Raw genomic sequence first — 450,088 nt, forward strand, 5'->3', positions numbered from 1 at the left:
CTTCGGTCAACGCCTGGGTGCGCAGCTGCTGGCTGATCAGGGCATTGAAGTAACTCGGATCGTCACCCACGCTCATGGTGGAGCGGCAGACGGGGGCGCAGTCATAGGTGCGCGTCTGGCCGGCGCGGTTAACCGAGACGAGGTTGGCCGAATTGGCCGTCACGACAATATCGCCGCTATAGATTTGGTCGCCTGCCTTGTTGAACACCAGCAGGTTGGTCGTGCCATAGCTTTTGCCTGTGATGAAGATCAGCCGGTCATCGTGTACGGCGACATCGGCGATGTTCTTGTTGCCGACAACGATGCTGGCGGCCGAACCGTCCAGGCGCAATGGGATCGTTTTGGACGCCTCTATTGAAAGTTGCTCGGCGCTTGCAGCCGCGCCGACGGCAAGGCTGGCAATCATCACAAGGGCAGTTTTCGCGGCGAACTTCATTATACGGAGGCTCCGGTACGGATTTCAGGGACCGTCGCTTATTTTGGTTTCCCATTTCCTAATGCAGGGGGAGCTTGCGCCGTTTGCCTGGGCGGCGAACCGGAATCGTCATCGCCTATACTAAGGAATCGCGCGCGCAAGGTGCTTCTCGGGGGGAACTGAAACGGTAAACAACCCCCTGATTTCGCTTCACGAATTTTCTTTTCGCGGAAACGAGATCTCAGGAATGCTCCTGTAGAACCAACACTGTTCCGGGAATAAAAGTTTCAAGCCGGAACTGTCAAACGCATGATGGGAGTTTCCAATGTTTGCACGTTTTCTGAAAGACGAGTCGGGCGCAACTGCAATCGAGTACGGCCTGATCGCCGCTCTGATCGCTGTCGCCATCATCGGCGGTGTCACCGCTCTCGGTAACAACGCTGAAGCAACGTTCCAAACGGTTGCTGGCAAGATGGACCAAGCCTAATCGCTTGCCTTCTTGGCTAGAATTGAAGGAGCCGCCGGTCTTCCGGCGGCTCTTTTCATTTGATCCGCGCGCAGCGTTTCAAGGCTTCTTTCAGTCTTTTGGCGCAGATTGGCGCCCTTAGGAGTTGTGGATGGGAGAAGCCAAATGGTCCTAATGTTCCTCGGAGCGATATTTCTGGGCCTGTGCGTTCTGGCGGCTCTTTTTGACGTCAATCAACTCAAGATCCCAAACTGGCTCAACCTGACGCTTGCGGCGCTGTTTGTTCCGGCTGCTGCCGTGTCTGGCCTGCCATTGGAGATCATTGGCGGCCACCTGATGGCTGGCGCGCTGGCCTTCCTTATTTCCTTCGGTCTGTTTGCCTTCCGCATTTTCGGGGGAGGGGACGCAAAGATGATCCCTGCGGTGGTCTTGTGGGTGGGGCCAGCTGCAGCGCTGATGTTCACGTTCAAGATGGCTATTGTCGGCGGTATCTGCGCTGTCCTTGTCTTGGCGGTGCGCCGTACCGCGCCTGCTGAGGCCATTCCGGGCTTCATGCGGGCGCCCTTCGAACCGAATGCTGGCGTGCCCTATGGTGTTGCAATTGCTGCAGGGGCGTTGCTGGCCGGGGCCGGTTCTCCGCTCCTGGCTGATCTCTTCCTGGCCGCAGGATTTACCGGTTAACTATCCTTTAGGCGGCGCGTGCAATTTTCCGAACAGTATGAATCGGCTGGCCGTGTGCGTTTACCTTTGCACGCGGAATTCGGAGGGAGTGGCGCCACATGTCGCCTATGCGTATCATTATCCTGCTGCTGGCGCTGGTTGCTGCCGGCGGCGCAGCTCTCCTGGTCAGCCGGATGAGCCAGCCGCAGGTCGTCACGGACACGGTCACGCGCGATAAGAAAGTCATCGAGAATGTCGAGGTGTCGGAGATCAAGGTCCTGACGGCGACCCGCGACTTTGCGATCGGTGAGCAGATCAAGCCTGAAGACCTGAAATGGGCCGTCTGGCCGGAGAAGGGCGTCGTCGAAGGCCAGTTTGTAGAGTCTGCCCAGCCTGACGCGATTGAAGAAGTCGCCGGCGCGATCACCAAACTGCCGATCTTCAAGCACGAGCCGATCTTGCCGCAGCGCATTGTGAAGAAGGGCGAAGCTGGTCTCCTGCCGGTGCTGATGGAAGCCGACATGCGCGCTGTCGCGGTTGGCATTTCGCCGGAGTCCGCGTCGGGTGGTTTCATTCTTCCCAATGACCGCGTCGACCTGATCCTGACCTATGTCGAAGAAATCCAGACCGGCAACGGCCCGACGATCGAGCGTGGTATTGCTCGTACACTGGTGCAGAACGTCCGCGTTCTTGCGATTGACCAGGCCGTCAGCCCGGGCACGGCCGTTGATGGTGAAGTCGAAGCGACCCGTATCGGTAACACGGCCACGCTGGAGGTTTCCTCCAAAGAAGCCGAACTGGTCGCGCTTTCGCAGAGCATGGGCGAACTTACCCTGGTTTTGCGTCCGCTCGACGAGAATGCCGTCAGTGCGCCGAGGAACCCGCGGTACGAAATGAATGGCGGAGATCTCGATGGTGGCAACACAGTTACGCTCATTCGCAACAGCAAACCGCAAGTAATGACGATGGGGGTCAACTGATGAGGCTGGCGATGAAAGCGCTGACATGCGCCGCGACCCTGGCAACTCTGCTTGCTCCGGGAACGCTGGCTCAAACCGTTCCCAACGGGATGAGCGCCAATATTATCCGTCCGGGGGAGCAGGCGGTTTCCCGCCGGGTGACCCTTGGCGTCAATAAATCGATGATCGTCGAGCTGGATGCTCCGGCTGCAGATGTTGTTATATCCAGCCCGGATATTGCCGACGCCGTCGTTCAGACGTCGCAGCGGATTATTTTCCGGGGCGTCAAGCTGGGCCAGACAAATGCGCTGATCTTTGATCGCGCCGGCCGGCCTCTTCTTGATCTGGATATTTCGGTGGAAACCGATCTTGCCACCCTCGAAGAAATGATTACGCGCCATGTTCCCGATGCGCGCGTGAAAGCCGAAAGCATCAACGGAAGCGTGGTCCTCACGGGCCGGGTCGACAATCTCAGCCAGTCTGACCAGGTTACGCGCCTTGTGGAGGCGTTCTTTCCAAGTACGGGCGCCAGAGGCACGCCGATCGTCAACATGCTGAGCGTGGACGCTGCCGATCAGGTGCTCCTGGAAGTCCGTATCGTTGAAATGCAGCGCAGCGTGATCAAGCAGCTGGGCATCAACCTCTCCGGCTCATCGGGCTTTGGTGACCTGGCGAACACGACGCTGCAGCAGGTTTTGCTGGGCGGCTGGCCGCTGTATTACGACAAAGATATCGGCCTGAACACAGTTGCTCAGGGTACGGCGCTGCAAGCGGCGGGTGGCGATTTGCCATTCTCGAACACAACCAGCGGCAGCACTGCGAATGGCTTCAACGTGCAGGGCCAGGCGCTTGGCGGCCTGTCCTTCAAGGGCGGCTATTCAAATTATGTTGACGGCAAGCTCCAATCCTCCATCGGGGCGGCGATCGATGCAATGGAACGGATCGGCATTGTCCGCACTCTGGCGGAACCCAACATCGTCGCGATGTCGGGCGAAAGCGCGAAGTTCCTTGCTGGCGGTGAATTCCCGGTCCCGGTTGGCCAGAACCAGAATGGTCAGATCACGGTCCAGTTCAAACCCTACGGTGTCGGCCTGGCGTTTACGCCTGTGGTGCTGTCGGAAGGCCGGATTTCGCTGAAAGTGTCCACGGAAGTGTCGGAGCTGACCTCCCAGGGCGCTTTCCAGGGGACGGCGCAGACGGTCACTGATTCCAACGGCAACACGACGGTCATTCAGGGCGTCACCCTTCCTGCGCTGACAGTTCGCCGCGCAGAATCCGTTGTCGAGCTGCCTTCGGGCGGATCGATGATGATGGCCGGCCTCATCTCGGTGAAGGATCGCCAGACAATCGACCAGCTGCCCGGCCTGAAGAAACTGCCGATCCTTGGCGCCTTGTTCCAGTCGCGCGACTTCCTCTCCGAGGAGTCCGAGCTTGTGATCATGGTCACGCCGTATCTTGTCGGGCCGGCTGCCAAGGATGCGATGAAGTCTCCGGCTGATGGCTACGCCAACGCGTCGGACGCCAAGACGATTTTCTTCGGTAAACTGAACGAAACTTACGGCCGCGATGGCGCCCCCATCAAGGCAGACCAATACCGCGCCCCTGTGGGCTTCATGGAAGAGTAGGGCAAGACCATCATGACCCGTCAGATCAGATCTCTACCGGCTCTCATCGCTCTGAGCGCAGGCATGGTCAGTGCCTGTTCCAGCATGGCCCCGACGGCCGTTGAGCCAGCCTATCTTGAGTCCAACGCGCTCGATATGAACCCGATCCAGGTTCGGATGAACACGGAGTTTCTGGAAGTCGCCATCGACGCGTATGCCAGCGAGCTGTCATCGGACGATCGCAGCCGCATCCGAACCTTTGTCACCGGCTATGTGAAGAAGGGTCATGGCCCGCTTGTCATGTCCCTGCCGCAGGCATCGTCCAATCCCCAACTCGCCGTTGCCGCGATCGCTGAAGCGCGCGCCATCGCCTGGGAGATGGGCATCGAGTATGATGAAATGTCGAGCACGGCGCATGGCTCAGGCTCGCCGGTCAGCGAGCCGTTGATCCTCGCCTATCAGAGCTATGAGGCGATCGCGCCAAATTGCCCGCCGAAATCGACGATCGACTTCAGCGATGTGACTTCCAACAACCACCAGCCGACACTGGGATGCTCCGTGCGCACCAATCTGGCCGCCATGATTGTTGACCCGGCAGACCTGCTCGGCGGGCGTCCGCTCGATCCGTCAGATCTCCAGCGCCGCGAAGTCATACTTGAGAAATTCCGGAAAGGAGAGTCGACCGCATCGGTGCGTTCGGCTCAGGAGTCCGGCGCTGTTTCGACAGCAATCCGATAGAGTACCGGCAGGAGCCAACGGGAGTAGGAAGATGGTCAAGGAAAGTCCGATGTTCGAGGATGACATCGATCCCGAGTTCGAAGATGTCTTCGGCGATGATCTGCCCAGCACGCCGATTGAAAAGGCAGCCGCAACCATTTTTGGCGAGAGCCCGTCGGCTGCGCCCGCGCCGGTGACAGATCGCGCCGCCAATTTCAACATGCCGGTTTTCTCCAGCAGTTCTGAGGGCGGCGACGCCATGCTGCCGGCGATTTCCATCAAGCTCTTTTACGAGCGGGAAGAGACCCGGCTGCTGATGGAGCTGTGCGCGCAGGACCGCCGCATGGGACGCGCCACTGTGGAATGCCTTCCTGGCGGTATTCCGTCTGCGGTAGACTACTTGCGCTCCAACTCCACGCCGAACCTGCTGCTGATCGAATCCGGCTCCGTGGCTGCTCAGGTTGTCAACGAGATCGACGCGCTGGCCGAGCATTGCGACGAGCATGTGAAGGTCGTCGTTATTGGCGCCGTCAACGACATCATGCTGTATCGCCAGCTGATGGCGCGCGGCGTTTCGGAATATCTTGTTCCGCCTTTCCAGCCGCTGCAGATCCTGCGCGCCATTTCCGACTTGTTTACAGATCCCGAAGCGCCGTTCGTTGGCCGCCAGATTTCGGTCGTCGGCGCGAAGGGCGGGGTAGGGGCCTCCACGATCGCGCACAACCTCGCCTGGGCGCTGGCCGAGAACATCAAGGTCAACACCACGCTTGTCGACCTGGACCTTTCCTTCGGCACCACCGCGCTCGATTTCAACCAGGAAACACCGCAGACCATTGCCGACGCGCTGTTGGCGCCCGAGCGGGCCGACGATGCGGTGATCGAACGCCTTCTGGCCAGGGCAACGGAGCGCCTGTCGCTCTTCACGGCGCCTGCGCATATCAACCAGGTGATCGATATTCCCGATGACGCCTACAATACGGTCATCCAGGGTGTGCGCCGGAATGTGCCTTATATGGTGCTCGACCTGCCGCACGTCTGGAACCACTGGCTGCGCAGCACGCTGATTGCGTCCGATGAGGTGATTGTCGTCTGCCAGCCCGATCTGGCTTCGCTGCGCAACGGCAAGAACCTGATCGACCAGCTCAAGGGCCACCGCGTCAACGATCATCCGCCGCGCCTTGTGCTGAATATGTGCGGTGTTCCCAAGCGCCCGGAGATTCCGGTGAAGGATTTTGCCGCGGCCATCGGCGTCGAGCCGGAAATCGTCATGCCGTTTGATCCGGAAGTGTTCGGAACGGCTGCCAATAATGGCCAGATGATTTCGGAAACAGGCCCGGCCTCCAAGCCGGCGATTGCAATTGATGAGCTTGCCTCGATCCTCAGTGGGCGGGCGGTCCAGAAAGTTGAGAAGTCTTTCTTCAAGAAACTGCTGGGTAAGTAAGAAGATCGGGACGACAGGTTAGATCATGGCATTCGGCAAACGCTCCGGCACATCCTCCGCAACGCTGCCGCCGCCGGCGCCCGCGGCGGCGCCGAAGCCGGCTGCGCCACAGGCGCCCGCGCCGCAGGCTGCGCCGAAACCGGTCGCGCCCCCGCAGGCTGCTGCCGTCAAGGCGAAGCCGCCTGAGGTGAAGCCGGAACCGGTTCGCAAGGTGAGCCAGCAGACCGAGCAGTATTACGCAACGAAGACCACCATCTTCAACGCGCTGATCGACACCATCGACCTCTCCCAGCTCGCTCAGCTCGATACCGAGAGTGCCCGCGAAGAAATCCGCGACATTGTTGTTGAAATCATCAGTATCAAGAATGTCGTGATGTCGATATCGGAGCAGGAGTACCTGCTCGACGATATCTGTAACGATGTTCTGGGTTATGGTCCGCTGGAGCCGCTGCTGGCGCGCGACGACATCGCCGACATCATGGTCAATGGTGCGGACACGACCTATATCGAGGTCAACGGCAAGATCGAGCGGACGAACATCCGCTTCCGCGATAATGCCCAGCTTATGAACATCTGTCAGCGGATCGTGAGCCAGGTTGGCCGCCGCGTTGATGAAAGCTCCCCGATCTGTGACGCGCGCTTGCTGGATGGCTCGCGTGTGAACGTCATCGCGCCGCCGCTGGCGATCGATGGCCCTACGCTCACCATTCGTAAGTTCAAGAAGGACAAGCTGAAGCTCGACGACCTCGTGCGCTTTGGCTCGATCAGCGAGTGCGGCGCCGAAATCCTGCGCATCATCGGCCACAGCCGCTGTAACGTCCTGATCTCTGGCGGTACGGGCTCGGGCAAGACGACGCTGCTCAACTGTCTCACCGGCTTTATTGAGCCTGGCGAGCGCGTCATTACCTGCGAAGACTCCGCCGAACTTCAGCTGCAACAGCCGCACGTCGTGCGTCTCGAAACGCGCCCGCCGAACATCGAAGGTTCGGGCGAGGTCACCATGCGCGAACTCGTCAAGAACTGTCTGCGTATGCGTCCTGAGCGGATCATCGTGGGCGAGGTTCGCGGCCCTGAAGCGTTCGACCTTCTGCAGGCCATGAACACCGGCCACGACGGCTCGATGGGAACGCTCCACGCCAACAGCCCGCGCGAAGCGCTCAGCCGGGTGGAGTCCATGATTACGATGGGTGGCTTCTCGCTGCCGGCCAAAACCATCCGTGAAATGATCGTCGGCTCTATCGATGTCGTGGTTCAGGCGTCACGCCTGCGTGATGGTTCGCGTCGCATCATGTGCATCACCGAGGTTCTGGGCCTGGAGGGCGACACGATCGTGCTGCAGGACATCCTGAAATACGAGATCGACGGCGAGGACGATAACGGCAAGATCATTGGCCGCCATCGCGGCATGGGCATTGGTCGTCCGCGTTTCTGGGAACGCGCGTCTTACTACAATCTGGAGCGCGAACTGGCCGCCGCTCTCGACGAGCTGAATGGTGCCTGATGACCGCTTCCCTGATCCCCTATATCGTTGCGGCGCTCGCCTTCTTTGCCATCGTTGGCGTAGGTCTTGTTCTCACCGGCGGGCAGGATGATGCCGCGCGCAAGCGGGCCAAGACCATCGGTGCCGGCCGGGCAGGGGCGCCGGTAAAAGGCAAGGTGGACGAAAACGTCCGCCGCCGTGCCAAGACGCAGGAGATGCTCGACAATCTGCGCCGGCAGGACAAAGAGCGCCGCCGGAACGATCCCATGCGGAACATCGGGTCGAAATTGACCCAGGCTGGCCTTGAGATTCCGGTGCCGATGTTCTGGATCATTTCGGTGGTGTGCGGCGCGGTGTGCGCAATGCTGGTCTATATTTCTGGCGCCGACGGGCTTGTCATCAATGGCATGAACCTCAAGAGCCGTCCGGTGCTGGTCGCGGGCGCCTTCTTCGGCGGCGTGCTCGGCATTCCGCAATTCGTACTCGGCTTCCTCATCAAGGGCCGCCACACAAAGATGGTCAACCAGTTTGCCGACGCGCTCGACATCATCGTGCGCGGTGTCAAATCCGGCCTGCCGCTGAACGAGTGTATCCGCGTCATCGGCCGGGAAAGCCCCGAGCCGCTGCGCAAGGAGTTCCTGACCTTCGCGGATAACCTCGCCATGGGCGCGGGCCTCGACCGGTCGCTGGCGGCGCTCTACAAGCGGATACCGCTGCAGGAAATCAACTTCTTCGCCATCGTGCTGATGATCCAGGCCAAAGCGGGCGGCAACCTGTCCGAAGCGCTGGGCAACCTGTCGAGCGTTATTCGCTCGCGCAAGATGATGCGTGAGAAGGTCAAGGCGCTGTCATCCGAGGCCAAGGCCTCCGCCATGATCATCGGCGCGCTGCCCTTCGCCGTCGGCCTGATGGTGTTCATGACCACGCCTGATTACATCCTTGAACTGTTCCGTACGGAGACGGGCCACGTCATCCTCGTCATGGCCGCCGGCCTGATGGGCACGGGCATCACCGTCATGCGCAACATGATCAACTTCGATATGTAGGGCAGGGCGCGGCATGTATGATCTTCTCGTCTCTTTTACAAAGCCGCAAACGCTCGCCGCCTGGCTCGTTGCCGCGGCGGTGTTCGGAACATTCGTCACGGTGTTCCTGCCTTATCTTCAGGGCAACAAGCTCGAGACCCGCCTGAAAGCGGTCGCCACCCAGCGCGAAAAGCTGCGCAAGCAGAGCCGCGCGGCGCTCGAAAAGAAGGGGTTGCGCCGCCGCGACGAAAGCCTCGTGGGCGAAATCTCCTCGAAGCTCAATCTCGCCAAGGCGCTGGAAGATCCCAACGTCGTCAAGCTGATGAACCAGGCCGGCCTGCGCGGTCCGGGGCCGATCTCGGCATTCTACTTCGCGCGGATGGCGCTGCCCTTCGTCGGCGCGGCATTCACCTTCTTCTACATTTTCTTCGTCAACGATCTCGGCCTGTCGGTGATGATGAAATATGGTTCCGTCGTCTTCGGCGCCGCCGCCGGCTTCTATGCGCCAAACCTTTATGTGTCGAACCTTGCCCAGAAGCGGCAGAAGTCGATCATGCGCGCCTTCCCGGACGCGCTCGACATGCTGCTGATCTGCGTCGAAGCGGGTATGTCTATCGAGATGGGCTTCAACAAGGTTTCGTCCGAGATCGGATCGGCTTCGCCCGAGCTTGCCGAAGAGTTCGGCATCACGGTTGCCGAGCTGTCCTATCTGCCAGATCGTCGCCAAGCCTATGAAAACCTCGCCCTGCGCACGGGCCATGAAGGCGTCAAGGCCGTCTGTATGGCGCTTGGCCAGGCGGAGCGCTACGGCACGCCGCTGGGCGACGCGCTGCGCCTCATGGCCAAGGAAAACCGTGAGATGCGGATGTCGGAGGCCGAGAAAAAGGCCGCTGCCCTCCCGGCAAAGCTCACCGTGCCGATGATCCTGTTCTTCCTGCCGGTTCTGTTCCTGGTCGTGCTTGGCCCGGCTTACATCAAGTATCAGAAGATGGAGAAGGACAATGACGCGGCCCCGTCGCTGACCACCACGCAGGTCGAGTCGCCCGTCGATCACGCCTGAGGGCTTTCCCCTGCGGGGAAGGGCGGCTAGACCGCTGGCATGACACCGCACGATATTGCCCGCACCAGCCTCGCCCGCCTTGGCGTTCCCATGCCGTCTGCCGAGGGCGCCATCGCCTGCCGCTCGCCGCTGGATGGGTCCGTACTCGGATATCTCCCCGCCGCTGGCGCGATAGATCACGAAGCCGCCGTATCCTCCGCTGCTGAGGCGTTCCTTGCCTGGCGCGAGGTTCCCGCGCCGCGCCGGGGCGAGTTCGTGCGCCTCCTCGGGGAAGAGCTGCGCGCCGCCAAGACAGACCTTGCCGCGCTCGTCACGCTCGAAGCCGGCAAGATCCCGTCCGAAGCGATGGGCGAAGTGCAGGAGATGATCGACATCTGCGACTTTGCAACCGGCCTTTCCCGGCAATTGCATGGCCTCACCATTGCGTCCGAGCGCCCCGGCCACCGGATGATGGAAACCTGGCATCCTGCCGGCATCACGGCAGTCATTACCGCCTTCAATTTTCCCGTCGCCGTCTGGGGGTGGAACGCCGCGCTTGCGCTCATCTGCGGCAACCCCGTCATCTGGAAGCCTTCTGAGAAAACCCCGCTCACAGCCCTTGCTGTCAGCAGCGTTGCCGCCCGCGCTGCCAAGGCCTTCGGCGGCGTGCCCCAGGGGTTGCTCTCCTGCCTCGTCGGCGGGGCGGAAACGGGCGCGCGCCTGGCCGCCGATGAGCGCGTTGCGGTTCTCTCGGCTACGGGTTCCACGCGCATGGGCCGCGCGGTTGCGCCAATTGTTGCCCAGCGTTTCGGCAAGATGATCCTGGAGCTTGGCGGCAACAATGCCGGCATCGTCTGTCCGTCTGCGGATCTGGACCTTGCCACCCGCGCCATCGCCTTCTCGGCGCTGGGAACAGCGGGCCAGCGCTGCACCACGATGCGCCGCCTCTTCGTGCATGAAAGCGTGCGCGGCGCGCTCCTGCCGCGCCTCAAGGCGGCCTTTGCGTCCGCCCGCGTCGGCAACCCGTCGGAAGAGGGCGTCCTCGTTGGCCCGCTGATCGATGGCGCCGCTGGGGACATGATGCAGGACGCACTCGCCGAGGCCCGCGCGCTCGGCGCGGTGATCACAGGCGGCGAGCGCTTGCCAGGGGCGGGCGTCTATGTCCGTCCCGCAATCGTGGAAATGTCCGGCCAGCAAGGCCCCATGCTGCGCGAAACCTTCGCGCCCATCCTTTACGTTGTGCCCTATGCGGATCTTTCGCAGGCCATCGCGCTCAACAATGAAGCCGGCGCGGGCTTGTCCTCGTCGATCTTCACAACAGACCTGCGCGAGGCCGAGCGTTTCCTCTCTGCCGCCGGGTCGGACTGCGGCATCGCCAACGTCAATATCGGCACATCCGGCGCAGAAATCGGCGGCGCATTCGGCGGTGAGAAAGAAACCGGCGGCGGCCGCGAATCCGGCTCCGATGCCTGGAAAGGCTATATGCGCCGCGCCACCAACACGATCAACTATTCCGGCGCGCTGCCGCTGGCGCAGGGCATCCGCTTCGATCTGCCGGATTAAGCGCGCTAGTCGATCGAGCCGCGCAGGCGGCGCTTCGTTCCGGGCGTCGCGGTGGGCGAGGTGTCAGTGTTCATCAGCGAGTCGTAGGAGCGGGCCGGCTGCACCAGCCCGCGCAGCAGGTCCGCATTCTGCTCGGCCACCTTGTCCGGGGCATTCTGTGAACTGAGCGTCTTCATCTCGTCAAACCGGCCCTGCAGGCCGATTACGAGGGCAAGGTTTTCCGTGACGCGAGAATTTGCGTCCGGCTGGGCGGCGGCCTGTCGCAGTTGCGCCTCGGCGCCGGCAAGGTCGCCAGAAAGCAGCAGCGACAAGCCATAATTGGTCAGCGTCGTCGTGCGTGCCGGGTCAATCTGCAGGGCGCGCTGATAGCTTGCCTGTGCTTGGCGGTGCATTTCCAGCTGGTCGAGGGCGGTGCCCAGCGCGGCCCAGCCTTCGGCGCGGCCGGGGGCCGACTGCGTTGTGGCTTCAAATGCTGCGCGTGCCTGCTGGAACTGTCCCTCCGCCATCTGAACACGGCCCAGCGTCAACAGTAGGTCCGCATCGCCGGGATGCACGATCAGCGTGGTGTTGATCACTTCAATGGCGCGCTTGTTGCTGCCGATGCCGCGCAGGGCGGAGGCAAATTCGCGCGCCACGGTCACGTCCTGCGGCGCCTTCTGGTATTCCTTGCCCCAGAAGTTTGCCCGCGTCAGCGGATCGGCCCGGTTGGCGGCTTCCCGCTCCTCGGCAGGGGCCGGCGCCAGGGCGGCCTCGATGGCCTGTTCCATTTCCTTGTCGGCCGCGCTCTGGCCGGTGGAGGCGCAGGCGCTGGCGGTTGCTGCCAGCACGAGCGCGAGGCCGGCGAGGGGCTTTTTGGCACTGGACATCGGCGGGCTCCGTGTATGTATCCCTAAAGGTCTGGCAGACTTTGGCCCAGTCCGGGTCAAGGTTCGGTTAACGCCGAAGCCGCCAACATTAACCACCGGGAAGCCCTGAAAGGCTCGATATGCACACCTCCTTCACCGCCCAATCCTCCGGTTCCGTTCAGGTCTGGTTCTATACGAGCGGCCTGTTTGGCGCGCTGGGAAGTGATCCGTTCCCGAATGCGCGGGCGATTGCGGCGGCGCAGGGCTTTACCGGCGGCGCAGGGCAGACGGTGCTGGTGCCCGGCGCAGACGGGGGCACGGCGCACGTCCTCTATGGCCTCGGCAAGGGGCAGGACGCGCTGATCGTCGCCGGCCTCTCCGCGCGGCTTCCCGCCGGTGACTATGAAATCGCAGAGACTGGTGGCTACGCTTTCGCCAGCATCGCGGCGGGCTGGGCAGACGGCGCGTACCGTTTCGATGGCTACAAGAAAGAGAAGGCGGCGCCGCCGCGCCTCGTCATCCCGGCGTCTGAAGATGTCGCCCGCCTGTCGCGGGAGGCCAGCGCCATCGCCGGTCTGCGCGATATGGTCAACACGCCGGCTGCCGATATGGGCCCCGAGCAGATCCATGGCCGCATTTCGGCGCTGGGCGAGCGCTATGGCGCCCGTGTCACCGCCGTTGTCGGGGATACGCTGCTGACTGAGAACTATCCGATGGTCCATGCCGTCGGCCGCGCCGCCGTGAAGGAGCCGCGCTTCATCATGCTGGAATGGGGCAAGCCCGGCGCGCCGAAAGTCTCGCTCTGCGGCAAGGGTATCACCTTTGATACCGGCGGCCTGAACATCAAGGGCGGCGACGGCATGCGCATCATGAAGAAGGATATGGGCGGCGCGGCCCATGCCATCGCGCTGGCGGAACTGGTGATGGAGGCGCGCTTGCCGGTTCACCTGCGCCTCTTCGTGTCGGCAGCTGAAAACGCCATCGCGGGCGATGCCTTCCGCCCCGGCGATATCCTGCAAAGCCGCAAAGGCCTCACGGTCGAGATCGACAATACCGACGCTGAGGGCCGTCTCGTGCTGGGTGATGCGCTCGCCCGCGCCTGCGAGGACCAGCCCGACCTGCTGCTCGATTTTGCCACTCTCACCGGCGCCGCCCGCGTTGCGCTCGGCCCTGATCTGGCGCCCCTCTATACTAATGACGAGCAGCTCGCCGCCGACATTCTCGAGGGCTCTGCCGCGTCAGGCGATCCGGTCTGGCGCATGCCGCTCTGGGAGCCCTACCTCGCCTATCTGCAAAGCCCGGTGGCCGATCTCGTCAATTCGGGCGGGGCAGGCATGGCCGGCTCGATCTCGGCAGCCATCTTCCTGAAACAGTTCGTCTCGGTGGACAGCTGGGCGCATTTCGATGTCTGGGCCTGGCGCAAATCCAAATATGGCCGCCCCGACGGCGGCGCCGCCTGCGGCCTCCGCGCCGTCTGGTCCATGCTCGAAAAACGCTACCCGGCGGTTTGAAGCTCAGCCGGGGCGGGGACTAATTCCCCGCCTTCAGGCGCATCGCTTCGCGCACGCGGCCGCGTACCAGCAGCGTGTCGATATTCTTCGGGTCGGCCGCCATTGAGGTCTCGACATCCTTCATCGCGAGGTCGAAGGCTTCCTTGTTGAGGTGCACTTCGGCGCGCATCTGGTGAGCGATCGCGTTGCCGGGGGTGTTGGCGATGGCGATGTTGAGGTCGCTCAGGGCTTCATCCCATTTGTCGATCAGCATGTACGAGCTTGCCCGGTCCAGCAGCAGGTCTGTCTCGCTGGGGGCGAGCTTCAGGGCTTCACTGAACGAAACGGCAGCTGCTTCCGCCGCGCCGATCTGCAGCCAGGCATTGCCCGCTTGCGAGAGGTATACCGCGCGCTGCTCCATCGTGCCGCCATCGGTTGAGGTGGACAGGGCTTCCAGGCGCATGGCGCCTTCTTCGACATTGCCCAGCGCAATCAGGGCCAGCGCCGTGCATTGGCGCGCGCCGGGGCGGTTGCCCTCGAAGGTCCAGGCCAGACCGTCTTCATAGGCCTCTTCGGGTGCCTGTTCGATCTTCGCGACGCAGGCTTCCAGCCGTGAGGCTTCGGCGGCGGCGATCTCGGCGCCTGCGCTTTGCTGCAGGAAAAGCGCCGCACCGGCGGCCATGGCAATCAGCGACATGGGCAGGGAACTCCAAAACCTGTATCTATCTCTGCTGTTAGGCACATTCCGGGGCGCCCTTGGCAAATGACAAGTCAGCCATCTCTGCTGTTTGTTTTCGGACTTGGCTACTCTGCCGCACAGTTGGCCGGGCGGCTGATGGCGGCTGGCTGGCAGGTTGCCGGAACGGTTCGTTCCGAAGCGAAGGCGGCTGCCCTTCGTGCGGAGGGAATTGACGCGCGGGTCTGGTCCGGGGAAGGGCCGGTTGAGGTGCCGGACGGGGCGCATTGGCTGATCACCCTGCCGCCCGATCAGGAAGGCTGCCCGGCGGCGCGAAATGCCTCAAACGGACCCAAAATGTCCCAATCCGTCACTTATCTGTCCACAACTGGCGTCTATGGGGACCAGAATGGCGGCTGGGTGACCGAGTGGAGCCCGGTCAATCCCGGCTCCCGGCGCGCCGCTGCGCGTGTGCTGGCAGAGACGCAATGGCAAGGGCTGGTTGGGGATAAGCTTCGCCTTGTCCGCCTGCCAGGCATCTATGGTCCCGGCCGCTCTGCCTTCGACAAGCTGCGCGACGGCACTGCCCGCAGCATCGTGAAGGAGGACCAGGTCTTCTCCCGCGTGCATGTCGATGACATCGCCTCAGGCTTGGAAGCGCTGCTCTACAGGCCTGACGCTGCAGGTGTTTTTCATCTTTGCGACGATCTTCCGGCGCCCGCGCAGGATGTCACCGTCCACGCCGCCAGCCTCCTTGGCGTCGACCCGCCGCCAGAAATCCCGATCCGCGAGGCGGGGCTTTCGCCCATGGCAGCGAGCTTTTACGCCGAATGCAAGCGTGTCTCCAACGCCCGCGCCAAAGCCGCCCTCGGCTGGCGCCCCGCCTATCCGACGTACCGGGAAGGACTAGCAGCTATCCTCGCCGGCGAATCCTGCAGAATATTGCCCTGAAATTCGCAGGTTAGCCCCAATCACGCCCTGTTGGCGCCGACCTTATCGGGTGTAAGGGTATCTCGGGCGGAATTCGGAGGACATGCATCATGACATCTTTGGTTCGGGGCCGTTTCGGCGGCCTGAAAACGATCCTGTTCACTTTCATCCTGGCGGGGCTTGCTGCCTGTGGAGGGCAACAGCAGACCCGAACCCCGGATGAAGATGCAGACGCCGAGGTGTTCGTCGAACGCTCCCCGGCTGATCAGGTGGCCGCGCGCAAGCGCGAAGAAGCCCGCCGCAAGGCCCGCGAAGCCGAAACGCAGGACTTCTCCTATTTCCGCTACCGCATCGACACCTCTACCGAGCAGCCGCTCGCCTGTTTTGTTTTCTCCGCTGCTCTCGATCCTCAGAAGGACTACTCCCCCTATGTCGAGTTCCGCCCGTCCTTCCGCGCCGCGCTGACTGTTGAAGGCCGCGAGCTTTGCGTCGGCGGCCTCTCTTTCGGCACCAGCCGCACCGCCACGATCCTTGCCGGATTGCCCGCTGCCGATGGCCGCACGCTGAAGCGCGGCGAGACGGTTCCGATCGATTTTGCCGACCGCCCGCCCTTCGTGGGCTTCAAGGGCACCGGCGTTATCCTGCCGCGTGAGAATGCCGATGGCCTCCCGGTCGAGACCGTCAATGTCGACCAGGTGAACGTTACCGTCACCCGTATCAACGACCGCGCGCTCGTCTTCAAAACCGTTGGCCAGGGCCAAACGACCAGCCAGGGCCAATGGTGGTGGCTGTGGGGCGAAGATTCCCCGGAGGATGTCGGTGAAGATATCTTCAGCGGCACGATGGACGTCGACAATGTCCAGAACTCGCCGGTCGTAACCGTCTTCCCGCTGCAGGATGTTGTCGGCGAGATGAAGCCCGGCGCCTACTTCGTGAAAGTGGAAGACGCCGCCAAGATTACCGATGCAGAAGGCCCGCCGGCCGCTTCCGGCCGCTGGATATTGCTGACGGATCTTGCTTTGACAGCCTACTATGGCGAGCAGGGGCTGGATGTAACGCTCCGCTCCCTGAAGGATGGCAAAACGGTCAGCGATGCCACCGTTCAGCTGATCGCGGCCAACAATACCGTGCTGGCTGAAACCAAACCGGATGCCTCTGGCCGCGTCAGCTTCGACAAGCCGCTGATGAACGGCAAGGGCACGATGGCGCCCCGCCTCGTTACGGCAATCAATGCACGCGGCGAACTGGCGGCCCTCGATCTTTCCCGCCCGCCGGGTGATCTTTCCGAATACACCGTCGGTGGCCGCCGCACGCCGGGCCCGGTCGATGCCTTTGTCTATTCCGATCGCGGCATTTACCGCCCCGGTGAGACTGTCGAGCTGACCGCATTGCTGCGCGACCGCGCCGGGCGTCAGGTGACTGGCCGCAATGGCCATCTCATCATCTACCGCCCCAACGGCCTCGTTGCCTCGAAAGTCCGCTTCACCGATCCGAAATCGGGCGCAGTCACGCAGAGCTTTGCTGTGCCCCGCGGCGCCTCGCGCGGCGAATGGCGCGCCAGCATCGAGATCGATGGTCTGACGGCCCCTGCCGGCGACATGCGCTTTGCCGTTGAGGACTTTGTTCCCCAGCGCATCGCTGTGGACGTGACGGCTGATGAGCAGACGCCGATGAAGGCCGGTTCGTCCCGCAATGTGGAGATTGCATCGCGCTTCCTCTACGGCGCGCCGGGTGCGGGCCTCACGGTCAAGGCCGAAGCCCGGATGGAGCCTGATCCGAAACCCTTCAAAGCATTTGAAGGCTTCATCTATGGCCGCCACGACCAGAACTTCGAGCAGCAGATCCTCGAATTTGACGACACGACGACCGACGGCGCCGGCAAGGCCACTGTTCGCCTGTCGCCGGGCACGGCTGGCTCTAATTCCGGCATTCCGCTTCGCCTGAATACGGTTGTCAGCGTGCTGGAGCCAGGCGGACGCGCGGTGTCTGAAAGCGTTCGCGTGCCGTATCGCCCGGAGACGCTCTATCTCGGCCTGAAGCCTGGGTTTGAGTCTTCGGTGGAAGAGGGCGGCGAAGCCAAGTTTGAAGTCGTCGCCGTGAACGCCGATGGCGCTGCATCCGCCCATCGTCTCAGCTGGAAAGTCCTTCGGGTCGACTATCACTATGACTGGTACCGTGAAGGCGATAGCTGGAACTGGCGCCGGTCGCGCACGGTCACCAAGGTCAATGAAGGCGTCGTTTCGACGCCGGCAGGCGGCACTGCCGAAATCAAGGTGCCGGGCCTCGATTGGGGCAATCACGAACTGATCGTCGAAGGGCAGGGCGCAAACGCCTCTGCCGGCGCGTCCACCGGCTTCTATGTCGGTTGGGGTGGCTGGACGAGCGCGGACGGCACCGAAGCGCCCGACCGTGTGAAAGTGGTCGCCGCCGAGAAGACCCCGAAGGTGGGGCAGAACGCCGAGCTTACCATCATGGCGCCCTATGACGGGCAGGCCCAGGTCGTGGTTGCCACAGACCGCGTTCTCTCCGTCCAGAACCTGACGGTCAGCGCCTCAGGCACGCGCGTCACCCTTCCGGTTACGGAAGAGTGGGGCGAGGGCGCCTATGTGATGGTCAATGTCTATTCTGGCCGCGATCCGGTGCTGCGGGCGAAACCCCGCCGTGCGATCGGTATAGCGCATGTTCCAGTCGACATGGGGGCGCGTACGTTCGCCCTTACCATAGACTCGCCGGAACTTGCCCGCCCGATGGGTGAGCAGGCGATTGAAGTGAACATCAAGGGTGGGCCGAAAGAGCCGGTCTTCGTGACGGTTGCCGCTGTCGACGAAGGCATCCTGCAGCTTACCAAGTTCAAGTCGCCCGATCCTGTGGCTCATTATTTCGGCCGCAAAGCGCTCGGCGTTGAGCTTTACGACGATTATGGACGCCTGCTGGATCCTAATCTCGGCATGCCGGCGGAAGTCCGCTCCGGCGGTGACCAGCTCGGCGGAGAAGGCCTGTCGGTCGTCCCCATCAAGTCGGTGGTTCTCTATTCCGGCCTCCTCGAAGTTGGCCGTTCCGGCAAGGCGCGCGTGCGCCTCGATATTCCGGAGTTCAATGGCGAGCTGCGCATCATGGCGGTCGCCTGGTCGAAAACGGGTGTTGGCTCGGCAGACAAGAAGATGACCGTGCGTGACAAGGCGCCGTCCGATCTCGTCATGCCGCGCTTCCTTGCGCCGGGCGACGAGGCCGTCATCACGGCCAGCGTGGACAATGTCGAGCTCGCCAGCGGCCAGTTCAAGGCTCAGCTCAGTGCCAATGGCGCAGTCAATGTCGCGGAATCGGCCCTGACGCGCACGCTGCAGAAAGGTCAGCGGGCAGACATTCCCGTCCGTCTCTCGGCGTCTGGTGAAGGTATTTCCACGGTCAGCCTGAATGTCAGCGGCCCGGACAATTTCCAGACCAGCCGGTCCTATGACATCCAGTCCCGCTCGCCCTACCTGCCGGAGACGCGCTCGATGAGCCAGATGATGCGGCCGGGCGAAACCTTCTCTGTCAGTCAGGCGCTTCTGGCCGGGTATATCCCCGGATCGACGGAAGTGTCTGTTGGCTTCTCGCCGCTGCCGATTGATGCGCCGACGCTTTATGCCGCGCTCGACCGCTATCCGTATGGCTGCACGGAGCAGATCACCAGCCGGGCTGTCCCGCTGCTGTACTCCGAGCAATTGGTGACCATGGGCGCCAAGGAAGCGCGCGACAATCCCCGCGACAAGGTGCAGACTGCGGTCAACACTGTTCTGAACCGTCAGGGGGGCGATGGTTCTTTCGGTCTCTGGCGGGAAGGGGATGGTTACGCCTCGCCCTGGCTCGGCGCCTATGCGACGGACTTTATCTTCCGCGCCAAGGAAGCTGGTTATTCGGTGCCGGATGAAGCCCTCACGCGGGCCTATGGCGCCCTGCGCACGGTTGCCACGGGTGATGCCTGGCGGGTGTTCGGCTACGATACCGATGTCTATGAGAGCCGCTATTCGAACGATAGCGTTCAGCAGATGATGTATCGCTCCTCGGCCTATGCGCTCTATGTGCTGGCCAAGGCTGGCGAGGCCGACATCTCACGCCTGCGCTACCTGCATGACCGTGAGCTGAACAATATCCAGAGCCCGCTGGCCCGCGCCCATATCGGGGCTGGCCTGGCCTATCTGGGTGACCGGGCGCGCGCCGCCTCTGCGTTCAAATCCGCAGAGCAAAAGCTCGGCTATCGCAACACCGGCGACTATTACCAGACCCCGCTCCGGGATCTGGCGGCGATCGTCGGCCTCGCGGCAGAAGCTCAGTTGCCGGAAGTTGTCTCGCGCCTCGGCGAGCGGCTCGGCAAGGACGTGCCCGATGCGCAGACCCTGACAACGCAGGAGAAGGCCTATCTTCTCCTGGCCGTGAACAGCCTGATGCAGGGCGAAAGCAATGTTCAGGTGAAGGTCGAAGGGCTCGGCAATGGCAACGATAATGACCGCCAATACCAGCTCAGCGAGGCGCAGGCGAAATCCGGCGTCAGCTTCCGTCTTGGCGGCGACAAGCCGCTCTTCCGCACGGTGCTGGTCACGGGGGCGCCGTCCGCGCCGCCGCCGGCTGTCGCCTCGAAGCTGGAAGTCGACAAGCGCTTCTATGCGCTGAGTGGCTCCCAGGTGAAGCTTGATCAGATTGATCAGGGCGAGCGGATTGTGGTGGCACTGACCATCACGCCGCAGGAGCGCCGGGTGAACCCGGTGATCGTGGCAGACCTCCTGCCGGCGGGCTTCGAGATCGAGACGATCCTGCGCCCGGCCGATGGCCGCCTCGTCGAGTATGACTGGCGGTCCGGCGAGGACAAGGTTCGCTCCGGTGCCTTCGGTTTCCTGGGCGAGATTGCCCGTCCACAAAGCTCCCAGTCGCAGGATGACCGGTTCGTGGCGGCGATCGATGTGATCGAGGAGCCTGTCACGCTGGCCTATGTCGTGCGGGCCGTGACGCCGGGTAGCTTCGCCATTCCGGGCGTCGTCGCCGAGGATATGTATCGTCCTGAAGTCTTCGCGCGGTCTGCGCCGGGCCGGGTCACGGTGCTCGCCTCGCAAGGCGCCGCTGGCGGCCGTTGATCTGAGGGAGGGCGCGGTTTGGCTCAGCATGTGCCGAAGCGCCTTCTTGCGGGGCTGGCCGCGCTGGTCGCCGCCGTCCTGCTGATCGATGTCATTTTCCCTCCGCCCCTTGAAAGGGCGGGGGGCGTTTCCGTCCTGGTAACCGACCGCGCAGGCAAGCCGCTGCGCGCTTTTCCGACGGCGGATGGACGCTGGCGGTTTGGCGTGGACCTTGATGAGATCGACCCCGACTTCGTCGACGCGCTCGTACGCGTCGAAGACAAGCGCTTCTGGACGCATAACGGAACAGACTGGCTTGGGCTTGTCCGCGCCGCTGTCGACAGCGTGACGGCGGGTGAGATCGTTTCGGGCGGCTCCACCCTCACCATGCAGACCGCGCGGATGCTGGAGCCGCGCCCGCGCAATGTCGGCTCAAAGCTGATCGAGATCTGGCGCGCGAACCAGCTGGAACGCCGGCTCAGCAAGCGGGAAATCCTGGAGCTTTACCTGTCGCTCACGCCTTATGGCGGCAACCTTGAAGGCGTGCGCGCGGCCAGCTGGAGCTATTTCGGGCATGAGGCAGACCGTCTGTCGACAGACGAGATCGCACTGTTGATCGCGTTGCCCCAGTCGCCAGAGGTGCGCCGCCCGGACCGCCGCCCGGAATTTGCCGCCCGATCGCGCGACTGGGTTGCCCAGAAGCTCGCTAGCTATGGCGTCTTCACAGAGGGCGATGTCGACGAGGTGGCGGCTGCGTCGATACCCGCGCGCCGTCTCGATTTTCCCGATCGTGCCTGGCACGGCGCCGAAGCCGCCCTGGCAAGTGGCCCGCGCGAAGATGTTCGCTCGACACTTGACGCCACGCTTCAGGCTGAGCTTGAGCGAATTGCGCTGACGCGCGCACAGGCGGAAGGCGCAGATGTTCAAGTGTCTGTCATCGTCGTGCACATTCCCACGCGGGCGGTGCGCGCGCTTGTCGGCTCGGCCTCGCGGGAGCGTGCCGGCGGCTGGCTCGACCTGACCGACAGGCCGCGCTCGCCGGGTTCGACGCTTAAGCCCTTCATATATGCGCTGGCCTTTGACGATGGCTCAGCCTCGCCCGACACGCGCATCCAGGATCTGCCGCGCCGCTTTTCCGGCTACCAGCCGGAAAACTTTGACCGGATGTTCCATGGCGATGTGCGTGTCTCCGATGCGCTTCAGCACTCTCTGAACATCCCGGCAGTCCTGATGCTGGACCGGGTCGGGCCAGAGCGCTTCTCCGCGCAGCTGGCCATTGCAGGCGCCCGCCCGCGCGTTTACGGCGCCAAGGGGCAGTCGGCTGGCCTTGCGATTGCGCTCGGCGGGGCAGGGCTCACGGCGCGGGAGCTTGCTGTGCTCTATGCCGCGCTGGGAGATGGCGGCGTTGCCAAGCCGCTCGTCTGGCGGGCGGACGAGGAACGCGCCAGCTCGGTTGATCCCGGCCGCCGATTGATCGGCGAGGCGAGCGCCGCTGAAATCCTCCGCATCCTGCAAGGCTCGCCCGCGCCGGCAGGCCGCATGCCGGGCCAGCTCACCCAGAACGCGCCCCAGATCGCCTTCAAGACGGGCACTTCCTATGGCTACCGCGACGCCTGGGCTGCGGCGGTCTCGGGCCAGCATGCGATTGTCGTGTGGGTTGGCCGTGCGGACGGCGCCCCGCGCACCGGCGTGACGGGCAGGGACATCGCGCTACCCATCCTGTTCGAAATGGCCGACCGTACCGCCCACCACCTGCGCGATGACGGCGACAGCGAGCTGCGCCTCAGCGCTGCCCCGCTGACGCCTTCCAAAGGCGCGTTGCGCCAGTTTGCGTCGGATCGCCCGCCGGAAATCCTGTTCCCGCCCCAGGGCGCCGAGCTTTGGGCCGGAAAGGTTGATGGCCGCGCCCCGCGCCCCTTCGTGCTGGCCGGGCGCGGAAACGGAACGCTCAGCTGGTTTATTGATGGCGAGCCTGCCGGTCTTGATGATGCGGGCGCGCCGGTCTGGCGGCCAGGCAAACCGGGCTTTTACCTTGTAACCGCCGTGGATGCTGCAGGCCGGGCGAGCCGGGTGCGTGTGCGCGTGCTGACGGATGATCCTGCCTGACTGTTTTATGTGCAGCGGGGTCACATAACCGCGACAAAATGAATTCTAACGCAATTGAAGTCTTTTTTGTCTCGATTGTAGTCACTAATTCGGGTTTGCCGCGTATAGGTATCCTTCCCGGATTCCGGCATAGTAAGAGTTAACAAGAACAACCGTGCTAACCAATCGTCCTGCCGTTCTGATTGCCCTGGGCGCCGGCCTGCTGGCCGCGGGCGTCGCCTTTATCTCTGACGCAGGAACCAAGGAGCGCAGCTCCGCCGACGCGCCGATGCGCGTGGCAACTGCCATTTTCGCCGGTGGGGATTTCCGTTCCGTCGAAGCTGATTTCGATAAACTTCAGGGTATTGTTGAGACCATTCCCGGCTATATCGGCGGTACGGAAGACGATCCAAGCCACAAGAGTGTCGTGTCCGGCGAAACCGGCCATTATGAAGCGGTGAAGGTCACCTACGATCCGGCGCGCGTTTCATATGATGAGCTGGCCCGCTATTTCGTGCGCATGATTGATCCGACCGACGATGCTGGCCAGTTCTGCGATCGCGGCGATGCTTACCGGAGCGCGATTTTCGTTTCCGGCCAGAGCGAGCGCGATGCTGCCGTCGCCACCCTTTCCGGTGCACATCGCCTGCTGGGCAAGGAAGTTACCACTGAAATCCGCCCGCTGACGACGTTCTGGCCGGCTGATGAGCAGTTTCAGGACTATCACGTCAAGAATGCCTCCCGGTTTGCCAGCCAGCGCGCGGATTGCGGCCGGGATGAGCGCGTCCAGCTTCTGTGGGGCAAGGCTGTTCCGGCGCTCTGAGGCGCCGGATATTCCACATCAGCGTTTTTGCGTGGCCGCAGAGCAGGGCGGGTCCCTGAATTCTGCTTCGCCGATATAGCGCGTCTCCCAATCCTGGTCCCGTTCCTGCCGGTCGTATCCCTCGCCGATATAGAGCTGGAACACCCGTGTGATCGGGCAGCCATTGCTGCGCACACCCAGATCAATGCGCACCTGGCCCACGGGCTCAAATGTCGTGAAGTCGCTGCGCAGGCGCGGGCGCATGTCCGGGTTGAGCGACGCGACCAGCACGCGCTCCGTCATCGCGCCTTCAAGCGGCACTTTTTCAGAGAAGCTCTTGGGGCCGCCATACCGGCGCCAGGAGATCAACGGAATGGTGCGGTCCTGAGCATAGAAGTCCAGATCATGCCAGACCTCCCGTTCGTCGACGAGCACGGCTGTCGCGCCAAGCCGTTCGGCCTCGGCGAATATCTGTTCGGCTGACGCTTCCCATCCGCGTGTACGCTTCATGGCATTGTCGAGGCCGAGGCTTGAGGTGGTTGCCTGGGGCAGCAGGGCAACAGCCATGAAAACGCCGGCCAGCACGACGTTCAGCGCGACGCTCGACCAGAGCGTGATGCTTCTGCCACGGCTGAACCAGAGCGCCACCAGAAGGGCGGCGCCGGGATAGGCTGTCGCCGTCCAGTTGGCGTGCGCGCGGGAAAGAATAGCCTGGAACAGGATAAAGATGAGTACGGGCAGTATGAAGCAGAGCAGCCAGCGTTCGCGGCTCGCTTCTTCGCCGCTTCGGTTGCGGAACAGAAACAGCCCCACAACCAGCGCGAAAAAGCTGACCGGGCCGAACATGCCGAGCTGATCGCCAAACCAGCTCAGCGCATTTTCCGGATTGAACAACTTGCCGCCGAGATTGGCGTTGTCGACCGTATGGCTGACTGTTTCGAAGCCGTTTGCGGCGTTCCAGGCGAAATGCGGGGCGACGATCAAGCCCGCGACCAGCACCGTGACAGCGCTTCGCAAGGAAAGAAGCGCCCGCCGGGAAGGGGCGTCGATCAGGGCCGTCAGGCCCATGCCGATCACGAAATACAGCATCGCATATTTCGACAGCATGCCGAAGCCGATCATGGCCCCAAGCAAGGCGGCAGAGACCCAGCTTCCCTCGCCACTGCGCAAGCGCCAGTAGAGAAAGAGCGCGCCGCACCAGAATGGCATCAGCACGCCGTCGGTCGACAACACACTTGACGACAGAACGACAGACGGCATCAGCGCGTAGAGCAGGGCGGCGAAGAAGCCTGCGCGCGCGTCCAGCATGGCCCGCCCGGTCAGGAAGATAAGGCCCGCAGCGATAGTGTGCAGCAACGGCGCGGCAATGCGCACGGCCCATTCGTGTGTTCCAAACAGGCTAGTCGTCAGGTGAATGACCCAGGCGATCATCGGTGGCTTGGAATAATATCCCCATGCCAGCGAAGTCGACCACCGCCAGTATTGGGCTTCATCCGCATAAAGCTCGAGCGGCGTGGCCAGAATGGCGCCGATTCTCAGAATCAGTAGCAGAAGCAGGACTGCCAGCGTCAGGCGCTCGAAGGTCTGTGTACGGGTGGGCTGCGACGAATCGTGCATTTCGGCTCCGAAAGAACTTTTTGCGCGTCTTATGGCCGCTCTGGGCGAGCAGATACAGAGGACGATGCTGCTCAACGCGCGATCATATTGATTAACAGCGTGTCATTTTTGCATCGCGTGACAAAAACATTGAGCTCTCTGCCGCTGCGGCACACTCCTTCGTTTGTATGTCTCTAATCTGTCATGTATCGCCGCTAAAGGCCGGGGTGATGTCGGGGCAATTAAGAATTCAGCTCTGACTGCGGCAAGTAGGCGTCCGCGTTTGATCTCATTCAGAGGAAACTAAGTAATGAAATTCCGTTCTTTTTTGTTTGGCACAGGCCTTACGGCTGCATGCCTGAGCTACGCAGCTCCGGCTCTTGCCCAATCGACAGGTACGCAGGTCTTCGAAGACCCGATGACACTGGAAGCAGTGGTCGTCCAGGGATCTGCAACGGAAGCTAGCAATGTTGCGCTTGAAGAAGCAGCAAAAGCTCGCGCGTCGATCACCGCTGCCTATCTGGAAACGCAACAACCCGGTCAGACGGTCTTTGAATCTCTGAACCTCCTGCCAGGCGTCACCTTCTCCAACAACGACGCCTACGGTTCTTCGGGCGGCGACCTGAACATCCGCGGTTTCGACGGCAGCCGTATTTCGGCGACGTTCGACGGTATCCCGCTGAACGACACCGGCAACTACGCTCTCTACACGAACCAAATGCTCGACCCCGAGCTGATCACCCGCGCGACCGTGAACTTCGGCGCGACGGACGTTGACAGCCCGACCGCTTCGGCAACTGGCGGTACGGTCAACTACGTGACGAAATCGCCGGAAGACGAAATGAGCGTCTCTTCGGTGTTCTCGATCGGCGCAGACGATGACTACCGCCGCTACTTCGTTCGCCTCGACAGCGGCGAAATCGGACCGTACGGCACGACCGCCTACGCAACCTATTCGAACACCAGCTACAACTACTTCATCGAAGGCAAATCGAAGATCGACAAAGAGCAATTCAACGCTCAGATCTTCCAGCCGATTGGCCAGAATGGCGACTATGTCCGCCTTATGGGTCACTACAACAAGAACCGTAACAACTTCACCTACTTCTATACGGTTTCGAGAGACGAATTCGATGACGGTTTCAAAGACACCATCGACCAGTACTCACTGAACTACGCGATCAACCCGTCCGACACCGGCAACATCCGTATGCAGGGCAAGTTCACGCTGAGCCCGAAACTGGTTCTCACGGTTGACCCGTCGGTCCAGTACGTTCGCGCAAACGGTGGCGGTTCCACTGTGCTTGACGAAGACCAGGCATGGTTTGGCGGTGAGCTTGTTGACCTCAACGGCAACGGTATTCTGGGCGATCAGGACATTCGCGTCTATTCGCCTTCCAACACGAACACGATCCGCTACGCGCTGGTCAGCTCGCTCATCTACAATATGAACGACGATCACCGCTTCCGCGTTGCATACACGTTCGACCAGGGCCGTCACCGTCAGACCGGCGACTTCTCCCCGCTCGACACGGACGGTTCGCCGCTCAACGTCTTTGGTGGCGTGGATGACTACGGTCCGGCTTTCTATTTCGCAGATGGCTCCAAACTCCAGAAGCGTGACCGCCTCTCGGTCGCTCGCCTGAACCAGCTTTCGCTGGAATACCGCGGCGACTTTATGGACGACAAACTTGGCCTGACCCTCGGTCTGCGTCTTCCTTACTTTGAGCGTGAGCTCGACCAGCGTTGCTACGCCCGTAAGGGTAACGGCTCCTCGACGCAGTATTGCACCCAGGAAACGCCGATCCCGGTTCTCGATGGCACCGGCCAGCCGACCGGCTTCGTCCGGTTCCCGAGCAGCGCGACGCAGGAATACGCACCGCCGTTCAAAGCCGACGTCAACTATGACGACGTGCTGCCGAACATCGGCCTGACCTACCGTCCGAACGATGCCCACCAGTTCTTCGCAAGCTTCGCAGAAACTCTCTCTGCGCCGCGTACGGACGACCTGTACTCCGGTATCCTCGTGTCTCAGCTGGATCAGGCTCAGCCGGAAAACTCCAAAGCCTACGACCTCGGCTACCGCTATCGCGGTGACCGCGTTACCGCGTCGGCAACCGTCTGGTACAACCAGTTCTCGAACCGCATCGAACGCGCTGCGGATCCGAACGATCCGTCGGTGTTCCTGTCCCGCAACGTCGGCGACGTTGACCTGCAGGGCTTCGAAGCCACCTTCGGCGTTGAGCTGATGGAAGGCCTCTCCTTCTTCTCGTCGGCTGCCTTCACGGACAGCGAAGTGAAGAGCACCGGCAAAGAACTGGTCAAGACGCCTGACATGACGCTTGCCGCCCGCCTCGACTATGAGATTGGCGCGTACGAGTTCGGTCTGCAGGGCCGTTATGTCGGCGACCGCTGGTCGGACGACAACAACACCTCTGCCGCTCCGTCCTACACGGTGTTCAACTTCGATGCTGCCTACGACCTCGGCAACATCTGGGAATCCGCGAAAACGGCTAAAGTTCGCCTCAACGTTCAGAACCTCTTCGACGAGAACTACCTGAACGTGATCAGCGGCTCCAACTCCTACTACTACGGTGCCCCGCGCACGGTGACGATGTCGCTCGAAACCAAGTTCTAATATAAACTTGTTTCAGCCTTAGTTGCGCTATAGGGCCCTGCTTCACGGCAGGGCCCTATTTCATTCTGAGTTGCCGCGGGGCTAAAATTCTCGCGCGCGCGATATTATGTAGGGGCGCTGTTCTATTCGGCGCGGCCGTTCAAATCGGGGATTTGGAAGTAATGTCAGTTGATTTGCCGCTTCTCCCGCCCGAATGGGCTCCGCAGTCTTCGCTCTGGGTGGGCTGGCCGCGCCTGGCCGAAGAGTGGGGCGGGGATCTGACCGCTGCGCGCGGAGAGATCGCCGCTTTCATCCGCAAGGCTTCCTCCTATGTGCCGGTGAAGATTGCCTGTGGTTCGCGCGAGGCGGCTGCGTCCGCGCAGCTTGCGACCGGCGGGGCAGGGCAGGTCGTCGAGCTGCCGGTGGGCGATATATGGCTGCGCGATACTGGCCCCATCGTCACCGGATCGGGCGCTTCCCGCGAGGCCCAGGTCTTCCGCTTCAATGGCTGGGGCGGCAAATACCTGATGGAAGGCGACACCGAGACCGGCGCAGCCGTGGCCGGTATCGAGGCGCTTCCGGCCCGCCATCATACGCTGATCCTTGAAGGCGGCGGCATCGACGCGGACGGCGAAGGCCGCCTGCTGACGACACGGCAGTGCCTGCTCAACAATAACCGCAACCCGCATCTCTCGCAGGAAGAGATCGAGGCAAACCTGACCGCGTCGCTCGGTGTGGATGAGTTCATCTGGCTGGGCGATGGCCTGGCAAACGACCACACCGATGGCCATGTCGACAACATCGCGCGCTTCATTGCGCCCGGCCATGTGCTCTGCCAGCATCCGGCAGACCAGAATGACCCGAATGCCGAAACATTGCAGGAAATCGAGCGCACGTTGGTGGCGCACGGTCTCATGGTGTCGAGCATTCCGTCACCGGGGCTCGTCCACTTCGGGGATGGCGTTCCGGTGCCGGCAAGCCATATGAACTTCACGATCACCAACCGCGCCGTCATTGTGCCGGTTTACGAAGATCGCTTCTCTGCAGTCGCCCTTGCTGAACTCAGAACGCTGTTCCCCGGCCGCGAAGTGGTTGGCCTGCCGGCGCGCGCGATTCTGGCTGGTGGCGGCAGTTTCCATTGTATGACCCGCGAAATCCCCGCCTGAGAAGGAGGCCCGTTTCATGACCCGCACGCTCACGCTCGCCGCCATCCAGTTTACGCCTACGGATGATGTGCAGGAAAACATCGATCGCATTGCCGGCCTTGTCCGCGAGGCGGCGTCCAAGGGGGCGGAGGTTGTCCTTCCGCCGGAATTGTTCTGCGGTTTTTATTTCTGCAAGACGCAGGAAGAAGAACATTTCGCCCGCGCCTATGAGTGGCAGGAACATCCGGCGGTTCTTCAGCTCTCTGAGCTTGCGGCGGAACTGGGCGTCGTCATTCCGGTCTCGATCTACGAGAAGGAAGGCCCGCACTATTTCAATTCCGTGGTCATGCTGGATGCGGATGGTGTTCCGCTCGGCGTCTACCGCAAAAGCCATATTCCTGATGGCCCCGGCTATCAGGAGAAATACTATTTCCGCCCTGGCGATACGGGCTTTCGTGTCTGGAACACGCTGAAGGGCCGCATTGGCGTTGGCATCTGTTGGGATCAGTGGTTCCCCGAGGCGGCCCGCGCCATGGCGTTGATGGGGGCAGACGCGCTGCTCTATCCGACGGCCATCGGCGCTGAGCCGCAGGATGCGTCACTTGATACCGCTGCGCGTTGGCGCCGTGGCATGCAGGGCCATGCCGTCGCCAATGTCATTCCGGTCGTCGCCGCAAACCGTGTTGGCGATGAGCAGGGGCAACTGTTCTACGGGACGAGCTTCATTGCGGACGAAACCGGCGAGATCGTCACGGATCTGGGGCGCAACGAAGAAGGCGTTCTGGTTGCCACTTTCGATCTTGATCATATCGATCGCGCCCGGGCGGCGTGGGGCTTCTTCCGGGATCGCCGGACGGACCTTTACGAGATTCTGGTCTGAGCTGACAGATTAGCGGGCGCGCGCATTGCCAAACATCCTGGCAATGTGCTCGTCGGCCTGGTCATTGTCTGCAAACAGAACCGGTTCAGTGCTCCGCCTGTCGTGTTTGCGTTGATCGGAAATCCGAATTCCTCCGCTGCCGGAAGACTTCACACGGTAAAGTTCCGCATCCGATTGGCGCAGCATTCCGGCAAAACCGGAGCGATGATCATAGAAGGCGATGCCAATACTTGCGCCGACGGTAAGATAGGCGTTCTCGTGGCGCAGCGGCGCCTGCATTGCCTGCAGGAAAGCGTTGGCGTGGCTGATGATGTCCATCCGGCTTTGCCAGTGATATCCGAGCACCAGGAACTCATCGCCGCCTACGCGGAAAATGTCGCCGCGGCCGCCAAAATGCGTGCGCAGCTTTTCCGCAACCGATACCAGCATCGCGTCGCCTGCTGCATGTCCGAATGTGTCGTTCACTGGCTTGAACTTGTCTAGGTCGATCGCAACGGCCGCGCCATAGCGCTCGCCCGGCTGGCGGCTCTCAAGATCGCACAGATGGTCCAGAAGGCGGCGGTTGCCCAGGCCGGTCATCGGGTCCGTGTTGGCCCAGAACTCGGTCTGGCGAACTTTTCCTCCGAGTACGGCGCTCAGATAGGCCAGCGTGAACGCGAATGCCAGGGGCAGCAGGAAGTGGTTGATCGGCAAATAGGGCGTCAGGTCAAACAGGCGCAGATAGATCCAGACCGTCGCCAGCAAGGAAGGCAGCCACGCAATCAGCACGCTGCGCGCCCCGGCAATGCCCGTGGATGCCATGATTGCCAGGCCGGCAACCGCGACCAGTGGGCCAATACCCGTGGCGATAAAGAAGGTGATCTTTGTGATCTGTGCGGGCAGCAGGAAGCCGACACCGGTCAGCACGCCGGCCATTGCGATTACATAGAACACGCGGAAGAGGCGCGGCGCCTGCTTTTCCATGTCCAGGAACGCCATGATGAACATCGCTCCGAAAGCGATGACCATCGCCTGGGCGAAGAACACGATGCGTGTGAAGTTGAAGTTCATGTGCATCCCGATCAGGCCAGTGAGCAGGCCTGAAGAGAACAGGATGTAGAGCGCAGCGGAAATGGCGAAGCAGACGTAGATGCGGAATGCGCCATTCGCGGCGGTAAACGACATCGAAGCAGCATAGATGGCAAAGGCTAGGGCCGCGCCCGTGATCAGGCTCCAGACCAAAGTTTCAAAGGTCGTCTGACGCGTGAAGTTTGCTTCGGAGTGGACCCTGATCGGCAGGAGCAGCATGGTTCCGCTCCGGATACGGCCGAAATACTCGCGGGACTCGCCCGGTGGAACATGTATCTGGAAAGCGGGGTAGGCGGCGGCAACGGCGTCCCCCGCAACCGGAATGGCTGATCCGGCGGTGCTCTGGCGGATTTGTCCGTCCGGGCGAACTTCGAACAGGTCTGCCCGTTCGAGATAGGCAAAGCGCATTGCCAGCTTGGCTGAGCGGACATCTGCGCCGGAATTGGTAAGCGCGAAGCGGAACCAGATGTCGCCCTGTTTGGACGAATATTGGGGTACAGATTTGGTAACCGGAGCAAAGCCCAGAGTATCTGCTGAGGCGATAACGTCTTCCGGGGCGCTGTCGGGGTTGATTTGTTCGGCAATCTCCAGTGGCGGTGTGAATGACGTGTCATTCGGCATCTGGGCAATGTCTACGCGGCCAATGCGCGCGCGGTTGTCGGGCGCAAAGTTCGCGTCCGCCATAGCGCCAAGGGGCGCGCTGGCAATCATGAATGCCGCGAGAAATCGGCGTATCCAGACCTTCGGAAATATATCCGTGAACATCATAAAAGCTGCGTTCCCTGCAGCTTTTTGGTTTATGGCAATCTGGTAAAAATCCGGTTGTGCCGGTCGTTTGAAACCGCTCGTTTAAGGCGTATTTGCGCCGCAATTCTTAATCTTTCGAGGCGCTTTGAAAAGGTGTGGCCGCTTGGGCGCCCGCGCCTGTCCGGTCAAAGGCTCCTGCCGGGCGACAAATTGCTGGCTGCCGAAACGATGGCGTCGGCATCGATCATGAAATGTCTGTAGAGGTCACGGATCGTTCCTGTCTGGCCGAAATGCTCTACGCCCAGCGGCGTCACGGCATGGCCTTTTACGCCACCAATCCAGGCGAGCGTTGCCGGGTGCCCATCGGTCACGGTGATAAGTTGTGCATGGCGCGGCACGCTTTCCATCAGCCGCTCAATCTGGCTCTTGGCGTTCTTCTGTCCGCGGGCCCGTGCCCGGCGCGCTGCTGTCCAGCCCGAATTCAGTCGGTCTGCGGAGGTCACTGCCAGCACGCCGATGTCGCGCCGGCCTTCGCCAATGCGCGCGGCGGCCTTGATCGCTTCGGGCGCAATCACGCCCTGATAGGCAATGATGACTTCCGCATTCGGCCCCGGTGGCTTCAGCCAGTAGCCGCCGTCGATCACCCCATCGCGGAATGTCGGGTCCGTGCGGGACCAGGCGCGCACCTGTTCCACGGGCCGGGTCGAAAGCCGCAGGTAAACAGAGCCGCCGGTTTCATCGCGCAGCCAGGTCCGCTCATCCGGGTCGCCTTCGCCATCGCGCTGCAGATAGTCGAAAGACCAGTCCATGATGATGGAGAGCTCGTCCAGAAAGGCCGGCTCGAATGAAACGAGACCGTCTTGGCTCATGCCGATCAGCTGCGCGCCAATCGATTGGTGCGCGCCGCCCTCAGGCGCCAGCGTGACGCCGGAGGGCGTGCCGGCGATGATGAAGCGCGCGTCCTGGTAACAGGCATAATTCAGCGCATCGAGGCCGCGCGCAATGAACGGGTCATATACTGTGCCAACGGGAATCAGCCGCTCTCCGAATAAGGAGTGGGAAAGCCCCGCCGCGCCGAGCAGCAGGAACAGGTTCATCTCCGCGATGCCGAGTTCGATATGCTGGCCCTCCGGAGAGAAGCTCCATTTTTGCGCAGAAGGGATCCTCTCCTCACGGAAGGTATCGCCCTTGGCTTCGCGCGCAAACAGGCCGCGCCGGTTCACCCAGGCGCCGAGATTCGTGGAAACGGTCACATCCGGCGAGGTCGTCACCACGCGCTGCGAAAGTTCGCTATCGCCCCTGGCCAGCGCGTCGAGGATCTTCCCGAAGCCGGCCTGCGTGGAGAGCATCTCGTCATCCAGGAACACTGTGCCGGGGGAGGCGACGCGCGGCGCGCTGAAGCGGCGTGGCCCCTTGGCAAAGAAGGGCACGTCTTCCAGCGCAGATTTGAGCCCGCCCGCATCGGCGACTGTCGCAAAGGGCGCCCATTCTTCACCGGCGGCTACGCCCATGGTTTTCTGGAAGTCCGCCATCTGCGCCTTCGTCATCAGGCCGGCATGGTTGTCCTTGTGCCCGGCCAGCGGCGTGCCCCAGCCCTTGATCGTATAGGCGAGGAACACGGTCGGGCGTTCGTCATCGGCGCGGCCGAATGCTTCCAGCAGCGTCTCAAGGCACTGGCCGCCCAGATTATTCATCAGTTGGCTGAGTTCTGCGTCAGTGCGCGTCTCAATCAGCGCCGTCACTTCGCCCTGGTCGCCAATATCGTCCAGCAGGCGTTTGCGCCAGGCGGCGCCGCCCATGAAGGTTAGCGCGGAATAAAGCGAGTTCGGGCAATCCTCGATCCATTGGCGCAGGCGCTGGCCGCCGGGCTCGGCAAAAGCTGCCCGCTGCAAAGCGCCAAAGCGCAGCACTTCCACGCGCCAGCCAAATGCTTTGAAGATCGCCTCAATCTTTGCCCAAAGGCCTTCATGCACAACGCCGTCAAGGCTCTGGCGATTGTAATCGATGATCCACCAGGTGTTGCGCAGGCCGTGCTTCCAGCCTTCCTGAAGGCATTCATAAACGTTGCCTTCATCCAGTTCCGCGTCGCCCACCAGCGCCACCATACGCCCAGCCGGGCGTTTGCCGGAGCCGAAATCCGTCCATGGTCGGGCGATCAGATAGTCCTGGATGATCGACGCAAACGCCGTCTCCGCCACGCCCAGGCCGACAGAGCCCGTGGAGAAATCCACATCATCAATATCCTTGGTGCGTGAGGGGTAGGACTGGGCCCCGCCATATCCGCGGAAGTTTTCCAGCTTTTCCAGCGTCTGGGTGCCCATCAGATAGTGCATGGCATGGAACACCGGCGCGGCGTGCGGCTTCACGGCGACCCGGTCCTCCGGGCGCAGCACCTGAAAATACAGCGCCGTCATGATCGAAACGAGCGACGCGCAGCTGGCCTGGTGTCCGCCAACCTTCACATCGTCGTCTTCCTTCTCCCGAAGGTGGTTGGCATTGTGCACAGTCCAGGCGGCGAGCCACAGCAGGCGTTGCTCAATAGTTTTCAGCTGATCGACGGAAAGAGGCATGGGCTTCGGTCATCTTGCGAAAGAAGGGCAATTCTTTCCGCGTAAAGCAGGTGGCCGCGCAAGTCCATTGGTGAGGCGCAATCGTCTTGCCAGCGCCCCGCGATCGGCTAGCCTCCTGCCAAAAGGGAAGGGAACAAAATGAGCGATCTGGCAGAGCGGCGCATCGCGCTGGTGAAAGACCATATGGCGCTGGAGGTGACCCATGACTGGGACGGCGTCATCGCTACCTTCGAGCACCCGCGCTACGAAATGTACGGCTCAGGCAATGTGTTCGATGGGGAAGCCGCCGTGCGCAGCTATTTCGATGCCTCGCGCACGCCGTTCCCCGATCAGGGCAATGAGATCATCGCCATTGCTCATGCCGGCGATACGGTACTGGTCGAGTTCTGGCTGACGGGTACGCATCTAGGCCCGCTCCGGGTTGGCAAGCAGACAATTGAGCCGACGGGCCGCAAGTTCCGCGTGCGCATGGCGGCAAGCTTTGAATTTCCGCCGGGCGGGGACCGCATCATCTGCGAGCGGCCATATTTCGATCAGGGCGCGGTCCTGCGGGCGCTGGATCTCGCCTGACGCGGGGCCTTCAGCGCATCATCCGGCGGGCGGTGTCGAACAGGTCCGTCAGCGCCGCGCCGGGGCCGTTGGCCACCTGGTGATACCAGTCGGGCATCGCCTGCAGAACGTTGGCAGTGTCGGCCCAGCGGCGCACATTTGCGTCGGCGGCCAGCTGGAACGCTTCGCGCATATAGTTCTCGTCAGTGCCGTCAAAGCCGTCCGAAAGGGTGATGGCCGAGAAGCTCATCATGCTTTTCTGGAAGGTCAGCATTGTGTCCAGCGAGGCGGACGTCATTGCCAGAGATGCCCGCCAGGGGGCCAGCCAGAGGTCAAACATGCGCTTTGTATCCATCAGCTATATATGTCGCTTTTACGACTTTATTGTGCGCCGCACAACAAAGCTCATGTCAAAAGCCCAGTTTGGCCCCGTTTTCGCCGCTCCCGAATGGTCTTAGCTAGGCGCTATGCCTATCGATACTGCGTTTCCGTTTGAGCCTTCCCCCGCCAGAGGGCGGGTTCTTGTCTTCGATTCCGGGGTAGGCGGGCTCACGGTTGCGGGCGAAATCCGTGCGCTTGGCCCGCGCCTCTCGGTGCATTATGCCGCCGATACCGGCTTTTTCCCCTATGGAGACAAGTCAGATGAGGCCCTGCGCGCGCGCCTGCCGGTGGTCGCCAGGGCGCTGGTGGAGGCAGTCCGGCCAGACGTTTTCGTCATCGCCTGCAATACGGCCAGCACGCTGGCGCTCAGCGACGTGCGGGCCGTGCTCGATATTCCTGTCGTCGGCACGGTGCCCGCCATAAAGCCTGCCGCGAAGCTCACCGAAACCGGCACCATCGGCCTCCTGGCAACGCCCGGCACAATTCGGCGCGCCTACACGGCTCGTCTCATCGAGGAGTTTGCCGCCGGCAGGCGCGTCATCCTGCATGGCAGTCTCGATCTCGTCAGGCTTGCTGAGGCCCATGCGCGCGGGGAAGATGTTCCGCCTCAAGCTTACGCCGCTGCGCAGGCGCCGCTGTTCGATGCGCCCGGCGGCGAGGCGATCGATACGGTCGTGCTAGCCTGCACACATTTTCCGCTCGTCCGTGGCCAGCTTATTGCCACTGCGCCGCATGCCGTCAGCTATATCGATTCCGGCGCGGCCATTGCGCGCCAGACGATCCGTGTGCTGCCAGCCAGAAACGAATCCGGCGGGCAAGGAGGCACAGCCTGCCTCACCAGCCCGCCGGAAAAGGAAGAGGGAATTGCCCGCGTCCTGCGACGCTACGGTTTCCCTGACGTTCAGTTCGTTGCCATCGATCCGATCGAGATGACTTCTGCGCCTTCGGTCGAGCCATAGAGCGACGGCCAGGGGCTGTCCTGGACGATCGCCAGTTCCGATTCGCCGAATCCGTTGAAACGAGTCGCCATCGAGCGGCCATAGGCGCCGATATTGCCGATTTCGATGTAGTCGCCTTCGGTCAGGCCGGCCGGAAGCCAAACCTTGCTCGGCAGCATGTCCGCCGAATCGCAGGTCGGTCCGTAGACGGTATATTCTACCATCCGGCCGAGCTTGCGCCCGTCGCCTGAAATCGCGCGCATCGGGAACACCCAGTTCTCATGCACGGCGTCATAGAGCGCGCCATAGGAGCCCTCATTGATGTAGATCGCGTCGCCCTTGGAGAGGTCCACCTGCACCAGCAGGCTTTCCGCTTCGGCCACCAGCGCGCGGCCCGGCTCGCACCAGAGATCAGCGTTTTCCAGAACGAACATGTTCTCGAAAGAACGCATCACCATGGCAACATAGTCGTCCATCGCCGGCGGGTTCTTGTCGGCATAGATCGCCGGGAAGCCGCCGCCGACATCCACGATGTCCACGGTCACGCCGGCATCGATGATGACGCGGCTGGCGTCTGCCATTGCCTGTGCCCAGGCCGAAGGCTTCATCGCCTGGCTGCCCACATGGAACGACACGCCCAGTTCGTCAGCATAGCGGCGGGCCACGCTGAGGATCTCAGCGGCTTCCGCCGCGCCAGCGCCGAATTTGCCCGAAAGCGGCAGGGCAGAGCCTTCGTTCGACACGGCAATGCGAACGAGGATCGTGAGATCTTTCGCAAAGTCGGTCGCGTCGAGGATCTTCTGCAGCTCGGCCATCGAATCGGTGACGAAGATGCGCACGCCGTGCAGCTTGTAAGCGCGCTCGATGGCCTTGCGCGGTTTTACCGGGTGCAGGAAAGCGATGCGGGCTTCCGGGAAGCGGCCGCGGATCAGCTCGATTTCCTTCTCGGAAGCGGCGTCAAAGCTGCGGATGCCACCTTCCCACAGCGCGTCGAGGACGTGCGGGGCAGGGTTCACCTTCACGGCATAGAAGGGCTGGGCCGGGAATTTCTCCACGAACCATTGCGCAGCCGCTGTCACGCGCTCCGGGCGGAAGCAATACGTCGGCAGCTCGGGCTTTTGCTCACGAGCAATATGATAGGGAGTAGCGTAAGTGTGCATGACACCTAACCTCCAAAGGGCTTTGAACCAGCTTTGGGCGTTAGTACAGGGGGCCCCCCTTATCGGGTTAGCCCAGATGTCCGCCACATCGAATTTCACGGGTCGAAATAGTGTACAATGCCCGGGCATGCAAGAAGAAATTTTGCCTGTTACATAAGCGTGTCACAAAAGGGTAACGGACCCGCGCCAGATAGGGCTTGCAATCAAGGTAAAATGGCGATCCACCGCTCTTCGTCCTCGCGAAGCGGTTTGGCCATGCCCCGGAGGTCTCCTGAATGTTCCAGTTCGTCTCCCGTTTGTCTGGCGCTGCGCTGTTGCTGCTTGCGGCTGCCTGCGGCCAGAGCGACCTGTCCCAGCTTGATACGGGCGCGCCGGGGGTGAAGCCTGTTCCGGCCATCGCGCGGAACCAGAAGATCAAGATTGTCGGCTCCTCCACGGTCGCTCCATTCTCCCGCACGGTGGCAGAGCGCTTCGGCGCCGTCAGCGGCTTCCCGACCCCTATTGTGGAAACCACGGGCACAGGCGGCGGCTTCAAGGCTTTCTGCGAGGGCGTTGGCCCGATCAGCCCGTCGATTGCCAATGCCTCGCGCCCCATGAAAGAATCAGAGCGCGAGCTGTGTGCCAAGGCGGGCGTGACGGCGATCACAGAAGTCGAGCTTGGCTATGACGGCATCGTGATCGCCAACTCAAAGCTCGGCCCGGATTTCGACATCACCAAGGAACAGCTTTACCTCTCCCTCGCCAAGGAGATCCCGGACGGGAAGGGCGGCTTCATGCCCAATCCGTACAAGAACTGGAAAGAGGTCTCCCCCACGCTTCCCGATGAGCCGATCATGGTGCTCGGCCCCCCGCCCACCTCCGGCACGCGCGACGCCTTTGTCGAGCTTGGCATGGAGAAGGGCGCCGAAGCCATTCCCCAGCTCAAGGCCCTCAAAGCCAGCGATGAAACCGCCTTCAAGGAACGCGCCCACACGGTGCGCACCGATGGCGTGTGGATCGACTTTGGCGAAAACGATTCCGCGATCGTCCAGTCCCTCGTGAAGTCACCTGAGGCGATCGGCATTCTCGGCTTCTCCTTCCTTGAGCAGAATGGAGACCGCGTGAAAGGCGCCCGGCTTGGCGGCGTCGACGCGACCTTCGACAATATCGTCGATGGCCATTATGGTCTTGCCCGGATCATGTTCTTCTATGTGAAGGACCAGAACCTGCCATTGGTTGATGGCCTCGCTGATTTCGTCACCGCGTCCGTCGATGAAGGTGCTGCGGGCGAAGATGGATACCTGCTTGAGAAAGGGCTGATCCCGCTGCATGCGGACGACCTCGTAAAGCAGCAGGAAATCGCCCGCCAGCTCGAAACCAAGGTTCACACTTACTGATCGGCTGAAAGGCCTGCTCTAGAAGCCCGGCCCTGCAGGCGGACGGCGGCGGCGGATGCGGATCTTCTGCCAGAAGCGTTTGCGCTCCGGTGCCGGCAGCGGCTGCAGGTTCTCGATGAACGCCTCAGCGCACGCCCGCCAGCTATAGGTCTCGGCATAGGCCCGGCAGGTTTCCCGGCTGAGCGTCAGACAGTCGAGCGCGCCCTGGCGCAGGTCGCCGCCCACCGGCGTGATCGTGCCGGCGCCCGAACCGGGGATGACATCCCGCGGCCCCGTCGCCTCGAACGCGGCCACAGGCGTGCCCGCTGCCATCGCTTCGAGCACCACAAGGCCGAACGTGTCGGTCATGCTCGGGAACACGAACACGTCCGCGCTCGCATAATGGGCCGCCAGGTCGTCGCCGAACTTCGCGCCCAGGAAGGCCACCTTCGGGTACTTCTTCTTCAGCTCTTCCAGCTGCGGGCCATCGCCGACGATCACTTTCGTGCCCGGCAGGTCCAGCTCGGCGAAGGCTTCGATATTCTTCTCCACGGCCACCCGGCCGACATTCAGAAAGATCGGGCGCGCCAGGCCGGCAAACGGGTCGCCTGGCTGGCCTTCCTCGATCCGCCTGGTGGGCGTGAACAGCTCGGTGTCGACGCCCCGGCTCCAGGCCACAAGGTTCATGAATCGCTGCTGGCGCAGCTCGTCGAGCAGAGACGGCGTCGCCACCATCACCTTGCCCGAATATTTGTGGAACCAGCGCACGAAGGAATAGCCCCAGCTCACCGGCACGGGGATGCGCGCCGACACATATTCCGGGAAGCGGGTATGGTAGGCGGTGGAGAAGGGGTGTTTCTCGGTCAGGCAGACTGCCCGGCCCGCCATCCCCAGCGTGCCTTCGGTGGCGATATGCACGGCGTCCGGCTCGAACGCATCGAAGCGCTCGCGGATCTTGTTCTGGGCAAACAGCGCCAGCTTGATTTCCGGATAGGTTGGCAGCGGCATGGTCATGAAACCATCGCCCGGATGCACGATCTCCCAGACATGGCCCATAGCCTCTGTCTCGGCGATCACGCGCTTCATCGTGCGTACAACGCCGTTGACCTGCGGGTCCCACGCGTCGGTGACGAGCATGATGCGCATGCCGGCTCCATGGTTTCAGCCCCCCGTGGGCCGTTAGCTGGCGCAATTTGGCGGGCTTGGCGCGGGGCGTAAAGGGGGTCACTGCGGCGGGCTACCATTTTGGCAGATCCGCCAGGTGGGGGTATTCTTGTGCGTCTGCTGCGGTATAAGAGGCAGATTATTGCCCCGGCCCTGCCAGACGGACCAGACCCATGCCCAGCACGACCCAAAATGCAGCCCTCGACTGGGATGCGCTCGACGCTTTGAAGTTCGCCGATGAGGAGGCGCTGCTCGAAACGCTTCTCAAGGAAGGGGTATTGACCCCGCCGGTTCGCGAGGGCGCGGTGCGCCGGGGGAGGGAGTTGGTGATGATCGCCCGCTCGCGTGGCCGCCGCAAAGGCATGATGGAAAGCTTCCTTGAGGAGTTCGGCCTGACCAACTCCGAAGGTCTCGCCCTCATGTGCCTTGCCGAGGCGCTGCTGCGCGTGCCCGACGCTGAAACCAAGGACGACCTCATCGCCGAGAAGATCCGTTCCGGAGACTGGGGCGCCCATAAAGGCCAGTCCGACAGCTGGCTGGTCAACGCCTCCACCTGGGGCCTGATGCTCACTGGCCGCGTCATCGGCGCGCCCGATACCGCCCGCAAGGGCGCTGGCAATTTCGTCACCGGCCTCGTGCGTCAGAGCGGCGAGCCGGTCATCCGCGCCGCCATGATGCAGGCCATGCGGATCATGGGCGAACAGTTCGTCCTTGGGCGGACGGTGACCGAAGCCCTCAAGCGGGGTCGCCGCATGGTGAAGTCCGGCGATGCTGCCCATTTCAGCTTCGACATGCTGGGCGAGGGCGCCCGCACCACCGAAGACGCAAACCGCTATTACAAGGCTTACCACGAGGCCATCGCCGCCGTCGCTGCAGATAAAGACGCAGCCCTCCCGCCGGAGAAGGCAAACGGCGTCTCGGTCAAGCTTTCCGCGCTCCACCCGCGTTATCTCGCGGTGAAGGAAGAGCGCGTGATGGCGGAGCTTTATCCCCGTGTCCTCGCCCTCTGTGAGGCTGCCGCCAAGGCCAATATCGGCCTCTGTCTTGATGCGGAGGAGGCTCATCGCCTTGTCCTCAGCCTGAAGATCTTCGAGCGTCTCGCCCGCGAGTCCTCGCTGAAAGACTGGACCGGTCTCGGCCTCGCCGTGCAGGCCTATCAGAAACGCGCCCGCGCCGTCATCATGCGCCTGTCGGAACTGGCGCAGGAAACCGGTCGCCGTTTCATGGTCCGCCTCGTCAAGGGCGCCTATTGGGATAGCGAAATCAAGAACGCCCAGGTCGAAGGTTTCCCGAACTTCCCGGTCTTCACCACAAAGCAGGGTACGGACGTTCACTACCTCGCCTGCGCCAGGGAAATGCTCGCCGCTTCGCCCGCGATCTATTCCGCGTTTGCCACGCACAACGCCCACACGCTCGCCGCCGTCGACCTGCTCGCCGCAGAAGCGGGCGTCACCAGCTTCGAGTTCCAGCGCCTCCACGGCATGGGCGAGCCGCTTTACGAAGCCGCCGAAGCGGGCAGCCGCGTGCGCGTCTACGCCCCCGTTGGCGCGCATGAAGACCTGCTGCCCTATCTCGTCCGCCGCCTTCTGGAGAACGGCGCGAATACCAGCTTCGTCCACTCCTTCCTCGATCCCGATGTGCCTGCCGAACAGGTGGTGGCAGACCCAATCGCCAAGGTCGAAATCGGCCCGCGCCGCCATCCGCGCATCCCCACGCCGCCGCGCCTTTACGGCCCCGGTCGCCGCAACTCTCTGGGCCATGATCTCAGCCAGGTCGGTGTGCGCGGCCAGTTTGCGGCCGCTCTGAAGATGCTCGATGAAGGCCCGGCCTTCGCCGCTGGCCCCATCGTTTCGGGCAAGGCGGAAGCCGGCGGCGGTGAACTCGTCCGTATGCCCGCAGAAACAGGCCGCGCGCTCGGCGCCTCGAAAGAGGCCGGTGGTGCGGCCATCGATCGCGCGCTGGACGCCGCCACCCGTTACCAGCCCGAATGGGACAGCCTCGGCGGCCCCAAGCGCGCCGAATATCTCCACGCCATGGCCGATGCGATGGAAGCAAACGCGGCCCAGCTGATCGCCCTGATGGCGCGCGAAGCGGGCAAGACACTGCCTGATGGCATTGCCGAAGTGCGCGAGGCGGTCGATTTCTGCCGCTATTACGCGGCTCAGGCCGAGCAGGACTTTGCTGCGCCGGTGCGCCTTCCGGGGCCGACGGGGGAAACCAACCATCTCTCCCTGCATGGACGGGGCGTGTTCTGTTGCATCAGCCCGTGGAACTTCCCGCTCGCTATCTTCACCGGCCAGATCGCGGCTGCGCTTGCCGCTGGCAATACGGTTGTCGCCAAGCCTGCGGAACAGACGACGCTCACTGCCTTCGAGGCCGTGCGCCTGTTCCACAAGGCTGGCCTCCCGGTGGACGCGCTGCATCTCCTGCCGGGCAGGGGCGAAACGGTCGGCGCTGCGCTTACGGGAGACCTGCGCGTCTCCGGCGTCTGCTTCACGGGCGGCACGTCCACCGCCCGCCTCATCAACCGCACGCTGGCGGGCCGCGATGGCCCGATCATTCCGCTGATCGCTGAAACCGGCGGCCTCAATGGTCTCTTCGTCGACACCACCGCCCTGCGCGAACAGGTGATCGACGACATGATGATCTCGGCCTTCGGCTCGGCGGGCCAGCGCTGCTCGGCGCTGCGTCTCGCCTTCTTGCCCAACGCGACGGCCGACCATCTGATCGAAGGCCTTATCGGCGCGATGAACGAGCTTGCCCTGGGCGATCCGGCCCTGCCGGAAACCGATACCGGCCCAGTCATCGATGCCGACGCCCGCAAGGCGCTCGAAGCGCATCTGGAGCGGATGGGCCGCGAGGCAAAAATCCTGCACCAGCTCGATGCTGGAACGCTTGGCAAGGAAGGCTTCGGTTTCGGCCCGGCCCTGGTGGAGCTGTCCTCGCTCGACCAGATCAGCGAGGAAACCTTCGGCCCCGTCCTGCATGTCCTGCGCTACGATCCGGATAATGTGGCCGAGGTTGCCGCCGCGCTCAAAGCCAAGGGCTATGGCCTCACGCTCGGCATTCATTCCCGTCTCGAAAGTTTCCACAATGCGGTCAAGGCGGCCTGTCAGGTGGGCAACACCTATGTGAACCGCTCGATGATCGGCGCTGTCGTTGGCGTTCAGCCCTTTGGCGGGGAAGGGCTTTCGGGCACCGGTCCCAAGGCGGGCGGACCTCATTATCTCCATCGTTTCGCCACAGAACGCGTGGTAACAGTGAACATTACCGCTCAGGGCGGTGACCCCGAACTGCTCAGCCTTTAAGGATTACGACCCATGAAACGCCTTTTCCTCACCGCTTCGTTGGCGGCGCTGCTGCTTGCCGCCTGCGCGCCGAATGCGGAGACCCCAGCAGACGAAGCGACGGCGGGTGAGGCGTCCGGCGAAGCAGGCGTGGCATCGGCAGAAGGCGCGCCGCTTCCTGCCGATCTAGGCAGCCCCGCTTTTGAGGAAATCACCGAGAACTACGAAATCCGCACCGTCGTCGATCCGGCCATCGTCTCTTTCGATCCGGCGCTTGCCAAGCTGCTGTTCGATGTCGCCAAAGAATCGCTCGACGCGCTTAAGGAACAGGCCCTTGCCGATAAGCTGTCGGCTGATGAAATGGCGAAAGAGGATGGCTCTGAAAGCTGGTTCCGCCAGTATTCGATGGAATACCGTTTCGATGCGACCGCCGCTCAGGCTGACATCATCAGCGTCCAGCAGAATGTCTACACTTACACTGGCGGCGCTCATCCCAACTATTTCCTGCGCGGCATGATCTATCAGCATGGCAAGACCGATCCTGTCCCGGTGGCCGATGTGGTCGCCGATATGGCGGTTTTCGGCAGCAAGCTGAAAGCCGGTCTGGTGCAGATGAAAAAGACGCGCAGCTATGAAGAGCGGACCGTCGAGGCGCTCGCTTCGGAAGTGACCGATATGCTGGGCGATGACGCGCAGGCAGGTTCTGTTTCCGGCGCCAATTATGTGCTTGAGCCGTCTACGGAAGAAGGAAAGTTCGGCGGCATCACCGTCCTCTTCTCGCCGTATGAAGTCGGCCCCTATGCCGAAGGCTCCTACGAGATCACCGTTCCGGCAGCTGACCTTGCCGGCGCGCTGACGCCGGATTGGGCGGCCCGTTTCGGCGGTGAGCCACTGCCGCGTGAAGGCAAGGAATAGGTGGCGCCTGAAGCGCCTGACGCAAAGTCCGCTCAAGTGGGAGACCGGTTGAGCGGACGAATTTGCGATGAATCAGAAAAACTGGAGCAAGCGATCTGATCCCATCAGATCGCACTTTGCTTTAGCAGCGGCGGAATTCGAAAACCTGCGCGCGGTCCCCGTTCATCAGCGAGATGGTCGCCTTCATCCGGCGGCCGTCCCGCGCATAGGTGATGCGCTGGGGAAAGTTGTGCGCCGGGTTCACGAAGGTGATCGATTCCTTGCCGCGGCTTTCCTCGGTGAATTCTGACGGGCCAAACCCAGCCGGATAGGCGTCGAATGTTGCCGGGGTGCCCAGCGTGATGCGGGTCTGTTCGAAATAGGTCGCCACATCGCCTTCAAGGTTCAGCGCGTAGCCGAACAGGTAGCCATATTCCGGCTTCGTCCACACTTCGCGGTAGGTGCGTGCCTCGTTGCGCCAGCAGCCGCTGATCCAGTCCAGCTCGTCCGCATGGGCCGCCGGGGCGGCGCTGGCGCAGGCAGTCAGGCCAAGGGCGAGGGCAACAAAGACGTTTTTCATGAGTTCACCGGTCAGTTGTGCATGAAGCCGCAGGCATGGTCGCCTGTCGCGTGTGAAGATACCATCCGTCGCCCCCGTGTGAAGCCGCCAGCGCAGCTTTCCGGCAGTGCGGGCGGGCAGGGCCTAATCCTGCGCCACCATGAAGTGTGCCACGATCGCCGAAACCGGGTCGGCCCGGTTCTCCTGCCACGCCTCGGCGCGCACGGACGCCATGCGGCGCCCCATCTTCATCACGAAGGCACGCGCATAGAGGTCTTTCGCGTGGCCCTGACGCAGGTAATCGATGGTGATGTTGATTGGCCGGGGCGGGCGCGGCATGTCTGAAATCAGGAACACCTGCAGCATCGCCGTCAGCTCCAGAAAGGAGGCAATCGCTCCGCCATGCAGCGCACGGATGTTCACATTTCCGATCAGCTTCTCCTGGAAGGGCAGGATAGCCGTCATCTCGTCGCCCATGATCTCGCAGCGCATGCCCAGCGTCTGGGCAAACGGAACGCGCTTCAGGATGGCGTCCACTTCATCCGCGCGCGGATTGGTCAGGTTCGGGTTCATGCGTCTTTCTTCCCGCCGTCGAAGCGCGGCTTGTTGATGGCAAATGTTCCCGCCGATGTCGCAATCAGCTTGTCGCGCGTGCCGTGATAGGCCCAGGCGCGGGTGAAACACACGCTCTTGGTCACGCGGTAGCATTCTGCCTCGCCGATAATGTCGAGGCCCTTTTCCGCCGGGCGCATATAGTCGATCCGAAGGTCAATGGTCGCCACAAAGCGCAGGCGTGTCATCGCGGCTGTGCAGGCCATGCCGGAGAGGTTGTCCAGGAAGGTGGTGATCACCCCGCCATGGATGACGCCGGTGTCTGGGTCGCCCACCAGCTTCTCGCTCCAGGGCTGGCGCCCCCACACATGGCCGCGCTCCACCTGCGTCACTTCAAAGCCGATCTCGTTGCCCCACGGCACCACCGAGTTCATTAGCCCGACATGTTCACGCATCACGGCGGCAATGCGATCGGGATTGTTTTTGTCGTCTGTCATCAGAAAGCTTACCTCGCGTCCGGATTTGACGCCCTTTTCCTGCCGGATAACATCGCCGCAGTTCCAAAGAAACGGCTAACGTAACGGACTCGGGGAAGAGAAGAGGAGACGCCCATGGCTTTTGACGCAGCGGCAAAGCCCAGGACATGCATCATCGGCGCCGGTTGCTCCGGCTTTACTATGGCCAAGCGCCTGAAAGACAAGGGCCTGCCCTACGACTGCTTTGAAAAGTCGGACAATATCGGCGGCAACTGGTACTATAACAACCCCAACGGGGTGTCCTCCTGCTACCAGTCCCTGCACATCGACACGTCCAAATGGCGCCTCGCCTTCGAGGATTACCCGGTCCCGAAAGACTGGCCCGATTTCCCTCACCACGCCCAGCTCCTGCAATATTTCCACGACTATGTGGACCATTTCGGCCTGCGCGAGACGATCACCTTCAACACCTCGGTCGAGGATGTCGCTGATCTGCCCGGTGGCCGTTACCGCGTCACCCTCTCGACCGGCGAAACCCGCGACTATGACGCCGTTGTCGTTGCCAATGGCCACCATTGGGATGCGCGCACGCCCACCTATCCGGGCGAATTCACCGGCTACCAGGTCCACTCCCACCATTACCGCGACCCGTTCGAGCCCTATGATTTCCGCGGCAAGCGCGTGATGATCGTCGGTGCGGGCAATTCGGCGATGGATATCTCCTCCGAGCTGTCCCAGCGTCCCATCGCAGACAAGCTGTTCATCTCCATGCGCCGCGGCGTCTGGGTGATGCCGAAATACATGCATGGCCGCCCCGCCGATAAAGCCGTTCTGCCCGCCTGGATGCCTGCCAAACTGGGCCGCTCGCTCGCCAAGAAAAGCATCCGCAAGGCGATCGGCGAGATGGAAGATTACGGCCTGCCCAAGCCCGATCACGAGCCGCTCGAAGCCCACCCCTCTGTCTCCGGAGAATTCCTCACCCGCGTCGGTTGCGGCGATATCCTCCCCAAGCCCGGCCTCGAGCGTTTCGAGGGCGACACGGTCGTCTTCACCGATGGCACGCGTGAGAAGGTCGACGCCATCGTCTGGGCCACCGGCTACAATGTGACCTTCCCCTTCTTCAAGCAGGACGAACTGACGCCGAAGGAAAATGCTTTCCCGCTCTACAAGCGCATGGTGCAGCCCGGCCGCGAAACGCTGTTCTTCCTGGGCCTGGCCCAGCCCCTGCCGACGCTGGTTAACTTTGCAGAACAACAGTCAAAGCTGGTAGCCGCCGCGCTCGAAGGGCGCTACGCTTTCCCCTCGAATGCGGACATGGCGCGCATCACCGCCGAGGATGAACAGATGTATCTGGGTCATTTCTACGACAGCCCGCGCCACCGGATGCAGGTGGACTTCAACACCTATGTGCGCGACCTCCTGAAGGAGATCGAGCGCGGGGCGAAACGGACAAAGGTCGGCGCATGAGGGCAGGGACGATAACGCTGGCTTTGCTGGCGCTTCTCCTGCCTGCCTGCGCCTCGTCGCCGGGCCCGTATCGTCCCTCTCAAACCATCCTGCGTATGCCCCCGGTGGACTATGGTCCGCCGGGCGACGCGCGCAATCCGCCCCAGGGCCCGTTCCAGCCCAACGCCTATCTGCGCACATGTCCCGGCATGCGCGTCTCCAATGCCCCGCCGCTGGATACCGAGCGCTGGATCATCGACTTCAAGCCCATCATCGTTGCCTTCGGCGTGGTGCTGGCCACCGCGCCCGTCAATGATGTCTGCCTTGCCTCCGGTTTCGGCCTGCGCAATGGGCGCGTGCATAATGGCATAGACCTGACCAACCGCCCGCCCGGCCTCATCTATTCCGGTGCTCCCGGCCGCGTGGTCGAGGCGCGCACATCCTCCGGCTACGGGCTGACGGTGGTGATCGATCATGGCCAGGGCGTCTACACGCGCTACGCCCATATGGATTATCTCGCCCCCGGCATAGCGCCGGGCGTTGCCCTCGGCTTCGGCCATCCCGTCGGCCAGATGGGCGCCAGCGGCAATGCGCAGGGGCCTCACCTGCACTATGAAATCCTTACCGGGAATATCGACAATCCGAAGGGCTCCTTCGGCCTCGTCGCGCACGATCCGTTCAGCTTTCCGGCTTATGCACCTGTCGCGTCGCCCGGTTATTAGTCTGGCTATTAGTCTGGCTATTAGTCTGGCTATTAGTCTGGCCATTCGTCTGGCGCATGTTCAAATCGTCTGAGCTTGGGGGAGCAGGGGACAATCATGAAACAGGCATTTTCACCCGCGCTTCTGGCGCGCGCCTATGCTGATCCACTGGCCTGGCTCAATCTGGCCGTCGATCTGCTGCCCATCTGGGCGGTGCTCCAGTTCGGCTGGGGCGCCACGCCGCTGGTCGCGCTCTACTGGCTGGAAAATCTCGTCATCGGCGTCTTCACGGTTTTGCGCATGGCCGGCGCGGGTGTGGCGCAGGTTGCGGAAAAAGGCGCCGCCATGCTCGCCGGGTCGCTGTTCCTGGCGGCCTTCTTCTGTGTGCATTATGGCGCCTTCTGCTGGGGGCATGGCGTGTTCCTGTCGGTCTTCGTTGATCCGCAGATGGGCTTTCCCTCGCCGCAAAAGCTGCTCGCCTGGGCGCTGGGCACAGGTGCCCATATGCCGCTTTTCCTCGGCGCCATCGTCGCGGCAAACCTTGTCTTCTTCCTGGTCGATTTCATTGGCCGGGGTGAGGCGCGCCGCACGTCGCTGGAGGCCGAAATGGCCGCCCCCTATGGCCGCATCTTCACGCTGCACGTCGCCATCATCCTCGGCGCCATGTTCGCCTTCGGCGCGGGCGACCCCCTGATCGGGGTATTCTTCCTCATTCTCATCCGTGTAGTCTTCGGCGTCTTCCTCTCGGTCCGCCGCTGCCTGCGGCGCGATCGTCTTCAGGCGGAAGAAATGCCCGCATGACAGGGGGCAGGGCGCGTGCAGGAAGGCAGGGATCAGCCATGAACAAGACGCTCTCGCTGATCGCCCGCGCCTATCAGGACCCTCTCTCCCGCATCAGCCTCGCAGTGGATCTCCTGCCCATCCTCGCCATCTTCGCTTTCGGCTGGGGCGCCGCGCCGCTCGTCGCGCTCTACTGGCTGGAAAATCTTGTCATCGGCGCCTTCACCCTGCTGCGCATGGTCTCCACGGGCTTTTACAATCGCGGCATGTTCGCGCTTTTCCTGTTCACCGGCCCGTTCTTCTGCGTTCATTACGGCATCTTCTGCTACGGCCACGGCCTCTTCCTGCGCACGCTTTCCGCCCCGAACGACCCCGGCACGAGCTTCACCGGCCTCATCGAATGGGCGCTTGCCTCCGGCCCGTGGATGCCCGCCTTTTTAGCCGCCATCATCGCCGTCAACGCCGCCTATTTCGCGCTGGACTATATCGGCCGGGGCGAGGCGGCGAAGGCAAACCCCTTTGCCGAAATGTTCATGCCGTATGACCGGATCATCACCCTCCACGTCGCCATCATCCTCGGCACGATGCTCACCCTCGGGCTGGGCCAGCCCCTCCTGGGCGTCCTGCTTCTCCTCACTCTCCGCGTCGCCTACGGCCTCCTCCAGGCCACCCGCCGCCGCAAGAAACGCGATGCTCAGCTGGCGGAGGGTGTGGAGCTTGCCACCGTCTGACCCCGCTCATCCCCGCGAAGGCGGGGATCTCACAAGGTAAACCCCACGCGAGCGCCCACTCCGTCTTGCACCTTCCCCTCAGCAAAGCGCAACCCAATCCTCCCCCGTTCACGGGGGAGGTGCCCAAAGGGCGGAGGGGGCCTCGAAGGTCACAAAAATCGCACCGCCCTTTCCCGAAAGAAGGCCAGCCGCCACAAACCAGTTGGCAGCCCAACACTAACCCCTCCACCACACGCGACGCGCAAAGCCCGTCCGAGTGCGTATCTTTTGGGCGCAAGAATTTCAGCGAGTTGCTATAGAAGCAATTTTGAGCCATTTTTAAGATCAGTGTTCGAAGAAACGCGTGCTGCGCAGCATGGGGATGTATGGATTGGTTCGATAGCGGGCGAGTGCTGGTGTTTTTTCAAACGCTGCGCATAGAATCAGTCGGCACGGGAGTGCAAATTGTTCTGACTATGCTTGCGGCGTTGTTGGGCGCAGCGGCGGCAGATTATTTCAATAGGCGATCAGAAGAGAAGCGGCGTTTGGCTCGCCTGCGATCCCTTGCTATTTCTTCCATGTTCAAGGTTTCCAAAGCGGCCAATCTCGCAGTGAATATTAAGCGACAGTTGTTCGCCTCAATCCCGGAAGACGCTGCGATGCGCGACTATTGGCAGTTCGTGACGCCCATGATTTCGTTCAACGACAACTTGAGGGAAATTACCGACGAGGAGTTCGAGTTTTTACTTGGAGATCCGAATAATGTTGTTGCCTACAAAGCTCTCGAGCTCATTGAACTAATGCAAACAAACGTGAGTGCTTTGCACGAGTATTCAAAGATTCGGAGCAACTTGGCTCTGGAGCTGGATCCGTTCATTGGCGAGCTAAATATGGACACCATGCACATCACCACTGAAGTTCCAACTTCGCGACCGGACCTTCTGCGGAAGATTGGGGAGGTGTCAAACCTTTGCGTATTGCTGCGAAGCAATATTTTAGAGGCGATTAAACTCGCGAACGAAACCTCCGATTTGATGAATAATGTGATGCCATCGCTCTCCAAAAATCCTAAGTTCGAAAAAAGGTTGCCTACGGACATTGAAGCACTTGTACCAGAAGGTATCGACCCCAATTGACGCCCCCCGCGCTCTCGCCCATCCCTTTCCGTTAAACACAGGGAGCGCGCCATGAACCCCATCCTCATTCTCGATTATGCGGGCATTGCCGTGTTTGCCGCTACCGGGGCGCTGGCCGCCTCGCGCAAGCAGCTCGACATTATCGGCTTCCTCTTCTTTGCCGCCTTCACCGGGGTAGGGGGCGGCACGGTGCGCGATCTCATTCTTGGCGTGCCGGTCTTCTGGGTCGTCAATCACGACTATCTGATGATCTGCCTCGTCACCGCCGCGCTCGTCTATTTCACGGCCCACCTGTTTGAGTCCCGCTACAAGCTGCTCCTCTGGCTCGATGCCATCGGGCTCGGCGCCTATTGCGTGTTCGGCGCGTGGAAGGCGCTCACCGTCACCGGCTCGCCGGTCATCGCCGTGGTCATGGGGGTCATCACCGCCAGCTTCGGCGGCATCCTGCGCGACCAGCTGTCCGGCGAGCCCTGCATCCTCCTGCGCCCGGAAATCTACATCACCGCGGCCCTCGCCGGGGCGGCCACCTATACCGGGCTGCACATGGCCGGGCTCGAAGGCATGGTCGCCGCCGTGCCCGCCGCGATCGTCGCCTTTGCCATCCGGGGCGGGGCGATGAAGTTTGGCTGGTCGATCCCCCTCTACAAGAGCCGGCCGGGCCGCCCGCCCGAGGAGATCAGCTGAAAGGGGCCGGAATGTCCCGGATTTGTCCCAAATCGTCACTGGTTGTCCTCTGATTGACACGCAGATGCCTCAAAAAGGCATGGTTGGACGGGAAATGGGCAATGCCGGATGCATGGCTGCTCTTCGGATTGAGAAAGTTGACGGGTGATGACGCCCGGGGCAGTGTGCGCTGAAATCTGTAACCAGAAGGCCCCTTTATGGCTGATACGACGACGCCCGCCCTCTCCACCGGTAAACGCGCCAGCACCAAGGCGGCAAACCGCCGGGCTATCCTCCAGGCGGGCCGCCAGGTCTTCGCGCGCATCGGCTATGAGGCCACCACCGTGCGGGATATCATCCGCGAGACGGACCTCGCTGCGGGAACTTTCTACAATTATTTCAAGTCGAAAGAAGAAGTCTTCCAGGCCATCGCCGAGGATTCGACCCATCGTTTCCGCGATCGCCTCGCCGATGTCCGCGCCACCGCGCAGAGCCTTGAAGACTATATGGAACACGCCTACCGCGCCTATTTCGGCTTCATCGCCCGCGATAACGAAGCCGCCATCGCCAGCGGCGCGCCCCACATCGCCCTTATCGGCGTCCGGGTCGATACGCCCGAAATGCAGGCCGTCGCCCAGGAAATCCGCGCCGATCTCGAACACGTCCTCTCCCGTCAGGGCACAACTCCTGCGGTTGACACTGAATACCTCGCCGCCGCCGCCATCGGCATCGCCCGCGAGATGGGCGACTATATGCTCAAGCGCCGCCCGGTGGATGTCGAAGGCGCCACGTGCTTTGCCTGCACGCTGCTGCTCTCCGGCCTGAAGGCGCTCGGCCGCCCGGATTGATCCCGCCGCCGGGGAACCCCTTGGCGCCGCGCGCAAATGGCGTCACTTTCCTCCTTGAGAGAAAGATAAGGGAGGAATTCCATGAGCCTTCAGCGCGTGATCGCAAAGGCGATCGCCAGCCTGCCCGGCGGCATGATTGTAAAGATGGCTGGCGGCGAGCCGTTGACGGTCGAAGGCCGCACGCTTGAGCCCCAGCTCCAGCTGATCGCCTGGAACGGCCGCAATGCCCCGCCCATGTCCACCCTGCCGGCAGAGATGGTTCAGGAAGCCGTCAAAGCCCAGCTTGCCCTGCTGGCAGACCAGCCTCCGGGTGGTGTCGGCATTGAAGAATTCTCCATTCCGGGGCCGGATGCCAACCAGATCCCCGTGCGCCTTTACCGGCCCGCCTCGCAGGACCCGCGCCATCCTCTGATGGTCTACTTCCATATGGGCGGCGGCGTGATCGGAGACATGGACACCTGCCACGCCTTTTGTGGCATGCTGGCCCAGGGCGCCCAGGCGCCGATCCTCTCGGTGGATTACCGGCTGGCGCCCCAGCACATCTATCCGGCGGGCCTGAACGATTGTTTCGCGGCCTATAAATGGGCCGTTGCCAATGCCGAGAAATTCGGCGCGCCAGCCGGGAAGGTGGCCGTAGGCGGGGATAGCATGGGCGGAAACTTCTCCGCCATCATCAGCCAGCGGATGAAACGCGAAGGCGGCCCGATGCCGGCGCTGCAGCTGCTGATCTATCCGGCGATCGACATTTCGAAGCACTATCCTTCCAAAACCAGCTTCGCCAACACCTTCTCGCTCAGCCAGGACACGATGGACTGGTTCATGCGGCAATATCTGCCCGAGGGCTTTGACTATACCCATCTGAATGTGTCCCCCGGCCAGGAAACAGATCTCTACGGCCTGCCGCCCACCATTGTCGTCACCGCGGGGCATGACCCGCTGGTGGATGAAGGAGACGAGTATGCCGAGCGGCTGAAAGCGGCCGGCGTGAAGGTGCAGCACAAGCGTTATGACAATCTCGCCCACGCCTTCACGGCCTTCACTTTCATGTCGCCGGGCAGCCGCGCGGCCTGCGCCGAAATTGCCCGCATGGTGCATGACAGTTTCGCGGCGCGCCGCTGATGAGGTCGCTTGTTGTCAGTGAGCTTGCCTCGGAATTTGCCGGCACGGGCCTCCAGGATCTGCCGCTTCCCCAGCCAAAGCCGGGCGAGGTTCGCGTTGCGGTGAAAGCCGCCAGCCTCAACTTCCCAGACCTTCTGATGACGGAAGGAAAATACCAGCTGAAGCCGGAGCTTCCCTTCACGCTGGGTATGGAGCTGGCCGGTGTCGTCGATGCCGTGGGCGAGGGCGTCTCGCAGTTCTCCGTGGGCGATGAAGTCGCGGGCGGCAGCCGCATCGGCGCCTTCTCCGAATACATCGCCATGCCCGCTGCCGGCCTGCGCAAGAAGCCCGCCGCGCTCAGCTTCGCCGAAGCCTCTGCCTATGGCGCGGCGTACCTGACGGCCTATGTGTCGCTGGTCCGGCGCGGCAATCTCCAGCCGGGCGAAACGCTGCTGGTGCATGGCGCCTCCGGCGGCGTCGGCATGGCGGCGGTGGAAGTGGGCAAGCTGCTGGGCGCCACCGTCATCGCCACTTCGGCGTCGGACAAGAAGCTGGAAACCGTCAAGGCGCGCGGCGCCGATCACGTCATCAACGTCAACAATGGCTTCCGCGAAGAGGTCAAGGCGCTGACCGGCGGTCGCGGCGCGGATGTGATCTACGATCCTGTCGGCGGCGATGTGTTCGATGAGAGCGTGCGCTGCATCGCGTTTGATGGCCGCCTGCTGATCATCGGCTTCACCTCCGGCCGCATTCCCAGCGTCAGCGTGAACATGCCGCTGATCAAGGGCTTCTCGGTCGTCGGTGTGCGGGCGGGCGAATATGGCCGTCAGTTCCCGGAAAAAGGCCGCGAGAATATGGAAGCCATCTGGAAATGGGCCGAAGAAGGCAAGGTAAAGCCCTGCATCTACGCCGAAGTCCCTCTGGCTGACTGGCGCCGCGCGTTCGACATGATGCGCAGCCGCGAGGTCGTCGGCAAAGTGGTGCTGGTGCCGTAAGGCGGCAAGGCCCACCCCGGTCTCTCGGAGGTGGGCCTGCCTGCCATATCGGGCTTAAACCGTACGTTTGGCGCGGTCTTTCGCATTGGTCGCTTCAATGGCGTCGCGCGCGGCGGCCCATTGCTCGTCGCCCCAGGCGGTCAGCATGCTGAAGTTTCCGCCCGCCGCATTATAGGCGGCTCCGTCGATGGCGATCGTCTGTCCGTTCACATATTCTGCGCCCGGCGCCATCAGGAAGGCGGCCAGATTGACCAGCTCATGCATCTCGCCCACGCGGCCCATCGGGTTGGAGGCGCCGCTATCCATCCGCTTGGCGCCCTCGGCGTCCGGTGAAAGGCGTTTGGACATGCCCTCTGTCGGGAAAGGCCCCGGCGCAATTGCGTTGAAGCGCAGGCCATAGCGGCCCCATTCCACGGCGAGCGATTGTGTCATCACATTCACGCCCGCCTTGGACATGGCCGAAGGCACAACGAATGGCCCGCCATTCCACACCCAGGTCGTCAGGATCGAGCAGACGCTGCCGCGCCGCTTCTCGGCGATCCAGCGCTTGCCGATGTCATGCGTCATGTAGAAGGTGCCGCGGAACACGATGTTGGAAATCGCATCAAAGCCGCGGATCGAAAGATCCTCCGTGCGCGAAATGAAATTGCCCGCCGCATTGTTGATCAGGCCGGTCAGCGCGCCGTGCTTGGACCAGATATTGTCGTTCATTTCCGTGATCGCTTCGGCCACGCGGATGTCGCAGGCATGGGGAACCACCTTGCCGCCATGCTTTGCCATCAGCTCATTTGCCGTCTCTTCCAGTACGCCGCCGCGCCGCCCGCAGATATGCACTTCCGCGCCAAGTTTCAGAAAGCCCTCGGCCATTTCCTTGCCAAGGCCGCTGCCGCCGCCGGTCACCAGGATCCGCTCGTCCTTCATCAGGCCATCGCGGAACATCAGCTTTGAAATATCCATTCGGTGTCTCCTCCCTGTCTCGTGGAGGATACTATAGGCCGGGCCTGCTGCGCGGCCAGCGGCGACGTAAGGGCAGGCCGCGCGCGCGCCGCTACTTCCGGAAGGGAAGGCTCACCACGCGCCAGATCACCCAGGCTGGCAGCACAACCAGCGCGCCCGCCAGCGCCGGCTGCCAGAAATTCTTCAAGGCCCAGCCGAGCGCGCTGACGGTCTGTTTCAGGATCGCGCCCAGCGCCCGTCCGGCATTGAAGTCGGGATGGGCCGGATCGAAATTCGCTGCCATCACGAAGAAGCCAACAAGGATGCAAAGCCCCAATAGCTTGATCCCGCCCCAGGGGCTGATGCCGAACAGCCGCGCCAGCAGCGGGCGCCGCTCGGGCGGTGGCTTGTTGACGGTGGCCGGTGCTTCCGCCGCCGGGGTTTCCGGCGGCGGCGCATTGGGCGCGGCATCTGGTGCGGTGGGCGTGGGCTCAGTCATGGCGATCGCAGGAACAGGCTAGTTCGCGGCTGGCGCCTTGGTCACCAGCGTTGTGTGCGGATAGGGAATGGAAATGCCTTCCCGGTCGAACGCGGCCTTCACCTTCTGGAGAATGTCGAACTTCACCGCCCAGTAATCGGTGGCGATCACCCAGCTGCGCGAGGCAATGTCGACCGAGCTGTCGCCAAGGTTCACGACGCGAACGAACGGCTCTGGGTCCTTCAGTACGCGCTCATCGGCTTCGATAATGCGGCGCACGATGCCAATAGCCTTGTCCATGTCATCGTCATAATCGATGCCGAAGGTGACATCGACGCGGCGCCGGTCAAAGCCGGAATAGTTCATGATCACGCCGTCGATAGCCTGGCTGTTGGGCACCATCACCTTGATATTGTCGGGTGTCGCCAGGATCGTCTGGAAAAGGGAAATGTCTTTCACCGTGCCGGCCACACCGGCTGCCTCGATATAGTCGTCCAGCTTGTAGGGGCGAAACACCATGATCATCACGCCCGACGCAATATTGCCCATTGCGCCCTGCATCGACAGGCCAATGGCCAGGGTCAGCGCGCCGAGGATGGCCACAAAGCTTGTCGCCTGCACGCCGAACACCTGCAGCGTTGCAATGGCCACGGCGGCAATGATCGCCCAGCGCACGAGGGAGGCAAAGAAGTTGGCCAGCGTCGCGTCGATCCGCGCGTTCTTCTCCGATTGCCGCCGGACGAGATTGCCCAGCCAGCTGGCCACTCTCAGGCCAACGATCACCAGGATAATCGCGCCGATTACCCGAATGCCGAAGGGCAGGAGGTAAGGGGAGAGCGATTCCCAGAGTGTTTGCGGGTTCATCGGATCGTCCATGTCTTTTCCTTTCTGTGTGCCTGCCGCGTGTCATCTGTATGCGGCATGTATTGCGGGCAAGGGTCCTTCTCTTGCGTTGGGAACTTGGCGGGTGGATCAGGATTGCGTTTCGGGTGGGTCGTAATGGGGGCCGTCATCTTTGAACAGGGGACCGGACTTCTTGGGCGGCTCGTCGTCGGCCTGGTGCTGGTATTCCACCTGGATCGGATAGGGGATGGTGATGCCTTCCCGGTCGAAGGCCTGTTTCACGCCTTTGCGCAGGTCGGCGTTTGTCTGGAAGAATTCGCCTGTCGGCACCCAGACGCGCAGGCGCACACTCACGCTCCAGTCATCCAGCGACTGAACACCCGCCCAGATCGGCATATAGCTGATGATGCTCGGATGCTGTTGCGCCGTCTCCTCCATCACGCGCAGCACCTTGTCGAGGTCGTCTTCATAGGAGACGCCAAACAGCAGGTCGATGCGCCGGTAAGGTTGCATGGTGTGATTGATCAGCGGAGATCCCCACACCTTGTCATTGGTCACCGAGACGATCTTGTTGTCGGTCTGCTTCAGCGAGGTGGTGAAGGGCGTGATGTTGGTCACTTCGCCTTCCAGGTCGGCGAGCGTCACAAAGTCTCCGATCCGGAACGGGCGGAACACCGCCAGCATCACGCCGGCGGCGACCGATTTCAACGTGTCCTGCAGGGCAAGGCCGATGGCCAGGCCCGCCGCGCCCAGCACGGCTGCAAGCGAGGCCGCCGGAAAGCCGAGCTGGATCAGCGCCGTCACGATGGCGATGGCAAAGATCACATATTTGATCAGCGAGGCGGAGAAGGCGATCAGCGTATCGTCGGCCCCGGCATGGGCATGTGCTTTCTCCCCGAACCTCCGCAGGGATTTGGAGATCATGTTCGCGCCCATCAGGGCAAAGAACAGGATCGCCACGGCGGCCAGCGCGCCCGGCCCGCGCGTCTCCACCAGTCTTTGCCAATCATAGCCCGCAAGGCCCAGCGGCAGCGGCGAGAGCAGGATCAGCGCAAAGACGCGCGAGACCGAGGCCGTCAGGTCCCAGGCCGATCCGTCAAAGTCCTTGTCTTTGGGCGACATGCGCTTGCCGGTGAAGCGCACCAGATACTTCACCGCCGTCGCCAGCAGCCAGATCAGCACGATCGACAGGAGCACCAGCCCCCATTTCACGATGTGCGGCCAGGAGAATGCAAGCCAGGCGGGCCAGGTGCTGGTGTCGATGTTCAGGAGCGCGATGATGCGCTGGGTCTCGGTCGGTATGCTCATCCCGCCGGTTTAGCCGGGTTTGCGCCGCGCGTCAGCCTCAGGATCAACAGGATCACCAGGCAGGCTGCCGTCACATGGCCGATCAGGTGCATGCCCGTCTCGGTCCAGTTATGGAAGGCAACGCCAAGGATGCCCCATCCGGTCGCCACGAAATACCAGAGCGTCCGGCTGATGCGGCTGGCAAACACCCAGGCGAATACGCCCGCGCTCAGGATGGCCGACCAGAACATCGGCCAGGGAAAGTCAGTCGGGGCAAGGCCGCTGAAGCTGCGGATGGTCAGCGGAATGGAAATCGCCGTCGCCACCGGTATCCAGCCCGCCAGCAGTCCGCTGGCCGCGTCGCCCACCTTGAAGGCAGGCGAGCTGTCCTGCCCGCGCAGTCCCTCTGCGCGCCGCGCAGCCCACCAGGCGCAGGCGAAGATCGGTGCCAGCAGCAGGAAGTCCAGCGGCTGGTAGACGATCAGCTGCGCGCTCAGCATCCAGACGATATTGCCAAGCCCCGCCAGCAGCAGCGGCAGGCCCAGCGCTTCGGGCCAACGCTCCGGCTTCAGCAGGCCCATCAGCCCGAAGCCGGCATAGGCCAGGAAGATCACGCTCCAGATCGAGAAGAACAGCGGCATCGGCTGCTCCGGCGCGCCGGAATTTGCCGTCGCCGCGCCAATCGGCGTCCCAATCCCGAAGGCCGGCGCCAGCGCCCCTGCAAGGGGTTGCAGGATGCCCACAATCAGGAGGAGCAGGGGAAGGGTACGGCTTTGCATCGGGTCTGGCTCTTGTTGCTTGCCTGCCCAGATATAGGCCGCTGCCCCCCGGCGTCCAGCAGGTCAGCGGCAGGCGGCCCCATCGGTCTCGCACAGCGCCATTACAGCAGAGATCCAGCCCGCATAGCCCTGCAGGTTGGTATAGCGCCCGCTATAGTCGCCCTCGCAGAAATGCCCGGTCGTGCGGTTTTGTTCGACAACGGAGAGAATGCCCACCACCGTCTTGCTGCCATCTTCTTCGGTCACATAGAGCGGGCCGCCGCTGTCGCCGATGCAGGGGCCGGCGCCATTCTCGCTTGCCACGGTGATGGTGGCGGGGCCGGCATGGGTGATCTTCAGGCGCGTGGTCAGCAATTCATTGGAAAGCTGCCCGTCAAACCGCGTCAGGCCCCAGCCCGCCATTTCTCCTGCCGGATAGTTCGCCGGGGCCAGCGGTTTTGCCGTCGCCCCGAAGCGCGCCACCGGCACATTGCCCAGCGCGGCAATCTGCGCCTCATTCATCCTCACCAGCGCAATGTCATTGGCGTAGCCATTGTTCGTGCCCTGATAGCCTGCATGGCAGATGGCGTAGTCTGCCGAAACGCGCTTGGCCTCCGGGCTGCGCAGGTTGGCCGCCTCGCCAATCACGCGCAGCTCGTCAAACGGTTCATCGATGCAATGGGCCGCCGTCACAAACCAGTTGCGCGCAATCCGCACGGCGCCGCAATGCCCGCTGGCGATCGCGCCGGTCGGCTCGGCCCGGCGCGGCTCCAGCTTCACGATGCCCGGAAAAGACCCGAGCGTTGCGGCCAGCGCATTGACGGCTTCCACGCCGGCCACCGGTTCTTCCAGCCCGGTCGCCCCGGCGGCCCTGGCCACGGTCGGCGTTGGCGCGGCCCCATCGGGCAGGCTGCAGATGCCCGCATTGATCGGCCCCAGCGTGGCGGCGCGCAGGGCTGCCGGCATCAGCTGGGCGTCCTCGTCAGGGGCAGGAGCAGTGTCAGGGCCAGGGGCAGGGGCGGCGCCGTCGCCGTCCTCGGCGGTCACGCCCTCAGCCGGGGTCTCCTCCACCGCCACGTCTTCCGCCGCTGCCGCTTCAGCCTCTGCGGCCTGTTCAGCCTCCGCCTGCTCAGCGGCAATCTCTTCGGGAGTCGGCGTCAGGTCGGCCTCGGTATAGCCGCCGAATGTGTCATCCTCGGCCTTGGTTTCCGGCGCCGCCGGGTTCAGGCCCGGCAGCAGGATCTGGTCACAGGCGGCAAGAAAAATCGCAAGGCCCGCAAGGGCCCCCAGGCTGGTGCGTCGCATTTCCGATGGTCCCCTTCTGAAGGCATCGCTTTGCGCCATAAAGGCTGCTGGCCGGGGGCGGGTCAACAGGCCGTGTTTTGGCCCTTCAAACTGCCGCATCAGGCTTGCCCCAAGGGCCTACCTGCCTAAACTCGCCCCCAGTCGAGGAGACCTGACCCATGCCCAAATTCCGCGCAGCCCTTGCGGCGCTGTCCCTGTCGATTCCCCTTAGTTTTCCGGCGCTTGCCCAGGAAGGTGGAACCACTGAAGCGATGCAGCGCGCGCTGGCCGCCGGCTGGAAGGCCACGTTCACCTGTTCGGGCCTGTTCGTTGCGGGGCAAACCCTGCAGGAACTCGACCGGAACGAGCTTGCCGGCATCTATCCCGATTATGTCCGCGATTATGACCAGCTTCCCGCGGCCAAGGTCGATCAGGCCCGCAAGCTGGTCTCGGTGGACTATGCCGTTGGCATGCCGCCCCGCATGGCCGCCTACCGCCCCGGCTATGGCTGCACCCAGCTTCCCATCGGCGCCACCGAAAAGGCGGTCGACTTCCTGCCGCGCTACGCCTCCTGGCCGGAATACACCACGCCCGACCGGGGCAGCGCCATCGGCTCCAACGTCAAGGTCGAGCTACGCCTGGAAGAGGCCCAGCGCCTCGAAATGCCGGTAACCGCCGCCTTCGACGAAACCACCTATGGCGTCGGCACGCGCACCAGCTCCGTCGTCATCGTGCGCGATGGCCAGGTTGTGGCCGAGCGCTATGCCCGCGGCGTCGAGCATGAAACGCCCCAGCGTACCTGGTCGGTCGCCAAGTCGATCAGCGCCACCCTTGTCGGCGCTGCCCGCCGTCAGGGGCTGATCGATATTGATTATCCCGCCGTCATCGCCGCCTGGAACAAGGGGGCCGATCCCCGCCGCGAGATCACCATCCGCGACCTGCTGCACATGGCCAGCGGCCTCGATAGTGGCGAAAGTGGTTCGCGCACGGACCGTATCTATTTCGGCGGTGGGCGCGTCGTCGATCAGGCCGCCGGAAACCTGCTGGAAGTCGAGCCCGGCTCGCGCTTCAAATACGCCAATAACGACACGCTCGTCGCCATGCGCGCCCTGCGCGAGGCGATGAAGGATGACGCCCTCTACCATCGCTTCCCGTATGAATCGGTGCTCCACAAGATCGGCGCCGTCCATACGACGCTGGAGATCGACTGGAACGGAGACTTCCTCTCCTCCAGCCAGGTCTGGTCCACGGGCCGCGATCTTGCCCGCATCGGCCAGCTCTACCTGCAGGATGGCATGTGGGCGGGCGAGCGTCTGCTGCCTGAGGGCTGGGTGCAGTTCGTCTCCACGCCTGCGCCGGCCCAGCCCGCCGATGGCGCCGGCTATGGCGCGCAGTTCTGGCTGATGAATGATAATCCGGGCGTTCCCGAAGGCACCTTCTACGCCGCCGGCAATCGCGGCCAGTATATCGTCATCCTCCCGGCACTGAACACGGTCGTCGTCCGTCAGGGCTTCGATGTGATTGGCGGCGCCCGGTTTGACGTGAACCGTTTCACGCTGGACGTGACGCGCGCCCTCCAGGCCGCCGATCAGGATCGCGCGCTCACCTCCGAAGCGCTCACCCGGGCTGCTGAAGAGGAAAACGCCAGGAACCCGCCCCGCGAACGTCCGGGCCTGCGCGGTAACTGGTAAGTCCGGAAACAGAAACCAGAGACCAGAGCAAGGAAGCCGCCATCGTGCGGCTTCCTTCGCATCTGCCGTCAGGGTTGGGCAGGCGGGGGCGTGTGCGTCACTGTCAGGCCGATCAGCTTGAACACCTCCGACGGGTCGGTTGCCGTCATGCCGCCATTGTCCAGCGCCTCGATGCTTGCCGCCGACACCGGCTGGCTGGGCGCAACGGTCACGGCAATCGTGCCGCCTTGGTTGATGAAGTCCACCATGCGCATCATCCAGTCGCGCGCTTCGGGCAGCTCCTTGGCAAGTTCGCCGCTGCCCACCGTCAGGGCTCCGGCTGCAAACGCGCGCACCGATTCCGGCGTGCCGTCGGCAAAGCCTGCCAGCATCGGCTCGCTTGCGGCGCCGATCTTGGCGCCTTCGATCACGAGGTTGGAAATCGTGTTCAGGCCGCCGGCGTCCGTCAGGCTCCAATGGGCGCCGATCAGGGCAAATTCCTTTTCCATCACCGCGTCCAGCGCGGCCTCATCCAGCGTGCGCCCGTCTTCGCCAAAGGTCGGCACCAGCTCGGCGAAAGAGGGCAGGTCCATCTCGACCTTCCAGTCCTCATTGAACAGGCCCGGCGTCTGGGCGTTGCCATTGGCCAGCATGTGTCCGGTCTCGCGGTTCCAGCCGAAGCTGAACACGCCGTCGGAGGAAATCCGGGCAAGGCCCGCCCGTTCCAGAACGCCGATCATTTCAGCCGGCGTCGGCCCATCAATCGGCTCGTCCGACAGGGCCACCAGCTTGTCCGCGACAGACAGGATCGAGGCTAGGTCGAGCTGGAAACCTTCATAGGACATGTCGATCTTTTCCGGGAAGAACCAGCTGAACTGGTCCGCCGAAAAATCCGCCTTGCTCAGTGCAAGGAAGGGTTTTCCGTCCAGGTCGAATGTCAGGTCCTTCAGCGTGTAGCGGCCAAGGCTCCAGCCTTCCAGCTCCGTAATCGGCGGCATCTCGCCCCGCTCGCCCCATTCCAGCAGCGGCGCCAGCTTCAGTCCCGTCCAGCTGGTATAAGCGCTCTTGCCGCTCATCCGCATGCCGGGAAACTTCGCGCCCAATTCCGGGTCCGGGCTCTCCATCGTCATGTCGAACACTGCGCCGGTCTGGATCATCGCGCCGATATTGCCCCGGTCATACCCCTGGTACAGCTGGCGCTCATACCCGCTCGTCATCGTCGAGCCGATCACGTCACTGTTCGTAACCTGATCAATTTTGGCATCGACCAGCAAGAGGTCGCCGAGCGAGAAGCTGCGCATGATCGCCGAGAGGGTGCCGATGGCCTTCTGGTCTTCACTGGCGCCTTCTGCCGGGCTGTAGAGCCAGGGGTGCAGCGTCAGCCCGTTCAGCACCAGCCGGCCTGTGGTCAGCTTCACGCTCTGTTCGGTCATCTCGCCCGGCCCCAGGTCTCCGGCCGCATTCGGCAGTGCCTTGATCGCGGCGCTGGTATCCTCCACGGAGAATGCCAGCCCGCCAAATTCGATCCGGTCAAACACGCGCAGCGTCTGGTCCATGGCCCGCCCCTCAAGGCGCGCTTCCAGCGTTTCAAGATCGAAATTCCAGAGCAGCACTTCGTCCGCCGTCAGTGTGATGCCGTCTGCCGCGTCGGCTGCCGGAACGAAGCTGACAGTCTCCAGCTTGTAGGCGCCCGTTGCCGCGTCCGGTCCTGCCGAGGCATAGGTCAGCTCGCCCATCTCGCTCAGGAAACCGGTCAGCTGCTGGACATCGAAATCCGCCACGGCCCCCGGCGCCGGGCGCGCCAGTGCCTGCGCGAACAGGGTTTCGGCGTCCGTCCCCGTTTCCGTAATGCCGGCCCCCGGCGGCGTGCCTTGTCCGCAGGCGCTCACGCCCGTTACCAGAACCAGCGCCGCAGCCGCGCCCCCGAAAGCAGAATACCAGGCCATGTCGTTCACCCCGTTGTGTCACCGCTTACGGATCTGGCGGCAATGCGGGGTGGAGGCAAGATCAATCTCGCCTTTTCCGCTCAGGGCGCGCCAAAACCAGACGGCGTCACTTCCACCAGATTGGAAATCCGCCGCCGTTCGGACTGGCTGAAAGGCTGCATCATGGCCGAGCCCGCCAGGTCCAGCGCAAAGGTGTCGATATGCGTGCGCCCGTCGGGGGCCGCCTTGCAGGTCACCTTCATGTTGAAAGTGTTCACCTTCGCCACCGCCACCGGCTTGAATGCCTTGGGCGCGGAAAGTTCATAGGTCAGCATATAGCCGGTCGCCTTGTCGAAAGTCGCCGTGCCGGTCAGGTGCTTGACCACGTCTTTCATGTCGTCGTCCTCGCCGGGCAGGGGCTTGAAGCTGTAGGTCGCCGTCTTCGCCGTTTCCGAGGCGCGCTTTGCCGTCGCCGGAATGTTTTCCATCAGATTGCTGCACCAGATGTCACCCTTGGTTTCGGCCTTCAGCTTCTCGGCCCGCTTGGCGGCCTCCTTGTCCAGCGCCGAAGCATCCGGCGTCATCGACACCACACGGCTATTCTCCGGCCGCGCCTGGTCCACCTTCAGCACGAAGTTCTGGCTGCCATCCTCCACCGCCAGGTCAAACCGGTAGGCCGGGCCGTCCTTGGACATCTGGCGCGCTTTCTCCAGCAGCGTATCGGCAGAGGCCGGCAGGCAGAGCGCCGCAAGTCCGGCAAGCAACAGGGCAGGGCGCATGATCGGTTCCTTAGGGTTGAACAGCGTCTGCAAATTCTTCTGTCTTTGCGAAAATTGGAAGAGCCAGAATTCACGCCTTGCCCTAGTTTAATCTTCGCCATGGCCGATAGCGCTCCTCCCCAGTTCCGCCTGCCGCCCGCCTTCGAGGCGTGGTTTGCCGCGCGCGGCTGGTCGCCCCGGCCCCACCAGCTCGCCCTCGCGCAGGCCTCGCTTGCCGGCGAAAGCGCGCTCCTCATCGCGCCCACCGGCGGGGGCAAGACCATGGCCGGCTTCCTCGGCAGCCTGATCGAACTCAGCGAAACTTCTTTTCCTCCCCCGCCTGCGGGGGAGGTGCCCCAGAGGGGCGGAGGGGGAAGGCCCAGCAGTGCCGGTTCCCAATCTGCCCCCCTCCCAAGCAAGGCGCAGGCGCAGCCGCCCCTCGCCGCAGGCGAGGGAGCAGCGGCGAGCAATCTGAACAAACGCCCTTCCCTCCACACGCTCTATATCTCGCCGCTCAAGGCCCTCGCCGCAGACGTGCAGCGCAATGTGATGACGCCGGTCACCGAGATGGGCCTCCCCCTCCGCATCGAAACGCGCACCGGCGACACCGCCACCCATGTCCGCCAGCGCCAGCGTAAAAACCCGCCCGACATCCTGCTCACCACGCCTGAACAGCTCGCCCTGCTGATCGCCTCCGATCACGCCGCCAGCTTCTTTGCGGACCTGCGCTGCGTCATCATTGACGAGATCCACGCCATCGCCCCGTCCAAGCGCGGAGACCTGCTCGCCCTCGGCCTCGCCACGCTCGCCGAATGGTCTCCCGCCTGCCGCTTCCTCGGCCTCTCCGCCACCGTCCGCGACCCCGCCCAGCTCGCAGACTGGCTGAACGTCCGCCGCCCCGCCACGAACAATAAAAAAACCCCCGTCCGCATCATATCCACCCCCTCCACCATCGCCCCCGACATCTCCATCCTCGTCTCGCGCGAGCATATTCCGTGGTCGGGCCATTCGGGCCGGTTCGCGGTTGGCGAGGTCTACGAAGCCATCCGCGACGCGACGATGACGCTCGTCTTCGTCAACACGCGCAGCCAGGCCGAGCTTCTCTTCCAGGAGCTGTGGGCGGCGAATGAAGATGGCCTCCCCATCGCCCTCCATCACGGCTCGCTCGCCCGCGAGCAGCGCGAGCGTGTCGAAGCCGCCATGGCCGCGGGCCAGCTCAAAGCCGTCGTCTGCACCTCCACCCTCGATCTCGGCATCGACTGGGGCGAGGTCGATCTCGTCATCCAGATGGGCGCCCCCAAAGGCGCCGCCCGCCTCATCCAGCGCATCGGCCGCTCCAACCACCGTATGGATGAAGCCTCCAAAGCCCTCCTTGTGCCTACAAACCGGTTTGAAGTCCTCGAATGCCGCGCCGCCGAGGCCGCCGTGGAAGCGGGCGAGATTGATGGCGACGGCCCGCGCTCCGGCGCGCTCGACATTCTCGCCCAGCATGTCATGGGCCGCGCCTGCGGGGAGGGGTTCCAGCTCGCCGCCCTGCATGAGGAAATCCGCCGCGCCCAGCCCTATCGCGATCTCGACTGGGAAACCTTCGAACGCATCGTCGATTTCGTCGCCACCGGCGGCTACGCGCTCAAGACCTATGACCGGTTCCACCGCATCGTGCGCCGCGCCGATGGCCTCTGGGTCGCCCGCACCCCGCGCGACAAACAGGCCCACCGCATGAATGTCGGCGCCATCGTCGAAGCCCCCATGCTGAACATCCGCCTCGCCAGTTTTGCTGGTCGAGGCGCGGTGCAACCTTCTTCTCCCCCGCCTGCGGGGGAGGTGCCCCGCAGGGGCGGAGGGGGAAAGCCTGGCAGCGCAGCTTCCCAGTATGCCACCCCCACAAGCAAAGCGCAGGCGCAGGCGCGCTCCGCCGCAGGCGGAGCAACAGCGCCGAGCAACACAAGCAAAGCGCAGGCGCAGCGGCCCCGAGCCGCAGGCGAGGGAGCTGCCGCGAGCAAAACTACAATAAGAGCCGGTCGCAAGCTCGGCGAAATGGAAGAATACTTCCTCAGCCTGCTGACATCCGGCGACACGTTCCTCTTCGGTGGCGAAATCCTCCGTCTCATCGCTGTGGATGGCATGGACGCCCTCTGTACGCGCGCCCAGTCCGACAGCCCGGCCATCCCCACCTATAATGGCGGCAAGTTCCCGCTCTCCACCTTCCTGGCAGATCGCGTGCGCCACATGATCCACAATCCGGAGGAATGGAAACACCTGCCAGACCCTGTGCGCGAATGGTTCGAGATCCAGGAGATGCGCTCGGTCATTCCGCCGCCGGATCATCTGCTCGTGGAAACCTTCCCGCGCGCAGACCGGCATTATCTCGTTTCCTATCCCTTCGAGGGCCGGCTCGCGCATCAGACGCTCGGTATGCTGGTCACCCGGCGGCTGGAGCGGGCAGGGGCAAAGCCCGTCGGCTTCGTCGCCAGCGAATACGCCATGGCCGTCTGGGGCATGGAGGATATGCGCGGGCTGGACATGGACGCCATCTTCCATCCGGACATGCTGGGCGATGACCTCGAAGAATGGCTCGATGAAAGCGCCCTGATGAAGCGCACCTTCGGCCACTGCGCCCAGATTTCCGGCCTCATCCACAGAAACCTTCCGGGATCGGAGAAAAACTCCCGTCAGGTCACCTTTTCAACCGATCTCATCTTCGATGTCCTGCGCAGTCATGAGCCCGACCATATCCTCCTGCAGGCCACCCGCGCCGACGCCGCCACTGGCCTCCTCGATGTGCGCCGCCTGTCGGACATGCTCGCCCGCATCCACGGCCATATCGTGCATCAACGGCTGGACCGGATCAGCCCCTTCGCCGTGCCCGTGATGCTGGAGGTTGGCCGCGAGCCTGTCTTCGGCGCCTCCGCCATGGAAGCCATCCTCCGCGAAGCTGAAGCTGACCTCATCCGGGATGCGATGGGCTAGGGCAAATCCCGCTCAATTGGGCGCAGGTTTCAGCCATCCGCGATAATGTGCCACAAGGCCAATCATCGGCAGGCGGATGGAAACGTCAAACCGGCAGGCCCCATCCTTGTCCACGCTTTCATGCGTCTCACTCACCGGCAACAGGAAGCGCGGCAAGGGGATGCCCGCCACGCGCCCGCCGGTCACAGGAAAGGCCAGCCGCCCGTTTTCAAGGCTCAGCGGAATGGAAAACGCCATCGCGCCAAATCGCTCGCGCACCATGCCCGGCGGGTCGCCTGCCACCCGGCGCAGATGCGAGCGGAACCGGCGCGGCCCGAAAGCGCGCGTCCAGGTCTCGCCGTCGCTCGTCCGCCGCATCGTCACGGTCACCGGCACGTCGCGCCCTGCGCGGCCAGGTCGGCTGCGCCTGTGTCGAGCGCCCGCGGCGTTCCGCCCGCTTCCCGGCAGAAGGCTTCCGCCGCCGTCAGGCTTCGCCCGGCAACGATAACGTCCGTATACCCAGATTTGACCAGCGCCCGCGCCAGCTTGCCGCCAAATACGCCATATCCGCCAATGATGAGAATGCGGCTGTTCAATCGGTTTCCCCTGTCTGGCAGGAAGTGTCAGATAAACCTCCCGGCTTGAACATGCGTCACTTTCTCGTGCCGCCTGTGCGGGCTTGTCCATCAGGCGGTCGGAATAATACCCAATCAAAACAGTTCGTTGAAACTATCTCGCATCAACTTGTCCACGCCCCGCAGCGTGCCCCTATACTGCCCGGCATGAGCGATCTTCCTCTGCCTCCGGATGATGAGATGGGCCCCGGTGCCCTGATGAGCCAAGACGTGCTGATGGGCCCAGACGTTTTGATGGGCATGGCGACCAGTCTGGTGCTCGGCCTCATCACGCTTGCCCGCGCCGCGCCGGCCTGCTCATCCTTCGCCGGTTTGTCGTGCCTGCCGAGGCCACCGTGCGCCGCGCAATCCTTGTCGTCGCGTCCACCCTGCCGCTGCCTGTTCACAGGCCGCGCGCCGAAGGACAGGCACCGCCCCGAAATCCGCCGCCCACCTCGCTACAATCCGCCCGCCGGCCAGTCTTCTGCCTGACAGAGCCGGTAAGGCCCCCTCGCAAATCCAGCGGCCCCGCCACCGCCTTGCCGCGCATCACCATTCTGGACGACGCCGCCTTGCAGCCGCGCCCGCCAAAGAAAGATCCGGCAGCGGACGATCGCGCTCTCGCCGTCGCGCTTCAGCGCCGCCTCATCGCCCTTGAAGACGCCTACGCCGATCCCGTCCGCCAGGCCCGCCGTTATCTGCGCCGCCGCGTGCGGGAAGGGGCTGCCGCAACGCCCCGCGTCCCGCTCGCTTTCTTTCGCATTCCCGGCAGCGGTCCGCACATGCCCCCGCGCTTCCGCGAAGTCCTCTCGGCCCTCAACGGCATGGCGATGGAAACCCTCCTGCCGCCGCCGGACTCCTCCTGAAGTCTCGCCGCAATCTAAGCTGCTCTGACCGGAAGGCTCCCGCCTCGCCGGGCAAAGCTGCTGGCGCGCGGGCGCTAGAGCAAAATCCGCTCAAGTGGGCACCGGTTGAGCGGAAGAGTTTGCGACAAATCAAGAAGCTAGGGCAAGCGATCTGATCCCATCAGATCGCTTGCCCTAGAGCTGCGCGTCCACCAGCGCCTGCGCTTCGGGCAGGTGCGCCGCGCATTCTGCTGGCACGCCCAGGAAAGGCGCCTGATTGAAATAGATCCGGCGGCTCACCTGATACTGCATGTCCTTCATGATCTGCGCTTTCACGCTCTCGGTCGGCCCCAGCTTCAGCGCCTCCAGATAGTCGCCCATCGCGCATTGCGGATATGCCATCGGCCAGTCGCCAATGAAGATGCCCCGCAGCGATCCGCGCCGGTAAAGCGCCTCGGCTTTTTGCGAAGGGGTAATGTCGCTGCGCGCGGCCAGTTCGGTCAGCGCCGCGTCGGCCTTCACCTCCGGCTTGTGATTGAAGTGCGCCGCCTGGAGCAGGGGGCGGAATTCTTCATAGGTCAGCGGGGTCACCGTCTCGGCGGGCGCGGCTGGTTCAGGCGCCGAAGCGCACGCGGCGGCGGTCAGGGCAAGGCTGGCAATGACAAGGGATCGGAGCATGACGCAAATGCCTCATTCGGTTTCTGAAAAGGATCGGAAAAGCATAGAAAAGCCCCGAAAAGACATAAAACCCCTGTTCCGGGGTAGGCTGCGGCGCCCCGTTGACCCGCGCCCCGCAACGCCGCAATCCTGCGCCCATGACTACCGCCGCCAGCGCCCTGCCAAAACAGACGCTGCTCCACCTTGCCGGGGAGCTGCTGACCCCGCTGCCCGAAGGCGCCCTCTGGTGGGCCGCGCGGCGCCTGCTTGTCGTGTCCGATCTGCACCTTGAAAAAGGCTCGAACTACGCCGCCTCCGGCCAGATGTTGCCCCCTTATGATACGGGCGCCACCCTCTCGCGCATCGAAGCGCTCTGCGCCGCCCTCGCGCCGGAAACCGTCCTCTCCCTCGGCGACAGCTTCCATGACCGCCAGTCCGAACACCGTCTTCCGCCCCCCTATGCCGACCGTATCCGCGCGCTGACCGGCGCGCATGACTGGGTGTGGATCGAAGGCAACCACGATCCTGATCCCCCCGCCCATCTGGGGGGCAGGGCCGCCAGGGTGCTGCGGCTGCAAGGCCTTGTTTTCCGTCATGAACCTGAAGGCGAGGCAGGCGAAATTGCAGGCCACCTCCATCCCGTCGCCAAGGTCGCCGGGCGGGGCCGCTCCGTCCGCAGGCGGTGCTTTGTCTCCGATGGCGCCCGCCTCGTCATGCCCGCCATGGGCGCCTTCGCCGGCGGGCTCAACATCCTCGATCCTGCCTTCGGTCCCATCTTCCCGGAAGGCTGCATGGCCTTCGCCATCGGCGAGGGCCGCGTCTATTCCCTGCCGCAGAAACATCTGATCCCGGATGTCCGCCCCGGCGGCGCCAGCGCCGGTGGCTGGCGGCTCTGAGGCCGTGCGGGCACACGCCGCAGTTGCAAACTCGCGCGGCGCACTTTAGCGTCTCTTAAAGTACGGACGCCCGCAAATCGTCGCGCCCGCCAGCGATGTGACACCTAAGCTCCTTACGACCCTGCGGTCCTACAACCTGAAACTGTTCGCCGCCGATGCCTTCGCCGGCGTCACGGTGGCCATGGTTGCCCTGCCGCTCAGCCTCGCCATCGCCATCGCCTCGGGCGCAGATCCCGGCGCGGGCCTCGTCACGGCGATTGTCGCAGGCTTCCTCATCTCTGCCCTCGGCGGCAGCCGCGTCCAGGTCGGTGGCCCCACCGGCGCCTTCATCGTCGTCGTCTATGGCGTCATCGCCCATCACGGTTATGACGGCCTTGTTCTGGCCACGCTGATGGCCGGCGCCATCCTGCTGGTCGCCGGTTTCCTGCGCGCGGGAAATCTCATCCAGTTCATTCCAGAGGCTGTCGTTAATGGCTTCACCATGGGCATCGCCATCATCATTGCCGCCAGCCAGCTGAAGGACCTCTTCGGCTTGCAGGTCGATCATCTGCCGGCGGATTTCCTGCACAAGCTGCCCGCCTTGTGGGAGGGCAGGGCAAGTTTCAGCCTGGCCGCCTTCGGTATCGGCCTCTCCACCCTCCTGTTCATCGTGCTGTTCCGCCGCCTCGCGCCCCGCTGGCCCGGCCTCATCGTCGCCGTCGGCATCACCTCGGCCACCGTGGCGCTGCTGCACCTGCCGGTGGAGACGATTGCAGACAGGTTCGGCGCGCTGCCCTCCAGCCTGCCTGCGCCCGCCTTTCCCGATGTCAGCCTCGCCCGCCTGCAGGAATTGCTGCCCTCGGCGCTGATCATCGCCTTCCTCGCCGGCGTCGAGTCGCTGCTCTCGGCGATGGTGGCAGACCGGATGATCGAAGGCCATCACCGTCCGAATGCGGAGCTGATTGCCCAGGGTGCCGCCAATATCGGCTCCGGCCTGATGGGCGGCCTGCCCGCCACAGGCGCCATCGCGCGCACGGCCACCAATGTGAAGGCAGGCGGCAAAACGCCTGTTGCGGGCATTGTCCACGCGTTGACGCTGCTGGTCATCCTGCTGTTCGCCTCCGGCCTTGCCGGCCAGCTTGCCCTGCCAGCGCTGGCGGGTCTGCTGCTGCTTACGGCGTGGAATATGAGTGAGCCGCACAAATGGCGCGAATATGCCCGCCTGCCACTGGAAGACCGGTTCCTGCTCCTCCTCACGCTCGTGCTGACGGTGGTTGCCGATCTTACCATCGCCATTGGCGCGGGCGTCGCCATCGGCCTTGCCCTGCGCCTGCGCCGCCGTCATGTGCCCCCGGCAGACTGGACGCCGCCAAAGCGTTGACGATAGGCATTTATTCCTGTTAGGAATAAATTCCGATATATCAAATGCTTCCGGGCAGGCAGCTTCCCATGCAACACAAAGACATCTGGCGCGGCATCGATCTCCTCGCCGCCCATCACGGGCTCAGCCCCTCCGGCCTCGCAAAGCGGGCCGGGCTTGATCCCACCGCCTTCAATCCGTCGAAACGGGAAGGGGCCGATGGCCGCCCCCGCTGGCCCACCACGGAAAGTCTCGCCCGCGTGCTCGATGCGGTCGGCTCCGGCTTTGATGATTTTGCCGCTTTGGTCGAAGGCCGCCGTGGCGGATCGGCGCCGCTGATCGGCTTTGCGCAGGCCGGGCAGGATGGCTTCTTTGATGACGCCGGTTTCCCCGTCGGCGGCGGCTGGGAGGAAGTGCGCTTCCCCGGCCTCGGCACGGAAACAGTCTACGCCCTTCAGATCAGCGGCGATTCGATGGAGCCGGCCTATCGCGCGGGTGACCGCATCATCGTCGCCCCCGGCGCACCGGTGAAAATTGGTGACAGGGTCGTTGCCAAAACCACTGCTGGCGAGGTCATGGCCAAGGTTCTGGCGAAACGGAATGCCCGCACGGTTGAACTCGCTTCGCTCAATCCGGACTATGCCCCGAGGGAATTCCGCCCGGCAGAGATTGCATGGATTGCGCGCATCCTCTGGGCGAGTCAGTAAGCGGGCAAGTTTGCAAAGGCCATTCTCCCATGACCGATCCGAAGCTGCCTGCTGCGCCGCCGGGGCTGGACCCTGAAGACTGGCCCGCCTTCCGCGCCACGGCCCACCGCCTGCTGGACGCGGCGCTGGACAAGATGGAAGCGGCCCGCGAGGGGCGCGTGTGGACGCCGTTTCCGCCGGAAATGAAGGCCGCCTTCAGCCAGCCTCTGCCCGCGCAGGGGCAGGATGAGGCCGATCTCGCCAGCCAGCTCGCTGCGCTCCTGCCTTATGGCGTCGGCAACACGCATCCGCGTTTCTTCGGCTGGGTGCATGGCTCGGGCACGCCGCAAAACCTGCTCGCCGAAATCGTGGCCAGCGCGCTCAATGCCAATGCCGGGGGGCGCGATCATGGCGCCATCTATGTCGAGCGGCAGGTGATCAGCTGGTGCCGGCAGCTGTTCGGCTTTCCCGAAACGGCCTCGGGCATCCTCGTCTCGGGCACGTCCCTTGCCACCGTCATCGCCCTGAAAACGGCGCGCGATGCACGCCTGGAATTCCGTAGCCGGAAGGAGGGCGTCGAGGGCGCCCGCCTTGTGGGCTATGCCTCGGCCGAGGCCCATGCCTGCAATCCACGTGCATTCGACATTATCGGCCTCGGCTCGGACGCGCTGCGCCGCATTCCCGTGAACGATGCATTCCAGATGGATACAGGCGCCCTGCGCGCGGCCATCCGGGCAGACCGGGAAGCGGGCCTCACGCCCTTCCTCGTCATCGGCACGGCGGGCACGGTCAATACCGGCTCCACCGATCCGCTGGCGGAGCTGTCGGCCATCGCGAAGGAAGAGGGGCTCTGGTTCCATGTCGACGGCGCCTTCGGCGCGCTCGCGCGCTTGTCGCCGAAACACGCCGAACGGTATCGCGCCATTGAGCAGGCCGACTCGCTCGCTTTCGATTTCCATAAATGGATGCATGTGAACTATGACGCCGGCTGTGTCCTCGTACGGGAGGAGCCCCACCACCGGCACGCCTTTTCCGATCGCCCGGACTATCTCAAAGGCGCAGCGCGCGGTATCGCAGCGGGCAATCCCTGGCCGGTTGAATATGGGCCGGAACTGTCGCGGGGCTTCCGTGCGCTGAAGGTCTGGTCCCAGATCGCCGGCTTCGGCACGGAACGTCTCGGCGCCGCCATCGCCCGCAACTGCGATCAGGCCGCTTACCTGTCGTCCAAAGTGGCCCCAGATCCGCGCTTCGAATTGCTTGCGCCCGCCCGCCTGAACATCTGCTGCTTCCGCCTCAAGGCAGATGGCCTGGATGAGGCCGCGCTCGGCGCCCTGAACGAAGAGATCGTCATCCGCCTTCAGGAAAGCGGCATCGCTGCGCCTTCAACCACCAAGCTCAAGGGCCGCACAGCCATCCGCGTGAACCTCACCAATCACCGTACGCAGGAAAGTGACCTCGATCTTCTGCTGACGGAAATTGTGCGCATCGGGGGTGCGGTGTTGGCCGCATAAAAAACATCCCGCGCCCCAAAAAGGCACGGGATGTCTCAAAAAAGTCCCTGAATGATACCTGTTAGCGCGGCGCCATCCGGATGCCGCCATCAAGACGCAGGCACTGGCCGTTGAAATAGCTGTTGCGCACCAGTTCCAGCGCCAGCGAGCCATATTCTTCCGGCTTGCCAAGGCGTTTCGGGAAGGGAACCGAAGCAGCAAGGCTGTTGAGCACCTTGTCGGATGCGCGCAGCATCAGCGGCGTCGCGAAAATGCCCGGCATGATCGAGTTCACGCGAATGCCGATGTCCATCAGGTCGCGCGCCATCGGCAGGACCAGGCCATTGACGCCGGCCTTGCATGATCCGTAGACGACCTGTCCAATCTGGCCATCCTGCGCGGCAACCGAAGCCGTCAGCGTGATGCAGCCGCGCTCGCCATCTTCCAGTTCCGGCAGATTGGCCATGCCTTCAGCCGAAAGCGAAGCGATGCGATAGGACGCGACCAGCACGCCCTTGGCGCCGAACTCGTAGTCTTCCGTGGAGAGGCGCTTGTAGCGGGCGTTTTCCTTGTCCCAGGAAAGCGTCTTGCCGCCTTTGGAGGTCATGGCGCAGTGAACGGTGATCCGCTCCTGCCCATGTGCGGCGCGGGCCTTTTCGAAGCCGGCAACCACGGAGGCCTCGTCCATGATGTTCACATTGCAGAAGATGCCGCCGATTTCCTTGGCGGTGGCTTCACCGGCTTCGGCATTGATGTCGAAGATGGCAACCTTGGCGCCAGCCTTGGCCAGCGCGCGGGCGGTGGCCTGGCCGAGGCCCGAGGCGCCCCCGGTGACGACGGCGGCGGTATCTTTCGTGATTTCCATGGGCGGTCTCCTTCCCGAATGTCTGCGTTCCCTGATTTCTAGGCACGGAAGCGGGGGTAGGAAACAGGTGACGCCGCGCCAATCCAGGCGCGCGCGGGCAGGGGCCGCCGCGTCATTCCTCTTGCTCCTTCGTCAAACACCCGTCACAAACCGTCATCATGGATTGGGGTAAGCTCAGATCGTTTCACGCGGCCGCCGAATCCGGCAGCCTGACGCTTGCCGGCGAGCGCCTCGGCATCTCGCAATCGGCAGTATCCCGCCAGATTGCGGCGCTGGAGGAGCAGCTGGGCGTTTCCCTGTTCCAGCGCCATGCCCGCGGGCTGGTGCTGACTGACAGTGGCCACACTCTCTATCGCTCCACCCAGGAAATGGCGTCTGCCGCCCAGATGGCCAATACGGCCCTGCGCGATCAGCAGGAAACACCGCAGGGTGAGCTGATTGTGTCGGCTCCTGTGGCCTTTGGGTCCACCTGGCTGGTGCCACGCCTTGGCAATTTCATCCGCCGCCATCCGGACCTGCGTCTCGACCTGCGCCTGGACGACCAGGTAGAGTACGATCTGCTGAAACTGGAAGCCGAGTGCGCCATTCGCCTCTGGCCGGCCGACAAGGCCGATCTCATCCAGCGCAAACTCGGAACGGTCGCGACGAATCTCTACGCGTCCGCCGAATATCTCAAGGCGCATGGCACCCCGCGGGAGCCGCAGGACCTGGATGATCACCGGATCATTGCCTACGGCGACGATTCGACCCCGCTGATTGAAATGGCATTCGCCTGCAGGGTGGGGCGCGATGACGCACCCCCGCGCCCGGCGACCATCAAGGTGAACAATGTTTTCGCCATGTTGCGCGCGGTTGATGCCGGCCTCGGAATTGCGGACGTGCCGGACTATATGGCGGCGAATTTCCCCCGCCTTGTGCGCGTCCTTCCTGATGTAACAGGGCCTACTTTCGATCTTTACTTCATTTACCCCAGCGACCTCAGAAGGTCCAAAAGGGTGGCCGCGTTCCGGGAGTTCATCACCACCGAAACCGAGGCGATGCGGCGGCTGCCTATGCGTCAAGGTTCCTGAATTTCTCGTAACGCATGCAAAAAAGCATATTTGTGCTGCTGTGTCGCATGTTGCAATGCAGCGTAAATGCCCTATTTAGGCTCTATGCCAAGGGTCCTGGGCATGAACCCGATCATTCCTCCGATTGGGCGTTTCCTCCCCCCTTCAGGACCCCACTTTATGCCCGGCGCGTCTTCAGATGCTGCCGGGCTTTCTTTTTCACGCTGCCCTGAGGCGCCGGAATAGAACCTTACAGAATTTACAAAACATACTTTACCGGAAGAAGCCGCGCACCAGCCTCCAGATGAGGAAGACGACCAGCGCGAATGTGAATCCCATAGAGGCGTAGAGTACGAAAACAGAAAAGCCGTTCCAGGGCTGACCGAGATTTCCGCCTGACAGTTCCAGGAAGGGCGGCATCCAGCCGAGGCTGACGGTCACCGCATCATTCCGGCTGAGATCGCGCAGCTTGTCGGCCCACATCATCGCCAGCTGGAAGAAGCCGAACACGCCGAGCGCCCCGAGCAGCAGGTTCATCGCAGTCTCGTCCTTCTTGGCGAGGCGCGCTTCCCGGTCCCGGGTCTGGCTTTCCATATTGGAGATCAGCCGTTCGATATAATCGTTCCGCCGCCCGATGCCGCGCAGCTGGGTCATCTTTTCGAACACTTCGCTCTCGGTGTCGTACCGGAAGACGTTCATGTAGCGGTCGCGGTAATAGTTCGCGTAGTCGCCGGTGCGGAAGGCGTAGAAGGCTTCGGCGGCGCGTTTCAGACGCCCCTTGTTGCCCAGGCGCTCGACCTCACCAATGAGCTCGAAGGCGGCGGCCTCATATTCCCGCGTCATGAACTCGTTATGCATCGAGACGACATGGATCATGAAAGCGTAGGGGCAGGTGCCGATATAGTCGTTGGCCGCCTCCAGGCTGCGGGCTTTCTCGACATAGGTGATGAGGGCGCGGGGATTGGCATATCGGACGAACTTGCGTTCCGTCGCCTGTTCCTCGGTCGCCGGATAGATCGGGTCAGTCGAGTCCAGGATCTCTGAAGGGTCCTGGTTCATGAAGTCGATGATGTTCTGGTTGAAGCCGGCAATGAACAGGTATTGCAGGCAGTCCTGACGAGTGCGGTCTTCCAGGGCCGGACGTGTCGCGCGCGCCGCCGCGACCTCGGCGTCCGTAAACCGGTCATAGTCGGGCCGGTGAATCACCCAGTGCCAATAGTCGGCGCCCATCCGAACTTCGGGCACATCGACGAGCCCCCTTGGGTTCAGCCCTTCCAGCTTCTCCTGATAGGGCAGGTAGCAACCCTCCTGCACCATCAGGGTGCGCGGCGGTGGCAGGCCGGTCGCCGGGTCCGGCTCGGGCAGCAGACGGCGGAAGAAGGTGGCGTCCTCGAAGAAGAACAGCAGGCGCGAGACAGGCATCTCCAGGCCCGGCACTTCGATGAAGGGCGCAGTGGCCACGAGATTTTCGAAGACGGGCTCTGGACGCTGACCCTTTTTGGGGTCGACGGAAGGAAGTGCGCCAAAGAGGCTTTCGGCATCCAAATTGAACGCGCTGCGTACATATTGCCAGAAACTCCGATTGTCTCCATGCGGACTTTTTACGCGCAGGAGATCGAGCGGGGCAATTCCGGTCTTGTCATCCGTGGCGCGGAAAGGTCGGGCGCCGGGCGCCCTTGAGGCAGCCTCGAACTCTTTCGGCGCGGCGGCCTTCTGCAGAAGGGAGAGGAAATAGAACTCTCCGGGTGTGTGGTCGTAATTATAGCGGAAGGAGAGATGATAGCCGATGGCGCCATTTGCGTGGGTGTACCAGAAGCGGCGAACACGGATCGTCCGCGCCTTGCCCAGGCCCGGCGGCGTTGCGATGAAGCGGCGGCCTTCCGTCGACCAGGCGATTTCATCGGGCGCGGTGATCTCGATAAATTCTCCATCGCGGGGGCAAAGCGTGTCGAGCAGGAAATCGTCCACGGCGCCAAGGCGTTCGCGGTCGGCGATGTCATTGAACAGGGGCTCTACTGCGTCGCGCAGGCGTTTGCTGCCGCGATAGCCGGGCTGGAAATCCCGCACGGCGTCGGGGGTGAGGCGCTGGCCCAGCGCGGCGGTAACATTCTTCTCGGAAATGTAGAGCGAGAGCGTGAAGTAGATGGATTTGTCTTCACACTCTTCGAAGCCTTCCTGCAATCCGGTCATCTGCGTCATTCCACCTGCCCCGTCAGACTTGCTGTTTCCGTCCTGTGTTTCACTGTGAGGCCGGCCCCCGCCGGCTAGCTTCGGTCCTGCAGCACCTGCCGGGCCGCATCGTATACGGCGTCAAACCCTGTCAGCGGAATGCTCTCGCCCGCCGCGCAGGCTGCGTCGAGCCGGGCGAGCTGGCTGGCGGCGACCGGCGCGCTTTCCGGGGCGCGCCCCTTCAGGACCGTGACGCCGAAGAACCGGCGCATATGCGCGGCAAGCCGACAGGCCGGCAATGACGAGGCGCCGCCCGAGCCAATCACCCCCAGCAACAGTTCATCTTCCGACCCCTGACTGTCGGACAGCGGTGGCTGTCGGTATTCCATGCCGACAAGACGCGCGCCGCGACGCTCCCAGATCTTCAGCCGGTCGACCTGGTCTAGTCCGGCATGATCGCTGTCGAGTGCGTAGTCCTCCGGGTTCATCTTCACCGGATTGTTCATCTCTATGAAAATCAGCGGTGCGGGCGCCGGGCCTTCGGGCCAGGAGAAGGCGTCGCGCGCTTCCTCGCGCACCAGATGCATCAACAGGCCGAAGAGGCCCCGGCGGCGCTGGCTGGCATCAACAAAGATGTAGGAAAGAGATACGGTCGGATCGGCGCCGTTGCCCGCAAAAGCGATGAAGTTTGCTGCGCCCAGAACCGGACCATTGGCGCCTTCTGTGAGCAGGATCACCATCTCGCGATAGGGACCGTAAAGAGCCGAGAGGCGCTCATAGGCTTCGCCGTCATTCAGCGCCAGGCAGGCGCAGAAGCCGTCGAGGTCTTCCTTCTCGTCTGGCAAGATGAAGGCGGCGTCATAGGCGGCATAAAAGCGGGGCAGGTGGGCGTCGTCGGCGCGCGTGATGTAATGGGCAACTACGTCGCCATCGAGGGCGTCGCTACGCTCGCGTCCGGGAAGGGCTTGAAGGGTCATGCGCGATGAGAGGGCGCATCTCGGCAGCTTCTGTCAACGGGATTCTCAAATCGGGACGGGAGGAGGAGAGGGGCTCGACCGCGGCCGCGTGATGGGGAATGCTGCACGCAGAAAATAATTCGGAGGAACCCCATGTCATCGCGCCACCTTGTCGACCCGGAATTGCTGCCTTTCCTGGAATCGTTTCCGACGGTCAACATCACAGCTGAAATCCTGCCGGCAGCGCGCGAAGCCGGCAAGGCGGGCCTCGCCCTGTTGCCGCCCCTCCCGGAGAATATCGCGGTGGAGGAACGCTTCATTCCCGGCCCGGCAGGCAGCCCGGATGTGCGGGTGAAGCTCTATCGCAAGAAAGATGGCGCCAGCGGGGCGGCAAAGCCGGCGATCCTGCACCTGCATGGCGGGGGCTATATCTCCGGCAATCCTGAATTCATGGGGCCGCAATGCGCCCTCTGGGCAAACCTGTTCGATGTGGTGGTGGTTTCGCCCGCTTACAGGCTGGCGCCGGAAACGAGCTATCCGGGCAATGTCGAGGATGCATACGCGGCAACCGCCTGGATGAACCGGGAAGCAGAGGCGCTTGGCATCGATACGGGCCGCATTGCGGTGACAGGCGAGAGCGCAGGCGGGGGGCTTTCGGCAGCGCTGGCGCTGCTGGTGCGCGACCGGGGCGAATACCGCTTCTGCCACCAGCAGCTGATCTTCCCGATGCTGGATGATCGCACGGCGGTGCGCGCGGACCTTTCACCGATGTTCGGCGAGTTCGTCTGGACCAATGGCTCCAATCATTTTGGCTGGGCCTCGCTGCTTGGCCAGCCGCCGGGCAGCCCGGACGTTTCGCCCTACGCTGCCGCTGCGCGGGCCGAAACGCTGGCGGGCTTGCCGCCGACGTTTATTTCGACCGGCGCGCTTGATCTCTTCACGGAGGAAAACCTGGAATATGCCCGCCGCCTGATGGCTGAGGGTGTTCCGGTGGAGCTGCATGTGTATCCGGGCGCGCCGCACGCCTATATGCGGGACATGTCCGCCCGCGTATCGCGTACCTATATGCGCGACGCCCTCGCCGGAATGGCGAGGGGGCTGGGTGTTGCGTTCGAGGGGTAGGGCGCCGGCGCCTCAGACAGAGGCGCGCAGCATCCAGGCGGTTTTTTCGGCGATCTGCGCGCGCTGCGTGAACAGGTCGACCGAGACCGGATCGTCTGCCTCTTCGGCGATTGCGATGCCTTTCTTGGCGGCGCGGGCGACGGCCTCGTGACCGGCAGCGAGGTTTTTCACCATCTCGTCCGCATCCGGCACGCCGTTGTCCGGCTTTATCGTGGCGCGTTCCATCATCTCGCCGGACGAGCCCGGCGCGAAATGGCCCAGCGCGCGGATACGTTCGGCCAGTTCATCGAGCGCGGTCCACAGTTCGGTATACTGCGTCATGAACATGGCGTGCAGCGAGTTGAAGCGCGGCCCGGTGACGTTCCAGTGATAGCCGTGCGTCTTCACATAGAGCGCGTAAGTTTCGCCCAGCAGATCCTTCAGGGCATCGGCAGAAGCCTTGCGGGCCTTGTCAGACATTCCAATGTCGATCGACATTATCGTCTCCTTTTCAAACCAGATGGGGAACAGCCCCCGTTACCCAATCGATATTGGGTCCGGGGAACAGATTTCCAATTCGAAACTGCCTGAGCGGGTATTGGCTGTGTCTATGACAGATTGGCGCAGAAACGCTGGATGCGGGTCACCGCTTCCTTGAGGATCGCGTCGGAGGTCGCATAGGAAATCCGGAAGGTTCCCGGCAGGCCGAAGGCTTCCCCGAAGACGAGGGCGACCTTTTCCTGCTCCAGCAGCTCTGCGGCGAAGGTCTTGTCGCTGTCGATGATTGTGCCGGAAGCGGTTTTCTTGCCGATCAGGCCCTGGCAGGAGGGGTAGACATAGAAGGCGCCTTCCGGTTTCGGGCAGACGATACCGGCGGCCTGGTTCAGGCCTTCGACCATCAGGTTGCGGCGGCCGGCGTAAGCCGCGCGGAAGCCGGGCAGGAAATCCTGCGGGCCGTTCAGCGCCTCGACACTGGCCCACTGGCTGATGGAGCAGGGGTTGGAGGTCGATTGGTCCATCACCTTGCGCATGGCGCCGATGAGTTTTTCCGGGCCGGCAGCATAGCCGATGCGCCAGCCGGTCATGGCGTAGGCCTTGGAGACGCCGTTCATGGTCAGCGTGCGATCGTAGAGGGCAGGCTCCATCTGGGCGATCGTCTTGTATTCGAAGCCGTCATAGACGAGGTGCTCATACATATCGTCCGTCAGCACCCAGACTTGCGGATGGCGCAGCAGGACGTCGGCGAGCGCCTTCAGCTCGGCGCCGGTATAGGCCGCGCCGGTGGGGTTGGAGGGGGAGTTGAGGATCAGCCATTTGGTTTTCGGCGTGATCGCGGCTTCCAGCTTTTCCGGGGTCAGCTTGTAGGCGGTTTCCGCGCCGCAGGAGACGGCGACGGGCGTGCCGCCGCACAGGAGCACCATTTCCGGATAGCTCACCCAGTAAGGCGCCGGGATCACGACTTCGTCGCCTGCGTTCAGGGTTGCCATGAAGGCGTTGAACAGTACGGCCTTGCCGCCGGGCGAGACGTTTACTTGCGAGGTCTTGTAGGTGAGGCCGTTCTCGCGGGCGAATTTGGCGACGATGGCTTCTTTCAGTTCCGGGATACCGTCCGAAGGGGTGTATTTCGTCTTGCCTTCGCGCAGGGCGCGGATGGCAGCCTCTTTAATGTTCTCAGGCGTGTCAAAATCAGGCTCGCCAGCGCCAAGTCCGATCACATCCAGGCCCTGGCGCTTCATCTCGTTGGCCTTGGTCGTAACGGCGATCGTGGCGGAGGGCTTCACGCGATCGATTGCGTCTGACAGGCGGATGTCGGCGGCCATGGGAGGGGTCCTTTTCTGAACTGGCAGCAGGGGCTGCGGCGCACGGCTTACTGGAGGGTTGCCGGGCCTTCAAGGCGCTGATTTTGCAGGGGCGGGTAAGCCAAACCGGACTTCTTTTCGTTTCCTTGGCAAGATCGATAAAATTTCACCGGGTTTTTCGCGAGCTGCTAACCCAATTGGCCCAAAATGTGCACCGTTGCGGAGAAACCCTGCCCGATGCAGGCGGACTGTTCCGGAGCATAGCCACGCCAATGGAAAAACTGACATTCGATCTCGATAGCTTTGTGAACCGCCTTCGCCACGCCCTGGCGGAGCTGACGGCACATGCTTCCGATTTTGTCGACGGGCTGACCCTGGCTGAAAAGAGCCTGATGGGTGGCATGGGCGTGCTGATGTTGTTCTACCTGTTTGCGCCGGGCGGACGGGGCGAGGCTGCCGGGACGTCCAGTAGCCGGCAGTTCCTCGGACTGTTGATGCTGTTTCTGGCCGCAGGGGCCACGGGCGGCCTGATGATGGCCGGGCGGATTTCCTTCTGAGGTGCAGCGGGCCCGCTTTGCGGGCGGCGCGGCCTGCATTATCTCTGCGACCATGACCGACGCAGCCTCCGGCGCTGCCCCAACGCGTGGGGTGGACGTCATCCGCGATCATCTCAAGCACCTGCCGGCCAGGCCGGGCGTCTACCGTATGTTCGGTGAGGCGGGCGAGGTGCTGTATGTCGGCAAGGCGCGCGACCTCAAAGCGCGGGTGTCGAACTATACGCGCATGGGCGGGCACACCCAGCGGATTGCGCGGATGATCTCGATGACGCGCTCGATGGAGTTCGTCGTCACCGAGAGCGAGACCGAGGCGCTGCTGCTGGAAGCCAGCCTCGTCAAATCATTGAAGCCCCGCTTCAACGTGCTGCTGCGCGACGACAAGTCGTTTCCCTATATCCTGATCCGCCGGAACCATGAGGCGCCGCAGATCAAGAAGTATCGCGGCAGCAAACAGGATGAGGGCGACTATTTCGGCCCGTTCGCCAGCGCCGGCGCGGTGATGCAGACGCTGGACACGTTGCAGAAAGCCTTCCTGCTGCGCACCTGCGAGGACAGCGTGTATTCCGCGCGGACGCGGCCCTGCATGCTGCACCAGATCAAGCGCTGCGCGGCGCCCTGCGTCGGCCTGGTATCGAGAGAGGATTACACCGCGCTGGCTGACCAGGCGGCCGACTTCCTGCGCGGGAAGGGGGCTGACCTTCAGAAGCGGCTGGCCGCTGACATGGAAGCAGCCTCCGAAGCGATGGAATTCGAGACCGCCGCGCGCCTGCGCGACCGAATCCGCGCGCTGGCGCATGTGCGCGCCACGCAGGACGTGAACCCTGACGGCATCGAAGAGGCAGACGTATTCGCTATCGCCATGGATGGCGGGGTTTCCTGTGTGCAGGTGTTTTTCATCCGGGCCGGGCAGAATTGGGGGGCGACGGCGCATTTCCCCCGGCATGAGCGCGACCAGTCTGTTGAGGAAGTGCTCGCCGCGTTTCTTGTCCAGTTTTACGACAAGCGGCCGCCACCCAGGCTGATCCTCGTGAATGAATTGCCCGAACAGGCGGACCTGATCGAAGAGGCGCTGGCGCTGAAGGCTGGCCGCAAGATCGAGCTGCGCCGGCCTGAGCGCGGCGCCAAGCGAGACCTGCTGACCCAGGCCGAGCGCAATGCGGGCGAAGCGCTTTCGCGCAAGCTGGCAGATTCGGCGAGCCAGGAGCGGCTGCTGAGCGAAGTGCAGAAGGTGTTTGAACTTCCGTCCGTACCCGACCGGATTGAAGTGTACGACAACTCCCACATCCAGGGCACCAATGCCGTTGGCGGAATGGTGGTGGCCGGGCCGGAAGGGTTCCAAAAGCAGGCGTATCGCAAGTTCAACATCAAGGACGCAGACCTCACGCCGGGCGACGATTACGGCATGATGCGTGAGGTGATGCGGCGGCGGTTTGCGCGGGCGCTGAAGGAGAAGGAGGCGGGCAATGTCTCCGACTGGCCAGATCTTGTTCTGATCGATGGCGGTTTGGGCCAGTTGAGCGCGACGCTGGAAACGCTGGCGGAGCTTGGTTTGACCCCGGAGGATGTGACGCTGGTCTCCATCGCCAAAGGCGTTGACCGAAATGCCGGGCGCGAGCAGTTTTTTCGGCCGGGCAGGGCGCCGTTCAAGCTGCCGGAGAATGCGCCGGTGCTCTACTATCTGCAGCGCCTGCGCGATGAGGCTCACCGCTGGGCCATCGGCGCACACCGCCAGAAACGTGCGGCAGAAGCGGCGCGTTCACCGCTTGATGAAATCGAGGGTATCGGCCCGGCACGGAAGAAGGCGCTGTTGCACCATTTCGGATCGGCCCGCGGCGTGTCGCGCGCGAAGGTGGCCGACCTTATGGAGGTCGAGGGCGTCAACGAAGCATTGGCGCAGCGGATCTACGGCCATTTCAACGGCGGGTGACGCGGGTCAGCCCGCCATCCGGGCGCTGCGCGCAGCGAGGCCCGCAAGATAGCTTTCGATCAGAAGAACAAGTTCGTCTTCCAGCGCTTTGGGGTCGAGTTCCAGTTCCGGCTCTGCAGCGGACGCTCTCAAAAGGCAGACGACAGCGTGGGTGAGTACGAAAGCGGACTCCCGACCCAGCGCAAAGCTCAGCTCACTTCGGTCACTGATCGAGCTCATAAAAGCAATGTGATGCTGGCTGAGAACACTTTCGCCGCGTGCCTTGAACAGCGCGTCCATCAGCACGATGCGGGTTTCCGGCGAGCCTTCGATGCCCGACATGATCGCCTGGATGATGGTGCGGATGCTGTCCTGTTCGGGGGAGGCGAGCACGATCTCGGTCACTTTCTGTCGCACCGCTTCGGCCTGACGCTCGCCCATCGCGGCGAGGATGTCGTCCCGATCCTCGAAGTATTGATACAGCGTGCCGATGCTGACGCCGGCTCGTTCTGCAATCCGGTTCGTGGTCAATTTGGTGGCGCCCTCAGCTTCTAAAAGCTGAAACGTCGCGGCCAGAATGGCATCTACCGTCGCCTGCGCACGCGCCTGCTTCGGATTTCTCCTAGGTTTATCAGTCATTTATGTCCCCCGACTTCCCAAATCCCGGCTTTTTGTCCGATGCGAGTGGAAAATCTGAGTATTACTTACATTATTTTTGGCAGGCAGCCAAGGACCGTTTAGATGACCGCTTCGCTAGAACATGTGCACCAGCGAGTTGAACACCAGAAGACGGCTCTTCCCGTAATGTATGGCGCAGTGGACTTCTCGGCGAGTCCTGAGCGCTACACAGACGATGTTTCTGTAAGCTCCATGGCAGCGTATGCCGACAAATTCCCGGCGCCACCGGCGGATATGGTGGCGCGCGTCAAAGCCTATACGATGCTGGGGGATGTGACGGCCGACGCCTATGCGATGCTGATGCCTAAGTTTGGCTTTCGGCGGCTGGTGACCATGCTGCAAACGGCCTGCGACAAGGGCCTTGAGGCCGTGCCGGATGCACCGCCCGAACTGGTGGCGCTGATCCGCGAGATGGAAGTGAAGCCGGCCTGGCTGGACATGGATCTTGTGCGCAAGGGTGCGAAGGCGAACCGGTTGCCGATGGCCCTGTTTGCGCCCTGGACCATTCGCGGGGCGTTCCTGGCGACCTTCATGAACAAGTATACCGCGTTGCCGATGGCGCTGACGGGCACGCTCTCCAACACGACAGCGGCCAAGCGCGTGAATGAAACGGCGACGTTCTTCACCGTGACTACGCTGCCGAATGCGCTGGAGCCGCGCGGGGAAGGCTTCAAGGCGGCGGCGATGGTGCGCCTGATGCATTCCATGGTGCGCTTCAATGTGCTGCGCGCCGGCAATGCCTGGGACAAGTCCGTCTACGGTATTCCGATCCCGCAGGTGGACCAGATGCCGGCGGGCCTGATTGATGTGTTCTTGCTGGCCTTCAAGATGGTGGGGCAAGGACGTACGGAGTTTACCGCCGAGGAGCGCGCCCGCGTCGAGTTCAGCCGCTATCGCTGCTACCTTCTGGGGCTGCCCGAAGACCTGCTGATGGATACGCCGCAGGGCATTATCGACATGATGAACGCCCGCAGCGCGTCGATCCGTTCCGGCTTTGATGATGCAACCTGCGGGGAGCTAGTGCGCGCGACGATGGCGGCTTACCTGCCGCCGGAACGTTCGCTGGTCAGCCGTGTTCGCAACTCACTGGAGCGGCGCGTCGGCCGGATCGTGCTGGTGCAGCGCTTCCTGGGGGGCAATGCCGCAGCGGCGCGGGACATGGGCGTGCCGGTCGGGCTGGCCGACTATCTGACAGCGGGTATCATCCTGCCGGCCATCGGGCTCAAGATGGCGCTCTATGGCCTGGCCGACAAAGTGCCGGGCCTGCGGGAGATGGCGGACCGGCGGCTGGTGGCGAAGATCCACCGTTTGCTGAAACGCTATGGCCACGCCGAATTTACGACGGATGCGGAACAGTATCGCCCAGCCGTTCCGGCAGCGGCGGGCCATTAAGGCGCGCTGTCGCGGCTAGCTCGCGGGGCGGCCGATCATGGCGAACCAGTCCGAGAAGGCCTGAAAGGTTTCGTTCGAGGCGACCGGCGTCATGGTGACGTGCATGATGAGGTAATAGGCGAGCAGCACCGGCATGGGCCAGCGGACCCTGCCGGTGCGCCATTCCACGAGAATGAAGATGGCGCAGACGGCTTCCAGGAAGACCAGCGAGACATAGAGGCTGGCGCTGAAATTCGGCACGAGCGTTGGCAGCAAGTTGACGAAGAGGCGTTCGAGGGCAGCTTCCAACGGGATCAGCGCGCTGGCGACCAGGGCGGAGACATGGAGGCGAATGTCGCGGGCGCGGGCGGCGAGGGTGGCGCTGGCGACATAGACAGTGAAGAGCGCCATGCCGGTCAGGTCCAGCCACACGAACTTCACGTCCAGCAGGCGGAAGCTCGACAGGTTGGCGTAGGCCATCATCTGCACGACGTAGAGCCCGCTGGCGACGACCACAGCGGCCAGCACAAGCGAAGCGTATCCGAGCTGGCGATGCAGAGCGCGGCGGCCGGTTCGCATCAGGGCATATTGGAGCAGGGGCAGCGCCATCCAGAGCGTCGCCGACCAGCCATGGATGTGATGGGGCAAGGGCGTTTCGTGGAGGATGGCGAAGAAGCTCGGCCAGAAGCCGGCGACAGCCAGCACAAGCGCGGCCGCAAAGACCGGCCAGGGATGCCGGAGCGCCCTGCGGAACAGTTGACCTGCAGACATGTCGCCACTCCCCCGAGCCAGCCTCACAGAACACTGCCAAAGGGTGTGGAGGACGTCCAGCAGATTGGCGGGCCTGCGAAAAACGAGGTTACAATCGGGCGGCCCATCGCCTATATAGGTCCTGTCTTCGGACTATGGCGATAAACGCGCGTGTAATAAGCGGCTCGGACCCGGGGGCGGTACCCGGCGGCTCCACCAAAAGCGGATCTGGAATGGTCCGTTTCTGACGGGGCCGAAACAGTGTCGACGGACGTGTAAAGACGAGGCTTTCGCTCGCTTGGGCTGCGTTAGAAGCCCAAAAGCAAATAGTTGCAAACGACAACTTTGCTGAAGGCGAACTGATGGCTGCGTAAGCGGCCGGATGTTTTCCGACTTTAACTCCTAGGGCTTCAGACCCCTAGGCGGGGCCCGGTGGCGCCTGGCAACAGAAGCCACCACCTTATCCCTCAAATTCAGATTGCCTCCGCGCCGCTCAGGGCTTGTCGAGCGCGGTGTCCCAGTGTTCCGGGCGAAGGCCCATGCCGACGGCGCGCGCGGGCAGGCGGCGCAGGAGGGGGAACCAGCTGAAGAGGCGCAGGAGGATCGGCGGATGGATTGTTGTCTTCGCTGTGAGCGCCGGGATGAGCACCATATTGTGGGCGAGCACCTGGGCAGACTGCGTCATCCGCGCAGGCCATTCGCGGCGTTTCTGGACAGCGGCAAGATCCTCCGTGGTCAGCCGGTTTTCCCGCAATGCCGGGCCGAGGATGCGCGCAGCCGCGATCGCGTCCTGAACCGCGAGGTTCACGCCGACGCCGCCGACGGGCGACATGGCGTGGGCAGCGTCTCCGATGAACAGGAGACCATCTTTCCACCAGCGCTCCAGCCGGTTCACCTGAACGGAGAGGAGTTTGACCTTGTCCCAGCTGTCGATTTCGCCGGTTGCGTCGGCCAGATCGGGCGCCATGCGGGTGATGCGTGCCCGGAATGCTTCGAGCCCGGCAGCGCGGATGGCTTCATCGGCGCCTTTGGGAAAAGGCAGGGCGCATTGCCAGTAATCGCCGCGATTGATCATCACGAGCAGGCCATCGGAGGACACGCGCCCGAGGGATTCGGTTTCGGCGCCGCGGCTGCGCGGCAGACGGAACCAGAAGACATCGATCGGGGCGCCGATATCTTTCACGGGCAGGCCGCTTTGCGCGCGCAGGACGGAGCTGCGCCCGTCGGCAGCGACAGTCAGCTTTGCCTTGATCTGAACCGGGCCGTCTGGCGTTTTCGCGATGACGCCGGTGACGCGGCCGGGGCCATCGATGTATTTCGTCGCCTCGGCCGACATCATCAGATGGAAAGGCGGGAACTTCCGGCCTTCGTCCGCGAGATGGTCCAGAAAGTCCCATTGCGGCATCATGGCCACAAAGGGCGCGGCAACCGGCAGGTGGCGAAAGTCTGCCAGCGGAAACGGCTTTCCTTCGATGACGAGGCCGAGTGTCTCGGTCTTCTGGAAGGGGCGCTCCAGGAAGGTATCGAGCAGATCCATTTCATGGAACGCCTGAAGCGTGGAGGGGTGGACCGTGTCGCCCCGGAAATCCCGGAAAAAATCTGCGTGCTTTTCAAGGATGATCACATCGACGCCCTGCCGCGCGAGCAGATAGCCCAGCATCACGCCTGCCGGGCCACCGCCGGCGATGCAGCAATCAGTTTCAAGTTCACGCATGGGCGCTCCCTTTCCTCGGCCTGAAGAGTGATCTCATCAGGCAGAGGGGGCAAGGGGCTGGCCGGATCAGAGAAGGATGGTGCCTTTGCCGTCCTTCTCCATGGCGCGGAGGTAGGAGGGGTGTTCGCGCATTTGCTTCAGGAAGCGGTAGGCGTTGGGATAGGTCCTCTCGTCCATGCCGCCACGATGGACGCAGAGTTCCATGGAATAGCCCATCACCATGTCGGCTGCGGTGAGCTGGTCACCGGCAAACCAAGTCGACTCGCCGAGGGCCTTTTCGATTTCGCGGAAGAGGGCAGCCAGGCGCGGGCCGAAGAAGGCCTTGTCCAGCGCGGCGACGAGGGATTTTGCAATCGGCCGGGCGAAGAATGGCGCGCGCGTGGTCAGCGCCATCATGACGAACTTGTTGGTCAGCAGCGGCTGGAGGCTGCCTTGCGAGGTGTGGAACCAGAAGAGGTATTTCGCGCGCATCGGCGTGCCTGGTGCAGGGCGCAGGCGGCCGTCATCATGCTTGTCGCAGATATAGTCGATGATGGCATTCGTCTCGGCGAGAACCAGATCGCCATCGGTGATCACGGGCGCGGTGCCGAGCGGCGAGATGGCCTTGTAGGCAGCCGGCGCAAGGCGGGTCTGGGGATCACGGTCGTAGAGCTTGATCTCATACGGAACGCCCAATTCCTCCAGCAGCCAGAGAATGCGGATGGATTGGGACTTTTCGAGATGGTGAAGCGTGATCATGGGGTTCCTCCGGCCGGTTTGCGCCAACGTAACAGCTAGTGCGCAAAGGCGCACCGGCCAGAGGACAATGGATAATTCAGGCGCCCGGCCCCCGAAGGAGCTGGGCGGGATTATTCAAGTTCCAGAACTTCCTTCAGGAACATGGTTTCTGCTTCGCGCTGGGCTTCCCGGTTGGACTTCTTCCGGAAGCCATGACCTTCATCCATCGCCATCATGAACCAGGCCGGGACACCGTTCGATTTGACGGCAGCAAGGATCTGCTCTGCTTCCGTGTAAGGAACGCGGGGGTCATTATAGCCCTGGATGACAAAGAGCGGTTTGGAGATCTTCGACGCATTCTTCAGCGGCGAGATTTCGTCGAAGAAAGCCGCAACGACAGGGTCGCGTTCATCGCCATATTCTGCGCGGCGGAGGTCCGCGCGGTAGCCTTCGGTGTTTTCAAGGAAGGTCTTGAAGTCTGAAATACCGACAATGTCGACGCCGGCGGCGAGGCGGTCGGCGTAGTCGATCATCGAGGCGAGGACCATGTAACCGCCATAGGAACCGCCATAGACGATGACCTTGCTGGCATCTAGATCTGGCTGGGCTTCGACCCAGTCGAGCAGGGCGCCGATATCCTCAACCGATTTCTTGCGGTTAAGGCCGTTGTCCAGCGACACGTAGGTTTTGCCATAGCCCGCGGACCCGCGAACGTTCGGAACGACAACGGCGAGGCCAAGCTCATTTGCCCAGTATTGGTAAGACGAAGAGAAGCCGGGGCGGGACTGGCCTTCGGGGCCGCCATGGATGGAGATGATGACGGGATGCGGGCCTTCGCTGGCGGGCTTGTAGATAAAGGCGGGGATGTCCATTCCCTCCGCATTCGGATAGTCGAACAGGGTGGGTTCCACGAAGTTTTCGGTGTTGAGGCCGCCGGTTTCCGCTTCGGTCCAACGCGTGAGGTTCAGCGTGGCCACGTCAAACGACCAGGCGTCTGCCGGGCTGATCGCCGAGTTGAAGGTAAAGCCGACATGGTTGCCGCTCGGCGAGTAAACAATGCCGGACGCAATCCCGACGGGCAGCGTGGGGCCGGGCCGCACCTGGCCGCTCTCGATATCCAGCAGGCGAATGGTGCCAAGGCCGCCTTCATTCAGCGTGAAGGCAACGGTCTTTCCATCCGGAGAGAGATCCCAGTCGGAAACGCCCCAGTTGATGTCTGCGGTATAGTTGGTAACACCGCCATCGGGCGCAATACGGACGAGGTTTGTGAATTCGCTGTCCTTGTCGGTGGCGGTGAGGACGGAACCGTCTGGCAGCAACGCGCCGCCGGAATAGGCGACCGTATCGTCAGGGTTCACCTGCGTCGTCTCGCCGGAGGCGACATCCAGAACGAAGAGGCGGCTCTCCGAGATGGAGATGTAGCGCTGGAGCAGCAGTTTCGATCCGTCATTGGACCAATCTACCGGGCCAGTTGCGCCTTCGCCTTCCAGCGCGACGCGCACGCTGGCGGCGTCGGCCGGGTTGCCGACGATGATGTCGTTGTTGGGGTCGCCGGGATTGGTGCGTGCCCAGGCGGCCTGGGAGCCATCGTCAGACCAAAGAGCGCCGCCATTGCGGGTGCCTGGCTCAGTGAAGCGGGTGATGACGCCGGTTTCGAGATCGAAGCGGTAGCCTTGGTAGTATTCGTCACCGCCTTTATCGCGGGCGAACAGGAAAGCGCCGCCTTCCGGGCTGACAGTGGCATTGCCCACCGGCTCGTCAAAGAAGGTGAGCTGCTTGCGGGCGCCGCCGGGCGAGTTCACTTCGTGGACCTGGTTGGTGTCTGCAAAGCGCGTGGTGATGAGAATGCCGCCATCGCCGGTCCAGTCGAGGAAGCCATGGCTGCGGACATTCTCGTAGGCGCTTAGGCGGTCGGACACTTCCGACGGAATGGCAGGGATGGATTCCAGGACGAGATTGCCCTGCGTGACCCGTTCGACCGCCGCCGGGGCGGTAACTGTTTCGGTGACCGGGGCGGCGGGCGCGGCTGAAGTCTGGGCGCAGGCGGTGAGAATGAGCGCAAGGGCGCTGGCGGCGGTGAGGCTGCGTCGGGTCATTTCGGTTTCCCCATCAGTGGTTTTTCATGAAACTTGTTTAGAGGCATCTGCCGCGAGGTCACGCCTTTTTCAGTGAAGGGGCTTCACACTGCCGGTACATTCAGCGTCTAAAGCGGAACCGAAAATTCACGCAGCGCGAAGGAACGAGGCATGGGCTCGTTAAAATCATTCACCGTTTCGATTCTGGTGGCGGGCCTGCTGGCCGCGTGCCAATCGCCAAAGACTGAAGTGCCTCCGCCGGCCTCGCTGACATCACCGCAGATTGAAGCCCCAAGCGCGCCGGAGCCCATGATGGTCGACGCGCCGCCGCTGGTGCTGATGATCGGCCTGGATGGCCTCAACGCCCCGATGATCGACCGGTGGGACGCGCCCAACCTCAAGGCACTGGCCGCGCGCGGCGTACGCGCCGAGGGAATGTATCCGGTAATGCCATCGGTGACCTTCGTGAACTTCTATTCGCTGGCGACCGGGCTTTACCCGAAACATCACGGTATGGTGGAAAACTACCCCTACGACAAAGTTGCCAAGGAGCAGTTCGACCGCGCAGCGGGGCCTCAGCAAGAGCGCTGGTGGCAGGGCGAGCCGATCTGGGTGACTGCCGAGAAGCAGGGCCTGCCAACCTCGATCATGTTCTGGCTGGGATCTGAAGTGGCCCATGATGGCGTGCGCCCGACGCGCTGGACGCCTTATGAGCACAACAAGCCCTACCAGGACCGCGTGGATGAAGTGCTGGCCTGGTATGATGCGCCGGAAGCTGAGTTGCCGCGGTTCGCAGCGGTGTATTTCGACCGGGTGGACACGGCAGCGCATTATTTCGGGCCAATGTCCGAGAAGGCGAAAGAGGCTGTTGCCGAGGTAGATGGTTATGTCGGCCAGCTGGTGGAGGGTATTCGCCAGCGCGGCCTGCTGGCGCGGACGACCATCATCGTCGTTTCTGACCATGGCATGGTCTGGGTGAACCCGGACAAGGTGCTGGATATCGGTGAGTTTATCGACCTGAAGCAGCTGACCGTGCCGCAGTTCAATGGGCCTTATGGCGGCTCGAACCACCCCTTCCTGCACATCTATGGCGAAGGCGAAGCGCTGGAAAAGGCCTATGAGGGACTGAAAGACTTCGACGAGCACATCCACGTCTACAAGCGCGGCGAGATGCCGGAGCATTATCACTTCGACCACCCGACGCGCGGGCCGGACGTGTTCGTTGTGGCTGATCCGGGCTGGTCTGTGCGCAATGCCAATGTGGGCGGATGGCGCGCGCCGATCCCTGGCCAGCATGGCTACGACAATTACGATCCGACGATGGCAGCGACCTTCATCGGCGCTGGCTCGATCTTCCCGCAAGGCGTAACGGCGGCGCCGTTCGAGAACGTCAACGTTTACAGCTTCATCGCCTGCGCGCTGCACCTCACGCCGGCGGAAACGGATGGCGATCCGGACGTGGTCGAGCGCGTGACTGGCGGCCGCTGCCCAGCCTCAATTGTGCGGAAGGCTCAGGAATAGCGGGCTTCGACTTTAGGACCGGCATCACCGACCCTGACGGCATCGAGACATTCAGCGAGGTCGCGGAGATAATCATCCGCGACTTCTGCATGTTTGGGCGACAGCATCAGGTGAAGGCTGGGCGGCTCGACTGTGAAGGACGTGAACCAGCCGCGATGGCGCATGGCGCTGTAGAGGGCGAGCGTATCTGCATCCGGGTGGCGGAAGGCAATGAGGCCGAGCAGGGGGCGGCCGAGCACTTCAAAGCCCAGGGCTTTGACGCCGTCTTCGATGCGCTGCCGCGTCTGGCAGACGAGGCCCTGTTTCTCACGGTAGCCGGAAACCCCGAGCACATTCATCACTGCCCAGGCCGCCGAGATGGCGCCGCCGGGGCGCGTGCCCGCGAGCGTTGGCGTTTTCATCGGCGCGCCGGACCAGTCGCTGAGGGTGAAGGGCATGTGCTTGTAAAGCTCCGCCGAGCGGAAGAGGACGGTGGAGGCGCCCTTGGCGCAGTAGCCGTATTTGTGCAGGTCCGCGCTCATCGATTTGACGGCAGGAATCGCAAAGTCGAAGTCGGGAACGGCCACGCCGTTCATGCGGGCGAAGGGCGCGAAGTAGCCACCGACACAGGCGTCGACATGCAGCCAGACATCCTTTTCTTCGGCGACCTTGCCCAGTTCCGCGATGGGGTCGATGATTCCATGAGGAAAGTTGGGCGCTGAGCCGACCATCATGATCGTGTTGGCATCGATGGCGGCGGCCATGGCGGCAGGATCGGCCTCATAGCTGCCATCAGTCTTGAGGGGAACCGAGCGAATCTCGATGTCCATCAGCATTGCAGCCTTGTGGAAGGCGAGGTGGCCGGAGCGGGGAATGACGATATTGTGATTGCCCTGCGAGCGGCTTTTGGCGCGAGCAAAGTCACGCGCGGTCTTCATCGCCATCGTGATCGAATCGGTGCCACCGGAGGTGATCGCGCCGGTAGATCCTTCCGGGCCACCGAGCAGGCCGAGCGCCATGGAGATCACATCCTTCTCCATCTGCGCGAGCGAGGGAAAGGCGAGGGGACCAAGGCCATTCTCCGCCATGAACATTCCATACGCTTCGTGTTGAAGCGCGTGCACATCCTCGCCTGCGTTGAAGATGTAGACGGCGGTCTTCCCGTCGCGCCACGCCACATCGCCCGTGCCGCGCGAGATCATTTCGGCGCGTACATCTTCCCAGGCGCGTCCCTCTGCCGGCATGTGCATCTGCGTTCCTCCTCTTTTCCCGGAAGAGTAGGGGCTAACTAACAGGCTGGCCAGCCTGTTGCCCCCTGTAGCGGTGTCACCGGAAAAGCGCTGGGGAAAAGAAAAACCTCGCCCGTTGTGCGAAGCCCGTTGCGGGGGTAAAGCCACCGCCTTACTTTGTGACGGAAACGAAAAATTAACGGGGACTCTTGGCGCGAGTATGACGGACTATATCGGTTATGAAGCGCTCTCCCAGGCAGCCATGCGCGGCGTCGTCCGCGAAGCGTTGCGCCGGGCGAAGGTCAATGGCGGTCTTCCGGGCGAGCACCATTTCTACATCTCCTTCCGAACCCGCGCTCCGGGCGTGAAGATTGCGCCGCATCTCATGCAGCGTTTCCCGGAAGAAATGACGATTGTGATCCAGCACCAGTTCTGGGACATGGAAGTTCATGACGGCCATTTCGAGGTCGTGCTGAAATTCTCGGGCGTGCCGCAGCATCTTTCCATCCCGCTCGCGGCGATCACGCGCTTCGTCGACCCGTCGGTGAATTTTGGCATCGCGTTCGAAGCCCAGACCAAGGACTCAGGCGTCATTGCCCCGGCGACTGCCGCACCGGTAGAAGAGCCTGAGCCCACGCCCAAAGCGGCGGGCGATACCGTCGTGAGCCTCGACGCCTTCCGGCGCAAATAGGGCCGGACCGTTGAGTGCAGACGAGAAACCCCGCGTCTCTGACGCAGAGATGCTGGCCCGCTTCCAAGGCTCCAAAAAACGCCCGCCCTGTTCCGATACGTTGGGCATGCGCCTGGCGGATCTGAGCCAGGAAAAGCAATGGGTGAAGATGGAGTTCGATGTGTCTCCGTCTTTCGCCAACCCGACCGGCGCTGTGCAGGGCGGTTTCATTGCGGCGATGCTGGATGAGGCGATGTCGACGGCGGTGATCATCGCCTCCAACGTGACGATGACGGCGCCGACGCTGGAAATGAAGACGAGCTATCTGCGCCGCCTCATGCCCGGCAAGGCCAGCGTGGAAGCGCGCATCCTGAAGCTCGGCAAATCTGCTGCCTTCATGGAAGCCGATTGTTTCGATGCCGATGGCGAACTTGTGGCGCGGGCCACGGCGACGGCGATCCCGATGTTGTTCAAGCGCCTCTGATCGGGGCCAGCATCTGACGTAAGGTCAGGGGCGAAATCCCTGATCTTCAATGCTAAGCTTTCCTCATAAACGCTGGCGCAAGACCAGCCGGGAGGAACACTATGGCAGACGACCAGCGCCCTTCGGGCGCCGTGCAATCCATTCTTGAACTGTCCGCTTTCAATCCGGTCGCGCGTGAGAACCCGCATCCGATGCTGAAATCCATGCGGGAGGACTGCCCTGTCTTCCGCGACGAGGCGGCGAAGGTCTGGTTGCTGTCGCGATACCGCGATGTGCGCGAAACGGTGAATGACCGCTCCTTCGTCCGCCATCCGACAAAAGCGGAAGAGGGCTCCTTGTCCGCCCGGTTTGTGGAGCAGCGTGAGGATCGGGGTACCAGCATCCTGTTTCTGGACGATCCCGACCATGCGCGCATCCGCCAGCCCCTCGCGAAGGCGTTCTACGCACGGATCAACGCCATGCGGCCGCAAATCGAGGCGATGATCGATGACATTATCGACAAGGCGCCTGTGTCAGGAACTTTCGACCTGATGGCGGAGATTGCGGTGCCGGTGCCTGTAATGGTGATTGCCCGCATCCTCGGCGTGGACGAGGACCGGTTGGACGATTTCCGGCAATGGTCCGAGGAGGTGATCCTGGGGCTCAATCCTGTTCGTACACCGGAAGAAGACGAAGCGCTGCTTCACGGCGCCTATGCGCTGGACGCGTATTTCGTGGAGCTGATGGAAGCCCGGCGGAAGGCGCCGCAGGATGACCTCGTTTCCGACATGGTGCAGCTGCAAGCCTCGGGCGAGGCGGATATTTCCGATGGCGAGCTGCGCAACAATCTTGAGGCGCTGCTGGTGGGCGGAAACCTGACAACAACCGACCTGATCGGGAACGGTGTGTGGCTTTTCCTGACAAATCCGGGACAGTTAGTGACATTTCGGGACAATCCGGGACTCGCCAGTGCCGCAGTGGAGGAAGTCCTGCGCTTTGAGGCGCCGGTTTCGATCACCTCCCGCATCCTGCCGGACGACCGGGAGGTGGGCGGTTGCCCGATGAAGGCGCGCCAGCCGGTCTGGATGTCACTGGCCGGGGCCAACCGCGACCCGGATGTGTTTGAGGCGCCTGAAGTGTTCGACATCACCCATAAGCGAGCGAGCCATGTGGCGTTTGGCGGCGGGCCGCACATCTGTATCGGGGCGCCGCTGGCGCGGATCGAGGCGCGGCATGTGTATCTGAAATTGTTCGAGCGGTATCCGAACCTGAAGCTGGCAGAGCAGGAGCTGTCCTGGCGGTCGCTGCCCTTCTTCCGGGGGCTGGAGCGCCTGCAGGTGGAGGCCTAATCGCCCATCGCCTCGGCCCGCAGCCAGATGCCGTCGCGCTCTGCCTGCCGGCGCTCGACGAGGAGGCGGGCGACCTGGTGGTCGTCCTCGAAGACATTGCCGGTCAGCGAGTCGAGGAGGGCCTTGGCGAGATTGTCGAGGTCCATCCAGGGCGCGGTGCCAGCATATTCCATGACGATGTGGACGCTGTAATCGCCATATCCGGGACGCAGGCGGGGGAAGTCCTTGCGGAAGAATTCCTTGAGCAGCGTCTTGTAGTATTTGGTCTGGGTGGTGAGCCCCGTACACGAGACTTCGAGCGCGCCATCTTCCGCGATGCGCGCGCGGACTTTGCCGGAGGAAATCCAATCAGCATCCATGCCGCGATTAGGCATATTGCAGGCCGGCAGGGAAGCCCGGAAATGCCGGTGCAGGCTGTGCGACCCTTGCCGGGCTTGATGACCCCGGAGTGGGGGGCTAAACCGCCCGGCGACATTGCTTCAGCTGAGCTTCAGGAGCCACTCCATGACCAAGACCCGCACAGAATCGGACACTTTCGGCCCTATCGAGGTTGAAGCGGACAAGTATTGGGGCGCGCAGGCGCAGCGGTCGCTGGGGAACTTCAAGATCGGCTGGGAGAAACAGCCTGCGCCGGTCATCCGCGCGCTCGGCATCGTCAAGAAGGCCGCCGCTGAAGCCAATATGGCGCTGGGCAAGATGGACCCGGCCCTTGGCAAGGTGATCGTGCAGGCCGCTGAAGAGGTGATCGAGGGCAAGTTGGACGCGCATTTCCCGCTGGTCGTCTGGCAGACGGGTTCGGGCACGCAGTCCAACATGAACGCCAATGAGGTGATTTCCAACCGCGCCATCGAGATCCTGGGCGGGGAAATGGGCTCCAAGAAGCCGGTTCACCCGAACGACCATGTGAACATGTCCCAGTCGTCGAACGACACCTTCCCGACGGCGATGCACATCGCCTGCGCCGAAGAAGTCGTCCATCGCCTCATACCGGCGCTGCAGACGCTGCGCAACGCGCTGAACGACAAGGCGAACGCCTGGAAGGACATCATCAAGATCGGCCGGACGCACACGCAGGACGCAACCCCGGTCACCCTCGGCCAGGAATTCTCCGGCTACACCCAGCAGATCGAGAACGGCATCAAGCGCATCGAGCTGACGCTGCCGGCGCTGATGGAGCTGGCGCAGGGCGGAACGGCGGTTGGCACAGGGCTGGCTTCGCCGGCTGGCTTTGCCGAAGCCGTGGCAGAGAAGATCGCGCAGATCACGGGCCTGAAATTCACCTCCGCGCCCAACAAGTTTGAAGCGCTGGCCGCACACGATGCGATGGTGTTCACGCATGGCGCGATCACGACGGTTGCCATGAGCTGCTTCAAGATTGCCAACGACATCCGCTTCCTCGGTTCGGGCCCGCGCTCGGGCCTTGGCGAGCTGGCGCTGCCGGAGAATGAGCCGGGCTCCTCGATCATGCCGGGCAAGGTGAACCCGACCCAGTGTGAAGCCATCACGCAGGTCGCTGCGCATATCGCCGGCAACAACACGGCCATCGCCTTTGCCGGCAGCCAGGGCCATTTCGAGCTTAACGTGTTCAACCCGATGATGGCCTACAACTTCCTGCAATCGGTGCGCCTGCTGGCGGATGCGGCTGTGTCGTTCACGGAGAATTGCGTCGTCGGCATCGAGCCGCGCCTCGACAATATCCAGCGCGGACTTGAAAACTCGCTGATGCTGGTGACGCCGCTGAAGGAAAAGTATGGCTACGACCTGGCTGCGAAAGTCGCCAAGACGGCCCACAAGAACGGCACGACGCTGAAAGTCGAAGCCCTGGCACTGGGCATTTCGGAAGAAGACTTCGATGCCATCGTGCGGCCTGAAAAGATGATCGGTCCCGATCCGGTATAATCTGCCGTGGGCGGACAAATCCGTGCTGGGGCATCGCCCCGCGCGGCTTGGCACTGGGGCGCTGCGGCGCCCCTTTTGCTTTTAGGATTATGCGTCGCCGGGGCGGGCGATTTTGCCGTGATTTAATTGCAGTTGAGCTGCCGTTCATTCATCCGCCGTTCGGTCGCATGCTGATAAACGGGGCGAAACCTTGGGAGGACTTCGTCATGTCCAGGCTCCAGATATTCTTCGCCGCCCTTCTGGTTGCATGCAGTTCGGCTGCCCCGGCCATCGCCCAGCGGGGAGATGACCGCTCATTTGCCGGTTTCCAGGTGTCGCGGGCGACCGCAGTGGACATTGCCCGCGCGCATGGTGTGCGGGATGTGCTGGAAGTGAAGGCGCGCAAGGGCGTCTGGAAGGTCGAGGGCCGCGACCGGGATGGCCGGCGCGTTGAGGTGGAAGTGGACGGTTTCACCGGGGCCGTGGTGAGGGTGTCGCATCGCGACTAGAACGCGGCGGTAAGTCCGGGCTGACGGCAGGCGAGGGCGCAGCTAGGATGCGCGAATAGAATCACCAGCGTCCAGAAAGGTCCGGCCATGTCCAAATCGCCCGTCGGCTCAAAGTCCAATCCCTCCCAGTTTGATGTGCTGAACAAGCTGGCAGAGGACGAGCCCTATTTCGTGATCCGGGCGCATGACCCGCTTTCCTCGGCGCTGGTGGAGCTGCACGCTTATATCGGCGCGGGTCAGTCCGGCGCGGCGCACAACAAGCTGGCGGAGATCATGGCGCTGACCGCGGCCAAGCCGCCGCGCCCGGCCTCCAGCCCGAAATATCGCGAGACCTTCGCGATTTCGCTGGCCATGGAACAATGGCGGGAAAATCACAAGGAATGAGCCTCAGCCCGCTCCGGCTTGAAAACGAATTCGTCCGTCTTCGGCCATTCGAGCCAGAGACGGACAGCAGGGAACTCTACGCGCTGGCCGAACGCGCGCCTGAGATATTCCGGCTATGGTCCCATCGCGGGCCGGGCGACTGGGTAGGGGAGTGGGTCTCTGCCATCCGGAAGCGGACGGCAGATGGCAGCATGATCGCGTTTGCCGTGACGCGGCCAGGCGATGGTGCCTTTCTTGGCATCACCAGTTTCCTAGACCCTAACGAAGGCAACAAGAGCGTCGAGGTCGGCATGACCTGCTACGCGCCTGAAGCGCAGGGCACAGGCGTGAACCCTTCCTGCAAGTTACTCCTGATGACACAGGCATTCGAGACCTGGGGGGCGCGGCGGGTTCAGTACCAGGTGGATAATCGGAATGAACGCTCCAAGGCGGCTGTGCTGAAACTCGGCGCCTGCCATGAAGGCGTCTTGCGCAATCACAAGACGCTGCCTGATGGGTTCGTGCGTGATACGGCTTTCTTCTCGGTCCTGGATCGGGAATGGGGCGGGGTGAAGGCTGGCCTGGCCGCAAGGATCGCGGCGGCGGTCGCTTGAGGCGGCGCACTGGACGCTGCGACGCGCTTGCGGCATCTGTTTCGGAATGAGCGATCCGATAAATCTTAACCAGTTTCGCAAGGCCAAAGAGAAGGCCGCCAAAGAGCTGCGCGCGAAGGAAAACCGCGCGAAGTTCGGCCGCACCAAGGCCGAGAAAAAGCTGGAAGATGCGCGCGCAGAGAAGCTTAAAAAGTTAACGGACGGGCACCGCCGTCAAGATCCTGACAAGGATGGTTAAAAAAGCGTTGACAGGCCCGGCGCTTGCACTGAAATCCGCACCTGTATCAGTGTGGGAGTGCCGTCCATGTTCAAGCGCGTCATGCAAAAGACGGCCTTCGCCTTTAGCGCGTTCGGCGCAGGCGTGATCTGGGGCATTGCCGCTGAAGCCAGCGCCGCCGGAATTCCGCTGATCGGCCTGTTTCAGGGCTGAGCCTGACCGGGCAGTTTAGGAGCCCGGCTGATCCTTGGCTTGATCGATCAGGCCGTTTTCATACCGTCCCCGTGAAATGCGGCTAAGCGCATCAAAGATGGGTTTAGCGTCCTTGTCCTTGAGCAGGGGAATGCCGCGCGCAATTTCAGCAGCCTGAGCATAGAGCAGGTGGGCTTGTTCCATGTCGCCGCGCGCCTCGGCGCAGGCGGCCAAGTTGTGCAGGATACCGGGCGCTTTGGGGTAAGCTGCCGCAAGCTCCTGCCACTGCGCGCAGGCGCCGATATATTCGCCGCGCCGCGTTGCCTTCACGGCGGCGGCGAAGCGCGGATCGCCCGCTTCTTCAGGCACAAGGGGCTTCTCGACGATCTCTGCGCGCAGGGTCGTCATGTAGGGCGCAATGTCAGTGCGGAAGCCGGGGACGGCGGCGGCAACAGCTTCGGCGACCATGCCGATGGGCGCGTCCCATCTGTTGAAGGTTTCGTGGACAACCTCGCCGAACGAGCCAGTGGATTGATCCGTGTCAGGATATTCGGCGATATCGTAGCATTCTTCATGCTCGGTGGCGCCGCCTTGCTCTGACGTAAAGACGGCCCGGCCGGTTGCCATGTCCACCAGCGTTGCCCGCACGCTGACATCCACAATGTCCTTCGGGCATTGCATTTCTACGACCTTGCGAGTGTCGCAGTTGAACAGTTTGGTGCAGCGGCGCTCCCGTTCGAAACGGGTTTCGCGGCGATAGCCGGTGATCGACACGTCGCCTTCATAGATACCTTGAGGCTGGATGGGGTCGAGGATGTTGAACCATCGAATGCCCTGCAGCTCGGCGCCGTCAATCAGGGCCTGGAACTCGGCTTCGGCGACATCGCCCGCCGGGCCGCGGAACCGGCCAACGCCGACATCGGTATAGTCCAGGGCTTCCGGGAAGTTGGGCGCGGCACGGCTGGCATAGTCGTAACCCGGCGTCTGGCAGGCCGCCGCCATAAGAATTCCACACAATCCAAACAAGCGCTTCATTGTCATCCCCCGCTAAAATGTCGGTTCAGGGGTGCCCGGCTGTTTCTCTAACGTCAATGGTTGACTGGGCTAACCCGTCAGCCCAACTCAACGCCGGGAAAATTGAGGACGTTTTGAATGACCCGGACACTGTTTACGCCTTTCCGGCTGAAAAACCTGGAACTCGCCAACCGTATTGTGATGGCGCCGATGACGCGCTCCAAATCGCCAGGCGGCGTGCCGGGCGAGGATGTGGCCGATTATTACGCGCGCCGCGCCGCAGCAGATGTCGGCTTGCTGGTGACCGAGGGCACGACGGTGCGCCGGGGCGGTTCTTCGAACGACGTGAATATTCCGAATTTTTACAAGGCTGAAGCGCTCGACGGCTGGAGCCGCGTGGTCGCCAAGGTGCATGCGAATGGCGGCAAGATCGCCCCGCAGATCTGGCACCAGGGCATGGTGCGCAAGGCGGGCAGCGGGCCGGAGCCTGATGCGCCGACCGACAGCCCCTCGGGCATGACGCATACCGGCAAACAGGTGCTGCCGGAGCCGACGACGGCAGAAGTCGATGACATGGTGATGGCCTATGCCGACGCCGCAGCCGATGCAAAGCGTCTCGGCTTCGACACGCTGGAGATCCACGGCGCCCATGGCTACCTGATCGACCAGTTCTTTTGGGATGCAATGAACAAGCGCTCTGACCGCTATGGCGGCAGCCTGGTCGACCGGGCGAGCTTTGGCGGCGACATTATCCGCGAGATCCGCAAGAAGGTGGGGCCGGACTACCCGATCATCCTGCGCTATTCGCAATGGAAGCAGCAGGATTACACGGCGCGCCTGGCGCCGACGCCAAACGAGCTTGAGGCTTTCCTGAAGGTGTTCGTGGATGCCGGCGTTGACTGTCTGCACGTTTCCCAGCGCCGCTATTGGGAGCCGGAGTTCCCGGATGTTGACGGCCCCAATGGCCTGAATGGCGCGGGCTGGGCGAAGAAGCTGACGGGCCTGCCGACGATCACGGTCGGCTCGGTCGGCCTCAATGGCGACTTCGAGAAGGCGTTTGTGGGCGAAGGCGCCTCACAACGTTCGCTGGGCGATCTTGAAGAGCGTCTGGATCGCGGCGAGTTCGATCTGGTCGCCGTCGGCCGCGCCATCCTTCAGGACCCGGAATGGGCCAAGAAGGTGAAAGAAGGCCGGTTCAGCGAGATTGCCGACTATAACGGCAAGGCCCTGGCGACGCTTTACTGATCTGCCATTTGGTGGTGGTCTTCAGGCGTCGCTGAAGACCACTCCACGATGGGGGGCGTACAGCCAAGCCCGCTCCCCAGGGTTATTCGGGGGTCATATTTAGGTTGAGAGATTCTCTGGTGGCTCTAGAAGCAAAACGGGCTCTGGAGGCAATGCGCTTATGGCAAGAAGATCACGATATGCGGGTAGTTCCAGGAGTGTTGCAGAAGTAGGGGCGCCATCGCCGCCTACAATTGACAAGCTCCTTGAAGATGTCGCTCACGAACTGAAACTCATCGACATCAAACGACGCGCCATCGACCAGACCACTGCCCGCCTTCCTTGGCTGTATATCGGGGCAACCATATTGGGGGTGTTCCTGGCTGGGTCTGTTCTGGCAATAAGCCCCGTGTTCATTTTCCTATTCGGCGCACTGTTTTCAGGCGTGATGGCAAATATTACCGGCCCCTTGGGGGCGTTGACCTATCGCCGCCGGGCATATCGCGAAATCGCGGAAGGCAATGAACGCATTTTTCCAATGATCTCAGGGCTGCCGGGGGGACTGCGGCAGTGGTTTTTGGGGTCAAAAAGATAACCAAAAGCGGGATTGAACTTGCCGATGGCACTGTGAGGCTTGAGGATATGTCAGAAGGTGCCTTCGACGTATGCGGAGCCTTTTCCTTCTTGCCTTACAAGTATCTTGGCTTTGTTTTCCGGAATCCGGATGGCGCGATTGATCTGAAGCATCCGGCAATACGCAATCAGTATTGGCTGGTAGAGGCTCGCAACAAGGGGTTGTCCAACGATATTATCCTTTCACGGATCAACTCCATTGTTCCGGGTAGCCCTGCGCTTGAAAAGATGCCTGAAGCTATTGCGTAAGCGCGGCGGCGAGTATCACGATCGCAAAGGCGACAACCTGCGATAGCTGGGTTATCAGCAGCCCGCGATGGAGGGAGCGTTCATCGTCTTCACTCAGCAGGCTGGCTGTTTTGCCTTCCGGCCAGTCTGGCCGTGAGGCGCCGAGGATCGTCAGGAATCCTGCTTTCCCTTCCACCATTGGCAATTGGCGGAGGGGCGCGTTTGCCATTTGTGACAGCGCGCGAGCGGCGTCTCCTGCCAGTCTTGTGTAGGCCATCGTCTTTGGAATGGGCCGGTCTTCGCCGAGGATGATGACTGTGCCGGATTTCAACCGCATGGCATAGACGCGGTTATTGTCGTCATGCCCATCGTGCGTGTGACTTCTTCGCGCCATTCGACCGCGCGAATGGCAGAATAGGCAAGCGGGCCGCACATCGAGGGCTGAGGGCCGTAAAGCAGCCGCCAGACGGGCAGGTTGAACCAGGCGTTCAGCGGGCCAAGAGCAATGCTCCAGGCATCCTTCATGAGGAAGTCCCGGTGGACCATCCGGCAGAGCGGGGAGAAGAAGCCGGTTATGCCCGCCATGAACGGGCTCAGCATCAGCAGGCCTTCGATTAAGAAGCTTGCCGCGAACCCTGCCATCAGGATGACCATCAGCCATGAACTATTGGCTCTCCGCCGAATGCCATCGCGGGCTAACGGATCTGGCATTCCCTGCTATATGTTCCTGATGAGTTCCAATCCGAATCGATTGTCGATCAGCCAGATGGCCTCCGCGCGTCCGCCCGTTGCTTCGGGAGAGGGCGCTGCGTACCTGAAAGGCTTGAACCCGGAGCAGCGCGAAGCCGTGTTGCATACGGACGGGCCGCTGCTGGTGCTGGCCGGCGCGGGCACTGGCAAGACCCGCGTGCTGACGACGCGGCTGGCGCATATCATTGCCACGCGGCTGGCCTATCCCTCGCAGACGTTGACGGTGACCTTCACCAACAAGGCGGCGCGCGAGATGCGCGAGCGGGCGCTGCACCTGATCGGCGAGGCGGGCGAAGGCCTGCGATGGCTGGGCACGTTCCACTCGATCTCCGCGCAGATCCTGCGCAAGCATGCTGAGGTGGTGGGCCTCAAATCGAGCTTCACCATCCTCGACACCGATGACCAGGTCCGCTTGTGCAAGCAGATCGTCGAGGCGGAGAGCCTCGACCCAAAGCGCTGGACACCGCGCTACCTCGCCGGCCTGATCGATGGCTGGAAGAACCGCGCGCTGACGCCGGACCGGGTGCCGCCGGAAGAGGCCGAAATGTTCGGCAATGGCAAGGGCATCCGCTGTTACGAGATCTATCAGGCGCGGCTGAAGGTGCTCAACGCCTGCGACTTTGGCGATCTTCTCATCCACAACATCACGATATTCCAGGAAAACCCTGATATTCTTAGGGAATATCACGACCGGTTCCGGTATGTGCTGGTCGACGAGTATCAGGATACGAACGTCGCGCAGTATTTGTGGCTGCGCCTGCTGGCGCAGGGATCGAAGAACCTCTGCTGCGTGGGCGACGACGACCAGTCGATCTATGGCTGGCGCGGCGCGGAAGTTGATAACATCCTGCGCTTCGAGAAGGACTTTCCCGGCGCGAAGGTCGTGCGGCTGGAGCGGAACTACCGCTCGACCCGGCACATCCTCGCAGCGGCTTCCAGCATAATCTCGCACAATAAGGGCCGCCTCGGCAAAGCGCTCTATGTCGGCAATGACAGCGCCATCGATGAGGCGGACGACGCCCCGAAGGTGAAGGTGCGCGGCCTGTGGGACGGGGAGGCGGAAAGCCGCCTGATCGCCGACGACATCGAGAGTTGGGTGCGCAAGGGCGGCAAGCATGATGATTGCGCCGTGCTGGTGCGCGCGTCCTGGCAGATGCGGGCGTTTGAGGAGCGGTTCATCCTGCTGGGCATTCCCTACCGGGTGATCGGTGGGCCGCGCTTCTTCGAGCGGGCAGAAGTGCGCGATGCGCTGGCCTATCTGCGGCTCGTGCGCTCCCCGGACGATGACCTGGCGTTTGAGCGCGTGGTCAATGAACCCAAGCGCGGGGTTGGCAATTCGACCATCGCGAAACTGCAGGCCTTTGCGCGGGAGGATGGGCGAAGTCTGTTCACGCTGACGCCGCTGGTATTGCAGACCGATGAGATCAAAGGGCCAGCCAAGCGCGGCCTGACGACCTTCATCGATCAGATCAATATGTGGCGCGGAAAGCTCGCCGATGGCCTGCCGCATACCGAGCTGGCGGAAATGATCCTGGAGGAGTCGGGCTATACCGACATGCTGCAGAAGGATCGCAGCCCGCAGGCTCAGACGCGCCTCGACAACCTCAAGGAACTCGTGCGCGCCATGGGCGAGTTCGACTCGCTGGCTGGCTTCCTGGAGCATATCGAGCTTGTGATGGATGCCTCTGCGGGGAGTACAGGCGAGGACCAGGTGCAGATCCTGACGTTGCACGGGGCGAAAGGCCTTGAATGGCCGGTCGTGTTCCTGCCGGGTTGGGAGGAGGAGGTGTTCCCCTCGCGCCGAAGTCTGGACGAGAGCGGCCTTAAGGGTCTCGAAGAGGAGCGCCGGCTTGCCTATGTCGGTATCACCCGGGCACGCAAATGCTGCTACATATCCTTCGTTGCCAATCGGCAGATCTATGGACGCTGGCAGGCCGTTATGCCCAGCCGGTTTATCGACGAGCTGCCGCCTGAACATGTCGATGCGGTGTCCGAGACGGGGTATTCCGGGCTGCCCGCGGGCAGCGAGGCGTTTACCGGCACGATCGAGGATCTAGGCGAGCGATCAGACTATCAGAGCCCCGGCTGGAAGCGGCTGAAGGAAAACGCGGCCCGGCCAACTGGCAGCCCGCCGCGCGAAGCATCCAGCCTGACCGCCTCAGCGACAGGGACCTCCGGCTTCAAGACCGGCTCCCGTGTGTTTCACGACAAGTTCGGTTATGGCCGCGTTGCCTTCACCGAAGGCAACAAGCTGACCGTTGATTTCGACAAGACCGGACGGAAGAAGGTCATCGCGACCTTTGTGACGAAAGCCTGAGGCGAGGTTTTGCTCTTGAGGTTTGCAGCGCCGGGAGGCTGTGACCAGGCATCGGGGGGGGCAGGGGTGGCCCGGTCATATCCCGCAATACGGCTGAGAGAGGGGTTGGGGCGTTTTGCGTCAAACCTTCCTCGGCGCTGCAGGATCGTTTTCGCATGGCGACATCCAACCCATTCCGAACGCGGCGTTCATCTTCCGCTCAGCATCTCACGGGCTAGAGCGTTGCCCGCCTGCCGCTGGGCATCTTGGTGGTTAACAGGGTGGGCCGTTCTGTTAATATTTTCTGTACGTTCCGTTCCGTGCTCAATCCGCGCGCAAGAGCGGGAGCAGTTCAAACCCCCTTTGGAATCAGCTGAATGCGTCCATTGGAACGGTTCGTTCCTATTATGTGAAGTGCGGACCTTGCTTTAAAGCGGCGTTAACGGCAGATGATGTATGGGGCTGTGATCGGGAAAGTGTGCGTCTCCGGGCTGAACGGTCCGGACCGTATGAGAGAGAACTTGAGACCAGCATGATCGGCAGCCTTCTCGGCCTATTGTCCACAGACATGGCCATCGACCTCGGGACCGCGAACACCCTCGTGTATGTGAAAGGCCAGGGGGTTCAGCTCGATGAGCCTTCCGTCGTCGCCTACATGACGCAAGGTGGCCGAAAGATTGTCTATGCGGTTGGCGAGCAGGCGAAAAACATGCTCGGCAAGACCCCGGTGAACATGGAGGCGATCCGCCCCATGCGCGACGGCGTGATCGCAGACTTCGAAGTCGCCGAGGAAATGATAAAGCACTTCATCCGGAAGGTTCATAACCGCCGGGCGTTCGTGTCTCCGCTTATCATCATCTGCGTGCCCAGCTCCGCGACCAGCGTCGAGCGCCGCGCCATCCACCAGTCGGCCCTGGCTGCGGGTGCCCGTCACGTTGAACTCATCGAAGAGCCGATGGCGGCCGCAATCGGTGCCGGCCTTCCGATCGATGATCCGGCCGGCTCGATGGTGGTAGATATCGGCGGTGGTACGTCGGAAGTGGCCGTTCTGTCCCTCGGTGGCATCGTCTACTCCCGCTCCGTGCGCGTGGGCGGCGACAAGATGGACCAGGCTATCGTCAATTATCTGCGCCGCGAGCAGAAGATCCTGATCGGCGAAATGTCTGCCGAGCGGATCAAGAAAGAGATCGGCACCGCGATGTCGCCGGAGAACGGCACGGGTATGGCGCTGACGGTGCGTGGCCGCGGTACGCTGGATGGTGTACCGAAGGAAACAGAAATTACCGAGGCTATGATTGCCGAAGCACTGAAGGAACCGGTGACCGACATCGTCGACGCCGTGAAGATTGCGCTGGAAGCCATGCCGCCGGAACTGGCTGCAGATATCGTGGATCGGGGCATTGTGCTGACGGGCGGCGGCGCGCTGCTCCGCAATCTGGACGCTGTCCTCCGCAACCAGGCGCAATTGCCTGTGATGATCGCTGATGATCCGCTGAAATGTGTGGTCAACGGCTGTGGCCATGTCCTCGAAAATTATTCAAAGATGAAGAGCGTCCTCTGCCCGGAAGTCTGATGCTCGGGCAGCCCGGACCGGCGAGGGAGCCTGACACATGGCGCGCTTCGGACCAGCAGGTCAGAAAACAGCGGCCCGAGGGGCACGCCGCCTAACGCTTGGCGTTCTGATCGCCATTGCGTTGACGCTGGTCGTTGCGCAGTCTGCGCCGCAGATCGCAAACTTCTTCGTGCCTGCCAGAACGACCGTGAGTGATCGCCTGCGGGCGCCGAGCGAGATTGGCATTTGGGCACGCCTGACCGGGCAGGCCGAGCGTGAACGGCGGATCCGGGAACTTGAAAACGAGGTCCGCGACCTTGCCCGTTACAAGGCGGCAGCTATTTCTATGGCTGACCGTCTGGAAGCATATGAGCGCATCCTGAACCTGATGGGTGAGCCGCCCGAGAAGGGGGTGACGGCCCGCGTGACGACGGAAGTGGATGGCCCATTTTCGCAAACCCTGCTGGCCAATGCCGGCAAGCTACAGGGCGTCGAAGCCGGCGCTGTGGCTGTAAACGAGGGCGGACTGGTCGGTCGCGTTGTGCACCTTGGTGAGCGGTCCGCGCGCATTCTGCTCATCAGCGACTATTCCAGCCGCTTGCCGGTGCTGGGTGAAGTCAGCGGCGTACGCGCCATCATGTATGGACAAGACCGAGAGGCTGCAAGACTGAGCGACCTGCCCGAAGAGGCCAACTTTATTGAAGGCGAGCGCATTCTGACCTCCGGGGATGGCGGCGCTTATCCGCGTGGATTGGTCGTCGGCACTGCGCGCAAGGAAACGAGCGGCTGGCGTGTACGTCTGTCGATGCGCGAAGCAGGCGGCAGCTATGTGCGCATGATTCAGCCACCGATTATCCTGGAACCCGTACCAGAGCCGCAGCCCGAGGTCGAAGGCGCAGCGGCGGAAGCAGAGCCAACCGCATCAGCGCCTGGGGCGGCGCCCGCTCAGCCACCGCAATCCGAACCGGCTACCGTGCCGGCGCAGGGAGCCCAATAGGATGGCCAGCGGCAAGCTCAAACGGCGGAATAAGTCGCTGTGGAGCCAGATGGCGCCGAGCGCGAGACTGGCTTTCGGGGCTTTTTTTATTGTGCTGACCGGTGCCATCGGCATGCTGCCTCGACAGGTTTTCGGAATCGACATCGCCTGGCCGTTTGCTGCCCTCTGGGGCGCAATGGGGTGGGGGCGCGTCGGGCTTTCCATCCGCCCGATGATCCTTTTGCTGATGTTTGGCGTGATGCAGGACATCGTATCCAACGCCCCACTGGGCTGCTTCGCGGTCATCAATCTGGTCGTCTACGGCCTTAGCTCCGGATTTGCGCATCAGACCGACGGGATGCGCGACGCGCTGGTGGTTGTGCTCGGGCCGGTTGTCATGTTGCTTGTGGCGCTGGTCCTGATCTGGATTTTCGCCAGCATCACCAGTGACCATTTCGTCCGTACAGGGCCGATTTTTGCATCGATCATGACGACGGGGCTTGCCTATGTGCTCGCGTATCGCATGTTTGATCTTGGTCGCAGGCCTGGTGAACCCCCAGGGCAGACAACATGAGCCGGAAGATACGCAACGCTGACGAGATGTTCGACCGCCGGCTGTTCCTTGCGGCGGGCGGCGGAGGGCTTGTATGGGCAGGCCTGGTCGCGCGTCTTTTCCAGCTGCAATTCCTGGAGGCCGAGCGGTATCAGGACCTGGCCGAAGCCAACCACGTCAAGCTGGTGATGGCGCCGCCGGAGCGCGGTCAGATCCTTGACCGGTTTGGCCGCCCGCTTGCCTCGCAGCGGCAGGCGGGGCGGGTGTCTGTCATTCCTGAACAGATGCACGATCCGGAAGCTGTGTTGCAACGCATTTCCGGCCTGATCGACTTGCCTGAGGCGCGCCGCGCCCGACTGCTCGAAGAAGTGCGCAACGCGCGCCGCCGCAATGCGGGCTTTCTGCCTGTCATCGTGGCGCAGGAACTGACGTTCGAAGAGTTTTCGCGTATGCAGGTGCATGCGGTGGAGATGGAAGGCGTCGATGTGCAGATGGCCTCGACCCGGTCCTATCCGCGGGCGCGGGATTTTGCGCACGTGCTGGGCTATGTCGCCCGCGCAAGCGCGGATGACCTTGAGCGGCTGACGACTGGCCTCGTGCCCGAAGATGTTCGCATTTACCAGGAGATGTTCCGGCACCCTGACATGCGCACGGGTCGGCAGGGCATGGAGCGCTTTGCAGAAGATTGGTTGCGTGGCCGCCCCGGTCGCCGCCGCGTTGTGGCAAACGCGCACGGACGCCCGCTATGGGAGTTGCAGCAGGATCCGAAACAGGCCGCTGTTCCGGGCAAGGATCTTTACATCACCATCGATGCCGAGTTGCAGCGCGTGGCGATTGACCGTTTCGAAGGGGAGAGCGGCGCGGCCGTGGTTGTTGATGTCGAGAATGGTGATGTTCTTGCCATGGTCTCGACGCCGGCTTTTGATCCCAACAGTTTCGTTAATGGCATCTCGGGCGCAGATTATGCGGTCTTGCGTGATGATCCGCGCTCGCCGCTTTATCCGCGAGCACATGGCGGTGTTTATCCGCCAGGTTCAACCTTCAAGATGGTGGTTGCAACGGCTGCGCTTGAGGCCGGCGTCATCAAGCCCGAAGAGCGCATCCGCTGCCCCGGTCACTATCGCTTTGGCAACCGCACCTGGCATTGCTGGAAACGGCCGGGTCACGGCGCGATGAACATGCACGACGCGATCAAGCAGTCCTGCGACGTGTATTTCTACGAGATTGCACGCCGGGCGGGGGTCGAGAAGATCGCCGAAGTCTCCCGGAAGTTCGGGTTCGGGCATACCTGGGTGCTGGGCATGACAGGCGCGCGTGGCGGCCTTGTGCCTGACCCTGAATGGAAATTGAAGGCACGCGGTGAACCCTGGTTTGAAGGCGAAACGCTGAACTTCGGCATCGGGCAGGGGCAGCTCGGCACAACACCGTTGCAGCTTGCGCTGATGACGGCGCGGATTGCCGCGACCGGTGCACCCATCCGTCCACGCATGATCGGGCTTGGCCCCAATGATGAAGACGACGCCATGCTGAATGCGCCGCTTGATACGGAAATCATGGAGCGCATGAAGGCCGGCATGTATGGCGTGACGTCCGAAGGGGGCGGCACGGCTTATCGCTCAGGCGATCTGGGGCTTGGCGGCCCGAGGCTTGCCGGGAAAACGGGAACCGCGCAGGTTCGACGGATTACGGAACAGGAACGCCGAACGGGTGTCCGGGGCGGCGCAGCCATTGCGCGTGAACTTCGTGATCACGCGTTGTTCGTCGCCTATGCGCCAGCCGACAATCCCAAGTATGCGATTTCCGTGATCGTAGAGCATGGTGAAGGCGGATCGAGAACAGCAGCGCCTGTCGCGCGCGATATTCTGGCCGCGGCCATCAAGATGGATAGCGGCCGGGCACCGGCATATGCGCGCCGCGCCGACGCCTCGCCTCAATCAGAGACGGGGGATCCGGCATGAGCCGTGACGGGTTTACCGGCTTTACTCGTGGAGAGGCGCGTGTTCGGACCGCCTCCTCGAACCTTCAGTTTGCAGAGCTCGGTCCGTTCAGCAAGCTCGCGCGGATGCCTTGGGGCATCATTCTGCTTATCCTCGGCGTTGGCTTGGTTGGCGTCGCAATGCTCTTTTCCGTAGGCTGGGATCCTGTCGCACAGGCGCCTTCCGCAAAAGAGGCCGGGCTCTGGCGCGAACAGTTGACGCGCCTGTTGGTCGGGTTCGTCATCATGATTGTGCTGGCGCTCCTTCCGCTCGGGATTTGGGCGCGACTATCCTGGCTCGCTTACCTTGTCGTTCTTGTGTTGCTCGTATTGGTCGACTTCTTCGGCATCATGGGCGGAGGCGCGGCGCGCTGGCTCAAGGTCGGTCCTATTGTTCTGCAGCCTTCCGAGCCGGCAAAGCTTGCCGTGATCCTGGCGGTCGCAAGCTATTACCAACGCATGATGCCGTTGAATGGCCGCGCGTTGCCATTGTGGGTTCACTTCGGCGCGCTGGCGATCATCCTCATTCCTGCTGCGCTGGTGTTCAAACAACCAAACCTGTCGACGGCCCTCGCGCTAACGGCGTCTGGTGTCATGATCATCTTCTTTGCAGGCATCGGCTTTCGCTATGTAATCACCGCCGTCATCGCTGGTATTGCCGCTATTCCCGCGATTTACGCATTCGTATTGGAGCCCTACCAGCGAGAACGCGTGGATACGCTGATTGCCGGAATTACGGGCCAGACCACCAACGGCCTCGGCGAGAGTTACCAGATCGAGCAGGCGAAAATTGCGATCGGCGCGGGCGGCTTCAGCGGGCGTGGTTACCTCCAGGGAATCCAGTCGCAGCAGGAATATGTGCCGGAACAACACACGGACTTTATTCTGACAGTTATCGCCGAGGAGTTCGGTTTCATTGGTGCTGTCGGTCTTCTGACGGTGTTTGCCTTCCTGTTCGTCTGGTCATTTCAGGTCGCAGCGCGCAATCGCAGCTGGTTCGGACGCCTGGCGACAATTGGGGCGACATCAACCATCGGATTCTTCGCCATCTTCAACAGTGGTATGGTGCTTGGCCTGCTGCCCGTTCTCGGTATGCCGCTGCCCTTGATCTCGTATGGAGGCACGGCGCTCATCACCGTCATGGCGTGTTTCGGTCTCATCTTATCAGCCCATCTACACAGGGACGAAAAGATGAATTCGCATGGACCTATTTGACCCTAAAAACAGCAGATCGCGTTGATTTATGACCGTAGGTCTTTACTGTCCCCGCAAACATTTGCTCAGCGGGGGCAGGATTCATGGCAGATATTGGCCGAAAGTCAGAGACTTTCACTTCACGCTTTGGCTTCATCATGGCCTCAGTCGGGTCAGCGGTTGGCCTAGGTAACTTTTGGCGCTTTCCATACACCGCCGGTGAGAATGGCGGCGGCGCCTTCATCCTCATCTACATTCTGTGCGTTGCACTGATCGCTCTGCCACTGCTGATGGCGGAGTACTCTATGGGCCGAAAATCCGGTATGTCGGCAGTGGAGGGCGTGCAGTCGCTCGCGCGGGCAGAGAGCAAGAGCCAGAACTGGGGTATTGTGGCCTGGATCGGGTCACTCACCGCCTTCTTCATCCTCAGCTTCTACATGGTAATTTCGGCCTGGCTGCTCGCTTACGTCATTCAGGCGATTGGCGGAGACCTGCATGGAACGACAGCTGCCGAATCCGGGCAGAACTTCCTCAATACGATCGGGCAGGGCGAGCACCCGCTGAACTCGAAATGGTACATCCTGCTGCTGCTGGCCCTCTTCATTGCGATGAATGCCTTTGTGGTTGGCCGCGGGGTGAAAGGCGGGCTTGAGCGCGCGGCAACCATCCTTATGCCGCTGTTCTTTGTGATGGTTTTGATTGTCGTCGGCTTCTCCGTTGCCAACGGCGATGTCGCGCGCACGGTGTCCTTTATCTTCGAACCCAAGTGGGAAGATGTCGGTTTCAAGACCTTCCTTGCTGCCCTCGGCCAGGCCTTCTTCTCGATCGGTGTCGGCGTCGGCCTGATGATCACCTATGGCGCCTATCTCGACCGGGGCACGAATATCCCGAAATCCTCGGCCATCGTTGCCGGCTCCGATACGTTCGTGGCGCTGATCGCCGGCTTTGCCATCTTCCCCATCGTCTTTGCGGCCGGCCTGAACGAAGGCTCCGGCCCCAGCCTGTTCTTCGTCTCCATGCCGGTAGCCTTTGAAGCGATCCCCGGTGGCAGCATCTTTGCCATCATCTTTTTCTCGCTCGCCCTCTTTGCCGCGTTCACCTCGTCCATCTCGCTGATGGAAGTGGGCGTCTCCTGGCTGGAGGAACGCCAGGGCGTCACGCGCATCGGCGCCGCCTCCGGCGTCGGCTTCGTCCTCTTCATGGTCGGGGCGGCTTACGTCTTTTCGCTCGAATATCTCGACTTCATGGACTTCATGACCGAGGGCCTGCTGCTGCCGCTTGGCGGTCTGCTCGCGGCCATCTTCGCCGGCTGGATCCTCAGCCGCGACATGCTGGTGTCCGAACTCGGCGAAAGCACCATCATGAATGTGTGGCGCTTCCTGATCCGCTGGTTCGTGCCGCCCTTTATCGGGCTCGTCCTGGTCTTTGGCTTCCTCGACAAGATCCAGGACCAGTATCACGTGCAATTGCCGAGCGTATTCGAAGCACTGCTTGGCCCGAACTACGATCTGTCTTCAGGGGAGTAACTGGACTTAGCTGCGGTTGCGTTTGCCAAGTCGGTCCGCAAAATCATCGGTCGCCTGAACAAGGCGGTCGATGATGCCCGGCTCCATGGACGAATGGCCGGCATCGGGCACCACATGCAGCTCCGCCATGGGCCATGCCTTGGAAAGTTCCCAGGCCGTTGATAGCGGCGTCACCACGTCATACCGGCCATGAACAATCACGCCGGGAACCTTGCCGAGCTTGAGCTTGGCCTGCTCCAGCAGCCAGTTGTCCTTTTCGAAGAAGCCGCCATTGACGAAATAATGGCACTCGATGCGCGCGAAAGCGTCGACGAAGTCATCTTCATTGAAGCGCGGAGGTGTCGTCATCGGCCCTTTGATTGAGAGCGTGTGACCTTCCCATTGCGCCCAGGCGCGTGCGGCATCGATTCGCGCGCGATGATCTGTGCCGGTCAGGCGCTTGTGAAATGCCGTCAGCAGGTCGCCGCGTTCTTCAACTGGGATCGGCGCAAGGTAGTGTTCAAAAGCGTCCGGGAACAGACGGCTCGCGCCAGATTGGTAAAACCATTGGATCTCAGCGTGGCTGACCAGAAATATACCGCGCAGGACGAGGCCAAGCACACGCTGAGTATGCGTGACGGCGTAGGCGAGTGCGAGCGTGGACCCCCAGGACCCTCCGAACACAAGCCAGTTTGAAACGCCGACATGTTTTCTCAGCGCCTCAATATCGGCCACCAGGTCCCAGGTCGTATTTTCACGCAGTTCCGAATGAGGCGTCGAGCGCCCGCAGCCGCGCTGGTCGAACAGGAATATCCGGTAACGGTCCGGATCGAAGAAGCGGCGCATTTCGGGGCTGGAGCCGCCGCCCGGCCCGCCATGCAGGGCCACGACGGGAATGCCCTTCGGGTTGCCCGATTCTTCCCAGTAAATCTCATGCAGATCCGAAACGCGGAGGCGTCCGGATGCATGCGGTTCTTGCCTATGATACAATATCCTGCGAGTCTGGCGTTTGTTCATGCGCTCTTCACTTATAGTCGGCCACAATGCCTAGCGTGACTAGACTTCCTATATTCACACCCATAGTGTTAACAACACTTGGGGAAGATAGCTGCTGGCGGGTAGCAAATTGATGCGTAGCGTTTTTGTCTGTGTATCCCTAGGCCTTCTGGCGGGATGCGCAACTGTTTCAGTCGTGCCGGGTGAAACGACGGTTGAGGCCGCGTTAACCAAGAGCCAGTCTGAGCTGCGCAAGTCTTCTGACGCTTACTGTGATCGCCTCGCCGAGAAAGGCTGGGCCGAAGCAGACAAGGGACTCGCAGGCTTTGCCGACCTACTTATCCGCGGGCGGAGTGCTTTAAATGAGGCGCCAGCTTATGCGTCGGACATTGGGGCGGCCACGCGCGCGCCCGTTCTCGTCCTCGCCAAAATTTCCGCTGACAGCGAAGCGGCTCGCATGGGACTGGACGGTGTCACCGATGAGGCGCGCGAAGTTCTCAAGAATGCGAAGGGCGGCGCTTCCAACCGAAACGATGTGATTGCTTATGAGCGTGCACTCGTCCGTGCACAGATGGCGCATCGCAATTTCCGGGATGCGCTGGAGATGGTCTCCACCCGGGCCGACATGGACGTCAGCCCTGTGCGCGCCGACCTGATGAAGTTTTCCGATTCGATTGATGAAGCTCGCCGCGTCGCGGATCGTCTGGCCGAGCGTTACACTGGCGATTATGACGCCGCATCCTGAGTGGGCAGCGGGCGGCTGAGGCCGCTCAGCCCGATGAATATCCAACCTGACAGCATCGAGATGCCGCCGAGTGGCGTAACGGCGCCCAGCCATCGCGGTGCGCCAAGCGCCATGGCGTAAAGTGTCGCCGCAAAGATCACCGCGCCGACCACAATGAGCCATCCACCGATGACAAGTTTGCCGCCGCGCGTCGCCAATCCAGCCGCTAGCGCAACGCCGGCATGGGTAAGTCCGTAGAGGGTTGCCGTATGCCACCACTCCAGTCCTTCGTCCGTGAGCCTGCCGTCCAGGGCGTGAGCGCCAAAGGCACCTAAGGCAACGGAAAGAAAGCCGATCAGCGCGGCTGCGGTCACAAGACGGTTCATGGCCAACCTTTGCAATCACCCCTTTCGGGGCAGGGCATAGGTTACGATAGCGTGGCTTGAGGGTTTGTCTGCGTGCTCAATGCGCACATCCACTTCGATGATCGCGAGGGCCTGGCCCATCTTCATGATAGTGCCTTCTGCGATCACGACATTGCCGATGCAGGGGCGCAGGAAGTTGATGTTCAGGTTGCTGGTCACCGTCATCGGCTCCAGCCCTGTCAGCGTCATGATCGCCATATAGGCGGCCGTGTCGCATAGGCTCATTTGGGTAGGGCCCGAAATGTAGCCGCCGGGCCGAAGGTGGGTTTCGTCGGCTTCCAGCCGGATTACGGCGCGGCCCGGCTCCATCACCATGACCCGGTTCTGATGGCCGCGCCCCGGAAACGCCCTGGCCAGAAATGCATTTGCCTCTTCAGCGGTGAATTTTGTCATCCTGCCCTCCCGTCGCGGCACCGCTTGATCCGCACGGTTCGCCGGGCAAACCTAGCAGCAGAGACCCGCCCGCCAAGAGGTCACCCCAAGGAAGGAGACGCCCTATGCTGACAGCCGGAGACGAATACCCCATCCACCAGACGCCTGAGCCGATCGCGTTTTCGGGATCGGACCGCAATTTCTACGACCGCTATTTTTTCAATGGTTACAGCGATGACGGGAAAACCTTCTTCGCCGCGGCCATGGGCGTCTATCCGCATCTCAATATCATTGATGGCGCCGTCTCGGTCTGGCGGGAAGGCAAGCAGTCTTCGATCTTCCTGTCGCGCCCGCTCAATATGGAGAGGATGGATACGTTCGTCGGCCCGCTTTCGGTGACGGTGCTTGAGCCGCTTAAGCGCATCAGGCTGAAGCTTGAGGAAACGGATGGAATTGCGCTGGATGTCGAGTTTACCGGCCGTGCTTTTCCGATAGAGGAACCGCGTTTCACCCGGCGCATCGGTCCGCGCATGATGATGGACCTTACCCGGATGACGCAGAATGGCCGCTGGGCTGGCAAGTTGCGGATCGACGGAAAGGAATTTCCTGTTGACCCGAAAAGCTGGTCGGGGACGCGCGACCGTTCCTGGGGGGTGCGCCCCATTGGCGCGCCGGACGCGCAGCCGTCCATCCCGCCGGTGCCGCCGCAATTCTACTGGATCTGGGCGCCGACCAATTTCCCGAACGCCTCGCTTTTCTATCATGTGAACCATGATGAACATGGCGACGCCTGGAACACACGCACTTCGATTAGCCCTGATGGCGCGCCGCAGGGCGCAGGTATTCACCTCGGCGACGTGAATATGGATGTTCGATATGCCAAGGGCACCCGCCGCATGGCCTCAGCTACGCTTTCGGCAATGGACCCGTCTGGCCGTCAGCACACGGTGGATTTCGAGCCCATGGGCACTTTCCTAATGAAGGGCATTGGTTACGGGCACTCGAAGTATCGGCATGGCGTTTTCCAAGGGGACCAGCTGATGAAGGCGCGCGAAGACTACGATACAACCAGCGCTGCTTGGAGCGAGCTTGAAAATCTGCACATCCAGGAAATCGTTCGGGCGACCCATAAGGGGCCGGATGGCCTGGGAGCTGTGGGCTTTGGCGCCTATGAGCAGCTGTTCCTTGGCAAGCACGCACCCAGCGGCTTCAAGGATATTCTCGATGGCGCCGCTTGATTGGCCGAGCGCTGATTAGCTTGCGATGACCGGGGCCGGGGCGGGCAGCCTCGGCCCGATTGCTTCGCGGAGGTCGCGAAGGGCTTCGGCCGACACCATTGCATCCAGCTTCTCGGCGGCGATGATCGGATTGATCTCAAAGGTGACGACCAGGCCGTCGCGGCCCGTTGCGTGGCCGCCCATCGAAAGGAACAGGTTTCGGGCGGCGCTGTTCTCCGCCAGCGTTTCGGCAACAAAATGCGTGATGCCGGCGGCAAGGGCATCATGAACGACGGCGGCCATCAGGAGGCGCGCGAGGCCCTTGCCGTGATGCTTGTCCAGAACGCCCATAGCCAAATCGGCAACTTCGCCTTCACCGCGGCGCATGGCACGGACCACGCCCATTAGCGGAGCGCCCGGGCCATCAAGGTCGAGAGCCCCCCAAGCGATGTGATGATAGCCATCTACATCGACCAGCCGGTCGATCACCGCGTCCGGCACTGTTTTGGCGCCCGTGAAGAAGCGCAGGTAGCGGGAATGGTCGGAAAATCCCGATATAAGCTGGACTTCGCGCGCGCGGTCCCGCGGCCCGATGGGGCGGAGGTAAACAGCATCCCCTGTTTTGAGGTGCGTCGAGAAGCCTTGTTTGCTCATGGTGCCAATTTGTGCACTGCACAACGGCAAGAAAAGGGCGGAAACCACGTATGTGGCGATATGGCTGCATTGCGAAAATGGGGTGCCTTTTGCGACGCAGCACGCTAAAGCCCGGCCATGCTAGAGATCAGGAACCTCGATTACCGGGTAGAAGCCCGCCCGCTGTTTGATTCCGCGTCCGCGCGGATCTCAGCCGGCTGGAAAGTTGGCCTCATCGGCCGCAATGGCACGGGCAAGTCGACGCTGTTGCGTTTGATCCGCGAGGAGATTGCCGCGCCAGCGAAAGACAGCCCCATTCGTTTGCAACAGGGCGCCCGGCTCGGCTGGGTGGCGCAGGAGGTGGCGCCGAGCGATCAGACGATTCTGGACGTGGTTCTGGAGGCGGATGCCGAGCGCCATGCGCTGATGCTGGAATCCGAAACGGCGACAGATCCGGACCGGATTGGCGACATTCATGCCCGCCTGCTGGACATTGACGCCTGGACCGCTGAATCCCGGGCGGCAGAGATCCTGATGGGCCTCGGCTTTACACATGCAGATCTGTCGCGCGCGACGCGGGAGTTCTCTGGTGGCTGGCGCATGCGCGCCGCCATCGCAGGCGCCCTGTTTGCCCAACCAGACCTGCTCTTGCTGGACGAGCCGACCAACTATCTCGACCTAGAGGGCGCCGCTTGGTTGGAAGGCTATCTGCGCCGGTATCCCAACACGGTGCTGATCGTCAGCCACGACCGCGAGATGCTCAATCGCTCGGTGACGCATACGATGGCGCTGGAGCATCGCAAGCTCGCTGTGACGCCGGGCGGTTATGACGACTGGTTGAAGCTGCGTGCGGCGAAACTCGCCCAGCTCGAAAGCCAGAAGGCAAAGCAGGACAAGGACCGCGCGCACCTGCAGTCCTTCGTTGACCGGTTCCGCGCCAAGGCATCGAAAGCCCGTCAGGCCCAGTCCCGCATCAAGATGCTGGAAAAGATGCAGGAAATTTCCATTCCGCTGGAAGAGCGCACGGCGCCCTTCAATTTTCCGGCCTCTGAGACCGTGCTTGCGCCGCCGCTGCTCGAAATTGAAGACGCGGATATGGGATATGGTCCGCAGGCGGTCATTCTGCGCGGTGTGCGCCTGCGCATCGATCCCGATGACCGCGTCGCCATTATCGGCACGAACGGGCAGGGTAAGACGACGCTGGTCAAATCCATCGCGGAACGTCTGCCGCTGATGGCGGGTAAGCGCCGGATGCCGAAGAAGGTTGAGATCGGATACTTCTCCCAGGACCAGCTCGACGAGCTGACCATTGGGGATACTGTTCTCGAACACGTCATGCGGGCGCTTCCGGCGGATACGCCTGTCGCCAAGCAGCGGTCCGTGGCCGCACAACTCGGCTTCTCTCATGAGAAGGTTGAAACCAAGGTCGAAAAGCTTTCAGGCGGCGAGAAGGTTCGCCTGATCCTCGGCCTCATAGGCCTGCAGAAGCCGCAGATCCTGATCCTCGACGAGCCGACATCTCACTTGGACATCGACAGCCGGGAAGCGCTGATCTACGCGCTGAACGACTTCGCTGGCGCCGTTTTGCTGATCACTCACGATGTGTATCTTGCGGAGGCAACAGCTGATCAACTGTGGCTGGTGAAGAGTGGGAAGGTTGCGCCCTATGACGGCGACCTTGCCGACTACCGCGTGTTGGTCATGAGTTCGGACCGTGAGAAAGCAGCGCCTGCCAAGGCGGCTGTCGTCGAAGAAGCCCCGGCAGACAAGGCCGAGCAGCGCCGCCGCGCGTCACAGGCCCGCGAGTCGGCTGCGCCACTGAAGAAGAAGGCCGACGCAGCCGAAAAGACGTTTGAAAAAGCAAACGCGCGGATCAAGGCGATTGATACCGAGCTTTCAAAGTCCGGCTTGTCTCCGCAGAAGATCACGGAGCTGTCGGTGGAGCGTGGCAAGCTGGAAAGCGAAGCGGTGAAGGCGGAAGAAGCCTGGCTTGTGGCGCTTGAGGAATACGAAAGCGCTGTTGCGGCGGCGAGCTGAGGTTAGCCCCACAGCAGCCGGCCGGGCGGCGAAACAAAACCGTCCGCATACGCCAATCCATTTTCGATGTCGCTTGCCAGCCAGATGGGGCCGTCGAGATCGGCCGCGTCCGCCAGTTGAGCAAGTAGCATTGCCGGTGCCATCGACAGCGAACCGGCGACCATGCACCCCACCATAACGCCCATGCCAGACGCCCGCGCCGCGCGCACCATTGCTAGGGCTTCGGTGAAACCGCCGGCCTTGTCGAGCTTGACGTTGACGGCGTCGTACATTCTGGCGAGCGTTTGAATATCCGCGCTGGTGTGTGCGCTTTCATCTGCACAAATGGCAACCGCGCCTGCTCGCTTGAGCAGCCCGTCATCTTTACCGGCAGGGAAGGGCTGTTCGATCAGTACGACGCCTTGCCTGGCAGCCGCCTTCATCAAGGCGGGCAGGTCAGCCGGGCCCAGGCCTTCATTGGCGTCCGCGATGAGGCGCGCATCAGGGCGCGCAGTATGCACTGCCTTGAGGCGTTCGATGTCTTCTGCGCTGCCGAGCTTCAGTTTGAGTAATTTGGCCGTGGTGGCTTTTGCAGCGGCGGCCATCGCGTCGGGCGTGTCGAGGCTTATGGTGACGGCAGTCTCGATCGGGGCGGGTGCCGGCAGGCCGGCGCGTTGCCAGACTGGCGTGCCGGATTGCTTGGCTTCCAGGTCCCATAGCGCGCAATCAACCGCGCAGCGGGCGCCGCCCGGCTTCATGAGCGTTTGCAAAGCTGGCAGGTCAATACCTGTTTCGATCATGTGACGCGCCGTTTCGATCTCGGCGATGACACTTTCGACTGTTTCGCCATACCGGCCATATGGAACGCTTTCGCCCCGCCCGGTGTGTTCTCCATCGGAAAGCGACACACGCACAGTCTCGGCACTGGTCTTTGCGCCGCGCGAAATGGCGAACGAAGCCTTCAGCGGAGACGAGATATGAGCGATTTCAAGCCGTAAATGACTCATGAGTTAATCCTGAGAGACGAATTGTCTTGGTTTGGCACAGACCGTCCTTAAGCATGTTTTGGTAATAAGGTCAGTCTGGACCAGACGAATGCTGAACTTTACCGCCCCTGACTTCGCGCTTGAAGAGAGCGACGAAGGCCGCGTCCTCCGCCTCAGCGGAGACTGGACGGTCGCGACCATTAACCAGCTCGATGCCCGCCTGCATGCGGTGCCTGCCGCCGGTTTGGACGCTGTTGATGTATCCGGCCTTGGCTTGCTCGATACCTCCGGCGCCTATCTTATCGACCGCACCTGGCGCGAGAAGGGCGTAGATTGGCCGCCGCGACTTGTCGGGCGACATGCCTCCGCTGCGAGCCTTCTGGAACAGGTCCACAAATATTCCGAGCCTGCGCCTACCGCGCCACCGCCGGAGACGGGCCTGATAGCGCTGCTGGAACGCACGGGAAAAGGGAGCGTGGACTTCTATAAAGAAGCCCGCGCAAGCCTCGCTTTCCTCGGTGAAACCGTCGTCACCATTGGCCGCCTGATAACTCAGCCTTGGAAGCTACGCTGGACCTCGATTGTGTCGGTCATGGAGGAAGCTGGCCTGAACGCGATGCCCATCATCGCGTTCCTCTCATTCTTCGTCGGCATGGTTGTCGCCTTCATTGGCGCAACGACGCTGAGGGATTTTGACCTAGAGATCTATACGATCGAACTGATCGGCTTTTCGATGTTGCGGGAGTTCGGTGTGGTGCTCACCGGCATCGTGCTGGCGGGCCGAACGAACTCGTCCTTCACTGCGCAGATCGGCACCATGAAGATGCGTCAGGAGATCGACGCGATGCAGACGCTCGGCCTCAAGCCGATGGACGTGCTTGTGGCGCCGCGCGTGCTGGCGATGCTGGTCATGACGCCGATCCTCACCTTCGTCGCCACGATTGCAGGCGTCGCCGGCGGCATTACGGTTGCCTGGGGCGCATTGGATATCAACCCTGCGGTCTTCCTGGAGCGGATGCGGAACTCGGTTCCGATTGACCAGTTCTGGGTCGGCATGTCGAAGTCTCCGGTTTTCGGGATGGTCGTCGCGCTTATTGCCTGCCGGCAAGGGCTTCAGGTCGGCGGTAGTGTCCAGTCGCTCGGCAAGGCGACGACAACTTCTGTTGTGCAGGCGATTTTTGCAGTGATTGTTCTCGATGCGCTGTTTGCCATCTTTTACATGGAGATGGGCATATGAGTAGCGAGCCCGTCATCCGCATTCGCGACTTGAAGGTCGCCTACGGGCGGAATGTCATTCTCGATCACTTCAGCCTGGATATTCCGAAAGGCGAAGTGATCGGCATCATCGGCCCGTCCGGCGGCGGCAAGTCGGTTACGCTGCGCGCCGTTGTGGGGCTGAAGGAACCGGCATCTGGTACGGTGGAAGTATTTGGCGAACAGCTCGATACGCTGAGCAGCGACGAGCGCGCAGCCATTGAGCGCCGCTGGGGCATCATGTTTCAGGACGGCGCGCTTTTCTCGAACCTGACAGTTCGGGAAAATGTGATGGTGCCGATGCGCGAACATACGGATCTCAATCCAGACCTTCGCCGCGCCCTCGCGGACATGAAAATCCAGATGGCAGGGCTGGCGCCGAGCGCAGGTGACAAATACCCGTCCGACCTTTCTGGCGGTATGCGGAAACGGGCGGCGCTTGCGCGCGCCCTCGCGCTTGATCCGGAGCTGCTCTTTCTCGATGAGCCAACGGCGGGCCTCGACCCGATCACCGCGGCGGCCTTCGACAAGCTTATCCGCGACCTTCAACAGGCCCTGGGTCTGACAGTCTTTCTTGTCACGCATGACCTCGACACGCTGCACGCGGTTTGCGACCGCATTGCCGTGATCGGAGAGAAGCGCGTGCTCACCGTCGGGACGATCGAGGAGCTTCGGCGCTACGATCATCCCTGGATTCAGGAATACTTTGGCGGACCGCGCGGGCGCGCGGCAGCCGCTGGGCATTAGGAGGGTTCAGACCATGGAAACCCGGGCAAACTACGCGCTGATCGGCGGCCTTGTCATACTGGCGGCGGCGCTGCTGGCAGGCTTTGTGCTCTGGCTGGGGCAATCGGAGTTCCAGCGCGACTACAAGGCCTACGACATCGTATTCGATGGGCCGGTGTCACTGGAGGAAGGATCGGCGGTCCGCTATATCGGCATCAAGGTCGGGGAGGTGGCCACTGTGCGGGTCGACCGCGCCGATCCGTCGAAGGTCCGGGCACGGATCCGGGTTTCCCGAGAAGCGCCCATCCGCGAGGATTCCAGCGCGTCGATCCAGCTTGCCGGGATCACAGGGACGACCTTTATTCAAATCAGCGCTGGCACAGGCCGCGCGCTTGAGGCCCGCCCCGGCGAACCGGTGCCGGTTATCCGCTCTGAACGCACGCTCGTCGACCAGATCGTTGCGGGCGGCGCACAGGCCCTTGGCCGCGCCAACCTGACATTCGACAACGTCAACAAGATGCTGACGGATGAGAACATCGCGTCCGTCAACGCGACGCTGAAGAATATCGAGATTGCTACTGGCAAGCTCGCTGCCGATGGGGGCCTGATCGACAAGGCATCAGTCGCCGTGGATGATGTTTCGCGCGCCGCTGTCGCATTCGAAAAAGCCTCTGCCGACCTTGGCGCGTTCAGCGACTCTGCCAATACGAATCTGACGGCAGCCGCCGAAGATCTAAAAATTCTCGTCGCGGATCTGCGCACGGTTGCCCAATCTGCCAGCGGCACGCTCGACCGAAGCGCCGAGGCGGTTCAGGCAGCGACCTCGATCATTGAAGGCCCCGCAACGGAAACCTTCCAGAATGCCGGCCTTGCGAGCAAGGAGCTGCGCATCACCCTCAATCGGTTTGACCGATTGCTGAGGGAGATTGAGACCAATCCCCAATCCCTGCTTGTTGGCGAAGCCGTACCTTATGAGGAGAAACGCTGATGATCCGCTCCATAATCCTCCCGGCCGCCATGGTTGTCTTGGCGGGATGTTCCAGCGTCATTCCGCAGCCCGAACCAGCGAGTGCACTCTATCGCCTTGCGCCGATGGAAGCTGAATATCAGCTTGCGGCATCGGTAACGGTACGCGAGCCGGAAGCCTCCCGCCTGATCGCCGGCCGCTGGATGGCCGCCGAAGACGAGAATGGTGGAATGCGGATTATTCGGTCGGTCCAATGGACGGATCGCTCCACCAGCCTGATGCAGGAAGCGCTGCTTGATCTGCTAAACGGGGAGGGAGCGAATGTTGCCCTTCCGGCACAGGCGGGCGCCCTGACGGATTATGAATTCTCCTGGCGGATTTCCGACCTGACGCTCAAAGGCTCCACCGCCCGATGCCGCCTTGAGGCGACAATCCTCAAGGGACAGGAACGCAGCGTTCTGCGCCAGAGCACAATTTCCACGACGGCAACCGCGCGCGGCAACTCCGATATGGCTCGCGCCGAAGCCCTCGTGGAAGCAGGTCAAGCCTGCGCTCGGGACGCCGCCGCGTTTATCTCTGAAGTCACCAGGGCGAGCTGAAGAAGCGTCCGCATACCTGCTTTCGAAATGAAAAAGGGCGGCCTGGATCACAAGCCGCCCTTCAAATTTATTCAACTGAGCGCAGGGGTCAGCCGGATTTCATCTGGTCGAACGGGAGATCCTTGTCGACACGCACATCCTGAGGCAATCCCAGAACGCGCTCGGCGATGATGTTCTTGAGGATCTCATCGGTGCCTCCGGCGATCCGCAGACCCGGCGCCCACATAAAGCTGGATTGGAACAATCCGTCCAACACCACCCGCTCCGGTTCATTGATGATGCCATAGTGGCCCTGCATTTCTATTGCAGAATTGCAGATGTCCTGAAGATGGTTGGCTGTGATGATTTTGCCGATCGAGTTTTCCGGCCCCGGCGTTTGCCCGCGCGAGAGGGCGGTTTGTGTGCGGAACTTCGTCAGCTTGTAACCTTGTGCTGCGACGTACCAGTCTGCCAGTTTTTCGCGGAACGCCTGATCTTCGAGTACTCCGAGTTCCTTGGCGTATCCCATGATCTCCGCCCAGTCAGGGCCGGGCGATCCACCCACGGCGAGGCGTTCGTTCATCAAGGTTACAAGCGCGACTTTCCAGCCTGCGCCGACTTCGCCGAGGCGGTCGGCGTCCGAAATGCGGACGTCGGTGAAGTAGACTTCGTTGAACTCGCGGCCACCGGAAGCCTGGTGGATCGGGCGCACTTCAACGCCGGGCTGCTTCATGTTCACGATGAACATCGTCAGCCCTTTATGCTTGGGAACCTTGGGGTCGGTGCGGACCAGAAGAATTCCGAAGTCGGAATAGTGTGCGCCAGAGGTCCAGACCTTCTGACCGTTGATAACCCATTCGTCACCATCTTTCACGGCGCGCGTCTTGAGGCCCGCCACGTCAGAACCGGCAGACGGCTCGGAGAAGAGCTGACACCAGACTTCTTCGCCGTGCAGGGCTTTCTGCACGTAGCGCTTCTTGTGCTCGTCGGAGCCGAACGCGATGACGGTCGGGATACACATGCCAAGACCAATGGCGAACGGACCGGTCGGCGCGTCATACTTGGCTTCTTCCTGACCCCAGATGACCGCTTCCATGGAAGAGCCGCCACGACCGCCCCATTCCTTCGGCCAGGTGATCTGGGCAAATTTGTTCTCCGCCTTGGTTTTCTGCCAGGCTTTGGCGCGGGCCAGTGCGGATTCGTTTGCCGTGCGCGGTTTCGCGCCGGTTTTCGGCTCCAGATGCTTGGAGAGGAAGTCCTGTGCTTCCTTGCGGAAGGCGGCTTCTGCGGGGGTATCATTGAAGTCCATCGGGCACTCCGTTCGTTATCCTCAGTGTTTCTGTTTTATCTGTTCGTCAGGCGGCTCTGGCCGGGGGCCTGTTCCCCAAATATTTTGCCGTGTGCGGATGTCGCCGGGCTGCCGCCATATTCCTTCCTGAATTTAGGCATCCTATGACAGTCGCGCGCCGGGGCGATTTGCAAAGGGCTTCCGCCGGGGGCGCCAAACGAAGGGACACACCACCATGTCGCAAGTCTTTGCGAAATCTCGCCGGCTTATCGGGGCCACTGCCGTGTCGTTGCTGATCGCTGGCCTTGCGCATGCTGGCATCGAGATCGACGTCAGCGGTGCCAAGATTCCTGCCACCAGCCTCAGCTTCAGTGTTTCGCAGCAACCCGTCTATGATCCGGAAACCTACACGCCGGTCGAGCCCAAGCGTGTCGAGCTGTACACCGGCGCACTTTACGTGACCCGCAACTTTGACGCGTCCTCCGTGAAGGTGCTCAAGCACGTCATCGACGGCACGTCTGTCCCGACGGTCGAGATCACCATGACCCGTGATGGGTCGGCTAACCGTCAGGTCTGGAAGCTGAACAACGCCGTGTTGAACAACTACTCGACCTATTCCGGCGAAGGCTCTGACATCGTTGAGAATTTCGACATCTCCTACGAGACCGCAACGCTCCAGGTCTTCACCGGTGGCAGCAAAACTCCCGCTGACAGCCTGACCTGGTCGGCCCCCGTTCCGAACGCCGGCATGGGCGAATAGTCCGGTTTCCGGGCGGCGGGGATTGCCCTGCCGCCCGGCCATTTCAAGAGAGGCAGAAGCCTCAGGCCGCATTCTTGGCCTCAAGCGCGCGCACCAGTTTCTCTTTCCAGACCTTCGGCGATCCGGCCTGAACCGAGAGCAGCTTTGAGCGGCGGTAGAAGATGTGGCAGTCGACTTCCCAGGTGAAGCCCATGCCGCCATGCGTCTGGATGTTTTCCTTTGAGGCAAACCAGTAGGCTTCCGATGCGGCAATGCGCGAGGCGGCGGCGGCTTCGGGCAGCTCCGCCGCATCCGTTGAAATCGCCCAGGCGCCGTAATAGGCATTGGAGCGGGCGACTTCGTTCTTCACATACATGTCGGCGAGCTTGTGCTTGATCGCCTGGTTGCCGCCGATCGGGCGGCCAAAGGCGTAGCGGCTCTTGGCATAGTCGTTTGCCATTTCAAGGCAGCGGGTTGCGCCGCCGACCTGCTCGAAAGCGAGCAGCACAGCAACGCGGTCGAGCAGCTGATCGTTCAGCGCTTCGCCTTCGCCCTTGCCGCCAAGACGCTCGGCCGGCGTACCGGAGAAGGTGATCTCCGCATGGCTGCGGGTCGGGTCAATGGTCTGGACGACTTTGCGCGTCACGCCGGGGCCGGAAAGATCGACGAGAACGAGCGACGCGCCCGAACCTTCCTTGGCCAGCACAATGGCGTGGGTTGCAATGTCACCATCGGCCACCGGGATCTTGGTTCCGTTCAGGGTGCTGCCGTCGAAAGCGGTTTTCAGTGTTGCGGCGGTCGGGTGGCCGGGGCCCTCGCTGGCTGCGTAGGCGCCAATAATCTCGCCGCCGGCAATGCGCGGGAAGATGGCGGCCTTCTGCGTGTCGTTGCCAGCGATCTTGATGGCTTCGGTGAGGTAGTAAGCGGTCGAGGCAAACGGAACCGGCGCCACGGCGCGGCCCATCTCTTCGGCCAGAACGCACATCTCCAGCATGCCGAGGCCAAGGCCGCCATGCTCTTCCGGAATGGATGTGCCAAGCCAGCCCATCTCGGCGACTTTGCTCCACAGTTCCTTATGGTGAGATACCTTCTCATCATTCAGCACCGAGCGCACATGCGCCATCGTGCATTCCTGAGAGAGGAATTTCCGAGCCTCATTGGCAAGGAACTTTTGGTCTTCTGAGAAATCGAAATTCATAGCGCGTCAGGCTCCCAGTCACCCTTTCGGGTGTGTCTTGTTTATCGCTGATGGGGGAGCATAGCGCGCTTTACGCGCACGGAAAGCCGTGACCCAAGGGAAACAAATTGACCTGTGACTTTGGGGAAATTTGATCGATTGCGCTTACCGCCCAGCCATATTCCTCTGGCATTTTCCACGATCGCACGTGCGGGGATCTTGGACATGGCGAAGGCGGTTTTTCACAAGTCTCAGCGAGTATACGTAAAGCCCGTCGGCACATGGGTGCCGATTGAGCGGGTCGTGCCGCAATGGGTGAAGGGGGTCGATGAACCCCTCCGTATCACATATGATTGCGGCCTTGGTCGTCTGTTTCATGCGCACGAGCTGGCATCCGAAGAGTCCATGCACCGGCTGGACCGGGGTGATCAAGACGACGATGATGACGAGCTGATGCTGGAGCAATGGCGGGTCGTCCGCCGTATGATGAAATGGCGTACCGGGGAAGGGCAAGTTGTTGCCGGGGCTACGCCCGGAACATATCCTGCGGTTGCCACCGATGACGGCGCCAATAGTGGCTGGCGCGTTCCGGCTACCGAGTACGACCGCGATCCGGCCCGGGTCGAACACCAGGCGCGTATGATCTCCCACACGCCGGACCTGTTTCGCATGGCACGCAAGATTGCAGAGTATGCCTCCGCAAATCCGAAAGACGTTCCAGATGAGATCCGGCCGATTGCGCACCGGTGCGCCTTGATTCTGCGCTCGGTCTACCGCCTGGAAGAAGAAGCCGCAGCGGCGGAGTAATCAGCCGCGAACGCCTGCGCTGATCCGGATCAGCCCGGCCCCCAGGAATGCCCCGAGCATATTGGCCAGTGCGTCGAGCGCGGAACCTTCACGTCCGGCCTCGCCCATCGCCTGCGCAAACTCCAGCGCAACCCCGAACGCGGTTGCCGCGATGGCGGCTGCGAGCCACCGTTTCGGGTGAAGCGCCAGCGCCAATGGCGCCGCCAGCCCCGCATAGGCGGCAAAGTGGCGTATCTTGTCGGAGATTTGCGGCGCGGGAACATCCCCCGCCGGCACCAGCGAGAGATGGGCGATGATGATCCCTACGACCAGGGCTGCAAATGCGGCCAGTCGGCGAATTACAGAAAGTGAATTTGAAGGACGCGGCATCCACCCCATCTGCCAGAGGGCTAACCTACGGGCAACGGCCCCTCGACGGGCGCAGTCCCGTCCAGTATCCCATACCGCCTGTCATCCTCCCGGAGACCTGATCGATGCGCACTGAAACTCCCGTCGCCGTAAAGCTTGCCGAATACAAGCCTTACCCCTTCTCCATTGATGAGGTCCGCCTGGAGTTCCGGCTGGTTCCGGCGAGCACGCAGGTGCGCGCCACGTTGAAGGTGACCCCGGCGGGCAATGGGCCGATGCGCCTTGACGGCGAGTCGCTTCAGCTGAAGTCGATCCGTTTGGCGCCGGAAGGCAGCCCGCTGGCGGATATCGGTAGCGACGCCTTCACCGCCGATGAGCACGGCTTGACGCTCCACACGCCGCCGGCGGGGCCTTTCCTTCTTGAAACGGTGGTCGAGATATCGCCGGAAACTAACAGCGCCCTTTCGGGCCTTTATATGTCGGGTGGCCGTTTCTGCACGCAGTGTGAAGCTGTTGGCTTCCGCCGCATCACTTTCTATCCCGACCGTCCCGATGTGATGAGCAGCTTCAAGGTGCGCATTGAGGCGGAGAAGGCGGCCTATCCCTATCTCCTGTCCAACGGCACGCCTGGCGAGGCTGGTGATATGGACGGCGGCTGGCACTTCGCCGAATGGGATGACCCCCATAAAAAGCCTGGCTATCTCTTTGCGCTCTGCGCTGGCGATTACGATGTGCTGCGTGACAGCTTCACCACCGCTAGCGGCGCGCATGTCGATCTCGGCATCTATGTTGATAAAGGTGAGGCGCCACGCGCAGCCTGGGCAATGGACTCGCTCAAGAGGTCCATGCGCTGGGACGAGGAAACCTATGGCCGGGAATACGACCTTGGTGTGTTCAATATTGTGGCCGTCCGGGACTTCAATTTCGGCGCCATGGAAAACAAAGGCCTCAATATCTTCAACTCGGCTTACGTGCTGGCCGACGAGTCGACGGCGACGGATGCGGACTTTGAAGCCATCGAGTCAATTGTCGCGCACGAATACTTTCATAACTGGACCGGCAACCGCATCACCTGCCGCGACTGGTTCCAGCTATGCCTGAAGGAAGGTCTCACGGTCTTCCGCGATCAGAACTTCTCGGCGGATATGCGCTCGCGCCCGGTGCAGCGGATCAAGGATGTTATCAAGCTGCGTGCTCGCCAATTTGCAGAAGATGCCGGTCCGCTCGCCCATTCCGTGCGACCAGACACATACGCCTCGATCGACAATCTCTATACGTCCACCGTGTACGAAAAAGGCTCCGAACTGATCGGCATGCTACGCCGTCAGATCGGTCCGGAGTCCTTCCGGAAGGGAATGGATATCTATTTCGAGCGGCATGATGGCCAAGCCGTCACCATCGAGGACTATTACGCCTGTTTTGAAGCGGCCACGGGCAAGGACTTCTCGCAGTTCCGCCGCTGGTATGTGCAGGCTGGAACGCCGGAGATCACCGTTGAGGAAAACTGGGATGCTGCCAGTGCTACGCTGACTGTAAAGCTCGCTCAGTCCACGCGCCCGACGAATGGCCAGCCTGTGAAGAAGCCCGTGCCAGTGCCGCTCCTGTCGGCTCTGCTGGACGGGAAGGGCGGGCATGCCGCTGCAGAAGGGCAGGCTGCCGAGCCTTTCCTGTATGTGCTGGATCGTGAATCGGCGGAACTGGTCTTCAAGCTGCCAGCAGGCGCGCCGCGCCCGCTCTTGTCGCTGAACCGGGATTTCTCAGCGCCTGTCCGCCTGAAGCGTATGCTCAGCCGCGACGATCGCCTGGCGCTCGTCCGTGCGGAGACAGATCCCTTCAATACCTGGGATGGCCTGCAGGCCCTGATCAAGGAAGAAATCCTGACGCTGGCCGATGGGTCGCAAACCGTTCCGGATACGGCCCTTGTCGCCGCGATCGGCGAAGCTGTTCGTGGCGCGCTGCAGGATCCTGCCTTCGCGGCGCTCCTGACGCGTCTGCCAGATGTTGGCGAACTCTTCCTTGAGCGTGAACCGGCGGACGCCGTGGCGCTCGCGGCGGCCCGGCGCAAGCTGCAGGCGTCGATTGCCGTCGAACTGGCTGCTGAAATCGCCGACACCCTCGCGCAAGCCTCACCCGCGCCTTACAATCCGGGGGCTGAGCAGGCGTCTGTGCGCGCGCTCCGCTCGGCTTTCATCATGTTGCTGGGCGGTCGCGGTGACGCTGCCGACATGCTGGCGGAGCTTTACAGGAACGCCCCCAACATGACCGAGCAACTTTCCGCGCTGCGTGCGCTGACGGTTTCTGCAGGGCCCGGCCGCGAGGAAGCGCTGGCTGACTTTGAGGCGCAGTGGAAGTCCAATGCGCTTGTCATGGATAAATGGTTCTCGGTGCAGGCGGGCCTCGGTTCGGCAGAAGACGTGCGCCGGCTCGTAACGCATCCGGATTTTGACCTGCGCAATCCCAACCGGGTACGCTCGGTCATTGCCGCCTTCGCGATGCAGAACCTTGCAGCGTTCCACGCGCCCGATGGCTCCGGCTACCGCGCGGTTGAGGAAACCATCCTGGCGGCTGACAAGGCGAACCCGGCGCTGGGCGCCCGTTTGCTGACGGCATTCGAGCAATGGCGTCTGTTGGAACCCAAGGCGCGAGCCGAAGCCGAAGCCTGTCTCCGCAGGCTGGTGGCGGCCGGGCTCTCGCCGAATGCGATGGACATTGCCCACCGTGCTCTGGATGGGGACACCAAAGGTTAATTCCACAGTTAACTTTGTTAACGAACGGTCAATGTTTCGGGGGGAGAAGGTAGATTGCCCATTTCCCGGAAGTAGCATTGCGTCAGGTTCGTTTTGGCAAAGTCGCAGGCCAGATCACAGCTGAATTCAGCCGCCGCGCCGGACCCGGCAGCGGTGAAGGCTGAGGCGCGCCGGCTTGGCCTTCTGGTTCCCGTCATTCTTGGCCTCATGGCGCTTGCACTTGGACTGAAAGCCTGGGACGAGCGACAGACTTCTGAAGCCGCCCGTCTGGCTCAGATCCAGAGTGAAGCCCGCACGCTGGCGACGCGGCTCGAAGCGCGGGCTAGCGTTGCCGTCACAGCGATCGCCATCTCCGAGGGCGGGGGCGTTTCGCGCGCCCGCACGGCCAGCTTCACACAAGGCATCGATGCAATCGTCACGCTGCGGGATGCGTCACAGTCACCCGAAGGCTCGCGCCTAGGGGATGCTGCCGCGACTGCGGACCAAATGATTGAGCATGGTTGGACGAGCGGGCTCTCGCCCCAGGGGGACCTTGTCTTCCTTGCGGCGCCCGACGATCGCAATCCGGTGATCGCCATAACTCCGCTTGTGAACGTCCTTTCGGCGCCCGCAGGCCGCGTGCGCACCAGTGTTCTCGGCAATGGAAATGTCGTGGCCCAAGGGGATGCTTCCCTGGCGCGGGTCTCGGACCTTGCCGGCGTGGGCCGGCCTGGGATCATCTCGATGGACGGCGTGCGTGCTGCCTCGGCCTGCGCGCCGGTTGAAGGCAGCAGCGTCGCCGTTTGTGTCACAGCGGCCCAGCCGCTGATCACGGCGCAAGACATACTGCGTCTTGCAATCTTTGCTTTGCTGATCGCTGCGCCGACCTTCACGTTGTTTGGCCTGTCGCGGCGGTTATCTTCACGACAGCGCGAAGTTGCCATTCAGGAAACCCGCAATGAGGAGTCCGACCGAATCCTTGGTCTTGTCATGCGCGGCGCGCGGGCGGGCTATTGGGAATGGTCGCAGGAAAACAATTCCCTGTTCCTCAGCGATGGCGCTTCGGAACTGATCGGTCTGGCTGCGCCGGGTCGGTTCGCGTTGGATGAGTTGCTCGACCGTGTTCCGGTCGAGAGCAGGGGCTATGTGAAGGAAGGCTTCACCAAGGCGCGCAGCATTGGCTGGGTGCACCTTACTTTCGTCGCACACACGTCTCCGCTCCGTTGGATCGAGATGCGTGGCAGCGTTTCCAGCGACCCGGTTTCCGGACTGACGGTTTTCGGCGGCATCATGATGGATGCAACCGAACGCAAACAGGCAGAAGACCGCGTGAAGACCGCTGAGCGGCGCCTGCGCAACGCAATCGAGGGCTTCAACGGCCCCTTCGCTCTGTGGGATATGCGCCGTCGTCTGCTCTACTGGAACCGTGCCTTCGCGCTCGATTTCGGCCTGCAGGATACCCTGCGTCCGGGTATGAGCCATGAAACCGTTATCATTGCCCGCTCCGGCGCCGTCACGATGGAACGTCAGTCTGAGGAAGATGCGCGCACTACGCTGCTCACCCTCCGGTCCGGCCGCTCATTGAAGATGGTTGAACGCGGCACGCCGGATGGCGGGCTGATCACTGTCGGCGTGGATGTCACCGAGAATGTCCGCAATGAAGACGAGCTGAAGAAGCAGAAAGAAAAGCTGCATCGCGCTGCGCTGGACCTCGAAAGGTCCGAAGGGCGTTCGAAAGAGCTCAGCCGCAAGCTTGGCGAAGAGAAGGAAAAGGCCGAGCGCGCCGCACATGCCAAATCGGCTTTTCTCGCAAATATGAGCCACGAGCTGCGCACGCCGCTCAACGCCATCATCGGCTTCTCCGAGATCATGACCAGCGAGCTTGCCGGGCCGCTGGGCGATCCGTCGTATGTGGAATATGCCAAGGATATTCTCATGTCGGGCCAGCACCTGCTCGATATGATCAACGACATCCTCGACATGGCGAAGATCGAAGCCGGCAAGATGACGATCAACACCCAGCCGATCGATCCGGTCGATCCGGTTGACGCGGCCATTCGGATGATCCGACGCAAGGCCGAAGAGAAGGCAATTGATCTTGTCCTTCAGGCTCAGGAAAATCTGCCGGATATCGACGCCGACCATCGTGCCATCCGCCAAATGATGTTGAACCTGCTGTCCAACGCCATCAAGTTCACCGACCGCGCAGGCACGATCACTGTATGCGTCGAGCAGCGCGGCACAGACATCTATTTTGGCGTGACGGACACCGGCATTGGCATTCCGCCTGAAGACCTGCCTCGTCTGGCTCAGCCATTCGAGCAGGTTGCGAAGACGAAAGATCGCAACCACGAAGGGACCGGTCTTGGCCTGGCACTGACCAAATCTTTTGCCGAGATGCATGGTGGACGGATGATGCTGTCATCCATCTATGGCGAGGGCACGACAGTTGCATTTGTGCTGCCCATCGGCGGGCCATCGGCCATTCGCTTCGATATTCAGCGCGACGTTGCCTGAGGCGTCAGGGCCGCTGGTTCCAGCTCAGTAAGTCGCTCGCCTCCGGCGTGACGATCAGTTCGCCCCAGGCGCCCGTTTTCAGTTTGCGGTCAAGGCCTTCCGGCTTCGCGTCCACTACGTCCGGCAGGAACCGGGCGATGCCGTTGGAGGTCACAACCAGCGCTGTCGCGTCGTCCGGCAAGGCTGCCACGCGGCGCAGAAGAGTGCGCCAGCCTTCGCGGAGGGCGGCCGGGTCAACCAGCCAGCCAGGGGGCGGCGTGCCATCGACGTCCCAGGCTTCCAGCGCCGGTCCCAGGCGCGCAGCAACCTGATCTTCGGCCTGGTTTTCATCCGGACCGTAATCGATCTCGGTAAGGAACGGCGCGATGAATAGGGCGGGATTATCGGTCCGTGCACTGAGAATAGCGCGCGCCGTTTCGCGAGTTCGGCTAAGAGGGGAGCAGAGCGCGGCGGCGAACTGCGTGGCCGCGAAATGTGCGGCCAGCTTTGCGGCCTGTTCCCGGCCGGAAACTGAGAGCGGAAGATCCGTGCGCGCGCCAACGCGGGTGACGGTGTCGCCTTTGTCGAAAGTGTTACCGTGGCGAATGACGAACAATCGGGCCATGGGCTCAGGCGTCCGGTTCGCCGAACTCGGCCACAAGGCGCTCGGCCAGCGCAATGTCTTCAGCGGTATCGATACCGGGAATGGCGATCCTGCCGGGCTCGACTTCCACCGCTTGCATCGTGAACCCGTTCTCGATCAGGCGCAGCTGTTCCAGGCCCTCAAGGCGCTCATAATGGCTTTCCGGCAGAGCGCAGTAACGGCGCAATGTGTCGAGGCGGAAGCCATAAAGGCCTATATGCTGGCACACGGGTGATAGATTGCTCAGCTTGCGGAGTTCAGCTTCCTTGCGGATGGCAGGCATGATGTTCTTTGAGAACCAGATGGCCCGGCCTTTGGGATCTTTCACCAGGGTGGTGCCAGAGAAGGGCGTTTCAGTCTTGTGGGCGCGGAGCTGGTCCAGCGCGGCCCAGCTCAGGCGGATGTAGGGCGTTGCCGCATCGGCGCCGGTTGTTTTCAGTGCGTCGACGACGGCAATCACATGTTCTGTCGGCGTGAATGGCGCGTCCCCCTGAAGGTTCACGACAAAGTCCGGGCTCATCCCCAGCCCGTCTGCGGCGGCGAGCGCCCTGTCGGAGCCTGACGGCAACGCAGGATCGGTCATCACCACATTGATGCGGTTATCGCGGCAATACTCCAGAATGCGTGTATCGTCCGTGGCCACAGCATACTCGGCGCCTTTGCCAAGGCGCGCGGCGGCGCGTCGGGCGAGGTCGGCGACGCGGCTGACCATGGTTTTGCCGGCGATCTTGGCGAGCGGCTTGCCCGGCAGGCGCGTGGAGCCATAGCGGGCGGGAACAACGATAAGGGTCTGCATTGGTCTTGGTCCGGATTACTTGTAGGGCGCCGGCTCGAGCTGGCCCTCACTGTTTACGACCTGAACCAGCGCGAGGATCGGGCCGACCCATTGAAGCGACGCATCCGGAACGCCTTCGCGGCGCAGGAATTCGGTGAAGGCGGGCACGAAATCCTCGCGTCGGCCACATTGCTGGATCGCCGAGTTCAGTTCAGGCACGACGACGGTTTCAAAGCTCCGGGCAAATCGCTGGATGTCTTCAGCCTGCGCGGCCAGCAGGATGCTCTGGATCGGATCGATGCGGCCATCAGCCTTGGTCAGCTGGCGCAGATCGTTGACGAGGCCGCGATTTTCCATCGCAAACTTCCCGAGAATACGGTCGGTCCGGTACTGGACCCATTCGGCCGTGCAAGGCTCGGGTTGGGTGGCGCAGGCGCCGAGGCTGGCCAACGCGGCAGCGGCAAGAGCGAAGCGGATCATCATGCGAAGGGCCTCCGGATTTTCTGGTTCGCCGGGACACTAGCCTCAACCGGCGAACGCGCAAAGCGCTCCGCCAAACATGAAAGCAGCCCGGCGAGGGGGAACGCCGGGCTGCCTTCACTTAGGGTGTCTGGAGTAGGAGCCTATTCCGAACCCTTCAGTTCTGCGGGGGTTTCTGGTGCTGCCGGTGGGGCTGGTGCCGCGACAGTGCCGTCGACGGTGAACTTGTCTTTGATCTTGGTTCCGTTGGTCATGATGAAGGTGCGTTTGCCTTCGCCGCTGCCTTCCTTGAACTTGGCCTTTTCTTCGTCGCTCAGGCTGGTGTTGGCCTTGATGAAGTCGAGCGTCTTGTCAGAGCGGAGAATTTCCTGAGTTCCGGCGACGCAGGCAATCTTCATGGTCTGGCCCTCGTCAGTTGTACGCTCGATGATGCGGGTGTCGCCATCTGCCAGATTTAAGTCGACACATTCGTCCACCATTTCGGGGATCAGATCGGCGCGGGCTTCGATCCTCGCTTCGAAGTCCTTGCCATAGTGGCGCTCCAGGGCAGCATCCAGACGATCGGCATTGGCTTCCATGCGACGCTCAATGGTGATCATGCGCTTCTGGGTCGCTTCATCGATCCTGGCTTCCATGATCGCGGCGCGTTCGGCGACCCGAGCTTCGATTTCGGCGCTGCGCGATTCCATCTCGGCGGCGCGGGCTTCGATTTCTGCCGCCTTTGCTTCCATGCGGGCTTCAAAGTCTGCGGCCCAGGCGTCGATCTCTTCTTCGCTCATGCCGGCGAAGTTCATGCTGATGCTTTCAAAAGCAGCCTCAGTGCCGAGCATTGCGCCCATCAGGCCCAGCTCGACGCTCATCTGGGTGAGATCTTCGAATTCGGGGCTGCCGGTGAACTCCAGCACGGCGCCGAGGGTTTCCGGACCTGTCAGTTCGGCTGCGTCCTTGGACATCTGCACCGTGATCTCATGAACTTCCGGCGGCATCGGTGGAACAGGAACGAGGCCTTTGACCGGATCGCTGAGCAGGATGACTTGGCGGTTATCCACCTTTTCGCCGTCGACCCAGAGCGCGCCGTTCTGGATCTTGAGATCCTTTTTCTGATCCGGCTCGCCTGCAGCGGCTATGGACGCGGTGCCAACGAGGGCGGTCGTGCCCAGGAGTACGGCGGCGCCAAAACCGATCCAGCGGCGGCGGCTGTCGGGAGCAGGATAGGACATCAGTTTCAGCCTTTCTTTCAGGGCATGGGTGAGGGGAAGGCTGGTTGTCAGAGCGATGCGGGCAGGCATCTGCATCCGGACTGCCTTGACCAGCGTGGACCCATAGGCGTGGGGGCTGGCATGGCCACGGCGCAGAACGTCGGCGTCGCAGGCGGCTTCCTGGTCAATGCGGAATGCCTGGCGGGCGATGTAGGCGAACGGGTTGAACCACATCAGGGCAACGAAGATCTCAGCCGTTTGAAGGGCCCAAAGGTCACCGCGCTTCACATGGGTCAGCTCGTGGGCAATGGCCGCGCGGGCTTCAGAGCGGGAATAATCCTCAGCAAACCAGGCGGGCAGCACGACGGCCGGGCGGAACAGGCCGGTGACGAAGGGACCGCTGGAGATCAGGCTGGTGACGATGCGCGGCATACGCTTGAGGCCGGCTTCGCGGGCGATTTCGATGGAAAGATCCTGCAGATCGCCGGTGACGGGTATGCCTTCCCGTTCGACCACATTCATGAAGCTGATATGGCTGCGAATGCTGCGGGCCAGGAAGAAAAGCGCGCCGGCAAGCCAGACGGCAAGGGCGACGAGTCCGGCGATCAGCAGCAGGTCCATCGTGTCCAGCGGCTGGGCTGGGGCGGCGGCCAGTGCGTCCGCCGGCAGGTGCGGCGTGGCGATGTTGGACGGAACGAACACATTGGCTGCGTCAGCCGGTACATTCGGCAAGGCTGCCGCGTGGCCCTCTGCGGCGACACGTGTCGTGGTTTCCGTGGTGGTGTGGATGCTTTCAGCCGGCGCCGCTGCTGGCAGCCTGAGCCAGGCAAAGAGGGAAGAGGCCTGATTGGGCAGCGGCGGCAGGACCAGCCGGAAGATCGGCAAGATCCAGAGGGCATAGGCAATGCCGGCGCCGAAATGGCGGGCGACCGGTTTGCGGATTGCCAGCACCAGCAGGATCAGAAGGGTCGCCGCAAAGACGGCTTCCAGCGCATGTGCGAAATAGGAACTGTGGATCCCGGAAATCATTTCTTCAGCTCCCCCAGAAGCTTTTCGAGTTCGGCGATGTCGTCATTGGTCAGGCCGCGCGTATCGGCCAAATAGGCAACGAGCGGTGCGGCGCGGCCGGAGAACACCCGGTCGACAAACTGGCCGGCGGCCTTGGCCTTGTAGTCGGCCTCATCAATGGCGGGATGGTAGAGATAGCGACGGCCATCTTCGCGTGTGGTCAGGGCGCCTTTCTCGACCAGGCGGGCGAGGAAGGTTTTGACCGTGCGGATGTTCCAGTCTTTCTCATCGCCCAGTTTCTCGTGGACTTCGGCGGCGGCAAGGCCGGGTTCTGCCCAGAGAATTCCCATGACTTCGAGTTCTGCTGCGGAGATCTGAATCATGACATGCGGTTCCCATCGACTACGACTGTGGTCAATACATTCGACTACAAGCGTGGTCAATCACCTGAAGATGAATTCCATGTAAGCTGCTTCCTGTTTGGGCTGCGCGGCTTCCCGTCCCTTCAAATCCTCAAAACGCTCTTGTAGTGTTGTCCGGAGCCGGGTGTTTTTCCGGACGTTCTGAGTAGTGTGGAGTAGCTTGATGAAGCCCGGCCGTTTGGTTGCGCAGCCTGCCGTCTGGCAGGCTGGGGACAGGGGAGAGGCCGGAGGACGCAGTCCATCGGGAATTAGAAAACAAGACCGGGAGACGTGGGTGCCAGGATCAGGTGTAGGCGCGCTGCGGCGCGGCGGAGGGGTCTGCTGATGCGCCGGTTCCGCGAAGAGATGAAATCCGGCGGCGAGATGACGGGCATCGAGTTCGGTGATCCGATCAAGCCGTTTGCCGCAATCTGGATCCACGCGACCGGCTTCAACGCCATGACTTATCAGTCGTTGCTGGCGCCGCTGGGCCTTCGGGCACGGATCGGCGCGCTGGACATGCGCGGCCATGGCCGCACGACCATTCCGACGAAGAGCGGGCTTTCCAGCTGGAACCGTTACCGCGACGACGTCATCGAGTTTCTTGAACGCGAAGCGCCGCAGGGCGTTGTGCTGGGCGGTCATTCGATGGGCGGCTGCGTGGCGCTGCTGGTGGCGGGCAAACGGCCCGACCTGGTGAAAGGCCTGGTGCTGGCCGATCCGGTGATCCTGTCGCGCAAGACCTATTTCTGGAACCATGCGTTCCCGCCCTTCAACTGGCTGTTTGCCCGCAACAAGATGGCCGCGCGCGCCCGCAAGCGCCGGGCCGAGTTCGGATCGTTCCGCGAGGCGCTGAACTCTTACAATGGGCGCGGGGCCTTCCAGTCCTGGCGGGAACCCTTCCTGGCGGATTACCTGCTCGACGGCATCGACCGGGCGGACAATGGCCCGCATGACGCCGAGACCCAACGCTGGGCGCTGACCTGCACACCCAAATGGGAAGCGAAGACTTTTGGCGCGCAGCGCCATCGCCCGTGGGCGGCGCTGGCGACCGTGCGCGAGAAGAAGATCCCCATCGTCATCATGCGGCCGAACCGGGATTCGGTGATTTCCGATAAGGTTCGTGCGCAGATCATCCAGCAGAACCCGTCGCTGATGATGCGCGGCATTCGCGGCACCTCGCACTTCCTGCCGATGGAAGCGCCCTATGAAATCCGCGACCAGCTTTCGGCCTTCATTGCCCGGCTGGTGGAGCGCCTGACTCTGGAAGAAGACGCGCCGGTGGCGCGCGGCCTGCGCCAGCGCCGGCGCCGGGCAGGCTAGGCAGGACTATTCCAGCAGCAGCGTCCGGAACGCACGCTTTGGGGCGTGGCCGGCGGGGTGTGCTGCGAGATGGGAAAGAGTTGAGGGAGATCCCCGCCTTCGCGGGGATGAGCGGAGGTTGGCGCGCAGGGCTCAGGACGTGTCGGGGGCGTGCCCGCTTATCCTTCGACTTCGCTCAGGATGAGCTTCGGGAGGTGGGGTGTTGGAGGCTTCCGAAAAACTACCGGAAAACTCCAACGGGGCTCCCACGAGGTTTGGAGGGAGGGCGGATTCCCAGACGGGATCGTTCCATTCGGGTTTCGTGCGTTCGGGTTTCTTGTAGGCGCGCCAGTGGTCGCCGACGCTGACGATGTGGATGCGGCCCCATTTGGTGACGGCGATGAGGAGGGAGCGAAGCTCGACATCCTGCCGTTTGAAGATCGCGCGCAGTTGCAGCCAGAGGTATGGCCAGAAGATTGGCAATACATGGGCGTAGAGGCGGGCGATCTGGGGTGTCATGGGCTGAGTATAAGTCAGCCTGCGGAGGGGGGTGGATACGATTGCGGGTTGTGGTGTGTTTGCTGGGGGGATGTGTTGGATAGGTGAGCCCGCTCTATCCTTCGACTTCGCTCAGGATGAGCTCAAATACGCTGTGCCAACGAAGCTCATCCTGAGCGAAGTCGAAGGATGGGTGGGCTTTGCTGGGCTCAGGTCGAAGGATGGGCGTGTATCACTTCCTTCGGGCGTCTTCCCGGAATTTGCGGAGCAAATGTCCGGGACCCAGGGGGGGGAAGGCTGGGTCCCGGTCTTCTCCCCGGATCAAGTCCGGGGCGAAACCGGGATGACGGGGGAATGGGGTGCGGATGGAGCCGAGTGGGCGGGAGGCCCTCACCCCGGCCCTCTCCCGGGGGGAGAGGGGGCGCGTCGCGTTCAGACGGAACGGGGACACACAGTGTCAGACAGTGTCGTTTTGCGTCTTTTCGGGGACAGTTTGGGTCACTTCAGGGACCGGAGGGGTCACCAGAGTTCGCGGTCCGGGGAGGCGGCCTTGGCGAGTTTGATCATCAGGCGGGCCAGCTCGATCTGCTCGGCATCGGACAGGGCGGAGACCAGCTGGGCTTCCTCGGCCTTGGCGAGAGGAACGATCAGTTCATAGATGCCGGCGCCGGCGGGGGTGAGGTAGAGGTCCGAGCGGCGGGCGTCCTCGGTGGAGGGGCGGCGCTCCAGGTAGCCCATCTCGATCAGGCTGGCGACGGCGCGGCTGACGGCGACCTTGTCCATCTGCGTGCGCTGGCCGATCTCGGTGGCGCTGATGCCGGGGGTGTCTGCCGTGACGGTCATCACCCGCCATTGCCAGATCGAGAGGCCGAACTCGCTGTCATAAAGATCGGCGATCCGCTGCGAAATGACGTTGGAGAGCACCGACAGCCGGAAGGGCAGGAAGGTGGCCAGGCTGAGCGTGGAGGCGCTGGGCGAGGGGCGGGATGTTTCAGGCATGGGCGGGTTCAATCTTTCCGGCATGGCTTGCGGGCGCGGGCATAATTAGTTACATATGAAACTATATATTCCACACGCGCAAGACGGAGCCTTTTGCCATGGCTGATCTTTTCGACAATCCCGCAGGCCTCGATGGATTCGAGTTCATCGAGTTCTCTGCTCCGAAAAAAGGCATTCTGGAGCCGGTTTTTGAAACAATGGGCTTTTCTCTGGTCGCCCGGCACCGGTCCAAGGATGTCGAGCTGTGGCGCCAGGGCGGAATCAACCTGATCACCAATTACGAGCCCAAATCTGCCGCCTGGTTCTTCGCGCGCGAGCATGGCCCGTCTGCCTGCGGCATGGGGTTTCGCGTGCGCGACGCCCGGAAGGCGTATGACCACCTGCTGGCGCAGGGCGCTGAGCCGGTGCAGGTGGAGACCGGCCCGATGGAGCTGCACATTCCCGGCATCCGCGGCATCGGCAATTCGATCATCTACCTGATCGACCGCTATGACACCGGCGCAAACGAACTTTCGATCTATGACATCGACTTTGAATACCTGCCGGGCGTGGACAAGCACCCCGTGGGCGCCGGCTTCAAGCTGATCGACCACCTGACGCACAATGTTTATGGCGGCCGCATGAAGTATTGGGCGGACTTCTATGAGAAGCTCTTCAACTTCCAGGAAATCCGCTATTTCGACATCAAGGGCGAATACACCGGCCTCACCTCCAAGGCGCTGACGGCGCCGGACGGGAAGATCCGTATCCCGCTGAATGAAGAGGGCAAGGGCGGCGGCGGCCAGATCGAGGAGTTCCTGCGGGAGTTCAACGGCGAAGGCATCCAGCATATCGCGCTGATCTGTGACGATCTCTATGGCTGTTATGACAGCCTGAAACAGAAGGGCGTGCCCTTCATGACGGCGCCGCCGGCAGCTTATTACGACATGCTCGATGGCCGTTTGCCGGGGCATGGCGAAGACGTGAAAGGCCTGCAGGCGCGCGGGCTTCTTCTGGACGGGACAACCGAGGGCGGCAATCCGCGTCTCCTCCTGCAGATCTTCGCGCAGGCGCAGGTCGGCCCGGTCTTCTTCGAGTTCATCCAGCGCAAGGGCGACTACAAGGACGGCTTCGGCGAGGGGAACTTCAAGGCGCTGTTCGAAAGCATGGAGCGCGACCAGATTGAGCGCGGTGTTCTGAAGACGGAAGAAAAAGTGTAATATGGCCCCGAGCGCTCACCCTGAGCGAAGTCGAAGGGCGGGCGCGGGCTTGCAAATGTTCCGCCAGGCGGCGCATCCTTCGACTTCGCTCAGGATGAGCCTCCGGCAGGACGGAGAAAGATGATGACCACTCCCAAACTCAAAGGCGTTCACCATGTCGCCTATCGCTGCAAGGATGCGAAGGAGACGGTGGAGTTCTACAAGAAGACGCTGGGCATGGATTTCCAGCTGGCGATTGCCGAGGACCATGTGCCCTCGACGGGGGCATATGATCCGTATATGCACATTTTCCTCGATGCGGGGAATGGCAATGTGCTGGCCTTTTTCGAGCTGCCCGAGCAGCCGGAAATGGGGCGCGATCCGAACACGCCGCAATGGGTGCAGCATATCGCGTTCCGCCTCGGCTCGCTGGACGAGCTGCTGGCGACGAAGGCGCATCTGGAAGGGCTGGGCATCGACGTGCTGGGGCCGACGCATCACGGCATCTTCAAGTCGATCTATTTCTTCGACCCCAACGGGCACCGGCTGGAGCTGGCCGCCGACATCGGCACGCCGGAACAGATGGCGCAGCTGAAGTCTGTCGCTGAGCCGATGATTGAAGAGTGGAGCCAGACGAAGAAGGCGCCGAGGCATGCGGCGTGGCTGCATGAGAAGATTGCGGAAGAGACGAAGTAATTTCCAATCACAGAGATTGCGTCATCCCGGAAATCGCGTAGCGATTATCCGGGACCCAGACCGCATACATATCCACAGAAACTGGGTCCCGGACATTTGCTACGCAAATTCCGGGATGACGGACAGGAAACACCAGACATGAAACTTGCCACCCTGAAAAACGGCACCCGGGATGGGCGCCTTGTTGTTGTCTCGAAGGATCTGACGCGGGCGACGGATGCGGCGCGGATTGCGCCGACGTTGCAGGCGGCGCTGGACAAGTGGGAGATCTATGGGCCGCAGCTCGCCATGCTGGCCGAGCAGGTGGAGCTGGGCTCTGTGCCGACCTTCCGCTTCCACGAGCATGATTGCGAGAGCCCGCTGCCGCGTGCCTATCAGTGGGCGGACGGGTCTGCCTATATCAACCATGTAGAGCTGGTGCGCGCGGCGCGCGGGGATAAAGTGCCTGAGAGCTTCTATTCCGATCCGCTGATGTATCAGGGCGGCAGCGACGGGTTCATTGGCCCGCGCGACGCGATCCCGCTGAAGGATGTGGCCTGGGGCTGTGACATGGAAGGGGAGATCGCGGTGGTGACCGGCGACGTGCCGATGGGCGCGAGCGAGGCGCAGGCGGCTGAGGCCATCCGCCTCGTGATGATCTGCAATGATGTGTCGCTGCGCGGGCTGATCCCCGGCGAACTGGCCAAGGGGTTTGGCTTCTTCCAGTCGAAGCCGGCTTCGGCTTTCTCGCCCGTGGCGGTGACGCCGGACGAGCTGGGCGAAGCGTGGAAGGGCGGCCTTGTGCACCTGCCGCTGCGGGTGGACCTGAATGGCGCGCCTTTTGGCCGGGCGAATGCGGGCGAGGACGCGACGTTCAGCCTGCCGCGGCTGGTGGCGCATGCGGCCAAGACCCGCGCGCTGGGCGCTGGATCGATCGTCGGCTCTGGCACCGTTTCCAACAAGGGCGCCGATGGCGGGGCAGGCAAGCCGGTGGCCGAAGGCGGGCTGGGCTATTCCTGCATCGCGGAAATCCGCATGATCGAGACGATTGCCAGCGGGGCGGCCAAGACGCCGTTCATGAAGCCGGGCGACACCGTGCGCATCGAGATGCTGGACGCGGCCGGGCATTCGATCTTTGGCGCCATCGAGCAGACGGTTGAGGCGGCGTAAGCCTGTTTCAACAAGTGTTGAAATTTTGCGCGCGCTGAGGCATTCAGGGCGCGGCAGAATATGATAGGCTGGGCATGAGCGGCCGCGCGCGGCTTGAACCCAGGCGCATGGACAAGGGAGAGATGGGCCGGATGGCAAACAAGGTCTATAATTCGGCGGCAGAAGCGCTCGACGGGCTGCTGTTCGACGGCATGCTGATCGCAGCAGGCGGCTTTGGCCTCTGCGGCATTCCGGAGCTTTCCATTGCGGCGATCCGCGAGAGCGGCGTGAAGAACCTGACGGTCGCCTCCAACAATGCGGGCGTGGATGGCTTCGGCCTCGGCGTGCTGCTGGAGAGCCGGCAGGTGAAGCGGATGATGAGCAGCTATGTCGGCGAGAATGCCGAGTTCATGCGGCAGTACCTCTCCGGCGAGCTGGAGCTGGAGTTCAACCCGCAGGGCACGCTCGCCGAGCGGATGCGGGCAGGGGGCGCGGGCATTCCGGGCTTCTACACCAAGACCGGCGTTGGCACCGTGATTGCCGAGGGCAAGGAAGAAAAGGTATTCAACGGGGAGACCTACATCCTTGAAGAGGGCATCTTTGCCGACCTTGCCATCGTGAAAGCCTGGAAGGCGGACACGACGGGCAACGCCATTTTCCGCAAGACCGCGCGCAACTTCAACCTGCCAGCGGCGACCTGCGGGAAGGTGTGCGTGATGGAGGTCGAGGAGATTGTGGAGCCGGGCGAGCTTGATCCGGACGGCATCCACCTGCCGGGCATCTATGTGCACCGGCTGGTGCAGGGGCGCCATGAGAAGCGGATCGAGCAGCGGACTGTGAGGAAGCGGGCATGAGCGTTTCACTCTTTCGTCCGCTTTCCCCCGCGCAGGCGGGGGCCTCGCGCGGCAAACAATCCCTTATCCCGAACCAGATCCCCGCCTTCGCGGGGATGAGCGGAGGTTTCTGAAGATGCCCTGGACACGTGATGACATGGCGGCGCGGGCCGCGCAGGAGCTGAAGGACGGGATGTATGTGAACCTCGGCATCGGGATTCCGACGCTGGTGGCGAACCATATTCCGGACGGTGTGAACGTGACGCTTCAGTCCGAGAACGGAATGCTCGGCATGGGGCCTTTCCCCTTCGAGGGCGAGGAAGACCCCGACCTGATCAATGCGGGCAAGCAGACGATTACCGAACTGCCCCAGACGGCCTATTTCGACAGCGCGACATCCTTCGCGATGATCCGGGGCGGGAAGATCGCCATGGCGATCCTCGGCGCGATGGAAGTGGCGGAGAATGGCGACCTTGCCAACTGGATGATCCCCGGCAAGCTGGTCAAAGGCATGGGTGGGGCGATGGACCTGGTGGCCGGCGTTGGCCGCGTGGTGGTCGTGATGGATCACGCCAACAAGGCGGGCGAGAGCAAGGTGCTGAAGGAATGCACCCTGCCGCTGACCGGCAAGGCGGTCGTCAACCGCATCATCACCGACCTTTGCGTGATGGATGTGGTCGAAGGCGGGCTGAAGGTGATCGAGCTGGCGCCGGGCGTGACGATGGATGAAGTGAAATCCAAGACCGAGGCGAAGCTGGTTTAAGTACCGGGCGCTTTTCGCCGTCATCCCGGAATTTGCGGAGCAAATGTCCGGGAACCAGTTTTGCGTGGCCCTGGGTCCCGGACAAGCGCTTTCGCGCTTTCCGGGATGACGAAGCTGAGGGATTTTTCCGCCAACCACCTCCCGCGCTTCGCAGGGGAGGTAGATTGCGCGTCGGCGCAAGACGGATGAGAAAATCCGTTTGCGGATTACTTCCCGCGATGCTGGCGCATCAGGCCGGCGAACCGGTCGAAGAGGTAGAAGCTGTCCTGCGGGCCGGGGGAGGCTTCGGGGTGGTGCTGGACCGAGATGATCGGCTTGTCTTTCACCGAGAGGCCCGAATTCGTGCCGTCGAAGAGGGAGCGGTGGCTCTCTTCCACGCCGGGGGGGAGGGTTTCAGGATCGACGGTGAAGCCGTGGTTCATCGAGACGATCTCCACCTTGCCAGTGGTGAGGTCTTTCACGGGATGGTTTGCGCCGTGGTGGCCCTGCGCCATCTTCTTGGTTTTTGCGCCGAGGGCGAGGCCGAGCATCTGGTGGCCAAGGCAGATGCCGAGGATCGGCAGGCCGGACGCCACGAGGGTTTTGATCATGCCGCCGGAGCGCTGGAAGGTCGCGGCCGGGTCGCCGGGGCCGTTGGAGAAGACGACGCCATCGGGCTTCAGGGCGAGGATTTCCTCAGCGGTCGCGTCGCCATTGACGACGGTTGCGCGCGCGCCGGCATTGGCGAGGTTGCGCAGGATGTTCTTCTTCACGCCGAAATCGACGACGACGACATGGAATTCGGCATTCGCCAGCGTTTCGTGGCCGGTGCCCGGCTTCCAGAGGCCGGCGGTGTTCTCGTAGACGGCTTCCTGATCGACGACATCGGCGAGGTCTGCCCCGTCGAGGCCTTCCCAGCCCTTGGCCAGCTCGACGAGGGCGGCAAAGTCGATCTTGCCCTCAGGCTTGTGACAGATGGCGGCCTTGGGCATGCCTTTTTCGCGGATGCGCTTGGTGAGGGCGCGGGTGTCGATGCCGGAGAGGCCAATGACGCCGCGCTTGGCCAGCCAGGCGCCGAAATCATCGGTGGCGCGCCAGTTGGAGGGCGCCGTGATCGGCTCGCGGAAGATGGCGCCGCGCGCTGCGTCAGCGGCTGCGGTGGTCGATTCTTCCTGATCATCGGCGTTTGCGCCGACATTTCCGATGTGGGGGAAGGTAAACAGGACGATCTGGGAAGCGTAGGAGGGGTCCGTCAGGATCTCCTGATAGCCCGTGATCGCGGTGTTAAAACACAGCTCGCCAACCTTGATACCGGTTGCGCCCGCGCCGAACCCGGCGAAAATCGTCCCATCTTCAAGGGCCAGAGCGCCGGTCGCTGAGTCCATATCTTGATTCCTGCTCATGGAAGATATACCCCTCGCCGTTGGTTTTTGCTGGTTGACGCTGTTTTAACCGGTCGGGCTAAAACTCGGCAGCTTATTGGGGCTGAGTCTCCGCACCGTCAAGCAAGGCGGTGTCGCGGAGTGTAGAAAAGGTACGGGTTCGGCATGGGCCGGGAAGACATTTCTGCGTGTTTGGGCCTGAAGGCCCGGATTCTACAGGCGCTTAAGGACGAATCCGCTCAGACGGACAGCGAGACCAGGCTGCAAACGTTGCGCCTGATCGAGTGTGCCATCCGCGACCGCGATGTGTGCGCGCGCGGTCGGGGCGAGGGCGAAGGCTGCCCCGACACCGATGTGCAGCGCGTTCTGAAGATCATGATTGCCCAGCGCGAAGAGTCCGCCGGCGAGCATGAAGAGGAGGGCCGCCTGGAGGAGGCCATCCGCGAGCGTGAGGAAGTTTCGATTATCAATGCTTTCCTGCCGCAGCCCCTGTCGGGCAGGGCGCTCGACATTGCGGTCAAGCAGGTGGTGGACGATCTGGGCGCCTCCAAGCTCAAGGATCTGGGCCGCTGCGTGACCGAGCTGAAGGACCGCTATCCCGGCCAGATTGAAGCCGCCAGCGCCGGCAAGGCCGTTCGCACCGCGCTGACCCAGAGCTGAAACCAGCCTGACATTTTTCCAATCCGAAGACCGACGCGGGCCTGAAGAGGCCTGCGTGGGGCTGCCATGTTCTCGCCCGGAGTCTGAAACCTTGGAAAGGTTCTGGAACCCGAGGGTGCACGCCCCGTTGGTCCGCCATGGAAACCACCGGAAAGGAATGTGCCATGAAGACCCTGTTTGCGACTGCCAGCGCCGCTGCCCTGATGCTTGGGGCGGCTGCCTGTTCCGACACCAGCCAGTCGATCGAGACGGCCGGCTATGAAACGAGCGGCCCACAGGTTGAAGAGGTTGCCGACCTTGAAGACCCGACTGCCCAGACCGCTGAAGCAACCGGCGACCGCGTAGAGTACACGCTTGCCTCGGGCGAGCTGGAAGCCTCCGACCTGATCGGCGCCTCGGTGCACAATCCCGCCGGCGAAGAGATTGCGACTGTGGCTGACGTGTTCCTGGGCACCGAGGGTATGCAGCCCGTGATCCTGATCCGCGATGGCGGCGTCAGCGGCCTTGGCGGCGACCTGCGCACGCTGGCCTTTGAGGCCGCTTCGGTGACGCCCGGCGAGGTGGGCGATGAGCCGGACCTGATCGTCGCGATGTCCGAGGACAGCCTCGAAACCCTGCCGGAGTTCGAGCAGGAAGAGATGAATGACTATCGCCTGGCTTCTGAAATGATGGGCGCTGTTCCGGCGCTGAGCTTCAGCGGCGACATGGTGCGGGTCAACGACCTGATCCTGACCGAGGGCGGTGAGCTGCGCTACGCCGTGATTTCGCCGGGCCTGGCAACGACCGAGCAGGTCGTGATCAACGCCAATGCGATCAAGGTCGCCGAGGGCGATAGCGATGGCGAGCTGGTGGTGGATATCGACCAGGCCGAGCTCGACGAAGCCCCGATGTACCGCTGGGAATAATCGTCGTCAGCGATTGATCCGGAAGGCCCTGCTGCAAGGCGGGGCCTTTTCTTTTGCGCGCATTGTAAATTTGCACGGGATGCCAATGTTGCGTATCCGCCGCGCCGCGAAAGAGGTATTCTCAGCCCGATGTCATCTGCCCCCACCATTCGCATTCCCGATGGGTTCGTCGAGGAGCTGAAGGCCCGTATCCGGCCTTCGGATGTGATCGGGCGCAAGGTGAAACTGACCAAGAAGGGCAAGGAATGGGTGGGGCTTTCTCCCTTCACGGCGGAGAAGACGCCGAGCTTCTATGTCAACGACCAGAAGCGCATCTTCAAATGCTTCTCCTCTGGCATGGGCGGGGATGTGATCAACTTCGTGATGGAGACCGAGCGGCTCTCTTTCATGGAAGCGGTGGAGAAGCTGGCCGAAGAAGCAGGCATGGCCCTGCCGAAGGCGAGCCCGGCGGCGGTTGAAGAATACGACCATCGCAAACGGCTGCAGGCGGCGTGCGAGGCGGCGGCGGAGTTCTTCGAGGAACGGCTGCGATCCAATGAAGGGGCCGGCGCGCGCAGCTATCTGGAGGGCAGGGGGCTCGGCGCGACGAGCTGGGGCCGGTATCGCCTCGGCTACGCGCCCGATGACTGGCGCCGCACACGCGCGCACCTGCACGAGAAGGGCTTCACGGACGGCGAGCTGCTGGAAGCGGGCATCATCAAGGAAAGCGACCGGGGCGGCGAACCCTACGACATGTTCCGCGGGCGCCTGATGTTTCCCATTCCGGATTCGCGCGGCGGGATCATCGCGTTCGGCGGCCGCGCGCTGCAGCCCGATGCCAAGCCGAAATACCTGAACTCGGGCGATACGAGCCTCTTCCACAAGTCGAACGTTCTGTACCGCTACAAGGCGGCGCGGGAAGCGCTGGGCCATGGCGAGGGCGGCGGGCTGATCGTCTGCGAAGGCTACATGGACGTGATCGCCATGTGCGAGGCGGGCTTTGGCAATGCTGTGGCCCCGCTGGGCACGGCGCTGACCGAGGAACAGCTGCAGCTGATCTGGCGGGCGGGGCCAGAGCCGGTGATGTGTTTCGATGGCGACCGGGCGGGCCTGGGCGCCGCCTATCGCGCGCTGGACCGGGCGTTGCCGTTTGTGGAGCCGGGGCGGTCTGTCTTCTTTGTGCTGCTGCCCGATGGCATGGACCCCGATGACCTGATCCGCGAACGCGGGCGGATGGCGATGGCCGAGCAGCTGGACGGTCGGTTGCCGCTGTCGGAGCTGCTGTGGCGGCGCGAGCGGGACGCTGAGCCGGTGGATACGCCCGAGCGGCAGGCGGGACTGGAAGCGCGGCTGATGGGGGCGTGCGGGCATATTCGCCATGCCGGCGTGAAGGCGGCCTATGAACGCGACCTGAAATCCCGGCTGCGGGACCATCTGTGGCAGCTCCGCGAGGCCAAGCGCGCCAACAGTTTCAAACGGGGACGGCCCGGTTCGGGACAGATTCCCGCAGGCGGCGAGCCGGCCCAGGAAGTGCTCAAGCAGGGGGCGCCGGAGAATATTGCCGGGCTGAACCTCATCCTGCGCGCGGTCGATAATCCGGGCCTGCTGGCGATGGGCGCCGAGCTGCTCGCCCAATGCACACCGGCTGACGCCGATGTCGCAAGGCTGCGCGATGCAGTTCTTGACCTTGCAAATGACGGAATCCCCATTGACCGCGGGACAATCACCGCCCATCTAGCGAATTCTGGGAACATACGTGCTGCCGGTCTGCTCAAAGATTATCCCGCAACGCCTCACATAGCGGCCAATGGGTCCGAGGCTCGGGAATGGCTGATCGCTCTAGAGCAATACGTGGTGATACGGCGTTCCAGCGACCAGGAGACGGGCTCTGGCACGGATAGTGCGAGCGCGGACCCTACGCTGTCCCCGCAAGAATGGCGGAGACGGCACCAAATGGTTGCTGAGCGCAGGGCATTGAAAGCCCGTATGAACGAAGCATCCAGCAAACACGGCGACAGCTGAGCGGTAGCGGCAAGGCGAGAGGCAACTGGCAGGCGGTCTGGAGAGAGGCTGCCGGGTCCGGACGGGAGAAGGCTGAAACATGGCGATAGCCACGAAGAAGAAAAAGAACACGGCCGGTGATGGCGACGGTGAAGAAGACAAGGACAATGAAAGTGGCCTTGTCGATTTTAACGCCACTGACGTCAAAAAGGTTCTGAAGCGCGCCCAGAAGCGCGGCTTTATCACCCATGACGAAATCAACCAGCTTCTGCCGGATTCCGACATGAGTTCTGACCAGATCGAGGATGTGATGTCCCAGATCTCGGAAATGGGCATCGCTGTCGTCGAGACCGAAGAAGAGGCCGAGGAGCAGGGCAAGGCGCTCACCAAGATCGAGGACAAGAAGGTCGTCGCCAAGAAGGGCAATGCCCGTGGCAGCGACCGGACCGACGATCCGGTGCGCATGTACCTGCGCGAGATGGGCGCTGTCGAACTCCTCTCCCGCGAGGGCGAGATCGCCATTGCCAAGCGCATCGAGGCTGGCCGGGACGCGATGATCCGCGGCCTGTGCGAAAGCCCGCTGACCTTCGAGGCCATGATGGTGTGGCGCGATGAGCTCATGAATGAGCGCATCCTGCTGCGTGACCTGATCGACCTGGAAGCGACCTATGGCGCGGAAAACCCGCCGCCCGAGCCCAAGCCGATCGAGGAAAAGCCTCCTGAGCCTGCGCCCGTCAAGGGTAAGCGCCGCTCGGCCGAAGAGGTCGATGAGGTGGAGGCCGAGCGTCTGCGCCAGCAGCAGCAGGAAGAGGAAGAAGAAGACGACGCCGTGGCGATGTCGATGTCGGCGATGGAAGGGGAGCTGCGCGAGGGCGTGCTCGCCAAGCTCGACGAGATCGCTGACGCCTTTGGCCGCTTCCGCAAGCTGCAGGACCGCCTGCTGACCCGCCGCATCGAAGGCAAGGACCTCACCCCGAAAGCGCAAGGCGAGTATGACGAGCTGTCGCTGCTGATCGTGGAAAATCTGAAGACGATCCACATCAACAACGCCCGGATCGAAGCCCTCGTCGAACAGCTCTACGCCATCAACAAGAAGCTGATGGGCCTTGAGGGCAAGCTGATGCGTCTGGCCGATGCGCATGGCGTTCCGCGTAAGGAATTCCTGCAGGCCTATATCGGCAGCGAGCTGGAGCCCGACTGGGCCGAGCGCGTGCGCGAAATTTCGCCGAAATGGAAACGCCTTGTCGATGGCAAGGGCGAAGAAGTTCAGGTGGTGCGCGACGAGATCGGCGAGATCGCCCAGGAAATCGGTATTCCGATCGACGACTTCCGCCGGATCGTCCAGACCGTGCAGAAGGGCGAGCGCGAAGCCCGCATCGCGAAGAAGGAGATGGTGGAAGCCAACCTCCGCCTCGTGATCTCGATTGCGAAGAAATACACCAACCGTGGCCTTCAGTTCCTGGATCTCATCCAGGAGGGCAATATCGGCCTGATGAAAGCGGTCGATAAGTTCGAATACCGCCGCGGCTACAAATTCTCGACCTATGCCACCTGGTGGATCCGTCAGGCCATCACCCGCTCCATTGCGGACCAGGCCCGGACGATCCGTATCCCGGTGCACATGATCGAGACGATCAACAAGATCATCCGTACACAGCGCCAGATGCTGCACGAGATCGGCCGCGAGCCGACCCCGGAAGAGCTGGCCGAGAAGCTGGGCCTGCCGCTCGAGAAGATCCGCAAGGTTCTCAAGATCGCCAAGGAACCCATCTCGCTGGAGACGCCAATTGGCGACGACGAGGATTCAAACCTCGGCGACTTCATCGAGGACAAGATGGCGCTGCTTCCGGTGGACGCGGCCATCCAGTCGAACCTGCGCGAGACGACGACCCGCGTTCTGGCCTCGCTCACGCCGCGTGAGGAACGCGTTCTGCGGATGCGCTTCGGCATCGGCATGAACACCGACCACACGCTGGAAGAAGTCGGCCAGCAATTCTCGGTGACCCGCGAACGGATCCGTCAGATCGAAGCCAAAGCGCTCCGTAAACTGAAGCATCCGAGCCGGTCAAGGAAGCTGCGGAGCTTCCTGGATACCTGATCGAAACAAGAAGGGCGGCCCGAGGGCCGCCCTTTTACATAGGATTGACGGTCTAAAATCGGGGCACCGCCCACTCTATCGAACCGCACCTATACCGCTGTTCAGAATAAAGTCGGAACACCCAACAACAAACCAGCCAAGAATTTGCCGCCTTGGACTAGTTGGGCTGCTCGGATTCGATCTGCTTCTTGCTCGAGCAGAAATCGTTGTTCAGATGAACTTAGATGCTCCCATTTGCGTCCAGATGTTATCAGCCGCTCAACTACGTTCTTACGTGCGCGTGAAGTCACGTAGTTGCTGTATGAATCGAAAATTTCAGCAACGATATCATCATCAATCCGCTTCGCCTGGATTTTTATTGGGCGCGGTGTGGGCCTCACCTGTTCGATTCGCCGGTTTGGTTCGGAAATTTTAGTGCTGTGCTGCTGTTGTAGCGGTTTCAAATATTGCGTCGATTGACCACAAGAACCGCAAGCTGACCCGGCCTGAATCTGTCGTAAGGTTAGAAAGGCTTCAATATCACTGAGCCAGCGATTGCGGACTTTCTTGCAATCCTTGCAGCTAAACTCCAGCTGCACAAATCCTTCAGTCTGCAACTGCTCCATAGTGGAGTTCATCGTGTATGTGAGCATGTCCCCAACTCCATAGCCTTTCAGCGTAAGCGAGATTTTCTGCGGCCACAACGCAATCTCTTAAGGCTTGCGCAACCATGATTGACAATCTTTGCCATAGTCGCCACCTTCTCCTCAGAAGGAGTGCCCCCATGGCCACGATGAACATCTCTCTCCCCGATCAGATGAAAGCCTGGGTGGAGGCGCAGGCCGAGGATGGCAAATATGCCAATTCCTCTGACGTGATCCGCGACCTGATCCGCCGGGAGCAGATCAAGCAGGAGAAGATCGCGGCGCTGAACGTCTTGCTTGAGGAAGGCGAGGCCAGCGGCTTTGTCGAGATATCAGCCGAAGACCTCCTCGAAAGCGTTCGGGCGCAGGCGAAAACGTGAGATTGCGTCTATCGCGTCAGGCGCTCGTCGATCTGCAAGCAATCTATCGGCAAGGCGTCCGCCAATTCGGTGAGCAGCAGGCCATATCCTATCAGCGGGCGCTGCATGAAGCGTTCCGGCTCATTTCAGAATTTCCTGAGGCAAACCGGGTGCGTACAGAGTTTGCCAGACCCTACCGCATTCAACGGCATGAAGCCCACCTGATCTTCTATCGGATCGAGAAGGGTGAGGTCTACATCGTCCGTGTCCGCCATGGGCACGAAGACTGGACGCCGGATATCTGAAATTCGGCAAATGCGCTTGCCAGGCGAGCGCATCCGTGATCCTGTTCCCTTCTCGATAAACGATAAGGTGGGGCCGATGCCATGATCCGTGATTTTTCCAGACTTCTCAAAGCCTCCGCTGCGGCGGGCGTTCTGATTGCGCTTGGCGCCTGCGCGACGGCGCCGGCTGAAGCGCCGGCCGCGCCTGTGGCCGACGTGCCCGTGGTGGCTGAGCCTGTCGCTGAAGCGCCTGCCGTGGAGCGCGAGCAGATCGCGTGGGACCTGACCGACCTTTATGAAACGCCTGAAGCCTGGGATGCGGCGTTCACGGAGGTTCAGGGCCGTGTCGCGGGGCTGGCTGCCAACAAGGGCACGCTGGGCAAGAGCGCCGCGCATATGGCCGACGTCTACAAGCAGACCTCAGCGGTCGCGAAGGATGCCATCCGCCTCTACACCTATGCTTCGCTGAAGAATGACGAGGACCAGCGCGACGCCGCAGGGCAGGAGCGTTTCGGCAAGGCGCAGAACCTGTTCCAGTCACTGGGCGAGGCGACGAGCTGGATGGACCCCGAAGTGCTGAGCCTCGGCGAGAAGAAGGTGACTGCCTATCTCAAGGCCGAGCCGGGCCTTGCCGATTTCCGCTTCTCGCTGGAGAACACGCTGCGCAACGCGCCCCATACGCTGGACGACAAGGGCGAAGCCCTGATGGCGCAGGCGGGCCTTGCCCTCTCGCAGCCCAACCAGATCTACAGCCTTTACGCCAATGCCTCGATCCCGTGGCCGTCGCTGACGCTGGCCGACGGGACGGAAGTGAAGCTGAACCAGGCGGGCTATTCCCGTTATCGCAGCGCGGCCAACCGCGACGACCGACAGGCCGTGTTCGACACGTTCTGGGCGGCGTGGAAGCAGTATGAAAGCGGCATGGGCGCGACGCTGAACGCGCAGGTGCAGTCTGCCATCTTCCGGGCGAAGGCGCGGGATTTCGACTCCGTGCTCCAGCGCAACATGTTTGACGACGCCCTGCCGCCGGCAATCTATACCCAGCTTGTCACGCAGGTGAACGACGCGCTGCCGGTGTTCCACCGCTACCTGAAGCTCCGGGGACGGATGCTGGGCGTGGAAGACCTGCGCTATTACGACATCTATCCGCCGATCATCGAGGCCGACACCGGCACGTTCGATATCGAGCGCTCCAAGGAGATCACCTTCGAGGCGCTGAAGCCCTTCGGCGAGGAATATCTGGGCATGCTGCGCGAGGGGCTGAGCCAGGAGTGGATGCATGTGTATCCGCAGGAGGGCAAGGAGACCGGCGCGTATATGTCGGGTTCGGCGTATGATGTGCACCCCTATGTGCTGCTCAACCACAATGACGATTATAACTCCCTCTCGACCTTCGCGCATGAGTGGGGCCACGCCGTGCACACGATGCTGGCCAAGTCAGAGCAGCCATTCGAGACGGCGGGCTATTCAACCTTCACCGCTGAAATCGCCTCGACGATCAATGAGATCCTGCTTGAAGAATACATGATCGAGCATGCTCAGACCAAAGAGGAAAAGCTCTACTATCTGGGCTACGCCCTGGAGAGCCTGCGCGGGACATTCTACCGCCAGACGATGTTTGGCGAGTTCGAGCTGGCCATCCATGAGGCCGCCGAGCGCGGCGAGCCGCTGACAGGCGCGCGCCTGACGGAGATCTATGCCGAGCTGTTGCGCAAGTATCATGGCGAAGCAGACGGCGTGATGAAGATTGACGACGCCTATACGGTCGAATGGGCCTTCATTCCGCACTTCTATTACGAGTTCTATGTCTACCAGTACGCCACCTCGGTTTCCGGCGCGGCCTGGTTTGCCGAGCAGTTCCTGGCCGGGGACGAGCAGGTGCGGGATAATTTCATCAAGGTGCTCAAAGCAGGTGGCTCGGCCCATCCGCACGACATCCTGATGAAGGAGGCCGGGCTCGATATGACCAAGCCAGACGCCTACCAGGCCGTGGTGCGCCGGATGAACGACATCATGGACCGGATGGAAGCACTGCTCGACGAGGAATAGGCCGCGCGGCCATCCGTGCCCGGTGCAAATTCCGGAAATGAAAAGGGCGGCCCGAGGGCCGCCCTTCTTGTTTTGTTGCCGGAAGGCGGGAAGCTTATTCCTTGCCGCCGAACTTGTAGACGAGCGACAGGGAGAAGCTGGTCAGGTTGCCGTCGGGCGAGAAGTTGTTGTCGAGCGAGGCGCCGCTCGTGGTGACTTCGCCGCGAAGGCCGAGCGACTTGTTGAAGAAGTGGGTGTAGCCGCCGCCGATCGAGAAGCCGTTATAGTCGATTTCTTCGTCGATGTAGAACCAGCCAGAATCGCTGGTAACGGAAAGCGTACCGGCGCGGAAGCCGACGCGGCCGAACAGTTCGCCTGATTGGCCAGCCGGCATGCGGCCGACGAGGTAGCCGCCGAACTGGTTTTCCAGATCGAAGTTGATGCCCGAGCCACCATAATTGTCGGCGCCGCTGGTGCCGAACGTGGCTTCGCCTTCGATGCCGACGTTCTTGTTGAAATAGTAGGCGCCGCGGCCGGTGATGCCGGTGAAGGCGAATTCGGAATCGGCAGAATCGAACAGGTATTCGCCGCCCGCGGAGAACTGGAAGTCCTCAGCGGCAGCGATCGGAGCGGTGGCAACAGCGGCAGCGAGCGCGGCCACAAGGCGGATATTCTTGAACAAGGCGAACCCCCAAAAAATCTAATTAACTTTACCAGCGTCAACCTGCAGGTTGACGCGCGCTCTCCTACAGCGGGTCTTCTACTAAAGGTAGGGGAATTTTGAGAATTCCACAGCTTGCGCGTTCGGAATCAAAAGCATTAATAAATTGATTTTAAATGGTTAATTTTGGATGCAGCCGGATTTGGGTGCGGAGCCTCAGGTTGCGGGGCAATGGCGCGTCCGGGCGGGGCGGAACAGGTTGGCTTCGTGGGCTTGCAGGATGGCGAGTTGGGCCTCGAGATCCTGGCTTGGCGCCGCTATCAGCGCGCGCGTCTCTTCCGGGATTTCCGGATAGCTGCAGGCCAGCGCGGCCCCTCTTGCGTTCACATCCGTGGCGAGCCGGGCGGTGTTGAGTGCGCTGGCGTCGTTGAGGGTTTTGGCGCCCACAAAGAGGCAAAGCCCGGCCAGTGCGGTGAGTTTGAGGGCGCCGGTCCAGCGCGCCGAGAGGCAGAGACCGAGGACGACAAGGCTGAGCCAGGCATTGTTCGACAGGGTGATGTAGCGATTGGCAAAGGCCTGATCCGGCCCGAACTCCGCCCACCGGCCCAGCGCCGTGAGGATGCCTGCACCAACGGCAAAGGCTGCAAGCGCCAGCAGGCCGCGCGCAGCGCTGAGCGCTTTCCAGCCGCGCGAGAGCACGATGCCGGTCAGGATGAGGAAAAGGAGGGTCGCGGCGGCGGCAACATAAGGCGCGCCGGGGCGGGAGATGCGGGCGACTGCGCTGCCGAGGAAATTGGCGACATAATGCGTGATGCCAAGCGCCGTTTCTGTGAGGGGCGCAGTGTTCGCCATCGCTTCGCCATAGCCGGTGCGCGTGAGCAGGAAGTGCCAGAACAGCGCCGCGAAGACGCCGGCCCAAAGCGCAAGCGACGCGAGTTTCGCTGGCAGGCGCGTTTCCGGCGCGGCCAGGATCAGCACGAGGCCGATGGGAAGAAGCACCCAGGCCGTTGCAAAGCCGTAGACGGCGATCACGGCAGCGAGGGCGGCGGCTATCGTGCGCAGAAGGCTAAGGCCGGGGCGGGAGAGCAGGTCGATAGCCCAAAGCACGCCTGCCATGCTGGCGAAGAGGGCGACTTGCCAGCCCCAGAGAAAGTTGGCTGCCTGGTCCGGCGAGAAGTGAATGAAGGCGGCTAGCGCGAGGGCGAGGGGCAGATAGCGCGCCGCGCCAAAATCGCGCGCGACGCGACCGACGATGTTAGCCAGCGCGCAGAAGCCAAACGCGGCCAACAGAAGATTGATAACGACATCCGGCCAGAGCGCCATGCCGGTCATCTCGGCAGTCGCCAGCATGATTACATAGCCAGTGGCGTGCCAGTGGGAGCCGTGCTGGGCGAACAGGTCCGCCGGGCGCAGCGTTCCGGCCTGGGCGGCCTCATAGAGGGGCACGATGTCCCAATGGTCGTAATAGGGGATCTGGAAATGGAACAGCAGCGTGTAGACCGCTGTGGCCGCAAAGAGGAGGGCCGGGACAATCCAGTTCTTCCAGTTTGCGCCGTCTGCGGGGGGGCGTTTTTCCGGTGCAAAGGCGAGGCCTTTCGACAGGATGTAGACCACCGGTGGTACCAGCACGACGGTCGCCGCGAAGGCGAACCAATAGTTCGTCCGGAATACGTCCGTCATCAGCACAAAGATGATGAGGTTCAGCAGCGCGCCTGTGATGGCCGTGAAAGCGAAGGCGGGCAGGGCGGCCGCGTGAGGTTCTGCCGAGCGGAAGGTGAAATGATAATGGCCGAGATAGGAGACGCAGAACGCCCCGATGAAGGCAATGAGCGTCGCCAGTGAAGGGCGCAGGCCGCCGAAGCTGACCATCGCCCAGAGCAGCAGCGCGTGGGTGAGCGTTGCGGCCACGCCGACAATGCCGAAGCGGAGGATGCGGGCGGCGGAGGCGCGCATATCAGCCTGCTGCATCGGCCGGGCTCTCCTGTTCCTCTTCGACAATGTAGACGGGCCGGCGCTTGGACTCGGCAAAGATGCGCGCGATGTATTCGCCCAGTACGCCGATGCTGAGCAGTTGCAGGCCGCCGAGGAAGAAGATTGCGGCGGCGAGCGTGGCAAAGCCGGGCACGTCCTTGCCGTGAACGAGGGTGGAGAGGACGATCCACGCCGCATAGGCGCAGGCGAGAAGGGCGATCACGCTGCCGCAGATCGTCCACACGCGCAGCGGCAGCGTGCTGAAGGAGACGAGCCCGCCCCAAGCATAGCTGAACAGGCGGCGCAGGGACCATTTGCTGTTGCCCGAGCGGCGCGCTTCTACATCATAAGGAATGGCCGTCTGCGCAAAACCGATCCAGGCATAAAGGCCTTTCATGAACCGGTTCTGCTCGGGCAGGGATTTCAGCGCGTCGACCGCGCGGCGCGAAAGCAGGCGGAAGTCTCCGGCGCCGGCGGGAATGGCCACTTCCGAGGCGCCGGCAAAGATCCTGTAGAAAAGGCGCGAGAGCGTGCCGCGCACGGCGCCATCGGTCTTGCGCGAGCGGCGCAGGCCGTAGACGACATCGAAGCCATCGGCCTGCAATGCCAGCATTGCGGGGAGAAGTTCGGGCGGATGCTGCAGGTCGCCGTCCATGATCAGTACATGCGCGCCGCGCGCCGCATCGATGCCTGCCGTGATGGCGGCTTCCTTGCCGAAATTGCGCGACAGCTTGATGACGCGCGTGCCCGGCGCCGAGGCGCTGGCGGCGATCAGGCGGGCATGAGTGTCGTCGCGGCTGCCATCATCGATGCAGACGATTTCCCATGTCTGCTGCAGGGCCGACAGAACGGGCAACAGCCGGGAGAACAGCGGCGCGATATTTCCGGACTCGTTGAAGAACGGGATTACAACGGAAAGTTCGGGCAGGGTTCGGGGCAAGATTTCTGTCCAGAATTGAAGTCCGGGCTATCCTGTCGATTGGCATGCTGAACCCTCTTTGACAATCTGATACTTGTCTGGGAGGCAAGCTGGCCCCGTGGCTTCAGGCAAATCGAAAGGTGATCTCATGCTCCATCCTGTTCGTGTCGGTATTGGCGGGTGGAACTTCGAGCCGTGGCGGGAAACCTTTTATCCGCCCGAAGTGAAGAAGGCGGGAGAGCTGGCCTATGCAAGCCGGCAGGTGACGGCGATCGAGATCAACTCAACCTTCTATCGCGGGCAGAGCGAGGCCACGTTTGCAAAATGGGCGGATGAGACGCCGGAGGGGTTCCGCTTCACGGTGAAGGCGCACCGGGCGACGACGATCCGCAAGACGGTGGAGGATATGCGCAGCTCTGTCGGCATGTTCCTCGACGGCGGCGTGACGGCGCTGGGCGAACGGCTGGGCGCGATCAACTGGCAGTTTCCTGACACACGAAAGTTCGACACCGACTATTTCGGTGCTTTCCTGTCGCTGTTGCCGCCCGAGCATAAGGGCGTACGCCTGCGCCATGCGATTGAGGTGCGCAATGACACGTTCCGGGATGAGGCGTTCACGGATCTTGTGCGCAAGCATGGCTGCGCGGTGGTGTTTGCCGATGATCCCGACTGGCCAATGCCGGACCTTGAAACGGCCGACTTTGCCTATGCCCGCCTGCAGCAGACGCGCAGCGATCTGGAGGCAGGGTATGAGGCCGGCGAGCTGGATGCCTGGGCCAAGACACTCAAGGGCTGGGCGAAGAAGCGCGAAGTGTTCGCCTTCTTCATCGCGGGTGCAAAGGAGCGCAATCCGGCGGCGGCCAAGGCGCTGATCAGCCGGGTGGGGCGCCCCTGAAGCGTCCGCCTTACTGGGGCATCTGCACGCCGAGCCAGGTGTCCATGCAACGCATTCTCTGCTGCTCTGTATAGGCGTCTTCCAGGCAGCGGAGATGCGGCGCGGCAGACAGGCTGTCATAATAGGCTTCGGCAGCCGTCATTCCGCCAGAGGACGGGCGGTCATAGCGACGGGGCGCGCGCGTGCTGGATTTGGCGCGGTCTTCCGCCTCCAGGGCATCGGCGCGGGCATTCAGCGCTTTGACATATTCGCCAGACAGGGCACGGTCGTTTTTCACCGTATCGGCCTCGGCAAGCAGGCGGTCGACCGTGGCCAGATACTGGCGTTCGTCCTCGCTGCCGGGCTGGATAACGCGGCCACCCCAATGAGCGCGGACCTGAGCCGCGACGGTTTCATAGCGCGTTGCGCGGCACTTCGACCAATCGCTGAAACGTTGCCATTGCTCGCCGGCCGGATTGATCCGTGTCCGGTCGAGGCTGGTGACCCCGGAGACCGAACTGGGGGAGAGCGCGGGACGCGTGCCGCAGCTGCCATAGAAGTCCAGCATAGGCGGCGGGGATGGGGGCGATGTGGACGCCATCTGGTCGCCCGCCGTGCCATTCACCTTCGCCAGCAGTGCTTCGGGCGCCGGGCATTGCGCGGCAGGGGCGCCGTCAGCGCTGAAGCGGATGTCACGCTGATAGCGCGCGCCGCGAGTGGGGCCGCCTTCGCCGGTTTGCGGCGCAAAGCGCATCCGGCGCACAGCGCTTCGGGCCGCGGGTTCAAACAGCGGATCGTTGCAGAGTGCGTAAGCCTCGGCGACCTTGCCGTCTTCGCCCGCGATGACCAGCGTCTTGCAGCAGCCGGAAATGCCGAGGGACGCAGCTTCGGGCGGATATTCGGGTACCGGCGGCTTGGTTGGCAGCAGCGTCCCCTGCGCCAGCGCCGGCGCAGTCAAAATGGCAAGTGCCGCGAGCAGCAGGCTGATTTTCTTCATCGCGGGGCGCTCCGTCTTCAAATTATCAGGCAACTGCGTGCCGGAAGGGCTAATAAACGGTATACTTGCCCTGATTTGAAGGCAAAAAACGACTTTCGAGGAAAGCAATTCCGGCATGAACCCAACGAGCATGAAAAATCAGGCGCGCTTCTCCGTGCCCACGATAGGGCCGGGCCTTTATGAGTTCACGGCGGATGTGGCGGATTTTGTGAAGGGCCGGGGTGATGGACTGCTGACATTATTCTGTCAGCATACGTCCTGCTCGCTTTTGGTGCAGGAGAATGCCGACCCGGATGTGCAGACCGACCTGACGGAATTCTTCCGCCGGATCGCGCCGTCGCTTAAGGATGCTTCGATGAGCTGGGTGCGCCACCGCACGGAGGGGCCTGACGATATGCCTGCCCATATTCGCGCGGCGCTGACGCAAGTGTCGCTTTCAATCCCCGTGACCGGTGGCCGGCTGGCGCTGGGCACATGGCAGGGCATTTACCTGTTCGAGCACCGAGAGCAGCGCCACACACGGCAAGTGGTGGCGCATTTCTCGGCGTGATTGGGAGGGGCGTGAAGGCCGCCCCTCCCATTGAAGACATATGGGCCGGATCAACCGGTGGCGTTCAGCGCCTGGTCTAGATCGGCGATCAGGTCCTGCGTGCCTTCGATGCCGATGGAGAGGCGGACGACATCCGGCGCGGCGCCCGCGGCAATCTTCTGCTCATCCGTCAGCTGACGGTGCGTGGTCGAGGCCGAGTGAATGACGAGGCTGCGCGCATCGCCCAAGTTCGCCACATGGCTGAACAGCTTCAGCGCGGCGACGAACTTCATGCAGGCGTCATAGCCCCCCTTGAGCTGGACCGTGAACAGCGCGCCGGGGCCCTTCGGCGTGATCCGCTTGGCGCGCTCGCGGTAGGGCGAGGAGGCAAGGCCGGGATAGGTGACGCTGGCGACGGCGGGATGTTTCTCCAGCCATTCGGCAACAGTCTGAGCATTGGCGACATGCTTTTCCATCCGCAGGGAGAGGGTCTCGATGCCCATCAACGTGTAATGGGCGCCTTGTGGGTTCATGGTCATGCCCAGATCGCGCAGGCCAATCGCGATGCCATGGAAGGTGAAGGCGGCCGGGCCGAAGGTCTCGTGGAACTTCAGGCCATGATAGGCCGGCTCGGGCTGGGAAAGCGATGGGAACTTGTCCGAAGCTGACCAGTCGAACTTGCCGGAGTCGATAATCGCGCCGCCGGTGACGGTGCCATTGCCAGTCATGTATTTCGTCAGAGAGTGGACGACCAGCGTGGCGCCATGCTCGATCGGGCGGCAGAGATAGGGCGTTGCCGTGGTGTTGTCGACGATCAGCGGAATGCCTGCGTCGTCTGCAATTTTTGCCAGCGCGTCGAGGTCGGAAATATAGCCGCCGGGATTGGCGATGGTTTCGCAGAAGATGGCGCGCGTGTTCTCGTCAATCGCGGCCTTCACGGCGGCCAGGTCTTCAGTGTCGACAAGTTTGGCAGACCAGCCGAAGCGTTTGAAGGTCTGCGTGAACTGGGTAAGCGTGCCGCCATAGAGGCGGGTGGAGGCAACGATGTTGCGACCCGGCGCCATCAGCGGGAACAGCGCCATGATCTGCGCGGCGTGGCCCGAGGAACAGCAGACAGCGCCCGCGCCGCCCTCCAGCGCAGCAAGGCGGTTCTGCAGGGCGCCAATGGTCGGGTTTGTCAGACGCGAATAGATGTAGCCGACTTCCTGAAGCCCGAAGAGGGCGGCGGCATGATCCGCGTCACGGAACACATAGGAGGTAGACTGATAGATAGGCACCTGGCGCGCGCCGGTTGCCGGGTCCGGCGGGGTGCCCGCATGAACCTGCGCTGTTTCAAATTCCTTGTACTGGCCGTCGCTCATCGGCGTGCTCCCTTTAATTTTTGATGCAAGTGAAAGATCTGTTAGCGGATCAGTTGAATGTGTTGCAGGCGTCCGGCGTGGCGCTGTCATAGCCCCGGCGCAGCCAGGTCATGCGCTGTTCGGCGGTGCCATGGGTGAACGCTTCTGGCGTCACGCGGCCCTGCATCCGTTTCTGGATCATGTCGTCGCCAATGGCATTGGCGGTTTTCAGGCCCTCTTCCAGATCGCCGGGTTCAAGCGCCACGGCGCCGCCGGAGATGCGCGCCGCATTCGCCGCCCAGAAGCCGGCATAGCAGTCAGCCTGCAGTTCCAGCGCGATGGAGTATTGGTTGGCTTCTTCCTGGTTGCGCGCCTGTTGCTGTGCCTGGCGCACCTTTTGCGAGGCGCCGGTCAACGTCTGCACATGATGGCCGAACTCGTGCGCGATGACATAGGCCTTGGCAAAGTCCGCGCCCGAGGCGCCCAGCTGGGTCTGCATGTCCTGCCAGAAGCCGAGATCGAGATAGACGGTCTGGTCGGCCGGGCAATAGAAGGGGCCCATCGCCGCCTGGCCAAAGCCGCAGCCGGTATTGGTGCCCTGCTCGTAGAGTACGACGCGCGGCTCGGTATAGCCGTCCAGCGAGCGGCTCCAGACATCATTGATATTGGCGCCGATCACATCGACGAAGAGGCCGGCATCGTCTTCCGGCGTGCCTTCAACGCCTGCCTGCTGGGTCGCGGTGCCAGGTTGCTGGCTGGCGATTTCGGCGATCTGCTGGGGCTCCATGCCAAAGACGAAATAGCCGATCAGGGCGATGATGATGACGCCAATGCCACCGCCGCCAACCGCTGCTCCGGGGCTCATGCCGCGCCGGTCTTCGATGTTGCCGCCTCTGCGTCCGCCCTGCCATTTCATCGCGCGTCTCCTTTGGGCATCTGCCTGCCATGGGGACTTTACAGCCATATGGCGGGGGAGGGCCAGCCTTCAGCGATCAGGCGCGGTAAAGCGACGCTTGAGCAATTGTTACGGCGCCTTGGCGCGCGCCGCGCCCGTCGCCATATCCTGCGCAGAGCAGGAGCCCGCGGATGAGACTGAACCAGGTGACCGTCCCTTGTATCGACTATGAGGCAAGTTGCGCATTCTACATGGCGCTGGGGCTTACGCGGATCGTTGATTCCGGGCCGCGCTACGCCCGGTTCGAATGTCCGGCAGGCGAGGGCGGCGAGCCTTCCACCTTCTCGCTGCACAGCGTTGACAGCGTGGCCGAGGGCGAAGGCGTCCGCGTCTATTTCGAGGTCGAGAACCTGGCAGCGGAGGTGGGCCGTCTCTGCATGCACGGCATTCATCCGGCAGAAGGCCCGGTCGAGCAAAGCTGGCTGTGGGCGGAGGCCTGGTACCGCGATCCCGCGGGCAACCGCATCTGCCTTTACACTGCCGGCAAGGCCCGCCGCTTCCCGCCCTGGCGGGTGGACGGGCGCGCCGAATAAGGTTCAGCGCCCGGCGTTCAGGAAGGCAATGATCGCTTCGGGGAATGCCGGATCGCCCACGGCGGTGATATGGTTGCCCTTCAGGGTAATATGCTCCGCGCCGGGAATAATCTGCGCGAGATTTGGGCCGGAGCCATTGTCGGTGTCCTTGTCGCCGGTCAGCACCAGCGCGGGAATCTTGAAAGTCTCCAGCAGGTCGCGCCCGGTATAGAGGCGGGCGGATAGCGCCGCACGGTAGCCTTCCAGCGTGCCGCCGGTCGCCGCTGCGCGGGCGCGCATGCTGGCGGCTTCAGGCGTGTCGGCTCCGGCGATGGCCGCATCGAGCGCAGCGCGGAAGGCGTCGTTTCGCTTCGTGTCGGTCTCGTCGGCGGCTGCATCACCAATGCCGCCGAGGATGAGGCGGGCGCCCGCGCGGGAGAGCAAATGGTAGCGCAGGGCGCTCAGCGCCCCCATCGAATAGCCCACCACGCCATAGGGCTGCTGGCCCAGATGTTTCATCAGGGCGATCTGGTCGCGCGCGATGGCGTCGCGTGGCCAATCGGCGGCGTTGGTGCTGGCCGGGGAGGCGCCATGGCCGCGCAGGTCCGGCGCAATGACGGCGTAACCGGCGGCGGCAATTTTCTGCGCGATGCCGGGCCCGAGCCAGTTGATCTCCGCATTGCCGGTAAAGCCATGCAGCAGCAGGACCGGCGGGCCGTCGCCGAGCGTCTGATAGCTGATCGGCGTCCCGTCGAAGGAAGCGAAGGTCCGGGGCTGTAGCTGTGACATGCGGGTGGGTCTTTCCGGCAAAACGTGCCTGCGCACGCTGCCGGTCTGAACGCCGCTGTCAATTGCTGGCGGGTGTTAGCGCTCTTTCGGGTCGAGCGCGTCGCGCAGGCCGTCGCCGATGAAGTTCAGGGCGAGCAGGGTGATTGACATGACGCCTGCCGGAAGCAGCAGCATCCAGGGCTTGTCTTCCATCATCTTGGCGCCGTCGGAAATCAGCACGCCGAGCGAGGTCAGCGGCTCGTTCACGCCGAGGCCAAGGAAGGAGAGGAAGCTTTCCGCCAGGATCACCACCGGGATGGTCAGCGTCACATAGACCGCCACCGGGCCGATCACGTTGGGCAGGATGTGGCGCGTGATGATGCCGGCGCGGGAGACACCGGCGGCGCGGGCGGCCTCGATGAATTCCTTGCCCTTCAGGGCGAGGGTCTGGCCGCGCACGATACGGCTCATCGTCAGCCATTCGATGGCGCCGATGGCGGCGAAGATCAGCACGATATTCCGCTCGAACACGGTCAGCAGGAGGATCACGAAGAAGATGAAAGGCAGGGCGTAGAGCACGTCCACGATGCGCATCATCAGATTGTCCACGCGTCCGCCAATATAGCCGGCGGTTGCGCCCCAGCTGACGCCGATGATGAGCGAGACGACGGTCGCCACAACGCCGACCATCAGCGAGATGCGCAGGCCGATCATGGTGCGGGCGAAGAGGTCCCGGCCCTGCAGGTCGGTGCCGAAGATGTGCCAGTTCTCCAGGGTCGGCGCGATGGTGCGCAGGTCCGAAATGGTGCGGTAGTCATGCACCCAGACCATCGGCCCGAAGACGGCGACCAGCACCAGGAAGCCGATGATCCACATCGAGGTGACGGCAGCGCGGTTGCGCAGCAGGCGGGCGCGGGCATCATCCCAGAGCGAACGGCCACCGCTGATGGCCGTCTTGACCGCTTCGACACGGCCCGTGGGATCAAGAACAGGATCGATCTGGGCCATCAGTCGTATTTCACTTTCGGATCGAGCATCGCGTAGAGGATGTCTGCGACGAGGTTGAGCACGATGATCAGGGCGGCGTAGACGATGATCGCGCCCATCACGAGGGTGTAGTCACGGTTGAGCGCGCCATCGACGAAATAGCTGCCGAGACCGGGCAGGCCGAAGACCTTTTCGATCACGACCGAGCCGGTCATCACACCGGCCATGGCCGGGCCCGCATAGGACACCAGCGGCAGCAGCGCGGCGGGCAGGGCGTGGCGGACGATCACATCGCGCTCGGCAAGGCCTTTGGCGCGGGCTGTGCGGATATGGTTGGAGCGCATCGTCTCGATGATCGAGGCGCGCATCAGGCGCGAGATGATGGCGATCTGGGGCAGGGCGAGGGTAACCACCGGCAGGGTCATGTTGTGCAGGCTCATGCCTATATTGGGCCATGTGCCGAGGCCGCCGACCGCAAAGATGCCCATTCCCAGCGAGAAGATGAGGATCAGGATCGGGCCGGTCACGAAGGTGGGCACCGAGATGCCGAACATCGCAAAGCCCATGACCCCGTAATCGGCCGCCGAGTTTTGCCTGAGCCCGGCGAATATTCCCAGCGTCGTGCCAATAATGAGGGCCACAACCATGGTGAATGCGCCGATGGTCATGGAGATCGGCAGTCCGTCGCCGATCAGGTCGTTCACGCTCTTGCCGAGGGTCTTGTAAGAGGGGCCGAAGTCGCCCTGCAGCACGCCGCCGACATAGTCGAAATATTGCTCGTGAAGCGGCTTATCGAGGCCGAATTTTTCCGCAATGGCGCGTTCTGTGGCAGCCGGCAGCTTGCGCTCGCCATCGAAAGGTCCCCCCGGCGCAGCGCGCATCATCAGGAAGGCAACCGTAATAATCGCCAGCATTGTGGGGATGGCAATGAGAAGGCGCCGGAGCAGATAGCCCCATGGAATACGCCGAAAAGCTCGCTGGAGCGTCGTCACGTGAGAAAAAGCCTCTTATCACAAGAGTTTGCACGGCCGAGGCCAGCCGCCTCCTTGGCAGCGCCCCCAACACTCCTTAACTTGTCGGGCTCGCCGATCAAGCGATGGCTGCAGGAGCAGGAGATTTTTGAGTATGGCTGACATCCGCCGCGTCACTGCTGACTTTGCTGTAGCGCCCCAGATTTCCGAAGCCGACGTGGAAGAAATTGCCGCGGCCGGTTTCAAGACAATCGTTGCCAATCGCCCCGATGGCGAGGGCGGCGTGGACCAGCCCCGGATGGGTCCGATTCGCGTAAAAGCTGAGTCCCTTGGCCTGACCTTCGCCGCATTGCCGTTTTCCGGCGCGCCGACGCCTGAGATTGTCGAACGCATGGCGCAGATCCTGAACGAAGCGCCTCAGCCTGTCCTGGCCTATTGCCGGACCGGCACCCGCTGCATCACGGCCTGGGCACTGGTCCATGCCGGGCAGGGCGCCGGCGATGACATCATCGACGCGGCGGCCGGGGCAGGGTATGATCTCTCCAGCCTTCGCGAGCTGCTCTGATTCCAGCGGGGACTACACTTGCGCCGTAAAGCGGGTGTTGATGCAGACGCCGAGCCGTGCGAGGGCTCTGACCGAAGAGATTCCGCCGGGGGCGGCGTATCAGGAGTAGAGCGTATGTCAGGCCGCCTGTGGACCGATGACTTCAAGATCGAGGCGGGTACGATCCTCGTCAAGAAGACCGGCCACCGTATCGTCCCCGACCTCGCACTCGCCCACAGCATCTTCACCTGGTTCTGCTTCTATTTCTTCGTCCAGAACTGGCGCACCTGGCGCCTCCTCACCGGCCATAAACGCCCCACCATGGCGTTCTATCCCGACAAGCCGCGTCCCTGGTATTTCATCTGGTCGGTCATGCATGTGTCGGGCGCCAAGCTGGTGGACGATATCTCCACCGCTGACATCGTGATGCAGTTCGACGACTCTACCGAAACCTCGAACGATGTGCCGGCGGTCAAACCCGGCGCCCGCGTGTTGAATTTCGGCTGCACCGACATCTCCAAATCGCGCGTTTCGGCTGCATTCGAGAAGGCCAGCGGCGAGTCCCTGGCGGTCGACCCGACCACCTTCACCGGCCGCATGGTCGAGAAGTCCGAGCTGAACGCGGCCCATGATGGCCGCGTCCTCGAGGGCCCGCTGGACGCGCCTGTCGAGGGGAAGACCTATCAGCGCCTGATCGACAACGAGATTGCCGGCGGATTGGTCGAAGACCTGCGCTGCTGCCTCGTCGGCGGAACGCCGGTCATCGTGTTCCGCAAGCGCCGTCCGCTGGAGCGTCGCTTCCTCAATGAGAATGTGCAGGTGCTGCTCGACGAGCCGCGCAACTGCTATTCGCCTGAAGAGATCGCCGTGATCGAAGCCTTCGCGGCTGAGATCGGCCTCGACTGGGGCGGCGTGGACGTGTTGCGCGACCGTGCCTCCGGCAAGATCTTCATCGTTGACGCCAACAAGACCGATATGGGCCCGCCCGTTGCCCTGAAGCTTGGCGCCAAGCTGCGCGCCACGCGCCGCATGGCCCGCGCCTTTGCCGACAAGTTCGCGGCGAAGAAGCGCTGATCCCGATCTGACCAGTCACCCGAGGGATATGTATGGCCATTCCGTTTGTCCGGGAAATCAAGTTCGAATACGGACAGGTGGACCAGGTGTCGCCGTTGATCCGGCGTGTGATTGCCAACAATCCCGGCCCGTTCACTTACACCGGCACAGGTGTCTATATCATCGGGCGTGGTGAAGTCGCGGTGATTGATCCGGGGCCGGATCTTGCCGAACACTTTGACGCGCTCAAGGCGGCGCTTGCGGGTGAGACCATCACGCATGTGCTGGTCACGCACGGCCATTCCGATCATGCGCCGCTGGCGCGCCCACTGGCCGAATGGGCTGGCTGCAAGACCTATGCAATGCATGGCGGCGTTGAAACCGCTGCCGATGAGGGCGGCGAAGGCGGCGCGAGTTTCGTGCCGGATGTGGAGCTGAAAGACGGAGACGTTTTCTCCGGCCACGGCTGGACGCTTGAAACGATCGAAACGCCCGGCCACACGTCAAACCATATCTGCTTTGCCTTGCGCGAAGAGAATGCCTGTTTCACAGGCGATCACATCATGGGCTGGTCCACCACTGTGGTCTCGCCGCCAGATGGCGACATGGGCGCCTATATGGAAAGTCTCGAAAAGATCCGTGCCCGGTCGTTCGATACGCTGTGGCCCACGCATGGCAGCCCGGTGCAGGGCAGGGCGTTCGTGGAGACTTTCATCAGCGAATATGCCGCCCACCGGCGCGCCCGTGAAGCGGCGATCCTTGGCCAGATGAAAGCCGGGCAGACGAGCATTCCTGATATCGTGTCGGTGCTTTACGCTGATGTCGACAAGCGCCTGCATCCGGCCGCCGCGATGAGTGTGCTCGGCCATATGATTGATCTGGTGAGGCGCGGCGCGGTCGGCACTGCCGATGCAGAGCCGACGCCACGATCGAGCTTCACGCTCGTCTGATCAGTTTTCCCTGCGGACCCGGAAGGCCAGGCCACCATCCAGCTTCATCTTGTAGCTGCCCATGGCGGCCTGGTAGATTTCTGCGGATTTCACGTTGCGCGCGCGGGGCGCCTTGTCGTCAGTCTGTTGCCAGATGGAGCCGTTCTCCAGAACGATTCGCAGCTTGCCGCCCGAACTCGACACCGATTTCACCGGCTCGATAACGCGATCAAGTTCGCCATCATTCCTGTCGCCGCTCGAGAAGGTCGGCAGGGAAGGGATGCGGAAACCGAAAGACTCCCGTTGCACCTTCTCCACCTCAGCGCGCGTGATGACTTTGACATCGCCCACGGCTTGCGCTTCTTCCAGCCGTCCCACGGCTGTGTCGTAGCAGGCGACCCGTTCGGTCGGGTCAGAAATCGCCCGGCAGGCGAGCACTGCATCCAGGCTGGCCTCCTGTGCGAGGGCCGCGCCTGTGGCGCAGGCGGCAAACAGTGTCATGGCGGCCAGATTACGCAGCATGGATCAACTCCCGTTCACTTCTGTGCGGGCAAGACTTTGCTTTTTGCCGCCCGTCTGGCACCAGTTCTGGCAAATCTCGAACGAGACAGGAAGATCAAGGAGGCATGAACCGATGAAAATGAAAACCCTGCTGGCCGGCGCGGCCAGTGCGATCATGGCGCTGACGCTGGCTGCCTGTGGCGGCGGCGGCAACTCAGCGGGCGATGTGCCCACGCTGCGCCGGGGCATTTCCGCCAAGGTCGATACGCTGGACCCGCATAAATCGTCGGCGGCCTGGGAAAACATTGTCATCGGCGACATGATGATCGGCCTGACCACCGACGACGCTGACGGCAAGCCGGTTCCCGGCATGGCCGATAGCTGGGAAGTCGATGACACCGGCACCGTCTGGACCTTCAAACTCGGCGATTATTACTGGTCGGACGGCGCTCCCGTTACCGCAGATGACTTTGTCTACGCGTTCCGCCGCATCCAGGACCCGACCGTCGCCTCTCAATATGCCTCGATGCTGTGGTTGGTGAAGAATTCGGAGAAAGTGAACTCCGGCGAGCTGCCGCCTGAAGAAATGGGCGTACGCGCCATTGATGAGAAGACCTTCGAGATCACGCTGGAATATCCGGCGCCGTATCTCCCCGGTCTGCTCAGCCACTACACCACATTCCCTGTGCCGCGCCAGGCGGTCGAAGCCTATGGCGACGCCTGGATCCAGCCGCAGAACATTGTGGTCAACGGCCCCTACAAGCTTGTTTACTGGCGCACCGGCGACCAGCTGGTGGCGGAGAAGAATCCGACCGGCTTTGGCGCCACCGAGGCCTGCTTCGACCGCGTTGTCTATTTCGAGATTGAGAACGAAGCGGCTTACGAGAACAAGATCGCGGCCGGTGAACTCGATGTGAACAACGTCTTCTCAGGCCCGCGTCAGGCCGAGGTGGAAGCAAAGTTCCCCGGCTGGGTCCGCACATCGCCGGGTCTGCTGACCACCTACTGGTCCTTCAACCAGCAACGCGCACCTTTTAATGACGTGCGTGTCCGCAAGGCGTTGTCCATGGCGCTAGACCGTGAGTTCATGGTCCGCAATGTGATGACGCCGGGGTTCCAGGCCGCCTATACGTTCGTGCCGCCGGCGATGAGCAACTATGATGTGCCGCGCCCGCATGTTTCCTGGGAAGATACCCCGCGGGAGGAGCGCCTTGTGGAAGCGCGCCGCCTCCTGGAAGAGGCCGGTTATGGCCCGGGCAACCCGCTGAAATTCGAGTTCACCCACCGCTCGACCGGGGACAACCCGAAAGTCGCCCCGGTGGCGCAGCAGAACTGGGCCGAGATTGCCGACTGGGTACAGCCCGTCATCGTGCGCCAGGATACGAAGGTGCTCTACGCTCGCCTGCGCCAGAATGACTTCCAGGTCTCCGACGGCGCCTGGCTGGCGGACTTCGATGACCCGATCAACTTCCTCTATCTGCTCCAGTCGACGACCGGTCAGCAGAATTATGGCCGTTATGCCAATGCCGACTATGACCGCCTGCTGGCCGAGTCGAACCAGGAGCTGGACCTGACGAAGCGCGCAGAGCTGTTCGCGCAGGCTGAAAGCATCATGCTGGAAGAGTATCCGATCACACCGATGTGGGTGCAGGTCACACAGAACCTTGTCGACCCGACCCTGACGGGCTGGGCTGACAACGCAAAGGATATCCATCGCTCCCGCTTCCTCTGCCGCGATGGCATGACGGCGCAGTAGAGTCAGGGCTCAATCAGCTTCCAAAGCCCGGCCAGGCGTCTCTGGCCGGGCTTTTTTATGCGCGAATGGTGGGGGAAGGGGCCGGCGTGGGGCTTGTTGATCCGCAAAGTGGCGGATGGGCATAATCTTTTGCGCGCAGCCAATAATAAAGCCTTGTTAACCGTCAGATGTCGCGAAGTGAGGCGTGGCTGCCACAGTTTGCCAGTTTCATGACAAATTTCGCAAACGGCAATTGACTTGCAGGGGGGAGCAAACCTTAACTCGATGCAATCGTTCGCCTGGAGGGTTAGGCGAACGCTCGCTATTCATCGCTTTGATGGCGGGCCTTTTTAATGGGAGAGAGCACACTTATGAGTGAAGTTAACCTCAAGACACGTCTTCTGATGTCGTCGATGATTGCTGGTGCAATGTTTGTTGCATCTGCGGTCCCCGCCATCGCACAAGAAGATGACGCGGCTGTGACAACGACTGATACGGCACCGGCAGAGGCCGAAGCTCGTCAGCAGATGATCACGGTCACCGGCTCGCGCATCATGCAGCCGAACCTGACCACCACCAGCCCGGTTTCGTCGGTCTCGTCCGAAGACTTCAAGCTGCAGGGTGCAACACGCGTTGAAGACCTGGTCGTCCAGCTGCCGCAGGCGTTCGCCGCTCAGAACTCGACCGTTTCGAACGGCGCTTCGGGCACCGCAACGGTCTCGCTGCGTAACCTCGGCTCGACCCGTACGCTGGTCCTGATCGACGGCAAGCGTATGCCCTACGGCTCGCCGAACGATCCGGCTGCCGACCTCAACCTGATCCCGAGCCAGCTCGTCGAGCGCGTTGACGTGCTGACCGGCGGCGCTTCGGCTGTCTACGGTTCGGACGCTATCTCCGGCGTTGTCAACTTCATCATGAAGAAAGACTTCGAAGGCGTTCAGGTCGACGCTCAGTATGGCTTCTTCAACCATGAGAACGATTACGACACCAACGGCAACCTGATCAGCAGCCTCGAGCAGTTCTCGCAAACCAACCCGTCTCAGTTCCAGGTTCCGGAAGACAACGTGTCGCTCGGCTGGTCCAAAGAGATCACCGGTGTCATCGGTGCCTCCACCGAAGATGGACGTGGCCATTTCACGGGCTATGTTGGCTACCGTAACAACGACGCCGTGCTACAGAAGTTCTACGACTATTCGGCATGTTCGATCGGCGGCATTTCTGCTGGCAACTTCACCTGCGGCGGTTCGGGCACTTCCTACCCGGGTCGTTTCACCGACTTTGCAAGCTTCAACTACACGATTGATCAGGCGACCGGTGATTTCCGCCCCTATGCGGCAACGGATAACTACAACTTCGGGCCGACCAACTTCTTCCAGCGTCCGGATGAACGTTACTCTGCAGGCTTCTTCTCCGAGTACGAGATCAACCCCTATGTGAACGCCTACGCGAACTTCATGTTCATGGACTACAAGTCCAACGCGCAGATCGCTCCGTCGGGCAACTTCTTCTCGACCTTCGGTATCGGCTGTGACAACCCGCTGCTCAGCGCGACCCAGCGTTCGCAACTCTGCGAAGTCGACCTGGTGCCGGATATCGACGATCCGGATGATGTCGCTGAATTCCTTGCCCTCAATCCGAATGGCGGCCAGGACTACATCAACGCAACCCTCGGTGTTCAGAACGCTCTGACGGGCGGCGCTCCGACCCTCAACGAAGATGGCACCGTGTCGATGACGCCGTTCAACGGCGTCTCGCCGGCCTATATCGGCCGCCGGAACGTTGAAGGTGGCGGTCGTCAGGACCATCTCGGCTACCAAACCTACCGCGCTGTGATCGGCTTCAATGGCCCGCTCTATAACACTCCGGGTTTCTCCTACGACGTGTCGGCTCAGTTCTCGCGCGTGAAACTGGCTCGCTCTTACCGGAACGAGTTCTCGACCGTTCGCCTGAACCGCGCACTCGACGTGATCACCGGCGACGGATCGGGCAAGTTGGCTGCTGGCGAAATCGGTTGCCGTAGCTTCGACGACGGCACGGACGCGAACTGCGTGCCGTGGAACATCTTCGAGATCGGTGGCGTTAACGATGCCGCTCTGAACTATCTGCAGGTTCCGCTTCTCCAGAACGGCTCGACCGAGCAAGCAGTGGTGACCGCGTCGATCACGGGTGACCTCGGCCAGTATGGCTGGAAACTGCCGACGGCTTCGACCGGTCTGCAGGTTGCAGGTGGTATCGAGTATCGCCGTGACGCGATCGACCAGACGGTTGACGTCAGCTTCGCAACCGGCGATGGCGCTGGTCAGGGTGGCCCGACGCTGCCGCTGTCCGGCTCGATCGACAGCTACGACCTGTTCGGCGAATTCCAGCTTCCGCTGGTTGAAGGCCGTCCGGGCATCGAACTGCTCGCAATAGACGGTGCATATCGCTACTCCGACTACTCGACGGGCATCAGCTCGAACAGCTGGAAGGTTGGCGGTGAATATGCTCCGACCTCGGATCTGCGTCTGCGCGCAAGCTTCCAGAACGCTGTCCGCGCTCCGAACGTCATCGACCTCTTCCAGTCGCAGGGCTTCAACCTGTTCGACCTGGATGATGATCCGTGTGACTTCACCGATCCGGCAGACGATGGCACGGCAGGCGCAGCTTGCCTTGGTACGAACCCCTGGCAGGTGAATTCCATCCAGGCCAACAATGGCTCGCTCACTTCGCCGGCCGGCCAGTACAACTTCCTGCAGGGCGGCGATCCGGCCCTCGAGCCGGAAGAAGCCGAGACGCTCACGCTTGGCTTCGTCGCCACGCCGAGCTTCATCCCTGGTCTGAACCTCTCTGTTGACTATTATGACATTGATATCACTCAGGCGATTTCGCAGGTTGGTGCCAGCGTCACTCTGCAGCTCTGCTATGTGTATGACGATCAAGACGCCTGCCAGCTGATCCAGCGTAATGCAAACGGTCAGCTTTGGGTTGGTGAGGGCAATGTTGTTGACCTCAACAAGAACATCGGTGGTATCTCGACCTCCGGCTTCGATATCGCAGGTGCATACACCTTCGGCATCGGTTCCTTCGGTGGTCTGAACCTGTCCTACAACGGCACCATCCTCGACAGCTTCACGGTTGACCCGGCTGGCAACGCTGCGTTCGAATACGACTGCGTTGGCAAATACGGTAACGATTGCGGTACGCCGACCCCGGAATACCGTCACCGTGCCCGCCTTGCCTGGGCAACGCCGTATGATGGCCTCGGTCTGAACCTGACCTGGCGCCACATTGGTGAAGTCGACCTCGACACCGGCGCAACTGGTCGTCCGGACTCGACCCTCGATGCCGTCAACTATTTCGACGTGTCGGGCACTTGGGCTGTCAAAGACTGGGCCGCGTTCCGCTTCGGTGTGAACAACGTTCTGGACCAAGATCCGCCGCTCTCGGCTTCGGTCGGCACCACGGGTAACGGCAACACCTACCCGCAGACCTACGACGCTCTTGGCCGCTACGTCTTCGTCGGCCTGACGCTCGACTTCTAATAAGTCTGCGAAAGCACTTTAGGGAACGGCGGTCCTTCGGGGCCGCCGTTTTCTTTTGTGTTGTGTCTGTCGCTGGCTGATTGGGCGGGAAATGAGCACGAGCTATTGGAACGACCAAAAGGCCTTCCGGCTGCAGATTTGATGGCAGTGTTCAGAACGGCGCGGCGGTGCCGGTTAGCCCGCGCGCCAGCGCGCATAGAGTGCGGTGGGTAGCAGGCGGTCGCTGCCTTGCTGGGGCAGGGCCATTTCGCCCATTTCCATGATGCCGCCATAGGGCTTCAGCCGGTCGCCGAGGGCCTGCGCCACGGCCAGGTAGGAGAGGCGCACGGCATAGGCGGTGGCGATCACGAATTGCGGCTCATCGCTCAGCAGGTCGCGCACGCCGTCGAGCAGTTCGGGCAGGCTTTCTTCAAACCGCCAGGTTTCGTTCTTCGGGCCACGGCCGAATTTCGGCGGGTCCAGCACGATGCCGTCATAGCGGCTGCCGCGGCGGATCTCGCGCGCAACGAATTTCATCGCGTCATCGGCAATCCAGCGGATGGTGCGGCCGTCGAGGCCGGAGAGGGACTGGTTGTCCTTGCCATATCCGTTCGATTTCGGGCTGGCATCGAGATGGACGACTTCAGCGCCCGCGGCGGCGCAGGCCAGCGACATCATGCCGGTATAGCCAAACAGGTTCAGCACTTTCAGTGGGCGTTTCGCGGCGCGGATCTGTTCCTGCGCAAACCGCCAGTGTACGGAATGTTCCTGGAACACGCCCATATGCCGGAAGGCGGTGCGCCGGGCGGTAAATGTCAGGCCGTTCCAGCGCATTTGCCAGGCTTCGCTGGCGCGGGGGGAGAGGATTTCCCAGTTGCCTGCGCCGTCTTCATCCTGCGCCTTGGTCACGAAGCGTGCATCCGCTTTCCAGCTCTGCACGGGCCGGGCGGGTTCCCAGAAAGCCTGCGGATCAGGCCGGATCACGGTCTGGCTGCCAAAGCGTTCCAGCTTCTGCAGGTGGCCGCTGTCGAGCAGGGCATAGTCTTCCCAGTCGTCGGCAATCAGAAGGCGGGTTTCGGTTTTCATGCTCATGCATAGCCCCGCTGGCGCCAGGCTTCATAGATCATGATGGCGCTCGCCTGGGCGAGGTTCAGGCTGTCGGCGCCTCCGCGCATGGGGATGAGGCACAGCGTATCGCAGGCCGCCTCGGCCCATTGCGGCAAGCCGGCCTGCTCATTGCCCATGATGATGATGGCGCCGTCCTGATAGTCGGCCCCGTCATGGCGCACCGTTCCGTTTACGGAGGCGGCCGTCAGGCTCAGCTTCTGCGCCTTGCGCCAGGTGTTGAAGCTGTCGAAATCAGCCTGCGCAAAGGGAACGTCGAACAGCGATCCCATGGACGCGCGCACGGCCTCGAAACTGTAGGGGTCGCAGCAGGTGCCCACGAGGATGACGCCGCTCAGCCCGGCGCAGTCTGCGGTGCGCAGGATGGTGCCGAGATTGCCGGGGTCGCGCACTTCAAACAGCGCGATATAGAGCGGGGCGCCCTTGGGCTTGGGCAGGGCGTCCAGTTTCAGGTGGCGCTGGCGGAAAGCGGCCACCACGCTCTGGGCGTTATCCTTCTGGGTGATCTTGGTCATCAGCCGCTCAGGCGCGGCCACAACGCGGGCGCCGGCCTTGGCGGCCTGCCGGGCCAGGTCTGCAATCTGTGGCCGATCTGCCATATCCGCCGCAATAATGACGGTCTCGGGCTGCCAGCCTTGTGCCAGGCCCTCGCTGACGATCCGGGCGCCTTCGGCCAGGAACAGGCCTGTTTCGGCCCGTTCTTTCTTTCGTTCCAGGCTTTTCAGGGCCTTGACCAGAGGGTTCGCGGGGCTGGTAATCAGTTCGAGGGGCTGTTTCATCGCCGGGCGGCCTGCTGGGTTCATCTTGCGGTAAGGTTGGGCTTAGGGCATCCCTCGGCGGGTGAGGGAAGTGTTGGGGGTTACTGGATTTGGGAGGTCAGCGACGTCATGCGCCTGCTTGACTACCTGCTTGGGGGGCTCGCCCTCCTTGCCCTGCCTTTCCTTGTCTGGTGGGGCATCTATCAGTCCCCCCAGAGCGCTGTAAACCTCCAGTCACGGCTGGAGGCGCAGGCGCAGGCGGCGCTGGCGGCTTCCGGGGCAAACTGGGCCACTGTCCGCATGGATGGCCAGCGCGCGGTGATCACCGGGGCGGCCCCCTCTGCCGATGCGGTTATCGAGGCGGCCCGCACTGTCCGGCGCAGCAGCGGGGCAGGCGGGGTCATCTTCGGCGGCGTCACGCTGGTTGAGGCGCGGGTGGAAGCGGCCCAGCCGGTTTCTCCTTATATCTGGCGGGCCCGCAAGACTGAGGATGGCCAGATCGTTCTCTCCGGCAGTGTCCCGTCCAAATCCATTCAGGCGCATCTTGTGGAAGAGGCGCGCCTTGTTGGCCGCGCCGCTGTTGCCGATGAGATGCAGCTCGCCGCCGGCGCGCCTGCCGGCAACTTCCAGGGCGTGGCCCGCATCGCCCTGGCCGCCCTTGTGCAACTGGAGCAGGGCGAGGTCACCATCACCGATCACCGCGTCGTCCTGCGGGGCAGCGTCGCTGAGCCCGCCACCCGCTCGCAGGTTGCCGCTTCGCTGGCTTCGATCGCGGCGCCCTTCAAGGGCGAGCCGATGATCGCCGGGGATGTGCGCTGGCGCGCCGAAATCAGCCCCGGCGTCCTCACCCTTTCGGGCGCCATTCCGGATCAGGCCCAACGGCGGGCGTTGCTGGCGGCCACGAGCGGCTTTGCCGGTGAGGTCGTTGACGAGATGACCCTCGGCGCCGCCCCGGCTGAAGGCTGGCTTGCGGGGGCGCTGGCGGGGCTGCCGGAGTTCACGAAGTTCCGGTCCGGCGACATGGCCTTCGATGCAACGGCCGGCGCCTTCCTGTTCGATGGGGTGGCAGATGCCTCGACGCTCTACTTCCTGAAGGAAGACATGACGCGCGCAGGCCGCCCCTGGAAGGCCGTGATTGGTGCCGAAATGCCTCAAAAAGACACGGTTCATACACAGAATGTCACGCCCGCGCTCGTAAACGACACGGGAATGACCTGCGAGGACGCGCTTCAGAATGTCCTGGCGCGCGGCGATATCCGCTTTGCCGATGCCGGCAGCACACTCGCCCGCGAGAGCCGTACCTCGCTCGATGAGATCGCCGGGATTGCCCGCAATTGCAGCACAGACAAGCGGTTCGAGATTGAAGCGCCCGGCAGCGTGCAGGCCTCCGAACTCACAGACTTCCTCGCCGCAGCAGGGGTGCCCCGCGCCCGTCTGGCTGCTATCAGTTCTGGCTCCCTCCCAAGTGAGGCGGATAATCAGTCAGAAGACACAGGCGCTGATCTGCAGCAGCCTGTACGGATTAGAGTTCTGGAACGGAGCAGAGAATGACCTGGCTTGTCGCGCACATGTGGATCGCACTGGCCGCTGCTGCATTTGTGGCGCTGCTGTTGGGCTGGTCGCTGCGCGGCATGATGCTGCTCGGCAAGCTGCGCAAGGCCGAGGTCGACCGGGACGTGGCGCGCGTGGAACTCGGTGAAGCACGCGACGAGATCGAACGTCTGTTCGCCGCCCAGCGCAAGCTGCTGACGGGGCAGGGCGGCACGCAGATGGCGGAAGCTGTTCTGGCCTCCCCGCAAGCCGACCCGGAACTGGAACGCCAGCTGGCCGAAACCGTTGCGGCGCTCCACAGCGCCCGGGCCGAACTGGAAGAGTTGAAGGCTGCGCCGCCCGTGCTGGCGCCGGCGCCGGAAATGGCGGCGATGCCCATGGTGGACCCCGCTGTTTCTGCGCGCGCGGCTGAGCTTGAGCAGCGCGTTGGAGGGCTTGAGGCCGAACTGCAAGCGGCGCGCGCTGCATTGGAAGCAGCAGAAGTTGCGAAGGCCGAAGCGGTTGCTGCCGCTGTCGCGGCTGCGCCTGCAGTGGCTGAACCTGAACCCGCGCCTGCCGCTGAACCCGATCCAAAGCTGGTCTGGAAGGTCAATTATCTCACTCAGCGCGTAACGGCGCTGGAAGACGAAGTCGCCTCCCAGCCTGTCGCGCCGGCCGTTGTCGCGTCGGTCCCCGAAGCGCCCGTGGAAGTTGCTGCGCCGGAGCCTGAAGCGCCTGCCAAGTCTGCAGATACCGAGTCGATCGAGGAAGAACTGGCCAGCCTGCGCTGGCGCAACCGTTATCTTGAAGGTCGGCTTGCCTATTTCGAAGGTGACGCGGCCGCTGTCGCTGATGAAATCGCTGCCGACGATGAGGGCGAAGCTGCCCTGGAGGATGACGAGGACGCCTACGAAGAGGACGAGGCCTCTGAAGACGACGCCTATGCTGAAGATGATGACGGCGAAGACTTCGAAGAATATGAGGATGATGCGGACGATGAGGACGAGGATTACCCCTCCGCCGCTGAAACCATTCTGGGCCGTCTGGAAGAAGATGACGCTGCCGCTGAAGATGCTGAACCTGTTGTTCCGGCCCGCCCGCTGGCGCTGGAGAAGCCGGTTGAGGGCGCGCCGGATGATCTGACGCTGATCGGCGGCATTGGCCCGCGCATTCAGGAAGTGCTCAATTCCATTGGCGTGTTCCACTATGACCAGATTGCCGAGTGGAGCCGTGAGAACATCGCCTGGGTGGACGACTATTTGAACTTTAACGGCCGTATTCGCCGCGAAGGCTGGGTCGAGCAGGCCGCCATTCTAGTCGATGAAAGCGTCGGTTCCTGACGCATTTCCTATTCAGCGCGGGTTCACGGGTGGCTGCCTAGCCTGACGCTGTGCAATTGCATTTTGCCGGCAGCGGATTAACCTTCCCGCGTGCCGGACTTCAGGGAGAGCAAGTATGGTCGAGCGGATTGATTTTGACGGTGAAATTCTTGCGGGCGCCCCGCGCATCCGCATGTCACGCCGGGCCATCATCACGGGCATTGCGGCCGGCACGGTCCTGCCTTTCGTCTCGGGCTGCACCACCAACCCGGAAACCGGGCGCAGCCAGTTCCTGCTGATGGGCGACGCGGAAGTCGCCAGCATGGCGACGGCGGCCTGGTCCGACATGAAAACCCAGGTGCCGCAGACCTCCAACACCGCCCTCAAAAACCGCGTTCTCAACGTGTGGAACCGGACTGCGAAGGGCGCGAGGAAAGATCATGAGCAGTGGGATGTCGCAGTGTTCGACACCGACGACGTCAACGCCTTCGTCATGCCGGGCAACCGGGTAGGCGTTTACCGCGGTATCACCGAGCTGACCGAGAATGACGACCAGTTGTCTTCCGTGCTGGGCCATGAGGCTGGCCACGTAGCTGGCCGCCACGCCGCAGAGCGCATGTCCGTAACGATGGCAGCGCAGGCTGGCCTGATGGTTGGCCAGATCGCGGTGGCCTCCTCCGAAGAGCTCAGCAAGTATGGCTCCGCCATCGGCGCGCTGGGCGGCGCCGCCGTCCAGTTCGGTGTGATCCTGCCTTACAGCCGCAATCACGAGCTTGAGGCCGACCGTCTCGGCGTCGATTATATGCACAATGCCGGCTATGACGTGAAACAGTCGATCCGCCTGTGGGAGCTGATGGACTCCCAGTCCAAGGGCCAGCGCCCGCCGGAATTCATGTCGACCCACCCCGATCCAGCCCGCCGCGCGCAGGAGCTGCGCAACTACATCAACGCGCGGGGCTATGCGCTGGTGTAGGCGCTGAGCGCATCAAAGCTGGGAAGCCCGGATACCGTGTGGTGTCCGGGCTTTTTCATGGGAGTGACTTGACCGGGCAGGGGCTTTCCGTCATACGCCGCGCTTCCGTGGGAGGCTGCCAGCCGAACCGCGGAGCCTCGTTATCAACCGGGCGGATCGAAAGACCACCGCCCCGTCGCCAAGTTGTGAGGACAAAATGGCTAAGAAACTACTGGGGCAGATCAAGCTCCAGATCCCGGCCGGCAAGGCCAACCCGTCGCCGCCAGTGGGCCCCGCCCTCGGTCAGCGCGGTATCAACATCATGGAATTCTGTAAGGCGTTCAATGCTCGTACCCAGGGCATGGAAGAAGGTCTGCCGATTCCGGTCGTGATCCAGTATTATCAGGACAAGTCGTTCACCTTCGTCACGAAGACGCCGCCTGCCACCGTTCTGCTGAAGAAGGCCGCTGGCCTGAAGCTCGGCAAGAAACCGGCATCGGGCGCGAAAAAGCCGGGTTATGATACCGTCGGCAAAGTGACGATGGAGCAGGTCCGCGAGATCGCGAAGGTCAAAATGGATGACCTGAACGCCAATGATCTCGACGCCGCCACGAAAATCATCGTCGGCTCCGCCCGCGCGATGGGCCTTCAGGTTGTGGAGTAAGAACGATGGCGACTAAAGGAAAACGCGCTCGCGCAATCGAACAGGCCGTCGACACGACGAAGACCTACACGATCGCCGAAGCAGTGAAGCTCGTAAAAACCAACGCCAAAGCGAAGTTCGACGAGTCGATCGAAATCGCCATGAACCTCGGCGTTGACCCGAAATATGCTGACCAGCAAGTCCGCTCGGTCGTCAACCTGCCGGCTGGCACGGGCAAGACGATCCGCGTTGCTGTGTTCGCAAAGGACAAGAAGGCTGAAGAAGCCCTGGCGGCTGGCGCAGACGTCGTCGGCGCTGACGACCTGTTCGAAAAGGTCAGCGGTGGCTTCATGGACTTCGATCGCGTCATCGCGACCCCGGACATGATGGGTCTCGTCGGCCGTCTCGGTAAGGTGCTTGGCCCGCGCGGCCTGATGCCGAACCCGAAGGTTGGCACCGTGACCCCGAACGTTGCTCAAGCCGTCAAGGACGCCAAGGGCGGCGCGGTTGAGTTCAAGGTCGAGAAGGCCGGTATTGTTCACGCCGGCGTTGGCAAAGCCAGCTTCTCCGAAGCCGACATCGAGAAGAACGTTCAGGCGTTCATCTCTGCTGTCGTCAAGGCTCGTCCGTCGGGCGCAAAAGGCACGTTCGTGCGTAAGGTCACTCTGTCTTCGACGATGGGCGCCGGCGTCACGATCGACCTGGCCGAAGCCAAAGGCTGATCGCCCGGTCCCTGTCGCGGGCGGCGCCCAGGCGGGAATATGAATATGGCCCGGAGCTGCGTTGCGGCTCCGGGCTTTTTCTTGCCCTGTGAAAAAATCAGGGGAGGGGGTTGCGGCCCCGTGGAAAAAGCGTTAATGCCCGCCGCTTGACGGGAGTTCTCTGATATGCATCGGGGGCCTCCCGTTTTCCTGTCCTAGACCATCGGTCATGCCCTTCGGGGGATGCTAAGGGCCAATAGGCCACCTGTGCAGACGGGGTGAGGCGTTGATACGGTTCGGAATTTTCTGGAATTTTCCAGAAAATGCAAGCCGGGCAGGCCAATCCCTGGGCAGGCGCTGGAATCCCTTTCGGGGGTGAAGGCGATTACCAGGGCGGCCGGATGGTCCGGACGCCTCAATGGAGACCCGCAATGGATAAAGCTGGAAAAAGCGCGGCTCTTGAAAACCTCAAAGGGGTTTTCGAAGGGGCGGGCGTGGTCGTCGTGACCCACTATACCGGTCTTACCGTGGCGGAAATGACGAAGCTGCGTGGCCTGCTCCGTAAGGACGGCGCGCACTTCAAAGTGGTCAAGAACCGCCTGGCGAAAATCGCGCTCGGCGGGGCAGGTGGCGACAAGGCACAAGAGCTCTTCCAGGGCCCGGTTGCCATCGCCTACTCGCCGGACCCGGTGGCGGCTGCGAAAGCAGCAGACGAGTTCTCGAAGGAAAATTCGAAACTCGTGATCATCGGCGCCGTGATGGGTGAGCAGGTCCTCGATGCCAAAGGCGTCGAAGCCCTCGCGAAACTGCCGTCTCTCGACCAACTGCGTGGCAAGCTCATCGGCCTCATTCAGGCACCGGCAACGAAAGTTGCAGGCGTCATTCAGGCTCCGGCTGGGCAACTGGCACGCGTGGTGTCCGCATACGCGTCGAAAGACGCCGCATAAGACACCCGTTTTCGCAACACCAAGATCATAACAACCGAACCAAACAGGAATTGAAACCATGGCAAATCTCGAAAAGATTGTCGAAGACCTCTCGGCTCTGACCGTTCTGGAAGCCGCTGAGCTCGCAAAAATGCTCGAAGAAAAGTGGGGCGTTTCCGCTGCTGCTCCGGTGGCTGTTGCTGCTGCTGGCGGCGCTGCTGCTCCGGCCGCTGCTGCTGAAGAGAAGACCGAATTCGACGTCGTTCTCACGGACGCTGGCGCGAAGAAAATCGAAGTCATCAAACTCGTCCGCGAAGTCGTTCCGGCTCTCGGCCTGAAAGAAGCCAAAGACCTCGTCGAAGGCGCTCCGAAGACCGTGAAAGAAGCCGTTGCAAAGGCTGACGCTGAAGAGCTGAAGAAGAAGTTCGAAGCTGCAGGCGCTAAAGTCGAGCTGAAATAAGCTCTGCTGCTTCGTATCCGGGAGGTGTTCGCGCGAGGCGCCTTCCGTTCAAGGATCTGCGCGGCGGTCTCTTTTTGGGATCGCCGCGTACTCGCGTTCTAATCACAGGCGGTCCGCGGGCGTGCGGATTTGCCGACAGACTGGGAACCTGGGATGGCACTCTCCTTCACGGAAAAGAAACGTATCCGCAAAAGCTTCGGCCGCATTCCCGAAGCCATCGAAATGCCAAACCTGATCGAGGTCCAGCGCGAGAGCTACGAGGCCTTCCTGCAGATGAACACGCCGCGCGAAAAGCGCACGGATGATGGTCTCGGCGGGGTCTTCAAGTCGGTTTTCCCGATTACCGACTTCTCTGAACGCGCGACGCTCGAATACGTATCGTACGAATTCGAACAGCCGAAATTCGACGTCGAAGAGTGCGTGCAGCGCGATCTGACTTTCCAGGCGCCGCTGAAAGTACGCCTCCAGCTCGTTGTGTTCGATGTTGACGAAGACACCGGCGCCCGTTCCGTCAAGGAAGTCAAAGAGCAGGAATGCTATCTCGGCGACATCCCCCTGATGACCGAGAAGGGCACCTTTGTCGTCAACGGCACCGAGCGCGTGATCGTGTCTCAGATGCACCGTTCGCCGGGTGTGTTCTTCGACCACGACAAGGGCAAGACGCATGCCTCCGGCAAGCTGCTGTTCGCAGCCCGCATCATTCCGTATCGCGGCTCCTGGCTCGACTTCGAGTTCGACGCGAAAGACATCCTGAACATCCGTATCGACCGCAAGCGTAAGCTGCCGGCGACGACGATGCTTTATGCGCTCGGTTATGACACCGAGCAGATCCTGGACCTGTTCTACACCCGCTCGATCTACCGTCTGGACAAGAAGGGCTGGGTCACCGGCTTCCGCGCCGACGCCTGGAAAGGCGTGAAGCCGGAATTCGAACTGATCGATGCCAAGACCGGCAAGTCAGTTGCTGAAGCTGGCAAGAAGATCACCGCCCTCAAGGCGAAGCGGACTGCTGAAGGCGGTACGGACGAGATCCTCGTTCCGTCGGACGCCCTGATCGGCAAGTTCCTGGCCCGCGATGTCGTCAACCTCGAAACCGGTGAGATCTTCGGCGAAGCCGGCGATGCGCTGGAAGAGGCGACCATCGCCGAAATGCGCGATTACGGCATCGACTCGATCGAAGTGCTCGACATCGACGCCGGTGGCCGTGGCCCCTGGCTGCGCAACACGCTGAAGGCTGACAAGAACGAGACGCGCTTTGAGGCGCTCTCCGACATCTACCGCGTGATGCGTCCCGGCGAGCCGCCGACGCAGGAAGCTGCTGAGGCTCTCTTCGGCCAGCTGTTCTTCGATCCGGAGCGTTATGATCTCTCGGCCGTTGGCCGCGTGAAAATGAACATGCGTCTCTCGGTTGCCGTGCGCGACTATGAGAACGCTGCGGACGACATGCGCACCCTGCGTAACGAAGACATCATCGGCGTCATGAAGGTCATCCTCGACCTGAAAGACGGCAAGGGCGAAGTCGACGACATCGACAACCTCGGCAACCGCCGCGTCCGTTCGGTCGGCGAGCTGATGGAAAACAACTACCGCATCGGTCTCGTGCGCATGGAGCGCGCGATCAAGGAGCGTATGGGCGCTGTCGACATCGACACCGTGATGCCGCACGACCTGATCAACGCGAAACCGGTTGTGGCGGCTGTGCGTGAATTCTTCGGCTCTTCGCAGCTGTCGCAGTTCATGGACCAGACCAACCCGCTCTCCGAGATCACCCACAAGCGCCGTCTTTCGGCTCTTGGCCCGGGCGGTCTGACGCGTGAGCGCGCCGGCTTCGAGGTTCGCGACGTTCACCCGACGCACTACGGCCGTATCTGCCCGATCGAAACGCCGGAAGGCCCGAACATCGGTCTGATCAACTCGCTGGCAACCCATGCGCGCGTCAACAAGTACGGCTTCATCGAGAGCCCGTACCGCCGCGTGAAAAATGGTAAGCTCACCGAAGAGGTGGTCTACCTCTCCGCAATGGAAGAGAGCATCTATTCGATCGCTCAGGCCAACGCGACGGTGAACGAGAAGGGCGAGCTCATGAACGAGTTCGTCAACGCCCGCGTCGCAGGCGAGGCCACGATGGTTCCGCGCGAAGAGATCCAGTACATGGACGTTTCGCCGAAACAGGTTGTCTCGGTTGCTGCCTCGCTCATTCCGTTCCTTGAGAATGACGACGCCAACCGCGCGCTCATGGGCTCGAACATGCAGCGTCAGGCTGTGCCGCTCGTGAAGTCCGAAGCGCCGTTCGTCGGCACCGGCATGGAAGCGGTCGTTGCCCGCGACAGCCGCGCCGCCATCGTTGCCCGCCGGGCAGGGGTGGTCGAGCAGGTCGACGCGCTGCGTATCGTTGTTCGCGCCACGGAAGATCTCGAAGGCTCGAAGTCGGGCGTCGACATCTACCGTCTCGCCAAGTTCCGCCGTTCGAACCAGAATTCGTGCATCAACCAGCGCCCGATCGTGAAGGTCGGTGACGTTGTGTCGAAGAACGACATCATCGCAGACGGTCCGTCCACGGATCTCGGCGAGCTGGCGCTTGGCCGCAACGTGCTCGTCGCGTTCATGCCCTGGAACGGCTACAACTTCGAAGACTCCATCCTGATCTCCGAGCGCATCGTGCGTGACGACGTCTTCACCTCGATCCACATCGAGGAATTCGAAGTCGCCGCCCGCGATACCAAGCTCGGCCCGGAAGAGATCACCCGCGACATTCCGAACGTCGGTGAAGAAGCCCTCCGTAACCTGGACGAAGCCGGCATCGTTGCCGTCGGCGCCGAGGTGAAGGCTGGCGACATCCTCGTCGGTAAGGTCACGCCGAAGGGCGAAAGCCCGATGACGCCGGAGGAGAAACTCCTGCGCGCCATCTTCGGTGAGAAAGCTTCCGATGTTCGCGACACCTCGCTCCGCGTGCCGCCGGGCGACGCCGGTACGGTTGTGGATGTTCGCATCTTCAACCGCCACGGCATCGACAAGGACCAGCGCGCGCTCCAGATCGAGCGTGAGCAAATCGAAAAGCTGCAAGAGGACAAGGAAGACGAACAGTCGATCCTCGAGCGCAATACCTATGCGCGTCTCCACGACCTGCTCGTGGGCAGCGAAGCAGCGGCTGGCCCGAAAGGGTTCAAGGCTGGCAAGATCGCCGAAGGCGCTCTTGAAGAGCTGACCCAGCGCCAGTGGTGGGAAATCGAGCTGAAGTCGGAGAAATCCCAGGCTGAGCTCCTCGCCCTGCGCGAGCAGTTCGATGCGTCGATCCGTGAGCTGGAAGCCCGCTTCAACGACAAGGTTGAGAAGGTTCAGCGCGGCGACGATCTGCCTCCGGGCGTGATGAAGGTCGTGAAGGTCTTCCTTGCTGTGAAGCGCAAGCTGCAGCCGGGCGACAAGATGGCCGGCCGTCACGGCAACAAAGGGGTTATCTCGAAGATCAATCCGCTCGAAGACATGCCCTTCCTGGAAGACGGCACGGCGGTCGACATTGTTCTCAACCCGCTGGGCGTGCCTTCGCGGATGAACGTCGGTCAGATTCTCGAGACGCACACCGGCTGGGCCTGCCGTGGCCTCGGCCACATCATCGACAAGGCTCTGGAAGAGTTCCACCAGAAGCATGACGTCAACGCGCTCAAAGCCGCCTTGAAGCACGCCTATGGCGAGAAGCAGGACATGCCGGAAAGCGACGCGGAAGTGATCGAGCTGGCCGGTAACCTCCGGAACGGCGTTCCGATTGCGACCCCGGTCTTCGATGGCGCCCGTGAGGACGACATCAACGACCTTCTGGTTCGCGCCGGTCTCGACTCTTCGGGCCAGGTGAAACTGTTCGACGGCCGCACGGGCGTCGCGTTCACCCGTCCTGTCACGGTCGGCTACAAATACCTGCTGAAACTGCACCACCTGGTCGACGAGAAGATCCACGCCCGCTCCACGGGTCCGTACTCGCTCGTTACCCAGCAGCCGCTCGGCGGCAAGGCGCAGTTCGGTGGTCAGCGCTTCGGCGAGATGGAGGTCTGGGCCCTCGAGGCATACGGCGCCGCCTACACGCTGCAGGAAATGCTGACAGTGAAGTCGGATGACACGGCTGGCCGTGCGAAGGTCTACGAAGCGATCGTCCGTGGCGACGACACCTTCGAGGCCGGTATCCCGGAAAGCTTCAACGTTCTTGTCAAAGAGATGCGCTCGCTCGGCCTCAATGTGGAGCTGATCGAGGAAAATGGCGGCGGCGACGAGGATGAAGAGGCCCAGGTGGCCGCCGAGTAGACTTTCCGCCCAAATCAGGCCCCGCTGTAAAAAGCGGGGCCACGCCGACCCGGATTTATTCAGGGCAGGGGGAGCCGGATCCTCCAAATGCCCGCCCCAAGGAGCAGACAACCTATGCGCCAGGACGTCGCCAATATGTTCAACACCAATACGCCCGCCCCGAGCTTCGAGGCGATCCGTATTTCGATTGCGAGCCCGGAGAAGATCCGCTCGTGGTCTTCTGGTGAAATCAAGAAGCCTGAAACGATCAACTACCGCACCTTCAAGCCGGAGCGCGATGGCCTGTTCTGTGCGCGTATCTTCGGCCCCACGAAGGACTATGAGTGCCTTTGCGGCAAGTATAAGCGCATCAAGTATCGCGGCATCGTCTGCGAGAAGTGCGGTGTGGAAGTCACGCTGGCCCGCGTTCGCCGCGAGCGCATGGGCCACATCGACCTGGCTGCGCCGGTTGCCCACATCTGGTTCCTGAAGTCGCTGCCGTCCCGCATCGCAACGCTGGTCGACATGCCGCTGAAGGATGTCGAGCGCGTTCTCTACTTCGAGAGCTATGTGGTCATCGAGCCGGGCCTTACCGAGCTTGAGCCGCTGCAGCTGCTCACCGAAGAAGAATACATGGATGCCCAGGACCGTCTTGGTGAAGATGCCTTCACCGCGATGATCGGTGCTGAAGCCATCCGTGAGATCCTGAAAAGCCTCGACCTGCCGGTTCTTGCCGAGACCCTGCGCGAAGAACTGCGCGAGGCGACCTCCGAGCTGAAGACGAAGAAGGTCTCCAAACGCCTCAAGGTGGTCGACTCTTTCCTGCAGTCGAAAGCCAAGCCGGAATGGATGATCCTGACGGTCATCCCGGTTATCCCGCCGGACCTGCGCCCGCTCGTTCCGCTGGATGGCGGCCGCTTTGCGACCTCGGACCTCAACGACCTTTATCGCCGCGTGATCAACCGGAACAACCGCCTGAAGCGCCTGATGGAACTTCGCGCGCCGGACATCATCATCCGGAACGAAAAGCGGATGCTTCAGGAGTCGGTTGACGCCCTGTTCGACAACGGCCGCCGCGGCCGCACGATCACGGGCACCAACAAGCGCCCGCTGAAGTCGATCTCCGACATGCTGAAAGGCAAGCAGGGACGCTTCCGTCAGAACCTTCTCGGCAAGCGCGTCGACTATTCTGGCCGTTCGGTCATCGTGGTCGGCCCGAACCTCAAGCTGCACGAGTGCGGCCTGCCGAAGAAGATGGCGCTCGAGCTGTTCAAGCCGTTCATCTATGCGCGCCTCGACGCGAAAGGCCTCGCCGGTACGGTGAAGGCTGCGAAGAAGCTCGTGGAGAAAGAAAAGCCGGAAGTCTGGGATATCCTCGACGAGGTTATCCGTGAGCACCCGGTTCTTCTGAACCGCGCGCCGACGCTGCACCGTCTGGGTATCCAGGCGTTCGAGCCGAAGCTGATCGAAGGCAAGGCCATCCAGCTGCACCCGCTCGTCTGCGCCGCGTTCAACGCGGACTTCGACGGTGACCAGATGGCGGTCCACGTTCCGCTGAGCCTTGAGGCCCAGCTGGAATGCCGCGTGCTGATGATGTCGACCAACAACATCCTCTCGCCCGCCAACGGCAAGCCGATCATCGTTCCGTCTCAGGACATTATCCTCGGCCTCTACTACCTCTCGCTCGACCGTAAAGGCGAGCCGGGTGAAGGCATGGTGTTTGCAGACCTTGCGGAAATCGAGCATGCGCTCGACGCTGGCTTGGTCACCGTGCATTCGAAGATCAAGGCCCTTTATGATGGCGTGAATTCCGAAGGTGAGCCGGAGCGCCGGATCATCGAGACGACGCCGGGCCGCTTCATGGTGGCGAATATCCTGCCGCGTTCGAAGGCCATCGGCCCCGAGCTCGTCAATACCGTTCTCTCCAAGAAAGCGATCGGCAAGATTATCGACGAAGTCTACCGCCTGTGCGGTCAGAAGGCGACGGTGATCTTCTGTGACAAGATGATGGAGCTGGGCTTCCGCGAAGCCTGCAAGGCCGGCATTTCCTTCGGTAAGGATGACATGGTCATTCCGGAAGCGAAGAAGAAGCTTGTCGACGCAACCAAGGATCTCGTCTCTGATTATGAGCGTCAGTATGCTGACGGTCTGATCACGCGCGGCGAGAAGTACAACAAGGTCGTCGACGCCTGGTCGAGCTGCACCGACAAGGTTGCTGACGCCATGATGGAGTCGGCATCCAAGACGCAGGTGAAGCGCGGCAAAGAGCAGATCAACTCGATCTTCATGATGGCCGACTCGGGTGCTCGTGGTTCGAAGAACCAGATGAAGCAGCTCGCCGGTATGCGCGGCCTGATGGCCAAGCCGTCGGGCGAGATCATCGAGACTCCGATCATCTCGAACTTCAAGGAAGGTCTGACCGTTCTCGAGTACTTCAACTCGACCCACGGTGCCCGTAAGGGTCTGGCCGACACCGCTCTGAAAACCGCCAACTCCGGTTACCTGACCCGCCGTCTCGTCGACGTCGCTCAGGATTGCATCATCAACGAAGATGATTGCGGCACGGAGAAGGGGATCGAGATCATCGCCGTCATGGAGGGCGCTGATGTTGTTGTCTCCCTCAGCGAGCGTATCCTTGGCCGCGTGACGGCCCTGGACGTGAAGAGCGCCGATGGAAAACTGATCGTTCCGGCCAATACTTATATCGACGAAGATATCGCTTCGATGATTGAGAATGCTGGTGTCGATAGCGTGAAAGCGCGTTCGCCGCTCACCTGCGAAACCAAGAACGGCATCTGTGCCCAGTGCTACGGCCGCGACCTGGCTCGCGGTACGGTGGTCAACCGCGGTGAAGCTGTCGGCGTTATCGCTGCCCAGTCGATCGGTGAGCCGGGTACCCAGCTCACCATGCGTACGTTCCACATCGGTGGCGCTGCGCAGGTTGCTGACCAGTCGTCGCTGGAAGCGAGCTTCGAGGGCGCGGTGCGCTTCACCGACGCCGAGATCGTTACCCGCAAGGACAAGACGATCGTTGTCGTCGGCCGCCGTATGCAGGTGGAACTAGTAGACGCGGAAGGACGCACCCGCCAGTCGTTCCGCCCGGCCTACGGTACGCGCCTGATGGTCAAGGACGGGGAAAAGGTTTCGCCGGGCAAACTGCTGGCAGACTGGGATCCCTTTGCCCAACCGATCGTCTCCGAGGTTGGCGGTGAAGCCCGCTTTATCGACCTGGTGGATGGCCAGACGGTTCGTGAAGAAACTGACGAAGCGACCGGTATCTCCGCTCGCGTGGTCGTGGACGCGCGGACCGGCTCGAAATCAACCGATCTCAAGCCGACGATCCAGATCGTGGATGCAAACGGCAAGCCTGTGAAGTTGCCCAATGGGTCGCCGGCAAACTATGTTCTCTCGGTTGGTGCAATCCTCTCTGTCTCTGACGGTGACCGGATCGAGCCGGGCGACACGCTGTCCCGCGTCGCAACGGGTGGTGCAAAGACGAAGGATATCACGGGTGGTCTTCCGCGCGTGGCAGAACTCTTCGAAGCCCGCCGTCCGAAGGATCACGCGATCATCGCGGAAGTCGATGGCCGCGTCGAATACGGCCGCGACTACAAGAACAAGCGCAAGGTCACCATCGTTCCGGCAGAAGAGGGGCGCGAGCCCATCGACTACCTCGTTCCGAAGGGCAAGCACCTCGCGGTTCAGGATGGCGACTTCATCAAGCGCGGCGAATACCTGATGGACGGCAACCCCGCTCCGCAGGACATCCTCTCCACGCTGGGCGTTGAAGCGCTCGCCAACTACCTCATCGATGAGGTGCAGAAGGTCTACCGTCTGCAAGGCGTGCCGATCAACGACAAGCACATCGAGGTGATCGTTCGCCAGATGCTGCAGAAGGTCGAAATCACCGATGGCGGCGATACGCCCTTCATCACGGGCGAGCACATCGATGCGATTGAGTTCGAGGAGGCCAATGAGGCCATCCGCCGCTCGCGCAAGAAAGACCTGCGGGAAGCCACCGCGACCCCGCTGCTGCTGGGTATCACGAAGGCCTCGCTGCAGACCAAGAGCTTCATCTCGGCTGCGTCTTTCCAGGAGACGACCCGCGTGCTCACCGAGGCGGCAATCCAGGGCAAGGTCGATACGCTCGACGGCCTCAAGGAGAACGTCATCGTGGGCCGCCTGATTCCGGCTGGTACCGGTGGCGGCATCCGTCAGTATCGCCGTCTGGCCGCCGAGCGCGACCAGAAGCTGAAGGCGAAACGTGCCGCTGCCATGGCCAAGGCGGAGGAAGGGATTACCCTCGTCAGCCTGCCGGCACCGGAAAAGGATACGGCCGGAGAATAATCCTCTCAGCCTTGAATGAACCGGAAAAGCCTGCCAGCAATGGCAGGCTTTTTCACTTCCGGAGCGCGCGTAACCATGAAGCTGGACCGGATGCAGTTGGTCGGCGTGATCTGCGCCGTTGCGGCGATCGGGTTGGTCGCCTGGATGTGTTATCAGAGCTGGGGTGGCATCTCCCCGTTCTGAATCGGTACAGGGCCATGCGGAAAGCCGCGCCATCGCCCTTGACGTACTGCGCGCGCGAGTCTACACGCCCCGGATCGTCAGAGAGGCAAGTGGGCCCAAGGTCCGTCTGCCGTACCGGAAACAGGAATGTTCCGGCGAAGCTGACCCCCAAATTTCCGCTCGTCCCGGAAGCCTGATTGAGGGCCTTCGGGGCACACGTCATTACCGGCCCTCGGGCCACAACGTACGAAGAGACAGTAGGCCCGAATGCCCACGATTCAGCAGCTGATCCGCAATCCGCGCGAGCCCAAGCGCACCCGTACCAAGACCCCGGCCCTGAAGGCTTGTCCTCAGCGCCGCGGTGTTTGCACCCGCGTTTACACCACGACCCCGAAAAAGCCGAACTCGGCGCTCCGGAAAGTGGCCAAAGTGCGCATGACGTCCGGATTTGAATCGCTGTGCTATATCCCCGGTGAAGGCCACAACCTTCAGGAGCACTCTGTCGTGCTCATCCGCGGCGGCCGCGTGAAAGACCTTCCGGGTGTCCGTTACCACATCGTGCGCGGTGCGCTCGACACCCAACCCGTCAAGAACCGTAAGCAGCGCCGCTCGCATTACGGCGCGAAGAAACCGAAATAATAGGACGAGAGAACTATGTCCCGCCGTCACCGTGCCGAGAAACGTGAAGTCCTGCCTGATCCGAAGTTCAAGGACATCATCGTAACCAAATTCATGAACCAGATCATGCGCGACGGCAAAAAGTCCGTTGCCGAACGCATCGTTTACGGTGCGTTTGATCTGGTCGAAAACCGTTCGAAGAAGAACCCGATTGAAGTGTTCCACAATGCTCTCGAAGCTGTGGCGCCGGCCGTCGAAGTCCGTTCGCGCCGCGTTGGTGGTGCAACGTATCAGGTTCCTGTCGAAGTGCGCTCCGAGCGCCGCCAGGCTCTCGCGATCCGCTGGCTGGCCGCCGCCGCCGCTGGCCGCAACGAGAATACGATGCGTGAGCGTCTCGCTGGTGAGCTGATGGATGCGAGCCAGGGGCGTGGCAACGCGGTGAAGAAGCGCGAAGACACCCACCGTATGGCGGACGCGAACAAGGCGTTCGCGCACTACCGCTGGTAACAGTTATACTCGCCGGGCGGCAGGGGACCTCGCCCGGCGAGTGCCCTTCCTTCCGGGAAGCAAAAACGAAGGTTTGAACACATGGCCCGCGAATACCCGCTGGAGCGCTATCGTAACTTCGGCATCATGGCTCACATTGATGCTGGCAAAACGACCACCACCGAACGCATCCTCTACTATACCGGCAAGAACCATAAGATGGGCGAGACGCATGATGGCGCTTCGACCATGGACTTCATGGCTCAGGAGCAGGAGCGCGGGATCACGATTTCGTCCGCTGCGACTACCACTTTCTGGGAGCGCACCGAGGACGGCAAGACGCCGCTGTCGCCGAAGTATCGTTTCAACATCATCGACACTCCCGGCCACGTCGACTTCACGATTGAGGTTGAGCGTTCGCTGGCCGTTCTTGACGGCGCAGTTTGCGTTCTCGACGCTAACGCCGGTGTTGAGCCGCAGACGGAGACCGTGTGGCGTCAGGCTGACCGCTACAAGGTTCCGCGCGTTGTGTTCGTCAACAAGATGGACAAGATTGGCGCGGACTTTTTCAACTGCGTGCACATGATCAAGGACCGTACCGGTGCAACGCCGGCTCCGATCCAGATTCCGATTGGCGCTGAAACCGCCCTCGAGGGCCATGTCGACCTGATCACCATGAAAGAATGGGTGTGGATCAGCGATGAGGTTGGTGCGTCCTGGGAAGTCCGTGAGATCCGCGACAGCCTTAAAGCCTCGGCTGAAGAATGGCGCGCAAAGCTCATCGAGACGGCCGTCGAAATGGACGATGCCGCCATGGAGGCCTTCCTGGAAGGGCAGGAGCCGGACATCGATGCGCTCCGCAAGCTGATCCGCAAGGGTACGCTCGGGCTGAAGTTCGTTCCGGTCATGTGCGGCTCTGCGTTCAAGAACAAAGGCGTGCAGCCGATGCTGAACGCAGTTGTCGACTACCTGCCCAGCCCGCTCGACGTGCCGGCCTATATGGGCTTTGCCCCCGGCGATGAGACTGAAACGCGGAACATTTCCCGTAGCGCGAGCGACGATGAGCCGTTTTCGGCTCTGGCGTTCAAGATCATGAACGACCCCTACATGGGAACGCTGACCTTCACCCGGATTTATTCGGGCAAGCTGTCCAAGGGTGATGGCTTCCTGAACGCCACCAAAGGCAAGCGCGAGCGCGTCGGCCGTATGGTCATGATGCACGCCAACAAGCAGGACGAGATTTCCGAAGCGTTTGCCGGCGACATCATTGCTCTGGCTGGCCTGAAGGAAACGACGACCGGCGACACGCTGAGCGACCCGAACAAGCCGGTTGTTCTGGAGACGATGACGTTCCCAGATCCGGTTATCGAGATTGCTGTTGAGCCGAAATCGAAGGCTGACCAGGAAAAGATGTCGGTTGGTCTGCAGCGTCTGGCCGCCGAAGATCCGTCCTTCCGCGTCGAAACAAACTTCGAGTCTGGCCAGACCATCATGAAGGGCATGGGCGAGCTTCACCTCGACATCCTGATTGACCGTCTGAAGCGCGAGTTCAAAGTAGAGGCCAATATCGGTCAGCCGCAGGTGGCTTACCGTGAGAAAATTGGCCGCCCTGCCGAGATCGATTACACGCACAAGAAACAGTCCGGTGGTACCGGTCAGTTTGCGCGTATCAAGTTGCAGTTTGAGCCGCTGGAAGCGGGCTCGGGCTTCATCTTCGAAAGCGCGATCGTTGGCGGTGCTGTTCCGAAGGAATACGTTCCGGGCGTTCAGAAGGGCCTCGAAATGGCCAAGGAAAACGGCCTGCTGGCCGGCTATCCTGTGACCGATTTCAAAGCCACCCTGACGGACGGCGCATTCCACGACGTGGACTCCAGCGTTCTTGCGTTCGAAATTGCTGCCCGCGGCGCCTTCAAGGAGCTGAAAGGGAAGGGTGATCCGCGCCTGATGGAGCCGATCATGAAGGTCGAAGTCGTGACGCCTGAAGACTATATGGGCGATGTGATCGGCGACCTGAACTCCCGCCGTGGCCAGATCCAGGGCTCTGAATCCCGCGGCAACGCAACGGCGATCACGGCTATGGTGCCGCTGGTCAACATGTTTGGCTACGTTTCCAACCTGCGGGGCATGTCGCAGGGCCGCGCTCAGTTCACGATGCTCTTCGATCATTATGACGAAGTGCCGCGTGCTGAAGCACAGAAGATCATTTCGGAAGTCTCGGGCTCCTAATCGGGCCCCCTGTTAAGAACTAAAGGAGAGGCCCGATGGGCAAGGCAAAGTTTGAGCGGACCAAACCGCACGTAAACATTGGCACGATCGGCCACGTTGACCATGGCAAGACGACGCTGACGGCAGCGATCACGATGACGCTTGCGAAGTCTGGCGGTGCGACGGCGAAGGCATATGCCGACATCGACGCGGCGCCGGAAGAGAAGGCGCGTGGCATCACGATCAACACGTCGCACGTTGAGTACGAGACGGAGAACCGTCACTACGCGCACGTCGACTGCCCCGGCCACGCCGACTATGTGAAGAACATGATCACCGGTGCAGCCCAGATGGACGGCGCGATCCTGGTTGTGAACGCGGCTGACGGCCCGATGCCGCAGACGCGCGAGCACATTCTTCTGGCACGCCAGGTTGGCGTTCCGGCGCTGGTCGTGTTCCTGAACAAGGTCGACATGGTCGACGACGCCGAGCTGCTCGAGCTGGTCGAGATGGAAGTGCGTGAACTTCTGTCTTCGTACAACTTCCCGGGCGACGAGATTCCGATCGTCAAGGGTTCGGCGCTTGCCGCTGTTGAAGACCGCGATCCGGAAATCGGCCAGAACGCGATCCTCGAGCTGATGAAAGCCGTCGACGACTACATCCCGACCCCGGAGCGTCCGCTGGACAAGCCGTTCCTGATGCCGGTTGAAGACGTGTTCTCGATCTCTGGCCGCGGTACGGTTGTGACCGGCCGGGTTGAGCAGGGTGTCGTGAAAGTCGGTGAGGAAATCGAGATCGTCGGCATCCGCCCGACCGTCAAGACGACCTGCACGGGCGTTGAGATGTTCCGCAAGCTGCTCGACCAGGGCCAGGCAGGCGACAACATCGGCGCGCTGCTTCGCGGTGTTGACCGTGAAGGCGTTGAGCGCGGCCAGGTTCTCTGCAAGCCGGGTTCGATCACGCCGCACACGGTGTTCGAAGCTGAGGCTTACATCCTGACGAAAGAAGAAGGCGGCCGCCACACGCCGTTCTTCACGAACTACCGTCCGCAGTTCTACTTCCGTACGACGGACGTGACGGGCATCGTGAAGCTTCCGGCTGACAAGGAAATGGTCCTGCCGGGCGACAACGTGAAGATGGACGTTGAACTGATCGCTCCGATCGCCATGGACCAGGGTCTGCGCTTCGCTATCCGCGAAGGCGGCCGTACCGTCGGCGCAGGCGTCGTCTCCGCCATCAAGAAATAAGAATGTTCCCGTAAAGGGGCTTTCAGAATCAGAAAGGCCGCCTTCGGGCGGCCTTTTTTGTTGCGGGAAAGGCTCTCGGGTCCGGATTCCTGCTCCAAGGCGGTCTCGTATGCCGGGGTAGGGCGAAATAGCCCGGTTCGCCTGCAGATTCCTTTAATCCACCTGTTGACGCACCCGATTCTCTGGCATAGAAGCCGCACTTCGCCGGGATGGCTGCGCTTCTTTAACAGCGAACGCTCCCTCGAAACTGACAATTAATCTACACAGCCGCCCAGGCGCTCGATGCTGACGAGCCATCGCGCCTTGGGTCAAAGTGTTTTTGCGCGGACGGACCAAACGATGGAACGACAAAATATCCGGATCAGGCTGAAGGCCTTTGATCACCGCGCGCTCGACATGTCGGCGAAGGAAATCGTGAATACGGCGAAGCGCACCGGCGCTGAAGTCCGTGGCCCGGTCCCGCTGCCGACCCGTATCGAGCGCTTCACGGTGAACCGGTCGCCCCACATCGACAAGAAGTCGCGTGAGCAGTTCGAAATCCGTACGCACACTCGCATTCTCGACATCGTCGATCCGACCCCGCAGACCGTGGACGCGCTCATGAAGCTCGACCTGTCTTCCGGTGTTGGTATTGAGATCAAGCTCGAGGGAGGCCGATAATGACTCTTCCTGCTGCTCGTACTGGCGTTCTCGCCCGCAAAGTCGGCATGACCCGTATCTTTGCTGCTGATGGCCGCCACGTGCCCGTCACGGTTCTGTCGCTCGATGGCTGCCAGGTTGTTGGCGTTCGTTCTGAAGAAGAGCGTTCGGTTACCACCAAGAAGGGCGGTCAGGTGACCCGTACCGATGGCTACAAAGCTGTCATCATGGGCGCTGGCGAAAAGAAGGCCAAGAACACCACCAAGGCTCTGCGCGGTCAGTTCGCGAAAGCCGGTGTTGCGCCCAAGGCGAAGCTGAAAGAATTCCGCGTCAGCGGCGACCTGCCGGAAGTTGGTGCGACTGTGCTCGCAGACCACTTCGTCGAAGGTCAGCTGGTCGATGTTGCGGCGCTCTCCACCGGTAAAGGTTTTGCCGGTGCTATGAAGCGCTGGAACTTCGGTGGTCTGCGCGCTTCGCACGGTGTTTCTATCTCTCACCGTTCGCACGGTTCGACTGGTATGAACCAGGATCCGGGCCGCGTGTTCAAGAACAAGAAAATGGCTGGTCACCTCGGTGTCGAGCGTGTCACGACCCAGAATCTGGAAGTCGTTCGCACGGACGTTGAGCGCGGCCTTATCCTCGTGAAGGGCTCGGTTCCGGGCCATGACGGGACATTCGTTGAAATCCGTGACGCTGTGAAGAAGAAGCTGCCGGCCGATGCGCCTGCCGCTGGTTCCTTCAAGGCTGTGGAAAAGCTCTCCGCCGGGGGTGAAGGCTAATGGAACTCTCAGTTAAAACCCTCGCTGGCGACGCAGCTGGCAAGATCGAGCTGGACGACGCGATTTTCGGCATTGACGAAATCCGCGGCGATATCCTGCAGCGCACCGTGCGCTGGCAGCTCGCTCGCCGTCAGGCCGGTACGCACAAGGCGAAGTCGCGCTCTGAAGTGAGCCGGACGACCAAGAAGTCGATCCGCCAAAAAGGTTCGGGCGGCGCTCGTCACGGTTCGCGCAACGCCCCGATCTTCGTCGGTGGTGGTGTTGCTCACGGCCCGCGCGTTCGCAGCCATGCGCACGACCTGCCGAAAAAGATCCGCAAGATGGCTCTGGCGCATGCCCTGTCGTCGAAAGTGAAAGAAAGCTCCATCGTCGTTCTCGACAAGGCGGAGCTGACGGCACCGAAGACCAAGGAACTCGTCCAGGCTTTCAAAGGCCTTGGCATCGAGAACGCCCTGATCATCTCGGGCGCCGAGGTCAACGAGAACTTCGCTCGCGCCGCGCGGAACATCCCGAACATCGACGTGCTGCCGGTTGCTGGCCTGAACGTTTATGACATTTTGCGTCGCCGCACCCTGGTCATCACCAAGGAAGCCGCTGAGGGCATCAAAGCCCGCTTCGAAGGCGCCACTGCTCCGGAGGCTGAATAATGGCCGAGGTTAAGCCGCATCACTACGACGTGATCCGCCGCCCGCTGATCACTGAGAAATCGACGCTCGTCGCTGAGCAGAACAAGATCGTCTTCGAGGTTGCTCCTGGCGCCGACAAGAAAGCGATCAAGGAGGCTGTCGAAGCCCTGTTCAAAGTGAGCGTCACGAAGGTCAACACCCTGACCCAGAAGGGCAAGACGAAACGCTTCCGTGGCTTCGAGGGCCGCCGCTCCGACGTGAAGAAAGCGATCGTTACGCTTGCTGAAGGCCAGTCGGTCGACATCTCGACGGGCCTGTAAGGGAGAAGGACGAAGCTAATGGCACTTAAGACATTCAACCCGACCTCTCCCGGCCGCCGCCAGCTCGTGCTGGTGGACCGTACGGGTCTCCACAAAGGCAAGCCGGTTAAGGCGCTGACCGAGGGCGTTTCGTCCAAGGGTGGCCGCAACAACCAGGGCCGCGTTACTGTTCGCCACCAGGGCGGCGGCGCGAAGCGCCTTTATCGTAAAGTGGACTTCAAGCGGAACCGTTGGGACATCCCGGCGACCGTCGAGCGTCTGGAATACGATCCCAACCGCACGGCCTTCATTGCGCTGATCAAGTACGAAGACGGCGAGCTGTCCTACATCATCGCGCCGCAGCGCCTTGAAGTAGGGGACACGGTCATCACCTCCGCTACGGCTGACATCAAGCCGGGCAACGTGCTGCCGCTGAAGGCTATCCCGGTCGGTACGATCATTCACAACATCGAGCTGAAGCCCCAGAAGGGCGCGCAGATGGTCCGCTCCGCCGGCACCTACGCTCAGCTCGTTGGCCGCGACTCCGGTTACGCTCAGATCAAACTGGCTTCGGGCGAGCTCCGCATGGTGCTCGACAGCTGCCTGGCAACGATCGGCGCCGTGTCGAACCCGGACAAAATGAACGAAGTCAGCTCCAAGGCTGGCCGTAACCGCCACCTGGGCAAGCGCCCGACGGTTCGCGGTGTCGTCATGAACCCCGTCGACCACCCGCACGGTGGTGGTGAGGGCAAGTCCTCCGGTGGCCGTCACCCGGTTACGCCGTGGGGTAAAAAGACCCGCGGTCCGAAGACCCGTAACAACAAGGCAACGGATCGTCTCATCATCCGTCGCCGTAACGCAAAACGCTAATCAGGGAGCCCGAGAGACATGTCCCGTTCTGTCTGGAAAGGCCCGTTTGTCGACGGCTACCTCCTGAAGAAGGCTGAAGAGGCCCGTGCGTCGGAAAAACGCGCCGTGATCAAGACCTGGTCGCGCCGTTCGACGATCCTGCCTCAATTTGTTGGCCTCAACTTTCAGGTTCACAATGGCAACAAGTTCATCCCGGTCTCGGTGACCGAGGAGATGGTCGGTCACAAGTTCGGTGAGTTCGCGCCGACCCGTACCTATTACGGTCACGGTGCCGACAAGAAAGCGAAGAGGAAATAATCATGGCAAAGGCCAAGAATCCTCCGAAGCAGGCGGCTAACGAGTCGCGCGCGGTGCTCCGCATGTACCGCTCCAGCCCGCAGAAGCTGAACCTTCTGGCTCAGCAGATCCGTGGTCTGCCGATCCAGCGCGCGCTCAATGAGATGAAGTTCTCGCCGAAGCGCCCTGCGAAGGACGTCTACAAGCTGCTGCAGAGCGCCGTTGCGAACGCCGAGAACAACCATGGTCTCGACATCGACAGCCTGGTCGTTGCTGAAGCCCATGTCGGTAAGAACCTCGTCATGAAGCGCATTCGTGCCCGCGCCCGCGGCCGCGCTGCCCGCATCATGAAGCCGTTCTCGCAACTTACTATTGTCCTGCGTGACACCAGCCAGACTGCGGAGGCCGCATAATGGGTCAGAAAGTTAATCCGATTGGCCTGCGCCTCGGCATCAACCGTACCTCGGACAGCCGTTGGTACGCTGACAGTGCTGACTACGGCCGTCTTCTTCACGAAGACCTCGCGATCCGTAAAGCGATCCGCGAAAAGCTGAAGCAGGCCGGCATCTCGAAGATCATCATCGAGCGCCCGCACAAGAAATGCCTCATCACGATCCACACGGCACGTCCGGGTCTCGTGATCGGCAAGAAGGGCGGGGACATCGAAGTGCTCCGTAAAGAGCTCGCGAAGATGACCTCGGACGAAGTCCGCGTGAACCTCGTTGAAATCCGCAAGCCGGAAATCGACGCCACGCTGATCGCCGACGACATCGCTCGTCAGCTTGAGCGCCGCGCCTCGTTCCGCCGTGCCATGAAGCGTTCGATCCAGTCCGCCATGCGTCTCGGCGCTGAGGGTGTGAAGGTTGTCGTCTCCGGCCGTCTCGGCGGCGCAGAGATCGCCCGCACTGAGAAGTACGCCGAAGGTTCGGTTCCGCTGCACACGCTGCGCGCCGACATTGACTACGGCACGGCAGAAGCAGAAACCACCTACGGCATCATCGGCGTGAAGGTGTGGGTCTACAAAGGTGAAATCCTCGAGCACGATCCGATGGCTCAGGACAAGCGCCTTGAGACCTCCGGCCAGTCGCGCGCCCGAGCAAATGCCAACCAGCGCGGCCCGGCTTCCGGCGCCCAGGCGGCAGGAGCATAATCGATGCTGCAACCGAAACGCACCAAGTTCCGTAAGGCCTTTAAAGGCTCCATCAACGGTCAGTCGAAAGGCGGCTTCACGCTGGCTTTTGGCCAATTCGGCCTCAAGGCTCTTGAGCCCGAGCGCGTCACCGCACGTCAGATCGAGGCAACCCGCCGCGCGATCACTCGTGAGATGAAGCGTCAGGGCAAGGTCTGGATCCGCGTGTTCCCGGATGTTCCGGTTACCGCGAAGCCTATCGAAGTCCGTATGGGTAAGGGTAAGGGCGGCGTTGACCGTTGGGTCACGCGTGTTGCTCCTGGCCGTATCCTGTTCGAAATCGACGGTGTCCCGGAAGAAGTCGCTCGCCAGGCTCTCGCCCTCGGCGCTGCGAAGCTCCCGATCAAGACCAAAGTCGTCAAGCGTATCGAGGGGATCTGATCATGAAAGCCGCCGATGTGAGATCGAAGAGCGAAGATCAGCTCAAGGACGAGCTGCTGAAGCTCAAGAAAGAACAGTTCAACCTGCGCTTCCAGGCAGCCACGGGCCAGCTGGAAAAGACGGGCCGCGTTACCGAGGTTCGTCGTGACATCGCTCGGATCAAAACGATCCTGCGCGAGAAGGCCCAGGCAGGCAAGTAAGGAGACCGAGCATGCCCAAACGTATTATGAAAGGCGTCGTTGTCTCCGCTAAGCAGGACAAGACCGCCATTGTCCGAGTCGAGCGTACCTTCACGCACCCGATGCTGAAGAAGATCGTCCGGAAGTCGAACAAGTATCACGCCCACGACGAGAACAACGCTGCTGTCGAGGGTCAGACTGTTTCCATTCGCGAGTGCGCGCCCAAGTCGAAGCTGAAGCGCTGGGAACTCGTGACCGATGAAGGGAGCGACGCATGATCCAGATGCAAACCCACCTGCGGGTCGCCGATAACTCGGGCGCACGCCGCGTGATGTGCATCAAGGTGCTCGGCGGCGCTGGCCGCCGTTACGCCTCGGTGGGCGACGTGATTGTCGTCTCGATCAAGGAAGCGATCCCCACGGGCCGCGTGAAGAAAGGTGACGTCCGCAAGGCTGTCGTCGTTCGCGTTGCCAAGGACATCAACCGTCCGGATGGCTCCACGATCCGTTTCGACTCGAACGCTGCCGTTCTGATCAACAACAATGGTGAGCCGATTGGCACCCGCGTCTTTGGCCCGGTTCCGCGTGAACTGCGTGGCAAGAACCAGGTGAAGATCGCCAACATGGCGCCGGAGGTCCTGTAATCATGGCCGCGAAGATCAAAAAAGGTGACACTGTCATCGTCATCGCCGGCAAGGACAAAGGCACCAAGGGCGAAGTCCTGAAAGTGCTGCCGGAAGAGAACCGTGTTGTGGTTCGCGGCGTTAACGTCGTGAAGCGCCACCAGAAGCCGACCCAGATGGATCCGGGTGGCCTCAAGTCGTTCGAATCGCCGGTTCACGTGTCCAACGTGGCGCTCGCCGATCCGCGCGACGGCAAGGCTGTCCGCGTTGGTTTCAAGATTGACCAGCATGGCCGGAAGACGCGCTTTGCGAAACGCTCAGGGGAATCGATCGATGTCTGAGACATATGAACCCCGCCTCAAGCGGAAGTACCGGGAACAGATCCGGGAAAAACTGCAGGAGCAGTTCAACTATTCGAACCCGATGAAGGTTCCGAAGCTCGACAAGGTCGTGATCAACATGGGCGTGGGCGAAGCCGTCAACGACTCCAAGAAGATCAAAGCGGCCCTGGCTGAGCTCGAAAAGATCGCCGGTCAGAAGCCGGTGGCTACGAAGGCCCGCAAGTCGATCGCTGGCTTTAAAGTCCGTGAAGGTATGCTGATCGGTGCAAAGGTTACCCTTCGCCGCGACCAGATGTACGAATTCCTCGACCGCCTGACCACGATCGCGCTGCCGCGCGTGAAGGACTTCCGCGGTCTGAACGGCAAGAGCTTTGACGGCCGTGGCAACTACGCCATGGGCATCAAGGAACACATCGTGTTCCCGGAGATCAATTACGACGACGTGGAAGAGGTGCGGGGCATGGACATCATCGTCTGCACCACCGCGGAGACGAACGAAGAAGCTAAAGCACTCCTCGCTGAGTGCGGCTTCCCGTTCCGTAACTAGCGCCAGGAGACTGCTAATATGGCAAAGAAGAGCGCAATCGAGAAAAACAACAGGCGGAAGGCTCTGGCCAACCGCTTTGCCGCGAAGCGCGCGAAGCTGAAAGCAGCGGCGATGGATGAAAATCTGTCGCTCGAAGAGCGCTTCAAGGCTCGCATGAAGCTCGCCGAGCTGCCGCGCAATTCGGCCCCTGGCCGCGTGCGCAACCGCTGCGAAGTGACGGGCCGCCCGCGCGCGTTTTATCGCAAATTGAAAATGTCGCGTATCGCGCTGCGTGAGCTTGGCTCGCGCGGTCAGATCCCCGGCCTTGTGAAGTCCAGCTGGTAAGAGAGGAGGGAAGCAGATGAACATTTCCGATCCCCTCGGCGATATGCTCACCCGGATCCGTAACGCGCAGATGCGCGGCATGTCGAAAGTCATGTCGCCGGCATCGAAGCTGCGCGCGCGCGTCCTCGACGTGCTTACGGACGAGGGTTACATCCGCGGTTACGCCGAGATCGAAAAGAACGGTCACAAGACCCTCGAAATCGAACTCAAATATTATGAAGGCCAACCGGTCATCTCCGAGATCAAACGTGTCTCGAAGCCTGGCCGTCGTGTCTATTCGTCCGTGTCGGATATTCCGCTCGTTCGCAACGGTCTTGGTATCTCCATCCTGTCGACTTCGCAGGGTGTGATGTCGGACAACGCTGCGCGCGCCAAGAATGTCGGCGGCGAAGTGCTTTGCCGCGTATTCTAGGAGGCAGGTTCCATGTCCCGTATTGGTAAGCTTGCGATCTCCGTACCGGCCGGTGCTTCTGTCACCGTCACCGGTCAGACGATCAAGGCAAAAGGCCCGAAGGGCGAGCTTGAGCTCGTTCTCCCGGAAGTCATCACGCCGAAGTTCGAGAACAACGAGCTCACGGTTGCTCCGCGCGCTGACCTCATGCAGGCAGCTAACGACACGATCGAAGCGGCCAAGGCAAAGGGTAAGCGCCCGCCGACGCTGGCTCAGTCGCTGTCACCGGACGCTCGTACCCAGTGGGGCACCGCACGTGCCCGCGCTTCCAACATGGTTGAAGGCGTCACCAAGGGGTACTCGAAGACGCTTGAACTCGTCGGCGTTGGTTACCGCGCGCAGATGCAAGGCGTCGACCTCAAGCTGGCGCTCGGCTATTCGCACGATGTGGTCTATAAGGCGCCGCAAGGCATCAAGATCGAAGCTCCGAAGCCGACCGAGATCGTGATCTCCGGCGCTGACAAACAGACCGTTGGTCAGGTGGCTGCCGAGATCAAGAAGTTCCGTCCGCCGGAGCCGTATAAAGGCAAGGGTATCCGCCTGCAGGGCGAATACGTCCGCCGCAAGGAAGGCAAGAAGAAGTAAGACCATGATGACTTCACGCGATAAGATGCAGCGCCGCGCTCAGCGCGTCCGCACCAAGCTCCGCCGGGTCGCCGAGGGTCGTCCGCGCCTTTCGGTTACGCGCAGCCACAAGAACATCTCGGTGCAGATCATCGACGACGAGAAGGGCATCACGCTCGCCTCGGCTTCGACGCTCGAGAAAGACGTTCTGGGCAGCGTCAAAACCGGTGGCAACATCGAAGCGGCAGCCCTGGTCGGTAAGGCAATTGCCGAACGCGCAAAGAAGGCCGGCGTCGAAGACGTCGTCTTTGATCGCGGCGGTTACATGTTCCACGGCCGGGTGAAAGCCCTGGCAGATGCTGCCCGCGAGGGCGGCCTGAAATTCTGAAGGAGTCTGCCTGATGGCTGAGGAAAGAGGTGAGAAAAGAGGCCGCCGTCGTGATCGCGAGCAACCGCGCGATCGCGAGGAGGAAGTCTCCGAACTCGTCGACAAGCTGGTTGGTATCAACCGCGTCGCAAAAACCGTGAAGGGCGGCAAGAACTTCGGTTTCGCAGCCCTCGTGGTTGTCGGCGACCAGAAGGGCCGTGCCGGCTTCGGCAAAGGCAAGGCCCGTGAGGTTCCGGAAGCCATCCGCAAGGCGACCGAAGAAGCCAAGCGCAACATGATCCGCGTTCCGCTTCGCGAAGGCCGCACGCTGCACCATGACGGCAACGGCCGCCACGGCGCTGGCAAGGTCGTGCTCCGCGCAGCCCCTCCGGGTACCGGCGTGATCGCCGGCGGTCCGATGCGCGCTGTCATGGAAGTGCTCGGCGTCCAGGACGTTGTCGGCAAGTCGCTCGGTTCGTCGAACCCCTACAACATGGTTCGCGCCACGTTCGATGCTTTGAAATCGCAGGCCAACCCGCGTACGGTTGCGTCCAAGCGCGGCCTCAAGGTCCAGGACATTGTCGGCCGCCGCGCCGATGGTGCTTCCGAAGCCGGCATGGCCGACTCGGTGAACTGACAGGAGCTCTCTCATGTCCAAGAAGACTGTTACCCTCCGTCAGATCGGCAGCCCGATCGCTCGTAAGCCTGATCAGCGCCAGACCCTCGTGGGTCTTGGCCTGAACAAGATCGGCCGTACGCGCGAGCTGGAAGATACTCCGGCCGTGCGCGGCATGATCCGCAAGGTATCCCATCTCGTGGAAGTGGTCGGCGAGTAAGCCATTCGCCGCTGGCCGTTTCCTACGCATTTTTGAAAGTTACCCGCCATGAAACTCAATGAACTTTCCCCCGCCGATGGCTCGAATAAGAAGCGCATGCGCGTTGGCCGCGGCGTTGGTTCGGGCAAGGGCAAGACGGCCGGTCGCGGCGTGAAGGGCCAGAAGGCGCGTTCGGGCGTTGCCGTGAACGGCTTCGAGGGCGGCCAGATGCCGATCTACATGCGTCTTCCGAAGCGCGGCTTCAAAGCCCCCGGCGCGAAGACCTATGCCTGGGTCAACCTTGGCCGCATCGGCAAGGCGATCGAAGCTGGCCAGCTCGACGCATCCAACGTCACTGAAGAGTCCCTGGTCGCTTCCGGCGTTGTTCGCAACGCACGCGACGGCATCCGCCTGCTGGCAAAAGGCGACGCACCTAAGAAGCTGAAAATCACGGTCACCGGTGCCTCGAAAGGCGCCATCGAGGCCGTCGAGAAAGCTGGCGGCTCGGTCACCGTAACCGGCCCTGCGAAAGACGCAGCTGAGGAATAATAGGGGGTTCTTGCTCAACCCCTCTTCACAAATCCTGTGTCGCCGCCGATCTTGGCGGCGAACGCTTTTCAGGGAGGCTCGTGCGGCCGATGGCGAATGCTGCGGAACAAATGGCTCGCAATCTCAATTTTGCGACCTTTGCGAAAGCAAAAGACCTCCAGGCGCGGATCCTTTTCACGCTCGGTATTCTGGTTCTTTACCGTCTGGGGACTTTCATCCCGCTGCCCGGCCTCGATCCGGAACAGTACGCACAGTTCTTCCAGAGCCAGTCGAGCGGTATTCTCGGTTCCATGAACCTGTTTGCCGGCGGCGCGGTCGAGCGGATGGGCATCTTCGCTCTGAACGTGATGCCCTACATTACAGCGTCGATCATCATTCAGATGATGACGTCTGTTTCGCCTTCGCTTGAGAAGCTCAAGAAAGAAGGGGAGGCGGGCCGCAAGCAGATCAACCAGTATACCCGTTATCTGACCCTCGGCTTCGCGCTGATCCAGGCGTTCGGCATTTCCGCTGGCCTGGTCGCTGTGCGCCTTGAGGGCATCGCGTCCTGGTTCTTCATCCTGACCGGCGTTGTGACGCTGACGGGCGGCACGATGCTGCTGATGTGGATGGGTGAGCAGATCACTGCCCGCGGTATTGGCAACGGTATTTCGCTGATCATCTTCGCGGGTATCGTAGCCGAGCTGCCGCGCGCGATCTTCAACCTGGTTGCCCAGGCACGTACCACCTCCGTGGACATCGGCTTCGTTCTGGCGATTGCCGTCATGGTGATCGCGCTCGTTGTCTTCATCGTCTTCATCGAGCGCTCGCAGCGGCGCCTGATTATCCATTATCCCAAGCGCCAGCAGTCTCAGGGCTTCGCTCAGGGCCAGCGCAGCTTCCTGCCGCTGAAGATCAACACGGCTGGCGTTATCCCGCCGATCTTCGCAACGGCGCTGCTGATGCTGCCGATGACGGCTGTGGGCTTCCTGGGTGGCAATGCGGCAGATGCCGAATCAAGCGGGCTCACCGGCATTCTCGGCTGGCTGGCCACGCATTTCGCGCCCGGCTCATGGACCTACATCATCACTTACGCCGCGCTCGTGATCTTCTTCGCGTTCTTCTACACGTCGATCATGTTCAATCCGCAGGAAACGGCGGACAATCTGCGCAAGTATGGTGGTTTCATTCCGGGCATCCGTCCCGGCTCCAATACGGCGGCCTATATCGACTATGTTCTGTCGCGCCTGACGGTCATTGGCTCGCTCTACCTCGTCTTCATTTGTATCCTGCCGGAGCTCCTGCGGCGATATTTCCCTGCGATTCCATTTTACATCGGGGGTACGTCTCTGCTCATTGTTGTTTCGGTGACGATGGATACTGTCACCCAGATCCAGTCGCACCTGATCGCCCACCAGTATGAGGGCATGATCAAGAAGTCGAAACTTGGGGGCAAGAGGAAGTGAATTTGATTTTGTTTGGTCCGCCGGCGGCGGGCAAAGGCACCCAGGCAAAGCGTCTCGTAGAGCAGCGCGGCTTTGTGCAGCTTTCAACGGGTGATATGCTCCGGGCGGCCCGGGCCTCCGGGTCCGATCTGGGCCAACGTGTTGCAAAGATCATGGATGAAGGCGGTCTTGTCTCCGATGAGATCGTGATTGCCCTGATTGATGAACAGCTCACGGCGCACGCCGGTGCGCCAGGCTTTATTTTTGACGGTTTCCCGCGCACCATCGGCCAGGCCGAAGCGCTGGACCGCCTTCTGGAATCGCGTGGTTCAAAGGTCGAACTGGTCATTCGTATGATCGTTGACGACTCAAAACTGCTCGAACGTGTCACCAAGCGCTTTGAAGAGCAGGGAAGGGCGGACGACAATCCGGCAACCTTCTCGCGCCGTCTGGAGCGTTATTATGAGGATACGGCGCCGCTGGTCCCGCTTTATGCGGAACGCGGCGTGCTGGTCGAAATCGATGGAATGGGCACGATTGACTCTGTGTCCGCAGAAATCGATGCGGCCCTGAAACAATCCGCGTGAACGGCGCAGTTCTGCTGTTGACGGGGAAAAAACCGAGGTTATAAGCCTCGAAACTTAGCTTCAGGCTTAACCGCCGGTGCGCGCGACGGGCGTGATAGTCCCGCTTGGCGCGCATTTCATGTTTGGACACCCGCTTGAGGAGAAACGGCTTTGGCCCGTATTGCAGGCGTAAACATTCCGACCAACAAGCGCGTGGAAATCGCGCTGCGTTACATTCACGGGATCGGCCCGGCCTTCTCCAAGGAAATTTGCGAGAAGGTTGGTGTTGAACCGGCGCGTCGCGTGAACCAGCTCACGGACGCTGAGGTTATCAAGATTCGCGAAACCATCGATGCCGGCTACCTCGTCGAGGGTGACCTGCGCCGTGAAGTCTCGATGAACATCAAGCGTCTGATGGACCTTGGCTGCTATCGTGGCCTGCGTCACCGCAAGAAACTCCCGGTGCGCGGTCAGCGTACCCACACCAACGCGCGTACCCGCAAGGGCCCCGCGAAGCCGATCGCCGGCAAGAAGAAATAATAGGACTGACGCCCCATGGCCCGCGAAGCTACTCGTATCCGCCGCCGGGAACGCAAGAACATTACCTCTGGTATTGTTCACGTGAACTCGAGCTTCAACAACACGATGGTCACCATCACCGACGCACAGGGCAACACCATCTCTTGGTCGTCCTCGGGCGTGATGAACTTCAAAGGCTCGCGTAAGTCGACGCCTTATGCTGCTCAGATGGCTGCTGAAGACGCTGCTAAAAAAGCGAAAGAGCATGGCCTTCAGACTGTTGAAGTCCGCGTGCGCGGTCCGGGTTCGGGCCGTGAGAGTGCGCTGCGCGCGCTCCAGGCTGCTGGTCTGACCGTGACGGCAATCAACGACACGACGCCGATCCCGCACAACGGGTGCCGTCCGCCGAAACGTCGCCGCGTCTGACGAATACTCTCCGGCAGCGCCTCTGGCGCTGCTGTCCTTTTTCGAGGAACCCTGAATGACCACTGTGAATGACCGCAACTGGAAAGTGCTGATCCGTCCGAACCGTCCTGTCGTGCAGGCCGGATACGACGCGAAGCGCAAAGCAAAGCTCGTGGTCGAGCCGCTTGAGCGTGGCTACGGCACGACGCTCGGCAACGCTCTGCGCCGCGTGCTTCTGTCTTCGCTGCAAGGCGCTGCCATCATCGGCGTCCAGATTGACGGCGTCGTCCATGAATTCTCCGCCATCCCCGGCGTGCGTGAAGATGTCACGACGATCGTTCTGAACCTCAAGCAGGTTGCGATCTTCATGGAATCCGACACGCCCAAGCGCATGGTTCTCCGTGCGAAGGGCCCCGGCGAAGTCAAAGCTGGCCAGATCGAAACGCCCGGCGATGTGAAGATCCTGAACCCGGACCTCGTGCTCTGCACGCTGGACGGCGGTTCGGAAGTCCGCATGGAATTCACTGTGGCGACCGGCAAAGGCTATGTCGCTGCTGAAGGCCACCGTCCGGAAGACGCTCCGATCGGCTACATCCCGATCGACGCGATCTACTCGCCGGTTCGCCGCGTTGGCTATCAGGTCGAAGACACCCGTGAAGGCACCGTCCTCGATTACGACAAACTGACCCTCGACGTTGAAACCGATGGTTCGCTGTCGCCGGAAGATGCTGTGGCCTATGCCGCGCGCATCCTTCAGGACCAGCTCCAGCTGTTCATCAACTTCGAAGAACCCACCCTCGAGACTGGCGGCTCTGCCGACGAAACGGATCTGGGCTTCAACCCGGTCCTGCTCAAGAAGGTGGACGAGCTCGAGCTGTCTGTCCGCTCGGCAAACTGCCTCAAGAACGACAACATCGTTTACATTGGCGACCTTATCCAGAAGTCCGAGGCGGAAATGCTCCGCACGCCGAACTTCGGCCGTAAGTCTCTCAACGAGATCAAGGAAGTCCTCGCCGGCATGGGCCTGCATCTCGGCATGGAAGTGCCGGACTGGCCGCCGGAGGACATCGAAGGCCTCGCCAAGAAATACGACGATCACATCTAGCCCAGGAATGACCGGGGCCTGACCACCTCGGAAGGAACAACGCCATGCGCCACCAGATTGCACACCGCAAGCTCAACAAATCGACCTCGCACCGCAAGGCGATGTTCGCCAACATGGCCGCCAGCCTGATCGAGCACGAGCAGATCGTGACCACGCTGCCGAAGGCCAAGGAAATGGCCCCGCTGATGGACAAGCTCGTTACGCTTGCCAAAAAGGGCGACCTTGCTGCCCGCCGTCAGGCTCTCTCGACCGTTCGCAACGAAACGGCTGTCCGTAAACTCTTCGAAGTTTTCGGCGACCGCTACAAAGACCGTAACGGCGGCTACACGCGCGTTCTGAAGGCTGGCTTCCGCCACGGCGACAACGCGCCGATCGCCGTTCTCGAACTCGTCGACCGTGACGAATCGGCCAAAGGCGCTGCTGACAAGGCACGTCACGAAGCTGAGCTGGAAGCTGCTGGCGAATAATCGCCCGCCAGATATCCTCCTAGGAATTCAGAACGCCCCGGTCTTCGCGCCGGGGCGTTTTGTTTTGCGAATGATCCCGCTGTCTGGAGGCGCGGCCCGCAAAAACTGTCACCCAACCGCGATAGGCGCAGTCTGATCCACTGCTGGCCAATCCCGGAGACAGCCTCATGAACTACCGTCACTTCCTGCCGGCAACAGCCATTCTGGCTGCGCTGAGCCTCCTCAGCGCCTGCGCCTCGGCGCCTGTCGAAACTGTTGCGCCCGTTTCCGCGCAGGAGGTCGATACGACCTTCACCATTGCCGTCATTCCGGACACGCAGAACTACACCGACTACACCCACCAGACCGCCGAAGGCTTTCCTTTCGACGCCAGTGACCTGTTCCTCGAGCATATGGGCTGGATCGCGGAGAATCTCGAAAGCCAGGGCGGCGATATCGCTTTCGTTACCCATGTGGGTGATGTCTGGCAGCATGGCACGCTTCCGATCGATCCCGATCACGTCGCCCGCGGCCTGTCGGCGGTGCCCAACCCCATCTTCGACGCGCATCTCTCGCCCAGCGACAAGGTGAAGAGCGTCGAGATGCCCAAGGCGCGGGAAGGGTTCGGGCTGATCGCCGGCAAGACGCCATTCTCCGTCGTGCCCGGCAACCATGATTACGACGCCACCTGGACCGATTCGAAATTCCCGCCGCGCGCCCTGACGCCAGCTGAGGTTGATCCGGCCGATCTCTCCTCGCTCGGCATGCTGCATGCGGGCGGGCTCGACAATTTCCGCTCGGTGTTCAATCCGGAATCGGCCTTCTTCAAGGATCAGCCCTGGTATGTTGCCTCCCATGATGGCGGGACCGACAGCGCGCAGGTGTTCGAGGCGGGCGGCTATCGCTTCCTGCATATTGGCCTTCAGTTCGATCCGCCCAGCGAGTCGCTCATCTGGGCCTCCTCGGTCATCGATCAGTTTGAGGGCCTGCCCACGATCGTCACCACACACGATTTCCAGAACCGGAAAGGGGAGCGCCTGCCGAGCCCCGTGGTCGACAGCTATGCCGCCGATCCGGACAAGCACAACACCCCCCAGATGGTCTGGGACAAGTTCATCAGCCAGCACGACCAGATCTTCCTCGTCCTGTCGGGCCACCAGCACGGCCAATCCATGCGCGTCGACCGGAATGCCGCCGGCCATCAGGTCTGGCAGATCCTTGCTGACTTCCAGGATCGCGGCCAGACGGCCAAGGATGCCGGCCTCGTTTCTGCCTGGCCTGTCGGCATCGGCGATGGCTGGTTGCGCCTGATGACGTTCGACCTGGGCGCCGAAGTCCCCAGCGTGAAGGTCTCGACCTACTCGACTCACTACAGGAAATTCAGCCGCGACCTGCCCGAATACGCCGCCTGGTATCGCGGCCACGAGCAGCCGGAAATGACCGACGCCGAATTCCACGACGCGGATGACTACACCATCCAGCTGGATGATTTCCGTATACGGTTTGAAGAAGCCGCACGCATTTCGAACTGACCGGATCAAAATATTTTCTGATGAATATCAACAGGCTCCGGACAATTCTGTCCGGAGCTTTTCATTTTCTGCTTGACGGTTTCATCCGGCTCAATCATACGGCGCCTCCATTCAGCAACGGAGAGACCCGATGTGTTATCGGTTCCCATTTCAGCCAAGAGAAGTCGCGGCCCCGGCAAGGGGTGCAGCGGGATTCTGCATGGAGGTTGCTGGATAGGAACTGCACTGTCAGTTCCGGACCCTGACGGGTCTTATGCCGCCCTCCGCGCGTTTCGCCCGGAGGGTTTTTTCTTGTCTGAAATCCAAAGGGGCCGTGCGGAGGGCTTGATCAGGAGGAGCTTCAGGAGTGAAGCTGAAAGACAATGAGCGAGTTTGAAGTATTCGAATCCTTCGCCGGTGGCCGCATCAAGGCCTGGGTGAAAGGCGTTGAGGTGGAAGAGGGCGCGCGCGAGCAGCTGGAAAATGTTGCCGGCCTGCCGTTCATCCACTCGCATCTTGCCGTGATGCCGGATGTCCATTTCGGGCGCGGCGCCACGGTGGGTTCGGTCATCCCGACCAAGGGTGCCATCATCCCGGCCGCTGTCGGTGTCGACATCGGTTGCGGCATGATGGCGATCCGCACCAGTCTTACGGCGAACGATCTTCCCGATAGTCTGTCGACTGTCCGTTCAGAGATCGAACGCAAGGTTCCGGTGGGCAATGGCCCGGGTGGAAATCACAAGGAAACCCCGGCGCGCGCGGCAACTGCCCTGCGTAATTCCGGGCTGAGCGAGCGTCTCGACAAGGTGCTGGCAAAGCATCGCCGCATTCAGCGCACGATGTTTGCAAAGCAGTTGGGAACGCTCGGCGGAGGAAACCACTTTATCGAGCTGTGTCTTGATGAAGAGGCGCGCCTCTGGGTGATGCTCCATTCCGGCTCACGCGGCACGGGGAATATCCTTGGAACCTACTTCATTCAGGAGGCCCGCGAGGCGCTGGAGAAGCGGGTCCTCGGCTATCACGTTCCGGACAAGGATCTCGCTTTCTTCCTGGAGGGCGAAACCCTGTTCGGAGACTATATCGAAGCTGTCGGTTGGGCGCAGGACTATGCGCGTCTCAACCGGGAAGTGATGATGGACCGTGTGCTGATGGCCATGCGCGATTGCCTCCCGGCTTTCACGCTGGAAAAATCGGCGGTGAACTGCCACCACAACTATGTGGAGCGGGAACACCATTTCGGCTCCGATGTCTGGGTCACCCGCAAGGGCGCCGTGCGCGCCCGTGAGGGGGAACTTGGCATCATTCCGGGCTCGATGGGGGCAAAGTCCTTCATTGTGCGCGGAAAAGGCAATGCGGAAGCGTTCTGCTCCTGCTCGCATGGGGCAGGGCGCACGATGAGCCGCGCCGAAGCCAAACGCCGGTTCACCCTTGAGGACCACCTCGCCGCTACGGCGGGCGTGGAATGCCGCAAGGATGTTGGCGTCATCGACGAAACGCCGATGGCCTACAAGAATATCGACGCTGTCATGGCGGCGCAGTCCGATCTTGTGGACGTGGTTCACACGCTGAAACAGATCGTCTGTGTAAAGGGCTGAAGCGATTTCGCTTTAGCCTGCCTTGACAGAATGTCGCGGCGCTGACATTACGCAATCTCGTCTTGCCAATAATGATCCGTAGAAGGATTTGTATTGGCGCCATGAATGGAAACCAGAATGAAGCAGAGTAACAAATCCTGTTCCTGCTCCTCGTTTTGCCGGGGAGCGCTGTCTGCCGCCCCCGCGCGTTTGCCGGTGGTAGGCTGACCTCGAAACTGTAACTTGATCCGTGCCCGCTGCGCCTGCGCGCGCCGCTGGCAATGTGTGAAGGAGGTGGATCATGGGCACGCCCATGGCCCTGCCGGTGCTTCTGGCTCCAGGCCAGTCGCAGCCGGTCACGCCCCTCATGGCCTTTCTGGCCGGGGAGCATGCCGAAGTTATGGCGCGCGTCTGGCCGGCGCCGCATGAGGAATTCTTCATGCTTCCGGCGGCGCGCCGTCATGCGGCGGCGATACTGGCGGCGCGCGGTGGCTATACTGCCGAGCGTCTCCAATGGCTGGCCACGCGGGCGCGCGATGGCGATCTGGCGTCGGCGATTTTCGGCGCCCATGCGCCCGGCGGCGTGATGAAAGCCCTTGCCCGTATGGGAGAGGTTCTCTGGCCGGCGCCGGCATACCGCACCTTTCAGGACCTGTTCCTGGAAGAGGCGGCGCAACGCCTGATCCGTCACATCGCGGTGCTGCGCGCCGATATGCTGGCGGTGATGGCTGTCCTCCCGCCACTTTTGCGGCAGGCTCCGATCCTTACCCGTCTGGGGACGGATCAGTCTGCAGCGGCGGATCTAGCGGCGGCTTTCGCCATGGCGCTTCGCGTCCGTGGGGAAGAAGCAGCCGGGGACATTGCCCAGCGCTTTGGCCGGGCGAAAGGCTGGCGCCCGCTGTTCGAGAAAGCACAGCTGGTGATCCAACCGCTTGCGCTGGGTCCGCTCCTGCCGCCGCCGGAGCTGCCTCAGGATTTCCAGCCGGTTCGCCGTCTGGAGATGCTGTCGAATGTCGCTCTCGAATTCCGCAACTGCCTGCGGGATTATGTGGCCGATATCGCGGCAGGCCGCATGGCGGTCTGGGTGTGGCGCGGGCAGGGCGGCCCGGCGGCTGTTGCGCTCCGGCGCGACGCGGCGGGCTGGCGTCTGGCTGAAGCGCGTGGCCGCGACAATGCTCCGCTTGCCGATGAAGCGCTGATGGAGATTGTGGCGGCTGTCCGGGCAGCCGGCGCGCGCACGGGCGAGTCCTGGGCAATCCTGCAGCGACGCCTGGAGGATCGCATTCACCAGGCGCCGGAGGATAATATCCCCCTTCCGGCGCCCGGTTGGCGGGATCAGCTCGCGCTCGGCTGTCTCTGGGATTGACGCGGCGTCAGCGCCCCGGATGGCAACATCCGGGGCGTCTTGCTTTGCAGGCGCGGTGATCCGGGTTACTCTGCCGGCAGGGAACAGGAGGAAACAACAATGGCCGACGGACACGAGATCGAACCGCGCGCAAAATTCCGCGAGATGCTGGAAGGCTCAAAGGAAGACTGGGACATCATCGCGGAGCATTCTCGCCACTTCAACAGAGGCCTTGCCAAGCGCGTACTCGACCATCTGAGACTGCTCGATGGCGATTACGGCGGCTTCCCGGTGGATCGGCTCACCCACTCCCTGCAGACGGCCACCCGCGCCCATCGCGATGGCCGTGACGAAGAGTATGTGGTCTGCGCGCTGCTGCATGATATCGGCGATACGCTCGGCAGCATGAACCATCCCGATGTCGCCGCCGCGATCCTCAAGCCCTTCGTGTCGGAGCAGAACCACTGGATGGTTGCCAATCACGGCATGTTCCAGGGCTACTACTTCTTCCACCATCTGGGGCTGGACCGGAACATGCGCGATCAGTTCCGAGATCATCCGTACTTTGAGTATACTGCCCAGTTCTGCCACCTCTACGACCAGTCGGCCTTCGACCCGGAGTATGAGAGCGAGCCGCTGGAATTCTTCGAGCCGATGGTGGAGCGGGTCTTCTCGCGACCGAAAAACTCGATGTATCTGCGCAAGACCGAAGAATAGGATCAGACGGCGGCCATGTTGAAATTTCTTGTCCTGGTGGCGCTCATCCTGGCCGTCCTCTATTTCTTTAACTGGTATAATCGCCGCCCGCCGGGAGACTGGCGCCGCGGCGATGATGGCGATGACGCGCCCGGCCCCACGCCGACGCATCGGCTTGGCCTCGATTCCGGAAATCCTCCGGACACGGAACCTGAAGCGCCCCCGCGCGAAACTGATCCGGCAGGCGACAGCCGCCGCGACGGCTAGGCCAATCGCTTAGTTTTCTTCGGGCGGTCCGCATTCGCCGGGCGTGTCGACGCTGACGCCGGCGGCCTGCGCGGCGCATTTGTTGCCATAGGTTTCCCCGTCGCAACCGCACACCGGCGCATATTCATACGTGCACATCTGCGGGGGGTGCATGCAGATGCCGGCGGCGTCAGCAATCGTCCGGCAGGTGCCGTCATCATAGAAGCAGGTCAGCCCCTCGGCGCACTGGATGCCGGCAATCCCGCCGCACATGCCCCCTTCGCTCGCCAGCGGCCGGCTTGTCGGGGCCGGCTCAGCATCCACCCTTTCCGATTCCGGCTTTTGACTGGCAACGCAGCCTGCCAGCAGCAGGGTTGTCGCGGCAAAAAGAAAAAGGCGCATGGCGTAACTCCGTTTCCGGAGCGCAGCCTGCGCCTCTTCCAATGTCTTTGGCAAGCCTTGCGGGCTTATTTTGCCGTCGCAGCAGCCACAGCGGAGAAGATGTTCTGGCCGTGCTCACCGCCGGATTTGAAGGCCGGGCGGGTGGTGTTCACGTCGGTGATCTGGTCCCACTTCGCAGCCACGGCTTCGGCCGTCAGGGCCTCGCCAGCGCCAACGAACACGCCAGCGGTTTCCACGATGCGGGCCATCGAGAAGGCGCCGGCGCCAGCCGAGAGAACCATGCCCGTCGGTGCGTCTTCCTTCACGAGGTTGATCACGCCCGGCGTCACATATTCCGGCTTCAGCGCAGCCAGCATCTGCTCGGACATGATGTCCTCGGTCATGCGGGTCGCGGCGATCGGGCAGACAGCGTTGATCTTGATGTCGTTTTTCGCGCCTTCGATCTTCAGCGTGTTCATCATGCCGACAACGCCGAGTTTCGCGGCGCCATAGTTGGCCTGGCCGAAGTTGCCATAGAGGCCGGTCGAGGAGGTCGTCACGACGATACGGCCGTAATTCTGGGCTTTCATGATGTCCCAGGCCGCGTGCACGGGCAGGAAGGTGCCGCGCAGGTGAACCGCCAGAACGAGGTCGATGTCCTCGGTGGTCATTTTCGAGAAGGAGCGGTCCCGCAGGATACCTGCGTTTGCGATGATGATGTCGATCCGGCCCCATTTGGCCATCGTGTCGTCGATCATGCGCTTCACGCCGTCGACATCGGAGACCGACGAGCCGTTGGCGATGGCTTCGCCGCCGAGAGCCTCGATTTCCTTGACCACGGCAAGTGCCGCGTCGGAATTGCCGCCCGAGCCATCGCGCGAGCCGCCGAGGTCGTTAACGACGACTTTTGCGCCGCGGCGGGCGAGTTCAAGCGCGTGTGCGCGGCCAAGGCCGCCGCCAGCGCCGGTCACGATTGCTACGCGGTCGTCAAAACGGATCTCTGACATGGGGCATCTCCCTCAAACGGTGGGTTGTGTGGCGGGTGTCACACCAGACGTTCACGTCAACGTCAAGCATGTCCGCTGCGTCACCCCTTGCCGTAGGGGCTGCGGCATGATTGCTGACGCCCTGCGAATAGGGAGGACACCATGCTCGCTTACCTGACCCTCGGAACCAACGACAAGGAAAAGGCCTTCGCCTTCTATGACGCCGTGCTCGGCGAAATGGGCGCCAAGCGCTTCTTTGCGAACGACCGCCTGCAATTCTACGGCGTGGCCCCCGGCCAGCCGATGTTTGCCATCGGCACGCCCTATGAGGGCGCCGCCACCGCTGGCAACGGCGTGATGCCGGCCATTGCCGTGGCCGACAAGGAAACGGTCGACCGCGTCTATAATAAAGCCCGCGAACTCGGCGCCGCCTGCGAAGGCGAGCCCGGCAACCGCATGCCCACCTTCTATGGCGCCTATTTCCGCGACCCCGACGGCAACAAGATCTGCGTCTGCAAGCTGGGCTGAGCCTCTCTCAGGACTGCAACAAGAAAGCCCCCGGTCATGCGGCCGGGGGCTTTTTGTATGGCAACTAATTGCCGAAGTCGGACATTGCCCACCCTGTAAAAAAATGTGAGTGTATTTGCTGTATGTCCAAGCTGACCTTCGAGATTAAGCCGAGCCCGAGCACGAACGACCATGAGGTTCTTGTGCTCGTTGATGGCAAGACGGTGCTCGGTGAAGATCATATGGGCATCGATCCTCGTGAGTTCTTTGCTCAGTTTATTAGTCTCAACACTGATCAACTACTGGTCGGAAGATGCCAATGCGGCACTGTGGGATGCGATGACTACTTCATCGCCGTAGAGACGACCCCCGACTACGTACTGTGGAAGGAACCCAAAGTAGCCTGCTTCGATAGAAGCGAGTATGAAGGTGCCGTGCGCGAAGCATCTAGAGACTTTTCATGGGAAGATGGGAAGCGGCGCGCCGAGCGGCTTACAGAAGAGATACTCGGCGGTCGCCAAACAGAGGATGGCTTTGCGTTTCAGTGGGCGTCGGCCCGAATAGCACCGTTGTTGATGAAGCTTTCGTTCATCAAAGAGGGGCAGCAGAAATTACTTGAATTTGCGTGGGATGGCGCCACCGACGAGAGTGTAGTCGAGGGCGCTAGGCAATTTAAAAGGCAACTAGCCGAGCAGTAGCTCGACGACCACTTAGGCCCAAAAGCGGCCGTCCGCTTAAGCGCCCAGTTCGTTGTGCGGCCGTCACATGCCAAATCCTAATCCGGCTGCTGATCTTTCAGCTGCCCGGCATAAAACGCGCGCAGGTCGCTGGTGATCTGCGCCAGCGAAGGCTCGTTCAGATACATCATGTGCCCGGCCTGATAATAGGTCATCGCCACGCGGTCCTGCGGAATGCCATAGCGGGCAAAGGTCACTTCGGCGTCGAAGAAGGGGGTGATCATGTCGAACAGGCCATTGGCCACCCACACTTTCAGGTCGCCATTGCGGCGCATCGCGGTGGAGAGCTTGCGCCCCACATTCAGATAGCTCGGCTCCCAGTATTGGCCTTCGGGAACATCGCGGAAATTCCAGGCGTTCCCGGCCTCCTCGCTGGAAACCATGTAGGGCCGGTCCATCCGCACACCGAGGTCGTTGCGAAGATACTGGTTCATCAGCGCCGTATAGGCGGACTCGACGAAATAGCTCGACGCATCCGCGTCCGGCGTCTCGGCCACATCGTCTGCCTCATCGCCCGCATAGCGCCCGTCCAGCCGCCCGATGGCAACGCCTTCCTTGCGCAGCAACTCCTTCTGGAAGCGCGGCATCAGGATGCGCAGGTTGGACCGCTCCACATAGTCCGGAGAAAGCCCGGTGAAATAGACCAGCCGGTCGCGGATGTGCGCGCGCTCTGCCTGTGTCAGGCGCTCGCCCTTCCACAGGGCTGGGCCATATTCGTCGCGGGCAAAGGCGCGCGCATCGGCCAGGAACTCCGCCTGCGGAACGCCTGCGCCGGCCTTGCCATGGTATTGCGCCGCCGCCGCCATGCTGGGCAGGTAGGTGATGTAGGAATACACATTGTCATGGGCGGAGGTTGAGCCCTCATAGTCCAGCGCCTGCGAAATCAGCACGAGGCCGTTGAGCGCAATATCCACCTCGCCCGTTGTCATCCGGTGGGCAAGGTAGGCCGCGCGCGTCGTGCCGAAGCTTTCCCCGATCAGGTATTTCGGCGCGTTCCAGCGGTCGTGCTCGGTAATCCAGATGCGGATGAATTCGGCAATCGAGGCGCCGTCGCCTTCCTCGTTCCAGTAATCCTTGTTCTCGCCCTTGCCGATGGCGCGGCTGTATCCGGTGCCCACGGGGTCGATGAACACGAGGTCGGTAATGTCGAGAATGGACAACGGATTGTCGAGCAGGGTGTAGGGCGCCGCGCCGTCATCCTCATCGGCGTCGCTCGCCACCTTCACGCGCTTTGGGCCAAGCAGACCCAGGTGTAGCCAGACCGAGGCAGAGCCCGGCCCGCCATTGAAAACGAAGGAGACCGGGCGCGGCCCCGGCGCGTTCTCGCGGATGTAGGAGACCGTGAACAGGCTCGCGGCGGGCTCGCCGTCTTCGCCCGCGATATAGGTCTCGCCGGATTCCACGCGGTAGGTGATCTTCTGGCCGCCAAAGGTGCCTGTATGGGTCTGCTTGAAGAAAACCGGGTCGGGAACCGGTTTGGCTTCGGCTTCCTTTTTCGCCTCGGCGGCGGGCTCGGGCGCGGCATAGGCGGGCGCCATCAGCGCCATAGCGGCGGCCATGATCCATGCTTCAATCTTCATCTTGTGCCCCAGCCTTTCTGGCCCGTTTGCGGCTGGCGGCGCTCCTGGCCACCAGTTGCTTGATAACAAAGGCAAAACCTATTCCTGCGCCGCGTGGGCGTCAAATGCCGCCTGCGTGCCTGTGGCCGGGCGCCTACAGTCTGCGCGCTGCGCCCGCCGGTCCACGGTTCATTGCCATTCGCGCTTTTCAAGCCTTTCCGTGCCAGTTAAGTCTGATCCCTTGGGTCTGATTTGCGGGGAGGGCTATCGCAACATGCCGGCAGGAATTGAATGGGGCTGGGATAATGCCCGCGCGCTGATCGGGATCGTCCTGATTTATGCTGTGTGCTGGGGGCTCTCGGAGAAACGCAAGCTCTTCCCCTGGAAGATCGTGCTGGGCGCCACAGCGATGCAGTTTGCCTTCGCGCTCATTCTCTTCGGCATTCCCCTCATCAAGGAAATCCTGCTCAAGGCCAATGGCCTGGTCGATGGCCTCCAGAACGCCACCCGCGCGGGCACCAGCTTCGTGTTCGGCTATGTCGGCGACAACGTTGCCGCTGGCGAGCTGATCGGGGGCTCGCCGCCCCCGCTGTTCTTCTTCCAGATCCTGCCGATTATCATTGTAGTTGCGGCCCTCTCGGCCATTCTCTGGCACTGGCACATCCTGCGCTGGATCACCAACGGCTTCGCCTTCGTCTTCCGGCGTGGCATGGGCCTTGGCGGCGCCACCTCCCTCGCTGTCTCTGCCAACGTGTTCATGGGCATGACCGAAGCGCCGGTTCTGATCCGCCCTTACATCAAGGGCATGACGCGGTCTGAACTGCTGATCATGATGACCGCCGGCTTCGCCACCATCGCCGGTTCGGTCCTCGTCGTTTATGGCGCCTTCCTGGAAGGCAAGATGGCAAACCCGCTGCCCCAGCTGCTGGCCGCCTCGATCATCGCCGCGCCCGCCGCCGTCGGCGTTGCCCTTGCCATGATCCCGGAAACCACGCCCGTTTCCGAGCGGATGAAAGATCCTGATTTCAAATACGCCTCCACCATGGATGCCTTCTCCACCGGCGCCACCGATGGCCTGAAGATCGTCTTCAACATCGCCACCATGCTGATCGCGGCCCTGGCGCTGCTCTGGCTGGTCAATGCCGGCTTTGGCCTGCTGCCGAATGTGAACGGCGCGCCGCTCTCCATCGAGCGTATCCTCGGCTGGATCTTCGCGCCCCTGATGTACATGATCGGCGTGCCGTGGAGCGAGGCTTCCCAGTCGGGCTCCCTCATGGGCGTCAAGACTGTGCTCACCGAGTTCGTGGCCTTCCTGCAGCTTGCCGATGTCCCCGCTGAGGCGATGGACCCGCGCACGCGCATGATCACGGCCCACGCCATCTGCGGCTTTGCCAATTTCGGCTCCATGGGCATCCTGATCGGCGGCCTCTCCATCGTCGAGCCTGAGCGCCGGGACGATTTCCTCAGCCTTGCCTGGCGCACGCTGCTGGCGGGCACGCTGGCAACCTGCCTCTCGGGCGCCGTCGTTGCGGCGCTGCCTTACTCGCTGTTCATGGGCGGCTGATGCTGACGCAGCGGCCGGGGTCGCCATCGGCCCCGGCAGCCCCTAGAAAGTGGCGCATGCCGTGGCAATTTCATGCCGCGCAAAGGGAGACCTGCTTGCACCACCGGACCGGACTTGCCGCCCTCGCTGCCGCCCTGCTGGCGCCTTGCGCCCTGGCCGAAATGCCCCAGCGGCTCGAGCCTGTCGAAGTCTATGGCGATCGTCCGCGTGAGGCCCCGGGCGCCCGCTCCGTGCTGGACGCCCAGCTCATCGCGGACACTGCCGCCGACCGCCCCGCCGAAATCCTGAACCAGGCGCCCGCCGTCAACATCCAGATGAACTCCGGGCAGGAACATCTGATTTCCATCCGCTCGCCGGTGCTGACCGGCGGGGCCGGGCAGGGCAGCTTCCTCATCCTTGAGAACGGCGTCCCGATCCGCTCGCCCGCTTTCGGCAACGTCAATTCCCTGATCGAGCCGCATCATGAAATTGCCGACGCCATCGAGATCATCCGCGGCCCGGCCAGCGCCAAGTATGGCTCCAACGCGGTCCACGGCCTCCTGAACTTCATCCTGCCGGATGCTTCCAGCCCCCAATCCCACCGCCTCAGCTACAACACGCTGGACCGCTGGCGCGCCGACGCCTCGGTCAATCTCGGCAGCGCCACCCGCCTCAACCTCTCCCTGATGGACGACGCCGGCTGGCGCGACGATACCGCCAGCCAGCAGCAGAAACTCTCCCTCGTCACCGATGCCTCCTTCGGCGAATGGGGCACGTCCATCTGGCTCGCCGCCTCCAGCCTCAATCAGGAAACCGCCAGCTTCATCCAGGGGCCGGACGCCTACAAGGACCGCGACCTGGCCAAGACCAATCCCAATCCGGAAGCCTTCCGCGATGCCTGGTCGGCCCGCCTCGGCGCGCGCCTCTCCCGCGAGCTTGGCCCCGGCACGCTGACCCTCACGCCGAACATCCACACCCAGGCGATGATCTTCTCCCAGCATTTCCTGCCCTATGGCGGCATCGAGAAGAACGGCCACACCGGCGGCGGTGTGCTCGCGCGTTACGAGTTTGCCCCCACCGGCCCCGTCCAGTGGCGGATTGGCGCCGATACGGACTTCGCCACCGGATACCTGCGCGAGATCCAGCCCGGCCCCCATCCCAGCCCGAACTTCCCGCAGGGCATCCATTACGACTACACCGTCGACACCGCCGTCTTCGCCCTCTGGGCCGAAGCCGACTGGCAGCTTGCCGGCGATCTCCGCCTCCTCGCCGGCCTGCGCGGCGAAACCCATGGCTATCACTACACCACCCGCGCCCCCGCTGGCATCAATGGCCGCTTCAATGTCCCGGCAGACCGCAGCGACGATTTCTCCTTCCTCACGCCCAAGCTTGGCCTCGTCTGGGACCGTTCCTGGGGCGCGCTCTATGCCAATTATGCGCGCGGCGCCCGCGCCCCGCAGGTGTCGGATCTTTACCGTCTGCAAAGCCTCCAGCTGCCGGGCCAGATCAACGCCGAAACGCTGGACAGCCTCGAACTCGGCGCCCGCGGCGCGCTGCTCTATGGCCACCTCACCTTCGATGTCGCCGCCTGGTGGATGGAGAAGGAAAACTTTTTCTTCCGCGACTCCGATGGCCTGAATGTGCCAGATGGCTCCACCCGCCATTATGGCGTTGACGCTGAAGCAAGCCTTCGGCTTACGGATTATCTCTCCCTCTCCGGCAATCTCGCCTGGAGCGAGCAGACCTACACCTTCAACCGTCCCGTGGTCGCCGCGCAGGAGCGGATCGCCTCCGGAAACCTCATCGACACGGCCCCTGAATGGCTTGGCGATGCGCGGCTCGACTGGCAGGCAAGCCCGGCTCTGAAGCTCTCCCTCACGCTGGAACATGTCGGCGAATATTTCATGAACCCCGCCAATACGGTCGCCTATCCGGGGCACACTGTGTTTGGCGCGCGGGCTGGCTATGCCTTCGCCGAAGGGTTTGAAGGCTATGTCATTATCCGTAACCTGACGGATAAAAAGTATGCGGATCGCGCCGATGTGGGATTCGGCAATGAGCGCTATTTCCCCGGAGAGCCCGTCAATGCGGCCTTCGGCATCACGAAAAAATTCTAGGAGGGAACAAACATATGAAACTCTATCATAGTCCGATGGCGCCCAATCCGGACCGCGTCGTTTTCTTCCTGCGTGCCAAGGGCAAGCTGGATCAGGTCGAGTTGCAGGAAATCTCGATCATGAACCAGGAGCACAAGAAGGAAGACTACCGCGAAGTCTCGCCTTTCTCGCAAGTGCCCGCCTTGATCCTTGATGATGGCACCAAGCTCACCGAGAGCCGCGCCATCTGCACCTATTTCGAAGGCATCTTCCCGGAGCCGAACCTGATGGGATCGGACGCGAAGGAGAAAGCGCTGATCGAGATGTGGGACCGGCGTGTGGAGCTGATGTTCTTCATCCAGTTTGCCACATGGTTCCGCAATTCCCACCCGATGATGGCGCCGCTGGAAGTGCCCCAAAGCGCGGAGGCTGCCGCCAAGGCGGAGAAGGCGGCCCGCAAGATGGCGGAACGCTTCGACCAGCATCTGGCAACCCATGAATTTGTCGCTGCCGATCGCTTCTCGATCGCAGACATCACGCTCTTCATCGCCTGCGGTTTCTGCCGTGTCATGAAATGGGCTCCGCACAAGGATCTTCCAGATCTTGGCCGCTGGTACCAGGCCATGGCCGCCCGCGGCTTCGCCGGCTGAGGCGCGCCGCTCTGTTGCTGGGTCCCGGTCTTTGCGCGTTCGCGCAAAGACCGGGACCCAGCCTTCCACCCCGCCGCCCCAATTTCCCCGCTCACATTCCGGGCTTTCAACGCGCGCCTTATGCGCTATTCAGAAGAATGCAGCAGCCGGGGGAATATTCATGCGGTTTCTGACAGTGGCGCTTCTTGCAGGCGCCTGTCTGATTGGGGCCAACTTTGTTGGCGCCTGTGCCCAGCGTTCGGTGTGGACGGTGCCCGTCCAGATCGCTTCCAATGAAGCGCTTGCCAAAGTCGCGCCCGTCGGCCGCCTGTCTGGCACGGCTCGCCCGGTCGCTTACCGGGTCGATCTCGATCTGGACCCCCGCGAAACGCATTTCTCCGGCCATGTGGAAATCGACATCGAGCTGGCCGCCGCCACCAATGGAATCTGGATGCATGGCGATGATCTGGGTGTTTCCCGTGTCACGGCCACGGCAGGCGGGGAAACGGTCGAGGCGAGCTGGGCAGAGGTGCTCGATACCGGCGTCGTCTGGGTCGGTTTCCCGCGCCGTCTTGAATCCCGCCGCGTCACCATCGCGATAGATTACACCGCCGCCTTCGATACCAGCCTCGCCGGCCTCTTCCGCGTCGAATCCCAGGGCAACTGGTACGCGCTCGCCAAGTCCGAAAGCATTCAGGCCCGCCGCTTCCTGCCGGGCTTCGATGAGCCGGGCTTCAAGGCGCCGTTCGAGGTGTCGATCACCGTGCCCGAAGGCATGCACGCGATTGCCAACACACCGGAAGTCGCGCGCGAGCCTGCCGGGGATGGCTATGAGACGATCCGCTTTGCGCCCTCTCGTCCGCTCTCCACCTATCTTCTGTCCACGGCCGTTGGAAACTTCGACAAGGTGGACCGCCCGCCGCTGCCGCCCAATGATGTGCGCCGCTTTGCCGTTCCGCTCACGGGTTACACGCGCGCGGGCAAGGGCGAGGAACTCGGCTTCGCGCTGGATCTCACGCCGGAGATGATGCGCGTCTTTGAAGAGATGCTGGGCCAGCCCTATCCCTATGACAAGCTCGACATCATCGCCGCGCCGCAATGGCCTTCGGGCGCTACGGAGCTTGCCGCCGCCATCACCTACCGCGAAGGCCGCATCCTGCGCGGGGAGAATGCCGGGCCGTCACTCGTCCGGGCGCTGAAGGAAATCCACGCGCATGAGATTGCCCATATGTGGTTTGGTAATCTCGTCACCCCGCCCTGGTGGGATGATCTCTGGCTGAAGGAGGCTTTCGCCACCTGGAGCGAAACAGCCGTCCTCGCCATCATGGAGCCGGACAATAATCACGAGCTGGCCGCCGTCGCCGATGGCCTCTCCGCCATGGGGCTCGACAGTCTCAAGGGCGTGCGCGCTGTGGCCGAGCCGATCAGCCGCAATGAAGATGTCCGCAACGCTTACGACGCGATTACCTATTCCAAAGGCCAGTCGGTCATCCGCATGGTCGACACCTATTTCGGGCCGGAAGTCCTGCGCCCGGCGCTTGGCCGCTACATCGCCCGTTTCGCCGATGGCGAGGCAGACAGCGCCCGCTTCTATGACGCCATCGGCAAGGCGAGTGGCGAGCGTGCTATCGGGCAGGTGTTTCAAAGCTTCGTCACCCAGCCCGGCGTGCCGGTCGTGTCCGCCCGCCCGGTCTGCAGTGCTGGCATTGCGAAGATCGAATTCAGCCAGGCGCGCTACCGCCCCATTGGGTCTGAGATCGAGCCCGGCGCCCAATGGATCATCCCGGTCTGCGCGGCCTGGCAGGACGGCGCCAATAGCGGGGAAGTCTGCACTCTGCTGAATGCGCCCAAGCGTACGGTCGATGTCCGCGGCGCCATCTGCCCGGATGTCATCGTGCCCAATGCCAAAGGCTCGGGCTATTACCGGTTTGATCTGCCTGCGGAGAACTGGCGCGCCCTGACGGAAAACTTTGCCAGCCTTGAGCCGCGCGAAGCCCTCGTCTCGCTCGACAGCGCGCAGGCGGGTTTCAATGCCGGCACGCTCGGCGCCGCCGAATATCTCGGCCTGCTGGAAGCCGCGCTCACCCATCCGCATGGCACGGTGCTTATTTCTACCCTCGGCGCATGGGACGCGCTCTTTGTCCAGCTGGGCGAAGGCGCCGGCCCGGCGCAGGCCCGCGCCTCGGCGGTGCTCGCCAGTCTTGCCGCGCCATCAGAGCCCGAAGCCCAGATGCGCCTGCGCGCCTTCCGCGCCGGCTCTCTCCATGAGCCCGAAGCCCGCGCCGCGCTGATCGCCGAGGCAGATGCTTTCCTCGCTGGCCGGGGCGAGCTTTCCAGCGATCTCTACGCCGCCGCCCTGCGCGCCGCGCTCGAAGATGGCGGCACCGCGATGTTCGACCGCGTGGTCGAAGCAACCTCCCGCATCGATGACGCTGTCTTCCTGCAGGCCGCGGCCAACACGCTCGGCGCCACCGCGTCGCCCGAAGACGCGGCCCGCGCGCTGGCCCTGATCTATGATGGCGGCATCAGCCAGCAGGTCAGCTTCTCGCTCGCCATGAGCCTGATGAATAATCCCGCCCACCGTCAGGCAACCTGGGACCGGGTCCGGTCGGATTTCCCCGGCTTCGTCTCGCGTCTCCCATCCCAGCTTCGCCGGGCCTCGCCCCGTCTGGCGCGGGCCTTCTGCGACCCGTCGGTCATCCCGGAACTTGATGCCCTGTTCGCCACCGGCGCGCGCGAGCTTGCCGGCCATGAGCGCGCACTCGCCGAGACGAAGGAGTCGCTCACCCTATGCGCGGCTCAACGCGCCCATGCCCTCGATGTCCTCGGCCCGGTCCTGAGCGGGCCGGAAATGCCTCAAAAAGACACAGAGTGACACTGTTTGTTCGTGAAATGACATCCCGCGTCCCCGAAAGGACGCGGGATGTGCTGTTTCCGGCGCTGCTTGCGCGCGTCAGGCGTTCTTGATCGTCAGCCCGCCATCGACCGGGATATGCACGCCATTGAGGAAGCTCGCCGCGGGCAAAACCAGTGAGAGCGTCATGTTCGCCACTTCCTCGGGAATGCCATATCGCCGAAGCGGTACGCGACGTTTTGCGTATATTTCCTTGTGTTCATTGGAAATTCCGGCGGTGATGCCGGTAATGATGGGGCCGGGGCAGATGCAGTTCACCGTGATGCCCTCGCGCCCCAGGTCCACCGCCAGGCCGCGCGTCAGGCCGATCACGCCATGCTTGGCCGCCACATAGGGAGAGTTGCCCGGCGTTGCCCCCAATCCTTCGGTGGACGCGATGTTGACTATCCGCCCCCAGCCGTTCTTGCGCATATAGGGCAGGGCCGCCCGGATCGCCCGCTGGTGCGAGGTCAGCATCACATTGATGCTCGGCCCCCAGCTGTCCTCATAGCTTTCCTCTCCGACCTGGCCCGGAATGGCGAACCCCGCATTATTGACGAGGATATCCATCCCGCCGAAATGCGCCGCTGCTTCATCCACCACCCGCTTGATCGCCGCGCCATCGCCGACGTCCAGCGCCCAGCCCTTGACGTGATCAATGCCGGCTGCCTTGATTTCATTGACGACTTTATCGACGTTTTCCTGTTTCAGGTCGGTGACGGCCACATTGGCCCCCTCCCGCGCAAAGAGGTGGGCGGTCGCCCGCCCCATCCCGCTGGCCGCGCCGGTGATCAGCGCCGTCTTGCCTTTGATACTTCTGGATAATTCCTGATAGGGCGGTTGTTCGCTCATACCTGTTTCCTCCGTTTCTTTATGGTCCCGGAGAAGTTCAGGACGGGCCGTCCATCCTCTCCGCTTACGATCCCGCGCACAAAGCTCAGCGAGCCGCCCTTGCGCAGCGTATCCCCGCGAGCCGTCAGCAACTCGCCCTCCAGCGCGCCATCAATGAATTCGGCCGTAAACGCCACCGTCACGCCATAGCTCCCCTCCATGGCCTCATGCCCGATTGCAAACAGGGCGAAGTCGGCAAAGGTCATCAGGCAACCGCCATGCACCACCCCGCCCGCATTCATGTGCTTTCTGGCCACGCGGAACGCAGCGACCGGCCCCTGGTCGTCGACCCGGAAGTAGAATGGCCCGGCGGTGTCATGTTCGAAAGGCTCTTCCGCCCAAGTCGTCCAGCCCGCGAACTCCCCCTGTTGCACAACCGTCGTGGACATCGGCACCCTCTCTTATCTGACTGCGGCAACCATACCCCTACGGCCCCCTTCGACAAGCGTGCCGTTGGGGCATAAAGTGCGTCTGGAAAGTGACAATCCGGGAGAAGAAACCCATGGCCTTTGACGCCGAAACCCGCGCCGCCCTGATCGAACAGGTGCGCCGCTTCGTGACTGAAACCTGCGTGCCGGTAGAGGCGCAGGTCTCCGAGGAAGACGCCGTTCCCCAGCATGTGGTCGATGCGATGAAGGAACTTGGCCTGTTCGGCGTGGCCGTTCCGGAGGAGTTTGGCGGCCTTGATCTCGACATGGAAACCGAATGCCTCGTTGCCATGGAGCTGGGGCAGACCTCGCCGGCATTCCGTTCGGTTGCAGGCACCAATATCGGCATTGGCAGCCAGGCGCTGGTCCTCTTCGGCACGCCCGAGCAGAAGCAGAAATGGCTGCCCGGCGTTGCCTCGGGCGACCTCATTGCCTCCTTCGCGCTGACCGAGCCTGAGGCTGGCTCTGACGCTGCCGGTCTCAAGACAAAAGCCGTCCGCGATGGCGACCACTACATCCTCAATGGCACCAAGCGCTACATCACCAACGCCAACAAGGCAGACCTCTTCACCGTCATGGCACGGACGAACCAGGATGAGCCGGGCGCGAAAGGCGTTTCCGCGTTCATCGTCGAGCGTGACACGCCGGGCCTCTCCGTGGGCAAGCCTGAAAAGAAGATGGGCCAGCAAGGCGCTCATATCTGCGACGTGATCTTCGAGAATGCCCGCGTGCCCGCCGCCAACATGATTGCCAGGGAAGGCGATGGTTTCAAGGTCGCCATGAGCGTTCTGGACAAGGGCCGCCTGCATATCTCAGCAGTGGCTACTGGCGTTTCCAAACGTCTTGTCCGCGAGATGGTGAACTATTCCCTGGAGCGCAAACAGTTCGGCAAGCCGATCTTCGAGCATCAGATGTTGCAGGCGCTGATCGCCGACAGCCAGGCGGAAACCTATGCCGCCGAGTGCATGCTCCTCGACGCCGCGCGCCGCCGAGACGCGGGCGAGGATATCACCATGCTTGCTTCGTGCACGAAGCTTTTCGCTACCGAAGCCTGTGGCCGCGTGGCTGACCGCGCCGTTCAGATCTTTGGCGGAGCAGGTTACGTTTCTGACTACGGCATTGAGCGGTTCTACCGCGATGTACGTATCTTCCGCCTTTACGAAGGCACCAGCCAGATCCAGCAGATCATCATCGCGCGGGAACTTGCCCGCGCAGCAAAAGCGGGGAACCTGTGATGTTTGAGCATGACCCGACCGACCCGCATGATGTCGGCCTGAATGCTGAGCGCCTCGCGGCAATCCCGGAATTCTTCCAGAAGAATTATCTCGATACGGGCAAACTGCCCTGCATGGCGACGCTGATTTCGCGCGGCGGCGAAGTCGCGCATGAAAGCTATATCGGCGCCACTGAAATGGGTGGCAGCACGCCCATCGGGCCGGAGACGATCTTCCGCATCTATTCGATGACGAAGCCGGTTACCTCGCTCGCCATCATGATGCTGTTCGAGGAAGGCAAGCTGCGCCTTGAGCATCCCGTCAGCCGCTACATTCCCGAATACAAGAATGTGAAGGTCTGGGCCGGCGGAACGGTTGACGCACCAAAGCTGAAAGACCCCGACCGGGAAATGACGATCCTTGATCTGATCACCCACACCGCCGGTCTCACCTACGGCTTCCTGATGCAGGACGAGACGGACGCCATCTACCGCAAGGAAAAGGTCGGCAATCCGAAGCAGACGCTGCAGGAAATGGCGCGCCAGATGGCAGGCCTGCCGCTGGCATTCTCGCCTGGAACCGAATGGCGCTACAGTCACTCCATTGATGTTCTCGGTGCGATCGTCGAGATTGTCACTGGTCAAGAGCTGGACGCGTTCTTCCGTGAGCGGATTTTTGGCCCGCTTGAGATGAACGATACCGACTTCTGGGTGCCGGAAGACAAGGTTCATCGCCTGATGGCGTGTTACCAGAAGGATGCCCAGACCGGTGAAACCACGTTGGCCGATCCTGCGGGTGCGGCCTCTCGCAGCTACGCCAAACGCCCGGTTCAGCTGAATGGCGGCGGCGGGCTTGCGTCCACTGTGCGCGACTATCATCGCTTTGCCCTGATGCTGCAGCGCGGCGGTTCGCTCGATGGTGCCCGCATCATCAGTCCCAAGACATGGGAGTTCATGCGCCAGAACCATCTGCCGGGGAACCAGACCATGCGCGGCATGGGCCGGTCGGCCTTCACTGAAGTGATGGCGGAAGGCGTCGGGTTTGGCCTCGGCGGCTCCGTCGTCACCGATGTCGTGCGTGCCGGCCAGCCGGGCAGCGAAGGCACGTTCAGCTGGGGCGGTCTTGCCTCCACATTCTTCTGGGTGGACCCGGAAGAAGAGCTGATCGCGGTGCAGGCTACCCAGCTTATGCCGTCATCGACCTACCCGATGCGACTGCAGCTACAACAACTCGTATATGCGGCGATTGACTGGTGAGCGAAGAAGCAAAAAATCCGATCCGTGAAGCCATCCTTGAGCTGACTGCCGCGCGCGGTGTCGGCGGAACGATTGCCCCGGAAGATGCGGCGAAAGTTGTCAGCACAGACCGGTGGCAGAAACTGCTTCCGGATGTGAGGGCTGAAGCTGTCCGTCTGGCGAAAGACGGCGCTATCTCGATCTATCGCAAGGGGCGTCCGGTTGATCCGGATACGTTCAAGGGCGTCTATCGGCTTGGCCTGCCGGGCAAGGTGCTCGGCTCTGCTGAAAGCTGATCGCTTGGGGGAGGCAGTCACCCCGCGCCCGTCTTCGCGTCTCGTGATCGTGACGCCGGACGGGCGCGCGTTGCTGTTCCGCTTCCGCTTTCCGGAGCGCTCTTTCTGGGGAACGCCCGGCGGCGCGCTCGCCGATGGCGAAGACTATGCACAAGCAGCCCGGCGAGAGCTTTGGGAAGAGACGGGTATCACCGCCGAAATCGGCGGTGAATTTCATCGGCGTGAGACCACCTATCGCGGCCCGCATGGAAACCTCATCTATGCCGATGAGCGCTTTTTCTCGGTGCAGGTGGCGGGGCCGCGGATGGACAATCAGGCATGGGAAGCAATCGAGCGCGATATTATTCAGGAAGTCGCCTGGATGACGCCAGCGGAGATCCGGAGGCTGACTGATCCGGTGTTTCCTGAGAATTTTGCCGATCTCGTTGAGGCCGTGCATCGGGGTTTCAAATAGTCATGGCAAAGGCGCCCGATCCCTTTCACGAATTCGTCGCAGAGCTTTTTTCCGGCGCTGGTCCGGTCAGTATCCGGCGAATGTTCGGCGGGGCCGGTGTCTATCAGGACGGCGTAATGTTCGCGCTTCTTGCCGATGACCAGATCTACCTGAAAGTAGATGAGGCGCTGCGAGCTGATCTCTATGCGGAAGGGAGTACGCCCTTCATCTATCTTCGCGCCGCAGACGCAAAGCCGGTTGATCTCGGTTATGTGAGCCTGCCGTCAGCGGCGCTGGATGATCCCGATGACGCGGTCGTTTGGGCGCGGCGGGCGATTGGCATCGCGCGGGCGGCCAAGGCGAAGAGTGGGCTGAAAAAGCGCAAACCCAGAACCGTTTGAGTTCAGGCTACGGCAGGCTGAGCGACGGGGTTTTCCAGAGAAAAGGCGTGGTCGGACGACCCATGCGTGCGCAAGTGCAGCAGGCGTTGATAGCCGTCTTCCAGCGTGAAATGCTCCCGCTCCGGTGCCCACCACATGACGAAGCCAGGACCTTCGCTCCGGTCGATTTCCTGAGCGAGGCGGCGCATGCCCGGCGGATGAGTGCGGCCGGAATAGGTGAATTGTTTGAGGTCTTCCAGCGACCGCCAGACCGCCATGGTCGAAATGTGCGGCGAGCCCCAGTCTGCGGGATAGGGGAAGGCGTCCCCATAGGAGCGCCAGGTGCCATCCGGGCAGCGAAGGCCATGATTGTGGAAGTGAACGCCGTCGAACTGGTCGGCATCAGTGAAGATGCGCGGCAGAATCGACAGGAAGGTTTTAACGTAGGGGTTTTCGAGAGTGAAGGAGCCGAGGGGGCGCACACAATTGAAATGAATCAGTCTGAAGCCCATCGGCCCTTGTCCCCATTCAGGCTGGTTTTCGCCACTCTATGGGGACAAGGTTGATTAGTCTTTAAGAGAAAGTCGGTCGTTTTTTAACAATCTAAAGTTACTTTCCTTTGAACTCTGCCGGGCGCTTCTGAAGGAAGGCGCTGACGCCTTCGCGGAAATCGCTGGTGCGGCCGGCGGTACGCTGGGCGACACGCTCGCCATGCAGGGCCGATCCCATGTCGGATTCGCTGGCTTCCCAGATCAGCTTGCGCGTCAGGGCGAGGGCGACCGTCGGACCGGTGGCGAGCTTTTGGGCGAAGTCGAGCGCGGTCGGCAGCAGGTCGGCGTCTTCAACCACGCGGTTGACGAGGCCCCAGCTCATGGCTTGTTCGGCGGAAACTTTTTCGCCGAGAAGCGCCATTTCCATAGCGCGGGCGCGGCCGATTGTGCGCGCCAGCAGCCAGGTGGAGCCACCATCAGGCACCAGGCCGATGCGGCGGAAGGCCTGCAGGAAGTAGGCGCCTTTCGAGGCGATCACGAGGTCGCCCATCAGGCCGATGGCGCAGCCAACGCCGGCAGCCGCGCCGTTGACGGCGGTGATCACCGGATGGGGATGTTCGCGGATGGCCGTGACGAGCGGGTTGTAAAAAGCGTCGAGCGATTTGCCGGCGTCTGGCTTGGAGCCGGGGAAGGCGATTTCGGGGCCGGAGCCCATGCCGCCGAGATTGGCGCCCGAGCAAAAGCCGCGGCCCTTGCCGGTCAGGATGGTGCAGCGGGCTTCGTCGGCGGCGACTTCAAAGGCGTGCAGCAGCTCGATCGCCGTGTCGACACCGCAAGCGTTCAGCGTCTTGTCGTCGTTGAAAGCGATGATCGCGGTATCGCCATTGCGCTCATAGGAAATCTTCTCGTACGTCGCCATTGGCGTCTCCCTGCTGTCCTGATCTGTGTTGGCATGGGTTCTAAAGCGAAGCTTTCGCTCCGTGAACGCCTCACGCCGGGTAAGCGGATTTCACAGCCTATTGGGGAAATGCTGAACAGGCGCTACATTGTTCAGCGACCATATAAGGGATTGGGAGAATCTAGAATGGCCCTCGACGCCGCGCCGGCTACCGGCATGAATGCACTGCTCGCCAAACAGAAGGCGGCACACCTGCGCGACGGCATTCCGTCGCTGCAGAAACGGATAGAATGGCTGGATAAGTCGATCGACCTTCTGGCGACCCATGGCGAGGCCCTCAGCGATGCGATGTGCGCCGATTTCGGCCATCGCTCTAAGGACCAGTCCAACCTGACCGACATTGCCGGCTCCATCGGCGCGCTGAAACACGCCAAGGCGCACGTGGCCAAATGGATGAAGCCGGAAAAGCGCAAGGTGGAATTTCCGCTCGGCCTGCTTGGCTCGAAAGCGGAGCTGCAATTCCAGCCTAAAGGCGTGATCGGCGTCATCAGCCCGTGGAACTTCCCGGTAAACCTGACCTTCACGCCGCTGGCCGGCGTGTTTGCGGCGGGCAACCGTTGCATGATCAAGCCTTCGGAGTTTACCGAAGCGACTTCGGAACTGATGCGGGAACTGATCGCGAAATACTATTCGCCTGAAGAGTGCGTCGTCGTTACCGGCGGCCCCGATGTCGGCGCGGAGTTCACGAAGCTCGCCTTCGACCACATCCTTTTCACCGGGGCGACGTCTGTGGCCAAGCATGTGATGCGGGCAGCGGCGGACAATCTGGTTCCCCTGACGCTGGAACTTGGCGGCAAGAGCCCGGTGATCCTCGGCCGATCCGCCGACCTTCAGAAGGCGGCGAGCCGGATCATGGCAGGTAAAACGCTGAACGCCGGGCAGATCTGTCTGGCCCCGGATTATGCGTTCGTGCCTAAAGAGAAGACGCAGGATTTCGTAATGGCAGCCACCAAGGCGGTTGAGACGATGTATGCGTCGGGGCTGAAGGAAAATGACGATTACACCTCGATCGTCAATCAACGCCACTATGACCGTATTGCCGGTTATGTCGAAGATGCCCGGTCGAAGGGCGCCCAGGTGATCGAACTTAATCCGAAGGGAGAGAATTTCTCCCAGCAGCCTCATCACAAGATCCCACCGACGATCATCGTAGATCCGACCGATGACATGAAGGTGATGCAGGACGAAATCTTCGGACCGATCCTGCCGATCAAATCCTATGGCGATGCCAAGGACGCCGTGGCCTATATCAACGCGCATGAACGCCCGCTGGGCCTCTATTATTTCGGTGAGGACGAAGGCGAAAAGAGCTTTGTGCTGAACAATACCACTTCGGGCGGCGTGACCGTGAACGATGTGATTTTCCACGTTGCTCAGGAAGACCTGCCCTTCGGCGGCGTCGGCCCTTCGGGCATGGGCGCCTATCATGGCCGCGAGGGCTTCCTCGAATTCAGCCACAAGAAGGCGATCTATTCCCAGACCAAGAGCGAACTGCTCGCCATGATGCGTCCGCCCTATGGCGACAAATACCGCGCGCAGGTCAAAGGCCGGATGAAGAAATAGGATCTGTCTTTCAGGCGATCGTGAGGCGCTGGCGGGGAGACCTGCCGGCGCTTTTCTTTTGGCGCAGCAGCAGCGGCCGGAACGCACGCTTTGGGGCGTGGCCGGCGGGGTGCGCGCTGCGGGTTGGCGGGCGCTTAAGACGTGTCGGGGGCGTGCCCGCTGATCCTTCGACTTCGCTCAGGATGAGCTTCGTTGGGGCGTCGCTTTTTGGGCGTCTTCCCGGAATTTGCGGCGCAAATGTCCGGGATCCAGGGGGCTGGGGGAAGCCTGGGTCCCGGTCTTCGCTTGCAGCGAAACCGGGATGACGGGCTGAGAGGGCGGAGGCCCTCACCCCGGCCCTCTCCCGGAGGGAGAGGGGGCGCGTTGTGTCTGGGGGCGTCGTTGTGGGTACGCGCCGTGTCAGACTGTGTATTTTTGAGGCATTTCGGGGACGGTTCAGGCCGTTTCGGGCGCGATTGTGCGCACGCCTTTGTCGCCGCGTTTCAGGATGGCGGTGACGGCGAGGTCGGCGGTGACGTTGCCGACGGTGCGGAAGATGTCCGGGATGACTTCGACGGCGAGCAGCAGGGGCAGAAGCTCGATCGGGGCGCCCATGGCAAAGCAGATGGGGACGACCGAGACGAAGAAGCTGACCTGGCCCGGAAGGCCGACTGAAGAGATCGACACGGCGAAGGCGACGAGGCCGGCGGCGAGCATCTGGCCGGGCGTCGGCGTGATGCCGGAGACGTGGCAGATGAAGAGGGCGACGGCGAGATTGGCGACCGGGCTGGTAAGGCGGAAGACGGCGACCGACAATGGAAGCACGAGACCGGCGACATGCTCAGGCACATCCAGGTTGCGCCGCGCGCTTTCGACCATGACCGGCAGCGTGCCGATGGACGACTGGGTGGAGAAGGCGACGACCTGTGCTTCAGAAACGGCGCGGGCAAAGCGCAAGGGACCGACGCCGGCGAAGATGGCGGCGAGCGGATAGCAGATGAGCACGACGGCGATACAGGCGGCCGAGACCAGCACGACATAATGGAAGAGGGCGCCGGTGGAGCCGAGGCCGCCGCGCAGGCCGAGCGTGAGCGCCAGAGCGAAGACGCCGACGGGCGCGGCCCAGAGCACCCATTTGACGATGACGATCATCGCATCGGCCACCGCATCGAAGAAGGAGACGAGTAGCACGCGCTGCTGGTCTGGCAGGCGGGTAACGGCGAAGGCAAAGAAGAGGGCGAAGATGACCAGCGGCAGGATGGCGTTGCTGGCTGCCGCGGCGAGCGGGTTTGACGGGATGAGCGAGGTGACCCAGGCGGCAAAGTCGATCGTCTGGGGCGCGGCAACTTCGCCGCCGGTGGCCCCGGCGATCAGGGCGCGGGCGCTCTCCGGGTTTACCGGCAGGGCGGCAAGGGCGGCCTCGACGCCGATGAAGGTGAGGATCGTTGCGCCGATGAGCAGCGCGGTAAACCAGCCAACGGCGCGGGCGGCAAGGCGGCCAGCGGACATCGCATCGGAGACCGCCGCCACGCCAACGACGAGGAGCGAGAAGACCAGCGGGATGACCGTCATCTGAAGGCAGCCGAGCCAGACCGAGCCGATGGCCTGCGCGGTCTTCAACAGCCATTCCGGCGCAGGGCTGCCGCCGGCGATGAGCGCGCCGCCGATGAGGCCGAGAGCCAGCGCGGCGAGAACGCGCGCTGACAGCGATTTCAGAAAAGACATGCCAAGCCTCCCATTTGCCCTGCCTAGCTTCTGAGCATCGCATGGGCGGAGGCGCAAGCGCCGATGGGCATCTTGGGGGGGGCGGAGCGGCGTCGAGAGGGCGGTATACCCTCACCCCCAACCCCCTCTCCCTTGGGGAGAGGGGGCTTTGAGGTTAGCGGCGGCCGCGTTTGAGGTCTTCGGCGATCTGGATGTCGGCTTCGTCGCCGGTGATCCGATGACGGTAGACCTGGATATTCTCGAGCACGCGCTGGACGTAGTTGCGGGTTTCCGAGAAGGGGATGAACTCCACCCAGTCGACCGGATCGATCTGGCCGGTGCGCGGGTCGCCATAATCGCGGGCCCACTGGCTGGGGCGGGAGGGGCCGGCGTTATAGGCGGCAGCCGTCATGATGTAGCTGCCATTGAATTGCTTGAGCAGCGTATCGAGGTGGAGGCCGCCGAGGGTCATGTTGTAACCCGGATCGTCCGTCAGCCAGGATTGCTGATAGGGCATGCCGCGCAGGCGGGCTTCATTGCGCGCGGTCGACGGCATGAACTGCATCAGGCCGAGGGCGCCGACGGAGCTGCGGGCTTTCGGGTTGAACTCGCTTTCCTGGCGCGTGATGGCGAGGATGAAGGCCTGCTCCACCTGCGGCTGGCGCGACAGCGGATGCATCAGGACAGGATAGGCCGCATCGGGCGCAACGACGCCTTTGAAGAGGCCGGCCTTGCCCGCGCGCACGGCGGTGTCGGGCTGGTCGAACTGGTGGTTCACCCGGGCGAGCAATTCAAATTCGGCGGGCGTGGAGAGAATGTCGTCGAGATGGTGGGAGAAGGTGCGGTAGGTGCCCATCTCGCGGGTTTCGCCGATGAGGCGCAGGGCCTTGACCATCGGGTCATTCTCGAAGGCTTCGATTTCCTCCGGAGCCGGAACAATCGACGGGCCGAGATGGATCTTGCGATCCCCGAGGCGCTCTGCCGAGAGCTGTCCGTAATAGGTGTATTTGTGGCCGGCGGCGGCGCCATAGGCGAGGGTGGCCTGTTCGGGCTGGCCCAGCGCATCGCGGGCGCGCCCGGTCCAATACTGGCCGCGCGAGAGGCTGACCGGGGAGGAGACGCCGTTGGTCATCGTCTCGAAATGCTTCACGCCGCGCGCGGCATCGCCATTCAGACGCAGGGCGATCCAGCCGGAGATCCATTCGGCCTCGGCAAAGTCTGCCCCTTCGGACATGCCATGGGGCGCGGCCATCTGGTAGGCACGGGTGTAGTTGCGGGCTTTGAGATCATTGCGGATGGCGATGGCGCGCTCGTCCCAGAGGCGGCCACGGCCCGCGGCGGGCACGTCCTTGCCGTTGATCTGGGTCAGCAGGGGCGCGACGCTGTCGTCGAGATCCTTGGCGCGGCGCCAGCGGGCGCGTTCGTAGAGCAGGCCCGGATGGGACTGGAGATTGGCAGGTACGGCCTGGATGGCGGCGTCGACATTCCTCGCGCGCTTGGACAGGGCAATGCGCGCATCGGTGAGCTTGCGATAATCGGCGGTGAGCTGGGGCTTGAGGGCCTCGGCATTGGAGCGCTGGCCGGTCCAGAGAAGGAAGTCGACGCGGGCGCGGTGATCGTCCTGGCTGAGCGACTGGCCCCAGCGGGCGAGCACGGTGCGCTGGAGGCTCGAATCCATCGAATTGTTGCGCCAGGCATCGCGGATCACTTCCTCGGCGCGGGCAGACTGGCCGGTGGCGCGCAGGGCGTTGGCGAGGGCGACCTTGCCGGCGCCGGTGATGGGCCCGGATTCCTCCAGCCATTTCACCTTCGCCTCGGAGGAGAGGTTTGACTGGTCGATGATCTCTTCGGCGCGGCGGCGCATCTTGGAGGTCTGCGGCCAGGTGGAGAGGGTGGTGAGAGCGTAGCTGAGCTCGTCGAACGTCATGCCGGGCACGCCATCGGAGGCGCGCTTCCAGAGGATGACATCGCGGACGGTCTCGTCCGACGCATCGTATTGCAGGCGGGAAAGCTCGCTCCAGGCGCCGCGATCAGCCGCGCGGAAGGCGGCGGTGACCTGGGCAACCGAGCCGGGATTGGCGGTCAGCACATTGATGGCGCCGGGAAACGCGCCGGGCGTTGCAGCCGGCGTTGTGGGGGCGACCGCCGGGCCGGTGGCGCCGGGCAGCTGAACGCCGGGGGTGAGCGGGCGCAGGATGGGCGCGGGCAGCGTTTCCCCGCTGGGCGCGGCCGCCGGAACCGGAGAATCGGCGCGCGGCTTCAGGCTGGGCGCCTCAGGCCGGGATGCGGCAGACGTGCCCGTAAGAAGGAAAGAAATCGCGACAAAAACAGCGGAAATGCGGATCATGGAACAGCTCACCCGAGTTTATTTCTGCGCCAAAGCGTGACAAGTCAGAAGACTGAGCCTAGCACGCAAATCCCAACCAATCCCTGAACGGCACGTTAAAATGTTTCACGGCTCAATCCCAGCCCTTGTAACACCCTTCAAGAATGGCGCCCTCGACCGGGCTGCCTTCGCCAACCTTGTGGAGCGCCAGATCGCCGGCGGCTCTGCGGCGCTGGTGCCGGTCGGCACGACGGGCGAAACCTCCACCCTCTCGACCGAAGAGCATAAGGAGGTTGTCTCGCTGTGTGTTGACGTGGCGGCAGGACGCGTGCCGGTGATCGCCGGGGCGGGCTCCAACTCCACCGATGAGGCGATTGACCTTGTGGCCCATGCCAAGGCCGTGGGCGCGGACGCCGCGCTGGTCGTCTGCCCGTATTACAACAACCCCAACCAGGACGGCCTCTACGCTCATTTCAAAGCCATCAACGATGCCGTGGCCCTGCCTGTCGTGCTTTATAATGTACCGGGACGTACCGTGGTGGACCTGAAACCGGAAACCGTGGCGCGGCTGGCGAAGCTGCCCAACGTGGTCGGCATCAAGGACGCGACCGGCGATATGGACCGCGTGAGCCTGCATTCGGCGCTGATCGCGGAAACGGAACAGTTCGTTCTGTTGTCGGGCGACGACCCGTCTGCGCTCGGCTTCCTGGCCATGGGCGGGGCAGGCTGTATCTCTGTGACGGCGAATGTGATGCCGGAAGCCTGCGCGGCAATGCACAAGGCGTTCTATGCCGGCGACCTGAAAACCGCGCAGGAAATCGAGCGCCGGCTGATCCAGCTGCACCGCGCGATGTTCTGCTCGCCCTCGCCGGGGCCGGCGAAATATGCGCTCTCGCGCCTCGGCCTTTGCGCGCCGGATGTGCGCCTGCCGCTGACCGGGCCGGACGCGACGGCCTGCGAACAGGTCGACGTGGCCATGGCGCTGGCGGGCCTGAGCACCTAAGTAGCGTTGATGGCAACGAAGAAGAACGAACAGATCAAAGGCCGGACCGACGGGCTGGTGGCGGAAAACCGCCGCTCCCGGCGCGATTATTCCGTGGAGGATACGCTGGAGGCCGGCGTGATGCTGGTGGGCTCCGAGGTGAAATCCCTGCGCGAGGGCCGCGCCAACATCGCCGAGGCCTATGCCTCGGTGGAGCAGGGCGAGCTGTGGCTGATCAATGCCGAAATCCAGACCTATGCCGGGGCCAACCAGTTCAACCATGAGCCGCGCCGGAAACGGAAGCTGCTCGTCTCCAAGCGCGAACTGGCGAAGCTGAGCCAGGAAATCGAGCGGGCGGGGCGTACCATCGTGCCGCTGAAACTCTATTTCAACGACAAGGGCCGGGCGAAACTCCTGATCGGCGTCGCCACCGGCCGCAAGAACCACGACAAGCGCGAAAACGAAGCCAAGCGCGACTGGGCGCGGCAGAAGGCGCGGATCTTGAAGGCGGGCTGAGCCTGCCGGTTTTGCGGCGCTCTGAAATTCCTCGCATCGTCTTCCCGGAATTTGCGGAGCAAATGTCCGGGAACCCGTTCTTCAGAAAGGCTGGGTCCCGGTCTTCACCCCGGATCAAGTCCGGGGCGAAACCGGGATGACGGTCCCATAAGCAGGATGGGTGCGGCGGCCCTCACCTCCCACGCCCTTCGGGCGCGGGCCCCTCCTCTCCCGGAGGGAGAGGGGTTTAACCGCGCCATCTCAATGCAACAGTTCGGCTGTATGCCACTTGCTCCTCTCCCTCCGGGAGAGGAGGGGCCCATTGCGCAGCAATGGGAGGTGAGGGGCCTACACGTTCAGATCAAAGACCATCTTCATGGCGCCCTCTGTGCGCTTGTCGAAGATGTCATACGCGCGGGCGCCGTCTGACAGGGGCATCGTGTGGGTGATGTATTTCTCCGGCTTGATGCGGCCGGACTGGACGAGCGGGATCAGTTCGGGCCATTCCTGGGGAACTGAACATGTCCCGATACGGAAGGTGAGGCCCATGCCGAAGGCTTTCGACATCGGGAACTCGAACGTGCGGTCCTGAGCGACGCCGACGACCGAGACCGTGCTGCGCTTGCCCGAGAGGCCGAGGGCGGCGCGGATGGTGGCCGAATGGCCGACGGCTTCGATGACGCTGTCGCACATGCGGCCTTTGGTGGCCTCCTGGATGATGGCGCGGGCATCTGCCGGGTCTGGCGTTTCAAGGCCGATGGCGCGGCCGGCGGCGCGGCGCTCTTCCACAAGGTCGATCCCGAAGACGCGCGAGGCGCCCATGATGAAGGCCGCTTCTGCCGCCAGCAGGCCAATAGGACCAAGACCGACGACGGCGACGGTGGCGCCGCGCTGGATGTCGGCATTGCGGGCACCGAACCAGGCGGTGGCGAGGGCGTCGGTCATCATCAGGGCCTGATCGAGGCTGATGCCGTCCGGGATTTTCTGGGCGTTGAAGTCGGCGGCGGGTACACGGACGGCTTCGGCCTGGCAGCCCTGGAGCTTTGAGGAGAGGCCGTAGCAGCTGCCCGAGTTTGTTTCGCAACGGTTGACCACGCCGGCGAGGCAGGCGCGGCACTGGCCGCACCCGACGGCCGCCGAGATCATGACCTTGTCGCCCACTTTCAGCTGGCGGACGCCGCGGCCAATTTCGACCACTTCGCCGACCGCCTCATGGCCGACGCAATAGCCGGTATCCTCCGAGAAGGTTTCGCCATGATAGATGTGCAGGTCGCTGCCGCAGATGGCGCATTTATCGACCTTGATGATCGCGTCGCGGTCATCCTGCAGGTCGGGGTCTTTCATCGACTCGAAGGCGATGTCGCGCGGGCCGCGATAGACGAGAGCTTTCATGGCGAATCCTCCTTGGGCGGACCGGTTAGCGAGCCGGAAGCGCGTTGTATTCCTGGATCTTCATCTTGCCGAGCTGGGACATGTGGACTTCATCCGGGCCATCCGCGATGCGCAGGAAGCGGTTGAGGGTGAAGAAGTCTGCCACCGGCGTGTCGCCGCTGACGCCCATGCCGCCATGGGCCTGGATGGCGCGGTCGCACACGGTTTGCGCCATCTGGGGCGCGATGACCTTGATGGCGGCGATGAGATCCTTGGCGACCTTATTGCCATACCGGTCCATCGCGTCAGCCGCTTTCAGCGTGAGCAGGCGGGCCATTTCGATCTCGCAGAAGCTTTTGGCGACATCCTGGCGGATGGAGGACTGGTCGGCGAGCTTGCGGCCGAAGGCGACGCGGTTTTCCACGCGGCGGGACATGATTTCAAGCGCACGCTGGGCCTGGCCGATGGAGCGCATGCAGTGGTGAATGCGGCCCGGTCCAAGGCGGCCTTGCGCAATCTCGAAGCCGCGGCCTTCGCCGAGGATGAGGTTTTCCTTGGGAACGCGGACATTTTCAAAGCGCAGCTCGCTTTCGCCGCCGGGAGAGTTCTTCGAGCCGAAGACGGTCTGCTGGCGGACGATGGTGATACCCGGCGTGGTGGGCTCCACGAGGATCTGCGAGTGTTGCTGGTGGCGCGGATTGTCGAGCAGGGTCTTGCCCATGACGATCCAGATCTTGCAGTTCGGGTTCATCGCGCCGGAGATCCACCATTTGCGGCCATTGAGCACGTAGTGATCGCCATCGGGCATGATGGCGAGCTCAAGATTGGTGGCGTCGGAGGAGGCGACCTGCGGCTCTGTCATCACATAAGCCGAGCGGATGGTGCCTTCGAGCAGCGGCTTCAGCCAGCGTTCCTGCTGGGCGGGGGTGCCGAACTTGGCGAGGACTTCCATATTGCCGGTGTCGGGCGCCGAGCAGTTGAAGTATTCGGAGGAATGGGGCACGCGGCCCATGATCTCCGCCAGCGGCGCATATTCGAGGTTGGTGAGGCCGGGGCTGAACTCGCCATATTCATGCGGCAGGAACAGGTTCCACAGGCCCTCGCCGCGCGCGATGTCTTTCAGCTTGTCGATGCCCGGCCAGCGCTTCCAGAGGTTTGCCGGATCGTCGTTCCAGTCCACATGCTCCTGCTCTGTGGGGTAAACGTGCTTGTCGAAGAAGGCTTCGAGGCGGTTGATGAGGTCTTGCGTCTTGGCGCTGTGTTCGAACTGCATGGGGTTTCCTGTTTCTTCTCGTCTGTTCTTGTTTTTGCGGGCGTAGTCCGGGGTCAGCTGATCCAGCGCAGGGCGCGTTCGAGCAGCCAGATGGTGCGGCGGTGGAGGTCGTCGCCGGTTTCCTTTGGCGCCTTGCCGGCGCAGGCGCGCGCATAGGTGCCCTCGAGGATGATGCCGAGCTTGTAGCAGGCGAGGACGCCGTACCAGTGGATGCCGGAAAGGTCGCGCGTGGTTTGCCGGGCGTAATGGGCGACGAGTTCGTCCGCCGTCGGAAATCCTTCCCAGGGCTGGACGGCGACTGTGCCGGCGCTGGAGCGGTCGGCATCATCCGGCCAGGTGGCCAGCAGCCAGCCGAGATCGAGCAGCGGATCGCCGATGGTTGTCAGTTCCCAGTCGACAATGGCGGCAAGGCGCGGGGCATCGAAGCGGAACATGACATTGGCGAGGTGGTAATCGCCATGGATGATGCCGGGCTGGAAGTTTTGCGGGCGGTGGGCGTCGAGCCAGTCGCCGACGCGGTTGATGCCGGGGATATCCTTGCGGCCATCCCATTCGGGGATCTCGGCATAGCTTTCCAGTTGGGCCTTCCAGCGGCTGACCTGACGCTCCAGGTAATTGTCCGGCTTGCCAAGGCCGGTGAGGCCGAGGGCGACATAATCCTGCGCGCCGAGGGCGGCGATGCCATCGACGAGAGAGAGGCCCATCTTGTGGCGGAGATCCGGCGAGCTGGCGAAGGGTTCGGGCAGGCCGGAGGTGGCATTGTAGCCGTCAACCGGTTCCATGAGATAGAAGGCGGCGCCGAGCACGGTCTCGTCCGGGCAGGCGGCGATGAGGCCGGGATGGGGCACATTGGTGCCCTTGAGGGCGGCCAGCATCCGCGCCTCGCGGCGCATTGTCTCGTTCGAGTTCGCACGCAGGACAGGCGGCGGGCGGCGCATTACATAGGTGCGGTCGGACCGGGTGAATTTGAGGAGGATATTCTGAGTGCCGCCAGCAAGCCGGACAGCGTTCTCGATTGGCCCGTTTCCGAGGCCTTCGCTGTCCATCCAGGCGGCCAATACGGCAAGATCTACCGGATCGCTCACGCTCCCTCCCTTTAGTCTTTTAAATCATTTGGATAATACGGTTGACCTAGGTTGACCCAGATTGCAAGTATTGACGCATGGTACGCCTCCACGAAAAATCTGAGAGTGAAGCCGCCGACGCGCTGAAACGCGCGGCGCTGAAGCTGTTTGCCGAGCGCGGCGTGGACGGGGTGACCGTGCGCGAGATTGCCGCCGCCGCCGGGCAGCGCAACCATGGCGCGGTGGGCTATCATTTCGGCTCGAAGGCCGAAATGATCCGCACGCTGGTGGTGGACGGAGCGCAGCTGATCAATGAGCGGCGCATCACGATGCTCAACGAGATGGAGGCCTCCGGGAGGGCGATCAGCCTTGAGGATGTGCTGGGCGTGATGGTGTATCCCTCAATCGATGTCGCGCCGCAGTATGAAGAGGAATGTTTCAACCGCTTCATCGTGCTGTTCTCGATGACGCACAGGGCGCTGTTCCTGGAGATCCTTGGCGGACGCTGGAATTCGGGCTTTCAGCGCTGCCTGGAATATCTGCGCGGCTTCATGGGACATCTGCCGAAAGCGACGCAGACAGAGCGGATCATCTTCATCGAGTCCTATCTCGGTTCGGTTCTGGCGGCACGCGAGGCGCGGCTGGCCGATACGAGCCGCGTGCAGCGGACATGGGCCCGCCCGGCAACGCTGGACCATCTTGTGGCGACCATGGCGGCGATAGTGCGGGCGCCCTAACCGACGGCTTTGCGGGCCTGCGCAAAGACGGCTTCAAACATCTCTGCCGTAAGCCGGCCTGTGTTCGTGTTGTAGCGGGAGCAATGATAGGAGGAGAGCAGGGTGACCGGCTTTCCATTCGCCTCGACATTGTAAATCGTTCCGTGGCCGAACGGATGTTGCGCGACCTTCAGGCCGAGCGCGCGCAGGGTGGAATCATGGCTGATCTTGCCGAGGCAGAGAATGGCCCTGAGCTTTGGCAGGGCCGCAATGCGCGCCTGCAGAAAGGGGCGGCACTGGTTGATTTCGGCGCCTACGGGCTTGTTCTCCGGCGGCACGCAGCGCACGGCGTTGGTGATCATCGCGCCGGTGAGCACGAGGCCGTCATTCGGATCGGCGGCGAACTTGCCCTTGGAAAAGCCGAACTTGTGGAGCGTGGCGTAGAGCAGGTCTCCGGCCCAATCGCCCGTGAACGGACGGCCTGTGCGGTTTGCCCCGGTGACGCCCGGCGCAAGGCCGACGATTAGCAGCTTGGCGTCGTCATTGCCGAAGCTCGGAACCGCGCCGTTGAACCAGGTGGGCTCTTTCGCCTGCACGGCTTCGCGATAGGCCACGAGGCGCGGGCAGAGGGGGCAGTCGCGGGGGGCTTCGGGGGCGGGAAGAGTGGCTGTCTTTTTCATCGCGGCTGTCTTAGCCCCTTCTCCCTCGGGGGAGAAGGGGTTGGGGATGAGGGGGGAGGCGAAAGATGGAGCCGAGAGGTTGCGCACCCTCACCCCCACCCCCCTCTCCCTGGGAGGGAGAGGGGGCTTGAAGCGTACGCGCCTCTAATACCCGTCCGCGTTGCCGTCCTTGCGCATTTCGGTGGCGGCGATCCAGGCGCCGCTGTTGAAGTCGCGCATGATGGCCTGGTAGCCGCCATAATTGGCTTCGCAGCAGGCGACTTCATAGCCGCGGGCGCGGAGGTCTTCGGCGGCGCCGGCGAGGCCGCGTTCCAGCATCACCTTGCCGGCGCCGACATTGCAGCCATCGGAAAGATTGTTGGTCGGCTCGCAGCCGCCATCATGTTCCCAGCGGGCCGCGTCGCCCGCTTCCTGAAGGCCCATGCCGAAATCGACAAGGTTGGTGATGATCTGCACATGGCCCTGGGGCTGCATGGCGCCGCCCATCAGGCCGAAGCTGAGCCAGGGCTCGTAGGGGCAGGCAAGCTCGGGCGCCGTGGCGCGGACCTGACAGCCGGGCATATCTTTCCTGAAGGCAAAGGCCGGGATGATCGTGTGGAAGGGGCGCTTGCCGGGGGCGAAGACGTTGGGGTGGTTGGGATCGAGGCTGAAGAGTTCGCCGCGGTCCTGGAACATGAAGCCCATGCCATCGGCCACGAGGCCTGAACCCATGCCGCGATAGTTTGACTGGATGAGGGAGACCATCATGCCGTTCTTGTCGGCAACTGTGAGATAGGTGGTGTCACCCTCCCGCAGGGCTGCGTCAGTGATCTCCGTGCCCGGAGCGACTTCCGGCATGGCTTTCGAGACATCGATGGCCTGCGCACGTTTGGCATTGTAGCCGGGCGCGATGAAGACATTGGGATCGATGCCGGAGAATTCCGGATCGGAATAGCCGAGCGCGCGATCAGCAAAGGCGAGGCGTTTGGCTTCGAGCATCGCGGTGAGCGTGTCGGGCGAGCCGAAGCCCATTTCCTTCAGGTCGAACCGTTCCAGCATTTCCAGCATCTGGAGGGCGGCGACGCCTTGCGTGTTCGGCCCGAGTTCGCAGACTTTCACTTGGCCGCGATATTCCACGCAGAGCGGCTCGGTCCATTCGCCGGTGTGGGCGGCAAAGTCGTCATAGTCGAGAAAGCCGCCGATGCGCGAAAAATAGGCGGCCATGTCCTTGGCCATGATGCCTTTGTAGAACCCATTGCGGCCTTTGCGGCCGATGGTTTCCAGCGTTTTGGCAAGGTCGGGATTGCGGAACAGCGTGCCGGCCACAGGCGGCGGGCTGAAATAGGTTTTCTTTGCGTTGGCGTATTCTTCCAGCTCGCCGCGCTCATAAGCCGGGCCGAAGCGGCCTTCGCCGCGTGACCAGTACCAGGCGATCATTTCCGGGATCGGGGCGCCGTTGCGGGCGTAATCCACGGTGGGGGCGAGAATGTCCGACATCGGAAGTTTGCCGAACTTGCCGTGGAGCGCGAACCAGCCATCGACGGCGCCGGGAACGGTGACGCTGATCGCGCCATAGGAGGGCAGCGACTTGCCATCGCGGAATTCGTCCGCCTTGGCCTGCGCATCGGCAAGGGTGGCGTCCATCGCGGACCGGCCCGAGCCGTTATAGCCGTAGAGCTTCTGCGTTTTGGGGTCCCAGACGATGGCGAAGAGGTCTCCGCCGATGCCGTTGCCGGTCGGCTCGACCAGGCCGAGCATGGCATTGGCGGCGATGGCGGCGTCAACGGCTGTGCCGCCTTTCTTGAGGACATCGAGCGCGGTTTGCGTGGCCAGCGGATGGGCCGTTGCGGCGGCGCCATTGGGCGCGACGACCGGGGAGCGCGTGGCGATGGGGTGGCCGCTTTCGGGGCGCTGGCCGGTCATGGGCCAGGCAACCTGAACCGGCGCGGGGCCAGCATCCGGCTGGGGCGCAACAGACGGCAGCGCGGCGGCACGCTCCGGCGCAGTTTGGGGGGCTGGTGCGGGTGTCTGGGCGCAGGCAGAGAGAATGAGGGCCAGGGCGCAGCTTGCCCCCAGCCGGCGCGTCATGGGTTTCATTCGAATCGTCCTCCGCTGCGGCGTTCATTCTTCGGGAAGTAATGGGTGGCGAGCCGGCCGGCGATTTCCTCACCGCGGCGCGCAAAACGGGATTCGGCCTCCACCGCGCGGCCATCGCAGACACGGAACTCGCGGCTGACCTCTGTGTAGCCGTCATTGAAGGCCGACACGAGCGAGGAGCGGAGATTGCCGGGCTCGGGCGCCTCATACTTCAGGAGGTCTGCCATATAGCGGCGCCAGTATTGGTCCTCATTGCCGTTGCAGAGGACGCGGACGGCATGGGCCCCGCCAAGCAGGGCGGCGAGATCGGCGGCATCCCGGAAATAATCTGGCCCGCGCACGGGCAGGTTTCCCTGCGGCAGGGCGGGCAGGGCGCTTGTGCCAGCCGCAAGGGCCAAGCTAAGCAGGAGGGCATGAAAACGCTTCTTCTTCATGCGCGGACATTCGCGCGCATCGCGCCCCGGCTCAAGGGGCTGAACGCCGCTCTGAATATCGTGACTGTGGACGATGCCAGCAGTTTCCATGATGCCTGGACATCGGAGAAACTGGCCGAAGCGCCGCCGGTTCAGCTGGCTTTTGGCAATATCGATGCCTTTTATTCCCCGTCTGTGCGCGAGTTCATGACAGCGATCCTGAAAAGCCCGAACTTTGACTGGTTCCAGTCGGCTGCGGCGGGGATCGAAAATCCGGCGCTGGTGGCCATCGGGCAGAAATCGCAGCGCTACACCACCAACCACACGCAGGCCGAGGCGATGGCCGAATGGGCCGTGTGGCAGGCGATGGATTTCCTGCGGGCCGGGCCAGCCCACCGGGCGAACCAGGCGGCAGGCAAATGGGAACGTATTCGCGTGCGGGAGATGTTCGGATCGCGCTGGCTGATCGTGGGCTATGGCTCGATCGGCCAGGCCATCGGGCGCCGGGTGACCGCGCTGGGCGGCGTGGTGACGGGCATGCGCCGGTCGCCGGGGCCTGCCGAGGGCGCTGCGCGCATCGTGCCGCCGGACGCGCTGATGGCGGAGTTGCCGGAGGCAGACATCGTGCTGCTCTGCCCGCCGCATACGCCGGAGACTGAGGGCATGGCGAATGCTGCTTTCTTCGAGGCGATGAACAAGGACGCGCTGTTCATGAACCTCGGTCGCGGGGCGCTGGTGGATGAGCCGGCGCTGATGGCGGCGCTGGACGCCGGGCGGCTGGCTTTTGCCGTGCTGGACGTGACGCGGATTGAGCCGCTGCCGGCGGAAGATCCGCTGTGGCGCCATCACAAGGTCGTGATCACGCCGCATGACAGCTCTGATACGCCGGGAACCATTGCGCGGGGCGATGAGACTTTCCTTGCCAATCTGGACGCCTACCTCAACAATAAGCCGCTGAGGCATCTGGTCGACCGGTCTGCTTTCCCGGCCAGTTAATCCGGATACAGAGGAGTATCGACATGCGAGAACTTAAAGCCGTATCCGCCGCAGCCTTGCTGGCGACGGGCATCGCACTGGCCGCCTGTGCCACGCCTGCCAGCGCAGAAGGCGCCCCGAAAGGCAGCTTTAATGTGACCGGATCAGACGGTGTGACACTGGTCGCCACGCCGCTGGAAACATTCAATTCGCCCTGGGCGATGGCGCTCCTGCCGGATGGCCGCGCCGTGGTGACGGAAAAAGGCGGTACGATCTGGCTGCTGAAGGCCGATGGCACCAAGGCCGGCAAGATTACCGGCGGGCCGAAGGTCCAATCGCGCGGCCAGGGCGGGCTGGGTGACTTCATCCTGCATCCCGACTTTGCCGAAACCGGCGAGGTTTATATTTCCTATGTTGAGCGCGACGCTTCCAATGATGCGCTTTCAGGCGCAGCTGTCGAGATCGCGAAGCTGACACTTAGAGAGGCGGGCGGCGCGCTATCTGAACGCCGCGTGATCTGGCGGCAGTTTCCGAAGGTGGAGGGCAACGGGCATTACGGGCACCGGATGGTGGTCTCGCCCGACGGGCACCTGTTCATTACCTCTGGTGAGCGTCAGAAGTTCACGCCAGCGCAGGACATGGGCGGCAATCTTGGCAAGATTGTTCGCCTGAACCTTGATGGCAGCGTGCCGGAGGACAATCCGTTTGCGGCCGATGGCGGGGTGGCTGCAGAAGTCTGGACGCTGGGGCATCGCAACCCGCTGGGCATCGCCTTCGACAATATGGGCCGCCTCTGGGAACAGGAGATGGGGCCGCGTCATGGCGACGAACTGAACCTCATCATCCGTGGGCAGAATTATGGATATCCGGTTGTCTCGAACGGCAAGCATTATGATGGCACGCCAATCCCCGATCACGACACCCGCCCGGAATTCGCGGCCCCTTCGGCCTATTGGGTGCCCGCGATCAGCCCCGGCGGGCTTGAAATCTATTATGGCGGAATGTTCCCTGATTGGGCGGGCAATGCGTTCATCGGCGGGCTTTCCTCGCAGGCGCTGATCCGTGTGGAGCTGGATGAAGAAGGCGCGGGCGCTGCTGAAGGCGGGCGCTATAGCTGGGGCAAGCGTATCCGCGAGGTTGAAGAAGGGCCGGACGGCGCGATCTATGTGCTGGAAGACCGCGAGGGCGGGCGGTTGGTCCGGCTGACACCGACGGCGGACTGACCGGGCGGTTGCCATCGGCAGCGACTTTCAGCAGACAGGGGCGGTGACAGCATTGAGGCGCCGCCCATGATCCGCACATTCTCCAACCGGGACAACCGCTTCGTTCAGACCGGCGAGAGCCTGGAATATCTCGATAGCGCGGTGTGGGTGGATATCCTGCGCCCGACCAAGGACGAGGAGACTGCGGTTGAGCGCGCACTCGGCATCGACGTGCCGACCATCGAGGAAATGAGCGAGATTGAAGTTTCCAGCCGTCTCTACGCGGAGGACGGGGCGAGCTTCATGACCTCCATGATGCTCTCCCATACGGATGGGGATAATGTGATGCTCTCGCCCATCACCTTCATCCTGAAGGGGGAGCAGCTGATCACCGTGCGCTATGCCGAGCCGCGATCCATCGACAGCTTTATCGCCCGCTGCCAGAAGACGGCGACCTATTCGGCGGACGCCGTGGTGACCGGTCTTCTCGAAGGGCTGATCGAGCGGATCGGCGACGTGCTGGAACGGACGGGGCATGAGCTGGACGATCTCTCCGACACGATCTTTGTGCTGAACACGCCCAAGCTGGTTGCCACGGCAAAGGCACCGAAGCCGAAGCCGCGCAATTTCCAGTCTGTTCTGGAGCAGATTGGCCGGAAGGGCGATTTGCTGTCGAAGGTGCGCGAGAGCCTTGTTTCATTCCAGAGGCTGCTGGCATTCGGGGCGGAGATCGCGGCGAGCAGAAAGCCCGGCAAGGAGTATGAGGGGCGCATCCGGACGCTCTCGCGGGATGTGCAGTCGCTGAGCGATCACTCGACTTTCCTGACACAGAAGATCAACTTCCTGCTCGATGCGACGCTCGGCATGATCAATATCGAGCAGACGGGCATCATCAAGATTTTCTCGGTGGCGGCGGTCGTGTTTCTGCCGCCGACGCTGATCGCCTCGATCTATGGCATGAACTTCAAGCATATTCCCGAGCTGGCATGGCCGCTGGGCTATCCGATGGCGATCGGGCTGATGATCCTCTCGGCGATCGTGCCTTACCAGTTTTTCAAATGGCGCGGCTGGCTCTAGGCTGGCGGTTCCCAAAGCTCGATAGGGTTACCTTCGGGATCATGAATGCGGGCAAAGCGGCCGGTTTCGGGGGTATCCCATTCCGCGCGCGTTTCTACGTCAATGCCGGACGCCGTCAGTGAGCTGATAAGCGCGGAAAGATTGCTGACACGCAGGTTCAACATGAAGCTTTTTCCGGCGGGCCAATAGTCGGTTTGTTGTTTGAACGGCGCGAAGACAACCGGGCCGGCGCTGGTTTGCCATTCCCAGCTGGCTTCGTTTTTGGTGCCAGTGCCGTCATGGCCTGGGCCAATGGCCAGGTGGCGACCATACCAGGCTGTCAGAGCTTCCGGATCTTCCGCGCGGAAGAACAGGCCACCAATTCCGAGAACGGGCATTTCTTTCGCCTCCCGGCGTTTCTGTCCGGGCAGCGTGCGCCTTTGCTTGGCGCGTTGTCAATGAAGGGAGGGGCAGCTGGGCGCAGGCAGCGGGGCCGCCTGCGCCGCAGGGCAGAAGGATCAGGCGGTCGTCTTCACGCGCAGGGCGCTCATCCGGTCAATGGCGGCTTCAGCGTCGCGCATGATGTCGGCCACGATTTCGGCCACTGGTTTGACTTCCTTCACGCCGCCGGCCGACTGGCCCATGGCGAAGCAGGACTTGTCCATCGACAGTTTCGCTTCGTCAGTGATGCCGCCGATCCCGCCGATGACGCCGGTCTTGGTCGAATGCACCGCCTGGAAGGGGAAGGGCTGGATGTCTTGCGGGCGGCTTTCCCAATCGTTGATGTAGTCGTTGGTGCGGCAGCGCATGGGTTTGCCGGAGTAGCAGCGCGTGCGGGTGGTGTCGGTGTCGTCAGCGCCGACGACGGCTTGTTTGTACATGTTGGCGGCGTGGGCTTCGGCGGAGGCGATGAAGCGCGTTCCCATCCACACGCCTTGCGCGCCAAGGGCGAGCGATGCGGCGAGACCGCGGCCATCATAGATGCCGCCCGCCGCGATGACCGGGATTTTGACTGCTTCAACGGCCTGGGCAACGAGCGGTAGCGTGCCGACGAGGCCAGTGTGGCCACCGCCTTCGCCGCCCTGAAGGATAACTGCGTCGCAGCCGGCTTGCTCGGCCTTGATGGCGTGTTTCACTGCGCCGCCGACGACCATGACTTTCAGGCCCGCTTTCTTCAGCCGGTCCATGATCGGCATCGGCACGCCAAGGCCGGCGATGAAGCTGTCGGCGCCGCCATTGATGATGACATCCACAGATTCTTCGAGGCTCTCGGGGCTGGCGGCCAGCAGGTCCACGCCGAAGGGGCGGTCGGTCAGTTCGCGCACGCGCTTCATCTGGCCGGCAATGAAGCTGGGCGAGGTGCCCGCCATGCCGAGGACGCCATAGCCGCCGGCATTGCACATTGCCGCGCAGACTTCCGCGTAGGAAACGCCGCCCATCCCGGCGAGCATGATCGGGTGCTGAGTACCCAGCAGTTCAGTGAGGCGGGTTTTGATGGCCATGATCGAGTTCCCTCTGTTTATGTCTGCAGCGAACGCTAGCCCGCCGCCGCAGCGTCAACGCAAGGGGAAGCGAACTGTGGCAAAATTGACATTTTTGCCGCCAGTTTGCCGCAATCTGGCCGCGATCCCTCGCCACTCTTTCCGCCGTCAACCGGAAGACCGGTAGACGGGTGTCATCCCAGATATAAACGTTAAGAGGGGAAGCTCTTATGAGGAAACTTTTTGCAGGTGCTGCCGCTGCAGCTCTTCTGGCAGGTGCTGCTTACGCGGCTGAACCGCCGGCCGCCGAATCGGCTGAAGTGGCTGCTGAAGCTGCCGAATCTGCTGAAGTGACGGAAGAGGCTGCTGAGGAAGCTGCGGACGTGGCAGAGGAAGCCGCTGATGTTGCCGAGGAAGCCGCGGACGTTGCTGAAGAGGCTGCTGCCGAAGACGAAGCCGAGGCAGCTGAAGAAGAAGCAGCCGACGAGACTGCTGAATAATCAAGCACAATCTGGCCAAACCGCCCCTTCCCAATGCGGGAGGGGGTTTTCTTCAACCAGCCTTGCGAAACGATGTTCTACACTCTGAAGAATGATCTTTCAGTAATGAGACATTGGTGCTAAAGCACCGGCCGTTCGCAAGAACACAACAGGGGTACTACCAACATGAAACAACTTTTCCTGATCGGCGCTGCTGCGCTCGTTCTGGCCGCTTGCGGCGCCGCTGAAGAGACGGCTCCGGCAGCTGAGCCGACCACCGTTGAAGAAATCGTGGAAGAAGCTCCGGCTGCTACTGAAGAAGCAGTTGAAGCCGTCGAAGAAACCGCTGCTGAAGGCGTGGACGCTGTTGAAGCGGCTGCTGCTGAAGGCGTGGAAGCAGTTGAAGAAGCTGCCGACGAAGCCCAAGCCGAAGTTGCTCCGGAATAATTTCCGGCCAGCATAATGGCTAAAGATTAGGCCGCTTCCTTCGGGAAGCGGCCTTTTTCTTTGTCCCTATACGGAGACCGGAAACGGCGCGCCGGAGTGGAAATCCGTTCGCGCCGCCGGTTGAGAATCAGAATTTGGCGTAGCCGCCATCCACGACCAGCGTGTCGCCGGAATGATATTTCGACGCATCCGAAGCCAGATAGACAGCGATGCCGCCGAAGTCTTCCGGTTCGCCCCAGCGACGGGCAGGAACGCGTGAAATGACTTTTGTCTGGAACACGTCATTGCCCTGAGCGCCCTCAGTCATATCGGTGGCGATCCAGCCGGGGAGGATGGAGTTGGCGCGAATGCCGTAGCGGCCATATTCGGATGAGATGGCGTTCATCATGGCGATGAGGCCGCCTTTGGTGTGGGCGTAGGACTGGTTGCGGCCAGCGCCTTCGATGCCGGCGAGGGAGGCGGTGCCAACGAGGCTGCCGCCCGGATCGCCTGCCTTGGCGCGGGCGACCATGGACTTGGCAGCTTCGCGCAGGGTGAAGAAGGCGCCTTCGGAATTGATCTTCTGGTTATAACGCCAGGTGTCGAGGGTCATCTGTTCGAAAGCGGCGGCGCCGCGGCCTACGCCGGCATTGGCGAAGGTGGCGTCGATACGGCCAAATTCTTCCTCAACCTCTTTCATCGCCTTGATAACCTGGTCTTCTTCGCCGACATCGACGGCCCAGGACTTCACGGTGCCGGTGCCAAGGGCTTCGGCTTTCTTCGTGGCGGCATCGTTGTCAGCCGTCTTGCGGCCCCAGATGGCGACGGTGGCATTCGAGGCGGCGAGCGCTTCGACCATGCCGAGGCCGATGCCCTTGTTGCCGCCGGTAACGACGACAACCTTGCCGCTCAGATCAAACGGTTTGTAGACCATGGTGACGGATTCCTCCCTAAAATCTCTGACGTAACCGGATCGTCTAGACAGACCTGACGCAAGGGCGGGTCAAGGGAAATCCGTGTTGGATAAGGGGGCAAAAAAACTCCAACGGTTCCTCCAACGGCGGGGGCAAAAACTCCAACCGCACTCCAAAACCCGCGCTAGCTTTCTGCCTTTTCGACCATCTTGCGGGCCGCTTCGATGATCCGGCGCGTCTCTTCCCAGAGGGGAATTGTGGCGAGCCGCTCCGGCGAGATCCATTCTGCATGGTCTGCATCATCCCCGGCGACGGGCTTCCCGGAGAGCCAGACGGCGGCGTAATCGAACAGGAGGTAATGGCGCGTGACCTGGCCCGAGGCGCGGGAGGTGAAGATCGCATCGACCACATCGACCAGGCCCGTGAGGCGGGCGGTGACGCCGGTTTCTTCTTTCAGCTCGCGCAGGGCAGCTTCGCCCGCGCGCTCGCCAAACTCGATCCGCCCGCCGGGGATCGACCAGTCGCCCGCGAGCGGCTTGGTGCCCCGCCGGATGAGCAGCACGTCGGCGCCCCGGAAACAGACCGTGCCGACGGCAGGCTGGGGGCGGCCGGGCGCGGGGGCGTCGCCGCTCATGCCTTCACCAGCAGGGCGACAGCCTCGACATGGGCCGACCAGAGGAACTGGTCGATCGGGTGAACCCGCTGCACGGTGTAGCCGCCATCGACCAGCGTGCGCAGGTCGCGCGCGAGCGTTGCCGGATCGCAGGAGACATAGGCGACGCGGGGTACGGAGGATTTTGCGATTTCGGCGGCCTGCGCGGCGGCGCCCGCGCGGGGCGGATCGAGCACGAGGCCATCGAAGCGGGTAAGCTCCGGCGCGCTGACGGGGTTGCGGAAAAGATCGCGCACCTCTGCCGTCACCGGACGCAGGGCGGGCGCAGCGCGGGCAGCGCTGCGCAGTGCGTCTATGGCCGCCTTGCCGCTCTCGGCGGCATAAACAGGGAAGTGCTGCGCCATGCGCAGGGAAAATGTTCCGCAGCCGGAGAAAAGGTCCACGCCATGTTCTGTGCCTTCAAGATGCGCGAGCACGAGGCGGGCCATTTCGGCCTCTGCTTCGGCGCTGGCCTGAAGGAAGCTGCCGGGCGGGGGCAGGAGGCTGGCGGCGCCAGCGGGGATGGCGGGGGTACGTTCCGTCAGCACGTCCACCCCTTCAAGCGAGACGCGGGCAAAGCTGGCGCGCAGGGCGGCGCCGGTGACTTCGGCGCGCGCCAGCGGGGCGACTGAGCGGGCAATGCCGGTGACGTGGAGGTCAAGCCCCGTGGCTGTTTCGGTGACGAGGGCGGCGATGGCGTCCTTGCCGGTGAGGAGGGGTTCCAGAATGGTTTTGAGTTTTGGCAGGGCCGTGACGATGGCCGGATGCAGGACGGGGCATTCTTCCAGCGCAATGAGATCATGGCTCTTGCGGCCATGAAAGCCGAGAGTGATTGCCTTGCCGGATTTCTTCGCGGCGAAGGTCGCGCGGCGGCGGGAGGCGGGCGGCGTGATCCAGGCGGAGGTGACTTCCGTTTCGATGCCGCGCGCCTTCAGGGGGCGGAGGATCATCTCGCGTTTGAAATTTGCGTAGGCGCCCGCGCCCATATGTTGCAGCGTGCAGCCCCCGCAGCGACCGAAATGACGGCAGGCGGGCACGGCCCGGTCTGGTGAGGGGGATACGACGCGCTCCAGCGCCAGCCGGTCGCCCGTGCCAGAAACTTCGACCACCTCGCCTGCCAGCGTGAAGGGCACCGAGACCCACCGGTCCTGCTCGCGGGCGCGGCCATCGCCCTGCGCGCCGACATGATCGATGGTTAAGCTGCGCGAAGATGCGGCAGGGGGCGTGGTGGGGGGCGGCATCCGGTCTCTTGTGCAGGCTTTGGGGTGGCAGGTGTCACCTTCCTCCGTTAGCAGGGAGTTGGGGCAGCCGGAAGGAGCCAGACATGGCGGAAACGAGCGGGGCCAATGCCAATGGAAAGCCGAATGGGCGGACGAATGGCAAGTCCACTGGCAAATCCAATGGCAAAAAGCGGTCGATCAGCCTGGCGCTGCAGGGTGGGGGCGCCCATGGCGCCTACACCTGGGGCGTTCTGGACCGGCTGAGCCGGGACGAGACGCTGGCCATCGAGGCGATTTCGGCGACTTCCGCCGGGGCGATGAATGCGGTGGCCTATGCGGCGGGCCTTGCCAAGGACGGGCCGGCGGGCGCGCGAGCAGCGCTGGAAGAGATGTGGCGCGGGGTGGCCGATGCCGGGGCGGGCATGGGCGTGTTCGGCGCGGCGGGATTCCAGATCGCCTCGGCGCTGCAGACCTTCGCGAGCCCCTATGACCTTAATCCGTTCAACTACAATCCGCTGCGCCGCATTGTGGAACGGCAGGTGGATTTTGACGCCGTGCACGCCTCGGGCTTGAAACTGTTCCTGTCGGCCACGAATGTGGAGACGGGCAAGGTGAAGGTGTTTTCGCGGGACGAGATTACGGCAGATGCCGTGCTCGCTTCGGCCTGCCTGCCGCAGACATTCCAGGCGGTGGAGATTGCCGGGCAGCCGTTCTGGGATGGCGGATATATGGGCAATCCCAGCCTGTTTCCGCTGATCTATTCCGGCGCGCCGCAGGACGTGTTGCTGGTGCTGCTGAATCCGCTGGAGCGGCCCGGCGTGCCCAAACGCGCGGCGGAGATTCAGGAGCGGGTCAATGAGATCAGCTTCAATGCTTCCCTCATTGGGGAGCTGCGCGCGATTGCGTTCGTGCAGCGCCTGATCGATGACGGGATGTTGAAAGAGCCGCTGCTGAAGAAATACCGCAGGCTGAACATTCACGCCATCCGGGGCGGGCTGGACCTCATCAATTACGGGCTGGCGACGAAATATGACACGCGCTGGCGGTTCCTGACCGAACTGCGCGCGAAGGGCTATGCGGCGGCGGAGACCTGGCTGGCAGACTGCGCAGGCGATGTGGGCACGAAGACATCCAGCTTCGACATCCGCAAGGAATTCCTGGAGAGCTAAGCGCGTGCTTCCCGGCGCGGGCCAATCAGGCTAGCCTTGCGGCAACAGCCGGGGAGGCACCGCCATGACTTATCTGATCCTGGGACTCATCATCTTTTTCGGAGCGCACCTTTATACGGCGTTCCGGCCACGCACGCCGGAAAAAGACCTGAAGGTGAAGCTCGGCTATGGCGCGTTCATGGGGCTTTACAGCCTCGTCTCGCTGGTTGGCCTCGTGCTGATCGTGTGGGGATTTGGCGCCGCGCGCCCGGCGCCCATCCTCTACCAGCCGCCGGTGTGGATGATGCACATCAACCTGCTGCTGATGCTGCCGGCGATGATCCTGCTGGTTTCGGCCTATCTGCCGGCGGGGATGATCCGCAAGGCGGCGAAGCATCCGATGCTGGTGGCCATCAAGATCTGGGCGTTCGGGCACCTGCTGGCGAATGGGGAGCTGAACTCCGTGCTGCTGTTCGGCAGCTTCCTCGCCTTTGCCGTGATTGACCGGATCGCGCTGAAGAAACGGGGCGACAATGGCCTGCCTGCGGACGCGAAGGTTTCGGCGGTGGGCGACCTTGCCGCGATCGTGGTCGGCGGCGTGGTGTATGGGGCGATCCTCGTCTGGCTGCACCCGGTCCTGTTCGGCGTGCGCGTGCTGCCGGGCTAAGGCAGGCGGCGCCCGAGCAGGGGCGCCAGGGCCATCACCGCGAGGCCAAAGGGAAAGAGCGCCCCGCGCAGGACATTGTATTGCGCGGCATAGGCCTCGATGGGCTGGCGCAGGACGATCACCGCCAGAAAGCTCTCGGCCAGCAGCAGAACGGCGACGCCCAGCAGGCCGATGGCGAGGGCGGGCGGCGCCGCGCGCCGGCCGATCCAGATGCCGAGCGCGGCGATGGAGAGCGTGACCAGCGGAAACTCCGCCCAGCGCCCGCCGGTGAGCCCGAGCTGCGGGATCAGCACCAGTTCCCGCAGCGCGCCGAAGAGGAAGCCGAGCGCGAAGCCGCCAAGGCCATAGGCGAGGGACCAGCGGAGCAGGGAGAGGTATCGCGGGGGCATCGGGGTTAACCCTGTTGTTTCCTTGCCCGGACGCCAGGGACCGGCTAATCGCTGAGCCATGTCAAAACAAAGCCAGACGACCCGCAAGACAGTCAAGGACATCACCGCCGCAAAGGGGGGCACGCCCCTCGTGATGTTGACGGCCTATGACGCGCCGACCGCCGCGATTCTCGATGAGCATGCCGATCTCCTGCTGGTGGGCGACAGCCTCGGCATGGTGGTGCATGGACTGCCCTCCACGGTGGGCGTGACCATGGAGATGATGATCCTGCACGGGCAGGCCGTGATGCGCGGCTCGCAGCAGGCGATGGTGGTCGTCGATATGCCGTTCGGCTCCTACGAGACCAATGCCGACCAGGCTTTCCTGAACGCCGTGCGCATCATGAAGGAAACCGGCTGCCAGGCGATCAAGATCGAGAGTGGGGCGTATGCAGCCGGCCAGATTGCGCATCTGGTGGAACGCGGCATTCCGGTGATGGGCCATATCGGCCTGCGCCCGCAGGCGATCAATGTGGATGGCGGCTTCCGCGCCAAGGGCCGCACCGACGCCGAGCGCGAACGTGTGGTGGCTGAGGCGCGCGCGGCAGCCGATGCCGGGGCGTTTGCCATCGTGATCGAGGGCGTGGCTGAAGACCTGGCGGCGGAAATCACCGCTGAGGTAGCCTGCCCGACGATCGGGATTGGCGCGTCGGCGGCCTGTGACGGGCAGGTGCTGGTGACGCAGGACATGCTGGGCCTGTTCGACTGGACCCCGAAATTCGTTCGCCGCTATGCCGACCTGCGCACTGCGGTCGACACGGCGGCTGCAGAATATGCGGCAGATGTGCGGGCCCGGCGTTTTCCGGGCTCGGCAGAGACCTACAGCCTGCGAAAACAAGGGGCTTAACAGCGCTGATCCGTTGCAGCGTTCGCATGGGCCGTCTAGGTTCGCGCCCAAATCCAGAAACCATGCCGCCGGAGCCCGAGCGTGAGCGACATTTTCACTGAAGTTGACGAAGGCCTGCGCCAGGAAAAGCTGGGAAGCCTTTGGAAGAAGTGGCGGCCTTTCGTGTATGGCGGCGTTGCAGCGCTGATCATCGGCGTGGCGGTCAACGAGTTCGTGCTGAAGCCGCAGGCCGAGGCGAATCGCCAGGCGCGTGCGCTGGCGCTGGAAACCGGCATCCGGGCGCTGGACGAGGCCAATTATGCCGAGGCCGAAGCCGCCTTCACCAAGATCATGGAAGATGATGACCGGCTGGCCCCGCTGGCAGCGCACCTGCTGGCGCAGGTGAAGTATGAAGGCAGCGGCGATGGCGACGCGGCAGCGGAAATCCTCGCTTCTGTGGGCGGCACGGAAGGTGGCCCGTATGAGCGTCTGGCGCTGCTGAAATCGGCCTATTACAAGGCCGACGCGCTGACCCTGACCGAGCTGGAAGCAACGCTGGGCAGCCTGGCAGACGATGAAAGCATGCTGGGCGCCCTGTCGCGCGAGCTGCTGGCGGCAAAAGCCTATCAGGAGGGCGATTTCGCCCGTGCCCGCACCGAATACAACCGCCTGAAGTTTGACGCTTTTGCGCCGCAGGGCATGGCCCGCCGGGCCGACATCGCCCTTGCTGTGATCCCGCAGGCCCCCGACACTGGCGCAGACGCCCCCGCTGAAACAACCGAGGCTCAGCCCGCCGAAGCGGCGCCGGCTGAACCGCAGGAGACCCGCCCATGAAGTTTTCCCGCACCCTTCTCGTTTCCACAACGCTGGCGGCGGCGCTTGCCCTGTCGAGCTGCAACAGCCTGCCGCGCTTTGGTGGCGGTCAGACTCAGGCCGAGAAAACGGCTGAAGAGAAGGCTGGCCGCCTGGCGATGGTGCTGGACGAGGAGAAAGTGGCGCCGGAGCCCGGCCTGGCCGGCGTGGCAATCGAGCTGCCGCCTGCTGTCGCGGTTGAAAGCTGGACGCAGGCCGGCGGTAACTCCGCCAAGGCGGCCGGCCATGTGCAGGCTGCGCCCGCTTTCGCCATCGACTGGCGCCGGTCTGTTGGCAAGGGCTCGACCCGCAAGGCAGCGCTGACCTCGGCCCCGGTGACCGATGGCAACCTGGTTTACCTGCTTGACGCATCGCAAACGGTACGCGCCGTACGCATTTCAGATGGCGGGTCGGTCTGGAGCGAGAAGCTCAAAGGCCTTTCGCGCCGCGACAAATCCGCAATGGGCGGCGGCGTTGCCGTTGCCGACGGCACGCTCATCGTCGCCAGCGGTTATGGCTATGTGACCGCGCTGGATGCTGCAACGGGCGCTGAAAAGTGGAAGCAGCCGCTCGGCGCGCCAATGACGGGCGCCCCGACAATTGACGGCAACCGCGTGTTCGTCACCTCAAACAACAACGAGATTTTCGCCCTCAGCCTGGCCACTGGCCAGGTGGAATGGAGCGATCAGGCGATTGCGGAAACGGCCCGCGTTCTGGGCAGCCTCAGCGCGGCAGCGGTCGAGGAATTCGTGATCGCGCCGTTCTCCTCGGGCGAAGTCATCGCCTACCTCTCCTCGAATGGCCGCCGCCTGTGGACGGATGCCATCCAGCAGGCCGGGGGCTTCACCCCGATTTCCGAGATCAACGACATCGGCTCCTATCCGGTCCTGGGCGGCGGCATGGTGTTCGCGTCCAACCAGTCGGGCGCAACCATCGCCATCGATGGCCGCACCGGCAACCGGATCTGGGGCAAAGCCATCGGTTCGCCCCGCGCGCCTGCGCTGGCCGGGCGTTACCTGTTCGTCGTGGGCATTAATGGTGAACTCGCCTGTCTGGACGCCCAGAACGGCGATGCCTTCTGGGTTACGGACCTGCCGCAGTTCAAAAATGAGAAGAAAAAGAAGAAGCGGATCTCCTATTCTTCCCCGATTGTGGCCTCAGATCGCGTGATTGTCGCATCTTCAACAGGGGAACTGCTTGCATTCTCCACGCAGACCGGGCAGCAGACCGCTTCGCTGAAGCTTGGCGATACGGTGTACCTTGAGCCCATCGTGGCGCAGGGTAAAATTCTTGTCCTGACAGACGACGCACGCCTGATCGCCATCAGATAATCCGAGCCCGGGGGCGCAGAGACCTTCCGGCTCAATAGCCGTTTCGGAAGGGGGCGCCCCAGTGCCTTTGAGACTCGCCATCGTCGGCCGGCCAAATGTCGGCAAATCGACGCTGTTCAACCGCCTCGTCGGCAAGAAGCTGGCGCTGGTGGATGACCAGCCGGGGGTGACTCGCGACCGCAAGATGGCGGAAGGCCGCCTTGCCTCCCTGCCGCTGAACCTGATCGACACGGCTGGCTTCGAGAATGTGAACGATGACAGCCTGGAGGCGCGGATGCGCGCGCAGACAGAGGCCGCTATCGCCGAAGCCGACCTTGCATTGTTTCTGGTGGACGCGCGCGTTGGCGTGACGCCGGAAGACGAAACCTTTGCTCTCCTGCTGCGCAAGACCGGTATTCCGGTCGTGCTGGCGGCCAACAAGGCCGAAGGTCGCGTGGGCGAGGCCGGCGTGCTGGACGCTTACCGTCTCGGATTTGGGGAGCCTGTGGGCCTTTCTGCCGAGCATGGCGAAGGCTTTGCCGAGCTTTATGAAGCGATACGCGTGGCCCTCGGGCCGGACGCGTTCGAAAAAGCGCTGGAAGAGGCCGAGCCCGATTATGAGGGCGGCGCGGGCGACGATATTCTCGAAAAGCTCGCCCATATCGACATTGAAGATACAACGATGTCGGACGATGAACTCGTTGCCGCCATCGAAGCGGCAGATGTGGACCTGCCAGCCCCGACAATCCAGCCTGATCGCCCGATCAAGCTGGCCATCGTGGGCCGTCCGAATGCGGGTAAATCTACGCTGATCAACCAGCTGCTCCAATCCGACCGCCTGTTGACCGGCCCGGAAGCGGGCATCACGCGCGATTCCATTTCCATTGACTGGGAATGGGAGGGCCGCAAGATCCGCCTCGTGGACACCGCCGGCCTTCGCCGCAAGTCCAAGGTTCAGGAGCGCCTGGAACGTATGTCTACGGCGGAAACCATCCGCTCGCTGAAATATGCGGACATTGTTGCCCTCGTCATGGACGCGCATGAGGCGATGGAAAAGCAGGACCTTCAGATTGCCGACCTGGCTCTGCGCGAAGGGCGGGGCGTTGTGCTCGTCATTTCCAAATGGGACACCGTTCAGGATACGGATGGCGCCGCCCGCCACATCCGCGATATGGCCAACCGCTTGATGCCGAATGCCGGCGGGGCGCCAGTCGTGTTCCTATCCGGCCTGACGGGCCGGAACACCGAGAAGCTGATGCCGGCGGTCGTGAAGGTCTACAAGGACTGGACGGCGCGGGCGAAGACGGGCGACCTTAACCGCTGGCTGCGCCACACGGTTGAGCATCACCCGCCGCCGAGCGTGCAGGGCAAGCGCATCAAGCCGCGCTATATGGCGCAAATGAAAGCACGTCCGCCGACCTTTGTGCTGATTGCCTCGCGCGGGGAGCAGATGCCGGAAGGCTACAAGCGCTATCTCATCAATGGCATCCGCGAAGCATTCGACATGCACGGCGTGCCGATCCGCCTGTTCGTGCGCCAGGGCAAGAACCCCTATGCGGGCAAGGTGGGCCCTGGCGGCCCGCCGCGTCACAAGCGCCGCACCAACTAGCCCGGCCTGCTAGCCCGAAATGTCCGTCAGCTGACGGTCATCACGCCTTCTATTGTATGGTGCAGCTGGCCGTTGCAGAAAATCTCGATCCGGTCCGGATGACCCGCCGTTGCGCTTCGGAAACCGGCGGCGCCGGGGTGGCCTGCGCCGCCAGGCACCAGTTCAATCTGAAGTATGCGCGGCGTTTCTTCCTGCGTGATAGTCCGCAGCATCCAGAGATCCCATGTGTGCAGGCGCATGGAAACGATCAGGGAATGGTCGGCCGCTTCCGGTCCGGGCATCCGGTTTACCCAGGCATCTGCTGACGTAACATCAGGACAGGCGCGCGCGCGGGGCGGCAGCAGGGCGCAGCCTGAAAGGCCGGCCATCGCCAGAGCCGCAATGAGCAAGCGCATCAAAATTCCCCCCGAAGGCCGAACCAGACCATGCCCGCGTCATCGGCATAGGCAACATGATTGGGCGCGTGGACCCAGGCGGCGGCTGTTTCGGCGTTCCAGCCCTTGAGCAGTTGCCAGCGCAGGCGCGTTTCAAAATTCAGCTGGCGGCCGCTGGGCGTCAACGAAATATGGCGCTCACTGAATATCAGGCCGGTCGTGTCGGCGCCGGTCACGGTTTCATAGCTGAGCGTGCCAGCCTCGGCGCGCCGGGGCTGGGCGAGGACAAAGCTCAGCGTTGCCGGGCCAAGATCGCGCGCGGCGCCGAGCGACCAGCGGCTGGTCTGCACGCCGCTGGCGCGGATGCCATCCAACTCGACAAAACCCCATTCAAGGCCGCCGGAGACAAGCCAACCCCGGCCCATCTCACGCGCGCCCTCCGTGGTCCAGGCAGTCAGGCGCCCCTGATTGTCCGCCCCCAGACGGGACTGGACAGCGCCGCCAAGCGCAGACTGCGCGTCCTCGACGCTTTCAAGGCTGGTGCGCAGAGACCAGCCATAGCCGGACCGACCAAACCCGGCACCATAGCGGCTGCGCGTATCATCGGAGGCGGTGAAGGCGTGAATGTCCATCGGGCCGAAGGATTGAGTGATGCTGGCCCAACTGCCATCGGTGGCGAAGCTGTCCGGGGCGCCCGGCTCCATCACAAGGCTTGCGGTGGGGGCGATGCGCGGCAGGCTGCCGCCGCGGCCCGCGGAAACTTCGCCGCCCTCGAAGCGGAAGGTGGCGGCGAACTGGGATTGTGGCTCTGCCTGATAGGGCGCGGCGCGGTCTTCAAACAGTTTCGGTGTGTGCCAGGAAAGCTCGATGTCGCCGGCGCGGATCGCGCGGGACTCACCGGCCAATGACGCGGCGCGGACATTGAAGTCCGAGAGCGGAGCATCTGCCGAGCGCGAGAGGGCGGCTGCGTTGAGGCTGAAGGTGCGGTCATACTTGTCGATGAGGGCCATGCCTTCAAACAGGCGGCCATGGTCGGCCCAGTCGCCAAAGGCACCGCCGGGGGCGCCCGCCAGCAAGTTGATGGAAACGCGTTCGCCATCAAAAAAAGCCGTCTGGGCGCCCTGCGGCGCAAAGGCGCGCGCGAGATTCATCAGCCCGACGCCGGAGACATCATCCGCGCCGACACCCGCCGCGATACCGAGGATCGGATCGGGATTGAGGTCGATATAATCGTCTGCCGTATCGAGCAGGATGCTGAGCGCGTCCTGCGGGCGAGCCTGCAGGTTCGGGAAAGTTTGCAGCAGCAGCGCGAGCGCGCCGGAGACATAGGGCGCAGCGAAGGATGTGCCGCTGATGCGGTAATAGTCGCCAATGGTGTCGGCGTCGTTTGTCGGGTCACCAGGGACGGCGATGTCATCGTCCGGGCCGGTAGAGACGACGCCCTGGCCGGGCGCGAGGATATAGGCGTCGCGGGCGGCAGAGCCGGCGCGGTTGGAGAAGCTGGCGATGGTGCCCACCGGCTCGGACGAGCCGGAAGAGGCGACAACGGCGCCGACCGCCACGACGCGGCCCTGCGCGCTAGCGTATCCGGCGGCGCGGGCAGGGCTGTTGACCGTGGTGCCCTTGGCGGCGACGGGGCTGCCGTTTCCATCCGTGGTCGGCGGTTCGGCGTCATTGCCGGCGGAGACGACCACCAGCACGCCGCGCTGGGCCGCGCTGATGATGGCGTTCTCGATGGTCTGGTCTGCGCCCGGCTCACTCCCCAGAGAGAGGTTGATAACCTTGGCGCCATTGTCGACGGCATAGCTGATGGCTTCGGCAACGTCCGTCACCGGATAGCGGCATCCATCCAGCTCGGCGCAACTGCCTTGCCGGTCGGCGCGAATGTCGAGGATGGTGGCCTCGAAGGCGGTGCCCATGATGCCCGCGCTGTCGCGCTTGGCGGCGATAACGCCGGCAACCAGTGTGCCGTGGCCTTCGATGTCGATGTCTGTGGGCGAACGGCCGTCGGCGTTCACATCATAGGTTGGTCCGGTGAACTGGCCGCTGAGATCGGGGTGGGTGTGGTCAGCGCCGGTGTCGATGACCGCGACGATGATGCCCGCGCCAGTTGCGCCGGCAGAATAGGCGGTAGAAGCGTTGATGAGACCGAGGCCCTGCGTTGTGTTGTATTCGCTGGTCTCAAAGGACGACGGGGGCGGCCCCGGCGGAGGGGGCGGTGGAGGAGGCGGCGGTGGAGGGGGCGGGGGTGGCAGGGGCTGGGTGCCTGAACTGCCGCCGCCGCCACTCCCGCCACTGGCGCAGGCGCTAAGCCATAATGGTGCCGACGTGACGAGCACAGCGGCAGCGATCCGGACTGCGAGGCGGGTTGGCTGGTTTGGACTGGCCATGATGTCTCACCCCAAGTGATACTTGTGTATGACGTTGGGGTGAGATTGTCGTGTGCCGGGCGGGCTGGCAAGCCGTCTGATCAGATGCCGCTGCCGGGGCCTTCCCACACGCTGAGGAATCCGCGCTCATCAAGATAAGCGAAGATTTCCTCGGCGGCCTCTTCAGCTGACTTGTCTGCCGTACTGATGCGGATTTCCGGAGCAAGGGGCGGTTCATACGGGCTGTCGATGCCGGTGAAGTTGCGGATCTCACCGGCGCGGGCCTTCTTGTAGAGACCTTTCACATCGCGCTGCTCCGCAATTGCCAGCGGCGTATCGACATGGATTTCGATGAACTCGCCTTCGGGCATCAGCGCGCGCGCCATCTGGCGTTCGGCCCGGAAGGGCGAGATGAACGAGACCAGCGTGATAAGACCGGCATCCGTCATCAGGCGCGCCACATTGGCGACCCGGCGGATGTTCTCCACCCGGTCGGCATCGGTGAAGCCGAGATCGCGGTTGAGGCCGTGGCGCACATTGTCCCCGTCGAGGATGAAGGTATGCCGTCCGTAGGCGAACAGGCGCTTCTGCAGGGCATTGGCGATGGTCGATTTGCCCGAGCCTGAAAGGCCGGTGAACCAGAGCACCGCAGGGCGCTGGCCCTTCTGTTCGGCGAGGGCATCGCGGCTGATGTCGAGCGCCTGCCAGTGAATGTTGGAAGCGCGGCGCAAGGCGAAGTCCACCAGGCCGAGGGCAACCGTGTCGTTCGTCTGGCGGTCGATGAGGATGAAGCCACCGGTTTCGCGGTTATCCTTGTAGGGATCAAATGGGATGGGCTGGTCGAGCGACAGGGTGGTGACGACAATCTGGTTCAGCTCCGCCGTGCGAGCGGAGGTTTCGGCCAGCGTATTCACGTCGACGCCGTGCTTGGGCGCGTTGACGGTGGCTGTGACGGTCTTGGTGCCGGCCTTGAGAATGTAGCGGCGGCCCGGAAGCAGCGGCTGCTCGCTCATCCAGAGAAGGTGAACCTGGAACTGGTCGGACACTTCGGCAGGCTGGGCCGAAGACACGATCATGTCGCCGCGCGAGGTGTCGATCTCGTCTGCGAAGGTCAGCGTGACCGACTGGCCGGCCACGGCTTCGTCGAGATCGCCATCTACCGTGACGATACGCGTGATGGTAGTTTCCCGGCCCGAAGGCAGCGAGCGAACCTTGTCGCCCGGCTTGACACTGCCGCTGGCAATCTGGCCGGCAAAGCCCCGGAAATCGAGGTTTGGACGGCTGACCCACTGAACCGGCAGGCGGAAGGGGCGGCCAGTGCGCTCGTCTTCAATCTCGACGGTTTCAAGATATTCAATAAGGCTCGGCCCGTTATACCAGGGCGTTTCGGGCGAGCGCTCGGTCATGTTGGTGCCTGCCAGCGCCGAAAGCGGAATAGGCTGGATGCTGACTTTTCCCGGCAGTCCTTCGGCGAAGGCGAGAAAGTCTGCGACGATGCTGTCGAACACGTCCTGCTTGTAGCCTACAAGGTCCATCTTGTTTACGGCCAGCACCAGATGGCGAATGCCCAGAAGGCTGGCAATAAAGCTGTGGCGGCGCGTCTGGGTGAGGACGCCCTTGCGGGCATCGATCATCAGGATGGCGGCGTCTGCCGTGGAAGCGCCGGTGGCCATGTTGCGCGTATACTGTTCATGTCCGGGTGTGTCTGCCACGATGAACTTGCGCTTCTGGGTGGCGAAGAAACGGTAGGCAACGTCAATCGTTATGCCTTGTTCGCGCTCTGCCGCCAGACCATCGACCAGCAAAGCGAAGTCAATGGAATCTCCCTGCGTGCCAACCCGCTTGGAATCCGATTCCAGCGTCGCCAGCTGATCTTCGAAGATCATCTTGGAATCATAAAGCAGGCGGCCGATCAGGGTCGACTTGCCGTCATCCACCGAGCCGCAGGTGATAAAGCGCAGCAGAGACTTGTTCTCATGCGCTTCCAGATAGGCGCCGATGTCGGCCGCAATCAGATCGTCATTGAGGCGCATCAGAAATAGCCTTCCTGTTTTTTCTTCTCCATCGAGGCGGCCTGGTCCTTGTCGATGGCGCGGCCCTGGCGCTCAGAGGTGGAGGTGAGAAGGATTTCCTGGATCACATCGTCCAGCGTGGCGGCGGTGCTTTCGACCGCGCCGGTAAGCGGATAGCAGCCCAGCGTCCGGAAGCGGACGGATTTGACTTCAGCTTTGGCGGAGATGTCTGCGGGCACGCGGTCGTCATCGACCATGATGAGTGTGTCATTCCAAGTTACAACTGGGCGCGGCGCGGAGAGATACAGTGGGACCAGCTCAATCTTCTCGCGGCGGATGTATTGCCAGATATCCAACTCAGTCCAGTTCGACAGGGGGAAGGCGCGGATGCTTTCGCCCTTGTGCATGCGGGTATTGTAGAGGTTCCAGATCTCCGGGCGCTGACGTTTCGGGTCCCAGCGATGGCCGGCAGAGCGGAAGGAGATGATACGTTCCTTGGCGCGGGATTTCTCCTCGTCGCGCCGGGCACCGCCAAAGGCGGCATCGAAGCCGTATTTGTCGAGCGCCTGTTTCAGCGCGGCAGTCTTCATTACATCCGTATGGTAGGCTGAGCCATGGGTGAACGGGCCAACGCCCTCCGTCACCCCGTCCTCATTCATGTGGACGAGCAGCTCAAGGCCCAGCTCTTTTACTTTCCGGTCACGAAACTCGATCATCTCGCGGAATTTCCAGCCGGTATCGACATGCAGCAGCGGGAAGGGCGGCTTGGCCGGATAGAAGGCCTTCATCGCCAGATGCAGCATCACGGCGGAGTCCTTGCCGATGGAGTAAAGCATCACCGGCTTTTCACATTCGGAGGCGACTTCCCGGATGATGTGGAGGCTTTCGGCTTCCAGCCGGTCCAGATGGGTCAGATTAGGCAAGGTTTTTTTTCCATCGATTAGGTTCGGGCGATCCGTAGCGGGCCTTACAAGCAGAGGAAAGGCTCCGTATCTGCTTCACACTGACCCTTCAGGAAAGCTAAACGAAACTCGCCGTTAGGCCAGCCCCGAATCCGCCCAAATCAGTGTCACAAATGCACATAAATCGTCATTGTGCAGCCAGACTCCCGAGGTTTAAGGAGACGATCAGCCAATCGGCTGGGGGCAGCCGGAGCGGAGTGCGAAGTTTATGTGTGGTATCGTTGCAATTGCTGGCAAGGCCGAAGTGGCTGGCCGTCTGGTCGATGGCCTTAAACGCCTTGAGTATCGCGGCTATGATAGCGCCGGCGTTGCCGTGGCCGCTGCGGGCGGCATTGAGCGGCGCCGGGCAAAGGGCAAGATCGTTAACCTTCAGGCGCGCCTGGATGACAGCCCGCTCCAGGGCCTGACCGGCATTGCCCACACCCGCTGGGCGACCCATGGCGCGCCCAATGAGGTTAACGCCCACCCGCACATGTCCGGTTCCGTCGCCATCGTGCACAATGGCATCATCGAGAACTACCGCGAACTGCGGGAAGATCTCGAAAGCCGGGGCCGCACATTTGAGTCCGAAACCGACAGCGAAGTAATCGCCCAGCTGATAGATGCCTACATGGCCGAGGGCAAAGACCCCGTCGCGGCGTTTGAGGAAGCGCTGAAGCATTTCCATGGCGCCTTCGCCATCGCGGCTATCTTTTCCAATGATCCGGAACTGGTCATCGGTGCGCGCAAAGGGTCGCCGCTGGTGCTCGGCTATGGCGAGGACGAGATGTATCTCGGCTCAGACGCCATCGCTCTGGCGCCGCTGACGCGCGATGTCACCTATCTGGAAGAGGGTGACTGGGTGGTGATGCGCCGCAACTCCTTCGACATCCGCAATGTGCGCGGCGAGCGGGTGAACCGCGCGCGGGTCACCTCGGCTGTCAATGACGCGCTGATCGAGCGCGGCGAGTATGACCACTTCATGCTCAAGGAAATCCACGAGCAGTCGGAATCGCTTGCCCGCTCCATCATGCCTTACATCAATCAGGCAACGATGTCGGTGAACGTGCCTGAAGCCGCCGAGAAGCTGTTTGCAGAAGCTGACCGGGCCGTCGCGATTGCCTGTGGCACGGCTTACTACGCCGCCTTCACCGCGAAATACTGGTTCGAGCAGATCGCGCGCCTGGCCTTTGAGCCCGACATCGCGTCCGAGTTCCGCTATCGCCGTCCAGTGCTGCCCAAGCAGGGCCTCTCCCTGTTTGTCAGCCAGTCGGGTGAAACGGCCGACACGTTGGCCGCGCTGCGCTATTGCCGCGAAAACCGTACGCCGGCGATTGCCGTTGTGAACGTGCCGGAAAGCTCCATTGCGCGGGAAGCGGCGTCTATCGTGCCCACCCATGCCGGGCCGGAAATCGGCGTCGCTTCGACCAAGGCCTTTACCGCGCAGCTTTCCGTGCTGGCCATGCTGGCGCTGTCGGCGGCCAAGGCGCGGGGGCATCTGCTGCCGGGTGACGAGCTGAAATATGTCCGTAGCCTGCTGGCCTTGCCACGCAAGGTGACCGAGGCGCTGGAAAGCGCGGCGCATGTCAGGGAGATCGCCGAGCAGATCTCGGACAAACGGGACATCCTGTTCCTTGGCCGGGGGCGCTATTATCCGATGGCGCTGGAAGGCGCGCTGAAGCTGAAGGAAGTGTCCTACATCCATGCGGAAGGCTATGCTGCGGGCGAGCTGAAGCATGGCCCCATTGCGCTGATCGAAAAGGGCCTGCCGATCGTTGTGGTCGCGCCGAAGGATGAGCTGTTCGAGAAGACGATTTCGAACGTCGAGGAAGTCCGCGCCCGCGGCGCCCAGATCATCCTGATTTCGGACGAGGCCGGCATCCAGGCGGCTGGCAAGCGCGCTGATTACACGATCCAGCTGCCGGAAGGCGATGACATCTCTCTGCCGATCCTTTCGGCGGTGCCGCTGCAACTGCTGGCGTATTACGTTGCCGTCACGCGCGGCACCGATGTGGACCAGCCGCGCAATCTCGCCAAATCCGTGACGGTTGAGTAATCCGGCCAGCATTGAAGCCTGCCATCGCTATGATATAGGCCGGGGATGATCCTGAGCATTGTTCCCGGCCCAGGCAGGCCAGAAAGTTTGGCCGCGTGACGCCAGCGACAGGACAGATTCTCGTTATTGGCCGCCAGGGCCAGCTTGCCCAAGCGCTGCTTGCCACCGGGCGCGATGACCTCGTTTGCGTTGGTCGGCCGGAAGCAGATCTTGCAAATCCGGATGCCTTGGCCGCGCTGATCAGCCGTTACCAACCGCGCCTTGTGCTCAATGCTGGCGGCTTCACCAAGGTAGACCTTGCAGAGAGCCAGGAAGCAGAGGCATTCGCGTTGAATGAGGCTGGTCCGGCAGCGCTTGCCCGGTTATGCCAGGCGGCGGCGATCCCCCTGATCCACATCTCGACCGATTGCGTGTTCGACGGGCAGAAAGCCGCTCCGTATGATGCTGGGGACATGGCGCGCCCATTGAGCGTATACGGCCGGTCGAAGCTGGCCGGAGAACAGGCAGTCGCGCAGCTGTGCACGGCGCATCTGGTTGTGCGTGTATCCTGGGTTTTCTCCGAGTATGCAGACAATTTCGTGCGCACGATGCTGAAACTCGCGGCGGGCCGGGACGAGATCACGGTGGTGAACGACCAGATTGGCTACCCGACTTATTGTCCCGACCTGGCGGCGGGCTTGCTGCTGATGGCAGATCAGGTGTTGCAACCGGGATTTGATCAATGGGGCGTCTATCATCTGGCGGGCCGGCAGGAGATCGACCGGGCGGCGATGGCGGAGGCGATCTTTGCCGAGAGCCGCGTCCAGGGCGGGCCTTCGGCGTGGGTTAAAGGCGTGGCAACGTCAGACTACCCCACGCCAGCAGCGCGCCCGATGAATGCCCGGCTGGACTCGCGCAAGGTGGCGGAGGTCTTTGGTGTATCATTGAATGACTGGAATATTGGCCTGAAGCGCGCGGTTGGCGTGCTGCTCGGGGATGAGAAATGAAGGATAGCGGTTTGTAGTCCCGCCAGCCCTGACGCTTGGTTTAACGCTGTCAGGGAGGGGGCTGTTAACGCTCTTGAGTGCATGAATGGAGCGGAATGCTGGCCAGGGGCCAGACCGGGTTCAAGTGGGGTTTTGAACGATGCTGGGAAGAGTTCTGGTTGCGGGTGGGGCAGGTTATGTCGGCAGCCATTGTTGCCGGGCATTTGCTGAGGCTGGCTGGGAGGTCACCGTATTCGACAATCTGGCGACCGGCTGGCGTGATCTCGTCCAGTGGGGCGATCTGATTGAGGGCGATCTCAATAATCCAGCAGATATCGAGGCTGCGTTTCAGAAAGTGAAGCCCGATGCGGTGGCTCATTTTGCCGGATCAACACTGGTGGGCGAATCCGTTCATGAGCCGGAGAAATACTACCGCAACAACACCTTCACGACGCTGAACCTGATTGAGGTGATGCGCCGGCATGAGGTGCGCAACATAATCTTCTCCTCCACCTGCGCCATCTTCGGTAAGGCGCAGACGGAGTATCTGGCAGAAGACCACCCATTCAGCCCGATCAATCCCTACGGGATGTCAAAGCTGATGGTCGAATACATGCTGGCCGATGCAGACCGGGCGCATGGTATCCGGTCGGCCTGCCTGCGCTATTTCAATGCCGCTGGCGCCGACCGCGATGCGCGGACAGGCGAGCGGCACGTTCCGGAAACTCATCTTATTCCGCTCGCGCTCAAGGGCGCCTACGATCCGGACTTTTCCTTCACCATCCACGGCACCGATTTCGATACGCCGGATGGCACGGCCATTCGCGACTATATCCATGTGGAGGATCTGGCTGAGGCGCACCTGCTGGCGCTAAATGCGCTGCGCGATGGCGCGCCGAGCAATGCGTTCAATCTCGGCACCGGGCTGGGCACCAGCGTTGCGGAAATCGTTGCCGCCGTGGAAGCGGCAACCGGCCGCGTGCTGCCCCGCAAAACCGGGCCGCGCCGTCCCGGTGACCCGCCCCGCCTCGTTGCCGCGCCAGACCATGCCGCACGCACGCTCGGCTGGAAGGCGACCCGGTCAGACGTAGACACGATCATTCGTTCCGCGCTTGCCTGGCACCAGAAAGACTGGCAGCGCGAGTAGGGGTGCGCCAACGGGCTATTTGTTCCCAATCCGTATGCGTGCTTATAGCAGCTGAATTGCCGTCGGGAGAAAAGCGTGACCGCAATGGATCTGGCAGAAATCGAGGCCCGTATCATCGCCCAAATTGGCGAGAAAGGGCCACAACTCGGCAAGGAGCTTTCCTTCGCCATGCCGGATGTGCCGGTGCTGGCGCTATGGCAGGCCTGTTTCCGGTCCAAGGCTTTCCTCGTTTCCCACTTCGCCAGCTATTACCTGCGCTATGACATTACGCGCGACGATCAGGTGCGGCTCAGCCCCTCTATCCTGCGCGATTTCCTCTCCTTCACGCTGTTCGGCCTTGCCGGGCAGCAGGACCTGATGATCGAGCGCCAGGGCTCGCTCTCCAATACGCACCGCGAAATCAGCCGCGAGAAGATTGCGCTGGCGCAATCGGCCATGAAGGCGGTGCTGTTGAAACTTGGCCGGGATATTCGCGGCCAGATCTGCGCCTTCATCGCAGGCGACCTTGCCTATTACCTTGCCCACAATGAGCCGCGCGAACACGCCGCCTCAGGTGAAATGGTCAGAGGCTCCGATGTCGATATCATCATCATCCTGGGTGACAGCCTGCCTCAGGAGCTGAAAGACACGATCGACGCGGAAATGATCCGCATGAAATCGGTCTACCTGCGCCATCCCGATTACCGGCAGGAGATAGACTTCATCTGCAAGTATCAGTCGGTCATGGAACGCCAGTTTGGCTATGCTGACATTCACGACAAGATCGCCAGCAAGATTGCGTATGAGTCCATGTTCCTCGGCGGCTCGCTGACACTTTACATGGAAGTGCGCGAGGCGATGACCCGCCTGGGCGTCGACAAGTTGATCGAGGCCGACTTTGATCACGCGCTGAAAGACCGCAAGAATGCGATGCGCAAGCTGCTGAACGCCGAACCCAGCGGCGTGATCGACGACGAAATGCGCTCCCTGTTCTACTTCTCGCAGGAACGCGTCGAGTTTTCCTGACACAGGCTGAAACCAAGTGTGACTGGAAACCTGGCGCGGCGCGCGCCAAACAGCCGTCAAACTCCCATCCAGGACAGTAGAGACATGCAGTTCATTGACCTTCAGGCCCAGCGCCGCCGCATCGAAACCGAGATAAACTCAGCCGTTCAGCGCGTCATCGAGAGCGGGCGCTATGTGCTTGGTCCCGAAGTCGGCGAGCTGGAAAAGCAGCTGGCGGCCTGGTGCGGCGCGAAACATTCGGTGTCCTGCGCCAACGGCACCGATGCCCTCTCCTTGCCGCTGATGGCCTGGGAAGTCGGCCCCGGCGACGCGGTGTTCTGTCCGAGCTTCACCTTCGTGGCCACCGCGCAGGTCGTTCCCGCGCTTGGCGCGACGCCCGTCTTCGTGGACATCCACGCCGACACCTACAACATGGACCCGGCAAGCCTTGAGGCCGCGATCGCCCGCGTGAAGGCCGAAGGCAAGCTGACGCCGCGCGTTGTCATCGCGGTCGATCTCTTCGGCCAGCCGGCGGACTATCCCGCTATCAAGGCGATCTGCGACCGGGAAGGGCTGAAGCTCATCGCCGACAATGCGCAGGGCTATGGCTGCACGCTGAACGGCAAATACTCGTCCGACTGGGCCGACATCTCGACCACCAGCTTCTTTCCCGCCAAGCCGCTCGGCTGTTATGGCGATGGCGGCGCGATGGTCACCAATGACAGCCGTCTGGCAGAGCTCGTCGAATCCCTGCGCGTCTATGGCAAGGTGACGCCGACGGACGCGGCCCAGCGCAACTTCCATCACGATCCGAAATACCTTTCGCTACGCATCGGCATGAACTCGCGTCTCGACACGATCCAGGCGGCCATCCTGCTCGAAAAGCTCAAACTCTTCGCCGAGGAGATCGAGCTGCGTGAGAAGGTTGCCCGCCGCTATTCCGAAGCGCTGGGCGGCAAGGTGCTCCGTGTGCCGCATGTCATCGAGGGTGGCCAGTCCGTCTGGGCGCAATATGTGATCGAGCACAAGAACCGCGATGGCCTGCAGGCCCACCTCACCGCCAGCGGCATTCCCAGCATGGTTTACTATCCCGTGCCGATCCACCAGCAGGACTTCGCCGCCCGCTTCGCGCCGCCCGCCGGATCGCTGCCGGTCACCGAGACGGCAAGCTGCCATGTGCTCGCCTTGCCGATGCACCCCTATCTGTCGACGGAAGATCAGGACCGCGTCATCGCTGCCGTGCTGGGCTTCAACGGCTAGTCCCGCCAGCGCCAAATATCAAAAGGCCGCCTCCCGGAATGGAAGGCGGCCTTTTCTTTTGAGGGCAGGGGTGGCCCGCATTTATTCTGCGGCCACGGTTTCCTGCGCGGCGAGCCAGCCATTGAAGTCGTCCAGCGCGCGGATGGCCTGCGCCATCTTCTTGGCGCGGCCCTTGTCCTTGCCGCGCAGGCGTTTTCCATTTTCGTCCGTCTTCGAATAATCGCTGATATCGGGGAAAAGACCGAAGTTTACGTTCATCGGCTGGAAGGTCTGCCCTTCGGCAAGATGCCCACCGGTGATGTGGTTGACCAGCGCGCCGATGGCCGTGGTCGGTGGCGGCGGCTCAAGGCGCTTGCCCAGCCGTTCGGCGGCGGCAAGGCGCCCGGCCAGCAGGCCCATCGCGGCGCTCTCCACATAGCCTTCAACTCCCGTCACCTGGCCGGCAAAGCGCAGGCGCGGCATGGATTTCATGCGCAGCTGATTGTCGAGCAGTTTGGGCGAGTTGAGGAAGGTGTTGCGGTGAATGCCGCCAAGGCGTGCAAACTCGGCTTTCTCAAGGCCGGGGATCATTCGGAAAATGTCCGTCTGCGCTGCATATTTCAGCTTCGTCTGGAAGCCGACCATATTCCACAGCGTGCCCAGCGCATTGTCCTGGCGCAGCTGCACGATGGCGTGCGCCTTGACGGTGGGGTTATGCGGATTGGTGAGGCCGACCGGCTTCATGGGCCCGAAGCGCAGCGTCTCGCGCCCGCGCTCGGCCATCACTTCGATGGGCAGGCAGCCTTCAAAATACGGCGTGTTCTTTTCCCACTCGCGGAACTCGGTTTTCGGCGCGGCCAGCAAGGCATCCAGGAAAGCGTTATACTGCTCTTCCGTCATCGGACAGTTGATATAGGCTGCCGTATCGCCTGCCGGGCCGGCCTTGTCATAGCGGCTCTGGCGCCAGGCCTTGTCCATGTCGATGGAGTCAAAATAGACGATTGGCGCAATGGCGTCGAAGAAGGCAAGGTCGGTCTCGCCGGTATGGGCGCGGATGGCGTCTGCCAGCGCCAGCGAGGTGAGCGGGCCAGTGGCCACGATCACGCTGTCCCAATCTTCAGGCGGAAGCCCCGCGATCTCCTCGCGCTGGATCGTCACGAGGGGGTGGGCCTCCAGCTTCGCAGTTACGGCCTCGGAGAAGCCTTCCCGGTCCACCGCCAGCGCGCTGCCGGCGGGCACCTGATGGTCCTTTGCGGTGTTGATGATGATGCCGCCCGCCCGGCGCATTTCCTCATGGATCACCCCGACGGCGTTCGTCGTGTGGTCGTCCGAGCGGAAGGAGTTGGAGCAGACGAGCTCAGCCAGCTTGTCCGTCTGGTGGGCGTCAGTGCCGCGTGTCCCACGCATTTCATGCAGGATGACGGGCACGCCGGCAGAGGCGATCTGCCAGGTGGCTTCGGAGCCGGCCATGCCGCCGCCGATAACGTGGATGGGTTTCAGGGTCATGGACGGGGACATGAGCCCGCTGCCCCGGCGCGTCAAGATAGCGTTTGCCGGGCAGAGGCGCAGGCATTAGGTGTGCGCGGAAGATGAGACGAGACGACATGACAAGGCGCCTTGCCGTTATCCCCCTGATTTCCGCTGCCTGGGCGGGCGCTGGCCGCGCTTTGAAACCGGCCGCGCCCTGGCTGGCGCTGTTCGCACTGGCGGCCGGGCTTTACAGCTTCAGCCTGCGTTCGGAAACTGGCTTCTGGTTGCCGCTGGGCGCTGCCATTCTGGCCTTCCTGGCGGGCAATGAACTTTCCCGGCGCACCTATGCGGCGCTGATCCCCGGCGCCCCGGCGAAATTCCTGCCGCTCGCCCATGCTAATCTGGCCATCTATCTGGCCTTCCTGTTCATCGGCTTCTTTATCGGCTTCTTCCTGCTGATGCTGCCGGGCATCCTGATTGAGGAAGCGGGTCAATACCAGCTCAGCGACGAGTCTGATCCGGCCCTCGTGCGAGAAGCGTTCATGGCCATGCTGGGCACGCCCTATGGCGCGGCGTTCATGCTGTGCTGCTTTGCCGGGGCAGGCGTCCTCGGCTGGATCGCGCTGCGCCTCACGCTTTATGGCGCGGCCACGGTGGCTACAGGCGAGGCGCATGTCTTCCGCACATGGGGGCTCACCAAGGCGCGCCTCAAAACGCTCGCGCCCGCGGCGCTTGTCACGCATATCCTGCCTTTTGCCGCTGGTGTTGGCCTCAATCTCGCGCTGAACAACGCTCTGCCGGATACGGCAGGGGCGCATTTTGCTGGCGGTGCCATCGGCATCCTGTGCTTTGCGCCCTTCCTGCTGGCGGGCCACGGCATGGCCGCCGCCGCCTGGGCCGCGCTGAAACCGCAGGAAGTTGCGCCTGTGCAAGCCGCCGAGACACCCCCCGTTCCGGGCGATTGATAGCTGTTGCAATTCGCGGTTACTGTCCTCCTCGAGTCATTCCGAAGGGGGCAGTATCGGATGAAACAAGGCTTCACTTTCGAACGGGCGCTTTCCTATCCGTTCAGCGCGCCACACTTGGGCAGCTTCCCGTGGATGTTTGCGCTCAGTTATGCGCTGGCATTCCTTGCGCTGTTTGCTGTCATCGGCCTGCTCGGCTGGCGCGACTTCGCCGGCTGGATCGCCATGATGGAAACAGTGTCCGGCCAGGCCTCGGAGCCGAGCCCGGAAGAAGCGTTCAGCATGATACTCGGGGCTATGGGGCCGTTATTCCTTTGGGGTGTTGTTGGCGGGCTTGCGGGCTGGGTTCTCTGGGCGATGTTCGAAGCCGCCTCCCAGCGCCGGTATATCTGGGGCAAGGGTTTTTCCCTTGGCTTCGGCGGCGATGAGCTGCGCCTGATGGGGGTTGGCTTCCTCTGGTGGCTGATGAGTGCGGTGATCTTTGCGTTGCCGATACTCGCCATGCTCAGCATGTTCAGTGTGTTTCTCGACGGCAGCTTTACGGAGCTAAGTGAAGATGAGGTCTCTGCCCGCTTGATGGGGCCGGCCATGTTGGCGCCGCTTCTGATGTTGCTCTGCTTTCCGGTCTACGTTTTCATGGCGACACGTCTGTCGCCCTGCTTTGGGCTCACGGTGAAGGAAAAGCGTGTCCGTTTCTTCGATGCCTGGAATGTGTCGCGAGGCCGATTCTGGCCGATCCTCGGTGCTTTCGTCATCCTCTCGATTGGTGGCTGGGTGATTTCCCAGGTGGTGATGGGCATCGTTCAGGCAGTGATGATGCCGGCATTGCTGTCGATGCCAACGGGCGATGCGGTATCGGGCGCGGAAGTGACGGCCTTCTTCACGTCGCCGGGATTTCTGGTGCCGATGGGATTGCTCTATTTCCTGATGTTTATGGTTCAGGGCCTCATGCAGCATGTTGTCGGCGCCCCGGCCGCGCTCGCTGCGCGCCACGATCCGCGCAACGATCTGGACGACGTTGAGCGTGTCGATATCTTCAGCTGACGGAGCCCTTAATGCGCCCTGAATTCACCTTCGGTGGGGCGATGTCCCACTTCCAGAATACGGGCGGGCCGAAGGGCTTCCTGCTGAAATTTGCCCTCGTCTACGCCGTTATTGGCGTGGCGACGCAGGCGCTCGCGCTTTGGCTGCAATGGCCGGTGTATGAGATCTATATCCGCGCCTTCACGGAGGGGGAGGGAGATATCAGCCTTTATATGGACGAGTTGGCCGCTGTTTCTATGCGATCAAATCTGATGGGCATACTGATGCTGCCTGTCAGCGCGTTGGTATGGGCAATGTTCGAAGCAGCCAGCCAACGGCGCTATATGCGCAGCGCTCGGTTTCGCCTCACCGTGGGCGCCGATGAGGGACGCCTGTTGGTCGTCGCCCTGATCTGGGTTGCTTTTGTAATTGCCGCATACTTTGCGTTTGCAATTGGTGTGTTGATCCCTGCCGTTATTGGCGGGGTGGTGTTCGGGGCCGCCGGCGCGGTGATCTTCGGCATCGTTGCGGCCATTGCCGCGCTCGGGACGCTCCTTTGGCTGGTCGCGCGATTTTCGCCCGCTGCGGCGCTAACGGTCCGCGACCGGCACATCCGCTTCTTTGAAGCCTGGAACGTGACGCGTGGAAAAGGCTGGACGCTCTTTGGTTGCTACCTCCTGATGATCGTTATCTCGCTGGTGTCGGTGTTGATTTTCTATGGCGTCCTATTTGCTGCAGGGATTGCTGTTCTGGGCCAGCTCGATGGCACGGCGCCCGAAGAGATGACGCGTGCTCTGGTAACCCCGCAAATCATCGTACCGGCAGCGCTCGCCGGCTTCGTTGCCATCTGCTTTCAGGCTGCCCTGATGCATATTTTCGGTGGTCCTGCAGCGCTCGCTGCCAAGAGAGACCCGGCCTGGGCGGGAGAAGGCGGCGGCGTCGTCGACGCCTTCTCTTGAGCCCGCCTATTTCGCGCTGGTGCCTGCTTTGGCTTTCCGGGCTGGCTTCTTCGCCTTGTCGTCTTTGGCGTCTGCCTTAGGCTTGGCTTCTGCCTTGGGTTTCGCGGCAGCCTTTTCCCGCTTGTTGCGGGCGGCGCGCCGCTCGTCCTGACGTCGGAAAGTCTCGGCCAGGAACTTGCCGGTCCAGCTTTCCTCGACAGCGATGATGTCTTCCGGCGTGCCTTCGGCCACCAGCCGCCCGCCGCCATCGCCGCCTTCGGGGCCAAGGTCGAGCACCCAGTCAGCGGTCTTCACCACATCGAGGTTATGCTCGATCACCACCACCGTATTGCCGGCATCGACCAGCTCATGCAGCACTTCGAGCAGCTTGCGCACATCCTCGAAGTGAAGGCCGGTCGTCGGCTCGTCGAGGATATACAGTGTACGGCCCGTTGCCCGCTTGGAGAGTTCCTTGGCCAGCTTCACCCGCTGGGCCTCGCCGCCGGATAGCGTGGTCGCCTGCTGGCCCACCTTGATATAGCCAAGGCCCACCTGGTTCAGCGTGTCGAGCTTTGAGGCAATCGCCGGCACCGCCGAGAAGAACTTCGCCGCGTCCTCCACCGTCATGTCCAGCACGTCGGCAATCGACTTGCCCTTGAACAGAACTTCCAGCGTCTCGCGATTGTAGCGCTTGCCTTTGCAGGTCTCGCAGGTGACGTAGACATCGGGAAGGAAGTGCATTTCGATCTTGATGACGCCGTCGCCCTGGCACGCCTCGCAGCGCCCGCCCTTGACGTTGAAGCTGAAGCGCCCGGCGGCATAGCCGCGTGCCTTGGCTTCCGGCAGGCCGGCATACCAGTCGCGGATCGGCCCGAAGGCGCCGGTATAGGTGGCCGGGTTTGACCGCGGCGTGCGCCCGATGGGCGACTGGTCGATGTCGATCACCTTGTCGAGATGCTGCAGCCCCTCAATGCTTTCATAGGGCGAGGGGGGCGCCGACGCCCCGTTCAGCTTGCGGGCCAGCGCCTTGTAGAGCGTCTCGATGATGAGCGTGGACTTGCCCCCGCCCGAAACGCCAGTGATGGCCGTGAACGTGCCCAGCGGAATAGACGCCGTCACATCCTTCAGATTGTTGCCGCTTGCGCCTTTCAGCGTCACCCGGCGTGAGCCCTTCACCACCGGCCGGCGCTTGGGAATAGCAATCTCGCGCGTGCCGTTGAGATAATCCGCCGTCAGACTTTTCGGATTGCTCATCACTTCTTCAGGCGTGCCCGAAGCGATGATCTCGCCGCCATGCACGCCCGCGGCCGGCCCCATATCGATCACATGGTCGGCCAGCAGGATCGCGTCCTCATCATGCTCCACAACGATCACGGAGTTGCCGAGGTCACGCAGGCGTTTCAGCGTTTCGAGCAGCCGCTCATTGTCCCGCTGGTGCAGGCCGATGGAGGGTTCGTCGAGCACGTAGAGCACGCCTGTCAGGCCCGAGCCGATCTGGCTCGCCAGACGAATGCGCTGGCTCTCGCCGCCCGACAGCGTGCCCGATCCGCGCCCCAGCGTCAGGTAATCAAGCCCCACATCATTGAGGAAGATCAGCCGGTCGTTGATCTCTTTCAGGATGCGGCTGGCGATTTCGTTCTGCTGCTTGGTCAGCGTCTTGTGCACGCCGCCAAACCATTCGCCCGCCTTGCGGATCGAGAATTCTCCGGCCTCGGAAATATCGAGCCCGGCAATCTTCACCGCAAGTGCCTGCGGTTTCAGCCTTTTGCCGCCGCAGGCGGGGCAGGGCGCGGCCGACTGGAACTTCGCGATCTCCTCGCGCACCCAGGCCGAATCCGTCTCGCGATAGCGCCGGTCGAGATTGGGGATCACGCCCTCGAAGGTCTTCTTCACCTTGTAGCTGCGCATCCCGTCATCATAGATGAACTGCACTTCTTCATCCCCGGTGCCGTGCAGGATGATGTCCTGCACCTTCTCCGGCAGCTTGTTCCAGGGCTTGCTAAGGTCGAACCGGTAATGCGTCGATAGCGCCTGAAGCGTCTGTGTCTGGTAGGGGGAGGCCGATTTCGCCCAGGGCGCAATTGCGCCGTTCAGCAGGTCAAGATCCTTGTCCGGAACAACCAGTGCCGGGTCGATCTTCAGCTGCTCGCCAAGGCCGTCGCAGGACGGGCAGGCGCCAAACGGGTTGTTGAAGGAAAACAGCCGGGGCTCGATCTCCGGAATGGAAAAGCCTGAAACCGGGCAGGCGAAATTGGCGGAATATGTAATCCGTTTCGGCTCGGTTTCGCCCGGCGCAATATCGGCATACTCCGCCACAGCAATGCCCTGCGCCAGGCCGAGCGCGGTCTCGAAGCTCTCGGCAAGACGCTGCTCCATGCCGGCGCGCACGACCACCCGGTCAACCACCACATCAATGTCGTGCTTGAACTTCTTGTCGAGCTTCGGCGGGTCTTCCAGTTCATGGAATTCGCCATTCACCTTCACGCGCTGATAGCCGTTCTTCAGCAGCTCGGCGAACTCCTTGCGGAACTCGCCCTTCCGTCCACGCACAATCGGCGCCAGCAGGTAGAGCCGCGTGCCGTCTTCCAGCTCCATCGTCCGGTCGACCATCTGGCTGACCGTCTGGCTCTCGATTGGCAGGCCGGTGGCCGGCGAATAAGGCACGCCCGCGCGCGCCCACAGGAGGCGCATATAGTCATAGATTTCGGTCACCGTGCCGACCGTGGAGCGCGGGTTCCGGCTTGTCGTCTTCTGCTCGATGGAGATCGCAGGCGAGAGGCCCTCGATGCTCTCTACGTCCGGCTTCTGCATCAGTTCGAGGAACTGGCGCGCATAGGCAGACAGCGATTCCACATAGCGGCGCTGGCCCTCGGCATAGATCGTATCGAAGGCGAGCGAGGATTTGCCCGAGCCCGACAGGCCCGTCATCACGACGAGTTCGCCGCGCGGGATGTCGACATCGACGTTCTTGAGATTGTGTTCCTTGGCGCCGCGCACGCGGATGAAGGCAGATTCGGCCATGGGAGGAGGGTCGCTCAACAGGTCTGGAAGGAAGGGAGAATGATTGTGTTCTTATGTGTGGCGTGAGTCCGGCTTGACGACAAGAACAAAATGTGAACTTCATGTCCCGGCTGCTTTTAGGCAGGCGAGGGGCAGTGGAATTTCGCACCTGTCAGGCGACACAGCGCGTGTGGCAGAGTAGAACAACTCGAATCGGACTCGAAACAGAATTTCAGCGCGGAGGCCCCAATATGGCGGGTTCAGTCAACAAAGTGATCCTGGTCGGCAATCTTGGGGCAGACCCGGAAGTGCGTCAGTTCCAGAATGGCGGCCAGGTCTGCAACCTGCGCATTGCGACCTCTGAAACCTGGCGGGACAAGGCTTCCGGCGAGCGCAAGGAAAAGACGGAATGGCACACGGTCGCCATCTTCTCCGAAGGCCTCATCAAGGTCGCGCAGAGCTATCTGAAGAAGGGCTCCAAGGTTTATCTTGAGGGCAAGCTCCAGACCCGCAAATGGCAGGACAAGGATGGCAACGACCGTTACACGACCGAGATCGTGCTGCAGGGCTTCGATGCGACGCTCGTGATGCTCGATGGCCGCGGTGAAGGTGGCGGCATGGGCGGTGGTGGCGGCGGTGGCCGTGATCGCGACATGAGCTATTCCGGCGGTGGCGGGCGCCAGCAAATGAGCGGCCCGAAGGAAAGCTTCAGCCAGGACCTCGACGACGAGATCCCATTTTAGGCAAAGGCCATGCGTGCGCTCTGGGTTCTTCCGCTGCTGTTGGCCACATTCTGGCTGTCGGCTTGCGCGAATGGCCCGGCGCCTGCGGCGGAGGCCTCCCCGCGCCTCATGGAGGCCGCCCTGGAAGCCGAAGGTGTCAGCCCGGCCCGGTCCGCGCTCGTCATCTACCGGCTGGAGGATGAAAAGGTGTGGGCCAGTGGTGGCGCCCGCATTCGCGAGCGCTTCACGCCTGCTTCCACCTCGAAAATCCCGCACACCCTGCTTGCCTTTGAAACCGGCGCCGTCTCCGGCCCGGAAGAAGCGTTCGCGTGGGATGGCCAGAAGCGGTTTGTGGAGGGGTGGAATGAAGACCAGGATTTCGCCGCCGCCTTCCGCCGATCGACCGTCTGGATCTACCAGATCGTCGTGCCACGCATCGGGGCTGAGCGCCTGAAGGAAGGCTTCGCTGCCTTCGGCTATGGCAACGCCGATATCGGCGTGCCGGACCAGATCACCCGCTACTGGCTCGAAGGCCCGCTGGCGATCTCAGCGACGGAGCAGGTGGAGTTTCTCTCCCGTCTTGCCCGTCGCACGCTGCCGCTGTCAGCGCGCACCTACGAGCTTGCCGTGCCCATCATGGTCGTCGCCGAGGGCGACGGCTGGACGCTCTATGGCAAGACCGGCTGGAAAAGCGTCGAAGGGCAAACCGATATCGGCTGGTTCGTCGGCTGGCTGGAACAGTCCTCGGGCGAGGTGCCCGGCACCTATGCCTTCGCCCTCAACATGGACATGCCCGGCGGTATGGAAGAGGCGCCTCGCCGCCGCGCCGCGGTGGAGCGGGCGTTGCGCAGCATCGGCGCTCTCCCTGCCGAATAGGGCTCAGGGACGGTAAATCTCCACCAGCGCGCTGGTGTCATTGCCGCTCGCTTTCCGCGCCCCGCCGATAACGTAGATGGCTCCGTCCAGCGTGACCGCGCCCAGGCCATGGCGCGGATGGGGCATCGGCTCGATAGCGGCCCAGTTGTCACGCGCCGGATCATACACCCAGGCCTCCGCATAGACCCCGCCGCCATTGTCGAAAAACTCGCCGCCAAAGGCGTAGAGCTTGCCGCCGGCTGCTGCGGCGGCAAGCCCGCCCTGCGCCTGCGGCATGGGGGCGGCATTGCGCCAGCGGTCCTCGCGCGGATCATAGACCTCGTGCGCGGCGGTATTGCCGCCCGCCACGCTGCGTCCGCCCACGACATGCAGATTGCCGCCGATCTCTGCGCCCGCCGCGCTGTTGCGGGCCGTGGGGCAGGGCGCCGCGCTCTGCCAGCGCCCGCGGGGGCCATCCAGCACGAAATGATGGGTCTGGTCAGTCTGGTCGGCCCAGGCGGCATTGGCCTCTCCGGCGGGGGAGCGTCCGCCCGCCAGATGCAGCAGGCCGGTGCCGCCTGTCAGCATCACCGCCTCGGCGCAGGGTTTGGGCAGGGCGGGCGCTGTCACCCAACGCTCGCCCGCCGCGTCCAGCCACCAGCCGGTGCCCTGGCTTTCCCAGATCCGCTCCGGCGCGGAAGACTGGTATCCGCCAAAGGCGCCCAGTTTCCCGCCAAAGCTCACCAGCTGCGGATGGTGGCGTGCCACGGGCAGGGGCGTTGCCGCCTGCCAGTCCGGCCTATCCGGGCGCCAGACATGGTGCGCCGCCGTTGGGCCCGTAATGCGGCCATCCTCGGCAATAAATCCGCCTGCCAGATGGATCGCGCCATCATGCAGGCAGGGATAAATTTCCTGCACCGGGAAGGGCAATTCATCGCCCTCTGACCAGCTCGCGCGCAGGGCGTTGTTGCCTTTCCCGGCGGCACCTTCAGGCCGGGCGCAGGCTGCGGTTGCCAGCATTGCGCCAAGGCCGAGGCAGGCCTGCCTCCGCGAGAGGCGAAACTTCAATGATTTTGGCATGTTAGGCTCCCTGTGTGGGGCTGTGAAAAAGACCGGAATGCCCGGAAATCACTGTAAATAAAGGCATCTGGACGGTAGCCGCGGGCGGGCCGCGCTGCTAGTCTCAAAACCAGCAGATTTGGCGATTCGGACACCCCTGTCCCGGCCCTTCGCCGCCCTAGTTCAAAAGGCCCCTCCATGAGCGATCCGACAACCCCTCCGGACGAGCCGGAAACCCCGGAAAATGGCGCCGGCGCCCCCCCGCCGCAGGATGGCATCGAGCCGATCTCCATCGAGACCGAGCTGAAATCGGCCTATCTCGACTATGCGATGAGCGTCATCGTCAGCCGCGCCCTTCCGGATGTGCGCGATGGCCTGAAGCCTGTGCACCGCCGTATCCTGTTCGCGATGAATGAGGGCGGCAACACGCCGGACAAGCCCTATTCGAAATCCGCCCGTATCGTCGGCGACGTGATCGGCAAGTACCACCCCCACGGCGACCAGGCCGTCTATGACGCCCTCGTGCGCATGGCGCAGCCTTTCTCGATGGGCGTGCGCCTGGTCGATGGCCAGGGTAACTTCGGCTCGATCGACAACGATCCCCCGGCCGCCATGCGTTACACCGAAAGCCGCATGACCAAGGAGGCGACCTACCTGCTCGATGACATCGAGAAGGACACGGTCGACTTCCAGGACAACTATGACGGCAAGGAAAAAGAGCCCGTCGTCCTGCCGGCGCAGTTCCCGAACCTGCTGGTCAATGGCGGCGGCGGCATCGCGGTCGGCATGGCCACCAACATCCCGCCGCACAATCTCGGCGAGGTGATCGACGCAACGCTGGCCGTCATTAACGATCCGACGATCACTGACGAAGCCCTGTGCGACATCGTTCCGGGGCCGGACTTCCCCACGGGCGCGCTCATCATGGGCATGTCGGGCAGCCGCAAGGCGCTGATGACTGGGCGGGGCAGCGTTATCATCCGCTCCAAGACGGACATCGAGCGCACCAAGACAGGCCGCGAGGCCATCATCGTCACCGAGATTCCCTATCAGGTGAACAAGGCGGCGATGATCACCAAGATTGCCGAACTCGTCCGTGAAAAGAAGATCGAAGGCATCTCCGATCTGCGCGACGAGTCCGACCGGAACGGCATCCGCGTCGTGGTCGAGCTGAAGAAGGATGTCTCCGCAGATGTCGTCCTGAACCAGCTTTACCGCTTCAGCCAGCTGCAAAGCTCGTTCGCGGTCAACATGCTGGCGCTGAACGGTGGCCGTCCGGAGCTGATGAACCTGCGCAAGGTGCTCGATTGCTTCGTCACCTTCCGCGAAGAAGTCATCATCCGCCGCACCAAGCACGACCTTGGCAAGGCGCGCGACCGCGCTCACGTCCTCGTCGGTCTCGCGCTGGCCGTTGCCAACATCGATGAAGTCATTCGCATCATCCGCACATCGCCCGATCCGAACACGGCGCGTGAGCGCCTGCTCGACAAGGCCTGGCCGCAGCAGGACATGGGCCCGCTGATCGACCTGATCGCCGACCGGCGTACGCGCCGCGGCACGGAAGACGGCACGATCTACCTCTCCGACGAGCAGGCCCGCGCCATCCTGAACCTGCCGCTGCATCGTCTCACCGGCCTCGGCCGCGACGAAATCGGCAATGAAGCTAAGGGCTTGGCCGAGAAGATTGCGGATTATCTCGATATTCTCCGCTCGCGCACGCGCATCCTCGGCATCATCAAGGATGAGCTGGGCCATATCAAAGAGAAGTTCGCCGTTCCGCGCCGCTCGCAATTCGTCGAAGGCGGTGTCGACATGGACGATGAAGACCTCATCGAGGTCGAAGACATGGTCGTCACGGTCACCCATGGCGGCTATGTGAAGCGCACGCCGCTATCGACCTACCGTACACAGAACAGGGGCGGCAAGGGCCGCTCCGGCATGTCGATGAAGGATGAGGATTTTGTCGTCCGCGTCTTCTCGGCAACGACGCATACGGAGATCCTGTTCTTCTCCTCGGCCGGCATGGTCTACAAGGAGAAGGTGTGGCGCCTGCCGGTGGGCGGGCCAAATTCGCGCGGCAAGGCGTTGGTCAACATCTTCCCGCTGGCCGCCGACGAGCGTATCGAAAGCGTCATGCCGCTGCCTGACAGTGAAGAGGCTGCCGCGCATCTCGATATCATGTTCGCCACGCGCTCGGGCAATGTCCGGCGCAACCGCCTGGCGGACTTCACGCGCGTCAACCGCGCCGGCAAGATCGCCATGAAGCCGGATGAAGGCGATGGCATCGTCTCGGTCCAGCTTTGTTCGGAGAAGGACGATGTCCTCCTCACCACGGCGCTCGGCCAGGCCATCCGCTTCCCGGTCACCGATGTCCGCGTCTTCGCGGGCCGCGATTCCACCGGTGTGCGCGGCATTCGTCTGGGCGAGGGGGATGAGGTCATCTCCATGGGCATCCTGCGCCATATGGATGTCACGTCCGAAGAGGCGCGCGCCTATCTGAAACATGCCGCGGCCATGCGCCGGGCGGCCACGGGCGAAGAAGAAGAAATCTCCGAGGATGAGGACGAAGCCGTCGCTGAGGCCGCGCTCTCGGCCGAACGGATTGCCGAGCTGGGCGCGGCTGAAGAGTTCATCTTCACCGTCGCCGACGATGGTATGGGCAAGCGGTCTTCGGCTTATGATTACCGCGTCACGGGCCGGGGCGGCAAAGGCCTTGTCGCCCAGAATATCTGGGGCCGCGACAAGAAGGGCGGGCCGGTCAAGAAGGTCGCCCAATCCTTCCCCGTGGGCGATGGCGATGAGGTCATGCTGGTTACCGATGGCGGCCAGCTGATCCGCACGCCGGTCGACCAGATCCGCATTGCGGGCCGCTCCACAGGCGGCGTCTGGGTGCTGCGCACCGGCGATGGTGAGCGGGTTGTCTCTGCGGCGCGGCTTGTCGATGACGGTGAAGGCGCTATGGATAAGCCGGAGGGCTGATTGTCGCGCTGCAGCGGGGGTGGCCTCACCTGATATATAAAAGAGGAGGCGCCCCGTGCATCGTATTGGTCTTTATCCCGGCACTTTCGATCCGCCGACCGCCGGCCATATCGACATTTTCGCCCGCGCGATGAAGCTCGTTGATACGCTGGTTATCGGCGTGGCCATCAACGAGGCCAAGAAGCCGCTTTTCACGCTGGAAGAGCGTGTAGCGATGGTCGAATCCGAGTGCGAGAAGCTCAAAGGCCCCGGCCTGGCAGAGATCAAGGTCATGCCCATGCACGGCCTGCTGATGCATTTTGCCGAAAAGTGTAACGCCAACATCATCGTGCGCGGCCTGCGTGCCGTTCAGGACTTCGAATACGAGTTCCAGATGACGGCGATGAACGAGCAACTGAATCCCAACATTGAAACTGTCTTCCTGATGGCCGATGTTCGCCATCAGGCGGTGGCCTCGCGGCTCGTGAAAGAGATTGCGAGCCTCGGCGGCGACATCACGCCGTTCGTTACGCCGGCAGTTAAAACGGCATTGTTGGAGAAATACGCAAAATGAAGATACGTGGCTTTGCGGCGGCGATTGCTCTGACGAGTCTGATCCTGCCGGCCTGCGCTGAGGCGGTCGATGGTCCCTGGCCATTCGAGGCTCCGGCAGACCCCGCCGCAGACACGGCTGACTGGCGTCCCGTCGATCCAGAGCGCCTGTTCATTTTCGACACGACCAAAGGCCGTATCCTGATTGAGGCTGTGCCGGAAGTTGCGCCCAATCACTACGCGCACTTTGCGGCCATCGTCCGTTCGGGCGATTATGATGGCACGAGCTTCCACCGTGTTATCGACACGTTCATGGCGCAGGGCGGTGATATTTATGCCCTGAAGGGGCGGGAGTCGGGCCAGCCGAATGTGAAGGGCGAGTTCACTTTCCGTCGCGATGTCACCAAGATGCCGCTTGAGGCGGCCATCGGCCCGGAAGACAGCGCCAAGCACGGTTACTATCATGGCGTGCCGGTCCAGACACAGCCTTCCTTCTTCTCGGAAATGTCGGTGGACGGAATGGTCGAAAGCTCCATTCCGCACTGCAAGGGCGTCGTCTCGACGGCGCGCACGGATGATCCGAATTCCGCCAATGGCCAGTTCTTCCTGATGCGCGGGTATTCGCCCCATCTTGATCGCAAATACACCTCCTGGGGCCGGGTTCTCTCCGGGCAGGATGTCGTCATGGCGCTGAAGCATGGTTCGGAATCGGACAATGGATCGGTCAGCGATCCGGACATTCTCACTTCCGCCAAGATCGCTGCCGATCTTCCCGAAGCGGAGCGTCCAAAGGCCTATGTGCTGCGCACAGATACCGATGCGTTCCGCGCAGCGGTCGAGGCGCGCGGCGAGCCCAATATCTGCGATCTTCCGCCAGTGCCGGCGATCATCGTCGAGTAAGCATCGGCGCCTGCCAGGCTCATGGATCTTTCGCCTTACCAGTTCGACCTGCCGGAGGACCTGATTGCACTCAGGCCGGCGGAGCCGCAGGATGCTGCGCGCCTTCTTGTGGTGCATGGCGATGGCCGGCTGGTGGATGCGACCGTCCGTGATCTGCCGGCCTATCTCGCCGCGGGCGATGTGCTCGTCTTCAATGACACGCGGGTGCTGCCCGCCGCGCTCAAGGGTGTTCGCCCAGCGCGTGATGGGGCCAGCCGCGATGTCGATGTGGATGTAAACCTTGTCGAGCGGCAGGATGATTGCGTCTGGCTGGCGCTCGCGCGGCCGGGCAGGCGGCTGAAGGAAGGCGACGAGATCCACTTTGCCGAAGGCTTCTCCGCCACCATCGGCGCGCGGCTTGAGGGCGGGGAAATCCTGCTGAAGTTCAATTGCCAGGGCGATGCGATGATTGCCGCGCTGGATGCGCACGGCGCCATGCCGTTGCCGCCCTATATCGCGCGCCGCCGCCCGGCGGACGCGAAAGACCGGGAAACCTACCAGACCCGCTTTGCCGGGGAGGAAGCCGCCAGTGTCGCCGCGCCCACTGCCGGCCTGCACTTCACCCCGCGCCTGCTGGCGGAGGTCGATGCCGCCGGGCTCAAGCGTGAAACCGTGCGCCTGCATGTCGGCCTCGGCACGTTCAAGCCGCTGGAAGAAAAACACCTCGCGGAAAATCGTCTGCATGAGGAATGGCGCCGGGTTACGCCGGAAGTTGCCGCCCGTCTCAATGCGGCGCGCGCTGCTGGGGCGCGCCTCGTGCCGGTGGGCACCACCGCGATGCGCACGCTGGAAAGCTGCGCCGGGGAAGATGGCCTGCTCCACGCCGCCTCAGGGGCAACGGACATATTCCTGAAACCCGGCGATCCCGTTCGTGCAACCGATGCTCTGATGACGAACTTCCACTTGCCGGGCTCCAGCTTGTTCATGCTTGTCTGTGCCCTGATGGGAACGGACATCATGCGCGCAGCTTATGCCCACGCGATCGCTGAAAAATACCGCTTCTATTCCTACGGCGACGCCTGCCTGCTGCTGCCTTGAGCCTGTGCGGCGCTCTCGTCACCCAAGACGGCCAAAGGCCATCTGAGCGCCCGTTTCCTGAACCATCCTTGTTCGCACAGATCGTTGGGCGTCATCCCGGGATTTGCGACTGCAAATGCCCGGGATCCAGCGCAGGATAGAAAACGTGGGTCCCGGTCTTCGCCTGCGGCGAAACCGGGATGACGGCAATGCGGATATCTTGGACTGAGACGGGGAAAGTAGCGCGAACCGCAAGGCTGGCCTTCAGCCCGCCTTGCGCTTGCCGAAGCCGAAGAGGCCCGCAAAGAACTCGCCCCACCAGCGGCGCCAGCGCCAGGCCCGGCGCAGCTTCGCATTGCGCGGCGCGTCGCCTTCGCCGCGCGGCACCAGAATGTCGTTCATCTTCGGCTGGTAGCGGCGGATCAGGTCTTCCTCGATCCGTGCACGGTCACCGCCGGTGCGCACCACCAGCACATGCCGCTCGGTTGCGCCGCGCTTCCACCAGGCTTCCCACCAGCGCTCATGCCCGTAGAGGCGCGACTTAAAGTTCGTCGCCTTGCCGATATACAGCGGGAACAGGAAGAACGCGAAGCGGCGCACCACGAAGATGTAGATGCCGCCGCCGTCCGGAATGCCCTTGCGCGTCAGCGTGATCTTGAAACGATACGCTTCGCCGCTTTCACCATACCAGGTGTGCCAGCCGAAAAGAAACCAGTTCAGAAGAAACATGCGTTCCGCGTCCCATGAGTGCCCACCCGCCGGGAAACTCATGGGTGCCGGTTAACAGTGTCTTAAAACGGCCTTCACAGGGGCAAAGCTCTGTCGGTGAACCGGGCAGGGGCCGAGCCGGGAAAGCGCTTCGGCATGGGCGGCGGTGCCATATCCCTTATGCCCGGAAAATCCGTAGCCTGGGTATGTATTGCAGAGTGAGGCCATCTGCGCGTCGCGGTGGGTCTTGGCGAGGATCGAGGCGGCGGAGATCGCCGGCTCGGTCAGGTCGCCCTTCACGATGGCGCGCGCGGGCGCCGGCAAATCGCGCGGCAGGGCATTCCCGTCGATCAGGATTGCCGCATGCGGACACGCGCCGGCCTCAAAAATACACGGTTTGACATGGATCGTACGCCAAACGTCCGCGATGGCGCGCTGCATGGCCAGGAATGTCGCCTCGCGGATGTTCAGCCGGTCGATCTCTTCCACGCTCGCGTCTGCCACGCACCAGCCCAGCGCCCGGTCGCGGATCACGGGCGCCAGCAAGTCTCGCTTCTTCTCCGACAGTTTCTTGGAATCGGTCAGCCCCTCGATCGGTCGCGCCGGATCAAGGATCACCGCCGCTGCCGTCACTGGCCCCGCCCAGGGGCCACGGCCTGCCTCATCGACGCCGATGATGAAGGGGGAAATGCTCATTCCCAATCACAACAGGAGTCGCCGGGCCCTGCCAAGATCGCAGCTGTTGACGCCTGCGTGGCGGCGGCCTACGCCCATTGCCATGTGCCGCGCCAAACCCCTGCACCTGCAACAGGTCCGCCCGCAATCGCTGGCGGCGCGCGGCCCCATGCAGGAAGGTCAGGCCGGCTAAGGCCCCCAATCCCCCGCAGAACGTCGCGCCCGCCCGGTTTCCCGAGGCGGGATTTTTCTATTCTGGAACAAGGAGTTGCAGCCCATGTCTTACACATCGGATGAAGAGATAGAGGCCATCGGCCGGGCGGTGCTGGCGCGCACGCTGCCCAAGGCAGAGTGGGCCCATAATGCCCATTTTGCGGCCGCAGTCTGGATGATCGCCCGCCATGGCGCCTCGGCGCTGCGAGAAATGCGCGCGGCGATCTTCGCTTATAATGAAGCAACGGGCACGCCCAACACCGATACGTCGGGCTATCACGAGACCATCACGATCGCCTCCCTCGCTTTGGCGGAGGCGCATATCCGCGCCCATCCCGGCGCGCCGATGTTTGCGCAGGTCAATGGCCTCCTGGCCGGGCCTTGCGGCCAGTCGGGCTGGATACTGGCCTATTGGAGCAGGGAGCGTCTCTTCACCGTAGAGGCCCGGCGCGGTTGGGTGCCGCCAGACCTTCAGCCTTTGCCGGCCTGAGGCCGCTTCGCGCCGGGGAAGGGCTGGCCATCTCCACGGGCCTTGGTCAGCATGGACCGGAAACGTGGAGGAACATGCATGGATCTCGGTCTCAAGGATAAGGTCATCTTCATCGCCGGCGCCAGCCGCGGCATCGGCCATGGCATTGCCAAAAGCCTGCTGGAAGAGGGGGCCAAAGTCGCCCTTACCGCGCGCGGCGCCGAGGCGCTGGACGCCACCCGCAAGGAGTTCGCCGCCACCTATGGCGCGGGCAAGGTCTGGTCCTTCGCGGGCGATCTCACCCAGTCCGACGGCATCAATGGCGCGGTCGAGGCGTGTGAGAAGGAGTTTGGCCCGCTCTCCGGCGCAGTGGCCAATGTCGGCCTCTCGCCCTCGCCGCTGGGGCTCGATGTCAGCGATGAGGAATGGCAGGGCGGGCTCGACCAGAACCTCAACTCCGCCTTCCGCCTCGCGCGCGCTGCCATCCCGCGTATTTCGGCCAATGGCGGGGGCAGTTTCCTGTTCATCTCCTCCATCGCGGGCCTCGCCTCGCTCGGCTCGCCGCTGATCTACGGCGCCACCAAGGCGGCGGTGAACCATCTCTCCACCTCCATCGCGCGTTTCTCGGGGAAAACGAATGTCCGTGTAAACACGATTGCGCCGGGCAATATCATCTTCCCCGGCGGGGATTGGGAGCGCAACGCCACCGGTCCGCGCGCCGAGGCCTGGGCCAAATGGATCAAGCGCGAAGTGCCGCTCAATCGCTTCGGCACGCCGCAGGAAATCGGCGACACGGCCGCCTTCCTCCTGTCGGACCGGGCGAGCTTCATCAACGGCGCCGTCGTCGCCGTCGATGGCGGCCAAACCCGCTGACAATCCCAAAGATCAGGCGCCGGGAATGACAATCTCGGCGCCGGTTTTCACGCGGTCCAGCGCAATCAGGCTGCCATAGCTTTTCACGGTGTCATTGTCGGCAAACAGGCGCCGCGTGATCGCCTCATAGACCACCATGTCCGGCGCCACGACCACCAGCACAAAGCTGATACCGCCGGTCACATAATAGCATTGCTGCACTTCCGGCGCCTGTGCGAACAGGGCTTTCGCCTTGTCCACCGTCTGGCGGCGTTCGTCGACCAGCTGAACCTGCACAATCGAGGTGATCGACATCTGCACGGCCTGCGTGCTGACGATGGCGACATTCTTCTTGATGATGCCCGCATCCTCCATTGCCGCCACCCGCCGCTGCACAGCCGCCGCAGAAAGATTGACCGCTTCGGCAATCGTCCTTTGCGGGGTCTTGTTGTCGCGCTGCAGGATGCGGAGGATCGCGCGATCAAAGCTGTCGAGCGGGCGTTTGCGGGGGGAGGCGGGCGCGCGGGTCATGGGTGAGTAATTGTTGCATTTTTTGGCCTGATCAAGGGCGCAAAGCTCGCGCGCCCAATGATATGCCCCGTCTCGTCCAATTGAAGAGGCCACCGCGTGAGCGCCCACATCGCCGTCCCATCCGTCAGCAACAAGACCTATACCGGCATCGCCTATGGCATGGGGGCAGGCGCCCTCTGGGGCCTGGTCTTCCTCGCGCCGGAACTCACGCGCGCCTTCACGCCGCTACAGCTTACCATCGGTCGCTATATCGCCTTTGGCGTCATTGCCGCTGTGCTCATCGCGCCGCGCTGGCGCGTCCTGCGCGCCGGGCTCAGCGGACGGGACTGGAAGTCCCTCATCTGGCTCGCCCTGTTCGGCAACACGTTTTACTACATCCTCCTGTCAGGCGCCGTGCAGACTGGCGGCATCGCGATGACGTCGCTTGTCGTCGGTTTTCTCCCGGTCGCCGTCACCATCATCGGCAGCCGCGACAAGGGCGCCGTGCCGCTTGCCCGCCTCATGCCGTCTCTGCTGTTCTGCTGCGGGGGCGCTTTGTGCATCGGCTGGCAGGCCATCGCCGCGCCCGCGTCCGGCTCTGCGGGCCAGCCGCTGACCGGCCTGCTGCTCGCCATCGGTGCGCTCGTCAGCTGGACGGCTTATGCCGTCGGCAACAGCCGCTGCCTCGCGCGCCTCCCGCAGGTCACGGTGTATGATTGGAACCTCGCCATCGGCCTGATGACGGGCCTTCAGGCGCTCCTTCTTATTCCGGTGTCGGTCGCCACTGAGCCTCTGGATTATTCGCTTTCGCAATGGAGCCAGTTTGCCACGGTCTCGATTGGCGTCGCCTTTCTGGCCTCGATTGCGGGTAACGGGTTGTGGAACCGGATGAGCCGCCTTCTGCCGCTGACGATGGTCGGCCAGATGATCCTTTTCGAAACCGTCTTTGCCCTGATCTATGGCTTCGTGTGGGAACAGCGTTTGCCGAGCCTGCTGGAAGTGATGGCCTTCGTCATGGTCACCGCCAGCGTCTTCACCTGCATCGCCGCCCACCGCCGCCCGGCCAACGCATAGCCGTCGGAGTCCCGTTGGAGTTTTTTTGGAGTTTTCCGGAAAAAGCTCCAACGGGCCTTCCGCTCGCCCGCGCCCCGTCATCCCGGAATTTGCGCAGCAAATATCCGGGACCCAGAAAGCCCCAAAACACTCCCTCACTGGGTCCCGGGACAAGCGCATTCGCGCTTTCCGGGAAGACGAACCTGGTCTCTCAGCGGCCCAACGCCGAGGAAACCCCGCGCCCTATCCAACACCCAATCCCCATACACGCAACAGATCCCGCCCCGCCTGTCCGGCAGGGCTGCCCATGCTCCATCCTCCGCCTATGGACTACGCCTTTTCCACCCCGCTGCCGGGCCTCAGCCTGCTTCAACGCCTGCTCTGGCCGCTGATCTTTGTGCAGCTGATCGCCCTGCGCGATTGGGTGCGGCAGCACTATGGCCGCGGCGTGCCTTACTGGATCACCATTTCGAAGTTTGGCCGGGTGCGCCTGCGCCGTCTGCCTACGGATTCCACGCTCAGCTTCGCCGCGCCGGCCTCTTATGCGCCGGCCGGCTACGATTATGCCAGCGGCCTGACGCGCGCCTGCCTGGTGGCGGCGCTCCGCGAGGAAGGCCCCGCGTCCGTATTCGTATCTGCGCCCGCGCCGCTCGTGGCTGCCTTGGCAATGCCCCAAACGCAATCGGGGCAGGCCATCACAGCCCGCCCCGACACGTCTTAGCTTTTTCTGCCGTCCCCGGATTACCGGGGAGACGCATTTTGCCGGGCAGCCCAAGGGCTGCGCCGGGCAAAGCTGCTGGCGTCAGCGGATGATGTTCAGCTCTTCCAGTTCGAAGGTCCAGTTATAGGGGGCTGCCACGGTGCCCTTGATGAACAGGAAGTCGCCATCCGTCGTTACCCAGAATTCGTAGGGCGGGTGGTCGTTGCTGGTCATCACGAAGGCGAATTTGTAGCATTCGAACGTGCCGGCGGGCACCGTCACCGTCTCGACGCCGGAATATTGCAGGCTGCTCGTGGTCGTGCGCTGGAAGTCCGGGCCGGTTGCGCCGCGATGGTCGATGGAGCTGAGCAGGTTGTTGTGGAAGGTCTGGATGCCTTCGCCTTTCGAGCGGTCGAACCGCGCGGCCAGCCAGGCATCGCCCGTCAGGTTGTGCGTGCCGAAGCCGCGGATGTTGCGGTCGATCTCGACCTTCTCGCTGATGCGGCCGCGCTCGACCGTGTAGCCTTGGTATTCGGCTTCCGTGTCGGTCCAGCGATACCAGGTGCTGCCATGGAACTTGTTGTCCTTGGTCAGGCGCACGAAGGTGTCGTGGGGATGGAAATCTGCGTCGACCGTGGCCACCACATCGCGCGTCAGCGCCACATCATGCAGCTCGCAATAGGCGCGCATCACGCGGTGGCCGTCGCCATGATGGGTCATGTGGAAGCGCTCGATGCCCCAGTTGCGGTCCGGAAAGTCAGGGTGGCCGTCGATCTGATAGCTGATGACGCCGGAAATCTCGCGGTGCTTGGGGCCAGATGCCATGGGGAAAGCCTCTCTGCAGGGGTTAGGCCCGCGCGCCGCTGTGAAAGCGGGCGCAGGCTTTGATATAACTTTTGCAGACTTTGGTATATCTTTTGAATTTGCGCAAGCGCTCCTTCAGACAACCCTGCCTTTCAGGGAGGCGAGCCACGGGACCAGGGCTTCGTTCACCTCATCCGGGCGCTCCTGCTGGGTCCAGTGCCCACAGCCCGGCAACACCAGCCCGGTCTCCAGATTGGGCACAAACTTCCGCATGCGGCCAATCGGGTCATCCACCATGCCAAAGCCGGAGAAAGCCGGGTCCTTGTCGCCGGCGATGAACAGGGCAGGCTGCTCGATCTTCCGGTCCTTGTATGGCTGAAGGAACTCCCAGTCGCGCGTATGGTTGCGATAGCGGGAAAGGGGGCCGAAGAAGCCCGAGGCTTTGAATTCATTGGTGTAGTAGTCGAGGTCTTCCTCGCTCATCCACGCGCCGATGGTTTCAGGCGGATGCAGGCCGTCCATCAGGGGAAAGTCCGAAGGCTTGCCCACCGGGAAGTCGCCTGCTTTCGCCTCGCCCGAAATGGCGTGGTAGAAGCCTTTGAGAAACCGGCGCGGCTCGGCCTCGAACGCCGCTTCCGCCCCGCCGGGATCGCGGAAATAGGATTGGTAGAAGAATTTGTTCTTGTCGTCCCAGGTCTGCTTGATGATCAGATCAAATGAGACTTGCGGCACACCAAAGTAAGGCACTGACATCGCCGCCACCGCCGCAATCCGGTCCGGGTGGACCAGCGACGTGTTCCACACCTGTGGCGCGCCCCAGTCATGGCCGATCAGGATAAACGGCGCATCGGGCGAAAGCGCTTTGCCGACGCCCAGAATGTCGCCGATCAGCGCTTCCATCCGGTAGTCGGGCACTGCGCCGGGCTTGGACGAGCCACCATAGCCGCGCACATCAATGGCCGCCGCCGTAAAGCCGGCCGCCGCGATCGGCCCCATCTGGTGACGCCAGGAATACCAGCTCTCCGGGAACCCGTGCACCATCAGCGCCAACGGCCCGCTGCCCTCGACCGCCACGCGGATGGTCGCTTCGCCTGCATCGATCATCCGGAATTCCGGCATGGCGATTTCCTCCTGTTCTTTGCCTGCGAAGCTGCGTCAGGCCAAAGCCGGTGGCAAGCATCGCCGCTGCGTCAACTCCGGCCGGGGCGGCGTCCCGGTTTACGCCGGGGCGGGGATTGCGTCGCCAGATTGGCAGACGCAAGCTTCGTGCAAAACAAGAACAACATCGGGAGGATAAGGATATGACAGCGCATCATATCAAACTTGCGCGTGAGGATGATGGCATTGCCGTCCTGACCATAGACCGGCCTGAAAAGCGCGGGGCGATGACATTCGCTATGCTCTACGCCTTCATCGAGAAGGTGCGGGAAGTCACCGCCGATGACGCGGTCCGTGTCCTGATCGTCACCGGCTCCGGCGGCAGCTTCTGCGCGGGAACCGACCTTGCCGATCTCTCCACCAAGCCCGGCGAAACACGCGGCGTTCGCGGCGAGGCGCATGAGAATGATGTCTGGTGGCCGCTCGTTTCCTGCCCGAAGCCGGTGATCGGCGCTATTGATGGGAATGCCGTCGGCATGGGCGCGGAATTCTCCAGCCAGTGCGATGTGCGCATCATTACGCCGCGCACACGCTTCGCCTGGAACTTTGCCCATCGCGGACTGGTGCCCGATACCGGCGCGGGCAGCTGGTTGCTGCCCCGGATTATCGGCCCGAGCCGCGCCCTGCGCCTTCTCTATTCCGGTGCCTTCCTTGAGGCCGACGAAGCCCTCGCCATCGGGTATGCCAACGCCATCGCCGAGCCGGAAGACCTGCTGGACGCCGCGCGCGCCGAAGCGCGGCGGTATCTGGCCTCCTCGCCATTCTCCATCCGCCGGATGAAGGAGCTGGTCTGGAAAGGCCTGGAGCGGGACGTGTCAGACCACATGCAGGCGCATGTGACGGCGCTGTCTGCCTGCTTCAAATCGGCCGATCACAAGGAAGGTGTCGCTTCCTTCCTTGAGAAACGGCCGGCGAAGTTCACCGGCAAATAGCTACGGTCAGCCCATCACGAAGGCGTTGAGCTTGTTGCCGTCAAGGTCGCGGAAATAGCCTGCGTAGAAAGTGTCACCCCGCGGGCCGGGCGGGCCTTCGCAGGTGCCGCCATTGCTGAGAGCCAGGGCATGCAGCCGGTCTACCTGCGCTTTGTCTTTTGCCTGCAGGGCGATCATCACGCCATTGCCAACGCTCATCTTGTTGCCGTCATTGGGATAGCAGATACCGATGCCTGCCGGGCCATCGGGCGTGCCCCAGGCGATGAACGCCTCTGTTGTAAACATGCGCGGCGTGCCGAGCTCTTCGGCAATCGCATCATAGAATTTTGCTGCCCGTTCCAGATCTGTCGTTCCCAGTGTCACATAGCCGATCATGTTTGCCTCCCTCAAATGGTTTTCGAACATAACAAGAACAAAATCCATTGTCGAGAGGCGTATTCGGCAAATTGACGTAGCCGGGGTGATGCGCTTCATTGCGCCGCAAAAGGAGACCCCCATGACGCAGACCAGCCCTTATGCAATTCGTATACAGAATACAGGTGGGCCGGAAGTCCTCGATGTGGAGGCGATTGAGCCGCGCGCGCCCGGCGCGGGCGAAGCGCTGGTACGCCAAACAGCCGTGGGGCTGAACTTCATCGACACCTATCATCGCTCGGGTCTTTATCCGATGAAATTGCCGGCAACGCTCGGCTCTGAAGGCGCGGGCGTCGTGGAGGCTGTGGGCGAAGGCGTCACGCATCTCAAGCCCGGCGACCGTGTCGCCTATCTTGCAGCCGGAACCTACACCACCCATCACACCGGCAACGCTGCATCCATGGTGAAACTGCCGGACTTCGTGAGCGAGGAAGAAGGCGCCGCGTTGATGCTCAAGGGCCTTACGGCCTGGATGCTGCTGTTCGAGATCCGCCCGGTGAAGGCTGGCGATGTTGTTCTGGTTTGGGCCCCGGTTGGCGGCGTTGGTTCTATCCTGACGCCTTGGGCGGCGCATCTTGGTGCCCGTGTAATTGCCGTAACCTCGAGTGACGCTAAAGCGGCGAAGGCAAAGGCACTTGGCGCGTCCGATGTCGTGATCGGTTATGAGGGTGTCGCGGCGAAAGTGCGTGAGCTGACGGGTGGAAAAGGTGTCGACATTGCCTTTGACAGTGTTGGCAAGATCTCTGCGGAAGCCTCGCTTTCCAGCCTGAAGCCGCGTGGCTGGTTTATCACATATGGTAATTCATCCGGCCCGGCTGACCCGATCCCGCCCTCCCGTTTGTCGCAAGGCGGCAGCCTTGTGATGACCCGCCCCGGCGTCTTCAATTTCATTCAGGAGCCTGGCTCGCTGGCGCGCGGCGCTGGTCTGGTATTCGACGCTCTGAAGGCCGGCGTTTTCAAAGCCGACATCGGCCAGCGTTTCGCGCTGAAGGATGTTGCCGAAGCGCATAAAGCGCTGGAGGCCGGCAAGACGACCGGGGCGACCATCCTTACGCCCTGACCTGCGGCCCCCCCCCTCCGGATCGGGGGATTGTTTGCGGGGAGCCGGAAGCGTACCTGATTGCCCATACGTTGGGAGATTTTCGTGCGCTTTCTGGTTCTTGCATTTTCCTTGTTTGTGTTCGTCCTGCGGCCGGCATCTGCGGAGATGCCTGCCGGGGAGCAGGAACTGCGCGCCGCTTTTGCGGACTGGTTTGTGATCCAGATCGTAGACACACGGACGGGCGGCGCTTTGAGCGAAGCGCATCGAAACATGGACGGCACCAACCAGCGAAATGTTCCCGTCGTGTTTGTCGACGCTGGGCATGCCGCTGAGTTTGTGGGGAACCTTCCCGATGCCGACCAACTTGAAGGCCGGCTCGTCAACGCAGCGGATGTCTACCTCGAAAGCAAGTATGATGTCGTGTGGCGTGTTCCGGCGATTGAAGGCGCGGTTATATATTATATCTCCGCGCCAAACGGTGATCCGTTAACAGCAAAGATAAAAGGCGCATTGAAGATACTGGCCTTTGCCGATCTTGCCGATGCGCAGACCTTTAAACGTTCCGGAGAGGAGCGGTTCAGCACGCCGGAAGTGCCTATACAGTTGGATATTCAGCCACTGGTGATCAGCGACATTGCCAACCAGATTGTTTCTGGAAGTTTGAATGACCTGTACGTTCGGCCATCGCCGACGATTGCGCGCTGGGCCGCGCAGCGTGATGCGGGCGCAGTGTTGATGAAGGACTATGAAACAGAGCAGGCCGAAGCACTCAAGACGCTTGGTCGGGCATCTGAATGAAATACGTCCTTATACAAATTAAGTTTGAGTGCGGCGCAGAGCGTCGATGTGCAGCACGCTGCCCGGCCGGCGCGCGCCGCTGATCATGCGGCGCGTAATCCGTTCATAATGCGCGATAAAACGGACAACCCACTCCCGGCGGCCGCCCGGCATGGGCGCGCAGCGGTTTTCCCAAAGGCCCACCTCTTGTTCCAGCCGCCAGTTTAGCACGCGCTCGAAACCATCTGGCACAATGTGAAAAAAGCCGTCTGCTTCATCCCACAGCGCAGCGTAGTCCCCCGCCAGCGCAGCCTCCTGATAGGCGCGCCAGGCACCGGAAGCATCTTCGGTTTCGACCTCATTGATCGGCGCGCTGGTGGACGAGTTCGCATCCGGCAGGGCGCCCATCAGCCACCCTTCGATGACAATCGCGGCGGGGCGGCCTTTGAATGAGGGCCATTCGGCTTCTGGCCGCCTGTCATCGCTCAGCTTGTCAAAAGTTGGGAGGGGCGTTTCTGAAGTGGGCTTGGCCGCGCGCAGGGCTTCTATTGTATCGCGCAACAACGCTAGATCATGCGTGCCCGGAGGGCCGCGCGTGATGAAGAGGGGGCTGATCTCGCGCGCGAGCCGTTCGCGCGCCGGCAGAGGCAGATAAACATCGTCGATGCTTAACCCTGCCACGGGCATAGACAGAGAGCTTAGTGCCGCCTCCAGCGCGGTGGATTTTCCAGATCCCTGCGGACCGGAAAGAAACAGGAGCGGCACATACCCTTTCGGGGCTGTCTCAATTGCGGACCTGATCCATGCAGCAACATGCGGGGCAATCTCGTTGCGGTGCTCGCCCGAGGTCGTCATCGGATCAGTCTGCGACGGGTAGTTCGAGCAACAGGGCGGGGTCAATGTAATAGTCACCGCCCCGGTTGTCCGTATCCGGATTACGCCATTTGACGGCCCAATGCAGGTGTGGCCCTGTGCTGCGGCCTGTATTGCCGGATTTTGCGATCATCGCGCCGCGCTCGACATGATCGCCGGCGGCGACATCCACCTCTGACAGGTGCATGAACACCGAGAGCAGGCCCTGGCCATGATCGAGGAAGATCGTGCCGCCTTCATAATACAGATCTGGATCGGCAAGGGTTACTGTGCCGGCGGCGGGCGCATAGACCGGTGTGCCGACGGGCGTTGCCAGATCAAAGCCCTGGTGGACTGACATAGACTCGCAGGGCTGGCCGTTGGTTTTGGAGACGCCGATATATTGGCGCGTAGGCCCGAACGGGGATGATGGGCGGGCGTCTGCTGGCAGGATGAACCCGTCTAACGCGCCCCGGCCGGGATAGAACAGGCTGAAGCCCGTTTGCTTTTTTTCCCAGCTATCGGCGGCGTGGGCTTTCTGGGCCGGTGTGCGCGCGTCGACCTTGTCGCAGTCAAAGCCGGGTACGACGCGCAGCTCGTCATTTCTGGGCGCAATCGTCAGCGTTGTGGTGACGTTGCCGCGAAGAATGTCGATCTCCTCCGGCATCGTGCGGGGCAGGCCGTATTGCACGGTGCCAGAGGCGCCCGCGATGAGGCGCATCTCACCAAGTTCGACCAGGCTGCCGGGCATTGCAGGACAGATGATCAGGCCGCCCTGCTTCAGCGCGCCGTAACAATCGGCCAACTCAGGCGCCTCAATGCTGGTTTCGGGAGCTGCATCGATTTCGGGACCGGCAACCGGGTCGGCAGGTGCCTCGGCATCAGGCTCGACAGGCATGGGCGCCGGCTCTGCCGGGCTGGTTGCCACTGTGCAGGCCACAAGGAACAGGAAGCTGAGGAATAGCGGTGTGGAAAAGCAGCCCGCCGCGCCGCGCATCAACGCTTCGGCGCGAGCCGCTGGGAAGCCGCTTCCGCGTCCCAGTAGGCTTCCTGAAGATCGACGCTCCAATAGCGCAGGGCGCCCAGCGGGATTTTCCGCCCGGTGACTGCGCAAGTCACGTAACTCCCAGCAGAGACCTGCTCAAAGTCGTTGTCGCCATAGATAAGGCGGGCTTCGCCGCCGTCGGTTCCGGGTCTTGTAAGCATCCGCCCATCTTGCCCCAAAAAGCATTTCAGGGAAAGCCGCCCTGTTCATGAGTTTCCGCTTTGTTCTCGAGAACAAATGTGGTACATGCGCTCCAGAGATGGCAATAGGGGGCCTTGCCAAACCGGCCCTCATGGTAGACCAAAGGAGGTGACTCGTGACCAAACCCGTTCTCACTATTGTGGACAAGGAATCCGGCGTGGATAAGCAAAAAGCCCTTGAAACAGCGCTCGGCAACATTGAGCGGTCCTTCGGCAAGGGCTCGGTCATGCGCCTGGGCGACAAGAAGACCATGGACATCGAGGCGGTTTCGACCGGCTCGCTGGGGCTCGACATTGCGCTCGGCATTGGCGGTCTGCCGAAAGGGCGGATTATCGAGATTTTCGGGCCGGAAAGCTCGGGCAAGACCACGCTGTCGCTGCATTGCGTTGCAGAGGCACAGAAGAATGGGGGTGTCTGTGCCTTCATCGACGCGGAACACGCGCTGGACCCGGTTTATGCTGCCAAGCTGGGCGTGGATCTGGATGATCTTCTGGTGTCGCAGCCCGATACGGGCGAGCAGGCGCTGGAGATTGCCGACACGCTGGTCCGTTCCGGTGCTGTGGATCTTCTGATCATCGACTCGGTGGCGGCGCTGACGCCGCGCGCGGAAATCGAGGGTGAGATGGGTGACCAGCTTCCCGGCCTTCAGGCGCGTCTGATGAGCCAGGCGCTGCGCAAGCTGACCGGCTCGATCTCCAAGTCGAAATGCATGGTGATCTTCATCAACCAGATCCGCATGAAGATCGGTGTCATGTTCGGCAACCCGGAGACGACAACGGGCGGTAACGCCTTGAAATTCTACTCTTCTGTGCGCCTCGACATCCGCCGCATCGGCCAGATCAAGGACCGTGACGAGGTGATCGGCAACCAGACGCGCGTGAAGGTTGTGAAGAACAAGGTCGCCCCGCCGTTCCGGCAGGTGGAATTCGACATTCTTTACGGCGAAGGCATTTCCAAGACGGGCGAACTGCTTGATCTTGGCGTGAAGGCAAATGTCGTCGAGAAATCGGGCTCCTGGTTCTCCTATAATGGGGAACGCATCGGTCAGGGCCGCGAGAAAGCGCGGCAATTCCTGAAAGATAATCCGGCGATTGCGAACGAAATCGAAGATGCGGTTCGCCGGAACGCTGGTCTTCTGGCTGAGGAACTCCTCTCGGCCGGTATGGAAGCTGACGACGGCGACGATGCCGAAGCCGCCGAAGGCTGACATAAGAGGCTTCCGGTCTTTAATCTGATCTCCTGACCGGAAGATTCCCCCCTTTGCGGTACGCCTGAGCTTGGCGGGCCGCAAAGGGGCCTTTATATCGCCGGTGTAATCTTGTGCCGGTTTCCTGTCTGATTCCGGCATATTCTGTTTGATGAACCGGCAGGGGCCAGAAGAGACATATGAACGGCGTCAATGATATCCGGGAAACTTTCCTCGGCTTTTTCGAGAAAAACGGGCATGCTCGGCGCGCTTCTGCGCCTCTGGTGCCGCAGAATGATCCCACGCTCCTGTTCGTGAATGCGGGCATGGTGCCCTTCAAGAACATCTTCACGGGCGCCGAGAAACCGTTTTCGCCGCGCGCGACCACCTCGCAGAAATGCGTGCGTGCCGGCGGCAAGCACAACGACCTCGATAATGTCGGCTACACCGCCCGCCACCACACCTTCTTTGAGATGCTGGGGAACTTCTCCTTCGGCGACTATTTCAAGGATGATGCGATCCGTCTCGCCTGGGAATTGGTGACGAAGGAATACGGGCTCGATGCCAAGCGCCTTCTGGTCACGGTCTATGCTGAAGACGATGACGCCGCTGCCATCTGGAAGAAGGTCGCCGGGTTCGACGATTCGAAGATTATCCGCATCGCCTCAAGCGACAATTTCTGGTCGATGGGTGATACAGGCCCCTGTGGCCCCTGCTCGGAAATCTTCTTCGACCATGGCGACAAGGTCTGGGGCGGTCCCCCAGGCAGCGCCGATCAGGATGGCGACCGGTTTATTGAAATCTGGAACCTCGTCTTCATGCAGTTCGAGCAGCATGAAGGCGGCAAGCGCACAAATCTTCCCAAGCCGTCGATCGACACAGGCATGGGCCTTGAGCGGATTGCCGCTGTGCTTCAGGGCGTTCACAACAATTACGACATCGACCTGTTCCGTGCGCTGATCGATGCCGAGCAGGAGGTTTATGGCCAGAAGGCTGACGGCGACAAGACCGCCTCCTTCCGCGTGATTGCCGACCACCTGCGCACGTCTGCCTTCTTGGTGGCTGATGGCGTGCTGCCGTCGAATGAAGGGCGCGGCTATGTGCTCCGCCGCATCATGCGCCGCGCCATGCGTCATGGTCACATGCTGGGCGCGCGCGAGCCGCTGATGCACAAGCTTGTGCCTGCGCTGGTCGCTGAGATGGGCAAGGCCTACCCCGAGCTTGGCCGCGCGCAGGTCGCCATTGAAGCAGCAATCGAGCAGGAAGAAGCCCGCTTCCAGCGCACGCTGGGCAATGGTCTCAGCCTTCTCGACAAGGCCGTTTCGGAACTGGCGCCGGGCGAGGCGCTGCCGGGCGATGTCGCGTTCCGCCTGTCGGACACTTATGGTTTCCCGCTCGACCTGACGCAGGATATTTTGCGTGGGCGCGATCTGGAAGTGGACGTGGCAGGCTTTGAAACTGCGCTTGAGGCCCAGCGTGAAACGAGCCGCGCAGGTGGTTTTTCCTCAGGCGATCAGGCAACGGAAGAAATCTGGTTCGATGTGCGCGACAATAAAGGCGCCACGAAGTTCACCGGCTATGCCGGCACAGCTGGCGAGGGCAAACTCGTTGCCATCGCGGCCGGTGGCCACCTGACCGACGCGCTGGAGGCCGGCGCAGCGGAACTCGTGTTCGACACGACACCCTTCTATGCCGAATCCGGCGGCCAGGCCGGCGACCATGGCGAAATCGTCTTCGAAGGCGGCGCGCGTTTCATCGTGCGCGACGTTCAGAAACGTGCGGGCGACCTGCATGTCCATGTCGGTGAGCTTGTCTCCGGCACGGTCAAGGTCGGCGCGAAAGCGCAGATGAATGTCAACGCCGCGCGCCGTAAGGCCGTGATGGCAAACCATTCGGCGACCCACCTCATGCACGCCGCCCTGCGCAAGGTGCTGGGCGAGCATGTCACGCAGAAAGGCTCCCTCGTTGAGGCAGACCGCCTGCGTTTCGACTTCTCGCATGGCGCCCCGGTTACGGCCGCGCAACTCGAAGCAATCGAGGACGAGGTCAACGCCCAGATCCGCGCCAATATCGAAACCGGCACCAAGGTGACGAGCCCTGAAAAGGCCATCGAGGCGGGCGCGCTGGCGCTGTTCGGCGAGAAATATGGTGATGAGGTCCGTGTGCTGTCGATGGGTGTTCCCGGGGATGGTGGCCGGCCTTACTCGGTGGAGCTTTGCGGCGGAACGCACGTTTCGCGCACGGGCGACATCGCCGTATTCGCGATTCTCTCCGAAGGTGGCGTATCGGCTGGCATTCGCCGGATCGAGGCGACCACCGGCGCCGAGGCGTTGTCCTATCTCAAAGGCCGCGCGCAGATCGCTGCCGATGTCGCAGAGAGCCTCAAGGTTCCGCTCAAAGACCTGCCACGCCGCGTTGCGGCGCTGACGGAAGAGCGCCGCAACCTCGAGCGCGAGCTCAGCGAGACCAAGCGCAAACTGGCCATGGGCGGTGGCGGCGGTGCGCCGGCTGGCCCGGAAGTGATCAATGGCGTGAACCTGATTGCCCGCGTCGCCGATGGCGTCGGCGGCAAGGAGTTGCGCGCGCTGGTCGATGAGGCGAAAGCCAAGATCGGTTCCGGTGTCGTTATTTTTGTCGGCACAGATGGCGGCAAGGCTGGCGTGGCAGTTGGCGTCACCAAAGACCTTACGGAGAAGTTCTCCGCCGTGGAGCTGGTGAAAGTCGCGGCGGCTGCAGTCGGCGGCCAGGGGGGCGGCGGCCGCCCGGACATGGCGCAGGCCGGTGGCCCGGATGTCGACAAGGCAGAAGATGCGCTGGAAGCTGTCCGCGCGGCGCTGAAAGGCTGATCCGCCAGGCGCAGTCCAGGAAGATTAAGGAAGGCGGCAGGGCAAACCTGCCGCCTTTTCTTTTTCCCGGCTCTTGAAGTCGACTCGAAACGTAATAAATGAAGTTACATGAAGAGAGATAGCCGCCTTTCCAGTGTTCTCCACGCCTTGCTGCATATGGCCGAGCAGGAGCGGGCCATGACATCTGATGAACTTGCGCTCTGTATGCGTACCAATCCCGTCGTTGTTCGACGAACGATGGGTCTGTTGCGGGAAGCGGGCCTTGTCAGTTCGGAACGCGGCCATTCCGGTGGCTGGCGGATCGAGGCGGACCTGGCGAGTGTCACCTTGCGCCAATTGCATGAAGCGCTGGGCGAGCCGACGGTCTTCGCCATTGGAAACCGGCATGAAACGCCTGAATGCCTCGTAGAACAATCCGTCAACGCCGTTCTCGATGAGGCATTTGCTGAAGCTGAAGCGCTACTTCTGGAGCGCTTCGCGTCGGTGACGCTCTCTGATCTCTCCGCCGAATTTTCCCGGCGGCACCAGGATATCAAACTCCGAAAAGGATAATTCGATGCGCCATGACGTGATCGTCATAGGGGGCAGCTATGCGGGAATGGCCGCTGCCCTCCAGCTGCTGCGTGCCCGCCGCACTGTTCTCATTATTGATGCGGGCCAGCGCCGAAACCGGTTTGCCAAGTCTTCCCACGGATTTCTTGGACAGGATGGCGCAGACCCCGCCGGGATTGCTGCGGCCGCACGCAAACAGCTTGAAGCTTATGGAACCCTGCATTGGATTGATGACCTCGCATTGGAGGCGCGTCGTCTGGAAGCCGGGGATGGGTTTTCTATCCGCTGCTGGAATGGCGGCATTCATGAGGGCGCGCGCGTTCTGTTCGCCACGGGCGTGAGTGATCAGCTCCCGGACATTGAGGGCCTTGCCGAGCGTTGGGGGCAGCATGTCTTTCATTGCCCCTATTGTCATGGATATGAGCTCGATCAGGGACGGATCGGCGTCATCGCGACCGGTGCCATGTCACTGCATCAGGCCGAACTGCTGACGGAATGGGGCGAGGTCACACTGTTTTTGAACGAGGCTATCCTGCCGGACGTCGCTGCCATGGAGACGCTTGCAGCACGCGGCGTTGCCGTTGAGGCGCGCCCGATCCTGCGCATCGAAGGAGACGCCGATGTGCTTCTGGAAAATGGGCGGCGCCTGAGCTTTGCTGGCCTCTTTACGGCGGCGCGTAATGCGCCGTCTACGGGCATTGCTGAAAGCCTTGGCTGTGAGCTGGAGGAAACGCCCTTCGGAATGCAGATCCGCAGGAACGCCACTCATGAGACAACGATTGGCGGCGCCTTTGCGTGCGGGGATGTTGCCCATGTGCCGCATTCTGTCTCCCTTGCGGTTGGCGATGGAGCGCTCACCGGCGCGATGCTACATCGCTCGCTGGTGTTTTGACGCTGGAAGACCCTGCCGAGCTTCTCGTGGATTTTCTAGGGGATAGGTGCGTGCCGCAGCGGCCTGCCGATGGTCGGAGTGAGAGGATTCGAACCTCCGGCCCCTAGCTCCCGAAGCTAGTGCTCTACCAGGCTGAGCTACACTCCGCCGTCCATCGTCAGGCGCCCTTGGGCGACCCGAAGCCCGCGTGTTTACGCACAGCGGGGGATTTTTCAAGGGGCAAAAGCGGTTGTCGCGCCGCATTCCCTCGCACGGCGTCAAAAGCCTGCCTTTTCAGGCGGGTTACAGCTCCGAGACGTCGACGACCTTGTAGGTCAGGGGCTGCTCGCCGTGAAATTCGACGGTCACATACTCCCCTTCCCGGAAAACATGGTCGCCGAGACGGTAGACGTTTTCGTCATCGCCTTCTTCTTCCTCGTCATAGCGGAAGAACCAGCGATTGCCGCGATGCGTCAGCCAGCCATCGGCGCGTTCAGCCGGGTCCGGGTGCAGGCGGTAGACGCGGCAATCGGCGCGGTTCGCGCGCCAGGCGTCCAAATCCAAGCGTCCTTCCGCCGTCAGCGGTGCGATAATGGTGTAGCCTTGGCCAGCGACGACTTCGGCGCCGGGATTGAGGGCAGGTTGAAGCGAAATGCGTTTCAGAGACATGTCTGAACCTCAGCAGCTGGGTTGTGATTTCGGGAGATCAGCGGGCGAGCGCCAGGGCCGGGGCGTCTGATGCATTCAGGAGGCGTTTGGAGGTGCCACCGAACAGGCGTTCGCCGATCCGGGAATGGCCGTAAGCGCCTGCCACCAGCATCGTGGCGCCGCTGCCTTTGGCAAGCGCCAGCAGGGCGGCGGAAACTTCGCCCTCGATGGGCGAAACGCTGGCCTTGATGCCTTTGCGTTTCAGCCAGTCTTCCAGCGAACCAGGCTCGATACCGGGCCGGGCGCCATCGCGCTCGGCGTCCTTGCGGTTCTGTGCGATGATCACTTCGCCGGCCGCTCTCAGCAGCGGCGTGTGAAAGCGCAGGGCGCGGGCCGCGCCATTGGAGCCGTCCCAACCGATGACGACCGGGCCGGGCTTGTAGAGTTCGGTTCCGCCAAGCACCAGCGGCAGGCGCGCGTCCATCATCACATAGTCGAACGCGATGGAGAGCGGTTCACCGCTCTTGGCGGCGGAGCGGGGAAAAATGATCGCATCGGCAAGCGTCGCCGCGCTGGCGGCAGAGGCTTCAGCCGTCGCCACCTGGTGCACGAAGGTGCAGTCCATGCCCGGCGCGGCGCCAACGCCTTCGCGGAAGGCTGCCTCGGCCTTCTCCAGCATCTCTTTCTGTAAATCCATGATGTTGGCGGCAGCGGCGGCAGTCAGGCCGGTGGATTCCGGCGTGGTGACGACCATGACAGCGGCTTGCGGATCGGGCAGGGCGCAAAGCCCGGTCAAATCGCGGCCCAGCATCTTTGCCATGGCAAGCGCTGAGCGGGTCGTTTCCACATCCGTTTCCGGTGTGCCCTGAAGCATTGCAACGACGGTCATGTAATCTCTCCTGCTGTGGTACCACCTCCGCAAGAAGTGATAACACGATCCTAGCAGCAGAGTCAGGCCCGAGGACTAAGTAAGCCTACTTAGACGTGCGGGCCTCAGCAATGCGTTGGCGCGCAATCCGATCGGCAACGCTATTGGTCGGCTGGTTGGTGGAGAGGGCTTCGTCGAGTACCTCGCCCAGCGTTTCAATCAGGTGGGTCAGTTTTCCGTCCACCCATTCGCGGGAATAGTTGCCGGAGATTTCCGCCGCCACATTGATGATACCGCCGCCATTGATCACATAGTCCGGCGCGTACAGCATGCCCTTGCGGCGCAGGAATTCGCCCATTTCCGGCACGATCAGCTGGTTGTTGGCGGCTCCGGCGACGCCTTTGACGCGCAGACGCTCCAGGGTCTTCTCATTGATAATGGCGCCGAGCGCGCAGGGTGAGAAAATGTCGGCTTCGACATCGTAGATTTCGTCGGGGGCGACGATCGTGGCGCCGGTCTTGGCGGAGATGTCTTTCAGGGCTTCCTGGTCGATGTCCGCGATCACCAGCTTGGCGCCTTCTCTGGCCAGATGCTCGCAGACATGTCCGCCAACCGAGCCAACACCCTGCACCGAGATGATCCGCCCGGAGAGGTCATCCGTGCCGAACAGGCGCTTGGCGACTTCCTTGATGCCGAGATAGACGCCCATGGCGGTGATCGGCGACGGGTCGCCGCTGGCGGCAGCGCCTTCATCGAGGCCGGCCACAAAGCGCGTTTCACGGCGCACGATTGCCATGTCGGCAGTGTCGATGCCGACATCTTCCGCCGTATAGTACGATCCGTTCAGGTTCTCCACAAAGCGGCCAAAGGCGCGGAACAGCGCTTCGGACTTGTCCTTGCGCGGGTCGCCCCAGATGACGGCCTTTCCGCCGCCGAGGGGCAGGTCGGCCATGGCGTTCTTGAAGCTCATGCCTTGCGACAGGCGCAGCGCATCGGTCAGCATCGCGTCGCCATTGGCGTAGTTCCACATCCGGCAGCCACCGGCGGCAGGGCCCCGTGCGGTGGAGTGAACCGCGATAATGCATTTCAGCCCGCTATCGGCATCGTGAAAGGCGTGCACGCCCTCATGGGCGTCGAAAGAAGCATGATCGAACATGGGAAACCGGTGATTGGTTGCAATTGAAACGATTGCCAGCGCTGTAGCCGGGCGGGCGTCGTAGCGTCAACTGGGCTCTGCCGTCCCATATTGACACCTTTTCAGGGTTTAAGGCCTAAGGTGCGCCCGAATGCAGTTGCGCCCTATCCTTCTCGCCCTTGGCATTATGACCGTCCTCCTTGCCGGGGCGATGATCCCGTGCGCGTTGCTGGACCTTGCCGATGGCAGTGAAGACGCACACGTTTTCTGGTTCTCGGCGTTCGTATCCGGGCTCGTGGGCGGTCTGGTTTGGGTGCTCGCGAGGGGCGGCGACAATCGCATTGGGCAGCGTGAAACATTCCTGCTCACGGTCTCTATCTGGGTTCTGGTTCCTGCCGTTGCGGCCATCCCCTTCATCGTTTCGGGGATTCCGGTGTCCGATGCCATGTTTGAAGCCGTTTCCGGCCTGACCACGACGGGCGCCACGGTCTTGTCCGGCCTGGACAACATGCCACGCGGCCTGCTGCTGTGGCGCGGCGTGCTGAACTGGATCGGCGGCATCGGCATTATCGTCACCGCGATCGCCATCCTGCCCCAGCTTCGCGTCGGCGGGATGCAGCTGTTCAGCATGGAAAGCTCGGACATATCCGGCAAGTTCCTGCCGCGCGTTACAGATATCGCTGCTTATCTGGGCCTGACCTATCTGATCATCTCGTCGGCCTGCGCCCTGTCCTACAGCCTCTCGGGCATGAACTGGTTCGATGCCATCGTTCACATGATGTCGACCGTATCTGCAGGCGGCTTTGCCAATTACGACGCCTCCTTCGGCCATGAAAATCTGCGTCAGGCGATGCCGGCGGCGATCTTCTTTATGATGGTGGCGGGCCTGCCATTCTCGCTGCTCGCAATGCTGATCCTGCAGGGGCGGATCAAGCCGATGCTGAAAGATCCCCAGCCCCGGCTCTATTTTATGCTGCTGTTCGGCTTTTCAGCCACGATCGTGGTCTGGCACGAGGCGGTGGTCGAGCCGCCGATCTTCAATCACATCTGGCACGGCGCCACGGAAACCTGGTTTAACATCGTCTCCGTGATGACCGGCACCGGTTATGCGTCTGCGCCGTATGACACTTGGGGCCAACCGGCGATCATCATCTTCCTGCTGGCCACCTTTATGGGCGGCTGTGCGGGCTCGGCCTCCTGCGGCATGAAGATGTTCCGGCTCGAGATCACGGCCAAAGCGCTGATCGCCTGGTCGCAGCGGATGGTGCAGCCACATCGCCGCACGCCGGTGCGCTATGCCGGCAAGCCGGTGGACGAAGAGACGCTGCAGTCGGTGATGGTGTTCATGTTCCTCTACCTCGTCACCTTCATGGTGGTCGCGGCGCTGCTCTCCTACAGCGGTTTGGATTCGCTCAGCGCCATTTCGGCTTCCGCGACCATGGTGTCGAATGTCGGCCCCGGCCTTGGCCCGGATGTTGGGCCGTCTTCGAACTTTGCTGCGCTGACTGATTTCGCCAAATGGGTTTGCACCGCCGCAATGTTGCTGGGGCGCCTTGAATTCGTGGCGGTGTTTGTGGTGCTGACTGGCCGGTTCTGGCGCGGCTAAGCGATCAGAGACCGGCAGCTTGCCAAAGCATGCGGGCCGAAACGACGGCCAGCAGAATACCGAACAGGCGCCGCAACCGGTCTGCATCCAGCCGGTGCGCCAGCGACGCGCCAACGGGCGCCATCAGCACGGTGAAGACAGAGATCAGCGCAAAGGCGGGCAGGTTGACGAACCCGGCTGAAAAGGGCGGCAAGCCCTCCCGTCCCCATCCGACGACAATCGCTGCAATCGCCCCCGGTAGTCCGATGGCAACGCCCCATCCCGCAGCGGTGGCGACCGCGCGGTGCATGGGCATGGCGCAAAGGGTCATCAACGTCACGCCGAGCGTTCCACCGCCAATCCCCATGATGGAGGAGAGCGCGCCGTTCACCGAACCGATGGCTGCCCGGACGATGCCTTTCGGCATTTCACTGGCGAGCGTCCAGGTGGGGCGGCCGAAATAGAACTGGGCGGCGAAAAGGATGAGGATGGTGCCGAAGATGCCGAGCATCACCTGTTTGGAGAAGTAGCCCGCCAACAGCATGCCAACAACCGCGCCCAAAACGATCCAGGGAGACCAGCCGCGGATGATCGCCCAATCTACGGCGCCGCGCTTGTTATGGGCGGCAACGCTGCGCATCGAGGTGAGGATGATCGTGGCCAGCGATGTGGACACAGCCACATGCATCGCTGTTTCCTCGTAGCCCATGGTGGAGAGCAGGAAGAACAGCGTCGGCACGATCACCACGCCGCCGCCGATGCCGAACAGCCCCGCGACGAGGCCAGCGAACAGGCCCGCTGCGGCGAGCGCCAAGAGCATGACTCCGTATGTGCTGAAGAATTCCATCATCTTCCAGCCCTTAGCCGTATGGGCCCCGGCTGTCGATTGAGCATGGCTGACGCGCCCCTGAAGGCCGCCTTCAGCCTTCTAGTGATGGTGGTGGGCTTCGGTGTTGAGACGGCCACACTTGCCACACTCCACCACGATGCCGTGCACGTCATGGTGGGCGACATTGACCAGCAGCTTGGTCTTGCAGGCGCCGCAACGATGGGTTTCGTCGCCGCCGCCTTCGCGGGCCGGGGTGCCAGCCGTGTGCTTGACGATTTCAGCGCCTTCAGCCTGCTGCGGGGTGAGGAGGATCATGTCAAATTGGGGCATGGCGGAGCCTTTCAGGAACGGAAACTGTCTGTTCCCATCCTCTCCACCAGCGGCGCGCCTTTTTCAATGCCTCAGCCACTGATCAGGAGACGCTTGATGGCTGCGCCGGGTACATCAGGCGTGGGAGCGCGGCAAAACGGTTGGCAACAGGGACATATCCGGCACGAGCGGCAACGTTACCAGACACCCGCATTCTTCAGGGCAGCATCCAGGTCTGCCGGAATGTCGACCGCCCCGGCGCCGGATTTGAGATCGCGGGGCGCCTCTTCCGGTTTCAGATAGCGCCAGCCCTGGAACGGGCGTTTGGCCTGCGCATAGGTGCGCACCAGTTCCGGATCAAACACCAGCTCGCAGAGGTCCTTACCCTCGTCATCCTGCACGGTGCGGATGTCGATGATGCGCTGGCGCACCCGGATGGCGCGCTTGATGACCCAGTAAATCGATCCGCCGTTCAGCATTTCTTCGGCGCGCTTGGGGGCCATGCGCGTGTGATGGACAGGCGCGGGCAGTGTCTTCATCAGCCGCTGCTGCCAGTCGGCCAGATCGTCGATGTCGTCCGCACCGACGCAAAGTTTGACCATGTGAATCGTCATACGCTGAAGCTAGCGCAGGGGCGACGCAAATCCAGCCTTCAGGCTCACATTGGTGCCGGCGGCATGCGCGTCCCGGTAAGCTGCTTCGGCCTCGGCGCTGGCGAAGAAGAACTGCACATCGGTCACCTCGGCCTCATAGCGGCGGGTGATGCGCCTGAAGGCGGCGCGCGCTTCCAGATCAATGGTGAAACCGGAGACATAGGAGAAGCCCCAGCGCGGCTCGGTGCTGAGAATATAGGATTGGTTGTACTTGGTGAGCTTGCCGCCGGACGGGCCGCTCACGGCCTTGGGCAGCGAATAGTCTATCTGCAGGAACCGCTCGCCCACCGGATCGAGCCAGGCGGTGGCTTGCAGGCGCTCTGCGGCCCACCGGTCGAACTCATTGTCATTGTAATTGGGATGGTGGCGGAAGCCGACGCGCCAGGCATGGCCAGTGGTATCCACCTGCACCGTCTGGCCGAGGCAGGCGCGCAGATCGTCCGGGAACAGCCGGCCATCGGGCGCTGCTTCGCTGGCCCAGTTGGCGGCGACGGCATCTAGTTCCTCGTCCCGCCCCTGACGGGAGACGAGCTGCCAGCGTTCGGCTTTCGGCAGGCGCGGATCGAAGGAATAGATCTGGCGGGCAGATTGGGAACGAAGTTCAACCGTGAAGGCGGCCCGGAAGGTTTCCGGCGCCTCGGTCGCTTCAAGCGCCGCATCCATGGGGCCTGTGCCTGTCGTCATGGTCAGGGACACAAGAATAACGTGCAGCAACATAACTCTACCCATCGCCTAAGGCGCCAACTTTTCAGGGCCTATTACGGCAGGATCACGGCAGGGAATGCCCTGCCGTGATAATTCAGCCATATTCAGCGTCCTGATGCCTCTACCTTGCCCGTTGAACATTTACGGGAGTTGAACAGAAGGCAACGCCGCTGGATTTAGCGGCGGTAGGCGAACGGTTTGTCGCTATGGTCGAGGTCCATATAGCGGTCGCGCAGCTTGGTCTGGCGCGACTCCATAGGTTCGCTCACCCCGTCGATGAACACAGCGATGGGCGCCGAGGTCACTTCCAGGGGATCACCATCCCACGCCACCACATCGGCCCGCGCGCCGGGCGCGAGAGCTCCGAGTCCGGACATGCCGAAGATTTCGGCAGGCGCGGTCGTCAGGGCCTTCATCGCGTCATCAAAGGGCAGCCCATTGGCGACCGCATTGCCGGCAACCTGCGCGGCAAGGCGGGCCTGATGGCTGGAATCGTTGAGGTTCACGATGGCAACCGTCACGCCCGCTTCCGACAGGCGTGCCGCGTTTTCGCTGGTGGCGGCAAGCTGGGAGAAGCTGGAGGGCAGGTTCGAGAAGGCGTCGACGATCACGGGGATCTTCATTGCCGCCAGCCGGTCTGCTACGCGCCAGCCTTCATCGGCCCCAAGGATGGCGATCTTCAGCATCGGGTTTTCCTGCTTGAAGTCCATGATGGCTTCCAGGTCGCTTGCCCGGCTGGCTTCGATCAGCATCAGCTGCTCGCCGCGCACGGCTGGCATGAAGGCCTGCGCGTCCATACGGGTGAGCACGTTGCCGTCATTATGGGTCATGTAGCGGGCAGTGAAGAAGCGCACATCGTCGAAGGCGCCACGCAGCACGGTCCAGGCCGCCGGGCGCGAGCCACCCGACAGCGAGGCGCCGCGCTCGCCAAGCACCAGATAGGCAAAGGCGCGCTCCTTGAAGATGGAACCGGGCAGGCCGCTGGTATCGGCCAGGAAACCCTGCCCGCCGAACAGCTTGGCCCGCGCGTCCGGCGCGACGGCAATGCGGGTGAAGCCCTCAAGCCGGGTAACGGCGATCGGGGTTGCATCCGGATTGAACCCGTCGGCGGCGTTCAGCGCCGCGGAGAATGGCGAGCCGCCTGCGCCGGTATCATTGGCGGACTTCTCACCGGGGACTTCAGTGATGCCCGTGCGGGAGAACGCGGAGATGAGGCCGGGCGTGACCCACTTTGCCTTCACCTGTGGCATTCCGGCTGGGGCTGCCCCCGTGCCGACCGAGACGATGTGGCCATCTTCGACAACCACAACGCCATTGGTGAGCGTGCCTTGCGCCGTACCGGTCCAGACCTTTTCGCCAATGATGGCGACAGGCTGGGCGGTGGCAATGGCCGACAGGCCGAGCGCAGCGAGACCGAGAATCAGGGAACGGATCATTTATGGTCTCCTTCGCCGGGCTGGCCGAGTTCAAAGTCCATGACCGGCTGATAGGCCGGGTCGTTGAGGTCGTACATCAGGGCGCCATCGATGAAGACCTTTTCGGCCTTGGCGTAGACGCTGAACGGGTTGGCAGACCAGATGACCACATCGGCCATCTTGCCGGGCTCCAGGCTGCCGGTCTTGCTGTCGATGCCGAGCGATTTGGCAGGGTTCAGCGAGAGCCATTCCCACGCTACCTCGATGGGTATGTCGATGCCTGCCCGCTTGCCATCGGCCCAGGCCTTGGCCGCTTCCTGGTTCAGGCGCTGGATGCCGATGTCGCTGTCTGAATGGACGATGGCGCAGGCGCCGGCATTGTGAACCATGGGGATGTTTTCGCGGATGCCGTCATAGGCTTCCATCTTGAAGCCCCACCAGTCGGCCCACATCGAGGAGCAGGTGCCGTACTCTTCCAGCTTGTCGGCGATCTTGTAGGCTTCGACTGCGTGGTGGAAGGAGGCGACCTTGTAGCCAAACTCTTCTGACAGATCGAGGATGATGGCCATCTCGTCTGCGCGGTAGCAGTGCATGTGGACGAGGATGTCGCCCGAGAGCGCGCCGGCTAGGGTTTCGAGTTCTAGATTGCGGGCAGGCTCGGTGCCGCCATTGGCAGCGAAGTCGTCCCATTTTTTCTTGTAGTCGCGCGCCTCGATCCAGGCGGTGCGGTAGCCCGCGACATTGCCCATACGCGAGAATGGCGCGCCGCCGGGGAAGCCGCGACCATAGCCGTAGACCCGCTTGGGGTTTTCGCCGCAGGCCATTTTCAGCGTGTGGGGCGCGCCGGGGAATTTCATTTCCTGCACGCTCCGTGCGGGAACGTTTTTCAGCACGACGCCGCGTCCGCCAAAGAGGTTTGCGCTGCCCGGCAGGATCTGAAGTGAGGTGATGCCGCCCGCCAGGGCGCGGGTGAAGCCGGGGTCCTGTGGCCAGACGGAATGTTCCACCCAGACTTCTGCCGTGACCGGTGCGGAAATCTCGTTGCCGTCGCTATGGGCTTCCACGCCCGGCGAGGGATAGGCGCCAAGATGGCTGTGATTGTCGATGATGCCGGGGGTGACCCATTTGCCCGCCGCGTCGATCGTGGCGGCGCCTTCCGGGGCCGTGATGTCGGCGCCGATGGCGGCGATCTTGCCATCCTGGATCAGGACGCGGCCATTCTCGATCAGCGCGCCTTTGCCATCCAGCACGGTGGCGCCTGTGATGAGGGTGGTTTCCGAAGGATAAGCCGCGTAGGTGGAGGGGAAAGGATCAAAGACGCCCGGAGAGGCCTCATCCTTCTTTCCGCCGCCCGAGCCTCCGCACGCGCTGATGGCCAGGCAGAGGCAAAGCCCTGCGCTTCCTAAAAGCTTTTTCATGTATGCCCCGCAGGTCAGCTGTCGTTTGCGCCATCAGGGCAAAGTTTGCTGTGGCATGCAAGTGCGGAGGAAGGGCTTTCGCCGGGGCGCGGCTTATTCCGGCACGCTCTGTGCGGGCGCGCGTTTCTCGCGGCCGAACACGCTGCGGATCAGCCAGCCGGGCGCCAGGCGCTCAAGGCGCGGATAGCGGGTCATCATGCCCTCCATCCAGCGGCGGCCCCAGACTGCGTTGCGGCCCAGCAGGACCACGCCCACAATCGCCATCGGCAGACCGATTGGGATGAACGGCGTCGCAACACCCACCGGGATCGCCAATGCGATCAGGCCCAGCCCGGTAACCGCAAGCGTCTGGCGCGCAGCGACATTCACGCCGTTGCGCAGGACGTGAATCGGCTTGGGCGGCGCGTAGACCGGGATGGTTTCATTCAGAACGGTGGTGGTTTCTTGCGACATGGTGAGCAATATGGGGCTAGTGTTGATACTTACCAGAGTAACGCGCCAGATGTGTCGAAAGTCTGGCGACGGCGTGACCCGATTGCTACACAGCCTTAAAAATCCGTCAGATACTCTCCTTAGAAACGATCGGAAGGCCGGCCAGACCCAACTATGAAGCTTCCTTCCATCCAGCTTCTGAGAAGTCTCGCGGCGCTATTGGTGGCAATCGTCCATGGCGCCGGCTTCGAACGGACCATCCTTCAGGAGAACGGGTCTGTCGAAGCGCCACTCGTCAGCGGCCTGTTCCTGAACGGGTATGCCGGGGTTGACCTGTTCTTCGTGATTTCCGGCTTCATCATGGTCTGGGTGACGCGCAACCAGCGGCATGGCCCGGTCGCCGGAATTGAATTCCTCTTTGCCCGAACGACCCGGGTCTATCCGGTGTGGTGGTTTGCAGCCGGGCTCATGACCTTCTACGCGCTGGGCCTGCAAAATTCGATGTTTGCCACGATCGGGCAGGTAACGGATGCCGCGCCAACCTATTCGGGGGAATACATCCTGCGTTCCTTCCTGCTGCTGCCGCAGGCCGACTATCCGATCCTCGCGGTCGGTTGGACGCTGATCCATGAAGTTTACTTCTATGTGGTGTTTGCGTTGCTGATCCTGGCGCCGCGGGCCTTCCTGCCGATCGGCCTGCTGGTGTGGGGCGGGCTGGTTGTGGCGGCTTCATTCCTGATGCCGTTGCCTGCGACAGCGACGAACTTCCTGACGCTTGTCGTCCACCCGATGACTATGGAGTTCATCTTCGGCGCGGTTATCGGTCAGATGGTGATCTCAGGTGTCAGCTGGCGTACTGGAACGATCACCGTGATTGCCGCAATCTGGCTGACGGCGGCGCTCTGCCTGCAGGGGGTGGCCGATGCGTTCACGCTGAAATGGGGGCGGGTGCTGTTGTTCGGCTTCCCATGTGCAGCGCTGATTTATGGTGTGGCGACGCTAGACATACAGGGGCGGACTGTATGGTTGCTGCCGGCGTTCGTCGGCGCGCTGGTTACAGGCATGCTCTTCCAGCTCTATCCGACCAGCCTTGACGCGCCCTATGCCGTGCGGGCCGAAGCGCTGATACTTCCGGTGATCGTTGGCGGTGGAGCGGCGTTGATGGTGGTCTGGGCCGGGTGGCTCGGCGGGCAGAAGCTTCCGGGGGCGACGCTTCGTCTGGGGCTTGCCTTGCGCAGCCTGCATGAAGCTGTGGCCCGTTCCGGGGACTGGTCCTACTCGCTTTACCTGACCCACCTCTTCTCATTCGGATTGGTGAAGTGGGGCTTTGGCTGGCTGGGCCAGCATGACGCGCTTGCGCCCTTTTTCCGCATCGGGCAGCCCGGCATCTGGGACAATCTGCTCTTTATTGCGTGCGGGCTGATCGCTTCTCTGATCGGCGCATATATCACCTACCACCTGATCGAGCGGCCAGCACTGGCCGCCGCGACAATGGTCCGCCGGGCGCTGTTCTCGAAGGGAAGCAGCGCCCGGGGGTATTGAGGGGCCGGCAGCTTATTCGGCAGCGATCATGTCAGACGAAGGCGCGGTCCATTTGAGGACCGGCTTGCGGGCCGCGCGGGTTTCGTCGAGGCGGCGCATCGGGGCGAGGTAAGGCGCGCCTTTCAGCGTGTCGTCGCCTTGCGCGGCGCGGCGGGCGATGGATTCCAGCGCGTCGCAGAAGCGGTCGAGTTCGGCTTTCGACTCCGTCTCCGTCGGCTCGATCAGCATCGCGCCATGGACCACCAGCGGGAAATACATCGTCATCGGATGGTAGCCCTCATCGATGAGGGCCTTGGCGATGTCGATGGTTTCGATGCCGTCTGCAGTGAAGGCGTCGGAGAACAGCGCTTCGTGCATGCAGTAGCCGTCGAAAGCGGGGCTCATCACGCCTTTCAGGCGGGACTGGATGTAGTTGGCGTTCAGCACGGCGTCTTCAGCCGCCTGTTTCAGCCCGTCGGCGCCGTGGCTCAGCATGTAGGCAAGGGCGCGCACGAACATGCCCATCTGGCCATGGAAGGCGACCATGCGGCCGAAGGTGGCTTCGGCTTCGCCTTCGGCATGTTCGGTGAGGCGGAAGATGCCGTCATCATCCTTCGTGACGAAGGGCACAGGCGCAAACGGCGCGAGCGCATCCGACAGCACCGTGGGGCCGGAGCCCGGCCCGCCGCCGCCATGGGGCGTGGAGAAGGTCTTGTGCAGGTTGATGTGCATCGCATCGACGCCAAGGTCTCCGGGGCGAACGCGCCCGACGATGGCGTTGAAGTTTGCCCCGTCGCAATAGAAATAGCCGCCCGCGGCGTGGATCAGTTCGGCAATCTCGCGGATGTCGGTTTCAAACAGGCCACAGGTGTTCGGGTTGGTCAGCATGATGCCGGCGACATCATCGGACTTCTCAAGTTTGGACTTGAGGTCTGCCATGTCCACGCGGCCACGCTTGTTGGCCTTGATCTCATCCACGATGAAGCCGCATTGAGCCGCCGTGGCCGGGTTTGTTCCGTGGGCGGATTCCGGCACCAGCATGCGCTTGCGCACCTCGCCCTCGCCGCGCGCGATCAGCGCCTGGCGGATGGCCAGCAGGCCGCACAGCTCGCCATGGGCGCCGGCTTTCGGGCTCATGGCCACGGCGGGCATGTTGGTCAGCGTTTTCAGCCAGGTGGCCAGCTCGTCGATCAGCTCCAGCGCGCCCTGCACGGTGGCTTGCGGCTGCAGCGGGTGAATGTCGGCAAAGCCGGGCAGGCGCGCCATCTTCTCGTTGAGGCGCGGATTGTGCTTCATCGTGCAGCTGCCCAGCGGGAAGAGGCCAAGGTCAATGGCATAGTTCTTCTGGGAGAGGCGCATGTAATGGCGCACGGCCTGCGGCTCTGAGAGGCCGGGCAGGCCGGTGTCCACCTTGCGGGCCACGCCGCCGAGGCGGGATTTCAGGCCCTTGGGTTTGGGTAGGTCCACGCCAGTCGTTTCCGGCGTGCCGATCTCGAACAGAAGATCTTCATGCTGAAGAAGCCCGCGCGAACCGGAGACGGTCTCGATGGCGGCAGCAGAGACGGAAACGGGCGCGGTGGGGCGGCCTTGGGAATTCATGGTCATGTCGGTGTCACCTCAGCTGATACGGTGAAAGGGCAATCGGGATAAAGCGGGGCGAGGAAGGGCCAGATGGCTTCCTCATAGAGGCCGTCGCGCACAAGCGTGTTGTGGTCGGAGCCTTCGAACCGTTTGTAGGTCTTGGGTTCATTTGCCTTGTCGAACAGGCGTTGCGACTGGCTGATCGGAATGAGGCGATCTGCATCGCCATGAGCAATCAGCAGGGGCGCCTTCACTTTGTTGATGTCGAGATCGCTGCGAAAGGGATGGCGCAGCAGGGCGCCGATGGGCAGTCCGCCAGCCTTCTTGCTCAGCAGATCACGGACGGAATAATAAGGCGCCTCCAGAATTACCGCGCCCGGATTGGATTCCGCAGCCAGGCGGACGGCCGGTCCGCTGCCAATGGAAAACCCTTCGACGACAATATCCGAGGGGTGATAGCCATGCGCCATGAGCCATTGCCACGCGGCACTGGCGTCGAGATGAAAGCCAGCTTCCGAGGGCTTTCCGCTGGAGCCGGAATAGCCGCGCCACGCAAGGGCGAGCATTCCGGCGCCATTGGCATGGATGCGCTGGTAACGCCATTTGTCCATGTGCAACTCGCCCGCATTTCCATGCAGGAACAAAAGCACCGGGCAGCCTTCTGCGGGGGGCGTGTACCATGCCACCAGATTCTCCCCGTCGCCTGACGGGAATTCCACCTCTTCGATATACTCTGCCTCAGGAGCAACACGCACATCATTCGGGTGGAACAGGAGGGATTCCTGCCCGGTAAGGAGCGCGCAAGCCCCCATCAGAGGGATTGCCAGGGCAACCATGATAAGGGTGCGCAGAAGATTGTTCACACAATCTCCTTCAGAGCGTCGGCATAGGCGGCAATGTCGTCTGCCGTGGTGCATTCGGTGGCGGCGACGAGGATGACATCGCCCAGATGGTCGCCGGGGAAGAGGCGCGAGGCGCGCACGCCGCCGACCACGCCGCGTTCGTCCAGCATGGCGAGGACCGCTTCAGCGTCCATCGGTGTGCGGATGGCGAATTCATTGAAGAAGCGCGGGGTGAGCACGTCCACGCCCTTCACGGCGCCAAGGGCGTCGGCCAGCTCGATGGCCGCTTCATGGTTGAGCTCTGCCAGTTGTTTCAGGCCCTTGCCGCCCAGCAGCGTCATGTGAGACGTGAAGGCGAGGGCGCAGAGGCCGGAATTCGTGCAGATGTTCGAGGTCGCCTTGTCGCGGCGGATATGCTGCTCGCGGGTCGAGAGCGTCAGCACGAAGCCGCGCTTGCCGTCTGCGTCCACCGTTTCGCCGCAAAGGCGGCCCGGCATCTGGCGCACCAGCTTGTCCTTGCAGGCGAAGAGGCCGACATACGGCCCGCCGAAATTCAGGCCGTTGCCGATGGACTGGCCTTCGCCGGCGGCGATGTCTGCGCCCATTTCGCCGGGCGGCGTGACGAGGCCGAGGCTGACCGCTTCAGTAAACACAGAGACGAGCAGCGCGCCCTTGCCGTGGGCGGCATCGGCCACGCCGGAAAGGTCGGTCACCGTGCCGAACACGTTCGGGCTCTGGCCGATGACGCAGGCGGTTTCTCCGTCCACGGCCTTTGCCAGCTCATTCTCTCCATCAATCGTGACGTCGAGCTGGACCACTTCGAGGCCCTGCGCTTCGCAGAGGAGGCGCGTTGCAGCGGCATAGTGCGGGTGCAGGCCGCCGGAGAGGATGATCTTCTTCCGCTTGGTGACGCGCGCGGCCATCACGGCGGCTTCGGCGCAGGCGGTCGAGCCGTCATACATCGAGGCGTTGGCGACATCCATGGCGGTCAGCGCGGCAACCTGCGTCTGGAATTCGAACAGGGTCTGCAGCGTGCCCTGCGCGATTTCCGGCTGGTAGGGCGTGTAGGTCGTCAGGAATTCGGAGCGCTGGATGATCATGTCCACGCTGGCGGGCACATGATGCTTGTAGGCGCCTGCGCCGACGAAGAACGGGCCGGAGGAGGCCGACCGGTTCTTCGCGGCGAGTTTCGTCAGGTGCCGCTCGACAGCCAATTCGCCCTGATGGTCGGGCAGGCCGGGAACCTTGCCTTTCAGGCGGGCGGCTTCGGGCACGTCCGTATAGAAATCATCGACGGATTTTGCGCCGATGGTCGCCAGCATGTTGGCGCGGTCCTCAGGGGTGAGCGGCAGGTAACGCATGGGATCAGAGACCTTCGCAGTAAGCGGTGTAGGCGGCCTCATCCATGAGGCCTTCGAGTTCGCCGGTGTTGGCAATCTTGATGCGGACGAACCAGGCGTCGCCCTCGGCGGCCTCGTTCACCGATTCCGGGGCATCGGCGAGGCCGGTATTGGATTCGACAACCGAACCGGAGATTGGCGCGTAAACATCGGAGGCGGCCTTCACGCTCTCGACCACGGCAAAGCCGTCGCCCTTGGCGAGGCTCGCGCCCGCTTCCGGAAGCTCGACATAGACAACATCGCCAAGCTGGCCGGCGGCATAGGCCGTGATGCCAACGGTGCCGGTGTCGCCTTCGACGCGGATCCATTCATGATCTTTTGTGTAGTAGGTGGTCATGTGCGTGCCCCTTATGGATTAGCGTTTGTAGTTCTGCGGAACGAACGGAAGGGCGGCCACCTCTGCAGGCCGGGCCTTTCCGCGGACGATCAGGTCAATCTTGGTGCCGGGCGCGGTATGAGCGGCGGCGATGTAGCCCATCGCGACCGGGCCATCGACGCTGGGGCCGAAGCCGCCGGAGGTGATGGTGCCAACCGTTTCGCCATTGATCTGGATCTCCGTGCCTTCGCGGGCCGGGGCGCGCTCCAGCGGGCGGATGCCAACGCGCTTGCGGGCGGGGCCGTCCTTGATCTCTTTCAGGATGCGTTCGGCGCCGGGGAAGTTGCCTGCCTCGCGGCGGCGCTTCTGGATCACCCAGGCAAGGTCTGCCTCGATGGGGGAAATCTCGGGCGCAAGGTCGTGGCCATAAAGGCAGAGGCCGGATTCAAGGCGGAGGGAGTCGCGCGCGCCAAGGCCGATCGGATTGACGCGCTCATCCGTATACATCTCTTCGATCAGCGGCAGACCGGCTTCCGTGGGGATCAGCACTTCAAACCCGTCTTCGCCGGTATAGCCGCAGCGGGAAACGATGCAGCGCTGGCCATTCATTTCAAACGGCATGTGGTGCATGAATTTCAGCTCTTCGCAGCCGGGGAAGAAATCCTTCATCACGTCTTCTGCCTTCGGCCCTTGCAGGGCGAAAAGGATACGGTCGTCGGCGCGGGTGAGTACGGCTTTGCCTGCCAGCGCTTTCTCGAAGATCGCCCAGTCCTGCTCTTTCATCGCGCCGTTGACGACGATGTAGAGCGTGCCCTGGGCTTCGTCGCCGAGGGGGCGCGTGATGATCAGGTCGTCAAGGATGCCGCCGTTTTCGTTGAGTAGTACCGTGAGGCGGCCCTGTCCGGGCTTGAGGCTGGTGATGTCGGAGGGGACCAGCGTTTCGATCAGGGCAGAGATTTGCGCGTGGGCGTCTTCGCCCCCGCCGATGCCCGCTTCCAGCGTCAGGAAGCAGGGGCCCATGTGAGACACGTCGAACAGGCCCGCTTCGCTGCGCGTCCACAGGTGCTCGGCTATCACGCCTTCAAACTGCACCGGCATTTCATAGCCCGCAAAAGGCACGAGCTTGCCGCCCATCTTCACATGCAGGTCGTAAAGCGGGGTGCGCTTCAGGTTTTCTGTTGAGACTTCAGCCATGGCGCCCTTCCATAGAGAGACGGCGCAACGCGAGGCGCGTTGCCAATCCGTCGCCCCCGCTGTCTCGGGCGCCTGAGAGATTCCGCGAGGCGATGCCCTGAAGGGGGCGCCCGGCTTGCTCCTTCGGCGAGGCGTGTTTCAGCCTCTTTCCAGCGTGTTGGCCCTCTCCCGGTCCTTTTGCCTGAGCGTTTCCGGGGCGGTTGCGCCTTCGGCGGCGGCCGCGATGGGCCACTCTCTCCCGGGAGAAGATCTATGCCGGTCAGCTAGCCCGGATTCTCGGGCGCGGCAAGCGGAGCATTTGAGACCGCGACAATCTCAATTCCTGCGGCTTCATAACGGGCATAGCAATTCCGCCCGTCCCAATTCTCAGGCATTGAGCTACTGTAGCGCTTATTCAGCAGCGAGTTTTCATCTTTTGTGACTAGTACGAGCCTGTATAATCTTTCGAGAGCTGCTTCGATCTTGCTGGGGGTTACGGAAGTAATCTTAAGCAGTTCATTGCGGATAATTTTTAGAGGGACGGCGTGATCAACAACAAACTTTGTCGGCTGTCCTTGATCTAACGCCGACTCTGCATTTCGCGAAATGGCGACGTTACTATTGCGAAGGGACTGGGCATGAACTGGGTCGGGATTGTTAAACCAGCGAAGCCGACCCGTTTTCCTGAGAAAGGGTGGGCCGGATTTGTAGCCGTGCCATCCGTCGACAAATGATCTGAAAACGGCGAGGTCTCTATCCGCGCGAGATACATAAAGTTGTAGGTAATCGAGGTACAGCTTTTTCATAATCCTTAGATTGCAATATTGGGGAAAATTTCAATCTTTTTTGTGCGGATAGGAGCCAATTCAGTAGTTCACCGCGCGCGTTGCAAAGGAAGTGAGCGTTGCCATCGCCGCCCGCCACGGAAACGGGCCATAGCTGATGCGGCGCACGCCCGCCTGCGCCAGCGCGCCAAAGCTGGCCGCTTCCGGCCCCGCCATGACATTCACCGGCAGGGGCGACGCCTCGCAAACCTGCCGGATCAGCGACAGGTCCCGCAGGCCGGGTACGAAGAAACTGCTGGCGCCAGCGGCGGCAAAGGCCGCGCCGCGGGCGATCACGTCGGCGATCAGGGCGTCATGCGTTTCCGGCTTTGCATTGAGGCAGAGGTCGGTGCGGGCGTTGATCCAGAAACCGGGCAGGGCTGCGTCTGCGGCGGCGCGCGCGGCGCGCAGGCGGCTTGCCGCTTCCTCCAGCGGGCGCGCGCCCTGGCCCCCGCCTCCCGGATAGCCATCCTCCAGATTGATGCCGACCGCCCCGGCGCCGATCACCCGCGCGATGTTGGCGCCAAGGCCGTCTTCGCGGGCCGCATACCCGGCTTCAAAGTCGATCGAGACGGGCAGGTCGACAGCGCCGATGATGCGGGCGGCATGGTCCAGCACAAGATCCAGTGGCACCGCCTCGCCATCGCCCAGGCCGAGCGCGCCGCCGACCGAGGCGCTGCCGGTGGCCAGGGCGGCGGCGCCTGCTGCGGCTACGGTCCTCGCCGAACCGGCGTCCCAGATGTTGACCAGCACCAGCGGCGTGTCCCCGGCGTGCAGCTTTGCGAACTGGGCGAGTTTTTCGGCCTGGCTGGGCATGGGCGATCCTTTCGTCTTCAACTGGGAAGAACGATTAACCTGCGGGCATGTTCCCGCGCGACCCGATTCTTGCGCGTCAGCCCTGCGTGTGGCGCACGAGGCGCAGCTCGATGCGCTTGAGTTCGCGCAGGGTGGCGAGGTGGTTCATGCGCAGCCAGAACCAGGTCTTGATCATGCCGGTGGCGACCATGCCGAAGGTGAACCCGGCAAGCCACAGGCCAACCTCCTGCACGCTGGCGGCCCGGCTGATCTCATAGGCGCACCACAGCATGCCCACGAAGAACACAAAGCCCAGCACGAAGGCAAAACCGGTCCACAGCTTCATCGGCCCGGTGAAGGTGGCGCCGAGCTGGCCGAACAGGCTTTCGCCTTCTTCCAGGTTTTTGAGGAACGCCTCGTCCTCAGCCGACAGGCTGTCTTTCAGTCTCGATTCAAAACTCGTCATGTCAGGTCTCCTTCCAGAAGCGACTTGAGCTGTTGGCGCGCATGAAAGATGCGCGACTTTGCCGTGCCGACGGGGACGCCCGTGGCGGCGGCTGTTTCGGCAAGGGTCAGCCCCTCGCTGAAATAGAGAATGGCAGCGATGCGGTGTTCCGGGCTCAGCGCGCCGAGCGCCTCGAGGATTGCATGGCGCAGCGGCGCGGTGGCGGGCTCTGCAGGTTCGATGGCGTCTTCGGCCGGGCCAAAGCGGCGCCGGTCGCCGCTGAGTTTGCGGATCCGGTCTGCGCATTTGCGCGCCAGGATGCCGTAAGCCCAGGCGGGGAACATGGCGGGGTCGGACAGGCGCAGCCAGCCGCGGCAGATGCCGCCCCAGGCTTCCTGCACCGCGTCGCGTGCTTCTTCGCCCTCGCCCAGCATCCGCCGGGCGGCGCGCATCAGGCGCGGCTGCCAGCGCGCCGCCAGCCTTTCGGCGGCACGGGCGTCGCCGGAACGCACCAGCGTGACGAGCAGTTCGTCATAGATCCGGTCTGTTTCGCTGAGTGCCATGCCGCGCCCCGCCTTTCATAAGGCCTACCTTTCATAGGGATAGTCGCGCGGGGGATCGGAAAGGTTCAATCCGGCTGAGGAATTGTTTCAGCAGGCACAGGCGCCGGCGCATCGGTCCGGCTCAGCGTCGCGATCACCGGCTGGTGGTCGGTAATGCGGAAGCCGAGATCGACCCCGCGCACGTCCTCCACCTTCACATTCGGGGAAACGACAAAGCCGTCGATATTGGTCGTGTAGTTCACGCCTGCCGTGTAGGGCTGCTCATTGGTGCGCACGCTGGGCACGGCGGGATCGATCACCACCTGCCAGCCTGTCCGCAATTCCTCGCGCGGAAAATCGTGGATCCAGAACTGGGCTTCATCGTCTGCGGTGTAGGCAAAGTCTGTCGGCGCCAGCCGCATGTTCCAGTCCCCGCCGATGGCAACGGCCTTGCCTTGCTGGTAAAGCGACTGGCCAAGATCGAGCACTTCGCGCAGCTGCGCCATGCGCGTATTGGCGCCCTCGTCGAAGGCGGACAGGTGCACGTTCACAATCGCCCATGGCTGGCCGGAGACTTCAAACTCCGTAACCTGAACATGATAGCGGCGCTTGATGAAGCCCATGATCGTGCCGGGCTCTTCGGTGATGCGAACGATCTGCGTGCCGTCGTTGGCGCGGCTGGCGAACGTGCCCAGCCCGTGGCGCAGGGACAGGCCGCCCGGCAGCAGGCGCGTGCGGATGTCGGACGAGAAAAACATCGAATAGCCAGGCAGGGCAGACTTCACGCCCGAGGCCACATCGACGCCATGCGTCAGGAAGCCCGGCCCGGCCATTTCCTGCATCATCACGATGTCTGGCTTTTCCTCACGCAGCACCGTCTGGATGCCGTCCAGATTCTTGAGCACCACCTTCTTGCCCGGCGGGCGCAGCATCTCTCCGCCATCGGCCTTGAAATCGGATTCTTCGCCAAGGCCCGCATAGCCGATATTCCAGACCATCAGGCGCAGCGGCGTTTCGGCCTGCGGCAGCGGCGCGTTGGCTTCTAGCCGGGTGACGGGAATGTTCTTGTCGGACAAGGTCATGCATCCTGCGAGAGAGAGGTAAACGACGAGCAGCGTAATTATCAGCAGCGGGAGTTGCAGCCAGCGCATCAGATGCCTTCGCCTTCCTTGTTGTCGTTGATTGGGCCATGCGACGGGCTTTCCTCCGCCTCAGGACGATTGAACTGCTGCGCCACCCATTGGGCAAGACCCAGCGCAGCGGCGATACCGCCCCATTCGCTGGAGATGCGCGAGAAGAAGCTGAGCAGCGATTTCTGCTGCATCATCTCGATGGTGATCTGGGAATAGCGCGTCACATATTCAGGCTTCATCAGGCCCGTGCGGCTGCGGAACTGTTCCAGCGCGCCGACATATTCGGTGATCACTGAGGCATAGCTGCCCACATAGGTCCATGTGCCCACCACGATCACGGCGGTCAGGCCGATCAGCGTGGAAACCAGCGTCAGCAGCACGGCATTGTTGACGAACAGGCTGCGCAGCGGCGTCAGGCGCACAGCCAGGTTGATGGCAAAGATGCCCGCCATGAACACGAATACCGGCGTCATGCTGTTTTCTGCCTGCTGCAGCATGAACTGGATATCGAGGTAAGACAGCTCCAGCCCGCGCATCAGCGCGTCCGAACCGGTAACCTCCGGGCCGGGAATATTGCCGATGGCCGCCTGCGCCAGTACGTGAAGCCGGGCAGCATCTGCCGTGGTTTGCTGCACCAGCAGGAAGATCAGCGCGGCGCCGCCGGCAAAGAAGATGAGGCTAAAAACGCCGTAAACCAGATAGGTCAGCATCAGGCGTGCGCGCTCGCCCGTGTCGGCGGCCAGCGCCGTGCGCACGCCGTGGATATAGACGACCAGCCCCACCGCCACGAGCACGCCAAGCGTCGCCATCGGGTGGGCTGAAACGATGCCCTCGACCGAGGCATAGGGCGAGGCGCTGTCGATCATCCACACCATCAGCGCGCCGATGGAGACCAGCAGCATTTCGCCATAGGCGCCGCTGGTGCGCCGCACCGATTTGCCGACGCGAAAGCGCAGCGAATGGCGCCGCACCCAGATCGGGCCCGCGACAATGTAAGCGATGACGACGGAGGCGATGGCCGCCAGCCATGCCAGTAAAAGGATCACAGCCAATACCCCGTTGCTGCGCCTGCCGGCTCAGTCCCCCCTGAGTGCACGTCTTTGGCAGGCGTTGCAACACCTGCGGCGGGCGTCAGGCCCCCTGCGGGCGGTTGCCGCCAAACCAGCTGCGGATCAGTTCCCAGGCGCTGCGCGAGCCGGCAAGCACCTTCTCCGTCGCGCGTGAGGCATGGGCTGTCAGCCCGCCCGTGCGCTTCAGCAGGTCGGAGATCACCGAGCCCGATTCCTGCTTCACATCCTCCAGCGCCTCTTCGGAAATTGCGCTCGCCTGAACCGCCGTCCAGCCCTTGAAGCTGCGGCAGCGGCGCTTGGCGAGATAGCCGAGCTTCAGCGTCATCATCGCATTGATGCCGCCATCCATCACCGGCCCGGCGATCAGCCCGCCCATCCGCCCCAGCAGGCTGCCGATCACGTCGCCGGTAATGTCGGTCACGTCCTCCAGCGCGCGGGCGGCAACCACGATGGCCGCCACATCGCGCAGGATGCGCAGACTGCCCATCAGATGGGGCCGGCCAAAATAGATGCGGGAAATCTTGGCGACGAGATTGGCGTTGCGCCAAAGCACGATGAAGGCGTCCACCGTGCCGTTCATGGAGAGCGCCGTCGCCACGCCGACGCCGACGGCCTCGGCATGGATCAGCTGGTTCACGCGCTTGTCCAGCGGGGCGAGGAGGGCTTCCACATGCACGCGCTCGAAGGTTTGCAGGTCGATGGAGAGGGCAAGGGCCTCTTCCGGCGTCGCGCGCGCTGCGCGGGCGGCCAGCTCACGGCCCTTGGCGATGCCTGCCTCGATGGCGGCGCGCTCGGCCTGCACTTCGGGGTTTGCCGCCAGCATCTGCAGGTAGCGCACATCATAGCGCAGCCGCGCCGCAATCGCCTTGGGATCGGGCGCGCGCGCGTCGATCACGATGTCCGGCGGCCGCGCGGCCACCGGCATGGAGAGAAACGCCGCAACGGGCCGCCCCACCAGCCAGGCCAGCGCCGCCGTCAACGCCACAATGTAAACCAGCCCCGCCATGGGATGCAGGTCATCAAACAGGCGGTAGAACAGGTATCCCTGACCAATCACCATCAGGAACGCGATGACCACGAGCACCGTCGCCGCCACCTTCAAAACCCGCCACCCCTGCGCCCACTGCGCCGCGAGTTCCCATTGCTGGGCAGGCTTTTCCACGGGCGCCGAGGCGGGAACGGGCGCGTTGGCCATGAGCAGTGTCCTCCAGAATGCAGAGGAGCATTAAGGCCCGCAAACCGTAGGTCGGATAGAGGCCAAAGGCCGAAATCCGACATTCCGCTGTGTCCATCCGGTCTCGCCCGCATCGCAATTGCACCGCCCCCAATCCCCGTTAGGATTGCGGCCCATGCCCGCCTATCGCCGCCTCTACATTCCCGGAGGAACCTATTTCTTCACGGTCAACCTTGCGGATCGCTCCCGCCGGCTGCTCACCGATCACGTCGAGTCGCTGCGGCAATCCTGGCGTGAGGTGGAGGAGGCCCACGCTTTTACAACGCTGGCGGCTGTCGTGCTTCCAGACCGCCTGCATGTGATCTGGACCCTGCCACCTGATGACGCGGATTTTTCAACGCGTCTCAGGCTTCTGAAATCCGGTTTCACACGCCGCCTGCGCGCGTCCGGCGTGACCGCCCCGCGTGAGAAAGTCTGGCAAAACCGCTTCTGGGAACACGCTATCCGAGATGACCGCGACCTCGACGCCCACATCAACTATGTGCACTTCAACCCGGTCAAACACGGCCATGTGGCGGAAGTTTCAGATTGGCCTTATTCGACCTGGAAACGGTATCACGCGCCGGACGCATAAATGCGGCGTCCATGTTTGTCGGATTTCGCTTCGCTCTATCCGACCTACGAGGCTACTACGAGGCTACGAGGCGCGGAGCATTTCCCACAAACGTTGTGGGAAATGTGATCAAATGTATGATCATGAGTTCAGCAGAGAGAACTTGCTCGATGAATTGTCCCTACTGCAATCAAGATCACGTTTGGAATGTGCACCTCAAGTCCAACTCAAAAGAATTGTTCAAAATGTGTTTTGAGTGCGATTCAGTTTGGCCTCCAACGATTCCAGTTTCGGCCAACGAGGGGACAAACTTCGAAGCTTATATGGCCGAGATTGGCGCTCCGCCGGATTGGGGCAATTTGCAGAAACTCTCCCCAGCGTTCTAGTTGCGGACGTGCCCTTGTGTAGGGGAGCTGCTCCCCAACCCGTAGGTCGGATAGAGGCCAAAGGCCGAAATCCGACGCGCCCCAAACACCACTCAACAATGGCGGATTTCGCTGCGCTCTATCGGCCAGCGTGAGGATGTAATGTGGTGATGCCCGTTCAATTGCGAAATCCAATCCTGGCGTCTATCGAAACGAGGACAGAGTCTTTTCGCGAGTGACGCTCAGTTGGGCCCATGAACTCGCGGGCTCGTAGCTCGTAGGGCGGATAGAGCGTAGCGAAATCCGCCATCCCAGAGTGCGGGGCCAGTGTCCGTCGGATTTCGGCCTTTGGCCTCTATCCGACCTACAAGTCGCCAAACCAGGCAACGATTGCGCGTGCGTCCGTCTCTGCTTCAGCGAGACTTAGATAATAGCCAGATGTAAAATCATCCCTCCACAAGCCGCCAACTACTGGAGAAGTCGCGTCTTCTGATGATGGCTCGTAGTACTTTTGCCAGCGTGAATAAACAAATTTTGCATGGCCATATTCTTCGTCGATGAAGAAGGATATCGCTTGCCTTCCATCGGCACTAAAGGTTTGCCGCTTCAGCGACCAGCTGCTCATTTTGTGTTTCCTCGGAAGGTTACATCCGTTCCGGCACATCAATCCCAAGCAGCCCCAGCCCCGTCTCCAGCTGGTGCCTCACAGCGTCCGCCAGCGCCAGCCGGCTCGCGCGTTTCTCGGCGTCTGTCTCCGCAGCAATCGGAAGCGCCGCGTAGAAGCTGCTGAAGGCCTGCGCGAGGCTGTAGAGGTGTTCGCAGAGGATGTGCGGCATGCGCTTTTCGCGGGCGCCGAGCAGGGCGGCGCCGAAGCCGTCGAGCTGCAGCACGAGGGCGCGTTCGGCGTCGGCGTTAACCATCACCTTGCCTGCGGAATGGCCGTTCTCGGCGGCCTTGCGCAGCACCGATTTCACCCGCACGGCGGCGTACATCAGGTAAGGCCCGGTCTTGCCTTCGAAGCTGGTGAAGCGGTCGAGGTCGAACACATAGTTCGTGGTCCGCGTGTTCATCAGGTCCGAGAAGCGCAGCGCTGCGACGGCCACCTTCTTCGCCACGTCGAAGCGCTCTTCGGCGCCCATATCGGCGGGCAGGTTTGCGGCGGAAAGTTTCTTCTCCGCCTCTTCCATCGCCATCGCCTGCAGGTCGGCCAGTCGCAGCACGCCGCCTTCGCGCGTCTTGAAGGGTTTGCCGTCCGGCCCGTTCACCGTGCCAAAGCCGATATGCTCCAGCCTGTCTTCCGCGATCAGGCCCAAGAGGTCTGCCGCGCGGAACACCTGCTCGAAGTGCAGCGCCTGGCGCTGGTCCACCACATAGAGCATCCGCTCCGGGGCGGGCGTCAGCGTGTCCATCCGGTCGAGGATCGTGGCAAGGTCGGTCGTGTGATAGCCCGTGCCGCCGCGGCTGTTGACCAGCATGACGGGCGGCATCTCTTTCTTGTCGCTCTCGCGCGCCACCGGCACGATCCACGCGCCATCGCTCAGCTGCGCAAGGCCGGCTTCCTTGAAGCGCTCCACGAGGCCGGGGATGAGGCCGTCCACATCGCTCTCGCCTTTCCACAGGTCGAAGGAAACGCCCAGGAAGCCATAATCGAGTTTCAGCGCCTCGACCGACACATCGATGAAATGGCGCAGCAGCGCGCGGTAGCCCGCCCGGCCTGCCTGCATCTCGGCGACGGCCTTCTGGCTGCGCTCGTTGCGCGCCTCGTCGGATTTCGCCTTGTTGCTGGCCTGCGGGTACAGCCGGCCCAGATCGTCGATGGTGACGGGCGGCTCAGCCGGGTAGGGGCCGGTATAGGCGGCATCGAAATAGATCAGCCCCGGCTGCTCGTCCTGCAGCTCGGTGACGAGGTGGCCCATCTGCAGGCCCCAGTCGCCAAGGTGCACGTCGGAAGTGACCTCATCGCCCAGGAAGCGCAGCAGGCGCTGGAGCGTATCGCCGATCACGGCGGAGCGCAGGTGGCCCACATGCATGGGCTTGGCCACATTCGCGCCGCCAAAGTCGATCACGGTGACCTGAGCGTCCGCCGCTTTCTCGGCGCCCGCCATCGCGTCGCCGCGCACGCCCTCGGCCCGCGCCGAAAGGGCGGCATCGGACACACGCAGGTTGATAAAGCCCGGTCCGGCCACTTCGGCGGACAGCACGCTGCCATGCTCTTTCAGCTTCGCCGCAATCTCCCCGGCGATCTCGCGCGGGTTCTTGCCGGCGGCCTTGGCGGCGGCCATTGCGCCGTTGCACTGGAAGTCGGCCAGCTCCGGCTTGTCGCTCCGGCGCACTTCGCCAAACCGTGCCTCAAGGCCCATGGCTTCGAAGGCGGCGCCTGCGGCTGCCGACAATTCCTTTGCGAGGCTGGTCATGGCTTACTCCGCCAGCTTCGCGCCCGCATCGAGGCGGAATCGCTTGCCGGCGCGGTTGAATTCCAGCTGCTTCTCGTCGAGGTCGAAGCCGACGACGATTTCGAAGTTCACGCCAGAGATGGAGCTGTCGGCGCGCGGAATGGTGATGCGGTTGACCAGCTCGGTCTTGCCGGCAACCTTCTTGCCGCCAAATTTCGCTTCGGTGGCAAATGTTTCACGCGCCAGCACCTTGCCGTTCCGGCGGGTCACAGCCACGAAATACGGGTAGACATGGCTGTCGCTGCGCGCCTGCAAGCCTTTGCCGAAATTGAAGTCGATCTCGATTTCCGCCTGCAGCGGGTGATCCTCGGTATAGCGGCAATAGAGGCGCACATCGGTGATCTCGCCGCTGAACTCGATATCGGAGTAAAGTTCGCCCGTGCCATCGACGAATTTCACATACCGCGCCGCATCATACACCGAGCCAGTGACCGGGCAGGGGCCGGAGTTGGGCGTCGAATCGAGGCTCTGGGCCAGCCGGCTGTTGCTGCGGCAGCCAGTTACTGCCGTAGCGGCCAGGAGCGTTGCGGCGAGGATGAGGGCAATTCTGCGCATGCGTCGGCGTGTCCGTCTTGGCCTGATGAAATGGCCGGTCCATGTGATAACCTGACCCGTGTTAAAGGCCTTGCCGCGCCCGCGCAACGCATTAGGCGCAGGAGACTTTACCCCTTATATGAGCCTCCCATGACCCAGAAACCCGCCCTCACGCTCCGCCTGGCTGCTCCGCGCGGCTTCTGTGCCGGGGTCGACCGCGCCATCCAGATCGTCGAGGAAGCCCTGAAGAAGTGGGGCGCCCCGGTCTATGTGCGCCATGAAATCGTCCACAACCGCCATGTGGTGGAGCGTCTGGAGGCCCTCGGCGCCATCTTCGTGGAGGAGCTGGAAGAATGCCCGGATGACCGCCCGGTCATCTTCTCGGCCCATGGCGTGCCCAAATCCGTGCCGGCCGAGGCCGGCCGCCGCAACATGATCTATGTGGACGCAACCTGCCCCCTGGTCTCCAAGGTGCATGTCGAGGCCGCCCGCCATCATGACCAGGCCCGCGAGATCCTCCTCATCGGCCATGCCGGCCACCCCGAAGTGATCGGCACGATGGGCCAGCTGCCCGATGGCGTCGTCACCCTGATCGAGACGGTGGAAGATGCAGCGGCCTACCAGCCCAGGGACCCCGCCAACCTCGCCTTCCTCACGCAGACGACGCTCAGCGTGGACGACACCGCCGAAATCGTCGGCGCCCTGCAGGCCCGCTTCCCCGGCATCGCCATGCCCCATAAGGAAGACATCTGCTACGCCACCACAAACCGTCAGGAAGCGGTCAAGGTCCTCGCCCCCGGCGCGGGGCTCGTTCTGGTGATTGGTGCGCGGACGAGTTCAAACTCCGTCCGCCTCGTCGAGGTCGCCCTGCGCAGCGGCGCCGCCCGCGCCGAACTCATCGCCGCCGCCGAGAATATCGACTGGTCCTGGTTCGAAGGCGTGGAAACTCTCGGCCTCACCGCCGGCGCCTCCGCCCCCGAAGATCTGGTGCAGGGCGTGATTGATGCGTGCCGGGAACGCTTCGACGTGACGGTTGAGACCGTGAAGACGGCAGACGAAACGGTGACGTTCAAGCTGCCGCGGGTTTTGGCGGGCTAACGGCCCACGCACGCAACTCCTCCGCCTGCGTCATCCCGGTTTCGCGTCAAAGACGCGAAGACCGGGACCCAGCCCTTCTTCCCCCCAAAAAGTCTGGGTCCCGGACAATCGCTCGCGCGATTTCCGGGATGACGCCGCGGTGAGCGTTCGCAGAAAATCTCGATGCCCGTCGCTGGTGAACCGAACTCGTAGGGTGGGTTGAGGTAAAGCCGATACCCACCATCTCACATCGCCGCACCATCCGTTGGTGGGTATCGCTCCGCTCAACCCACCCTACGCTTGCTTGCTGGTTCGAAGGCGTGGAAACATTAGGCCTCACCGCCGGCGCCTCCGCCCCGGAAGACCTCGTCCAAGACGTCATCGACGCCTGCCGCGAACGCTTCGACGTGACGGTTGAGACCGTAAAGACGGCAGACGAAACGGTGACTTTTAAGTTGCCGCGGGTGTTGGTGGGGTAACGCGCCAAATGACCATTTGGAGTTGTCATTCAATCGACTTTAGCAGTGGCCCGAAGTCGTGAACTTCTATTCGTCCTCTATCATAAGCCGGATGCCATGCTGTATCCGTGTCCTCGATTGCGTCATGATCAGGCGAGTAAATCACTCTCACCGCAATCGACCCGAGCTCATAGAACATTGAAGCAGCGACCAGCTGTTTTGTTTTTGGGTGATGAGCCGCTACCAGAGGCGATAGACCAACTATTTGGTCTTCGCGCGGCACATATCCGAATTTCAAAAAAACGTCCGGATGAAACTTTTCATTGAGTAGAGCGGATGCGAAAGGCGAAATGTCGATCGGCGCGCCGCTGTCAACGATGGCGCAGCCAAATAGTTTTACGAAGAAGAGTTGGACCCGGCGCATTTCCTTCGACGAACCTATAGCAAAGGCGCGGTAGGCTCGAATTACTCCCCGAGCTTTCACTGGAGGGGTGCGAGTCCGAGCATGCTCAGAAAGTCTCTCCCAAGCGCGATCATAAGGTTGACTGATTTCATTGTTGCACTTGGCACACAAAGGGGTCTTGAACTTTAGCGCTTTCGATTTGAGACCTTGAGCTTTGACATTCTGCTCCGACGCGTTGTGTACAAACAATGGCGCGTTTGAGTTCGGCACTCCGAATATGGCCTTAAGATCAGATCTCTTTACGATATGTTCGTGAGAATTTGCGGGGGACTTGCAAATCCAACATGCTTGATCGGGCATTTCTGTGGTCAAGATTTGGGGCCATTCTCGCGCGAGCGAGAGTTCGAGAATTTTTGTAACTCTGGTGCCAGCTGAACGACGCTACCTCGAATAAGCAGATAAGCGCTGTTGAACTTCTTTTTGAAAGAAAGATGCCAACGAATCAAAGCATCCTCGATGAACTTTTCTTCTGGCAGCCAACCCGTGTTGACATACACAATTAGGTTGTCGCTCGATTTTCTTTTCAAACGATTCCCCACATTCTTTTCAAACAAGCTCTCCTGCCGCGCAATCTCGCCGCTATCCTCTACAATCATTTCGGGCCCTGACCGATACTCTTCCGCACGATCTACGTTGCGGTCGGTCGCTTCCGTGATATCAAATTGCACGGAAACGTTGTCTTTCAAGAGCACCACGTCAAATCCCATTTGCGCTTTTGCCGCCAAATAGATGGTATCAAAGGTCATGATTTCACCAAATTTGATTCCCACCCAAGCTTCTTGAAGCGGCAATCCTTGACTCTCGAAGAATGCAGATCTTCGGCCAATTTTGATAAGGTCTTCGCGCAACTCGTCTAGTAATCTTGAAGCGGTATGGATTGGCTGACCTTCTGCCATTCGCGAGACAAAGCGCTGAACAAGTTCACTGGCCTCCAAATCGGCCTCCCTCGAAACGGTTCGCTAATACACGTTCGGCCTTTGATCGGGCTACAAACTGTTGCGCCCGCGCGGGAATTTACAACGTCTTTTCCGTGGTAGATAGTTCCAGATATTCCTTATCCTGAAGGGCCTGTTATCCACTCCCCCCCTCAATTATAAAAACACGTCTCCGTCTTCTCGCCGGTGCGGTAGCAGCGCGGCTCGCCGGCGGGTGGGCGGTAGGCGGGCTTGTAGGGAACCTTGGCGATTTCTTCGAGGGATTTCATGAAGGCTTCGCGCTGGGCCATCTTGGCGTCGAAGGCGGCGCGGCGGGCGTTCTGCACGGCGCGCTCGTTCACATAGTTCGCATACATCCATTTGGGCACCGCCACACACACCGCCGGGCGCAGGCTGAGGTCCAGGGTCGCCGCATTGTTCTGCAGGAATTTCGACAGCGCGTCGCTGCCGCCCGCGCCGCTGTAATGCTTCTGGGCGAGCCATGTGTGAAAGTCCGGGCACAGATCGCCGGAAAGGTCCACCTGCGGCGTCTCCGGCGTTTCATAATGTGCGGCGACGCGGCCGATATAATAGGCCCAGTCGGCATAGGTGCTGGTACCGGGCTTGCGGCGCATGAAGCCGGTGAAGGGGTCTTCGGCGGCCTCGAACTTTTCCAGCGGCTGGGCCTGCACCCAGTCAGACAAGGGCTTCGGCATGATCGGGCAAACCTCATTGTCGATCACGCTCTGCTCGTATTTCAGCGCCCAGTCGATGCCTTCGTCCGGCACGCGGGAGACGCCGCCACGCTGGCCGCCAAGGCCCATGCTGACAAGGCCATAAGCGATCTGGCAGCCATTCAGCCCCGCAATCCGCTGCTCCACCGTGCGGCTTTCACGGGCCGCGGTATCGGCCGTCAGTTCCGCCATGCGCGCTTCAGCGGCGGCAATGGCATATTCGGGAATGAAGGTGCAGCGCCCGCCTTCGCCATAGGCGCGGTTGGCGTTGTGCTCGTCCTGGGCATAGTCCCAGCCGGAGAAGGTGGGCGCCCCCGGCAGGTCGGGCGCATTCATGATCGCCGCGCCGCACAGGGCGCCCTCAAACGGCCCGCGCCGGAGGCCCAGCTCTTCCATGGTCCCTTGCGCCGGATGGCTTCCGAAGCAGCGGCCAATGCCCTGCGCCGCAAAGCGGATCGCGGCGTCCGGCGGGGGCGCAGAGAAATAGGCTTCGATGGCTTTCCTGTCGCCCTTGGTCAGCTTGCCATAGGGGCGGTTGAAGGCCTTGGCGATGGCCTTGTCCTTGCGGATGCCGGGGCAGGTGACCTTGCTTTTGGGGTCGAAACAGTCGTCCCAGAGCACGAGATTGAAATCATCCGCCTCGAAGATCGCCTGCGGCCCGCCCAGATACCAGCTGAGGATCGCCCCCTCGATCGTGAAGTCCCCGTCGCGCCACAGCATGCCGGGCACGGAATGGGAAAAGCGCGGGGCCACATAGTCTGCCGCGATCATGCAGTCGGGAGTAGGTTCGAAGGTTTTCGGCTGCGCGCCCGCCGCGCCGGCGGCTGCGATCGCGCCAATGCCCAGCGCCGTCATTACGCGCGCCACTGCCTTGCCAATTCCCGCCATGCCAAATCCTCCAGAGCCGCCTTCAGCCTCGCACATTAGCCAGCGCCGACAAACTCTTTCACCCCCTGAACAGGGGAGCGCGCCTCAGCCCACGCGGCGCCCCTCGGCATCGATCAGCAGCGCGCCATCCTCCTTATAAAGAGGGCCGGGCGGCAGGCGGTCCAGAAGGTCCAGCACCGTCTCGCTTGGCCGGCAGAGGCGCACGCCCTTCGGGCTCGCCACAATCGGCCGGTTCACCAGAACCGGATGGTCCAGCATCGCGGCAAGGATCGCCTCCTCGCTCACGCCCGGCTCCAGCAGGCCCAGCTCCTTTGCGGGGGATTTGGTCTCGCGCAGCGCCGTACGCGGGCTCAGCCCAGCGGCCGCAAACAGCGCCAGCAACTGCCCGCGTGTCCACCCCGCGCTCAGATAGTCGATCACCACCGGGCGCTCCCCGCTCGCTTCGATGATGGCCAGCACATTGCGGGACGTGCCACACTCCGGATTGTGATGGATGACGATCATGCCGCCAGTTTCTCCTCGTCTTCGGCCGGAAAGGCGGCCCGTGTGCGATTGGCCAGCGCGACCAGCGACAGCATCACCGGCACTTCCACCAGAACGCCCACCACAGTCGCCAGCGCCGCGCCGGAGTTCAGCCCGAACAGGCTGATGGCAACGGCAACGGCCAGCTCAAAGAAGTTCGATGTGCCGATCAGCGCGCAGGGCGCCGCCACCTTGTGCGGCACGCGCCAGGCCCATGCCGCCGCATAGGCAATCGCAAAGATGCCATAGCTCTGGATGAGGATCGGCACAGCGATCAGCCCGATTACCATCGGCGAAGCCAGGATCGTCCCGCTCTGGAATCCGAACAGCAACACGACTGTTGCCAGAAGGCCGATCACCGACAGCGGTTTGATCCGTGTCATGAAGGTCTCCACGCTGGCCACGCCTCCGCGCCGCATCAGGGCGCCGCGCGCCGCGATGCCGGCAACCAGCGGGATGACGACATACAGCGCCACCGACAGTAACAGCGTCTCCCAGGGCACGGCGATCTCCGTCACGCCCAGCAGCAGCGCCACAATGGGCGCAAACGCAAACACCATCACGGCGTCATTCACGCTCACCTGCACCAGCGTATAGTTCGGGTCGCCCCTGGTGAGCTGGGACCAGACGAACACCATCGCCGTGCAGGGCGCCGCGCCCAGCAGGATCAGCCCGGCCAGGTATCCCTCCGCATCCGCAGGCGGAATAAGCCCGGCAAAAACGTAGCGGAAAAACAGCACGCCCAGCGCCGCCATGGTGAAAGGCTTCACCAGCCAGTTGACCGCCAGCGTGATGATCAGGCCTTTGGGCCGCTCGCCCACGCGCCGCATGGCGGAAAAGTCCACGCCGATCATCATCGGCCAGACCATCGCCCAGATCAGGATGGCCACCGCGAAGTTCACGTTCGCATATTCCAGCGCGGCCAGCGCCGCAAACGCGCCCGGCGCAACGAGGCCAAGGCCGATCCCTGCAAGAATGCAGAGGCCGACCCAGACCGAAAGATATTTCTCGAACCTGCCCACCTGGCTTATCCGCAGCAGCCGCTCGCGGCGGGGGCATCGGTGGCCGGGGAGGGCGCGCAGCGCACGGCGCCGCCGGTTTCCGGCAGGGTCAGGCTGCCGGTGATCGTGGCAAGGCGCCCGTCGGCCGCTTCCGGGCCTCCTCCGTAAACGGCGCTTTCGCCCACCGTGCGGAACACTTCCCAGGGCACGCCCGCCGGGTCATTCACCCAGCTTTTTTCAGACTGGGCATAGCAGCAGACCGTCGCGCCTTCTTCCAGAACGGGCGCGTCAGCGTCCTTCAGGCGGCTGTATATCTCGTCCAGCTCTTTGCCGGTTTCCGCCTGGATGCCCAGATGCTCGATGCCGGGCTTCGCGCCCCGGGCGCTGATCGCCAGGTTTACGCGCGGATCGTCCAGCATCCATTTGGCATAGTCGGCCTTCTCCACGGAAGGCGCGGCCGCAAACAGCGTGGAATAGAATTTCACCGCGCGCGGCAGGTCGTCCACCGCAATATGAACATGCAGGCGTTTCATGGGTCTTCTTCCTTGTTGTGGGTCAGGTCAGCAGCATCTCGACTGCGCCGCTTCCAGCACGGGCATGCAAACCTCGTCCCGGCCCTGGCAACAGTCTTCGATCAGGAACACGATCAGCTGGCTGATCATGTCATAACTGGCAGAATAGATGATGGAGCGGCCCTGCCGCGTCCCCTCGATCAGCCCGGCCGCAGATAGGATGTTCAGCTGCGCCGAAAGCGTATTGGGTGGCACGCTCAGATCGGCGGCAATGTCGCCAGCGGCCATGCCATCCGGCCCGGCGCGCACCAGCAGGCGGAACAGCGCCAGCCGGTTTTCCTGCGCCAGCGCGGAGAGTTGCGAAAGGGCTGTCTTCGTTTCCATATTTCCAATATCGTGGAAATATGGAATTCGTCAAGCAGGCCAGCGGAAGTTTTTTTGATGGGCCGGAAAGGTCGTGGATCAGAATATCCCGGCGCCAATGCCGGTTGCCATGCCGGCGCCCAGGTCGCGGCATTGTTTCAGCGCCTCTTCGGGGATGACCTTTGGCGCGAGGATTTCTTCCGGGGTCTGCGCGCTTGTGTTGAGGATCATCGGCGGCTGCGCCTCCTTCAGGCGCCATCCCTTGCAGATGCGCGCGGCCTGCCGGGCGGCGCCTTCGCCGTCGCTTCCGGCGGCGATCATCAGGGCATAGGGCCGCCCTTCGATCCGTCCGAGTACGGGATAATAACAGCGATCGAAGAATTCCTTCATCTCGCCCGAAAGGCTGGCAAGGTTTTCCGGCGCCGCGAAGATGTAGCCATCCGCCGCCAGCACGTCGCGCGCCTGCGTCTCGCCCGCGCGCAGAAGGCGCACGCCGCAGGCCTCGTCGCCCAGCGCGGCGGCAAACGCCGCCTTCGCCATCGCCTCGGCTGCGCCTGTGCGCGAATGCCAGATAATCAGAAGCTGTTTCATGCGGGCAGACTAAAGCTGCCCCGCGGCGATGTCACCTTGCCTCCGCCCGTGTCGCTGGCGTGGAAAGGCGCGGCTCTATCCTTGTCTCATGACCAGTGGTCGCCGCAGGATTGAGACGGCTTATCCGGCAGGCAAACGTTCGCGGGCACACTCCGGCCTGTCGCTTCGTTCCGGTTCATCACTCCGGCGCGGGGCGGGGGCCTTGCTCCGGCCCCGGCAGCGGAGGCGGAAGGTGTCGCGAACTTCCCTACCTCTCCTAACCCTTGTCCTGCATGCGGCGCCTGTCGCCTCCGCCTGCTGCAAATGAAGAAAACCGGAAGGGCATGGCCCTGTCCGGCTTTCGGTGTTTGCCTAAGAGGGGCGTCTGCCGCCTCAGGCGTTGGTGTAGGATTTGCCGCGGCGCGGGTTGTTGCCGCCGGGGCGTTTCGGCCCGCCGCCATCGCGTGGGCCACGGCTGCGCTCGCCGGCATAGGCCGCTTTCTGCGAAGCGCCCTGTCCCTGACGTTGGCCCTGTCCTTGGCCCTGCCGCTGGCCGAACTTGTCGCCAGACCGCTGGTCCGATCTTTGTTCAGACCGCTGGCCGGATTTCTGGCCGGAATATTGACCCGCGCCCTGGCCTTGCTTGTGAGAAGGTTTGTGCTCGGAACGGGCGCGCGGGGCGCCGTCACGCTCGCCGCCTTCGGGGCGCTCGCCGCGTTGGCGGGGCTGTTCCTCAGGGCGCCATTTCGGACGGCGCGGGCTTTGCTGGCCACCCCGGTTTTCGCTTCTGCCTTCGCTGCGGCCTTCGCCACGGCTCTGGTTTCTGCCTTCCGGGCGACGCTCGGAACGCTCAGGGCGTTCACCGCGTCCGCCGCCACGGCGCGCCGCTGGCTTGGCGCGGCCTTCGCTGCGTGGCGCGTCGTCGCCTGCGTGATCCTTGGGTGCCAGCTTCAGGCCGGTCAGCTTCTCGATCGCGCGCAGCATCTGGCGCTCATCCTTCGAAACGAAGGAAACCGCCACGCCGCTTGCGCCGGCGCGGGCCGTGCGGCCAATGCGGTGCACGAACTGTTCGGGCACATCCGGCAGGTCGTAGTTCACGACATGGCCAAGATCGTCGATGTGAATGCCGCGCGCGGCAATGTCGGTCGCCACCAGGATCGGCACGCGGCCACCCCGGAAGGACTCGAGCGCCTTCACGCGCTGGTTCTGGCTCTTGTTGCCGTGGATGGCGACTGAGTCGATGTCCAGCTTCGCCAGCTTGCGCACAACGCCGTCGGCGCCATGTTTGGTGCGTACAAAGACGATAGCCGATTTGAGGTCCGGGCTGCGGATGGTCTCGGCCAGAAGGTTCAGCTTCTCCGATTGCTCCACAAAGGCCACGCGGTGCTCAATGCGCTCGCCGGGTGCAGACGGCGGGGTCACGGAAACTTCTGCCGGATTGGTGAGGTAGGAAGCGGCCAGCGCCTCCACCGTCTTCGGCATGGTGGCGGAAAACAGCAGCGTCTGGCGCTTGGCGGGCAGGGCGCGCGCAATCTTGCGCAGCGCATGGATGAAGCCCAGGTCCAGCATCTGGTCGGCTTCGTCCAGCACCAGCGTTTCAACGCCCTGCAGGGTTACGGCGCCCTGTTCCATCAGGTCGATCAGGCGGCCCGGCGTTGCCACCAGCACATGCGCGCCGCGCTGCAGCTGGCGGATCTGGCCGCCGATCTTTGCGCCGCCGCACACCATCACCACGCGCAGGCCAAGGCCTGCGCCATAGGTGTTGAAGGAGTCGGCAATCTGCCCGGCCAGTTCGCGCGTCGGCGCCAGGATCAGCGCGCGCGTGCCGCGGGCCGGTGCCGGGCCGCCGGCGCGGCTGATACGGTTGAGGATCGGCGCGGCAAAGGCCAGCGTCTTGCCCGTGCCCGTCTGGGCCAGGCCGATGATGTCGCGTCCTTCCATCACCAGCGGAATGGCCTGGGTCTGGATCGGGGTGGGGGCGGTGTAGCCCGAATTGGTCAGAGTCGAGAGGAGTCGGCTGGTAAAGCCGAATGATGCAAAATCGGTCATGTTTACTTTCGTCATGATGCGCGCCGCCCTGCGCGTTGGCAGGCAGCGTCGGGGCTCAAAGAACGGCCCGGCGTGATTCAGGACGTGGGGTTTGCTTCGTGCGTCTAAGGAGGGGCGGAACGCCGCGGACATTTCCGCTCGGCGCGCTCACGCGGCCCCGGCCCGGATGGCGAGCCATCCTGACCGGCGGGCCTATGCGCCTTTTTGTGCGCTGCGTCAAATGGAATAAAGTGGCGCCGGAAAGACCGGGAATGACACAAACTGTCACTGTTTGTCCCCGAAATGATACGGTCTGTCCGCAAAAAGGCGCAAAAAGGATCAGGCAGACCCGATTGTGGTCCGGTGCAACAGCCGGTCATGGCCTGCATATCCCCCGGTCGCCATATGCAGCGTCGAGCGGTTATCCCACATCAGCAGCATGCCCTTCTGCCATGTGTGGCGATACTGGAATTCCGGCCGCGTCTGCCAGCGATAGACCTCGGTGACGAGATCCCACGCCTCCTGCTGCGCCATGCCCTCCACGCCGACGATATAGCCCGCGCAGCCAAACAGGCTCTCCTTTCCCGTCTCCGGATGCACACGGATGAAGGGGTGGGCATGGCTCGCCTCGGCCTCGTCGGAGGCGCGAATGTCCATGCTGCGGCCTGTGTCGCCCGCGCCATACATGCCCTTGGGCGAATACGCATTCTTCGCCGAGTGAATGGCCTTTCGGCCCTCGATGCGCCGGCGCAGATCGTCCGGCATCTGTTCCAGCGCCTTGATCTGGTTGACAAAAAGCGTGTCCCCGCCCTCCGGCGGTATGGTGATGCCATAAAGGCAGGTGCCTGCCGGCGGCGTCGCCTGGAAGCTCCAGTCCGAATGCCAGCTCTCGGCAAAGATGGGCGAGGTTTCACCCGCCGCCCGCTTCACCGCAATGATGTGTTTGCGGCCCGGTATGGGCGCAATGAACGGGTCATCGCCAAACGGCCCGAAGGCCAGGGTGAAGCGCTCCAGATCGTCATCGCTGAGCGCCTGATCGGGAAAACACACCACCTGATGCTTCAGCCAGATGTCGCGGATCTCGGCCGCCTGCGCGCTGGTCAGAGGCTGCGAAAGGTCCGCCCCGCGCACCATCGCGCCACAGGACATATCCGACGGGGTCACAGTCAGGTGCATACTCTTTATCCTCCCTCGCGCTGACTTTTGCAGCGCCTTTTTGGTACCTTACCACGATGCCTCCAAAGTCCTAGAACACCGTCCATGAGCGATCTTTTTTCTGCCGCCGGTCTTGATGAGGAAGCGCCCCGCCCGCTGGCGGACAGGCTGCGCCCGAAGAAGTTGTCTGAAGTTGTCGGGCAGGGGCATCTCATCGGCATCGACGGGCCAATCGGCGCGATGCTCAGCCATCGCCGCCTCGTCTCGATGATCCTCTGGGGGCCGCCCGGCGTCGGCAAGACGACCATCGCCCGCCTGCTGGCGCAGGAGACCGATCTCGAATTCGAGGCGCTCTCGGCCATCTTCTCCGGCGTGAAGGATCTGCGCGCCGCGTTCGACCGGGCCGAGGCCCGCCGCAAGATCGGCAAGGGCACGCTGCTCTTTGTGGACGAGATTCACCGCTTCAACCGCTCCCAGCAGGACGGCTTCCTCCCCTTCGTGGAAAGCGGCATCGTCACCCTGATCGGGGCGACGACCGAGAATCCGAGTTTCGAGCTTAACGGCGCGCTTCTCTCGCGCTGCCAGGTGATGGTGCTGCGCCGCCTGGAAGACGCAGACATGCGCGAGCTTATGTCCCGCGCCGAGCAGGAAATGCGCCGCCGCATCCCTGTGGTGCCCGAGGCGCGCGAAGCCATTATCCGCATGGCCGATGGCGATGGGCGATACCTGCTGAACCTTGTCGAACAATGCTATGCCATGCGCGGCGAGCCCGGCCTCCTCTCGCTGGAGGAGCTGTCAGCGGGCCTGCAGAAGCGCGCTGTCGCATATGACAAGGACCGGGAAGAGCATTACAATCTCATCTCCGCCCTGCACAAATCCGTTCGCGGATCAGATCCGGATGCCGCGCTTTACTGGTTTGCGCGGATGCTGGAAGGGGGCGAAGACCCGCTCTTCATCGCCCGCCGCCTCGTGCGCATGGCGAGCGAGGATATCGGCCTGGCCGACCCCACGGCGCTGATGATCGCAGGCGAAGCAGCCCGCACCTATGAGCGCCTTGGTTCGCCCGAGGGGGAGCTGGCGCTGGCCCATGCCGTCATCCATCTGGCCACGGCGCCCAAATCGAACGCGGCCTATGTTGCCTACAAGGCCGCCCGCCGCGCCGCTGCCGAAACCGGCAGCCTGATGCCGCCCAAGCACATCCTCAACGCGCCCACTTCGATGATGAAGGATCAGGGGTATGGTTCGGGATATGTTTATGATCACGATACGGAAGAAGGCTTTTCCGGACAGGATTACTTCCCCGAAGGCATGAGGCGCCCCCAATTCTACGCCCCCAAAGGCGAAGGCCGCGAACGCCCCATCGCCGAGCAACTGGCGCGGTTTGCCGCCATGCGAAAGCCGCGACGTGATGGCTGAAGAAGGCTCGGCCATCAGTCTTGATCCAGCCATTGCCGCTCGATTGATTGTCTCCCGGTTTCCTGAGCTTTCCGGCGAGAAAATCACTCCTTTGCCCGCGGAGGGCACGGACAACCACATCTTCCGTATTGGCGCGCATCTGTGTGCCCGGTTTCCAAAAGTGCCTTGGGCCGTCGCAACTGCCCGTCGGGAAGCCGCAGTCCTGCCGAGGTTTTCAGCCTCGCCGGTCGCGGTGCCGGGCGTTTATGGCATCGGTGATCCGGGCGGGGAATATCCCCACCATTGGTCTGTGCTAAGCTGGCTTCCGGGTGAGCCTCTGGGCGCGGCCCGGTTGGCCGATCCGGAGCGCGCCGCGCGAGAGCTTGCGGCATTTTTCGGATTTCTGCGCGCTCAGCCTGTTGACGCGGATTTCCGGTATGGCGCGGAAAACAACTGGCGCGGCGGGCCTTTGGCGCTGCGCGCCGAGGCGTTTGATGCCGCGCTTGCCCGCTTGCCGAATGTGGACGCAGGATGGGCGCAGCGCCTTTGGTCAGCGGCGGTTGAGCAGCGCGCTCCGGGCGCGCAAGCCTGGCTGCATGGGGATGTTCACCCGGGAAATATTCTGACCGTAGACGGAAGTATTTCCGGGATTATCGATTGGGGGATTTGCGGCGTTGGCGATGCGGCTTGCGACCTGCTGAGCGCCTGGGCCGTCTTTGACGCCCCTGCACGAAGCGTCTTCCGCGCGGCGCTGGGGGCCAGCGATGAAGAATGGCTCCGCGGGGCGGGGTGGGCTCTGTCGATGGCTGTGATTTACCTGCCATATGCATATGAAAACGGATTACGCTCGGATATGTCCGAAAGAATGCTGGCGCGGTTGAAGGAAGAGTTCGGATGACCCGCAATCGAGACATCCCGGCGCTCAGCGCAGAGGCGGCCGCTTTCGCGCGTTCACTCATCATCCATGAAGATAAATCCGTGCTCGGCTTTAACAAGCCTTCTGGCCTTGCCTCTCAGGGTGGCGGCGGCGTCGGCCAGTCGCTGGACGATCTCTTGTGGGCATTCGCGAGGTCAAACGGCAAACGCCCGCGCCTTGTTCACAGGCTGGATCTTGGCACATCCGGCGTGATCATCGCCGCGCGCACCCAGCCTGCCGCTGCCTTCCTGTCGGAAGCCTTTGCCGGACGGGACGCGAAGAAAACTTATCTAGCATTGGTGAAAGGAACATTTTCGCCTACGGATGAAGGTGTCATCGACGCGCCGCTGGTGAAAGTGGAAGAGGGCGGGCGCCCCCGCATGATCCTCGCCCGGCCGGGCCGCAAGGGCGCGCAGGCCGCCCGCACGGGCTGGCGCGTTCTGGCGCGGGAGGGCAACTTCGCGCTGCTGCAGCTCGCGCCGGAAACCGGCCGCATGCACCAGATACGCGTGCATTTGATGTCGCTCGGCTGTCCCATCCTCGGCGACGCGCTGTATGGGGAAGGGCAGGCGACTGGCGCGCGTGTCATGCTGCATGCCGCGCGGCTGGAGGTTCCCCATCCTGATGGCGGAACGCTGGTATTGGAAGCGCCGCCGCCGGAAGATTTCCAGATCGCTGCGGCGCGCTGTGGGCTTCAGTCCGGCTTGAAATAGCCGCGATACCAGTCCACGAAACGGGCAACGCCCTTGCGATAGTCCGTATTCGGCGTATATCCGGTCAGCGCCTTCAGGAGGCTGACATCTGCGAAGGTCTGCTTCACATCGCCCGGCTGCATGTCCAGCATGTTCATGATGGCCTTGCGGCCAGTGGCTTCTTCGATGGCATCAATATAGTCCAGCAGACGCACCGGTTTGGCATTGCCGATATTGACCATGCGGAAGGGCGCAACCGGCGAGACGGAGTCGGCTTCGATCACCTTCTGCCCCGCCACTGGGGGCGTATCCATCAGGCGACGGATGGATTCCACGAGGTCGCCAATATAGGTGAAATCGCGGATCAGGTCGCCGTGATTGAACACGTCGATAGGCTGGCCCTTGAAGACGCAATCGGTGAACTTGTAGAGCGCCATGTCCGGTCGGCCCCAGGGGCCATAGACGGTGAAGAAGCGCAGTGCCGTCGTCGGCACGCCGTAAAGGTGGGCATGGCTGTGCGCGATCAGCTCGCTCGCCAGCTTCGTGGCCGCATAGATTGTCAGCGGGTAGGGCGCTGCATCACGTTCATGGAAGGGATAGGTCTCATTGGCGCCGTAGGCGGAGCTGGTGGACGCCAGCACGAGATGCCGAGCGCCATAGCGGCGCGAGAATTCGATGACATTGAACGAGCCGACGACATTGGAATCCACATAGTCGCGCGGATGATCGAGGCTGTAGCGCACGCCGGCCTGGGCGGCGAAGTGAACCACGATTTCCGGCTCGTCCCGGCGAAACACAGCTTCCATCGCCTCGGCATCTTCGACGCGGATGCGTTCCATTCGGAAGCCTTCATAGCCGGTCAGGCGGGCGGCGCGGGCTTCTTTCAGTTTCGGATCGTAATAGGGGGTGAAGCAGTCGACACCGGTGACGGTATGGCCTTCCTCAAGCAGACGGAGGGCGATCTCGTTTCCGATGAAGCCGGCAGCGCCGGTGACCAGGATCTTCATGTAAGTGTCTCAGTTAGGCCAGCCTTGCGGCGCTTCTAGTTACCAGACGCCCACAAAGTGCAACACCCGTGCCGCAGGAGGCACGGGTGTCAACTCATTCAATCATTCAGGTTAAGGGCGTGTGTTCAGCGCTCGCGGATCCGCGGCCCTACGGCCATGGCCTGTCCTGAATTCATCGCGTCGACCGCTGAAAGCTCCTCGAGAAGCGTTTGGGTGCGCTCATCACCGACCATTGCGGAGAGCGCAGACATGGCGCGCGCAGTTTCGGCGGAGACGCCGAACACGTCTTCCAGGGCTTCAAAGCCCGACTTGCGATACGGGTAGAAAGCAAGACGCGGGGTCACATCAGCCTCGATACCAGCCAGCGATTTGGCCTTCTCGATGGCGTCCATGAACGTGCCGATCTCGTCGACCAACCCGACCTTCAGGGCGTCTTCACCCGTCCAGACGCGGCCACGGGCGACTTCGTGCACCTGGTCATAGGTCATGCCGCGGCCTTCGCCGACCAGCTGAAGGAAGCGGTCATAACCGCGCTTCAGGCTGGCTTTCACTTCGGCTTCCTGGCTGGGCGTAAAGGCGCCCGTGCCCCAGGCAGAGGCGAACTCGCCGCCAACGCTGACGGTGTCGAACGTGACGCCGATTTTGTTGAACGTGCCGTCGAGGGCCATCTTGCCACCGAAGATACCGATCGAGCCCGTCAGGGTCGCGCGGTTGGCCATAATCGCGTCAGCGCCGGTGGAGACATAGTATCCGCCCGAAGCTGCCATGCTGCCCATCGAGACGACCACCGGCTTGCCAGCTTCCTTGGCCCGCTCAACGGCGCGCCAGATCTGGTCGGATGCCGTCGGCGATCCTCCGGGGCTGTCGACGCGGAACACGATCGCCTTCACGTCTTCGTCTTCGGCCGCGTCGAGAATGGCGCGGGCCACCACATCGGACGCGAAGCCCGGTGGGGAAGAGAAGGGCGAATCGGAGCCGCCGCCGCCGGTGACGATGGCACCTTCGCCGCCCACAACAGCGATCAGCGGCGCTTTGGAGTTATACTTTGCCGGCGAGACGTAGGAGGCCAGGTCGATCAGTTCGGCCTTGTCGCCGCCGCCGCGTTCCTTTGCGGCTTCCTCGGCGTCTTCCGGCCAGCCCAGCTTGTCGACGAGTTTCAGCTCCAGCGCTTCGGCGGCCGGCTTCGGGCCACTTTCGAGGATTGTGCGCAGCTGACCCGCGCCGATGTCGCGGTCTTCGGCAATCTCGTCGAGCGCAGTCGACCAGATCGAATTGGCCAGCGCTTCCATCGCTTCGCGGTGGGGCTCGGTATATCCGGTCTCATTATATGAGTTGGGCGCGTTCTTGTATTCGTAGAAGGGATAGATCTGCGGCTGCAGGTCGATCTTGTCGAACAGGCCCTTGAGGAACTCGGTTTCGAAGGTCACGCCGGTGACCATCAGGTCCGTGCCCGGCTGCATCCAGATTTCATCTGCCGTTGAGATGGAGTGATAAGCAGACGGGCCGCTGGCGCCGAACATCCCCTGCGAGTGGGCGATGACGAACTTGCCGGAAGCCTGGAAACTCTTGAGTGCTTCGCGCAATTCTTCGGCGCGGCTCGTGCCGAAGCCGTAGTCGGCGCCGCGCAAATAGATCCCTTTGACCGACTTGTCCGATTCGGCGCTTTTGAGTTTCACCAGCAGGTCAACGAAACCGGGTGCGCCAGACAATGCCGCCAGGCCGGTGGCGGGCGCCTGGTCGGGGTATTGGGCGTTCAGGTCCATGGTCAGGACGATGTTGGCAGGATGCGGCGGTTTGGAGCCGGCCGCCGCCATGATCAGCAGCATCAATCCAACGAAACTGACAAATATAAACAGGATCATCGCCGTAAAGGCGCCTGCCATGGACAGCAGAAAAGTTTTCATTTCCGGGAATGCCTTCCTTGTGGAGCATGCGGGGTGCGGTGAGCAGTCTTGAATGATATTGTTGATATTCGATAAAAAGTAAAGGGTGGGCTTGCTGTGGACGCTTGTCGCACGCTGCCGGCTCAAACCAACACTGAAATGAATGTGTAAAAGACCGCAGCCGGGTGTTGCCAGCGCAAGGAAGGTTGGCTATCTGGCGCTTCCACTGTTGGGGTGTCGCCAAGTGGTAAGGCAGCGGTTTTTGGTACCGCCATTCCCAGGTTCGAATCCTGGCACCCCAGCCACCTTCCTCTCCTTATATATAATATATACAGCGCGGCAGGCAGCACGTTTGACGTTGGATGCCAGCCCTGCGCATCGCGCACGCGCGGCGCTGCCAAATCGGGCAGCGCTGCCGCATCGGCCTGCACAAGTGTGCACGGAGGCCGAAAATTCTCCTCAATGTGAAATTTTACATGCAGATTCTCGCCGTCTTGTGGGATGGGCGCGCAAACCTGTCATGTTTGTCAGATAGATGGCGCAGACCACTGCTTTGACTTGTCCGGTCAAAACTGCGCTGAACATGTTGCGTAATGAGGAGTCCCGGATATTTTCTGAACTAATTGTAAAGCCCGATTGATCCGCAATTAGAGGATTGTTACCGTTGGGGTTCACCGGTAAGGGCTTTCGGCGATCGCCTGCAGAATGCCGGTGTAGCAGCTTAAAAAACTAGAGAGCGGATAAGCGCTCCGGAGAACAGCAGGGGAGGTGATTGGGTGTTTTTTTCCCTTCCACTTCCGGGTCAACTTTCGGCTCTCGTGTGTGTGCGGGCCGGCAAAAAGATCGGGACGGCCTCGTAAGCAGGTCCGCCCGCAACCAGGATTTGCGCGCCTGAGGGGCGCGTCACCGTTTGGAGAGTTGAGAGGCTGACCTCATGAAGAAACTTCTTTCACCTGCCCGCAGCGTCCTCGCTGCAGCGCTGATCGCCGGGCTGGCCGTTCCGGCTCATGCCCAGTTCCGCGAAGCGCTGAACGTGGGCGAACAGGCGACCCGGAGGGCGGAACAAGTCCAAGACCAGATCAACCAGCTTGATGATCAGCGCTCGGACATGGTTCGCGAATACCGCACGCTTCTGCAGCGCCGCGACGCCGCAGAACTGTTTGCGAAACAGCAGGAGCTGGTTGTTCAGAGCCAGCGCGATGAGATCGCTTCGCTCACCGAACAGCTCGGCTCGATCGACGACATCACCGCTCAGACGGTTCCGATGCTCCTCGGCATGATCGAAGACCTGAAGCTGTTTGTCGCTGCCGACCTGCCGTTCAAGCAGGCTGAGCGCACCGCTCGTCTGGAAGCACTCGATGGCGTGATGGCTTCGCCGAACGTCACGGCTTCCGAGCAGTACCGCCTCATCATGGAAGCCTATCAGGCTGAAATGGAATATGGCCGTACGATCGACACCTGGCAGGAAGAAATCACCATCGACGGTAACCCGACGACGGTCGACATGTTCCTCTACGGTCGCGTTTCCTACGTCTACGTGACGCCGAAGGGCAAAGCTGCGCGTTACGACCGCGCCACGGGTGAATGGGTTGCGCTTCCGGGCAGCTATGTTGGTGACATCCAGCAAGCCATCCGCGTCGCTCAAGGTAAGGCCCAGCAGGTCGTCCTGTTCGCTCCGGTCCAGAAGTTCTCGGTCCAGTAAGCGCCCGTCGATCAGAAATAAGGTTCACAAGTATGTTCAAGATCAAAACCCCTCTGAAGGCTCTGGGCGCGTCGCTCCTTATCGGTTCGGCCTCGCTGCTGGCTGCTCAGCCGGCTCTGTCCCAGTCTCTCTCCGATGTGCTCGCGGCCGTTAAGCGCGACTCCGAGCAAATGTCGTCCGCTGACGCTGCTCGCCTGAAAGAGTTCCAGGCCGACACCGCCAGCCAGTCGGCTCGCATGTCTGAAGCCCGCGGCGCTCTGGCTGCTGCTGAAGGCCGCGCCAACCAGCTCTCCGCTGAGTTCAACGCGAACGAAGCCACGCTCGGCGATCTCGAAGGCCAGGTGTCCAACCTCGCCGGCGACTTCCAGGAGCTGCTCGGTCAGTTCCGTTCGGCAGCCGGCGCAACGATGCCGGAAATCGCCAACTCGGTCGCCAACTTCGACTATAAAGACCGCGTGGAAGGCATCGCTGAGATCGCCGAAGCCCGCGTTCTGCCGACCCGCGCCCAGCTGGAGCGTCTGCCCAAGGCGATGCTGCAGGAAATGATCGCCCAGTCGGAAGTCAAAACCTTCACCGCAACGGTCAACGGCATTGGTCCGGACGGCTCGAACGCTGAAGCAGAACTGATCCGTATCGGCGTCTTCACCGCAGCAACCACCAACGACCGCAAGTTCGTTGAAGTTCGCGGCTCGGGTTCCGACACCTTCCTCCAGGCATTCACGACCCAGCCTGCTGGCCCGTTCGCTTCGTCGATCGGTTCGCTGGTGCGCGCAGGTGAAGGCCAACTGGTCAAAGCTCCGGTTGACCCGTCCAAGGGTAACCTCTTCGGCATCCTCGGCGACCTGCCGAGCTTCGCTGATCGTCTTGCCCAAGGCGGCGCTGTTGGTGCTGTGATCGCGTTCCTCGCCATCATCGGTATCCTGATCGGTCTCTTCAAGATCTTCACGCTCTTCACCATGGGCGGCGCGATGCGCGGCACGGCGAAAACTCGCCAGGCTGGCACCAGCAACCCGTTGGCTCGCGTGTTCGAAGTCTACGAGAACAACCGCAATGCTGACGTTGAAACCCTCGAGCTGAAGCTTGACGAGCAGATCCTGCGCGAAAGCCCCCGCATTGAGCGCTTCAACGACATCATCAAGGTTCTGGCCGCTATCGCTCCGCTGATGGGTCTGCTCGGTACCGTTATCGGTATGATCATCACCTTCACCGCCATCACCATCTACGGTGCCGGCGATCCGAAACTGATGGCTGGCGGTATCTCCGTCGCTCTCATGACGACAGTGTTCGGTCTTGTTGCTGCTATCCCGCTGCTCCTGATCCACGCTGTGGTTTCGGCAATGGCTCGTGGCAACCAACAGCTGCTCGACGAACAGGCCGCTGGTCTCGTCGCCGAGAAGATGGAAGCCGCACACGGGGGCCGGGCATAAGCCCGCCCCTCTAGCGCTCGAGGAGTAACCCGGTATGGGTTTCCAAGACCTGCAAGCCTTCCTTGATCGTGGCGGTCCGGTTCTGATCGTCATCATGTTCGCCACATTCCTGATGTGGGCACTGATCCTGGAACGGCTGTTCTACTTCCGCATCGCCCACAAGCACGTGGCAGCAGACGCGATCGCACAGTGGAATGCCCGCGCGGACCGTAAGTCCGTGCCGGCCCACTGGATCCGCGACAAGCTCGTGTCCGAAGTGCGCGCCAAGGCGGAAGCGAATGTTCAGTTGACCAAAGCAATGGTGGCCCTTGCGCCATTGCTGGGCCTGCTGGGCACAGTTACGGGCATGGTGGCCGTGTTCGATATTATGGCCATCACCTCCGGTGCAGATGCGAAGGCCATGTCGGCCGGTGTGTCGCGCGCCACCATCCCGACCATGGCTGGCATGGTCGCCTCTCTGTCTGGCATTCTCTTCACTTCGGGCATGGACCGTCGTGTGAGCCGTGCCGTGCAGGCGGTTGAAGATGAGATGGAGATCGGCTGATGCGTGGACGTAGTGCAAGAGCTCCCGACGAGGCCAATGTCGACCTGACGCCCATGCTGGACGTCGTCTTCATTCTCCTCATCTTCTTCATCGTGACGTCGACCTTCGCGCGTGAGCAAGCGATTGGCCTCGAGCCGCCGCCGCCCCCGCCGCCGGTTGACCAGCCAGACCAGCCTCCGGTTCCTGCGATCCTGATCTACATTGATGAGTCCAATCTCATCACTGTGAACGGTCGCGTGACGGATATCGGGTCGGTGCGTGCTAATATTGAGCGCGTGGTCGCAGAAAGCCCACAAAGTGCGCTTGTAATCCAGGCTCACCCGAAGACCCGTAGCGGTGTCGTGGTGAAGATCCGGGACGAAGCGTACAATGCGGGCTTCACTGACCGCGTTAACATCGTCATTTCGCAAACCTAGGAGGACCGCATGGCTAGAAAGAAACGCCTGGCAGCGGCTGGGGGCGGCGCTGAGGATGATGTGAACCTGACGCCAATGCTGGACGTCGTGTTCATTCTGCTCATCTTTTTCATCGTGACGGCACAGTTCATCAAAGAGCCTGGCGTACCCATCGTGCGCCCGGACGTTGAGAACAAGGCGGACGCAAAGCCGCTGGCCATCCTGATCGCGATCAATGAGAACAGCGAGATTTACGTCGACAAGAAACTTGTGAGCCCCGATGAAATCGGGTTCGTCATCAAGGAAATGCGTTTGGACAACCCTCGTGGCGAGGTCGTTATCCAGACGGATGTCGATGCCGAAGCTCAAGTTATGGTTGACGTAATGGAAGCCATCAATAAGATCGACGGTGACACTGTCATCAAGATCTCCGCGAAAACCACGGGTTAGGGAGTATCTCACATGATGAATAATCCACTGATCCGGTTTCTGGTTGGTATTGTCATCGCCATCCCGATTGTGCTCGCGATCTTCTTCCTGATGAACTGGCTGATCTCGGTTGACGAGATTGAACTGTCCGAAGGCGAAACACGGACTCTCGCAGCGATCACGCCGCAGAAGCAGGACTCCGAGGTGCGTACGCGCCAGCGGAGCCAGCCCAAGCGGATCGATTCCGCACAGAAGCCGCCGCCGCCGCCGAAACAGTCGGCCACCAAGTCGAGCATCAACCTGCCGACGCCGAAGATCGAGGGCGGTGTTCCGCAGAACCTTGATCTTGGTCGCATGAACTCGCTGGCAATTGATCCGGTGGCCGTCTCTGACCGTGACGCTCAGCCGATCCGTCCGCCGGCACCGTCGTTCCCGCAGCGCGCTGCGGAGCGTGGCCTGTCGGGCAGCTGCGATGTACGCTTTGACGTGGATACCCGCGGCAAGCCGTACAACATCGTGGCGACCTGCACGGACAACGTCTTCAAGTCGGAAGCTGAACGCGCCGTGTCGCGCGTGGAGTTTGCGCCGAAGATCGTGCGTGGCCAGGCGGTTGAACGCCGGAACGTTGTCTACCCGCTGGAATTCAAAATCCAGTAGGGCCCCCATCGGGTGATGGCTGCTGTTTCGGCAGCGGCCATCAGCCCCTTCGACGGAGTTGCCGGTAAGGGCTCAGGGGCCGGCCGGCGATCCATCAGGTCCAGTATGCCGCTTTGCGGTGAGGAGAAAAAACGATGCAACTCAAGGCAATCCTTAAAGGGGCGATCGTAGCGGGGGCGATGGCAATCGTGGGTGCAGGATCTGCGCTTGCGCAGGCCTGTACGGAGACCACCTTCAGCGCCAAGACGGGCCAGACCTATCTTGATGCTGAAACCGCAGCGATGCAGAACAAGGATTGGAACACCGCAATCACGAAGCTGAACCAGCTCCGCCAGGGCGAGCTGAACTGCTACGAAGAAGGCGCCGTGATCCGTCTTTCGGCCTATATCAAGATCGAGCAGGGTGACCGCGCAGGCGCCATCCGCGACCTTCTTGATGCGGTCAACAAGGGCTACATTCCTGAAGATCAGAAAGCCCAGACCTACTACAATATTGCGCAGATCTACCTGCAGGACGAAAACCTGCCGCAGGCGCTCGATTACATGAAGCGCTGGATGCAGGCTGGCGGCAAGCCGGACCGGACGCAGAAGTGGCAGCTGGCGGTGCTTTACCAGCGTGCGGACAACATGACCGAGGCCGTCAAATGGGCCGAGGAAGTTCGCCGCGACGATGGTTCGAAGTTTGACCAGCAGCTCTACGATCTGCTCGTCTTCCTCTACAACGACACCGGCAACAAGGCGAAGCTCGCCGAAATTCTGGAAGTCCTCGTGGAGCGCAAGCCGCAGGAGCGCAAGTATTGGGACGCGATTGCCGGCAACTACTTTGCCGCCAACGAAGAGCGCAAGGCGTTCGAAGTCCAGAAAGCCATGTATCTCGGCGGTCTTCTGACCACTGAAGATGAAATCATGCGCATTGTGAACTTCTACAACCGCTTCAACGCGCCCTATCATGCGGCTCGCGTGCTCGAGAAGGAAATGAATGCCGGCCGTGTCAAGAAGACGGTTGAGCGTATGTCCCTTCTGGCCGACTTCTACCAGGTCGCCCGTGAGCATGAGAAGGCAATCCCGGTGATCCGCCAGGCTGCTGAAATGGGCGGTGGTGGCGCGATGTATGAGCGCCTCGGCGCATCTTACAGCGAGCTGCAGAAATGGGCAGAAACCGAAGAAGCGCTTCAGAAAGCCCTGCAAATGGGCGGCGTGAAGGATCGCGGCAACGCCTGGGTTCGGATTGGCCAGTCTCGCTATGAGCGTGGCGACCGTTCCGGAGCCAAGGAAGCGTTCCGTCAGGCCAACAATGCGGGTTCCCGCGGCTGGCTCGCCTTCATGGACTCCGAAGAGTACACCCGCGACGCGCTGGTTTGCTTCGAAGTTCAGTCTGCCCTGCTGAACGTCCAGAACGAGCAGAAGATCTGTAAGAAGCTTCAGGCCCTGGGCGACGCCATGCCGGAAGGCTGCAAAACGATCGAACCGCGTCTGCAGGCTGCAGAAGCGAAGTTCAACGAAACGGCCGAGTGCAAACGCGCTGCCCAGCCGGTCTGATCTGTAAAAACAGGTCAGTGGGCTGAGCAGGCCGCCAAGGCAGCTTACCTAACCTGAAAGCCCCGGACCTCTGGTCCGGGGCTTTTGCGTTGTGGTTGCGGCTTGCTTTGTGCCAGCGGGTATCCCGAAAGCGATAGCCCGTGGAAAGCCTTTCCTCCTGGGCGCCCAAAAGAAAACGCCGGCAGGTAAAGCCTGCCGGCGCTTCCGGAAAACTTGCTGTCACGCCGCGTTTAGCTCGGCGGCGAGGAGCTGGAGATGCTGTAAGGGCCGGGCGAGGTGCTGGCCACCGAGGGCTTGCTCTCATTGGCCGATGTTCCGGCGGCAACGGGGCCGGTTTCGCGCAGCGGATCATCCGCATGCTTCACCTGGCCTTCAAACACGGCGTTCGACTGGATCTGCAGCGAAGAGTGCACGATGTCGCCCTTCACATGGGCGCCGGTTTCCAGCTCGACCTTACGGGCGCGGATCGACCCTTTGATCCGTCCTTTGACCTTCACGACTTCGGCTTTCACTTCGCCGGTGATCTGGCCGCTGGCGCCGATGGTGATGTCCGTCGCGGAAACGTCGCCATCGACGATACCGTCGATCTGCAATGCGCCCTCGGAGGTCACGGAGCCATTGATCTTCATGTCAGCGCAGATGATCGAGGCTGCACGGGCGAGCGGTTTGGAGGCTGCGCCACGAATGGCATCCTGGGCGGGCACCGGCTTCTGCGGCGGTTCAGGCGGTGGAGCCGCCGGAGTCTTGTTATTCTTTGTGAACATGTTTGCCTGCTTTCAGGAACTTCATTGGGTCATATGGCTTGTCATTATACCACACTTCGAAGTGAAGGTGATCCCCGGTACTGCGCCCCGTAGAACCCATGCGCCCGACCAGGTCCCCTACTTTGACGATATCGCCCTTCTTGACCGTATAGGAACGAAGGTGGCCGTAGCGGGATTTGAAGCCATGGCCATGATCGATCTCGACCAGGACGCCATACCCGCCACGGGGGCCCGCATGGGTCACCGTGCCAGGGCCGGAAGCCACGATCGGAGCGTCACGATAGGCGGCAAAGTCCACCCCCCAGTGGGCGGCTGGCCGCTTGGTGAAGGGGTCGACACGAATGCCGTAGGGGCTTGTATAGCGAAACGGAACGCTGACCGGTTTGCCGAGAGGCAGGTCTTTCACGATCCGCTCGTAATGTTTCATTTCCGCGATGCGGGCGCGGGCCTGGGCGAGGCGCGTCATGAAGGACACGTCGCCGCCAATCACAGGCTCGGAAGAAGACGAGGTCAGCGCGCCGAGTGAGACGAGCGGGCCACCCACGCCGCTTTCAGGCGCGGCAATCCGGTCGCCGGTAGCAACCTGTGTCAGTTCCAGAACCCCGCGCGCGCGCTCGGCGCGTTCGGCGGCCAGATCTTCCATCTGATTGAACAGGAGGTTCATGTCAGACTCGATGGCCTTCGGCGTGCCCCGGGCGGCCGGCACACCGGCAGATGCCAGCGTCAGGTATGCGTCGCGGGACTGGCGGCGGTCGGCTTCCTCGATGGTTGCCTCAATCAGCAGGGCCGCGCCATCGCCTTCCAGCGCCGAAAGCTTCAGGCCATCTTCATCGCGCATTTCATTGAGGAGGTCCTCAAGGGCGCGCTGCTTCTGTTCAAGCTCGGCCGTTTCCTTGGAGCGTTCTTCCAGCAGGGTGCGTTGCAGGGACTCGCGGGCGCGCAGATCCTGAACCCAGCGTTCGTATTTGGCCAGTTCCTTGCCTTCGCCGCCTTCGATGGTGCCAGGCGCGCCACCGAGAACGAAGTTCGCCGTGGCAAACATGGTCCATCCGGCAATGGCGGTAACGCCTGCTGCCATCATGGCCTGCTGCCAGGGAGAGATAGAAATATAGCGGACTGTGCCACCGCTACGGTGATATATTTGGCGTTCCGGGAAAGCGCGATCGAACGTCGCTTTCAGGTTTGCACTCCACTTCGCCATGCAAGCTACCCGTCGGCTGGAAACTTTGTCATGATATCCGCGCGGAATAACACATCCGCAGCGCTCCCATACCCCGCAAACATACATACCCAATTCGCGGGGGGGCGAAACCCCTTCCAAGCATATTTTTAGGCAATGTTAGCATGATTGGGTAAATCTGCTCTTAACCGAGGCAACTGCTGCAAATGCTGCAGCTGCAGAAGGCGATTAACCTTTCCTGGAATTAATCTCTTCCAGCACCTCTTGCGCGTGGCCTTTCACTTTCACTTTAGGCCACACACGGATGATTTTTCCGTCCGGTCCGATGAGAAGGGTTACCCGGTTCATGCCCATATAGGTCCGTCCGTACAGGGTTTTTTCGCCCCAGGTGCCATATGCGTCGGAAACCTTGCCGTCTTCGTCGCTGCCCAGCTGGACCGTCAGGCCATGCTTGGCCGCAAACTTCTCATGTTTTGCCAGCGTATCACGAGACACCCCCAGCACCACGGCGCCGGCCTTCTCGAAGGCTTTCGCATGTGCGGTAAAGTCCAGCGCTTCCTGGGTGCATCCGGGCGTGTCGTCCTTGGGATAGAAATACAGCACCAGATACTGGCCGGCATAGTCGGCAAGGCGGCGTTTTCCGGCGGTTGTTTCCAGGGTGAAAGCGGGGGCTTTGCGCCCTTCCTGCAATCCAGCGGTCATGTAATGCTCCTATGGTGCCTGAAGTTCATGAAGTTTATAGTTTTATTCTGCCAGTGGACCTGCGGCAGATAAGTCATTCCTGAGGAGCCCGCTTTTGGTCCGCCAGACCGCTTCCATCGTGGTTTTCGAAATTATCGGCGGATTGATTCTGCTGGCCTTCGTGGCCGTTGCGGTGCTCATGCTGCGGCTTGCCTCGGGGCCTATCGATCTCGGCCCATTCCGCGCTGATGTCGAAGAGGCCATCGCCGAAGCGCGTGATGGGCGCGCAGTCTCCATCGGTTCTCTGCAGCTGGAATGGTCGCCGCAGAATCGCCGCGTTCAGATATCGGCTCAGAATATTCGCCTGATGGATCCGGCCAGCCGTCCGGCTGCCGAAGCGCGCAATGCGGTGATCCAGCTTTCGGGCTCCGCGCTGGTCTTCGGCGATGTCGAAGTGCTTGCCATGGATCTCTCCGATGGCTGGATCGCGATCGATCAGCTTTCGCCCATGCAATGGGCTATCGCGGGCGACCCTCTGCCTGAGTTCAGGCAATCGAAGCTGCCGGAAACCGCGCAGGGCTGGATCGATTATGTCGGCAAGGTGTTGCCTGAATGGCTGCGCGCCGTCCGCGAGGCGCGCGAAGGCATGCGGCTGGAAGCGGCCGGTTTTCAGGAAATCGAGTTGCGCGTGCGCGACCAGAACCGCGTCGTCATCGGTACTGTGCAAAACGCCAGCGGCCGGCTGGAGCTTGCGCCCGCCGGCATGTCGCTCAGCTTCAGCGGTTCGGGGCTCGGCGAAGGGCTGCCCGGCGGCATCGCCCTCGCGATCGGAAGCGAGGAAGCGGGCAGGACGCTCCGCACGGAACTTACGCTTTCAAACTGGCCGCTCGGCGAATTTGGGGCGCGCCTCGGTCTGAACCGGGACCTGACAGATGGTCTGGCCTCGGACATTCGCCTCGCCGCAGATTTTTCCGAAGCGACCGGCATTGACGAAGTCTCCCTCATGGCGAAGGCAGGCGAGGGACAGATTTCCTTCGCAGACCAGCTCTGGCCGGTGCGAGATCTTGACCTCTCGCTGGTGTATCACCGTCTGGAAGATACGCTGAAGCTCAAGGCGTCGTCCCGCGGCGCTGGCCCGGTCAAAGGCACGGCCGATATTCTGATGGAGCAGGCCCTGACGGGAACCGGGTTCCGGCCTTTCAGTCTGCAAAGCCCCGCGCTGTCGCTCGATCTGACACCCATGCTCGCCGCGCCGGTCGATCTTGCCAGCGTCAACTTCAAGGGCGAGGCCGATATGGATGCGCTCGCAGTGCGTGCGGTAACAGCGGCGTTCGTTTCAGGTGGCGCCAGGTTCGATGCCAAAGGCGAAGTTGCGCTCACGCCGGACCGGCAAGCGGGAGAGCCCCCGGTGCTTGGTCAGCTGGAACTGGCTGTCGGCGGCCCGGTGCAGCTGGAAACCGTTCTGGCCTTTTGGCCGGTGAAGCTGGGCGAAGGCGCGCGCTCGTTTGCCGAACAGCGCGTCAAATCCGGCACCGTGTTCGATATCGCCGGCAAGATCCGGATCCAGCGGGATAGTTTCGTCAATGGCTACCTGAAAGACGACCATCTGGAGCTGACCTTCCGCGTGGAAGACGGCGCAGTGCAGTTCCTCGATGACCTGCCGCCCGTCACCGACGGGTTTGGCGAAGGCCGCCTCACCGGCAACAGCTTTCGCGTGCAGATGAGCAAAGGCAGCTTCGCTGGCTGGACGCTCAGCGAAGGGCTGGTTGATTTTCCCGCCTTCAATCCACGCGGTGAGGACTTCCGTGTCTTCGCAAAGGGGCGGGGGCCGGCGCGCAACATCATGAAGGCGCTGGTCGATTCGCGGCTCGAGATCGAGTTCGATCCCGCGCGCATGTCCGGGGCCGGTGATCTCACCTTTGAGATGTTTCGTCCCGCGCTGAATGATGTGCCGTATGAAGATGTTCGTTTCTCGGCCATCGGCACGGTGCGTCAGGCCGGGCTGACAGGCGCTGCCTTCGGTTATGATCTCACTGGCGGCACGATGGATGTGAAGGTGGACCAGCTCGGCGCTCTGCTGACCGGCGAGGCGCGCCTTGGCCCGTCCCCGGTCACTTTCCGCTGGTATGAAGGCTTCACCGATGAAGGTGTCCCGGCAGACCTTACCGCTTCAGGCACCGTCTCGGCGGACTTCCTCAACAGGTTCGGCATTCCCGGCCGCGCCTATATGACCGGCGAAGCGCCGATTGATGTCAAAGCCAGCCTTGATGGGGAAACGCTGGTCGATTCCAATGTCAGTGTCGATTTGACGGGCGCGCGGCTCGATGTGTCGGAGATCGGCTGGGTGAAACCCGCCGGTGAGGCAGCCCGCGCAGACGTGCAGTATTCGCAGAAAGATGGCCAGACGGCCTCGCGCGTGAAGTTCGTCAGCCCCACCGCGCGCCTCGATGGGGATTTCACACTGGGTGCAGATTCCAAGCTGATCTCCGCAGACCTGCGCGAAGCCTTCTTCCGCAATGTGGCCGAGGTCGGCGGCGCAGTGCAGCGCGGGCCGGGCGACAGGCTGACGATTTCACTCAGCGGAAAATATCTCGATATTTCCAGCCTCGTGGAAGGGCTCGGCGGCCTCGCCGGCGCCGCTGGCGAAGACCCCCAGGAGGGTACGCCGCTGACGGTCACCGCATCGGTGGACCGGCTCACCCTGCGCACCGGCCTCGACATGCGCAAGGCGCAGCTGCTCGCCGTCACCGGCACGCGCGGCCTGCAGTCTCTGGAAGCTAGCGGAACCTCCCTCGGCGGCGCGCCGCTCAGTGCCAAGCTGACGGCAGATGGCATAGGTCCCATGCGGATCGATGTCGTGTCCGGTGATGCCGGCTTCATGGGCAGCGCCTTCCTCGGCGCAGATTTCATCACGGGCGGAGAGTTGGTCCTCTCCGGCGCGCTGCAAACGAAGTCCGCCCCGGCTGAGCTGAACCTGCAGGTGACCAATGCGCGGATGAGCAATGCGCCCTTCCTGACGCAGATCCTCTCGCTCGCCTCCCTGCGCGGCCTTGCCGATACGCTCAGCGGCGAAGGCGTCATGTTTTCCCGCATCGACATTCCGATGAAAGTTCAGGGCGGGCGCTATATCGTCACCGGCGCCAAGGCGCAGGGCCCCGCGCTCGGCCTCACGGCCAATGGCTTCGTCGACATGACCACGCAGGCGATCGAGATTGACGGCGTGCTGGTGCCGAGCTTCGGCATGAACTCCGCCCTCGGAGGAATACCGATCATCGGAGATCTCGTTGTCGGGCGGGACGGCGAAGGCATCTTCTCGCTGACCTACAGCGTGCGCGGCACGCTCGAAAAGGCCAACGTCTCGGTAAACCCGCTCTCGGCGCTCGCCCCCGGCGTTATCCGGCGCATCTTCGAAAACCCGTCAGATACCAAGATCCCGGAAGCGAAGCCCCGCAGCGCAGACGAGCCCATCCCGCCAGAACTGCCTCCCCTCAAGGAAGAGACGTTCTAAAGGTCTGCCTCGGTCTTGGAGCAGACCTTTAAAACCCAATGACACTTTCAAACAATCAGGGCGTATCTACCGGTTTCACAAGAACTATCCGTTTCCCAAGTTTTACTTTGAAGGCGCCAACGTCTGGCAGGACTTCTTGGTATGGGTGAAACCTGCTTTCCTTGATGTTTTCATCATTGATATAGACAGCGCCTTCTTGGATTTTTTTTCGAGCTTCCCCGTTTGATTTTACCAATCCGGAGGCTCTTAGAATCGCAATTGTTGATCGCGCGTATTTGTATTCGCCCTTTGCGAGTTCGACGGTATCTTCTGACAATTCGAAGACAGGAAGGTTTTCCAAAGAGCCTTTACCAGAGAATGCGGCCTTCGCCGCGGCTTCAGCTTCCTTCGCCGCCGCTTCGCCATGCAGCAGGGTCGTCGCCGCATTGGCCAGCGCGATCTTCGCGTCGTTGATCTGCGCGCCTTCAAGGGCTTCCAGCGCTTCGATCTCTTGCTGGCCGAGGTCGGTGAAGAGGCGCAGGAACTTGCCCACATCGGCGTCCTCGGTGTTGCGCCAGAACTGCCAGTATTCATACGGGCTCTTGCGGTCGGCGTTCAGCCACACAGCCCCGCCCACCGTCTTGCCCATCTTCACGCCGGAAGAAGTGGTAACGAGGTGCGCGGTCACGCCGAAGGCTTCCCCGCTTTCGGCCTTGTGAACGAGGTCCACGCCGCCCACGATATTGCCCCACTGGTCCGATCCGCCCAGCTGCATCCGGCAACCGTAACGGCGGAACAACTCAAGGAAGTCGTAGGACTGCATCAGCAAATAGTTGAACTCGAGGAAGGTGTAGGGCTGCTCGGCCTCAAGCCGGCGGCGCACGGTGTCCTGTTTCACCATCGTGTTGATGGTGAAGTAGACGCCGATGGCGCGCAGCATCTCAAGATAGCCAAGCTCGCCCAGCCAATCATTGTTGTTGACCATGATGGCGTCATTGGCCCCGTCGCCAAAGCGCAGGAACGGTTCGAACGCGGTCTTGATGCCCGCAATGTTGGCGTTGATCTGTTCATCGGTCAGCAGCGGACGCGACTTTTCCTTGTCCGTCGGGTCGCCCACTTTCGTGGTGCCCCCGCCCATCAGGGCAATCGGCTTGCCGCCATGGCGCTGGAAAATCCGCAGCATCATGATGGTCATCAGGTGGCCAACGTGCAGGCTGTCTGCCGTGGCGTCATAGCCCACATAAGCGACCGGCGTTCCCGTGCTGCAATAGGCATCGAGCTCAGCTTTGTGAGTCGTGTCCTTGATGAAGCCGCGCCAGCTGAGCTCGCGCAGGAATTCCGACTTGTATTCGCTCATGTTCTCGTGTCTCCGATGAGATGCGCGCGCCTAACATAGAAAGGGCCAGCCTTGAACACCGCTGTTGCAAATTCAGGCCCCGTCTGGGTCGCAGGCTTCATGTCGGGCACCTCGCTGGACGCTGTCGATGCCGCCATGATCCTCACAGATGGCGAGGAAGTGCTCGAATTCGGCCCCGTCGCCGAGCGCAAATACACCGCTGAGGAACGCGCCGTCCTGCAGGCGGCCACTGACGCCGCCCGCGCCTGGAATTGGCAAGGCCCGCGCCCGGAGGCGCTTTTCGCCGCCGCCTGCGAAACCATCACGAAAACCCATAGCGACGCCTGGGCGATGATGACCGGGCAGGCGGGCGCCCCGCGTCCCGTCCTCGCCGGGGTCCATGGGCAAACCGTGCTCCACCGGCGCGCGCGCCCCGCTGAGCCCGGCGCCACGCTCCAGCTGATCGACGCGCCGGCCATGCAGGCCGCCCTCGGCGTGCCGCTCGCTTACGATTTCCGCTCCGCCGATGTTGCCGCCGGCGGGCAGGGCGCGCCGCTCGCCCCTGCCTATCACGCGGCCCTGATGCGCCGCCTCGGCGGCGAGCCCGCCGTCGTGCTCAATCTCGGCGGGGTGGCCAACATCACCGCCCGCACCGCTGATGGTACCCTCATCGCCTTCGATACCGGCCCCGCCAATGGCCCCATTGATGAATGGGTCGAGCGCCATGGCCACGGCACGCATGATGCCGGCGGCGCGCTGGCCGCTGCCGGAAAGGTGGACACCGCCCGCCTCGCCCGTCTGCTTACACATGGCTGGTTCGCCGAAGCTCCGCCCAAATCGCTCGACCGTTATGATTTCAACGCTGCCATGGCCGATGGTCTCAGCCTGGAAGATGGCGCCGCAACGCTGACGGAGTTTTCCGCTGCCGCCGTCGCCGCCGGTATCCGTCAGCTCCCGGAGGTTCCGGCCCGGCTCATCGCCTGTGGCGGCGGCCGGCACAATCCGTCCTTCATGGCGGCGCTCCGCCGCCAGCTTCCCTGCGAAGTCCTGTCAGCAGAAGAGGCCGGCTGGCGCGGCGATTCCATCGAGGCAGAAGCCTTCGCCCTCCTCGCCATCCGCACAGCGCGCGGCCTGCCACTCAGCTGGCCCGGCACAACCGGCGTCCCCGCGCCCCATCGCGGCGGGGAATTGCTCGGTTGACTTGAGGTCTCTCCCGCTTAGGTTGCTGGCACCTGTGCTGCCAATCCTTGAGGTGAGCGGGATGAAGGTCGTCTTTCACGCAGCAATTGCGGTCTTGTTCGCCGGTTTCGCTCACGGGCAGGCCGCCGATAGTAGCGCTGATCCCGCTCAGTATTTTCAGGACATCTGTATCCGCCATGAGGCGTCGGCTGCGCCAGTTCAGGCCGCGCTAGACGCATCAGGTTGGCGGCGTCTTCCTCCGGCTGAGGCGGACGCGTTTTTCCCCGGAATCCTTCCATATGACCAGGCTGTGTATGCTGCGCCTGCTTCTGATCAAATCTTCATCGCCATCTCGTATTTCGGAGAAAAAACAGAAGAAGCCTATCGAAAGCGAGACGCCGGTGAGGTGGTCACTTCCGCGCCGGTCAATCCGGACAAGCTGTTCTACCACTATTTTCTGAGCTTCAAGACGAACGCTGATGAAGAAAATATTGGTACCAAGGATTGTGCCTTGTTTTTCAAAGGCGGATCAATCTCCCCAGAGAGGCTCGGTAAGCTTTCTGTTGAGGGGCGGTCCCTTGGAAGCCCTCACTACGCCCCGCCATATGTGCGGAAGGCAGGTCGGCAGTATAAAGATGAAAAGGTTCTCATCTGGAGTAAGGCATTGCCTGTCACAATTAACTCAATCCGCGAGGAGGATCCCGGCACGGGAGTTGTGACAACGCATGTCCGGCTTACAAAAGCGCTTAAGAAGGGCGATCCCGCCAGCAGTTACACGCTGAAAAACTGAACAGCGCTATTTCGTCGGCTCGTTCGTCAGGAAGCTGATGTCATCCGTGTTGAGGTCGGCGATGGTCATGCCGGTCTTCTGCGCGGCTTTGCGCAGGCCGGCGGATGGGTTCACCGCGATGCCATGTTCGGCCATCTGCAGCATCGCCAGATCGGTGATATGATCGCTGTAGGCATAGCCGGGGTTCACGATTCCGCTTTCTTCAAACCGGCGCAGCTTTTCCGCGCCATAGCAGTTATTGCCCAGCAGGCGCGGCGGGCGGGACGCGCCGTCCTGCGTCCAGTCGAGCCGTGTGGCGATCACGTCGTCAAAGCCGAGCGCGCGGCCAAGTTCATCCGCCACCAGATCAACTGAGGCTGTTGCAATCACCAGTCTGTGGCCGTTTTCCTGATGCCAGCGGATGGCCGCCACCGCGCCGGGGCGCAGGCGTCCGTCCAGTTCCCGGGCGATGAAGGCGGCAGACTTGGCTTCAAGTTCCTCGCGCGAAAGATGCGACAGCGCCCGCAGGCTCACCACCTTGACGGAGTCCCGGCTGGCAAGGCCTATCTTGTAGGCGGCGCCCTGCGCGATGATGTGCAGGAAGCGCAGCCAGAAGGCGGGGCGGGCGCCATTCACGAAAATCAGGAAGCGCGTCCAGGTCGCCTGCTTGGTGATCGTCAGGTCCAGGTCGAAGATCGCAATCTTGCTCACGGGGGGGCGTATTCCTTTTCCTTGGCCTTAGGCCGGGCTGCCCAGCTTGTCGAGCGCGGCGCCGTCCACGCGGTAGATCGTCCATTCATCCATCGGCCGCGCGCCAAGGGAAAGGTAGAAATCGATCGAAGGCTGGTTCCAGTCGAGTACGGACCATTCCAGCCGCCCGCATCCGCGCTCCAGCGTGATCTCCGCCAGCTTCACCAGCAGCGCCTTGCCATAGCCCTTGCCGCGCTGGGCCGGGTCCACGAACAGGTCTTCCAGGTAAATGCCGGGCTTGGCCAGGAAGGTGGAGAAGTTATGGAAGAACAGGGCAAAGCCGTGGGCCTGTCCGCCTTCCTCGATCAGCAACACTTCGGCATAGGGCTTCGGCCCGAAAAGGTGTTGCCGCAGGCTCTCTTCATCGGCATGGCATTCGTGCGAGAGCTTTTCATACTCAGCCAGCGCGCGGATGAATTTCAGGATGACGGGCGTATCCGCCGGCGTCGCAAACCGGATGCTGTGCATGATGATTCCTGGGGCAGAAGTGAAGCGGCCCGCCGGTTGGGCAGGCCGTCTGGGTAAGGATCAATCCTCGAAGTCCTCGTCGTCTTCCACGACATCTGCGCCGGAATCCTCGTCGGCTTCGTTGCGCATCTCCTGCTCGGCTTCCGCCAGGCGGCGCAGCAGGTAATCCTCGCAAACGCCGATCAGTTCTTCGCGCTTGTCCTGATAGAAGTGGTTGGCGCCAACCACTTTCGCGCGGTCGACCTTCTGGCCTTTCTGAACGCGCACTTTTGTCAGCGCGCGCTCCACGTCTTCAGGAGACGCGATGGCGTCCTTGTCGCCTGCCACGATCAGGCCGGAAGCCGGGCACGGGGCAAGGAAGGAGAGGTCATAATGGTTGGCCGGCGGCGAGATGGCGAGGAAACCATCGATCTCCGGGCGGCGCATCAGCAGCTGCAGCGTGATCCAGGCACCGAAGGAATAGCCGGCACACCACACATAGCGCGGCGTCTCGGAAAGGTTCTCCAGATAGTCGAGCACATAGGCGGCGTCTTCCAGTTCCCCGATGCCCTGGTCATAGGTGCCCTGGCTGCGGCCCACGCCGCGGGAGTTGTAGCGCAGCACGCCGAAACCATGCTTTTCGAACAGCTGGTAGAGCATGATCGTGATCGGGTCCTGCATCGTCCCGCCCGCTTTGGGGTGGGGGTGCAGGATCAGCGCGATCGGCGCGCCCGGATATGGCGGCTCGGTATAGCGCGCTTCAATTCGGCCCTGGGGGCCCGGGATGATGATCTCGGCCATCGCAACCTCGGCATTATTTCCACAGAAGGGGGGCTAGATAGGCCAAGTCGCCTGAGAAATGCAAATTTTTCTGCAGGATGCAGGATCGGCTGGAAAAGGCTATATAATCAGGTGATGATCTATGCCGACTATAACGCCACCGCTCCGCTGAAGCCGCAGGCCCGTGAAGCCATGCTGGCCGCGCTCGATCTTGGGCCGGTGAACCCGTCTTCCGTGCATTCGGCAGGCCGGGCCGCCCGCGCCATCGTGGAGAAGGCCCGCGGTCAGGTCGGCGCCGCCATTGGCAGTCGCGCGGAAGATATCGTCTTCACCAGCGGCGGCACCGAATCCCTCGCCCTCGCCATTCAGGGCGCTGTGGCGGGGCTGAACGGCGCAGCCACCCTCATCGTCTCCGCCATCGAGCATGACGCCGCCACCAAGGCCGCTGCCCATTCCGGCGTGCCGGTCGAAACCGCCTATGTCCTCCCCATAGGACAGGTGGACCTTGATGACCTCCGCAGCCGCCTCGCCTCATGGGACCGCGCCCTGAAGGGCACCCCCATCCTGGTCCTCATGCTGGCCAACAATGAAACCGGCATTCTCCAGCCCGTTGCGGAAGCCGCCGCGCTGATACGCGAGGCGGGTGGACTCACGGTGTGTGACGCGGTTCAGGGGCTCGGCAAGGTCGCGGTCAATGTCGCCTTGCTGGGGGTCGATTACCTCGCCCTCTCCGCTCACAAGGTTGGCGGCCCCCAAGGTGCCGGCGCCCTCTGGCACCGGGCAGGCGCTCCACTGAAAGCGGTCCAGTATGGCGGCGGTCAGGAACGCGGCCTGCGCTCGGGAACAGAGAATGTCGCCGCAATTGCCGGTTTTGGGGCCGTAATGTCCCCAAACGTACTCAATTTGACACAGTATGGATCGCTTTCGACACTACGTGACACGATGGAGGCCCGCCTTAAATCTGAGGGCGGCGTCACCGTGATCGGCGAAGGCAGCCCCCGCCTGGCGGGCGTATCCTGTTTCGCCCGCCCCGGATTCCGCGCCGAAACGCAGGTCATGGCCCTCGACCTCGCCGGCGTCTGCATCTCCGCCGGCTCGGCCTGCTCGTCCGGCAAGGTGAAAAGATCGCTTGTCTTGATGGCCATGGGCGCAGATGACGCCCTTGCGGAATCGGCGATCCGCACCAGCTTTGGCTGGAACAGCCGCCCGGAAGACTTCACCCGCGTCGCAGACGCCTGGATCGAGGCTGCCCGGAGAACTGTGTTGAAGGAAACCGTGTGATGGAATGCTGCGGCGGAATTGAAGAGCATGATGACGACTGCACCGATGTGAAGGTGAAGGACGGCATTGATGCAAAAACGGTCGAGGCGGCAAAACGCCTTGAATCGGAAAACTATTCTGCCGGCTTCGTCACCGAAATCGAAATGGACATGGCCCCGAAGGGCCTGTCGGAAGATACCGTCCGTTTCATCTCCGCCAAGAAGAATGAGCCCGATTGGCTGCTTGAATGGCGCCTGGAGGCGTACCGCCGCTGGCTGACCATGGAAGAGCCCGATTGGGCCCGCCTGCGGTATCCGAAGATCGACTATCAGGCCTACTATTACTACGCTGCGCCGAAGGCCGGAGCGAAATACAAGTCGCTCGATGAGGTTCCGAAGGAAATCCTTGAGACCTATGAGAAGCTTGGCATCCCGCTGAGGGAAGCTGAAGTGCTGCTTGGCGTTGAAGGCGCCGCGGAAACCGCCGCCACAGCGCGCGAAAAGCCGCGTGTCGCCGTCGATGCCGTGTTCGATTCCGTTTCGGTCGCCACCACCTTCCGCGACGAGCTGAAGAAGGCCGGCGTCATCTTCATGTCGATTTCCGAAGCCGTGCATGAGTATCCGGAGCTTGTCCGGAAGTATCTCGGCTCTGTTGTGCCGACTTCGGACAACTACTTCGCCACCCTGAATTCCGCTGTCTTTTCAGATGGTTCCTTCGTCTACATTCCCAAGGGCGTTCGCTGCCCGATGGAGCTGTCGACCTATTTCCGCATGAACGCCGAGAGCACCGGCCAGTTCGAGCGGACGCTCATCATCGCTGACGACAGCGCCTATGTCTCCTATCTGGAAGGCTGCACGGCCCCGATGCGGGACGAAAACCAGCTTCACGCCGCTGTGGTCGAGCTTGTCGCGCTCGATGATGCGGAGATCAAATACTCCACCGTCCAGAACTGGTGGCCGGGCGATGAAGACGGCAAAGGCGGCATCTTCAACTTCGTCACAAAGCGCGGCGATTGCCGTGGCGCGCGCTCCAAGATCTCCTGGACGCAGGTGGAAACCGGCTCTGCCGTCACCTGGAAATACCCGTCCTGCGTGCTGAAGGGCGACGATTCCGTGGGCGAGTTCTATTCTATCGCTGTCACGAATGGCCGCCAGCAGGCCGACACGGGCACCAAGATGATCCATCTGGGCAAGCGCACGAAAAGCCGGATCATTTCCAAGGGCATTTCGGCAGGCAAGTCCGACAACACCTATCGCGGCCTCGTCTCGATCCACAAAAAGGCCGAAGGCGCGCGCAATTTCACTCAGTGCGACAGCCTCCTGATCGGCGATCGCTGCGGCGCCCACACGGTTCCCTATATCGAGAACCGCCGCGCCGACGCGCAGCTCGAACACGAAGCAACCACCACCAAATTGTCGGAAGACCAGCTGTTCTATGTCCGCCAGCGCGGCATCGGTGAGGAACAGGCCGTGGCCCTCCTGGTAAACGGCTTCGTGCGCGAAGTTCTGCAGGAACTGCCGATGGAGTTTGCCGTTGAGGCGCAGAAGCTCCTGGAAGTCAGCCTTGAGGGCAGCGTCGGTTAATCGCCCGCGCCCGGCTCCGGCTATCTGAGCCAGGAAGGCATGGTTCTTGCTGCAAAGGCTGCTGAATAGTGGGCCTTTTGGGACGGCTGTAATGGCGAACAGGGTTAAATTCGCGGCGATTATGGGCCTTCTGGCTCTGATCCTGCCCGCTGCCTGCAGCACCTCGCCGGGTATTGCCCCGCAGGAACAGGCGATGCGCCGGGCTCGCCTGGCGGCGATTTCCCTGATGCCCGAATGCCGGTCTGCTGAGGACGCCACTGGCGGCGTCACTGGCCAGCCGATTTCCTGCAAACTCAAGGCGCGTTCTGGCCTGATCGTGACGGCGGTGTCGGACCGGCTTGAGGATGGTCCGGCTGGCCTGTCTGGCTTCCTCACCTTTTCTGTTACGTCTCGAGCTGGCGTTCCGATTGCCGAGTTTTCGGAGATCACCTTCGGCGAGTATGCCTACCCTTCCCTGCGGGACATGAATGGCGACGGCCGTGAGGACCTGTTGATGCCGCTGGCAACCGGTGTTCAGAACCCTGAGTATTCTCTTTGGATACAGCAGGTTAACGGGGATTTCGCGCGTGCTGGCGTGTTCCGGGCGGCAGAGATCCGTGTTCATTCCGGCGGCTTGATGTCGGCAGCCCGCAAGACAGGCGATGCCGAATGGGAAACGGCCTATATGCGCCTTGCCAAGGGCGCGCTCGAGAGCGTTGCCGTCGTGAAGAGCCGCGGCAGCCGCGCGCCGCGCCTGGGCGGGCGCTGCGAAATTCTCAGCCTCTCACGGGACGCTGAAGCCTCGCGGTTTTGCCGGAACTGACACCGGCCACAAGGCACATTTCTTGCTGATTGGAACGCGGAAGGGGCCGCTATGGCCCTCTGAGGGAGTTCCGTCATGTCCGGTTTTCTGAAGGAAATTGCCAGCTACGTCCTGCTTGTGGCGGCAATCTTTGTTGCGCCGTTGCTGGCTGCTGTCATCGGTTGAGCTGGAAGCGGACAGCTCTTTACCACCCTCATATGTGTCATGACGCCGGTTTTCGGCGCTTTGCGCTTTCAAATCTGCGCAGGGCGCCCTAAATCCCCGCCATGTTGAAGATCCAAAATCTGAGCGCCAATGTCGGCGAGGGCGAAGAGGCCAAGGCCATCATCAATGGCCTGTCTCTGGAAGTGCCTGCGGGCGAAGTGCATGCCATCATGGGGCCGAACGGGGCGGGCAAGTCGACCCTGTCCTACGTGCTGACTGGCCGGGAAGGCTACGAAGTCACTGGCGGCAGCGCGACGCTGGATGGCGCGGACATTCTCGAAATGGAACCGGAAGCGCGCGCCGCCGCGGGCCTGTTCCTGTCTTTCCAGTATCCCGTCGAGATCCCCGGCGTGCCGGTGATGACGTTCGTGCGCACCGCCATGAATGCCCAGCGCAAGGCGCGCGGCGAGCCGGAAATCTCCGCGCCGGACTATCTCAAGAAATCCCGCGAAGTGGCCAAGCTGCTGAACCTTGACGCCGACATGCTGAAGCGTCCGGTGAATGTCGGTTTCTCGGGCGGCGAGAAGAAGCGTCTGGAGATTTACCAGATGCTGATGCTGGAACCGCGCTTCATGGTGCTGGACGAAACCGATTCCGGCCTCGACATTGACGCCCTGCGCACGGTGGCCGAAGGCGTGAACGCCCTGCGCGCGCCAGAGCGCGGCATGCTGGTGATCACCCACTATCAGCGCCTGCTCGACCATATCAAACCGGACAAGGTGCACGTGTTGGCCAAGGGCCGCATCATCAAGACGGGCGGTCCGGAGCTTGCGCTGCGGCTGGAGAAGGAAGGCTATGACGGCGTCCTGGCGGAGGCCGTGTGAGCACCGCGCTGAAGGATATGATCCGTAATCCGACGGTTGCGGAGCTGGAACTGGTCGCGCGCTATGCTGCCCTGAAGGCCGACCCGCGCCGCGAACGCCTGTTCGAAGCCTTCGCGCAAACGGGCCTGCCGCATCGCCGCATCGAAAACTGGCGCTGGAGCGATTTCAAGGCCGGCGTCGGCGCGCTGGACGCTGCCGGTCAGGCGCCCGCCGCTGACCCACTCGTGGCAGAAGGCGTCGCAACCCTACGCTTTACCCCTCAAGGCTACACGGCGCCTTCGGGGCTTCCTGAGGGCGTGCGCCTTCTGGCCAAGGACGATGTGCAGGCGATGGGCGGGGCGGAAGAGGCGCCGCTTGGCGCGCTTGCTGCGGCGCTGTCCGGCGCGAAAAACGCGCCCGCAACGCTGCTTGTTGAGGTGACCGGCAAGGTGCCTGCGCGCCTCCATCTGGTTTTCAGTGGCCCCGGCGCGATCAATGCGGCGCGGGTCGTGTTCCTTTTGCGCGCTGGCGCGCAGCTGCATGTCTCCGAAAGCCATTTGGGCGGGGCTGCATTCTCCGCATCGCTGCTGGAATACACGTTGGAGCCGGGCGCGCGCCTGAACCGCGTCGTTTACCAGCGCGGGGGCAAGGATGAAGCCCAATCGATCACCGCACTGATCAATCAGGATGCTGAAGCCGAGACCAAGCAGACCGTTCTGGCCTTTGGCGCCAGGATCTGCCGGATCGAGACGCGTCTTGTGCACCAGCAGACTGGTTCGCTGGCAACGTTGAACGCCGCCTATCTCGCCGGTGGTGGATACCATATCGATTTCACCAGCAATGTACGCCATGGCGCGCCTGCCTGCATCACGCGGCAGGTGACCAAGGGCGCCGTGCTCGATGGCGGGCGCGGCGTGTTCCAGGGCAAGTTCCATGTCCCGCGTACGGCAGGTCAACAGACAGATGCCTCCATGCAGCACAACGCGCTGCTGCTGGAAGAAGGCGCCGAAGTTTTCGCCAAGCCGGAACTGGAAATCCTTGCGGACGATGTTCAGTGTGCCCACGGAAACACATCCGGCGCGCTCGATGCCAACCAGCTGTTCTATCTGCGCCAGCGCGGAATTCCGCTGGAAACAGCGCGGGCCCTGCTGACGGAAGCGTTCATTGCCGAAGCGCTCGAAGAGGCCGGTGATCTGGAAGAGGCCTTGCGCGCTGAGGCCAAAGCATGGCTTGCCATATGACGCGCCCGCTCGACCTTGCCGCCATTCGTGCTGAATTCCCGATCCTTTCGCGTGAGGTGAACGGCCATCCGCTGGTGTATCTGGATAATGCTGCCAGCGCGCAGAAGCCGAACGCCGTGATTGATGCGCTCGCCGGGCAGATGCGCACGGCTTATGCCAACGTTCACCGAGGTCTGCATACGCTGGCGAATGAAACGACGGAGGCGTTTGAAGCGGCGCGTGAAAGCGTGCGCGCATTCCTCAATGCGCCGTCGACGGACAATGTGATTTTCACCAAAGGCTCCACCGAAGGCATCAACCTCGTTGCGTCTGCGCTTGCTGCCCGCATTCAGCCGGGTGACGAAATCGTGCTCTCCATCATGGAGCACCATTCCAATATCGTGCCGTGGCACTTTCTGCGCGAGCGCCATGGCGCTGTGCTGCGCTGGGTCGGCTTGCTGGAAGATGGCTCGCTCGACATGGCCGCCATGCAAGCCGCCATCGGCCCGAAAACCAGAATGGTCGCCATCACCCATATGAGCAACGTGCTCGGTACTGTGACGGACGTGGAAGCGATCACCCGGCTCGCGCATGCTGCAGGCGCCGAAATCCTCATTGATGGCAGCCAGGCCGCCGTTCACCTGCCCGTGGATGTGCAGGCAATAGGCTGCGACTGGTATGTGATCACCGGCCACAAGATTTATGGCCCGACGGGCATCGGCGCGCTCTACGGCACCGCGGAAGCGCTCGACCGCGCGCGGCCCTATCAGGGCGGCGGCGAGATGATCGAGGTCGTCGAACTCGACCGGATTACCTACAATACTGCGCCTCACAAGTTCGAGGCGGGTACGCCGCCTATCCTTGAGGCCATTGGCTTCGGCGCGGCAATTGGCTGGCTGTCGCAGTTCGACAAGGCTGAGGTGGCCAATTACGAGCACGCGCTCTATGCCCGCGCGGCGGATGCCTTGCGAAGCGTGAACGGCATCCGCATTCATGGCGAAGCGCCCGGCAAAGGCGCGGTTCTGGCGTTCAGCCTGCAGGGTGCGCACCCACATGACGTGGCCCAGATCCTCGACCGGTACGGCGTTGCCATCCGGGCCGGGCACCATTGTGCGCAGCCCTTAATGCAGCATTTAGGCGTGACAGCTACGGCTCGGGCGAGCTTTGCCCTATATAATACGGCTGAAGAAGTGGATGCGCTGGCTGAAGCGCTCGCCAAAGCCCGGAAGATGCTGGTATAAATACGTATATGGCCGACGATCTGACCTCCCAAGACCTGCTCGGTGTCCGCGATCCTGCGGCGACTTCGGCGATTCCGCAGGAGGAGCTGGACCAGATCACAGACGCGCTGATTGCTGCGTTCAAGACCGTGTTCGACCCGGAAATCCCTGTCGACATCTATGAGTTGGGCCTGATCTACAAGGTAGATATCGACGACGACCGCAAGGTGGACGTCGAAATGACACTGACGGCGCCGGGTTGCCCGGTGGCAGGTGAGATGCCTGGCTGGGTCGAGAATGCCGCCAAGAGCGTCGAGGGCGTGAAGGAAGTGGAGGTCCATCTGACCTTCGATCCACCGTGGGACGCCTCCCGCATGTCGGATGAAGCCCGCCTCGCCCTGAACATGCTCTGATTGAAGGAGAGGGCCTGCGGCCCTATCTGATAGCCATGGCCAGACGACCCCGCCCCAAACCAGTCCGCCTCAGCGATGCCGCCGCTGCGCGCATCAAGGAGATCATGGCCGAGCGCGGCCTGGGTTACCTTCGCGTCGGCGTGAAGAATGGCGGCTGCGCCGGCATGGAATACGTGATGGACTATGCCGAGGCGCCTGCGCCTCTGGATGAAGTGGTCGAGGACAATGGCGTGACCATTCTGATCGACGCCAAGGCCGTCCTCTTCCTGCTCGGCAGTGAGGTCGATTACGAGACCACGCTGCTCCACGAGAAGTTCGTGTTCCGCAACCCGAACCAGACAGACGCCTGCGGCTGCGGCGAGAGCGTCACGATCGTTCCGGCTGCGGCTGAATAGTTCAGCGTGCTGGCAGGGTGCAGGTTCGCGGTTTTTCTCCGATAGCCTTACCAGATGCGGAAATCCTGATTCTAGGTAGTATGCCCGGCGCCGCCTCGCTGGAGGCGGGCCAATACTACGCTCATCCGCGAAATGCCTTCTGGCCTATTATGGCGGATCTGTTCGGGGCAGGCGCAGAGCTGCCGTATGAAATGCGGCTGGCGCGCCTTAAGGAACGGCGCGTGGCAGTCTGGGACGTGCTTCAGCTATGCATTCGGGAAGGAAGCCTGGATGCAGATATCCGCGCCGAGGTGCCCAATGATTTTGCCACTTTCTTTGCCGCGCATCCCCATGTGCGCCGGATTGGCCTGAATGGTGGTAAGGCGGCCGTCAGTTTCCGCAAATATGCCGCTGTTCATATGCCAGCAGGCGCGGAGGCCGTAATCTTGCCGTCTACAAGCCCCGCCCATGCCGCACGCAGCCTCGAAAACAAGCTGCACCTCTGGCGTACTGCCTTGCTGGGATGAGGGTTGGATTGCCCTATGCCAGTGACAGACGGGAGCGTCTGCCGGTGCCCCTGAGGCGATGGCGGTTGCGGAGGCCCCGGCAGCTGCGGCTTATAGTTTCGCGCGTACAGAAGACCTGCCAGGAGAGCCGAAGGACTTTCTCATGGCGGAGACCGGTGGGTAGGTGATCGAGGTTCAGTCATTCGGCTATTCGATGGGTGACGTTCCCTTACAGCAGGACCTCAACGGCGATGGTTGGCGGGACGAGATTTCCTGTGGTTTTTCGGGAGCGGTGGGGCCGGCTGAGTGATTGTGAAGCCGATCTTGAGGACGGCAATGTGCCGGTCACGATCGATGCCAATTGCAAACGGCTCGGTGTGGTTGATCAGGTCACGAACGAGATGAAGGATCTCCTATGCAATGTTGATCTGCGGCTGACCTACAATTCCGAAACCGGCCAGTACGAATGACATCAGCGCGGCGGGATTATCCGGCGAGCTTCATCAGGATGATCCCGCCCGCGATTAGGGTTGCAGCCAGCAGGCGCAGCAGTGTAGCCGGCTCGCCCAACCAGATGACGCCAAACAGGAATGCGCCGACCGCGCCGATACCGGTCCACACCATGTAAGCGGTGCCCAGCGGGAGGCCACGCATGGCAAAGGCGAGTAGCGCAAAGCTCGCAGGCATCGCGGCGACCATTACAAGCGTGGGAAAAAGCCGCGTAAAGCCGGCGGACTGTTTCATGGCCGTCGCCCAAACGATTTCGAGCAGGCCTGCGATGATGAGAAAGGTCCAGTGCATGGGATAGCTCCGCTAGGCGGGCCGTCCCGAAATGTTCCCGGTGTGGGGGAGGCCGTCCTCCTGCGTGCGCCCTCTAGATAGGACAGTCGCCTTCAAACTCAAGCCTTCTTGAAGGCGGCAAGGTCTTCCGGTGTAGGGGAGGCTTCGAAGCCATTGGGCGGGTCGGGAATGAGGGGCGCGCGCTTGACCGGCCCGCCCGTTGCTTCGGCCACGAGTTCTGCGGTGCGGGCTTCAACGGCTTCAGTGAGCCGGGTAATGAACTCGGCCTTTGGCAGGCCCGGCGGGATCGGCTCCAGGAACTCGATGATCGCCGTACCCGTGCGCCGGGGCTTTTCCTGCTGCTGCCAGAAGACGCCGATATTCGTGGCAACCGGCACGACAGGCGCGCCCATCGCTTCGGCCATATGCCAGACGCCAGCCTTGTAACGGAAGTGATAGCCGACCGGCGCCAGGTGACCTTCAGGATAGATAAGCACGCGGCGGCCGTCAGCGCGTGCCTGCTCCATGCCATTGGCCAGCGAGGAGGCTTTCTTTTCGCCGCCGCCACAGGTGTCGATGACGATTGCGCCGAGCTTTTTCAGGATGCCGCCGACCAGTGGGAAGCGCTCCAGATGGTCCCCGGTCACGAAAGCCAGATTGGGCACTTCCGGATAGATCAGAAATCCATCGCCCCAGCTCTGGTGTTTTGCGCCGATCACGAACGCGCCTTCCGGCAGGCGTTCGCGCCCCCGCACTTCTTTCCGGATGCCGGCCAGATAACGCAGCGCCAGATTAATGGCGCGGGTATAGCTCTTGATGATCGCGCGAACAGGCCCATGCCCCGGCCAGGCGAGAAATGGCAGCGAGGCCAGTACGTAGAATATCGAAAGGATCCAATAAGTGATCCGGAAGAGAGTTCCGCGCATGGGCATGATCCGTAAAGGGATTGGTCAGCTGGACTTGAGAACAGCAAGCACGCCGCGAGACAGCGCCGGGGCGTGCTTGAGCAGCGGACCGGGGAGGCGATTGTAGATCTTGTTCTGACCCGCCTGCATCACGACGCCGAGCGCCATGGCGGCCTTCAGGGCCGGGTCTCCGGCCGGAATGGCGCCAGCCTCTATAAGACCTGAAATGATCCGTTCCGTGATCGAAACCGGATCGTCTTCGCGGCGTTTGTCGTAGGGAAGATATTTGTTGAGCGAGACGAGATGGAAGGAAAAGAGCAGGAAATCCTCATCTGCCAGGGTGCAGTATGCGGCTACGGCAGCGTGCACCTTTTCGTCCAGATTTCCCGGTCCTCCCAGCGCTTCAGCCAGCATCACCGAAAGACGTTTATGTGTTTCCATAAACAGGGCGAGGGCAAGTTCATCCTTGCCCTTGTAATGGCGATAGAGCGCGCCTTCAGAAACTTGCGCGTTCTCGGCAATCTCGCGCGTTGTGGCGGCGTCCACGCCAACATTGACGAACAATTCCAGCGCAGCGCGCTCGATTTTCGGGCGGGCATCGCGCACGCGGGGGCGGCGGCCAGCGTCATCGTTGCGGCTCACGGTCGGCTTGTCGGCCGGGTTTGGAGTGGCCCGCTTAGCCGGCGCACGCTTTGGCGTTTTCCGTCCATGGGTGGGGGCGCTGGGCTTGCTTGCCATATGAGTGCAATCCTTTGAAACTGCATAAGGGGATACCATAGCCTTATACTGACAGCAAGTGATTAATCGCTCACTAATGGGGCGGGTGTGGTTGAGCGGCGTGTAAAATAAAAAGGGGCCCGCTAGGGCCCCTTAAATCGCCAGTTTCGTGCAGCGCTCAGACGAGCTCAATGCGGTAGGATTCGATCACCGTATTAGCGAGCAGCTTCTCGCACATTTCCTTCACCCGCGCCTCGGCGGAGGCTTTATCGGTGCTGCCGGTGAGGTCGAGTTCGATCACCTTGCCAACGCGGGCGCTGCCCACCTCGCCATAGCCCATGCGGGCCAGGGTGTCGGCCACAGCTTTACCCTGAGGGTCCAGCACGCCGGATTTGAGAGATACGTGAACGACCGCTTTCATTATTTGCTGCCCCCGGTGAAGTGGATGACGTTATCCGTCTCCTCGCCTGATTCCTTGATGATGCCGAGACGGCGTGCGACTTCTGCATAGGCTTCCGTCACGCCGCCCATATCCCGGCGGAATCGGTCCTTGTCCAGCTTTTCGCCGGTCTTGGAGTCCCAGAGACGACAGCTGTCGGGACTGATCTCATCTGCCAGCAGGATGCGCGGCATGTCGTGGTCGTTTTCGAACCAGCGGCCGAACTCCAGTTTGAAGTCGACGAGGCGAATGCCGACCGCGGCAAACAGGCCGGACATGAAATCGTTCACGCGCAATGCCAGGGCGATGATGTCGTCGTATTCCTGCGCCGTCGCCCAACCGAAGGCGGCGATGTGTTCTTCCGAAACCATCGGGTCGTGCAGGGCGTCGTTCTTGAAGTAGAACTCTACCAGCGGGCGCGGCAGGGCCTGTCCTTCCGGGATGCCAAGGCGCTTGGAAAGCGAGCCGGCGGCGATATTGCGCACCACAACTTCAAGCGGGATGATGTCCACCTTGCGGACAAGCTGCTCGCGCATGTTGAGGCGGCGGATAAAGTGGTTCGGGACGCCCACCGCCGTCAGGTGAGTCATGATGAACTCGCTAATGCGGTTGTTCAGCACGCCTTTACCATCGAGCACCGCCTTCTTGGTGGCATCGAAGGCGGTTGTGTCGTCCTTGAAATACTGGATCAGCGTACCCGGTTCGGGGCCCTCATAGAGGATTTTCGCTTTTCCTTCGTAGATGACGCGGCGCTTGTTCATCTCAACCGGACCTTCCTGCAAGTTCCTGGGGGAATGCGTCGCCAACGGGAATCATATGGCCCGCTCCCCTCAAGCGCGGACTGTTACGCCAAAGCTGCGTCAGAAACAATTATTGCGAACACCTGCCGATCGACCCTATATCAGCGCCGAAACAGACCGCCAGAAGCGAAAGGGCACCCTTCATGAGCACATTCGACGATCGCGAACGCGCAGAGGAAGCTCGCTACGCTCTTGATCAGGAAACCCAGTTCAAGATCAACGCACGCCGCAACAAGCTGCTGGGCCTTTGGGCCGCAGACCTGCTGGGCCTGAAAGACGCCGAAGCAGAGGCTTACGCCAAATCGGTTGTGATTGCCGATCTGGAAGAGGCTGGCGACGATGACGTCGTCCGCAAGGTCCGCGGTGACCTTGAAAAGGCTGGAATTACCCGCACTGACGTTCAGATCCGCGAAGAGATGGCTGGCCTGCTGCCGGTTGCTCGTGAGCAGATCATCAGCGACATCAAGGGCTGAGCGTAACAGGCGGCACGTAAGTGTCGCCACAGCTCGGGCCGGTTTCGCCCATCGGCACAAAAGAGACGCAGCTATAGTGCGCGCCGGTCCCGGACTTGTAGGTCTTGGGGCCGGTCCACGAGTCGATCCAGTCTTCCCCGGCCCAGGCGTTCATGTAGATGCGGCCTGGCGCGACCGGAAGCCGCGCGTCCTGCGCAGGTGTCTTGTAATAGGGCACACCCTCAACGAACCAGGTGATGCCTTCCGGCGTCCATTCAAAGGCGTAGAGGCGGTCGGCTTCCGCCGCATCGAACGGCAGGTCGAACACTTCGTCCGCGCCGGTTTTGCCCTTCCGGAAATAGTTGAAGTGAACCTTGGTGGTGTCCTTGCCGAGGAATTCGATGTCGATCTCGTCATGCGGGTCGCCGAAATAGGCGCCTGTATAGGTGAAGAAGGACGACACCGTGCCGGAGCCGCGCGCCGGGCGCATGATCACTTCATAGCGGCCATAGCTATAATTGCCGGGCGATTGCATTTCGGCGGCGGTGCAGGGCTGGCTGCCCTTTTTAACACGGTGAATGGCGAGCAGGGCGCCGCTGGAGGTTGGTTCGACATTTTCCGAACGCCAATTACAGCCGTAATGACTGTTGGAGACCTCGTAATTTGCGGGCCGGAACACCGGGTCGCTCCAGGGTGTTTCAAGCCGCGTCAGCATGGCCTTTTGATTGCCGGGAACTGGCGTAACTGCAGCAGATTCCGGCAGGACCGGGACATAGGCTTCGGGCGCTTTCCAAGGATAGAATTGCGGCTTGAGCTTTGACGAACGGGCACGCGGAGCCGGCTTTGCGGGGGCGGGTAGTTCGACGCTGGCGTGCAGTTTGGGGGCAGCGGGCGCCGCCGGCAGGCGTGGCGTCAGGGCATAGAGCCCGGCCGCGGCAACGGCCGCTACGCAGGCCACCACCAGCGCATCCATATTGCTGGACGCCTTGATCCAGATATCTGACTCAGCTTTGCCGATGCGGGTCATGGGCTGCCTCCGAAGCTTAATACTTCGTCAACAGCAATTTATGCGCCAACTATTTGTTAACTGAAACCCGTGGGAGTCAGGCTGCGTCGTCACCGTCCGGCGCAGGCGTGGTCAGAGCGGCGCGATTGCGCATCATGAACAGAGGCACAGAACCGATTGGGGTGACGGCCCAGTCCAGTGGCTGGTCGTGCGGCTGGGAGGGCACCTTGTCGATCTGCTGGGCGGCATAGGCGATGGCGCAGGCAAAGGCGCGGCCCTCGGCGCGCAGGGCTTCCAGCGCCTTGTCGTAATAGCCCCGGCCATAGCCGAGGCGGTTACCCATCGTGTCGAATGCCAGAAGCGGCGTCAGGACGAGGGTGGGCGTGGCGACGGGGGCATCTGCCGGCGGCTCGGATAAGCCGAAGGGGCGGCGCTCCAGCGGCTCGCCGGGCGACCAGAGGCGCCAGCTGATGCCGGTTTCCTCCATGCGCGGCAGGCACAGCTCTGCGCCGGCGCGGGCGAGGCGGACCATCAGGTGCGATGGGTCCAGCTCCTCATTCACCGCGACATAGCCGGACACGACCGGGCCATAACGTTCCAGCAGCTTCATCGGGAAGATGTCGGCCAGGCGTTCGGCGGCATCGGGATCGCGCGCGGCGGCTTCAGCGCGGATGGTGCGCATCCGGTGGCGGAGTTCGGTCTTGTCGGCTTCGATACTCATAACGGCCCTCCTAAACCCCAGCAGGCGCGGCAGGAAGGGGCAATAACGCACAAGAACCACAGCGCCGCTGGGCACATTTCACTCCCGTCGACCTAGAGACTAGGTGGGCGCCGGATGAGCCAGGACCACGGTCCCAACCAGAATGCCAGCCCCCTGACGGTAAGTAAGGTCGCCGGAGATCAGTCCCTCGCGCGCGCCGCAGCCCTTGTGCAGATCAAATCTAGTGGTTCCGCCGGCCTTTGGAAAGCGGGGGGCAGATGTCAGTTCTGTGAGATTTTGACATCGAAGGAATAGAGCAGGGTTCGCTGCTGGTCCGAATAGTTGTTGTCCGACACGATCCAGACCCGAACTTCATTGTTTCCAAGGGCCTGGGCGGCGATGCCCTCGAAATTGTCCACCAGCAGCGGACGGGTGAGGGTGAGGTGTTCATCCTCCCCTGTGCCCCATTGCAGGCGGATGCGGTTACCCTGAACGGGGTCCCAGGCGCGGAAGAGTTCGAAGGTGCGCTCCGTGCCATCTGGCAGGGCGACGATCTCTCGGCCAACGAGCCCATGCAGCGCGGGCGCAGGCGCCATCTGGCCGGCCCATTCGGACGTGCCATCGGCCAGCACACGGCCAAGGGGCGAGACTGAGAGCATGCCTTCATAGCCGAAGCCAAGGGCGCCATCGGGGGTAAGGAACAGCGCTTCAGGGCCCTGATTTTCATCGATTTTCCGGCCATTGTGACGATCCGGTAAGGCGGAAACCTGCGCGGCGCGGGCGGCAGAGCCACAGGCGTCCAGCGCAAAGGCTTCGATGCGGAAGCTACGCTCAAAACTGACCAGCGCCACGCCACCGGCCCAGACCAGGCCTTCGGCGTCGCCTTCCGTCTTGCCGGTCAGCTGCTTGCCGTTAGCGCCTTGCATATAAGCGATTTTTCCGCCGCTGGGGGCGCCGTCTGCAAGGTCGATCCAGAAGAAGATGCCAGTATCGGACACCGACAGGAGGCCGCCATCTGGCAGCAGGGCGAGGCCGGAAAGGCCGCCGAAATTGGAGTTCGAGGAAGAAAGCTCCCAGGCGCCGGACAGGCGGGCATTGGCGGGAATGCGGCGGGCGATCTGGGCCTCTTCGCCAAGGGAAACGGCGGTTGCCGAAATGTCGAGCGGCAGGGGTTCCTGCCGGCGCGTACCGGCAGGACAGGAGCGGTCAGTCAGCGCCTTTTGATGGTCAGACAGGCGCCAGACCGTGTCATTCTGTGTACTTTTGGGGACGCTTTGTGTCGTTCCGGCGCTTTTTGAAGCGTTTCCGGTGCCCGCGCCGACATCCTGCGGCGACGCGCAGGTGGCGATGAGGATGGCCGAGAGGGACGCCGAAAGGGCCGCAAGGGAACGCATGAACAGACTCCAGAGAATCACATCAGGCGCTATCGGGCCCGAATGGGGACGACCCCATGACAAAGGTCTGACCATTTCGTGAAAAGGTGTGCGGCCCCCTCTGGATTTCGAAAGCGAACCCTTACAGGTTCGCCTTCATGACTCAGATTCCGCTCGCCCGCCGATCGCCTATCCCTCCGGAAAACTGCAATCTCGCTCGTGCCATCGAGCTGATTGGGGACCGGTGGACGCTGCTGATTTTGCGGGCGGCGCTTTATGGCGTGCGCCGGTTCGACGATTTCCAGTCCGAGCTGAAATGTCCGCGCACCGTGCTGTCGGGCCGGCTGAAGACGCTGGTGGATTCCGGACTGCTGACCAAGCGCACTTATAAAGTGCCCGGCAAGCGGGCGCGGCCTGAATATGTGCTCTCCGCGCAGGGCATTTCGCTGCGCCCGATCCTGATCGGGCTGACGCAGTGGGGCGATGTGTGGCTGAGCCAGGGCGAGCCGGCTCCGATCAGCTTTACCAAGGCCGGATCGAAGAGCGCCATTCGCGCCGCATTCGTGGATGCGGACGGGCGCGAGGTGCGTCCAGACCAGATCCGGGCGGTGCTGCGCGGATAACTCACAATTTGTGCAGACGGGCACTGAATTGGCTCTTGCAAAGGCGCCGCTTCCCGCATATTCCGTCCGCTCCGCCGACGAGGCGGGACACATTGTCGGATGCGGGCGTAGCTCAGTGGTAGAGCACAACCTTGCCAAGGTTGGGGTCGAGAGTTCGAATCTCTTCGCCCGCTCCAGACAAGAAATCTCCAAATCGAGAATTGGGTGATGAATTGCCGTGCCGCGCACACCGCGCCGCCCGCAGTTTTGCCTATCTTCACTCTCCGGGCACGAAGCGGATGGCGACGTCGTTGCCGTCCTGGCGGATGAATTCGGCCGGGAAGTTGATGCCGAGCTTGGCGGAGACGAAGTGGAACTTGCCGGGGATCATCGGCTTGTTGCGAAAGCGGATGCGGGCACCGGTTTCGGAGATGTCCACACACACGCCTTCTTCGCGGCCGCGCGGCTCCCAGACCAGGACGCATGTCGCCCAGGTGGACTTGCGATCCGCGCGTGGACCGCGGCGGATGGAGTTGATCTTGTCTGAGGGCGCAGTTGCGCGGAGGGCGGCGGAAAGCCGCTCCTGCGATACGGAAGTGGGTTTCTTGCCAAACACCACGGGCGCTTTCGAGCCTCCTTCGAGAATCTGAGTCCCTTTAGAAAATGTCTCATTTTCGGGCAATTTGATACCCCGACATTGAAGCGAAAACTGCTCAACGCTGCAAACCCGAATTTGTTGCAGTCCTGCGCGCGACAGAGTGCAGCCGGGATTGGAAAAAAGGGCTCGCCAGATTGCATTTGCGCCACTAACTCAAAAGATATATCTTTTGTAGTTGAGGTGTTCGTGGCGACTTTGTTTGACAAGCTCTGGGAGATGCACCGGATCGGTGATGCGGGCGACGGGGAAGACCTGATCGCCATCGACCGGCTGTTGCTGCACGAGCGGACGGGCGGCGTTGCGCTGAAATCCCTGGCGGAGAATGGCTATGGCGTGCGCGATGCGGGCCGCGTGTTCGCCATCATGGACCATATCGTTTCCTTCCGCAGCGGGCGCAGCCGGGACGAAGCCCGCAGCCCCGGCGGCGAAGCCTTTATCGTGGAGACGCGCGCGATGGCCGCGCAGGCGGGCATCCACCTGATCGACACCGACAACCCGGCGCAGGGGATCGTGCATGTGGTCGCCCCCGAACTGGGCATTGCGCTGCCCGGCCTGACGATCGCCTGTCCGGACAGCCATACCTGCAGCCTTGGCGCGCTGGGCGCGCTGGCCTGGGGCATTGGCTCCAGCGACGCGGAACATGCGATGGCGACCGGCGCGCTGCGCCTGATGAAGCCGAAACAGATGCGCGTGACGGTGACCGGAAAACTGGCGCCGGGCGTGACGGCGAAAGACCTGGCGCTATATCTGATCGCGCAATATGGCGCCGCCGGGGGCAAGCGCTGCGCCATTGAATTTACCGGCGAGGCGATTTCCGCGCTGGAGATCGAAGGGCGGCTGACGCTGTGCAACCTGGCCGTGGAGTTTGCCGCGTTCACCGCGCTGATCGCGCCGGACGAGAAGACGCTGGCCTATGTGAGCGGACGCACGTTTGGTCCGCAGGCGGAGCAGGAGGCGGCTGCCCGCGCGCATTGGGCGAGCCTGCGCAGCGACGCCGATGCGACATTTGACGAAGAGATATTTCTGGACGCAGCCGACGTGCAGCCGCAGGTGAGCTGGGGCACGAGCCCGGAGCATACCGCGAGCCTTGGCGCCAGCGTGCCCGACGGCGCAGACCCGCGCGCGCTGGCCTATATGGGGCTGAAGGCGGGCGACGGCGTGCGCGGCCTGCCGATTGGCGGGGCCTTTATCGGTTCGTGCACGAATGGCCGGTTGAGCGACCTGAAGGCAGCCGCTGACATTCTCAAAGGCCGCCGCGTGGCGCCGGGCATCCGCGCCGTGTGCGTGCCCGGATCGCAGGCGGTGCGCCGTGAGGCAGCCGCGCTCGGCATCGACAAGATCTTCATCGAGGCAGGCTTTGAATGGGGCGAGCCGGGATGTGCGATGTGTTTCTATGCAGGCGGGGAAACCTTCCCGGCGGGAACGCGGGTGATGTCGTCCACCAACCGCAATTTTGAAGGCCGGCAAGGCCCCGGCGTGCGCACGCATCTGGCGAGCCCGGCAGTGGTTGCCGCGTCTGCCATCGCCGGGCACATATGTGCGCCTGCGGATATTCTGGTTGAGGGAGGGGGCGCCTGATGCCCATGGCGTTTCAGTCTCATCGCGGCCTTGCTGCGGCCCTGCTGGTGGACAATGTGGACACTGACCAGATCATCCCCTCGCGGGAGATGAAAACCGTGAGCCGGGACGGGTTGGGCGAGGGGCTATTTGCAGGCTGGCGCTATACCGAGCCGGGCGGGCGGGAACCGGCGCCGGATTTCGTGCTGAACCGGGCCGGGCAGGCGGGCACGTCCGTGCTGATTTCCGGCACCAATTTCGGCTGCGGATCTTCGCGCGAACATGCCGTCTGGGCCCTGATGGATTATGGTATTCGCGCCGTGATCGCCAAATCCTTCGGCGAGATTTTCCATGGCAACTGCCTGCGCAATGGCGTTCTGCCGATTGCGTTGCCGGCCGATGAAGTGGACATGCTGGCGCGAGAGGCGGGCGGGGCGGTGTTCAGCATCGACCTGGCGAGCCAGAGCCTGACGACCGAGGCTGTGCCCGGCTGGACCGGAACATTCGAGATTGCGCCTTATCCCAAGCGCCTGTTGCTGGAAGGGCTGGACCCGATCGGCCTGACGCTGAAAGAGGCGCCGCAGATTGAGGACTTCCTTGATGCAGACCGCAAGGCGCGCCCCTGGGTTTACGCCGCAGGCTGACGGAAAGTTTCCGGAGAACGACGGATGATGGAGGCGCGCCGATGGCCTTGGCGCGCCGGATCTCAGGCTGTCGTCTGCACGAGGCCGCGGCGGACGAGATCTGCAATCGCCTCACCCGAATGGCCAAGCTCGCCCAGGATTTCTTCCGAATGCGCACCGATTTTCGGTGGATCGATGCTGAGGCCAGGGCGCTCATTGTCCAATGTGATCGGCAGCGCGGGCAGCGAGACGCGCGGGCCTTCGGGCAGCTGCATATCCAGCAGGCCGCCGCCCGCGAGCAGGTGGGGATCGGTGAGCAGGTCTTCCGGCTTCTGGATGGGCGCGAAGGGCAGGCCGACCTGCTCCAGCTTTTCCATCAGCGCGTCTTTGGTGTAGCCGGCGAACAGCTCGCGCAGGCGCGGCAGGATGGTCTCGCGCTTGGCGACGCGATCATTGTTGCCGGCAAGGGAGGCGTCATTCGCCCAGTCATCCAGGCCGAACGCCTTGCAGAAGGACGCCCACTGACCATCGGAGACAACGCCGACGAAGACTTTTTCATCGCCCTGGACATCGAACACATCATAGACGGCCCAGGCCGACACGCGCGCGGGCATCGGCGCGGCGGGAGAGCCGGTGACGGCGTATTGGGCGATATGCTGGCCGACGAGGAAGACGGTGGTTTCAAACAGCGAGGCCGTGACATGGCGGCCCTTGCCGGTGGTGTGACGCTCGGCAATTGCGGCGAGCACGCCGATGGCGCCGAACATGCCGCCAGTAACGTCGATCACCGAGGCGCCAGCGCGCAGCGGGCGGCCGGGCGGGCCGGTCATATAGGCAAGGCCGCCCATCATCTGGGCGACTTCATCGAGCGCAGTTCGCTGAGAATACGGACCGTCGAGGAAGCCTTTTTCCGAACAGTAGATGAGGCGCGGATTGCGGGCGGAGAGATCGCCATAGCCAAAGCCGAGGGCATCGAGCGCGCCGGGGCGGAAATTCTCGATGAAGACATCGGCCTTCTCGGCAAGGGCGAGGGCGATGGCTTTGCCTTCCTTGGATTTCAGGTCGATGGCGAGGCTTTTCTTGTTCCGGTTATACATCGGGAAATAGCCAGCGCCCGAGCCGCGCAGATTGCGCGTCTTGTCGCCGCCGATGGGCTCGACCTTGATCACTTCGGCGCCAAGATCGGCCAGCACGAGGCCGGCTGCCGGGCCCATGACCATATGGGTGAATTCAAGCACGCGTAGCCCAGACAGCGGTCCGCCCGTCTTACTCATGCCTGTTACTCCCTGAACTGCCTGACCCTGATGATTGCTATTAGTTGCCCAAATGATATATCTTTTCAAGTTGAGTGTGCATGAATTGATATAACTATTTAGGTGGAATTCGATGAGCAGCGTTTTGATCAGCGAAGTTGGCCCCCGTGACGGGCTCCAGAACTGCAAGGCGATCATGCCGACGGCAGAGAAGAAGCGCTGGATTGCGGCGCTGGCCGAGGCGGGCGTGACCGAAATCGAGATTGGCTCGTTTGTTTCTCCCAAGCTGTTGCCGCAGATGGCCGATACCGGGGAGATCCTCGACTTTGCCGTGACGATTCCCGGCCTGACGGTGGCGGTGCTGGTGCCCAACCTGAAAGGCGCAGAGCGCGCGATTGCCGGCGGGGCGCACAAGATTACGCTGCCGATGTCGGTTTCCGAGACGCACTCGCTGCGCAACATCCGCCGCACGCATGACCAGGTGATCGAGGAAGCGACCGCGATTACCGAGCTGATCGGCCAGACGCCGGAAGGCAAGCGCCCGCATTTTGAAGGATCACTCTCCACCGCCTTTGGCTGTACGCTGGAAGGGCCGGTTCCGGACGCTGTGATCCTGCGCTGCGCCGAGCGGCTGATGGCGGCGGGCTGTGATGAGGTCGGCCTGTCGGACACGACGGGATATGGCGACCCGGCCTCTGTGAAGCGCCTGATCCGCGCGGTGCGCGCGGTGGTGGGCGCCGAGAACCTGACGGGCGTTCACCTGCACAATACGCGCGGGCTGGGCCTGGCCAATGCACTGGCCGCGTATGAGGAAGGCATCACGACGTTCGATGGTTCGCTCGGCGGGCTGGGCGGGTGCCCGACGGCGCCGGGCGCGAGCGGCAATGTGGTGACCGAGGACATGGTGTTCATGTTCGAGGCGATGGGCATCTCAACCGGCATCGACCTGCGCAAGCTGATGGCAACGCGCGAGATCGTGACGACGGCGTTGCCTGAGGAAGAGCTTTACGGCTTCACGCCGCGCGCGGGCCTGCCGCTCGGCTACAAGGGCGAGCCGGTGAGGGCGGCGGCGGCGCACTGAGCGGTCGTCCGCTTTGCTGCCAAGAATTTTTGCACGGCAGCATAATCTGGTGCTTGGCGGCGCGCCGGACTTGTGAGATGCAAAAGATATAACAATAAAAGATATACCAAATAAGGGGAACCGATGCTCTACATCCGCCAGACCGCACTCGTCGCTGCGGCGATCCTCGTGTCCGCTTGTGCCTCGCTCAGCGAAGCGCAGGGCGCCAAGCTCAATGCCGCAAACCCGGCCGATGCGCTGACCCTTGCCCGCAAGGTGCAATGCTCGACGGTTGATAATGAGCCCGCAATTTTCTGGTGGGAGGGCGAGACCTTCTCCCGCCGCCAGGGCGAGAAAGACATCCATCTGTTTGATGTCGAAGGCTACAACATCCGCGCCTGCGCCGCGATCACCAATGAGGCGGGCGTGAAGGGCTACCAGCTGGTCTCTCGCGAAATCCTTCTCTACAAGGATAAAGACACCGGCGAAGTGTTGAAAACGTGGAATAATCCGTGGACAGGCGAAACGCTGGAAGTTCTGCACGTTGCCAACGATCCGGTGAACTTCAAGTCCTATGAAGTGGGCCGCGATGGGAAGCCTGCAAGCTGGGGCGGTGTCGTCAGCGGCCCGGCATGGTGGATGCGCTCGACCTTCCCGCTCTGGTATCCCAACCCGCTGGCAGGCGAATACCAGAAAGAAATTGGCGGGACGTATCACGCGACGGAGCTGTTCAACTTCTTCGGCGACTCGTCCGAGCTGCTTGATCCGAAGGTAACTTCTGCCAAGGCGACTGTCGCCTGGACGCGCATTGCCGACTGGCTGCCCTGGATGATGATGAACGGACGGGAGGGCGTGATGTATATCCACACTTCCGGCCGCAAGATCGCCAGCTATGACGAAGTTTCCGAAACGATGAAGGCGGAAATCGCTGCGCACTATCCCGAATATGCCAGCCCGCCACCGGCCGGCGACGCGCGTCCGAATATGACAAGCTGGATCTACTATCAGGGAATCCGCAACGGCGATATTCAGAATCCAGAACGGTAACGTACTGAATAAAAAGGAATAAATCCTCAAAAAGAAAGGCCGGAGCGATGCTCCGGCCTTGTCTGTCGCGGGGGGGGGAAGGTTCAGAAGGTCTTGCCGTCGTAGGACTTCCAGTCGTGCGAGATGAAGGTCTCGTCGATCAGTGTACGTTGGAACAGGCGGTCTTTCTTGAACCACTGCCAGGTGCGCGAGCGGGATTTTCCGTCGTCGGACAGCTGGATCATTTCGTAGAGGTAGAGGTCTGGCTCGCCCGTTCGGGTCCAGTTGAGCATCGTCGTGCGCTTGAAGTCGTCGAGCGGCACGTCCGCAGCCCAGCCAATGATCAGCTCATTGTCCCAGGCGATGCGGCCATTGACGATGTTCGCCGGAAAATCGCGGATTTCGGTGCGGCCGTCGGACCATTTGTAAAAGTTCGTCTGGTGGTAAGCAGGCCCGGTTTCGGGAAAACGGCAGAGCAGGCGCGAAGCGTGCTCGTCCGTCTTGTTTCCGGCTGCATCATAGTAACGGTAGACCCCTTCCCACACGCCTTCATGCCGGGCGAGGAGGGGCATGAGCGTTTTCAGCTCTGCAGATGTGATGGTGTTCGTCATGGATGCCTCATTTCTGGACCGACTGTGCCTCGAATGTCACGCGGATGTCAAAATAATCTCGTCTGCCCACGGAAAAGGACTTGCCAAGATTAAAAACGCGACAGACTGTAAATGGTATATCATTTAGTGTTCCTGTCGAGGAACAGAGTGACGCAGCGGGGAGATCCGACGATGAAGAAGACACTATTACTGGCAGGCGCAGCTGCACTGGCGATGACCGTTCAGGCATCCCCCGGCTTTGCGCAGGAAGCGAGCGAAGAGACCGAGCTTAAGCAGGACGTGATCGTCGTCAGCGCGCGCAAGAAGGACGAGGGGCTGCTGGAAGCGCCCGTCGCCGTCAGCGCGTTCAGCGAAACTGCGATTGAAGACCTTCAACTGCAATCGGTCGATGATATCGCGCGCTTCACGCCGGGCCTGTCCTTCTCCAAGGCATTTGGCCGCTCAACGGAGCGCCCGGTCATCCGGGGCCAGTCGAACGTGCTCGCGGGCGTGCAGTTCGGTGTCGAGTCCGGCACGGCTTACTTCATCGACGGCGTCTATTATTCCGGATCGATCCAGAACCTCGACCCGAATGACCTGCAGCGCGTTGAGGTGATCAAGGGGCCGCAATCGGCACTTTACGGCCGCAACACCTATGCCGGCGCGATCAACTTCATCACCAAAGGCGGGGCCGAAGAGTTCGAGGCGACCGCCAAGGCGCGCTTTGGCAATAACGACACTTCCGAATATGCTGCGTCGATCGCCGGCCCGCTGCTGCCGGGCCTGACCGGGCGCCTGAGCTTCCGCGACTATGAATATGGCGGTGAATTCCGCAATGCGGTGACGGGCGAACTGGTTGGCCAGGAGAAGACGACAAGCCTGGCCGGTGTGCTCGACTGGTCGCCGGCATCTTCCTTCGATTCGCGCCTGCGGGTGAGCTATTCGGAAGACCGTGACGGCGTGCTGCCGCTGTTCCTTCAGTCTGCGGAAGAGAACAATTGTATGCCGGGCTATCGCTCGCTGGCCTATTGGGCGATGTCGGGCAGCACCAACAACAACCAGTATTATTGCGGCGTAATCAAGCCGGGCCAGGTTGCCGTGAACTCCGGTGTCGATGCCGATGGTGTTCCAAACCTCATTCCGGGCGTCCCGCTGAACTCGACCTTCCCGTTCATGGCTGGCGCATACGGCCTTGGCGACGGAACGGCGTTTGACGGCATCCTGCGCGACCTGTGGGTGGCGTCTTCGGTCTCGACCTATCGCTTCGGCGATTCGGGCTGGGAGTTGAGCCTGCTCGGCGGTTACTCCAAAGAGCACAACAAGCAGGGGTACGATTCCGACCACTCGTCGGTGAACTTCTTCCTTGCCGGTCCGACGAATGAGCCCTTCTTCGCGAACACCACCCGCAAGGATGTTGAGGACTACAGCCTGGAGCTTCAGCTCGCGACGCCGCAGGACGAGCGCCTGCGGGGCATGGTGGGCGTGTATCTCTACGACCAGATTCTGCTTGAGGGTGATATTACGTTTGCCGATCCTGCTGGCCGTGCAGTTGACACCGGCAAGCGGACTGTCCGCAACGAAGCGATCTTCGGTCTCGTTGAGTTTGACTTCACCGACCGCCTGACAGCGACCCTGGAAGGGCGGTATGCGGAGGAAACCAAGACCGACCGGACATCGACAGCGACGCCGGAAGTTTCCTACAGCAAGTTCACCCCGCGCCTGACGGTTGACTATAACCTGACCAATGGCGGCACCGTGTACGGCGTGTTCGCGCAGGGCGTGAAGCCCGGCGGCATCAATGGCGCCATCGGGGAAGCAGTCGGCATGCCGACCTATGACCAGGAAGAGTCCGATAACTTCGAACTTGGCATCAAGACGCCCCTGCCGAATGTTGGTCTCGGCGTCTGGAACCTGTCGCTGGCGGGCTATTTCACCGATGCGACGAATGTGCAGCTGACCTCGGCTGTGGCGGCAACGTCTGGCGCGATCAACTCGATCGCCACTAACCAGGGCGCTGGCGAGATCAAGGGTCTCGAACTCGACCTGCAGGGCGCGTTCAACGAGATTGTCAGCGGCGGCGTGACCTATGCCTGGACCGATGCGAAGTTCACCGAAGGCTGCGATGCCGATGAGTGGATCATGTCTTCGGGGGGCGGGAACTTCACCGATCCGGCAAACCAGACGGGCGTCGACTACACCGCGCTGTTCCCTGGCTCCGGTCCGGCAAGCTGCAATATTGCGGGCCGTACGTTCCCTCTGACATCGGAGCATCAGGCGAGCGCCTTTGTGCGCCTCGACTTCCGCGAAGCCGGCCCGTTTGGCTCTGACTTCTTCGTGTCGAGCGATCTGTCGTATGAAAGCTCGAAGTTCGTGCAGATCCACAATGCCGCAGAAACCGGAGATGCCCTGCTTTTGGGCGCGCGCTTCGGCTTCGAGACGGACAAGTGGACGCTTTCGGCCTACGGCCAGAACATCACGGATGAAGACTCCATCACGATGGCGACGCGCTGGCTGCAGGGGCCATATTTCTCTGCCGGGTTCAGCCCGAACATTGCACCGGCGACGGCCTCCCGCGGAGCACCGCGTGCCTATTTCGGCTCGCTGCGCCGTGGCCCGCAATTCGGCGCGGAACTGCGCGTCCGCTTCTGATTGGATACGGATGAAAAAAGAGCGGCGCCGGGTTGATCCCCGGCGCCGCTTTTCTTTTGCGTCTGATGGCGCGTTAGAGCTGAGCTGTTTCGAGGACGGCGTGGGCGGCCTGCTCGCCGGACTCCATCGCGCCCTCCATCCCTGTATGCAGGAAGGAGAGATGTTCACCGGCGAAATGCAGACGGCCAGAGGGCGCGCCCATCTTGCCGGCCCAGGCGCCGATCTGGCCGGGCGCCCAATGCATGTATGCGCCGCCCGCGCGGGGCTGAGTTTCATCCCACCGCACGACACGGACGCCGCGAACGGATGTTCCCCGCAGGCGCTGAAACTCAGCATTCGCCACGGCAAACCAGTCGGCATCGCTGCGGGCGGGATCGGCGCCGTTGCCATTGATCCAGCAGGTGAGGCTGGCGACATCGCCTGCCTCATCGAAATTGGCGAAGACCCGCTCGATGGGGCCATCGGTCCACATCTCGACCGGGAGGCCATCAGTTTCCCAATAGCGCGTCTCGGGAACGACGTGGACTTGATGGATGCGGGTGTAAGGCAGGCCCGCGATGGCGGCGCGGCGGACCTCTGCAGCCGGATCAGCTTCGGCAAACTGGACATCGAGACGGCGCAGGGCCGGGAATGGCAGCGTGCAGATGGCGAAAGGCGCGGTGTAGACCTGCCCGCCGGCGGTGACCTCGACATGGGTGCCGCGCTCGGCAATGGCGGTGACGGGCGTTTCAAGGCGGATGGCCTCGCCCGGCAGGCTGGCGGCCATCGCTTCCGTCAGGCGGGAGGAGCCGCCGGTGATGCGTTCCGACGGGCCGATGGATGCGTCTTCTGCATAGAGGGTCAGTGTGCGCCAGAGATTGGCGATGGAGTAGGTGTCCAGGCTGTTGCCGTTGAGCGAGCTATCCATGAGCGCAAGGGAGGCCGTATCGAAGCCGAGCCCGGCGAGGAACGCCTCGGCGGAAATGTCGTCTGCCGCAGCGATCTCGCGCCAGGCGTAATTGTCGGCAAACGGATTGGCGCGGCCGGCGGCGACCATAAGGGCAGCAGAGGGCGTGAGCGGGCGGAACGGGCCGGGCAGCGGGTTTTCCGGCGCGGCGGCCCAGTCGGAGACAGGCATCACACGGCCACCGGCGGCGATGGCGGCGTCGCGCGGGCGGGGAGGATAGGGAATGACGGGCACATCGAGATCCAGCGCTGTCTTGCGAATACGCGCATAGGTCTGGCCAACCTGCTGGCCGCCGCCCTCCGGAAGGCCCGGAACATCGTCCAGCGTGAGGATTCTTCCGCCTGCCCGCGTGTCAGCCTCCAGGATGAGAACCCTCATGCCGGCGGCCACAAGCATTCGCGCGGCGTGCAGCCCTGACAGGCCAGCGCCCAGAATAAGCACATCGGCGGCGTCCTTTCGGCCTTTGGCGGGCGCGGGTGCGCAAGCGGAGAGCATTGCTGCACCTGACAGCAGTGCAAAGCGGCGGCGTGACATAAACATGTTGCGTTTTCCCCTCGACGGATGGTTCAAATGATATACCAATTGCCGGAAGTATTCAGAAAGTCCACTGACAACGCAGCAGTGGTTCGAGGAGTTTGAAGCATGGCTGAAACAGGTGAGTTCAACCGCGGCTGGCCGGTGGTCAGTGCTGCTGCCATCGGTGTCGGCCTGGGGCTTTCGCCGCTGCCGTTCTACACGATCGGCGTGATGATCCCGCCGATCCTGGCCGAATTCGGCCCAATGGGCTGGGCGCCGGGAGACATTCTGAACGCGCTGGCCATTTATACATTTGGCGTGTTCATCGCGGCGCCGCTGGTTGGCATTCTGGCGCAGCGTTTCGGCGCGCGGATCGTGGCGCTGATCTCTACGGTGACCTTCAGCCTGTCGATGATGGCGCTGGCCTTCAATACCGGATCGAAGCCGCTCTACATTTTCCTCTGGCTGCTGCTGGCTTTTGCCGGGGCGGGAACGCTGCCCATCACATTTACCCGGCCTGTTGCGGCGTGGTTCGACAAGAACCGGGGGATCGTGCTGGGCCTCGCGTTGATCGCGACGGGCGTGAGCGGCGCGCTGGCGAAATTCTTTGCACAATACATCGTGTCGAACCCGGAATGGCATTTCTTCAACGGTTCGGGCTGGCGCAGCGCGTATATCCTGCTGGCGCTGCTGCCGTTGACGATTTCGTTGCCGCTGAGCCTGCTGAGCCTGCGCGACCTGGACGACAAGCCGGCGAGCGAGTCGCGCCTTGTTTCGATGAAGCTGCCGATCCTCGGGATTTCGCTGCTGGGCACGCTGGGCCTGATCGCGATCGTCTGGATGCAGGTGCTGCCGTTGATCAGTGCGCATGGAGCCCGGCTGGAATACATCATGGCGATCGTCTTCTCACTGATGATGCTGATGCCCGTTCTGGCGATGATCTTCCTCGACATCCGCAAGACGCCGCCGGCGCGCGCCGAGGGCGCCGCGCAGTTGCTGACGGGTATGGGGCTTTCCGAAGCGCTGAAGGATTGGCGGTTCTGGCTGCTGGGGATCTGCTTCATGCCGATCTCGTATGCGGTCGGCGCGGTGATCCCGAATATCGAGCGCATCCTTGTGCACCAGTCCTTCGACATCAACGAAGCAGTTGGGCTGGCCACGCTGACGGGGCTGGCGGTGCTGCTGGGCCGCGCGGTGGGCGGCTATCTGATCGACCGCCTGTGGGCGCCAGCCGTGGCATTTGCCTTCCTCGCCTCACCGGCCATTGCGCTCTGGCTGCTGGGGCAGCCGGGACTTTCGCCATCGATGGCGACCATCGCGATCCTGATGATCGGTTTTGGCGCGGGCGTGGAATATGACTTCATGGCCTATATCGTCTCGAAGTATTTCGGGATGAAATCCTACACGGCGATCTATGGCACGCTGTATGCGTTCTTCGCGGTGGGGGCGGGCCTTGGCCCGTCGATCATGACGGACATTGCCGATGGCCGAGGCATCCACTTCCTGGGCGCGGATACGGGCATTCTGCCGGGCTATAACTGGGAGTGGACGCTGACGAGCGCGGCGATCCTGCTGTTCGTTTCGACGCTGCCGATCCTGTTGCTGGGAAAGTACCGGTACGGACGAGAACACGAGGTGGAGGCGCCGCCGGCGATTGCACCGGCGGGCGCCGCGCCCTCAGAGGTATGATCTCAGGAGGGCTGCAACTTCGGTGGGCCAGACGTCCATGAAGTTGTAGCCCCATTGGGGGCATTCAACCACTTCGCCATTCTTCAGGAGCGGGATCGCGCGGCGGGTGCAGTCGGTGAGATCATCTGCCGGGTTGAGGATCGTGATCCGGTTCGGCAAGGTTTTCAGGGCTTCCTCGAAGGGCTCCGCGAAGGAGAAGGCGGCCGCGTGGCCCCACTCATATTCCTCGCCGCCCAGCAGGTTCATCATCATGGACTGAGCCAGCATTTCCAGCGTCGTGCCGGGGCCGCGGCGTTCGATGATGCGTTGCCACATGGTTGTGAAGCGGGTGCCGGCATCGTCCAGCGGGATCGGCGTGAAGTAGTCCGCGAAGAAGGCGCGCTCTTCATCGGTGAGCAGGGCAGCTGACACCATCGCGATGTTGCCGACATGGCCGGGGCGCATGACGGCCATCTCGGTGGCGACCTTCGAGCCGGTATGGTTGCCGAAGAGGGCGAGATTGTCATGGCCGAGCGCGTCGGCGACCTGCCAGCAGGCTTCGGCATAGGCGGGGACCGTGGCAAGGTGTTCTTCCGGCGGTTTGCAGGACTGGCCGTAGCCCGGATAATCGGGCGCGACGACGATGCGTTCATCGCCGATAGCGCCCATCAGGGCTTCGAATTCCATGCCGCATTTCGGGCTCTGGTGAAGGCAGTAGAGCGGGGGCAGCGCGGAGGGCGTTTCCGGAACCGCGATGCGGTAGTGAAGCTGTCCGTATTTTCCGTCTACATATGATTTCTTTACGCGGGCCATTATGCCTGTTCCTCTGAAACGGTGACGATGGGTTTGCCGACATTGCCGCCGCGCATGAGCTTTCCAAACAATGCGGGGGCGTTGTCGAGACCGGTGACGTGATCCTCGGCGAAGGCGAGCTTGCCCTGGCTGATCCAGGCGCTCGCCTCGGCAACATATTCATCCCAGCGGGGATAGAAGTCGTAGACGACGAGGCCGAGCATCTGGGCGCGCTTGCCGATGATGGCGCCCGCATTCAGCGCGTGAGCTTGCGGCGTGTCGGCCTGATAGGCATCGGCCAGGCCGCAGAGCACGCCGCGCACATAAAGGCGCGAGACCGACAGGGCGATCATTGCCATGTCTGCCGAGACGTTTTCGAAGAAGACGCTGGCGCCTTCGGGCAGCGTTTCCTTCAGGGCGGCCTGCCAGCCTTCGGCCCTGTAGTCGATGCAGGCATCGAAGCCGTAGGTTTCGGTGACAAGGCGGCACTTCTCCGGGCCACCGGCGACGCCGACGACTTTCGAGGCGCCCTTGATGCGCGCGATCTGGCCCGCTGTGCCGCCGACGGAGCCGGCTGCAGCATCGACGAGGACGACATCGCCGTCGCCTGCCTTGGCGAGCTGGGTGATGCCGGCCCAGGCTGTGAGGCCGGGCATGCCGAGGACACCGATATGGGCACGCAGGGGGGCGGCTTTTGGATCAACCTTGCGGAAATGGCCGGCGGGCAGCGCGCAGTACTCCTGCCAGCCGCCTTCCATGGCGTGGACATAATCGCCTTCGGCGATGCCTGCTGCGCGGCTTTCAACGACCTGGCCAACTATGGCGCCGGGAATGGCGCCCTGCATTGGCGTGGGCGGCGTTTCGCCCATATGGCGGCCGCGCAGGCGGGAGCCGACATAGGGGTCCAGCGAGAGATAGATGACGCGCGCAACGACGCCGCCTTCCGGACATTCCGGAGACGGCGCATCTATGGCCGTGAAATCTTCAGCGGTGGGGGCGGCGGTGAGCGCCGCTTTCAGGGTGTAGCGCTTCATGCTTCGACAATCTCGATCAGCGTGCCGTCCAGATCTTTCTGGGTGGCGACGCGTCGGCCTTTGTAGATGGGGCCTTCGCGGCGAGTTGGCGGGGTGATCCAAGGGCCAGGCAGGGCGTCAAAATCTGGGTGGAACAGCGTGCCGATGGCGCAGCCGGGGACGAGCATGCCATCATGGCGGGGGCGGGCGACGGCGGCGTCCGGATACTGATCGAGCTCCAGGAACACGTCGCGGTCATGGATCAGCGTGGAGATCTTGTGGAGCTGCTCCATCGGCAGGCCGTAAGCCTTGGCGATCATCGTGTAGACGATTTCCATATTTTCACGGCCCGGCGCGAGGCCGCAATGCTTCACCATCCAGTCGAACGATGCGGTGAGGTCGCTGCAACCGATGACGAGGATGAAGAGCTTGTCGATGGGCGAGGCGGCGCGCGGCAGATCGAATGCCGGAAGGTCGCCATTGATCTGGGTGAGGTAGACGATTTCCTCGTCGGGGCCTTTGACCTGCATGGGGTGGATCGAGTCCAGACCTTCGATCTTGCGCGGCGGGCCGATGATCTCGAAAGGCGAGTTTTCCATGCGGGCATTGGCGGCCATCACGTCCTGCACGCAGATCTCGATGGCGTTCCAGCCATAGGAGCGCAGGGCCTTGTAGGCCTCAACGGCAGGCTGCTGGATGAAGCGGATGAACACTTCGGCGCCTGAGGATGGCTGCATCACCACATAGGGCTGGCCGGCAGAGGCAGGCGCATCCCAGCTGGCGGCGAGATCGGCCGGGACTTCGCCCTGTTCCACGACGGCATAGTCGAAATACTTCGAATAGTTGCCGACCGACCGCTCCAGATCGGAGACGGTCAGCGTGGCGGCTCTGAGCAATTTCATGTCGTGGACCTTTTCTTTTGCCGTTGCCTCTGGAGGCTTTCGGTTAAAAGATATATCATTTGGTTTCGTGGGGCCAAGCTGAAAGGATGGCAGATGGCAGCTTACATGATCGTTTTTGCACAGGTGAAGGATCGCGCACGCTTTGTGGCTGAATATGCGGCACCTACAGCGGCGCTGCTTGCCAGGTATGGCGGCGAATATGTCCTGCGCGCGCCGGGCGTGGAGAGCCTTGAGGGCGGATTGTTTGGCGGCGCGAGCGCTGTCATTTCCAAATGGCCCGACAAGGCGGCGATCCGCCGTTTCTGGGAGAGCCCGGAATATGAAGCGCTGAAAGCCGCGCGCCAGCCATTGGCAGAGGCGCATGTGATGATCGTGGAGGAAACGGCATGAAGCGGCTCCTTTTGGCGGCAGTGGCCGTTGCTTCGCTAGCCGCCTGTGCGTCCGCCGTGGGGGACGTGTCGCCAGTGCTGGATGGTCAGCCACCGGAGGTTTCCCGACGCGCGCTGTTGCCAACGGCTGTGCAGGCCAATCCGGAGCTTTCGGCGCGAGATATTATCGCGGCCGCGCATGAAGCGGCAGGCGGCGCCGACTGGCGGGACGTGAAGAGCCTCTACCTGGAAGGATACAACATTATCCGGAAGGCCGATGGCGGCGAAGTGTTGTGGGACAAATACGCCATGTGGCGCGAGTTTTCCGACACCAAGGCCAATGCCCATGCCGCCGAAGGCAAGGTTCGGATCGAGGCATGGACGGGCGACGCGCTTGCGATGCTGATCGCTTTCGATGGCGAAACGACCTATGACCAGAATGGCGCCATGCCTCAAGAGGTGGCCGCCAAGGCGTGGGCCTCCAATTTCGGCTTCGGGGCGATCCGCAACGCGCTCGATGAAGGCTGGACGCAAACGCGCCTGCCGGACGATCTGATCGACGGCGCGCCGGCTTATCTTGTGGAGTTGACTGATCCTTCTGGCAGCAAGACGCGCTTTGGCATTCGCCAGTCGGACTTTGCGACTGTGTATGTCGGCTTCAACACGCCGCGCGGCTGGCATGAGCGGCGCTATTCGAACTTCTTTACTGTGCCGGGTTCAAGCTGGGTGCAGCCGGGGCGTGTGCGCCTGTTTTATGATGGCGTAAAGGCGAATGAGGCGATCTGGACGAAGTTCGAGATCGGCGAGCCGATGGAACCATCCGTGTTCGTTGTTTCGGGAAAGCCGGAGCAGCCGACTTTCTGATCCCTGTCAGGCTGGTCAAAGCAATGGCGCCCTTCCTTGCGGGAGGGCGCCATTTTTGTGTGCGATATCAGAAGGGCTTCACGGCGCCGAAGAAGGCGGTGGTGAGAATGCCGACCCAATAAGTGTAAGCGATGAGGCGGGCGATCTTGATGGACCGATCGAGCTTTGCCTCGACTTCCGGATTGGGGCCGGCGGCGAGGATGGGGAAAAGGGCGCGCCATTCATGCATCACCAGGCGCAGACCGAAGCCGAGGATCAGGAGCAGGCCATAAGTCAGCATCTTTGCCGAGAACCATTTCTGGCCCTCGCCGGCAAGGAAGGGGCCGTGGCCGAGCAGCGAGGAAACGGCACCGATGATCAGCAGGGGGATGACAATATATCGGGTCCAGTCTTCAACATCGGAGAAGAGTTTACCCATCGGTTTGCCGCGATTTGAGAAGGCGACCCAGGTGATGCCCATCCAGACGGCCCAGAGCAGCCACATGGCAACAAGCCAGCCGCCGCCATAGGGCTGAACACCCCAAAGATGGCCCATATGCAGGCCGAGTGGCAGCAGGGAGATGATGCCGGTGCGCGCCATGATGTCGATACGGTAGGCCGTATCCATGTGGCGGGAGCGTTCCTCAAGGGAGAGTTTGGGGTTCACGACCTTGTAAGAGGTCTGGAAGACGCCCCATTCACCGCCGAGCCAGTAGACCATGGCGACAATATGCAGCCATCGGAGGATCGGAAGTTCATAAGCCGCAAGAAAGTCTAGCATGGTCGCTCCCAGCATAGCGATTAAATGATATATCTTTTAATCAAATGTGTGCGGGAAATTCCATAGTGGAAAACACGTAGGCATATGATTTTGATGGCCTGGATAGCGTATCTGCATCGTCTCTATGCAAACCAATAAAAAAGCGCCCGGCGAGCGGGCGCTTTTGTAATCGAATGCGCTGTTTTCAGCGGGTGGTGGCGAATTCTTCCGCGACCTCTTCGGAGGACGCCTCTTCGGCAATATCAATCGCTTCGCGATCTTGCTGAATGATGCGGAGGACACGGGCGATATATTCCTGAGTCCATGCGCCGCGCTCTTCGGCTTCCTGCTTGGTGGGGGTGAAGGCTTCGATAGACGCCTTCGTCACCTGCCCGTCGCGCTCCAGAAGGCGTTCGATGGTGTCCATCCGTTCCCGTATGACAGACACTTCCTGCATCAGCGCGAGGGTGATGTTCATCACGCGTTCGACATCCGGATCTTTCAGGAACCATGGGCGCTTGCCTTTGGCTTTGGTTCCGGCGAGGGCGACGGGATCAAGTTTCGTGGTCATGGATCAAGCTACCTTCCGTGCGCCAATGACGTGCCAGGCTGCCTTGCGGCCATAGTCTTCCTGTTTGGTGTCTTTGGCCGCTTCCGGGAACACTTCCGGATCAACAACGGCCGCGACGCCGCCGTGAATGATGGAGGCACGGGAGAAACCAGCCTTTTCCATCCATGCATCAAGATCAATCTCGTGCATCTTGGTCCAGAAGGGCTCGTTGTTGTAGAACGCATCCCAATCGCGCATCGCCTGCTCAAACAGGGACATCTGATCGGTATACTGCGGCTGTTCGACATGCAGCACGATGCCGCCCGGCTTCAGCAGGCGTTTCGTCTCTGCAAAGATCTTTGGCATGGATTTGTAGCTGGTCTCATGCAGGAACATGGTCGATTGAATCCAGTCAAAGCTTTCATCCTCGAACTGGGAAAGCTCGGACACATCGCCCTGAATGAAGGTGATATTGTCTACGCCGAGTGTTTTGGCGCGGGCGAGACCGTAGCGCAGCATTGGCGCGCCGGCGTCAACGGCGATGATCTCTGCATCCGGGAATGCCTGTGCCAGAGGCACGACATTGTGGCCAAGGCCGCAGCCGATATCGAGAATGCGCCGGGGCTTGAGGTCTGGCAGGTTTGCCTTGACCCATTCAGCCACGGCGACGCCGCCGCCATCATTGTACCGCCCGAGCATGCCGCCCGTGGTGGCGAAGATGCCGATGTCGTAATTGGCTGCGCCGGTCACGTCGCCGGGAACCAGCTCTGTGTGATAGCTGCCGGGCATGCAGTGATGGTCGATGGCTTCTGTCGAGCGTGGCTGCTTGAAGCCGGGCTTGAGCACAAGGCGGCTATCATTCTCGGTCAGTTCGCGGACCTTGCCATTCAGGTCTTCGGCCTGACGGATGGTTACCCAGCGGCCCGCCTGCTGGCGATTTTCCATCGTGGCGCGGCGCATGGCCGACCACCATTGCCACATGGGTTCCTGCACCAGGGATTTGCGAACTTCGTGCCGGTCCTTGTAACCGCGCTTCTCTTTCTTCTCGAAGGCAGGCTTCACGCGGGCTTCAAATGCCTCGCCGATGCCGGGCATCACATTGGCAGCCAGATGGCGGTTCATGTGGGCCAAAAAGTTGAAGCGAGCCACTTCATCGTGATTGGTTTCGGGGAAGACGCCGTGGCGCCCGACCACGCGGTAATCCGGCGGCCCATCATAGGGGCGCTTGTCCGCGTTGCTGCCTGCTTTCGTGTCAGCCATTTCAGTCCTCCTGCGCTTCTAGGCCAAGTTCACAATTGACCTGCACCCAAAAGATATATCATTTAGACAAAGGCACCACTAGTGGAGATTACGGACATGGGCACTCGAATTGTCGCACTTTTCAATCTCAAACCCGGCATCTCTGTCGCAGATTACGAAAACTGGGCGAGAACCAAGGATATCCCAACCGTCAACGGACTGAAATCGGTTGATGCATTCGAGGTTTTCCGCTCGACCGGCGTGCTCGGTTCGGATGCAAAGCCGCCTTACGCTTATATCGAGATCATCGATGTCGCCGATATGGAAGGCTTTGGCGGCGAAGTCGGCACCGAGGCGATGCAGAAGATTGCCGCTGAATTCCAGGCCATGGCCGACGATCTCGTCTTCATCCTCACCGACAAGTTGGTCTGAGGGCGGGGCAATGGGAACGCTTACAGGCAAAACAGCCGTCATCACCGGCTCCGGGCGCCGGAAGGGCCTCGGCGAGGCGATTGCCCGCCGGCTGGCGGCTGAGGGCGCCAATATCGTCATCTCCGACGTGGGCAAGACGCGCGACGCCGCCACGGGCGAAGGCCATATCGGCACGACGGACGAGATGGAATCGATTGCGCAGGAGCTGCGCAGGCTGGGCGTGAGTGTTTCGACCTGCGTCTGCGATGTTCGCAGCCTGGAGGAAGTGCGCGCGCTGGCAAAACATGCCGCCGACACGCACGGATCGCTCGATATCTGGGTGAACAATGCCGGCATCGGCTACATCATGAAGCCGCTGCTGGAGGTTTCCGAAGCAGACTGGCGCGCGGTGATCGATGTGAACCTGACGGGGGCATTCTTTGGCCTCAAGGCGGCAGCCGAAGCCATGATCGGGCAGGGCAAAGGCGGGCGGATCATCAATATCGCCAGCCAGGCGGCCAAGTCCGGCTTTCCTCATGCGCAGGCTTACACCTCTTCCAAGCACGGCCTTGTCGGCCTTGTCCGCTCTGCTGCCATCGAGCTTGGGCCGCATGGCATCACCGTCAACAATGTCTGCCCGAACCATGTGACGACCGGCCTGGGTGCGTGGCAGAACGAGTATTTCTCGAAGGTCACCGGACATGCCTCGGTTGAGGATTACATGACCAACATGGCCAACCGCATTCCGATGCGCCGGCCAGGCCTGCCGGAAGACACGGCGAACGCCGTTGCGTGGCTCTGCACCGATCAGGCCGCCTACATAACCGCTGAAAGCATGAACGTTTCCGGAGGGGAGGAACCCCATTGACCAAACTACCACTTGATCCTGCGCCCGAAGGTTTTTCCTGGCCGGGCGGGGCGAAACTCGCCCTGTCTGTTGTCGTAAACGTCGAAGAGGGCGCCGAGCGCCGCATCGACGAAGGCGACAAACGCCCTGAGCCGGTCGACGAGCTGGGCGCCGTGCCGGGCAAGCCGATCCGCGTGCATGGCAACGAAACCAACTATCAGTATGGCATCAATCGCGGCGCGCCGCGGGTGATCCAGGTCCTCGACAAGGCGGGCATCAACGCCACCTGGACGGTCTGTGGCCTCGCGCTGGAGAAGGCGCCGTGGTTGGCAAAAGCCATCATGGAGCGGGGCGATGAGCCATGTAACCACGGCTATAAGTGGGCCTTCACCGCTTTCATGGACGAGGAGGCCGAGCGCGCCTTCATCGCCAAAGGCACCGAAAGCATCGAGAAAACCTGTGGCCGCAAGCCGGCTGGCTGGCTCTCGCGCTATCTGCATACGGATATTACGCGCCGCCTGATTCTCGAGCAGGGCTATTCCTATCATATGGACGACTATTCGGATGATTTCCCTTATTGGGCAAAGGTTCCGATGGCGGACGGATCGGAAAAGCCGATGGTCGTGTTGCCTTATGCGATTGATTCCAACGATATGAAGTTCTGGCTGTCGCCGAGCTTCACACCGGACATGTGGCTGGATTATGCGCGCCGGTCTTTCGACTGGCTGTATGAAGAAAGCCAGCGGGAAGGGGCGCGGATGATGAGCCTTGGCCTGCACCTGCGCATCATCGGCCGGCCGGGTCGGATCAAGGCGTTTGCCGACTTCCTGGAACATGTGAAGGGGCATCCTGATGTCTGGGTTGCAACGCGCGAGCAGATCGCGGCGCATTTCGCCAGCCAGGTTTCTTCAGACACGGCGCGATAGCGTTCAGCCGGGCAGGCAGGGGGAAAATATGAGAGCCAGCATTACCGCATCACTGGGGGCTTTGCTCCTTTCTGCCGCTTGCGCGAGCGCGCCTGTTGCAGAGCTGGAACCGGTTTCGACACCCGCGGCCGTGACCGCACCGGCGCTGCTGGGGGCGGAAAACCCCTATCCCGTGCATCCCATCAATCTGCGGCGAACAACGCTGATCGTCCGCGATCTGGATACATCGCTTCTGCTCTATCGCGACGCGCTGGGCTTTGATGTTGTTTATGATCAGGAGCTGACCTCGCCCGACCTCAAGACCCGGCATGAAACCGATGGCGTGAACCGCTCCCGCCTGGTGTTGACCCAGACCAATAGCGGCGCAATGGGGATGATCGGCCTGTGGCAGTTCCTTGATCAGACGGAGAAGGAACAGGCGGCGCCCGATGAGGCGGACTTCACGCCGGGCGAGATGGTGCTGCTGTTCAACACAACCGATCTTGAGGGGCGATTCGTGGCCGCCTCTGCCGTGCCGGGAGTGAAGGTGATCAGCGCGCCAGCGGAGCGGCGCTATCCTTCGCCCGCAGGCGACATCGTTGTGATGGTGTCGATGCTGGTGGATCCCGATGGTCATACGATTGAGCTCAACCAGATGATCTCTGACCCCCGCGCTTCAGAATAGCGCAGGCATCCGGATTTCCGCGCTCCGGACATTGACACGCGCTTGCGCCGCTTTAATTTGTCCGGACAAAGTTTGATGCGGAATTTCGAGATGCCTTCAGTTTATCGCTCCTTCCTGTTTGTTCCCGGCGCCCGGCCGGACCGGTTCGCCAAGGCCGTCGCCGCAGGGGCCGACGCAGTCATCATCGACCTGGAAGATGCGGTGTTGCCCGGTGACAAGGACAAGGCCCGCGCCGATGTTCTGGCATTCGTTGCGGAATGGACGGGCAAGGGCCTCGCCGTGCGCATAAACTCGCCGCGCACCGCGCACGGCTGCGCCGACATCGCGGCCTTTGCTGCATGCGGTGTGCTTTCAAAGCTCGATTTCATCATGGTGCCGAAGGCCGAGACGGCGGTGGACCTTGAGATTGTTGCCGAAGCGCTCGGCTCGGATGTGCCGCTTGTGGCGGTGATGGAGAGCGGCCGGTCTCTGGCCAACGTGCAGGCGGTTGCCGCAAAGGCGACGGGCGGCATGCTGTTTGGTGGCGCCGATTTTTCCGCCAGCCTGGGCGCAGACCTTGCCAATTGGGACGCGATGCTGACGGCGCGCGGCCTTGTGGCGGCGGCCTGCGGCGCAGCCGGCATTCCGGCCTACGACGTGCCGTTCCTGGATGTGAAAGATCCGGCGGGGCTAGCTGAAACCACCAATAAGGCGCGCCTCATGGGCTTCTCCGGGCGCGCCTGCATCCACCCCGATCAGGTCTCCGTCGTCAACGCTGCGTTCACGCCGAGCGATGCCGACATCGCCGAAGCACAAGCCATCATCGACGCGCTCAATGCCGCTGAAGGCGGCGCTGTGCTGCACAAGGGCAAGCTGGTGGACCGCCCCGTCATTCTCGCGGCTGAGCGCGTGCTCGCCAAAGCAAAATCAGTCTAAGGAAGAAGGAACATTCCATGGTTCAGAACTGGAAAGAAGTCGGCCCGAAGCGCTATCGTGAAACCTTTGGGCGCTATTTTGAAGACTTCAACGTTGGCGACATCTACGAACACCGCCCCGGCAAGACCGTTACCGAATACGACAACCACCTGTTCACGCTGCTGACGCTGAACACGCACCCGATGCACTTCGATGCAGAGTTCGCGAAAGCCTCCGAGTTCAAGAAAAACCTTGTCGTGAGCCCTTACACGCTTGCCCTGCTGATCGGCATGAGCGTGACGGACACGAGCCAGAAAGCCATCGCCAATCTGGGCATGGACGAAGTGAAATTCACGGCGCCTGTTTTCGCAGGCGATACGATTTACGGTGAAAGCGAAGTGCTGGCCAAGCGCGAGAGCCAGAGCCGTCCCGGCCAGGGCATTGTCACCATCGTGACGCGCGGCTTCAATCAGGATGGCACGCAGGTCTGTACCTTCAAGCGCAACATGCTGATCCCCGGCCGTGGCAATGCGGTTGAAGACAAGGTCGGCAACTACTGATCCGTCACCGGATCAGTTCAGGAGAACGAACATGGCTGACACGACATATCTGAGTGAAGAAGACGAACGCCAGATTCTCGATTCGATCCAGAAATGGATTGAAAAGAAGGTTGCGCCTGTCGCAATGAAACTCGAGCACGACAATGAATGGCCCGCTGACCTCGTCAACGACATGACGGAGCTTGGCCTGTTCGGCGCGCTGATTCATCCCGATTATGGCGGCCTCGGCCTGTCTGCGACGACCTACTCCAAGATCGTCACCATGATTTCGGAAGAGTGGATGAGCCTGTCGGGCATCTTCAACTCTCACCTGATGATGTCGATCGTCGTGCAGAAATTCGGCACCGACAAGCAGAAGGAATACTGGCTGCCGAAGTTTGCTTCCGGCGAGCTGCGCGGCGCGCTTGGCCTGACCGAGCCGGACGCCGGCACTGACCTTCAGGGCATCCGAACCGCCGCGCGCCGGCAAGGCGACAAATACATCGTCAACGGAACGAAAACCTGGATCTCGAACGCCATCGAAGGCCACTGCGTGGCGTTGCTGGTGAAGACCGATCCGGAAGCTTCGCCCCGCTACAAGGGCATGTCGATCCTCATTACACCGAAGATCAACCCGGAGACCCGCGAGCCGCTCAAGGGCATCAAGAATGGCCGCAAGCTGGAAAAGCTCGGCTATAAGGGCATCGATTCCGGTGAATTCATTTTCGAAGATTATGAGTGCGACGCAGACCTCTGCCTCGTTGGCGGGGAAGAAGGCCAGGGCTTCTTCATGGCGACCGGCGGCCTCGAGATCGGCCGGATCAATGTGGCTGCCCGCTCGGTCGGCATTGCGCGCCGCGCGCTGCGGGAAAGCGTTCAGTATTCCCAGATCCGCAAGACGATGGGCAAGCCGATCTGCGAGCATCAGGCGATCCAGTTGAAGCTCGGCGAGATGGCCGCAAAGACGCGCGCGTCCGAACTGCTCGTGCAGGATGCGGCTGCCGCTTATGACCGCGGCGAACGTGTCGATATGGAAGCAGGCATGGCGAAATACTTCGCGTCGGAGACCGCTGTTGAGGTCGCCACCGAAGCGATGCGCATTCATGGCGGCTATGGCTATTCGAAGGAATATGTCGTCGAGCGCCTCTACCGCGATGCGCCGCTGATGTGTATCGGCGAGGGCACGAATGAGATGCAGCGCATGATCATCGCCAAACAGCTCGTAAAGCGTAATCCGGCCTGATCCGCCTCGCGGCAGGACCGAACTGAAAGGTAACTCCCAACGATGACCCGGCTTCTTGAAGGCATCCGCATTCTTTCCGTCGAGCAGTATGGTGCGGGGCCTTACGGCACGCAGCTGCTCGCTGACCTGGGCGCGGAGGTCATCAAGGTGGAGGATGGCGCGCGGGGCGGCGATGTCTCGCGCGCGGTTGGGCCTTACCTGCTGGGCGAGGGGGATTCCGACTTCTTCCAGACCTTTTCGAAGGGCAAGAAGTCGATCAACATCGACCTCAAAAGCGCCGACGGCCGGGCGCTGTTCGACGCGCTGGTGAAGACCGCCGATGCGGTGGTCAACAATCTGCGCGGCGATCAGCCAGCGAAACTGGGACTGGACTTTGCCCGCCTGCAGGCCATCAATCCGAAGATCGTCTGCGCCCACCTGTCCGCTTACGGACGGGACAATTCGCGGGCTGGCTGGCCGGGCTATGACTATCTGATGCAGGCCGAAGCCGGTTTCATGCTGGCGACCGGCGAGCCGGAAGGGCCGCCGATCCGCTGCGGGCTGTCGATCATCGACTTCCATACCGGTAGCCATCTGGCGACGGCGATCCTGGCTGGCATTCTGGGCGCCCAGCGCTCGGGCGAAGGCTGCGACGTGGATGTGACGCTGTTTGACACGGCGCTGCACCAGCTTTCCTATCCGGCCACCTGGTATCTCAACCGGGGGCACGCGACGGAGCGCCTTCCGCGCGGGGCGCACCCGTCCATCGCGCCAAGCCAGCTTGTGAAAACGAAAGATGGCTGGGGCCTGTTGATGTGTCAGACACCGAAATTCTGGGATCTGTTCTGCGAGCTGGCCGATGCAGCGCATTTGAAGGCCGATCCGCGCTTCGCAACCAATCCGGCACGGCATGAAAACCTGGCGGAGCTGACGGCGGTTGTTGACCATATCCTCAGCCAGCGGACGAGCCAGGAATGGATCGAGCATTTTGCCGGGCAGGTGCCGTTTGCGCCTGTGCTGGATATTCCGAATGCGCTGGACAATCCCTATCTGGCCGAGACCGAGATGATCGAAGTTGTGGCCCACCCCTCAAAGCCCGAGGGCCTGCGCACGCTCGCGTCGCCATTCCGGGTCAACGGACAGCGCCCGGTCACTTCGCGCGCGCCCGAACTTGGCGAGAACAATGCCGAGTTTGCCGACGCCGTTAAACCATGAAGCTTTCCGGGTACAAGGTCCTCGATCTTTCGGCCTTCCTGCCGGGACCGCACATGACCATGATGATGGCCGACCATGGCGCCGATGTTATCATGGTGGAGCCAGCCAATGGGCTTGGCGAACCGGTGCGCGAGATTGGCGAGAAGACTGTGGACGGCAATACCGTCTGGTTCCGGAATGTGGCGCGCGGCAAGCGTAGCCTGAAGCTGAATCTCAAGGACCCTGCCGGCGTGGAGCTTCTGCTGAAGCTTGCCGAAGAGGCCGACGTGTTTGTTGAGGCGTTCCGGCCCGGCGTCGTCAAACGGCTCGGCGTGGATTATGAGGCTGTTTCGAAACGCAATCCGAAGATCGTTTATTGCTCCATTTCCGCCTTCGGGCAGGAGGGGACTTACGCCACAAAGCCGGCGCATGACCTGACCGTTCAGGCTTTGGCCGGGATTGTCGATCTTGGCCGTGGACTGACGGATGACAGGCCTGCGGCGCCGCCGATTCCGTTTGCGGATGCCGCCGCTTCTCTCATGGCGCTATCAGGTATCCTGATGGCGCTGCTGCGGCGCACGGAAACCGGCAAAGGCGACTATATCGATATGTCGATGTATGACGCGGCCATTGCCTGGACGCCGAATGTGCTGGGGCCGACTTTTGCGGAAGATCGGGCGCCGGAGCCCAAGAAGATGCGCAGCTTTGGCGGATCGGCGATGTATTCCATCTATCCGACATCGGATGACGGGCACATCGTGCTTGGTGGTTCGGAGATTAAGTTCGCTGAGAACCTGCTGGCGGCGCTGGGGCGGCCCGATCTGCTGCAATATGCGAAGGTTCCTCCTGGCGATGGCCAGGAGCCGTTGAAGGAATTTTTCCGCGAGACATTTGCATCCGGCTCGCTGGCGAAATGGTGTGCTTTCCTCGCGCCGGTCGATTGTTGCTGGGCGCCGGTACGGAGCCTCAAGGAGGCCTTTGAAGATCCGTTCACGGCGGAGCGTGGAATGGTGTTCTCCGATGCGAATGGGTATCGTCACGTCGGTCCGCCGATCCGGTTCTCTGACGAACCGCCGCAGCCTAATCCGGCGCTGCCTGCCTATGGGCAGCACTCAGAGATCATCGCGCGCGAAGCAGGGCTGCCCGCGCAGGAGATTGCAGAACTTTTGGAGAGGGGAACCATCTGATGACACGCTTTCCGGCCCATTTGGCACACGAAGGAATTTGGGAAGGAAAGTATCGGCACGTTGCCGCGGATGGCCAGGTGGAGGGGCAGTTCCGTTCCCGCGTTACCTGCGAGTTTCCGATGACGGACGGCGTCATCTATCGGCAGACGACGGAGTTGTGGACGCCCGAAGATGTTTACAGCAAAGCCACTTTCGAGGGACTCGATCGCGGCGATCACCTCTATTACGACGCGCCGACATTCCACGGCAAAAGCTGGGAAACCGAAGGCGGCCATCTGATGCTGAATCTCATCCGGAAGGATGAGCCGGGCGCCTATTTTGTTGAGTTGATCATCATGGGCGAGGGCGAAAAACACCGCGCCCGCACATGGCACTGGTTCAAAGATGGCCAGCTTTACCGTCGCACGCTCTGCGAAGAATCGCGCGTTTCCTGAAGCGCTATTTGCGCTGGCGGGTAAGCTTCATCTCGTAGGCAAAGCGTCCTGCGGGGTGCAGGCTTTCTGAAACCAGGATCGTCTGGCCGGCGGTGTCGATGTAGCGCCGCAGGGTGCGCAGCGCGGGCGAGTCGGGCTTCACGCCCAGGCGTGTTGCATCCGTCTTGCTGAGGGCGACAGCTTCCATCCGTTGAATGACATTTGCGACTGCGGCGCCATGCTCGCCTTCGATCCATTCGGAGATCGAGCCATTGAGATGTGATAGTTCTTCCATCGGCGGCGCCAGGCGATTGAGCACGAGAATGGTGGTGACGGCGAGGGGCGCTTCCCCGGAAGCGCGGCGCAGGCCGGTATAGGTGATGTAGCTTCCGTCGACGCCCATGCGTTTCATTTCAGCGCTGGTGGCCGGCCGCATTTTCTCGGGGGAGAAGACGGCATCGCGGGCGTATTGCAGGATGGATTCGAAATCGCCGATCGGCTGGGCGAAGGCAGGGGCGGGCGGCGTTGTGACAACCGTTCCGGCGCCGCGGCGGCGGGCGATCAGGCCATCTTCAGTAAGGATGCGCAGCGCTTCTCGTGCAGTGTGTCGGGAAATGTCCTTCGCTTCGCATAGTTCCATTTCGGTCGGCAGCGCGTCGCCAGGTTTCAGGCGGCCTGAAGCGATGAGCAGGCGCAGCTCATCGGCGATCTGACGGTAACGCGGCTGGATATTGTTCAAGGCCCTCTCCCTAGTCCCGAACCTGTGGACTGTAATGAACATTCCGGGCGGTATCGGCAATCCCGGCTTGCTTCGGATAGGAGCGATTTGTCCGGATTTATTCTGAAATCGCTGTCATTCAGGGCAGAAATTTTGATCATGTGCAGCTTGTGAACTGTGCAGCGGCGACAAGAATGCAATAGATATATCAAATAATTTCCTCTGACGGCCTGAAAGCGGTTTTCGTCCGTCAGACGATCATGCTAAGCAAGTGATATGTCCGGACAAATTATTCCCGTTACGCAGTCTTCGCAAACCCTCATTGAGGCGCTTGCTGGCGTGCTTGCTGCGGAAGTGAGCGAAGCGGACCGCGCGCGGGCGAAGCTGCACCTGCTTGACTGGGCGGGTTGCGCGGTTGCGGGGCGGGCGGAGCCGGCCGGGCGCATCCTGCTGGCGGGACTGGAGCCGACGGCGGCCGGGCGGGCATTCGCCTGGGGCGGGCTGGGCAACATTCTGGAAATGGATGATGTGGACAAGCGCGGATTGCTGCATCCGGGGCCGAGCATCATTCCCGCAGTGATCGCGGCGGCGGTGGATAAGCCCCCCCCGATCGAGCGGATTCTCAACGCGATTGTGCGTGGATACGAAGCGACGATTCGGCTCGGCCGGGCGGTGGGGCCGGGGCATTATGCCCTGTGGCACAATACCGGCACCTGCGGGGCGATTGGCGCGGCAGCGGCCTGCGCGAGCCTGATGGAGCTGGATGTTCCGGAGACGGCGCATGCGCTGGCGCTGGCGGTGAGCCAGTCGGCAGGACTGTGGCAGACGCGGCATGAACCGGCGAGCATGGGCAAGCAGTTGCACTGCAGTGTTGCCGCGCGCGCGGGACTGGACGCGGCAAGGTTGGCGGCGGCGGGATTTCGTGGGCCGCTGAGCATTCTGGAAGGCAAGCAGGGCTTCTTCGCGGCGATGTGCCCTGGCGCCGATCCTGCTGGCGTGCTTGCAGGATCGGCGGGCTGGCGCATCCATGAGGTGAGCTTCAAGCCGTGGCCGGCGTGCCGCCATGCGCATGCCACGATCGATGCGGCGCTGGCGCTGCGCGAGCGGGTGAATGTGCTGGATACGGACGGAGATATCCTCGTCGAAACTTATCGCGACGCACTGGTGTTCTGCGACAAGCCAGAGCCGAAAACGGTGATCGAGGCGAAGTTTTCGCTGCAGCATTCGGTGGCCGTGGTGATGCTGCGCGGCAAGCCGGAGCTGGCCGACTTTACGCCGGGCGCCATAGAGGCGGCTGATGTCAAAGCGATACGAAACCGTGTCAAACTGTGTCTTTCTGAGGCATTTGAGTGCCAATACCCGGCACGTTTCGGCGCTTCCGTGTCGTTTGCGGGCGAAACCGCCTCCGCGCCCGACGCTTTGGGGGACCCGGAAAATCCGGTTGGGGGCGATGTGCTGCTCGGCAAGGCAAATGCCCTGTTTGAGGCGGGCGGCCTTACACCCAAGGAGGCAGCTGGGCTGATCGCGGCGGTTGAGGCTGGCGTGCCGGAGCTGCCGGATCTGATCTGCAAGGTGCTGGCATGAGCGGCGCGGCGGAGGCCTTTGTCAGCCACGCCCTGAGCCTGCGCTGGGAGGCGATGCCGCCTGCGGCGCAGGAGGCGGTGAAGACATTCCTGCTCGACAGCCTGGGCGTTGGCATTGCGGGCGCCGGATCGCCGTTGACCGCCAATGTGCGCCAGGCGGCGCTGGCCTGGGCGGGCGCGGGCGACGCGCATGTGTGGGGGCAGGGCAGTTACCGGACGAGCGCGGCGAATGCGGCATTCGTCAACGGCTTCCAGATCCACTGCCAGGAATTTGACTGCGTGCACGAGCCTGCCGTGGTGCATCCGATGGCGACCATCCTTGCCGCGCTGATGGCGACGGTGGACCGGGAAGGCGATGTGTGCGGGACGGAACTCGGCGCGGCGCTGGCCGCCGCCGTGGACGTGGCGACGGGCCTTGGCGTGGCGGCAAAAACGCCGCTGAAATTTTTCCGTCCGGCCACGGCAGGAATTTTTGGCGCGACGCTGGGCTGCGCCCGGCTGCGCGGCTTTACGCAGGCGCAGGCGCGCAACGCGCTGGGATATGCTCTTTCTTTCGCGTCGGGCACGATGCAGGCGCACACCGAAGGCAAGCCGGCGCTGCCGGTGCAGATTGCGAACGCCGCGCGCAGCGCGGTGATGGCATGCGACCTGGCCGCCGCGGGCATGGAAGCGGCAGAAGACAGTATTGAGGGACCGTTCGGATACCTCACCCTGTTTGAAGATGCGTTTGACGTGACGCCGGTGGTTACCTCGCTCGGCAAGGTGTTCCGCATTGCGGAAGTGAGCCACAAGCCTTTCCCGACGGGCCGCGCCGCGCAGGGCGGCATCGTGCTGGCCAAGCAGGCAAAGGCGGCAGGCATTGCGCCCGGCGATATCGCTTCTGCACGGCTGACAGCGCCGCCGCTGATCAAGCGGCTGGTGGGGCGCCCGGCGCAGGCGGGCATGACGGCGAGCTATGCGCGGCTCTGCTATCAATATTCCGGCGCGCTGACGCTGATTGACGGGCATGTGGGCCTGAAGGACTTTTCCGCCGAGGCGCTGGCGCGCGAGGACGTGGCCGCGCTGGGCCGTAAAATTGAAGTGGTGGATGATGGGCAGACGAACCCGGCAGCCTTCACGCCGCAGGTACTGACACTGACGCTGACGAGCGGCGAGACGCGTGAGTTCACCATCAACTCCCTGTTCGGGGCGCCAGCGGACCCGCTGAGCCCGGAGCAGAATGAAGCAAAGTTCCGCGAATGCTGTGCCTTCGGCTTTGGCAGAGCGCGCGAAGACATTGAGGCGGCGATGATTACCGCTGTGAGCAACCTTGAAAATCTTGTCGATGCCGGGCGCCTGTCGCGTCTTGCATCTGGTATAATGGAGTAATCCGATGACGGATGGACACAACACCTACTTCAATGCGGTCGACTGGGCAAAAATGCAGGGCGAGCATCCCACGGGAGACGCCTTCATTGCCTTTGCGAAGAAGAGCCGCGACGAGATCCGCGCGCATCAGGAGAAGCTGTTCAAGCGCCTTGTGGAGCGCGCCTGGAAGACGAAATTCTACCAGCACCATTGGGGCAAGGCCGGCATTGAGCCGGGCGACATCAAGGGGCTGGAATCGCTGCCCTCCCTGCCGAGCTTTGACAAGAGCGACATCATGGAGTCGATTGCGCGCAATCCTCCGCTGGGCGACTTTGCCGGATTTGAAGCCTATGGCCCCGGCGAGCGCCCGCCGACCATCATGCACACCACATCGGGCACTACGGGTACGCCGCAAGTGCTGCTGTTCGGGGCGAAATCCCGCGAAGTGCAGAACCTGCTTCTGGGCCGTCTCTACCGTTTCCAGGGCTTGCGCCCGGATGATGTGGTCCACTCCGTTTACGGACATGGCATGATCAATGGCGGACACTATGTTCGCGAGGCGGTGACACACTGGACGAGCGCGCTGTTCATGTCTGCCGGGACGGGCGTCGAGACGCCTTCGATCAAGCAGGTTCAGCTGATGAAAGATTTCGGCACCACGGTGATCGTGGGCTTTGCTGACTACATCAAGAAGCTGGCCCGCGTGGCTGTTGAGCAGGGTATCGACCCGGTGAAGGACCTGAACATCCGCATGATTTCCGGCCACCTTGGCCGCGAGGACAAGGACACGCTGTCTGAAGCCTGGGGCGGGGCAGATTGCTTCGACTGGTATGGCGTGGGCGATACGGGCTGTATTGCGGGCGAAGGCCCGGACCGGGATGGCCTCTATGTGATGGAAGACGCGCAGTTCCTGGAGATCGGCGATATCGACACTGGCAAGCCGGTGGCCGAGGGCGCAGAAGGCGACATGATCTGCACCTGTCTGTTCAAGGACGACATTTATCCGATCATCCGTTTCAACACGCATGACGTGACGCGCATGAAGGCCGGCCAATCGAGCCTTGGCCTGAACTTCCAGCGCATCGAGGGTTTCCTTGGCCGCTCGGACAACATGGTGAAGATCCGCGGGATCAACATTTTCCCGCAGGCGATGGGCCCGATCCTCGAAGAGGACAAGGCGTTTGCCGGCGAGTTCATCTGCAAGGCGCGGCGTGACGAGAGCGGCCGGGACGAGTTCATCGTGGCGGCCGAAGTGAGCGGCGACGCGAGCGACGCGGTGGCCGATCGCTTCCGCGCGCTGCTGAAGCAGAAAATCGGTATTGATGTGGCCGTGGAGCTGAACGCGCCGGGCGCGCTGGCGCCGCTGACGCAGACGGAAGTTCGCCAGAAGCCGATCCGCCTGATCGACGAGCGCTTCAAATGACACCGATCGAGCGCTTCAAGCATTATGCCGGACGCATTGCGCGGTATAATCCGGCGATCCACGCCTTCATTCACCTGCGCCTTGAAGAGGCCGAAGCTGAGGCGCAGGCCGCGCAGGCGCGGTTTCAGGACGGCAAGCCCCTATCCGCAATTGACGGCTGGTGCTTTGCCGTGAAGGCAAACATTGCCGTGAAGGGCCTGCCGCATCATGCGGGGATCGGCGCGTATCGTGACGTGATTGCGCCTGAGGATGCGGAGGTCGTCCGCCGGCTGAAAGCGGCTGGGGCTGTGGTTCTTGGCATTGTGAACATGCATGAAGGCGCGCTGGGCGCGACGACGGACAATCCCTTCTTCGGGCGAACGCAAAATCCGCGGAAGGAAGGATATACACCGGGCGGATCTTCCGGCGGCTCCGGCGCGGCGGTTTCGGCAGGGCTGTGCGATGTGGCGCTGGGCTCCGATACGATGGGCTCCGTGCGCATCCCTTCAGCCTATTGCGGCACGCAAGGCATCAAGCCGGGCGCGGGGCTGGTTTCCGAAGATGGTGTGTTGGCACTGTCCACGACGCTCGACACCGTTGGCCCACACGCGCGCGATGTGGAGAGCCTTCGGGCGGCGCTGAGCGTGATGACCGGGCAGGCGCTGAATGCGGAACCTGTCTCGCTGAACGGCTTGCGCATTGCTGTTTGGGGCGCGGGCCGTGAAGGCATTCAGGATGCAGTGGAAGATGGCTTTTCTGTCGCAGTATCGCGGATCGAGGCGGCGGGCGCCGAGGCAAGCGTGGCCGAGCCGCCGGGATACCAATATGGCCGTTCCCGCCGGGCGGGCCTGCTGATTTCGGAAGTGGAGGCCAGCGCCATCCATGCGGAGAAGTTGGGAAGCGACCCGGAAGGCTTCTCGAAGTTTTTCCGTAAGCTGATGGCATGGGGCGTGGCGCGGCCCGCCGAAGAGGTTGAGCTGGCTTATGAGCAGGTGCGCCAGATCGAGGCGGCGGCGGGGCGGATCTTCGAGGCGCATGACTTCGTGATTGCGCCTGTGGCGCCGCAGACGGCGTTTTCCTTCGATGAGCCCGTGCCGGAAAACCAGGCGGACTTCACGGCGTGGGCAAACTTTGCAGGACTGCCGGCGGCTGCGGTTTATACCGGGCTCAGCCCGGCGGGGATGCCGCTTTCCTTGCAGGTGATCGGGCCGAAGGGCAGCGATGGGCGCGTGCTGGATGTGGCTGCGGCGCTGGAAACGCTGTTTGGCGCGCCGCAGGTGCCCCTCGCGCTTCAGCGATAGGTGAACCTGGCCGGGCGTTTATCGAGGAACGCCCGGTAGCCTTCCTGGAAATCCTCATTGGAGAAACCGTTGAGGAAGAGGCTTTGGGCCTCTGGCGTTTCCTCTGCCCATCCATTTTGCAGTCCACGGATCATCTGCTTCGTGGCGCGGACGGACCATTGCGAGATGGCGGCGATGTCGCTGGCCCATGCGCGGGCGGCTTCGAGCGCGGAGCCGGCATCGACCAGGCGGTCGATCAGGCCGAGGGATTTGGCTTCCTCGGCGGCAAAGATGCGGCCGGTGAAGAGGATGTCTTTCGTGGCGCCGGGGCCGATAGCGGCGAGGAGGCGGCGCGTGTCGCCGGCTGGGTAGACGAGGCCGAGCTTGCCGGGCGTGACGCCGAACTTTGCGCCAGCGCCCGCGACGCGCAGGTCCGCTGCCATGGCGAGGCTGACGCCGCCGCCGACGCAGGCGCCTTCGATGGCAGCGATGACGGGCTTGGCGCTGTTCTCGATGGCGTCGAGCGCGTCAGCGATGCGCTGGCCGGAGGCCTTGGCGGATTCTTCGGTGGCGTAGATCGTTTCGAATTCGGAGATGTCGGCGCCGGCCGCGAAGGCTCCGGCGTCGCCGCCATGGATGAGGATGAGCTTCACGTTCGGATCGGCATTGGCCTGCGCCACGAGGGCGGGAATAGCGGCCCACATCTCGACTGAGAGTGCGTTGCGGCGTTCGGGCTTGTTCAGCACGATTTCGGCGAGGGGGGCAGCAATGTCGAGGCGGATGGGTTGGCTCATGAGGCGTCCTCTGCGAAGGCGGAAAGCGGGGCGGGCGCGCCGGTGTTAGCGATCAGCGCCTTGCGCCGCAAGAAGCGCTGGAAGCCGGCTGGGCCCATGCGGCTGCCGCCGAGGCCGGAAAGCTTGAAGGAGTGCTTCTCCGCTTCGTAGAAAATGCCGGTGAGGGCGGCGTCATTCAGGCTGACGGCACCTGCCTCGATGCCGGCAGCGACGGCTTCGGCTTCTTCGAGCGTGCCGGCGAAGACGGCGGCGGAGAGGCCGTATTCGGTGTCGTTGGCGAGGGCGAGGGCCTCGTCGATGGTGGCGAACGGCATGACGGGGAGGAGAGGACCGAAGGTTTCTTCGGTCATCACCTTCATCTGATGGCTGACATTTGTGAGGACGGTGGGCAGGAGCCAGCAGCCGCCGCCATGGTTCTCGACTGTGCCGCCGGTGAGGACGGCGGCGCCGTTTGCCTTTGCGTCTTCGATCTGGGCGGTGAGGATGGCGGCCTGCTTGTCGAAGATGATGGGGCCGAGTTCGCCTTGCGAAATGTCGGGCCAGTTGAGGCGGACGGCGGCGGCTTTTTCCGTGAGGCGTTTGAGGAACGCGTCATGGATTTCTGCGGCGACGTAGATACGCTCGATGGACTGGCAGGCCTGGCCGGTGGAGAGGACAGAGCCGCGCAGGGCCGCGTCGGTCGCCTTTTCAAGGTCTGCGCTGGCGGTAACGATGAGAGGGTCCTTGCCGCCAAGCTCGAGGAAGGCGGGGATCATCTTCGTGGCGGCAGCGGCAGCGACCTTGCGGCCTGTGGCGACCGAGCCGGTGAAGCAGATGACATCGACCGCCTCGATCAGGGCTGCGCCGGTGGCGCCGTCGCCCTGGACGAAGGTGAGGATGTCTTCAAGGCCGGCCTCGGCGATGGCGGCCATCATCGGCGCGGCAAAGCGGGGGGTGACTTCCGATGGCTTGATGATGACGGCAGAGCCCGCCAGCAGGGCCGGGATGGTGTCGATCATCGACAGGGTGAGCGGGAAGTTCCAGGGCGAGATGACGCCCGTTAGCGCATAGGGGACGAATTGCGGCGCGTGGCGGATGTGGGGCATGGCGCGGCCTTGCGTCCAGCCCTCTGGCAGGAGGGTTGGCGCCTGGGCGACCCAGCCGCGCAGGGAGGCAACCGCGCCATCGAGTTCCAGCCCCGCAATGCGGCGGCGGCCGGTGTCGATCTCGAGGGCGGCGGTGATCTCCGTACGGAATTTCACCAGCGCGTCTGCAAGACGCAGAAGGGCAGCGCCGCGCTCTGCCAGGGGCAGGGCTGTCCAGCCACGCTGCGCGGCGCGCAGGCGCTGGGCGGTCGCGGAGATTTCCTCCGGGCCGGCGGCCTGGATCTGATAGTCCAGTTCGCCGGTGCGGGGATTGCGGACGTGCAGGGTGCGGGTTGTCACAGGCCGAGGGCTCCGGGGTTCACATTGCCTTTGGGGTCAACCATTGCCTTGACTGCTTTAAGCAGGTTCAGCGAGGCATCGCTCAGGACTTCAGAATAAGGATAGCAGCGGCCAATCTGGAAGTGGGCAGCGCCATAGGAGTCGAAGATATCCACCACGCCGCGGCGGGCCTTCGTCACGGCGGCGGTGGCATCCGGATTGGGGGGGAAGCGCTTCAGCTTTTTGAGGTGAGCAGGTTCAACGGTCTGCTCGTGGATGGCGAAGATTTCCTCCGGCCACATGAAGACCGGTTCGATCAGGTAAGCGGTGGTGCCCAGCGAGCTGATGAGGAAGCCGGTTAGGATTTCGTATTTCGTGAACTCTTCGGAGAGCGAAGCGAAATAGTCTTCCAGAGCTTTCCAGACCTTCGGGCCATCGGAAACCGAGACGATGCCGTGGACGGGAACCCAACGTTCGCCTTCTGCGCCGAGAATGGTGTTCGGCGCCGTGAAAGGGTTTGCCCGGACGATCTTGGGAATGGAGTTTTCCGACTCCTTGCCACCCACAGCGGCGCAAACCGCTTTGAGGCGTTTCATATCGTCTGCCACGCCAGCCTTGGAGCGGCCTTCGACGACGACGTGCAGGCTCCAGCTGTCGGATTCCATGAAGTTGCGGCCAGCCATGGCGATCTTGGCGCCTTCCTGAAGACCTTTCAGGAGATTGCCCTGCGCCTTGACGACATTGGCGAGCGTTTTCGTGTCGGCAGCCAGAGAGGCGCGCTTCAGGCGGACGCGGGTGAGCGAGGGATCGAAGCCGAAGACTTCGCAGGCGAGGTTCTGGCGGGCCACGGCGGCCATCGCGTTGGCGCAGGCTTCGCGGCTGGAAAACTCGAAGGTTGCCCAGTCTTCAAACTCCGGCCACGGAATGAGGCGGAAGGTGATTTCTGCCTTGAAGCCGAGCGCGCCGGAATCGCCGCAGAAAAGACCGGTAAGATCCGGGCCGTAATAGCGCCAGAAGGGCTTGCCGACCTTGGTGGCGCCTGTGCCGGTACGCACGGGCGTTCCGTCTGCGAGGATGACGGTGAGGCCGGTAACGCTGTCAGCCGTGGTGCCGTAGATGCCGGCGCCGAAGATGGCGTTGCCTTGCGAGAGACCGCCGCCGACGGTCGAGTTGAGGCCGGAGAGCGGCCCCCAGAAAGGCGTGCGCAGGCCGAGCGGCTTCAGCGCATCATAAAGCTGTTTCCACGACACGCCTGCCTGGGCGGTGACGTACATGTCGTCCTTGTTGATCTCCACGATCTTGTCGAGGCGGGAGAGATCAAGAATGCCGACGCCCGGACGGTCCGGCGTGGTGGAGCTGGTATAGGACATGCCGCCGCCGCGCGGGTTCAGCGCGATGTTGTGTTCGTGGCAGGCCGCAACGGTCTGCTGAAGTTGTTCGACGGTTTCAGGGGTGGCGATGAAGTCGGCGGTGACGCCTTTGGCCCAGATGTCCTGGCTGAACAGTTCGCGGGCGGCGAGCTCCTCGCTGTAGCCTGACGGCCCGAGGATCTGTTTCAGGATGGCGGCAACGGTCTGCGTGGCGGTGGCGGTTTCCATGACGGTTCTCCGGGAGGATCAGACGGGTTTGAGGAGGGCGAGGAAGGCGGCGGCGATGAGCAGCGCCCAGATGCCGGTGACGAGGGGGCGCGCACGGTTCAGCGTGGCGGCGAGGCTGGCCTCAGCGGCAGCCGCATCCGGCCCGGCAAGCCCCATGAGGGCCGGGCCGAGCGGCTTCAGCACGGCGCGGATGAACAGGCCAAAGGCCGTGCAGCCGGCAAGCGCGAGGAGTTTCAGCGAGAGGAATAGGGGCAAGCTGCCAGAGCCGGCGATATTCCAGACAGCGACCGCCGTGAGGCCGCCGATGAGCAGCCAGCGGATGGCAAGGTCTGCCTGGCGCCAGAGCGCCGGGGCGGCGCCATGCTTCATGTGAATGGCCCAGGCGAGCGCCAGCCAAATGAGCGCAGCGATCCAGACAGCCACAAGCAGCGGCAGGGGCAGGGGCAGGCTGAGCCAGCCTTTGACATGGGCAAGCGTCAGACCTGTCGGGAAAGCCAGGATAAGCGCCGTGCGGGGCGCCATATCGACATCATTGACGACTTTGGCCGCGAGCATGCGGCGGTCAGTGCTGATGCCGGGCTTGATGAGGAAGCGGCTGGTGTAGAAGGCGCCAAGGTCGCCGCCCAGCCAGTAAACGAACACCAGCAGGTGCAGCAGCGTAAAGACGGCAATTTCGGGCATCGGCGGGTCTCGCGATCAAAAGATATATCTTTTAATCGCTCGAACTTTCGCCGGACGCAAGCTCAGCTGTCTGTTTTCCAGTCTTTCTGACGCGCCGTGTTGCGGGTCAGGCGCATATGGTACTGAAAACGGTCAGCCCGGTAATGGGCGGTGATGTCCTGCACGGGGCGGCCATTCTTGTCGCGCATGATGCGATGAATGCGCAGGAGCGGAGAGCCGGGCGCGACACCCAGATTGGCCGCAACGGCGGGCTCTGCCGCTTCTGCCATAATGGTCTGTTCGGCTTCCACAGGCGCGTAGCCGGCCTTCTCCAGAAGCTTGATGAGGGACTCCGTGGCCAACTCATCTTCCGAATAGCCCTCGGAAATATCTTCCGGGACGTAGGTGACAAGATAGGAGAAGGGCTCCCCGCCCAGACGGCGGAGGCGCACGATGCGCTGGACGGAGGCGTTATTGGGCAGCTCCAGAGTTTCGCAGATTGCGGGACTGGCGGACGCCATCGTGCAATCGAGCAGCTGGACTTCCGTTTCGACGCCCATCCGGGTGAGGCCATCGATGAGGTTTTCAAAGGAGCCTTTGACCGTGGGGGCGGCGGCATCGAAGGTGATGACCGTGCCGATGCCGCGCTGGCGGCGCACGAAGCCGGCCACGGCCAGCTCGTTGAGGGCGCGCTTGACGGTGATGCGCGACACGCCGAGCATTTCTGTCAGCTCCTGCTCCGCCGGCAGGCGCATATTGAGGCCCAGTTCGCCGCTGACGATCTTCGCGCGGAGCAGATCATAAATCTGCTGGTAGAGGGGGATGCCGGCATCTTCAGCGATGAGATCGGCAGTCAGGATAAGGGACGAGTCGGCCGCCATGGGGTCGAGAATCCGTTCAAAGTTGAAATGTCTCCGCCACTTATCGGCTGTGCCATGTGGATATGCAATGCGCGTTGGCGCATTCGGCAGGCATTGCTGGCAGCTTGCGCGCCGCCGGAAATTGGATAGCTTGGGCAAAAGATATATCAATTGAGGTGTTCCATGCTCCGATTTGCCCTGACCGGTGTGACTGTTTTGCTTGCCGCGTGCGCTTCGACTGCAGGCGGCGCAGCGCCTGTTGCGGAGACCGCTGTTGCCGAAACGGCGGCCCAGCTCACCGATGCAGACGTGTTCCGGACCTGGATCGAGGCGCGCGCCGGGAATGGGCAACCGGTCCATTGGGTGTCAGAAGGGGCGGTCTACGCTTACCCGTCGGGCGAGAAGATCATGGGAATGGTCGGCTTCGACAGCTCACGCGTGATCTGGCCTGAGGGCGAAGACGGCGAAGTGATCCATCTGACCCGCAAGACCTTCACCTATACAGATCCTGTGACCGGCGAGATTCTGACGGAGCTGAATGGCCAGCCTGTTGTGCCGATTGCCTATCCCTATCAGGTAATCCGTTACCGGATGAAAGACGGCCTGATCTATGCCGATGTGGAGCAGGGCGTTGAGCCGCGGGTGCAGAAGATCGAATCGAAGGATGGCATCATTGCACGCAAGGTGGGCGATAGCTGGGCGTTTACGGCGCCGCTGTTCCTGAACTTTCCGTTGCCGAATGGCGGGCAGTATGAGGCCTGGGAAAACTATGACTTCTTCGTTCACCCCGAGGGCAGCGTGAACCAGCCCTACCAGATGACCTGGCAAAGGCTGGGGGATCTTCCAGCATGGGCGGGCGGCGGCACGGGGATCTATCACCTGTTGAGCCACCGCGTTGATACGGTCGATGCGTTTCCGCCCGCGCTGCTGGCCTGGGCCGAGGCAGAGAAGGCGATGTGGCTGGCGCCGCCGGCAAGCCTGGAGGAAGTTCGCACCCTGCAACAAGGCGAGGGCAGCGCTGGCTTCAGCCAGTAGCGCCGGCGATGCGGCGGACGAAATCTTCCGTATCGTCCCAGATCTTGCCGCCGATGAACAGGCCGGCGGCATTCGTCAGCTCACGGTATTCAACCGACGCGTACATTCCGCAGCTGATATAGGGATCATGCGCCAGCAGGGCCTGAACTTCTTCCAGCGTATCACCCAGCACAAGGAAGGCGGATCCCGTGATCGGGCCACCGCCTGGCGCACGCACGGGGCCTGCCGTGATGAAGCGCTGCCAGTGGCGCTCAATGTGCGCGAAATGCGTCGCCATATGCAGGATGCGCAGCTCTGCTGCGCCGGGGCCGTCGACGCAGGTTACCAGATAGCAGGGCTGTCCCATTTTCGGGACATGGGGTGGGGGCGCTGGTGCAGCCGGCGTGCTCATTTCAGGACGCCGGAGGCGGCGAGCCGGTCGATGACGGCCTGTTGCTGGGAAAGGGCGTCTGCGCGCTGGACCATCTTGCCATCCGGCGTGCGGTTGGGCGGGGCAAGTTCGGTGCTCGCATAGGCCGGGGCGAAAGCCGCCAGCGGCAGGCGCGAGAGCGTGTTGGTCATGCCGGTCTTGCGGCGGGTCTCGCGCAGGGCGGTCAGGTCGAGTACGGCATTGGCGTTCATTGTTTCGCCTGTGCCAGCTTCCCCAAGCGTGCGGCCATACCAGTCCAGCACGATTGACATGCCATCGGTGGAAGCAGCGGGAACCGGCGTGCCGGTGATGCTGGCGGAGTTGGCCGAGACGACATAGGCGATGTTCTCGATCGCGCGGGCCTTCTTGGCGATATGCTTGGGCGTCAGCGAGGGGCTGCCGACTTCGGAGGTCGGGTGGAGCAGGATTTCAGCGCCTTTGAAGGCGTGCATCCGGGCGATCTCGGGATAGAGGATTTCCTCGCTGGCGATGGTGGCAAGGGCGCCGATTTCGGTTTCGACAACGGGGAACACGGCGTCTGCGCCATAGATGTCGAGATATTTGTCCCACACGTCATAGGGGGAGGGCGAATAGAGCGAGATCATGCGGCGGTAGCGCAGCAGGGTGTTGCCGGTGGGGCCGTAGATGACGTTGGACTGGAAGTAGAGTTCGGGGAAGTTCGGGTCCGTCTCGTAATGGTTCGAGCACAGATAAACACCGGTGGTCTGCGCCATCTTCGCCAGCGCATCCGGGAAGGCGCCGTCCATCGGGATGGCAGCCTTGGCCTGCCAGGTTTCGCGCGTTTCGCCCATGGGGAATCCGGTCATCCAGTATTCCGGCAGGACGACGAGTTTCAGGTCATATCCGTTGAAGCCCTTCAGGAAGCCTTTCGACGCCATGATCTGGCCCGTGACGCGGGTGATAGCGGCGTTCATCCGCGCGTGGGAGGCCTCGGGCGTCTTGTCCTGATTGACGGCCTCGCAGACAGTCTGCAGGGCCATGGCTGTATAACGCATCGATTTTGCCTCCCCGGCATTGGCTTTTGATCCGCCGAAAACCGGCAGGAGTGAAGTGGCGGCGGCGCCCATCAGAAGGCCTCGGCGCGTCATTGGCTGGCCTCAGCGAAAGCGGCGGCAACAACGGCAGCGGTCGAGACCTGCAGGCCCTCCATGGCGGCAAGACCCGTCAGCACACGGGCGAGCGCCTCGATCCGGAAGGGCAGGCCCGTGATGTAAGGCGTGAGCGTGAAGCCGAAGCATTGCGCGCCGCGCTCTGGGTGTTCCGCAACGGTTTGCGCGGCGGCCTCCAGGATCTGGTCTGCCCATTCGTCCTCGCTCTGGGAGCGAGTGGACAGAATGAGGAAGTCTGAGAGCTCATAATGGTTAGGCAGGCAGGTCAGCTCGCCTGCGCTGGTCCGCATCGGGAGGGGGCGCTGGTCGCTCTCCCAATCGAGGCAGATCGAGAAGCCCGCTTCGCGGACCAGGTCCGGCGTCTTGAAGGATTCGTTGCGGGCCGGGCTCATCCAGGTGACGGCATCGGGAAGAGCGGCGCGGGTTTCGGCAACAAGCGCGCGTTCTTCTTCTTCGCTGAGGCCGGCATGGTGGATATGGGCGGTAGAAACGCCATGCGCCGCGATTTCGTGACCGCCAGCGCGAATGCGCTCGATCAGCGGGGCATAGCGCCGGGCGATCTCTGCGTTAACCGCAAAGGTGGCTTTCAGGCCAGCAGCTTCCAGTTCCTTCAGTAGGCGGAAGACGCCGACGCGGTTGCCATAGTCGCGTGTCGTATAGTGGCGCAGGTCCGGATAAGGCGTGACCATGGCGCCGGGATGCTTGAAGGGCTTCGCGGGCGGGTCCAGCGGGAAAAATTCCAGCGGGATGGTGATGAAGGCCATCGCCTTGGCGCCGGATTTCAGCTGGACAGGCGGGCGCCGGTCTGCAGGTTGCCAGTCATACCTGTCCTGATCCATGCCATAGGCGCGGTGGGGATAAACGAGAAATTCAGCGGGCTGGGGCAAAGCCGGTTCCTCCGGTGGCGACGCCGCGCGCGGCGATGTCCTTGACGCTTTCATCCCAATAATGGGTGCGGAAATGGTCGGCGATCTCGGCGCCGGTCGTGATCCAGATATCGTCCGAATGCGCTGCAATGTGTTTCAGCGCCTCCTCGAAGATGCGAATCCGGTGAGGCTGGCTGACGAGATAGGCGTGCAGGGGAATGCACATCACGGTGCCGGACTCCTCGCCCTCTTTCAGCAGCTGGTCGAAATGGCGTTTGAGCAGGTCCGTATACCGCTGCGGGCTCCACCCCTGCACGGAGTAGGTGATTACGTCGTTCACCTCGAGCGAATAAGGCATCGAGACGAGTTTGCCGGTCTTGGTCTTCAGTGGCTGGGGCTGGTCGTCCTGGAACAGGTCGCAGGAATACCAGAAATCGTGTTCGGCGATGAGGTCCAGCGTGTTTTCCGTGTGGGTGAGGGCAGGGGCAAGATAGCCGCGAATACGCTGGCCGGTCGCCTGTTCCACGGAGCGGATCGAATCCTCCAGAACAGCGCGCTCCTGCGCTTCATCCATGCCATAGGAATAGCGTGTGTTGTAAATGCCGTGGCTGAAGAACTCCCAGTTGCGGGCAATACAGGCTTCAATGATTTCGGGGTGATGATCGATCAGGCCGATCGACAGCGAGATCGATCCGCGCATGCCGTACTTGTCCATCAGGTCCATCAAGCGCCAATGGCCAATGCGGTTCCCCCAGTCGCGCTGCGAATAGCCGGCAATGTCCGGGTTCGGACGAGGCCAGGGAGACCGCGATGGGTTCACCGGCGGATCGAACTCATAATACTCAATGTTCGGCGCAATCCAGAAGGCGAGCTTCTTGTTGCCCGGCCATCTGATTTTCGGGCGGCCTTCATAGGGCCAGTAATCATAGAGATTGGGATCAGAATGGGTCATGCCGTGTACGCCTTGATCCAGGCTTTGACTTCGGCGACCGGAACCACATCAGCATATTTGATGAGCAGATCTGTCAGGTTGGCGAAGTGGTAGCTCTCATGCTTGTCGGCCACGCATTCGATGGGAACAATCGTGCGGTAGCCCCGGCTGAGCGCGTCAACGGCCGTTGCGCGGATGCAGCCTGATGTGGAGCCGCCAGTGACGACCACCGTATCCACCTTGTGCCAGACAAGGAAGCTTTGCAGCGGCGTTTCAAAAAACGCGCTCGGCATCCGCTTGGTGTAAACCGCATCGACCTTTTCATCTATGGTCAGGCGGTCATCGAATTCATGACGCTCGGAGCCGTATTTGATGTTCTGTAGCGAATCGGGCGTGTTCGTCCGTGTGCCCCATACGCCCGCGTCGGCTGCGTTCTCCATATAGGCAACATGTGTCCAGACAACCGGCAGACCTTTCGCGCGTGCCGCGTTCGAAATGTCGTTGGTATGCTTCATCTGATCAGGGTCGGTGATGTAAGCGGTCTTGGGGTAAAGGTCGGGACGAGTATAGGCTTTTTGCGGATCAACGTTCACGATCGCAATTTTCTCGCCGAAGCCGAATTTTGCACGCGCCGGATTGGCCAGCGTCTCTTCGAAAATCTCGCGGGCCGTTTTGTCGGACCGGATCATGGTGGGTTCTGTGGGATATCCGCTCATGGACAATGATCCTCAACTGGGCAGGTGGTCGGGTTTCAAATGATATATCCTTTTATTCGCGTCGAGCGCCAGACCGGATTTTCCTGTGGGAGGCTGGCATGTGCGTCGTGACTTTGAAACCCGCTCTGACAGCCGTTTGCGCCAGCGTCGCATCAGGAATGGGCATGTGCGCCTCAAGACCGTGCAAAATCTGTCATGAAGGAAATTGACTTTGACCGGACATATTGTAATCAGGGTGACGCAAAAGATATATCATTTGCGAAGGCGGAGGTTGGCTCTGTCTTAAGCTCGGGAGGACCCCATGCGTTTCAGATCTTCACTTTCGGTGAGCGCCAGCCTTGCGGTTCTGCTTGCCGGCTCCAGTTTTTTGCCAGCCGTTGCGCAGGAGGCTGATTCCGACGACACCGACACACGTCGCCTCGGCGCAATTACCGTCATGGCGCAGCGGGTTGAAGAAAACCTGCAAGACGTTCCTGTTGCTGTGACCGCCCTGGACACGGCGATGCTGGAAGACAAGCAGGTCGGCGATCTCCTCGATCTCCAGTCTGTCGTTCCCAACATCAACATGGCGACCAACACCGGCACCGCCAACGCAGCGCGCATCTTCCTGCGCGGCGTGGGGGAAGACGAAAGCCGCGGCGCGGTTGACCAGGCGGTCGGCGTGTATGTCGACGGCGTTTATGTTGGCCGCTCGGTCGGCTCCCTGTTTGATGTGGTCGACCTCGCCGGGATCGAAGTGCTGCGCGGCCCGCAGGGCACGCTTTACGGCAGGAACACCATCGGCGGCGCTGTGAAGCTCACTTCGGTGAAGCCGCAATTCGAGAATTCGGGCGAAGTGCGTACCGTCGCTGGCAACAATGGAAGGTTTGACCTGCGCGGCACGGGCAACCTTCAGGTTGGCGAGAACTCCGCATTCCGCCTGACCGGCCTTCTGCGCGAGCGCGACGGCTTCCATGATGTGATCCCGAACGGCGCGCGCGCTGGGGAAGGTCGTGAAGTTGGTCGCACGCATGTGATGGCGCTGCGTGGCAGCTTCTACACCGAGTTCTCCCCCGAATGGTCGCTGCTCGTTGCCGCTGACCAGACGCTTGACCGCTCTGACCCGATCCCGGACTCGGTTGCGCCAGGCGTCGATGCCGATGGCGATATCTTCACCATCGAGCCGATTCCGGGCGTGACGTGTACGGCGGCTTCTACGGCGATCGGCTGTTTCACGGCCTATGACCAACGCTCCAAATCGTCGGGCATCTCCGCGACCGTCGAAGGCGAGTTTGCTGGCCTCGACTTCACCTCGATCACCGCATACCGCGAACTTGAGGACAACCTGGTTACCCGTATCGGCTCGCCTTATAGCCAGCAGACGGATCAATCCCAGGTGAGCCAGGAGTTTACGCTCGGCGGTTCGGGCGAAAAGCTCGACTGGCTGGTCGGCGCATTCTACTTCGAAGAAGATCTGACGCTCGATTCTGTCTTCATCTTCCCGCACTCGATCGACTTCAGCACCGAATCCTTCGCGCTGTTTGGTCAGGGTACTTACGCGGTGAGCGATGCGCTGAGCGTGACCGGTGGCATTCGTTTCACCACGGAATCGAAAGACTTTTCCGGCGCGAACCTTGCCCTGAACTATACCCGCGACGATAGCGCTGACTTTGACAATGTCAGCTACACGATCGGTGCGGACTATCGCTTCAACGACTCGATGCTCGGCTATGCCAAATACTCGACCGGCTTCAAGTCGGGTGGCTGGTCTCCGGACGCCTTCAGCAGCACCGCTGTGTTCCTGCGGGTGGACGAGGAAACCCTCGACTCCTTCGAGGCGGGCCTGAAGACGGATCTGTTCGACAACAAGGTGCGTCTCAACACGGCAGTTTTCTTCAACAAGTATGAGGGCCTGCAGATTGGTGCGACGGTTCCGGGCCTTGGCTTCACGCGCTTCAACGTCGATGAAACCGAAATCTCCGGCATCGAAGTTGAGGGCGTCTGGCAGGTGACAGACAACTTCCAGATCAACGGCAATCTCGGCCTCCTGAAGGCAGAGTACACCGATATGACCGGCGACCAGGCACGAGGCCTGACGAACAATGGTGCTGGCTGCCCGGCCGGTACGGTTGCGTCGGATGATGCGCAGATCATCGCTTGCGCCATGGGGCTCGAGCTGAAGAACGCTCCGGAATACAAGGCCACGATCGGCGCGCTCTACACGATGCCGTTCTACGATGGAGAGCTGATCTTCTCGGGCGATGTCAGCTTCGAAGACGACTCCTGGAGCCTCGTTGCCAACAACCCGGCGCACGCCCTCAGCGAAATTCCGACGCTGATGAATGCCCGGGTGAAGTATGAAGCGCCTGCCGGTTGGTCGGTTGCAGTCTGGGGCAAGAACCTCGGTGACGAGGCGTACTACCGCGCAACGACGGCTGGCTCCTTCTCGACATATGCATCGGAGCCGCTGACGTATGGCGTCGAACTTGGCTGGAAGTTCTGAGGTCCGCTAACCTCGAACGATCCACCAGACGAACCGGAAAGATCGTCGCCCCACCCCCGTTACGGGCGCGACTTGCAGGTTCACTCCAGAAGCCCGGACTTCGGTCCGGGCTTTTTCTTTTGAGGGTTAGCCGTGGGTGCCGGTGGCCTTGCGATAGGCGTCGGCGGAGAATTCGGTCGTCGAGATGCGATCCCGACCGGCGGCTTTGCTGCGATAGAGCTGCAAGTCCGCCTGCGACACCCACATTTCCGGCGAGAGATCTTGCGTGCAGCGGGCGCTGGCGACACCGATTGAGACGGTAACATAGGGCTGGGCCTGCGAGCGGACATGCGGGATGTTCAGCGTGTGGACCTGATGGCGGATTTCCTGAGCGATCAGCTCGGCTTCTTCCGGGGGCATATTGGGCAGGATACAGGCGAACTCCTCACCGCCATAGCGCGCGGTGGTGTCAGATGCACGCTGCACGACACGCTTCAGGGTTGCGGCGATCATCGCGATGCAGCGATCGCCGGCAGGGTGACCATAGGTGTCGTTGAACTGTTTGAAGAAGTCTATGTCGAGCATGATGACCGACAGCCATTCTTCGCTACGGCCGAGGCGGGCAAATTCGCTGCTCAGCGTACGCTCAAGATGGCGGCGGTTTTTTAGGCCCGTGAGCGCATCCGTGACGGCAAGCTCCGCAAGCTGATCACGTAGATTCTTCAGCTCGATATGATTGCTGACGCGCGCCTTGAGAATGGCAGGCTGGATTGGCTTGGTGACGTAGTCGATGGCGCCGAGGGAGAGGCCTTTCATCTCGTCGGCCGTGTCGCCAAGGCCGGTCGTGAAGATGATCGGGATATCCACGAGATCGGGATCATTCTTCACCCGGCGGCAAACGTCGAATCCGTCCATGCCGGGCATCAGGACATCCAGCAGGACGAGGTCCGGCTGAAGCTCGCGCATCACTTCGATTGCCTGCGTGCCGGAGGTCGCAAAGCAGATCTCGTACCTGTCTTCGAGGATCGCGTTGATGATCTCTATGTTCGAGATTTCGTCGTCGACGATGAGGATGGTGGCTTTCTTCATCATGCTGCACTTTCGTCTTGCGATTGGCTGGCTCCCGCCAGCATGTCCGCAGTCGTTGTCTCGATCATCCTGAGGGCAGTTTCGTAGTCCAGCTTCTCGATGGCTTTGAGAAGCGGGTGGGCGGCGCGGGCGTCACCGGAGAGGCCAGCGGCGGCGGCAAACCGGTCGAAGCTGGCGCGGGCGCCAAGGCTGCGGCGTCTAAGATGTGTTTGCAGCTCGTTCAGCGCGGCCTGAAGCGCTGCCTTGTCCAGGATGGCGGATGGGGCTTCGGCACCGCGTGCGGCGGTGTCATTCAGGCTGCGGGCGGCTTCGACTGCGGGGGTGAGCTGCTTCTCAAGGTCCACGATTGCGCGTTGCGCGCCTGAGACATTGCCCGATGAGAGAAGCGTTTCAATTGTGGAGGCGGCTTCCTGGAGGCCGGAGATTTCCAGAGATCCGGCAACGCCTTTCAGCGTGTGCGCCAGGCGGCGGGCGTCCTGCGCATGGCCCTCGGCGATAAGGCGGCGCATATCCGAAGCGATCGCGGCATAGTTTTCGCCGAAGTTTATGATCAGTTTGCGGAGAAGCGGCGCCTTGCCATTGACACGGCCAAGGGCGGCGGAAAGGTCGAATGGGGGTAGCTCTTCCGGCAGGATGGACTGTTCGGCGGGCCTTGCGGGGCTTGTCTTGCGGCGGGGCTGGGACTTGCCGCGTTCGGTCAGCCAATAGTTCAGCTTGTCGATCAGTTCAGCCGGATCGACGGGCTTGGCAATATGATCATTCATGCCCGCTGCGAAGCAGCGCTTCTTCTCTTCTTCGAAAGCGTGGGCGGTCATCGCGACAATAGGCAGGCGCTCGGGTGTCCAGCTTTCTCGGATGAGGCGTGTCGCTTCGATGCCATCCATTTCCGGCATTTGAACGTCCATCAGTACACAGGCATAATTCTCGCCGCTTTCCATCATCATGCCGCATGCGATGCGGCCATTCTCGGCGCAAGCCGTTCTGAGACCGGCATCGCTGAGCAGTTCAATGGCGATTTCGCGGTTGATCTCATTATCATCCACCACCAGCACGCAGAGGCCTTCAAACTGAGCGGCGATACGTGGGATGGTGCTCGATGGCAGCTCGGCGGGAGGCAGCAGGGACACCGACGAAGCCTGACCGGAGAAGAGATCCGTTATCGTGTCCAGCAGCATGCGGGGGTCGACCGGTTTCGGCAGAAACGCTGAAATGTCTGCCGCGCGCGCTTCCTGAACAAATTCGTCAGCATAATAGGCCGTGACCATGAGCGTGATCGGCATCTTTTCCTGATGCCGCTGCGACCGCATGATCTTGGCAGTTTCCATCCCGTCCATGCCGGGCATCTTCCAGTCGAGCAGGACGAGATCGTAAGGTTTACCGCTCTGCCGGGCGCTTTCCAGCGCGCCGAGCGCTTCCTGGCCGGAGGCAACGAGATCGACCATCATGTCCCAGGTGCCAAAGATTTCCTGAATGATTTGGCGAGCGGCCGGATTGTCGTCAGCCGCCAGCACGCGCAAGGTCTGAACATAGGCGGGCGGGCGATCATCTTCGCGCTGATGCTTGTCTTCCACCGATACCTTGATGCGGAAGGTGAAGGTGCTGCCCGCGCCTGGCGTGCTTTCCACTGCGATATTGCCGCCCATCTGTTCGACGATCTGCCGGCAGATGGCTAGGCCAAGCCCTGTTCCACCGAATTTCCGGGTGGTGGAGCTGTCGGCCTGCGAGAAGGAGTTGAACAGTTTGGCTTGTTGGTCCGCCGACATGCCGATGCCGGTGTCCGCAATGCTAAGCTCCAGCATGACTTCCCGGTCATACGTGGAGGCGACATCGACGCGGACTGTTATCTTGCCGTTTTCCGTGAATTTGACGGCATTGCTGAGCAGATTGAGGACAACCTGATTGAAGCGCAGCTCATCGCCCACGACCTTGTATGGAACAGCCGGAGAGATACGCGTTTCGATCTTCACGCGCTTGTCGTCTGCGTCCATGCCGACCAGATTGATCTGGTTGGCAATCGCCGTGCGCAGATCGAACGGCCTCGCTTCCAGGGTCAGTTTGCCGGCCTCGTTCTTGGAGAAGTCCAAAATATCGTTGATGAGGCGCAGGAGCGAGACGCCGGCATCATTGATCTTTGTTACATGATCTTTCTGCTTCGCCGTAAGCTCGGTGCGCGCAATGAGGTGACAGAAGCCGAGGATCGCATTCATCGGTGTGCGGATTTCATGGCTCATATTGGCCAGGAACAGGCTTTTGGAGCGGTTCGCGTTCTCCGCTTCGCGCGTCCGCTCGGTGAGGGCTTCGTTCTTGATGAGAATTTCTTCGCTCATCTTCCCGATGCGCTCGAAACTCTCCACCAGCTTGTTGCTGATCCATACCAGAACGATGGTCTGGAAGATGACAATTACGGCATGGAGAATTACGCGCTCGATATTGCCTTCCTGCGAGAAGACTGCCGATGGCAGCACATAGAGAAGCAGCAGGTGGTGGATGGAAACGGTGATAGCGCCTGCAATGATCGCCCGCCAATCGCACCAGGCGATTGTGAGGGCCAGCATCGCAAAGAAATACATGTGCATGTCCATCTGCCAGGGATGTCCCGTCAGAAGAAACAGCATCAGCGCCGGTTCACCCATTAGTGCGACGGCGGAAATATAGCGGGTGGCTGGCGCGGTGCCGCTGCGGAGCCAGGAGAAGTGATAGCTGCCTGCAAGAAGTGCGCCTGCAGCGGCTGCCCAGACGGGAGAATGATCTGTTTGTATGGCGATGAACATCAGCGCCGGAACGTGTGCCCACAGAATAATCAGCAGGAACCGGCCAAAGTGCGCCCGAAACGTATCGAGTTCAGCGATCATCAAGAATTCTCTCTGGAGGAAGTTGTGAAGCAGCCGGTCTGAACCGGCGAAGGCAGCACCAGCCAGGCGCCAGCCTCATGTAACTTTTCTGCGAAGTTGGGCGCGCTGGAGGACGCGATTACGGCGTTGGAAAAGCGTGTGAACTTTTGCAGCCCGCCTTGGGCCTCTCCAATAATGTTGATTGTATCGCCGATACTGGAGCCAGGCGGCGCGATCACCAGATATTTGCCATTCGAGGGCGCTGTGGAAAGTGTTGCAATCTGCAACGCAAGCAGGCCAACGATTAGAAGTGCCCCGGCAGGCAGGAAATCGGAGATGCGAACGCGCTCAGCGGAAGGCGCTGCGCGCTCCCCGGCGGTCGTGCCAGTTCTCATCCATCCGATCATTTATCTTTGGCCCAACCTACCGATTTCGATGGTAAGTTGTATGTGAACTAGATTTGGGAATGGTTATCGAATGGCTGTTCGCAGGGCCAGTGTCTTAATACGGCATCAATTTGCGTAAAGAGAACGCCGGACGACCAACCGGATTCTGATGTGTTTTCGGGCGGAATTCCGGCACCTTAGGCAGCAGGGCGGGGTGTGTTCATGGACGCATTGTAGGTGCGCCAGGCGGCCTGGCCGGCCTGATTGTAAGTGTTCATTGCACTGACCATCTGGCGGAACAGGCTCTGATTGCCGAGCTCGGGTGGAAGCAACGGATCGAAGTTGATGGCCCGGATAACGGCTTGACCGATAAGCAGGGACTCGCGCGCCGCGTCGGCCGGCGTCAGGGTCTCAAGGCGTTTGAGGCTCGTGGTCATGGCGTCGATTGCTGCCGCATAAGAAGCTTCAAGTTCCCGGGATGACCAGAGCCGGGGCCAGTTCTGCATTTCGAAGGATGCGATCTGGGAGACGCGCAATATGCTCAGCGCTGAGTCCGCGCCGAGCGCGATGACGTCGTGGTGATGGGTTTCCAGTGGGCGCGCGAGATTTGCCGGGCGTACCCACAGGCCGGCTTCCGCTTCACGGTACCCTGACAGGGCGAGCGCCCTTTCCCGGGTTTTTAGCTGTTTGCGATCGCGCCGGCCCAGATGATGCGTAAGGGCGACGAGCCAGTCGCCATTCCAGTCGACAGCCTTGGATGCCCCCTCCCGCCATTCCTGCACGCGGCGGGTGAGCGCCCGTGCTTTCGGGCCGGGCACATAGACGCCGCGCTCGGGGCTTTCCAGCAGCTCGTCCTTCAGCAGGCGCGTGGCGGCGACGCGGATGGTCGCCGCTTCGATGCCGAAGAGGGCGCCTGCATTGATCAGCCCGGCAATCGACTGCCGGTCGCTGTCGATGCTGCTGATCAGGGACAGGATCAGCGACCGGGCGGAGAGGTCCGCCGGTTTCAGGGGAGTGTAATAATACGAAAATTGACTCATTGCGTCATTTTGGGTAATAAGGGTTTCAGAACACATAATGGGAGGCCGTCCATGCAGTCTTTAGCCAGGATTTCCGATGTCCTGTCAAAAGAGGAGCTCAATGCGCTCCGAGAGAAATCAGACCTCAAGGCACTGGCGACGCTGGTGTGGAACTGGGGGCTGATCGTGGCGGCGTTTGCCATGGCGATCGTGTGGCCTAATCCGCTGACGATCCTGCTCGGCATCGTGATCCTCGGCGGGCGGCAATTGGGGCTGGGTATCATCAACCATGATTGCGCCCACCACGCCTTCTTCAAGAGCAAGGCGGTCGATGAATTTGTCGGCCACTGGCTGGTCGGCGCGCCGATGAATATTTCGCTGGCGGCCTACCGTGCCTACCACCTCAAACATCATCAATATGCCGGCACGCCGGATGATCCGGATATCATCTTCGTGAAGAACTATCCGGTGCCTGCCGAAAGCCTGCGCCGCAAATTCGTGCGTGACCTGACGGGGCGTACTGGCTTCCGTGACACGATGCGGAAGATCAAAAACTTCAAGCTTTCGCGCAACTATCCCTGGCTTGCCTTCCATGTGCTGCTGCTTGGCACGTTGACGCTGGCAGGCGCGCCCTGGGCCTATCTGATGTGGTGGGTGGCGGAGATCTTTGTCTATCCGGCGATCGTTCGTCTACGGCAGATCGGCGAGCATGGCACGGCGCTGGACCGCACAAGCCGCGATGCGCGCCTGAACACCGGCACAACGCTCGCGCCATTCTGGCAGCGCGTTCTGGTGGCGCCGAACAATGTGAACTTTCACCTGGAACACCACCTGTTCGCCCATATTCCGCCCTACAACCTGCGCAAGTTGCACACGCTGCTCGCCAGCCGCGGCTATTTCGAGGGTGTGGACTGTATCTCCAAAGACTATTTCGACGTTATCCGCCGCGCAGTCCGCCGGGATGACGCTCCGCAGATGGTCGCGGCGGAATAGGGCGCGACATTTCCTGAAATCCGAACGCCGCTGGCAGATATCTGCCGGCGGCGCCCATGCCCCTTCCCGCCGGACCGGAGGTGCCCGAGCTGCTCGATTCCGGCGCGTCGCCGGGGCATCTGACAGCGGCTGAAAACGTCCGAGCTTGTCAAATGTCCACCGCTGGGCAAGACAGGACATTCCTTTATTTGACAGGGATTTCCGGTGACCAACAAGTCGAAGCCTGACTTCGAAGCAGAAATCGCGGCCGCCGTGCGGGATGCCGCCGAATTCAAGGGGCAGGGCCGGGCGACCATCAACGATATTGCGCGGATCGCGAAGGTCTCGAAGAAGACCGTTTCGCGCGTCATCAATGACAGTCCGTTGGTCAAGCCGAAGACGCGGGAGGTGATCAGGGCGATCATCGCGGAGCTTGGCTATTCGCCCGATCCGCAGGCCCGCGCGCTGGCGCTGCGCCGTTCGTTTCTTGTCGGGCTGGTGTATGACAATCCGAGCCCGCAATATGTGGTGAACATGCAGCGCGGCATTCTTGATGTGCTGGAGGAGACGGATTTCCAGCTCGTCCTGCGCCCGGTCAGCCGCACGGATGCGCATTATCCTGGCCGCCTGCGCCAGTTCATCCAGCAGCATAAGCCCTTCGGTCTCATCCTGCCGCCCTCGGTCTCCGAAGACGAAGAGCTTGCCGTCATGCTACGCGAAAACGATGTGGATTATGTCCGCATTGCTTCGGGCGTTCTGGACGAGCCGGGCCGGATGATCCTTACGCATGACAGCGAGGGCGCCGCTCAGGTGGCCCGTCATCTCTGCGCGCTGGGGCACACCGATATTGCCCACATACATGGCCCGGAATCCTTCCGGTCCGCGCATGAGCGCCGCAATGGATTCCAGCGTGGCTTGTCCGAGGCGGGCCGGGAGCTGTTCCCGGAACTGACAGTCGAGGCAGGCTACACCTTCGATTCCGGGCTGCAGGCGATGGAGCGCCTGCTCTATGGCAAGCGCCGCCCGACGGCGGTGTTCGCGGGCAATGACGAGATGGCGACGGGCGCCTGCGTGGCCGTGCGCAAGGCGGGGCTGCGCATTCCGGAAGATGTTTCCATCGTCGGCTTTGACGATACACCGATCGCGGGCCGTCTCTGGCCTGCGCTCACCACCGTGCGCCTGCCGGTCCGCGAGATGGGCAAGGCGGCGGCGCGCCTGTTGCTGGATCAGGCAGCCGGAGTAGAGCCCGAAGAAATGATAAGCTTCACGCCGGAAATCGTGGTGCGCGACTCCTCGGCCGCCGCTCCGCGTCGCTGAGTATTCCTGCAATCCAGTTTCACGCCGGACATCCGATAACAGCTTGCAGCCTCTGGAGAGGAGACGCGACGCCGGGGGATGGTACGGATATGATCAGTTACATGCGGAAATAATCGGCCCGCTGGATCGGGTCGACCAGCTGCTTCACCGCACCAGTCTTGCCCTGAGCCATCCCTATGATGCCTTTGGATGAGGCAACACAAAAATACATCTTTCGCAAAACGGATGTGCAGCGTCACCGTTAAGAGGCTGCACCTGTAATGGATGCAGCGAATTGCAAACTAACAGACTCAGGTTTTCGCAACCGTAGGTCAGCCCGGCCAACTGATTCAATCAATTGCAGGGGGATTTTCGACAGGTTAACGCCATGGTTCGGCAGTCGATCTGGTTTCCGCCTCTGTATTCCGGATCGGCAATTGGCTAGGTGACGGTTATGTATTCAGAGCGTCTGGACTGGGACACATTGCGCGTATTCCGCGTGGTCGCGGAGCTTCGCAGCATGAGTGGTGCTGCGGCGCGGCTTGGCGAATCTCCGCCCACTATCAGCCGCAAGATCGACGACCTGGAAGCCAATCTGGGCGCGCAGTTGCTGATCCGCTCCACGCGCGGTGTTGAGTTGACTGATGCGGGCCGCGTTGTGCTGCGCTACGCGCACCAGATGGCTGATGCCGCCGACGTGCTCAGCGATCAGGCTGGCGCTAAACGGGCGTCTGTCGAAGGCCGCATTGTCATGTCCACGGGTGATGGCATTGGGCCTTACTGGCTGGCCGCCCGGATGCATGAGTTCCAGGAGGCGAACCCCCGGGTCCAGATACGGATGATCGTCAAGGACGAACCCGCTGACGTTCTCAACGGCGAGGCCGATATCGCCCTCCATTTCAGTGAACCCAAGAGCCATGAGCTGCTGACCCACAAGCTCGGCGTCCAGCATTATATCGGCTTTGCCGCGCGCGATTATTTCGCCGGCAGAAAGCCGCCTGAAAGCCTGTTCGAATATTACAAGCATCGCTGCCTGATGCACTCATCCTATGTAAATCAGGTCGAGCGCTGGGCGCCCAAGATGTCCGAGCTGCGCCGGATGATCGATTACGCTTTCATCTCCAATTCCGGTACGGCGCTGATCCAATCCTGTGCCGAAGGGGGCGGGGTCGCGATCCTGCCGTCCTTCGTCGCCGCGATGGAAGACCGCATCGTTCCGCTGGATCTTCCGGAGATCGCGCCCATCCAATTCTGGGTGGTCTATACGGAGCGTTTCCGCAGGCTCCCGGAAGGACAGGCCTTTGTGGACTGGCTGCGCAAACGGTTTGAACAACCAGATGCGATCTGGTTCCGCGAGGAATTCATCCATCCGCGTGAAATCCTGTCCAACGTCCACATTTTCCCTGGCGCCGCCGGCAAGCGCTGAAGTTGGCGTTCACCGCGCCGACCCGGTGCCATTGCGCACCGGTGTGTCGGCGTCCTATGATCCCCCGCACCGTTCATCCGAGCATTGGCGTTGCCTGAGGGGGATATCATCAACACGACTGACAGGCGCCCGGCAACTATTGTTGATGTCGCCCGGGAAGCGGGCGTTTCCTTCAAGACTGTGAGCCGCGTCCTGAATGGCGAGCCGAACGTGCGCGTCGAAACACGCACGCGCGTCATGGAGGCTGTCGGTCGTCTCGGATATCGCGCCAACCAATACGCGAGAAGCCTCAGGGCAGGGCAAAGCCGTCTTATCGGAGTGTTCTACACGAATCCTTCGCGGAACTATCTTGGAGAGATCCAGATCGGCGCGCTTCAGCGCGGCAATGCCGAAGGGTTCAGCATTGCATTTGAACAGCTTGCGGAAGAAGAGGGCGGGGCAGCCATCCTCCCGCGCGGCGGCGCAGAACTTGCCGGCGCCATCCTAACACCGCCGCTCACGGAAGATATCGTCCTCATGCAAAGCCTGGCTGCCGCTGGCACGCCGTTCGTGCGCCTCTCTCACACCGAAGCAGATGGCGAAACCGGCCGTGTAACGATGGATGACATTGGCGCCGCTCACGAAGTCGCCGAGCACCTTATCGCGCTCGGGCATCGTCGAATTGGTTTCATCGCCGGGCCTCCATCTCATCCCCAGTCGCTGTTGCGTGAGAATGGCTTCCGTGCGGGCTTGGCCGCGCACGGCCTTACGCTTGAGGATGCCCTGATCGTTCGGGGTAATTTCGACTTTGAGTCCGGCCTCCGCGCCGCCGGCCAGCTTCTGGCGCTCGCGGAGCGGCCCACGGCCATATTTGCCAGCAATGATGATATGGCCGCCGCCGTACTCACCGCCGCCTACCGGTCCGGCCTGCGCGTGCCCCAGCAGTTGTCGGTGGTCGGCTTCGACGATACGCCTCTTGCCTCTATCGTTTATCCTGCACTGACATCGGTCGCTCAGCCGAGCCGTGAAATGGCGTCTGTGGCGGTCGGCATGTTGCTGGACAAGACTGCTTCTGAGGCGCCGCAGGCGGCCTGCCTCCCACACAGGCTGGTGGTGCGGGAAACAACCGCAGCGCCGGAGGCCTGACGAGCCAGTTCCCTGCGCGCTGGCTTTCGTGTAAGCGCCGGGCCATGAACACGATCCAGCCCCTCCCGCACATCGCCGCCACGAAACCCTATGTTCCGGGCGGCAAGCTGCATGGCGCCAAGGGGCCTGTGGCAATGCTGGCGTCCAACGAAAATCCCTTTGGGCCTAGCCCCAGGGCGATTGAGGCGGCCCGCGCGGTGATCGGCGCATCGCATGTCTATCCCGATCCCGATTACGGCGCCCTGCGCAGCGCGATCGCTGCCGCCAAAGGTATCGCGGACGTGTCCCGCGTGGTTCAGGCCGCGGGCTCGGATGAACTGATCCACCTGCTCACCCAGTGCTATGCAGGCCCCGGCGACGAAGTCCTGTTCACCGAACATGCCTTCTCGATGTACCGCGTCTCGGCAGGTGCCCACGGCGCCACGCCTGTCACCGCGCCGGAAACGGACATGACCGCCGGCGTCAACGCGATCCTCGGCTCGGTCACCGCGCGCACGAAAATCCTGTTTCTCGCCAATCCGAACAACCCCACCGGCACGATGCTCTCGATAGCCGAGTTGCAGTCCCTTCAGGATGCCCTGCCGCCGCATGTGCTGTTCGTCGTCGATGGCGCCTATTCGGAATATCTCGGCCCCGCTTACGAGGCAGAGCTGCGCGACCTGGTCGACCGGCGCGACAACACGGTGATGATCCGTACTTTCTCGAAAATCTATGGTCTCGCCGCCATGCGTCTTGGCTGGGCCTACATGCCCGCTGCCATCGCGCAGATCTATCAGCGCATTCGCGGGCCGTTCAATGTCAGCTCCATGGCCGCCGCCGCCGGTATCGCATCTGTCGGCGACGAAGAGTTCCTCACCATGTCGCGCGACCATAATACGAAGTGGCGCGCGATCATGACAGACGCGCTCAACGCCATGGGCCTTTCGACGCCGGTTTCCCACGCCAACTTCATCGTGTCGGAATTCGGCACCGCCGAGCGCGCGGCCGCTGCCAACCAGCACCTCAAGGATAACGACATCCTCGTGCGTGCCATCGGCGGCTATGGCCTGCCCACCAAGCTGCGCACGTCGGTCGGAAGCGCTGAAGACAACCAGCGCTTCCTCGATGCGCTCAAGGCCTTCACTGCCCGGCGTTGATATTGTCGATCAGGCGGGTCTTGCCCATCCAGGCGGCCACCAGCATCCGCGCGGGCGTGCCTGGTTCCAGCGGCTGATCCACGGGCAGCGCCTGTAATGTGGCCGGGTCCACCAGCGTCACATAGTCGATCTTGCGGAACCCTGCCTTGCCCAGCAGCGCTTCGGCCTCGGCCATCGCTTCGCCGGGCAGGGTGCCCAGCGCCAGGCGCGTCCTGGCGCGGTGCATTGCGGCATAGATCGCGCCCGCCGTGCGACGTTCCTCTGGGGAAAGATAAAGATTACGCGATGACTGGGCGAGGCCGTCCGCATCGCGCTGGGTCTCGCCCCCGATGATCTCGATCGGGAAACCCAGATCGCGCACCATCCGGCGGATCACCTGCAGCTGCTGGTAATCCTTCTCCCCGAACACGGCCACATCGGGCTGCGTGTGGAGGAAGAGGCGGGCGACCACGGTTGCCACGCCATAGAAGAAGTGCGGCCTGTAGATTCCGTCCAGCAAATCGGAAAGCGATTCGACGCGGACGTTCGTCACCGATCCTTCGGGATACATTTCTGCAACACTGGGCAGATAAACCGCGTCGCAGTTCACGCTCGCAAGTTTCGCAATGTCTTCGGTTTCGTGCCGTGGATAGGTGTCGAAATCCTCGCCTGGCGCGAACTGGGTCGGGTTGACGAAAATGCTCGCAATCGTGCGCGTGGCTTTTTCCTGAGCCTTTTCAATGAGCGAGAGGTGCCCCCCATGCAGCGCCCCCATGGTGGGGACGAAACCGACGGTTTCACCTGCCTGTTTCCAGGCCCTTACCCGCGCCTGCAGCTCGCTGCGTGTGCGGATGATCTCTACTAAGTTTTCTTTCGTGGAATTCACTTTCCAGATGCCCTGCTTCAGGATGAAGTTAATGCGTTGTTAACCCATACGCGGGAATTTTACAGACATGACCCAGCGCATCGTTACCACCCTCCGCTCGCTCGCACTCTTTGGTGCAGTTTCGCTTGGCCTGCGCAAGGCAAACGTCGCGGAAAGGCATCCCGAACCCATTCGGGGCAGCTTCCGCACCGAGGATGAACACGATACTTGGCTGTTCGATCGGCCTGAGACCAACCTCGCCTCCGGTGCTTATATGCTGGAGCAGGAGTATTCCCGCGTATCTGGTGCTCTTTCGGCGCTTCGCGGCGTACTGTCCAGCCTTGCCCGCGTCCCGGAGGCTGCAGAAATGGCGTATGCCGCGCCTTCCGATGCGCCGCTCGCGATCGACCCGATGCTTTTCGACGAAGATCGCGCGCCTATCCCGGTGCTCACCAACGTTGTTCCATTTGAGGATGACGACCTCTTTGTCGAACATACCTTCGCCCTGCCGCGTACGGCCAACTCGGTCGCGATGCCTGTCGAAGCGCTTCCGCGCGTCGCCTGAAGCAAGTTGTTTGACCGGCGGCATATGTTTTCCGCCGGAGGTTCTGTGGAGTTCCCAGGATGCCCGCCGACGGCGTCGCTCATCTGAGTCGTGTTGCCGGTGGGGGCCTTGAGGCGCCCGCCCGCGACGCGCGTGTGATTGTCATCGGCAATGAAAAGGGCGGTGCCGGCAAGTCCACGGTTTCGATCCACCTCTCCGTTGCGCTCCTGCGGACCGGCAAGAAGGTCGGCGTGATCGATCTCGATGTCCGCCAGCGCTCGCTGACTCGCTATCTCGAAAACCGTGTCCGCTGGGCCCAGACAACTGGCGCCACGCTTGTCATGCCGGAGATCGTGCGCGTCGAGGCCAGCCAGGAGCGGGATCTCGACCGCGCCGAAGCCGAAGAGAGCGAACGCTTCAATCTCGGCCTCGCGCGCCTCAAGCAGACCTGCGATTTCATCATCGTCGATGCGCCCGGCGGCGATACCTTCCTGTCCCGCCTCGCGCACCGCAGCGCCGACACGCTGATCACCCCGCTAAATGACAGCTTCGTCGATTTCGACCTGCTGGGAGACGTGAACCCCCAGACGCTCGAAGTCGTCCGCCCCAGCTTCTACTCCGAAATGGTGTGGGACTGCCGGAAGAAGAAAGCCCAGTCGAGCCGCCGCCCGATTGATTGGGTGGTGATGCGTAACCGCATGTCGCCGCTGGCGGCCCGCAACAAGGAACGTGTCGGTGGCGCGCTGGAAAACCTTTCCCGCCGCATTGGCTTCCGCCTGGCGCCGGGCCTCTCCGAGCGCGTGATCTACCGCGAGCTGTTCCCTGCAGGTCTCACCCTGCTGGACCTCACCGAAGAGGGCTCCAACGTCGCCTTCTCGATGAGCCACAAGGCCGCCCGCCAGGAAATGCGCGATCTCGTCATCGTGCTCCAGCTGCCCGAGCTTGCCGGCGCCACGATCGATTTCTGATCGTCCTGGCGTCACGCTTGCCAGCCTCCGGCGGCTGCCTTACCCCTTGATCGATAGAATGACCTGCCACCAGGGCGGGCATATCCTTTTTGGGGGGAAACCAATGAGCCAGACTGAAGTCCACGGCGCCGTGGAGGCGCGCTTTGCGTCCGTGCGCGATGCCTTCGCGCAGAACTTTGCAAACGGCCAGGAAAACGGTGCCTGCTTCTGCATGACGCTGGACGGCAAACCCGTGATTGACATCTGGGCCGGCTATGCCGACGAGGCGCAGGCGCGCCCCTGGCAGCAGGACACGCTGGTCAATGTCTACTCCACCACCAAGACGATGACGGCACTGACGGCGCTCTACCTTGCCGACAAGGGCGCGCTGAAATTTGAGGACCCGGTTGCAAAATACTGGCCGGAATTTGCCGCCAACGGCAAAGCGGACGTGACCGTCGCCCATCTGATGAGCCATTCGGCCGGCCTCTCCGGCTGGAAGGCGCCGATGACGCGGGAAGACCTTTACGACTGGGAGAAAGCCACCAGCCTGCTCGCCGCGCAGGCGCCTTACTGGCAGCCGGGCAGCGCGCCGGGCTACCACGCGATGACGCAGGGCTATCTCGTCGGCGAAGTCATCCGCCGCGTGGCGGGCGAAACGGTCGGCACGGTCTTCCGCAAGGAAATTGCCGGGCCCATCGGCGCAGACTTTCATATCGGCCTTCCGGCCACGGAAGATTATCGCGTTGCCGATCTCACGCCTCCACCCGCCGGTTCGGCGATGGGGGATGGCGCCGTCGATCCGCTGATCCTCAACCTGATGAACCCGCCCATCGATCCGATGGACACGCGCACCCGCGCCTGGCGCGCCGCTGAAATCCCCGCGGCTGGCGGCACAGGCAATGCCCGCTCGGTCGCCCTCGTCCACACCATCCTCGCCAATGGCGGGGCGGCAAACGGCAAGCAGATCATGTCCGAGGCTGGCTGCCGCAAGGCGCTGGAATTCCAGATCGAGGGGGAAGACAAGATCCTGAAAGTGCCCGTCCGCTACGGTCTCGGCTTCGGCCTGCCGGGGGGCATTGCCAATTTCCCCAATCCGAACACGATCTACTGGGGCGGCTATGGCGGCTCCCTCGCCGTGATCGACATGGACCAGCGCGCCACCTACGCCTACGCCATGAACAAGATGGCCCCCACCACCACCGGAGACCTGCGCGCCTTCGGCATGCTGATGGCCGCCTGGCAGGTCTTCATGGCGGGGTAGGGCGCCGTTGGAGTATTTGGCGTCCCGTTGGAGTTTTCTTGGCGTTTCCCGCAAAAAACTCCAACGCCGCAGCCCCCTCGGCTCCGTCATCCCGGTTTCGCTGCAAGCGAAGACCGGGACCCAGCGCAGCCCGCCCATCCGTCGACCTCATCCTGAGCCCGGCGAAGGACGCTCAGGATGAGCTCCGAAATGCTGCGCTAGAGAAGCTCATCCTGAGCGAAGTCGAAGGATAGAGCGGGCTCACCTATCCAACACCCATCGCCCACAAACACACCACAACCCGCAATCGTATCCACCCCCTCCGCAGGCTGACATATACTCAGCCCCATGACACCCCAGATCGCCCGCCTCTATGCCCATGTATTGCCAGTCTTCTGGCCATACCTCTGGCTGCAGCTGCGCGCGATCTTCAAACGGCAGGACGTGGAACTCCGCACCCTCCTCATCGCCGTCACCAAATGGGGCCGCATCCACATCGTCAGCGTCGGCGACCATTGGCGCGCCTACAAGAAACCAGCGCTCACGAAACCGGAATGGAGCGATCCCGTCTGGGAATCCGATCTCCCGACGAACCTCACCCAGGCCCCGTTGGCGTTTTCCTGTTGTTTTGGGGACGCCTCAAACACCCCACCTCCCGAAGCTCATCCTGAGCGAAGTCGAAGGATCAGCGGGCTCACCCCCGACACATCCTAACTCCCCCCGCACCA

The 450,088-nt window shown here is 62.3% G+C and carries 437 protein-coding genes, 3 tRNA genes, 2 other RNA genes, 1 pseudogene and 1 riboswitch (1 of these 444 running past the window's edge); of the genes and pseudogenes, 259 read left to right on the top strand and 184 right to left on the bottom strand.

Annotated features, from left to right (window positions below; genetic code table 11):
• A protein-coding gene (locus tag K1X12_RS06480) for a pilus assembly protein N-terminal domain-containing protein (RefSeq protein WP_220986801.1) crosses the window boundary here: on the bottom strand, positions 1–436 show its 5' portion. The gene continues 14 nt to the left of window position 1, outside the view; 436 of the gene's 450 nt are visible here — the first part of the coding sequence; its start codon is at positions 434–436; its stop codon lies beyond the left edge, outside the window.
• A 304-nt stretch (positions 437–740) separates the two neighbouring features.
• Here K1X12_RS06480 and K1X12_RS06485 point away from each other — a divergent pair, with 304 nt between their 5' ends.
• The 10 genes from K1X12_RS06485 to amaB all read left to right on the top strand — a co-directional run bounded on the left by K1X12_RS06485 (position 741) and on the right by amaB (position 11,369).
• Positions 741–902 carry a Flp family type IVb pilin gene (locus K1X12_RS06485; protein WP_220986802.1) on the top strand — a complete coding sequence of 54 codons (162 nt, stop codon included), beginning with the start codon at positions 741–743 and terminating at the stop codon, positions 900–902.
• A gap of 144 nt (positions 903–1,046) precedes the next feature.
• A complete protein-coding gene (locus K1X12_RS06490; RefSeq protein ID WP_220986803.1) occupies positions 1,047–1,562 on the top strand; it encodes an A24 family peptidase in 516 nt (171 codons plus the stop codon).
• A gap of 98 nt (positions 1,563–1,660) precedes the next feature.
• The gene (gene cpaB / locus K1X12_RS06495; protein WP_220986804.1) at positions 1,661–2,521 is read left to right on the top strand and encodes a Flp pilus assembly protein CpaB; all 861 of its coding nucleotides are present in this window, start codon (positions 1,661–1,663) and stop codon (positions 2,519–2,521) included.
• 11 nt (positions 2,522–2,532) lie between these two features.
• Positions 2,533–4,125: a type II and III secretion system protein family protein gene (locus tag K1X12_RS06500; RefSeq protein ID WP_225907898.1), complete on the top strand. Its 1,593-nt coding sequence runs from the start codon at positions 2,533–2,535 to the stop codon at positions 4,123–4,125.
• Between the two features lie 12 nt (positions 4,126–4,137).
• Entirely contained in the window at positions 4,138–4,842 is a 705-nt protein-coding gene (locus K1X12_RS06505; RefSeq protein WP_220986806.1) for a CpaD family pilus assembly protein, read from the top strand.
• Positions 4,843–4,873: 31 nt separating this feature from the next.
• Entirely contained in the window at positions 4,874–6,262 is a 1,389-nt protein-coding gene (locus K1X12_RS06510) for a CpaE/TadZ family protein (RefSeq protein ID WP_220986807.1), read from the top strand.
• A 25-nt stretch (positions 6,263–6,287) separates the two neighbouring features.
• On the top strand, positions 6,288–7,763 hold the full coding sequence (locus K1X12_RS06515) for a TadA family conjugal transfer-associated ATPase (protein WP_220986808.1): 1,476 nt from the start codon (positions 6,288–6,290) through the stop codon (positions 7,761–7,763).
• On the top strand, positions 7,763–8,788 hold the full coding sequence (locus K1X12_RS06520; RefSeq protein WP_225907899.1) for a type II secretion system F family protein: 1,026 nt from the start codon (positions 7,763–7,765) through the stop codon (positions 8,786–8,788). The genes K1X12_RS06515 and K1X12_RS06520 overlap by 1 nt, the downstream gene beginning before the upstream one ends.
• A gap of 13 nt (positions 8,789–8,801) precedes the next feature.
• Positions 8,802–9,827, top strand: coding sequence for a type II secretion system F family protein (locus tag K1X12_RS06525; protein WP_220986809.1), 1,026 nt, complete (start codon positions 8,802–8,804; stop codon positions 9,825–9,827).
• 39 nt (positions 9,828–9,866) lie between these two features.
• On the top strand, positions 9,867–11,369 hold the full coding sequence (amaB, locus tag K1X12_RS06530) for an L-piperidine-6-carboxylate dehydrogenase (protein ID WP_220986810.1): 1,503 nt from the start codon (positions 9,867–9,869) through the stop codon (positions 11,367–11,369).
• Positions 11,370–11,374: 5 nt separating this feature from the next.
• Here amaB and K1X12_RS06535 read toward each other — a convergent pair whose 3' ends face one another.
• Positions 11,375–12,235 (bottom strand): tetratricopeptide repeat protein, encoded by an 861-nt coding sequence (locus K1X12_RS06535; protein WP_220986811.1) that lies wholly within the window; start codon positions 12,233–12,235, stop codon positions 11,375–11,377.
• A gap of 119 nt (positions 12,236–12,354) precedes the next feature.
• On the opposite strand from K1X12_RS06535, the gene K1X12_RS06540 reads away from it, so the two are divergent.
• On the top strand, positions 12,355–13,725 hold the full coding sequence (locus tag K1X12_RS06540; protein WP_220986812.1) for a leucyl aminopeptidase family protein: 1,371 nt from the start codon (positions 12,355–12,357) through the stop codon (positions 13,723–13,725).
• 19 nt (positions 13,726–13,744) lie between these two features.
• Here K1X12_RS06540 and K1X12_RS06545 read toward each other — a convergent pair whose 3' ends face one another.
• Positions 13,745–14,401: a tetratricopeptide repeat protein gene (locus tag K1X12_RS06545; protein ID WP_220986813.1), complete on the bottom strand. Its 657-nt coding sequence runs from the start codon at positions 14,399–14,401 to the stop codon at positions 13,745–13,747.
• Between the two features lie 66 nt (positions 14,402–14,467).
• Here K1X12_RS06545 and K1X12_RS06550 point away from each other — a divergent pair, with 66 nt between their 5' ends.
• The 4 genes from K1X12_RS06550 (at position 14,468) to msrA (ending at position 23,305) form a co-directional block, all read left to right on the top strand.
• Positions 14,468–15,331: an SDR family oxidoreductase gene (locus K1X12_RS06550; RefSeq protein ID WP_220986814.1), complete on the top strand. Its 864-nt coding sequence runs from the start codon at positions 14,468–14,470 to the stop codon at positions 15,329–15,331.
• Positions 15,332–15,420: 89 nt separating this feature from the next.
• Positions 15,421–20,418 (top strand): alpha-2-macroglobulin family protein, encoded by a 4,998-nt coding sequence (locus K1X12_RS06555; RefSeq protein ID WP_220986815.1) that lies wholly within the window; start codon positions 15,421–15,423, stop codon positions 20,416–20,418.
• Positions 20,419–20,436: 18 nt separating this feature from the next.
• Positions 20,437–22,503 carry a penicillin-binding protein 1C gene (pbpC, locus tag K1X12_RS06560; RefSeq protein ID WP_225907900.1) on the top strand — a complete coding sequence of 689 codons (2,067 nt, stop codon included), beginning with the start codon at positions 20,437–20,439 and terminating at the stop codon, positions 22,501–22,503.
• Positions 22,504–22,657: 154 nt separating this feature from the next.
• A complete protein-coding gene (gene msrA, locus K1X12_RS06565; RefSeq protein ID WP_220986816.1) occupies positions 22,658–23,305 on the top strand; it encodes a peptide-methionine (S)-S-oxide reductase MsrA in 648 nt (215 codons plus the stop codon).
• Positions 23,306–23,323: 18 nt separating this feature from the next.
• Here the strand turns inward: msrA and K1X12_RS06570 are convergent, their stop codons facing one another.
• The gene (locus K1X12_RS06570) at positions 23,324–24,901 is read right to left on the bottom strand and encodes an ArnT family glycosyltransferase (RefSeq protein ID WP_220986817.1); all 1,578 of its coding nucleotides are present in this window, start codon (positions 24,899–24,901) and stop codon (positions 23,324–23,326) included.
• A gap of 289 nt (positions 24,902–25,190) precedes the next feature.
• On the opposite strand from K1X12_RS06570, the gene K1X12_RS06575 reads away from it, so the two are divergent.
• The 3 genes from K1X12_RS06575 to aguB all read left to right on the top strand — a co-directional run bounded on the left by K1X12_RS06575 (position 25,191) and on the right by aguB (position 29,522).
• Complete coding sequence (locus tag K1X12_RS06575; RefSeq protein WP_220986818.1) at positions 25,191–27,518, top strand: TonB-dependent receptor; 2,328 nt, start codon at positions 25,191–25,193, stop codon at positions 27,516–27,518.
• Between the two features lie 161 nt (positions 27,519–27,679).
• The gene (locus K1X12_RS06580) at positions 27,680–28,663 is read left to right on the top strand and encodes an agmatine deiminase family protein (protein ID WP_220986819.1); all 984 of its coding nucleotides are present in this window, start codon (positions 27,680–27,682) and stop codon (positions 28,661–28,663) included.
• A 16-nt stretch (positions 28,664–28,679) separates the two neighbouring features.
• Positions 28,680–29,522: an N-carbamoylputrescine amidase gene (aguB, locus tag K1X12_RS06585; protein WP_220986820.1), complete on the top strand. Its 843-nt coding sequence runs from the start codon at positions 28,680–28,682 to the stop codon at positions 29,520–29,522.
• 9 nt (positions 29,523–29,531) lie between these two features.
• Here aguB and K1X12_RS06590 read toward each other — a convergent pair whose 3' ends face one another.
• Positions 29,532–31,358, bottom strand: a complete 1,827-nt coding sequence (locus K1X12_RS06590; RefSeq protein ID WP_220986821.1) for a diguanylate cyclase — start codon at positions 31,356–31,358, stop codon at positions 29,532–29,534.
• A gap of 164 nt (positions 31,359–31,522) precedes the next feature.
• Complete coding sequence (locus K1X12_RS06595) at positions 31,523–33,907, bottom strand: thiamine pyrophosphate-binding protein (RefSeq protein ID WP_220986822.1); 2,385 nt, start codon at positions 33,905–33,907, stop codon at positions 31,523–31,525.
• A 138-nt stretch (positions 33,908–34,045) separates the two neighbouring features.
• Between K1X12_RS06595 and K1X12_RS06600 the strand changes: the two genes are divergently transcribed.
• Entirely contained in the window at positions 34,046–34,477 is a 432-nt protein-coding gene (locus K1X12_RS06600; RefSeq protein ID WP_220986823.1) for an ester cyclase, read from the top strand.
• Positions 34,478–34,487: 10 nt separating this feature from the next.
• On the opposite strand, the gene K1X12_RS06605 is transcribed toward K1X12_RS06600, so the two are convergent.
• The gene (locus K1X12_RS06605; RefSeq protein ID WP_220986824.1) at positions 34,488–34,796 is read right to left on the bottom strand and encodes a hypothetical protein; all 309 of its coding nucleotides are present in this window, start codon (positions 34,794–34,796) and stop codon (positions 34,488–34,490) included.
• A gap of 127 nt (positions 34,797–34,923) precedes the next feature.
• Here K1X12_RS06605 and murI point away from each other — a divergent pair, with 127 nt between their 5' ends.
• Positions 34,924–35,796: a glutamate racemase gene (gene murI / locus K1X12_RS06610; protein ID WP_220986825.1), complete on the top strand. Its 873-nt coding sequence runs from the start codon at positions 34,924–34,926 to the stop codon at positions 35,794–35,796.
• On the opposite strand, the gene K1X12_RS06615 is transcribed toward murI, so the two are convergent.
• The gene (locus K1X12_RS06615; RefSeq protein ID WP_220986826.1) at positions 35,739–36,935 is read right to left on the bottom strand and encodes a type III PLP-dependent enzyme; all 1,197 of its coding nucleotides are present in this window, start codon (positions 36,933–36,935) and stop codon (positions 35,739–35,741) included. The genes murI and K1X12_RS06615 overlap by 58 nt on opposite strands.
• Positions 36,936–37,210: 275 nt before the next feature.
• On the opposite strand from K1X12_RS06615, the gene K1X12_RS06620 reads away from it, so the two are divergent.
• The gene (locus tag K1X12_RS06620; RefSeq protein ID WP_220986827.1) at positions 37,211–38,311 is read left to right on the top strand and encodes a substrate-binding domain-containing protein; all 1,101 of its coding nucleotides are present in this window, start codon (positions 37,211–37,213) and stop codon (positions 38,309–38,311) included.
• A gap of 18 nt (positions 38,312–38,329) precedes the next feature.
• Here the strand turns inward: K1X12_RS06620 and K1X12_RS06625 are convergent, their stop codons facing one another.
• A complete protein-coding gene (locus K1X12_RS06625) occupies positions 38,330–39,436 on the bottom strand; it encodes a glycosyltransferase family 4 protein (RefSeq protein WP_220986828.1) in 1,107 nt (368 codons plus the stop codon).
• A gap of 191 nt (positions 39,437–39,627) precedes the next feature.
• Here K1X12_RS06625 and putA point away from each other — a divergent pair, with 191 nt between their 5' ends.
• Together putA and K1X12_RS06635 are read left to right on the top strand one after the other, a co-directional pair.
• Positions 39,628–42,762, top strand: a complete 3,135-nt coding sequence (putA, locus tag K1X12_RS06630) for a bifunctional proline dehydrogenase/L-glutamate gamma-semialdehyde dehydrogenase PutA (RefSeq protein ID WP_220986829.1) — start codon at positions 39,628–39,630, stop codon at positions 42,760–42,762.
• Between the two features lie 12 nt (positions 42,763–42,774).
• The gene (locus tag K1X12_RS06635) at positions 42,775–43,656 is read left to right on the top strand and encodes a DUF3298 and DUF4163 domain-containing protein (protein WP_220986830.1); all 882 of its coding nucleotides are present in this window, start codon (positions 42,775–42,777) and stop codon (positions 43,654–43,656) included.
• A 121-nt stretch (positions 43,657–43,777) separates the two neighbouring features.
• On the opposite strand, the gene K1X12_RS06640 is transcribed toward K1X12_RS06635, so the two are convergent.
• The 3 genes from K1X12_RS06640 to K1X12_RS06650 all read right to left on the bottom strand — a co-directional run bounded on the left by K1X12_RS06640 (position 43,778) and on the right by K1X12_RS06650 (position 45,243).
• Positions 43,778–44,215, bottom strand: coding sequence for a DUF6265 family protein (locus tag K1X12_RS06640; protein WP_220986831.1), 438 nt, complete (start codon positions 44,213–44,215; stop codon positions 43,778–43,780).
• Between the two features lie 123 nt (positions 44,216–44,338).
• Complete coding sequence (locus K1X12_RS06645; protein ID WP_220986832.1) at positions 44,339–44,767, bottom strand: PaaI family thioesterase; 429 nt, start codon at positions 44,765–44,767, stop codon at positions 44,339–44,341.
• Positions 44,764–45,243 carry a PaaI family thioesterase gene (locus K1X12_RS06650; protein WP_220986833.1) on the bottom strand — a complete coding sequence of 160 codons (480 nt, stop codon included), beginning with the start codon at positions 45,241–45,243 and terminating at the stop codon, positions 44,764–44,766. The genes K1X12_RS06645 and K1X12_RS06650 overlap by 4 nt, the downstream gene beginning before the upstream one ends.
• Positions 45,244–45,357: 114 nt before the next feature.
• On the opposite strand from K1X12_RS06650, the gene K1X12_RS06655 reads away from it, so the two are divergent.
• The 9 genes from K1X12_RS06655 (at position 45,358) to K1X12_RS06695 (ending at position 53,599) form a co-directional block, all read left to right on the top strand.
• Positions 45,358–46,689 carry a flavin-containing monooxygenase gene (locus K1X12_RS06655; RefSeq protein ID WP_220986834.1) on the top strand — a complete coding sequence of 444 codons (1,332 nt, stop codon included), beginning with the start codon at positions 45,358–45,360 and terminating at the stop codon, positions 46,687–46,689.
• The gene (locus K1X12_RS06660) at positions 46,686–47,390 is read left to right on the top strand and encodes a M23 family metallopeptidase (RefSeq protein ID WP_220986835.1); all 705 of its coding nucleotides are present in this window, start codon (positions 46,686–46,688) and stop codon (positions 47,388–47,390) included. Before K1X12_RS06655 ends, K1X12_RS06660 begins: the two co-directional genes overlap by 4 nt.
• Positions 47,391–47,486: 96 nt before the next feature.
• Positions 47,487–48,170 carry a DUF6498-containing protein gene (locus K1X12_RS06665; protein ID WP_220986836.1) on the top strand — a complete coding sequence of 228 codons (684 nt, stop codon included), beginning with the start codon at positions 47,487–47,489 and terminating at the stop codon, positions 48,168–48,170.
• Positions 48,171–48,208: 38 nt separating this feature from the next.
• Complete coding sequence (locus tag K1X12_RS06670) at positions 48,209–48,880, top strand: DUF6498-containing protein (RefSeq protein ID WP_220986837.1); 672 nt, start codon at positions 48,209–48,211, stop codon at positions 48,878–48,880.
• A gap of 365 nt (positions 48,881–49,245) precedes the next feature.
• Positions 49,246–49,995: a hypothetical protein gene (locus K1X12_RS06675; protein ID WP_220986838.1), complete on the top strand. Its 750-nt coding sequence runs from the start codon at positions 49,246–49,248 to the stop codon at positions 49,993–49,995.
• A gap of 51 nt (positions 49,996–50,046) precedes the next feature.
• On the top strand, positions 50,047–50,679 hold the full coding sequence (locus K1X12_RS06680) for a trimeric intracellular cation channel family protein (protein WP_220986839.1): 633 nt from the start codon (positions 50,047–50,049) through the stop codon (positions 50,677–50,679).
• A gap of 197 nt (positions 50,680–50,876) precedes the next feature.
• The gene (locus K1X12_RS06685) at positions 50,877–51,506 is read left to right on the top strand and encodes a TetR/AcrR family transcriptional regulator (RefSeq protein ID WP_220986840.1); all 630 of its coding nucleotides are present in this window, start codon (positions 50,877–50,879) and stop codon (positions 51,504–51,506) included.
• Between the two features lie 81 nt (positions 51,507–51,587).
• Positions 51,588–52,625, top strand: a complete 1,038-nt coding sequence (locus tag K1X12_RS06690) for an alpha/beta hydrolase (RefSeq protein ID WP_220986841.1) — start codon at positions 51,588–51,590, stop codon at positions 52,623–52,625.
• The gene (locus tag K1X12_RS06695) at positions 52,625–53,599 is read left to right on the top strand and encodes an NADPH:quinone oxidoreductase family protein (protein WP_220986842.1); all 975 of its coding nucleotides are present in this window, start codon (positions 52,625–52,627) and stop codon (positions 53,597–53,599) included. The genes K1X12_RS06690 and K1X12_RS06695 overlap by 1 nt, the downstream gene beginning before the upstream one ends.
• Before the next feature lie 54 nt (positions 53,600–53,653).
• Here K1X12_RS06695 and K1X12_RS06700 read toward each other — a convergent pair whose 3' ends face one another.
• The 6 genes from K1X12_RS06700 to K1X12_RS06725 form a co-directional block, all read right to left on the bottom strand.
• A complete protein-coding gene (locus K1X12_RS06700) occupies positions 53,654–54,556 on the bottom strand; it encodes an SDR family oxidoreductase (RefSeq protein ID WP_225907901.1) in 903 nt (300 codons plus the stop codon).
• A 91-nt stretch (positions 54,557–54,647) separates the two neighbouring features.
• Positions 54,648–55,034 carry a hypothetical protein gene (locus tag K1X12_RS06705; RefSeq protein ID WP_220986843.1) on the bottom strand — a complete coding sequence of 129 codons (387 nt, stop codon included), beginning with the start codon at positions 55,032–55,034 and terminating at the stop codon, positions 54,648–54,650.
• An 18-nt stretch (positions 55,035–55,052) separates the two neighbouring features.
• Complete coding sequence (locus K1X12_RS06710) at positions 55,053–55,889, bottom strand: mechanosensitive ion channel family protein (RefSeq protein WP_220986844.1); 837 nt, start codon at positions 55,887–55,889, stop codon at positions 55,053–55,055.
• A gap of 96 nt (positions 55,890–55,985) precedes the next feature.
• Entirely contained in the window at positions 55,986–57,164 is a 1,179-nt protein-coding gene (locus K1X12_RS06715) for a mechanosensitive ion channel family protein (protein WP_220986845.1), read from the bottom strand.
• The gene (locus K1X12_RS06720) at positions 57,161–57,922 is read right to left on the bottom strand and encodes a TspO-related membrane protein (protein ID WP_220986846.1); all 762 of its coding nucleotides are present in this window, start codon (positions 57,920–57,922) and stop codon (positions 57,161–57,163) included. The genes K1X12_RS06715 and K1X12_RS06720 overlap by 4 nt, the downstream gene beginning before the upstream one ends.
• Before the next feature lie 63 nt (positions 57,923–57,985).
• On the bottom strand, positions 57,986–59,206 hold the full coding sequence (locus K1X12_RS06725; RefSeq protein ID WP_220986847.1) for a S1 family peptidase: 1,221 nt from the start codon (positions 59,204–59,206) through the stop codon (positions 57,986–57,988).
• Positions 59,207–59,364: 158 nt separating this feature from the next.
• On the opposite strand from K1X12_RS06725, the gene K1X12_RS06730 reads away from it, so the two are divergent.
• Positions 59,365–60,876 (top strand): serine hydrolase domain-containing protein, encoded by a 1,512-nt coding sequence (locus K1X12_RS06730; RefSeq protein ID WP_220986848.1) that lies wholly within the window; start codon positions 59,365–59,367, stop codon positions 60,874–60,876.
• A 68-nt stretch (positions 60,877–60,944) separates the two neighbouring features.
• On the opposite strand, the gene K1X12_RS06735 is transcribed toward K1X12_RS06730, so the two are convergent.
• Together K1X12_RS06735 and K1X12_RS06740 are read right to left on the bottom strand one after the other, a co-directional pair.
• Complete coding sequence (locus tag K1X12_RS06735; protein WP_220986849.1) at positions 60,945–62,801, bottom strand: aq_1923 C-terminal domain; 1,857 nt, start codon at positions 62,799–62,801, stop codon at positions 60,945–60,947.
• A gap of 80 nt (positions 62,802–62,881) precedes the next feature.
• Positions 62,882–63,559, bottom strand: coding sequence for a hypothetical protein (locus tag K1X12_RS06740; protein ID WP_220986850.1), 678 nt, complete (start codon positions 63,557–63,559; stop codon positions 62,882–62,884).
• 99 nt (positions 63,560–63,658) lie between these two features.
• On the opposite strand from K1X12_RS06740, the gene K1X12_RS06745 reads away from it, so the two are divergent.
• Positions 63,659–66,508 carry a DEAD/DEAH box helicase gene (locus K1X12_RS06745; RefSeq protein WP_220986851.1) on the top strand — a complete coding sequence of 950 codons (2,850 nt, stop codon included), beginning with the start codon at positions 63,659–63,661 and terminating at the stop codon, positions 66,506–66,508.
• Between the two features lie 12 nt (positions 66,509–66,520).
• Here K1X12_RS06745 and K1X12_RS06750 read toward each other — a convergent pair whose 3' ends face one another.
• Together K1X12_RS06750 and K1X12_RS06755 are read right to left on the bottom strand one after the other, a co-directional pair.
• Complete coding sequence (locus K1X12_RS06750; RefSeq protein ID WP_220986852.1) at positions 66,521–66,883, bottom strand: DUF4166 domain-containing protein; 363 nt, start codon at positions 66,881–66,883, stop codon at positions 66,521–66,523.
• A complete protein-coding gene (locus tag K1X12_RS06755; protein ID WP_220986853.1) occupies positions 66,874–67,083 on the bottom strand; it encodes an NAD(P)-binding domain-containing protein in 210 nt (69 codons plus the stop codon). Before K1X12_RS06755 ends, K1X12_RS06750 begins: the two co-directional genes overlap by 10 nt.
• Before the next feature lie 356 nt (positions 67,084–67,439).
• Here K1X12_RS06755 and K1X12_RS06760 point away from each other — a divergent pair, with 356 nt between their 5' ends.
• Positions 67,440–67,967 (top strand): hypothetical protein, encoded by a 528-nt coding sequence (locus K1X12_RS06760; protein WP_220986854.1) that lies wholly within the window; start codon positions 67,440–67,442, stop codon positions 67,965–67,967.
• A gap of 174 nt (positions 67,968–68,141) precedes the next feature.
• Here K1X12_RS06760 and K1X12_RS06765 read toward each other — a convergent pair whose 3' ends face one another.
• A complete protein-coding gene (locus K1X12_RS06765; RefSeq protein WP_220986855.1) occupies positions 68,142–68,624 on the bottom strand; it encodes a hypothetical protein in 483 nt (160 codons plus the stop codon).
• A 137-nt stretch (positions 68,625–68,761) separates the two neighbouring features.
• Here K1X12_RS06765 and pdeM point away from each other — a divergent pair, with 137 nt between their 5' ends.
• From pdeM to K1X12_RS06785, 4 genes are all read left to right on the top strand, one after another.
• On the top strand, positions 68,762–69,499 hold the full coding sequence (pdeM, locus tag K1X12_RS06770) for a ligase-associated DNA damage response endonuclease PdeM (protein WP_220986856.1): 738 nt from the start codon (positions 68,762–68,764) through the stop codon (positions 69,497–69,499).
• A 97-nt stretch (positions 69,500–69,596) separates the two neighbouring features.
• Entirely contained in the window at positions 69,597–70,859 is a 1,263-nt protein-coding gene (locus K1X12_RS06775) for a SulP family inorganic anion transporter (RefSeq protein ID WP_220986857.1), read from the top strand.
• 68 nt (positions 70,860–70,927) lie between these two features.
• A complete protein-coding gene (locus K1X12_RS06780) occupies positions 70,928–71,545 on the top strand; it encodes a S24 family peptidase (RefSeq protein WP_220986858.1) in 618 nt (205 codons plus the stop codon).
• 29 nt (positions 71,546–71,574) lie between these two features.
• Positions 71,575–73,035: a pyridoxal phosphate-dependent decarboxylase family protein gene (locus K1X12_RS06785; RefSeq protein ID WP_220986859.1), complete on the top strand. Its 1,461-nt coding sequence runs from the start codon at positions 71,575–71,577 to the stop codon at positions 73,033–73,035.
• Between the two features lie 61 nt (positions 73,036–73,096).
• On the opposite strand, the gene K1X12_RS06790 is transcribed toward K1X12_RS06785, so the two are convergent.
• The gene (locus K1X12_RS06790; RefSeq protein ID WP_220986860.1) at positions 73,097–73,879 is read right to left on the bottom strand and encodes an SDR family oxidoreductase; all 783 of its coding nucleotides are present in this window, start codon (positions 73,877–73,879) and stop codon (positions 73,097–73,099) included.
• A gap of 158 nt (positions 73,880–74,037) precedes the next feature.
• Here K1X12_RS06790 and K1X12_RS06795 point away from each other — a divergent pair, with 158 nt between their 5' ends.
• Positions 74,038–74,949 (top strand): LysR family transcriptional regulator, encoded by a 912-nt coding sequence (locus tag K1X12_RS06795; RefSeq protein ID WP_220986861.1) that lies wholly within the window; start codon positions 74,038–74,040, stop codon positions 74,947–74,949.
• A gap of 252 nt (positions 74,950–75,201) precedes the next feature.
• Here K1X12_RS06795 and K1X12_RS06800 read toward each other — a convergent pair whose 3' ends face one another.
• Together K1X12_RS06800 and K1X12_RS06805 are read right to left on the bottom strand one after the other, a co-directional pair.
• Positions 75,202–77,127 (bottom strand): hypothetical protein, encoded by a 1,926-nt coding sequence (locus tag K1X12_RS06800; protein WP_220986862.1) that lies wholly within the window; start codon positions 77,125–77,127, stop codon positions 75,202–75,204.
• A 65-nt stretch (positions 77,128–77,192) separates the two neighbouring features.
• A complete protein-coding gene (locus K1X12_RS06805; RefSeq protein ID WP_220986863.1) occupies positions 77,193–78,074 on the bottom strand; it encodes a GNAT family N-acetyltransferase in 882 nt (293 codons plus the stop codon).
• 132 nt (positions 78,075–78,206) lie between these two features.
• Here K1X12_RS06805 and K1X12_RS06810 point away from each other — a divergent pair, with 132 nt between their 5' ends.
• Entirely contained in the window at positions 78,207–79,175 is a 969-nt protein-coding gene (locus K1X12_RS06810; RefSeq protein WP_220986864.1) for an alpha/beta hydrolase, read from the top strand.
• 12 nt (positions 79,176–79,187) lie between these two features.
• Here K1X12_RS06810 and K1X12_RS06815 read toward each other — a convergent pair whose 3' ends face one another.
• Both K1X12_RS06815 and K1X12_RS06820 read right to left on the bottom strand, forming a co-directional pair.
• Positions 79,188–79,652 (bottom strand): Dps family protein, encoded by a 465-nt coding sequence (locus K1X12_RS06815; RefSeq protein ID WP_220986865.1) that lies wholly within the window; start codon positions 79,650–79,652, stop codon positions 79,188–79,190.
• 110 nt (positions 79,653–79,762) lie between these two features.
• Positions 79,763–80,974, bottom strand: a complete 1,212-nt coding sequence (locus K1X12_RS06820; RefSeq protein WP_225907902.1) for a pyridoxal phosphate-dependent aminotransferase — start codon at positions 80,972–80,974, stop codon at positions 79,763–79,765.
• Between the two features lie 251 nt (positions 80,975–81,225).
• On the opposite strand from K1X12_RS06820, the gene K1X12_RS06825 reads away from it, so the two are divergent.
• Positions 81,226–81,510 (top strand): hypothetical protein, encoded by a 285-nt coding sequence (locus tag K1X12_RS06825; RefSeq protein ID WP_220986866.1) that lies wholly within the window; start codon positions 81,226–81,228, stop codon positions 81,508–81,510.
• A 52-nt stretch (positions 81,511–81,562) separates the two neighbouring features.
• A complete protein-coding gene (gene uvrC / locus K1X12_RS06830) occupies positions 81,563–83,437 on the top strand; it encodes an excinuclease ABC subunit UvrC (protein ID WP_220986867.1) in 1,875 nt (624 codons plus the stop codon).
• A 6-nt stretch (positions 83,438–83,443) separates the two neighbouring features.
• On the opposite strand, the gene K1X12_RS06835 is transcribed toward uvrC, so the two are convergent.
• Positions 83,444–84,055: a TetR/AcrR family transcriptional regulator gene (locus tag K1X12_RS06835; RefSeq protein WP_220986868.1), complete on the bottom strand. Its 612-nt coding sequence runs from the start codon at positions 84,053–84,055 to the stop codon at positions 83,444–83,446.
• A 102-nt stretch (positions 84,056–84,157) separates the two neighbouring features.
• Between K1X12_RS06835 and K1X12_RS06840 the strand changes: the two genes are divergently transcribed.
• Positions 84,158–85,486 carry an oxygenase MpaB family protein gene (locus tag K1X12_RS06840; protein ID WP_220986869.1) on the top strand — a complete coding sequence of 443 codons (1,329 nt, stop codon included), beginning with the start codon at positions 84,158–84,160 and terminating at the stop codon, positions 85,484–85,486.
• A 15-nt stretch (positions 85,487–85,501) separates the two neighbouring features.
• Here K1X12_RS06840 and K1X12_RS06845 read toward each other — a convergent pair whose 3' ends face one another.
• Positions 85,502–86,236, bottom strand: coding sequence for a hypothetical protein (locus K1X12_RS06845; protein WP_220986870.1), 735 nt, complete (start codon positions 86,234–86,236; stop codon positions 85,502–85,504).
• Positions 86,237–86,320: 84 nt separating this feature from the next.
• On the opposite strand from K1X12_RS06845, the gene ssrA reads away from it, so the two are divergent.
• Positions 86,321–86,675, top strand: a transfer-messenger RNA (tmRNA) gene (ssrA, locus tag K1X12_RS06850).
• A gap of 33 nt (positions 86,676–86,708) precedes the next feature.
• Here the strand turns inward: ssrA and K1X12_RS06855 are convergent.
• The 3 genes from K1X12_RS06855 to K1X12_RS06865 form a co-directional block, all read right to left on the bottom strand.
• Positions 86,709–87,929 carry an FAD-dependent oxidoreductase gene (locus K1X12_RS06855; protein ID WP_220986871.1) on the bottom strand — a complete coding sequence of 407 codons (1,221 nt, stop codon included), beginning with the start codon at positions 87,927–87,929 and terminating at the stop codon, positions 86,709–86,711.
• 66 nt (positions 87,930–87,995) lie between these two features.
• Positions 87,996–88,667 (bottom strand): glutathione S-transferase family protein, encoded by a 672-nt coding sequence (locus K1X12_RS06860; protein ID WP_220986872.1) that lies wholly within the window; start codon positions 88,665–88,667, stop codon positions 87,996–87,998.
• Positions 88,668–88,777: 110 nt separating this feature from the next.
• Positions 88,778–90,742: a prolyl oligopeptidase family serine peptidase gene (locus K1X12_RS06865; RefSeq protein ID WP_220986873.1), complete on the bottom strand. Its 1,965-nt coding sequence runs from the start codon at positions 90,740–90,742 to the stop codon at positions 88,778–88,780.
• A gap of 150 nt (positions 90,743–90,892) precedes the next feature.
• Between K1X12_RS06865 and K1X12_RS06870 the strand changes: the two genes are divergently transcribed.
• Positions 90,893–92,242, top strand: coding sequence for an alkaline phosphatase family protein (locus tag K1X12_RS06870; protein ID WP_220986874.1), 1,350 nt, complete (start codon positions 90,893–90,895; stop codon positions 92,240–92,242).
• Here K1X12_RS06870 and K1X12_RS06875 read toward each other — a convergent pair.
• Positions 92,233–93,471 carry a pyridoxal phosphate-dependent decarboxylase family protein gene (locus K1X12_RS06875; RefSeq protein ID WP_220986875.1) on the bottom strand — a complete coding sequence of 413 codons (1,239 nt, stop codon included), beginning with the start codon at positions 93,469–93,471 and terminating at the stop codon, positions 92,233–92,235. The genes K1X12_RS06870 and K1X12_RS06875 overlap by 10 nt on opposite strands.
• 199 nt (positions 93,472–93,670) lie before the next feature.
• Between K1X12_RS06875 and K1X12_RS06880 the strand changes: the two genes are divergently transcribed.
• The 3 genes from K1X12_RS06880 (at position 93,671) to K1X12_RS06890 (ending at position 95,932) form a co-directional block, all read left to right on the top strand.
• Positions 93,671–94,141 carry an SspB family protein gene (locus K1X12_RS06880; protein WP_220986876.1) on the top strand — a complete coding sequence of 157 codons (471 nt, stop codon included), beginning with the start codon at positions 93,671–93,673 and terminating at the stop codon, positions 94,139–94,141.
• A gap of 10 nt (positions 94,142–94,151) precedes the next feature.
• Positions 94,152–94,604 carry a PaaI family thioesterase gene (locus tag K1X12_RS06885; RefSeq protein ID WP_220986877.1) on the top strand — a complete coding sequence of 151 codons (453 nt, stop codon included), beginning with the start codon at positions 94,152–94,154 and terminating at the stop codon, positions 94,602–94,604.
• Positions 94,605–94,705: 101 nt separating this feature from the next.
• Complete coding sequence (locus K1X12_RS06890) at positions 94,706–95,932, top strand: cytochrome P450 (RefSeq protein WP_220986878.1); 1,227 nt, start codon at positions 94,706–94,708, stop codon at positions 95,930–95,932.
• On the opposite strand, the gene K1X12_RS06895 is transcribed toward K1X12_RS06890, so the two are convergent.
• Positions 95,929–96,291: a RusA family crossover junction endodeoxyribonuclease gene (locus K1X12_RS06895; protein ID WP_220986879.1), complete on the bottom strand. Its 363-nt coding sequence runs from the start codon at positions 96,289–96,291 to the stop codon at positions 95,929–95,931. The genes K1X12_RS06890 and K1X12_RS06895 overlap by 4 nt on opposite strands.
• A gap of 145 nt (positions 96,292–96,436) precedes the next feature.
• On the opposite strand from K1X12_RS06895, the gene fumC reads away from it, so the two are divergent.
• The 6 genes from fumC to K1X12_RS17060 all read left to right on the top strand — a co-directional run bounded on the left by fumC (position 96,437) and on the right by K1X12_RS17060 (position 99,726).
• Positions 96,437–97,831 (top strand): class II fumarate hydratase, encoded by a 1,395-nt coding sequence (gene fumC / locus K1X12_RS06900; protein ID WP_220986880.1) that lies wholly within the window; start codon positions 96,437–96,439, stop codon positions 97,829–97,831.
• 206 nt (positions 97,832–98,037) lie between these two features.
• Positions 98,038–98,319: a PepSY domain-containing protein gene (locus K1X12_RS06905; RefSeq protein ID WP_220986881.1), complete on the top strand. Its 282-nt coding sequence runs from the start codon at positions 98,038–98,040 to the stop codon at positions 98,317–98,319.
• An 87-nt stretch (positions 98,320–98,406) separates the two neighbouring features.
• A complete protein-coding gene (locus tag K1X12_RS06910) occupies positions 98,407–98,703 on the top strand; it encodes an aspartate decarboxylase (protein ID WP_220986882.1) in 297 nt (98 codons plus the stop codon).
• Positions 98,700–99,296 carry a GNAT family N-acetyltransferase gene (locus tag K1X12_RS06915; protein WP_220986883.1) on the top strand — a complete coding sequence of 199 codons (597 nt, stop codon included), beginning with the start codon at positions 98,700–98,702 and terminating at the stop codon, positions 99,294–99,296. Before K1X12_RS06910 ends, K1X12_RS06915 begins: the two co-directional genes overlap by 4 nt.
• Before the next feature lie 46 nt (positions 99,297–99,342).
• Positions 99,343–99,534 (top strand): DUF4169 family protein, encoded by a 192-nt coding sequence (locus tag K1X12_RS06920; RefSeq protein WP_220986884.1) that lies wholly within the window; start codon positions 99,343–99,345, stop codon positions 99,532–99,534.
• 66 nt (positions 99,535–99,600) lie between these two features.
• Positions 99,601–99,726, top strand: a complete 126-nt coding sequence (locus K1X12_RS17060; protein ID WP_255563920.1) for a hypothetical protein — start codon at positions 99,601–99,603, stop codon at positions 99,724–99,726.
• Positions 99,727–99,741: 15 nt separating this feature from the next.
• Here K1X12_RS17060 and K1X12_RS06925 read toward each other — a convergent pair whose 3' ends face one another.
• The gene (locus K1X12_RS06925; RefSeq protein WP_220986885.1) at positions 99,742–100,740 is read right to left on the bottom strand and encodes a tetratricopeptide repeat protein; all 999 of its coding nucleotides are present in this window, start codon (positions 100,738–100,740) and stop codon (positions 99,742–99,744) included.
• Between the two features lie 117 nt (positions 100,741–100,857).
• Between K1X12_RS06925 and K1X12_RS06930 the strand changes: the two genes are divergently transcribed.
• The 3 genes from K1X12_RS06930 to K1X12_RS06940 all read left to right on the top strand — a co-directional run bounded on the left by K1X12_RS06930 (position 100,858) and on the right by K1X12_RS06940 (position 102,825).
• Complete coding sequence (locus tag K1X12_RS06930) at positions 100,858–101,964, top strand: NADH:flavin oxidoreductase (protein ID WP_220986886.1); 1,107 nt, start codon at positions 100,858–100,860, stop codon at positions 101,962–101,964.
• A 160-nt stretch (positions 101,965–102,124) separates the two neighbouring features.
• Positions 102,125–102,538, top strand: a complete 414-nt coding sequence (locus tag K1X12_RS06935) for a hypothetical protein (protein ID WP_220986887.1) — start codon at positions 102,125–102,127, stop codon at positions 102,536–102,538.
• Positions 102,514–102,825 (top strand): hypothetical protein, encoded by a 312-nt coding sequence (locus K1X12_RS06940; RefSeq protein WP_220986888.1) that lies wholly within the window; start codon positions 102,514–102,516, stop codon positions 102,823–102,825. The genes K1X12_RS06935 and K1X12_RS06940 overlap by 25 nt, the downstream gene beginning before the upstream one ends.
• Here the strand turns inward: K1X12_RS06940 and K1X12_RS06945 are convergent.
• Both K1X12_RS06945 and K1X12_RS06950 read right to left on the bottom strand, forming a co-directional pair.
• Positions 102,815–103,141 carry a hypothetical protein gene (locus K1X12_RS06945; RefSeq protein ID WP_220986889.1) on the bottom strand — a complete coding sequence of 109 codons (327 nt, stop codon included), beginning with the start codon at positions 103,139–103,141 and terminating at the stop codon, positions 102,815–102,817. The genes K1X12_RS06940 and K1X12_RS06945 overlap by 11 nt on opposite strands.
• Positions 103,132–103,515 (bottom strand): hypothetical protein, encoded by a 384-nt coding sequence (locus K1X12_RS06950; RefSeq protein ID WP_220986890.1) that lies wholly within the window; start codon positions 103,513–103,515, stop codon positions 103,132–103,134. Before K1X12_RS06950 ends, K1X12_RS06945 begins: the two co-directional genes overlap by 10 nt.
• A 10-nt stretch (positions 103,516–103,525) precedes the next feature.
• On the opposite strand from K1X12_RS06950, the gene K1X12_RS06955 reads away from it, so the two are divergent.
• The 7 genes from K1X12_RS06955 to K1X12_RS06985 all read left to right on the top strand — a co-directional run bounded on the left by K1X12_RS06955 (position 103,526) and on the right by K1X12_RS06985 (position 113,626).
• On the top strand, positions 103,526–105,871 hold the full coding sequence (locus tag K1X12_RS06955) for an ATP-dependent helicase (protein ID WP_220986891.1): 2,346 nt from the start codon (positions 103,526–103,528) through the stop codon (positions 105,869–105,871).
• A 511-nt stretch (positions 105,872–106,382) separates the two neighbouring features.
• Positions 106,383–107,423 (top strand): rod shape-determining protein, encoded by a 1,041-nt coding sequence (locus tag K1X12_RS06960; protein WP_220986892.1) that lies wholly within the window; start codon positions 106,383–106,385, stop codon positions 107,421–107,423.
• A gap of 37 nt (positions 107,424–107,460) precedes the next feature.
• Positions 107,461–108,399: a rod shape-determining protein MreC gene (gene mreC / locus K1X12_RS06965; protein WP_220986893.1), complete on the top strand. Its 939-nt coding sequence runs from the start codon at positions 107,461–107,463 to the stop codon at positions 108,397–108,399.
• Position 108,400: 1 nt separating this feature from the next.
• A complete protein-coding gene (locus K1X12_RS06970) occupies positions 108,401–108,952 on the top strand; it encodes a hypothetical protein (RefSeq protein ID WP_220986894.1) in 552 nt (183 codons plus the stop codon).
• Positions 108,949–110,889 carry a penicillin-binding protein 2 gene (gene mrdA, locus K1X12_RS06975; protein ID WP_220986895.1) on the top strand — a complete coding sequence of 647 codons (1,941 nt, stop codon included), beginning with the start codon at positions 108,949–108,951 and terminating at the stop codon, positions 110,887–110,889. The genes K1X12_RS06970 and mrdA overlap by 4 nt, the downstream gene beginning before the upstream one ends.
• Complete coding sequence (gene rodA / locus K1X12_RS06980) at positions 110,886–112,121, top strand: rod shape-determining protein RodA (protein ID WP_225907904.1); 1,236 nt, start codon at positions 110,886–110,888, stop codon at positions 112,119–112,121. The genes mrdA and rodA overlap by 4 nt, the downstream gene beginning before the upstream one ends.
• A gap of 83 nt (positions 112,122–112,204) precedes the next feature.
• Positions 112,205–113,626 (top strand): sodium-dependent transporter, encoded by a 1,422-nt coding sequence (locus tag K1X12_RS06985; RefSeq protein ID WP_220986896.1) that lies wholly within the window; start codon positions 112,205–112,207, stop codon positions 113,624–113,626.
• A gap of 6 nt (positions 113,627–113,632) precedes the next feature.
• Here K1X12_RS06985 and pip read toward each other — a convergent pair whose 3' ends face one another.
• Positions 113,633–114,622, bottom strand: coding sequence for a prolyl aminopeptidase (gene pip, locus K1X12_RS06990; protein ID WP_220986897.1), 990 nt, complete (start codon positions 114,620–114,622; stop codon positions 113,633–113,635).
• A gap of 112 nt (positions 114,623–114,734) precedes the next feature.
• Between pip and K1X12_RS06995 the strand changes: the two genes are divergently transcribed.
• Entirely contained in the window at positions 114,735–115,346 is a 612-nt protein-coding gene (locus K1X12_RS06995) for a hypothetical protein (RefSeq protein WP_220986898.1), read from the top strand.
• Here the strand turns inward: K1X12_RS06995 and K1X12_RS07000 are convergent.
• Together K1X12_RS07000 and K1X12_RS07005 are read right to left on the bottom strand one after the other, a co-directional pair.
• On the bottom strand, positions 115,328–115,711 hold the full coding sequence (locus tag K1X12_RS07000) for a DUF423 domain-containing protein (RefSeq protein WP_220986899.1): 384 nt from the start codon (positions 115,709–115,711) through the stop codon (positions 115,328–115,330). The two genes, K1X12_RS06995 and K1X12_RS07000, sit on opposite strands and share 19 nt — an antisense overlap.
• 15 nt (positions 115,712–115,726) lie before the next feature.
• On the bottom strand, positions 115,727–116,143 hold the full coding sequence (locus K1X12_RS07005) for a PaaI family thioesterase (protein ID WP_220986900.1): 417 nt from the start codon (positions 116,141–116,143) through the stop codon (positions 115,727–115,729).
• A 104-nt stretch (positions 116,144–116,247) separates the two neighbouring features.
• On the opposite strand from K1X12_RS07005, the gene K1X12_RS07010 reads away from it, so the two are divergent.
• Positions 116,248–117,360, top strand: coding sequence for an Rv3169 family protein (locus tag K1X12_RS07010; RefSeq protein ID WP_220986901.1), 1,113 nt, complete (start codon positions 116,248–116,250; stop codon positions 117,358–117,360).
• Positions 117,361–117,375: 15 nt separating this feature from the next.
• Here the strand turns inward: K1X12_RS07010 and K1X12_RS07015 are convergent, their stop codons facing one another.
• A complete protein-coding gene (locus K1X12_RS07015; protein WP_220986902.1) occupies positions 117,376–117,993 on the bottom strand; it encodes a GNAT family N-acetyltransferase in 618 nt (205 codons plus the stop codon).
• Positions 117,994–118,110: 117 nt separating this feature from the next.
• Here K1X12_RS07015 and K1X12_RS07020 point away from each other — a divergent pair, with 117 nt between their 5' ends.
• Positions 118,111–120,009, top strand: coding sequence for an ABC-F family ATP-binding cassette domain-containing protein (locus K1X12_RS07020; protein ID WP_220986903.1), 1,899 nt, complete (start codon positions 118,111–118,113; stop codon positions 120,007–120,009).
• A gap of 2 nt (positions 120,010–120,011) precedes the next feature.
• On the opposite strand, the gene dgcA is transcribed toward K1X12_RS07020, so the two are convergent.
• A complete protein-coding gene (gene dgcA, locus K1X12_RS07025; RefSeq protein WP_220986904.1) occupies positions 120,012–120,995 on the bottom strand; it encodes an N-acetyl-D-Glu racemase DgcA in 984 nt (327 codons plus the stop codon).
• Between the two features lie 88 nt (positions 120,996–121,083).
• Between dgcA and K1X12_RS07030 the strand changes: the two genes are divergently transcribed.
• Genes K1X12_RS07030 through K1X12_RS07045 form a run of 4 tightly spaced genes read left to right on the top strand, consistent with a single transcriptional unit; the run spans position 121,084 to position 124,520 of the window.
• On the top strand, positions 121,084–122,211 hold the full coding sequence (locus K1X12_RS07030) for an ABC transporter permease (protein WP_220986905.1): 1,128 nt from the start codon (positions 121,084–121,086) through the stop codon (positions 122,209–122,211).
• Entirely contained in the window at positions 122,208–122,975 is a 768-nt protein-coding gene (locus K1X12_RS07035) for an ABC transporter ATP-binding protein (protein ID WP_220986906.1), read from the top strand. The genes K1X12_RS07030 and K1X12_RS07035 overlap by 4 nt, the downstream gene beginning before the upstream one ends.
• A gap of 13 nt (positions 122,976–122,988) precedes the next feature.
• Positions 122,989–123,942: an MlaD family protein gene (locus K1X12_RS07040; protein WP_220986907.1), complete on the top strand. Its 954-nt coding sequence runs from the start codon at positions 122,989–122,991 to the stop codon at positions 123,940–123,942.
• Entirely contained in the window at positions 123,942–124,520 is a 579-nt protein-coding gene (locus K1X12_RS07045) for an ABC-type transport auxiliary lipoprotein family protein (RefSeq protein ID WP_220986908.1), read from the top strand. Before K1X12_RS07040 ends, K1X12_RS07045 begins: the two co-directional genes overlap by 1 nt.
• Positions 124,521–124,608: 88 nt before the next feature.
• On the opposite strand, the gene K1X12_RS07050 is transcribed toward K1X12_RS07045, so the two are convergent.
• Positions 124,609–125,808: an acyl-CoA dehydrogenase family protein gene (locus K1X12_RS07050; RefSeq protein WP_220986909.1), complete on the bottom strand. Its 1,200-nt coding sequence runs from the start codon at positions 125,806–125,808 to the stop codon at positions 124,609–124,611.
• A gap of 214 nt (positions 125,809–126,022) precedes the next feature.
• Between K1X12_RS07050 and K1X12_RS07055 the strand changes: the two genes are divergently transcribed.
• Complete coding sequence (locus K1X12_RS07055) at positions 126,023–126,547, top strand: type VI secretion system tube protein Hcp (protein WP_220986910.1); 525 nt, start codon at positions 126,023–126,025, stop codon at positions 126,545–126,547.
• A 61-nt stretch (positions 126,548–126,608) separates the two neighbouring features.
• On the opposite strand, the gene K1X12_RS07060 is transcribed toward K1X12_RS07055, so the two are convergent.
• A complete protein-coding gene (locus K1X12_RS07060) occupies positions 126,609–127,724 on the bottom strand; it encodes an acyl-CoA dehydrogenase family protein (RefSeq protein ID WP_220986911.1) in 1,116 nt (371 codons plus the stop codon).
• Between the two features lie 204 nt (positions 127,725–127,928).
• Between K1X12_RS07060 and K1X12_RS07065 the strand changes: the two genes are divergently transcribed.
• A complete protein-coding gene (locus K1X12_RS07065; protein WP_225907905.1) occupies positions 127,929–128,510 on the top strand; it encodes a hypothetical protein in 582 nt (193 codons plus the stop codon).
• Here K1X12_RS07065 and K1X12_RS07070 read toward each other — a convergent pair whose 3' ends face one another.
• Positions 128,511–128,879, bottom strand: a complete 369-nt coding sequence (locus K1X12_RS07070; protein WP_220986913.1) for a VanZ family protein — start codon at positions 128,877–128,879, stop codon at positions 128,511–128,513.
• A gap of 104 nt (positions 128,880–128,983) precedes the next feature.
• On the opposite strand from K1X12_RS07070, the gene pepN reads away from it, so the two are divergent.
• Both pepN and K1X12_RS07080 read left to right on the top strand, forming a co-directional pair.
• Positions 128,984–131,605 (top strand): aminopeptidase N, encoded by a 2,622-nt coding sequence (pepN, locus tag K1X12_RS07075; RefSeq protein WP_220986914.1) that lies wholly within the window; start codon positions 128,984–128,986, stop codon positions 131,603–131,605.
• Between the two features lie 93 nt (positions 131,606–131,698).
• A complete protein-coding gene (locus K1X12_RS07080; protein WP_220986915.1) occupies positions 131,699–134,101 on the top strand; it encodes a PAS domain-containing sensor histidine kinase in 2,403 nt (800 codons plus the stop codon).
• Positions 134,102–134,105: 4 nt separating this feature from the next.
• Here the strand turns inward: K1X12_RS07080 and K1X12_RS07085 are convergent, their stop codons facing one another.
• From K1X12_RS07085 to K1X12_RS07105, 5 genes are all read right to left on the bottom strand, one after another.
• The gene (locus K1X12_RS07085; protein ID WP_220986916.1) at positions 134,106–134,705 is read right to left on the bottom strand and encodes a histidine phosphatase family protein; all 600 of its coding nucleotides are present in this window, start codon (positions 134,703–134,705) and stop codon (positions 134,106–134,108) included.
• A gap of 4 nt (positions 134,706–134,709) precedes the next feature.
• Positions 134,710–135,519, bottom strand: coding sequence for a 3-deoxy-manno-octulosonate cytidylyltransferase family protein (locus K1X12_RS07090; protein WP_220986917.1), 810 nt, complete (start codon positions 135,517–135,519; stop codon positions 134,710–134,712).
• A 15-nt stretch (positions 135,520–135,534) separates the two neighbouring features.
• Positions 135,535–135,981 carry a hypothetical protein gene (locus K1X12_RS07095; RefSeq protein WP_220986918.1) on the bottom strand — a complete coding sequence of 149 codons (447 nt, stop codon included), beginning with the start codon at positions 135,979–135,981 and terminating at the stop codon, positions 135,535–135,537.
• Between the two features lie 140 nt (positions 135,982–136,121).
• Complete coding sequence (locus K1X12_RS07100; protein WP_220986919.1) at positions 136,122–138,206, bottom strand: M56 family metallopeptidase; 2,085 nt, start codon at positions 138,204–138,206, stop codon at positions 136,122–136,124.
• A complete protein-coding gene (locus K1X12_RS07105) occupies positions 138,203–138,568 on the bottom strand; it encodes a BlaI/MecI/CopY family transcriptional regulator (RefSeq protein ID WP_220986920.1) in 366 nt (121 codons plus the stop codon). The genes K1X12_RS07100 and K1X12_RS07105 overlap by 4 nt, the downstream gene beginning before the upstream one ends.
• A 363-nt stretch (positions 138,569–138,931) precedes the next feature.
• On the opposite strand from K1X12_RS07105, the gene K1X12_RS07110 reads away from it, so the two are divergent.
• Positions 138,932–139,909 (top strand): alpha/beta fold hydrolase, encoded by a 978-nt coding sequence (locus K1X12_RS07110; protein ID WP_225907906.1) that lies wholly within the window; start codon positions 138,932–138,934, stop codon positions 139,907–139,909.
• Between the two features lie 132 nt (positions 139,910–140,041).
• Here the strand turns inward: K1X12_RS07110 and K1X12_RS07115 are convergent, their stop codons facing one another.
• Positions 140,042–140,407, bottom strand: a complete 366-nt coding sequence (locus K1X12_RS07115) for a hypothetical protein (protein ID WP_220986921.1) — start codon at positions 140,405–140,407, stop codon at positions 140,042–140,044.
• A gap of 498 nt (positions 140,408–140,905) precedes the next feature.
• A complete protein-coding gene (locus K1X12_RS07120) occupies positions 140,906–141,385 on the bottom strand; it encodes a MarR family winged helix-turn-helix transcriptional regulator (protein ID WP_220986922.1) in 480 nt (159 codons plus the stop codon).
• A gap of 98 nt (positions 141,386–141,483) precedes the next feature.
• On the opposite strand from K1X12_RS07120, the gene hppD reads away from it, so the two are divergent.
• From hppD to K1X12_RS07145, 5 genes are all read left to right on the top strand, one after another.
• Complete coding sequence (gene hppD, locus K1X12_RS07125; RefSeq protein WP_220986923.1) at positions 141,484–142,584, top strand: 4-hydroxyphenylpyruvate dioxygenase; 1,101 nt, start codon at positions 141,484–141,486, stop codon at positions 142,582–142,584.
• Between the two features lie 123 nt (positions 142,585–142,707).
• Positions 142,708–143,259, top strand: coding sequence for a VOC family protein (locus tag K1X12_RS07130; RefSeq protein WP_220986924.1), 552 nt, complete (start codon positions 142,708–142,710; stop codon positions 143,257–143,259).
• Positions 143,260–143,397: 138 nt separating this feature from the next.
• Positions 143,398–144,408 carry a fumarylacetoacetate hydrolase family protein gene (locus tag K1X12_RS07135; RefSeq protein ID WP_220986925.1) on the top strand — a complete coding sequence of 337 codons (1,011 nt, stop codon included), beginning with the start codon at positions 143,398–143,400 and terminating at the stop codon, positions 144,406–144,408.
• A 131-nt stretch (positions 144,409–144,539) separates the two neighbouring features.
• A complete protein-coding gene (locus K1X12_RS07140) occupies positions 144,540–145,241 on the top strand; it encodes a CoA transferase subunit A (protein ID WP_220988822.1) in 702 nt (233 codons plus the stop codon).
• Positions 145,242–145,356: 115 nt separating this feature from the next.
• Positions 145,357–145,983 carry a CoA transferase subunit B gene (locus K1X12_RS07145; protein WP_220986926.1) on the top strand — a complete coding sequence of 209 codons (627 nt, stop codon included), beginning with the start codon at positions 145,357–145,359 and terminating at the stop codon, positions 145,981–145,983.
• A 206-nt stretch (positions 145,984–146,189) separates the two neighbouring features.
• Here the strand turns inward: K1X12_RS07145 and carA are convergent, their stop codons facing one another.
• Complete coding sequence (carA, locus tag K1X12_RS07150; protein WP_220986927.1) at positions 146,190–147,347, bottom strand: glutamine-hydrolyzing carbamoyl-phosphate synthase small subunit; 1,158 nt, start codon at positions 147,345–147,347, stop codon at positions 146,190–146,192.
• A gap of 162 nt (positions 147,348–147,509) precedes the next feature.
• On the opposite strand from carA, the gene K1X12_RS07155 reads away from it, so the two are divergent.
• The 4 genes from K1X12_RS07155 (at position 147,510) to rpoD (ending at position 152,987) form a co-directional block, all read left to right on the top strand.
• The gene (locus tag K1X12_RS07155) at positions 147,510–148,004 is read left to right on the top strand and encodes a GatB/YqeY domain-containing protein (protein WP_225907907.1); all 495 of its coding nucleotides are present in this window, start codon (positions 147,510–147,512) and stop codon (positions 148,002–148,004) included.
• Between the two features lie 164 nt (positions 148,005–148,168).
• Positions 148,169–148,909, top strand: coding sequence for a PRC-barrel domain-containing protein (locus K1X12_RS07160; RefSeq protein WP_220986928.1), 741 nt, complete (start codon positions 148,169–148,171; stop codon positions 148,907–148,909).
• A 129-nt stretch (positions 148,910–149,038) separates the two neighbouring features.
• Positions 149,039–150,910, top strand: coding sequence for a DNA primase (gene dnaG / locus K1X12_RS07165; RefSeq protein ID WP_220986929.1), 1,872 nt, complete (start codon positions 149,039–149,041; stop codon positions 150,908–150,910).
• A gap of 79 nt (positions 150,911–150,989) precedes the next feature.
• Complete coding sequence (gene rpoD, locus K1X12_RS07170; RefSeq protein ID WP_220986930.1) at positions 150,990–152,987, top strand: RNA polymerase sigma factor RpoD; 1,998 nt, start codon at positions 150,990–150,992, stop codon at positions 152,985–152,987.
• 101 nt (positions 152,988–153,088) lie between these two features.
• Here the strand turns inward: rpoD and K1X12_RS07175 are convergent, their stop codons facing one another.
• Positions 153,089–153,619: a hypothetical protein gene (locus K1X12_RS07175; protein ID WP_220986931.1), complete on the bottom strand. Its 531-nt coding sequence runs from the start codon at positions 153,617–153,619 to the stop codon at positions 153,089–153,091.
• Positions 153,620–153,750: 131 nt separating this feature from the next.
• Here K1X12_RS07175 and K1X12_RS07180 point away from each other — a divergent pair, with 131 nt between their 5' ends.
• From K1X12_RS07180 to pepF, 3 genes are all read left to right on the top strand, one after another.
• Positions 153,751–153,990: a type II toxin-antitoxin system ParD family antitoxin gene (locus K1X12_RS07180; RefSeq protein ID WP_220986932.1), complete on the top strand. Its 240-nt coding sequence runs from the start codon at positions 153,751–153,753 to the stop codon at positions 153,988–153,990.
• On the top strand, positions 153,987–154,274 hold the full coding sequence (locus K1X12_RS07185) for a type II toxin-antitoxin system RelE/ParE family toxin (protein WP_439649723.1): 288 nt from the start codon (positions 153,987–153,989) through the stop codon (positions 154,272–154,274). The genes K1X12_RS07180 and K1X12_RS07185 overlap by 4 nt, the downstream gene beginning before the upstream one ends.
• Positions 154,275–154,355: 81 nt before the next feature.
• On the top strand, positions 154,356–156,302 hold the full coding sequence (gene pepF, locus K1X12_RS07190; RefSeq protein WP_220986934.1) for an oligoendopeptidase F: 1,947 nt from the start codon (positions 154,356–154,358) through the stop codon (positions 156,300–156,302).
• A 94-nt stretch (positions 156,303–156,396) separates the two neighbouring features.
• Here pepF and K1X12_RS07195 read toward each other — a convergent pair whose 3' ends face one another.
• The 3 genes from K1X12_RS07195 to K1X12_RS07205 all read right to left on the bottom strand — a co-directional run bounded on the left by K1X12_RS07195 (position 156,397) and on the right by K1X12_RS07205 (position 159,853).
• A complete protein-coding gene (locus tag K1X12_RS07195; protein ID WP_220986935.1) occupies positions 156,397–156,963 on the bottom strand; it encodes an outer membrane beta-barrel protein in 567 nt (188 codons plus the stop codon).
• A gap of 195 nt (positions 156,964–157,158) precedes the next feature.
• On the bottom strand, positions 157,159–158,910 hold the full coding sequence (locus tag K1X12_RS07200) for a GtrA family protein (protein WP_220986936.1): 1,752 nt from the start codon (positions 158,908–158,910) through the stop codon (positions 157,159–157,161).
• The gene (locus K1X12_RS07205) at positions 158,897–159,853 is read right to left on the bottom strand and encodes a glycosyltransferase family 2 protein (RefSeq protein WP_220986937.1); all 957 of its coding nucleotides are present in this window, start codon (positions 159,851–159,853) and stop codon (positions 158,897–158,899) included. Before K1X12_RS07205 ends, K1X12_RS07200 begins: the two co-directional genes overlap by 14 nt.
• A gap of 127 nt (positions 159,854–159,980) precedes the next feature.
• Between K1X12_RS07205 and K1X12_RS07210 the strand changes: the two genes are divergently transcribed.
• Positions 159,981–160,727, top strand: a complete 747-nt coding sequence (locus K1X12_RS07210) for a DUF72 domain-containing protein (protein WP_220986938.1) — start codon at positions 159,981–159,983, stop codon at positions 160,725–160,727.
• Between the two features lie 10 nt (positions 160,728–160,737).
• Here the strand turns inward: K1X12_RS07210 and K1X12_RS07215 are convergent, their stop codons facing one another.
• Complete coding sequence (locus tag K1X12_RS07215; protein WP_220986939.1) at positions 160,738–161,703, bottom strand: energy transducer TonB; 966 nt, start codon at positions 161,701–161,703, stop codon at positions 160,738–160,740.
• 115 nt (positions 161,704–161,818) lie between these two features.
• Here K1X12_RS07215 and K1X12_RS07220 point away from each other — a divergent pair, with 115 nt between their 5' ends.
• A complete protein-coding gene (locus K1X12_RS07220) occupies positions 161,819–162,253 on the top strand; it encodes a secondary thiamine-phosphate synthase enzyme YjbQ (RefSeq protein WP_225907908.1) in 435 nt (144 codons plus the stop codon).
• Positions 162,254–162,303: 50 nt separating this feature from the next.
• On the opposite strand, the gene K1X12_RS07225 is transcribed toward K1X12_RS07220, so the two are convergent.
• Positions 162,304–163,593: an O-acetylhomoserine aminocarboxypropyltransferase/cysteine synthase family protein gene (locus tag K1X12_RS07225; protein WP_220986940.1), complete on the bottom strand. Its 1,290-nt coding sequence runs from the start codon at positions 163,591–163,593 to the stop codon at positions 162,304–162,306.
• 49 nt (positions 163,594–163,642) lie between these two features.
• Complete coding sequence (gene ypfJ / locus K1X12_RS07230; protein ID WP_220986941.1) at positions 163,643–164,488, bottom strand: KPN_02809 family neutral zinc metallopeptidase; 846 nt, start codon at positions 164,486–164,488, stop codon at positions 163,643–163,645.
• A gap of 170 nt (positions 164,489–164,658) precedes the next feature.
• On the opposite strand from ypfJ, the gene K1X12_RS07235 reads away from it, so the two are divergent.
• Complete coding sequence (locus K1X12_RS07235; protein ID WP_220986942.1) at positions 164,659–165,060, top strand: VOC family protein; 402 nt, start codon at positions 164,659–164,661, stop codon at positions 165,058–165,060.
• A 3-nt stretch (positions 165,061–165,063) separates the two neighbouring features.
• On the opposite strand, the gene K1X12_RS07240 is transcribed toward K1X12_RS07235, so the two are convergent.
• The 3 genes from K1X12_RS07240 to K1X12_RS07250 all read right to left on the bottom strand — a co-directional run bounded on the left by K1X12_RS07240 (position 165,064) and on the right by K1X12_RS07250 (position 167,786).
• On the bottom strand, positions 165,064–165,828 hold the full coding sequence (locus K1X12_RS07240) for an alpha/beta fold hydrolase (protein ID WP_220986943.1): 765 nt from the start codon (positions 165,826–165,828) through the stop codon (positions 165,064–165,066).
• 75 nt (positions 165,829–165,903) lie between these two features.
• Positions 165,904–166,815 carry an ABC transporter permease subunit gene (locus K1X12_RS07245; protein ID WP_220986944.1) on the bottom strand — a complete coding sequence of 304 codons (912 nt, stop codon included), beginning with the start codon at positions 166,813–166,815 and terminating at the stop codon, positions 165,904–165,906.
• On the bottom strand, positions 166,815–167,786 hold the full coding sequence (locus tag K1X12_RS07250; RefSeq protein ID WP_220986945.1) for an ABC transporter permease: 972 nt from the start codon (positions 167,784–167,786) through the stop codon (positions 166,815–166,817). The genes K1X12_RS07245 and K1X12_RS07250 overlap by 1 nt, the downstream gene beginning before the upstream one ends.
• Before the next feature lie 133 nt (positions 167,787–167,919).
• Between K1X12_RS07250 and K1X12_RS07255 the strand changes: the two genes are divergently transcribed.
• From K1X12_RS07255 to K1X12_RS07265, 3 genes are all read left to right on the top strand, one after another.
• Positions 167,920–168,330, top strand: a complete 411-nt coding sequence (locus K1X12_RS07255; protein ID WP_220986946.1) for a protein tyrosine phosphatase family protein — start codon at positions 167,920–167,922, stop codon at positions 168,328–168,330.
• A 114-nt stretch (positions 168,331–168,444) separates the two neighbouring features.
• Entirely contained in the window at positions 168,445–169,383 is a 939-nt protein-coding gene (locus K1X12_RS07260; RefSeq protein WP_220986947.1) for an ATP-grasp domain-containing protein, read from the top strand.
• Between the two features lie 32 nt (positions 169,384–169,415).
• Positions 169,416–170,312 carry an MBL fold metallo-hydrolase gene (locus K1X12_RS07265; protein WP_220986948.1) on the top strand — a complete coding sequence of 299 codons (897 nt, stop codon included), beginning with the start codon at positions 169,416–169,418 and terminating at the stop codon, positions 170,310–170,312.
• On the opposite strand, the gene K1X12_RS07270 is transcribed toward K1X12_RS07265, so the two are convergent.
• Positions 170,313–170,813: a hypothetical protein gene (locus K1X12_RS07270; RefSeq protein WP_220986949.1), complete on the bottom strand. Its 501-nt coding sequence runs from the start codon at positions 170,811–170,813 to the stop codon at positions 170,313–170,315. It abuts the gene before it with no gap.
• A gap of 112 nt (positions 170,814–170,925) precedes the next feature.
• Between K1X12_RS07270 and K1X12_RS07275 the strand changes: the two genes are divergently transcribed.
• Positions 170,926–172,548, top strand: coding sequence for a peptide ABC transporter substrate-binding protein (locus K1X12_RS07275; protein WP_220986950.1), 1,623 nt, complete (start codon positions 170,926–170,928; stop codon positions 172,546–172,548).
• Positions 172,549–172,898: 350 nt separating this feature from the next.
• Positions 172,899–176,048 (top strand): TonB-dependent receptor domain-containing protein, encoded by a 3,150-nt coding sequence (locus K1X12_RS07280; protein ID WP_225907909.1) that lies wholly within the window; start codon positions 172,899–172,901, stop codon positions 176,046–176,048.
• A gap of 174 nt (positions 176,049–176,222) precedes the next feature.
• Here K1X12_RS07280 and K1X12_RS07285 read toward each other — a convergent pair whose 3' ends face one another.
• Positions 176,223–177,119: a class I SAM-dependent methyltransferase gene (locus K1X12_RS07285; protein ID WP_220986951.1), complete on the bottom strand. Its 897-nt coding sequence runs from the start codon at positions 177,117–177,119 to the stop codon at positions 176,223–176,225.
• The gene (locus K1X12_RS07290) at positions 177,116–177,931 is read right to left on the bottom strand and encodes a TrmH family RNA methyltransferase (protein WP_220986952.1); all 816 of its coding nucleotides are present in this window, start codon (positions 177,929–177,931) and stop codon (positions 177,116–177,118) included. The genes K1X12_RS07285 and K1X12_RS07290 overlap by 4 nt, the downstream gene beginning before the upstream one ends.
• Positions 177,932–178,039: 108 nt before the next feature.
• On the opposite strand from K1X12_RS07290, the gene K1X12_RS07295 reads away from it, so the two are divergent.
• The 46 genes from K1X12_RS07295 to K1X12_RS07520 all read left to right on the top strand — a co-directional run bounded on the left by K1X12_RS07295 (position 178,040) and on the right by K1X12_RS07520 (position 217,451).
• Complete coding sequence (locus K1X12_RS07295; RefSeq protein WP_220986953.1) at positions 178,040–179,461, top strand: OmpA family protein; 1,422 nt, start codon at positions 178,040–178,042, stop codon at positions 179,459–179,461.
• Positions 179,458–180,780 carry a helix-hairpin-helix domain-containing protein gene (locus K1X12_RS07300; RefSeq protein WP_220986954.1) on the top strand — a complete coding sequence of 441 codons (1,323 nt, stop codon included), beginning with the start codon at positions 179,458–179,460 and terminating at the stop codon, positions 180,778–180,780. Before K1X12_RS07295 ends, K1X12_RS07300 begins: the two co-directional genes overlap by 4 nt.
• Before the next feature lie 115 nt (positions 180,781–180,895).
• Complete coding sequence (locus tag K1X12_RS07305) at positions 180,896–181,732, top strand: M48 family metallopeptidase (protein ID WP_220986955.1); 837 nt, start codon at positions 180,896–180,898, stop codon at positions 181,730–181,732.
• Between the two features lie 196 nt (positions 181,733–181,928).
• A complete protein-coding gene (rplK, locus tag K1X12_RS07310) occupies positions 181,929–182,375 on the top strand; it encodes a 50S ribosomal protein L11 (protein ID WP_220986956.1) in 447 nt (148 codons plus the stop codon).
• A gap of 5 nt (positions 182,376–182,380) precedes the next feature.
• Positions 182,381–183,076 carry a 50S ribosomal protein L1 gene (rplA, locus tag K1X12_RS07315; protein ID WP_220986957.1) on the top strand — a complete coding sequence of 232 codons (696 nt, stop codon included), beginning with the start codon at positions 182,381–182,383 and terminating at the stop codon, positions 183,074–183,076.
• Between the two features lie 410 nt (positions 183,077–183,486).
• The gene (rplJ, locus tag K1X12_RS07320) at positions 183,487–184,002 is read left to right on the top strand and encodes a 50S ribosomal protein L10 (RefSeq protein ID WP_220986958.1); all 516 of its coding nucleotides are present in this window, start codon (positions 183,487–183,489) and stop codon (positions 184,000–184,002) included.
• Between the two features lie 58 nt (positions 184,003–184,060).
• Positions 184,061–184,441 carry a 50S ribosomal protein L7/L12 gene (gene rplL / locus K1X12_RS07325; RefSeq protein ID WP_220986959.1) on the top strand — a complete coding sequence of 127 codons (381 nt, stop codon included), beginning with the start codon at positions 184,061–184,063 and terminating at the stop codon, positions 184,439–184,441.
• 153 nt (positions 184,442–184,594) lie between these two features.
• Positions 184,595–188,731, top strand: coding sequence for a DNA-directed RNA polymerase subunit beta (gene rpoB / locus K1X12_RS07330; RefSeq protein ID WP_220986960.1), 4,137 nt, complete (start codon positions 184,595–184,597; stop codon positions 188,729–188,731).
• Positions 188,732–188,845: 114 nt separating this feature from the next.
• A complete protein-coding gene (gene rpoC / locus K1X12_RS07335) occupies positions 188,846–193,057 on the top strand; it encodes a DNA-directed RNA polymerase subunit beta' (RefSeq protein WP_220986961.1) in 4,212 nt (1,403 codons plus the stop codon).
• 15 nt (positions 193,058–193,072) lie between these two features.
• A complete protein-coding gene (locus tag K1X12_RS07340; protein WP_220986962.1) occupies positions 193,073–193,240 on the top strand; it encodes a hypothetical protein in 168 nt (55 codons plus the stop codon).
• Positions 193,241–193,486: 246 nt separating this feature from the next.
• Positions 193,487–193,858 carry a 30S ribosomal protein S12 gene (gene rpsL / locus K1X12_RS07345; RefSeq protein ID WP_011647831.1) on the top strand — a complete coding sequence of 124 codons (372 nt, stop codon included), beginning with the start codon at positions 193,487–193,489 and terminating at the stop codon, positions 193,856–193,858.
• A 15-nt stretch (positions 193,859–193,873) separates the two neighbouring features.
• Positions 193,874–194,344, top strand: coding sequence for a 30S ribosomal protein S7 (gene rpsG / locus K1X12_RS07350; RefSeq protein ID WP_220986963.1), 471 nt, complete (start codon positions 193,874–193,876; stop codon positions 194,342–194,344).
• A gap of 81 nt (positions 194,345–194,425) precedes the next feature.
• Complete coding sequence (gene fusA, locus K1X12_RS07355) at positions 194,426–196,549, top strand: elongation factor G (protein ID WP_220986964.1); 2,124 nt, start codon at positions 194,426–194,428, stop codon at positions 196,547–196,549.
• Positions 196,550–196,584: 35 nt separating this feature from the next.
• On the top strand, positions 196,585–197,775 hold the full coding sequence (gene tuf / locus K1X12_RS07360) for an elongation factor Tu (RefSeq protein WP_220986965.1): 1,191 nt from the start codon (positions 196,585–196,587) through the stop codon (positions 197,773–197,775).
• 339 nt (positions 197,776–198,114) lie between these two features.
• Entirely contained in the window at positions 198,115–198,435 is a 321-nt protein-coding gene (gene rpsJ, locus K1X12_RS07365) for a 30S ribosomal protein S10 (protein ID WP_220986966.1), read from the top strand.
• Positions 198,435–199,193 (top strand): 50S ribosomal protein L3, encoded by a 759-nt coding sequence (gene rplC, locus K1X12_RS07370; protein ID WP_220986967.1) that lies wholly within the window; start codon positions 198,435–198,437, stop codon positions 199,191–199,193. The genes rpsJ and rplC overlap by 1 nt, the downstream gene beginning before the upstream one ends.
• Entirely contained in the window at positions 199,193–199,840 is a 648-nt protein-coding gene (gene rplD, locus K1X12_RS07375) for a 50S ribosomal protein L4 (RefSeq protein ID WP_220986968.1), read from the top strand. Before rplC ends, rplD begins: the two co-directional genes overlap by 1 nt.
• Entirely contained in the window at positions 199,840–200,139 is a 300-nt protein-coding gene (locus tag K1X12_RS07380) for a 50S ribosomal protein L23 (RefSeq protein ID WP_220986969.1), read from the top strand. The genes rplD and K1X12_RS07380 overlap by 1 nt, the downstream gene beginning before the upstream one ends.
• Positions 200,140–200,157: 18 nt before the next feature.
• On the top strand, positions 200,158–200,988 hold the full coding sequence (gene rplB / locus K1X12_RS07385) for a 50S ribosomal protein L2 (protein WP_220986970.1): 831 nt from the start codon (positions 200,158–200,160) through the stop codon (positions 200,986–200,988).
• An 18-nt stretch (positions 200,989–201,006) separates the two neighbouring features.
• Positions 201,007–201,285 carry a 30S ribosomal protein S19 gene (gene rpsS, locus K1X12_RS07390; RefSeq protein WP_220986971.1) on the top strand — a complete coding sequence of 93 codons (279 nt, stop codon included), beginning with the start codon at positions 201,007–201,009 and terminating at the stop codon, positions 201,283–201,285.
• A 2-nt stretch (positions 201,286–201,287) separates the two neighbouring features.
• Positions 201,288–201,677: a 50S ribosomal protein L22 gene (gene rplV, locus K1X12_RS07395; RefSeq protein ID WP_220986972.1), complete on the top strand. Its 390-nt coding sequence runs from the start codon at positions 201,288–201,290 to the stop codon at positions 201,675–201,677.
• Positions 201,677–202,414, top strand: coding sequence for a 30S ribosomal protein S3 (gene rpsC / locus K1X12_RS07400; RefSeq protein ID WP_220986973.1), 738 nt, complete (start codon positions 201,677–201,679; stop codon positions 202,412–202,414). Before rplV ends, rpsC begins: the two co-directional genes overlap by 1 nt.
• A 3-nt stretch (positions 202,415–202,417) precedes the next feature.
• On the top strand, positions 202,418–202,834 hold the full coding sequence (rplP, locus tag K1X12_RS07405; protein ID WP_220986974.1) for a 50S ribosomal protein L16: 417 nt from the start codon (positions 202,418–202,420) through the stop codon (positions 202,832–202,834).
• A gap of 2 nt (positions 202,835–202,836) precedes the next feature.
• A complete protein-coding gene (gene rpmC, locus K1X12_RS07410) occupies positions 202,837–203,034 on the top strand; it encodes a 50S ribosomal protein L29 (RefSeq protein ID WP_220986975.1) in 198 nt (65 codons plus the stop codon).
• Positions 203,035–203,045: 11 nt separating this feature from the next.
• Positions 203,046–203,291, top strand: a complete 246-nt coding sequence (gene rpsQ / locus K1X12_RS07415; protein WP_220986976.1) for a 30S ribosomal protein S17 — start codon at positions 203,046–203,048, stop codon at positions 203,289–203,291.
• Entirely contained in the window at positions 203,288–203,656 is a 369-nt protein-coding gene (rplN, locus tag K1X12_RS07420; protein ID WP_035593008.1) for a 50S ribosomal protein L14, read from the top strand. The genes rpsQ and rplN overlap by 4 nt, the downstream gene beginning before the upstream one ends.
• 2 nt (positions 203,657–203,658) lie before the next feature.
• Complete coding sequence (gene rplX / locus K1X12_RS07425) at positions 203,659–203,976, top strand: 50S ribosomal protein L24 (RefSeq protein WP_220986977.1); 318 nt, start codon at positions 203,659–203,661, stop codon at positions 203,974–203,976.
• A complete protein-coding gene (gene rplE / locus K1X12_RS07430) occupies positions 203,969–204,523 on the top strand; it encodes a 50S ribosomal protein L5 (protein ID WP_220986978.1) in 555 nt (184 codons plus the stop codon). Before rplX ends, rplE begins: the two co-directional genes overlap by 8 nt.
• 18 nt (positions 204,524–204,541) lie before the next feature.
• Positions 204,542–204,847: a 30S ribosomal protein S14 gene (gene rpsN, locus K1X12_RS07435; protein WP_220986979.1), complete on the top strand. Its 306-nt coding sequence runs from the start codon at positions 204,542–204,544 to the stop codon at positions 204,845–204,847.
• A gap of 16 nt (positions 204,848–204,863) precedes the next feature.
• The gene (gene rpsH / locus K1X12_RS07440; RefSeq protein ID WP_220986980.1) at positions 204,864–205,259 is read left to right on the top strand and encodes a 30S ribosomal protein S8; all 396 of its coding nucleotides are present in this window, start codon (positions 204,864–204,866) and stop codon (positions 205,257–205,259) included.
• 12 nt (positions 205,260–205,271) lie between these two features.
• Positions 205,272–205,883: a 50S ribosomal protein L6 gene (rplF, locus tag K1X12_RS07445; protein ID WP_220986981.1), complete on the top strand. Its 612-nt coding sequence runs from the start codon at positions 205,272–205,274 to the stop codon at positions 205,881–205,883.
• Positions 205,884–205,887: 4 nt separating this feature from the next.
• Complete coding sequence (rplR, locus tag K1X12_RS07450; RefSeq protein ID WP_220986982.1) at positions 205,888–206,250, top strand: 50S ribosomal protein L18; 363 nt, start codon at positions 205,888–205,890, stop codon at positions 206,248–206,250.
• Positions 206,251–206,263: 13 nt separating this feature from the next.
• Positions 206,264–206,866, top strand: a complete 603-nt coding sequence (gene rpsE / locus K1X12_RS07455; RefSeq protein ID WP_220986983.1) for a 30S ribosomal protein S5 — start codon at positions 206,264–206,266, stop codon at positions 206,864–206,866.
• A 13-nt stretch (positions 206,867–206,879) separates the two neighbouring features.
• Complete coding sequence (gene rpmD / locus K1X12_RS07460; RefSeq protein ID WP_220986984.1) at positions 206,880–207,065, top strand: 50S ribosomal protein L30; 186 nt, start codon at positions 206,880–206,882, stop codon at positions 207,063–207,065.
• Between the two features lie 48 nt (positions 207,066–207,113).
• The gene (gene rplO / locus K1X12_RS07465; RefSeq protein ID WP_220986985.1) at positions 207,114–207,593 is read left to right on the top strand and encodes a 50S ribosomal protein L15; all 480 of its coding nucleotides are present in this window, start codon (positions 207,114–207,116) and stop codon (positions 207,591–207,593) included.
• A gap of 89 nt (positions 207,594–207,682) precedes the next feature.
• Positions 207,683–209,038: a preprotein translocase subunit SecY gene (gene secY, locus K1X12_RS07470; RefSeq protein ID WP_220986986.1), complete on the top strand. Its 1,356-nt coding sequence runs from the start codon at positions 207,683–207,685 to the stop codon at positions 209,036–209,038.
• Positions 209,035–209,604, top strand: coding sequence for an adenylate kinase (locus tag K1X12_RS07475; protein WP_220986987.1), 570 nt, complete (start codon positions 209,035–209,037; stop codon positions 209,602–209,604). The genes secY and K1X12_RS07475 overlap by 4 nt, the downstream gene beginning before the upstream one ends.
• A 150-nt stretch (positions 209,605–209,754) precedes the next feature.
• On the top strand, positions 209,755–210,123 hold the full coding sequence (rpsM, locus tag K1X12_RS07480; protein WP_220986988.1) for a 30S ribosomal protein S13: 369 nt from the start codon (positions 209,755–209,757) through the stop codon (positions 210,121–210,123).
• A 15-nt stretch (positions 210,124–210,138) separates the two neighbouring features.
• On the top strand, positions 210,139–210,528 hold the full coding sequence (rpsK, locus tag K1X12_RS07485; protein WP_011647803.1) for a 30S ribosomal protein S11: 390 nt from the start codon (positions 210,139–210,141) through the stop codon (positions 210,526–210,528).
• A 64-nt stretch (positions 210,529–210,592) separates the two neighbouring features.
• Positions 210,593–211,612, top strand: coding sequence for a DNA-directed RNA polymerase subunit alpha (locus K1X12_RS07490; protein ID WP_369426157.1), 1,020 nt, complete (start codon positions 210,593–210,595; stop codon positions 211,610–211,612).
• Positions 211,613–211,656: 44 nt separating this feature from the next.
• The gene (gene rplQ, locus K1X12_RS07495) at positions 211,657–212,079 is read left to right on the top strand and encodes a 50S ribosomal protein L17 (RefSeq protein ID WP_220986990.1); all 423 of its coding nucleotides are present in this window, start codon (positions 211,657–211,659) and stop codon (positions 212,077–212,079) included.
• A 167-nt stretch (positions 212,080–212,246) separates the two neighbouring features.
• A complete protein-coding gene (locus tag K1X12_RS07500; RefSeq protein WP_220986991.1) occupies positions 212,247–213,590 on the top strand; it encodes a metallophosphoesterase in 1,344 nt (447 codons plus the stop codon).
• A gap of 362 nt (positions 213,591–213,952) precedes the next feature.
• Positions 213,953–215,164: an RtcB family protein gene (locus tag K1X12_RS07505; protein ID WP_220986992.1), complete on the top strand. Its 1,212-nt coding sequence runs from the start codon at positions 213,953–213,955 to the stop codon at positions 215,162–215,164.
• 280 nt (positions 215,165–215,444) lie between these two features.
• The gene (locus tag K1X12_RS07510; protein ID WP_220986993.1) at positions 215,445–216,509 is read left to right on the top strand and encodes a hypothetical protein; all 1,065 of its coding nucleotides are present in this window, start codon (positions 215,445–215,447) and stop codon (positions 216,507–216,509) included.
• A gap of 99 nt (positions 216,510–216,608) precedes the next feature.
• Positions 216,609–217,205, top strand: coding sequence for an HD domain-containing protein (locus K1X12_RS07515; protein WP_220986994.1), 597 nt, complete (start codon positions 216,609–216,611; stop codon positions 217,203–217,205).
• A gap of 15 nt (positions 217,206–217,220) precedes the next feature.
• A complete protein-coding gene (locus K1X12_RS07520; RefSeq protein WP_220986995.1) occupies positions 217,221–217,451 on the top strand; it encodes a hypothetical protein in 231 nt (76 codons plus the stop codon).
• A gap of 9 nt (positions 217,452–217,460) precedes the next feature.
• On the opposite strand, the gene K1X12_RS07525 is transcribed toward K1X12_RS07520, so the two are convergent.
• Both K1X12_RS07525 and K1X12_RS07530 read right to left on the bottom strand, forming a co-directional pair.
• The gene (locus tag K1X12_RS07525; protein ID WP_220986996.1) at positions 217,461–217,832 is read right to left on the bottom strand and encodes a Kazal-type serine protease inhibitor family protein; all 372 of its coding nucleotides are present in this window, start codon (positions 217,830–217,832) and stop codon (positions 217,461–217,463) included.
• Positions 217,833–217,897: 65 nt separating this feature from the next.
• Positions 217,898–218,818, bottom strand: a complete 921-nt coding sequence (locus K1X12_RS07530) for an SDR family NAD(P)-dependent oxidoreductase (RefSeq protein ID WP_220986997.1) — start codon at positions 218,816–218,818, stop codon at positions 217,898–217,900.
• A 141-nt stretch (positions 218,819–218,959) separates the two neighbouring features.
• On the opposite strand from K1X12_RS07530, the gene K1X12_RS07535 reads away from it, so the two are divergent.
• A complete protein-coding gene (locus K1X12_RS07535; RefSeq protein WP_220986998.1) occupies positions 218,960–219,325 on the top strand; it encodes a VOC family protein in 366 nt (121 codons plus the stop codon).
• A 122-nt stretch (positions 219,326–219,447) separates the two neighbouring features.
• The gene (locus K1X12_RS07540; RefSeq protein ID WP_220986999.1) at positions 219,448–220,002 is read left to right on the top strand and encodes a hypothetical protein; all 555 of its coding nucleotides are present in this window, start codon (positions 219,448–219,450) and stop codon (positions 220,000–220,002) included.
• A 77-nt stretch (positions 220,003–220,079) separates the two neighbouring features.
• Here the strand turns inward: K1X12_RS07540 and K1X12_RS07545 are convergent, their stop codons facing one another.
• On the bottom strand, positions 220,080–221,621 hold the full coding sequence (locus K1X12_RS07545; protein WP_220987000.1) for a S10 family peptidase: 1,542 nt from the start codon (positions 221,619–221,621) through the stop codon (positions 220,080–220,082).
• 253 nt (positions 221,622–221,874) lie between these two features.
• On the opposite strand from K1X12_RS07545, the gene K1X12_RS07550 reads away from it, so the two are divergent.
• The 4 genes from K1X12_RS07550 to K1X12_RS07565 all read left to right on the top strand — a co-directional run bounded on the left by K1X12_RS07550 (position 221,875) and on the right by K1X12_RS07565 (position 228,743).
• Positions 221,875–223,164, top strand: a complete 1,290-nt coding sequence (locus tag K1X12_RS07550) for a NupC/NupG family nucleoside CNT transporter (RefSeq protein WP_220987001.1) — start codon at positions 221,875–221,877, stop codon at positions 223,162–223,164.
• 95 nt (positions 223,165–223,259) lie between these two features.
• Positions 223,260–225,260 carry a TonB-dependent receptor gene (locus K1X12_RS07555; RefSeq protein ID WP_225907911.1) on the top strand — a complete coding sequence of 667 codons (2,001 nt, stop codon included), beginning with the start codon at positions 223,260–223,262 and terminating at the stop codon, positions 225,258–225,260.
• Between the two features lie 14 nt (positions 225,261–225,274).
• Entirely contained in the window at positions 225,275–225,889 is a 615-nt protein-coding gene (locus K1X12_RS07560; protein ID WP_220987002.1) for a glutathione S-transferase family protein, read from the top strand.
• A 160-nt stretch (positions 225,890–226,049) separates the two neighbouring features.
• Positions 226,050–228,743, top strand: a complete 2,694-nt coding sequence (locus K1X12_RS07565; protein ID WP_220987003.1) for a M1 family metallopeptidase — start codon at positions 226,050–226,052, stop codon at positions 228,741–228,743.
• 78 nt (positions 228,744–228,821) lie between these two features.
• On the opposite strand, the gene K1X12_RS07570 is transcribed toward K1X12_RS07565, so the two are convergent.
• Positions 228,822–229,613, bottom strand: coding sequence for an SDR family NAD(P)-dependent oxidoreductase (locus K1X12_RS07570; protein WP_220987004.1), 792 nt, complete (start codon positions 229,611–229,613; stop codon positions 228,822–228,824).
• The gene (locus tag K1X12_RS07575; RefSeq protein ID WP_220987005.1) at positions 229,610–230,041 is read right to left on the bottom strand and encodes a PaaI family thioesterase; all 432 of its coding nucleotides are present in this window, start codon (positions 230,039–230,041) and stop codon (positions 229,610–229,612) included. Before K1X12_RS07575 ends, K1X12_RS07570 begins: the two co-directional genes overlap by 4 nt.
• A gap of 113 nt (positions 230,042–230,154) precedes the next feature.
• On the opposite strand from K1X12_RS07575, the gene K1X12_RS07580 reads away from it, so the two are divergent.
• Genes K1X12_RS07580 through K1X12_RS07600 form a run of 5 tightly spaced genes read left to right on the top strand, consistent with a single transcriptional unit; the run spans position 230,155 to position 233,659 of the window.
• A complete protein-coding gene (locus tag K1X12_RS07580; protein WP_220987006.1) occupies positions 230,155–231,315 on the top strand; it encodes an acyl-CoA dehydrogenase family protein in 1,161 nt (386 codons plus the stop codon).
• On the top strand, positions 231,315–232,550 hold the full coding sequence (locus tag K1X12_RS07585) for a serine hydrolase domain-containing protein (RefSeq protein ID WP_225907912.1): 1,236 nt from the start codon (positions 231,315–231,317) through the stop codon (positions 232,548–232,550). The genes K1X12_RS07580 and K1X12_RS07585 overlap by 1 nt, the downstream gene beginning before the upstream one ends.
• Complete coding sequence (locus tag K1X12_RS07590; RefSeq protein ID WP_369426073.1) at positions 232,547–232,825, top strand: DUF3253 domain-containing protein; 279 nt, start codon at positions 232,547–232,549, stop codon at positions 232,823–232,825. The genes K1X12_RS07585 and K1X12_RS07590 overlap by 4 nt, the downstream gene beginning before the upstream one ends.
• Positions 232,826–232,829: 4 nt before the next feature.
• A complete protein-coding gene (locus tag K1X12_RS07595) occupies positions 232,830–233,279 on the top strand; it encodes an NUDIX hydrolase (RefSeq protein ID WP_220987007.1) in 450 nt (149 codons plus the stop codon).
• Positions 233,280–233,281: 2 nt separating this feature from the next.
• A complete protein-coding gene (locus K1X12_RS07600; protein ID WP_220987008.1) occupies positions 233,282–233,659 on the top strand; it encodes a TfoX/Sxy family protein in 378 nt (125 codons plus the stop codon).
• Positions 233,660–233,661: 2 nt separating this feature from the next.
• Here K1X12_RS07600 and K1X12_RS07605 read toward each other — a convergent pair whose 3' ends face one another.
• Positions 233,662–234,150, bottom strand: coding sequence for a DUF3291 domain-containing protein (locus K1X12_RS07605; RefSeq protein ID WP_220987009.1), 489 nt, complete (start codon positions 234,148–234,150; stop codon positions 233,662–233,664).
• Between the two features lie 97 nt (positions 234,151–234,247).
• Positions 234,248–235,048, bottom strand: a complete 801-nt coding sequence (locus K1X12_RS07610) for an enoyl-CoA hydratase/isomerase (protein ID WP_220987010.1) — start codon at positions 235,046–235,048, stop codon at positions 234,248–234,250.
• A 165-nt stretch (positions 235,049–235,213) separates the two neighbouring features.
• Here K1X12_RS07610 and K1X12_RS07615 point away from each other — a divergent pair, with 165 nt between their 5' ends.
• The gene (locus K1X12_RS07615; RefSeq protein WP_220987011.1) at positions 235,214–236,650 is read left to right on the top strand and encodes a coniferyl aldehyde dehydrogenase; all 1,437 of its coding nucleotides are present in this window, start codon (positions 235,214–235,216) and stop codon (positions 236,648–236,650) included.
• A gap of 435 nt (positions 236,651–237,085) precedes the next feature.
• Here the strand turns inward: K1X12_RS07615 and K1X12_RS07620 are convergent, their stop codons facing one another.
• Both K1X12_RS07620 and K1X12_RS07625 read right to left on the bottom strand, forming a co-directional pair.
• Positions 237,086–238,354 carry a dicarboxylate/amino acid:cation symporter gene (locus K1X12_RS07620; RefSeq protein ID WP_220987012.1) on the bottom strand — a complete coding sequence of 423 codons (1,269 nt, stop codon included), beginning with the start codon at positions 238,352–238,354 and terminating at the stop codon, positions 237,086–237,088.
• A gap of 154 nt (positions 238,355–238,508) precedes the next feature.
• Positions 238,509–240,680, bottom strand: a complete 2,172-nt coding sequence (locus K1X12_RS07625) for a lytic transglycosylase domain-containing protein (protein WP_220987013.1) — start codon at positions 240,678–240,680, stop codon at positions 238,509–238,511.
• A 100-nt stretch (positions 240,681–240,780) separates the two neighbouring features.
• Between K1X12_RS07625 and dapA the strand changes: the two genes are divergently transcribed.
• Together dapA and smpB are read left to right on the top strand one after the other, a co-directional pair.
• Positions 240,781–241,662 carry a 4-hydroxy-tetrahydrodipicolinate synthase gene (dapA, locus tag K1X12_RS07630; RefSeq protein WP_220987014.1) on the top strand — a complete coding sequence of 294 codons (882 nt, stop codon included), beginning with the start codon at positions 240,781–240,783 and terminating at the stop codon, positions 241,660–241,662.
• Positions 241,663–241,671: 9 nt separating this feature from the next.
• On the top strand, positions 241,672–242,157 hold the full coding sequence (gene smpB, locus K1X12_RS07635; RefSeq protein WP_220987015.1) for an SsrA-binding protein SmpB: 486 nt from the start codon (positions 241,672–241,674) through the stop codon (positions 242,155–242,157).
• 327 nt (positions 242,158–242,484) lie between these two features.
• On the opposite strand, the gene K1X12_RS07640 is transcribed toward smpB, so the two are convergent.
• From K1X12_RS07640 to K1X12_RS07650, 3 genes are read right to left on the bottom strand one after another with little or no spacing between them, the layout of a single operon-like run.
• Positions 242,485–243,528: an alcohol dehydrogenase family protein gene (locus K1X12_RS07640; RefSeq protein ID WP_220987016.1), complete on the bottom strand. Its 1,044-nt coding sequence runs from the start codon at positions 243,526–243,528 to the stop codon at positions 242,485–242,487.
• Between the two features lie 25 nt (positions 243,529–243,553).
• Positions 243,554–244,780, bottom strand: a complete 1,227-nt coding sequence (locus K1X12_RS07645; RefSeq protein WP_220987017.1) for an acyl-CoA dehydrogenase family protein — start codon at positions 244,778–244,780, stop codon at positions 243,554–243,556.
• A 53-nt stretch (positions 244,781–244,833) separates the two neighbouring features.
• Positions 244,834–245,826 (bottom strand): phosphotransferase family protein, encoded by a 993-nt coding sequence (locus tag K1X12_RS07650; protein ID WP_225908078.1) that lies wholly within the window; start codon positions 245,824–245,826, stop codon positions 244,834–244,836.
• A 116-nt stretch (positions 245,827–245,942) separates the two neighbouring features.
• Here K1X12_RS07650 and K1X12_RS07655 point away from each other — a divergent pair, with 116 nt between their 5' ends.
• Positions 245,943–246,581: a helix-turn-helix domain-containing protein gene (locus K1X12_RS07655; protein ID WP_220987019.1), complete on the top strand. Its 639-nt coding sequence runs from the start codon at positions 245,943–245,945 to the stop codon at positions 246,579–246,581.
• Here the strand turns inward: K1X12_RS07655 and K1X12_RS07660 are convergent.
• The 3 genes from K1X12_RS07660 to K1X12_RS07670 all read right to left on the bottom strand — a co-directional run bounded on the left by K1X12_RS07660 (position 246,578) and on the right by K1X12_RS07670 (position 249,750).
• On the bottom strand, positions 246,578–247,240 hold the full coding sequence (locus K1X12_RS07660) for a uracil-DNA glycosylase (RefSeq protein ID WP_220987020.1): 663 nt from the start codon (positions 247,238–247,240) through the stop codon (positions 246,578–246,580). The genes K1X12_RS07655 and K1X12_RS07660 overlap by 4 nt on opposite strands.
• 144 nt (positions 247,241–247,384) lie before the next feature.
• Positions 247,385–249,316: a gamma-glutamyltransferase family protein gene (locus tag K1X12_RS07665; RefSeq protein ID WP_225907913.1), complete on the bottom strand. Its 1,932-nt coding sequence runs from the start codon at positions 249,314–249,316 to the stop codon at positions 247,385–247,387.
• Positions 249,313–249,750, bottom strand: coding sequence for a TIGR02301 family protein (locus K1X12_RS07670; protein WP_220987021.1), 438 nt, complete (start codon positions 249,748–249,750; stop codon positions 249,313–249,315). The genes K1X12_RS07665 and K1X12_RS07670 overlap by 4 nt, the downstream gene beginning before the upstream one ends.
• Between K1X12_RS07670 and K1X12_RS07675 the strand changes: the two genes are divergently transcribed.
• The 3 genes from K1X12_RS07675 (at position 249,730) to K1X12_RS07685 (ending at position 252,983) form a co-directional block, all read left to right on the top strand.
• Positions 249,730–250,725: a D-2-hydroxyacid dehydrogenase gene (locus tag K1X12_RS07675; RefSeq protein WP_220987022.1), complete on the top strand. Its 996-nt coding sequence runs from the start codon at positions 249,730–249,732 to the stop codon at positions 250,723–250,725. The genes K1X12_RS07670 and K1X12_RS07675 overlap by 21 nt on opposite strands.
• 23 nt (positions 250,726–250,748) lie before the next feature.
• Positions 250,749–251,927, top strand: a complete 1,179-nt coding sequence (locus K1X12_RS07680; protein WP_220987023.1) for a PQQ-dependent sugar dehydrogenase — start codon at positions 250,749–250,751, stop codon at positions 251,925–251,927.
• A 66-nt stretch (positions 251,928–251,993) separates the two neighbouring features.
• Positions 251,994–252,983: a magnesium transporter CorA family protein gene (locus tag K1X12_RS07685; RefSeq protein WP_220987024.1), complete on the top strand. Its 990-nt coding sequence runs from the start codon at positions 251,994–251,996 to the stop codon at positions 252,981–252,983.
• Here the strand turns inward: K1X12_RS07685 and K1X12_RS07690 are convergent.
• Both K1X12_RS07690 and K1X12_RS07695 read right to left on the bottom strand, forming a co-directional pair.
• Positions 252,980–253,360 carry a VOC family protein gene (locus tag K1X12_RS07690; RefSeq protein WP_220987025.1) on the bottom strand — a complete coding sequence of 127 codons (381 nt, stop codon included), beginning with the start codon at positions 253,358–253,360 and terminating at the stop codon, positions 252,980–252,982. The genes K1X12_RS07685 and K1X12_RS07690 overlap by 4 nt on opposite strands.
• Positions 253,361–253,480: 120 nt before the next feature.
• Positions 253,481–254,464 (bottom strand): NAD(P)H-dependent flavin oxidoreductase, encoded by a 984-nt coding sequence (locus K1X12_RS07695; protein ID WP_220987026.1) that lies wholly within the window; start codon positions 254,462–254,464, stop codon positions 253,481–253,483.
• Positions 254,465–254,673: 209 nt separating this feature from the next.
• On the opposite strand from K1X12_RS07695, the gene K1X12_RS07700 reads away from it, so the two are divergent.
• Together K1X12_RS07700 and K1X12_RS07705 are read left to right on the top strand one after the other, a co-directional pair.
• Positions 254,674–254,943, top strand: coding sequence for a hypothetical protein (locus K1X12_RS07700; protein WP_220987027.1), 270 nt, complete (start codon positions 254,674–254,676; stop codon positions 254,941–254,943).
• 165 nt (positions 254,944–255,108) lie between these two features.
• Positions 255,109–255,369 (top strand): hypothetical protein, encoded by a 261-nt coding sequence (locus K1X12_RS07705; RefSeq protein ID WP_220987028.1) that lies wholly within the window; start codon positions 255,109–255,111, stop codon positions 255,367–255,369.
• A gap of 127 nt (positions 255,370–255,496) precedes the next feature.
• Here K1X12_RS07705 and K1X12_RS07710 read toward each other — a convergent pair whose 3' ends face one another.
• The 3 genes from K1X12_RS07710 to K1X12_RS07720 all read right to left on the bottom strand — a co-directional run bounded on the left by K1X12_RS07710 (position 255,497) and on the right by K1X12_RS07720 (position 258,155).
• Complete coding sequence (locus K1X12_RS07710) at positions 255,497–256,282, bottom strand: SDR family NAD(P)-dependent oxidoreductase (protein ID WP_220987029.1); 786 nt, start codon at positions 256,280–256,282, stop codon at positions 255,497–255,499.
• A gap of 164 nt (positions 256,283–256,446) precedes the next feature.
• Positions 256,447–256,896 carry an NUDIX hydrolase gene (locus K1X12_RS07715; RefSeq protein ID WP_220987030.1) on the bottom strand — a complete coding sequence of 150 codons (450 nt, stop codon included), beginning with the start codon at positions 256,894–256,896 and terminating at the stop codon, positions 256,447–256,449.
• Positions 256,893–258,155 carry a class I SAM-dependent RNA methyltransferase gene (locus K1X12_RS07720; protein ID WP_220987031.1) on the bottom strand — a complete coding sequence of 421 codons (1,263 nt, stop codon included), beginning with the start codon at positions 258,153–258,155 and terminating at the stop codon, positions 256,893–256,895. The genes K1X12_RS07715 and K1X12_RS07720 overlap by 4 nt, the downstream gene beginning before the upstream one ends.
• An 83-nt stretch (positions 258,156–258,238) precedes the next feature.
• Between K1X12_RS07720 and K1X12_RS07725 the strand changes: the two genes are divergently transcribed.
• Both K1X12_RS07725 and K1X12_RS07730 read left to right on the top strand, forming a co-directional pair.
• Positions 258,239–259,303 (top strand): patatin-like phospholipase family protein, encoded by a 1,065-nt coding sequence (locus K1X12_RS07725; protein WP_220987032.1) that lies wholly within the window; start codon positions 258,239–258,241, stop codon positions 259,301–259,303.
• A gap of 64 nt (positions 259,304–259,367) precedes the next feature.
• A complete protein-coding gene (locus tag K1X12_RS07730) occupies positions 259,368–259,949 on the top strand; it encodes an NnrU family protein (protein WP_220987033.1) in 582 nt (193 codons plus the stop codon).
• Here the strand turns inward: K1X12_RS07730 and K1X12_RS07735 are convergent.
• Positions 259,946–260,338 carry a hypothetical protein gene (locus tag K1X12_RS07735; RefSeq protein WP_220987034.1) on the bottom strand — a complete coding sequence of 131 codons (393 nt, stop codon included), beginning with the start codon at positions 260,336–260,338 and terminating at the stop codon, positions 259,946–259,948. The two genes, K1X12_RS07730 and K1X12_RS07735, sit on opposite strands and share 4 nt — an antisense overlap.
• 58 nt (positions 260,339–260,396) lie before the next feature.
• On the opposite strand from K1X12_RS07735, the gene panB reads away from it, so the two are divergent.
• The 4 genes from panB (at position 260,397) to der (ending at position 264,974) form a co-directional block, all read left to right on the top strand.
• Positions 260,397–261,224 (top strand): 3-methyl-2-oxobutanoate hydroxymethyltransferase, encoded by an 828-nt coding sequence (panB, locus tag K1X12_RS07740; RefSeq protein WP_220987035.1) that lies wholly within the window; start codon positions 260,397–260,399, stop codon positions 261,222–261,224.
• Positions 261,225–261,305: 81 nt separating this feature from the next.
• Positions 261,306–262,037, top strand: coding sequence for a hypothetical protein (locus K1X12_RS07745; RefSeq protein ID WP_220987036.1), 732 nt, complete (start codon positions 261,306–261,308; stop codon positions 262,035–262,037).
• Positions 262,034–263,386, top strand: a complete 1,353-nt coding sequence (locus tag K1X12_RS07750; RefSeq protein ID WP_220987037.1) for an outer membrane protein assembly factor BamB family protein — start codon at positions 262,034–262,036, stop codon at positions 263,384–263,386. The genes K1X12_RS07745 and K1X12_RS07750 overlap by 4 nt, the downstream gene beginning before the upstream one ends.
• 61 nt (positions 263,387–263,447) lie before the next feature.
• Positions 263,448–264,974, top strand: coding sequence for a ribosome biogenesis GTPase Der (der, locus tag K1X12_RS07755; RefSeq protein ID WP_220987038.1), 1,527 nt, complete (start codon positions 263,448–263,450; stop codon positions 264,972–264,974).
• 26 nt (positions 264,975–265,000) lie between these two features.
• On the opposite strand, the gene K1X12_RS07760 is transcribed toward der, so the two are convergent.
• The 4 genes from K1X12_RS07760 to cysD all read right to left on the bottom strand — a co-directional run bounded on the left by K1X12_RS07760 (position 265,001) and on the right by cysD (position 270,652).
• The gene (locus K1X12_RS07760) at positions 265,001–265,369 is read right to left on the bottom strand and encodes a hypothetical protein (protein WP_220987039.1); all 369 of its coding nucleotides are present in this window, start codon (positions 265,367–265,369) and stop codon (positions 265,001–265,003) included.
• A complete protein-coding gene (locus K1X12_RS07765) occupies positions 265,369–267,738 on the bottom strand; it encodes a S8 family peptidase (protein WP_220987040.1) in 2,370 nt (789 codons plus the stop codon). Before K1X12_RS07765 ends, K1X12_RS07760 begins: the two co-directional genes overlap by 1 nt.
• Positions 267,739–267,818: 80 nt before the next feature.
• Complete coding sequence (gene cysN, locus K1X12_RS07770) at positions 267,819–269,750, bottom strand: sulfate adenylyltransferase subunit CysN (protein WP_220987041.1); 1,932 nt, start codon at positions 269,748–269,750, stop codon at positions 267,819–267,821.
• Positions 269,750–270,652 (bottom strand): sulfate adenylyltransferase subunit CysD, encoded by a 903-nt coding sequence (cysD, locus tag K1X12_RS07775; RefSeq protein WP_220987042.1) that lies wholly within the window; start codon positions 270,650–270,652, stop codon positions 269,750–269,752. Before cysD ends, cysN begins: the two co-directional genes overlap by 1 nt.
• A gap of 247 nt (positions 270,653–270,899) precedes the next feature.
• Between cysD and glmS the strand changes: the two genes are divergently transcribed.
• From glmS to K1X12_RS07800, 5 genes are all read left to right on the top strand, one after another.
• Positions 270,900–272,726: a glutamine--fructose-6-phosphate transaminase (isomerizing) gene (gene glmS / locus K1X12_RS07780; RefSeq protein ID WP_220987043.1), complete on the top strand. Its 1,827-nt coding sequence runs from the start codon at positions 270,900–270,902 to the stop codon at positions 272,724–272,726.
• 95 nt (positions 272,727–272,821) lie between these two features.
• Positions 272,822–273,712 carry a dTDP-4-dehydrorhamnose reductase gene (gene rfbD, locus K1X12_RS07785; protein ID WP_220987044.1) on the top strand — a complete coding sequence of 297 codons (891 nt, stop codon included), beginning with the start codon at positions 272,822–272,824 and terminating at the stop codon, positions 273,710–273,712.
• Positions 273,713–273,851: 139 nt separating this feature from the next.
• Positions 273,852–274,838: a UDP-glucose 4-epimerase GalE gene (gene galE, locus K1X12_RS07790; protein ID WP_220987045.1), complete on the top strand. Its 987-nt coding sequence runs from the start codon at positions 273,852–273,854 to the stop codon at positions 274,836–274,838.
• A gap of 75 nt (positions 274,839–274,913) precedes the next feature.
• Complete coding sequence (locus K1X12_RS07795; protein WP_220987046.1) at positions 274,914–275,843, top strand: hypothetical protein; 930 nt, start codon at positions 274,914–274,916, stop codon at positions 275,841–275,843.
• A gap of 84 nt (positions 275,844–275,927) precedes the next feature.
• The gene (locus K1X12_RS07800) at positions 275,928–277,082 is read left to right on the top strand and encodes a DegT/DnrJ/EryC1/StrS family aminotransferase (RefSeq protein ID WP_220987047.1); all 1,155 of its coding nucleotides are present in this window, start codon (positions 275,928–275,930) and stop codon (positions 277,080–277,082) included.
• Positions 277,083–277,163: 81 nt separating this feature from the next.
• On the opposite strand, the gene trmFO is transcribed toward K1X12_RS07800, so the two are convergent.
• Entirely contained in the window at positions 277,164–278,567 is a 1,404-nt protein-coding gene (gene trmFO, locus K1X12_RS07805; RefSeq protein WP_220988830.1) for a methylenetetrahydrofolate--tRNA-(uracil(54)-C(5))-methyltransferase (FADH(2)-oxidizing) TrmFO, read from the bottom strand.
• Positions 278,568–278,665: 98 nt separating this feature from the next.
• On the opposite strand from trmFO, the gene K1X12_RS07810 reads away from it, so the two are divergent.
• The 3 genes from K1X12_RS07810 to K1X12_RS07820 are packed head-to-tail and all read left to right on the top strand — an operon-like array spanning position 278,666 to position 281,478.
• Positions 278,666–279,496 (top strand): hypothetical protein, encoded by an 831-nt coding sequence (locus tag K1X12_RS07810; RefSeq protein ID WP_220987048.1) that lies wholly within the window; start codon positions 278,666–278,668, stop codon positions 279,494–279,496.
• A 60-nt stretch (positions 279,497–279,556) separates the two neighbouring features.
• Positions 279,557–280,540: a hypothetical protein gene (locus K1X12_RS07815; RefSeq protein ID WP_220987049.1), complete on the top strand. Its 984-nt coding sequence runs from the start codon at positions 279,557–279,559 to the stop codon at positions 280,538–280,540.
• Between the two features lie 11 nt (positions 280,541–280,551).
• On the top strand, positions 280,552–281,478 hold the full coding sequence (locus K1X12_RS07820) for a hypothetical protein (RefSeq protein ID WP_220987050.1): 927 nt from the start codon (positions 280,552–280,554) through the stop codon (positions 281,476–281,478).
• Between the two features lie 6 nt (positions 281,479–281,484).
• Here K1X12_RS07820 and uvrA read toward each other — a convergent pair whose 3' ends face one another.
• The gene (gene uvrA / locus K1X12_RS07825; protein ID WP_220987051.1) at positions 281,485–284,478 is read right to left on the bottom strand and encodes an excinuclease ABC subunit UvrA; all 2,994 of its coding nucleotides are present in this window, start codon (positions 284,476–284,478) and stop codon (positions 281,485–281,487) included.
• Between the two features lie 230 nt (positions 284,479–284,708).
• Here uvrA and ssb point away from each other — a divergent pair, with 230 nt between their 5' ends.
• Positions 284,709–285,200, top strand: a complete 492-nt coding sequence (ssb, locus tag K1X12_RS07830; RefSeq protein ID WP_220987052.1) for a single-stranded DNA-binding protein — start codon at positions 284,709–284,711, stop codon at positions 285,198–285,200.
• A 9-nt stretch (positions 285,201–285,209) separates the two neighbouring features.
• Complete coding sequence (gene blaOXA, locus K1X12_RS07835) at positions 285,210–286,055, top strand: OXA-1090 family carbapenem-hydrolyzing class D beta-lactamase (protein ID WP_220987053.1); 846 nt, start codon at positions 285,210–285,212, stop codon at positions 286,053–286,055.
• A 3-nt stretch (positions 286,056–286,058) separates the two neighbouring features.
• On the opposite strand, the gene K1X12_RS07840 is transcribed toward blaOXA, so the two are convergent.
• Positions 286,059–287,114, bottom strand: a complete 1,056-nt coding sequence (locus tag K1X12_RS07840) for a Kelch repeat-containing protein (RefSeq protein ID WP_220987054.1) — start codon at positions 287,112–287,114, stop codon at positions 286,059–286,061.
• Between the two features lie 177 nt (positions 287,115–287,291).
• Between K1X12_RS07840 and gyrA the strand changes: the two genes are divergently transcribed.
• Genes gyrA through queA form a run of 4 tightly spaced genes read left to right on the top strand, consistent with a single transcriptional unit; the run spans position 287,292 to position 292,580 of the window.
• A complete protein-coding gene (gene gyrA, locus K1X12_RS07845; protein ID WP_220987055.1) occupies positions 287,292–290,072 on the top strand; it encodes a DNA gyrase subunit A in 2,781 nt (926 codons plus the stop codon).
• Positions 290,073–290,127: 55 nt separating this feature from the next.
• The gene (gene coaD / locus K1X12_RS07850) at positions 290,128–290,625 is read left to right on the top strand and encodes a pantetheine-phosphate adenylyltransferase (protein ID WP_220987056.1); all 498 of its coding nucleotides are present in this window, start codon (positions 290,128–290,130) and stop codon (positions 290,623–290,625) included.
• Complete coding sequence (locus K1X12_RS07855; RefSeq protein ID WP_220987057.1) at positions 290,622–291,503, top strand: peptidylprolyl isomerase; 882 nt, start codon at positions 290,622–290,624, stop codon at positions 291,501–291,503. Before coaD ends, K1X12_RS07855 begins: the two co-directional genes overlap by 4 nt.
• Positions 291,504–291,524: 21 nt before the next feature.
• Positions 291,525–292,580 (top strand): tRNA preQ1(34) S-adenosylmethionine ribosyltransferase-isomerase QueA, encoded by a 1,056-nt coding sequence (gene queA, locus K1X12_RS07860; RefSeq protein ID WP_220987058.1) that lies wholly within the window; start codon positions 291,525–291,527, stop codon positions 292,578–292,580.
• A 243-nt stretch (positions 292,581–292,823) separates the two neighbouring features.
• Here queA and K1X12_RS07865 read toward each other — a convergent pair whose 3' ends face one another.
• Both K1X12_RS07865 and rnhB read right to left on the bottom strand, forming a co-directional pair.
• Entirely contained in the window at positions 292,824–293,288 is a 465-nt protein-coding gene (locus K1X12_RS07865; RefSeq protein ID WP_220987059.1) for a GIY-YIG nuclease family protein, read from the bottom strand.
• A gap of 51 nt (positions 293,289–293,339) precedes the next feature.
• On the bottom strand, positions 293,340–293,963 hold the full coding sequence (rnhB, locus tag K1X12_RS07870) for a ribonuclease HII (RefSeq protein WP_220987060.1): 624 nt from the start codon (positions 293,961–293,963) through the stop codon (positions 293,340–293,342).
• 256 nt (positions 293,964–294,219) lie between these two features.
• On the opposite strand from rnhB, the gene K1X12_RS07875 reads away from it, so the two are divergent.
• Positions 294,220–294,645 carry a hypothetical protein gene (locus K1X12_RS07875; RefSeq protein WP_220987061.1) on the top strand — a complete coding sequence of 142 codons (426 nt, stop codon included), beginning with the start codon at positions 294,220–294,222 and terminating at the stop codon, positions 294,643–294,645.
• A gap of 78 nt (positions 294,646–294,723) precedes the next feature.
• Entirely contained in the window at positions 294,724–295,497 is a 774-nt protein-coding gene (locus tag K1X12_RS07880; RefSeq protein ID WP_220987062.1) for an SDR family NAD(P)-dependent oxidoreductase, read from the top strand.
• A gap of 12 nt (positions 295,498–295,509) precedes the next feature.
• On the opposite strand, the gene K1X12_RS07885 is transcribed toward K1X12_RS07880, so the two are convergent.
• Positions 295,510–296,007, bottom strand: coding sequence for an Lrp/AsnC family transcriptional regulator (locus K1X12_RS07885; protein ID WP_220987063.1), 498 nt, complete (start codon positions 296,005–296,007; stop codon positions 295,510–295,512).
• Between the two features lie 96 nt (positions 296,008–296,103).
• Between K1X12_RS07885 and K1X12_RS17185 the strand changes: the two genes are divergently transcribed.
• Entirely contained in the window at positions 296,104–297,060 is a 957-nt protein-coding gene (locus tag K1X12_RS17185) for a DMT family transporter (RefSeq protein WP_220987064.1), read from the top strand.
• A 286-nt stretch (positions 297,061–297,346) separates the two neighbouring features.
• Positions 297,347–297,760, top strand: a complete 414-nt coding sequence (locus K1X12_RS07895) for a hypothetical protein (protein WP_220987065.1) — start codon at positions 297,347–297,349, stop codon at positions 297,758–297,760.
• Between the two features lie 81 nt (positions 297,761–297,841).
• Here the strand turns inward: K1X12_RS07895 and K1X12_RS07900 are convergent, their stop codons facing one another.
• Together K1X12_RS07900 and K1X12_RS07905 are read right to left on the bottom strand one after the other, a co-directional pair.
• Entirely contained in the window at positions 297,842–298,564 is a 723-nt protein-coding gene (locus tag K1X12_RS07900; RefSeq protein ID WP_220987066.1) for a DUF3108 domain-containing protein, read from the bottom strand.
• A gap of 114 nt (positions 298,565–298,678) precedes the next feature.
• On the bottom strand, positions 298,679–299,662 hold the full coding sequence (locus tag K1X12_RS07905) for an alpha/beta fold hydrolase (protein WP_220987067.1): 984 nt from the start codon (positions 299,660–299,662) through the stop codon (positions 298,679–298,681).
• A gap of 182 nt (positions 299,663–299,844) precedes the next feature.
• Between K1X12_RS07905 and K1X12_RS07910 the strand changes: the two genes are divergently transcribed.
• On the top strand, positions 299,845–300,633 hold the full coding sequence (locus K1X12_RS07910; protein ID WP_220987068.1) for an enoyl-CoA hydratase/isomerase family protein: 789 nt from the start codon (positions 299,845–299,847) through the stop codon (positions 300,631–300,633).
• Positions 300,634–300,639: 6 nt separating this feature from the next.
• On the opposite strand, the gene K1X12_RS07915 is transcribed toward K1X12_RS07910, so the two are convergent.
• Positions 300,640–301,008: a VOC family protein gene (locus K1X12_RS07915; RefSeq protein ID WP_220987069.1), complete on the bottom strand. Its 369-nt coding sequence runs from the start codon at positions 301,006–301,008 to the stop codon at positions 300,640–300,642.
• Positions 301,009–301,129: 121 nt separating this feature from the next.
• Between K1X12_RS07915 and K1X12_RS07920 the strand changes: the two genes are divergently transcribed.
• Both K1X12_RS07920 and K1X12_RS07925 read left to right on the top strand, forming a co-directional pair.
• Complete coding sequence (locus K1X12_RS07920; RefSeq protein WP_220987070.1) at positions 301,130–302,107, top strand: quinone oxidoreductase family protein; 978 nt, start codon at positions 301,130–301,132, stop codon at positions 302,105–302,107.
• Between the two features lie 84 nt (positions 302,108–302,191).
• Positions 302,192–302,887, top strand: coding sequence for a hypothetical protein (locus tag K1X12_RS07925; protein ID WP_220987071.1), 696 nt, complete (start codon positions 302,192–302,194; stop codon positions 302,885–302,887).
• An 18-nt stretch (positions 302,888–302,905) separates the two neighbouring features.
• Here K1X12_RS07925 and K1X12_RS07930 read toward each other — a convergent pair whose 3' ends face one another.
• The 3 genes from K1X12_RS07930 to K1X12_RS07940 are packed head-to-tail and all read right to left on the bottom strand — an operon-like array spanning position 302,906 to position 304,924.
• On the bottom strand, positions 302,906–303,721 hold the full coding sequence (locus tag K1X12_RS07930; protein ID WP_220987072.1) for a hypothetical protein: 816 nt from the start codon (positions 303,719–303,721) through the stop codon (positions 302,906–302,908).
• A 4-nt stretch (positions 303,722–303,725) separates the two neighbouring features.
• Complete coding sequence (locus tag K1X12_RS07935; RefSeq protein ID WP_220987073.1) at positions 303,726–304,715, bottom strand: M23 family metallopeptidase; 990 nt, start codon at positions 304,713–304,715, stop codon at positions 303,726–303,728.
• Positions 304,715–304,924 carry a DUF2093 domain-containing protein gene (locus tag K1X12_RS07940; protein WP_220987074.1) on the bottom strand — a complete coding sequence of 70 codons (210 nt, stop codon included), beginning with the start codon at positions 304,922–304,924 and terminating at the stop codon, positions 304,715–304,717. Before K1X12_RS07940 ends, K1X12_RS07935 begins: the two co-directional genes overlap by 1 nt.
• 155 nt (positions 304,925–305,079) lie before the next feature.
• Between K1X12_RS07940 and recA the strand changes: the two genes are divergently transcribed.
• The 4 genes from recA (at position 305,080) to K1X12_RS07960 (ending at position 310,440) form a co-directional block, all read left to right on the top strand.
• Positions 305,080–306,171, top strand: a complete 1,092-nt coding sequence (recA, locus tag K1X12_RS07945) for a recombinase RecA (RefSeq protein ID WP_220987075.1) — start codon at positions 305,080–305,082, stop codon at positions 306,169–306,171.
• 179 nt (positions 306,172–306,350) lie between these two features.
• A complete protein-coding gene (gene alaS, locus K1X12_RS07950) occupies positions 306,351–308,996 on the top strand; it encodes an alanine--tRNA ligase (protein ID WP_220987076.1) in 2,646 nt (881 codons plus the stop codon).
• Positions 308,997–309,104: 108 nt separating this feature from the next.
• Positions 309,105–309,548, top strand: coding sequence for an Rrf2 family transcriptional regulator (locus tag K1X12_RS07955; RefSeq protein WP_220987077.1), 444 nt, complete (start codon positions 309,105–309,107; stop codon positions 309,546–309,548).
• 4 nt (positions 309,549–309,552) lie between these two features.
• A complete protein-coding gene (locus tag K1X12_RS07960; protein WP_220987078.1) occupies positions 309,553–310,440 on the top strand; it encodes an NAD(P)/FAD-dependent oxidoreductase in 888 nt (295 codons plus the stop codon).
• 70 nt (positions 310,441–310,510) lie between these two features.
• On the opposite strand, the gene K1X12_RS07965 is transcribed toward K1X12_RS07960, so the two are convergent.
• From K1X12_RS07965 to K1X12_RS07980, 4 genes are all read right to left on the bottom strand, one after another.
• Positions 310,511–310,587 (bottom strand) — tRNA-Pro (locus K1X12_RS07965).
• A 135-nt stretch (positions 310,588–310,722) separates the two neighbouring features.
• Positions 310,723–311,088 carry a hypothetical protein gene (locus K1X12_RS07970; protein ID WP_220987079.1) on the bottom strand — a complete coding sequence of 122 codons (366 nt, stop codon included), beginning with the start codon at positions 311,086–311,088 and terminating at the stop codon, positions 310,723–310,725.
• A gap of 37 nt (positions 311,089–311,125) precedes the next feature.
• Positions 311,126–311,956 carry a universal stress protein gene (locus tag K1X12_RS07975; protein ID WP_220987080.1) on the bottom strand — a complete coding sequence of 277 codons (831 nt, stop codon included), beginning with the start codon at positions 311,954–311,956 and terminating at the stop codon, positions 311,126–311,128.
• Positions 311,957–312,041: 85 nt separating this feature from the next.
• Positions 312,042–313,091, bottom strand: coding sequence for a Glu/Leu/Phe/Val family dehydrogenase (locus K1X12_RS07980; RefSeq protein ID WP_220987081.1), 1,050 nt, complete (start codon positions 313,089–313,091; stop codon positions 312,042–312,044).
• Between the two features lie 130 nt (positions 313,092–313,221).
• On the opposite strand from K1X12_RS07980, the gene K1X12_RS07985 reads away from it, so the two are divergent.
• Positions 313,222–314,676 (top strand): TrkH family potassium uptake protein, encoded by a 1,455-nt coding sequence (locus K1X12_RS07985; RefSeq protein ID WP_220987082.1) that lies wholly within the window; start codon positions 313,222–313,224, stop codon positions 314,674–314,676.
• Positions 314,677–314,680: 4 nt separating this feature from the next.
• Here K1X12_RS07985 and K1X12_RS07990 read toward each other — a convergent pair whose 3' ends face one another.
• The 7 genes from K1X12_RS07990 to K1X12_RS08020 all read right to left on the bottom strand — a co-directional run bounded on the left by K1X12_RS07990 (position 314,681) and on the right by K1X12_RS08020 (position 320,437).
• Positions 314,681–315,475: a sulfite exporter TauE/SafE family protein gene (locus K1X12_RS07990; protein ID WP_220988831.1), complete on the bottom strand. Its 795-nt coding sequence runs from the start codon at positions 315,473–315,475 to the stop codon at positions 314,681–314,683.
• 108 nt (positions 315,476–315,583) lie between these two features.
• Positions 315,584–315,814: a hypothetical protein gene (locus K1X12_RS07995; RefSeq protein WP_220987083.1), complete on the bottom strand. Its 231-nt coding sequence runs from the start codon at positions 315,812–315,814 to the stop codon at positions 315,584–315,586.
• 176 nt (positions 315,815–315,990) lie between these two features.
• Positions 315,991–316,407 (bottom strand): DUF1489 family protein, encoded by a 417-nt coding sequence (locus tag K1X12_RS08000; protein WP_220987084.1) that lies wholly within the window; start codon positions 316,405–316,407, stop codon positions 315,991–315,993.
• A gap of 9 nt (positions 316,408–316,416) precedes the next feature.
• Positions 316,417–317,163 (bottom strand): hypothetical protein, encoded by a 747-nt coding sequence (locus K1X12_RS08005; RefSeq protein ID WP_220987085.1) that lies wholly within the window; start codon positions 317,161–317,163, stop codon positions 316,417–316,419.
• A 164-nt stretch (positions 317,164–317,327) separates the two neighbouring features.
• The gene (locus K1X12_RS08010; protein WP_220987086.1) at positions 317,328–318,587 is read right to left on the bottom strand and encodes an amidohydrolase family protein; all 1,260 of its coding nucleotides are present in this window, start codon (positions 318,585–318,587) and stop codon (positions 317,328–317,330) included.
• Positions 318,584–319,984, bottom strand: a complete 1,401-nt coding sequence (locus tag K1X12_RS08015) for an amidohydrolase (protein ID WP_220987087.1) — start codon at positions 319,982–319,984, stop codon at positions 318,584–318,586. The genes K1X12_RS08010 and K1X12_RS08015 overlap by 4 nt, the downstream gene beginning before the upstream one ends.
• 93 nt (positions 319,985–320,077) lie before the next feature.
• Complete coding sequence (locus K1X12_RS08020) at positions 320,078–320,437, bottom strand: hypothetical protein (protein ID WP_225907916.1); 360 nt, start codon at positions 320,435–320,437, stop codon at positions 320,078–320,080.
• A gap of 153 nt (positions 320,438–320,590) precedes the next feature.
• Between K1X12_RS08020 and K1X12_RS08025 the strand changes: the two genes are divergently transcribed.
• Complete coding sequence (locus tag K1X12_RS08025; RefSeq protein ID WP_220987088.1) at positions 320,591–321,958, top strand: acyltransferase family protein; 1,368 nt, start codon at positions 320,591–320,593, stop codon at positions 321,956–321,958.
• A gap of 12 nt (positions 321,959–321,970) precedes the next feature.
• Here the strand turns inward: K1X12_RS08025 and gcvPB are convergent, their stop codons facing one another.
• The 12 genes from gcvPB to K1X12_RS08085 form a co-directional block, all read right to left on the bottom strand.
• Positions 321,971–323,542 (bottom strand): aminomethyl-transferring glycine dehydrogenase subunit GcvPB, encoded by a 1,572-nt coding sequence (gene gcvPB / locus K1X12_RS08030; RefSeq protein ID WP_225907917.1) that lies wholly within the window; start codon positions 323,540–323,542, stop codon positions 321,971–321,973.
• Positions 323,539–324,381 carry an alpha/beta hydrolase gene (locus K1X12_RS08035; protein ID WP_220987089.1) on the bottom strand — a complete coding sequence of 281 codons (843 nt, stop codon included), beginning with the start codon at positions 324,379–324,381 and terminating at the stop codon, positions 323,539–323,541. Before K1X12_RS08035 ends, gcvPB begins: the two co-directional genes overlap by 4 nt.
• Complete coding sequence (gene gcvPA, locus K1X12_RS08040; protein ID WP_220987090.1) at positions 324,378–325,721, bottom strand: aminomethyl-transferring glycine dehydrogenase subunit GcvPA; 1,344 nt, start codon at positions 325,719–325,721, stop codon at positions 324,378–324,380. The genes K1X12_RS08035 and gcvPA overlap by 4 nt, the downstream gene beginning before the upstream one ends.
• Before the next feature lie 4 nt (positions 325,722–325,725).
• Complete coding sequence (gene gcvH, locus K1X12_RS08045) at positions 325,726–326,097, bottom strand: glycine cleavage system protein GcvH (protein ID WP_220987091.1); 372 nt, start codon at positions 326,095–326,097, stop codon at positions 325,726–325,728.
• Between the two features lie 18 nt (positions 326,098–326,115).
• A complete protein-coding gene (gene gcvT, locus K1X12_RS08050) occupies positions 326,116–327,270 on the bottom strand; it encodes a glycine cleavage system aminomethyltransferase GcvT (protein ID WP_220987092.1) in 1,155 nt (384 codons plus the stop codon).
• A gap of 159 nt (positions 327,271–327,429) precedes the next feature.
• Positions 327,430–327,521, bottom strand: a riboswitch (glycine riboswitch).
• 12 nt (positions 327,522–327,533) lie between these two features.
• On the bottom strand, positions 327,534–328,055 hold the full coding sequence (locus tag K1X12_RS08055) for a hypothetical protein (protein WP_220987093.1): 522 nt from the start codon (positions 328,053–328,055) through the stop codon (positions 327,534–327,536).
• Positions 328,056–328,115: 60 nt separating this feature from the next.
• Positions 328,116–328,889, bottom strand: coding sequence for an isocitrate lyase/PEP mutase family protein (locus K1X12_RS08060; RefSeq protein ID WP_220987094.1), 774 nt, complete (start codon positions 328,887–328,889; stop codon positions 328,116–328,118).
• Between the two features lie 76 nt (positions 328,890–328,965).
• Entirely contained in the window at positions 328,966–329,334 is a 369-nt protein-coding gene (locus K1X12_RS08065) for a DUF6768 family protein (protein WP_220987095.1), read from the bottom strand.
• Entirely contained in the window at positions 329,331–329,876 is a 546-nt protein-coding gene (locus K1X12_RS08070; protein WP_220987096.1) for an RNA polymerase sigma factor, read from the bottom strand. The genes K1X12_RS08065 and K1X12_RS08070 overlap by 4 nt, the downstream gene beginning before the upstream one ends.
• Before the next feature lie 65 nt (positions 329,877–329,941).
• Complete coding sequence (locus tag K1X12_RS08075; RefSeq protein WP_220987097.1) at positions 329,942–331,006, bottom strand: endonuclease/exonuclease/phosphatase family protein; 1,065 nt, start codon at positions 331,004–331,006, stop codon at positions 329,942–329,944.
• Positions 331,006–332,034 carry a hypothetical protein gene (locus K1X12_RS08080; protein ID WP_220987098.1) on the bottom strand — a complete coding sequence of 343 codons (1,029 nt, stop codon included), beginning with the start codon at positions 332,032–332,034 and terminating at the stop codon, positions 331,006–331,008. Before K1X12_RS08080 ends, K1X12_RS08075 begins: the two co-directional genes overlap by 1 nt.
• Positions 332,035–332,119: 85 nt before the next feature.
• Positions 332,120–333,253, bottom strand: a complete 1,134-nt coding sequence (locus K1X12_RS08085; protein WP_220987099.1) for a YcjF family protein — start codon at positions 333,251–333,253, stop codon at positions 332,120–332,122.
• Positions 333,254–333,407: 154 nt separating this feature from the next.
• Between K1X12_RS08085 and K1X12_RS08090 the strand changes: the two genes are divergently transcribed.
• The gene (locus K1X12_RS08090; protein WP_220987100.1) at positions 333,408–333,866 is read left to right on the top strand and encodes an REP-associated tyrosine transposase; all 459 of its coding nucleotides are present in this window, start codon (positions 333,408–333,410) and stop codon (positions 333,864–333,866) included.
• Between the two features lie 708 nt (positions 333,867–334,574).
• Here K1X12_RS08090 and K1X12_RS08095 read toward each other — a convergent pair.
• From K1X12_RS08095 to K1X12_RS08105, 3 genes are read right to left on the bottom strand one after another with little or no spacing between them, the layout of a single operon-like run.
• Positions 334,575–334,835, bottom strand: coding sequence for a hypothetical protein (locus tag K1X12_RS08095; protein WP_220987101.1), 261 nt, complete (start codon positions 334,833–334,835; stop codon positions 334,575–334,577).
• A 19-nt stretch (positions 334,836–334,854) separates the two neighbouring features.
• On the bottom strand, positions 334,855–336,624 hold the full coding sequence (argS, locus tag K1X12_RS08100) for an arginine--tRNA ligase (protein WP_220987102.1): 1,770 nt from the start codon (positions 336,622–336,624) through the stop codon (positions 334,855–334,857).
• 3 nt (positions 336,625–336,627) lie between these two features.
• Complete coding sequence (locus K1X12_RS08105; RefSeq protein ID WP_225907918.1) at positions 336,628–337,218, bottom strand: hypothetical protein; 591 nt, start codon at positions 337,216–337,218, stop codon at positions 336,628–336,630.
• A 129-nt stretch (positions 337,219–337,347) separates the two neighbouring features.
• Here K1X12_RS08105 and ispH (K1X12_RS08110) point away from each other — a divergent pair, with 129 nt between their 5' ends.
• The gene (ispH, locus tag K1X12_RS08110; RefSeq protein ID WP_220987103.1) at positions 337,348–338,295 is read left to right on the top strand and encodes a 4-hydroxy-3-methylbut-2-enyl diphosphate reductase; all 948 of its coding nucleotides are present in this window, start codon (positions 337,348–337,350) and stop codon (positions 338,293–338,295) included.
• Between the two features lie 287 nt (positions 338,296–338,582).
• Positions 338,583–338,753, top strand: a pseudogene (gene ispH / locus K1X12_RS17190) (4-hydroxy-3-methylbut-2-enyl diphosphate reductase); the annotation flags it as partial.
• A gap of 25 nt (positions 338,754–338,778) precedes the next feature.
• On the opposite strand, the gene K1X12_RS08115 reads toward ispH (K1X12_RS17190), so the two are convergent.
• From K1X12_RS08115 to K1X12_RS08160, 10 genes are all read right to left on the bottom strand, one after another.
• Positions 338,779–339,507 carry a hypothetical protein gene (locus tag K1X12_RS08115; protein WP_220987104.1) on the bottom strand — a complete coding sequence of 243 codons (729 nt, stop codon included), beginning with the start codon at positions 339,505–339,507 and terminating at the stop codon, positions 338,779–338,781.
• A complete protein-coding gene (locus tag K1X12_RS08120; protein WP_220987105.1) occupies positions 339,504–340,130 on the bottom strand; it encodes a hypothetical protein in 627 nt (208 codons plus the stop codon). Before K1X12_RS08120 ends, K1X12_RS08115 begins: the two co-directional genes overlap by 4 nt.
• A gap of 152 nt (positions 340,131–340,282) precedes the next feature.
• Positions 340,283–341,731 carry a hypothetical protein gene (locus tag K1X12_RS08125; protein ID WP_220987106.1) on the bottom strand — a complete coding sequence of 483 codons (1,449 nt, stop codon included), beginning with the start codon at positions 341,729–341,731 and terminating at the stop codon, positions 340,283–340,285.
• An 84-nt stretch (positions 341,732–341,815) separates the two neighbouring features.
• Complete coding sequence (gene arsC / locus K1X12_RS08130) at positions 341,816–342,235, bottom strand: arsenate reductase (glutaredoxin) (protein ID WP_220987107.1); 420 nt, start codon at positions 342,233–342,235, stop codon at positions 341,816–341,818.
• The gene (gene arsB / locus K1X12_RS08135; RefSeq protein WP_220987108.1) at positions 342,232–343,275 is read right to left on the bottom strand and encodes an ACR3 family arsenite efflux transporter; all 1,044 of its coding nucleotides are present in this window, start codon (positions 343,273–343,275) and stop codon (positions 342,232–342,234) included. The genes arsC and arsB overlap by 4 nt, the downstream gene beginning before the upstream one ends.
• A gap of 5 nt (positions 343,276–343,280) precedes the next feature.
• The gene (locus tag K1X12_RS08140; protein WP_220987109.1) at positions 343,281–343,787 is read right to left on the bottom strand and encodes an ArsI/CadI family heavy metal resistance metalloenzyme; all 507 of its coding nucleotides are present in this window, start codon (positions 343,785–343,787) and stop codon (positions 343,281–343,283) included.
• Between the two features lie 27 nt (positions 343,788–343,814).
• Positions 343,815–344,150 (bottom strand): ArsR/SmtB family transcription factor, encoded by a 336-nt coding sequence (locus tag K1X12_RS08145; RefSeq protein WP_220987110.1) that lies wholly within the window; start codon positions 344,148–344,150, stop codon positions 343,815–343,817.
• Between the two features lie 78 nt (positions 344,151–344,228).
• Positions 344,229–344,720: a flavodoxin family protein gene (locus K1X12_RS08150; protein ID WP_220987111.1), complete on the bottom strand. Its 492-nt coding sequence runs from the start codon at positions 344,718–344,720 to the stop codon at positions 344,229–344,231.
• 372 nt (positions 344,721–345,092) lie between these two features.
• On the bottom strand, positions 345,093–346,763 hold the full coding sequence (locus tag K1X12_RS08155) for a DEAD/DEAH box helicase (RefSeq protein ID WP_220987112.1): 1,671 nt from the start codon (positions 346,761–346,763) through the stop codon (positions 345,093–345,095).
• A 303-nt stretch (positions 346,764–347,066) separates the two neighbouring features.
• Entirely contained in the window at positions 347,067–347,903 is an 837-nt protein-coding gene (locus tag K1X12_RS08160) for a TauD/TfdA dioxygenase family protein (RefSeq protein ID WP_220987113.1), read from the bottom strand.
• Between the two features lie 84 nt (positions 347,904–347,987).
• Between K1X12_RS08160 and K1X12_RS08165 the strand changes: the two genes are divergently transcribed.
• The 3 genes from K1X12_RS08165 to K1X12_RS08175 are packed head-to-tail and all read left to right on the top strand — an operon-like array spanning position 347,988 to position 350,906.
• Positions 347,988–349,298 carry a replication-associated recombination protein A gene (locus K1X12_RS08165; RefSeq protein ID WP_220987114.1) on the top strand — a complete coding sequence of 437 codons (1,311 nt, stop codon included), beginning with the start codon at positions 347,988–347,990 and terminating at the stop codon, positions 349,296–349,298.
• Positions 349,291–350,175, top strand: coding sequence for an aminoglycoside phosphotransferase family protein (locus K1X12_RS08170; RefSeq protein WP_220987115.1), 885 nt, complete (start codon positions 349,291–349,293; stop codon positions 350,173–350,175). Before K1X12_RS08165 ends, K1X12_RS08170 begins: the two co-directional genes overlap by 8 nt.
• Entirely contained in the window at positions 350,172–350,906 is a 735-nt protein-coding gene (locus K1X12_RS08175) for an RluA family pseudouridine synthase (RefSeq protein WP_220987116.1), read from the top strand. Before K1X12_RS08170 ends, K1X12_RS08175 begins: the two co-directional genes overlap by 4 nt.
• Here K1X12_RS08175 and K1X12_RS08180 read toward each other — a convergent pair.
• Together K1X12_RS08180 and sppA are read right to left on the bottom strand one after the other, a co-directional pair.
• Positions 350,888–351,892, bottom strand: a complete 1,005-nt coding sequence (locus tag K1X12_RS08180) for an NAD-dependent epimerase/dehydratase family protein (protein WP_220987117.1) — start codon at positions 351,890–351,892, stop codon at positions 350,888–350,890. The genes K1X12_RS08175 and K1X12_RS08180 overlap by 19 nt on opposite strands.
• 125 nt (positions 351,893–352,017) lie before the next feature.
• Entirely contained in the window at positions 352,018–353,796 is a 1,779-nt protein-coding gene (gene sppA / locus K1X12_RS08185; RefSeq protein ID WP_220987118.1) for a signal peptide peptidase SppA, read from the bottom strand.
• A 209-nt stretch (positions 353,797–354,005) separates the two neighbouring features.
• On the opposite strand from sppA, the gene K1X12_RS08190 reads away from it, so the two are divergent.
• The 8 genes from K1X12_RS08190 (at position 354,006) to K1X12_RS08225 (ending at position 360,467) form a co-directional block, all read left to right on the top strand.
• Positions 354,006–354,080, top strand: a tRNA-Gln gene (locus K1X12_RS08190).
• Positions 354,081–354,709: 629 nt separating this feature from the next.
• Complete coding sequence (locus tag K1X12_RS08195; RefSeq protein WP_220987119.1) at positions 354,710–355,477, top strand: DUF3450 domain-containing protein; 768 nt, start codon at positions 354,710–354,712, stop codon at positions 355,475–355,477.
• Between the two features lie 32 nt (positions 355,478–355,509).
• Entirely contained in the window at positions 355,510–356,904 is a 1,395-nt protein-coding gene (locus K1X12_RS08200) for a MotA/TolQ/ExbB proton channel family protein (RefSeq protein ID WP_220987120.1), read from the top strand.
• 34 nt (positions 356,905–356,938) lie between these two features.
• Positions 356,939–357,448, top strand: coding sequence for a MotA/TolQ/ExbB proton channel family protein (locus K1X12_RS08205; RefSeq protein WP_220987121.1), 510 nt, complete (start codon positions 356,939–356,941; stop codon positions 357,446–357,448).
• Positions 357,448–357,864 (top strand): ExbD/TolR family protein, encoded by a 417-nt coding sequence (locus K1X12_RS08210; protein ID WP_220987122.1) that lies wholly within the window; start codon positions 357,448–357,450, stop codon positions 357,862–357,864. The genes K1X12_RS08205 and K1X12_RS08210 overlap by 1 nt, the downstream gene beginning before the upstream one ends.
• A 9-nt stretch (positions 357,865–357,873) precedes the next feature.
• Positions 357,874–358,293 (top strand): ExbD/TolR family protein, encoded by a 420-nt coding sequence (locus K1X12_RS08215; protein WP_220987123.1) that lies wholly within the window; start codon positions 357,874–357,876, stop codon positions 358,291–358,293.
• Positions 358,294–358,305: 12 nt separating this feature from the next.
• Positions 358,306–358,929 carry a TonB family protein gene (locus K1X12_RS08220; protein ID WP_225907919.1) on the top strand — a complete coding sequence of 208 codons (624 nt, stop codon included), beginning with the start codon at positions 358,306–358,308 and terminating at the stop codon, positions 358,927–358,929.
• A gap of 134 nt (positions 358,930–359,063) precedes the next feature.
• Complete coding sequence (locus K1X12_RS08225) at positions 359,064–360,467, top strand: tetratricopeptide repeat protein (protein ID WP_220987124.1); 1,404 nt, start codon at positions 359,064–359,066, stop codon at positions 360,465–360,467.
• Between the two features lie 230 nt (positions 360,468–360,697).
• On the opposite strand, the gene K1X12_RS08230 is transcribed toward K1X12_RS08225, so the two are convergent.
• From K1X12_RS08230 to K1X12_RS08240, 3 genes are all read right to left on the bottom strand, one after another.
• Positions 360,698–361,231, bottom strand: coding sequence for a bactofilin family protein (locus tag K1X12_RS08230; RefSeq protein ID WP_220987125.1), 534 nt, complete (start codon positions 361,229–361,231; stop codon positions 360,698–360,700).
• Positions 361,215–362,432 (bottom strand): M23 family metallopeptidase, encoded by a 1,218-nt coding sequence (locus tag K1X12_RS08235; RefSeq protein ID WP_220987126.1) that lies wholly within the window; start codon positions 362,430–362,432, stop codon positions 361,215–361,217. The genes K1X12_RS08230 and K1X12_RS08235 overlap by 17 nt, the downstream gene beginning before the upstream one ends.
• A 207-nt stretch (positions 362,433–362,639) precedes the next feature.
• On the bottom strand, positions 362,640–363,113 hold the full coding sequence (locus K1X12_RS08240; RefSeq protein WP_220987127.1) for a peroxiredoxin: 474 nt from the start codon (positions 363,111–363,113) through the stop codon (positions 362,640–362,642).
• A gap of 94 nt (positions 363,114–363,207) precedes the next feature.
• Here K1X12_RS08240 and K1X12_RS08245 point away from each other — a divergent pair, with 94 nt between their 5' ends.
• Positions 363,208–366,600 carry a YhdP family protein gene (locus K1X12_RS08245; RefSeq protein ID WP_220987128.1) on the top strand — a complete coding sequence of 1,131 codons (3,393 nt, stop codon included), beginning with the start codon at positions 363,208–363,210 and terminating at the stop codon, positions 366,598–366,600.
• 55 nt (positions 366,601–366,655) lie between these two features.
• Here the strand turns inward: K1X12_RS08245 and tyrS are convergent, their stop codons facing one another.
• Positions 366,656–367,936 carry a tyrosine--tRNA ligase gene (gene tyrS, locus K1X12_RS08250; RefSeq protein ID WP_220987129.1) on the bottom strand — a complete coding sequence of 427 codons (1,281 nt, stop codon included), beginning with the start codon at positions 367,934–367,936 and terminating at the stop codon, positions 366,656–366,658.
• Between the two features lie 51 nt (positions 367,937–367,987).
• On the opposite strand from tyrS, the gene K1X12_RS08255 reads away from it, so the two are divergent.
• On the top strand, positions 367,988–369,115 hold the full coding sequence (locus tag K1X12_RS08255; protein ID WP_220987130.1) for an anhydro-N-acetylmuramic acid kinase: 1,128 nt from the start codon (positions 367,988–367,990) through the stop codon (positions 369,113–369,115).
• A 61-nt stretch (positions 369,116–369,176) separates the two neighbouring features.
• Positions 369,177–369,884, top strand: a complete 708-nt coding sequence (locus K1X12_RS08260) for a hypothetical protein (RefSeq protein ID WP_220987131.1) — start codon at positions 369,177–369,179, stop codon at positions 369,882–369,884.
• A gap of 6 nt (positions 369,885–369,890) precedes the next feature.
• On the opposite strand, the gene K1X12_RS08265 is transcribed toward K1X12_RS08260, so the two are convergent.
• From K1X12_RS08265 to K1X12_RS08275, 3 genes are read right to left on the bottom strand one after another with little or no spacing between them, the layout of a single operon-like run.
• A complete protein-coding gene (locus K1X12_RS08265) occupies positions 369,891–370,574 on the bottom strand; it encodes an HAD family hydrolase (protein ID WP_220987132.1) in 684 nt (227 codons plus the stop codon).
• Positions 370,575–370,601: 27 nt separating this feature from the next.
• Positions 370,602–371,081: a GNAT family N-acetyltransferase gene (locus K1X12_RS08270; RefSeq protein WP_220987133.1), complete on the bottom strand. Its 480-nt coding sequence runs from the start codon at positions 371,079–371,081 to the stop codon at positions 370,602–370,604.
• Between the two features lie 60 nt (positions 371,082–371,141).
• Entirely contained in the window at positions 371,142–371,861 is a 720-nt protein-coding gene (locus K1X12_RS08275) for an alpha/beta hydrolase (RefSeq protein WP_220987134.1), read from the bottom strand.
• A 114-nt stretch (positions 371,862–371,975) separates the two neighbouring features.
• Between K1X12_RS08275 and K1X12_RS08280 the strand changes: the two genes are divergently transcribed.
• The 10 genes from K1X12_RS08280 (at position 371,976) to K1X12_RS08325 (ending at position 380,695) form a co-directional block, all read left to right on the top strand.
• The gene (locus K1X12_RS08280; RefSeq protein WP_220987135.1) at positions 371,976–373,121 is read left to right on the top strand and encodes a cysteine desulfurase family protein; all 1,146 of its coding nucleotides are present in this window, start codon (positions 371,976–371,978) and stop codon (positions 373,119–373,121) included.
• Positions 373,121–374,683: a Fe-S cluster assembly protein SufB gene (gene sufB, locus K1X12_RS08285; RefSeq protein WP_220987136.1), complete on the top strand. Its 1,563-nt coding sequence runs from the start codon at positions 373,121–373,123 to the stop codon at positions 374,681–374,683. Before K1X12_RS08280 ends, sufB begins: the two co-directional genes overlap by 1 nt.
• A gap of 91 nt (positions 374,684–374,774) precedes the next feature.
• Positions 374,775–375,485, top strand: coding sequence for a hypothetical protein (locus K1X12_RS08290; RefSeq protein ID WP_220987137.1), 711 nt, complete (start codon positions 374,775–374,777; stop codon positions 375,483–375,485).
• Between the two features lie 266 nt (positions 375,486–375,751).
• A complete protein-coding gene (sufC, locus tag K1X12_RS08295; RefSeq protein ID WP_220987138.1) occupies positions 375,752–376,513 on the top strand; it encodes a Fe-S cluster assembly ATPase SufC in 762 nt (253 codons plus the stop codon).
• Positions 376,510–377,733, top strand: a complete 1,224-nt coding sequence (locus K1X12_RS08300) for a SufB/SufD family protein (RefSeq protein ID WP_220987139.1) — start codon at positions 376,510–376,512, stop codon at positions 377,731–377,733. Before sufC ends, K1X12_RS08300 begins: the two co-directional genes overlap by 4 nt.
• On the top strand, positions 377,718–378,953 hold the full coding sequence (locus tag K1X12_RS08305; protein WP_225907920.1) for a cysteine desulfurase: 1,236 nt from the start codon (positions 377,718–377,720) through the stop codon (positions 378,951–378,953). The genes K1X12_RS08300 and K1X12_RS08305 overlap by 16 nt, the downstream gene beginning before the upstream one ends.
• An 8-nt stretch (positions 378,954–378,961) precedes the next feature.
• On the top strand, positions 378,962–379,345 hold the full coding sequence (locus K1X12_RS08310; protein ID WP_220987140.1) for an SUF system Fe-S cluster assembly protein: 384 nt from the start codon (positions 378,962–378,964) through the stop codon (positions 379,343–379,345).
• A 35-nt stretch (positions 379,346–379,380) separates the two neighbouring features.
• Positions 379,381–379,740: a HesB/IscA family protein gene (locus tag K1X12_RS08315; RefSeq protein WP_220987141.1), complete on the top strand. Its 360-nt coding sequence runs from the start codon at positions 379,381–379,383 to the stop codon at positions 379,738–379,740.
• Positions 379,741–379,757: 17 nt separating this feature from the next.
• The gene (locus K1X12_RS08320; RefSeq protein ID WP_220987142.1) at positions 379,758–380,246 is read left to right on the top strand and encodes a DNA-deoxyinosine glycosylase; all 489 of its coding nucleotides are present in this window, start codon (positions 379,758–379,760) and stop codon (positions 380,244–380,246) included.
• A 254-nt stretch (positions 380,247–380,500) separates the two neighbouring features.
• Complete coding sequence (locus K1X12_RS08325) at positions 380,501–380,695, top strand: hypothetical protein (RefSeq protein ID WP_220987143.1); 195 nt, start codon at positions 380,501–380,503, stop codon at positions 380,693–380,695.
• Positions 380,696–380,711: 16 nt separating this feature from the next.
• Here K1X12_RS08325 and K1X12_RS08330 read toward each other — a convergent pair whose 3' ends face one another.
• The 5 genes from K1X12_RS08330 to purC all read right to left on the bottom strand — a co-directional run bounded on the left by K1X12_RS08330 (position 380,712) and on the right by purC (position 383,827).
• Entirely contained in the window at positions 380,712–381,026 is a 315-nt protein-coding gene (locus K1X12_RS08330; protein WP_220987144.1) for a DMT family transporter, read from the bottom strand.
• A gap of 98 nt (positions 381,027–381,124) precedes the next feature.
• A complete protein-coding gene (locus K1X12_RS08335; RefSeq protein ID WP_220987145.1) occupies positions 381,125–381,931 on the bottom strand; it encodes a lysophospholipid acyltransferase family protein in 807 nt (268 codons plus the stop codon).
• A 24-nt stretch (positions 381,932–381,955) separates the two neighbouring features.
• Positions 381,956–382,648 (bottom strand): TetR/AcrR family transcriptional regulator, encoded by a 693-nt coding sequence (locus K1X12_RS08340; protein ID WP_220987146.1) that lies wholly within the window; start codon positions 382,646–382,648, stop codon positions 381,956–381,958.
• Between the two features lie 157 nt (positions 382,649–382,805).
• Positions 382,806–383,048, bottom strand: a complete 243-nt coding sequence (gene purS, locus K1X12_RS08345) for a phosphoribosylformylglycinamidine synthase subunit PurS (protein WP_220987147.1) — start codon at positions 383,046–383,048, stop codon at positions 382,806–382,808.
• Entirely contained in the window at positions 383,048–383,827 is a 780-nt protein-coding gene (gene purC / locus K1X12_RS08350; protein ID WP_220987148.1) for a phosphoribosylaminoimidazolesuccinocarboxamide synthase, read from the bottom strand. Before purC ends, purS begins: the two co-directional genes overlap by 1 nt.
• 182 nt (positions 383,828–384,009) lie before the next feature.
• On the opposite strand from purC, the gene K1X12_RS08355 reads away from it, so the two are divergent.
• Positions 384,010–384,339, top strand: a complete 330-nt coding sequence (locus K1X12_RS08355) for a DUF1476 domain-containing protein (RefSeq protein WP_220987149.1) — start codon at positions 384,010–384,012, stop codon at positions 384,337–384,339.
• Here the strand turns inward: K1X12_RS08355 and K1X12_RS08360 are convergent.
• The 4 genes from K1X12_RS08360 to K1X12_RS08370 all read right to left on the bottom strand — a co-directional run bounded on the left by K1X12_RS08360 (position 384,329) and on the right by K1X12_RS08370 (position 387,418).
• Positions 384,329–385,345: a family 16 glycosylhydrolase gene (locus K1X12_RS08360; RefSeq protein ID WP_220987150.1), complete on the bottom strand. Its 1,017-nt coding sequence runs from the start codon at positions 385,343–385,345 to the stop codon at positions 384,329–384,331. The two genes, K1X12_RS08355 and K1X12_RS08360, sit on opposite strands and share 11 nt — an antisense overlap.
• A 76-nt stretch (positions 385,346–385,421) precedes the next feature.
• On the bottom strand, positions 385,422–386,045 hold the full coding sequence (locus K1X12_RS08365; RefSeq protein ID WP_220987151.1) for a 5-formyltetrahydrofolate cyclo-ligase: 624 nt from the start codon (positions 386,043–386,045) through the stop codon (positions 385,422–385,424).
• 49 nt (positions 386,046–386,094) lie between these two features.
• Positions 386,095–386,253, bottom strand: a non-coding RNA gene (gene ssrS / locus K1X12_RS17285) — 6S RNA.
• 52 nt (positions 386,254–386,305) lie between these two features.
• Positions 386,306–387,418, bottom strand: a complete 1,113-nt coding sequence (locus K1X12_RS08370; protein WP_220987152.1) for an esterase-like activity of phytase family protein — start codon at positions 387,416–387,418, stop codon at positions 386,306–386,308.
• Between the two features lie 137 nt (positions 387,419–387,555).
• Between K1X12_RS08370 and K1X12_RS08375 the strand changes: the two genes are divergently transcribed.
• A complete protein-coding gene (locus tag K1X12_RS08375; protein ID WP_220987153.1) occupies positions 387,556–388,020 on the top strand; it encodes a winged helix-turn-helix transcriptional regulator in 465 nt (154 codons plus the stop codon).
• Between the two features lie 101 nt (positions 388,021–388,121).
• A tRNA-Gly gene (locus K1X12_RS08380) sits at positions 388,122–388,196 on the top strand.
• Positions 388,197–388,276: 80 nt separating this feature from the next.
• On the opposite strand, the gene K1X12_RS08385 is transcribed toward K1X12_RS08380, so the two are convergent.
• Positions 388,277–388,615 (bottom strand): PilZ domain-containing protein, encoded by a 339-nt coding sequence (locus K1X12_RS08385; RefSeq protein WP_220987154.1) that lies wholly within the window; start codon positions 388,613–388,615, stop codon positions 388,277–388,279.
• A gap of 228 nt (positions 388,616–388,843) precedes the next feature.
• Here K1X12_RS08385 and K1X12_RS08390 point away from each other — a divergent pair, with 228 nt between their 5' ends.
• A complete protein-coding gene (locus K1X12_RS08390; protein ID WP_220987155.1) occupies positions 388,844–390,235 on the top strand; it encodes a 3-isopropylmalate dehydratase large subunit in 1,392 nt (463 codons plus the stop codon).
• Complete coding sequence (leuD, locus tag K1X12_RS08395; RefSeq protein ID WP_220987156.1) at positions 390,235–390,858, top strand: 3-isopropylmalate dehydratase small subunit; 624 nt, start codon at positions 390,235–390,237, stop codon at positions 390,856–390,858. The genes K1X12_RS08390 and leuD overlap by 1 nt, the downstream gene beginning before the upstream one ends.
• A 62-nt stretch (positions 390,859–390,920) precedes the next feature.
• Here the strand turns inward: leuD and K1X12_RS08400 are convergent, their stop codons facing one another.
• Positions 390,921–392,111 carry a CaiB/BaiF CoA transferase family protein gene (locus K1X12_RS08400; protein ID WP_220987157.1) on the bottom strand — a complete coding sequence of 397 codons (1,191 nt, stop codon included), beginning with the start codon at positions 392,109–392,111 and terminating at the stop codon, positions 390,921–390,923.
• 112 nt (positions 392,112–392,223) lie between these two features.
• Between K1X12_RS08400 and K1X12_RS08405 the strand changes: the two genes are divergently transcribed.
• Both K1X12_RS08405 and K1X12_RS08410 read left to right on the top strand, forming a co-directional pair.
• The gene (locus K1X12_RS08405; RefSeq protein ID WP_220987158.1) at positions 392,224–393,171 is read left to right on the top strand and encodes a hydroxymethylglutaryl-CoA lyase; all 948 of its coding nucleotides are present in this window, start codon (positions 392,224–392,226) and stop codon (positions 393,169–393,171) included.
• A 123-nt stretch (positions 393,172–393,294) separates the two neighbouring features.
• On the top strand, positions 393,295–394,197 hold the full coding sequence (locus tag K1X12_RS08410; protein ID WP_220987159.1) for a DUF1838 family protein: 903 nt from the start codon (positions 393,295–393,297) through the stop codon (positions 394,195–394,197).
• An 83-nt stretch (positions 394,198–394,280) separates the two neighbouring features.
• On the opposite strand, the gene K1X12_RS08415 is transcribed toward K1X12_RS08410, so the two are convergent.
• Positions 394,281–394,787, bottom strand: a complete 507-nt coding sequence (locus K1X12_RS08415; protein WP_220987160.1) for a DUF3598 domain-containing protein — start codon at positions 394,785–394,787, stop codon at positions 394,281–394,283.
• Positions 394,788–394,958: 171 nt separating this feature from the next.
• Between K1X12_RS08415 and K1X12_RS08420 the strand changes: the two genes are divergently transcribed.
• A complete protein-coding gene (locus tag K1X12_RS08420) occupies positions 394,959–397,415 on the top strand; it encodes a TonB-dependent receptor (RefSeq protein WP_220987161.1) in 2,457 nt (818 codons plus the stop codon).
• 73 nt (positions 397,416–397,488) lie between these two features.
• On the opposite strand, the gene K1X12_RS08425 is transcribed toward K1X12_RS08420, so the two are convergent.
• Entirely contained in the window at positions 397,489–398,901 is a 1,413-nt protein-coding gene (locus K1X12_RS08425; protein WP_220987162.1) for a flavin monoamine oxidase family protein, read from the bottom strand.
• 102 nt (positions 398,902–399,003) lie between these two features.
• Here K1X12_RS08425 and K1X12_RS08430 point away from each other — a divergent pair, with 102 nt between their 5' ends.
• A complete protein-coding gene (locus tag K1X12_RS08430; RefSeq protein WP_220987163.1) occupies positions 399,004–400,566 on the top strand; it encodes an MFS transporter in 1,563 nt (520 codons plus the stop codon).
• On the opposite strand, the gene K1X12_RS08435 is transcribed toward K1X12_RS08430, so the two are convergent.
• From K1X12_RS08435 to K1X12_RS08445, 3 genes are read right to left on the bottom strand one after another with little or no spacing between them, the layout of a single operon-like run.
• Entirely contained in the window at positions 400,555–401,358 is an 804-nt protein-coding gene (locus tag K1X12_RS08435) for an alpha/beta fold hydrolase (RefSeq protein WP_220987164.1), read from the bottom strand. The genes K1X12_RS08430 and K1X12_RS08435 overlap by 12 nt on opposite strands.
• Positions 401,358–402,371 carry an MDR family NADP-dependent oxidoreductase gene (locus tag K1X12_RS08440; RefSeq protein ID WP_220987165.1) on the bottom strand — a complete coding sequence of 338 codons (1,014 nt, stop codon included), beginning with the start codon at positions 402,369–402,371 and terminating at the stop codon, positions 401,358–401,360. The genes K1X12_RS08435 and K1X12_RS08440 overlap by 1 nt, the downstream gene beginning before the upstream one ends.
• The gene (locus K1X12_RS08445) at positions 402,368–403,252 is read right to left on the bottom strand and encodes a hypothetical protein (RefSeq protein ID WP_220987166.1); all 885 of its coding nucleotides are present in this window, start codon (positions 403,250–403,252) and stop codon (positions 402,368–402,370) included. Before K1X12_RS08445 ends, K1X12_RS08440 begins: the two co-directional genes overlap by 4 nt.
• A 93-nt stretch (positions 403,253–403,345) precedes the next feature.
• On the opposite strand from K1X12_RS08445, the gene K1X12_RS08450 reads away from it, so the two are divergent.
• Both K1X12_RS08450 and K1X12_RS08455 read left to right on the top strand, forming a co-directional pair.
• Positions 403,346–403,642, top strand: a complete 297-nt coding sequence (locus K1X12_RS08450) for a DUF1330 domain-containing protein (protein ID WP_220987167.1) — start codon at positions 403,346–403,348, stop codon at positions 403,640–403,642.
• Positions 403,639–404,484 (top strand): hypothetical protein, encoded by an 846-nt coding sequence (locus K1X12_RS08455; RefSeq protein ID WP_220987168.1) that lies wholly within the window; start codon positions 403,639–403,641, stop codon positions 404,482–404,484. Before K1X12_RS08450 ends, K1X12_RS08455 begins: the two co-directional genes overlap by 4 nt.
• A 67-nt stretch (positions 404,485–404,551) precedes the next feature.
• Here the strand turns inward: K1X12_RS08455 and K1X12_RS08460 are convergent, their stop codons facing one another.
• The 3 genes from K1X12_RS08460 to K1X12_RS08470 form a co-directional block, all read right to left on the bottom strand.
• A complete protein-coding gene (locus K1X12_RS08460; protein WP_220987169.1) occupies positions 404,552–405,244 on the bottom strand; it encodes a hypothetical protein in 693 nt (230 codons plus the stop codon).
• 184 nt (positions 405,245–405,428) lie between these two features.
• Positions 405,429–405,794 (bottom strand): hypothetical protein, encoded by a 366-nt coding sequence (locus K1X12_RS08465; RefSeq protein WP_220987170.1) that lies wholly within the window; start codon positions 405,792–405,794, stop codon positions 405,429–405,431.
• A 3-nt stretch (positions 405,795–405,797) separates the two neighbouring features.
• On the bottom strand, positions 405,798–407,033 hold the full coding sequence (locus K1X12_RS08470; RefSeq protein WP_220987171.1) for a class I SAM-dependent methyltransferase: 1,236 nt from the start codon (positions 407,031–407,033) through the stop codon (positions 405,798–405,800).
• Positions 407,034–407,129: 96 nt separating this feature from the next.
• On the opposite strand from K1X12_RS08470, the gene K1X12_RS08475 reads away from it, so the two are divergent.
• The 10 genes from K1X12_RS08475 to K1X12_RS08520 all read left to right on the top strand — a co-directional run bounded on the left by K1X12_RS08475 (position 407,130) and on the right by K1X12_RS08520 (position 415,330).
• Positions 407,130–407,444 (top strand): RedY/HapK family protein, encoded by a 315-nt coding sequence (locus tag K1X12_RS08475; RefSeq protein WP_220987172.1) that lies wholly within the window; start codon positions 407,130–407,132, stop codon positions 407,442–407,444.
• A gap of 10 nt (positions 407,445–407,454) precedes the next feature.
• Positions 407,455–408,291, top strand: coding sequence for an SDR family NAD(P)-dependent oxidoreductase (locus tag K1X12_RS08480; RefSeq protein WP_220987173.1), 837 nt, complete (start codon positions 407,455–407,457; stop codon positions 408,289–408,291).
• Complete coding sequence (locus K1X12_RS08485; protein WP_220987174.1) at positions 408,288–409,196, top strand: polysaccharide deacetylase family protein; 909 nt, start codon at positions 408,288–408,290, stop codon at positions 409,194–409,196. Before K1X12_RS08480 ends, K1X12_RS08485 begins: the two co-directional genes overlap by 4 nt.
• 28 nt (positions 409,197–409,224) lie before the next feature.
• On the top strand, positions 409,225–409,860 hold the full coding sequence (locus tag K1X12_RS08490) for a VOC family protein (RefSeq protein ID WP_220987175.1): 636 nt from the start codon (positions 409,225–409,227) through the stop codon (positions 409,858–409,860).
• A gap of 90 nt (positions 409,861–409,950) precedes the next feature.
• Positions 409,951–410,775 carry an HpcH/HpaI aldolase/citrate lyase family protein gene (locus tag K1X12_RS08495; protein WP_220987176.1) on the top strand — a complete coding sequence of 275 codons (825 nt, stop codon included), beginning with the start codon at positions 409,951–409,953 and terminating at the stop codon, positions 410,773–410,775.
• A 17-nt stretch (positions 410,776–410,792) separates the two neighbouring features.
• A complete protein-coding gene (locus tag K1X12_RS08500) occupies positions 410,793–411,314 on the top strand; it encodes a MaoC family dehydratase (protein WP_220987177.1) in 522 nt (173 codons plus the stop codon).
• 31 nt (positions 411,315–411,345) lie between these two features.
• Positions 411,346–412,536, top strand: coding sequence for an acyl-CoA dehydrogenase family protein (locus K1X12_RS08505; RefSeq protein WP_220987178.1), 1,191 nt, complete (start codon positions 411,346–411,348; stop codon positions 412,534–412,536).
• 42 nt (positions 412,537–412,578) lie between these two features.
• Positions 412,579–413,730, top strand: a complete 1,152-nt coding sequence (locus tag K1X12_RS08510) for a CaiB/BaiF CoA transferase family protein (RefSeq protein ID WP_220987179.1) — start codon at positions 412,579–412,581, stop codon at positions 413,728–413,730.
• The gene (locus K1X12_RS08515; protein WP_220987180.1) at positions 413,727–414,896 is read left to right on the top strand and encodes a CaiB/BaiF CoA transferase family protein; all 1,170 of its coding nucleotides are present in this window, start codon (positions 413,727–413,729) and stop codon (positions 414,894–414,896) included. The genes K1X12_RS08510 and K1X12_RS08515 overlap by 4 nt, the downstream gene beginning before the upstream one ends.
• Positions 414,896–415,330: a hypothetical protein gene (locus tag K1X12_RS08520; RefSeq protein ID WP_220987181.1), complete on the top strand. Its 435-nt coding sequence runs from the start codon at positions 414,896–414,898 to the stop codon at positions 415,328–415,330. Before K1X12_RS08515 ends, K1X12_RS08520 begins: the two co-directional genes overlap by 1 nt.
• A 4-nt stretch (positions 415,331–415,334) precedes the next feature.
• On the opposite strand, the gene K1X12_RS08525 is transcribed toward K1X12_RS08520, so the two are convergent.
• Entirely contained in the window at positions 415,335–416,048 is a 714-nt protein-coding gene (locus tag K1X12_RS08525; RefSeq protein ID WP_220987182.1) for a GntR family transcriptional regulator, read from the bottom strand.
• Between the two features lie 255 nt (positions 416,049–416,303).
• Here K1X12_RS08525 and K1X12_RS08530 point away from each other — a divergent pair, with 255 nt between their 5' ends.
• The 4 genes from K1X12_RS08530 to K1X12_RS08545 are packed head-to-tail and all read left to right on the top strand — an operon-like array spanning position 416,304 to position 421,660.
• Entirely contained in the window at positions 416,304–417,611 is a 1,308-nt protein-coding gene (locus K1X12_RS08530; protein WP_220987183.1) for an MmgE/PrpD family protein, read from the top strand.
• Entirely contained in the window at positions 417,608–418,978 is a 1,371-nt protein-coding gene (locus K1X12_RS08535) for an MmgE/PrpD family protein (RefSeq protein WP_220987184.1), read from the top strand. The genes K1X12_RS08530 and K1X12_RS08535 overlap by 4 nt, the downstream gene beginning before the upstream one ends.
• A gap of 4 nt (positions 418,979–418,982) precedes the next feature.
• The gene (locus K1X12_RS08540) at positions 418,983–420,380 is read left to right on the top strand and encodes a phenylacetate--CoA ligase family protein (RefSeq protein ID WP_225907921.1); all 1,398 of its coding nucleotides are present in this window, start codon (positions 418,983–418,985) and stop codon (positions 420,378–420,380) included.
• Positions 420,377–421,660 carry an amidase gene (locus tag K1X12_RS08545; protein WP_220987185.1) on the top strand — a complete coding sequence of 428 codons (1,284 nt, stop codon included), beginning with the start codon at positions 420,377–420,379 and terminating at the stop codon, positions 421,658–421,660. The genes K1X12_RS08540 and K1X12_RS08545 overlap by 4 nt, the downstream gene beginning before the upstream one ends.
• On the opposite strand, the gene K1X12_RS08550 is transcribed toward K1X12_RS08545, so the two are convergent.
• The 5 genes from K1X12_RS08550 to K1X12_RS08570 all read right to left on the bottom strand — a co-directional run bounded on the left by K1X12_RS08550 (position 421,651) and on the right by K1X12_RS08570 (position 426,975).
• The gene (locus tag K1X12_RS08550; protein WP_220987186.1) at positions 421,651–422,433 is read right to left on the bottom strand and encodes an enoyl-CoA hydratase/isomerase family protein; all 783 of its coding nucleotides are present in this window, start codon (positions 422,431–422,433) and stop codon (positions 421,651–421,653) included. The two genes, K1X12_RS08545 and K1X12_RS08550, sit on opposite strands and share 10 nt — an antisense overlap.
• Positions 422,430–423,857: an aldehyde dehydrogenase family protein gene (locus K1X12_RS08555; RefSeq protein WP_220987187.1), complete on the bottom strand. Its 1,428-nt coding sequence runs from the start codon at positions 423,855–423,857 to the stop codon at positions 422,430–422,432. Before K1X12_RS08555 ends, K1X12_RS08550 begins: the two co-directional genes overlap by 4 nt.
• Positions 423,854–425,434, bottom strand: coding sequence for an FAD-binding oxidoreductase (locus K1X12_RS08560; RefSeq protein ID WP_220987188.1), 1,581 nt, complete (start codon positions 425,432–425,434; stop codon positions 423,854–423,856). The genes K1X12_RS08555 and K1X12_RS08560 overlap by 4 nt, the downstream gene beginning before the upstream one ends.
• 18 nt (positions 425,435–425,452) lie before the next feature.
• Positions 425,453–426,115 (bottom strand): hypothetical protein, encoded by a 663-nt coding sequence (locus tag K1X12_RS08565; RefSeq protein ID WP_220987189.1) that lies wholly within the window; start codon positions 426,113–426,115, stop codon positions 425,453–425,455.
• Positions 426,116–426,177: 62 nt separating this feature from the next.
• Positions 426,178–426,975 (bottom strand): GntR family transcriptional regulator, encoded by a 798-nt coding sequence (locus K1X12_RS08570; protein ID WP_220987190.1) that lies wholly within the window; start codon positions 426,973–426,975, stop codon positions 426,178–426,180.
• Between the two features lie 162 nt (positions 426,976–427,137).
• On the opposite strand from K1X12_RS08570, the gene K1X12_RS08575 reads away from it, so the two are divergent.
• Positions 427,138–427,989 carry a DUF1838 family protein gene (locus tag K1X12_RS08575; RefSeq protein ID WP_220987191.1) on the top strand — a complete coding sequence of 284 codons (852 nt, stop codon included), beginning with the start codon at positions 427,138–427,140 and terminating at the stop codon, positions 427,987–427,989.
• On the opposite strand, the gene K1X12_RS08580 is transcribed toward K1X12_RS08575, so the two are convergent.
• Genes K1X12_RS08580 through K1X12_RS08600 form a run of 5 tightly spaced genes read right to left on the bottom strand, consistent with a single transcriptional unit; the run spans position 427,979 to position 432,014 of the window.
• Positions 427,979–428,380 (bottom strand): YciI family protein, encoded by a 402-nt coding sequence (locus tag K1X12_RS08580; protein ID WP_220987192.1) that lies wholly within the window; start codon positions 428,378–428,380, stop codon positions 427,979–427,981. The two genes, K1X12_RS08575 and K1X12_RS08580, sit on opposite strands and share 11 nt — an antisense overlap.
• Positions 428,377–429,507 (bottom strand): nitrilase-related carbon-nitrogen hydrolase, encoded by a 1,131-nt coding sequence (locus K1X12_RS08585; protein ID WP_220987193.1) that lies wholly within the window; start codon positions 429,505–429,507, stop codon positions 428,377–428,379. The genes K1X12_RS08580 and K1X12_RS08585 overlap by 4 nt, the downstream gene beginning before the upstream one ends.
• Complete coding sequence (locus K1X12_RS08590) at positions 429,504–430,415, bottom strand: polysaccharide deacetylase family protein (RefSeq protein ID WP_220987194.1); 912 nt, start codon at positions 430,413–430,415, stop codon at positions 429,504–429,506. The genes K1X12_RS08585 and K1X12_RS08590 overlap by 4 nt, the downstream gene beginning before the upstream one ends.
• Entirely contained in the window at positions 430,399–431,346 is a 948-nt protein-coding gene (locus tag K1X12_RS08595; protein ID WP_220987195.1) for a polysaccharide deacetylase family protein, read from the bottom strand. The genes K1X12_RS08590 and K1X12_RS08595 overlap by 17 nt, the downstream gene beginning before the upstream one ends.
• Entirely contained in the window at positions 431,343–432,014 is a 672-nt protein-coding gene (locus K1X12_RS08600; RefSeq protein WP_439649734.1) for an isochorismatase family protein, read from the bottom strand. The genes K1X12_RS08595 and K1X12_RS08600 overlap by 4 nt, the downstream gene beginning before the upstream one ends.
• A gap of 328 nt (positions 432,015–432,342) precedes the next feature.
• On the opposite strand from K1X12_RS08600, the gene K1X12_RS08605 reads away from it, so the two are divergent.
• Positions 432,343–434,523, top strand: a complete 2,181-nt coding sequence (locus K1X12_RS08605; RefSeq protein ID WP_220987197.1) for a TonB-dependent receptor — start codon at positions 432,343–432,345, stop codon at positions 434,521–434,523.
• Positions 434,524–434,649: 126 nt separating this feature from the next.
• Here the strand turns inward: K1X12_RS08605 and K1X12_RS08610 are convergent, their stop codons facing one another.
• The 4 genes from K1X12_RS08610 to K1X12_RS08625 form a co-directional block, all read right to left on the bottom strand.
• A complete protein-coding gene (locus K1X12_RS08610; protein ID WP_220988838.1) occupies positions 434,650–435,591 on the bottom strand; it encodes a diguanylate cyclase in 942 nt (313 codons plus the stop codon).
• Complete coding sequence (locus tag K1X12_RS08615) at positions 435,591–438,443, bottom strand: response regulator (RefSeq protein ID WP_220987198.1); 2,853 nt, start codon at positions 438,441–438,443, stop codon at positions 435,591–435,593. Before K1X12_RS08615 ends, K1X12_RS08610 begins: the two co-directional genes overlap by 1 nt.
• Entirely contained in the window at positions 438,443–438,817 is a 375-nt protein-coding gene (locus K1X12_RS08620) for a hypothetical protein (protein ID WP_220987199.1), read from the bottom strand. Before K1X12_RS08620 ends, K1X12_RS08615 begins: the two co-directional genes overlap by 1 nt.
• A gap of 188 nt (positions 438,818–439,005) precedes the next feature.
• Complete coding sequence (locus K1X12_RS08625; protein ID WP_225907923.1) at positions 439,006–439,848, bottom strand: hypothetical protein; 843 nt, start codon at positions 439,846–439,848, stop codon at positions 439,006–439,008.
• A 51-nt stretch (positions 439,849–439,899) separates the two neighbouring features.
• Here K1X12_RS08625 and K1X12_RS08630 point away from each other — a divergent pair, with 51 nt between their 5' ends.
• The 5 genes from K1X12_RS08630 to hisC all read left to right on the top strand — a co-directional run bounded on the left by K1X12_RS08630 (position 439,900) and on the right by hisC (position 445,782).
• On the top strand, positions 439,900–440,820 hold the full coding sequence (locus K1X12_RS08630; RefSeq protein WP_220987200.1) for a fatty acid desaturase family protein: 921 nt from the start codon (positions 439,900–439,902) through the stop codon (positions 440,818–440,820).
• Between the two features lie 252 nt (positions 440,821–441,072).
• Entirely contained in the window at positions 441,073–442,116 is a 1,044-nt protein-coding gene (locus tag K1X12_RS08635; protein ID WP_220988840.1) for a LacI family DNA-binding transcriptional regulator, read from the top strand.
• 433 nt (positions 442,117–442,549) lie between these two features.
• Positions 442,550–443,521, top strand: coding sequence for a LysR family transcriptional regulator (locus tag K1X12_RS08640; protein WP_220987201.1), 972 nt, complete (start codon positions 442,550–442,552; stop codon positions 443,519–443,521).
• A gap of 90 nt (positions 443,522–443,611) precedes the next feature.
• Positions 443,612–444,646, top strand: a complete 1,035-nt coding sequence (locus K1X12_RS08645; RefSeq protein WP_220987202.1) for a LacI family DNA-binding transcriptional regulator — start codon at positions 443,612–443,614, stop codon at positions 444,644–444,646.
• A 44-nt stretch (positions 444,647–444,690) separates the two neighbouring features.
• On the top strand, positions 444,691–445,782 hold the full coding sequence (gene hisC / locus K1X12_RS08650; protein ID WP_220987203.1) for a histidinol-phosphate transaminase: 1,092 nt from the start codon (positions 444,691–444,693) through the stop codon (positions 445,780–445,782).
• Here the strand turns inward: hisC and panC are convergent.
• The gene (panC, locus tag K1X12_RS08655; protein WP_220987204.1) at positions 445,766–446,647 is read right to left on the bottom strand and encodes a pantoate--beta-alanine ligase; all 882 of its coding nucleotides are present in this window, start codon (positions 446,645–446,647) and stop codon (positions 445,766–445,768) included. The two genes, hisC and panC, sit on opposite strands and share 17 nt — an antisense overlap.
• A gap of 67 nt (positions 446,648–446,714) precedes the next feature.
• On the opposite strand from panC, the gene K1X12_RS08660 reads away from it, so the two are divergent.
• From K1X12_RS08660 to K1X12_RS08675, 4 genes are all read left to right on the top strand, one after another.
• Positions 446,715–447,191 (top strand): hypothetical protein, encoded by a 477-nt coding sequence (locus tag K1X12_RS08660; RefSeq protein ID WP_220987205.1) that lies wholly within the window; start codon positions 446,715–446,717, stop codon positions 447,189–447,191.
• A 59-nt stretch (positions 447,192–447,250) separates the two neighbouring features.
• Positions 447,251–448,138, top strand: a complete 888-nt coding sequence (locus K1X12_RS08665; RefSeq protein ID WP_225907924.1) for a division plane positioning ATPase MipZ — start codon at positions 447,251–447,253, stop codon at positions 448,136–448,138.
• A gap of 103 nt (positions 448,139–448,241) precedes the next feature.
• The gene (locus K1X12_RS08670; protein WP_220987206.1) at positions 448,242–449,381 is read left to right on the top strand and encodes a serine hydrolase domain-containing protein; all 1,140 of its coding nucleotides are present in this window, start codon (positions 448,242–448,244) and stop codon (positions 449,379–449,381) included.
• 327 nt (positions 449,382–449,708) lie between these two features.
• Positions 449,709–450,074: a hypothetical protein gene (locus K1X12_RS08675; RefSeq protein ID WP_220987207.1), complete on the top strand. Its 366-nt coding sequence runs from the start codon at positions 449,709–449,711 to the stop codon at positions 450,072–450,074.
• Positions 450,075–450,088: the final 14 nt, after the last annotated feature.

Origin of the sequence: Hyphomonas sediminis, from assembly GCF_019679475.1 — a bacterium.
Taxonomy (GTDB): domain Bacteria; phylum Pseudomonadota; class Alphaproteobacteria; order Caulobacterales; family Hyphomonadaceae; genus Hyphomonas; species Hyphomonas sediminis.

Bases quoted from the DNA above. Each gene is read 5' to 3' on its own strand.
- K1X12_RS06485 (WP_220986802.1), top strand. From the start codon at position 741: ATGTTTGCACGTTTTCTGAAAGACGAGTCGGGCGCAACTGCAATCGAG.
- K1X12_RS06490 (WP_220986803.1), top strand. From the start codon at position 1,047: ATGGTCCTAATGTTCCTCGGAGCGATATTTCTGGGCCTGTGCGTTCTG.
- cpaB (WP_220986804.1), top strand. From the start codon at position 1,661: ATGTCGCCTATGCGTATCATTATCCTGCTGCTGGCGCTGGTTGCTGCC.
- K1X12_RS06500 (WP_225907898.1), top strand. From the start codon at position 2,533: ATGAAAGCGCTGACATGCGCCGCGACCCTGGCAACTCTGCTTGCTCCG.
- K1X12_RS06505 (WP_220986806.1), top strand. From the start codon at position 4,138: ATGACCCGTCAGATCAGATCTCTACCGGCTCTCATCGCTCTGAGCGCA.
- K1X12_RS06510 (WP_220986807.1), top strand. From the start codon at position 4,874: ATGGTCAAGGAAAGTCCGATGTTCGAGGATGACATCGATCCCGAGTTC.
- K1X12_RS06515 (WP_220986808.1), top strand. From the start codon at position 6,288: ATGGCATTCGGCAAACGCTCCGGCACATCCTCCGCAACGCTGCCGCCG.
- K1X12_RS06520 (WP_225907899.1), top strand. From the start codon at position 7,763: ATGACCGCTTCCCTGATCCCCTATATCGTTGCGGCGCTCGCCTTCTTT.
- K1X12_RS06525 (WP_220986809.1), top strand. From the start codon at position 8,802: ATGTATGATCTTCTCGTCTCTTTTACAAAGCCGCAAACGCTCGCCGCC.
- amaB (WP_220986810.1), top strand. From the start codon at position 9,867: ATGACACCGCACGATATTGCCCGCACCAGCCTCGCCCGCCTTGGCGTT.
- K1X12_RS06535 (WP_220986811.1), bottom strand. From the start codon at position 12,235: ATGTCCAGTGCCAAAAAGCCCCTCGCCGGCCTCGCGCTCGTGCTGGCA.
- K1X12_RS06540 (WP_220986812.1), top strand. From the start codon at position 12,355: ATGCACACCTCCTTCACCGCCCAATCCTCCGGTTCCGTTCAGGTCTGG.
- K1X12_RS06545 (WP_220986813.1), bottom strand. From the start codon at position 14,401: ATGTCGCTGATTGCCATGGCCGCCGGTGCGGCGCTTTTCCTGCAGCAA.
- K1X12_RS06550 (WP_220986814.1), top strand. From the start codon at position 14,468: ATGACAAGTCAGCCATCTCTGCTGTTTGTTTTCGGACTTGGCTACTCT.
- K1X12_RS06555 (WP_220986815.1), top strand. From the start codon at position 15,421: ATGACATCTTTGGTTCGGGGCCGTTTCGGCGGCCTGAAAACGATCCTG.
- K1X12_RS06570 (WP_220986817.1), bottom strand. From the start codon at position 24,901: ATGCACGATTCGTCGCAGCCCACCCGTACACAGACCTTCGAGCGCCTG.
- K1X12_RS06575 (WP_220986818.1), top strand. From the start codon at position 25,191: ATGAAATTCCGTTCTTTTTTGTTTGGCACAGGCCTTACGGCTGCATGC.
- K1X12_RS06580 (WP_220986819.1), top strand. From the start codon at position 27,680: ATGTCAGTTGATTTGCCGCTTCTCCCGCCCGAATGGGCTCCGCAGTCT.
- aguB (WP_220986820.1), top strand. From the start codon at position 28,680: ATGACCCGCACGCTCACGCTCGCCGCCATCCAGTTTACGCCTACGGAT.
- K1X12_RS06590 (WP_220986821.1), bottom strand. From the start codon at position 31,358: ATGATGTTCACGGATATATTTCCGAAGGTCTGGATACGCCGATTTCTC.
- K1X12_RS06595 (WP_220986822.1), bottom strand. From the start codon at position 33,907: ATGCCTCTTTCCGTCGATCAGCTGAAAACTATTGAGCAACGCCTGCTG.
- K1X12_RS06600 (WP_220986823.1), top strand. From the start codon at position 34,046: ATGAGCGATCTGGCAGAGCGGCGCATCGCGCTGGTGAAAGACCATATG.
- K1X12_RS06605 (WP_220986824.1), bottom strand. From the start codon at position 34,796: ATGTTTGACCTCTGGCTGGCCCCCTGGCGGGCATCTCTGGCAATGACG.
- murI (WP_220986825.1), top strand. From the start codon at position 34,924: ATGCCTATCGATACTGCGTTTCCGTTTGAGCCTTCCCCCGCCAGAGGG.
- K1X12_RS06615 (WP_220986826.1), bottom strand. From the start codon at position 36,935: ATGCACACTTACGCTACTCCCTATCATATTGCTCGTGAGCAAAAGCCC.
- K1X12_RS06620 (WP_220986827.1), top strand. From the start codon at position 37,211: ATGTTCCAGTTCGTCTCCCGTTTGTCTGGCGCTGCGCTGTTGCTGCTT.
- K1X12_RS06625 (WP_220986828.1), bottom strand. From the start codon at position 39,436: ATGCGCATCATGCTCGTCACCGACGCGTGGGACCCGCAGGTCAACGGC.
- putA (WP_220986829.1), top strand. From the start codon at position 39,628: ATGCCCAGCACGACCCAAAATGCAGCCCTCGACTGGGATGCGCTCGAC.
- K1X12_RS06635 (WP_220986830.1), top strand. From the start codon at position 42,775: ATGAAACGCCTTTTCCTCACCGCTTCGTTGGCGGCGCTGCTGCTTGCC.
- K1X12_RS06640 (WP_220986831.1), bottom strand. From the start codon at position 44,215: ATGAAAAACGTCTTTGTTGCCCTCGCCCTTGGCCTGACTGCCTGCGCC.
- K1X12_RS06645 (WP_220986832.1), bottom strand. From the start codon at position 44,767: ATGAACCCGAACCTGACCAATCCGCGCGCGGATGAAGTGGACGCCATC.
- K1X12_RS06650 (WP_220986833.1), bottom strand. From the start codon at position 45,243: ATGACAGACGACAAAAACAATCCCGATCGCATTGCCGCCGTGATGCGT.
- K1X12_RS06655 (WP_220986834.1), top strand. From the start codon at position 45,358: ATGGCTTTTGACGCAGCGGCAAAGCCCAGGACATGCATCATCGGCGCC.
- K1X12_RS06660 (WP_220986835.1), top strand. From the start codon at position 46,686: ATGAGGGCAGGGACGATAACGCTGGCTTTGCTGGCGCTTCTCCTGCCT.
- K1X12_RS06665 (WP_220986836.1), top strand. From the start codon at position 47,487: ATGAAACAGGCATTTTCACCCGCGCTTCTGGCGCGCGCCTATGCTGAT.
- K1X12_RS06670 (WP_220986837.1), top strand. From the start codon at position 48,209: ATGAACAAGACGCTCTCGCTGATCGCCCGCGCCTATCAGGACCCTCTC.
- K1X12_RS06675 (WP_220986838.1), top strand. From the start codon at position 49,246: ATGGATTGGTTCGATAGCGGGCGAGTGCTGGTGTTTTTTCAAACGCTG.
- K1X12_RS06680 (WP_220986839.1), top strand. From the start codon at position 50,047: ATGAACCCCATCCTCATTCTCGATTATGCGGGCATTGCCGTGTTTGCC.
- K1X12_RS06685 (WP_220986840.1), top strand. From the start codon at position 50,877: ATGGCTGATACGACGACGCCCGCCCTCTCCACCGGTAAACGCGCCAGC.
- K1X12_RS06690 (WP_220986841.1), top strand. From the start codon at position 51,588: ATGAGCCTTCAGCGCGTGATCGCAAAGGCGATCGCCAGCCTGCCCGGC.
- K1X12_RS06695 (WP_220986842.1), top strand. From the start codon at position 52,625: ATGAGGTCGCTTGTTGTCAGTGAGCTTGCCTCGGAATTTGCCGGCACG.
- K1X12_RS06700 (WP_225907901.1), bottom strand. From the start codon at position 54,556: ATGGATATTTCAAAGCTGATGTTCCGCGATGGCCTGATGAAGGACGAG.
- K1X12_RS06705 (WP_220986843.1), bottom strand. From the start codon at position 55,034: ATGACTGAGCCCACGCCCACCGCACCAGATGCCGCGCCCAATGCGCCG.
- K1X12_RS06710 (WP_220986844.1), bottom strand. From the start codon at position 55,889: ATGGACGATCCGATGAACCCGCAAACACTCTGGGAATCGCTCTCCCCT.
- K1X12_RS06715 (WP_220986845.1), bottom strand. From the start codon at position 57,164: ATGAGCATACCGACCGAGACCCAGCGCATCATCGCGCTCCTGAACATC.
- K1X12_RS06720 (WP_220986846.1), bottom strand. From the start codon at position 57,922: ATGCAAAGCCGTACCCTTCCCCTGCTCCTCCTGATTGTGGGCATCCTG.
- K1X12_RS06725 (WP_220986847.1), bottom strand. From the start codon at position 59,206: ATGCGACGCACCAGCCTGGGGGCCCTTGCGGGCCTTGCGATTTTTCTT.
- K1X12_RS06730 (WP_220986848.1), top strand. From the start codon at position 59,365: ATGCCCAAATTCCGCGCAGCCCTTGCGGCGCTGTCCCTGTCGATTCCC.
- K1X12_RS06735 (WP_220986849.1), bottom strand. From the start codon at position 62,801: ATGGCCTGGTATTCTGCTTTCGGGGGCGCGGCTGCGGCGCTGGTTCTG.
- K1X12_RS06740 (WP_220986850.1), bottom strand. From the start codon at position 63,559: ATGCGCCCTGCCCTGTTGCTTGCCGGACTTGCGGCGCTCTGCCTGCCG.
- K1X12_RS06745 (WP_220986851.1), top strand. From the start codon at position 63,659: ATGGCCGATAGCGCTCCTCCCCAGTTCCGCCTGCCGCCCGCCTTCGAG.
- K1X12_RS06765 (WP_220986855.1), bottom strand. From the start codon at position 68,624: ATGCTCCGATCCCTTGTCATTGCCAGCCTTGCCCTGACCGCCGCCGCG.
- pdeM (WP_220986856.1), top strand. From the start codon at position 68,762: ATGACTACCGCCGCCAGCGCCCTGCCAAAACAGACGCTGCTCCACCTT.
- K1X12_RS06780 (WP_220986858.1), top strand. From the start codon at position 70,928: ATGCAACACAAAGACATCTGGCGCGGCATCGATCTCCTCGCCGCCCAT.
- K1X12_RS06785 (WP_220986859.1), top strand. From the start codon at position 71,575: ATGACCGATCCGAAGCTGCCTGCTGCGCCGCCGGGGCTGGACCCTGAA.
- K1X12_RS06790 (WP_220986860.1), bottom strand. From the start codon at position 73,879: ATGGAAATCACGAAAGATACCGCCGCCGTCGTCACCGGGGGCGCCTCG.
- K1X12_RS06795 (WP_220986861.1), top strand. From the start codon at position 74,038: ATGGATTGGGGTAAGCTCAGATCGTTTCACGCGGCCGCCGAATCCGGC.
- K1X12_RS06800 (WP_220986862.1), bottom strand. From the start codon at position 77,127: ATGACGCAGATGACCGGATTGCAGGAAGGCTTCGAAGAGTGTGAAGAC.
- K1X12_RS06805 (WP_220986863.1), bottom strand. From the start codon at position 78,074: ATGACCCTTCAAGCCCTTCCCGGACGCGAGCGTAGCGACGCCCTCGAT.
- K1X12_RS06810 (WP_220986864.1), top strand. From the start codon at position 78,207: ATGTCATCGCGCCACCTTGTCGACCCGGAATTGCTGCCTTTCCTGGAA.
- K1X12_RS06815 (WP_220986865.1), bottom strand. From the start codon at position 79,652: ATGTCGATCGACATTGGAATGTCTGACAAGGCCCGCAAGGCTTCTGCC.
- K1X12_RS06820 (WP_225907902.1), bottom strand. From the start codon at position 80,974: ATGGCCGCCGACATCCGCCTGTCAGACGCAATCGATCGCGTGAAGCCC.
- K1X12_RS06825 (WP_220986866.1), top strand. From the start codon at position 81,226: ATGGAAAAACTGACATTCGATCTCGATAGCTTTGTGAACCGCCTTCGC.
- uvrC (WP_220986867.1), top strand. From the start codon at position 81,563: ATGACCGACGCAGCCTCCGGCGCTGCCCCAACGCGTGGGGTGGACGTC.
- K1X12_RS06835 (WP_220986868.1), bottom strand. From the start codon at position 84,055: ATGACTGATAAACCTAGGAGAAATCCGAAGCAGGCGCGTGCGCAGGCG.
- K1X12_RS06840 (WP_220986869.1), top strand. From the start codon at position 84,158: ATGACCGCTTCGCTAGAACATGTGCACCAGCGAGTTGAACACCAGAAG.
- K1X12_RS06845 (WP_220986870.1), bottom strand. From the start codon at position 86,236: ATGTCTGCAGGTCAACTGTTCCGCAGGGCGCTCCGGCATCCCTGGCCG.
- K1X12_RS06855 (WP_220986871.1), bottom strand. From the start codon at position 87,929: ATGCGTGAACTTGAAACTGATTGCTGCATCGCCGGCGGTGGCCCGGCA.
- K1X12_RS06860 (WP_220986872.1), bottom strand. From the start codon at position 88,667: ATGATCACGCTTCACCATCTCGAAAAGTCCCAATCCATCCGCATTCTC.
- K1X12_RS06865 (WP_220986873.1), bottom strand. From the start codon at position 90,742: ATGACCCGACGCAGCCTCACCGCCGCCAGCGCCCTTGCGCTCATTCTC.
- K1X12_RS06870 (WP_220986874.1), top strand. From the start codon at position 90,893: ATGGGCTCGTTAAAATCATTCACCGTTTCGATTCTGGTGGCGGGCCTG.
- K1X12_RS06875 (WP_220986875.1), bottom strand. From the start codon at position 93,471: ATGCACATGCCGGCAGAGGGACGCGCCTGGGAAGATGTACGCGCCGAA.
- K1X12_RS06880 (WP_220986876.1), top strand. From the start codon at position 93,671: ATGACGGACTATATCGGTTATGAAGCGCTCTCCCAGGCAGCCATGCGC.
- K1X12_RS06890 (WP_220986878.1), top strand. From the start codon at position 94,706: ATGGCAGACGACCAGCGCCCTTCGGGCGCCGTGCAATCCATTCTTGAA.
- K1X12_RS06895 (WP_220986879.1), bottom strand. From the start codon at position 96,291: ATGGATGCTGATTGGATTTCCTCCGGCAAAGTCCGCGCGCGCATCGCG.
- fumC (WP_220986880.1), top strand. From the start codon at position 96,437: ATGACCAAGACCCGCACAGAATCGGACACTTTCGGCCCTATCGAGGTT.
- K1X12_RS06905 (WP_220986881.1), top strand. From the start codon at position 98,038: ATGTCCAGGCTCCAGATATTCTTCGCCGCCCTTCTGGTTGCATGCAGT.
- K1X12_RS06910 (WP_220986882.1), top strand. From the start codon at position 98,407: ATGTCCAAATCGCCCGTCGGCTCAAAGTCCAATCCCTCCCAGTTTGAT.
- K1X12_RS06915 (WP_220986883.1), top strand. From the start codon at position 98,700: ATGAGCCTCAGCCCGCTCCGGCTTGAAAACGAATTCGTCCGTCTTCGG.
- K1X12_RS06920 (WP_220986884.1), top strand. From the start codon at position 99,343: ATGAGCGATCCGATAAATCTTAACCAGTTTCGCAAGGCCAAAGAGAAG.
- K1X12_RS17060 (WP_255563920.1), top strand. From the start codon at position 99,601: ATGTTCAAGCGCGTCATGCAAAAGACGGCCTTCGCCTTTAGCGCGTTC.
- K1X12_RS06925 (WP_220986885.1), bottom strand. From the start codon at position 100,740: ATGAAGCGCTTGTTTGGATTGTGTGGAATTCTTATGGCGGCGGCCTGC.
- K1X12_RS06930 (WP_220986886.1), top strand. From the start codon at position 100,858: ATGACCCGGACACTGTTTACGCCTTTCCGGCTGAAAAACCTGGAACTC.
- K1X12_RS06935 (WP_220986887.1), top strand. From the start codon at position 102,125: ATGGCAAGAAGATCACGATATGCGGGTAGTTCCAGGAGTGTTGCAGAA.
- K1X12_RS06945 (WP_220986889.1), bottom strand. From the start codon at position 103,141: ATGCGGTTGAAATCCGGCACAGTCATCATCCTCGGCGAAGACCGGCCC.
- K1X12_RS06950 (WP_220986890.1), bottom strand. From the start codon at position 103,515: ATGCCAGATCCGTTAGCCCGCGATGGCATTCGGCGGAGAGCCAATAGT.
- K1X12_RS06955 (WP_220986891.1), top strand. From the start codon at position 103,526: ATGTTCCTGATGAGTTCCAATCCGAATCGATTGTCGATCAGCCAGATG.
- K1X12_RS06960 (WP_220986892.1), top strand. From the start codon at position 106,383: ATGATCGGCAGCCTTCTCGGCCTATTGTCCACAGACATGGCCATCGAC.
- mreC (WP_220986893.1), top strand. From the start codon at position 107,461: ATGGCGCGCTTCGGACCAGCAGGTCAGAAAACAGCGGCCCGAGGGGCA.
- K1X12_RS06970 (WP_220986894.1), top strand. From the start codon at position 108,401: ATGGCCAGCGGCAAGCTCAAACGGCGGAATAAGTCGCTGTGGAGCCAG.
- mrdA (WP_220986895.1), top strand. From the start codon at position 108,949: ATGAGCCGGAAGATACGCAACGCTGACGAGATGTTCGACCGCCGGCTG.
- rodA (WP_225907904.1), top strand. From the start codon at position 110,886: ATGAGCCGTGACGGGTTTACCGGCTTTACTCGTGGAGAGGCGCGTGTT.
- K1X12_RS06985 (WP_220986896.1), top strand. From the start codon at position 112,205: ATGGCAGATATTGGCCGAAAGTCAGAGACTTTCACTTCACGCTTTGGC.
- pip (WP_220986897.1), bottom strand. From the start codon at position 114,622: ATGAACAAACGCCAGACTCGCAGGATATTGTATCATAGGCAAGAACCG.
- K1X12_RS06995 (WP_220986898.1), top strand. From the start codon at position 114,735: ATGCGTAGCGTTTTTGTCTGTGTATCCCTAGGCCTTCTGGCGGGATGC.
- K1X12_RS07000 (WP_220986899.1), bottom strand. From the start codon at position 115,711: ATGAACCGTCTTGTGACCGCAGCCGCGCTGATCGGCTTTCTTTCCGTT.
- K1X12_RS07005 (WP_220986900.1), bottom strand. From the start codon at position 116,143: ATGACAAAATTCACCGCTGAAGAGGCAAATGCATTTCTGGCCAGGGCG.
- K1X12_RS07010 (WP_220986901.1), top strand. From the start codon at position 116,248: ATGCTGACAGCCGGAGACGAATACCCCATCCACCAGACGCCTGAGCCG.
- K1X12_RS07015 (WP_220986902.1), bottom strand. From the start codon at position 117,993: ATGAGCAAACAAGGCTTCTCGACGCACCTCAAAACAGGGGATGCTGTT.
- K1X12_RS07020 (WP_220986903.1), top strand. From the start codon at position 118,111: ATGCTAGAGATCAGGAACCTCGATTACCGGGTAGAAGCCCGCCCGCTG.
- dgcA (WP_220986904.1), bottom strand. From the start codon at position 120,995: ATGAGTCATTTACGGCTTGAAATCGCTCATATCTCGTCTCCGCTGAAG.
- K1X12_RS07030 (WP_220986905.1), top strand. From the start codon at position 121,084: ATGCTGAACTTTACCGCCCCTGACTTCGCGCTTGAAGAGAGCGACGAA.
- K1X12_RS07035 (WP_220986906.1), top strand. From the start codon at position 122,208: ATGAGTAGCGAGCCCGTCATCCGCATTCGCGACTTGAAGGTCGCCTAC.
- K1X12_RS07040 (WP_220986907.1), top strand. From the start codon at position 122,989: ATGGAAACCCGGGCAAACTACGCGCTGATCGGCGGCCTTGTCATACTG.
- K1X12_RS07045 (WP_220986908.1), top strand. From the start codon at position 123,942: ATGATCCGCTCCATAATCCTCCCGGCCGCCATGGTTGTCTTGGCGGGA.
- K1X12_RS07050 (WP_220986909.1), bottom strand. From the start codon at position 125,808: ATGGACTTCAATGATACCCCCGCAGAAGCCGCCTTCCGCAAGGAAGCA.
- K1X12_RS07055 (WP_220986910.1), top strand. From the start codon at position 126,023: ATGTCGCAAGTCTTTGCGAAATCTCGCCGGCTTATCGGGGCCACTGCC.
- K1X12_RS07060 (WP_220986911.1), bottom strand. From the start codon at position 127,724: ATGAATTTCGATTTCTCAGAAGACCAAAAGTTCCTTGCCAATGAGGCT.
- K1X12_RS07065 (WP_225907905.1), top strand. From the start codon at position 127,929: ATGGCGAAGGCGGTTTTTCACAAGTCTCAGCGAGTATACGTAAAGCCC.
- K1X12_RS07070 (WP_220986913.1), bottom strand. From the start codon at position 128,879: ATGCCGCGTCCTTCAAATTCACTTTCTGTAATTCGCCGACTGGCCGCA.
- pepN (WP_220986914.1), top strand. From the start codon at position 128,984: ATGCGCACTGAAACTCCCGTCGCCGTAAAGCTTGCCGAATACAAGCCT.
- K1X12_RS07085 (WP_220986916.1), bottom strand. From the start codon at position 134,705: ATGGCCCGATTGTTCGTCATTCGCCACGGTAACACTTTCGACAAAGGC.
- K1X12_RS07090 (WP_220986917.1), bottom strand. From the start codon at position 135,519: ATGCAGACCCTTATCGTTGTTCCCGCCCGCTATGGCTCCACGCGCCTG.
- K1X12_RS07095 (WP_220986918.1), bottom strand. From the start codon at position 135,981: ATGATGATCCGCTTCGCTCTTGCCGCTGCCGCGTTGGCCAGCCTCGGC.
- K1X12_RS07100 (WP_220986919.1), bottom strand. From the start codon at position 138,206: ATGATTTCCGGGATCCACAGTTCCTATTTCGCACATGCGCTGGAAGCC.
- K1X12_RS07105 (WP_220986920.1), bottom strand. From the start codon at position 138,568: ATGATTCAGATCTCCGCAGCAGAACTCGAAGTCATGGGAATTCTCTGG.
- K1X12_RS07110 (WP_225907906.1), top strand. From the start codon at position 138,932: ATGCGCCGGTTCCGCGAAGAGATGAAATCCGGCGGCGAGATGACGGGC.
- K1X12_RS07115 (WP_220986921.1), bottom strand. From the start codon at position 140,407: ATGACACCCCAGATCGCCCGCCTCTACGCCCATGTATTGCCAATCTTC.
- K1X12_RS07120 (WP_220986922.1), bottom strand. From the start codon at position 141,385: ATGCCTGAAACATCCCGCCCCTCGCCCAGCGCCTCCACGCTCAGCCTG.
- hppD (WP_220986923.1), top strand. From the start codon at position 141,484: ATGGCTGATCTTTTCGACAATCCCGCAGGCCTCGATGGATTCGAGTTC.
- K1X12_RS07130 (WP_220986924.1), top strand. From the start codon at position 142,708: ATGACCACTCCCAAACTCAAAGGCGTTCACCATGTCGCCTATCGCTGC.
- K1X12_RS07135 (WP_220986925.1), top strand. From the start codon at position 143,398: ATGAAACTTGCCACCCTGAAAAACGGCACCCGGGATGGGCGCCTTGTT.
- K1X12_RS07140 (WP_220988822.1), top strand. From the start codon at position 144,540: ATGGCAAACAAGGTCTATAATTCGGCGGCAGAAGCGCTCGACGGGCTG.
- K1X12_RS07145 (WP_220986926.1), top strand. From the start codon at position 145,357: ATGCCCTGGACACGTGATGACATGGCGGCGCGGGCCGCGCAGGAGCTG.
- carA (WP_220986927.1), bottom strand. From the start codon at position 147,347: ATGGACTCAGCGACCGGCGCTCTGGCCCTTGAAGATGGGACGATTTTC.
- K1X12_RS07155 (WP_225907907.1), top strand. From the start codon at position 147,510: ATGGGCCGGGAAGACATTTCTGCGTGTTTGGGCCTGAAGGCCCGGATT.
- K1X12_RS07160 (WP_220986928.1), top strand. From the start codon at position 148,169: ATGAAGACCCTGTTTGCGACTGCCAGCGCCGCTGCCCTGATGCTTGGG.
- dnaG (WP_220986929.1), top strand. From the start codon at position 149,039: ATGTCATCTGCCCCCACCATTCGCATTCCCGATGGGTTCGTCGAGGAG.
- rpoD (WP_220986930.1), top strand. From the start codon at position 150,990: ATGGCGATAGCCACGAAGAAGAAAAAGAACACGGCCGGTGATGGCGAC.
- K1X12_RS07175 (WP_220986931.1), bottom strand. From the start codon at position 153,619: ATGCTCACATACACGATGAACTCCACTATGGAGCAGTTGCAGACTGAA.
- K1X12_RS07180 (WP_220986932.1), top strand. From the start codon at position 153,751: ATGGCCACGATGAACATCTCTCTCCCCGATCAGATGAAAGCCTGGGTG.
- pepF (WP_220986934.1), top strand. From the start codon at position 154,356: ATGATCCGTGATTTTTCCAGACTTCTCAAAGCCTCCGCTGCGGCGGGC.
- K1X12_RS07200 (WP_220986936.1), bottom strand. From the start codon at position 158,910: ATGCAGCAGGCTGATATGCGCGCCTCCGCCGCCCGCATCCTCCGCTTC.
- K1X12_RS07210 (WP_220986938.1), top strand. From the start codon at position 159,981: ATGCTCCATCCTGTTCGTGTCGGTATTGGCGGGTGGAACTTCGAGCCG.
- K1X12_RS07215 (WP_220986939.1), bottom strand. From the start codon at position 161,703: ATGAAGAAAATCAGCCTGCTGCTCGCGGCACTTGCCATTTTGACTGCG.
- K1X12_RS07220 (WP_225907908.1), top strand. From the start codon at position 161,819: ATGAACCCAACGAGCATGAAAAATCAGGCGCGCTTCTCCGTGCCCACG.
- K1X12_RS07225 (WP_220986940.1), bottom strand. From the start codon at position 163,593: ATGAGCGACGGCCAGTACAAGGAATTTGAAACAGCGCAGGTTCATGCG.
- ypfJ (WP_220986941.1), bottom strand. From the start codon at position 164,488: ATGAAATGGCAGGGCGGACGCAGAGGCGGCAACATCGAAGACCGGCGC.
- K1X12_RS07235 (WP_220986942.1), top strand. From the start codon at position 164,659: ATGAGACTGAACCAGGTGACCGTCCCTTGTATCGACTATGAGGCAAGT.
- K1X12_RS07240 (WP_220986943.1), bottom strand. From the start codon at position 165,828: ATGTCACAGCTACAGCCCCGGACCTTCGCTTCCTTCGACGGGACGCCG.
- K1X12_RS07245 (WP_220986944.1), bottom strand. From the start codon at position 166,815: ATGGCCCAGATCGATCCTGTTCTTGATCCCACGGGCCGTGTCGAAGCG.
- K1X12_RS07255 (WP_220986946.1), top strand. From the start codon at position 167,920: ATGGCTGACATCCGCCGCGTCACTGCTGACTTTGCTGTAGCGCCCCAG.
- K1X12_RS07260 (WP_220986947.1), top strand. From the start codon at position 168,445: ATGTCAGGCCGCCTGTGGACCGATGACTTCAAGATCGAGGCGGGTACG.
- K1X12_RS07265 (WP_220986948.1), top strand. From the start codon at position 169,416: ATGGCCATTCCGTTTGTCCGGGAAATCAAGTTCGAATACGGACAGGTG.
- K1X12_RS07270 (WP_220986949.1), bottom strand. From the start codon at position 170,813: ATGCTGCGTAATCTGGCCGCCATGACACTGTTTGCCGCCTGCGCCACA.
- K1X12_RS07275 (WP_220986950.1), top strand. From the start codon at position 170,926: ATGAAAATGAAAACCCTGCTGGCCGGCGCGGCCAGTGCGATCATGGCG.
- K1X12_RS07280 (WP_225907909.1), top strand. From the start codon at position 172,899: ATGAGTGAAGTTAACCTCAAGACACGTCTTCTGATGTCGTCGATGATT.
- K1X12_RS07285 (WP_220986951.1), bottom strand. From the start codon at position 177,119: ATGAGCATGAAAACCGAAACCCGCCTTCTGATTGCCGACGACTGGGAA.
- K1X12_RS07290 (WP_220986952.1), bottom strand. From the start codon at position 177,931: ATGAAACAGCCCCTCGAACTGATTACCAGCCCCGCGAACCCTCTGGTC.
- K1X12_RS07295 (WP_220986953.1), top strand. From the start codon at position 178,040: ATGCGCCTGCTTGACTACCTGCTTGGGGGGCTCGCCCTCCTTGCCCTG.
- K1X12_RS07300 (WP_220986954.1), top strand. From the start codon at position 179,458: ATGACCTGGCTTGTCGCGCACATGTGGATCGCACTGGCCGCTGCTGCA.
- K1X12_RS07305 (WP_220986955.1), top strand. From the start codon at position 180,896: ATGGTCGAGCGGATTGATTTTGACGGTGAAATTCTTGCGGGCGCCCCG.
- rplK (WP_220986956.1), top strand. From the start codon at position 181,929: ATGGCTAAGAAACTACTGGGGCAGATCAAGCTCCAGATCCCGGCCGGC.
- rplA (WP_220986957.1), top strand. From the start codon at position 182,381: ATGGCGACTAAAGGAAAACGCGCTCGCGCAATCGAACAGGCCGTCGAC.
- rplJ (WP_220986958.1), top strand. From the start codon at position 183,487: ATGGATAAAGCTGGAAAAAGCGCGGCTCTTGAAAACCTCAAAGGGGTT.
- rplL (WP_220986959.1), top strand. From the start codon at position 184,061: ATGGCAAATCTCGAAAAGATTGTCGAAGACCTCTCGGCTCTGACCGTT.
- rpoB (WP_220986960.1), top strand. From the start codon at position 184,595: ATGGCACTCTCCTTCACGGAAAAGAAACGTATCCGCAAAAGCTTCGGC.
- rpoC (WP_220986961.1), top strand. From the start codon at position 188,846: ATGCGCCAGGACGTCGCCAATATGTTCAACACCAATACGCCCGCCCCG.
- K1X12_RS07340 (WP_220986962.1), top strand. From the start codon at position 193,073: ATGAACCGGAAAAGCCTGCCAGCAATGGCAGGCTTTTTCACTTCCGGA.
- rpsL (WP_011647831.1), top strand. From the start codon at position 193,487: ATGCCCACGATTCAGCAGCTGATCCGCAATCCGCGCGAGCCCAAGCGC.
- rpsG (WP_220986963.1), top strand. From the start codon at position 193,874: ATGTCCCGCCGTCACCGTGCCGAGAAACGTGAAGTCCTGCCTGATCCG.
- fusA (WP_220986964.1), top strand. From the start codon at position 194,426: ATGGCCCGCGAATACCCGCTGGAGCGCTATCGTAACTTCGGCATCATG.
- tuf (WP_220986965.1), top strand. From the start codon at position 196,585: ATGGGCAAGGCAAAGTTTGAGCGGACCAAACCGCACGTAAACATTGGC.
- rpsJ (WP_220986966.1), top strand. From the start codon at position 198,115: ATGGAACGACAAAATATCCGGATCAGGCTGAAGGCCTTTGATCACCGC.
- rplC (WP_220986967.1), top strand. From the start codon at position 198,435: ATGACTCTTCCTGCTGCTCGTACTGGCGTTCTCGCCCGCAAAGTCGGC.
- rplD (WP_220986968.1), top strand. From the start codon at position 199,193: ATGGAACTCTCAGTTAAAACCCTCGCTGGCGACGCAGCTGGCAAGATC.
- K1X12_RS07380 (WP_220986969.1), top strand. From the start codon at position 199,840: ATGGCCGAGGTTAAGCCGCATCACTACGACGTGATCCGCCGCCCGCTG.
- rplB (WP_220986970.1), top strand. From the start codon at position 200,158: ATGGCACTTAAGACATTCAACCCGACCTCTCCCGGCCGCCGCCAGCTC.
- rpsS (WP_220986971.1), top strand. From the start codon at position 201,007: ATGTCCCGTTCTGTCTGGAAAGGCCCGTTTGTCGACGGCTACCTCCTG.
- rplV (WP_220986972.1), top strand. From the start codon at position 201,288: ATGGCAAAGGCCAAGAATCCTCCGAAGCAGGCGGCTAACGAGTCGCGC.
- rpsC (WP_220986973.1), top strand. From the start codon at position 201,677: ATGGGTCAGAAAGTTAATCCGATTGGCCTGCGCCTCGGCATCAACCGT.
- rplP (WP_220986974.1), top strand. From the start codon at position 202,418: ATGCTGCAACCGAAACGCACCAAGTTCCGTAAGGCCTTTAAAGGCTCC.
- rpmC (WP_220986975.1), top strand. From the start codon at position 202,837: ATGAAAGCCGCCGATGTGAGATCGAAGAGCGAAGATCAGCTCAAGGAC.
- rpsQ (WP_220986976.1), top strand. From the start codon at position 203,046: ATGCCCAAACGTATTATGAAAGGCGTCGTTGTCTCCGCTAAGCAGGAC.
- rplN (WP_035593008.1), top strand. From the start codon at position 203,288: ATGATCCAGATGCAAACCCACCTGCGGGTCGCCGATAACTCGGGCGCA.
- rplX (WP_220986977.1), top strand. From the start codon at position 203,659: ATGGCCGCGAAGATCAAAAAAGGTGACACTGTCATCGTCATCGCCGGC.
- rplE (WP_220986978.1), top strand. From the start codon at position 203,969: ATGTCTGAGACATATGAACCCCGCCTCAAGCGGAAGTACCGGGAACAG.
- rpsN (WP_220986979.1), top strand. From the start codon at position 204,542: ATGGCAAAGAAGAGCGCAATCGAGAAAAACAACAGGCGGAAGGCTCTG.
- rpsH (WP_220986980.1), top strand. From the start codon at position 204,864: ATGAACATTTCCGATCCCCTCGGCGATATGCTCACCCGGATCCGTAAC.
- rplF (WP_220986981.1), top strand. From the start codon at position 205,272: ATGTCCCGTATTGGTAAGCTTGCGATCTCCGTACCGGCCGGTGCTTCT.
- rplR (WP_220986982.1), top strand. From the start codon at position 205,888: ATGATGACTTCACGCGATAAGATGCAGCGCCGCGCTCAGCGCGTCCGC.
- rpsE (WP_220986983.1), top strand. From the start codon at position 206,264: ATGGCTGAGGAAAGAGGTGAGAAAAGAGGCCGCCGTCGTGATCGCGAG.
- rpmD (WP_220986984.1), top strand. From the start codon at position 206,880: ATGTCCAAGAAGACTGTTACCCTCCGTCAGATCGGCAGCCCGATCGCT.
- rplO (WP_220986985.1), top strand. From the start codon at position 207,114: ATGAAACTCAATGAACTTTCCCCCGCCGATGGCTCGAATAAGAAGCGC.
- secY (WP_220986986.1), top strand. From the start codon at position 207,683: ATGGCGAATGCTGCGGAACAAATGGCTCGCAATCTCAATTTTGCGACC.
- rpsK (WP_011647803.1), top strand. From the start codon at position 210,139: ATGGCCCGCGAAGCTACTCGTATCCGCCGCCGGGAACGCAAGAACATT.
- rplQ (WP_220986990.1), top strand. From the start codon at position 211,657: ATGCGCCACCAGATTGCACACCGCAAGCTCAACAAATCGACCTCGCAC.
- K1X12_RS07500 (WP_220986991.1), top strand. From the start codon at position 212,247: ATGAACTACCGTCACTTCCTGCCGGCAACAGCCATTCTGGCTGCGCTG.
- K1X12_RS07505 (WP_220986992.1), top strand. From the start codon at position 213,953: ATGAGCGAGTTTGAAGTATTCGAATCCTTCGCCGGTGGCCGCATCAAG.
- K1X12_RS07510 (WP_220986993.1), top strand. From the start codon at position 215,445: ATGGGCACGCCCATGGCCCTGCCGGTGCTTCTGGCTCCAGGCCAGTCG.
- K1X12_RS07515 (WP_220986994.1), top strand. From the start codon at position 216,609: ATGGCCGACGGACACGAGATCGAACCGCGCGCAAAATTCCGCGAGATG.
- K1X12_RS07520 (WP_220986995.1), top strand. From the start codon at position 217,221: ATGTTGAAATTTCTTGTCCTGGTGGCGCTCATCCTGGCCGTCCTCTAT.
- K1X12_RS07525 (WP_220986996.1), bottom strand. From the start codon at position 217,832: ATGCGCCTTTTTCTTTTTGCCGCGACAACCCTGCTGCTGGCAGGCTGC.
- K1X12_RS07530 (WP_220986997.1), bottom strand. From the start codon at position 218,818: ATGTCAGAGATCCGTTTTGACGACCGCGTAGCAATCGTGACCGGCGCT.
- K1X12_RS07535 (WP_220986998.1), top strand. From the start codon at position 218,960: ATGCTCGCTTACCTGACCCTCGGAACCAACGACAAGGAAAAGGCCTTC.
- K1X12_RS07540 (WP_220986999.1), top strand. From the start codon at position 219,448: ATGTCCAAGCTGACCTTCGAGATTAAGCCGAGCCCGAGCACGAACGAC.
- K1X12_RS07545 (WP_220987000.1), bottom strand. From the start codon at position 221,621: ATGAAGATTGAAGCATGGATCATGGCCGCCGCTATGGCGCTGATGGCG.
- K1X12_RS07550 (WP_220987001.1), top strand. From the start codon at position 221,875: ATGCCGGCAGGAATTGAATGGGGCTGGGATAATGCCCGCGCGCTGATC.
- K1X12_RS07560 (WP_220987002.1), top strand. From the start codon at position 225,275: ATGAAACTCTATCATAGTCCGATGGCGCCCAATCCGGACCGCGTCGTT.
- K1X12_RS07565 (WP_220987003.1), top strand. From the start codon at position 226,050: ATGCGGTTTCTGACAGTGGCGCTTCTTGCAGGCGCCTGTCTGATTGGG.
- K1X12_RS07570 (WP_220987004.1), bottom strand. From the start codon at position 229,613: ATGAGCGAACAACCGCCCTATCAGGAATTATCCAGAAGTATCAAAGGC.
- K1X12_RS07575 (WP_220987005.1), bottom strand. From the start codon at position 230,041: ATGTCCACGACGGTTGTGCAACAGGGGGAGTTCGCGGGCTGGACGACT.
- K1X12_RS07580 (WP_220987006.1), top strand. From the start codon at position 230,155: ATGGCCTTTGACGCCGAAACCCGCGCCGCCCTGATCGAACAGGTGCGC.
- K1X12_RS07585 (WP_225907912.1), top strand. From the start codon at position 231,315: ATGTTTGAGCATGACCCGACCGACCCGCATGATGTCGGCCTGAATGCT.
- K1X12_RS07600 (WP_220987008.1), top strand. From the start codon at position 233,282: ATGGCAAAGGCGCCCGATCCCTTTCACGAATTCGTCGCAGAGCTTTTT.
- K1X12_RS07605 (WP_220987009.1), bottom strand. From the start codon at position 234,150: ATGGGCTTCAGACTGATTCATTTCAATTGTGTGCGCCCCCTCGGCTCC.
- K1X12_RS07610 (WP_220987010.1), bottom strand. From the start codon at position 235,048: ATGGCGACGTACGAGAAGATTTCCTATGAGCGCAATGGCGATACCGCG.
- K1X12_RS07615 (WP_220987011.1), top strand. From the start codon at position 235,214: ATGGCCCTCGACGCCGCGCCGGCTACCGGCATGAATGCACTGCTCGCC.
- K1X12_RS07620 (WP_220987012.1), bottom strand. From the start codon at position 238,354: ATGTCTTTTCTGAAATCGCTGTCAGCGCGCGTTCTCGCCGCGCTGGCT.
- K1X12_RS07625 (WP_220987013.1), bottom strand. From the start codon at position 240,680: ATGATCCGCATTTCCGCTGTTTTTGTCGCGATTTCTTTCCTTCTTACG.
- dapA (WP_220987014.1), top strand. From the start codon at position 240,781: ATGTTTCACGGCTCAATCCCAGCCCTTGTAACACCCTTCAAGAATGGC.
- smpB (WP_220987015.1), top strand. From the start codon at position 241,672: ATGGCAACGAAGAAGAACGAACAGATCAAAGGCCGGACCGACGGGCTG.
- K1X12_RS07640 (WP_220987016.1), bottom strand. From the start codon at position 243,528: ATGAAAGCTCTCGTCTATCGCGGCCCGCGCGACATCGCCTTCGAGTCG.
- K1X12_RS07645 (WP_220987017.1), bottom strand. From the start codon at position 244,780: ATGCAGTTCGAACACAGCGCCAAGACGCAAGACCTCATCAACCGCCTC.
- K1X12_RS07650 (WP_225908078.1), bottom strand. From the start codon at position 245,826: ATGGACAGCGAAGGCCTCGGAAACGGGCCAATCGAGAACGCTGTCCGG.
- K1X12_RS07655 (WP_220987019.1), top strand. From the start codon at position 245,943: ATGGTACGCCTCCACGAAAAATCTGAGAGTGAAGCCGCCGACGCGCTG.
- K1X12_RS07660 (WP_220987020.1), bottom strand. From the start codon at position 247,240: ATGAAAAAGACAGCCACTCTTCCCGCCCCCGAAGCCCCCCGCGACTGC.
- K1X12_RS07665 (WP_225907913.1), bottom strand. From the start codon at position 249,316: ATGAAACCCATGACGCGCCGGCTGGGGGCAAGCTGCGCCCTGGCCCTC.
- K1X12_RS07675 (WP_220987022.1), top strand. From the start codon at position 249,730: ATGAAAACGCTTCTTCTTCATGCGCGGACATTCGCGCGCATCGCGCCC.
- K1X12_RS07670 (WP_220987021.1), bottom strand. From the start codon at position 249,750: ATGAAGAAGAAGCGTTTTCATGCCCTCCTGCTTAGCTTGGCCCTTGCG.
- K1X12_RS07680 (WP_220987023.1), top strand. From the start codon at position 250,749: ATGCGAGAACTTAAAGCCGTATCCGCCGCAGCCTTGCTGGCGACGGGC.
- K1X12_RS07685 (WP_220987024.1), top strand. From the start codon at position 251,994: ATGATCCGCACATTCTCCAACCGGGACAACCGCTTCGTTCAGACCGGC.
- K1X12_RS07690 (WP_220987025.1), bottom strand. From the start codon at position 253,360: ATGCCCGTTCTCGGAATTGGTGGCCTGTTCTTCCGCGCGGAAGATCCG.
- K1X12_RS07695 (WP_220987026.1), bottom strand. From the start codon at position 254,464: ATGGCCATCAAAACCCGCCTCACTGAACTGCTGGGTACTCAGCACCCG.
- K1X12_RS07700 (WP_220987027.1), top strand. From the start codon at position 254,674: ATGAGGAAACTTTTTGCAGGTGCTGCCGCTGCAGCTCTTCTGGCAGGT.
- K1X12_RS07705 (WP_220987028.1), top strand. From the start codon at position 255,109: ATGAAACAACTTTTCCTGATCGGCGCTGCTGCGCTCGTTCTGGCCGCT.
- K1X12_RS07710 (WP_220987029.1), bottom strand. From the start codon at position 256,282: ATGGTCTACAAACCGTTTGATCTGAGCGGCAAGGTTGTCGTCGTTACC.
- K1X12_RS07715 (WP_220987030.1), bottom strand. From the start codon at position 256,896: ATGAGCGGCGACGCCCCCGCGCCCGGCCGCCCCCAGCCTGCCGTCGGC.
- K1X12_RS07720 (WP_220987031.1), bottom strand. From the start codon at position 258,155: ATGCCGCCCCCCACCACGCCCCCTGCCGCATCTTCGCGCAGCTTAACC.
- K1X12_RS07725 (WP_220987032.1), top strand. From the start codon at position 258,239: ATGGCGGAAACGAGCGGGGCCAATGCCAATGGAAAGCCGAATGGGCGG.
- K1X12_RS07730 (WP_220987033.1), top strand. From the start codon at position 259,368: ATGACTTATCTGATCCTGGGACTCATCATCTTTTTCGGAGCGCACCTT.
- K1X12_RS07735 (WP_220987034.1), bottom strand. From the start codon at position 260,338: ATGCCCCCGCGATACCTCTCCCTGCTCCGCTGGTCCCTCGCCTATGGC.
- panB (WP_220987035.1), top strand. From the start codon at position 260,397: ATGTCAAAACAAAGCCAGACGACCCGCAAGACAGTCAAGGACATCACC.
- K1X12_RS07750 (WP_220987037.1), top strand. From the start codon at position 262,034: ATGAAGTTTTCCCGCACCCTTCTCGTTTCCACAACGCTGGCGGCGGCG.
- K1X12_RS07760 (WP_220987039.1), bottom strand. From the start codon at position 265,369: ATGCGCTTGCTCATTGCGGCTCTGGCGATGGCCGGCCTTTCAGGCTGC.
- K1X12_RS07765 (WP_220987040.1), bottom strand. From the start codon at position 267,738: ATGGCCAGTCCAAACCAGCCAACCCGCCTCGCAGTCCGGATCGCTGCC.
- cysN (WP_220987041.1), bottom strand. From the start codon at position 269,750: ATGCGCCTCAATGACGATCTGATTGCGGCCGACATCGGCGCCTATCTG.
- glmS (WP_220987043.1), top strand. From the start codon at position 270,900: ATGTGTGGTATCGTTGCAATTGCTGGCAAGGCCGAAGTGGCTGGCCGT.
- galE (WP_220987045.1), top strand. From the start codon at position 273,852: ATGCTGGGAAGAGTTCTGGTTGCGGGTGGGGCAGGTTATGTCGGCAGC.
- K1X12_RS07800 (WP_220987047.1), top strand. From the start codon at position 275,928: ATGCAGTTCATTGACCTTCAGGCCCAGCGCCGCCGCATCGAAACCGAG.
- trmFO (WP_220988830.1), bottom strand. From the start codon at position 278,567: ATGACCCTGAAACCCATCCACGTTATCGGCGGCGGCATGGCCGGCTCC.
- K1X12_RS07810 (WP_220987048.1), top strand. From the start codon at position 278,666: ATGACAAGGCGCCTTGCCGTTATCCCCCTGATTTCCGCTGCCTGGGCG.
- K1X12_RS07815 (WP_220987049.1), top strand. From the start codon at position 279,557: ATGAAACAAGGCTTCACTTTCGAACGGGCGCTTTCCTATCCGTTCAGC.
- K1X12_RS07820 (WP_220987050.1), top strand. From the start codon at position 280,552: ATGCGCCCTGAATTCACCTTCGGTGGGGCGATGTCCCACTTCCAGAAT.
- uvrA (WP_220987051.1), bottom strand. From the start codon at position 284,478: ATGGCCGAATCTGCCTTCATCCGCGTGCGCGGCGCCAAGGAACACAAT.
- ssb (WP_220987052.1), top strand. From the start codon at position 284,709: ATGGCGGGTTCAGTCAACAAAGTGATCCTGGTCGGCAATCTTGGGGCA.
- blaOXA (WP_220987053.1), top strand. From the start codon at position 285,210: ATGCGTGCGCTCTGGGTTCTTCCGCTGCTGTTGGCCACATTCTGGCTG.
- K1X12_RS07840 (WP_220987054.1), bottom strand. From the start codon at position 287,114: ATGCCAAAATCATTGAAGTTTCGCCTCTCGCGGAGGCAGGCCTGCCTC.
- gyrA (WP_220987055.1), top strand. From the start codon at position 287,292: ATGAGCGATCCGACAACCCCTCCGGACGAGCCGGAAACCCCGGAAAAT.
- K1X12_RS07855 (WP_220987057.1), top strand. From the start codon at position 290,622: ATGAAGATACGTGGCTTTGCGGCGGCGATTGCTCTGACGAGTCTGATC.
- queA (WP_220987058.1), top strand. From the start codon at position 291,525: ATGGATCTTTCGCCTTACCAGTTCGACCTGCCGGAGGACCTGATTGCA.
- K1X12_RS07865 (WP_220987059.1), bottom strand. From the start codon at position 293,288: ATGTTTCTTCTGAACTGGTTTCTTTTCGGCTGGCACACCTGGTATGGT.
- rnhB (WP_220987060.1), bottom strand. From the start codon at position 293,963: ATGAGCATTTCCCCCTTCATCATCGGCGTCGATGAGGCAGGCCGTGGC.
- K1X12_RS07875 (WP_220987061.1), top strand. From the start codon at position 294,220: ATGTCTTACACATCGGATGAAGAGATAGAGGCCATCGGCCGGGCGGTG.
- K1X12_RS07880 (WP_220987062.1), top strand. From the start codon at position 294,724: ATGGATCTCGGTCTCAAGGATAAGGTCATCTTCATCGCCGGCGCCAGC.
- K1X12_RS07885 (WP_220987063.1), bottom strand. From the start codon at position 296,007: ATGACCCGCGCGCCCGCCTCCCCCCGCAAACGCCCGCTCGACAGCTTT.
- K1X12_RS07895 (WP_220987065.1), top strand. From the start codon at position 297,347: ATGCTCCATCCTCCGCCTATGGACTACGCCTTTTCCACCCCGCTGCCG.
- K1X12_RS07900 (WP_220987066.1), bottom strand. From the start codon at position 298,564: ATGGCATCTGGCCCCAAGCACCGCGAGATTTCCGGCGTCATCAGCTAT.
- K1X12_RS07905 (WP_220987067.1), bottom strand. From the start codon at position 299,662: ATGCCGGAATTCCGGATGATCGATGCAGGCGAAGCGACCATCCGCGTG.
- K1X12_RS07910 (WP_220987068.1), top strand. From the start codon at position 299,845: ATGACAGCGCATCATATCAAACTTGCGCGTGAGGATGATGGCATTGCC.
- K1X12_RS07915 (WP_220987069.1), bottom strand. From the start codon at position 301,008: ATGATCGGCTATGTGACACTGGGAACGACAGATCTGGAACGGGCAGCA.
- K1X12_RS07920 (WP_220987070.1), top strand. From the start codon at position 301,130: ATGACGCAGACCAGCCCTTATGCAATTCGTATACAGAATACAGGTGGG.
- K1X12_RS07930 (WP_220987072.1), bottom strand. From the start codon at position 303,721: ATGACGACCTCGGGCGAGCACCGCAACGAGATTGCCCCGCATGTTGCT.
- K1X12_RS07935 (WP_220987073.1), bottom strand. From the start codon at position 304,715: ATGCGCGGCGCGGCGGGCTGCTTTTCCACACCGCTATTCCTCAGCTTC.
- K1X12_RS07940 (WP_220987074.1), bottom strand. From the start codon at position 304,924: ATGCTTACAAGACCCGGAACCGACGGCGGCGAAGCCCGCCTTATCTAT.
- alaS (WP_220987076.1), top strand. From the start codon at position 306,351: ATGAACGGCGTCAATGATATCCGGGAAACTTTCCTCGGCTTTTTCGAG.
- K1X12_RS07955 (WP_220987077.1), top strand. From the start codon at position 309,105: ATGAAGAGAGATAGCCGCCTTTCCAGTGTTCTCCACGCCTTGCTGCAT.
- K1X12_RS07960 (WP_220987078.1), top strand. From the start codon at position 309,553: ATGCGCCATGACGTGATCGTCATAGGGGGCAGCTATGCGGGAATGGCC.
- K1X12_RS07970 (WP_220987079.1), bottom strand. From the start codon at position 311,088: ATGTCTCTGAAACGCATTTCGCTTCAACCTGCCCTCAATCCCGGCGCC.
- K1X12_RS07975 (WP_220987080.1), bottom strand. From the start codon at position 311,956: ATGACCGTCGTTGCAATGCTTCAGGGCACACCGGAAACGGATGTGGAA.
- K1X12_RS07980 (WP_220987081.1), bottom strand. From the start codon at position 313,091: ATGTTCGATCATGCTTCTTTCGACGCCCATGAGGGCGTGCACGCCTTT.
- K1X12_RS07985 (WP_220987082.1), top strand. From the start codon at position 313,222: ATGCAGTTGCGCCCTATCCTTCTCGCCCTTGGCATTATGACCGTCCTC.
- K1X12_RS07990 (WP_220988831.1), bottom strand. From the start codon at position 315,475: ATGCTCTTGGCGCTCGCCGCAGCGGGCCTGTTCGCTGGCCTCGTCGCG.
- K1X12_RS07995 (WP_220987083.1), bottom strand. From the start codon at position 315,814: ATGCCCCAATTTGACATGATCCTCCTCACCCCGCAGCAGGCTGAAGGC.
- K1X12_RS08000 (WP_220987084.1), bottom strand. From the start codon at position 316,407: ATGACGATTCACATGGTCAAACTTTGCGTCGGTGCGGACGACATCGAC.
- K1X12_RS08005 (WP_220987085.1), bottom strand. From the start codon at position 317,163: ATGTTGCTGCACGTTATTCTTGTGTCCCTGACCATGACGACAGGCACA.
- K1X12_RS08010 (WP_220987086.1), bottom strand. From the start codon at position 318,587: ATGATCCGTTCCCTGATTCTCGGTCTCGCTGCGCTCGGCCTGTCGGCC.
- K1X12_RS08015 (WP_220987087.1), bottom strand. From the start codon at position 319,984: ATGAAAAAGCTTTTAGGAAGCGCAGGGCTTTGCCTCTGCCTGGCCATC.
- K1X12_RS08020 (WP_225907916.1), bottom strand. From the start codon at position 320,437: ATGTCGCAAGAAACCACCACCGTTCTGAATGAAACCATCCCGGTCTAC.
- K1X12_RS08025 (WP_220987088.1), top strand. From the start codon at position 320,591: ATGAAGCTTCCTTCCATCCAGCTTCTGAGAAGTCTCGCGGCGCTATTG.
- gcvPB (WP_225907917.1), bottom strand. From the start codon at position 323,542: ATGACCATGAATTCCCAAGGCCGCCCCACCGCGCCCGTTTCCGTCTCT.
- gcvPA (WP_220987090.1), bottom strand. From the start codon at position 325,721: ATGCGTTACCTGCCGCTCACCCCTGAGGACCGCGCCAACATGCTGGCG.
- gcvH (WP_220987091.1), bottom strand. From the start codon at position 326,097: ATGACCACCTACTACACAAAAGATCATGAATGGATCCGCGTCGAAGGC.
- gcvT (WP_220987092.1), bottom strand. From the start codon at position 327,270: ATGGCTGAAGTCTCAACAGAAAACCTGAAGCGCACCCCGCTTTACGAC.
- K1X12_RS08055 (WP_220987093.1), bottom strand. From the start codon at position 328,055: ATGAAAAAGCTGTACCTCGATTACCTACAACTTTATGTATCTCGCGCG.
- K1X12_RS08060 (WP_220987094.1), bottom strand. From the start codon at position 328,889: ATGCCCAGCCAGGCCGAAAAACTCGCCCAGTTCGCAAAGCTGCACGCC.
- K1X12_RS08065 (WP_220987095.1), bottom strand. From the start codon at position 329,334: ATGACGAGTTTTGAATCGAGACTGAAAGACAGCCTGTCGGCTGAGGAC.
- K1X12_RS08070 (WP_220987096.1), bottom strand. From the start codon at position 329,876: ATGGCACTCAGCGAAACAGACCGGATCTATGACGAACTGCTCGTCACG.
- K1X12_RS08075 (WP_220987097.1), bottom strand. From the start codon at position 331,006: ATGCGCTGGCTGCAACTCCCGCTGCTGATAATTACGCTGCTCGTCGTT.
- K1X12_RS08085 (WP_220987099.1), bottom strand. From the start codon at position 333,253: ATGGCCAACGCGCCCGTTCCCGCCTCGGCGCCCGTGGAAAAGCCTGCC.
- K1X12_RS08090 (WP_220987100.1), top strand. From the start codon at position 333,408: ATGCCCGCCTATCGCCGCCTCTACATTCCCGGAGGAACCTATTTCTTC.
- K1X12_RS08095 (WP_220987101.1), bottom strand. From the start codon at position 334,835: ATGAGCAGCTGGTCGCTGAAGCGGCAAACCTTTAGTGCCGATGGAAGG.
- argS (WP_220987102.1), bottom strand. From the start codon at position 336,624: ATGACCAGCCTCGCAAAGGAATTGTCGGCAGCCGCAGGCGCCGCCTTC.
- K1X12_RS08105 (WP_225907918.1), bottom strand. From the start codon at position 337,218: ATGCGCAGAATTGCCCTCATCCTCGCCGCAACGCTCCTGGCCGCTACG.
- ispH (WP_220987103.1), top strand. From the start codon at position 337,348: ATGACCCAGAAACCCGCCCTCACGCTCCGCCTGGCTGCTCCGCGCGGC.
- K1X12_RS08125 (WP_220987106.1), bottom strand. From the start codon at position 341,731: ATGGCGGGAATTGGCAAGGCAGTGGCGCGCGTAATGACGGCGCTGGGC.
- arsC (WP_220987107.1), bottom strand. From the start codon at position 342,235: ATGATCGTCATCCATCACAATCCGGAGTGTGGCACGTCCCGCAATGTG.
- K1X12_RS08140 (WP_220987109.1), bottom strand. From the start codon at position 343,787: ATGAAACGCCTGCATGTTCATATTGCGGTGGACGACCTGCCGCGCGCG.
- K1X12_RS08145 (WP_220987110.1), bottom strand. From the start codon at position 344,150: ATGGAAACGAAGACAGCCCTTTCGCAACTCTCCGCGCTGGCGCAGGAA.
- K1X12_RS08150 (WP_220987111.1), bottom strand. From the start codon at position 344,720: ATGAAACAGCTTCTGATTATCTGGCATTCGCGCACAGGCGCAGCCGAG.
- K1X12_RS08155 (WP_220987112.1), bottom strand. From the start codon at position 346,763: ATGACGAAAGTAAACATGACCGATTTTGCATCATTCGGCTTTACCAGC.
- K1X12_RS08160 (WP_220987113.1), bottom strand. From the start codon at position 347,903: ATGCACCTGACTGTGACCCCGTCGGATATGTCCTGTGGCGCGATGGTG.
- K1X12_RS08165 (WP_220987114.1), top strand. From the start codon at position 347,988: ATGAGCGATCTTTTTTCTGCCGCCGGTCTTGATGAGGAAGCGCCCCGC.
- K1X12_RS08170 (WP_220987115.1), top strand. From the start codon at position 349,291: ATGGCTGAAGAAGGCTCGGCCATCAGTCTTGATCCAGCCATTGCCGCT.
- K1X12_RS08175 (WP_220987116.1), top strand. From the start codon at position 350,172: ATGACCCGCAATCGAGACATCCCGGCGCTCAGCGCAGAGGCGGCCGCT.
- K1X12_RS08180 (WP_220987117.1), bottom strand. From the start codon at position 351,892: ATGAAGATCCTGGTCACCGGCGCTGCCGGCTTCATCGGAAACGAGATC.
- sppA (WP_220987118.1), bottom strand. From the start codon at position 353,796: ATGAAAACTTTTCTGCTGTCCATGGCAGGCGCCTTTACGGCGATGATC.
- K1X12_RS08195 (WP_220987119.1), top strand. From the start codon at position 354,710: ATGAAGAAACTTCTTTCACCTGCCCGCAGCGTCCTCGCTGCAGCGCTG.
- K1X12_RS08200 (WP_220987120.1), top strand. From the start codon at position 355,510: ATGTTCAAGATCAAAACCCCTCTGAAGGCTCTGGGCGCGTCGCTCCTT.
- K1X12_RS08205 (WP_220987121.1), top strand. From the start codon at position 356,939: ATGGGTTTCCAAGACCTGCAAGCCTTCCTTGATCGTGGCGGTCCGGTT.
- K1X12_RS08210 (WP_220987122.1), top strand. From the start codon at position 357,448: ATGCGTGGACGTAGTGCAAGAGCTCCCGACGAGGCCAATGTCGACCTG.
- K1X12_RS08215 (WP_220987123.1), top strand. From the start codon at position 357,874: ATGGCTAGAAAGAAACGCCTGGCAGCGGCTGGGGGCGGCGCTGAGGAT.
- K1X12_RS08220 (WP_225907919.1), top strand. From the start codon at position 358,306: ATGATGAATAATCCACTGATCCGGTTTCTGGTTGGTATTGTCATCGCC.
- K1X12_RS08225 (WP_220987124.1), top strand. From the start codon at position 359,064: ATGCAACTCAAGGCAATCCTTAAAGGGGCGATCGTAGCGGGGGCGATG.
- K1X12_RS08230 (WP_220987125.1), bottom strand. From the start codon at position 361,231: ATGTTCACAAAGAATAACAAGACTCCGGCGGCTCCACCGCCTGAACCG.
- K1X12_RS08235 (WP_220987126.1), bottom strand. From the start codon at position 362,432: ATGGCGAAGTGGAGTGCAAACCTGAAAGCGACGTTCGATCGCGCTTTC.
- K1X12_RS08240 (WP_220987127.1), bottom strand. From the start codon at position 363,113: ATGACCGCTGGATTGCAGGAAGGGCGCAAAGCCCCCGCTTTCACCCTG.
- tyrS (WP_220987129.1), bottom strand. From the start codon at position 367,936: ATGAGCGAATACAAGTCGGAATTCCTGCGCGAGCTCAGCTGGCGCGGC.
- K1X12_RS08260 (WP_220987131.1), top strand. From the start codon at position 369,177: ATGAAGGTCGTCTTTCACGCAGCAATTGCGGTCTTGTTCGCCGGTTTC.
- K1X12_RS08270 (WP_220987133.1), bottom strand. From the start codon at position 371,081: ATGCACAGCATCCGGTTTGCGACGCCGGCGGATACGCCCGTCATCCTG.
- K1X12_RS08275 (WP_220987134.1), bottom strand. From the start codon at position 371,861: ATGGCCGAGATCATCATCCCGGGCCCCCAGGGCCGAATTGAAGCGCGC.
- K1X12_RS08280 (WP_220987135.1), top strand. From the start codon at position 371,976: ATGATCTATGCCGACTATAACGCCACCGCTCCGCTGAAGCCGCAGGCC.
- sufB (WP_220987136.1), top strand. From the start codon at position 373,121: ATGGAATGCTGCGGCGGAATTGAAGAGCATGATGACGACTGCACCGAT.
- K1X12_RS08290 (WP_220987137.1), top strand. From the start codon at position 374,775: ATGGCGAACAGGGTTAAATTCGCGGCGATTATGGGCCTTCTGGCTCTG.
- sufC (WP_220987138.1), top strand. From the start codon at position 375,752: ATGTTGAAGATCCAAAATCTGAGCGCCAATGTCGGCGAGGGCGAAGAG.
- K1X12_RS08305 (WP_225907920.1), top strand. From the start codon at position 377,718: ATGGCTTGCCATATGACGCGCCCGCTCGACCTTGCCGCCATTCGTGCT.
- K1X12_RS08310 (WP_220987140.1), top strand. From the start codon at position 378,962: ATGGCCGACGATCTGACCTCCCAAGACCTGCTCGGTGTCCGCGATCCT.
- K1X12_RS08315 (WP_220987141.1), top strand. From the start codon at position 379,381: ATGGCCAGACGACCCCGCCCCAAACCAGTCCGCCTCAGCGATGCCGCC.
- K1X12_RS08330 (WP_220987144.1), bottom strand. From the start codon at position 381,026: ATGCACTGGACCTTTCTCATCATCGCAGGCCTGCTCGAAATCGTTTGG.
- K1X12_RS08335 (WP_220987145.1), bottom strand. From the start codon at position 381,931: ATGCGCGGAACTCTCTTCCGGATCACTTATTGGATCCTTTCGATATTC.
- K1X12_RS08340 (WP_220987146.1), bottom strand. From the start codon at position 382,648: ATGGCAAGCAAGCCCAGCGCCCCCACCCATGGACGGAAAACGCCAAAG.
- purS (WP_220987147.1), bottom strand. From the start codon at position 383,048: ATGAAAGCGGTCGTTCACGTATCTCTCAAATCCGGCGTGCTGGACCCT.
- purC (WP_220987148.1), bottom strand. From the start codon at position 383,827: ATGAACAAGCGCCGCGTCATCTACGAAGGAAAAGCGAAAATCCTCTAT.
- K1X12_RS08355 (WP_220987149.1), top strand. From the start codon at position 384,010: ATGAGCACATTCGACGATCGCGAACGCGCAGAGGAAGCTCGCTACGCT.
- K1X12_RS08360 (WP_220987150.1), bottom strand. From the start codon at position 385,345: ATGACCCGCATCGGCAAAGCTGAGTCAGATATCTGGATCAAGGCGTCC.
- K1X12_RS08365 (WP_220987151.1), bottom strand. From the start codon at position 386,045: ATGAGTATCGAAGCCGACAAGACCGAACTCCGCCACCGGATGCGCACC.
- K1X12_RS08370 (WP_220987152.1), bottom strand. From the start codon at position 387,418: ATGCGTTCCCTTGCGGCCCTTTCGGCGTCCCTCTCGGCCATCCTCATC.
- K1X12_RS08375 (WP_220987153.1), top strand. From the start codon at position 387,556: ATGACTCAGATTCCGCTCGCCCGCCGATCGCCTATCCCTCCGGAAAAC.
- leuD (WP_220987156.1), top strand. From the start codon at position 390,235: ATGCCCATGGCGTTTCAGTCTCATCGCGGCCTTGCTGCGGCCCTGCTG.
- K1X12_RS08400 (WP_220987157.1), bottom strand. From the start codon at position 392,111: ATGAGTAAGACGGGCGGACCGCTGTCTGGGCTACGCGTGCTTGAATTC.
- K1X12_RS08405 (WP_220987158.1), top strand. From the start codon at position 392,224: ATGAGCAGCGTTTTGATCAGCGAAGTTGGCCCCCGTGACGGGCTCCAG.
- K1X12_RS08410 (WP_220987159.1), top strand. From the start codon at position 393,295: ATGCTCTACATCCGCCAGACCGCACTCGTCGCTGCGGCGATCCTCGTG.
- K1X12_RS08415 (WP_220987160.1), bottom strand. From the start codon at position 394,787: ATGACGAACACCATCACATCTGCAGAGCTGAAAACGCTCATGCCCCTC.
- K1X12_RS08420 (WP_220987161.1), top strand. From the start codon at position 394,959: ATGAAGAAGACACTATTACTGGCAGGCGCAGCTGCACTGGCGATGACC.
- K1X12_RS08425 (WP_220987162.1), bottom strand. From the start codon at position 398,901: ATGTTTATGTCACGCCGCCGCTTTGCACTGCTGTCAGGTGCAGCAATG.
- K1X12_RS08430 (WP_220987163.1), top strand. From the start codon at position 399,004: ATGGCTGAAACAGGTGAGTTCAACCGCGGCTGGCCGGTGGTCAGTGCT.
- K1X12_RS08435 (WP_220987164.1), bottom strand. From the start codon at position 401,358: ATGGCCCGCGTAAAGAAATCATATGTAGACGGAAAATACGGACAGCTT.
- K1X12_RS08440 (WP_220987165.1), bottom strand. From the start codon at position 402,371: ATGAAGCGCTACACCCTGAAAGCGGCGCTCACCGCCGCCCCCACCGCT.
- K1X12_RS08445 (WP_220987166.1), bottom strand. From the start codon at position 403,252: ATGAAATTGCTCAGAGCCGCCACGCTGACCGTCTCCGATCTGGAGCGG.
- K1X12_RS08450 (WP_220987167.1), top strand. From the start codon at position 403,346: ATGGCAGCTTACATGATCGTTTTTGCACAGGTGAAGGATCGCGCACGC.
- K1X12_RS08455 (WP_220987168.1), top strand. From the start codon at position 403,639: ATGAAGCGGCTCCTTTTGGCGGCAGTGGCCGTTGCTTCGCTAGCCGCC.
- K1X12_RS08460 (WP_220987169.1), bottom strand. From the start codon at position 405,244: ATGCTAGACTTTCTTGCGGCTTATGAACTTCCGATCCTCCGATGGCTG.
- K1X12_RS08465 (WP_220987170.1), bottom strand. From the start codon at position 405,794: ATGACCACGAAACTTGATCCCGTCGCCCTCGCCGGAACCAAAGCCAAA.
- K1X12_RS08470 (WP_220987171.1), bottom strand. From the start codon at position 407,033: ATGGCTGACACGAAAGCAGGCAGCAACGCGGACAAGCGCCCCTATGAT.
- K1X12_RS08475 (WP_220987172.1), top strand. From the start codon at position 407,130: ATGGGCACTCGAATTGTCGCACTTTTCAATCTCAAACCCGGCATCTCT.
- K1X12_RS08480 (WP_220987173.1), top strand. From the start codon at position 407,455: ATGGGAACGCTTACAGGCAAAACAGCCGTCATCACCGGCTCCGGGCGC.
- K1X12_RS08490 (WP_220987175.1), top strand. From the start codon at position 409,225: ATGAGAGCCAGCATTACCGCATCACTGGGGGCTTTGCTCCTTTCTGCC.
- K1X12_RS08495 (WP_220987176.1), top strand. From the start codon at position 409,951: ATGCCTTCAGTTTATCGCTCCTTCCTGTTTGTTCCCGGCGCCCGGCCG.
- K1X12_RS08500 (WP_220987177.1), top strand. From the start codon at position 410,793: ATGGTTCAGAACTGGAAAGAAGTCGGCCCGAAGCGCTATCGTGAAACC.
- K1X12_RS08505 (WP_220987178.1), top strand. From the start codon at position 411,346: ATGGCTGACACGACATATCTGAGTGAAGAAGACGAACGCCAGATTCTC.
- K1X12_RS08510 (WP_220987179.1), top strand. From the start codon at position 412,579: ATGACCCGGCTTCTTGAAGGCATCCGCATTCTTTCCGTCGAGCAGTAT.
- K1X12_RS08515 (WP_220987180.1), top strand. From the start codon at position 413,727: ATGAAGCTTTCCGGGTACAAGGTCCTCGATCTTTCGGCCTTCCTGCCG.
- K1X12_RS08520 (WP_220987181.1), top strand. From the start codon at position 414,896: ATGACACGCTTTCCGGCCCATTTGGCACACGAAGGAATTTGGGAAGGA.
- K1X12_RS08530 (WP_220987183.1), top strand. From the start codon at position 416,304: ATGTCCGGACAAATTATTCCCGTTACGCAGTCTTCGCAAACCCTCATT.
- K1X12_RS08535 (WP_220987184.1), top strand. From the start codon at position 417,608: ATGAGCGGCGCGGCGGAGGCCTTTGTCAGCCACGCCCTGAGCCTGCGC.
- K1X12_RS08540 (WP_225907921.1), top strand. From the start codon at position 418,983: ATGACGGATGGACACAACACCTACTTCAATGCGGTCGACTGGGCAAAA.
- K1X12_RS08545 (WP_220987185.1), top strand. From the start codon at position 420,377: ATGACACCGATCGAGCGCTTCAAGCATTATGCCGGACGCATTGCGCGG.
- K1X12_RS08550 (WP_220987186.1), bottom strand. From the start codon at position 422,433: ATGAGCCAACCCATCCGCCTCGACATTGCTGCCCCCCTCGCCGAAATC.
- K1X12_RS08560 (WP_220987188.1), bottom strand. From the start codon at position 425,434: ATGGAAACCGCCACCGCCACGCAGACCGTTGCCGCCATCCTGAAACAG.
- K1X12_RS08565 (WP_220987189.1), bottom strand. From the start codon at position 426,115: ATGCCCGAAATTGCCGTCTTTACGCTGCTGCACCTGCTGGTGTTCGTT.
- K1X12_RS08570 (WP_220987190.1), bottom strand. From the start codon at position 426,975: ATGGCGGCCGACTCGTCCCTTATCCTGACTGCCGATCTCATCGCTGAA.
- K1X12_RS08575 (WP_220987191.1), top strand. From the start codon at position 427,138: ATGCTCCGATTTGCCCTGACCGGTGTGACTGTTTTGCTTGCCGCGTGC.
- K1X12_RS08580 (WP_220987192.1), bottom strand. From the start codon at position 428,380: ATGAGCACGCCGGCTGCACCAGCGCCCCCACCCCATGTCCCGAAAATG.
- K1X12_RS08585 (WP_220987193.1), bottom strand. From the start codon at position 429,507: ATGACGCGCCGAGGCCTTCTGATGGGCGCCGCCGCCACTTCACTCCTG.
- K1X12_RS08595 (WP_220987195.1), bottom strand. From the start codon at position 431,346: ATGACCCATTCTGATCCCAATCTCTATGATTACTGGCCCTATGAAGGC.
- K1X12_RS08600 (WP_439649734.1), bottom strand. From the start codon at position 432,014: ATGATCCGGTCCGACAAAACGGCCCGCGAGATTTTCGAAGAGACGCTG.
- K1X12_RS08605 (WP_220987197.1), top strand. From the start codon at position 432,343: ATGCGTTTCAGATCTTCACTTTCGGTGAGCGCCAGCCTTGCGGTTCTG.
- K1X12_RS08610 (WP_220988838.1), bottom strand. From the start codon at position 435,591: ATGAAGAAAGCCACCATCCTCATCGTCGACGACGAAATCTCGAACATA.
- K1X12_RS08615 (WP_220987198.1), bottom strand. From the start codon at position 438,443: ATGATCGCTGAACTCGATACGTTTCGGGCGCACTTTGGCCGGTTCCTG.
- K1X12_RS08620 (WP_220987199.1), bottom strand. From the start codon at position 438,817: ATGAGAACTGGCACGACCGCCGGGGAGCGCGCAGCGCCTTCCGCTGAG.
- K1X12_RS08625 (WP_225907923.1), bottom strand. From the start codon at position 439,848: ATGAGTCAATTTTCGTATTATTACACTCCCCTGAAACCGGCGGACCTC.
- K1X12_RS08630 (WP_220987200.1), top strand. From the start codon at position 439,900: ATGCAGTCTTTAGCCAGGATTTCCGATGTCCTGTCAAAAGAGGAGCTC.
- K1X12_RS08640 (WP_220987201.1), top strand. From the start codon at position 442,550: ATGTATTCAGAGCGTCTGGACTGGGACACATTGCGCGTATTCCGCGTG.
- hisC (WP_220987203.1), top strand. From the start codon at position 444,691: ATGAACACGATCCAGCCCCTCCCGCACATCGCCGCCACGAAACCCTAT.
- K1X12_RS08660 (WP_220987205.1), top strand. From the start codon at position 446,715: ATGACCCAGCGCATCGTTACCACCCTCCGCTCGCTCGCACTCTTTGGT.
- K1X12_RS08665 (WP_225907924.1), top strand. From the start codon at position 447,251: ATGCCCGCCGACGGCGTCGCTCATCTGAGTCGTGTTGCCGGTGGGGGC.
- K1X12_RS08670 (WP_220987206.1), top strand. From the start codon at position 448,242: ATGAGCCAGACTGAAGTCCACGGCGCCGTGGAGGCGCGCTTTGCGTCC.
- K1X12_RS08675 (WP_220987207.1), top strand. From the start codon at position 449,709: ATGACACCCCAGATCGCCCGCCTCTATGCCCATGTATTGCCAGTCTTC.